The organism is Roseateles chitinivorans, assembly GCF_050632145.1.
In the GTDB taxonomy this organism is placed as follows: Bacteria; Pseudomonadota; Gammaproteobacteria; order Burkholderiales; family Burkholderiaceae_C; genus Roseateles; species Roseateles chitinivorans_B.
On record NZ_CP192577.1, the window covers coordinates 5,872,531 to 6,318,948 of the forward strand.

A 446,418-nucleotide genomic window follows, 5' to 3' on the forward strand; every position below is an offset into this window, starting at 1 on the left:
CGCTGGAGCAGATCGCCCACTCGCTGCGGGGCTCGTCGGCGACCATCGGCGCGCTGCCCCTGAGCGAGGCCGCCGCCGCGCTGGAGAACGCCTGCCGCACGCAGGCGCCGACGGCGCGACGCCGCGAGCTGGCGCAGGGCGTGCACGTCGCGCTGGACCGCCTGCTGCACGCGCTGGGACAGACCTTGTCGGACGGCGCACCGCCGCCGATGCCTGGCCCGCTGCACGATCCGGCGCAGCCGCCGGGCATCCCGGCGCTGGAGGAACGGCTGGCACGCCTGCGCCGCCAGCTGGCCGAGCACGACGGCGCGGCGATGGACACCGCCGAGCAGTTGCGCATGGAGATCGCGCGGGGCCGTCACGGCCTCGACGAACGGCGCGCCGCCGTCCTGCGCGAGGTCCTGGAGGCGGCCGTGCGATTCGACTTCGAGACCGCGCGCCGCGGGCTGGACAACGATGCCGACGGGCGCGGACCGCCGTCCCCGTCGGGCATCCGACCGATGGAGGAACCCTTGCCATGAGCCTCTCGAACGGAGACCCGCGTCCGACGATCCTGATCGTGGACGACTCGCCCGAGGTCCTGTCGCAGCTCTACGAGCTGCTCAAGGAACGGCATCGCGTCAAGGTCGCGACCACCGGCGACCGCGCGCTGCGCATCGCGGCCGAGGCGCCGCGGCCCGACCTCATCCTGCTGGACGTGCTGATGCCCAACATGGACGGTTACGAGCTCTGCCGCTGGCTCAAGGCCGACGCGGCCACGCGCGACATCCCGGTGCTGTTCCTCACCGCGCGATCGGACCCGGCGGACGAGAGCCACGGCCTGTCGCTGGGCGCGGTGGACTACATCACCAAGCCGATCAGCCCGCCCATCCTGCTGGCGCGCGTGCGCACCCACCTGCAGCTCAAGGCCACCGCGGACGTGCTCAGGCAACGCGCCGCTCACCTGGAGGCCGAAATCGCCCGCTGGGCCGGAGGCAACCCCGACTGAGGCGGCCCCGGTTTGGGCGCGCCGCGTCGTTGCAAATCCTCGCCATAGCCCCGCTATGGCTCCGGTTTGCGCCTAGCGCCGCATCCCAAACCGGGGCCGCCTCAGCCGGGGTTGTCGAGCTTTCATAATCGGCCCGTGTCCTCCGCCTCTGTCCTTGTCATGCATCTGCGGCTTTCCTGCATCGTTCTCGCCGGCTTTCTCGTCCTGTCGGGCAATGCCTGGCCCCAGCCACGGCCAGTCGCGCCGCGCGGGCCGCTCGACGCGCAGGAGCAGAACAACATCGCGGTGTTCCGCAAGGTGTCGCCGTCGGTCGCCCACATCACGACACTGGCGCAGCAGCGCGACTTCTTCTCGCGCAACGTGACGGAGGTGCCCAGCGGCACCGGCAGCGGCTTCCTGTGGGACGAGGCGGGCCACATCGTCACCAACTTCCATGTGATCCGAGGCGCGTCGGCGGCCAAGGTGACGCTGTCGGACCAGAGCGCGTACGACGCGACGCTGGTCGGCGTCGATCCGGACCGCGACCTGGCCGTGCTGCGCATCGTCGCGCCGCGCGAGAAGCTGACCCCGGTGCCGATGGGCAGCAGCCGCGACCTGCAGGTCGGGCAGACGGTCTACGCGATCGGCAACCCGTTCGGGCTCGACCAGACGCTGACGCGCGGCATCGTCTCGGCGCTGAACCGCGAGATCGAGTCGATGACGCAGCGCACGATCCGCGGCGCGATCCAGACCGACGCGGCGATCAATCCCGGCAACTCGGGCGGTCCGCTGCTGGACTCGGCGGGCCGGCTGATCGGCGTCAACACCTCGATCTTCAGCCCCAGCGGCGGCAGCAACGGCATCGGTTTCGCGATCCCTGCGGACGAGGTGAACCGCGTCGTGCCGCAACTGATCCAGCATGGCCGCGTCATCCGCCCGGCCCTGGGCCTGACCGCCGGCAGCGAGCAGCTGCGCCAGGTCTTGCGCCTGCCCAAGGGCGTCGTGCTGATCGGCCTGCAAGCCGGCGGCGGCGCGCAGCGCGCCGGACTGCGGCCCTTCCTGCGCGGGCGCGACGGCCGCATCGTCGCCGGCGATGTCATCACCGCGGTCAACGGCAAGCCGGTGGCCGACCTCGACGACCTGCTCGGCGAACTCGAGGAACGCCAGATCGGCGAGAAGGTCACCCTCACCGTCTGGAGCGGCGGCAAGACGCGGCAGGTCCAGGCCCCGCTCGGCAGCGACTGAGAGGGATTAACCCTCCCGGGGCTGCGGTCCGGACGGCGCGCCTAGACTCCGCGCCCATGCAAGCCCGACTTTCGATCCTCGACCTCGCCTTCATCGTCGAAGGCGGTTCCGCCGCGCAGGCGCTCCACGAGAGCATGGCCCTGGCCCAGCATGCGGAGCGGCTCGGCTACACCCGCTACTGGGTCGCCGAACACCACAACATGGACGGCGTCGCGTCGTCCGCCACCGCCGTGCTGATCGGCCAGATCGCCGCGGCGACGTCGACGATCCGCGTCGGCTCCGGCGGGATCATGCTGCCCAACCACGCGCCGCTGACGATCGCCGAGCAGTTCGGCACGCTGGCCACGCTGTTCCCCGGACGCATCGACCTGGGACTGGGCCGGGCGCCGGGCACCGACGGCCCGACGATGCGCGCGCTGCGCCGCCACCTGGCGACCGCGCACGAGGACCGCTTCCCCGAGGACGTGCTGGAGCTGATCGGCTACCTCGCGCCCGCCCAGGAGGGTCAGGTCGTGCGCGCCGTGCCCGGCCAGGGCACGGAGGTGCCGGTCTGGCTGCTCGGCTCCAGCCTGTACGGCGCCCAGTTGGCCGCCTACCTGGGCCTGCCGTTCGCGTTCGCCTCGCACTTCGCGCCGGCGATGCTGATGCAGGCGCTCGAGATCTATCGTGCGCAGTACCGCCCGAGCGCCCGCCATCCGGAGCCGTACGCGGCGGTCGGCCTGAACGTCGTCGTGGCCGACACCGACGCGCAGGCGCAGCGCCTGTTCACCTCGATCCAGCAGCGCTTCCTCGGCATGCAGCGCGGCCAGCGCGGCCTGCTGCCGCGGCCGATCGACAGCATGGACGTGTTGTGGACCGCCGGGGAGAAGCTGGGCGTGGAGCGGATGCTGTCGGAGTCGATCGTCGGCTCGCCGCGCACTGTGCGCGACGGCCTGCTGGCGACGCAGGAACGCACCGGTGCCGACGAGTTCATCGTCGCCTGCGCGGTGCACGACCCGGCCGCGCGGCGGCGGTCGTACGAGCTGCTGGCGGGCATCGCCGCGGGGACGGACGCCGGCTGAGTCCGGCGCATCCGGCATCCGGCATCCGGCGGCATCGTCCGGCGCCGGCACGAGGCCGGCGCCAGCGGATCACCGCACCGACGGGCCCGAGGAGGCCCGACGCAGCCGCCTGATCAGCCCACCCACTTCCGCGCGTTGCGGAACATGCGCATCCAGGGGCTGAATTCGCCGGCGTCGCCGCCGGTCCAGCTCATCTGGATGTTGCGGAACACGCGCTCCGGATGCGGCATCAGCGCGGTGAAGCGGCCGTCGGCCGTGGTCACCGCGGTCAGGCCCTGCGGGCTGCCGTTGGGGTTGAGCGGGTACTGCTCGGTCGGCTGGCCGTCGCCGTCGACGTAGCGCATCGCGCGCAGCACCTGGTCGGCGTTGCCGCGCTGCGAGAAGTCCGCGAAGCCCTCGCCGTGCGCGACCGCGATGGGCAGGCGGCTGCCGGCCATGCCGGTGAAGAAGATGCTGGGCGAGTCGACGATCTCGACCTGCGCCAGGCGCGCTTCGAACTGCTCGCTGCGGTTGCGGACGAACTTCGGCCAGTCCTGCGCGCCGGGGATCATCGGCGACAGCGCCGCCAGCATCTGGCAGCCGTTGCACACGCCCAGCGCGAAGCTGTCGGAGCGCGCGAAGAAGGCCTCGAAGGCCGCCTTCAGCACCGGGTTGAAGAGGATGGAGCGCGCCCAGCCCTCGCCCGCGCCCAGCGTGTCGCCGTAGCTGAAGCCGCCGCAGGCGACGAAGCCCTTGAAGTCCTTCAGGTCGACCGCGCCGGCCTGCAGGTCGCTCATGTGCACGTCGTAGGCGTCGAAGCCGGCCTGCGCCATCGCGTAGGCCATCTCGACATGCGAGTTGACGCCCTGCTCGCGCAGGATCGCGACCTTGGGGCGGACGCCGCTGGCGATCAGCGACGCGGCGACGTCGTCCTTGACATCGAAGCTCGGCGACCAGTGCAGGCCTTTGCCCGGCGTGGCGGACAACGCGTGTTCCTGGTCGGCGCAGGCGGGGTTGTCGCGCTCGCGGGCGATGCGCCACGAGACCTGGTCCCACTCCTGCTGCAGCTCGTTCAGCGGCGCGGCGAAGACCTTCTTCGCGTCGCGCCAGACTTCCGCCTGCTTCGCATCGTTGGTCTTGCCGACCACGTGCGAGATTTTCGAGAGGCCGTGCGCGCGCAGTGTCTGCAGCACCGCGTCGCGGTCGCCGGTGGCGACCTGCAGCACGACGCCCAGTTCCTCGTTGAACAGCGCCTTCAGCGTCAGTTCGTCGCGGCGGCCGCTGACCTGCGAGGCCCAGTTCTTGGAGTCGCCCACCTCGGCGCGGCTGTCGCTGATGCCGTCGCCTTCGGTGACCAGCATGTCGACGTTCAGGCTCACGCCGCGCTGGCCGGCGAAGGCCATCTCCATCGCCGCGGCGAACAGGCCGCCGTCGCTGCGGTCGTGGTACGCCAGCAGCTTGCCCTGACCGCGCAGCTCGTTGACGGCAGCGACCAGCGACTTCAGCAGCGCGGGGTCGTCGAGGTCCGGAACCTCGGGGCCGAACTGGTTCAGCGTCTGCGCCAGGATGGAGCCGCCCATGCGCATGCGACCCTGGCCCAGGTCGACCAGGACCAGCGTCGTGTCGCCGTCCCGCAGCTGCGGCGTCAGCGTGCCGCGCACGTCGGCCAGCGACGCGAAGGCGGTGATGATCAGCGACACCGGCGCGGTGACCTGCTTCGTCGCACCGTCATCCGACCAGCGCGTGCGCATCGACAGCGAATCCTTGCCCACCGGGATCGAGATGCCCAGCGCCGGGCACAGGTCCATGCCGACGGCCTTGACGGTGTCGTACAGCGCGGCGTCCTCGCCGGGTTCGCCGCAGGCGGCCATCCAGTTGGCGGACAGCTTCACGCGCGAGAGCTCGATCGGCGCGGCCAGCAGGTTGGTGATGGCCTCGGCGACGGCCATGCGGCCCGAGGCCGGCGCGTCGACGGCGGCCAGCGGCGTGCGCTCGCCCATGCTCATCGCCTCGCCGGTGAAGCCCTTGAAGTCGGACAGCGTGACGGCGACGTCGGCCACCGGCAGCTGCCACGGACCGACCATCTGGTCGCGGTGGTTCAGGCCGCCGACGGTGCGGTCGCCGATGGTGATCAGGAAGCGCTTGCTGGCCACCGTCGGGTGGCGCAGCACGGTGCGCGCGGTCGTCGCCAGGTCCACGCCGTCCAGCGTCAGCGCACCGCCCGAGCGGGCCACGCGCGTCACGTCGCGATGCATCTTCGGCGGCTTGCCCAGCAGCACGTCCATCGGCATGTCGATGGCGCGTTCACCGTCGGTGCCGTCTTCCAGCACCAGCTCGCGCTGCTCGGTCGTCACGCCGACGACCGCGAACGGGCAGCGCTCGCGCTCGGCCATCGCGGTGAAGAGCTCGAGACTTTCAGGCGCGATCACCAGGACGTAACGCTCCTGGCTCTCGTTGCACCAGATCTCCTTGGGCGCCAGGCCACTCTCCTCGAGCGGGACCTTGCGCAGGTCGAAGATCGCGCCCCGGCCGGCGTCGTTCACCAGTTCCGGGAACGCATTGGAGATGCCGCCCGCGCCGACGTCATGCACGGCCAGGATCGGATTGCGCTCGGCGAGACCCCAGCAGTGGTTGAGGACTTCCTGCGCGCGGCGCTGGATCTCGGGGTTGCCGCGCTGGACCGAATCGAAGTCCAGGTCGGCGGTGTTGGTGCCCGCGGCCATCGAGCTCGCCGCGCTGCCGCCCATGCCGATGCGCATGCCGGGGCCGCCCAGCTGGATCAGCAGCGAGCCGGCGGGGAAGGCGATCTTCTTCGTCAGGTCCGCGCGGATGGCGCCCAGGCCGCCGGCGATCATGATGGGCTTGTGATAGCCGCGGCGGATGCCGTCCACGTCCTGCTCGAAGACGCGGAAGTAGCCGCCCAGCGCGGGCCGGCCGAATTCGTTGTTGAACGCGGCGCCGCCCAGCGGGCCCTCGGTCATGATCTGCAGCGCGCTGGCGATGTGCGCGGGCTTGCCGACCGGGTTCTTCTCCCACGGCTCGGACAGGCCCGGCAGGTGCAGGTTGGACACCGAGAAGCCGGTCAGGCCGGCCTTGGGCTTGGCGCCGCGGCCGGTGGCGCCCTCGTCGCGGATCTCGCCGCCGGCGCCGGTGGAGGCGCCCGGGTGCGGCGAGATCGCCGTCGGGTGGTTGTGCGTCTCGACCTTCATCAGCACGTGGGCCGTCTCGGCGCGGGCCTCGTACTGCGGCGCGCGGCGGTCGCCGGCGGCCATCCAGCGCTCGATCACGTGGCCTTCCATCACCGCCGCGTTGTCGGCGTAGGCGATCACCGTGTGCTGCGGGTGCAGCTTCTCGGTGTTGCGGATCATGCCGAACAGCGACAGCGGCTGCGCCTGGCCGTCGATGGTGAACTCGGCGTTGAAGATCTTGTGGCGGCAGTGCTCGCTGTTGGCCTGCGCGAACATCATCAGTTCCACGTCGCTGGGGTCGCGGCCCAGCTTGGTGAAGGCGGCGACCAGGTAGTCGATCTCGTCGTCGGACAGCGCCAGGCCCCAGGCGCCGTTGGCTTCCTCGAGCGCGGCGCGGCCGCGGCCCTGCACGTCGACGTGCGCGAGCGGCTGGGCCTGCTTCTCGTCGAACAGGTGGGCGCCGGCCTCGCGCGACAGCAGCACGCTCTCGGTCATGCGGTCGTGCAGCAGGTCGGCGCAGGCGAGGATCTCAGCTTCGGTCAGGACCTTGGCGGCCCCCGTCAAGCCGGCCGTCAGGCTGCTCAGCAGGCCCGACTTCAGCGTCAGGCGGAATTCGGTGACGCGCTCGACGCGGTGGATCGCGAGGCCGCAGTTGTGGGCGATGTCGGTGGCCTTGGAGGCCCAGGGGCTCAGCGTGCCCAGGCGCGGGGCGACGACGATCAGCGCGCCGTCGGAGGGGCCTTCATACGCGTCACCATAGTCCAGCAGCGCGGCCAGCTTGCCCTGCCCTTCGGCATCGATGGCGGCGTCCGTCCAGACCCAGTGGACGTGGCGCGCATGCACCGCGGCGATGCGGTCGCTGACGGCCTGAAGACGCGCCAGCAGCGCCGCGGCCCGGAAGGACGAGAGGGCATTGCCCCCCTCGAAGTGAATCAGATGCTTGGAGGAGGTGATGCTGGCCATGGGATCCCAGGGGGTTTGCGCCGCGCGCCGCGACGGTGAGCCCGCCATTCTAGCCAGCGCGGTCGCGCGGCCCGGGTTTACCCTCCGGAGTCCGCGGCCGGACCGCCCCGCTGGGCCCCTCGCGGGACCCTCCCGGGCCGTCGGCGCCCGCCCGTCGATGGCGATGTCGGCGGCTATCTCAGCGGCTATCTCAGCGGCAATCGGTGAGACGCTCCAGCGCCAGCTGCAGTTGCTGGTCGGACAACTTGCCGCGCTGCGGTTGCACCCAGGCGCCGGGCACGCCGGTGGTCAGCGGCTTCACGACCAGCACCTTCACCGGCTCCGGCTGCTGGGGACGCTCGCGGTCCAGCGACCACCAGCCGTCCGGCACCGTGCAGATCATGCCGGCGACCACGTCGCCGGGCGCAGCGGCCGCCGTTCCGGCGGTCAGGCCGGCCAGCATGAGGATCGACGGCCAGCGGCAGGCAAACACGCGCAACTTCACGACAACTCCCTGGAATCTTTGTTGGAATGGTCAATGTAGGGATGTTTCGTGACGTAACCGCTCGAACATTCCAGCATTCGCCCGATTTCTTGCCCCTCATTCATGGGGGTGACGCCGGACGCGGGGCGTCCGCGGCCACGCGTCCCTCATCCCCTGATGCCCCGGGCTCTTCCAGAAGGCGGATGGCGGGGGTCATGGCTTGTCGCTACATTGGTCGTTTCCCGGACCCGGCGGGCGCCTCCAGCGAAGCTGGCGCGCGCGGGTCGTTCCTCGGCCACTGGAGACCACCATGTCCCGCAAGACCCCCATCGAGCTCTACCGCAACATCGGCATCTCGGCGCACATCGACGCCGGCAAGACGACGACGACGGAGCGCATCCTGTTCTACACCGGGGTCAATCACAAGATCGGTGAAGTGCACGACGGCGCGGCGACGATGGACTGGATGGCGCAGGAGCAGGAACGCGGGATCACGATCACCTCGGCGGCGACGACCTGCTTCTGGAAGGGCATGGACCGCTCCTATCCGGAGCACCGCATCAACATCATCGACACCCCCGGGCACGTGGACTTCACCATCGAGGTGGAGCGCTCGATGCGCGTGCTGGACGGCGCGGTGATGGTGTATGACTCGGTCGGCGGCGTGCAGCCGCAGTCGGAGACCGTCTGGCGCCAGGCCAACAAGTACAAGGTGCCGCGCCTGGCCTTCGTGAACAAGATGGACCGCGTCGGCGCGGACTTCTACCGCGTGCGCCAGATGATGGTGGACCGGCTCAAGGCCAACCCGGTGCCGGTGGTGCTGCCGATCGGCGCGGAGGAGCATTTCAAGGGCGTGATCGACCTGCTGAAGATGAAGGCCATCCTGTGGCACGACGCCACGCAGGGCATGACCTTCGATTACCAGGAGATCCCGCCGGAGCTCAAGGCGCAGGCCGACGAGTGGCGCGAGAAGATGGTCGAGGCGGCGGCCGAGGCCGACGAGGAGCTGATGAACAAGTACCTCGAGACCGGCGAACTGACCGAGGACGAGATCCGGCGCGCGATCCGCAAGCGGACCATCGCCGGCGAGATCCAGCCGATGCTGTGCGGCACGGCGTTCAAGAACAAGGGCGTGCAGCGCATGCTGGACGCGGTGATCGATTTCATGCCGTCGCCGGTGGACATCCCGCCGGTGCACGGCACGGATGACGACGAGCAGGACACGACGCGCGCGGCCGCGGACGATGCGAAGTTCAGCGCCCTCGCCTTCAAGCTGATGACCGACCCGTATGTGGGTCAGCTGACCTTCGTGCGGGTGTATTCGGGCATCCTGAAATCCGGCGATTCGGTCTACAACCCGACGCGCGGCAAGAAGGAGCGCATCGGCCGGATCCTGCAGATGCACGCCAACCAGCGCGAGGAGATCAAGGAGATCCTGGCCGGCGACATCGCCGCCTGCGTGGGCCTGAAGGACGTGACGACCGGCGAGACGCTGTGCGACCCCGAGGCCATCATCACGCTGGAGCGGATGGTCTTCCCGGAGCCGGTGATCTCGCAGGCGGTGGAGCCCAAGACCAAGGCGGACCAGGAGAAGATGGGCCTCGCGCTCGGTCGACTGGCGGCGGAGGACCCGTCCTTCCGCGTGCGCACCGACGAGGAGTCGGGCCAGACCATCATTTCCGGCATGGGCGAGCTCCACCTGGAGATCATCGTGGACCGGATGAAGCGCGAGTTCAGCGTCGAGGCCAACGTCGGCAAGCCGCAGGTGGCCTACCGCGAGACGGTGCGCAAGGCGGTGACGGACGTGGAAGGCAAGTTCGTGCGCCAGTCCGGCGGCAAGGGCCAGTACGGGCACGTGGTGTTCTCGCTGGCACCGCAGGAGCCGGGCAAGGGCTTCGAGTTCGTCGACGCGATCAAGGGCGGCGTGGTGCCGCGCGAGTTCATCCCGGCGGTCGAGAAAGGCGTCATCGACAGCCTGCCCAACGGCGTGCTGGCCGGCTATCCGGTCGTGGACGTGAAGGTCACGCTGACCTTCGGCTCGTACCACGACGTGGACTCGAACGAGAACGCGTTCAAGATGGCCGCGTCGCTGGGCTTCAAGGAAGCCTGCCGGCGCGCCAGCCCGGTGATCCTGGAGCCGATGATGGCAGTGGAAGTCGAGACGCCCGAGGACTACGCCGGCACGGTGATGGGCGACCTGTCCAGCCGCCGCGGCATGGTGCAGGGCATGGACGACATGGTCGGCGGCGGCAAGATCATCAAGGCGGAAGTGCCGCTGTCGGAGATGTTCGGGTACTCCACCTCGCTACGCTCGGCCACGCAGGGCCGCGCGACCTACACGATGGAGTTCAAGCACTACTCCGAAGCGCCGAAGAACGTCGCGGACGCGATCATGACCGCTCGCGCCAAGTAAGCCTAAGTAAGCCTGCAAGGCGCTTGCGCTTGAACAACGGGCCCCGGTTCATCACCGCGGCCCGTTCCGTTTCATGGCGTCTCCGTCGTCGACGTGACGCCCGGTGTCAGGTCTTGCTCAGCGCTCGTAGGCGCCGGCGTCGATGACCTGGATGACGCGCGCGGCACCGGCGAAATCGGTCGCGCCGACGATGCTCGCGCCGAGGTTGGTGCCCGCGCCGACGGCCGGCGAGTTCGCCGACACGCGCAGGTCACGACCCGCGAGGTTGAAGAACAGCGGGTTCCCGAACTTCGAGCGCGCGTCCTGCTTGGCGCCGGAGACGAAGCTGCCCAGGCCGGTGTAGGTCTTGTTGTTCCAGATCCAGGTGGCGTTGCCGGCGTCGTTGAAGTAGACGTTGTTGTCGAAGGCGACCGGCGAGGTGGTCCAGGTGGCCACGTTGCTGACCATGTGGCCGCCGGTGCCGCTCTGCGCGTTGGACAGGAAGACGATGTTGTTCTTGAACACGCTGTTGGTCGTGTTGAACTGGACCTGGAAGCCCTCGCCCTTGGCCGAGGCGGACTGGTAGAGGGTGTTGTTCACCACGTTCACGCGGTCCGCGCCGCCGCGGCTGGCGTCGTAGCCGCCGATCGAGATGTTGGCCAGCTGCGTGTCGTAGACCAGGTTGTTGCGCACGGTCACGTTGCTGGACTTCTCGCCGCCGGTCTCGGCGGCGACCTCGATGCCGAGGTCGGCGTTGCGGATGAGGTTGCGCTCGATCACCACGTTGGCGCAGCCGTCGCAGTAGATGCCGCCGGCCGACGGCTCGTTGTTGTAGGACGGGTTCTTCGTCGTCGTGATGTTGTAGATCCGGTTGTCCGCGATGGTCCCGTTCCTCACCTGGTCGTACCCGTCCGGGCCCGTCCCCTGGAAGCCGATCACGTCGATGCCGATGTTGGAGTTGTCGTGGATCAGGTTGCCGGTGATGCTGAAGTCGGTGACGTTGCCGTCGAGCGCGACCGTCTCGGTCTGGCCGGTCTTGAGGTTGTAGACCTCGTTGCCGCTGATGGTGATCTGCGAGTACGGCGTGGTGCCCGTGCCCCACACGGCGATGCCGTGGGCGTTGCCGGTCTTCTCGATGGTGGTCTTGATGTCGTGGATCTTGTTGTTGAGCAGCTTGATCTGCGTGCCCGAGCCGATCACGACGATGCCGGCCGGCTCGTCGTTCTTGGTGCCGCTGGCGTAGTTGCGGATCTCGAAGCCGTTGATCGTGATGTAGCTCTTGCTGTTGACGTTGAAGAGACCGCGCATGTCGCCGCCGCAGCAGTTCACGCCGGTGCCGTCGACGATGGGCAGCTCGCCGGCGTAGTTCTGGAAGACGATCGGGCCGGCCGTGGCGTTGCCGGACTTGGCGAAGGTGACGTACTCGTTGTAGACGCCGCCACGCACGTAGACGGTCGCGCCGGCGGCGGCGACCGAGGCGGCGTGGTTGATGTGCCGCCACGGCGCCGCGAGCGTGCCCGGGTTGGCGTCGTTGCCGGTGGTGGACACGTAGTACGTGGTGGCCGCCTGGGCGTGGGCGCCCGCGAGCAGCAGGGCCAGGGCGACGGAGGAAAGCGCTTGGATGGGTTTCAAAGGAGGCTCCGGGTCGGGATCGCAGGGATCCCGGGGTTGAGGACGCATGGGACTGAGTGCCCGACCCGGATTGTTAATTTCGAATGCCTTCTCTTTTCTGACAACCCATCGTCGATATCGAAACCATTAGAAGCTTTATGGTGTCAATTTGTGCGAAATCAATCACAAATTGGGCGCCTTTCGCCGGAATAAGCCATTCAAGCTTTCGATGTAAATCAAATCGAAAGTGCGGCGCGAACCGACGCCTCCAACGTCGTCGTCGGTCGGCCGATCAGGCGCTTCAGGACCCCGCTGTCGTCGAACAGCGCGCCGTCGGCGGCCTGTTCGTCCGAATCGGCGAGGAGCTCGGCCAGTAGCGCCGGCAGGCCCGCGTCCAGCAGGAAGCGCTGGAAGTCCGCGCGCGGCAGGTCCTTGTAGACCACGGGCTTGCCGCTCTGGCGGGCGACTTCCGCCGCCAGCGCTGCCAGCGTGTGGGCCTGGTCGCCGGCCAGCTCGAAGACGGCGTTCGGGCCGATGGGCTGCGACAGCACCGCGGCCGCGGCGTGCGCATAGTCGGCGCGCGCCGCCCACGAGATGCGGCCCTCGCGCGCGGAGCCCAGGAAGGCGCCGTGCGCCAACGCCTGCGGCAGCGCGGCGAGGTAGTTCTCGACATACCAGCCGTTGCGCAGCAACACGTGCGTCAGGCCGGAGGCGGTGATCAGCGCCTCGGTCTCGCGGTGCTCGCCGGCCAGACCGAGCGTGGAGTGGTCGGCATGCAGCACGCTGGTGTAGACGAGCTGGCCCACGCCGACCGCCTTGGCCGCATCGACCACGGCACGGTGCTGCGGAATGCGATCGCCCAGCTCGTTCGAGGAGATCAGCAGCACGCGCTCCGCGTCGGCGAAGGCCGTGGTCAGCGTGTCGGGACGGGTGTAGTCGCCCTCGCGGACGACGACGCCGCGCGCGGCCAGGTCGGCGGCCTTGGCGGGGGTGCGCACGGCGGCGACGATCCGGCCGGGCTCGACGCCCAGGGCCAGCAGGCGGTCGATGACGAGGCGGCCGAGTTGGCCGGTGGCGCCGGTGATGACGATCATGTTCAGGACTCCGGAATCAGTGATGAGGAATCCATGTTAGAAAACGGAATACGTACCAGGAATGGACAAAGATCCATAATTCATGTCTTTCCGTTCCAGGATCCCCACTCATGAGCATCGACCTGCTGAGCGCCGTCCTGCGCGACACCGGCTTGTCGCGACGGCTGCTGGACCTCAGCGAGCTGTCGGAGGATTGCGCGTTGCGCTTCCCCTGCGACCGCAGCATCGGCCTGCACGTGGTGCTGCGCGGCAGCGTGGTGTTGCATGCGCCGGAGCTGGACGAGCCGCTGACGCTGAACGGCGGCGACATCGCCGTGATGTCACGCGGTCATCCGCATGTGCTGAGCCTGCGTCCGACGCTGGACGGCCAGCGCGTCGACGACATCGACATGCAGCGGACGGTGGCGCTCGGCACGCCCGGTCCGTCGGGCACGCCGGAGGAAGCGGGCGCTGTCGTGCTCAGCGGCGCCTACCAGTTCTGGCACACGCCGCTGCATCCGTTCTTCGCGGAGCTGCCGATCTGGGCCGTGCTGCGCGCCGCCGACATGCCGCGGCTCGGGCCGCTGGCGCTGGCGGGTGGCCTGCTGGTCGAGGAACTGCGCGAGGCGGAGCCTGGTGCCGAGATCATCACGCACGGCTTGCTGGACCTGCTGTTCACCTACGCATTGCGGCAGCTGATCGCGCGACGCGCGGCGACGAGCGTCGGCTGGAGCCTGGCCGTGCAGGACCCGACCGTCGGCCGCGCGGTGGCGCTGATGCACGGCGACCCGTCGCATCCGTGGACGCTGGAAGCGCTGGCGAAGCGGGTCGGCCTGTCGCGCACGGCGCTGGCGGAACGCTTCCGCGAGGCGATGGGCGACACGCCGCTGAATCACCTGCGCATCGTGCGCATGCAGCGCGCGATGCAACTGCTGGCGCAGACGCGACACAGCCTGGAGGCCGTGGCCGCGGCGGTCGGTTATCGCGACGCCTTCGGCTTCTCGAAGGTGTTCAAGCGCACCGTCGGGAAGTCGCCGAAGGCGTTCCGGCAGCAGGATGCGGCGGAGCGGGAAGATCCGTGGCGGCTGTCGGCGGGGTGAGCGCCGAGGGACGTCCCGCACCAGCGATCAAGAGCGATCAAGAGCGATCAAGAGCGCTCAGTAGCGATCGAGATCGACCTTGGCCATCGGCGCGGCGGCCTCCATGACCAGCGCATAGAGCAGGTCCGGCGGCATGGTCGCCTTGGCCATGTCCATGGCCTGCTGCGCCGCGACGGCGTACAGCAGCGGCCACAGTTCCGGGTTCTGGCAGGTCATCTTGACGGTCGGGAAGAACGCCGGCCACAGCGTCTTCACGTACACGACCGGCAGCTCGGCCGGCCGGTGCCCTTCCGGCAGACGCGGCACGCCAAAGGCCGGCGTGCCCATGGTCTCGGACACGTGCTTCGCGACCTCGTGCGGATTCGGCTCCTCCGGGAGCCCGAGCGCCGTCGCCTGCCCGGCGGCCAGGCTGCGCACCGAGAACCTGTCTTCGAACAGGAACTTGTTGGGTGCCTCGCCGAAGAAGAAACGCTTGCCGTCCGCCTCCGCGACGATGAAACCGGCGAACTCCGGCCGACCCAGGGTCAGGTTTTGCGCGCGCACGCTCATCTGGCACGCATAACCCGCCAGCGCGCCGAGCGCGGTGAGCAGCGATTCGGCATGGACGCGCCGGTCGGGGCCGTGGCTCATCGCCGTGAGCAGGCGCTGGAGAACCTCGCGCGCGCCGATCTTGGCGCCGACGTTCGGATCGTTGGCGCTTTCGCGGCGGATCGCATCCGCCAGCGCGGCCGCGCCGGGATGCTCGGACCGGGGGCGAGGCCCAGGCGCGGGGGCCGGTGGTCGTCCGCCGGGACGCGGCGATGGAGCAGGCGTGCGCGAACCGCCGCCGAACAGCTTCTTGAACATCTGGAGTCCTCCCTGGACGTCCCGCGGTCGAAGCGTCTATGGCGGCTTCTGGCGTGCCGGGGACGGCGCATTGTCCATGACGGCCGGACGACGTCCTCGTAGACTCCGGCCTCCAATCGGATCGGAGAGAACCTCGAATTGAAGACGCTGGTACTGGGAGGCTATGGCAACTTCGGAGCGCGCATCTGCCGCGCCTTGGCGGGCGATCCCGCGATCGAGTTGCTGGTCGGGGGACGGAATGCGGCGCGCGCCCGCGCGTTGGCCGATGAACTCGGATCGGGCGCCGCAGGCCTCGCCATCGATCTGTCCTCGCCCGCGTTCTCGGAGGAACTCCGGCGCCTCGGCGTCGAACTGCTCATCCATACCGCGGGGCCGTTCCAGGACCAGTCCTACGACGTCGCGTACGCCGCGGCCCGGGCCGGTGCGCACTACATCGATCTCGCCGACGGACGTCGCTTCGTCTGCGACTTCCCGTCGTCGCTGGACGCGGCCTTCCGTGGGTCGGGACGCGTCGGCATCTCCGGCGCGAGCACCGTCCCGGCCTTGTCTTCGGCCGTCGTGGAGGCGCTCACGCGCGGGTGGCGATCCCTCCGCAACATCGACGTCTGCATCGCGCCGGCGCAGACCGCGCCGCGGGGGAAGCGACACTCGCCGCCGTGTTGAGCTATTGCGGCGGACCGATCCAGGTCTGGGACGAGGGGCGCTGGCAGCCGCGCCTGGGCTGGGCGGATCCCACACGCGTCGCGTTCGCCCGCTTGCGGCCGCGACTCGGCGCGCTGTGCGACATCCCGGATCTCGAGCTGTTCCCGTCGCGCTACGGCGTCACGGACCGCGTCATGTTCCGGGCCGCGCTCGAGGTGGGACTCACGCAGCGGGCGATGGGGTGGCTGGCGACGCTTCGGCGCCTCGGTCTGCTGAAGCGGCCGTCGCGACTCGCCGCGCTGATGCAGGCCACGGCACCTGCGTTCGACTTCCTCGGTTCGGCGCTCGGCGGCATGGTCGTGCGCGTGGAAGGCGAAGGTCCCACAGGTCGGAACATCCGCAGGGAATGGCACATCGCCGCCGACGACGACCACGGCCCCGAGATCCCCTGCATGGCCGCGATCCTGCTGGCGCGCCGGCTGGCGCGCGGTGAAGACCTGACCCCGGGCGCTCATGCCTGCATGGGTTTGCTGACGCTGGATGAGTTCAGCGCAGAATTCGACCGATGGGGCATGGTCACCGATCTGCCAGCCGACGAGCCGCTCGGATGACACCTGGCTCAAGGCCTTCGACACGCTGAAGTCCGGAGATTCGACGATGAGACTGCTTCTGCTCGGTGCCACAGGCTTGGTGGGCAGCAACGCACTGGAGCTCGCGCTTGCCAGCGACGCGTTCTCCGAAGTGATGGCGCCGACGCGCAAGCCATTGGCGCCTGCCGCCAAGCTGGTGAATCCCGTGGTCTCCCACCTGGAGGACCTGATCCCTGAGCTGGCGTCGCTCAAGCCTCAAGCGGTGATCTGCGCATTGGGAACGACGCAGGCCAAGGCTGGCTCGAAAGAGGCGTTCCGCCATGTCGACCACGAGCTCCCCGTCGCCTTCGGGAAGGCCGCGCACGCCGCGGGCGCGGAAACCTTCGCCCTCGTGAGCGCCGTGGGCGCATCGGCGGACTCCCGGTTCTTCTATACGAGGACCAAGGGCGAAGTGGAACGGGACATCCAGGCCATCGGGTTCCGATCACTGACGATCTGCAGGCCCAGCCTCATCGGCGGGGAGCGCCAGGAAACCCGGCGCGCCGAACATGCGGCGATGGCGCTGATCCGGATCCTGACCCCGGTCCTGCCGAAGAGGTTCCGCATCAATCCGGCGAGCAGCATTGCCGCGGTGCTGATCAAGGCAGTGACCGAGGCAAGACCGGGACTTCGTTGGATCGCGTCGGACGGGATGAACTGACACGCCCCCGATACGCCCTCCGCACTGCCATTCGTCATGCCCTCGCAAACCCGGTCGGGTTTGCGCGTAGGGCCCACCTATGCTGCCGGCACTCTTCATCCCAGGGTGCCCCATGACGAACAAGATGCTCACGAAGCAGGCCTCGCCGACGACCCTTTCCAAGGGCGCCAACGGTTTCACCGTCACGCCCGCCCGCGCGGGCGTGATCGCTTTCGCGCTGGCCCTGCAGGCCGCCGCCTTCGCCGCTGACGCGCCCGCCGGCGCCCCCTCCCCCGCCGTTGCGGCGTCGGCCCCGGCGGCGAAGTGGAACGTCAACCAGCCCCCGGCGACAGGAAGATCGCCAACCTCGACGTGCGCACCGGCACCTGGATGTCGGTCGACGTCAGCCCCGACGGCAAGCAGATCGTCTTCGACCTGCTCGGCGACCTCTACGTGATGCCCATAGCCGGCGGCGAAGCCAAGGCGCTGACGCATTCGATCGCCTGGGAGATGCAGCCCCGCTTCTCGCCCGACGGCAAGCAGATCGCCTTCGTCTCCGACGCCGGCGGCGGCGACAACCTCTGGGTCATGAACGCCGACGGCTCCAACGCCCGCGCGATCTCGACCGAAGACTTCCGCCTGCTCAACAACCCCGTCTGGCATCCCGGCGGCAAGTACATCGCCGCCCGCAAGCACTTCACCGGCACCCGCTCGCTGGGCAGCGGCGAGATCTGGCTCTATCACGTCGACGGCGGCAAGGGCCAGCAGCTCAACGAGAAGCCGAACTGGCAGAAGGACCTCGGCGAACCGGCGCTCTCGCCCGACGGCAAGTTCCTCTACTACTCGCAGGACAGCACGCCGGGCCGCCAGTTCGAATACAACAAGGACAGCACCGGCGAGATCTTCCGCATCTACCGCCAGGACCTGACCGACGGCACCAGCGAGCCCTTCGTCACCGGTGCCGGCGGCGCAATCCGCCCGACGCCCTCCCCGACGGCAAGTACCTCGCCTTCATCCGCCGCCTGCGCGACGCCTCTGGCAGCCGCACCACGCTGTTCCTCAAGGACCTGAAGACCGGCCGCGAGTTCCCCGCCTGGACCGGCATGGAACGCGACCTGCAGGAGTCCTGGTCCGTGCACGGCGTGTACCCCGGCATCGCGTGGATGCCCGATTCCAAGCAGGTCGTCGCCTGGGCGCAGGGCAAGCTGTGGCGCATCGATCCGTTCAAGTCCACCGCCGCGGAAATCCCCTTCCATGTGAAGGACGAGCGCCAGATCACGCCCGCGCTGCGTTTCGCGCATGAGGTCGCGCCCGCCACCTTCGACTCGAAGATGCTGCGCTGGGTCAAGGTCTCGCCGGACGGCAGGCGCGTGGTGTTCTCCTCCGCCGGCTACCTCTACACGAGCGAGCTCCGCGACGGACAACCGGTCGGCGAAGCGCGCCGTCTCACGTCACAGACGGAGCGCTTCGAGTACTTCCCGGCGTTCTCGCGTGACGGCAGGCAACTCGTCTACGTGAGCTGGAACGACGCGGACCAGGGCCGCGTGCGCGTGCTCGATCTCGCCGGTGGCCGCGACACGATCGTCACGCCTGAACCGGGCAAGTACCTGTCGCCGGCGTTCTCGCCGGACGGCAGGACCGTCGCGTACCAGAAGGCCAAGGGCGGCTTCCTGACCTCGCCCTGGAACAGCCTGGAGCCCGGCGTCTACGTCGCCGCCGCCGACGGCAAGGGCCAGCCGCGTCGCGTCACCAAGGACGGCGAGGCACCCCAGTTCGGCGCCGACAACGACACGCTCTACGTCACGCGCAAGCAGACGACCGGCGAGGTCGATTCGAATCACCAGCTGGTCCGCCTGAACCTGATCGAGCGCAGCGAGTTCGCCGTCGCCAAGAGCGAATTCGCGACCCGCTTCACCGTGTCGCCGGACGGCCAGTGGCTGGGCTTCACCGAACGCTTCCACACCTACGTGACGCCGCTCGCGCCCGCGGGCAAGCTGCAGACGGTCGGCCCGAAGGCCGAGGCCATGCCGGTGAAGAAGCTCGACGTGAACGCGGGCGACGACCTGCAGTGGTCGGGCGACGGCAAGTCGCAGCCGTATGCGCTGCACTACGCGCTGGGCAACGAGCTCTTCACCGTGCCGCTGACGCAGGCGCTGCAGCCGGGCTTCAAGCCGTCGGAGCGCGGCGCGCCCATCAAGCTGACGCTGACCGCCGACAAGCCCAAGGGCCGCATCGCGATCGTCGGCGCGCGCATCGTCACGATGAGCGCGAGCAAGCCCGATGAAGTGATCGAGGACGGCGCGATCCTGGTCGACGGCGACCGCATCGCCGCGATCGGGCCGCGCGCATCGGTGACGATCCCCGCCGGCACGGAGACCATCCAGGCCGCCGGCAAGACGGTCATCCCGGGCCTGATCGACGCGCACTGGCACGGCACCATGGCCGAGAGCGAGATCGTCCCGCAGCAGAGCTGGATCAACTACGCGTCGCTGGCCTTCGGCCTGACGACGCTGCACGATCCGTCCAACCGCACCAGCGACATCTACACGCAGTCGGAGATGCAACGCACCGGCCGCGTGGTCGGACCGCGCATCTTCTCGACCGGCACGGTGCTGTACGGCGCGAAGGCCGACTTCTCCGCGGTCATCAACAGCCTGGACGACGCGCAGACGCATCTGAAGCGGCTGAAGTCGGCCGGCGCGATCAGTGTGAAGAGCTACAACCAGCCGCGGCGCGACCAGCGCCAGCAGGTGCTCGAAGCCGCGCGCGAGACCGGGATGATGGTCGTGCCGGAAGGCGGCTCCCTGTTCCAGCTCAACATGTCGATGGTGGTCGACGGCCACACCGGCGTGGAACACGCACTGCCCGTGGCCAAGGTCTACGACGACGTGAAGCAGCTGTGGCCGCAGACGCAGGTCGGCTACACGCCGACGCTGAACGTCGCCTACGGCGGCCTGGACGGCGAGCACTACTGGTACGCGCGCACGGACGTTTGGCGCCACCCGATCCTCAGCAAGTTCGTGCCCAAGGCGGTGCTGGAGCCGCGCAGCGTGCGCCGCGAGACAGCGCCGGAGGAAGACTTCAACGTCATCCAGGTCGCGAAGACCGCGACCGAGCTGCAGCGCGCCGGCGTCTCGGTGAACATCGGCGCACACGGCCAGCGCGAGGGCCTGGGCGCGCACTGGGAACTGTGGATGATGGGCCTGGGCGGCATGAGCTCGCTGGAGGCGATCCGCACCGCGACGCTCAATCCGGCGCGCTACCTCGGCCTGGACAAGGACATCGGCTCACTGGAGCCGGGCAAGCTCGCCGACCTGGTGATCCTCGACGGCGACGTCCTGAAGGACATCCGCCAGAGCGACAGGATCAGCCAGGTCATGCAGGGCGGCCGCGTCTTCGACATCCCGTCGATGAACGAGGTCTGGCCCGCGAAGAAGCTGCGCAAGCCGTTCTTCTTCGACGGCGCGAATGCGAGCGCGCCGGTGGATGCGGCGGCAGCAGGCGTTGAAGAGGGGCACGGGCACGGGGACTGACCTCGGTCAGCCAAGCGCGGGCTCTCCACGGGGCATGGGGCCTCCCTCCGGGAACCCCAAGCCCCATTCCGGCCCCACTCACGATCGCTGACTACGCCTGCGATTGACCGGTCTGACTGCGTGAGCCCGCTTGTGTCGCCAGGTACGGCCGGCGCCGGACTTGCGCCAGCGCCGCCACAAGTGGGGTCAGGCCTTGCCGGTCGAGCCGAAACCGCCCTCGCCGCGCGAGGACGCGTCGAAGTCGTCGACGACACGGAAAGTCGGCTGCACCACCGGCACGATCACCATCTGGGCGATGCGCTCCATCGGCTGGATCGTGAAGGTGTCCTTGCCGCGGTTCCACACGCTGACCATCAACTGGCCCTGGTAGTCCGAGTCGATCAGGCCGACCAGGTTGCCCAGCACCACGCCGTGCTTGTGGCCCAGACCCGAGCGCGGCAGGATCATCGCGGCCAGACCCGCATCGCCGATGTGGATCGCCAGCCCCGTGGGAACCAGCACGGTGTCACCGGGCGCGAGCGTGATCGCCTCGTCCAGGCAGGCGCGCAGGTCCAGGCCGGCGCTGCCGGTCGTCGCGTAGGCAGGGAGTTGCTCGGCCATGCGGCGGTCGAGCACCTTCAGATCGATGGTGGTCATGGAATCAGTCGAGGGAAACAGTCGAAAAATCGGTCGGAAGGGCGATCGGGAGGTCTGAAGGTCGGCGTCCGCCTCAGGCACCGTAGGTCGTCAGCCGCTGCGCGATCTCGCGCACCAGCTCGCGGGCCAGCGTCAGCTTGTCGGCGCGCGAGAGCTCACGCTCGCCGCGCGCGTCGACCAGCGTCAGCGCGTTGTCGTCCTGGCCGAAAGCCGCGGGACCGATGTTGGCCACGATCAGCGGCACGTTCTTGCGCTGGCGCTTCTCGCGCGCATGCTTGACCAGGTCCTGGCTCTCCGCCGCGAAGCCCACGCACAGCGGCGGCTGCGGCAGCGCGGCGACCGTCGCCAGGATGTCGGGGTTCTCGGCCAGGGTCAGCGCGGGAGGCACCGCCTCGCCGGCCTTGGCGTTCTTCTTGATCTTGTGCTCGGCGGTCTGCGCCGGGCGCCAGTCCGCGACCGCCGCCGTCGCGACGAACACCTGGTGCGTCGCCGCGCGCGGCAGCACCGCGTCCAGCATCTCGCGCGCGCTCTGCACGTCGATGCGGTTCACGCCCAGCGGCGTCGGCAGGTGCACGGGACCGGCCACCAGCGTCACCTCGGCGCCCGCCTCCGCGGCCGCGCGCGCGATGGCGAATCCCATCTTGCCGCTCGAGCGGTTGGTGATGCCGCGCACCGGATCGATCGCCTCGTAGGTCGGACCGGCGGTGATCAGCAGCTTGCGTCCGGCCAGCACCTTGGGCTGGAAATGCGAGACCACGTGCTCCAGCAGCTGCATCGGCTCCAGCATGCGGCCGTCGCCGACCTCGCCGCAGGCCTGGTCGCCGGAACCGACGCCCAGCACCAGCGCGCCGTCCGCCTGCACCTGCGCCAGGTTGCGCTGCGTGGCCGGATGCGCCCACATCTCGCGGTTCATCGCCGGCGCCAGCAGCAGCGCGCACTTGTGCGCCGGACGCGCCAGCGCCGTCAGCGACAGCAGGTCGTCCGCGCGGCCTTGCGCCAGCTTGGCGATGAAGTCCGCGCTGGCGGGCGCGATCACCATCACGTCGGCCTCGCGCGTCAGGTTGATGTGCGCCATGTTGTTGTCAGGACGCGCATCCCACTGGCTGGTGAAGACCGGGCGGTTGGACAGCGCCTGCATCGTCACCGGCGTGATGAAGGCCTCGGCAGCCTCCGTCATGATGACCTGCACCGTGGCGCCGGCCTTCACGAACAGCCGCGTCAGCTCGGCGATCTTGTAGCAGGCGATGCCGCCGGACAGGCCCAGGAGCACATGCCGACCGGCAAGGGAGTTGGATTCGGACATAGGCGGGAACTCTAACAGTGCGACCTTCCGGCGATCCCTGAAAGGCCTTGCAGGTCCGGCCGCGCCTGACCTTCGTCACGCGGGTTCCCGCCCTGATGGGCAGGATTGGCGCACTCCCGCCCATCAGGGGGCGGGATGGGGCATGCGCGCCCCGACATGGCGCGGGAGCGGGTCAGGCCTTGCGCTTGAACACCAGGTCCCAGACGCCGTGTCCCAGCTTCAGGCCGCGGTTCTCGAACTTGGTCAGCGGACGGTACTCGGGCTTGTCGGCGTAGCCGTCCGCGCGGGTCGAGGTGTTCACCAGGTCCGGATCGGCGGCCAACACTTCGAGCATCTGCTGGGCGTAAGGTTCCCAGTCGGTGGCCAGGTGCAGGTAGCCGCCCGGCGCCAGGTGTTGCACCAGCTTGGCGACGAATCCGGGCTGCACCAGGCGGCGCTTGTTGTGGCGCTTCTTGTGCCAGGGATCGGGGAAGTAGATGTGCACGCCGGCCAGCGAGGCCTTGGGGATCATGCGGTCCAGCACCTCGACGGCGTCGTGCTGGAAGATGCGGATGTTGGGGATGTCCTGCTCGCCGATCAGCTTGAGCAGCGCGCCGACGCCAGGTTCATGGACCTCGCAGCCGATGAAGTCGATGCCGGGCAGCGTCTGCGCGATCTGGGCGGTCGGGCCGCCCATGCCGAAACCGATCTCGAAGACGACGGGCGCCTTTCGTCCGAAGGTGGCTTCGTAGTCCATCGCCTCGGGCTTGAACGGCAGCACGAACTTCGGGCCGAGTTCCGCGAGCGCCTTGACCTGTCCGGTGCCCATGCGACCGGCGCGCACGACGAAGCTGCGGATGCGGGCTTTGGGGTGGTTGACGCCCTCGCCTTCGGGCGAGTCGTTGGAGTCGATGGGATCGGACATGTCGGGAATCAGGATTCGAGGGCCGGGATTTTAGCGATCAGCCCAGTTCGGCCATGACGAGCGGCGTGGGGGCCCAGGAAGGCGCGTCGCCGATCGTGATGGCGGCCAGCACCTGCGCAATGGCGCGGTCGGCCGAAGCCTCGTCGGCGGCGTGGACGAAGGCGATCGGATCGCCTGCCGCCACGACATCGCCGAGCTGCGCGAAGCGGTCGAGCCCGACGCGCATGTCGAGCGCGTCGCCCGGCAGGCGTCGACCGCCGCCGAGCTCGACGATGACGAGGCCGAGGTCGCGCGTGTTCATGCCGACGAGGCGGCCCGCGCGCGGTGCCGGGATCGGGCGCACGACCGGCGCCGATGCGAGGTGGGCCTCGGGCTTCTCCAGCAGATCCGCCGGTCCGCCGAGCGCCGCGACCATCTTCGCGAAGCGTTCCGCCGCCGCGCCGCTGTCCAGCGCCGCCTGCAGCTTCACGCGGGCCGAGGCCGTGTCGGGCGCAAGTCCGCCCAGCACCAGCATCTCGGCGCACAGCGCCAGCGTGAGCTCATGGGTGCGGGTCTCGCGCGGCTTGCGACCGGTCAGGTAGTCGATGGCACCGCGCACTTCCAGCGCGTTGCCGACCTCCTGGCCCAGCACCTGGTTCATGTCGGTGATCAGCGCGCGCGTGCGCAGCCCCGCGCCGCCGGCCACGTCCACGATGCTCTGCGCGAGCTCGCGTCCGAATTCCGGCGTGGCCGCGAAAGCGCCGTTGCCGCACTTGATGTCCATCGCCAGGCCCTGCAGCCCGGCCGCGAGCTTCTTCGACAGGATGCTCGCGGTGATCAGCGGCACGCTCTCCACCGTGGCGGTGATGTCGCGCACCGCGTAGAAGCGCTTGTCGGCCGGCGCCAGATCGCTGGTCTGGCCGATGATGGCGCAGCCCAGCGTCCGCACGATGCGGTCGAAGTCGGCCGGTGCCGGCGTCGTCGTGTAGCCGGGGATGGCCTCGAGCTTGTCGACGGTCCCGCCGGTGTGGCCGAGCCCGCGGCCCGCGATCATCGGCACGTAGCCGCCGCAGGCCGCCACCATCGGCGCGATCATCAGGCTCAGCTTGTCGCCGACGCCGCCGCTCGAATGCTTGTCGAGCACCGGGCCGGGCATGTCGGGCCAGCTCAGCACGCGACCGCTGTTCATCATCGCGCGCGTCAGGGCGACGGCCTCGTCGCGTCCCATGCCCCGCAGGAACACCGCCATGCCGAGCGCGGCCACCTGGCCTTCGCTCCAGCTGCCGTCCACCAGCCCGCGCACGAAGTGCCCGATCTGGGTCTCGTCCAGCGCGCGCCCCTCACGCTTGGTGCGAATGATTTCCTGAGCCAGCATGATCGCCGCGTCCCTTCGATGTGTTGTCGTTATGCGCCCGCCCTCGTCCATCGAGGCGGGTCGTCGCGGCTTGCGCTCGTTGATCGCTCGTCGAGCGCTGCGTCAGTACGGCTTCAACGCTGCTTTCTACGCTGCTTCACTGCGTCAGTAGGCGGCGCTGACGGCCGCGCTGTCCTGCCCGGCCAGCACCGCCTCGATGTCGCCCAGCAGCCCGCTCGCGCCGAAGCGCAGGCGTTGCGGCGTCAGCGCGCCGACGCCGAGCGCATCGGCCGCCAGTTGCAGGTAGGCACGGGCATCGATCACCGAGCGGATGCCGCCCGAGGCCTTGAAGCCCGCGTTGCCGAAGCCGCTGCCGGCGATCTCGCGCAGCATCGTCGCGGCCGCTTCCGGCGTCGCCGACACCTTGGTCTTGCCGGTGCTCGTCTTGACGAAATCGGCGCCCGCCATCAGCGCCTGGCGCGTGGCCTCGGCGATGCGCGCGGTCGAGCCGAGTTCGCCCGATTCAATGATGACCTTCAGCGTCAGCGGCCGCGTCGCATGCCGGACCTCGGACAGGAACTCACCCACCTCGGTCGACTGGCCCGCCATCAGCGCGCGATACGGCAGCACGACATCCACTTCCTGGGCGCCGGCCTGCGCGATCGTGTCGATCTCGGCCAGCACGCGCGGCAGATCCAGGCTGCCGTCGGGGAAGTTGGCGACCGCGGCGACGCGGATGTCCTGGGGCAGCGCGGCACGCGCCTGCGCGACGAATTTCGGCCACACGCACACGGCGGCCACGTGACCACGTTCCGGCGCGCCGATCGCCCGCTGGCACAACGCCTCGATGTCCGCGGCGGTGTCGCCGTCGTTCAGGCTCGTCAGGTCCAGGCACTGCAACGCCAGACGCGCCGCTTGTTCCAGACTCATCTCCGACTTCATCATCTCCGACTTCATCGACTACTCCCTACTGCTCATCCATGGACGACCGTCCGGTCAGTCCGCACAACAGCCCGCCGGTTCCGGCGATCGATACATCGGGCGACCGGTCGACCGGGGTGCGTCGCCCTGATCTTGCACCGGCCGACGATCAGGCCTTCAGCGATTCCAGCGTCGCCAGCGAGGCCAAGTACTGACCCAGATAGGCGGCGGCGCGGTCGCCCGACACCTTCGCCTGCTGCAGCGTCAGCGCGTGCGTCAGCGCCTCGTCGGACATGCCCGCGGCCATGTTGGTGATCAGCGCCAGGCCGGCGACGCGCAGGCCCGCGTGACGCGCCAGGATGGTCTCCGGCACGGTGCTCATGCCGACCGCGTCCGCGCCCCAGGCGGCGAACATGCGGATCTCCGCCGGCGTCTCGAAGTGCGGACCGACGGCCCACACGTACACGCCCTCGGTCAGCACCATGTTGTGCTCGCGGGCGATCTTGAAGCCTTGCTGGCGCAGCTCGGCGTCGTACGCGACGCTCATGTCGCAGAAGCGGTCGCTGCCCGGCAGGCCCGTCAGCGGCGAGCGCTGCGGCGCGTTGATGTGGTCCGAGATCAGCATCAGGCTGCCCGGGGGCTGGTGCGAGCGCAGGCTGCCCGACGCGTTCGTCAGCACCAGCACCTTCACGCCCCACGCCTTCAGGCTGCGGATCGCGCCGGCCATGCCGGTGCAGTCGCCGCTCTCGTAGGTGTGGGCGCGGCCGCGCAGCATCGCCACGCGTTGCTGGCCGACGCGGCCCACGGCGATCTCGGCCACGTGGCCTTCGACCTTCGGTTGCGGGAAGGCCGGCAACTGCGCGTACGGCAGGTGCTGCACGTCCTGCAGCTGGTCGACGGCGCCGGACCAGCCGGAACCGAGCACGACCGCGACTTCAGGGCCTTGTTCGCCGAAGGTCGACTTCAGCGTGGCGATGCTGGCGGTGATGGCGGCGTCGAGCTCGGCGCCTTGCAGGGGGATGGACATGTTCGTTCTCCTGTCGCGGCCACGGCGGCCGCGTCGATGTCGATGGGGATGTCGGCGCGGATGTCGACGTTCAGGGCTTGAGGTGATCCGGACCGAAGCTGGCGGGCAGCAGCTGCTCCAGGGTCCAGTGCGCGCGCACGCCGGAGGCGTCGCCCGCGATCACGATGAGTTCTTCAGGCCGCGCGAACTCGCGCAGCTTCTGGCGGCAGCCGCCGCAGGGGGTGATGATTTCCGAGCCGGCGCCGGTGACCATCACGGCGCGCGCCACGCGTCCGCCGCCCATGATCATGTGGCCCAGTGCGTTGGTCTCCGCGCACCAGCCTTGCGGGTAGGCGGCGTTCTCGATGTTGCAGCCAGCATGGATGCGGCCGTGCTCGTCGAGCACCGCGGCGCCGACGAAGTACTTCGAATACGGCGCATGCGAATGCTGGCGGGCGTCGAGCGCGGCCTTCAGCAGGCGCTCGATGACGTCGGCGGGCAGCGGGATCGCCGCGATCAGGGCTGGGTTCGCGCTCATGCTCAGCGCTCCTTCACGTAGGGCTTGCTCAGCGCCTTGGGCGCGATCGCCTGGCCGATGAAGCCGGCCAGCAGCACCACCGTCAGGATGTAGGGCAGCGCCTGGATGAGCTGCACCGGCACCTCGCCGATGCCCGGCAGCGACACGCCCTGCAGGCGGATCGCGACGGCGTCCAGGAAGCCGAACAGCAGGCAGGCGCACAGCGTGGGCACCGGCTTCCACTTGCCGAAGATCATCGCGGCCAGGGCGATGAAGCCGCGGCCCGCGGTCATGTTGGGCGAGAACGAGGCGTTCTGCGCCAGCGTCAGGTAGGCGCCGCCCAGGCCGCACAGGATGCCGTTGAGCGCCAGCGCGGTGTAGCGCAGCCGCGGCACGGACACGCCGGCCGCGTCGACCATCGCCGGGTTCTCACCGACGGCGCGCAGGCGCAGTCCGGGGCGCGTGCGTTCCAGGAAGAACCACACGACGACGACCAGCGCGAAGGCCAGGTAGACCAGCGCGTTGTGGCTCAGCAGCCCGTGGCCGATGACCGAGGCCATCCAGCTGCCGGGCGTGGGTTCGGCCCACTGCGGCAGCAGGCCGGTGATGCGTTGTTCGGCGGCGATCGGCGGCGTCTGGCCGCCCTGCGCGAACCAGGCGATGCCCAGCACGACCGTCAGGCCGGCGGCCACCATGTTCAGCGCGACACCGGAGACGACCTGGTCGCCGCGGTGCGTCACCGTCGCGAAGCCGTGGACCATCGACATCGCGATGGCCACGCCGATCGCGGCCAGCAGGCCGAGCGTCGTCGAGTGCGACACGCTGGCCACCGCCGCCGCGGCGAAGGCCGCGGACAGCATCTTGCCTTCCAGGCCGATGTCGACGACGCCGGAGCGCTCCGACAGCAGGCCGGCGAGCGCGGCGAACAGCAGCGGCGTGGTGACGCGCAGCGTCGACGCCAGCACGGAGCCGATCAGGACCTCATCCATGGGACTTCCCCTGCGCCGCGCGCTGCTTGCGTGCGAACGCGCCGTAGAGTTTCGCGAACATCGGCGCGCTCACCATCGCCATCGCGCCGGCGAACAGCACGATCAGGCCCTGCACGGTCACGACCATCTCGCGGCTGAAGCCGGGCACCTCGAACGAGACCTCGACGCCGCCCTGGTACAGCGTGCCGAACAGCAGCGAGGCCAGCACGATGCCGACCGGATGGTTGCGGCCCATCAGCGCCACCGCGATGCCGGTGAAACCCGCGCCGGCGACGAAGTCCAGCGTCAGCTTGCCCTGCACGCCGGCGATCTCGTTGACGCCGACCAGACCGGCCAATGCGCCCGAGAGGCCCATCGCGGCCAGCACCTGCCAGCGCGGCCTGATGCCGGCGTAATGGGCGGCGCTCGGGTTGGAGCCGACCGCGCGCAGCACGTAGCCGGCGCGGCTCTTCCACAGGAACCACCAGACGAAGACGCAGGCGGCGACGGCCAGCAGGATGGACAGGTTCAGCGGCGAGGACGGCCATTCGATGCCGAACTTCGCCAGCAGTTCATGGACGGCCGGCATGCGCGCCGAGTCGGCGAAGGCATCGCTCTCGACCGACATCGAGCCGTTCGGACGCAGCCAGTTCACGAGCAGGTAGCCGTTGAGGCTGGCCGCGAGGAAGTTGAACATGATGGTCGTGATGACCACGTGGCTGCCGCGCCAGGCCTGCAGATAGCCGGGCACCGCGGCCCAGACCATGCCGAACAGCGCTGCCGCGACGATCGCCAGCGGGATCATCACGAAGCCCGGCAGCGTCGAACCCAGCCACAGCGACACCAGCCCGACGCCGATGCCGCCGAGGGTCGCCTGCCCTTCCCCGCCGATGTTGAACAGGCCGCCGTGGAAGGCGACCGCCACCGCCAGGCCGGTGAAGATGAAGGTGGTCGTGTAGTACAGCGTGTAGCCGAGGCCGCGCGCGCTGCCGAGCGCGCCTTCGAGCAGCACCGTCAGCGCCTGCATCGGGCTCGCGCCGATCAGCAGCACCACGCCGCCGGCCACCGCCAGCGCGATCAGCAGGTTCCACAGCGGCAGGAGGACCAGGTCCATCCAGCGCGGCATCTGCAAGGCTTGGCTACTCATGGCGCTGTCGCCGCAGTGGCGGTCTTTTCATGATTCGGGGAAGCCGACATCAGCAGGCCCAGGTTCTTCTCGGTGCACTCGTCGATCGAGAGCTCGCCGGTGATGCGGCCCGCGTTCATGACGATCACGCGATCGGCCAGCGCCAGGATCTCGTCGAGCTCGCTGGACACGACCAGGATGGCGCAGCCGGCGTCGCGCAGGCGGCGCAGCTGGTTGTGGATGAATTCGATCGCGCCGATGTCGACGCCGCGCGTCGGCTGGCCGACCAGCAGCACCGCGGGGCTCTGGCCGATCTCGCGCGCCAGGATCAGCTTCTGCTGGTTGCCGCCGGAGAACTTCGACGAGCCCAGCTCCGCGTTGCGCGGGCGGACGTCGAAGCGCTCCATCATCTCCGCCGTCTGCGCGCGCAGGTGACGCTGGTTCATGCCCAGGCCCATCGGGCCGGCGCGGTAGGCGTCCTGCTCGTGGTATCCGAGCGCGGCCGTCTCCCACGCGGGGAAGTCCAGCACCATGCCGAGCGCGTGGCGGTCTTCGGGCACGTGCGCGAGCTTGAGCTCACGCGCCGTGCGCGGATCCATCCACGACGTGGGGCGGAAGTCGCGACCGGCGACGTGCAGCGTGCCGGCGGCCGGCGCGCGCATGCCCGCCAGCACTTCCAGCAGTTCGCTCTGGCCGTTGCCCGACACGCCGGCCACGCCGACGATCTCGCCCGGACGCAGGGCCAGCGTCGCGTTGCTCAGCAGGTGCACGCCCGAACCGGAGTCGCCGGCGACGGTGAGGCCTTCGGCCTTCAACACCGGCGCGTCCGAAGACGGCTTCGCGGCGCCGCCGTCGCGGCCCAGGTTGACCTTGCGGCCGACCATGCTCTCGGCCAGGTCCTCGGGACTGGTCTCTCCGATCGCACAGGTCTTGATCACGGCGCCCGCGCGCATCACGGTCACGGCGTCGCACAGCGCCATCACCTCGCGCAGCTTGTGCGTGATCAGCAGGATGGTCGTGCCGCGCTCGCGCAGGCGGCGCAGCACCTCGAACAGCTGGTCCGTCTCCTGCGGCGTCAGCACCGCGGTCGGCTCGTCCAGGATCAGGATCTTCGCGCCGCGGTACAGCGCCTTCAGGATCTCCAGCCGCTGCATCTCGCCGACCGGCAGGTCGGCGACGGTCGCGTCCAGGCGCACCGTCAGGCCGGTGTCGCGCATCAGCGCTTCCAGCTCCTGGCGCACCTGGCGCTTCGCGCGGGAGAGGAAGAAGGCCGGCTCCGCGCCCAGCATCACGTTGTCCAGCGCGGACAGCGTGTCCACCAGCATGAAGTGCTGATGCACCATGCCGATGCCCAGCGCGATGGCCTGCTGCGAGTTGGCGATGGTCACGCGCTGGCCGTCGACCTCGATGTGGCCCTCGTCGGCGTGGTAGTAGCCGTAGAGGATGGCCATCAGCGTGCTCTTGCCGGCGCCGTTCTCGCCGACCAGGCCGTGCACCGTGCCGCGCTCGACGGCCAGGCTCACCGACCGGTTGGCCTGGACCGCGCCGAAACGCTTGGAGATCTCGCACAGACGGACCGCGGGCGCGGCGGCGCCGCGTGGGGACTGTGTCATGTCAGGAACGCTCGCTCGCGAGGGGTCAGTTCTTGCAGGCGTTGTCCGCCATGTAGTCCGCGACCTTGATCTTGCCGGCGATGATGTCGGCCTTGTACGCATCCAGCTTCGTCTTGATCGCCGGGGCGATCAGCTTGGCGTTGTTCGCGTCGACGGCGTATTCGACGCCGCCTTCCTTCAGGCCCAGCACGCTGATGCCGGGCTTCCATTCCTTGAGCACGTTGTAGACGGCGACGTCCACGCGCTTGACCATGGAGCTCAGCATCGTGCCGGGCTGCAGGTGGTTCTGGTTGCTGTCGACGCCGATGGCCAGCTTGCCCGCGTCCTTGGCCGCCTGGTAGACGCCGACGCCGGTGCCGCCGGCCGCGGCGAAGACCACGTCCACGCCCTTGGCGAACTGGGCCTTGGCCAGCTCGCCGCCGCGGGTCGGATCGTTCCAGGCCGAGGCCGTCGTGCCGGTCATGTTCTTGAAGACTTCCGCCTTCGGGTTGGCCGCCTTGGCGCCCTGCTCATAGCCGCATTCGAACTTGCGGATCAGCGGGATGTCCATGCCGCCCACGAAGCCGACCTTGCCGGTCTTGCTGGTCAGCGCGGCCAGCGCACCGACGAGGAAGCTGCCTTCCTGCTCCTTGAAGAGCACCGACTGCACGTTGGGCTGGTTGACCTTCTCGTCGATGATGACGAACTTGGTCTTGGGGAAGTCCTTGGCGACCTGGTTCAGCGCCGAGGCCTGGGCGAAGCCGACCGAGATGATGGAGCTCGCGCCGCGCTCGGCCATGCGGCGGATCGCCTGCACGCGCTGGGTCTCGTTGCTGATCTCGAACTCGAGGTACTTGCCGCCGGTGTCCTTCTTCCACTGCTCGACGCCGCGGTACGCGGCCTCGTTGAACGACTTGTCGAACTTGCCGCCCATGTCGAAGATCACCGCCGGGGTGGTCTGCGCGGCCGCCGCGCCGGCCGTCAGGGCCAAGGCCAAGCCAGCCGCAAGGGGAGAGAACGACAGGAAGGACTTCATCATTTGCAGTCTCGATGCGAAGGGTGAGGAGCAGCCGAGCATTCTAAGAAGGCGCGAGTGTAAGCCACGTCAAGGTAAACGCTAAACGTTTGCGGGGTCGTCAAAACAGGAGGCGGCTCACTAGTCGTAGGCGTTGCGCCGGGCTGGGAATGCCGCTATCGACAAGCACTTCCCGTGCCCAGGTCGCCCCCACCCCGTTCGGCCAAGCGCGGGCTCTCCGCGACGCAGGGGGCATCGCTCCGCGAACCCCCAGCATCACTCCGGCCCCACTCCCATCCGCTGACTTCCCCTCGTTTGGGGCTCGCTGACTTCGACCCTTTCGAGGGAGTTTCTCGTTGGGCGAGTCGCAGTCCGCACTCGGGTTGACCGAAGCCTGACCTCGGTTCGGCGAGAGAAGTTGAGAATCACTATCATTTAGAATCTTTCGCTTCGCAAGCCCGCAGGCTCCTCCCGAGATCCCCACGACATGAGCGCCGTTCTCCAAGTCCCCACCCTCGCGCAGGCCGCCATCGGCCAGGCACACCGCGTCAAGGCGCTGCAGGCCCCGGCGCATGCGCCGGAATGGAAACAGATGCTGGAGGAACTGGGCTTCGTCGCCGGCGAGCACGTCGCCGTGCTGGCCCGCGCCATGCCCGGCGCCGATCCGCTCGTCGTGCGCATCGGCCAGTCGACCTTCGCGCTGCGTCGCGCGGAAGCGGAATGCGTGGAGCTCGAAAGCTCGGGCAAGACGGGAGCCACCCATGCGTGAGTCCGTCGTCCACATCCATCCGGCCGGGCCGCTGCTGGCGCTGGTCGGCAATCCGAACTGCGGCAAGACCGCCCTGTTCAACCGCCTGACCGGCAGCCGCCAGAAGGTCGCCAACTACGCCGGCGTGACGGTCGAGCGCAAGGAAGGCCGCCTGAAGACCGCCGCCGGCAAGCTGCTGCGCGTGCTGGACCTGCCGGGCACGTACTCGCTGTATCCGCGCTCGCCGGACGAGCGCGTGACCGTCGACGTGCTGGCCGGCCGCGCGCAGGGCGAGAAGCGCCCCGATCTGATCGTCTGCGTGCTGGACGCGACCAACCTGCGTCGCAACCTGCGGCTGTTCCTGTCGGTGCAGCGCCAGGGCCTGCCTTGCGTGGTCGCGCTGAACATGGCCGACCTGGCGCAACGTCGCGGCATCGTCGTCGACACCCAGAAGCTGAGCACGCTGCTCGGCGTGCCGGTGATCCGCACGGTGGCCACCGACGGCGAAGGCATCGACGACCTGCGCGCGGTGCTGGACGAGCCCGACCGCTGGCGCACCGAGTCCGTCACCGCCGAGGGCGAGGACACGGCGCGCATCAACCACATCCTGAAGGAACTGGGCCTCGACACGCTGCAGGGCGAGCTGCCCAGCGACAAGGTCGACCGCTTCGTGCTGCATCCGGTGCTGGGACCGATCCTGCTGGCGGTGCTGCTGTTCTTCCTGTTCCAGGCAGTGTTCGCCTGGGCCGAGGCGCCGATGGGCTGGATCGAGGCCGGCACCGCGTGGCTGGGCGAGCAGGCCGGCGCGCTGCTGCCCGAGGGCCATCTGCGCAGCCTGGTCGTGGACGGCCTGATCGCGGGCGTGGGCGGGGTGCTGGTGTTCCTGCCGCAGATCCTGATCCTGTTCTTCTTCATCCTGCTGCTGGAAGAGTCGGGCTACCTGCCGCGCGCGGCCTTCCTGCTGGACCGGCTGATGGGCTCGGTGGGCCTGTCGGGCCGCAGCTTCATCCCGCTGCTGTCGAGCTTCGCGTGCGCGATCCCCGGGATCATGGCGACGCGCTCGATCGCGAGCCCGCGAGATCGCCTCGTCACCATCCTGATCGCGCCGCTGATGACCTGCTCGGCGCGGCTGCCGGTGTACGCGCTGCTGATCGGTGCCTTCATCCCGCAGCGCGAGCTGTGGGGCGGCATCGAGCTGCAGGGGCTGGTGCTGTTCGTCCTCTACTTCGCCGGGATCATCGCGGCGATGGCGGTGGCGTGGCTGCTGAAGCGCTTCACGAATGCCGGCCGCCAGGTGCGTCCGCTGATGATGGAGCTGCCCAGCTACCACTGGCCGCATGCGCGCAACGTGGCGATCGGGCTGCTGCAGCGTGCGGAGATCTTCATCAAGCGCGTGGGCGGCATCATCCTGGCGCTGACGCTGCTGCTGTGGGTGCTGTCGACCTTCCCCGGCGCGCCCGAAGGCGCGACCGGACCGGCCATCGAGTACAGCTTCGCCGGTTACCTGGGCCGCGGCCTGGCGACGATCTTCGAGCCGATCGGCTTCAACTGGCAGATCAGCCTGGCGCTGGTGCCGGGCATGGCCGCCCGCGAGATCGCGGTCAGCGCGCTGGGCACGGTGTACTCGCTGTCGGCCACCGGCGACGAGGCCGCGCAGGCGCTGACGCCGCTGATCGCCTCGACCTGGGGCCTGCCGACGGCGTTCTCGCTGCTGGCCTGGTTCGTGTTCGCGCCTCAGTGCCTGTCGACGATCGCGGCGGTCAAGCGCGAGACCGGCGGCTACAAGATCCCGGCGATCATGCTGACCTACCTGTTCGTGCTCGCCTACGTGGCGTCCTGGCTGACCTTCCATGCGAGCCGCTGGCTGCTGACCTGATGCCGGACTGAGGTCGACCCGGACCGGTGTCGACATCGACACACCAGGGCGCCGATCGCATCGATCGGCGCCCTTTGCTTTGGCACGCTGTCGCGCCGGGTCGCGCAAAGCTATGCTCGCGCCCCATGATGAATCGCCCCACCCGTCACCCCCTTTCCGCGCTGGCCGTGGCCGCGCTGACCACCCTCGTCGCGCTGTCCGCCGGCACCGCCTTCGCCGCCGACGCGCCGAAGCCGACGCGCGCCGTCATCAAGCTGGAGCCGGAGCAGACCCTGGATGTCGACACCCGCTTCCAGCGCCTGGCCAACGACTACATCGAAGCGCTCTGGCGCCTGGACCCGGACGCCGCCATCGGCGCCGGCCGTTATGAATACGCCGCCGAGCTGCCCGCGCCCGACCGCGCGATGCGCGCCCGCTCGCTGGGCTTCACGAACGACTGGCTCAAGCGCTTCGAGGCCGTCGACGCGAAGACGCTGGGCGCAGCCTCGCGCACCGACCTCGGACAGCTGCTCAACAAGCTGCGCAGCGACCGCTTCCAGCTGACCGAGCTGCGCGAGTACGAGTGGAATCCATCCTTCCTCAACATCGCCGGCCCGATCGACTACATCCTGGCCACGGACTACGCGCCACTGCCGGTGCGCCTGAAGACGATCTCCGCGCGTCTGGCGCTGGTGCCGGCGTACTACCGCGCCGGCGCCGCGCTGCTGAAGCAGCCGACGCTGGAGCACACGCAGCTCGCGATCGACCAGGCGCCGGGCGTGCTGAGCGTGCTGGACGAAGTGGCGAAGGCCGCGCAGGGGCCGGATGCCGCGTCGCTGACCGACGCCGAGCGCAAGCAGCTCGCCGACCGCATCGCCGGCGCGAAGGCTGCCGTCGAGGGCTACCGCACGCAGCTCACGACACTCCTGGCCGACGGCAAGGCCAGCGGCAAGGCGCGCAGCTTCCGCCTGGGCAAGGCGCTGTACGAGCAGAAGTTCGGCTACGACATCCAGTCGGTGCATTCGGCCGAGCAGATGTACCAGCGCGCGCTGAAGGCGCGCGAGGCGCTGCTGACGCAGATGGCGCAGATCTCCGACCAGCTGTGGACGCAGACGATGGGCGACGCGCCCAAGCCGGAGGACCGTTTCGCCCGCATCGGCGCGGTGATCGGCAAGCTGAGCGAGCAGCACGTGAAGCGCGAGGACTTCGTGAAGGAGATCCGCGCGCAGATCCCGCAGCTGGAGCGCTGGATCACCGAGCACGACCTGCTGACGCAGGACGCGAGCAAGCCGCTGATCGTGCGCGAGACGCCGGTCTACCAGCGCGGCGTGGCCGGCGCCGGCATCGAGGCGCCCGGACCCTACCGGCCGCAGGACCGCACGTACTACAACGTGACGCCGCTGGACGACCTGACCGCGGAACAGGCGGAGAGCTCGCTGCGCGAGTACAACCGCTGGATCCTGCAGATCCTCAACATCCACGAGGCGGTGCCGGGCCACTACACGCAGCTGGTGCACGCGAACAAGTCGCCGTCGCTGGTGAAGACGCTGTTCGGCAACGGCGCGATGGTCGAAGGCTGGGCGGTCTACGGCGAGCGGATGATGCTGGAGTCCGGCTATGGCGGGAACGCGCCGGAGATGTGGCTGATGTGGGGCAAGTGGAATCTGCGCAGCGTCACCAACACGATCCTGGACTACAACGTGCACGTGCTGGGCATGACCGAGGCCCAGGCGCTGGACCTGCTGCAGCGCCAGGCCTTCCAGACCGAGCGCGAGGCGCGCGAGAAGTGGCGTCGGGTGCAGCTGACCTCGGTGCAGCTGACGAGCTACTTCAGCGGCTACAGCGACATCATGGAACTGCGCGATCAGCGCAAGCAGGCGCTGGGCAAGGACTTCCCGCTGAAGGCCTTCCATGAGCAGTTCCTGAGCTACGGCAACGCGCCGGTGTCGGTGATCTCGGAGCTGATGTCGCAACCGGTGGCAAAGGCGGCGCAATGAGCGAGGTCGCGGGCAACGGCGGTTCGGCCGAGGAGGTTCGCGTCCTCGAGGCCCGCGTCACGGAGCTGGAGATCAAGGCCAGCTTCGCCGAGGACCTCGTCGACCACCTGAACGCACAGGTCGCCAAGCAGCAGGAGCAGATCGACGCGCTGGTGCGCGAGGTCATGCAGCTGCGCCGGCAGGTGCCCGAAGGCCGAGGCGACGGCACCGGCGGGCTGCGGGACGAACTGCCGCCCCACTACTGAGCGGCCCGCGTTCACGATCGGCGACCGCTGCGCGCTCCCCATTTCCAGGGAGCGCGCCGCCCTGTGCCGACAGAAATGGACGAAAGTCAGGTGCGGCTTGACAGCGTTCGGCGCAGCATCGCCGGCAACGCGGCCCCGTTCCTGGGCGCGCCTGGGAGGTTTCCATGTTCGACCTGATCAAGCCCGGTCACATCCTGCGCTTCGGCACGGACCCGCACAGCATCGGCGCGCCGATGGCGGCGACCAACTCCACCACCAACGACAACCGGCTGGAGACGCTCTGGACCTCCGCGAACTCGGTGGGCGCCGTCGAGCTGATCTCCCATCCGTCGGGGCCGTTGCAGGCCATCGCCGACGACGCGGCCAAGGAACTGCGCGAGGGGTTCGACCTGTCGCGTTCGGTGAGCTACTCGCCGGTCGGCCACGCGGTCACGGCATCGGACCGCCGGCTCGGCAGCACGGCCTGCGATTACGTCGGCTACGCCGACGGCAAGAGCTATTACACCGAGACGGACCAGGCGGTGTTCAGCAAGGAATTCAGCGGCTGCCTGATGGTCGCGTACCGCCAGAACGGCGTGCGCCGGATCGCGCACGTGTCGGCCAGCCAGGTGCCGACGATGGACTGCAAGCAGGCCTTCCTCGACACGCTGCGGACCCACGACGCGACGCTGATCGGCTGGTTCCGGCCCTTCGTGCTGGCGGACTCGGAGCGCAAGGCCAAGGCCTTCCGCAAGATCAGCAAACATGCCGACGGCGACTTCGGCCGGACGACGACCTTCGGCGTGTTCACGGCGTCCGACCAGCACTACGCGATCGACGCGTTCCGCCCCAACCGCGGCGGCCCCAATGTCTGGGTGGTGATGGGCGTGTACCGGCCTCAGCTGTACACGACCTTCAACGTCCCCTGATCAGGACGCCGGCCGCGCCGGGATGTTCAACCCACGTTTGACCGCGTCGCGCGCCAGGAACGCCTCCAGCACGCGCTGCACGTTCTTGAACTCGCTGAAGCCGACCAGCTCGCCCGCGCCGTAGAAGCCGACCAGGTTGTTGACCCAGGGCCAGATGGCGATGTCGGCGATCGTGTACTCGTCGCCCATGATCCAGCCGCGGCCGGTCAGGCGCTGCTCGAGCACGCCCAGCAGGCGCTTGGATTCGTTGAGGTAGCGGTCGCGGGGACGCTTGTCCTCGTAGTCCTTGCCGGCGAATTTATGGAAGAAGCCGACCTGGCCGAACATCGGCCCGATGCCGCCCATCTGGAACATCACCCACTGCAGCGTCTCGTAGCGGCGTGCCGGGTCTTGCGGGATGAGCTTCCCGGTCTTCTCGGCGAGGTAGACCAGGATCGCGCCGGACTCGAACAGCGGCAGCGGCGCGCCGCCCGGGCCGTCGGGATCGATGATCGCGGGGATCTTGTTGTTCGGGTTCAGCGACAGGAACTCGGGCGTGAGCTGGTCGTCGGTCTGGAAGCTGACCAGGTGCGGCTCGTAGGCCAGGCCCAGTTCTTCCAGCGCGATCGACACCTTCACGCCGTTGGGCGTCGGCAGCGAGTAGAGCTGCAGGCGCTCGGGGTGCTGCGCGGGCCACTTCTTGGTGATGGGGAAGCTGGACAGGTCCGTCATGAAGGTTCCGTCGGAATGTTGTGAAGGCGCCGGTGAGGCGTGATTGACGGACCATTCTCTGCGGCCCCGGAGAGACCTTGCGGGCGACGGGTCAATGGATTCCGTGCACGGGGCGATCCGTGCACGGGACGCGTCGCGCTCAGCGCAGCGGCGCCACGAACCGGTCCCAGCGCGGCGCCCAGTGCCCGGTGATGTCCGCCGAGACGAGCACGCGATGCGCCTGCCCGATGATCAGCCGACGCGGCACAAGGCCGATGAAGCGCGAGTCCTCGCTGTTGTCGCGGTTGTCGCCCATCATGAAGAACTGGTCGGCCGGCACGGCGAGCGGACCGAAGTCGCGCCGCGCGCGCACCTCGGGCAGGAACTGCACGATGCGGCGCTGACCGCCCCAGGCCTCGACCTCGCGCACGCCGCGCACCGCGACGCCGGGCGCGAGCGCCTCGGCGACCTCCTCCACCGCCGCGTAGTCCGCCGGCTGGCCGTTGAGGATGAGCCGATCGCCGCGCAACTCGACGATGTCGCCCGGCACGGCGACGATGCGCTTGATCAGGCGCGTGCCGTCGCGCGGCGAACTGAAGGTGACGACATCACCCCGCATCGGCTCGCCGACACGGCGCAGCGAGAGGTCGGTCAGCGGCAGCTTCCAGTCGTAGGCGACGCGCTCGACGAACACGACGTCCCCTTCGAGGATGGTCGGTCGCATCGACCCGCTGGGCACCGGATTCCACTCCGCGATCGCGGTGCGGAAGAACAGGAAACCGGCCAGGAACAGCAGGAAACCGCGGTTCTCGCGGAACCAGGCGGCGAAGGGGATCTTCATGGGAACGCTCCAGGATCGAACGACGAGGCCCCAGTGTGTCGGGGCCCGGGCCGCCCGTGGGCAGCGTGCGGCGATTGGCGGGAATCCGCGCGTGAATGGCGGCAGGCGCGGCGATCGACTGTCATTCGCCCACAGCCCGCCCCCGCCCTGACGACAGCTTCGCGACAGCCTGACGTCCGTCCGGACGGTTCCCGACCTTCATAATTCCGCGCCATGCGCAAGCACCTCCTGCACTTGCTGCTCCCGCTGTTCATGCTGCTCTCGCAGCAGGGCGCGGTATGGCACGGCATCGGTCATCTGACCGGTGCGCGAGGGCATGCGTCCGCGGGAGCCGCCTTCGCGCACACGTCCACGGCGGCGACGGTGGCCAAGGCGGCCACGGCCCAGGACGGGCATGACGATGTCGCGCACGCCGATCCGGACGACCTGTCCGCCGACCCGCTGTGCGAGGTCTGCCTGGCCTTCGACGACCTCGCCGCCTCGGCCCGCGCCGAGGCGCCGGTGCTCGCGCTGGCCGAGGCCGTGCACGTCCAGGCGGCCGCCGCCGAGCGCGTCGCGCGCTCGATGCCCGCGCCGCCGCCGCGCAGCCGCGGCCCGCCGCTGGCGATCTGACCTCGACCTCCTGACCGCAGCGCCGTCCGCCCGCGCCCGAACGCTTCGCACGATCCCCACGATCCGCAGAAGCCGCTCGACGAACGGGCCTCGCCGGCCGGCCTGCGCTCGACCGAATTCAGATTGCCAGAGATCACCATGACCCATCCTCCCCTGCGCGTGCTCGCGCTGTCCCTGTCGCTCGCCTATCCGCTGCTGCACGCGTTGCCGGCGCGTGCCGATGACACCACCGCCTCCTCTGCGGCGGTCGCCACGACCAGCACCGTCGAAGCGCCCACCGCCGCCGGCGGCGCGGCCCTTCCCACCGTCCAGGTCCAGGGCGCGCGCAGCCGCCTCGACGCGGCGCGCAACGGCCTGTCGCCGGACACCGGCAGCACGATCTACAAGTTCGACAAGAACGACATCGCCCGCCTGCCGCAAGGCGACGACACCCCGCTGAACCAGGTGCTGCTGCAGACGCCGGGCGTCGTGCAGGACTCCTACGGCGGCCTGCACGTGCGCGGCGACCACGCCAACCTGCAGTACCGCATCAACGGCGTCGTCATCCCCGAGGCCATCAGCGGCTTCGGCCAGACGCTGGAGACGCGCTTCGCCGACAGCATCAGCCTGCTGACCGGCGCGCTCCCCGCGCAATACGGCTACCGGACCGCCGGCATCGTGGACATCACGACCCAGGGCGTCGGCGACGACGACAAGCCCTTCGCCGGCAGTGCCGGCATCACGCTGGGCACGCAGCGCTCGCGCGAGCTCGACCTGTCGGTGCACGGCACGCAGGGTCGGCTGAGCTACGAGTTCAGCGGTTCCTTCCTCGGCAACGACCTGGGCATCGAGAACCCGACCGCCTCGCGCGACGCGCTGCATGACCGCACGCACCAGGGCAAGGGCTTCGGCCTGGTGTCCTACCTGCTCGACGACGACAGCCGCATCACCGCGATGGCCGGCGTCACCGACAACCGCTTCCAGATCCCGAATTCGCCGGGCCAGTCGACCGCCTTCACGATCGCCGGTACGCCCGACAAGGATTCGAGCACGCTGGACGCGCACCAGCGCGAGCGCAACCGCTTCGCCGTCGTCAGCTACCAGAGCGTGATCGGCCGCGACATCGACTACCAGGTCTCGCTGTTCCACCGCTACACCGACGTCCACTACACGCCGGACACGACCGGCGACCTGCAGTACCTCGGCGTGGCCGCGAACATCCTGCGCCGCAACGAGGCCAACGGCGTGCAGGCCGACGCCAGCTGGCGACTCGACAGCGCACACACGATCCGCACCGGCCTCTTCGCGCAGCGCGAGCACGCCAGCACCGTCAACAACGCGCTGGTGTTCCCGGCCGACGACGACGGCAACCAGACCGGCGGCGTGCCGGTGAGCATCGCCGACAGCGGCCGCCTGAGCGGCCACCTGTGGGGCGCCTACCTGCAGGACGAGTGGAAGCTGGACCGCACGCTGACGCTGAACTACGGCGCACGTTACGACGAGGTCGACACCGTCACGAAGGAGCACCAGCTGAGCCCGCGCATCGGCCTCGTCTGGGACGCGGCGCCGACGGTGCGTCTGCACGCGGGCTACGCGCGCTACTTCACGCCGCCGCCGACCGAGAAGATCGACACCACCTCGGTCGCCGCCTTCGCCGGCACGACCAACGCGCTGCCGACGGACGCGGACACGGCGGTGCGCTCCGAGCGCTCGAACTACTACGACGCCGGGGCCGCCTGGCAGGTCACGCCCAAGCTGACGCTGGGCATCGACGGCTACTACCGCGCGGTGCAGCACCTGCAGGACGAGGGCCAGTTCGGCAACGCGCTGATCTACTCGGCCTTCAACTACGCGAAGGGCCGCATCTACGGCGTCGACCTGTCGGCGAGCTACAAGGAGAAGACCTGGTCGGCCTACGCCAACCTCGGCACCACGCACGCCCGCGCGCAGCAGGTCGAGACGGGCCAGTTCAACTTCGAGCAGGACGAGCTCGACTTCATCGCCAACCACTGGGTGCATCTGGACCACGAGCAGAAGCTGAGTGCGTCGGCCGGCGTCAACGTGCGGCTGGACGACGGCTATGCGGTCGGCGCCAGCGCGCTGTTCGGCAGCGGCCTGCGCAACGGCTTCGCCAACACGACGCACCTGCCCTCTTACACCAGCGTCAACGCGGACGTGAGCAAGAAGTTCGACCTCGGCGGCGGCGGTCCGGTGGAAGCGCGGCTGTCGGTGCTCAACCTCTTCGACAAGGGCTACCAGCTGCGTGACGGCTCGGGCATCGGCGTCGGCGCGCCGCAGTACGGCCAGCGCCGCACGGTCTACGTGAGCCTGACGAAGGAGTTCTGACCGGCGCAAGGAACGGCGGCCGTGGCGCCGCCTTCCGCAGCCGTGCGCCGTCCTGTCGCCTGTATCGGGCGAAGGTGGGGCGACGCACGGCGGCGAAGCCGGGGTCGAGGTAGGCTGTCCCGCATGAATGCCCTGCCCCCGGACCGCCCCGCCTCCGCCGAATCGAACGAGCCCGAAGGCAGCTCCGAGCCTGCCTCGGACGTCTGGGACCGTCGCTACGCCGCACAGCCGCTGAGCCAGGACGAGGCGTGGTTGAGCGGCTGGCAGCACCGCCTGCCCGGTGTGCGCCGCGCGCTGGACATCGGCTGCGGCGACGGCTGGGAGACCGCCGCGCTGCTGGAGCTGGGCGTCGAGGTCACCGGCATCGACATCTCCGCCGAGGCGCTCGCGCGCTGCCGGCAGCAGTCGCCGCGGGCGCGGCACGTGCTGGCCGACGTGCGCGCGATGCCGATGCTGCCCGACGCCGGCTTCGACCTGGCCGTGGCGCAGCTGTCGCTGCATTACTTCGACCATGACGACACGCAACGCGCGCTGTGCGAGATCGCCCGCGTGCTCGCCCCCGGCGGCCGGCTGATCGGCTGCGTCAACGCCGAGGACGACTGGCACTACGGCGCGCCGGACGACGCGTCGTCCTGGGCCCTCACGGTCGTCGACGGCGTCGCCAAGCAGTTCTTCACCCGAGAGAAGATCGAAGACGTGCTGGCCGCATGCTTCGACATCGAGCACCTCGACAAGCGCACGCTGAACCGCTACGGCAAGCCGAAATCGGTGTGGGAGTTCTTCTGCACGAAGAAGCCGGAGTGATCCCGCAGTCGACGCACGACCCGATGCCTCATCCGCAGGCATCGGTGTCACCGGGGTCTCCTAAAAATTTCGCTTGCAATTCATTCGCGCACTAATTAAAGTTCACCCCATGGCACGCACCAACACCCCCAAGCAGCAGAAGGCGATCGGCACCGCCGACGTCTGCCCGCCGCTGGAGATCGATCAACAGCTCTGCTTCGCGCTCTACTCGACGATGCTGGGCATGAACAAGGTCTACCGCGAGCTGCTGAAGGACCTGGCGCTGACCTATCCCCAGTACCTGGTGATGCTGGTGCTGTGGGAACGCGACGGACTGACGGTCGGTGAGATCGCCGAGCGCGTGTTCCTCGACTCCCCCACCGTGACCCCGCTGCTGAAGCGGCTGGAGGCCGCGGGCCTGATCAGCCGGGACCGCTCGCCGCAGGACGAGCGCCAGGTGCTGATCACGCTGACCGACGCCGGCCGCGCGCTGCGCAAGCGCTCGACGCACCTGCCGCAGTGCATCGTCGATGCGTCGGACTCGGATCTCTCCGAACTGATGGAGCTCCGCGATCGCCTCCTCGTGCTGCGCGAACGCATGGCCCGCAAGGCTGGCTGAGCGCCTCATCAACGAATTCGAACCACCTTCCCTTTCCTCGTCTCATTTACTTCGCACACTAAACATTAGCAAGCAACTAGATTAACGCCAACCCCTCTCCCACCACCAACCCTGCTTTCCCACACCACCCGAAGGAGCCCACCATGAATGCCATCGCCACCCTCGCCCGCCAATCGCGTCGTCAACTGCTGGTCCTGTCGACGCTGGCCGTCGCCGTCGCTGGCGCGGTCGCCACCCCGGCCTTCGCCGCAGAGACCAAGTCCTCGCCGGCGCCCGTCGTCAGCGCGCAGCCGTCGGGTTCCTTCATCACGACGAAGGACGGCGTGCAGCTGTACTACAAGGACTGGGGCCCGAAGAACGGCCAGCCCATCGTGTTCAGCCACGGCTGGCCGCTGAACTCGGACAGCTGGGAATCGCAGATGATCTTCCTGGCCGACCAGGGCTACCGCGTGATCGCCCATGACCGTCGCGGCCATGGCCGCTCCAGCCAGCCGTGGGACGGCAACGACATGGACCATTACGCCGACGACCTGTCCACCGTCATCGAGACGCTGAACCTGAAGAACGCCGTGCTGGTCGGCTTCTCCACCGGCGGCGGCGAAGTCGCCCGCTACATCGGGCGCCACGGCACCTCGCGCGTCGCCAAGGCGGTGCTGATCTCGGCCGTCCCGCCGATCATGGTCAAGTCCGACAAGAACCCCGGCGGCCTGCCGATCGCGGTCTTCGACGGCATCCGCAAGGCGCAGCTCGACAACCGTTCGCAGCTCTACAAGGACATCCCCGCCGGTCCGTTCTACGGCTTCAACCGTCCCGGCGCCAAGGTCTCGCAAGGCCTGATCGACAACTGGTGGTTCCAGGGCATGCAAGGCGGCCACAAGAACACCTACGACTCGATCAAGGCGTTCTCCGAGACCGACTTCACCGAGGACCTGAAGAAGTTCGACAAGCCCACGCTGATCATCCACGGCGATGATGACCAGATCGTGCCGATCGACGCCGCGGGCCGCGCCTCGGCCAAGCTGATCAAGGGCTCCGTGCTGAAGGTCTATGCCGGCGCGCCGCACGGCCTGACCGACACCCACAAGGACCGGGTGAACGCGGACCTGCTGGCCTTCATCCGCCAGTAACTTCCTGCAACGCCAGGGGTCCGACCGCCGCAGTGGAGGGTCGGACCCCTGGGACGCAAGACCCGTCCCCCACCTTCGGGGGAAGTCAGACGCGGGGTACCGCTACCCGCACGGTTTGGTACGCTCGGTGATCTTTCCGATGGCCGGCGCCTCGACGCGCCGGCGCGTGGACCCCGCCGATGCCGATCCCCCTCCCGCCTTCCTTGTCGCTGCCTCATGTCCGTGTGTTCGAACTCCAGGCCAGCGATGAGGACCTGCTCCAACGGTTCTACGAACGGAATCCGCTGTACTTCGAGCAGGTGACCGGCGCCCCGCCCCGATCCGACGAAGCCCGCGAGGAAATCCGCGACCTGCCGCCCGAGGGTTGGAGCTTCAGCGCCAAGCGGCTGCTGGGCTACGTCGACGATTCCGGCGAACTGGTCGCGATGGCCTCGCTGGTCTCGGACCTGATGGCCCCGCGGGTCTGGCTGGTCGGACTGTTCATCGTCGCGACCTCGCTGCACGGCACCCAGGCCGCCCGTGAGATCTATGCGGAACTGGAGCGCTGGATGCAGGGCAACGGCGCGCGGTGGATCCGGCTGGGCGTCGTCGTCGGCAACCCGCGCGCGGAGCGCTTCTGGGAGCGCCAGGGCTTCACCGAGGTGCGGCGCCGCGACGGCCTCACGATGGGCCAGCGTGTCAACGAACTGCGCGTGATGATCAAGCCGCTGGACGGCGGCGCGATCGACGATTACCTGATCATGGTCCCGCGCGATCGTCCCGGCGAGCCCTGACGGGATCCCCCGCCAACGGGGGCCGACGCAATGCACAAGCGGCCCTCGCGGGCCCCTTGTCATGGTGGGTGGTGCGGGGCGGCAGACCGTGACCGGCCCCGCGCCCCAGCTTCACGGCCGCCGGCTCACTCGCCCAGGTAGGCCGCGCGCACCTTCGGATCGTTCAGCAGCGTCCTGCCGTCGCCCTGCATCGTGATCGCGCCCGACTCCATCACGTAGCCGCGGTTGGCCAGCTCCAGCGCACGGCTGGCGTTCTGCTCGACCAGCAGCACCGTCACGCCCTGCTGGTGGATGTCGTTCACGACCTCGAAGATCTTGTCGACCATGATCGGCGACAGGCCCATCGACGGCTCGTCCAGCAGCAGCAGCTTGGGCTTGGCCATCAGCGCGCGGCCCATGGCCAGCATCTGCTGCTCGCCGCCGGACATCGTCCCGGCGAGCTGCGCGCGACGCTCCTTGAGCCGCGGGAACAGCGCGAAGACCTTCTCGATGTCGGCCTCGATCTCCTTGTCCTTGCGGATGAACGCGCCCATCTGCAGGTTCTCGGTGATCGTCATGCGCGTGAACGTGCCGCGACCTTCCGGCACCATCACCAGGCCCTGCTTGGCCAGGTCCCAGGCGCCCTGCCCCTTGATGGAGCGGCCCATGAACTTGACGTCGCCGACGTTGAGCGGCTGCAGTCCGGTGATGGCCTTGAGCGTCGTGGTCTTGCCCGCGCCGTTGGCGCCGATCAGCGAGACGAGCTCGCCCTGGCGCACGTCGAAGTCCACGCCCTTGACCGCCTGGATCCCGCCGTACGCGACCTTGAGGCCCTCGACCTGGAGGAGGATGTTGTCTGCCATCTTTTCGATTTCCATGGGTCGGGATCAGGGGGCCGCGTGGGCCGCTTCAGCCGCGTGGGCGCCGAGGTAGGCCTCGATCACCTTCGGGTTGCGCTGCACTTCCGCCGGCGTGCCGGAGGCGATGAGCTTGCCGTAGTCCAGCACCGACACGTGGTCGCACAGGCCCATCACCAGCTTCACGTCATGCTCGATCAGCAGGATGGTGCGGCCGTCGTTGCGGATGCGGTCGATCAGCTCGCGCAGCACGACCTTCTCGGTCGCGTTCATGCCGGCCGCCGGCTCGTCCAGCGCGATCAGCTTCGGATCGGTGGCCAGTGCGCGGGCGATCTCCAGGCGACGCTGATCGCCGTAGGACAGCGTGCGCGCCTTGAAGTCGGCGTGCCGGCCGATGCCGACGTACTCGAGCAGTTCGCGGGCGCGGGCGGTGATCTCGGCCTCTTCCTTCTTGAAGCCCGGCGTGCGCAGCACCGCGCCGATCAGGCCCGAATGCGTGCGCACATGGCGCCCGACCATCACGTTCTCCAGCGCCGTCATGTCGGCGAACAGCCGGATGTTCTGGAAGGTCCGCGCGATGCCGGTCTTGGCGACCTGGTGCACCGCCTGCGGCTTGTAGGCCTGGCCGCCCAGCTCGAAGCTGCCGCCGTCGGGCACGTACAGCCCGGTGATCACATTGAAGAAGGTCGTCTTGCCGGCGCCGTTGGGACCGATCAGGCCGTAGACCTGGCCCTTCTTGATCTCGATGCCCACATCCGACAGCGCCTGCAGACCGCCGAAGCGCTTGGAGGCGCCGGCCACTTTCAGTACGGTTTCAGTCATTGGTTCTTGCTCCTGGCGCGGCTCAGGCGTTGATGGCGTTGCCGGCATTGGCGGGCGGCTGCGCCCCCGGCGGCAGGGGCCGGGACTTGCCATGTTCCGGCGAGGGCCACAGGCCGCGCGGACGCATCAACATGATCACGATCATGGCCAGCGCCACCAGCAGCTGACGCAGGATGGACGCATCCAGGCGGCCGTCGGTCATCTGCTGCAGCGGGCCGGCGACGTAGCGCAGCACTTCCGGCAGCGCGGCCAGCAGCAGCGCACCCAGGATCACGCCCGGGATGTGGCCGATGCCGCCCAGCACCACCATGGCGACGATCATGATCGACTCCTGCAGGCTGAACGATTCCGGCGAGACGAAGCCCTGGAACGCGCCGAACATCGAGCCCGCCACGCCGCCGAAGGTCGCGCCCATGCCGAAGGCCAGCAGCTTCATGTTGCGGGTGTTGATGCCCATGGCCTTGGCGGCGATCTCGTCCTCGCGGATGGCCATCCAGGCGCGGCCGATGCGGGAGTTCTCCAGCCGGTAGCAGACCAGCACCGAGCCGACCACCAGCGCCAGGAACAGGTAGTAGTACATCGACACCGAGTTGATGGTGAAGCCCAGGATGTCGTGGTTCTGGCTGAACTCGAAGCCCAGGAAGTGCACGCCGTCGATCTGGCCGATGCCGCGCGGGCCGTTGGTGATGTTCAGCGGATATTCCATGTTGTTCAGGAACACCCGGATGATCTCGCCGAAGCCCAGCGTCACGATGGCCAGGTAGTCGCCGCGCAGCTTCAGCGTCGGCGCGCCCAGCAGCACGCCGAACAGGCCGGCCAGCAGCGCCGCCAGCGCGATCGCCAGCAGCAGCGGCAGGTGCAGCCCGTTGGGGAAGGCCGCGGCGATGTGCTCGAAGTTCTCCGACAGGTGCGGGCTGTTGAGCAGCGCGAACAGATAGGCCCCCACCGCGTAGAACGCGACGTAGCCCAGGTCCAGCAGGCCGGCGTAGCCGACCACGATGTTCAGGCCCAGGGCCAGCAGCACGTACAGCAGCGCCAGGTCGATGATGCGGACCGGGCCGTTGCCGAACTGCTGCGTGAACAGCGGCAGCACCAGCAGCAGCACGCCGGCGATCAGGAAGGTGATCAGCTTGGAGGATTTGGTCTGGAACATGTGTGGCTCCTCAGGCGCGGTCGGCGACGCGTTCGCCCAGCAGGCCGGACGGCCGCAGGGTCAGCACCAGGATCAGCGCGATGAAGGCGAAGATGTCGGAGTAGTGGCTGCCCAGCACGCCGCCGGTCCAGTCGCCGAGGTAGCCGGCGCCGATGGCCTCGATCAGGCCCAGCAGCACCCCGCCGACCATCGCGCCGGCCAGGTTGCCGATGCCGCCCACCACCGCGGCCGTGAAGGCCTTCAGGCCCGGCAGCACGCCCATCGTGTGCTGCGCGGTGCCGTAGTTGGCGGCCCACATCAGGCCGGCGACCGCGGCCAGCGCGGCGCCGATGATGAAGGTCAGCGAGATCACCGCATCGGGCTTCACGCCCATCAGCGAGGCCACGCGCGGGTTCTCGGCGGTAGCGCGCATCGCGCGGCCCATCTTGGTGTGATTCACCAGGAACAGCAGGCCGCCCAGGATCACGACCGTGGTCACCAGGATCACGATCTGCGTCACCGTGATCACGGCGCCGCCGATGTGGATCGGGTCAGCCGGCAGCAGCTGCGGGAAGGGCTTGGGGTTCGGCTTCCAGATGATCATGGCCAGCGTCTGCAGCAGCAGCGACATGCCCATGGCGGTGATCAGCGGCGCCAGTCTGGGCGCGCTGCGCAGCGGCCGGTAGGCGATCTTCTCGATCGTGTAGTTGAGCAGCGTGCAGACCACGACCGCGCACACCAGCGCGGCCAGCATCAGCACCCAGCCGGGCAGGCCCAGCGACGCCAGCGCCGTGACCACGGTCCAGCTGACGAGCGCCCCCACCATCAGCACGTCGCCGTGGGCGAAGTTGATGAGGTTGATGATGCCGTAGACCATCGTGTAACCCAGTGCGACGAGGGCATACATGCTCCCCAGCACCAGGCCGTTGATGATCTGCTGAAAAAGTATCTCCATAAGGCCCCAGCATGTAGTTGGACGCGGCTCGCACCGCGTGACGGCGCTTCGGGGTGCAACCCCGTGCCAAGCGCCGCGTTTCAAGGGTATTCACCGACAAGGCCACATCCGTGCGCACGAGTCGACGTTGTGTTCAGAGTCTCGGCGACGCAACGAGGTGCGGAAATCCGCACAAACCGCCTAGCCAGCCGGGCGATTCCTCGCCAGTCACAAAAAAGCCGCCGCGCCGGGTGCAAGGCGTGCGCCAAGTTGGGCACACTGGGCGTCGATTTTCCGCCTCCCATGCCCTCGGTCGCCTCCTCCTCCTTCACCCCCACCTCGGCCCGCCAGCGGCTGGCGTACTTCCTCGGCCGGCCGACCTTCTACCTCTACCTGACCGGCGTGCTGATGCTGCTGGGCCTGCTGCTGGGCCATCGCTTCAGCGAACGTGCGAGTCTGGACCAGTTGAGTGCGCTGGCGACCGAGCGGCTCGAGCTTTACGCGTCCAACCTGCAGACGGAACTCGGCCGCCACGCCTACCTGCCCAGCCTGCTGGCCATCGACGGCGAGGTGACCCGGCTGATCGAACATCCCGACGACGAGGCCCAGCGCAAGGCCGCCAGCCTGCTGCTGGCTCGGGTCAACGTGCGGGCGGGGACGACGCAGATCTTCGTCGCCGACCCGGAAGGTCGCGTGCTCGCGTCCAGCGAGCCGCTGACGCCGCCGCTGCGGCTGCAGCAGGCGATCGAGCAGGACCGCCACCATTTCTTCGCCTCCGACGCCGGCCAGGCGGGGCTCAGCGGTTCGACCAACTTCTTCCTGCTGCATCCGCTGCGGCGCAACCAGCAGCTGCAGGGCGTCATCGTCGTGAAGCTCAACCTGGCGCCGCTGGAGTCGACCTGGGTCGACCTCGGGCTGCGCTCGCAGGGCGAGCGCATCCTGGTCTCGGACGACCAGGGCGTGGTGATCATGAGCTCGGTCGAGGACTGGCGCTACGCCGTGCTGAACCGCGCCGACTCGTCGGAGCGCGACCGGCTGCAGGCCAGCGCGCGCTACCCGCGGATCGGGCCGGACCTGGGCCTGCCCGGCGCGCTGGAAGCCTACAACAGCCTGCTGGTGCGCGCGCCCGCGCCGGCCAGCACGACGCTGCTGGCGCAGGAGCGGCAGCTGCTGCCGCTGGGCGTGCGCCTGCTCGCCCTGTCCGACCTGTCGGAAGTGCGGCGGCAGGCACGCCTGGCCGCATGGAGTGGCGCGGCCTTCGGCGCGGCGATCGGGATGCTGCTGCTCTACCTCGCGTCGCGTCGGCGCGCGCTGCGGCAGCTCTTCCACGCGAAGACCGAATTGCAGAACGCGCACGCGCAGCTGGAGCTGATCGTCGACGAACGCACGGCGGAACTCCGCCAGACCAACGAGGAACTGCTCGACCAGATCGCGCAGCGCCGGCAGGCCGAAGGCGAGCTGCTGCAGACCAGCAAACTGGCGGTGCTGGGGCAGATGTCGGCGGGCCTGTCCCATGAAGTGAACCAGCCGCTGACGGCGCTGCGCGCGCTGGCACGGAATTCGCAGAGGTTGCTGGAGGCCGGCCGCACGCAAGCGGTCGCGGACAACCTGCAGACGATGGACGACATGGTCGAGCGGATGGGTCAGATCACGCGCCAGCTCAAGAGCTTCGCCCGCAAGGCGGAGCCCTCGCGCACGGCGGTGTCGCTGCTGGCGAGCGTGAACAACGCGCGACTGCTGCTGGAGCACCGCACGCGTCAGCTGGACCTGCCCGTGGAGGTCGACGTGCCGCCGGGACTGAGGGTGAGCGCCGAATCGAACCGGCTGGAGCAGGTGCTCGTGAACCTGCTGGCCAACGGCATCGACGCGATCGCGTCGGAGCCGCCGCACGAAGGCCACCGGCGCCGGCTGCGCGTCGCGGCCGTGCCGGCGGAAGACGGCCGGCGCGTGCGCGTGCAGGTGCTGGACACCGGACCGGGGCTCAGCGAATCGCTGCTGCCGCGGCTGTTCGAGCCGTTCTTCACCACCAAGCCCGCCGGCGAAGGCCTGGGGCTGGGGCTGGTGATCTCTTCAAAGATCGTCCACGAGTTCGGCGGCGCGCTGCGGGCGCACCGCCTGGACCATGGCATGTGTTTCGAGTTCGACCTGGAGGTCGACACCTGGCAGGCCGAGGAGGGGCAGTATGTTTGAGGGCTACAAGGTCGTGTTCGTCGAGGACGACCTGCCGGTGCGGGTCAGCCTGACCCAGACGCTGGAACTCGAGGGGCTGGCCGTGGTGCCGTGCCGCTCGGCCGAGGAGGCGCTGCCGCATGTGCAGCCCGGTGCGCAGGTGATCGTCATCACCGACGTGCGGCTGCCCGGCATGGACGGACGCGCGCTGCTGGCGCACGTGCAGGCGACCGATCCGCAGATCCCGGTGATCCTGATCACCGCGCACGGCGACGTGAACATGGCCGTGCAGGCGATGCGCAACGGCGCCTACGACTTCATCGAGAAGCCCTTCGCGCCGGAACGGCTGCTGGACACGGCGCGTCGCGCGCTGGACCTGCGTCTGATCCGCCATTCGGCCGACGAGCTGCGCGCGCAGCTGTCGGCGGCCAGCGGCATCGAGGCGGCGCTGCTCGGCAAGTCGGGGGCGATGCAGCAGCTGCGGCGCCAGGTGCTCAACCTGGCCTCGACCTCGGCCGACGTGATGATCCTGGGCGAGACCGGCACCGGCAAGGAGCTGGTCGCGCGCTGCCTGCACGACCAGAGCCCGCGACGCGACCGCAACTTCGTCGCGATCAACTGCGGCGGGCTGCCCGAGGCACTGTTCGAGAGCGAGCTCTTCGGCCACGAGTCCGGCGCGTTCACGTCGGCGGGCAAGCGCCGCATCGGCAAGATCGAACACGCCAACGGCGGCACGCTGCTGCTCGACGAGATCGAGACCATGCCGGTCGCGCTGCAGATCAAGCTGCTGCGCGTGCTGCAGGAACGCCGCGTGGAGCGCCTCGGCTCCAACGAGGAACAGGTCATCAACGTCCGCTTCATCGCGGCCAGCAAGGCCGACCTCAAGGAGATGGGCGAGCGCGGACAGTTCCGCAGCGACCTGTACTACCGGCTCAACATCGCCACGCTGGTGCTGCCGCCGCTGCGCGAGCGCCGCGAAGACATCCCGCTGCTGTTCGAGCACTTCGTCGCCCAGGCCTGCAAACGCTACGAGCGCGAGGCACCGGAACTGACGCCCGAGAAGCTGCGCGAACTGATGGCCCACGACTGGCCCGGCAACGTGCGCGAGATCCGCAACGCGGCCGACCGCTTCGTGCTGGCGCTGGACGACCTCGACTCCTCAGCGGCGATCCAGGCCGTGCCCAACCTGGCGCTGGCGCGCCAGATGGAGATGGTGGAAAAGGCGCTCATCGAGCAGGCACTGCGCCGCTCAGGCGGCAAGGTGCCGGCAGCCATGGAGCTGCTCGGCACGCCGCGCAAGACGCTCTACGACAAGCTGCACCGGCACGGGATCCAGCTCGACGATTTCCGCTGAGCGCTCGGTCTTCCGACTCCCTCTCCCGCTTGCGGGAGAGCAACCGTGTCAAGCGACGGTGGGATTTCTCCAAGGCTCACCGGACTTGAGGATGGCGTTGAGGATGATCAGTAGCTTGCGCATGCACGCGGTCATGGCGACCTTGTAGGGCTTGCCTGAGGCGCGTAGGCGCGAGTACAGCTCCTTGATCGGCCCGTTGCAGCGCCTGGCGGTGAGCGCGGCCATGTACAGCACCGCGCGCACGTCTGCTCGTCCGCCCTGGATGTAGCGCTGGCCGCGCCGCCTGCCGCTGTCGTCGGCCATCGGCGCCAGCCCCACCAGCGCCGCCAGGCGCTTACGGTCCAAGCTGCCCAACTCAGGCAAGCGTCCCAGCAGCATCGAGATCGTGACTCGGCCAATGCCCGGCACGCTGTCCAACAGCTCGTACTTGGGCTGGTAGATCGTCGAGTCCTTCAAGCGACCGTCCAGATCCTTGTCGATCTCCTTGATCCGCTTGTCCAGCCACTCGATGTGATGTCGCACGCTCGTGCGCGCCACGTGCTTGACCGTGGCCAAGCGGTTCTTCTCCTGCGCGCGCATGGTCACCAGCTGCGCTCGTCGGTCCACCAACTCGATGATCTCTTGCTGCGTCTCGTCAGGCAGCGCGTACACCTGGGGGCGCATGCGATGGGCAAACTCAGCCAACACCTGAGCGTCCAGCCGGTCCGTCTTGGCAAGGACGCCGGCCGCCCGAGCGAAGTCGCGCACCCGCTTGGGATTGACCACGGCCACCGCGACGCCTGCTGCGCACAACTCGCTGGCCAGCGCTGCCTCGAAGCCACCGGTGGCCTCCAGCACCACCAGCGTCGGCGACAGTCGCTTGAGCTGATTCACCACCTCCGCCCGCCCAGCCTCATCGTTGTTCACCCGCGCAGTCAACTCGCCTGGCACGGCTGTGGTTGAACTGCAGACCTGGGCCGTATCCAGCCAAGCCTTGCAAACGTCGACGCCAACAAAGATCTCGTCGCTCATGACGTTGCCCTTCCTTGTGTTCGATACGGCCTCGATGGACCTCACAACCGTTCGGGCTATCCGTCACGGCGACCGAAGTAGGCCGCCACGACCCTCGCTCTCCCTCGGCATCGCGCCTTAGCGCCTACCCTGGGCGGATCGGCCTGTGGCGGCCTGGGCGTACTTTGCTACATACAAGGGTGGGGGTGAGGGCCAGCTGAGGTGGAAGTACGGGGGCCCTCTTTCCTTCGACGTCTCTGGGTCCGTATGGGAGAAAGATTTTCCCGGCTCCGCCGCGAAAACCCTTCCCCCATACACCGACGCAGCGCCGCACTGAGGCGGCCGCGCACCGAGGTGTGAGAGGGGGAGTACCGCGGCAGCGGTGGCGTTCAGGCCGCCTGGCTCGTTCCGTGCGACGCCCGGTCGAGAACTTCCTTGAGTTGATCGATCGTCGCCGGCTTGACCAGATAGGCGCTCGCGCCTCGACGGATCGCCTCGGCGGCATCACCCGGATCCGACGTCCCCGTCAGCATCACGACCGTCATCGGCCCCTGCAGCAGCGCCTCGGTCAGGAAGTCCATCCCCTGCCCGTCCGGCAGCGCCCGGTCCAGGATCAGCACGTCGGGCCGGTGCTCGGCGATGCGCTGACGCGCCTCGCGCAGGGTCCCGGCAGTGGCCGCGCTGTAGCCCTCGAGTTCAAGGAGGATGCCCAGCGTTTCGCTGGACTCGATGTTGTCGTCGACGATGACGGCGTGGGGAGGCATGGCAAACCCTGCGGCAAGAGGTCCACTGAGGAAGGCCGACGCGCGCAACGGAAGACGGCGCGCAACGGACGTGCGATTAGGCGAATCGGGAAGACTCGGCAATCGGTGTGCCTTCCCCATCGCCCTCCCTCTGAAGGACGGTCCGATATTCTTGCCGGTATCTGGAACACGCGTCGGACCCCTCGTCCGTAGGGGGCAGGACGGATGTTTGCCCTGCGCCTTTCTGACCATAATCCGCGCCTTCGCGGGACGGGGTTGCGGCAAGGGCCCGTTCCGGGCTGCGCATCCGCCTTGCCTCTCCAGCTTCATGACGACGACCGACGCCACGATCGAGACCGACCTGCTCCCCCGCCTGCGCCGCTGCACGGGGCCGCTGCACGACGACATCGAGGCGCTGCTCCGGCTGGAGGCACCGATGCCGCTGATGCGCTACGGCCGCATCCTGCGCGGCTTCCATGAGTTCCTCCAACTCTGGGAACCGCGCGTCCGCCAGGCCTTGCCCGAACGCCTGCACCCCTGGTTCGACGCCCGGGTGCGCTCGCCGTTCGCGGCGCGCGACCTCACCGCGCTGGCGCTGCCCGAGGACGGCACGGACGACGCGATGCGCGCCTCGGCCCTCGCGGCGCAGCACGGGCTGCGGCTGGACTCACCGGCGGCGGCGATCGGATCGCTGTACGTGATCGAGGGCTCGGCGCTCGGCGGCCAGGTGTTGACGCCGAAGCTGCTGGCCGCGCACGGCCTGACCCCGAGCACGGCACGGCCTACTTCCACGGCTTCGGCACCCGGACCGGCGCGATGTGGCGGGAGTTCCGCCAGCTCGCCCAGGCCGAGGCCGGCGCTGAGGAAGCCGACCGCGCCGTCGCCTGCGACGCGGCGGTGGACACCTTCCGCGCGCTGATCGCCACCTTCGGGCCGATCGATGCGCCGACGGCGTCCACGTCACCGCCGAGGTCCTCATGAACACCGACGCGCTGGCGCCCTCCCCGACGGACCTGCAGATCGCGCAGTGCGCGAGCGAGCCGATCCGTGTGCCCGGCGCGATCCAGCCGCACGGCTGGCTGGCGGCCGTCGACTGGCGCAGCGGCAGCCTGGTCGCGTTCAGCGAGAACTGGTCGGCGCTGCTGTCGTCCGCGCCGGACGCACTGCCCGCGCGCATCGAAGGCGCGCTGGACGCGGTCAGCAGCGTGCGCCAGGGGCTGGTCGACGGAGAAGGCCCCGTCTCCTGCGGCTCGCTGACGCTCGGCGAGCGCCGCCTGCACGTGTCGGGCCACCGCATCGGCGGTCTGGCTTACCTGGAACTCGAATCCGATACCGAGGACGCCGGCAACCGCGCGCCGATCTACAGCCTGGCACGCCACCTGGTGCCGATGATGCAGCGCACCGCCGCGGTGACCGAGCTCTGCCGCGTCGTGGTCGCGGAGATGAAGCGGCTGACCGGCTTCGGCCGCTGCCTGGCCTACCGCTTCGACGCGGACGGCCATGGCGAGGTGCTGGCCGAGGCGATCGACGCGGGTTACGACGCCTATGCCGGCCACCGTTTCCCCGGCTCGGACATCCCGCCGCAGGCGCGCGAGCTCTACCGCATCAACCACATCCGGCTGATCGCCGACGCGCACTACGAGCCGGTGCCGGTGCGCTTCGTCGACGGACGCGACGGCACGGCGCTGGACCTGTCGCAGGCCGCGTTGCGCAGCGTGTCGCCGGTGCATCTCGAGTACATGCGCAACATGCGGACGCTGGCGTCGATGTCGGTGTCCATCATCGTCGGCGGCAAGCTGTGGGGCCTGGTGTCCTGCCATGACCACGACCCGCGCCAGCTGTCCTGGCAGACGCGCATGGCCTGCGAGCATCTGGGGCAGCTGCTGTCGCTGCAGATCGAGGCCAAGGAAGAGAACGAGCAGGTCACCGAGCAGCTGCGGCTGCGGCAATTGACGCTGGCGATCGTGTCGCATCTGTCGGACAGCGACGCCACGCTTCAACGCCTGATCGAAGAACCCGGTCCGCTGCTGCGCCTGGCGCGCGCGACGGGTGCGGCGGTGATCCTCAACGACACCTGCTGGGCCGTCGGGGAAACGCCGGACCACCCGACGCTGCTGGCGCTCGGCCAATGGCTGGGCAACCGCATCGACGAGGTCTGGCACAGCGACCGGCTGCCGGTGGAGGCGTCGTCGCTGGGCGAGTCGCTGGACACCTCCGCGGCGCAGGCGCTGGGGCCGACGGCCGGACTGTTGGCGATCTCCATCTCCAAGCTGCACCGGCACCACATCGTCTGGTTCCGACCCGAGATCGTCCAGACCATCGTCTGGGCCGGCGATCCGCGCAAGGAATCGGCGACCGGCCAGGACTCGCGCCTGCATCCGCGCCGCAGCTTCGCGAGCTGGAAGCAGCAGGTCGGCGGCCGGTCGCTGCCGTGGACCCAGGGCGAGGTTCACGCGGTGCAGGAACTGCGTCAGGCCCTGATCGGCATCGTGCTGCGCCGCGCCGAGGAAATGGCCGAAGTCGCGATGGAGCTGGGCCGCGTCAACAAGGAACTGGAAGCCTTCTCCTACACCGTGTCGCACGACCTGCGCGCGCCGATGCGCCACATCGCGGGCTTCGTCGATCTGGTGCTGGAGATGGAAGGTGGGGCGTTGTCCGAGCGCTCACGCCGCTACCTCGCGCACGTGAAGGAAGCCTCCGCGCACGCCGGCCAACTGGTGGACGCACTGCTGGACTTCTCGCGGATGGGGCGCTCGGCGATCAAGCCCAGCTCGCTCAACACCGAGCACCTGATCGACGACCTGATCGCGGAGCAGACCACGCTGAACAAAGAGCGCCGCATCGAGTGGGCGGTGCAACGCCCGCTGCCGCGGCTGTGGGGCGACCCGGTGCTGCTGCAGGTGGCCATCCGCAACCTGGTGTCCAACGCCGTCAAGTACACGCGGCCGCGCGATCCCGCGCGCATCGAGATCGCCGGCATCGACAGCGACGAAGGCGTCGGCCTGAGCATCTCGGACAACGGCGTCGGTTTCCAGATGAAGTACGTGAACAAGCTGTTCGGCGTGTTCCAGCGACTGCACCAGACCGAGGCCTTCGAAGGCACCGGCATCGGACTGGCCAGCGTGCGACGCATCGTCGAGCGGCACGGCGGCCAGGTCGACGCCTGGGGCGAGGCCGACCGCGGCGCGCGCTTCCGCTTCACGCTGCCGACGCGCGCGATGTACGAGGCCTTGTCCGCCGAATCCTCCAGCGCATCTGCCAGCGCGTCTGCCGGCGCATCCTCCGGCGTCGCTTCCGGTTCCTCCCCGCCGCTCCCGGCGCCCTCCCCCTGCCGGTCCCACCGCGAGCGCTTCCGAGCGGCCCGCGCGGACCGACACCTCCCTTTTCTGACCCGAAGACCCCGAACGCCATGCTCAAGCCCATCCTGCTTGTTGAAGACGACGCCCGCGACCTCGAACTGACGCTGGTCGCGCTGGAACGCAGCCAGCTCGCCAACGAGGTGATCATCGTGCGCGACGGCGCCGAGGCGCTGGACTACCTGAACCGCGAAGGCGTGCACGCGGACCGCGCCGAGGGCAATCCGGCGGTGATCCTGCTGGACCTGAAGCTGCCGAAGGTCAACGGGCTGGAGGTACTGAAAGCCGTGCGGGCCACGGCGAACCTGAAGAGCATCCCCGTGGTGATGCTGACCTCGTCGCAGACCGAGTCGGACGTGGTCCACAGCTACGAGCTGGGCGTGAACGCGTATGTCGTCAAGCCGGTGGAGTTCAAGCAGTTCGTCGCGGCGATCGCGGACCTGGGTGTGTTCTGGGCCGTGCTCAACGAGCCGCCGCCCGGATCGCTGCGCGCCACGCGCCGCTACGAATGAACCATGACTGAATCGTCACCGCCGCCCAGCGACGCGGGTTCGCCGCCGCTGGAGATCCTGCTGCTGGAGGACTCGACCTTCGACGCCGAGCTGCTGCTCGCGTCGCTGGAGACGACGCATCCGCGCGCGCGGGTGACCTGGGTGAAGGACGAGGCCCAGTTGCTGGGCGCGCTGGAGACGCAGCGCTTCGACCTGATCCTGTCGGACTACCAGTTGCCGGGCTTCACCGGCGCGGAGGCGCTGACACTCGCGCAGCGGCTGGTGCCGGGCACGCCGTTCATCTTCGTGTCGGGCGTGATCGGCGAGGAGAACACGGTGGAGCTGCTCAAGCGCGGCGCCACCGACTACGTGATGAAGGGCCGGCTGACGCGGCTGCCGGTCGCGATCGACCGCGCGCTGCGCGAGGTGCGTCAGCGCGAGGCGCAGATCCAGGTCGAGGCGCAGCTGCGCGAGGCCGACGCGCTGTACGCGCGGGTCGTCGATTCGCTGCAGGACCATGCGGTGATCCTGCTGGACACCGAGGGCCGCATCCGCGACTGGAACCGCGCGGCGGGGACGATCTTCGGCCACGCGCTGGAGGCCGTGCGCGGCATGTCGGCCGAGGTCCTGCTGACGCCGGAGGACCGCGCGGCCGGCGTGCTGGAGAACGAGCTCGCGCTGGCGCTGACACAGGGCGCGGCGCGCGACGACCGCTGGCTGATGCGGCAGGACGGCACGCGGCTGCGCGCCGAGGGCGTGGTGACGCCGCTGTTCAGTGCGACGGGCGTCACGACGGGCTTCTCCAAGATCATCAAGGACTCGACGCCGGCCTACGAGGCGCAGCAGGCGCTGCGTCAGGGCAAGGAAGAGGCGGAGCGCGCCAACGAGCTCAAGGACCAGTTCCTGGCGGTGCTGTCGCACGAGCTGCGTTCGCCGCTGAGCGCGATCACGGGGTGGGCGGACATCCTGACCAACTTCTCCGACGCGCATCCGCTGCTGGGCAAGGCGTCGACGGTGATCCGGCGCAACGCGCAGCTGCAGGCGCGGATGATCAACGACCTGCTCGACATGAGCGCGGTGGTCGCGGGCAAGCTCATGCTGCAGACGACGCCGATGGACCTGTCGGCGCTGGCGTCGGATTCGGTGCTGGCGGCGTTGCATGAGGCGCAGGGCAAGGGCGTCGCGCTGAACTGTCATGCGGCGCGGCCGGTATGGATCTCGGGCGACGCGCAACGCCTCTCGCAGGTGCTCACGAACCTGATCGGCAACGCCCTCAAGTTCACCGAGAGCGCGGGCAGCGTCGACGTGCATGTGGAGGTCGAGGACGGCTGCGCGCTGCTGCGCGTGCGGGACACGGGGCGCGGCATCTCGCCGGAGTTCCTGCCCTTCGTCTTCGACCGGCTGCGGCAGGAGGACGGGTCCAAGACGCGCAAGGTCGGCGGCCTCGGCCTGGGGCTGGCGATCGCGCGCGCGATCGCGGAGCTGCATCAGGGCCGCATCAGCGCGGACAGCCCGGGCCCGGGCGGCGGCGCGGTCTTCGAGCTGCGCCTGCCGATGCTGAAGGACCAGGCGCTGGCGCCACCGCCGTGCGCCGAGCCGGTCGAGCTGTCGGACGACACGCTGTCGGGCGTGCGGGTGCTGCTCGTCGACGACGAGGAGGACGCGCGCGAGGTCGGTCAGGTGGCATTGAGCCGCCTGGGCGCGAAGGTCAGCGTGGCGACGAGCGCGGCGGAGGTGCTGTCGCGGCTCGAGGAGGGCGAGGAGCACTACGACCTGCTGGTGTCCGACATCGGGATGCCCGAGATGGACGGGCGCTCGCTGATCCGCGCGGTGCGGCAGTTGCCGGGAGGTAGCCCGGAGCAGTTGCCGGCAGTGGCGCTGACGGCGTTCGCGATGGTCGCGGATCGCCAGGAAGGCCTCTCCGCCGGATTCCAGGGCTACGTCGCCAAGCCGATCGAGCTGGCGGCGCTGACGCGCGCGATCCAGGTCGCGCTGGGTCGCAAGGCCGGCGGGGATTGAGGGGCAGCGCTCGGTGAATTTCTCAAGGGGCTCACGAGCCGTAGCGACCTTTCACAAGACGATTGGCGCCAGCGCGCTGTTATGCCTGTCGATCCCCTCCGGGGCCACATCCGTCATGGGCACGGCAGAGGTGAAGCTGCTGGAAGACGGCCGTCCCTGTTTCGCCGTGCCCGCCAAGGAGGCGAAGCGCGATCCTGCCGCTCGCCTGCAAGCGATCTCGGTCGCCGATGACGCGGAGCAATCCAACCGCAAGATGTGGGCGATGCATTTCCGCACGGTGGGTGGGCTGCCTGTCTTGTCGTTCTCGTGCCTCGCATACGGCCAGGCGCTGGAAGGCGGCACTTCGGAACCGGTGAGCGAGTTGCGAGACGGCAAGGTCTACTACGTGTCTCTCAACGTGAAACCCTCGGACCGCTCCGACCCCACGCGAGGTTACGACGCGAAGTTCTGCATCGTTGGCGCCGGTGCAGAACGACGGATCAAGCCCATTCCGGAGAGTTCGCCGAACTGGCAAACGGGACGATGCGAATGAGCGCCCCCGTAAACAAGGTCGTGCATCAACGACGGAGACCTGCTGCGCGAAGCGCCCGCTGCCTACGAGGACGAAACAGCTCTTTCGCTGCGCTGATGTTTCCTAGATCGCTCTTGGCGAAACCGTAAACGAAGAGCCAGGTCTCGAATTCCGGTTTGGCCACAATCGTCCGAAAACCGCCACGCTTTCCTTGACCGTTTCGGGTAATGCGCTTCTTGAACAACGCGCCACCGAGGTTTGCGTCAATCAAGCCCTGAGTCATTTCCCTGACGGCTCGACAAAGATCACCGTCTTTCAATCCTTGATCTCGCATCCACCTGCGAAACCGGCGCGCGACATACACGACCACATCGACCTCCGCGCATCACTGCGATGAAGGTCAGTGCCGGGTCTTGCGTGCGAACGATTCGTCCTGAAGGCGGCCTACTGATGGGTGGGGGCGCGGTGCCCGGACGATTTCAGAAAGTGGCTCTCGGACGGACCAGACTCGGCACGGCCAGCAGGACGATCAACACCGCCTCGAAGAGATCGAAGGCGAATGGACCGTCAGACGCGTACAGCTCCATGACATGGCGCCAGCCGAAGAAGAAGATGCTGAGCGCATAGAGCACCAGGAGCAGCATCGCGCCGACGCGGCGAACCGCCTGAGACAGACGCAGCATGATCAGCAACCCCACCAGCACGATCGCAGGCATGGCCGTCCAGACCGTCAGCGAGCCCACGAACGTGTACGCGAAGAGGCGAAAGCAGATCACGGCGATGACGACCAGCGTCAACAACGCCATGAGCAGCACACGAAGGGCCTTGAGGAGCGCTTCGAGCGACTGCGTTTCCTGATTCATGAAGTCATCCTGATGCCGATTGATCCAGGACGGATTGTGACGCCACGGACGATGGCCTCGGGCCAGAGGCAAGTCGCAAGAGAAACGGGCCGCGCCCCTTGTCGAAGCGCGGCCCGCGGTCAGCGGAAGACGGTGCTGCCGTCGTTCCGAAGTTCGATCCCGATCAGAACCGCTGCGACTGCATGAAGTCGTCGAAGCCCGCTTCCGCGAAGCGGAACCACAGGTTCTGGTCACGCCGGAAGTTGGCGTAATCCTCGTAGACCTTCTTCCAGTTCGGATTCTTCGCCGACAGCTCGCTGTACAGCGCCATCGACTCCTTGAACGCCAGGTCCATGGTGTCCTTCGGGAAGCGCATCAGCTTGGTCTTGGCCGCCACCAGCTGCTTGAGCGCCTGCGGATTCAGCACGTCGTACTTGGCCTGCATGTCCACATGCACGTACGCGGACGCCGCCTCGACGATCGCCTTGTACTCGGGCGACAGTCCTTCATAGGCCTTGGTGTTGATGAAGAAGTCGACCTGCGGGCCGCCCTCCCACCAGCCGGGGTAGTAGTAGAACGGCGCGACCTTGTTGAAGCCCAGCTTCAGGTCGTCGTACGGGCCCACCCATTCCGCCGCGTCGATCGTGCCCTTCTCCAGCGCGGAATACAGCTCCCCGCCCGGCAGGTTCTGCGGCACGCCGCCCATGCGCTCGATCACCCGGCCCGCGAAGCCGCCGATGCGGAACTTCAGGCCCTTGAAGTCCGCCGCAGACTTGATCTCCTTGCGGTACCAGCCCGCCATCTGCGCGCCGGTGTTGCCGCCGGGGAAGTTGATGATGTTGTAGTTCCGGTAGAACTCACGCATCAGCTTCAGACCGTTGCCGTGGAAGGTCCACGCCGTCATCTGCCGCGAGTTCAGTCCGAACGGGATGGACGCGCCGATCGCGAAGGTCTCGTCCTTGCCGAAGAAGTAGTACGGCACCGTGTGCGCGATCTCGACCGTCGCGTTCTGCACGCCGTCGACCACGCCGAAGGCCGGCATCAGCTCGCCGCCCGCATGCACGCTGATCTGGAACTTGCCGCCGCTGAGCTCGCTGACCTTCTTGGCGAAGACCTCGCCACCGCCGTAGATCGTGTCGAGCTGCTTGGGGAAGCTCGACGCCATCCGCCACCGGATGTTGGCCTGCGCATGCACGATGGCCGGTGCCGCACCCGCGGCCAGCACGCCGGCCAGGCCGGCATTCTTGACGAACGAACGACGCTCCATGAAGTCTCCAATTTTCGTTGGTATCGGCGCCGCATCACGGGCACCTTCCGAGCCGAGGCCCGAGCGAAAAGAGGATTAACCACCGCACGGCTGGCGTCAACCTGACAACCCCGGAGAGCTCCCCAAAGCGAAGCGGCGCCCAAGGCGCCGCTTCATCGGAGATCGGTCGAGGTCAGTCGGCGATCACGCGCCGGCGAGCTTCATGTTCTCCAGCAGGATTGAGCCCACCGTCTTGCTGCCCAGCGTGTACGTGTCTGCGCCGATGCCCACGATCTGCTTGAACATCTCCTTGACGTTGCCGGCGATCGTGATCTCGTTGACCGGGAAGGCGATGACGCCGTTCTCGACCCAGTAGCCGCTCGCGCCGCGCGAGTAGTCGCCCGTCACGTAGTTGACGCCCTGCCCCATCAGCTCGGTGACGAACAGGCCGGTGCCCAGGCGCCGCAGCATCGTCGGCAGGTCGTCGCCGGGTGCCGTCGCCTTGCTGCGCATCGTCAGGTTGTGGGAGCCGCCCGCATGGCCCGTCGTGCGCAGGCCCAGCTTGCGCGCCGAGTAGGTCGACAGGAAGTAGCCCTTGAGCACGCCCGCGTCGACCACGGTGCGCGCCTTCGTCACCACGCCCTCGTCGTCGAAGGGCGAGCTGCCCTTGCCCTTGACGATGTGCGGATCCTCGACGACCTCCACGTGCGGCGACAGGATCTGCTGGTCCAGGCTGTCGAGCAGGAAGCTCGCGCGGCGGTAGAGCGCTCCGCCGCTGGTCGCCTGCACCAGCGCGCCCAGCAGCCCGGCGGCGACCGGGGCCTCGAACAGCACCGGCACGCTGGCCGTCTTGACCTTGCGGCCCTTGAGCCGCGCCAGCGCGCGCTCGGCGGCATAGCGGCCGATGGTTTCGGCGGAGGACAGGTCCGCCGCGTCGCGCATCGAGCTGTACCAGGCGTCGCGTTCCATGCCCGCGCCGCGTCCGGCGATCGGGGCCACCGACACCGAGTGCCGCGAACTCGCATAGCCGCCGCGGAAGCCGCGCGAGTTGCCCGAATAGAAGTGCGACTGCTGCGCCGAGACCGCCGCGCCTTCCGAGTTGGTGATGCGCGGGTCCGTCTTCAGCGCCGCGTCCTCGCAGCGCAGCGCCAGCTCGGCGGCCTGCTCGGCGGTGATCGCCCACGGATGGAACAGGTCCAGCGACGGCCGCGCCGCTTCGTCGAGCGACAGGTCCTGCTCGTCCGGCAGGCCGGCGAACTCGTCCTCGGCCGTGAAGCGCGCGATGTCGTAGGCCGCCCTGACCGTGTCCTTCAGCGCCTGCGGCGAGAAGTCCGAGGTGCTCGCGTTGCCTCTGCGCTGGCCCAGGTAGACCGAGATGCCCAGCGACTTGTCGCGGTTGCGCTCGACGTTCTCGAGCTGGCCGCGCCGCACCGACACCGACATGCCGCTGCCCTCGGACACTTCCGCGCCGGCCTCGCTGGCGCCCTGGTGTTTGGCTTCGGCCAGGACGTCCTCGATCAACTGGCGGAAATGATCCTGGCTGTAGGCGAATCCTTGCTCGGCTTGACTCATGAATGCGGTCTCTTTGAAAGCAGCGCGGCCTGGGGGAATCCGAGGCCGCGGCGGGGTGGCGACTATCATACGGTCGCTGTGCCCCGCCCTCCCGGTCGGGGCTTCTCGCTTTCCCCTCTCATGAACGCCGACCACGACGACCACGACGACCGCGCGGACTTCGACGACCTCGAAGACGACCGCCCCAGCAAAAGCCAGCTCAAGCGCGACATGGATGCGCTGCAGGCGCTGGGCGAAGAGCTGCTCACGCTGCCCGAGAAGCGCGTGGCCGCGCTCGACCTGCCCGAATCGCTGCTCGACGCGATCAAGGAAGGCCGCCGCATCGTCGCCGGCACCGCCCGCAGCGGCAAGAAGCGCCACCTGCAGCTGATCGGGAAGCTGATGCGCCAGGTCGATCCCGAGCCGATCCGCCAGGCCGTCGCCGAGTTCAAGCTCGGCCGCGCGCAGGACTCGCTGGAGCTGCACCAGGCCGAACGCTGGCGCGTGCGACTGGTCGAGGAAGACAGCGCATTGCAGGGCTTCATCGACAGCTTCGACGAGGTCGACACCCAGCAGCTGCGCAGCCTGATCCGCGCCGCCCGCAAGGACCGCGCGCAGGCGCCCGAGCAGCGCAACGGCCGCGCCTGGCGCGAGCTGTTCCAGTTCGTGAAGGGCCATGTGCTCGCCGGCAAGGACAGCGCCCCGGCCAACGAGGACGCGGATGCCTCCGACGAGGACGACGATGAGTGAGCAGGCGGCCCCGTCGGACAACGGCGCGGGTTTGCCTCCGCCGGAACCGGTCCGCATCGGGATCGTGTCGATCAGCGACCGCGCCTCCAGCGGCGTCTACGAGGACAAGGGCCTCCCGGCGCTGCAGGACTGGCTGCGCTCGGCGCTGATCAATCCGATCGAGTTCCAGCCGCGGCTGATCCCCGACGAGCGCGAGCTCATCGCGAAGACCTTGCGCGAGCTCGTCGACGAGACCGGCTGCCACCTCGTGCTGACCACCGGCGGCACCGGCCCCGCGATCCGCGACGTCACGCCCGAGGCGACGATGGACGTCGCCGACCGCGTGATGCCGGGCTTCGGCGAGCAGATGCGGCAGATCTCGCTGCGCTTCGTGCCGACCGCGATCCTGTCGCGCCAGGTCGCGGTGATCCGCGGCCAGGCGCTGATCATCAACCTGCCCGGCCAGCCCAAGGCGATCGCCGAGACGCTGGCCGGCCACGAGGCCGCCAGCGGCATCTTCGCCGCCGTGCCGTACTGCATCGACCTGATCGGCGGCCCCTACCTCGAGACACGCGACGCGGTCTGCGCCGCGTTCCGCCCCAAGACCGCCCAACGGCCGAAGCGCCCGGGCTGACCACCCCTGCGGCCTCCACGAGAGGCCTCCACAGACGCAACCCCGAAGCAACACCCATGAAGATCACCAAGGACACCATCGCCACCGTCGAACTGAAGGTCGCGAACAAGCTCGGCCAGATCATCGAGAAGACCGACGAGCCGATGGCGCTGCTGATCGGCGGCTACGGCAACACGCTGCCCGTCGTCGAAGCCGCGCTGGAAGGCCAGGAAAAGGGCTTCGCCACGACGATCGAGCTGACGCCCGAGACCGGCTTCGGCGAGCGCGACGAGAGCCTGCTGATCACGATCCCGAAGAAGGACTTCCCGCCCGGCGTGAAGGTCGGCGGCCAGATCCAGATCCGCCAGGCCAAGGACGGCGAGGAAGAACCGGCGGCCGACGACGGCTTCCACGTCTTCACCGTCGTGAAGGTCAAGGGCGACACCGTTCACCTGGACGGCAACCACCCGCTGGCCGGCCAGCACCTGAAGATCAGCGTCAAGGTCACCGACGTCCGCGCCGCGTCGCAGGAAGAGATCGAGCACGGTCACGCGCACGGCGCGCACGGGCACCATCACTGATCGCTGCGGAGCCCCTCGATGGGGGATCTCGAAAGAACGAAGGGCGCCATCGGCGCCCTTCTGCATTTCCCTCCGGAACGGACGGGGATCAGCGGCGCTGACCGTCGATCACTTCACCAGCCGCGACAGCTCCGCCGCATCGAAGTGCTCGCCCTGCTGCGCACCTTGCGGCACGCAATCGGTCTGCTCCTGCTCGGACAGCTTCGCGATCGCCTGCCAGAGCAGTGCGATCTGGTGCTCCTGCGTGGCGGCATTGTCGATCAGGCCCTTCATGGCCAGCGCCACCGGGTCGTCGCCCTGCGTCACGCCGTAGGCCGAGAAGCCCATCCGCGCCGCCGCTTCCTCACGTCTGGCGTCGAGCTTGGCCTCGATGACACGGGCCGGGTTTCCGACCGCCGTCGCACCGGGGGGCACCGGCTTGGTCACCACCGCGCCGGAGCCGACGCGCGCGCCCTCCCCGACCGTGAAGCCGCCGAGGATGCAGGCGTTCGCACCGACGATGACGCCGCGCTCCAGCGTCGGGTGCCGCTTGGCGCCCTTCACCAGCGAGGTGCCGCCCAGGGTCACGCCTTGATAGATGGTGACCTCGTCGCCGATCTCGGTCATCTCGCCGATGACGACGCCCATGCCGTGGTCGATGAACACACGCCGGCCGATGGTCGCGCCGGGGTGGATCTCGATGCCGGTCAGGAAGCGGCCGATGTGGGACGTGAAGCGCCCCAGCCAGCGGAAACCACGCAACCAGAACCAGTGCGCACAGCGATGCATCACCAGCGCGTGCAGACCCGGGTAACAGGTCAGCACCTCCCAGGCCGAGCGGGCGGCGGGGTCGCGTTCGAGGATGCAGGCGATGTCTTCGCGAAGACGCTGGAACATGGTGGGGGGACCCGATGGCAGCCCGCGAGGGGCTGGAGCTGAGGGTCGGCCAGTTTAGCGGCGGGTCCCGACCTTGCCCGGCGCAGGCTTACTGGCCTGCCGCGCGGGCGCCACGTCCTGGACTACTCGTCTCCCCCGAGTGCGGGGGCGTGCCGGCGGCGGGGTGGGTCTTCTCGATCGCACGGGCGATGCCGCGCAGGATGTGGATCTCTTCCTTCGTCAGCCCGGCGCGATTGAAGAGCTGGTTCAGACGCGGCATCAGCTTCTTGGGCGAGGCCGGGTCGAGGTAACCGAGGTGGACCAGGCTGCTTTCCAGATGCGTCAGCAGGCCTTGCACCGCCTGCGCGTCGGCGAGCTGCGGATCGGCGGTGCGTGCCTCCACCGCGAAGCCGCCCAGCGCCTGGCGCCAGTCATAGGACACCAGCTGCACCGCTTGCGCGAGGTTCAGCGAGCCGTAGTCCGGATGCGTCGGGATCGACAGCACGGCATGCGCGCGGTAGACATCCTCGTTGCTCATGCCGTAGCGCTCGGATCCAAAAGGAAGGCCACCTGATGGGGGTCGGCTCGCCCGTCGCCAATTCGGAAAAGAGGGCCCTGGGCTCGCGCGTCGGCGGCCCGAAGTCCCGCGGCGTCATCGCCGTGGCGCAGACGAAGGTGCAACCGTCGAGCGCGTCCTCGACACGGTCCACGATGCGCGCACGCGCCAGGATGTCGGCGGCGCCGCTGGCCATCGCCACGGTCTCCTCCTGGCTCAGCACGTCGGCGAAGCGGGGCCGCACCAGCACCAGGTCGCGGAAGCCCATCACCTTCATCGCCCGCGCGGTGGAGCCGACGTTGCCGGGGTGGCTGGTCTCGATCAGCACGAAACGTGTCGGATCCGACGTCGGAGAGAGAGCGGTCGTGCCGGAGTCAGCCGGGGGCATAGGGGAAACCACGAGTCTGTGTCAAAATGGCAGATTATCCGCGCCGGCCCCTCTCCCGCGATTCAATTCGCCCTGAGATCCGACGCCCGCTCTTTCCTTTCGCCAGTCCACTTCCCACAGGAACCGTCCCGCATGACGCAAGCCGCTCACCATCCCATGCTCAACGTCGCCATCAAGGCGGCGCGTACCGCCGGCGCGATCATCAACCGCGCGTCGATGGACCTGGACATCCTGAAGATCAACACCAAGTCGCCCAACGACTTCGTGACCGAAGTGGACCAGGCCGCCGAGCAGGCGATCATCGAGACGCTGCTGCAGGCCTACCCCGACCACGGCATCCTGGCCGAAGAATCCGGCCGCGAATACGGCGCGAAGCATTCCGAGTACCAGTGGATCATCGACCCGCTGGACGGCACGACCAACTTCATCCACGGCCTGCCGTTCTACTGCGTGTCGATCGCGCTGGCGCACCGCAACATCGTGCAGCAGGCCGTTGTCTACGACCCGACCCGCAACGACCTGTTCTACGCGACCAAGGGCCGCGGCGCCTACCTGAACGACAAGCGCATCCGCGTGAGCAAGCGCACCCGCATGAGCGACGCGCTGATCGGCACGGGCTTCCCGTTCCGCCGCGGCGACAACTTCAAGCGCTACCTGAAGATGTTCGAGGAAGTGATGACCGAGGTCGCCGGCGTGCGCCGTCCGGGCGCTGCGGCACTGGACCTGTGCTACGTGGCCGCCGGCCATTACGACGGCTTCTTCGAGACCGGCCTGCACCCGTGGGACGTGGCCGCCGGTTCGCTGATCATCCAGGAAGCGGGCGGTCTGGTGGGCAACTTCACCGGCGAGCCGGACTTCCTGCACCAGCGCGAGATCGTCGCCGGCACGCCGCGCATCTACGGCCCGCTGGTCCAGATCCTGGCACCCTACACCCGCGTGATCACGCAGGACGCGCTGGACGCCGATGCAGAAGCGGCGGCCGGCGGAGCGCCGACCGACAAGGCGGCCCCCAAGAAGAAGGCCGCGGCCACCACCGAAGGGGGAACCGACGCGCCGAAGAAGCGTGCGCCGGTGCGCATCAAGAAGAACGACGGCGGCGCAGAGGCCTGATTCCATCGGCCTTCCCGGCGATCCGCGGCGTCATTGACGCCGATCAAACAGAGCCCTCCCCTTGGAGGGCTTTGTCGTTTTTGGCGCGAACGGTTGAAGCACGACATGTCGGCGCAGACCTAGCATGGCTTCATCCGACCACGGACATCGCTCGCCACAACGCCATGACCACGCCACCCATCTCCGCCCAAGCCGTTGCCGCCTACTTTCTCCACTTCTTCGAGTGGAAGCGCGATCCGATCAACAACTACAAGCTGCAGAAACTCCTCTACTACGTCCAGGGCTGGCACTTGGCGGAGTTCGACGAACCCGCCTTCCCCGAGCGGCTCGAAGCCTGCTTCTCTGGCCCCGTCTGTCCGGCGGTCTTCGATCGTTATTCGTCTTACACGTGGCGGCCCATCACCGAAGAAACCGCAGAACCCGAAGGCCTCCCGGATCGGCTGATCGGCGTGATGGAAAGGGTCCTTGACCTCTATGGATTCGACACTGGATGGTCGCTGGAGTACCGCACCCATCACGAGCCGCCGTGGCAGACAGCGCGCAGGGGCCTGGACCTCATCGACCCCTGCAACGAGGAGATCACGCACGCATCGATGGCGAAGTTCTTCAAGGCCGAGTCCGCAGCAATGAAGGAGGCTCAAGCATGAATCGACACAAGCATGGAGGCGCTTCTCACGCGCCGCCGCATCCGGCATCCGGAGCACTCCCTGACGGCCTGCTTCACTTTTCGTTCCGGCTTCTGCACGCCACTGACAAGTTTGATCACGACAAGGTCGCCGATGCAGAGTCCTACCTGTCGCGCCTGTTGAGCCGCCTGCAAGGGCTCTCGTCCATGAGGCCCGACGAATTTCGACGCAATCGAAACCGCGCCCTGCGAATTCATCCCGTTGACTGGTCCGAGACAACGGAGCAGCGAGGGTTCTCGCACCTCCCAAGCGGAATGCAGAACTACGGAGCCTGGCAGTTCCAACTGACAGCGAACGAACACGGCCGCGTGCACGGGATCCTGGTGGAGGATGTCTTCTACATCGTCTGGCTGGATCCCGAACACCGCCTCTACCAATGAGCCCGGAGCGCCCGATCATGGACGGCCATGCCCTACACTCGTCCTCCAACCAGACACCCCAGCGCCCTCCGCCCGAGGGCGTTGTCCATTTCCCGTCTACACCGCTCCCACCGCTCCCGATGACCAGCGCCGCGCCTGCCGATTTCAGCCACCACACGCCGATGATGCAGCAGTATTTCGGCCTCAAGGCCGAGCATCCGGACACGCTGCTCTTCTACCGGATGGGGGACTTCTACGAGGTCTTCTTCGACGACGCGCGCAAGGCGAACGCGCTGCTGGACGTCACGCTGACCACCCGCGGCCAGAGCGGTGGCGAGCCGGTCGTCATGGCCGGCGTGCCGGTGCACTCGCTGGACTCCTACCTTGCCAAGCTGCTCAAACTCGGCGAGTCCGTCGCGATCGCGGAGCAGACCGGCGAAGTCGGCGCCACCAAGGGGCCGGTCGAGCGCAAGGTGATGCGCGTCGCCACGCCGGGCACCGTCACGGAATCGGAACTGCTCGCCGACAAGCAGGACTCGATCCTGTTGTCCATCGCGACACAGGGCAAGACCTTCGGCCTGGCCTGGCTCTCGATGACCCAGGGGCAGATCGGACTGACGCAATGCGGCGAACGCGACCTCGCCTCGTGGCTGGCCCGCCTGTCGCCGGCCGAAGTCCTGATCGATCGCGAGAAACACCCCCGGCCGTGCTGGCCGCCAAGCTGCCGATCACCAATCGCCAGAGCTGGCAGTTCGACGCCAACCTGGGCAGCCGCAAGCTCTGCGAGCAGCTCGGGGTCGTCAACCTGCAAGGCCTCAACGCGCAGGACCTGCCCGCCGCCCATGCGGCCGCCTCCTGCCTGCTGTCCTATGCCGAGAGCACGCAGGGCACCCGCGCGCTGAAGCACGTGAAGGGCCTGCGGGTGCTGCGTACGTCGGACCTGCTCGACCTGCCGCCCGCCACGCAACGCAACCTGGAGCTGACGCAGACGCTGCGCGGCGAGACCTCGCCGACGCTGCTGTCGCTGCTGGATTCATGCCGCACCGGCATGGGCAGCCGCGCGCTGCGTTTCTGGCTGCTGCACCCGGAGCGCGAGCGCAGCGTCGCCCGCGAACGCCAGGACGCCATCGCCGAGCTGATGAGCACCGGTTTCGAACCCCTTCGGGAAGCCTTCCGCCAGGTCTCCGACGTCGAGCGCATCGCCGCGCGCGTGGCGCTGCGCCAGGTGCGTCCGCGCGAACTGGCCGGCCTGCGTGCGACGCTGCTGATCCTGCCCGAACTGGCCCAGACCGTACCCGGCGGCTCGGCCCTGCTCGAACAACTGTCCGAAGGCCTGCGGGCCTCGCCGCACATCGCCGAGCTGCTGACCCGCGCGATCGCCGAGGAACCTCAGGCGCTGCTCCGCGACGGCGGCGTGATCGCCAAGGGCTTCGACGAGGAGCTCGACGACCTGCGCGCCGTGCAGACCGACTGCGACCAGTTCCTGCTCGCGATGGAGGTCCGCGAACGCGCGCGCACCGGCATCGGCAACCTGCGGGTGAAGTACAACAAGGTGCACGGCTTCTACATCGAGGTCACGAACAGCGGCCTCGAGAAGATCCCCGCCGACTACACGCGCCGCCAGACGCTGACGAACGCCGAACGCTTCATCACCCCCGAGCTCAAGGCCTTCGAGGACAAGTCGCTGTCCGCGAACGAACGCGCGCTGGCCCGCGAGAAGATGCTCTACGAGCTGGTCATCGACCAGCTCACCGAGGAGATGCCGGCGCTGAGCCGGCTGGCGCGCTCGCTGGCGTCGCTGGACGTGCTGGCCGCGCTGGCGGAACGCGCGGCGACGCTGAACTGGTGCCGCCCCGAGTTCGTCCCGCATCCCTGCATCGACATCCAGGGCGGCCGTCATCCGGTGGTCGAGGCCCGGCTGCGCGAGACCGGCGCCGGCGAGTTCATGGCCAACGACTGCCGGCTCGACGCCCGCACCAAGCTGATGGTGATCACCGGCCCGAACATGGGCGGCAAGAGCACCTTCATGCGGCAGGTGGCGCTGATCGCGCTGCTGGCGGCCATCGGCGCCTACGTGCCGGCCACCGCCTGCCGGCTCGGCCCCATCGATGCGATCCACACGCGGATCGGCGCGGCGGACGACCTCGCGAACGCGCAGTCGACCTTCATGCTGGAGATGACCGAGGGCGCCGCGATCCTGCATGCCGCCACCGAGCAGTCGCTGGTGCTGATGGACGAGATCGGCCGCGGCACCTCGACCTACGACGGCCTCGCGCTGGCCGGCGCGATCGCCACCCACCTGCACGACAAGTGCCGCGCGTTCACGCTGTTCGCGACGCACTACTTCGAACTGACGGAGTTCCCGGCCAAGCACCCGCAGGCGGTCAACATGCATGTGTCGGCGGTCGAGAGCGGCGAGGACATCGTCTTCCTGCACGAGATCCAGCCCGGCCCCGCCAGCCGCAGCTATGGCGTGCAGGTCGCGCGCCTGGCCGGCATGCCGGGCCCGGTCGTGCGGCAGGCCCGCGCGGCGCTGGAAGCCCTGGAGGCACGCGCCAGCGAGGGCGAAACGCAGATCGACCTGTTCGCACCGCCGCCCGAGCCCGCGCCGGGCGCGGCGGCCGAAGAGCCCTCCGAACTGCTGGACGCACTGCGCGACCTCGACCCCGACGCGCTGAGTCCGCGCGAGGCCCACGCGGCGCTGTACCAGCTCAAGCTGCTGGCCACCGGCCGCGCCTGACCACGCCGTCACGCCCACCGCATGGACGCCGCCAAGACCATCGTCTTCTCGCACGCCAACGGGTTCCCGGCGGGCTGCTATCGCGTGCTGTTCGACCGCTGGCGCGACGCGGGCTGGACCGTGCACGCATTGCCGCGTATCGGCCACGATCCTCGGTATCCGGTCACCAGCAACTGGCCGCACCTGCGCGACGAGCTGCTGCACTTCATCCAGGACCAGGTCAAGCCGAGCGCGCCGGTGATGCTGATCGGGCACTCGCTCGGCGGGCTGCTGTCGCTGCTGGCCGCCTGCCGCAAGCCGGCGCTGGCACGGGGGCTGGTGATGCTGGACTCGCCGGTGATCGACGGCTGGCGCGCACACAGTCTGCAGGTCGCGAAATCGGCCGGCTTCATCAAGCGCGTCTCGCCGGGCAAGGTCTCGCACCAGCGACGCTACGAATGGCCCAGTCTCGACGAGGCGCACGCGCATTTCGCCGCCAAGCACAAGTTCGCCCGCTGGGATCCGCGCGTGCTGAAGGACTACATCGCCAGCGGCTTCGACGCGCACGAGGACGGCCAGGTGCGCCTGGGCTTCACGCGCGAGATCGAGACCCGCATCTACAACACCCTGCCGCACAACCTCCCGCGCATCCTGAGGGGCCACGCCCCCAGGTGCCCGGTGGCGTTCATCGCGGGCACGCAGTCGGAGGAGCTCCGGCAGGCCAACGCCGCCGGCTCCAAGGCGCTGGCCAAGGACCTGTTCCGATGGTTCGAAGGCACCCACCTCTACCCCTTCGAGAGACCCGACGACACAGCCACCCTCGTCCTTGAACTGATGGACACCATCGCGGCCAGAAGGGCTGAACAAGGAGGCCCCTGAGGGCCGACTCATCAAGCGAAGCCCGTGGGTCGGCTCCGCCGAGCCACCGGGCTTGCCCCTTGAGGGGGCCGGCGGAGCCGGTAGGGGTGGGTCTATAATCGCGCTTTACCACCACGGCGTTTTGAGATCCGGTACGACGCATCCGGGTTCATCGAGCGCTGCAAGACAATGACCAAGTACGTCTTCGTCACCGGCGGTGTCGTGTCCTCTCTCGGCAAGGGCATCGCATCGGCCTCTCTCGCGGCCCTTCTCGAGTCCCGCGGCCTCAAAGTCACCCTGATCAAGCTGGATCCCTACATCAACGTGGATCCGGGGACGATGTCGCCGTTCCAGCACGGTGAAGTGTTCGTGACCGACGACGGCGCGGAGACCGACCTGGACCTGGGTCACTACGAGCGCTTCATCACCACGCGGATGAAGAAGAGCAACAACTTCACCACCGGACAGATCTACATGTCGGTGCTGGAGAAGGAGCGCCGCGGCGACTACCTCGGCAAGACCGTCCAGGTGATCCCGCACATCACCAACGAGATGCAGGACTTCATCCGTCGCGGCGCCGGTCACGGCACGCCGGACGCGGTGGACGTGGCGATCGTCGAGATCGGCGGCACGGTCGGCGACATCGAATCGCTGCCCTTCCTCGAAGCCGCGCGCCAGATGAGCCTGAAGTCCGGCCCGAACAATGTCGCGTTCGTGCACCTGACCTACGTGCCGTGGATCGCCGCGGCCGGCGAGCTCAAGACCAAGCCCACGCAGCACACCGTGCAGAAGCTGCGCGAGATCGGCATCCAGCCCGACGCACTGCTGTGCCGCGCCGACCGCCGCATCCCGGACGACGAGCGCGAGAAGATCTCGCTGTTCACGAACGTGCCCGAGTACGGCGTGATCTCGATGTGGGACGTCAACACGATCTACAAGGTCCCGCGCATGCTGCACGAGCAGGGCCTGGACCAGATGATCTGCACCAAGCTGCAGCTCAACACCAAGTCCGCCGACCTGAAGCGCTGGGACACGCTGGTCAACGAGGTCGAGAACCCCAAGACTGAAGTCACCATCGCGATGTGCGGCAAGTACACCGACCTGTCGGACAGCTACAAGTCGCTGAACGAGGCGCTGCGCCACGCCGGCATCCACAACCACGCCCGCGTCAACATCGAGTATGTGGACTCGGAGACGCTGGACGCGGAACACTCGAAGCAGCTCGACAAGTACGACGCGATCCTGGTGCCGGGCGGCTTCGGCAAGCGCGGCGTCGAGGGCAAGATCCTCGCCGCCCAGTACGCCCGCGAGCACAAGACGCCCTACCTGGGCATCTGCCTGGGCATGCAGGTCGCGACCATCGAGTACGCACGCCACAAGGCGCACCTGGACGGCGCGAACTCGACCGAGTTCGAACCCGACGCGCCGCACAAGGTGATCGCGCTGATCGACGAGTGGCAGGACGCGGACGGCTCGATCCAGAAGCGCAACGCGCAGTCCGACCTCGGCGGCACGATGCGCCTGGGCGCGCAGAGCTCCGACGTCAAGCCGGGCACGCTGGCCTACGAGATCTACGGTCCGGTGGTGAACGAACGTCACCGCCACCGCTACGAAGCCAACGAGCAGTACCTGGACCAGCTCCAGGACGCCGGCCTGGTGATCTCGGCGATCACGCAACGCGAGAAGCTGACCGAGATCGTCGAGCTGCCGCGCACCGTGCACCCCTGGTACATGGGCGTGCAGTTCCACCCGGAGTTCAAGTCGACCCCATGGGACGGCCACCCGCTGTTCATCGCGTTCATCAAGGCCGCGCTGGAGCACAAGACCAAGGCCGGCCACGAGGTCAGCGCCCCCGCGGCCGCCTGATCCCGGCCGGGATCGGGGACGACGTCAGACACCCACGAACGAGACACCGCCCATGCCCGCTTTCATCATTGCCGACGTGACCGTGACCGACGCCGAACAGATGGCGAAGTACCGCGAATGGAGCACGAAGGCGATGCAGGAACATGGCGCGGAAGTGCTGGTCCGCGGCGGCGCGTTCGAGGTGCTGGAAGGCCCTTGGACACCGAACCGTCTGGTGGTGCTGAAGTTCCCCGACCGCGCGGCGGCCAAGGCCTTCTACGACTCCGAGACCTACCAGCATGCCAAGTCGCTGCGCGAGCACGCCGGCGTCATGCGCATGATCGTCGTCGACGGCGTCTGATCCCCCGCCATGCCCGACACGAGCCATCGCGCCGCCAGCCTGTCCAGACGGACGGCGAACGGCCCGGTGGCTTTTTCCGTCCCCCATTCAGGCCGCAGGTTGTTCAGCACAGGTAACCCGTTGCTGGCACCATGCGCGCCGACCGAGTTTTTTCACTTCTGGAGACTGTTCCCATGAGCGCCATTGTTGACATCGTCGGCCGAGAGATCCTCGACAGCCGCGGCAACCCCACCGTGGAATGCGACGTGCTGCTGGAGTCCGGCGTGATGGGCCGCGCCGCCGTGCCGTCGGGCGCGTCGACCGGCTCGCGCGAAGCCATCGAACTGCGTGACGGCGACAAGTCGCGCTACCTGGGCAAGGGCGTGCTGAAGGCCGTCGAGCACATCAACACCGAGATCTCGGAAGCCGTGCTGGGCCTGGACGCCTCCGAGCAGGCCTTCCTGGACAAGACCCTGATCGACCTGGACGGCACCGAGAACAAGAGCCGCCTGGGCGCCAACGCCATGCTGGCGGTGTCGATGGCCGTGGCGCGCGCCGCCGCGGAAGAATCGGGCCTGCCGCTGTACCGCTACTTCGGCGGCATGAGCGGCAACCAGCTGCCGGTGCCGATGATGAACGTCATCAACGGCGGCGCGCACGCCAACAACTCGATCGACCTGCAGGAGCTGATGATCATCCCCGTGGGCGCGCCGTCGTTCCGCGAGGCGCTGCGCTGGGGCGCGGAAGTCTTCCATGCGCTGAAGAAGATCATCGACGCCAAGGGCATGTCGACCGCGGTCGGCGACGAAGGCGGTTTCGCCCCGAACGTCGAGAACCATGAAGCTGCGATCCAGATGATCCTGGAAGCGATCGACAAGGCCGGCTACACCGCCGGCGAGCAGATCGCCCTGGGCCTGGACTGCGCCGCCAGCGAGTTCTACAAGGACGGCAAGTACGTGCTGGAAGGCGAAGGCGGCATCCAGCTGACGGCCGAACAGTGGACCGACATGCTGGCCACCTGGGTCGACAAGTACCCCATCATCTCGATCGAGGACGGCATGGCCGAAGGCGACTGGGACGGCTGGAAGCACATCACCGAGAAGCTCGGCGACAAGGTGCAGCTGGTGGGCGACGACCTGTTCGTCACCAACACCAAGATCCTGAAGGAAGGCATCGACAAGGGCATCGCCAACTCGATCCTGATCAAGATCAACCAGATCGGCACGCTGACCGAGACCTTCGCCGCCATCGAGATGGCCAAGCGCGCCGGCTACACCGCCGTGATCTCGCACCGTTCGGGCGAGACCGAGGACTCGACGATCTCCGACATCGCCGTCGGCCTGAACGCCGGCCAGATCAAGACCGGCTCGCTGTCGCGCTCGGACCGCATGGCCAAGTACAACCAGCTGCTGCGCATCGAGGAAGACCTGGGCGACGTGGCGGTGTACCCCGGCCGCGCGGCGTTCTACAACCTGCGCTGATACCTGCGCTGATCGCCGGCCTCGGTCCTCTGCGCTGGCTGAGGGCTGTGAAGCAAGGTGTTGCGCGCGGGCGCTCCCCGCGTTCGAAGGGCAGGCCCACGGGCCTGCCCTTTTTCGTTGCAGCTAAACTCGCGGCCTGTGAAAGCCCTGGCCATCGTCCTCACCGCCTTCCTTGTCGCCATCCAGGCCCAGCTCTGGTTCGGCAAGGGCGGCCTGGCCCGCGGCGTCCAGCTGCGCGCCGAACTGCGCGAGCAGGCCGACGCCAACGAGAAGGCCCGCGCGCGCAACACGCAGCTGCAGGCCGAGCTGCTCGACCTGCGCGAAGGCCTCGAGATGGTCGAGGAAAAGGCCCGCATGGAACTGGGCATGGTCAAGCCGGACGAGGTCTTCGTGCCGCTGCGTCGCTGAGACGCCGGGACCACGCGACAATCTCCCTTCCGCACTTCCCTCCCGCAAACCCCGCATGCTCTCGCCGATGGATGCCGTGCTCGCCTGGGCGCTCTCGCCCGCCTTCCATGCCCTCGGCAGCCCGATCAGCTGGCTGGAGCTCGTGGCCTTCGCGCTCGCGATCTGGATGGTCGTCTGCAACATGCGCGTCCAGGTGATGGCCTGGCCGTTGGCGCTGACCAGTTCGCTGCTCTACTTCCTGCTGTTCTGGAGCGGCAAGCTCTACGGCGAAGCGTCGCTGCAGCTGCTGTTCGCGGGGCTCGCGCTGTGGGGCTGGTGGCAGTGGATGCGCGGCCGCACGGCGGACGGCGACACCTTGCACGTGCGCACGCTCGGTCCGAAGGGCCGGGTCACCGCCGTGCTGTTCACGCTCGCGGCCTGGCCGCTGCTGGGGCTGTTCCTGCAGCACCGCACCGATTCCCCCTCCCCTATTGGGATGCCCTCCCCACGGTGGCCAGCATCACCGGCCAGTGGCTGCTCGGCCGCAAGTACCAGGAGAACTGGCCCGTCTGGGTGATGGTCAACCTGGTCAGCATCGGGCTGTTCGCGCTCAAGGGCTACTGGCTGACGGTCGTGCTGTACGCGGTGTTCGTGCCGATGTCGGTGGCCGGCTGGCGCGCCTGGCAGCGTCAGCTGCGGCCGGCGGCGATCGCCGCTTGAACGCGGCCGATCGCACGCCTTTGCCGGCCTGATGCGCTTGCGCCCACGCACTCCGACGCCCTCCCCGCCATGACGCTGCACATCGCCCTCGTCGGCGCCGAGAGCACCGGCAAGAGCCGCCTCGGCGTCGCGCTGCTGGCGCATCTGAGCGCCCAGACGCGGCTGCGCTGCGCGCTGGTCGGCGAGGTCCTGCGCGAGTGGTGCGAACGCGAGCAGCGCACGCCGCGCCCCGACGAGCAGCGCGCGATCGCCGAAGAACAATGGCGCCGGGCCGAAGCGGCCGCCGCGGATCACGACCTCGTCCTGCACGACACGACGCCGCTGATGACGGCCGTGTACAGCGAGCAGCTGTTCGCCGACACCAGCCTCTATCCATTCGCCCTGCAGGTCCAGGCCCGCATGGACGCGACGCTGCTGATGGCGCTGGACCTGCCCTGGGTCGCCGACAACATGCGCGACGGCCCGCACGCGCAGCAGCCGACGGATCGATTGCTGCGCCGCGCGCTGCGCGACGCGGGCCTGGGCTACAGCCTGGTCTCGGGCGCCGGACCCGAGCGGCTGCAGCAGGCACTCAACGCGCTCGGCCCGCTGCTGAGGCCTCATCTCGGTCGCGAGGACGGCCTCTTCGGCCGCCTGCTCCAGCGCGAGGAAAGCCTGGGCGGCGATGGGCGCTGGCAGGGCTGCGAACTCTGCGACGACCCGGCCTGCGAGCACGCCAGCCGCACCGCCGAGCGCCTGCCGCGCGCCTGAACGCCACGCTCACGGACCCGCCACACAGGCGAGGCACAATCCGCCGCTTCGCCCTCGCAAACATTTGCGGAGGGCTGGCATTTCGCGATTTCAGAGATTCACGGCGTTCCTGGAGCCTCCCCCGATGAACCGTCCTTCCGTCCGCCGCCCGCTGGGCGCCCTGTCGCTGCTGCTGAGCGCGGCCCTGCTCGCCGCCTGCGGATCGTTGAGCTCCTCCGGACCGCAGGCGCCCCTGCCGCCGTCGCTGGACGCGCCGGGCGCCGCCAAGGCCACTCAGACCGCAAGACCTGCCACCGCGACGGTCGCCGTCAAGGTGCTGGCGATCAACGATTTCCACGGCAACCTGCTCCCGCCGGCCGGCGGCATCAAGCTGCCCGACCCGCAGAACCCCGACAAGACGATCACGCTGGACGCCGGCGGCGCCGAGCGCATGGCCACGGTGGTCGCGCAGATCAAGGCGAAGAATCCCAACCACGTCTTCGTGGCCGCGGGCGACCTGGTGGGCGCGAGCCCGCTGCTGTCGGCGCTGTTCCATGACGAGTCGACGATCGAGTCGCTGGGCATGATGGGACTGGACATCTCCTCCGTCGGCAATCACGAGTTCGACCAGGGCATCGAGGAACTGCTGCGCAAGCAGCGCGGCGGCTGCCATCCGAAGGACGGCTGCAAAGGCCCGACTGAATTCAAGGGCGCGAAGTACCAGTACCTGGCCGCCAGCACCATCGACGAGAAGACCGGTCAGTCCGTGCTGCCGGCCTACGCGATCAAGCGCTTCGAGGGCGTGCCGGTGGGCTTCATCGGCCTGTCGCTGAAGGGCACGCCGGAACTGGTCAGCCCGACCGGCATCCGCGGCCTGCGCTTCGACGACGAAGCCGAGACGATCAACCGACTGATCCCCGAGCTGGAGCGCCAGGGCGTGCACGCGTTCGTCGTGCTGATCCACGAAGGCGGCTACCCGACCGGCGGCATCAACGACTGCCCGGAGATCTCCGGTCCGATCGTCGACATCGTCAAGAAGCTGGACAAGCGCGTCGGCCTGATCGTGTCGGGCCACACCCACCGCGCCTACAACTGCCGCATCGACGGCCGCCTGGTCACCAGCGGCGACAAGTACGGCACGCTGGTCACGGAGATCGACCTGACCCTGGACCGCGCCGCCGGCACGATGACCGAGGCGCGCGCCAACAACGTCGTGGTGCGCCCGGAGACGGCGAAGGACCCGCGCCAGACGCTGCTGATCAGCAGCTACCAGCACGTGGCGCAGCCGCTGATCGAACGCCAGGTCGGTTTCCTCGCGCAGGCACTGAGCAAGGAAGGCGACGACAAGAGCGATGGCGGCGGCACGACGATGGGCCAGCTCGTGGCCGACGCGATGCTGGCCGCGACGCGCGCGCCGGAGAACGGCGGCGCGCAGATCGCGTTCCAGAACAACGGCGGCGTCCGCACCGGACTCATCCATCGCGCGGACGACACGGTCACCTTCGGCGACCTGTTCGCGGCGCTGCCGTTCTCGAACGCATTGGTCGTGGTGGAACTGTCAGGCGCGCAGCTGCAGGCCGTGCTCGAAGAACAATGGTGGGCCAACGACCCGAAGAAATTCCTGCCGCTGCAGACCTCGCAGGGCTTCAGCTACCGCTGGGACAACCGTCGCCCCTTCGGCTCGCACGTGGTGCCCGGAAGCATGACGCTGAACGGCAAGGCGATCACGCCGGACCAGAAGGTCCGCGTCGCGATCAACAACTTCCTGCAGGTCGGCGGGGACAGTTTCAAGACCTTCACGACCGCGCGCCTGGTGCAGACCGGGCCGATGGACGTGGAAGCGCTGGAAGCCTACTTCAAGGCCCACGGCACCCAGCGCGTGAAGGCCACGGCGCTGGATCGGGTCGTGCGCGTGGATACGCCCTGACGATTCGGACAACGACTTCGGACAGCCTGGCGCGGGCTCTCCGCGACGCAGGGGGCATCGCGTCCGCGAACCCCCAGCATCACTCCGGCCCCACAAGCGCTCGCTGACCCCGGTTCTTGGCGCAGCGGTGCCGTGGGGCGCCTTCGTTACTGGACGTTCCTTGAGCCCGGGGCCTGGTTCTGCGGGTCGGTGAAGAGCTCACCGACATCCACCGGGTCGAAGACATAGTGGTTGCCGCAGAACTCGCAACCGATCTCGACACCACCGAGCTCGGCCAGGATCTCGTCGACCTCCTGTCTGCCCAGGCCCAGCAGCATGCGGCCCACACGCTCGCGCGAGCAGGTGCACGCAAAGCGCGGGTACTGCGGATCGAAGCGGCGGACGTTCTCTTCCCAGAACAGGCGGCGCAGGATGGTGTCGCTGTCCAGCGTCAGCAGCTCTTCCGCGGTCAAGGTCGCGGCCAGCATGCTGATGCGGTTGTAGGCGTCCTCCATCTCCTCTCGCGCGACGCCCGACATGGCGCCCGCCTCGAGGTTGCCCTCGCCCTCGATCGGCAGGCGCTGGATCAGCAGACCCGCGGCGAGCTGGTCGTTGGCCGCCAGCACCAGCGTGGTCTCGAGCTGCTCCGACTGCCGCATGTAGTGCTGCAGCACGTCGCTGAGCTTCTCCAGCGGCTGGCCCTGCGGGCCGCTCAGCGGCACGACGCCCTGGTAGGGCTGCTGACCCGGCAGGCGGTCCTTCGGATCGAGCGTGATCGCGACACGGCCCTGGCCATGCACGTTGAGCATCTGCTGCAGCGTCGCGTCGTCGACCACCGTCTCGCGCGTCTTCGCGGTGGAGCGGAAGCTCGCGTCCGGCTGCACTTCGACGACCGCCAGCTTCAGCGGCCCGTCGCCCATCACCTGGAAGATCAGCGCGCCGTTGAACTTGATGTTGGCCTGCATCAGCACGCCAGCCGCGGTCATCTGGCCGAGCAGGTCGCGCACCGCCGGCGCCAGCGGCTCCTTGCGGCGGCCGAGCAGTTCCTTCCAGCTGTCGTCGAGCCGGACCAGCATGCCGCGCACGGGCAGGCCTTCGAAGAGGAATTTGTGGAGCTCGCTCGGAGCGGGCTTGATCGACGTAGCCATGAGGTTCCTTTGAATTCGAGTTATCTGGGGACGGATTGCGGATCGTCAATGCGGACGAGTTCCTCGGCATACCGCTGGCCGTTCTTGACGTAATGGGCGGCGCTCATCGCCAGGCCCTGGATCTGCTGCGGCGTGAGTTCGCGCACCACCCGGGCCGGCGAGCCGACGATCAGGCTGCCGTCGGGAAATTCCTTGCCCTCGGTGACCAGTGCGCCGGCGCCGACCAGGCAGTTGGCGCCGATGCGCGCGCCGTTGAGCACGACCGCGCCGATGCCGATCAGCGCGTTGTCGCCGACGGTGCAGCCGTGCAGCATGACCTGGTGGCCGACGGTGACGTTGCGGCCGAGGACCAGCGGCATGCCGGCGTCGGCGTGCAGGACGCTGCCGTCCTGGATGTTGCTGCCGGCGCCGATGGTGAGGTGTTCGCTGTCACCGCGCAGGACTGCGTTGAACCAGACGCTGACGTCGTCCCCGAGCGTGACGCGGCCGACGACCTGCGCGCTCTCGGCGATCCAGACGCCGGTGCCGAGTTCCGGCGTGTGTTCGCCGAGGCGGTAGACGGCCATGCGGTTCTCCAAAAGGGATAATTCTACGAATGGAACTCCGATCCCGCGCGCTGCAGGTGCTTCTGATCGCGGAGCCGCAGGCCAAGGCGCTCGCGGCCCGTGAGTTGCACGACGCGGCCGTCGCCGCCGAGGCTGCCGCGCTCGACACCGCCACCCTCCTCACCCCTGACACCGAGCCACCCGGCCGTCCGGAGCGGCCGCGGCTGCTCGCGGCGCTGCAGGTGGGGTCGCGTTCGCCGTTCACCCCCGAGGGCCGCGCGGCGCTGATCCACGCGATCGCGCACATCGAGTTCAACGCGATCAACCTGGCGTTGGACGCGGTCTGGCGCTTCCCCGGCATGCCGCGCCAGTACTACCTCGACTGGCTGCAGGTCGCGTCCGAGGAGGCGCTGCACTTCACGCTGCTCGACGGGCATCTGCGCGGCCTGGGCAAGTCCTACGGCGACTTCGATGCGCACGACGGGCTGTGGACGATGGCGATGCGCACGGCCGGCGACGTGCTCGCGCGCATGGCACTGGTGCCGCGCACGCTGGAGGCGCGCGGGCTGGACGCGACGCCGCCGCTGCAGGCCAAGTTCGCCAAGGCCGGCGACGCGCGCGCGGTGGAGATCCTCGACGTGATCCTGCGCGACGAGGTCGGCCACGTGCGCATCGGCAACCACTGGTACCGCCACCTGTGCCGCGAGCGCGGGCTGGATCCGCTGACGCTGTATCCCGAACTCGTCGAGCGCTACGAGGCACCGAGGCTGCGCCCGCCGTTCAACGTCGAGGCGCGCAGCGCCGCCGGCTTCAGCGACGAAGAGATCGCCTACCTGGGCAGTTGAGCGCCGCACTGCCTGCCAACTCCGGCGGAAGCTGCTGCTGCTGCAAGCCTCCCCTGCCAGCCCAAGAAGGCTGGCTCGCCCGTGCCATCCGGCGCGGGCACCGAGATCCCCGACACTCCCGCCCATGACCCGCATCCAAGCCAACCTGCTGCTGACCCTCATCGCGATGATCTGGGGCTCGGCCTTCGTCGCCCAGGCCCACGGCATGGAGAGCATCGGTCCGATGATGTTCACCGGCATCCGCTTCCTGATCGGTGCGCTGGTCGTGCTGCCGCTGATCGTGCGCGAGCGTCGCGCGCCGGGTGCGACGGCGCTGCGCGGCAGCGACGGGCTCAAGATCATGGGCCTGGGCGCCCTGCTGACCACGGGCGCGGCACTGCAGCAGATCGGCATCCAGTACACCTCGGTGACCAACGCCGGCTTCCTGACCGCGTTGTACGTGCCGCTGGTGCCGCTGCTGGGCTGGCTGGTGCTGCGCCACCTGCCGCACTGGTCGGTGTGGCCGGGCGCGCTGGCCTGCCTGGTGGGCGCCTTCCTGCTGTCGGGGGCGCACGAACTCAACATCGGCGTGGGCGACGCCTGGGTCATCGCGTCCTCGTTGCCCTGGGCCGTGCACGTGCTGCTGGTGGGCATGGTCGCGGACCGGATGAACGCGCCGTTCACCGTGGCGGGCGGGCAGTTCCTGTTCTGCGGCGTCGTTGCGCTGGCATGGGCGCTGGGCTTCGAGTCGTGGAGCTGGGCCGGCATCGAAGCCGCCGCCGGCCCCATCCTCTACACCGGTGTGCTGTCCGTGGGCGTCGCCTTCACCGGCCAGGTCGTCGCGCAGCGCTACGCGCACGCGGCCGACGCCGCCATCATCCTGTCGTCCGAGACGCTGTTCGCCGCTGTCTTCGGCTACCTGATGATGGGCGACCGCCTCAACGGTGCCGGACTGCTGGGCTGCGCGCTGATCCTCGGCGCGATGCTGCTGATCCAGTTGCTGCCCATGCTGCGCGTGCTGCGGCCGCGCACGGCCTGACCCTCGCGCTCAATCCGAGGCTCATTCCAACGGAAACGCGCTCGTCTTCTTGACGGTGCGCAGCACCAGCATCGAATTCGCCTTCGCCACGCCCGGCAGCTGCATGAGCACATGCGTGTGCAGACGCTCGAGGTCCTCGGCGTCCTTGTAGGCGAAGCGCAGCAGGTAGTCGTTGCTGCCAGCGACGTAGAAGCAGTCGAGGATGTCGGGTGCGTCCTTCACGGCCTGCTCGAACTCGGCCAGCGCGGCGGGCGTCATGCGCTCGACGTTGACGATGGTCCAGCTGGTGCCGGGCTTGCCGATCGCCTTCGGATTGAGCAGCGCGACCACGCGGTCGATCACGCCGGAATCCTCCAGCCGCTTGACCCGCCGCAGGCAAGCCGACGCCGACAGGTGGACCTGCTGCGCGAGGTCCTGGTTCGAGATGCGCGCGTCGCGCTGCAAGACCGCGAGGATCGCGCGGTCGATCGCATCCAGTTGCACTTCCTTGATCATCGACGGCATTCTGTTCGAAGAATTGCGACTCAGGCCGCAGCAGATTGCGCCGTCTCGGGTTTTCCCGCCGCCGGAACGCTCACCGATTGCGCCTGAGCTTGCCTAGACTGGCTGCATCGACCACGCGCGCCGAACGCGCGCTCCGAACACGCTCCGGGAGTTCCCATGTCCACCTCCGCCCGCCCCGACCTCGACGCCTACTGGATGCCGTTCACGGCCAACCGCCAGTTCAAGCAGTCGCCCCGCCTGCTCACGCGTGCCGACGGCATGTTCTTCACCGACGACCAGGGTCGGCAGATCCTGGACGGAGTCGCCGGCCTGTGGTGCGTGAATGCGGGCCACAACCGGCCGCGCATCGTGAAGGCGATCCAGGAGCAGGCGGCAGAGCTCGACTTCGCGCCGCCGTTCCAGATGGCGCATCCGAAGGCGTTCGAGCTGGCGTCACGGCTGGCGGAGATCGCGCCCGAGGGCATGAACAAGGTGTTCTTCACCAACTCCGGATCGGAGTCGGTGGAGACGGCGCTGAAGATCGCGCTGGCCTACCACCGCGTCCGCGGCGAGGGCCAGCGCACGCGACTCATCGGGCGCGAGCGCGGCTATCACGGCGTCAACTTCGGCGGCATGTCGGTGGGCGGCATGGTCGCGAACCGCAAGATGTTCGGCTCGCTGCTGGCTGGTGTCGATCACCTGCGCCACACGCACGACATCGCCCGCAACGCCTTCAGCGTCGGCCTGCCGCCCCACGGCGCGGAACTGGCCGACGACCTCGAGCGCATGGTCGCTCTGCACGACGCGTCGACGATCGCCGCGGTGATCGTGGAGCCGGTGGCCGGCTCGGCCGGCGTGCTGATCCCGCCGCAGGGCTACCTGCAACGGCTGCGCGAGATCTGCGACAGGCACGGCATCCTGTTGATCTTCGACGAGGTCATCACCGGCTTCGGCCGCACCGGCAGCCCGTTCGCGGCGCAGACCTTCGGCGTGACGCCGGACCTGATGACGGTGGCCAAGGGCCTGACCAACGGCTGCGTGCCGATGGGTGCGGTGTTCGCGCAGCAGCGCGTCCATGACACCTTCATGACCGGGCCCGAGCACCTGATCGAGTTCTTCCACGGCTATACCTACTCGGCGCATCCGCTGGCCTGCGCGGCGGGCCTCGCGACGCTGGACACCTATGCGGAAGAAGGCCTGCTGACGCGCGCTTCGGCGCTGCAGGGCTACTTCGCCGAACAGCTGCATTCGCTGCGCGGCGAACCCCACGTCATCGACGTTCGCAACCTCGGCCTGGTCGGCGGTGTCGAGCTGTCGCCGCGCGCGGGCGAGCCGACCAAGCGCGCCTTCGAGACCTTCCTCGACTGCTGGCAGCAAGGCGTGCTGATCCGCACCACGGGCGACATCCTGGCGCTGTCGCCGCCGCTGATCGCCGAACGCGAACACCTGGATCGGATGATCGACGCGATCCGCGTGGCGTTGCGGCGGTTGAAGTGACCCGCGAGTCGGACGGCCGGAACTCAACGTCGACCGGCAGAGGCGGCCGGAGCCTGCCGGCCCGCCGATGCCTCGGCCTGGCGCCGCCGTTCGTCGCGGATCTGCCGCAACTGGCGCAGTAGTTGCTCCCCTTGAGCATCGCCTGTGCCGATGGCCCGGCTGGAACAGTGGTCGACCTTGATGCCATCCTCGCCATATGGCTCGAGCAGATAGACCTGCCCGACGATCAGAGGCAGGCTGCACATGGAGATCTCCGGCTCGGTCCACACCTTCGTCAGCGGCGGACCGGCCGATGCCTTCAGGGTCTCGAGGACCTGGAGATCGCCCCAGATGCGCGCCTCGCCGATCCAGGCACGCTGGTACTGGACGCGCGTCACGCGGGCGATGACGAGTCGATCCGATGTCTTGAACAGGCTGGCCGCATCCCGCTTGAGGCAGCTGCAGGCCTGCGCCAGGGAGGGCATCGACAGGCCGCCAGCGACGAGCAACGCCAGCATGACCGATCGAAACGCGCGACTGTCCCACCGTCTCATGACGACGTCCTCTCCCTCAGTTCCTTGCGGACGACCAGCTTGAGCCCCGACCACACCTCGCTCACCGCGCAGACCTTCACGTCGACCCAGCCGAGCGGCAGGCACTCCTGGCGGATGACGTCCTCGGTGATCGTGGTCGGGACCTTCGAGGCCTTCTTCGGCCAGGAGATCCACAACGCCGCGTCATCGCGCAACTGGCCGCGCAAGGCCTTGAGCTGATGCGCGAGGTCATGGCGCTGGACGAGGAACACATGCGCGACGTCGACGGTCGCCGACGGCTGCTTCGCGCGTGTGACACCCTCGGGCATGGGCGCGAGCCAGTCGTCGTAGTCCTCGGGCTCCCCCAGCGTCCACAGCGTGCTGCCTGCCGGGATCCCCAGCTTGCGTGCGAGGGGCGTTCCCGAGTAGCCCGCCGCCGTCGTTTCCACCCCTGTCGCCATGCCTGATCCCTCCCTGCGTCGGGCATCATCACCCACCATGTCCAGCGCCACAACCGACCAGAAACCCGCGGCCGTCGAGGGCGCGCACGGCCACCACGTCCCGTGGCTCTCCTACCTGAGCCTGGCCGCCAGCACCAGCGTGATCGGCAGCTATGTCGGCCTGTCCAAGCTGCTGGTCGTCGTCTTCCCGGTCTTCCTGCTGGCCTTCCTGCGCTTCGGCATGGCGGCCGTGTTCATGCTGCCCTGGCTCAGGCGCGGACCGGCAGAGAAGCCGCTCACCGGCCGCACGCGCTTCCTGCTCTTCCTCGAGTCCTTCTTCGGGAACTTCCTGTTCTCGATCTGCCTGCTGTTCGGGATGAAGCACAGCTCGGCCGTCGTGGCCGGCGTGATCATGGCCGGCATCCCGGCGACCGTCGCGTTGATGAGCTGGCTCTTCCTGCGCGAACGCATCGCGCCGCGGACGCTGTTCGGCATCGCCATGGCGGTCGGCGGCATCGCGATGGTGGCGCTCGACCGCCACGGCGGCGGTGAACACCTGGGCGACACCTCCGCCTGGGGCGCGCTGCTGCTGGTCGCGGCCATGTGTTGCGAGGCCAGCTATGTCGTCATCGGCAAGAAACTCACCGCCGACCTGCCGCCGCGCCGCATCAGCGCGCTGATCAACCTCTGGGGCCTGGTGCTCGTCACGCCGCTGGGTCTGTGGCAGGCCGTCGACTTCGACTTCGGCTCGGTCGCCGTCAAGGACTGGGGACTGCTGCTCTTCTATGCGATCGCCGCCAGCACCGTCACGGTCTGGCTCTGGATGAAGGGCCTGCAGCACGTCAGCGCCGCCAAGGCCGGGGTCTTCATGGTGTTCCTGCCGATCTCGACCGCGCTCGTCGGGCTGGTCCTGCTCGGCGAACAGATGAGCGGCATCCAGCTGCTCGCCTATGCACTGGCGCTCGGCGGCGTCGTGCTGGCGACCTGGCCGGGTCGCCCCTCCTGCTGAGCACCAACCGGTCTTGTCGGGGATTACACCGGTCTTCGTCTAGTTTTACTACCAATGTAATACCATTTGCGGAGCCGGCCCGCTAAGATGGGTCGATCGAACTTGCCCGGACGGCTGACGCCCGGGCCGCCAACGCCCCGCCGATGAACGCGAACGCCCCTTCCCCGGCTCCTACGCCTAGTTTTCCGACAACCGTCCGCCCCGCCACCAGCCAGGCCGACTGGGAAAGCTGGATCGCCAGCTGGTATGCCGTCCTGCGGCAACCCGTGCGTACCGGTGTGAGTCCTTTGGCGCAGACGCCGGTCAAGGATGGTTCCGGTACCACCTCCGGCGCTCCTGCCCAGCGTTCGCCTCACGTGCTCGTCTTCGCGCCGCATCCGGACGACGAGTGCATCGTCGGCGCGTTGCCGCTGCGGCTGCGCCAGGAGGCCGGCTGGCGCGTCACCAACATCGCCGTCACGCTGGGCAGCAAACAGGACCGCCGCGCCGAGCGCTGGACCGAACTCGGCGCCGCCTGCGACGTGCTGGGCTTCGACCTGCGCCTGCTCGCCGCCGACGGCTTCGAGCAGGTGAAGCCGGAAGCCGCCGCCGCGCGCACGCCGCTGTGGCAGCAGCAGGTCCGGCTGGTGGCCGAACTGCTGGTCGCCGAGAAGCCGGCGCTGATCCTCGTGCCGCACGCGGGCGACGGCATCCCGACGCACATCGGCGTGCACCTGCTCGTCAGCGAGGCGCTCGCGCAGGCCAGGATCTCCACCGTCTTCGCCCACACCGAGTTCTGGGCCACGCAGCCGTCGCCGACGACGCTCATCGAGACCGGTCAGCGCGACACCGCGCTGCTGGTGCGGGCGCTGGCCTGCCACCACGGCGAGATCGCCCGCAATCCGTATCACCTGCGACTGCCGGCCTGGATGGCCGACAACGTGCGCCGCGGCGGCGAGCTGCTCGCCGGTCCGGGCGAAGCGCCGCCGGACTTCGCCTTCGGCACGCTGTACCGCCTGACGCGCTGGGTCGACGGCGTTGCCGTCGGCGAACTGCCGAACACGCACTGGTCCTGCGACGCGGCGCTCGACCCGTCCGCGCTGCTCGGCGGCTGAGCGACCGCCGCTCCGCGCCCCCACCGCGCGCCAACTTCAACTCATCGCCGCCCGCGCTTTCGGCATACGCGCCGCGCACGCGGAAGCGACGCGCGGCCTCGTGCAGGCCTATGCTTCGGGTTCCTTCTTCGAGCCCTTCCGCCACGCCATGAGCGACGCCCGCACCGATCACCCGACCCACCTCCGCGTCCACCAGTTCGCCGGCTTGAAGCCCGGCCCCAAGCTCCTGGTGACGGGCGCCGTGCACGGCAACGAGGTCGCTGGCGTCAACGGCATCCAGCGCGTGCTGGCGATGCTGGACGAGGGCGCGCTGACGCTGCTCAAGGGCACGCTGACGATGATCCCCGTCGTCAATCCGCTGGCGCACCGCCTGCAGCGTCGCGAGGGCGAGCGCAACCTGAACCGCAACCTGCGCATCAACCCGATCCCGCAGGACTTCGAGGACCGCATCGCCAACCGCCTGTGCCCGTGGATCGCCGCCAGCGACGTGCTGCTGGACCTCCACAGCTTCAACAACCCCGGCCCGGCCTTCGCGATGATCGGCCCGCGCGACAACGACGGCGAGCTGGAGCCCTTCCGCCACCAGGCCGCCGAGAGCGCACTGGCGCTGGCCGTGGGCACCTCGCGCCTCGTCGAGGGCTGGCTGTCCACCTACGCGCTCGGCCTGAAGCGCCGCGCCGACAAGGCCGCGGACGGCTCGCGCAAGATGGCGCTGCAGCAGGATCCGCATTACGGCGTCGGCACGACCGAGTACATGCGCAGCACCGGCGGCTACTGCATCACGCTGGAATGCGGCCAGCACGCGGATCCGCAGGGTCCCGAGGTCGCCTTCAAGGCGATCCTGCGCGCGCTGGTGCTGCTGGGCATGATCGCGCCGGAGGGCGTCGAGCTCGCCGATCCGAAGCGCCCGGTCGAGCTGCTGCAGCTCTACGAGGTCGTCGACCGCGAGAGCCTGGACGACCGCTTCGAGCGTCCCTGGGCCAGCTTCGACGCGATCGCCGAGGGCGAGCGCATCGGCACCCGCGTGGACGGCACGCCGGTGCTGGCGCCCTCCGGCGGCCGCATCGTCTTCCCCAACAACAACGCGGAACCCGGCCACGAGTGGTTCTACCTCGCAAAGCCCAGCGACCGCGTGTTGTCTTGAGCTTCTGGCTAGAGTCGGCGGCATGAACGACACCACCGCCTCTTCCGCCCAGCCCCTTCAACCGCTGCGCATCGATTTCGTTTCCGACGTCGCCTGCCCGTGGTGCGCCGTCGGCCTGAAGTCGCTGGAGACCGCCCTCGCCCGCGTGCCGGACGTGAAGGTCGACATCCACTTCCAGCCCTTCGAGCTGAACCCGCAGATGGCCCCCGAGGGCGAGGACATCGAAGAGCACCTGTCGCGCAAGTACCGCTCCACGCCCGAGCAGCGCAAGGACATCCGCGCGCACCTGAAACAGCGTGGCGCCGACGTCGGCTTCACCTTCACCGAAGGCGCGCGCAGCCGCGTCTGGAACACCTTCGACGCCCACCGCCTGCTGCACTGGGCCGGCCTTCAATCGGCTCAGGCGCAACGCGACCTCAAGCTCGCGCTGCTGACCGCGTATCACACGAACGGCAAGAACCCCGGCGACCGCGAGACGCTGATGGGCACGGTCCGCGAGATCGGCCTCGACGCCGCTGAAGCGGCGCGTGTGTTCGACAGCGGCGAGTTCGCCGAGGACGTGCGCGAATCCGAATCGCTGTGGCAGGGCCGCGGCATCAGCTCGGTGCCGGCGGTCGTGATCAACGAGAAGTACCTCATCTCCGGTGGCCAGCCGCCGGAGGCCTTCGAGCAGGCGCTGCGCCAGATCGCCTCCGAACAGGCCTGAGCAAGGCTCGATCCGAAGGCAGGGCGTGCTGCTGGGGCCGGAATGGTGCGGGAGGTTCGCGGGACGCGAGGCCTCCTGCACCGTGGAGTGCCCGCGCCAGGCCTCCCGAAGTCGACCGAGGAAGGTAACGGTTCCAAACGCAAGGGGGTTGTTCCGCTGCCGCCACCGCCGCCAGAACTGAGACAATCCGTCCATCGTTTGAACGGGGCCCGCGTCCTCCGCGTGGCCCCGTTGTCTTTGCTGTTGCCCTGAAGTTGTCGGGAGATGTCGTCCGTATGTTCAAGAACCTGATCGTTTACCGTCTGTCCACCGACTGGCAGCCCAATGTCGAGAAGCTCGAGGATGCGCTCGAGAACGAGCGTTTCGTCCCCTGCGGCGCGACGGAGGCGCTGTCGGCCGGCTGGGTGCCGCCGCGTGGCGAACCTGGTGCCCGCCTGCTGGAAGAGATCGGCGACCACTGGCTGCTGAGCCTGCGCATGGAAAAGCGCGTGCTGCCCGGGTCCGTCGTGCGCGAGAAGGTCGACGAGATGGTCGAGCGCATCGAGCTCGAGACCGGCCGCCGCCCGGGCAAGAAGCAGCAGCGCGACATGAAGGAGCAGGCCACGCTGGAGCTGCTGCCGCGCGCGTTCACGCTGCAGTCGCACCTGCGGGTGTGGATCTCCCCAAGCAGGGCTTCCTGATGGTGGACGCGGGCTCGATCGGCAAGGCCGACGAGCTGATCACGCTGCTGGTGAAGGCCGATTCCTCGATCAACCTGCACCTGCTGCAGAGCGCCGAATCGCCGGCCGCCTGCATGGCCGCGTGGTTGATGGACGGCGTGCCGCCGGCGGAGTTCGTCATCGACCGCGACTGCGAACTGAAGGCTGCCGACGAGATGAAGGCCGCCGTGCGCTACGCCCGCCACCATCTGGACACCGACGAGGTGAAGGCGCACCTGACCAGCGGCAAGATGCCGACGCGCCTGGCGATGACCTGGAAGGAACGCGTGTCCTTCACGCTGACGGACACGATGCAGATCAAGGGCATCAAGTTCCTGGACGTCGTCTTCGACGGCCGCGACAAGCCGGCCAAGGACGAGGCCTTCGACGTCGACGCGGCGCTGGCCACCGGCGAACTCGCGCAGCTGATCCCCGACATGATCGAAGGCCTGGGCGGCGAGCTCGACTTCATCGGCCAGTCGGCCAAGATCGCGGCGGAACATGCGCCGGGCGGCGCGGCATCCAAGCCGGCCGCCTCCGAGGCGGGGACGGCCAAGGCGACGGCGAAGGCGGCGGCGTCGTCCGCCAAGGACGAGGACCTCGCCGCCGAAGCGGCGCCCTGGGACTGACCCCGCCATGACGGACGCCCCCGCCGCGGACACCGACTGGGTGCGCCACGGCGCGGGCCACGACGGCCTCGATCGCCTCGAGGCCTTTTTCATGGCGAGGCCTACACGCCGCATCGCCACGACACCTACGCCATCGGCAGCACGCTGAGCGGCGTCCAGTCCTTCACCTACCGCGCGGCGCTGCGACACAGCCTGGCCGGACACACGGTCGTGCTGCATCCGGACGAACTGCACGACGGACATGCCGGCACCGACGCCGGCTTCCGCTATCGCATGCTCTACCTGGCGCCGGCGCGCCTGCAGGAGATGCTCGGCGGCGTCGCCCTGCCCTTCGTACCGGGCGGCGTCTCCACCGATCCGCGACTCGCCCGCGCGACACGTGCGCTGCTGATGCGACTCGCCGCGCCGCTCGACGCGCTGGAGCAGGATGACGGGCTGCTGGAACTCGCGACCGCGCTGCAGCTCGCGACGGGCACGGCACCCCGCGCCGTGCGAGGCGACTACCGCGCCGCCCGGATCGCCCGTGAACTCATGGACGACCGGCTCGATGCTCCCGTGACGCTGGACGACCTCGCCGCCGCCGCGGGCCGCGACCGATGGAGCCTCTCGCGCGACTTCCGCGCCAGCTTCGGCACCAGCCCGTATCGCTACCTGACGCTGAGGCGGCTGGATCTGGCGCGCCGGTTGATGCTCGCCGGACAACCCCTTGCGGAATGCGCGGTGCACGCCGGCTTCGCGGACCAGAGCCACCTGACGCGCCAGTTCGCGAGCGCCTTCGGCGTCACGCCGGCGCGATGGCTTCGCATGTCCGGCGCGCCGGCGCCCCGCCGGCTGCCATAGACGCACGATCGTTCAAGACGGGTCGCCGGCCGGTCGCCAAGATGGGCGTTCCGACAGACTCCCGCGCGTTGATCGCCTTGAACCCCATGAACGCCTCGAATGCCTCGAACACGGCGCCCACGACCGCCGCCGCCTCGGCCCCACCGCGGGGCTACCGCGCCATCAACCTCGCCGACAAGCTGTCGCTGCTGCATGAACAGTGGTCGCAGCGCGTTGTCGCGGAGATGAACGACTACCAGTTCAAGATCGCCAAGGTCGAAGGCGAATTCCTCTGGCACGCGCATGCGGAGACCGACGAGACCTTCCTCGTCGTGGCCGGCGAGTTGCGGCTGGAGTTCCGCGACGGGGCGGTCACGCTACGCGCCGGCGAGATGTTCGTCGTCCCGCGCGGCGTGGAGCACAGGCCCAGCGCCGCGCAGGAGACGCACATCCTGGTCGTCGAGCCGCGCGGCGTGGTGAACACGGGCGCCGAGCACAACGAGCGCACGCAGCCGAACGACCGGTGGGTCTGATCAGGGATCGGCAACCGCATGAGCTGAAGATCAGGGGATCAGAGGATCAGAAGAGGTCCTGCTGCTCGCCGACCTGCTGCCCGGTCGCACGGGCCTCGATCGCGAGGATCTTGAGCTTGGTCACGACGCCGCCCGGCGCGGAGAAGCCGGTGAGGTTCGCCGCCTTGCCGGCCGTGGGCGCGCCCATCACCCGATGGCAGGGCACGATCGGCGGGAACGGGTTGTGGCCTTCGGCGCGGCCGACCGCCCGCGCCGCGTTCGGCTGCCCGAGTCGCGTGGCCACTTCGCCGTAGGTCAGCGTCTGCCCGACCGGGATGCGCCGCGTGAGCGCGAGCACCTCGCGATCGAACGCCGGCACCGCGCTGTCATCGAGTTCGATTTCCAGCAGGTCGCGCGCCTCGCCATCCAGCAGCGCGCGCACGCCGAGGCAGGCCTGCCGCACCGCCTCGGGCAGGCGCTCGAAGTCCGGCTCCTCGCGCGCCGTGGGGAAGCGCACCCACATGCGGTCGCGCGTGACGGACAGGCTCTCCTCCGGCAGCTGCGACGCGACGATGCCGCGCTCCGTCCACGCGATGCCGCAGTGGCCGAGCACCGTCGGATAGCAATGGAAGAACACCTGCGGCGCCATGGGGCGGTGCTGATCCGCGACGCGGTCAGTTCGTGACCGGAGCCGGCGAGGCCGGCGAGACAAGCTCGATCGACGCCTCGACCGGTGGCTTGAAGGCGGGATGCTGCATCGCGATCTCGGCGGCCTGCAGGCGCGCGTCCGTGGCGAGCTTGGCGACCTCGCGCGGCGCCATCGCCTTGAGCTTGTGGTCCGACCACACCTGGCGCCAGCGACGCGCGCCGGGCAGGCCGTTCCACAGGCCGAGCGCGTGCCGCATCGCCTGCGACCACGGCCGGCCGAGCGCGACCTGCCGGTCCAGATAGTCGAGCCACTGCGCCTCGACCTCCTCGCGACTCGCGACCGGCGCCTGCGCCTCGCCGAAGAAGCGCTGATCCCACTGCGCCATCTGCCAGGGCTCGTGATACGCCTGCCGGCCGATCATCACGCCGTCGACGTGATGGAGTTGCTCCGCGATCTCGTCGTCCGTCTTGAGTCCGCCGTTGATGGCGATCGTCAGATGGGGGAACTCGCGCTTGAGGCGATGCACGAGCTCGTAGCGCAATGGCGGGATGTCGCGGTTCTCCTTCGGCGACAGCCCCTGCAGCCACGCGTTGCGCGCATGGACGAGGAAGACCTCGCAGCCCGCCTCGGCGACCTGGCCGACGAAGTCGCGCACGAAGTCGTAGCTCTCGATCCGGTCGATGCCGATGCGATGCTTGACGGTGACCGGAATGGCCACCGCATCGCGCATCGCCTTGACGCCGTCGGCGACCAGCCCGGGCTCGGCCATCAGGCAGGCGCCGAACGCGCCGCGCTGGACGCGCTCGCTCGGGCAGCCGCAGTTCAGGTTGACCTCGTCGTAACCCCACTGCTCGGCCAGCTTCGCGCAGGCGGCGAGGTCGGCCGGCTCCGAGCCGCCGAGCTGCAGCGCGACGGGGTGCTCCTGCTCGTTGAAATCGAGGTGCCGGGGCTTGTCGCCATGCAGGATCGCGCCGGTCGTCACCATCTCGGTGTAGAGCAGCGTGTGGCGGGTCAACAGCCGATGGAAATACCGGCAATCCGCCGTCGTCCAGTCGAGCATGGGTGCGACGGACAGACGCCAGGGGAAAACTTCGAAGACATAGGGACCGATTATCCCGCCGATGGCGTCATCAACTGGGCGATGAGTGCTTCCAGGCGCTCCGGGGAGACGGGTTTGACCACGTGTTCATCGAATCCCGCCGCGAGCGCCCGCGTCCGGTCCGACGCCAGTCCGTAGCCGGTCAGTGCGACCAGCCGGGGTCGTTCCGAGGATCTCCCGCCGCGGGTCTGCGCGCGCAGCCGGCGCGCCAGCTCGTAGCCGTCCATCATCGGCAGGCCGATGTCGATGAAGGCCACCTGGGGCTCCCGCTCGGCGAACAGGCGCAACGCCTCGTCGGGGTGGTGGGCAATCCTCACCGTGTGGCCCCGCTCGACCAGCAACTGCCCCAGCAGGTTCGCGGCGTCTTCGTTGTCGTCGATGACCAGCAGCTCTCTCGACGGCGTCACCAGCGCCGGCATGGGCGCGGCGCCGCCCCGCTCCTCGGACGGCAGGCGGGAGCGCGGCATCCGTACCACCACCGCCGAGCCCTGCCCGATCCCGCCGCTGTGCGCCTGCACCGTCCCCCATGCAGCTTCACGATGTTCCTGACGATGCTCAGGCCCAGCCCCAGGCCGCCCTGCGCGCGGTCCAGGGCCTGCCGCCCCTGGATGAACAGGTCGAAGGCGGTTGTCAGCGCCTCGGCGGACATGCCGATGCCGTTGTCCCGCACGGTCACGACGACATCGTCCCCCGCCCGTGGTGACGGCCGTGGTGACGACCGTGATGAGCCCACCCGGCTCGGTGTACTTCGCCGCGTTCGCCAGCAGGTTGGACAGCACCTGCGTCATGCGCGCGGCATCGGCATCGATCGCCAGTCCCTCGTCGAGTTCGAGGACCACCCGATGGCGTCGCTGCTCGATCAGGGGATGCACCATCTCCAGCGCGCGGTGGACGAGCGATCCGACCTCCGTGCGGCGCAGGGACAGTTCGACCTTGCCGCTGCTGATGCGTGACACGTCGAGGAGGTCGTCGACCAGACGGATCAGGTGTTGCGTCTGGCGGCGCAGGATCTCGAGCGACCGGTCCGGCCCGCCCGCGCGCCGTTCCAGCAAGGTGAGCACCGACACGATCGGGGCCAGCGGATTGCGCAGCTCGTGGCCCAGCATCGCGAGGAACTCATCCTTCACGCCGCTCGCACGTTCCGCGTCGGCGCGTGCCGCGGTTTCACCCAGCAGGAGGAGCTTCAACGCGGTGATGTCGCGCACCGTGCCGATCGCGCGATGGGCCCGCCCATCCGCCTCACGCAGGAAGTAGACATGCTCGCGGACATGAACGGCACGACCGTCCACGTCCCGGAGCCGGTATTCGGCGTTCCAGGCGGAGGCGTCGCCGCGGAGCGCGGTGTCGAAGGCGCGGATGACCCGATCCGCATCGTCCGGATGGACGCGCGTGCGACGCCAGTCCGACCTCATCGCGACGCGGGCCACGCCGCCGAAGAGCTGGTCGACGTGGCCGCCCCACCAGAGATCGTCGAGCGCCACCTGCCAATCCCAGAGACTCTCCTCCGTGGTCTCGGAAAAGAGCTGCATCCGTTCCTGGTCCCGGAGAGCCGCGGCGTGCTGCCAGGCGGTCTCCAGCGCCGAGCCCGCGAGCGAGGCGATGGTCTGCAAGGTCGCGTCGGCCTGCGCCGCGCCCTCGGGTCCGGCATGCCCCACCACGAGCGCGCCGGTCAGTCGTCCGGCCCGGTTGCGCAGCGGCACGACGCTCAAGCCAGGAGGCCCATCGGGAAACAGGGCACGGAAGACTGCCGCCGTCTCTTCGCCATGCGCCAGCCGCAACGGGCCTCCCGCCAGCGACAGCCGCCGATGCAAGGCGTGCAACGCCGAGCGGACGGCGACCGATGACGCACCGACGGTCCCGGCCTTCGCGACGGTCGCCTGCTCCCAGCTGCGCCCCGGTTGCAGATGCGAGGCGAAGGCCGGCTGCCCCGCCACCTCCGCGGCCGCGCGGCGGGCGTGCTCCAGCAGGTCCTGCGGGCGCCGCAGCGCCATCAGTTCCTGCACGAAGGACGTCAGCTCGAAGGTCACTGCGTCACGATGGATCAGGGCGTCCGTGCCGCCATGCGGCCCGTCAGATTCGCGAGACGCGCCTCGAGGATGCCGCCGTTGCGATCCACGGCGAGGAAGGCCTGCGGCGGCACGTAGTACATCGACGAGTTGTCGATGCCTTCGGTGTCCAGCAGCACGCGGGGGTGGGTATGCAGCATGTCCAGCATGAGCTCCGCGTCGAAGCGGCGCTGGTCGTACTGGCAGATCGAATAGGTCCTGGCGCCGGTCGCGTAGAACTCGTTGAGCAGCGACTCGTATTCCACCAGGCGCTCGGAGCCCGGATCGCCTTCCAGGGCCCAGGACATCTCGCCGGTGACGCGCAGCGCGGTGTAGCCGGCCTCCAGGGCGCGGGTGGTCTCGCGACCGAGCATCTCGATCATCATCCGCGGGTCGAAGACGCCATCGATGAGATAGACGTCCTTGGCGGCCTGCACGATCAGTTGACCGCTCGCGACCAGCGCGTCGACGTCGATGTCCGCCTCCAGCAAGGTCGCCCGCAGACGCTCGGCCGTCTGGAGATGGACCAGATAGAGCATCTTCTCGTGCCGGTCGATGCCCAGGCGGACGAAGTCGACCGTGATCCTGCGCTGATCCGCGTCGCTCCTGAAGATGCCGCAGTAGTGGTCACCCGGCTGCATCTTCTCCAGCGCCGGCAGGATGGACGTTCTGTTGCACATGAGAGCCCCTTGTCAAGGCCAGTGCGGCCCGTGCCCAGTGTATTCGCCTACCGGCACCGGCCTCCCTGGCCCACGATCGGTCGCCTGTCACCCCTCCTTCGAGGCAGGTGCTTGTTTCCAATTGCTTCAGAGCCCCAGAATGCAGCGACGCCAGACCTTGCGCACGTCGTACCATCCCAGCCGCCCCGCGGTCTCCTGCTCTCCTCGTCCGATGTTCCCGTCCCGTCGCCCGCCTGGCGCTGCCAGCGGCCTTCCGCGCCTTCGCGGCCCCGTCCTCGCGCTGCTGATCGCCGCGGGCGCGGCGTTGCCGTCGGCGCATGCGACGCAGGCGACCCCAGCGACAGCGTCGGCAACGAAGACGGCCCGGGCGGCGAAGTCGCCGCCCACGGGCAGCGGGCCGGCCTCGAACCTGGCGAAGTCCGAACTCGCCGACATCGCCGACCTCCGCAAGCGGATGGCGGCGAAGACCGTGGTCGTGACCCGGCACGCGGAGGTCGACGACATCGCCATCCAGGTCTGGGCACGGACGACGCTTCCAAAGAAGTACTACGTCGCCGTGACGCAACAAGGCGCGGTGCGACGGACGCTCACGGCCAACGACGAGGCGGAGGCCTGGCGGAGCTACGACAGCTTCCGCCGCATGGCCGGCCTCGGCGAGGTCGGGCGTCCGGTGCTGCTCGGCCAGATGACGGTGGAACCGGAGCCGTCGGCGCGCATCCCCTCGGTCATGGCTGCCGGCGCGATCCCGGCGACCCCGGTGATCTCCTCATCGCCCGTGCCGCCGCCGCGGACGGGCGTCCCCCCGCGGTGCTCGCCACGCCGCCCCTGGGTCAGTCCCCGATTCCGCCCCTGTCACCGACGCTCCGAGCAAACCCGGCGCCTGAGCTGGACGCCCTCGCGCGCGCACCCGCACCGAAGGCGGATGCGCCCATGGCCGCGCGCGAGATCTCGGCGACGACGGGCGAGACCGTGATCTCGCGCGGCGATCCGCGCGTGGCTGGCTACGAGGTCGAGACGCTGCGTCGCGCGCGCTTCGGCGACGAGGTGGCGCGCCTGGTCTGGAACGCGGAGAGTTCGCAATACTTCGTGTCACTCACGCGCCAGGGCTCGGTCGTGGCGATGCTGCGCAGCCGCGACAGCGCCGAGGCGACCCGCGCCTACGAGGACTACGTGCGGCAGGCCGAGAAGCGGGCCGCCCTGCTGCCGGGGCGCGCGGCGGGGGCGATGTCGTCGGCATCCCGCTAGCGGCAGCGCCTCGTCCTACAGACACCGCTCACGGAGCGGCGAAGACTGGGCGCATCCGGCCACCAACACGGCCACCGCGCACCAGGAGCACGCCATGATCCGCAAGCTCAGCAGCGGCCAGTACCGCCTGTACTCCCGCAACCCCGATCCCAAGACGGGGAAACGCCGCAACCTCGGCACTTTCGACACCCGCGAAGCCGCAGAGAAACACGAGCGGGAGGTGCAGTATTTCAAGCGGCATTGAGCCTGACATCCCCTTGAGGCCGGTAGACCCGTTCAACCGGGGTGACCAGTTCCGGCGACTCATCGGTCGCCCACGGCCGCTGCGATGCGACGAACGGCGACATGTCGATCACCTCCAGCAGCCCCTCTTCGGACAGCGCCCTCAAGGCCTTGCCACGAAGCCCGAGCTGAACCGCGCGTCGCTGGAGCTTCGCACCGCTCGGCGCGTGATCGGGGTCCCACTGAAGGCGGACATCCGACCGTTGCACGGCCTCCGCCCACGCCTCCTGGTTCGACATGCCCGAGGCGGTGAACGACGAGGCCACGGCCTGTCGCAGGACGTCGTCGAAGAACTCGCGGCGCAGACGCAGTCCCAGCACGATCTCCTGCCCTTCCTTCATTCCCCAGCCGCAGCGATACATCATCCAGAGGAAGTTGGGCTTGATCCAGCTCATGCGGTCGAAGCTGTAGTCGGGACCGCCGAAGCGGCCATGCGCCAGCGCGTAGCGGCCAATGCTCGGCCGGTAGGCCTGATAGACGACGATCGACCGGTCGTCGAAGTGCGCCAGCACATGCGCCCCCTCACCGGGCCAATGCAGCGCCTGCTGCGTCAGGTGGGACTCAACGGCCAATGGCGGCGGACTGACGACGGGCGTGGGATTCTTTGCGTTCATCTTGTTCTTCTTCGGTTGCCCTGCCAATTCTTTGTACCGTAAGTTGTCCAATACAACCTTCAAGGTTGCACAATACAACCTACAAGGATTTTCATCAAGTCCTGTTTCATTGCCGCGCCGTGCAACCCTCCTGGGGGGACAGACGTGATCGGCACCGCGTCCTATGCTTCGACGGACACGGCCCGCCCCGGCGTGCCGATCACCAAAGCACAGGGAGACAAGACATGCGACTTTCCGATCGACGCGGCAGGAGCCCGCTGTATGCCATGACGTTGGCGCTGGCCGTGGGATCGGCCGCGCTGCTGGCCGGCTGCGGCGGTGACGATGACGGGGACGGCACGCCCGCCTCGAAGTACAGCGCCGAGATCCGCCGCACCGCCATGGGCGTGCCCCACATCAAGGCCGCCGACTGGGGCGGCGCCGGCTACGGCTACGGCTACGCGCAGGCCCAGGACGACCTGTGCACCATCGCCAACTCGATGCTCACCTTCCGCGGCGACCGCGCCCGCCACTTCGGCGCCGACGCCGTCGTCCCCTTCCAGGGCACCATCGGCCAGCCGAAGAACATCGACTCCGACTTCTATCACCGCCACGTCCTCAACGATGACGTGATGCAGCGCTTCATCGCCGCCCAGCCCGACAAGCTCAAGCAGCTGGTCGCCGGCTTCGCCGCCGGCTACAACCGCTACGTCCGCGACATCAAGGCCGGCGCCGAAGCCACCGCCCATGCCGCCTGCCGCAACGAGGCCTGGGTCGTGCCGGTCACCGACACCGACATCTTCCGCCGCATGTACGCCGCGCACTTCGCGGCGGGCTACAGCAACTTCGTCGCGCAGATCGCCAATGCGACGGCGCCCGCGGCCGCGGCCGCGGCACCCACGATGGCCTCGGCCGCAATCGCCGGCTCCGCAGGAAGCGCCGGCAGGTCCCCCGCCGCACGGCGCGCACGCGACGCGGCGCCGCGACCGATCACCATCGCCACCGCGCATCTGCCGGACTTCCAGGTCGGCGGCAACGACGGCGTGGGCAGCAACATGATCGGCTTCGGCACCGCGGCCACCGGCGACGCCAGCCCGCTGCTGTTCGGCAATCCGCACTGGTACTGGCGCGGCCCGGACCGCTTCTACCAGGCGCACCTGACGGTGCCCGGCGAACTCAACGTCGCGGGCGCCTCCTTCCTCGCCCAGCCGGTCGTGCTCATCGGCTACAACGACAACGTGGCCTGGAGCCACACCGTCTCCGCGGCGCGCCGCTACGGCCTGTTCCAGCTCACGCTGACGCCCGGCGATCCGACCAGCTACCAGCGCGACGGCGCCGCCGTGAAGATGACCGCCCGCGCGATCACCGTTCAGGTCAAGCAGGGCGACGGCAGCGTTGCGCCGATGTCGCGCACGCTCTACGAGTCGCAGTACGGCCCGATCGTCAACCTCGGCGCGCTGAACGCGGCACTGGGCTGGAACTCGAACACGGCCTTCGCGATCCGGGACATCAACGGCGACAACTTCCGCGTGTTCCGCGTGTGGCTGCGCTGGAGCCAGGCGAAGACGCTCGAGGAATTCCAGGCCATCCAGCGCGAGGAGTCCGCCATCCCCTGGGTCAACACCGTCGCCGTCGCTCGCGGCGCCGGCCAGGCCTGGTACGCCGACATCGGCGCGATGCCCAACGTGTCGGCCGCGCAGCTCTCGAGCTGCGCCACGCCGCTCACGAACGCGCTCAGCGCCGCGTTGCCGCGCACGCCGGTGCTCGACGGCTCCAAGAGCAGCTGCGACTGGCAGAGCGACCCCGACTCGAAGCAGTCCGGCGCGCTCGGCCCGGCCCGCATGCCCAGCCTGCTGCGCGACGACTACGTGCTCAACAGCAACGACAGCTACTGGCTCGCCAACACCGCGGCGCCGCTGACCGGCTATCCGGATGTCCTCGGGCCGGCCGGCACGGCGTCGATCAGCTTCCGGACCCGGCTGGCGCATCTGCTCGCGCAGGGCCGCCTGGCCGGCACCGACGGTTATGCCGGCAACAAGGCCACCAGCGAGACCGTGCGCGCCATGGTGCTCAACAGCCGCACGCTGACGTCGGAACTCTTCCGCGACCAGGCGGTCGCGATGTTCTGCGCGCCGCCGACGGCCTTCACCGTGAGCGGCGACCCGGCCACCGGCGAAACCTTCAGCCCGGCGCGCAACGTCGATCCGACCGAGGCCTGCGCGGTGCTGCAGGCCTGGGACGGCAAGGCGCTGCTCGCGTCACGCGGCGCGCACCTGTGGGACGAGTTCTGGACGCGCGCGTCGCGCCTCCCGGAGGCCTCGCTGTTCGCGGTGCCCTTCAGCAGCGCCGATCCGCTGCACACGCCGCGCGACCTGAACCCCGCCGTGAAGACGACGCTGCAGCAGGCCTTCGGCGCCGCGATCGTGCGCGTGCAGGCCAGCGGCTTCGCGATGAACGCGACCCGCGGCGAGACGCTCTTCGCCACACGCGGCAGCGACAAGATCCCGCTGTTCGGCGGCTGCGGCCAGCCCCAGGGCTACTACACGGTGGCCTGCTCGCTCACCCGGCTGGACCAGGGCGGCTACGACCTCAACACCGCGACCAGCGCCAACAGCTACATGCAGGTGGTGCGTTTCCCCGGCGAGGGCGTCGAGGCCTACACCTTCCTGACCTTCTCGCAGTCGGACGATCCGGCCTCCGCGCACTACAGCGACTACACGCGCGCCTACAGCGCCGGGCAGTGGCAGAAGGTGCCGTTCTCCGAGGCCGACATCGCCAAGGACACGGCCTTCTCGACGAAGACCATCCGCGAATGATCGACGAATGACCGCCGGGTGACCGGCGGATGATCGGCGAGTGATCGGCGAGTGATCGGCGAGTGATCGGCGCGCCGCTCGACGCGCGCGCCCACAACGACACAGCCGGCCGACCGCCTCGACATCGAGGCGGCGCGGCCGGCCGTGGCACTCGATCGCGGGAGCGACCGGGCGATGGGACGCCTGGGTTCAGACCTGGAGCGCGCGCTCGATCTCGGTCAGCTTGTAGCGGGCCAGGGCCAGGTTGCCCTTGTTCTTGTCCAGCACCAGGTACAGGAACAGGCCGGCATTGTTGGGCACCAGGCGGATCAGGTGGTACTGGTCGGTCAGGGTGATGAGGATGTCCTCGATGCCCTTGCGCAGGCCCAGCGATTCCATCGTCTGCAGCTTGGCGCGCACGACCTGCGTGTTGCCGGCCGCGGCCAGGTCCAGGTTCACGGCGGTGCCGGCCTGGGCCAGGCACATGCCGCTGCGGAAATCGACCAGCGCGGCGGCCAGCGCGCCGTCGATGGTCATGGCGGCGTCGATCGACTGCTTCAGATTGCTCATGGTGTCTTTGTTCAGGGAGGGGGTGGGTTGCAGGGAGGCGAGCCCGAAGCGGCTCGTCAGCTTGTTGAATTCCTCGATCAGCACGAACCACAGCGTCTCCGGGCTGCTGTCGGGCAGTCGGTAGAGCACCGTGGACGGCGTGGCCGCGGTGACCATCGGCACGAGGGTCATCTCCTCGACGATGGCGCTGGGCATCAGCAGCAGGCGCACGGCGGGCACCTCGGCAGCCCAGGCGCGACGCAGCAGGTCCAGCGCGCCGTGGACCGAACCCGGTCCGACGATCACCAGCAGCCCGGCGGGGCCGTCGGCGGCGCCGAGGTCGTCGTTGGGATACGGCGGACGCACCCAGTCGATGGTGGGCATGCCCGGCGTCGTGCTCAGCGCGATCGCCTGGCGGGATTCCGTGGAGGACAAGGTCGCGCCGGTCTGGCCGATGGCCAGACCGCCCAGGCGGGCCGTCATGTCGACGACACGCACACCGGATCTGCTCATGAAAGGGTCCCGAGAGTGGAGGAGACGGCTCTGCGGCCGCTCGGCGCGGAGTGTGAAGAAAGCGCTTGCAAAGCGCGCCCCCATGCTTGGGGGTCAGGGCTTGCTGCGTGCGTTCCGTGTGGCGAAGGTCACATCCCGGGCGATACCGTACGGTGCATCCGGGCGCTCAACGCCCGTCACTCCCCGATGACATCGAGGATCGGCGGTCCGCCGGGTCGGACCGCCCTCGCCTTCACAGGCGTTGGCTGAAGGTCAGCTTGATGTTGCGGCCGGGCGCAAAGACCTGCTCGGCCAGATAGGGCTGCACGCTGCGGTTGAAGAGGTTGTCGACGGCGAGCTGCACCTTCGTGTCGGCCCAGGCGCCGCGCCCCTGCCATTGCGCGAAGAGGCCGTGCAGCCCGTAGCCTTTCGCGGGCGGCAGCGCGTACGGCACGATCTCGTCGTCCGGCACCTTGTTCTGCGCCGCGACGAACTTGCCCTGCCAGCCGGCGGCCATCCCCAGCGACGGCCACTTCCCGCCGATCACGACGACCGCCTTGGGCGCGCCGATGTCGATCAGCGGCTGGTTCTTCACCGCCCAGGGATCGCGGATGGAGCCGCGATGCTCGCCCCGCATCCAGGCCAGCGACAGGCTGGCGAAGCCGCGGCGCTGCTCGTAGTGCGTCTCCGCCTCCGCGCCCTCGCTGCGGTAGCCGGGCAGGTTCCGGTAGAACGGCAGGTTGGGCGGACGCTCGGTGCCGGGCGCGACGAAGATGCCGAAGCGCTTGTGGATGTTGTCGTGCACGAGGTTGCGGAACACCGTCAGCGTCGCGGCCAGTGCGTCGCCACGGGTGAGCCAGTCGGTGCGTTCGTGCTTGAGACCGCCGCGCAAGGCGGTGACGCGCTCCTTGCGCAGACCGCGACTGGTTGCCGGGGCGCTGCTCGCGGCGGACTGCACCTCGAAGATCTCGTCGATGACCGGCGCGCGCCAGGTCTTGCCGGCGTCCGCGAACAGCGCCGTCGTGGCCGTGGCCTGCCACTTCGCCGACAGGTGCTGCGACCAGCCGCTGTGATGGACCGGGCGGTAGTCATGGCCGGCGGCCGGGTCGTTGTAGCGCGGCGCGAAGTTCGGCTGCCCCGCCGTGCGGACCTGGTCGTAACGCAGGCCCGGCGTGATCGTCCAGTCACCCGCGCGCAGTTCGTCCTCCACCCAGCCGGACACGGTGCGCTGCTCGCCGGACGGCATGTAGTACGGCTGCAGCCAGCCGTAGTTGTAGCTGGCGTCCTTCGTCCGGGTGTGCAGGAACATCAGCGTGTCGCGGTCATGGCGATGCGCCTGGAGACCGGTGGCCAGCGCGTGCGACGCACCGGCGAAGTCGAAGCGCGCGGTGTTGGTCACGTCGACCTGCCGGTCGCGGTAGGTCGCGTGGCTCTCCTTGCCCAGGCTGGCCGCGAAGTCGCTGGTGATGCTGTCGGGACGCTGGTCGTCCTGGCGGCTGGACGACTGGGTCAGCCGCACCTGCAGGTCCAGCAGCGGCTGCGACGCGGGCGCATAGCTCCACAGCAGCGACTGCGTACGGTCGGTCTGGTCCCGCCACAGCACCTTGCGCAGCCAGGCTTCGCGCTCGCCGTACTTCGCGATCTCGGCGGGCGTCGGCGCGGGCACCTCGTCGCGCTTGGCGGCGAACGGCGCCCAGGCCTTGCTGCGACCCTCGATGTCGGAGAGCGTCAGCCGGCTCTCGCCGAGCTGCAGCGTCAGCTTCGCCAGCGCGGAGCGGCTGTGGGTCTCGGAGAACTCGTAGACGGTGTGGTCGGCACGCTCCTGGTTGCCGGAGTCGCGCCCGGTGACCGCGACCAGGAACTGCCACGGCAGCGCGGTGCCGGGCTCAGCGCGCGCGAAGACGCTGCCCGACACGATGCGCTGGTCGTCGTTGCTGGCCCAGCCGACCTTGGCCAGGCCGCCGATGCGCTCGCCGGGGCGCAACAGGTCCTCGGCGTCCTTGCTCTCGACCAGCACCGTGCCGCCGAAGCCGCCATTGCCGTAGCGCACCGAGTGCGCGCCCTTGTCGACGGTGATGCGCTTGATCAGCTCAGGCTCGATGAAGATCGATCCCTGCCGGTACTTCTCGAAGCCCTTGTTGGCGCCGTCGAGCTGCACGCGGATGTCCTCGACATCGCCGAAACCCCACATGTTCAGGCTCTGTCCGCCGGGGCGGAAGCTGCCGTTGAGGTCGACGCCCGGGAGGTTGTCCAGCAGCTGCTGCACGGTCAGCGCCTGCTGGCGCTCGATCTCGTTGGGGGTGATCGTGGTCTTGCCCGGGGCGACGCTGCGGACACCGTACACGGTGACTTGAGACAAGGTGACCGCGGGGCTGACGCTGCAGCCCCAGGCACCGGCGCTGCAGTCAGGGGGCGCTGCTCGGGCGCTTCGTCCGCCCAGGCGGTGGACGCGATCAGCGTGCTCAGAAGAGGGAGAAGGCGGAACCGTTGAAGTCTGAGAACTTGACGGCAGGCAGGCTTTTGCTTTTTAACTTCAAACACTTACAGAACAGATGAGAATTATTCTCAACAAAGTGTAGCAGCAGAACTTCCGGGTTGTGAACGAGTCGTGAAGGGGGAAGGGGCTTGTGCGAGCAGCGCCGGAGGAGGCCGCGGGGTCAGGGCTTGCGCCGACCGTCGCAGCAATCGAAGAGTTCTTGTGCAAGACCCACTTGAACGCTGAGTTCCTTCCGGTCCAGGTCCTCAGAAAGCTTGTAGTCGGCCTTCACCCTCAGTTGTCGCAGCAAATCGAGATGTTCGCCAAGCCAGCGAGAGAGTTGCGCCTGTTCCCCGCTGCATCGCTTGTCAGGCGACTGAAGTCGAAGGATCAAGCGCTGATGCACACCGCCGCGTCGCTTCGGTGGAACCCCACGAGCAGGCAGGGAATGTTCCCACTGGAGGCAACGGTGATAGCTCGCGTAGTAGGCACGACTCGCCAGATTGCGCCGGCGCGCCTCCGGCAACACGAGTGGGCGATCCTTTGCCTGGTGAAGCAGATCGAAACAGGTCACGGACATGATGCGGTCTCCTCACTCAATATCCGCATCAAAGCGATCAATTTCGGCCAGTTCTTCATCGGTCCATTCGCCGACGAATCCGAACATGAACCCATGCCGAAGCATGTCGCGATCGATCAGACGCAGAATGAACTTGTCGTTAAGCGCCCGAGCAACCTTGTGAGGCGCGTCGACCCGGAGGTCGTAGCTGAAGCCAGGCTCCTCCATCTCCTCCGCGTAGATGTCGACGCGTTCCGGATTGCCTCGACAGATCTTGAGGCTGCTCTCCTCCAGCACCTCTGCAGCGACTTGCAGAATCTCCACCATGCTCGTTGCCGTCATGCCATTCTCGGCAGCCGTCTGCTGAGCAACATCAAGCAACTCTTCCCAGTCGACGCGAGGGCACTTGGCATTCGGATCGACGTCTTTGTCGCAGGGCTCTCCGAACAGCGCGCTCGGCTCTCGCAGGATGGCCATCAGATCGTAGAAATGGAAAGTCTTCCGGGGCGGAAGCCGCGACATGCCGGCCACCACCAGAGTTGCCCGTTCCAACTGCGCATTCATGTTCATTCCACATCTCCTGTTGCCCGGTCCACGACCCGGGAAGACATGCAGTGTCGAATCAGAAGCGCGTTTGTCGATTCCCCTCGAAGGGCGAATCGATGGGGAAATCACTTCGAGTAGGTGAGTCCCCATGCACATACTCATGAGGGCCATTGCGAGGGTCATCGCCAGGATCACTGCCCCATGGCTTGCAGTGCTTGTGCCGCCTCAATGCGCGCGGGTTGCGCGTCGCGCAGTGCGGTGAGGACGCGTCGCGCCGTTGCCGCATCGCGCGGCGCCAGTGCGATGGCCATCTGCAGCAGCGGGTCGTAGGCGGGCCGGAAATCGGGACTCAAGCGCACGGCATCGAGCAGCGGCTCGCCCACTTGCGCGAGCATCGCCGCAGGATCGGCGACAGAACGGGCCGAACGTCCCGCTTCCAGGAATCGATCGCGCGCCTGCCAGTACGCGGCGACTCGACGCGAGTCGTCCGGGGACTGCACACCGACGTCCGACGGCGAGGCGCTCACCTGATGGAGGAACTCGAAGAGCCGCTCCTTCGGCGTCGATGTCGGCGCGTACACGAGACGCGGCGCAAGGTACGCGACGATCGGACGATCGTCCGTGTTCGTCGGCACCCGGCCCGCGAAGGCAGCGAGAGATCCAGGTCCCGCCACGACACTGCCGAGCAGCGCGAATTCGTCGTCGAGCCCGAAGTCAGCCAGCGACCGGCCATCGCGTCGCGCAGGCGCCCCTTCGACGCGCGCGTGCCAGGACGCCAAGGTCGGCATAGCGGTCTGAGTCTGCGTCGACGAGGCCGTCGAACGCGGAGCAGCAGGATCGCGCCCACCGACGAGTCCGATCACCGGCGTTTCCAGGCTGTTGGCCGCCAGCACCGCGAACGCATCGGGGTACGCGGCCAAGAAGGCGCGCGTGATGCTGCGCAGGCTGTCGAGGTCGAGCTGGTGCGACGGCAGCCATTGGCAGAACAGCCCCTGAGGCGCGAGGCGCTCGCGCAGCGCGGCGAAATGCTCGCGCGTGTAGAGCGCGCCGGAGCCGCTGCGTGCCGGGTGGAAGTTGTCCGAGACGATCACGTCGTAGCGCGCCTCGGACGCACGCACGAAGCGCCGAGCGTCCGCAGCGACGAGGCGCGGCATCGCGCCGTCCAGCCCCAATGCCCGCGTGAAATGCAGTGACGCCTCGATCACCTCAGGCAGCAGCTCGACCGCGTCCACCTGCAGCGAAACATCCTGCGCCGCAGCGCCCGAGGTCGCACCCGTGCCCAATCCCAGGAACAACGCGCGATGCGGTGCCGGGTGCAGCAGCACGGGCAGCAAGGCCTGACGCCCGTCGACGAACAGGCTCGCGCTGCTGCCTTCCTGTTGGCGGTTGTTGATGCGCAGCCGCGCGACGCCGGCGCCGTCCTCGACCACGCTGACCGAAGCCATGCTGCCCTCGGCGTAGCTGACCAGACGTGCGCCGTCGGGCACCTCGACGAACGCGAGCGGTGCGCCGACGACAGCCATCACGATGAGGGCGATCGTCGCGATCGCCGTCATCGCCGCCATCGTCGGACGCCGCCACGTCTTCGAGCCGGCCACGGCGGCGACCAGATAGCCGCCGGCGATCAACAGCAAGGCCGCTTTCGGACCGCACCATGGCGCGATGACCACACCGAACAGCGGCGCGGCCAGGGCGGCACCGAGCGTGTTCACCGCGAGCGCGCGCCCGAAGGCGGTCCCCTGCCCCATCGCCTGCGCGCTCAGATGGCTGAACCACGCGCCCATGGCGAGCGTCGGCAGCCCGAAGGCGGCCACGGCGAGCAGCGCTTCGGCGCCGAGCGCCGCCGCGAACCCCGTGCCGAACACGTTCACGGCCCCGCTCTTCAGAGCCGGTGCGGCCCATAACGCAGCGAGGCCGATCAGACAGGTCGCGCCGAGGACACCGGGCAGCAAGGACGAGAGCCAGTCCTCTTCCTGTTGCTTCCCCCATCGTCGCCACCACCGCTGGTAGCTTGCTGCGCCGAGGGAGGTGCCGACGAGGTACACGGCCAACAGCAACGCGAAGGTGTAGACGGTGTCCTCGTTGAGCTGGCTGAGCACGCGCACGACGACGACCTCGTACCCGATGCCCAGCAGGCCGCTGAGCGCGAACAGGGTCAAGGCCAAGGCCCGTGTCCAGCGAGCGCCGGCGGGACCGGAACGGTGCGTGGAGGTCCCGGACGGGAGCCTCCATGCATCGTGCAGGGCCGCGCTCGACCGCCCGGGGTGAAGCCACTGCCACGCGCCGACCACGCACACCGCGTTGAGCGCCACGCAGACGCCCGCTGTCGCCGAGAGCCCGAACGCCGGCACCAGCCAGAACGTCGCCAGCAGCACGCCGAGCACGGCGCCCAGCGTGTTGGCGGCATAGAGCCCGGCGATGGAACGCTTGTCTTCGCCTGCCTCGTCCGCGCGGGCACCGACGATCCGCTCGATCGCCGGCAGCGTCGCGCCCATCGCCGCGGTCGCGGGCAACAGCAGCAGGAAGCTCGCACCGAAGGTCACCGTCCATTGCCACCACACGGTGGGCTCCGCGCCGATCCAGTGCTCGACGGCATCCCCCACCGGCTGCATCAGCACGATCAGCACCAGGCCCCACAGGCCGATCAAGGCCTCGCAGGCCAGGTACCAGCGCAACGGATGCGCGGAGCGCTCGATCCGTCCGCCCACCAGGATCGCGCCCAGCGCGAGTCCGCCGAAGAACGCCGTGATCACGGCCAGCACGGCCGCCGCCTCGAATCCGAGCCACAACGCGCATTGCTGCGTCCAGACCATCTGGTAGCCGAGCCCCGCGAAGCCCGACAGGCCCATCAGCACCGGTGCGACGCGGCGCGCGCGTGTCGTCATCCGCTGAACCCGACCGTGTAGCCCCACGAGTTCAGCCGCGCCGGGATCGCGTTGAACGCGAGGCTGAGGCGCGTCCCGCCGTCGTTGGGCGGCACCGCGTGCATCAGGTAGCTCGGGAAGAGCACCAGGTCGCCGGGCGACGGCGACGGGCTGATCCACTTCTCCGCGTTGAACGGTCCCGCGACCATGCCGGGATGATCGTTCTTGAAGCTGAAGTCGGTGCCGCCCGGCGACTTCATGAAGACGGTCCGCGCCGAGTCGTCCGTCCCCGTCAGGTACACGATGCCAGAGACGAAGCTGTTGGCATGGTTGTGCATCGCCTGATGGCCGCCGTGCGCCATCACGTTGACCCAGAGCTCCTTGACGCCCCAGGCCATGCGTTCGCCGAAGAGCAGCGCGCCGAACTCCGACAGCGGCCCGGCCAGCAGTCCCGCGACCTCGACCAGCAAGGGGCTGTCGCCCGGCGTGAGCATCCGCGTGTGCACCAGCTTCGACGAGCTGTTGTTGTCGCGCTGGGCCTGCGCGCTGAAATGGGCCACGAGGGCCGCCACCAACGCCGGCGGCAAGGCGCCCGACACGCGCGTCACAGGCGTCGGGAACAGGCTGAAGGTCTCGGAGGTCGACATGTCCACGCCCTTCAACCGGCGATGGCCGCGATGCGCAGCCACGACCAGTACGCCGCCGCGGAGCCGATCAGGTACAGCAGCGCGGTACGCAGCCGACCGGTCCAGGGCCAGCGGCGCGACACCCGCCACAGCGCCCAGCACGCGCCGACGGTCATCAACTGGCCGATCTCGACACCGACGTTGAAGGTCAGCAGCGCGACCAGCAGGTGGTTCTCCGGCAGGCCGATCTCGCGCAGCGCGCCGGCGAAGCCCAGGCCGTGCACCAGCCCGAACAGGAAGGCCACCAGCGCCGGCCAGCGGCGCGCCAGCGTGTCACCGTTGCCGTTGCCGTTGCCGTTGCCGTTCCAGTTCCCGACCCGGGTTCCGTCGTCGCTCCTGCCATTCGTTCCGTCATCACGGCGGCGCGACGGCTTCAGCGCCTCGCACGCGACCAGCACGATGGACAGCGCGATCGTGGCTTCCACCGGCGGCGGCCGCAGCTGCAGCCAGCCCAGCGCGCTCATGCCCAGCGTCAGGCTGTGCGCCGCGGTGAACGCGGTGATGGTCCACAGCAGCTGACGCCGGAAGCCGACCAGGAACAGCAGCCCGATCACGAACATCAGGTGGTCGATGCCCGCCAGGATGTGCTCCACGCCCAGCAGCGTGTACGCGCGGGCGATCTCGCGCATGCCGCGCCGGTCCTGCGCCGAGCCGAACAACTGCACCGACGGCTGCCCCGCCGTCAGCGTGTAGACGCTGGTCTGGCCGTCGACCCAGAACACCTTCACCAGCGCCGCCGAGTACTGCCGGCCGACGCCGGCCATCGTCAGCGTGCCCGTCAGGCCCGCCTTGCCGCAATGCAGGTTCAGGCCTTCCGCGGCGCAGCCGTCCGGCCATGCCGGCGCGAGCACCTCGTCGGCGGCGCGCTTCTCGCTCGCCGTCCATTGCCAGATGAACTCACCGGGCGCGGTTTCGCGCACCTGCATCTCGGCCATGCTCATTTCGTGCGCGTGCGCGCTGCCGCCCACGAGCGCTGCCGTCGCCATCAACAGACCGAGGATCCTTCGCATCCAGCGGCTCATTTCGATTCGCCTCCGACCGCCGCGGTCGGTGCGGTCTTCGCCGGGGATGTCGTGGACGCGGCGACCTCCCGACTGATCGTGTACTTGCGCCTCAGCGCGAGCACGGCCGCGCTGCGTTGCTCGGACAGCGTCGCATCAGTCCAGTCCTGCAGCACGACGCCGCGAAGCACATTGAAATCGCCGGGACGGGCCGGCGACGTGGAGACCAGCCGCATCGCGCGCCACGCCGGATTGCCGCCCTCCATCGTGCGGAACACGCGCCATTCGCCGACCGTCGACGATTCGATCGCCTGCGCGAAGTCCGCGCCGTAGCTTTGCACGAGGTTGGCGTGCGGCCGACCCTTGAAGACGCGCAGGCCGGCGCCGGCATCGGACGTCCCCGGCGTGCCCGCGTTCAGCTTTGCGACGAAGGCACGCAAGGCCGCCTCGTCGGCATCCCCGGCCAGCACCGCCTCCTCGAAGTCGAAGCGCGCGGGATCGTCGTACTTCGCGCGGTGCGATTCGAACCAGCCCCGCAGGTGCGCGTCGTCGGCGGGCGGCAGCTTCACGCCGGCGTCGATCATGCTGAGCGACTTGAAGATCACGCGCTCGCGGATCGCGGTATCGCCCTTGTCGAGCTGAAGCGCGAGGCCTTCGCGGTACAGCACCTCGTTGTCGAGCCAGACCTGGCGCAGCGCGGCCAGCTCCTTCGCATCGGGCGCGCGGCCGCGCGACGCGGTGAAGACCTGCGTCGCCTCCGCGTCGACCTCCGGGCCGACGACGATGCGCATCGGATCCTCCGTACGGCTCACCATCGCATGGTCCACGCCGAACAGCACGCCGCCTAGCAGCAGGAAGTGCAGCAGCGGCTCGCGCGTCCACGCGGGCCATCCGCCCTTGGCGGACGAGGAGGCCGAAGAAGAGGAGGAAGCAGCGCGCGCTTCGTTCGCAGGGGGCATCGTCATCGACATGGCAATCGGATCACTTCTGAAAATGGAAATGCGCCGCGCGTCGAAACGCGCGGCGCAGAGGGCTTCAGGGCCCGGCGTTTACTTCACGCCAGCCACCTGAGTCGAACCGCTGACTTCGATGTAGACCGGGTTGCTGTAGAACCAGAGGTCCGACCAGGCCGCCACGTCGTAGGCCACGTACTTCACGCCGCCGACGGTCGGCAGGTGGTTCGGGCAGCCGTCGATCGTCGTGCCGGTGTAGGTCCCGCCGTTGGCCGGGACGTTGGTGCCCACCGTGGTGCAGGCGATGCGCAGCTTGGTCGAGTCGTTGGCGTTGGTGTACAGGTCGGCCAGCGGGTTGCCGCTGCCGTCCGTCTCGAAGGGCACCGACGCCGGCAGGTTGGTGCCGCGCAGGCGCACGTACTGCGACGCGGTCACCGCCGGGATGCGGTAGCTCATCTTCAGGAACTGCGTGCTGTCCGCGCCCGAGTTCACCTTGACCCACGGCGTGGAACCGGCACCGTTGAAGGTGCGGATCACCGCGGCCGTCGTGTTCTTCGCCGCGGCCGGCACGCTGGCCAGACCGGTGGTCGTGCCGTCGGTGCGCAGCCAGTTGGTGTTGCGCGGCCATTCGCCGGCGTAGTCGGCCGAGCCCGGCGCGCGGTAGCCGCTGACCAGGCCGCGGATCAGGTCGATGTGGTCCAGCACCGGCTGGTTGATCGGCTGCTCGATGCCGACCTGCTTGAGCGACGGATTCGGGAAGCTGTAGGGCGAGTAGTTCGTGCCGGCCGGATCGCGGACCGCGACGGCGACGACGAGCTCGGCGCCCGGACGCACCACCAGCTTCTCACCCATCGTGGCGCAACCGGTCACGTCGGTGTCGGTGTTGCCGGAGGCGGCATTCAGCGCGAGCTGCTCGACCGAGGCGCTGCTGCGGGCGCCCGGGCCGGCGTAGGACGCGCAGACGACCACGGCCAGGCGGTCGATCAGCTGGCCGGTCGTCGACCAGGCGTTGCCCGAGCGCAGGCCGTTGACGATGGCCTGCGGACGCAGCTTGTCCGTGCCGTTGCGGACCATCGCGTAGGTGCGCTGGTATTCGCCGGGATAGAAGTCCTGCGTCGAGCGACGGTCGTCGGGACCGAAGCTGCCGCGGTTGTGCCAGTCGGAGCTGGCGAAGAACCAGAAGTTGCGGCCTTCGCCGAGCAGCGCGTCCCACACGCCGCCGACGACGCCCGCGTACACGCCGGTGCCGCCGAAGGTCGTGCCGCCGACCGAGTCCACCTTCTCGGTGCCGAAGGTGTTGCGGTTGACCTGGTACTCGCCGCGGTTGGCGGAAGCGCCGTGACCCGGCTGCGACTCGAAGCCGAAGGCGATGCCGGGGGCCGCGTTGTTGAAGTTGCGCAGGTGCTCGACGTTGAAGCCCTGGTTGCCGTCCGCGTAGAACGGGCCGGCGCGCTCCAGGTGGGCCGGCACGTAGTAGCTGGCGGTCGCATGGTTCTGCGCCATCCACTTCAGCGCCTCGACCGTCTTCAGGTGGCCGCGCGTGCCGGTGCCGGCGCCGCCGGCGGGCATCAGCTTCTGGGCCTGGGCGTTCCAGCTGGCGTCGGCCTGGCTGTTGCTGCCGGAGACGGCGCAGTTCCAGTTGTTGCCCACGTTGGAGCCGGTGACGTTGCCGCGGCTGCGGTCGGTGTCGCCGCGGTCGAAGCAGTAGGACCACTGCGCCAGCGCGTCGGCGTTGCCCAGCGCGGAGAAGCTGCCGTTGGCCGGCAGCGTGGTGTTGTCGATGCCGTTGGGCATCTGGCCCGTCACGATGGACATCGAGCTGTGCTCATGGCCGGCGACGACCGATTCCATGCCGATGAACAACGGCAGGTTCTTGGCGACCGACAGGTACTCCAGCAGCGGGTACTGGAACTCCTGGATCGACTGCCAGCGCCACATGTTGCCGTTGCCGCCGACGCCGCCGTTGTCGCCCTTGATCGCGGCCGCGCCGATGCTGGCGGTCCAGGTCGTCGTCGGGCCCTGGCCCTGCACGAACGGGTAGGCCGGCGTGGACAGCGAGGCGTCCTCCACCAGCGTGCAGTTGCGGTTGCCGTTGCCGCCGTGGCCGGCCTGGACGAACCAGTCCAGGCCCCAGGGGGTGTCCTGCTTGTCGGTGACCTTCTTCACCAGCTTCTGCATCGAGATCGAGCCGTCCGAGCAGGTGGTGTGGTTGTGGAAGTCGCCGCTGACGTAGCGGCCGGGCGTCTTGCCCGCGGCGGCGGCCGGCGCGGGGATGGTGCTCAGCGAGAGGGAGCCGAGGGCAGCGAGCGCCGCGAGGGCGACGTCGCGTCGGGCGAAGGGGAAGCGCATGGTGGTTGCTCCAGGAGTCAGCGAGGACCGGATGAGGAAAAAGTCACGCGCAGCGTAGAAAGCCGGCTTGACCGAGCCGTGACAGCGCCGTGGCAACACCCGGAATCGCGTCCCCTGAAACCAGGGACGCGGGAAACCCGTGGAACGAGACATCCGTCACGCGACTGCCTTGGACGGATTCGAGACTGCCGGGCGACGCGTCTCGACGTGCAGGTCCGATCCGCCCGGTCCGCACGCGGGAGGCAACCCCTGACCCCCACCGGAGAACCGCCATGAAGCGTGCTGCTTCCCCCTTGCTGATGTCCCTGGCCGCGCTGTCGGCCCTTGCCCTGTCCGCGGCGCCCGCCCACGCCGCCAATGCCTGGATCGACTTCGACGGCCCGACGAGCTTCGCCTCGGTCGCCGACTACTACAACGGCGGCACCGACAGCGCAGGCGCCAGCGGCGTCAACCTGGGCGTGTCGTTCAGCGGCTCGATCCTGGGCCTGGTCAATGACGGCCTGGCCGACAGCCCCAGCGGCAACTACTTCAGCAACGCCCCGACGATGGGCGGCGTGATGTTCAACAACCTGGGCGAGACCGGCTTGATGAACGTCGCCAAGGGCTTCACCGGCGAGGTGTCGCTGTACTACTCGTCGGCCAGCGCACTGGCGAGCGCGGTCACGATCTACAGCGGCCTGAACGGCACGGGTTCGATCCTGGGTTCGTTCTCGCTGGCCAACAACGCGCAGTCGGGCTGCTCGGACTCGTCGTACTGCCACTTCGACCTGGCGTCGGTGAGCTTCGCCGGTGTGGGGCGCTCGCTGGTGTTCAGCGGCGGCCTGAACGGCGCGATCGACAACATCGCCCTCACGGCGGTGCCGGAGCCGGGCACCTACGCGCTGATGCTGGCCGGCCTGGCGGCCGTCGGGTTCGTAGCGCGACGCAAGCAGTCGAAGTAAATCGGCAGCGGGGCTCCACCGGCCCTGCAACGACGATCAATGCGCCGGGAGGCGCATTGATCGCGGTCAGTCGCCGCATGCGCGGAACAGTTGCTTCGCATCAGCAAGCTGCCGTCGCATTTCCTTGCGAGTCACATCCTCATCGATCCGGTAGTCCGCCTTGATCCGCCGTGCCCTTTGAGAGCGGAGCAGGCTGTGAAGCTTGATCGACAGCTGCCTTTCCTTGTCGGAACAGCTGGAATTCGGCTTCTTCAGGCGATTGAGCAATTGCTGGTGCTCACTGCCTTTCTGCCGAACGGAGGGGGCCTTCTTCGGCAGTCCCGACTCCCAGGCCAGGCACCGGTGAAAGCTGGCGTAGTACGCCCGCGAAATGGCAGAACGCTGCCACGCCTCTCCCTCCTCGATGGACAGGGCGTCCGCCACCGACATCAGGTCTCCAGGCTTGGTGGTCATGTGAACGCCTCCTCGCGAACTGATTGGTTCGGCCTGACGGAGAGAGGATCCGCATTCGCCTCCAGTTCTTCGTCATCACCTCCTTCGCCGTCCATGAAGCAGAACACGAAGCCGTCACAAGCCAGTTCCATGTCGAAGGCGCGACGATCCAACTCATGCGTCAACGTCATGGCCTGCATTGAGCTCGCATCGATGCTCAGTTCAATGAAGAGGCTCGGCGAGAGATCTTCGTGCTGAAGGATCGTGATCTGCATGTCGCCCCGACAGATCTTCACTGCATGGTCTCGCAGCAGGTCCGCAGCGAGCATCAGGTGAAGCAGGACATCCGTGCAACTCGCTTCCCAATACTCGAAGCAATCCTGAATCTGGCGAGGTGCGGACTCCCAATCAACAGGCCGGCGTGGCTCCGGCGTGCGATCGGACGATGCGCCGAACAGCGTCTCCGGTTCGCGCAAGACCCGCAACAGCGGCGCCAGACCGCGCATCCAATCCTCTTCAGCCACGACCAGTGTCGAATCTACCGGCTTCCCGGGGACACTGGAATCCGTCTCCGGCTCGGTCAGACGCTCGTCGAGCGCCTCGACTTCGGGCTCCATCTCCAACTCGTGTTCCACTCCTGCAAACCCCATCGCGTGTCTCCTTCACTACTTCAGAACCACCGAGCTCACGGCTCGAATGCATGCAGTGTCGGAGCGGAGAGGCGTTTGTCGATTCCCTCCAAGGGGCGTTCCGATGGGGGGCGTTGATTGAAGTAGGTCAGTCCCCCCGCGTTGACGCAGAAGAGGTCATTGGTTCAGCGTCGTTTCAGAAGCTGCGGCGCAGGGTCACGCGCAGCGTGCGCGGTTCCGCCGGATGCACGTGGCGGTCGGCGACGGGCGCCGCTTCGCCGGGCAGCTGCGACTCGTAGAAGTACTCGATGTCGTTGACCTTGCGGTCGAAGAGATTGAAGACATCCAGCGTCAGCTCGGTCTTCGCGCCGAAGCGCCGGCTCACGCGCAGGTTGGTCGTCAGCGACGAATGAGAACGGACGCTGTTGTCCTCGATCAACGCGCCGCTGCCGAGGTAGCGCCATTGCAGGCTCGCCGACCACGGTCCGAGCTCGCGCACCGCCACGCCCATCGAGGCCACCTTGTCGACCGCATTCGGAATGCGATCGCCCGCCGCATCCGCATCGGAGAAGCGCGCATGCGTCCACGCGAGGTCCGCATCGATCAGCAGCCACGGCAGCGGCACGTAGCGGTTGTTCCACTCGATGCCACGTCGCTTGCTCGGGCGATTCGCCTCGGTCGCGCCGGCGTCGCCGACGTAGACCAGCTCCGAATCGAAGTCGAGCTTCCACAACGCGACCGAGCTCTGCAGCCCGGGCACGATCTCGCTGCGCAGGCCGAGCTCGTAGCCCTTGGCCTTCACCAGGCCCTGCGCCGGATCGACCGCGCTGGTCACGCCGCGCGCGTCGTTGCTGTGGAAGCCGCGACCGGCGTTGACGAAGAGCTCCGTCTTCGCCCACGGGCCCAGCACCAGTGAGAACTTCGGCGACACCCGCGTATCGCGCGCGTTCCCGGAGTTGCCCTCCCCGGCGCGGTGGTCCACGCGGAAGCGCCCCTGGTCCGCGCGCAAGCCCAACACCGAGCGCGCCCACGGCGCGAGCTCGACGCTGGTCTGGCCGTAGACGCCGGACATCGTCTCGCGCACGTCGTCATCGCGCGTCGTGTCGGTCTCCGGATCGATGACAACACGCGCCACCGTGTTGAACAGCCCCACGCGCGCCCGGTCCTGGCGCACCTGGAAGCCGAACTCCGAACGCGCCGGCAGGCCAGCCAGCGAGTGATCGAACGCGTGACTGCCGCTCAGACCGTAGACCTTGCGGTCATCCTTCTGTGCGAACTGGTCACCGACCTCGGGGCGCTCCATGGCGTAGGTGAAGTTGGAGTACAGCGCCAGCTTGTAAGCCATCGCGTAGACGGCCAGGCGCGTGGTCGCGCCATCCGCATCCCGCTGCCATTCCGCGGACAGGCTGCTGCGACGCGTGTCGCCACCGTCGCTCGGATCGACCGCGTCGAACCGCCCGAACGGCCGACCGTCGAAGGTGCCCGCGTCGATCAGGCGCTGCGGGATCTGGTCCGTCGACGTCCAGTCCGCGCGGTAGTCCATCAGCCCGATGCGCCAGCGGTCACCGTTCGTGCCCCTGGCGCCACCCGTGCCACCCGACAGGCTCAGCACGACGTTGCGACGGTTCAGATCCTCGGGCAGCTGCCAGGGACCGTCATTGCGCATCGCTTCCACGGCACCGAGCAGTTGCATGCCGCCGCCGATGTCCGTCGATCCCGCCACCAGGCCGCGCCGGTACCGGCCTTCTCCCAGCGTGAGCGCGACGAACGGATCGTCGAGCTGGCGGAAGTAGCCGATGTCCGCCGACCCCGCCGCCGCGAAATCGCCATTGCCGGCGAAGTACGGCCCCTTGCGGTAGTCGATGCGCTCGACCAGCTCCGGGATCAGGAAGTTGAGGTCCGAGTAGCCCTGCCCGTGCGCGTGGCTGGGCATGTTCACCGGCAGTCCCATCACGGTCGTCGCGAAATCGGTGCCGTGATCGAGGTTGAAGCCGCGCAGGAAGTACTGGTTGGCCTTCCCGTCCCCGCTGTGCTGCGTGACGATCAGCCCCGGCACGAACTCGAGCACCTCGCCCGGCCGCAGCGCGGGACGGCTCTTCAGCAGCTCCGCCCTCACGGCGCCCTGCGAGGCGGCGTCCGTCGTGCCGACGGCGTTGTCGTAGTGGCGGCCGCTGAGCTCGACGCGGTCGAGGGTGACCGGCTCCGCCCTGGCGATCCGGATCGGCTTCTCGACCGCATCCCGCGACGCGGTCGCCGTACCGGCTTCAGGGGCGGCCGTGCTCCCTGATATCTGGGCACACGCGGGGCCGCAGACCGCCAACACCACCGCGCCTAAGCGCGCCCTGTTCGCGGCACCGGGCCCTCGCCTGATCGTCATCCGTCCGTCGCTCCGAAATCAGTCCGCACAGGGGGTGCGGCGTGCGGCGACTCTAGGGAGCGGGTGTGAAGGTTCTCTGAAAACGCGGGGCCGGGTGTTGCCCGTCACTCCCGTGAGGGACAGCGCGGGCGATCCATGGATCCGCGATCAGCCGCAATCAGTCGAGCCCGCGCAGCGGGTGCTCGGCCGCCGTCCAGGGGCTCCGGAAGAAGGCTTCGACGTCGGCGCGCGTCACGTCCTCGACGCGGGAGGGGTTCCACTTCGGCGCATGGTCCTTGTCGACGGCCAGCGCACGCACGCCCTCGACCGTCTCGCTGGCCGCGCCGGGCCGCAGATGGAAGCAGTGGTGCACCAGGTCGCGCTCCATGCGCAGGTCGTCGGCCAGGGTCATCGCCCCGGCGCGCCGGATCTGCTCCAACGTGACCGCCATCATCAGCGGCGAGCGCTGCTTCAGCGTCGCCAGCGTGTGCTGCGCCCAGGGGTCGGCATCCGCGGCGAGCGACGCGAACAGCGCCGGCACCGAGTCCGCCGCGAAGTGGCGGTTGATCAGCGCGCGCGCATTCCAGTGCTCGGCGACGGGCGCCAGGTCCACGCGCTCCATCACCGTCGCGACCACGTGCTCGGCGCTGTCCTGCACGCCGGTCCGCAAGCCCTCGACGATCGCCGGCAGCTCGCTGCTGCGGACGAAGACGTCGCCCAGGCCGAGCTCGATCGCGTCGCCCGCGCCGATGACCTGGCCGGTCAGCGCCAGCCACTCGCCGCTGCGGCCGGGGCAGCGCGACAGGAAGTAGCCGCCGCCGACGTCCGGGAACAGGCCGATGTTGGTCTCGGGCATCGCCAGCTTGGAATGCTCCGTCAGCACGCGCAGCCGCGCGCCCTGGCTGATGCCCATGCCGCCGCCCATCACGACGCCGTCCATCAGCGCGATGAAGGGCTTGGGGAACTGGTGGATCAGGTGGTTGAGCGCGTATTCCTCGGTGAAGAACGCGTCCAGCGCGTCGTCACCGGCGAGCGCGGCCCGATGGAAGAAGCGGATGTCGCCGCCGGCGCAGAACGCCGCAGGCTTGCCCTCGCGGCCCGCGCCCATCAGGGCGACGGCCTGGATGGCGGGATCCCGGGCCCACGCGGTCAGCAGCGCGGTCATGTCGCGGATCATGGCCAGCGACAGCGCATTGAGCGCCTGCGGACGGTTCAAGGTGATCAGGCCCAGGCAGCCGTTGACCTCGGCGAGGACCTGCCCTTCGGATTGCAGCGACGGAATCACAGCGACATTTCTCCACTCGTAGAGGCTGCCGGGCGGCGCCACGCGGCCAGCAGCTCGTTACCTATCAATGCGGCCAGCACCATAACACCCCCGAGCAGCGCCGCGGGCGACGGCGCCTCGTCCGCCAGCAGCCAGGCCCACAGCACGCCCAGCAGCACTTCCATCAGGCCCAGCAACGCGACCTCCGCCGCCGGCAGCACGCGCGTCAGCCGCACGACGATCAGGCAGGGCACCGCCAGCTGGAACACGCCCAGTCCGGCCAGCATCAGCAGATCCCGGCCCGAGGCCGCGAACGGCCAGGCCAGCGGCAGCGTCGCCAGCGCCGACAGCAGCGCGCCCAGCCAGACGGCCGGCAGCAGGTCGGTCTCGCCATCGCCGGCGCGCGCCTGCAGCAGCGTCCAGTTGCTGGCCGCGGCGACGGGCACCGCCAGCGCGACGCCCATGCCCAGCCAGGCGGACGGCCCGGCGCTCATCTCGCTCGCGAACATCCACGCGATGCCGGCGCTCGCGACCCAGATGGCCGCCCAGGTCCGCGCGGCCAGGCGCTGATGCAGGAAGATCCGGGCGAACAGCGCCGTCAGCAACGGCCCCAGCGCCATCGTGACCAGCACGTTGGCCACGCCGGTCATCGTGAGCGCCAGCATGAAGGCCGTGTACATCACGGCCCAGCACAGGCCCGAGCCCAGCACCGACGGGGAGCGGCGCAGGCGCGGCAGCGCGCGCCGCCAGTAGTCCCGGCCGCGCAGCAGCGGCAGCATCGCCGTCAAGGCCAGCGCATTGAACGCGCTGCGCCAGAAGGTCACTTCGAAGCCGCGCGCCGAATCGAGATGACGCGACACCGCGCCGGCCGTGCTCCAGAGCAGCGTGACCAGCAGCATCAGCAGGACGGCAGCGCGGTGACTCATGGCGGCGGTCGGCTCCGTTCGTGGTCGTCCGGTCTCAGCCACACCCATTCACGCTCACTCATCCCGGTATACGCCGACGACCGGCACGCCGCCGGCTTCGACCCAGCCGCGGTACATGCCCTCGGTGTTGAAGCCGAGCCAGACGTTGCCCAACGTGTCGACGGCGATCAGGCCGCCGTCGCCGCCCACCGTCGGCAGTTCCTCGAACACGACGCGGGCGCAGGCCTCGGCCAGCGGCAGGCCGCCGATGCGCATCAGCGCGCCGACCTCGTGCGCGGCCGCGGCGCGGATGAAGGCCTCGCCGGTGCCCGTGCAGGAGACGGCGACGCTGCGGTCGTCCGCATAACAGCCGGCGCCCGGGATCGGCGAGTCGCCGACGCGGCCCGGCCGCTTGTTCGTCATCCCGCCGGTGGAGGTCGCCGCGGCAAGGTGACCCGCCGCGTCGCGGACCACGGCGCCCACGGTGCCGAACTTGGTCTGCTCGTCGATGGGGCCCTCGCTGGTCCGAACAGTCCCGGCCGCACCGCCAGCACCGGCAGCCGCGCCGGCCTGGGCCACCGCCTGCTGCCCGTCGTGGTCCAGCACCTGGCCGGAAGCCGACGCCCTCGCCTGCTCCAACTGCACGAGCCGCTGCGGCGTGCCGAACCAGTCCGGCGCCACGCGCTCCAGCCCCTGTTCGAAGGCGAAGCTGTCCGCCGCCGTGCCGATCAGCAGCACGTGGCCGCTGTGCGCCATCACGGCCCGCGCCGCGAGCACCGGATTGCGCACCCGCGTCACGCCGGCCACCGCGCCGGCGCTGCGATCGCGGCCGTCCATGACGCTGGCGTCGAGCTCATGCCGCTGGTCCGCCGTGTAGACCGCGCCCTTGCCGGCGTTGAAGAGCTCGCACTCCTCCAGCCGGCGCACGGCCTCGACGGCCACCGCCATCGCCGCCTCGCCGCGCGCCAGCCGCGCCGCGCCGTCGGCCAGGATCTCCACCAGCGCGGCGCGGTAGCGCGCCTCCATGTCCGCGCTCATGCTGTCGCGGCGGATCGTGCCCGCGCCGCCGTGCAGGGCGAGCACGGGCCGCGGCAGGGAGGTCGGGAACAAGGCGGGGGACACGGCGGGGGACAAGGAGGAGGACAGGGAGGAGGACGGGGGCGGAAGCGAGGCGGTCATGGCGGATCTGCGGAGCCCGGAAGTCGCGCATTCTCCTCCGCCCCCGGGATGGCCCTGGCTTTGTCCCGGTCGGGACAGGAAAAAGCGAACGCTCGTGCTAAAAACCGGCGCAGTCCCGAGACACGCAGCAGACGAGCACAGGACAAGACATCAAGGACCGCAGGAGACGCGAGCATGGACCTGAACTTCACGCCCGAGGAACAAGCCTTCCGGGCCGACATCCGCCAGTGGGTGGCCGACCATCTGCCCAAGGACATCAGCCACAAGGTGCACAACGCGCTGCGGCTGAACAAGGACGATCTGCAGCGCTGGGCACGCATCCTGGGCAAGCAGGGCTGGCATGGCTGGGCCTGGCCGAAGCAGTTCGGCGGCCCCGGCTGGAACGCCGTGCAGCGCCACCTGTTCGAAGAGGAATGCGCGCTGGCCGGCGCGCCGCGCGTCGTGCCCTTCGGGCCGGTGATGGTGGCGCCGGTGATCATGGCCTTCGGCTCGCGCGAGCAGCAGGAGCGCCACCTCCCCGGCATCATGAGCGGCGACGTCTGGTGGAGCCAGGGCTACAGCGAGCCGGGCTCGGGCTCGGACCTGGCCTCGGTCAAGACCCGCGCCGAGCGCCGCGGCGACACCTACGTCGTCAACGGCCAGAAGACCTGGACCACGCTGGGCCAGTACGGCGACTGGATCTTCTGCCTGGTGCGCACCGACGCCAGCGTCAAGCCGCAGGCCGGCATCTCCTTCCTGCTGATCGACATGAAGTCGCCGGGCGTGACCGTGCGGCCGATCACCATGCTCGACGGCGAGCACGAGGTGAACGAGGTCTTCTTCGACGACGTGGTGGTCCCCGCGGAAAACCTCGTCGGCGAGGAGAACAAGGGCTGGACCTACGCCAAGTACCTGCTCGCGCACGAACGCACCAACATCGCCGACGTCAACCGCGGCAAGCGCGAGCTCGAGCGCCTGAAGCGCATCGCCAAGGCCGAGGGCGTCTACGACGACCCGCGCTTCCGCGACCAGATCGCGCTGCTGGAGGTGGACATCGTCGCGCTCGAGATGATGGTGCTGCGCGTGCTGTCGGCGGAGTCCAGCGGCAAGCAGTCGCTGGACGTCGCCGGCCTGCTGAAGATCCGCGGCAGCGAGATCCAGCAGCGCTACACCGAGCTGATGATGCTGGCCGCCGGGCCGTACTCGACGCCCTTCATCCAGGAGGCGATGGAGGCCGGCTGGCAGGGCGACCAGGTCGGCGCGGCCCACTGCGCGCCGCTCGCGAGCCACTACTTCAACTACCGCAAGACGACGATCTACGGCGGCTCGAACGAAGTTCAGCGCAACATCGTCGCGCAAACGGTTCTGGGCTGAGGCAGGAGACACGACATGGATTTCGATTTCACCGAAGACCAGAACTCGCTGCGCGATGCGGTGCGGCGTTACGTCGACAAGGATTACGGGTTCGAGCAGCGCCGAGCGATCGTCAAGGCGGGCGGCTTCTCGCGCGAGGCCTGGAACGCGCTGGCCGGACTCGGCCTGACCGCGCTGGCGGTGCCCGAGGCGCATGGCGGCCTGGGCTTCGGCCCGGCCGAGGCGATGGTCGTCATGGAGGAACTGGGCCGCGGCCTGGTGATGGAGCCCTATGCGCAGGGCGGACTGGTCGCTCCGGCCGTGTTCGCGCAGGCGGATGAAGCCGCGCAGGGCGAGTGGCTGCCGCGCATCGCGGGCGGCGAGGCGCTGGTCGTGCTCGCGCATCAGGAGCGCAAGGCGCGCTACCGCCTCGACGTCTGCGACACGGTCGCGACCGCCGATCACCGATTGACCGGCGCGAAGAGCGTGGTCCCGGCCGGCGACGCGGCCGATGCGTTCATCGTGCCTGCCTGCGCCGGCGGTGCCGGCGCGAACATCGCGCTCTACCTCGTCGCGAAGGACGCCGCCGGCGTCGCGCTGCGCGGTTATGCGCTGCACGACGGATCACGTGCCGCCGAGCTCACGCTCCAGGACACCCCCGCCACGCTGCTGGTCGGGCCGGACCGCGGCCTCGCGGTGCTGGAACATGCCGTCGACATCGCCATCGCCGCGCAGGCGGCCGAGGCGGTCGGCGCGATGGACCGCTTCGTCGCGCTGACGGCGGAATACCTGAACACGCGCAAGCAGTTCGGCGTCGCGATCGCGAGCTTCCAGGCGCTGCGCCACCGCATGGCCGACGTGAAGATGCAGCTGGAGCTGGCGCGCTCGATGAGCTACTTCGCCACGCTCAAGCTGAACGAGCCGGCGGACGCCCGCCGCCGCGCGATCTCGCAGGCCAAGGTGCAGCTGGGGCAGTCGATGCGCTTCGTCGGCCAGCAGTGCACGCAGCTGCACGGCGGCATCGGCGTCACCGACGAGTACATCGGCAGCCACTACTTCAAGCGCCTGGCGGTCATGGAGATGCAGTACGGCGACTCGCTGCATCACCTGGGCGAGGTCAGCGCGCGCATGCAGGACACGGCCGGCGTATTTGCGTGACACCGCCGCGAGCCGGGCTGACCGGCTCGCTGCTGCGTACACTGGCCATCGCTCGCCGACCCCTCCGGCGAGGGAGCCTGCCATGTCCCTTGCGCCCTCCTCCTTTGCGTCCGCCTTCGCCCCCTCCTCCCTGATCGCCGGTGTGCTGCTCGCGGCCGCCGCCATGACCGCCTCCGCCCAGGACTTCAAGCCCGGGCTGTGGGAGATCAGGCAGAAGCCGCAGCTCGATCCGCAGCGCCAGGCGCAGATGGAGCAGATGCAGAAGCAGATGGCGGCGCTGCCGCCCGAGCAACGCAAGCAGATGGAATCGATGATGTCGCAGCACGGCGTCAGCATGAACTTCCAGGGCGGCGAGCTGACGCTCAAGTCCTGCGTCACCAAGGAACAGGCCGACCGCGCCGCGATGCCCCGCACCGACGGCAAGTGCGAGCACGACAGCAAGCGCAACGGCGACACGATGCTGGTGAATTTCCGCTGCACCAACCCGGCCTCGGAAGGGACCAACGAGATCACCTTCCTCGGTCCGGACCACTACAAGACGAAGAGCGAGATCCGCGCGCAGCGCGACGGCAAGACCGAGGTGATCCGCTCCACCGGCGAAGCCCGCTACCTGGGCAGCGACTGCGGCTCGCTGAAGCCGCAGGGCGGCAAGCCTTGAGCGGGGGACCGGACGCCGGCGCCCTCTGCGACGTCGCCGGCCTGAAGGTCGGCCACTTCACGCACCCCGCGGTGCCCACCGGCTGCAGCGTCGTGCTGTGCGAGCGCGGCGCGACGGCCGGGGTCGACGTGCGCGGTGCCGCGCCCGGCACCCGCGACCTGGAACTCCTGCGCCCCGAGAACACCGTCCAGCAGGTCCACGCGATCCTGCTGACCGGCGGCAGCGCCTTCGGCCTCGCGGCCGCGGACGGCGTGATGCGCTGGCTGGCGGAACGGGGCCACGGTTTCCCTGTCGGCCAGGTGCGCGTGCCGATCGTGCCGGCGGCCGTGCTCTTCGACCTGTGGCGGCACGGCGCGTCCACCGCGCCCGATGCGGCGGCCGGCCGGGCCGCCTGCGAGGCGGCCTCGGCGGACGAGCGATCGCGCGGACGCGTCGGCGCCGGCACCGGCGCGACCGTCGGCAAGCTGCTGGGCGTCGAGCGCTCGATGCCGGGCGGGCTGGGCATGGCGACCGTCCGCATCGGCGGCGTGACGCTGTCGGCGATGGTGGCGGTGAACGCGGTGGGCGACGTGGTCGATCCGCGCGGCGGGGTGATCGCCGGCCCGCGTGGGGCGGACGGCCGACCGCGCTCGACCGTCCAGGCGCTGCTCGACGGCGAGCGTCCCGGCGGCGCGCTGCAGGGCAGCGCCACGACGATCGGCGTCATCGCCACCGATGCGCGCCTGACCAAGGCCCAGGCCACCAAGCTCGCGCAGATCGCGCACGACGGCCTGGCGCGCGCGATCCATCCGGTGCACACGGTGATGGACGGGGACGTGATGTTCGCGCTCGCCACCGGCGCCGCGGACATCGACGGCGACATGACGCTGCTCGGCGCGGTGGCCGCGGAAGTCGTGGCGCGCGCGATCGTGGACGCGGTCGAGACCCGGTCCCCCTGAGAGGCCCCACGGCGTGGCCGCCGACGCCCGGAAGTCGGCGGCCGATGGAACGCCTGCGACATGACGGCGACAATCGGGGCCATGAGTTCCGATTCCTCCTCCACCTCCGGCGGACGGGCGAAGGCTTCAAAGCCGGTCGCCATCGCCCAGATCCTCTTCAGCCAGGGCTTCGGCACGCGCCGGCATTGCGCCGCGCTGCTGCGGCACGGCCTGGTCTCGGTCGGCGGCACCGTCGTCGAAGATCCGGACGAGGCCTTCCTCACCGCCGGCCTCGTCTTCGAGGTGGAAGGCCAGACCTGGCCCTTCCACGAGAAGGCGCTGATCCTGCTGTACAAGCCGGCCGGCTATGAATGCTCGCGCAAGCCGAGCCACCATCCGAGCGTGTTCTCGCTGCTGCCCGAGCCGGTCCGCAATCGCGACATGCAGCCGGTGGGCCGTCTGGACGAGGACACGACCGGCCTGCTGCTGCTGACCGACGACGGTCCGCTGCAGCACAAGCTGACCAGTCCGAAGTACCACGTGCCCAAGCTCTACCAGGCGGTCTGCAAGGCCGAGGTGGACGAGACCCAGCTGCGCCAGCTCGTCGCGGGCGTCCTGCTGGAGGAACGCAATCCGAAGCTGGCCGAGGAAGCGGTGCGGGCGGTGTCCGCCGAGCGGCTGCCGGACGGCCGCCTGCAGATGGCGCTCACCGAGGGCCGGTATCACCAGGCCAAGCGGATGGTCGCCGCGGTAGGGAACCGGGTGCTGAGCCTGCACCGGCAGCGCATCGGCGCGCTGGAACTGCCGGCCGACCTGAAGGAAGGCGGCTGGATCTGGCTCGACGACCGTCAGCGCGAGCTGGCGATGTCCGATCCGGCAGCGGCGCCGTCCGCCGGCGCTTCGGCGGGCTGAACCCGGCCGCGGACTTCCGGGAAGTCCCCGAGTCCATTTGTCACCATCCTTGGGTAGAAACGCGCACCGAAGCGCCGCCCGCGCAGCGGCGCATCCACCTGGAGGGCGCATCGGCCGGAACCTCGCCGACCGTGTCGTATGGGAATCTCTGACACCGAACATCACGAGGACACCGCCGCCATCAGCGTGGCGACCCAGGTCCGGGCGGAACGCCTGAGCAGCCTGCAGGCCCGCGTGGCCATGCCGGCGGCCGTGGGCGCCGTCTTCGGCCTGCTGCCGGTCGTGCTGCTGTGGCCGCACCTGCCTGCCGTCGACCTGCTCGGCTGGCTGGGCGCGCGCTGGATCATCTCGCTGTGGCGCACGCTCCAGGCCCGGCGCTTCCCCGCCCTGCCGCTCCAGGATCGCGCCTCGACACGCGAGGAACGCCACTACCTGGCGCTGCTCGGACTGGACGGCCTGTCCTGGGGCGTCATCGGCGCGCTCTTCGCCACCCCCAACCTGCCGGAGATCGACGGCGCAGTCATGACGACGCTGGTCGGCCTGGTCGCCTTCACGATGGTGTCGCTGGGTCAATGGGCGCGGGGGCAGGCGCTGTTCGCCTCGCTGGTGATCGCGCCGCTGGCGATCCGGCTCGCGCTGCAGGGCGGCGTGACCGGCTGGCTCAGCGTCGGCGGACTGGTCATGTTCTGGCTGCTGACGGTGCTGGAATCGCGCCGCATCGAGGCCGGCACGCTGGAACTGCTGCGCCTGCGCTTCGAGCAGGCGCGCCTGGCCGAGCAGCGCCGGCTGGCGCTCCACGCGGCCGAGGAGACCAGCAGCAGCAAGAGCCGCTTCGTCGCGGTGATGAGCCACGAGATCCGCACGCCGCTCAACGGCATCATCGGCATGACGCAGCTGCTGGAGCGCGGCGACCTCAGCGCGCAGCAGCGCGAGCAGGTGGAGATCGTGCGCCGCTCCGGCCGCCATCTGCTGACGCTGGTCAACGACATCCTGGACCTGGCGCGCATCGAGTCCGGCAAGCTGGTCGTGGACGCCCGGCCGTTCGACCTCCGCGAGGTCGCCGGCGACGTCGCCCGGCTGCTGGGCGAATCCGCGCGCGCCAAGGGGCTGGACTTCACCCTGACCGTCGCGCCGCAGTTGCCCGCCCGCGCGATGGGCGACGCGTCGCGCATCCAGCAGGTGCTGCACAACCTGGTGGGCAACGCCATCAAGTTCACCGACCAGGGCCAGGTCGGACTCGAGGTCTCGTCGGTGCTGGACATGCGTGCCGGCACCCTGCTCCGCTTCGCGGTCCGGGACACCGGCGACGGCATCCCCGCGGACCAGCTGGAGCGCATCTTCGCGCCCTTCGAGCAGGCGGACCGGGCCGGTGCCGGCCGGGCCCGCCGGGATGGCGCCGGGCTGGGCCTGACGATCTCCCGCGAGATCGCCCGCGCGATGGGCGGCGACCTGCGCTGCGCATCGGCGCCGGGCCAGGGCTCGGTGTTCGAGTTCACGCTGCCGTTGCAGACCTGCGCGGCCGAGGCCGCGACCCCGGCGCGCGCGCCGTCCCCCGGCGTGCCGCCCGGGCCGCTGCCGCAACTGGCGGGCCGCGTGCTGCTGGTCGACGACAACCCGGTCAACCTGCTGGTCGCCAGGACGATGCTGGAGCGCTGCGGCCTGCGCGTCGTGCCGGCCGAGCACGGGCGCGAGGCGCTGGAACAGCTGCGCGCGCAGCGCTTCGACCTCGTGCTGATGGACTGCCACATGCCGGAACTGGACGGCTACGCGGCCACCACCGCGTGGCGGCAGGAGGAGGCGCGCCGGCTGCTGCCGCGCACGCCGGTGGTGGCGCTGACCGCCAGCACGGTCGAGGACGACCGGGCCCGCTGCCTGGCCAGCGGCATGGATGGCCACCTGGTCAAGCCGTTCGAGATGGACGAGCTGCTGGACGTGGTCACGCAACACCTGCCCGCCTCGCCGCCGGCCGCGGCGGCCGCCTGATCCCGTGATGGAGGCGCCGGCCCGCTCGGCGCCTGATAATCCCCGCCCATGCAGGTTTTCCGCGGCTTCCACCATCCCGGCATCGCGGCGCAGTGCGCGCTGACGATCGGCAACTTCGACGGCGTCCATCGCGGCCACCAGGCCATGCTGGCGCTGCTGCTGTCGGAGGCCCGCCACCGCGGCCTGCCGACCTGCGTGCTCACCTTCGAGCCGCACCCGCGCGACTTCTTCGCGAAGAAGCTCGGCAAGCCCGAACTGGCCCCGGCGCGCATCGCCACGCTGCGCGACAAGCTCCAGGAGCTGGAACGCTGCGGCATCGACCAGGTCGTGGTGCTGCGCTTCGACGAGGCGCTGGCGTCGCTGCCGGCGCAGGATTTCATCCAGCAGGTGCTGGTCGACGGCCTCGGGACGAAGTACGCGCTGGTCGGCGACGACTTCCGCTTCGGCGCCAAGCGCCAGGGCGACTACGCGACGCTGGACGCGGCCGGGCAGCGCCTGGGCTTCGACGTCGCGCGGATGATGAGCTACGAGGTGCACGGCCTGCGCGTGTCCAGTTCCGCCGTGCGCGAGGCGCTGGCCGCCGGCGACATGGACGGCGCGGCCCGGTTGCTGGGGCGGCCGTACGCGATCTCCGGCCATGTGATCCACGGTCAGAAGCTGGGGCGGCAACTCGCGGAGACCACGCCCGGCCGCGGCGACGGCTTCCGCACGCTGAACCTGAAGTTCGACCACGACAAGCCGGCCGCGCATGGGATCTTCGCGGTGCGCGTGCATGGGCTCGACGGCCAGGACCGTCTGGACGGTCCGGGCGGCATGGCGGGCGGGATCGTGCTGGACGGCGTCGCCTCGCTGGGCGTGCGTCCGACGGTCGAGGACGCCGGACGCGTGCTGCTGGAGGTCCATGCGCTGGACTGGCCGGCGGCGCTGGCCGAGCGCCTGGGGCCGGGCGAGGCCTACGGTAAACTCGTGCGCGTGGAACTCCTGCACAAACTGCGTGACGAAGCCCGTTTCGACGGTCTGGACGCCCTGACCGCCGCGATCCGCGAGGACGTCCGCCAGGCACGCGCGTACTTCGCCGAACCGGCGACGACCCACGCCGCCGTCCGCCGCCAGACCACCCGCGACCGAATTTGAAGGGCTGAGCACCCGACTGCTCATCTCGACCGCTCAGCCGGCACGCGGCCCTGCCTCCCCGGCACCCCGCCCAGCGCGCCACCCCCTCTTCTCTCGCGGCCTCCTCCTCCGGCCGCCCCTTCGATTGCCGCCGCCATGACCGACGCCTCCAAGTCCGACACCCCCTCGACACGAAAGCCGACGCGAAAGCCGACTACCGTTCGACGCTCAACCTGCCCGACACCCCGTTCCCGATGCGCGGCGACCTGCCCAAGCGCGAGCCGGGCTGGGTCCAGGAATGGGAAGACCAGGGGATCTATCAGCGCCTGCGCGTCGCGCGCCAGGGCAAGCCGAAGTTCGTGCTGCACGACGGCCCGCCCTACGCCAACGGCCAGATCCACATGGGTCACGCGGTCAACAAGATCCTGAAGGACATGATCGTCAAGGCGCGCCAGCTCGAGGGCTTCGACGCCGCCTACATCCCCGGCTGGGACTGCCACGGCCTGCCGATCGAGAACCAGATCGAGAAGACCTTCGGCCGCGGCCTGCCGCGCGACGAGGTGCAGGCCAAGAGCCGCGCCTACGCCGGCGAGCAGATCGACCAGCAGCGCGTCGACTTCAAGCGCCTGGGCGTGCTCGGCGACTGGGACCATCCGTACCGGACGATGGACTTCAAGAACGAGGCGGGTGAGCTGCGCGTCCTGAAGCGCCTGTTCGAGCGCGGCTTCGTCTACCGCGGCCTGAAGCCGGTGTATTGGTGCTTCGACTGCGGCTCCTCGCTGGCCGAGTTCGAGATCGAGTACGCCGACAAGGACTCCCCGGCGGTCGACGTGGCCTTCCTGAGCGCGGAGCCGGAGAAGCTGGCCGCCGCGTTCGGCGTGCCCAAGCTCGACAAGGAAGCATTCACCGTCATCTGGACGACGACGCCCTGGACCATCCCCGCCAACCAGGCGCTGAACCTGAATCCCGAGCTGCCGTACGCGCTGGTCGACACCGAGCGCGGCTACTTCGTCGTGGCCGAGGCGCTGGTCGAGAAATGCCTGGCTCGCTGGGGCATCGAAGGCAAGGCCGTTGCCGTGACGCCGGGCAAGTCACTGGAGCTGCTGAAGTTCAAGCATCCGCTCGCGCACGTGCATCCGGGCTTCGACCGTGAGAGCCCCGTGTACCTGGCCGACTACGCCACCGCCGACGACGGCACCGGCGTGGTCCATTCCGCGCCGGCCTACGGTGTGGACGACTTCAACTCGTGCATCGCGCACGGCCTGGCGTTCAAGGACATCCTGAACCCGGTGCAGGGCAACGGCGTCTATGAGGCCGAGCTGCCGCTGTTCGGCGGCCAGCACATCTGGAAGGCCAACCCGGTGATCGCCGCGGCGCTGCAGGACGCCGGCCGCCTGATGGCGCACAGCAAGATCCGCCACAGCTACCCGCACTGCTGGCGCCACAAGTCGCCGGTGATCTACCGCGCGGCGGCGCAGTGGTTCGTCCGCATGGACGAAGGCGACGGCGTGTTCACCGTCGACAAGGCCGACAAGACCCTGCGCCAGCTGGCGCTGGACGCGATCGAGCAGACCAGCTTCTATCCCGAGAACGGCAAGACGCGCCTGCACGACATGATCGCCGGCCGGCCCGACTGGTGCATCTCGCGCCAGCGCAGCTGGGGCGTGCCGCTGCCGATCTTCCTGCACAAGGACAGTGGCCAGCCGCATCCGAAGACGCTGGAGTTCATCGAGCGCGCCGCGCAGCTGGTCGAGGCCGGCGGCATCGAGGCCTGGTCCAAGCTGGATCCGGCCGAGTGGCTGGGCGCGGAGGCCGAGCAGTACTCCAAGGGTCAGGACATCCTGGACGTGTGGTTCGACTCGGGCTCCACCTTCCAGCACGTGCTCAAGGGCTCGCACGCTGGCGCGGCGCACGAGACCGGCCCGGAAGCCGACCTCTACCTCGAAGGCCATGACCAGCATCGCGGCTGGTTCCACTCGTCGCTGCTGATCTCCTGCGCGCTCAACGGCCGCGCGCCTTACCGCGGTCTGCTGACCCACGGCTTCACCGTGGACAGCAAGGGCCGCAAGATGAGCAAGTCTCAGGGCAACGGCGTCGATCCCCAGGAGACCAGCAAGAAGCTGGGCGCCGAGATCATCCGGCTGTGGGTGGCGGCGTCCGACTACTCGGGCGACATCGCCGGCGACGAGAAGATCCTGGCGCGCGTCGTGGACGGCTACCGCCGCATCCGCAACACGCTGCGCTTCCTGCTGGCCAACACCTCGGACTTCGATGCGGCGACGGACGCTGTGCCGCTCGACCAGCTGCTGGAGGCCGATCGTTACGCACTCGCCCGCGCGGCGCAGTTCCAGGAGGAGATCCTGGCGCACTACCAGCGCTACGAGTTCCACCCGGTCGTGGCCAAGCTGCAGGTGTACTGCTCGGAAGACCTGGGCGCGTTCTACCTGGACGTGCTGAAGGACCGGCTGTACACGAGCGCGCCGAAGTCGGCCGCGCGCCGTTCGGCGCAGACGGCGCTGTGGCACATCACGAACGCGATGCTGCGCTGGATGGCGCCGTTCCTGAGCTTCACCGCCGAAGAGGCGTGGAAGGTCTTTGCGGGCAAGCAGGCCGGCGACACGATCTTCACCGAGACCTACTGGTCGACGGGTGTCGCGCACGACGACGGCCTGATCGCGAAGTGGAACCGCATCCACGAGATCCGCGATGCGGTGAACAAGGCGATCGAGGAAGTTCGGACGACCGGCGCGATCGGCTCGTCGCTGCAGGCCGAGGTGGCGCTGGGCGTGAACGCCGAGGACCTGACCCTGCTGCAGAGCCTGGGCGACGACCTCAAGTTCGTACTGATCACGTCCGCGGCGAGCGTCGCGCTAGCCGGCGAGTTGAGCATCACCGTGACGCCGTCGTCGCACCAGAAGTGCGAGCGCTGCTGGCACTACCGCGCGGACGTCGGCGTCAACCCGGCGCACCCGACGATCTGCGGACGGTGCGACAGCAATCTCTACGGAGAAGGCGAAGAGCGCGTGATCGCCTGATCACGTCGCCAGCCGAGCCCGGCGGTGGTACCGCCCGGCTCGGCGCCTCGACGTGGTCGGTACTCGCAGCCGATCCAGCCCTCCCATCCCGTCGCCGCCGCGATCTCATCGATCGCGGCGCAAGCGGCCCGCCAGTCGAGCGTTCCCTCGTCCGGCTCATGCCGGTCCGGCACGCCCGCGATCTGGAAGTGCCCGACGCGGCCCGTCGGCAGCCAGCGCCGCAACTGGGCAACGGCATCGCCCTCCACGCGTTCGCAGTGGTACAGATCCATCTGGACCTTCAGGTTGGGCGCACCGACGCGCTCGACGATCGCATGCGCCTCGTCCTGCCGCTGCAGCAGGTAGCCAGGCATGTCGTGCGGATTGATCGGCTCGATCATCAGGTCGATGCCCGATTGAGCAGCCTGCGACGCGGCCCAGTGCAAGCGTTCCTCGTAGCGCGCGATCGCCGCGTCGCGCTCGTCTCCGGCTTCCAGCAGCCCGGCAAGCACGTGCACGCGCGGCGATGCCGCCGCCAAGGCATAGGCGAGCGCTCGCTCGATGGATTCGCGGAAGTCCCCGTCCCTGCCTTCGACAGACGCCAGACCGCGCTCCCCCGCCGACCAATCCCCCGGCGGCGCGTTGATCAGCACGAGGCTCAAGCCCAGCGCCGTGGCACGAGCGCGCAGTTCAGTGGCCGGCACGTCGTAGGGGAACAGGCATTCCACACCAGCGAACCCGTCCCGGGCCGCGGCGTCGAAGCGTTCGAGGAATGGCAGCTCCTGGTACAGGAAGCTGAGGTTGGCAGCGAAGCGGGGCATGCGGTGTAGTGTCACCGAGCCCGGCGCAAGGTCGCCCGGGGCCGGCGGAGTGGCCTCGCCGGGGCGCCAACTCGCGCCGTTCACCTTCGGTTCACTCTGCTCGAACAGACGGCGCCCCAAGTCAGTCCAGGGCTCGGCCACTCCGCCGGCCCCGGGCGACCTCGCGCCTCTCGCGCCTCTCGCGCCTCTCGCGCCTCTCGCGAGGCTCAGCAGCAGCGGCCGGTGCGGGAGCTGTAGCGCGCCTCCTGGCGTTCGCGGAAGAAGGCCTCGTAGCTCAGCGGCGTCTGGTCAGGGTGGGTGCGGCCCATGTGCGCCAGGTAGGCGCCGTAGTCCGCACCGATCAGTTGCTGGCGCACGCCGCGGGCCATGTAGCGACCCGCCTGCAGCACGTCCGAGGCCGCCGACAGCGCGGCCTGGGCCGCTTCCGCCGCCTGCTTAAGCATGACCGCCCGCCGTCGCGCCTTCAGGCATGCGCTCGAACGGCGTCTCGCTGACCGACGGCTTGCGTTCGGCGCGCGCCTTCAGGACCGCCTTCACGCTGTACACGAGCACGCTGACGACCACGAACATGAACAGCGCGCACAGCCCCGCGTCCAGACGGTCATTGAAGATCACGCGTTCCATCGCCTCCAGGCTCTTGGCCGGCGCCAGCACCTTGCCCGCCGCCAGCGAGTCCGCGTACTTCGCGGCGTGCGCCAGGAAGCCCACCTTCGGGTCTTCGCTGAAGATCTTCTGCCAGCCCGCCGTCATCGTGCAGATCAGCAGCCAGGCCGCCGGCAGGATCGTCGTCCAGGCGTAGCGGTCCTTCTTCATCTTGAACAGCACCACCGTGCCCAGCAGCAGCGCCACCGCGGCCAGCATCTGGTTGGCGATGCCGAACAGCGGCCACAGCGTGTTGATGCCGCCCAGCGGATCCACCACGCCCTGGTACAGGAAGTAGCCCCACGCCGCCACGCACAGGCCGGTGGCGATCAGGTTGGCCGGCAGCGATTCGGTGCGCTTCAGGGCCGGGACGAAGGTGCCCAGCAGGTCCTGCAGCATGAAGCGGCCGGCGCGCGTGCCGGCGTCGACGGCGGTCAGGATGAAGAGCGCCTCGAACAGGATCGCGAAATGGTACCAGAAGGCCATCATCGCCTTGCCGCCGACCACCTGGTGCAGGATGTGGGCCATGCCCACCGCCAGCGTCGGCGCGCCGCCGGCGCGCGCGAGGATGGTGTTCTCGCCGACGTCCTTGGCCGTCTGCACCAGCATCTCCGGCGTGATCACGAAGCCCCAGGTGGACAGCGTCGCGGCCACCGCGTCGGGGGTCGAGCCCACCAGCGCGGCCGGGCTGTTCATCGCGAAGTAGACGCCGGGCTCGATGCACGAGGCTGCCACCAGCGCCATCACCGCGACGAAGGATTCGGCCAGCATGCCGCCGTAGCCGATGAAGCGGGCGTTGACCTCGTTGTCCAGCATCTTGGGCGTGGTGCCCGAGCTGATCAGCGCATGGAAGCCCGACACCGCGCCGCAGGCGATGGTGATGAACAGGAAGGGGAACAGGTTGCCCGACCACACCGGGCCGTTGCCGGCCGCGAACTGGGTGAACGAGGGCATCTGCATCGGCGGGGCGACGATCACGATGCCGATGGCCAGCGCGATGATGGTGCCGATCTTCAGGAAGGTCGACAGGTAGTCGCGCGGCGCCAGCAGCAGCCACACCGGGATGCTGGCGGCGACGAAGCCGTAGCCGATCAGCATCCACGTCAGCGCCTTGCCGTCGTAGGTGAACAGCGGCGCCCAGGCGGGGCTCTCATGCACCCACTGGCCGCCGATGATGGCCAGCATCAGCAGCACGAAGCCGATGATGGAGACCTCGCCGATGCGGCCCGGGCGGATGAATCTCAGGTACACGCCCATGAACAGCGCGACCGGGATGGTCGCCGCCACGGTGAAGGTGCCCCAGGGCGAACCGGCCAGCGCCTTCACGACGATCAGCGCCAGAACCGCCAGGATGATGATCATGATCATGAACGCGCCGAACAGCGCGATCACGCCGGGGACGGTGCCCATCTCCTGCTTGACGAGGTCGCCCAGCGAGCGGCCGTCGCGGCGCGTCGAGATGAACAGCACGATGAAGTCCTGCACCGCACCGGCGAAGATCACGCCAGCCAGGATCCACAACAGTCCGGGCAGGTAGCCCATCTGCGCCGCGAGCACGGGGCCGACCAGCGGACCGGCGCCGGCGATCGCGGCGAAGTGGTGGCCGTACAGCACGTACTTGTGGGTCGGGACGAAGTCCAGGCCGTCGTTGTGCTTCCAGGCCGGCGTCTTGCGCGTGGGGTCCAGGCCCAGGACCTTGGTGGCCAGGAACAGGCTGTAGTAGCGGTAACCGATCAGGTACACGCAGATCGCCGCGACGACGACCCACAGCGCGCTGACCGCCTCACCGTTCGCCAGGGCGACGGTGGCCAGGGCAAAGGCCCCGAGGATGGCCACGCCCGCCCAGGCGAGGTGGCGACTCATGTTCGACATCGATGTCTCCTTTTATGGTCGCGCGCCTGCCGTCACGAAGGACGACCCGACGCGCAAGCTGTCTTGCGGCGGCAGTTTCCGTTCCTGTGCGGTTTCGCACATCCGTCGGGTGGACTAGTGGGCCGGCGTAGGAGCGCTTAAGTGGAAACCCTCGACACCGACGGCACGACAGCCCGGGAACTGCCTGGCGAGGCGTCCGGCATGGCCCCGCGATCCACGGCGCAGGCCGCCCCTCAGACGTCGTCGCGATGCAGTCCGCGGGCGTGTTCGACCGCGTAGCGGATCAGTTCGGCCTGGCCTTCCAGGTCGAGCTTGCGCTTGATGTTCTGGCGGTGCGTCTCGACGGTCCTCACGGACAGGTCGAGCGTCCTGGCGATCTGCTTGCTGGATTCGCCTCTGGCGAGCGCGGAGAGGATCTCGCTCTCGCGCGGCGAGAGGATGGGCCGCGGCTGCTGGCTGCGGAACATCCGCTTGGAGACGCCGGGGCTGAGGAAGGTGCCGCCGGCCGCGACCGCGTCGATCGCGGCGACGATCTCGGCCGCCGGCGCGTCCTTGAGCACGTAGCCGCGGGCGCCGGCCTGCAGCGCGCGCTGCACGTACTCCGGGTTGTCGTACATGCTGTACATCAGCACGCGCAGGTCGGGTGCGCGCTCCAGCATCGTCTGCGCGAGCTGGATGCCGTTGTGCCCCTTCAGGCCGACGTCCAGCAGCACCACCTGGGGCTGCGTGGCGATCAGCATCATCATCGCCTCCTCCGCGCTGCCGGCCTCGCCGACGACGAGGTAGCGCGCCTCGCCCTGCAGACGCGAACGCACGCCCTCGCGCACCAGCGGGTGATCGTCGACGAGCAGGATGCGCACGGGCGCGGCGGCGCCGGCCGCGGTGGGCGCGGCGGAACTGGCGGAGGGGTCGGCGCTCATGGCATGGGATTGTCGCGCGCCAGGCGGCGGATCGCCGACGCCGGCACGACGGCCTCGACCTGCGTGCCGTGGCCCGGGCTGGACTGCAGGTCCAGCAGGCCGCCGACCGAGGCCATCCGCTCGCGCATGTTGCGCAGGCCGATGCCGTGACGCGGGTCCTCGCGCTCCGCCAGTTCGGCCTCCTCGGGATCGAAACCGGCACCATCGTCGAGCACGCGCAGCAGCACGTCGCCGGGTTCGCCGCGCGCATCGTCGGCGGCGAATTCGAGCGCCATTTCCACGCGCGCCGCACCGGCATGTTTGGCGACGTTCGTCAACGCCTCCTGCGCGACGCGGAACAGCACCGTGTTGAGCAGTTCCGGCAACTCGCGCGGCGCGCCGGCCACCCGCATCGCCACCGGCACCGCGCCGGCCTCGTCGAACTCGCGCGCGAGGTGTTCCAGCGCCGCCGGCAGGCCCAGCGTGTCGAGCAGTGCCGGGCGCAACCGGTGGGACAGCCCGCGCACCTCGCTCAGGCTGGCGTTGAGGCGCTCCAGTGCGCGCGGCAGCAGCGCGGTCGATCCCGCCTGCTGTGCCGATTCGATCAGCAGCTTGGTCGACACCAGCGTCTGGCTGACGCCGTCGTGCAGTTCGCGCGACAAGTGCGCGCGCTCGTCCTCCTGCGACCGCACCACGTCGTGCGCCAGCGCGCGCAGCCGGGCCTCGGACTGGCGGTGTTCGCTGAGGTTCAGGGCCAGCGCGCAGGCGCTGATCAACGCGACGCCGAACACCGCGATCGCGGCGATGCCCCACATCGTCCGCGCGATGTTGGCCTGCGCCTCGTGGTCGAGCTGCTCCAGCGTCGCTCGGATGCCATCGAGGTACAGGCCCGTGCCCAGCATCCAGTTCCAGCGCTCCATCGCGACGACATACCCCAGCTTGGGGGCCATCTCGCCGCTGGACGGCTTGCGCCACAGGTATTCGACATAGCCGCCGCCGGCCCGGGCCTGGCCGACCAGTTGCTGGATCGTCGGCCGGCCCAGCGGATCGTGCAGCTCCCACAGGTCGCGGCCCAGCAGCTCCGGCTGGCGCGAGTGCATCAGCACCCGGCCCTGCAGGTCGTAGACGAAGAAGTAGCCGTCCTCGCCGTAATCGAGCGAGGACAGCAGCCGCAGCGCCTCGCGCTTGTCGCGTTCGACATCGGCGGCGCTGGTCTGGCCGGCGAGCGCGGGCGAACGCTCGTACAGCGGCTGCAGCGTGCTGACGGCCAGTTCGACGTAATGGCGCAGCTCGTCGCGGCGCGCGTCCATGTAGGCGCGCTGCACGGCGGCGTGCTCGCGGGCGAGCAGCTCGCGCTCCTGCTGGCGCACCGCCACCGCGATCAGCAGCAGCGAGGCGACCAGCGGCAGCAGCGCCAGCAGCAGGATCTTCAGGCGCAATCTCATCGGGTCATCATCGGGTCATCGTGGGGCAGTCACCGGACAATCATCGGTGCCTCGTCCGGCGGCCCGCACTGTAGCCGCACGGCGCCGGCGCGGCGGGCGCTACAGTTGCGGGTTCCGCGCTTCCCTCCGTGCAGCATCCATGGCCACCAAGTCCCCGTCCTCGTCGAACAACCGCCTGATCCAGTGGCTGGCGATCGCCCTGCTGGTCATCGTGGCCGATCAGTTCACCAAGGTCCTGATCCTGCACAGCTTCCAGTACGGGGACAGCCACTACGTGCTGCCCTTCTTCAACCTGGTGCGGGTCCACAACACCGGCGCGGCATTCAGCTTCCTGGCGGGCGCGTCGGGCTGGCAGCGCTGGTTCTTCGTCGGGCTCGGCGTCGCGGCGACGATCTTCATCATCTGGATGCTGCGCCGCCACGGCCACCAGACGCAGTTCGCCTGGGCGCTCAGCCTGATCCTGGGCGGCGCGGTCGGCAACATCGTCGACCGGCTGCTGCACGGCTACGTCGTCGACTTCATCCAGTTGCACTGGGCCGGCTGGTACTACCCGTCCTTCAACATCGCCGACAGCGCGATCACCGTCGGCGCCGTCCTGCTGATCTGGGACGAACTGCGCCGCGTCAAGCGCGGCTGAGGGCCGGGGACGATGGCGCGCGGGAGCGCGCCCTCCCTGGCATGCCCTGAACCTCCCTCCGACCGAGGGTTCCTCCGGAGAAACGAGGCTGGCTTTCGCACGCCCGTCTGCGTAGCCTTGTCCTGAAGAGGGAGGCCGTCACGCAGACGCGGGCGGTTCGGCACGCGTGGCGCTTCGACGTGACGAAGTGGACATCGCGACCATGGACATGACACGGGCCACGGCGACAATCCGCTGCGACCAAACGTAACCAAGAACAGGGCCGACAAGGGCCTCGCTCCCATGCTCGACTTCTCCTGCCTGACCCACTATGACTGGCTCGATGTGCCCATGTGGGTCTACGACCAGGAGCGTCAGCGCAACCTCTGGGCCAATGCCGCCGCGCTGGGATTCTGGCGCGCCGACAGCGCCGAGGAATTCCTCTCCCGCGACCTCAGCGACATGAGCCCGTCGGTGGCGGAGCGGCTGGCGGTGACCGCCGCCGATCACACGCAGGGCAAGCTGGTCCGCGAGCAGTGGACGCTGTACCCGAAGGGTCAGCCGGCGACGGTGATGCTGGTCTCCCGCGGCATCCGCACGCCCGACAAGCGCCAGGTGATGCTGTTCGCCGCGGACTCGCTGGTCAGCGGCGTCGACAAGAGCCTGCTGCGCGGCGTCGAGGCGCTGCAGCACACCTCGGTGCGGATCGCGGTGTTCTCGCTGCGCGACGGCAGCACGCTGATGCGCAACCCGGCCGCCGCGATGTGCTTCAACGGCCTGCGCAAGACGATCGGCGCGACCGACTTCAGCGCGATCTTCCCGGAACCCGACCTGGCGCGCCGCATCGTCACGCAGGTGCGCGGCGGCCAGACCTTCGGCGCCGAGCTCGAGATCAACACCGCCAACGGCCGCCGTTGGCACGCCGTCGACGCGCGCCCGATGCGCGACCCGGTCAGCGGCGAGGTCGTGCTGCAGCTCAATGCGCGCGACATCGGCGACTTCAAGGCCACGCAGGCCCAGCTCGAGGCCGCACGCGAAGCCGCCGAGGCGGCCAGCCAGGCCAAGAGCTCCTTCCTGGCCAACATGAGCCACGAGATCCGCACGCCGATGAACGGCGTGCTGGGCCTGACCGAACTGGTCCTGCAGACCGAGCTCAACGAGCGCCAGCGCAAGTTCATCGAACTCGCGCACAGCTCGGCCAAGGGCCTGATGGTCATCATCAACGACCTGCTGGACATCGCCAAGATCGAGGCCGGCCGCGTGATCATCGACCAGGCGCCCTTCAGCCTGCACGACTGCCTGCGCGAGGCGCTGCATCCGCTGCTGCTCCAGGCCCATGAAAGGGTCTGCAGCTGCATGCCCGCGTGCAGCCCGGCGTGCCGCAGCATCTGCTGGGCGATGCGCTGCGGCTGCGCCAGATCATGGTGAACCTGGTGGGCAACGCCCTGAAGTTCACCGAGAAGGGCGAGGTCCGCGTCGACATCCAGCGCGTGGACGGCGACGCCGACGCGCCGGCCCATGCGGGTCCGCTGCGCCTGCGCATCGCGGTGCACGACACCGGCATCGGCATGACGCGCGAGCAGATCGCGCAGATCTTCAGCCCGTTCACGCAGGCCGACGGCAGCATCACGCGCCGCTATGGCGGGACCGGCCTGGGCCTGACCATCGTCAAGCGCCTGGTGGAACTGATGGGCGGCGAGGTGCAGGTGGAAAGCCAGCCGGGCGCCGGCTCCTGCTTCAGCTTCGAGGTCCGGGTCTCGCAACCGCTGGTGCTGGACGAGGTGCTCCGCACCGAGACCGTCGACGTGGACGTGCACGAGACGGCGGCGGGGTCGCTCGACAACGGATCCTCCACCGATTTCGGCGCCGACACGGTGCCCGCGGACCTCGACGACCTGCCCGCGCCGCGCCGCGTCGTCACCGAGGAAGGCGCGCCCGCGCCGCACCCCGACGTCCGGGCGGACAACAGCGCCAACGACGCGCTGCTGGACGCCGAGACGGTGGCGGCCGACCTGGATCCGCCACTCGCCACCCCGGCCGGTTCAAACCAGCAGCACGCCTGAGCCCGTCGTCGTGCGGGCTTCCAGCTCGCGGTGCGCGCGTTGCACCTCGTCGAACGGATAACGCTGCTCCACCTCGATCTTCACCGCGCCGCGCTCCACGGCCTGGAACAGCGCGCCCGAGATCTCCTGCGTCGCCTCGAGCGACGACAGGTGCACGAACAGCGACGGCCGCGTCAGGTAGAGCCCCGACGCCGCCAGCGCCTTCAGCGAGATTGGCGGCACCACGCCGGACGCGTTGCCGAAGCTGACCATCAGGCCGAACGGCCGCAGGCTCGCCAACGAGCCCTCCCAGGTCGACGCGCCGACGGAGTCGTAGACGACCTTCACCCCCGGCCGCCGGTGATCTCCTTGACGCGCTCGGCGAAGTTCTCCGTCGAGTAGTTGATCGCGAATTCGGCGCCGTGGTCCAGCGCGAGCTGGCATTTCGCATCGCTGCCGGCGGTGCCGATCAGCCTCAGGCCGAGCGCCTTCGCCCACTGGCACGCGATCAGGCCGACGCCGCCGGCCGCCGCATGGAAGAGCACATGATCCCCGGCCTGCAGTCCGCCCTGCGGCAGCGTGCGCTGCAACAGGTACTGCACCGTCATGCCCTTGAGCATCATCGACGCGCCCTGCTCGAAGCTCAGGAAGTCCGGCAGCTTCACGACGCACTTCGCGGGCATCACGCGGGCGGTCGCGTAGGCGCCGATCGGCTGGCTCGCGTAGGCGGCACGGTCGCCGGCCTTCAGATGGGTCACGCCCTCGCCCACCGCCTCGACGATGCCGGCGCCTTCCATGCCGATGCCTGTCGGCAGCGGCAGCGGATAGACGCCGCTGCGATGGTAGATGTCGATGTAGTTGAGGCCGCAGGCCACGTGGCGGATGCGGATCTCGCCGGGGCCCGGGTCGCCGACCTCGACGGATTCGATCGTCAGGACCTCCGGTCCGCCGGGTTGCGAGATGCGCACGGCTCGGTCGCTCATCAGGGTTCTCCTCAGTAGGGGATGTCGCTCGCGCGTCGCCCGACGCGCCGATCGCGGCTATCGTGCCAGTCTCGGGACTCCGGCGCATCGACGCAATGACGTTGACCCCACGACTGGCCCTGATGCTGACGTTGCCGCCGCTGCTGTGGGCGGGCAACGCCGTCGTCGGGCGCTCGGTCGGCCCCCTGGTGCCGCCGCTGCTGCTCAACGCGACGCGCTGGACGCTGGCCTTCGTGCTGCTGGTGCTGATCGCGCGGCCGGCGCGCACCCTGCTGCAAGACCTGACCCCGCTGCGCGCGCGCTGGGGCTACTTCGCGCTGACCGGCGTGCTGGGCATGGGCTGCTACAACGCGCTGCAGTACCAGGCGCTGCACAGCTCGACGGCGCTCAACGTGACGCTGATCGCCGCGAGCCTGCCCGTATGGATGCTGACCGTCGGCGCCCTGCTCTACCGCGTGTGGCCGACGCGCCGCCAGCTCGCCGGCGCGGCGCTGTCGCTGGCGGGTGTGGCGCTGGTGATCTCGCGCGGCCACCTCGAGCGGCTGGCGCAGGTCCAGTTCGTCGCCGGCGACCTGATGATGCTGCTGGCCGTGCTGAGCTGGGCCTTCTACAGCTGGCTGCTGGCGCGGCCACCCGCGCACATGCAGGGCGAGCGCCGGCCCGATTGGGACTGGTCCGCGCTGCTGATGGCGCAGATGCTGTTCGGACTCGTCTTCGGCTGGGTCTCCGCAGGCGTGGAGCAGGCGGTCGGCGCGCCTCCCGTGCAATGGGGCTGGCCGCTGGTGGCCGCGCTCATCTACGTCGCGATCGGGCCGTCGCTGATCGCCTACCGCTGCTGGGGACTGGGCGTCGCCCAGGCGGGGCCGACGCTGGCGGCCTTCTTCGGCAACCTGACGCCGGTCTTCGCGGCGCTGATGTCGGCCACGCTGCTGGGTGAATGGCCGGCGTGGTACCACGGCGCGGCCTTCGCGCTGATCGCGGCGGGGATCCTGGTTTCCTCAGCCAAGCGCTGAGGCGTCGGCCGAAGGATCGGCCGAGCACCCGGTCGCAGCCACCGCAACGGCTTGGCGCAACCGACGCCGACGCCGACGATCAGAACGTGCCTGGGTACGACCCGCCGTCCAGCAGGATGTTCTGCCCGGTCAGGTAGCCCGCATGGGAAGAGCACATCAGCGCGCAGATCGCGCCGAACTCCGCCGCGCTGCCGAAGCGCTGCGCCGGGATCGCCGACATGCGCTTGGCGCGCACGTCGTCGACCGGCTGGCCCGACTTCTGCGCGCCGGCGGCCATCGTCTTCTGCAGGCGTTCGGTGTCGAAGGCGCCCGGCAGCAGGTTGTTGATCGTCACGTTGCGCCCGGCGATGCGCGACTGCCGCGCGATCCCGGCGACGAAGCCGGTCAGGCCAGAACGCGCGCCGTTGGACAGGCCCAGCACGTCGATCGGCGCCTTCACCGCGCCCGACGTGATGTTGACGATGCGGCCGAAGCCGCGATCCGCCATCCGGTCGACCGTCGCCTTGATCAGCGCGATCGGCGTCAGCATGTTGGCCTCCAGCGCGGCGAGCCACTGCTCGCGTTCCCAGTCGCGGAAATCGCCCGGAGGCGGGCCGCCGGCGTTGTTGATCAGGATGTCCACCTGCGGCGCGGCAGCCAGCGCGGCGGCGCGGCCGGCTTCGGTGGTGATGTCGCCGGCCACGGCGACGACCTGCACCGCCGGGTTGAGCGCGCGCAGTTTCGCGGCCTGTGCCTGCAGGGCCTCCTGGCCGCGCGCGGTGATCACCACGTTCACGCCTTCAGCGGCCAGCGCCTCGGCGCAACCCGCGCCCAGACCCTTCGACGCCGCGCACACCAGGGCCCACTTGCCCGTCAGTCCCAAGTCCATGTCGATCTCCGTTCTAGATTCGTCGCTGCCGTGCGAGCAGCCACACGCCGCCCAGCACCAGCACCGTTCCCGCGACGACCCAACCGGTCAGCGGCTCGTCGAGGATCAGCACGCCCATCAGTATCGTGGACATGGGACCGACCATGCCCGTCTGCGCGGCGACACCCGCCCCCATGCGTTCGATCGCCATCATGACCATCAGCACCGGGGCGAAGGTGCAGGCCAGCGCGTTCAGCACCGACAGCCACCACACCGCCGGCGCGAGGTCCGCGAGCCCCGACACCGGCCGCGTCAGCAGGAACTGCGCGATGCAGAAACCGCACGCGACCGAGGTCGCCAGCCCGGTGAGCCGCATGGCACCGAGGCGCTTGACCCATTCGCCGCTGTAGACGAGGTACAGCGCGTAGGCCACCGCGCTGCCGAAGACCAGGCCGCCGCCGAGCCACACGTTCGCGCCGGCGACCTGCAGCTCATGGCCGAAGACCAGCAGCACGCCGGCATAGCTGACGGCCAGCGCACCCGCCTGGCGCAGCGTCACGCGGCGTCCGAACATCGCCCACGACAGCAGCAGCACGATGGTCGGGTTGAGGTACAGGATGAGGCGCTCGAAGCTGGCGCTGACATAGGCCAGTCCGGCGAAGTCCAGGAAGCTGGCGAGGTAGTAGCCGCTGAAGCCCAGGCCGAGGATGGCGAGCTTCTCGCGACCGGTGAGAGGTGGCTTGCCGCGTCCCGCCCACCACGCCAGCAGCAGGAACAGCGGCAGCGCGAGCAGCATGCGCAGCATCAGCAGCGTGATGGCGTCGACGCCGTGGCGATAGGCGAGCTTGACGATGATCGCCTTGCCGGAGAACGCGATCGCGCCGCCGACCGCCAGCAGCAGCCCGCTGAGCGGCACGCGCGCCGATGCCGGCTCCGAGGAGGCGACCGACGTCGCGGTGGGGGAACTGCTCATCCGGCCGATTCTAGGAATCGAGGGGCGGACCGCATTCGCGAAGGGGCAATGCACGCTTGCCGCCCCGGTGCGCGCTCCGCCCTCCCCATCGACCGATGATCCGACGCCCCGATGGCTCGATGGCTCGGTGGCTCGGTGCGTCGAAGCCGGCGGAGCCGGTGCCCCTCGAAGCGAACCCTGAGCGAAGCGAAGACTGTGAGCGCCGAGGGGCACCGGCTCCGCCGGCTTCTGCTCGGTCCAACCCCGCATGTCCCATCCCCTGTCCCCTGCCGCGTGAATAGTTGCGGCCCTCATCGCCGGTGTGCGTCGATGCCCTCAAGACCTGGCCCCGCCACGCCGAAGTCCGGAAGCGCCGGCCGCCTCGAAGCGTCCGGTGGTCGTGGGGAAAAGGAAATGACAAGGGACCGCGCGTCGACGGACGTGACAGGTTCCGGACCTGAGAGGGACCCTGCCGATGAGGTACACCGAGAGCATTGCCGCCAGCGCCCAGGCGTTGCGCACCGCCTTGCCGCTGATGTCCAGACAGCGGGCTGCGCTGCATCCGGTCACGTATGCCGTCTGGTACGAGCACGTGACCGCGATGAATGGCGCGCTCAGCCGCGAGTTGCTGGGATTGACCCAGGACGGCGCGACCCTGGACGAGGGCCAGACCTGGGCGCTCTACCGAAGGCACATCGCCGAGCTGGACGAGCAGATGGCCGTCACGCTGGCACAGGAGGTCGGCGACGTGCTGCGCGGCGTGTCCGAGTGCACCGACCAGGCGGGCCAGCAGGTGCAGCGGTACGCGCGGGCGCTGCAGGGTTGGGAGCGTTCGCTGCGCGACGCGGCGCCGGGGCAGCATGTCCAGGTACTGGCGGCCGCGCTGCAGGGCACGCAGGACATGGGCCATGCGGTCCATGGTCTCGTGGCGAAGCTGGAGGCGAGCCGCCAGGAGGTCGCCTCGCTGCGGCAGGAGGTCCACCGCGCCCGCAGCGAGGCGCTGCTGGATCCGCTGACGGGTCTGAGCAACCGTCGCGGCTTCGACCGCGCGCTGGCCGACTGCCTGCACAGCCCGGAGGCCGGCACGCCGACGGCGCCCTGCCTGCTGCTGGGCGACATCGACGACTTCCCGGCGCTGCGCGAGCGCCTGGGCGAGGCGCGGCTGAACGAGGCCTTGCAGCAGGTCGCCAACACCGTGCGCAGCATCGCGCAGAGTCACCACGTCGCCGCGCGCATCGAGGACGACGAGTTCGCGCTGCTCATCCCGGGCGCCGGCCTGCACGAGGCCTACACCCTCGCCGAGCAGTTGCGCCACGGCGTCGCGCAACTGCGGCCCGATGCCGAGCGACGCCTGAGCCTGTCGGTGGGCGTCACGCAGCTCGGTCTGGGCGAGAGCGCGCGCGACTTCATCGGTCGCGCGGACCAGGCGCTGCAGGCCTCGCGCGTCCAGGGGCGCAACCGCGTGACGGTGCTGGCGGCGGATGAGCGTTTCGCCGCATGAGTCCGTCACCGCCGACTTGCATAATCGGCCGTCACAAGGGTGGAGAGGGACGGACGTGGCCCTGATGAAGACTTCTCTGCGCAGCGCCGTGATCCTGGCGTTGCTGGCGGGCCTGGCCCTGCCGACCGGCGGTGTGCTGCTGTACGAGCAGCAGCTGAGCCGCCGCGTCGTGATGGAGGACCTCCAGCGCGACCTGTCGCGCGTGTCGGAGGTCTTGGCGCTGTCGCTGGCCGAGCCGATCTGGCAGGTCTCGCCCGACCTGGCGGAGCCGATGGTCAAGGCGCAGGTCGACGATCCGCGTTTCGTCTCCGTCGTCGTGACCGAGAACGCCGCGCAGCAGGCCTTTGTCGAGTTCCACCGCGGCACGCCCGACGACGCGATGACGCTCAGCGAGACGCGTCCCGTGATGCGCGACGGCCGCGAGATCGCCAAGCTGACCGTCGTGATGAGCGCCGAGCCGCTGATGGCGCGCAAGCGCGACGACCTCTGGAACGCGCTGTGGCGCAGCCTGCTGACCTTGACGGTGTCGCTGGGGTTGATCCTGATCGTGATGCAGCGCCGGGTGCTGCGACCGATGGCCCGGCTGTCCGAGGCCGCCGACGAGCTCGCGTCCGGTCAGCTCGACAAGCCGCTGGCGTTCGGCGGCGAGGACGAGATCGCCCGCGTCGGCAAGGCGATGGAGCGGATGCGACTGGCGCTGCTGAAGGCCTTCGACGACCTGCGCGGTCATGCCAGCACGCTCGAGGACCAGGTCGCGCAGCGGACCGTCCAGCTGACCGAGTCCAACGCCGAACTCACGCAGGCGCTGGCCAACCTCAAGACCGCGCAGCGCGAGCTGGTCGAGTCGGAGAAGCTGGCCTCGCTCGGCCGGCTGGTCGCCGGCGTCGCGCACGAACTGAACACGCCGCTGGGCAACGCGCTGACGGTGGTCTCGGCGCTCGAGGACCGCTGGGGCAAGCTGGACCGCATGCTCACCGACAACACGCCGATGCGCCGCAGCCAGCTCGAGGAACTCGTCAAGGACACGCGGCGCGGCCAGGACATCCTGCACCGCAACGTGCAGAAGGCGGCCGACCTCGTGCGGGACTTCAAGCAGGTCGCCATCGACCAGACCAGCGACACGCGGCGCGACTTCGAACTGGCGCAGGTGTGCGAGGACGTGCTGGTGATGGTCGAGCCCAGCTTCAAGCACACGCCCTTCCGCATCGTCACCGACCTGCAGCCGGACCTGCGCATGAGCAGCTATCCCGGCGCGCTCGGCCAGGTGCTCACCAACCTGCTGATGAACACGCTGGTCCACGCCTTCGAGGGCGAGATACAGGGCGAGGTGCGGGTCAGCTGCCACCGGCTCGACGACGCGATGGTGGAGCTTTGCGTCGACGACAACGGGCTCGGGATGGACGCGTCCATCGTGCGCCGGATCTTCGACCCCTTCTTCACGACCAAGCTCGGCAAGGGCGGCTCGGGGCTGGGCATGCACATCGTGCACAACATCGTGACGAACGTGCTGGGCGGTCAGATCGAGGTGATCTCCCGGCCGGGCGAAGGCACCTGGATGATGATGCGCCTGCCGGTCGACGCGCCGCTGCGCGCCGCCAGCGAGGACCGGATCGGTTGACCGGTCCCCTGGACAGGCGACGCGCGGTGCGTCGCCGATGACGTCTCGAACGACGCCTGGAACGACGTCACCCGGGTCGTCGCGGAGGACCTCCCCGGGGACGCCCGCTTACTGCGAAGCGCCCGATGCGGCCACCGAGGCCGCTTCAGCCGGCAGCGCCGCGGAAGCCGCCGCCATCGCCGCCGACGCCGCATCGCTCGCGGCCTGCTCCGCGTGACCGCCGGTCACGTCGTGCTTCTCGCCCGTCAGGTCGATGTTGCCGCCGCTCTTCATCAGCACGAACAGCGCGAGCGCGGCGAAAACGATGAATCCAAGGACGATTTTCCACATGGTTCCGAAATCCTCTTGAGGTTGCCGGTCGCGACAGACTGACCGGGTCGGAGGCCATTGTGGGAAGCAAGCCTGACAGCAGGCTGAGCGCCACCCCGGGGTGGGCGCGATGGCGCTGCGGTTCAGCCGATCTGCTCGATCGCATAAGCGATCGCGCGCCAGGTCGGATCGCTGCTGGTGGACAGCACCCGCTCGACCAGCGGGCGCCATTCGTGCTGGCCACCCGCCAGGCGGTCGACCATCGCGAACACCAGGGTGCCTGCGTCGGCCTCGCCGGAATGCCGTTCGTTCGCCAGTTCGGCGCGCCCCACCGAAGCGTCGCCCCCCAGCAGCGCGCCGACCGCCATCAGCACCCTGACCGTGCGCTCATCGCCGAGGTCCCGTGCCAGCGCCGCCCCGATGGCCGCGGCCTCGTCGTGGCGGCCGGTCCGGCAGGCCAGCAGCAGGCAAGCCGACAGGATGCGCCGCCCGGTCCAGGCGGCCTCCGGCGCGGGCAGCACGGACGGGAAGCCACCGCCGCTGCCCGACATGGGATCGAACGGGGCGGTGCTGTCGAAGGAAGGCGGGGACTGCAGGTACATGGCGGAGGTGCTCGCGGTGGCCGTTCTCGACGAGCCTTGCACGCGACTCGCTCGCGTGCACCGCGGCTCGCGAAGCCGTGGCCTTCGATGCGAAAAGGCGCGGCCGGCATGGAACGCCGCCCTCGCTTCGCCGTTCCGGACGCTGCTTCGGATCTGGCCGGCGGCGCGCGGGCGGGTGACCAAGATGGGCTTTTTGTCGTCGGCAACCCACGAAGGAGACCTGCCATGTCCGTGAGCTTCCAGAATCAACCCCTCGGCGGCCTGGGAGGCCCCGGGGGCCTCGGCGGGCTCGACGCCCTCGGCCAGTCCGGCGGCCTGCAGGGCCTGTCGTCCCAGGGCCCGGGCGGTGCCGCCGACATCCAGGCCAAGCTGACCGAGGTCATCCTCCAGATCCTCAACCTGCTGATCAACGAACTCATGAAGGCGCTGCAGCAACAGCAGCAAGGCGCACAGGGCGGTGGCGGGGGTGCAGGGGGCGGTGGAGGCCCGTCGGCGGCCGGCGGCCCGTCCGGCGCCTCCGGCGCGGGTGCCCCGCAAGGCGTGGGCGCTCCCCAGGGCGCATCGGGCCCCTCCGGCCCCTCGGGCGCTGGCGGCCCGCAAGGCGCCTCCAACGCCTATCAGCCGAACAACGCCTACCAGGCCCAGCAGCCGTCCTATGCGCCGCCCGTGGCGAACGCCGGCTCGCCGTCGGACGTGGGCGACGTGTCCTCGGCCAGCGGCGGCAAGGGCCCCGCGGGCATGCCGGCGGAGCTGTGGAAGGACTGCCAGGAAGCCGGCAAGAAGACGGGCGTGGACCCCTACATCCTGGCCGCGCAGATGGAGAAGGAAAGCCAGTTCGGCAAGGGCTTGAACGGCAGCCCCAGCGCGGGCGACGGCCTGATGCAGGTCGAGCCCGGCACGCGTCAGGCGTACGCCGGCAAGTTCCAGGAAAAGATGGGACACGCCTACGACCACAACGACCCGAAGGACCAGGTCGCGATGGCCGGCGTGATCCTCGCGGACAAGGGTGGCGACGCCACCAACATGCTGCAGAAGTACAACGGCGGCGACAACTGGGCGCCGGGCGCGACCGACTCCTACGGCCGCGAGATCAAGGCCGCGGAATACGCGTCCTCCGTGCTGGCGAAGGCGCAGCAGATGAAGGCCGCGGGCTGAGGCGGATCGGCGCCGCGACGCGCGGCACCGGAAAGGAACAAGGGCGGCCGAAAGGCCGCCCTGTCGTTGCGGGGATCAGCGCCGGAGCGCCGATCCCCTCGGTCCTCCGCTCGCTCAGTCGCGGGCGTAGATGTCCACGTCCTTGGTTTCGCGCACGAACAGCAGGCCGATCACCAGGGTGACCGCGGCGATGCCGATCGGGTACCAGAGGCCGTGATAGATGTTGCCGTTCTGCGCCACCATCGCGAAGCTGATCGACGGCAGCAGGCCGCCGAACCAGCCGTTGCCGATGTGGTACGGCAGGCTCATCGAGGTGTAGCGGATCCGGGTCGGGAACAGCTCCACCAGCATCGCGGCGATCGGGCCGTAGACCATGGTCACGTACAGCACCAGCACCGCGAGGATCGCGATCACCAGCGGCGTGTTGACCTTGGCCGGATCGGCCTTGGCCGGGTAGCCCGCGGACTTCATCGCGTCGGCCAGGTCCTTCTTGAACGCGGCGATCTTCTTCGCGCTGTCCTCGTCGAACTTGTGGCCGCCGGCGGTCAGCGTGGCGGTCGGCGCCTCGATGACCTTGTCGCCGATCTTGACCTGGCCGCTGCCGGCCGCGCCGGGCACCGTCTCGTAGTTCGCCGCGGCTTGCGCCAGGGCGCGCTTGGCGATGTCGCAAGGCGTCGTGAAGTCGACGTCGCGCGCCACCGGGCTGCCCTGGAACGAGCACTGCGCCGGATCGGTCACCAGCGAGATCTGCGCGGTCTCCTGGGCCTTCGCCAGGTCCGGGTTGGCCGCGTTGGTCAGCGCCTTGAACAGCGGGAAGTAGGTCAGGATCGCCAGCAGCAGGCCCGCCATGATGATGGGCTTGCGGCCGATCTTGTCGGACAGCGTGCCGAACACGACGAAGAACGGCGTGCCGATCAGCAGCGCGACGGCCACCATGATGTTGGCCGCGGCCGGATCGACCTTGACCACGCTCTGCAGGAAGAACAGCGCGTAGAACTGGCCCGTGTACCAGACCACGCCCTGGCCGGCCACGATGCCGAACAGCGCCAGCAGCACGACCTTCAGGTTCTTCCACTGGCCGAAGGACTCGGACAGCGGCGCCTTGGAGGTCTTGCCCTCGGACTTCATCTTCTGGAAGGCGGGCGACTCGTTCATCGACAGCCGGATCCACACGCTGATGGCCAGCAGCAGGATCGACACGATGAACGGGATGCGCCAGCCCCAGGCGGCGAAGGTCGCCTCGCCCAGCGCCGTGCGGGTGCCCAGGATGACGATCAGCGACAGGAACAGGCCCAGCGTCGCCGTGGTCTGGATCCACGAGGTGTACGCACCGCGCTTGCCGTGCGGGGCGTGCTCGGCGACGTAGGTCGCGGCACCGCCGTATTCACCGCCCAGTGCCAGGCCTTGCAGCAGGCGCAGGCCGACCAGGATCACCGCCGCGGCGGGACCGATCGTCTCGTAGGTGGGCAGCACGCCGACGATGAAGGTCGACAGGCCCATGATCAGGATGGTGACCAGGAAGGTGTACTTGCGGCCGATCATGTCGCCCAGACGGCCGAACACCAGCGCGCCGAACGGACGCACGATGAAGCCCGCCGCGAACGCCATCAGCGACGCGATGAACTGGGCGGTCGGATCGAGACCGGTGAAGAACTGCTTGCCGATGATCGCGGCGAGCGAGCCGTACAGGTAGAAGTCGTACCACTCGAACACCGTGCCCAGCGAAGAGGCGAAGATGACCTTCTTCTCTTCGGCCGTCATCGGCGCATTGGTGGTCACTGCGCTTGCAGTTGCCATGGGATTGTCTCCTCGGGATTTCCCAGAGCCATCGACCGATGGCCCTTGGGGCGCGACTATCCGAGCGCGCTCTGACCCGTTTCTGACGACTTGCTTGCCTCTGGCTGACAAACCCGGTGGCAACCCTCGCTTCGCATTTCTCGATGCGGAATTTCGGTCCCTGTGCGCCGCAGCAGAGGGTATGTCCCTACGGCGACATTTGAGGGGAGAACGCCCCCGGCCCTCCTTGGGCGGCGCGCTCGTCGACCCATCATCGCCGCCTCATCGCCGCGTCATCGCCGTCACGACGACGGGCCGCGCTCAACCGCGCTGCACGCCCACCGGCAAGGTCCGTGCGGCTTCCCAGGAAGGGCCGTCGAACCAGGGATCGCCGTCGAGGCAGCCCGTCACCATGTCGATCGCGTCGAGCCCCCAGAACAGCTTGTCGTCGACTGCCATCGTCGGCACGCCGAAGACGCCGCGCGCGACAGCCGCATCGGTGGCCTCGCGCAGCGCGGCCTTGACCTCCGCGGAGGCCGGGTCGCGCAACGGCGCCAGGTCGGCCGCCAGTTCCGCGAGCCGCTGCGGATCGGCGGCATCGAGCCCGCCACGCCAGACGTGGTGGAAGACACGTTGGACCGCGTAGCGGCCCGGCGTCTGCCCGGCAGGCGCCGTCGCCCACAGCAGGCGCAGCAAGGGCAACGGGTTGAACGGATGCGCGGCCGGCAGGTCCAGCGGCACGCCGTGGCGATGCCCGAGCCACGACACCTGGCGGTAGGTCCAGTCGCGCTTGCCCGGGATCTCCGCGGGGCCCTTGTTGTCGAGCGACTTCAGCACCGCGCCGAAGAGGATGGGCACGTAGCGGACCGCGACGCTGCGACCGGCCAGCGCCTCGGGCAGCCGCTCGAAGGCGAGCGCCGCGTAAGGCGAGATCGGGTCGAAGTAGAAATCGATCGTGACCATCGTCGCTCCGTTCAGACCTTGGGCAGCGGCTCGGTGGCGAGCGCGCCGTGCGCGATCAGCAATGCGCGACGCTCCGGCAAGAGGTTGAGCAAACGGATCCGCGACTCATCGTCGGACTTGCTCCAGCCGGCGATCTCAGGGATCGTCCGTGCGCAGCCGCGGCACAGCGCGGTTTGCTCGTGCATCTTGCAGATGTTGATGCAAGGCGAGGCGACACGGCCTTCAGGCGTGCGCGCGACGTTGTCCGCAGTGACGGGAATCAGGGTCGATGCGCTCATGACTGGGCCACCTCGATCACCGGCGCGCCGGTCAGCGCGACGAGCTGCTGCGGCGTCATCAGGAACACGCCGTTCGGATGACCGGCCGCGGCCCAGATCGCGTCGAAGCGGAACAGCGCCTGGTCGATGAACAGCTGCGGGTGTCCGCCCTGCTCCGCCGGCTGGAAGCCCAGCGGCGACACGCCGCCGATGGAGAAGCCGGTGCGCGCCTTCACGTAGTCGGCGTCGGCGCGGCCGAGCTTGCCGGTATGGGCTTCGAGCTTGCGCTCGTCGACGCGCTTGTCACCGGAAGCGATCACCAGCACGGCGGCGCCGTCGGCCTTGCGCTTGAACACGACGCTCTTGGCGATCTGCCCGAGCGCGACGCCAAGGGCGTCGGCCGCTTCCTGCGAGCTGCGCGCGGACACCTCGAGCCAGCGCGGCTCGTGTTCATGGGACAGCGCACGCAAGGCCGCGCTCACACGGAGAAAGCCGTCAGGGCGGGCAGCGTCGATGGCTGCGGCGGTCGGTGTGGCGGTCGGTGCGGGGTCGGCTACGGAATCCGCAGGGGACGTCGCGGGAGAGGTCGTGTCGCTCATGCCGCGCATTGTGCCAAGGCCCCGGTGCGCGATTGGCGCATCGGCGCGAGACCGCACTTCGGTATGGTGCGAAGGTCCCCGTCCCGCCGGGGACGTCCCGCATCACCGGAGATCGAGTCGTGGAACTGCGCCAGTTGAGGTACCTGATCGGCGTCGCCGACGCCGGCAGCCTGCTGAAGGCGTCCAAGCGGCTGCACCTGGCGCAGCCGGCGCTCGGGCAGCACATCGTGGCGCTGGAGGAGGAACTCGGCGCGACGCTGTTCGTCCGCTCCAGCCGAGGCATGGCGCTGACCGACAACGGACGCCGTTTCGTCGAGCATGCGCGCAGGGTGCTGGCAGACCTCGAAGCGGCGAAGGCCTCGGTGCTGGCCGACGGACAGCACCTCACCGGCGAAGTGATCCTGGGCCTGCCCACGACCGTCGCGCTGGCGGCGACGGTGCCGCTGCTGCGTCTGGTGCGGACGCGGCTGCCGCTCGTGCGGCTGCGCATCGTCGAGAGCCACAGCGGCTTCCTGCGCGAGTGGCTGCAGACGGGGCGGCTGGAACTCAGCATCCTCTTCGAGGACCGGCACGAACCGTGGCTGTCGCAGCGTCAGCTGTTGACGGAGCAGCTGGTCCTCGTCGGTGCCGCGGGTGCCGCCGGCGCCGGGTCGCCGCCGCTCGCGCGCGAGGTCCCGCTGCGCGAGCTGGGCCGCCTGCCGATGATCCTGCCCAACACCGAGCACGGCCTGCGTCGCATCATCGACGCGGCCTGCCGCGCCAACGGCGTCGAACTCGACGTCGTGGCCGAGATCGACTCGCTGCCGGCGGTGAAGACCGCCGTCGCGGCAGGACTCGCGTACACGATCCTCTCGCCGGGTTCGGTCAGCGAGGAGTTGCGACAAGGTCATCTGCGCCAGGCCGTGATCCGCGACCCCGGGATCCGCCGGACCATCTGCAGCTGCTTCGCGCTGACGCGCTCGCCAGGTCCCGCGGCGCGCGCGGTGAGCGATCTCGTCGACGAAGTCATCCGGGAGCTGGTGCTGACCGGGCAGTGGCCGGCCACGCTGGCAGAGCAGCGGGTCACGCCCTGACACCCCAAGGCCTGGGAGCCTGGAGGCCTCGATGCGTAGACGCCTGGACGGCACCGGGCGCGGCGCTCGCCTCCGACGTTTTCATCGCCTCCGTCGTTTTCATCGACCCACGCTCGCGGGCTTCGATCGGGCATTCCGCAGGAAGAAGCCCAGCACCAGCAGCAGCACGAGGACCTGCGCCGCCAGGCCGATCACCGACGGGTAGATGCCCAGCAGTTCCAGGCGCGGCGCGGATAGCGCGCTCGGAGCGATCCAGCCCGCCTCCTGCAGCGCGGCCACGCCCTTGCCTGTCAGGACGACCGCCAGGACGGCCACCAGCCAGGAGCTCACCGAGAAGAACTTGCCGATGGGCAACCGGGCGCTGTAGCGGAGCAGGAGCACCGTGATCACCACCAGGCAAAGCACGCCCACGCCCAGACCGGCAAGGATCGCACCGTCATTGCCCTGGCCCCACAGCGCCGCGTAGAACAGGATCGTCTCGAACACCTCGCGGTACACCGCCACGAAAGCCAGGCCGAACATGAAGAAGGCGGAGCGGCGGCCCAGCGCCGCGGACATGCGCTCGCGCAGGTAGGCCTGCCACTGGCCAGCGACGCTTTTCTGGTGCATCCAGACGCCGACGCTCAGCAGCACGACGGCGGCGAACAGGCTCGACAGTCCCTCGGTGACTTCGCGATTGGCGCCGCTGATCGAGACCGCGTAGGTCGCGATGGCCCAGGTGACGCCGCCCGCCGCCAGGGCGCCGATCCAGCCCGCGTGGACATACGGCAGCACGTCCGGGCGCTTGGCCTGCCGCAGGAACGCGATCATCGCGACGACGACCAGCAGCGCCTCGATGCCTTCGCGCAGCAGGATCGTCAGGCTGCCGAAGAACGCCGCCGTCGCGTCCGCACCGGAGGCCGCCAGCACATGGTCCGCATCATTGAACAGCCCGTCGATGCGGGCGGCGGCCGCTTCGACTTCCTGAGCCGGCGCCTGGGACGCGATCAGCGAGCGGTACTGGCCCATGGCCACTTCGATCCGGTCCTTCAGCGCGCCTTCACGGGCCGCCAGCGCCTGCTCGTAGGGTTCGACGCCGTCCAGATAGGACGACAACGCCAGCTCGGCGGCCTCCTTGGGATGACCCGCCTTGAACGCGGCGACGCTCTCATGCAGCCGATCGCGCGCCAAGGTCAGGCGGTTCGCGCGGGGCGCGACCAGCGCCTCGGGATGCGCATGGAGCCAGGCCATCGTGGCGGCGGCCTGGTCTTCACCCAGCGGGCCGGCGAGCTCGGATTCCGTGAGGCGGACGAAGTGGTCCATCCCGGTCACCTCGTCGCGGACCTTCTGCGAATCCTTCCAAAGCTGCTGCCCCTGCTCGCGCCGCTTGTCGTCATGCGCGAAGCTCCCCAGATACATCGCGACCGCCCACCGATCCTCCTCGGAGAGCTGACCGAACGCCGGCATGGCCGTTCCGGCGATGCCCTGGCTTACCGCCTGGTACAGGGCGAACACGCTGCGCTGGCGCGCGCGGTCATGGTCGGTGAACGCGATCGGTCGGGGATCGAGCTGCTTGGCCAGCGGGCCGTCGCCGTTGCCCGACGCGCCATGGCAGGCCGCGCAATTCGCTGCGTAGACCGAAGCGCCCCGCTTCAGGTCGGGCAGCGCCGTCGGCGCGAGCGGGACCGGGTAGACCGCGATCAGATGATTCGCCAAGGCCTTGGCCAGGCCGCCGACCTTGGTGACATCGGACTTGGCGGCGATCTCGGCTTGAAGGGCTTCGCTCTCGCGCAGCAGCGCGGCGCGTTCGGGCTTGTCCTCCAAGGCGGCGATCTTGTCGTGCGCGGTCTGCGCGAACTCCCGCATCTCGTCGTACTCGGACTGCGCCACGATCTTGCCGTCCTGCACCGCGCCCGCGTAGTCGACGGCCAGGTAGTCGAGGATCTGCCACACGCGCCGCACGTCGGCTTCCGCGGCGCTCGCCGTGCCGCCGGCGATCAGGCCGATGAAGAGCAGGCCAGCCATGAAGAGCTGCCGCACGATCCGGCGTGCGGTCCGCGGATCGTCGTGAGTGCGACTCATTGTTGTTCCCGAACAAAGAAACGGCCCGTCGTCCGGGCCCGAGATGAACGTCAAGCGCGGGGCGGCTTGAGAAGCCGTCCCGCAATCCAGTGGCCGAGTATGGCCGCCTGGCGCGTTGGAAGGTTTCAGCAAGCTTGCAAGGCTTGACCCTCGTCAGGGTCTTCGTCGGCTCCTCGTGAGTGTCTTCGCGAGGTGACCGCAGCGGCTTCAGCGGCTGGAGCGTCGCCGCTAGTCCGGTTCCGACTAGCGCCTGACCGACATCCGTATTTCCCAACGACGGCGAGCGTCCGTAGGCTGCTTCCATGAAAGGAAGCGCCGCCATGAGTCTTCAGCAGTCCCTTCCCGACGAGCGTCAGCCGCTGTCGGACGTCCTCGTGATCGACCTGTCACGGCTGGTGTCGGGCAACGTGCTGACGCACGTGCTCGCCGATCTCGGCGCGTCAGTCGTGAAGATCGAATCGCCCGAGCGCGGCGACGACCTGCGCGCCTGGCAACGCCAGGGCGTGAGCACCTACTGGATGGAGTACAGCCGCAACAAGGACAGCGTCGCGCTGGACCTGCGCTCCGACGACGGCATGGCCTCGCTGCGGTCGCTGATCGCGCGGGCCGACATCCTGGTCGAGAACTTCCGGCCCGGCACGCTCGAGAAGATGGGGCTGGGGTACGACGCGCTGCAGCGCCTGAATCCGAAACTGATCGTGGTCCGCATCTCCGGCTGGGGCCAGACCGGACCGTTCGCGAAGAAGGGCGGCTTCGGCTCGCTGATCGAGGCGATGAGCGGCTTCGCGGCGATGAACGGCCATGCGGACCGCCCCCGGTGCTGCCGCCCTTCTCGCTCGCCGACTCGGTCGCGGGCCTGCATGGCTCGACGGCCGCGCTCGCCGCGCTGCTCCGCCAGCGCGCGAATCCGTCGCCCACGGTCCAGGAGATCGACCTCTCGCTCTTCGAGCCGCTGTTCTCGATGCTCGGCCCGCAGGCCTCGGAGTTCCAGCTCACCGGTCAGGCCACGCAGCGCTCCGGCAGCCGCTCGCCGACGCATGCGCCGCGCAACGTCTACGCGACCAGGGATGGACGCTGGGTCGCGTTGTCCGCCGGCATGGCGGGCACCCTGCAACGGCTCTTCGCCGGCATCGGCCAACCCGACGCGCTGAAGGACGAACGCTTCGCCACGCACGAGGCGCGGCTCGCCAACATCGATGCGCTCGACGACCTGATCCAGGGGCATCTGTCGACGCTCACGCTGACCGAGGCGCTGGCCTTCTTCGAGGACCGCGACATCACCGCCGGCGAGGTCTGCGACATCGAGGACCTGCTCAAGCATCCCTACATCCGGGAGCGCGAGCTGCTGCTGGACACGCCCACGCCGGATGGACGCACGGTCTCCGTGCATGCGGTGCCGTTCAAGATCAACGGCGCGCGGCCGCCCTTGCGTCGACCGGCGCCGGCCCTCGGCCAGGACAACGACAAGTGGCTGAAGGATCGATGATGAGCGCCCGCGCCTATCGTTCCTACCTCTTCGTTCCGGCCGACAACGAACGGCTGCTGCAGAGCGCGTTGAACAAGACGCCCGACGTCGTGATCCTGGACCTCGAGGACGGCGTGCATCCGAGCAGGAAAGCCACCGCCCGCGCCGGCGTGGCGGCCGCGATCGCCCGCGTGCACGCAGCAGGCAAGGCTGCCGCGGTGCGCATCAACGGCGCGCTGAACACCGCCATCGACGACCTGCGCGCCGCGGTGTCGCCGGGCCTGCGCCTGCTGGTCCTGCCCAAGGTCGAGCACGCCCGCGATGTCCAGTTGCTGGCCGGCGTCGTCGATGAACTCGAACAGGCGGCCGGTCTGCCGTCCGGCGAGATCCGGTTCCTGCTCCAGATCGAGTCCGCCGCGGCACTGCCCCGGCTCCACGAGATCGCCGCCGCGTCGCCGCGCGTGCATTCGATGATGCTCGGCAGCGAGGACTTCTCGCTCGACGTCGGCGGGCTGCCGACACCGCAGGCGCTGCTCGCGCCCAGCCTGATGGTGCTGCACGCGGCCCGCGCGGCCGGCGTGCTGCCGGTCGGCTTCGTCGGTTCCATCGCCAGTCTCGGCAGCGTCGAGGAATTCGAGGGTCTGCTGCAGGAGGCCCGCACGCTCGGCTTCCGCGGCGCGGTGGTCGTGCATCCGAAGTTCGTCGATGCGATCAACGCCTGCTACACGCCCTCGCCCGAGCAGGTGGCCCAGGCACGCGCCGTCCTCGCCGCTTTCGAGATCGCCGACCGCGACGGCCTCGGCGCGACCAAGCTCGGCGATCTGATGGTCGACAAGCCCGTGGTGCTGCGCGCGAAGGCCCTGCTCATCGAGGCCGGACTCGATCCCGGCGGCGACCGCTGAACGCCCTCGCCGCTTCGGCGCCTCCGGCGCACCGGTTCCCATGGCCCTGATCCCAGACCACAACAGGAGACAACCTCATGCTGACGAAGCGACAGTTCTGCGCCTTCACGGCGCTCGGCGCGGTCCTGCCCGCCGCGCGCGCACAGGCCTATCCCGGCAAGCCGGTCACCATCGTCGTGCCCCAGGCACCCGGCGGCACCAACGACGCAGTGGGCCGCATCCTGGCGCAGAAGCTCACCGAGAAATACGGTCAGGTCTTCAACATCGACAACCGTGCCGGCGCGGGCGGCAACATCGGCACGGAGCTCGCCTCGCGCGCACCGAAAGACGGCTACACGCTGCTGCTGACGATCAGCAGCACGCAGGCGATCAATCCGGCGCTGTACCGGCGCACCGGCTTCGACCCGGTGAAGGACTTCGATCCCATCGCACCGATCGGCGTCGTGCCCAACGTGCTGGTCGTCCATCCGAGCTTCCCGGCGAAGGACCTCAAGGGCTTCATCGCGGCAGCCAAGGCGAAGAACCCGTCGTACCAGTACGCGTCGGCCGGCAACGGCTCGCTGAACCATCTGCTCGGCGAGATGCTCAACCGCTCCGCCGGACTGCAGCTCGAGCATGTGCCGTACAAGGGCGTCGGGCCCGCGTTGACCGACATGCTGGGCGGCCAGGTCTCGGTCGGTTTCGCGAGCCTGCCGTCGTGCCTCGAGTACGTGCGCGCGGGCAAGCTCGTGGCGCTGGGGGTGAGTTCGCCCAAGCGCTCGTCGGCGCTGCCGGACGTGCCCGCGATCGGCGAGCTGGTGCCTGGGTTCTCGGGCGAACTCTGGGTCGGGCTTTTCGCCCTCCACGGCACGCCGGACGCGATCACGAAGCAGCTGGCCGAGGCCGTGACGTCGGTGATGAACACGCCCGATGCGCTCGCCCGGCTCAAGGCGCTCGGCGTGGAGCCGCTCGGCGGCGGCCCCACCGCGCTGGCGGCGATGCTCAAGCAGGACATCGCCAGGTGGGAGCCGATCGTGAAGGGCTCCGGCGCACGCGTGGATTAGGCCCACCCACCGAAACCGGGACCGAAACCGGGACCGAGACCGAGACCGAGACCGAGACCGAGACCGTTGGCCGGCCTCGGGTATCGTGCGACCTGAAAGGATCCTTCGATGATCGACCACCTGGATCACCTTGTCCTGACCACCTCCCATGAGGCGGACTGCGTCCGCTTCTACACCGAGGTGCTCGGCATGCGGCTCGAGTCCTTCGTCGGCGGCACGCCGCCCGTGACGCGCCGCGCGTTCAAGTTCGGCCAGCAGAAGATCAACCTGCATGTGAAGGGCGCCGAGTTCGAGCCCAAGGCGCACACGCCGGTGCCCGGCGCGCTGGACCTGTGCTTCATCGCCAGCGTGCCGCTCGACGAGGTCCTCGCGCGCCTCCAGGCTGCGGCGGTGGCGATCGTCGAGGGGCCGGTGATCCGCACCGGTGCGACATCGAAGCTCCGCTCGATCTACGTGCGCGACCCCGACCTGAACCTGATCGAGATCTCCGAACCCGTGGCTTGATCCGTCACGGCGGGCCGCCGTCCCGCGGATTAGGGCGAGCGCTCTCCTGCCGAGTGCGCCCTTGCGTTATGGTCCGCGCCCATGACCGACGTGAGGACCGACGTGAGCATCGACGTGAAGAGCCCTTTCGAGCCCGAGTTCACCACCGCGCTGTGCGAGATCTTCGAAAACCTGATCACCTTCAACCAGGTGCTCGGCGTGAAGATCGACGAGCTGCAACACGAGATCGTGCGGGCTCACCTTCCCATGCGGCCGGACCTGATCGGGCACTACGCCCACAACCGGCTGCACGGCGGCGTGATCAGCGCGACGCTCGATTCCATGGGCGGTCTGGCGGTGATGGCGGCGATCGGTGCGCGTCACCTCGACGAGCCGCCGCAGCAGCGGCTGCAGCGCTTCGCCAAGCTCGGCACGATCGATCTGCGGGTGGATTACCTGCGCCCGGCCATCGGCGCCCTCTTCCGCTGCGAGGCCGAGGTGATGCGGCTGGGCAGCCGCGTCGCCAACACGCGCATGGCCTTCACCGATGAACAGGGTCGGCTGCTGGCCACCGGAGCGGCGGCGTACATCGTGTCGTGAGGAAGTCGGGGCGTCGCACTGCGACGGCTGCTGGCCCTCACCCCGGCCCTCTCCCGCAAGCGGGAGAGGGGAAAGAGGCGCCAGCGTCGCGAGCAGAGCCGGCTGGACTCCCTCTCCCGCTTGCGGGAGAGGGCGGGGGTGAGGGCCAGCGGCCTGTGCAGTCCACTACACGGCGCTGATCCGATAGGCACAGCGCCTCGCGCCGGCCAGCAGATGCTCGGTGCGCTCGACGGTGAGTCCAGGCCCCAGGCAGCGCTCGAACAGCGCCAGCTCCGAGCGGCAGAACCCCTGGCAGCTCTGCGCGGCGGCGCAGATCGGGCAATGGTCTTCCACCAGCAGCCAGTCCTTGCCGACGCGCTCGGCGCGCGCCATGTAGCCCTCTTCGGCCCGCAGCCGCGCGAGCTCGCGCACGCGGTCGCCGGTCGTGCGGCAGCGGTCGATCGCCGCGCGATAACGCAGCTCGCTGTCGCGCTCCCGCGCGAGGATCAGTTGATCGAGCCCCGCCTCGCCGAAGACCGTGCGCGCCTGCTGGATCAACTGCACCGTGAGATCCGCATGCCGATCAGGGAAACGCCCATGCCCCGCCGCCGTCAGCGACCACAGCTTGCGCGGCCGTCCCGCCTCGCCGCGCTGGTCGTCCTGCGCCTCGACCAGCCCCTGTTCCTCCAACCGCGCCAGCAGCTTGTGCGCCCCCATCGGCGTGATGGCGACGGTCGCCGCCAGCGCCGCGGCCGCCTGCGGACCGCGGCTCTTGAGCTCGAACAGCAGCCGGTCCTCGTTGCCCTGGCTCATGAATGTCGCCTCGCGAAACGGATGAAACCGATCGCCGCGCCCAGGCACATCGTGCCCCCCAGCAGCATGATCCAGCGCGCCGACAGCATGCCCAGCGCGCCGCCGATCAGGGCGATCAAGGTGTTGGACAGGCAGAACACCGTCGTCAGCAGGCCCATCACACGGCCCTGCCCATAGGCCGCGAAGCGGTCCGACATCCAGGCCGGCATCAGCGCGTTGTAGAACGACAGCGGAATGCCGAGCAACGGGATCAGCGCCAGCCCCATCCACGACGGCGCGAGGCTCAGCGCCAGCAGCCCGATAGCCGCGACGACCGCGAAGCGTGCCGCGCGGTGCAGCGGCGTCGGCCCGGAGCCGATGCGCGCCGCGAAGACGCTGGCCGCGGTCATCGCCGCGCACTGCACCGCGGTGACCAGCGCAATGCCGCGGCTGTCGAGCCCGGCCTGCTGCAGCATCCACAGCGGCGCGAATTCGTAGAGCGCGTTGACGCCCAGCGTGTAGGCCAGCTGCAGCAGCGCGAGGTGACGCAGCACCGGGTCCTGCGCGATCAGCCCCAGCGACTGCTGGCGACGCATCGCGGCAAGCATCCCGCCTTCGGGCTTGGCCGCGGGCCGGTCGTCGGGCAGACCGAAGCCGAGCAGCACCAGGCAGGGCAGCATCACGACGGCGGCGACGATGAACGGCACCGCCTCGCCCCAAGGCAGCGTCAGGCCGCCGAGCAGCGGTCCGACCAGCCAGCCGATGTACAGGCTCGCGTTGAGCCAGGCGAAACTCCGCGTGCGCTCGAGCTGCGGATGCCAGTCGGCCAGCAGGGCCCGCACGACGGCGACGTTCCCTTCGGTCAGGCCCGTCGCGAAGCGCGAGAGCACGAACAGCGGATAGTCGCGCGACGCCAGCGCGAAGGCGCTCAGCCCGTAGCCGACGAGCGTCGCGGTGATGGTGACGCTCAGCACGCGGCGGCGGCCATAACGGTCGGACATCGGCCCGATCACCAGACTGCCGACCAGGATGCCGGCGGGGTTCACCGCCAGCGCCAGGCCCATCAGCAGTTCGGGCCGCAGGCCGAGGAAGTGGGTGAAGTCGTCGACCGGGCCGCCGACGAAGATCGGCGCCAGGATCGGGTACGGCAGCGCGACGCCGGCCGTGCTCATCAGCGCAAGCGCGCAGACGGCCCAGAGCAGCAGGTGCGGGTGGCGCAGCGGCGCGGCGTCGGCGGAAGCCACGGCGGGCGCGGAGGACTTGGTGGTGGACAACACGGCACTCATTTTGCGGCCCCTTCGGCGCGCAGACACAAGGCATAGCCGGGCCAGCCTCGGTGGCGCCATTCCTCGCGGGCGGCGTCGGCGACCTTGATGCGATGATCGTTCATCGACGCGTGCAGCGACGGCCGTGCGCGGGCCCAATCGTCCTCCGTCGCCTGGCCCGCGTGCACCAGCGCCCAGGCCGGCGCGGGACGGAGTTCGGACAGATACGTGCCCAGCCACGCGCGCCAGACGGTGCGCAAGACCTGGCCCTCGTCGACCGCCACGCCGCGCGAGGCGGCGGCCTCCAGCAGCACACGCACCGCGTGCGTGCCGGTCACCAGATGCAGCGAGGCGAACTGGTGCCGGGACAGGTAGGCCGCCAGCGACGCCTCGGCCAGCGCGTCCAGCGTCAACCGGGGGCGCGCCACGTAGCCGTCGAAGCCCGGCAGCGCCAACGCGCGCTGCATGCGTGTCGTGATCAGCGTGCCCGGCATCGGCGGCATCGCCAGCGCCGGATCGGCACGCACGGCGTCGATCACCTCGCGCAGGGACTCGCGGCCCTGCCCCGCCGCCACGGGCCCGCCGAGCGGACTGTCCAACCCGATCGTCGTCTTCAGCGCCGCGTCCAGCTCCCCGCGATGCCCCGACTGGAGGGCGTAGGCCAGCCGGATCGCGACATGGAAGGCCTGCGCCTCGGGTGCGGCCAGCACGCTGCGCAGCGCGTCCTCGATGGTCGGCGCCGGCACGGCGTCCCCGTCCGCCGGCCGCGACAGCGGTGCCCAATGGTCGATGTGGCGCTGCATCGCGTCGCGCGGCGCGTCCAGCCGGGCCAGCGCTCCCAGCGCCATCGGCAGGTGGTTGAAGAGCGGCAGCGCCTCGGTGCCGTACATCGGGCCGAACTTCACCGACTGGTCCAGGGCCTCGTGCAGTCCCGCCGGCCAGGGCGGGCCCTTGAGCTCGAGGGCATTGCCGTCCGGATCGGACAGGTACAGCGACGGGCCTTCGCCGTCCGCGCCGTGGCGCGAGCCGTACGTGTCGACGGCGACGCCCTGCGATGTCAGCCAGCGGCGCAACGCGGGCTCGTCGAGCGTCTCGACGCGCAGGCAGAAGTGGTCGACATTGCGCCCCTCCGCGCCCGGCCCCGCACCACCGAGGCGCCCCAGCCTGCCATCCAGCGGCACGAGGTCGATCAAGTGCGCGCCGGCACGCAGCTGCACCAGCCCGATCTCCTCCTGACGCCGCTCGACGGTGCACCCCAGCAGGTCCACGTAGAAGTGCAGCGCGGCCGGCAGATCGCGCACGCGCAGCACGAGATGGTCGAGTCCCTGGATCCTGATCATGGCGAGCTCCTTCTGCTTGCGTTGTTGTGGCGTCGGGCGCTGCTTCGGGCATCGCCTCGAACGGGGCGCCGAGCGCCGTGCCGCCATGATCGCGCCAGTCGCGAAATAAATAAACTTTTAGTTGATTAACATCCCCTCCAGCAGGGAGACGCGACAATCGGGACATGGCTTTCCGACCCCTCCCCTCCCCGACGCCATCCCGGGCCGGCTGTGGCTGCAGTCGATGCCGGGCCGCCGCGAGTCCTGGGGCGCCTTCCTCGACGAGGCGCGCCTGAACCAGCTCAACGTGGTGGTCTGCCTCAATCCGCTCGAGGAAGTCGCCGAGCTGTCGCCGCCGTATCACAAGGCGATCGCCGAGGGCCGCCTGCCCTTCCGCTGGCTGCACGTGCCGATGCGCGATTTCGGCCTTGCGTCGGACAGCGCGGCCTTCCGGCAGGGCATCGAGCACATCGCGCAGGGCCTGCGCATGGGCGATCGCGTGCTGCTGCACTGCGCCGCCGGCATGGGCCGCACCGGCACGATGGCCGCGTGCGTGCTCAAGCGGCTCGGCGTGCCCGCGGCGGAGGCGCTCGACGCGGTCACCGCCGCGGGATCGAATCCGCAGTCGGCGCTCCAGTCGGGCTGGATCCACCAGTTCTGAAGCGCCCGCGCCCGGCGGCGCGCTTCAGCGCTCCGGCCAGCGCCAGGGCGGCGTCTCGTCCAGCGGCACGTCGGGCAGGCGCGTCTCGCCGAGCTCCTTGCGCAGCTCCCAGGAGCGGCACTCCGGCTGCTCCTCCAGCGCGCTGATCAGCCGCTTCGCGTGCGACACCACGATCATCTGGCTGTGACGGCTGGCCGTCGCGATGAGCCGGCCCAAGGCCGGCAGCAGGTCCGGGTGCAGGCTGTTCTCGGGCTCGTTGAGGGCCATCAGTTCCGGCGGACGCGGGCTCAGCAGCGCGGCCAGCAGCATCAGGTAGCGCAGCGTGCCGTCGCTCAGTTCGGCGGCGTCCAGCGGGCGCAGCAGGCCAGGCTGGCGCATCGACAGCCTGAACCCCGCCTCGGTGCGGTCGACCTCGACCGAGGCGCCGGGGAACGCGTCCTGCAGGCAGCGATGCAGCCGCTCGGCGTCGCCGATGGCGACGATGGTCTGCCACGCGGCCGCCAGGTCGGCGCCGTCTCCCGCCAGCACCGGCGTGAAGGTGCCGACACGCACGCGCCGCGCCGGCGCGTCGGCGTCGGTACGCAGGCTGTCGTAGAAGCGCCAGCCGCGAAGGCGCTCGCGCATCGTGATCATCTCCGGTGCCTGCGATGGATCGGCGTGTTGGGACAACATGCTGTCGAAGCTCGCCAACGGCGTGCCCACCACGACCCATTCGCGGCCGTCACGCACCTGGAGCAGCACGTTGCGCCGCTCGACCAGCGCGGAAGCCGGCCGATACAGCGTTCCGGCCCATAGCGCCTCGCGCTTGATCTGCGGATCGTCCTCGAACAGCGCCGGCGCGCCCGGCTGCGGCAGGCCGAGCTCGATCGAATAGCCGAAGTCGTCGCCGGCGATGCCGAGCTTGAGCGCAACGGGTCCCTTGCGCACGGTCGCTTGAACCGGCTGGTCCCCAGCGCGCATCGCGCGGCTGATCTCCTCCGGACCGGCCCAGCGCGTCGAGGCGAAACCACCCTCATTCGCCAGCGCGGGCAAGACCCGGTTCTGCGCCGTGTCGGCCAGCAGCCGCAGCGCGCGATAGAGGCTGGACTTGCCGCTGCCGTTGGCGCCGGTGATCAGCGTGAGCTGCCCCAGCGGCAGACGCAATTCGCGCAGGGAGCGGTAACCGGAGACGGCGAGGACTTGCAGCATGGCCGCCGATGATACGGAGGCGACGCGACAATGCGGCCATGCAGGCGTCGATGTTCCAGCCCTCCTTCCACCAGCCCGTGCGGCATGCCGATGCATGGCGCGTCGTCGTCGACAAGCCGTCGGGCCTGCTGTCCGTGCCCGGCCGCGGCGAGGACAAGCAGGACTGCGCCTGGGCACGCGTGGCGGCCGGGTTTCCGGACGCGTTGATCGTTCATCGCCTGGACCAGTCGACCTCCGGCCTGATCGTCTTCGGACGCGGTCAGGCGATGCAGCGCGCGCTCAGCGAAGCCTTCGCCGCCAGGCTCGTCGACAAGCGCTATGAAGCGGTCGTGGCGGGTCTCGTCGAGCGCGACACGTTCGAGATCGACCTGCCGCTGATCGTCGACTGGCCGAACCGTCCGCGGCAGAGGATCGATCACGAGCGCGGCAAACCCAGCCTGACCCGCGTGCGGGTGCTGCATCGCGACGTCGCGGCGGGCACCACGCGCGTCGAGCTCGAGCCGATCACCGGCCGCTCGCACCAGCTGCGCGTGCACCTGCTGGCCGCCGGCCATCCCATCCTCGGCGACGCGCTGTACGCGCCGCCGGAGGTCCTCGCGCAGGCCCCGCGCCTGCTGCTGCATGCGCGGGACCTCGGCCTGCCGGCGGTGCTCGACGCGCCGGCGCTGTCACTGCATTCGCCACCCGATTTCTGAGCGCGCGACGCGTGCCCTTTCAACACAGGAGCGTTTTCACATGTCCACGACCGCTTCCCACGACGCTGCCCAGCCTCGTTCCCTCACCGTCATCACCGGCAGCTCACGCGGCCTGGGCGAGGCACTGGCGCGCCAGTCGCTCCAGGCCGGCCATCTGGTCATCGGCATCGCCCGCGGCCGCAGCGAGGCGCTGGAGCGATTCGCCCACGAGCGCGGCCTGCCGCTGCAGCAATGGCAGGCCGACCTGTCGGAGCCGCTGACGATCGCCCAGCGCCTGGCCGGCTGGCTGCGCGCACAGCCCGGCAGCTGGACGACGGCGACGCTGATCAACAACGCCGGCGTCGTCACGACGCCCGGCCCCATCGACGGCGAGTCGCTGGAGACGCTCTCCGCCGCGCTGCGCGTCGGCCTCGAGGCCACGGTGCTGCTGAGCGCCGCTTTCCTGGACGCCACCCGCGCCTGGCCGGCCGATCGCAAGGTGCTGAACATCTCCTCCGGGCTGGGCCGCCGCGCGATGGCCGGCAGCGCGCTCTACTGCGCGGCCAAGGCCGGCATGGACAACCTCAGCCGCGCGATGGCGCTGGATGAGGAGCACAAGGCTGCCAAGGGCGAACGTGCCGCGCGCGTCGTCTCGCTGGCCCCCGGCATCATCGACACCGACATGCAGGCGCAATTGCGCGGCGGCGATGCGTCGAAGTTCCCGGACCGCGACCTGTTCGCCACCTTCAAGGCGGAAGGTCAGTTGGTCAGCGCCGAAGACACGGCGACCAAGGTCATGAAGTTCCTCGCCAGAGACGACTACGGCCAGCAGGTGCTGGCCGACGTGCGGGACGCTTGATCCTGCCGACGAGGCGTGCGCCGAGCTTGGCCGGGGCCGGCGGCTCACGCCTCGCTGGGGCGCTCAACTCACTTCGCTCACCTTCGGCTCGCTGCGTTCAGACAGAACGCGCCCAGTCAGTCATTGACGCTCGGCTTCGCCGCCGGCCCCGCCGAGCTCTCGGAACCGTCAGCCGACGAGGTTGGCCAGCGTCAGCAGCGCCAGCAGCAGCATCCACAGCGTGACCGAACGCCACACCAGGCCCACCACGCTTTGCAGGTGGCCCAGTTGAGGGGGCACACCGGCGGTGGAGCCTTCCGCGCGCGTCGCATCCATGTCGCCACCCGACTCGAAGGTCTTGCTGCGGTCCGGCGTCACGCCAGGTGCGGCGCTGCCGCCCAGCTGCACGCCGACGGCGCCCGCGGCGGAGGCCAGGATGATGCCCTCGTTGTCATGCGCCCACAGCGCCGAGTCGCGGCGCCAGGAGCTCACCGCCTCCTCGAAGTTGCCGACGATCGCGAAGCCGGTCGCCGTCATGCGCGCCGGGATGTGGTCGATCATCCCGAACAGCTTGCGCGAGAGTTCCATCAGGCGCTCGTTGGTCGGCGCGTCCAGCGTGCGGCTCTTGAAGGCCCAGTAGCGGCCGGCGAATTCGGCCATGCGGTACAGCACCGCGCCGGCCGGGCCCAGGCCCAGCGTCGAGAACAGCACAAACCAGAAGAACACCCCGAAGACATGCCGGTGCGCCGCGAGCAGCGAGTGCTCCAGCACATGTCTCAGCAGCTCGGTGCGCGGCAGCTCGCTGGCGTCGAGGTGGCGCCATTCAGCCAGCAGGCGGCGGGCCTCCAGCTCGTCGCCGCGCTCCAGCGCGTCACGGATGTCGGTGAAGTAGTGGCTGAACTGGCGGAAGCCCAGCGTCAGGTACAGCACCAGCACGTCCATCGCCAGCGAGAGCAGCAGGCTGTAGGGCCGCACGAGCATGTAGATCGCCCCGACGAGCAGGGCCGGACCGACGACGGTGATCGTCCACACGACGGCCGCATGGTGCGACCGCCCCGCGTCGAAGTTGCGCCCGGTCCAGCGCACCCAGGCAATCATGCCTTGGTGGACCGGATTCCCGTGCGGCAGAGGCTTGAGCTGCTCGCACACGAGCGCAAGCAAGACCGCGAAGAAGTTCATGGCCCGGGATGATAGCGGCCCTCACACCCTCCGAAGGGGGATCGGTGTCCCGCCGGGTCACCAATGGTCAGCCTTGCAGGAAGCGGTAGAGATTGCGCAACATCGCGGCGGTCGCCCCCAGATGAAGAACTCCCTCGACGCAGTGGCGCCCAGCGTCCCGTCCGGGTCCACGTTCGACACCGCAAGACCTGGCCCCGTCCAGGGCATCGACAGGAATTGCCGACGCCCCTTCAAGGGACCCTCGTCGCCCGAGGCCTCGGCCGCCACGTCGTACTCGAAGGTGTGGCGCTGGTGGTGCGCGGGGTTCATCAGGAATTCGAGCGGCACCTCGAACGCTTCCGCCACCTCGAAGGCATCCAGTCGCAGCGAGAAGCCCGGACGGATCAGGCCCACCACCGGCGTGACCTCGTAGGCCGTCACCGTGCGATAGACCGGCAACTGGCCGATCAGGTCCACATGGCGTTCGTCGAGGCCGATCTCCTCCTCGGCCTCGCGCAGCGCGGTGCGTTCGGGCGAGCCGTCCTCCGGCTCGGCGCGGCCGCCAGGGAAGCTGACCTGCCCGGCATGGTCCCGCAGGTGCGCCGTGCGCTGCGTCAGCAGCACATGCAGGCCCTCGTCGCGCTGCACCAGCGCGATGAGCACCGCGGCCTGCGTGGTCGTGCGGCCCGGGAAGATACCGCCGTCGCCAGGCAACTCCGGTTCGACGGTCGTCGGATGCAGGAAGCGCTCGCGCAACCAGGCCGGTGTCAGGTGCTCGCGGGGGATGGCAGGAAGGTGCGCGTCGGTGCCGGTGACGGGGATGAGGCGAGGATCCTGGATCGCGGGACGGCTGGCGGGACGGCTGGGAGGAAGCGTCGGCATGCGGCAGGAGCGTCCGGTGCGCCGGACTTGTTCGTGGGCGCCCGAGGCGCGAAGCCCCGATTGGACGCCAGAAACGACAAAGCCGCTCCGGGCAGGGCCTTGGAGCGGCTTTGGGGGTGGCTTGCGCCGAGGATCAGGCCGACTTGATCGCCAGCTTTTCCTTGATACGTGCCGACTTGCCCGAACGCTGACGCAGGTAGTACAGCTTCGCGCGACGGACGTCGCCGCGGCGCTTCACTTCGATCGAAGCGATCAGCGGGCTGTACAGTTGGAAGGTACGCTCAACGCCTTCGCCGCTCGAGATCTTGCGGACGATGAAGTTGGAGTTCAGACCGCGGTTGCGGCGGGCGATGACCACGCCTTCGTAGGCCTGCACGCGCTTGCGGGTGCCTTCGACGACGTTCACGTTGACGATCACCGTGTCGCCAGGGGCGAAGGCGGGGATGGTCTTGTTCAGGCGAGCAATTTCTTCTTGCTCAAGGGTCTGGATCAGATTCACGAGGATCTCCTGTGATCTTGCCGGCGCGAATCAGGATGATTCCAGGTCTGGCCGCCATCGAATGAATTCTTCGGCGCCGCCCGCGTGGGGATTCAACCAACGGTGTCAAAGCACCGCCCTTGCCCCATCAGCCCAGTAGAGGATCGGAAAACCGAAGATTATAGACGGGGTTGGGCGATCGTCAAACGTCGCCCGTGCCGCTGCCCGTTCAGCGGGGTGCTTTACCCGGCGTTCTGCCCGGCGCAGCATGCAAGGAGGCGAGGAACTTCTCGTCCTTCTTGTCGAGCTTGCCGTCGCGGCGCGCGGCCTCGATCAGCTCGGGCCGGCGGCTCAGCGTGAGCGCCAGCGACTGCTCGCGGCGCCAGCGGGCGATTTCGGCATGGTGACCGGACAGCAGCACCGGCGGCACGGGCAACGGGCCTTCGGACGTTTCCAGGACTTCAGGGCGGCTGAAGTGCGGACAGTCCAGCAATCCGTCGGAGAAGCTGTCCTGCTGGTGCGAGGCGGCGTCGTTCAGCACACCCTCCTGCAGGCGGGCGATCGCATCGAGCATCGCGATGGCCGGCAGTTCGCCGCCGGACAGCACGAAGTCGCCGAGGCTGATCTCCATCGTCACGTGGCGGTCCAGCACGCGCTGGTCGATGCCTTCGTAACGCCCGCAAAGCAGGATGGCGCCCTCGCCTTGCGCGAGCTCGCGTGCCAGCGCCTGGTCGAGCTTGCGCCCGGTCGGGCTGAAATGGATCACCGCCGGCACGCCCGGATGCGTGGTCGCACGATCTGCAGTCACGGCTGCCAGCGCGCGCTCCAGCGGCGCGGCCAGCATGACCATGCCGGGGCCGCCGCCGAAGGGACGATCGTCGACGCGGCGGTAGTTGTCTTCGGCGTGATCGCGCAACTGCCAGAGTCGCACGTCGACCTGCTTGCTCTCGTACGCGCGACGCGTCACGCCGACCCGCAGGAAGGGGTCGAAGAGCTCAGGGAACAGGGTGAGGACGTCGAAGCGCATGGGCATCAGGCCCGGCCAGGCCCGGCGGCTTCAGTGGTCCAGGTCCCAGTCGACCGGGATGATCTTCGCGGCCTTGTCGACGTCGCCGACAAACGCGTTCACGAACGGGATCAGGATTTCCTCGTCCGGCTTGACCGGCGCGGTCTTGCCGGCAGGCAGGATGCGCAGCACGCAGTGCGGGCCGGTGTCGATCAGGTCGATCACCTCGCCCAGCGTCTGGCCGTCCTTGTTGACGACGCTCATGCCGATCAGGTCGATCCAGTAGAACTCGTCCTCGGCGGTGTCCGGGAACACGCTGCGCGAGACGAAGATGCGGGCGCCCTTGAGCGCCTCCGCACCGTTGCGGTCGGCCAGGCCTTCGACCTGGGCGACGATGCCGTCCGCGTGGTCGCGGACGGACAGAACCTTGAGCACGGGGGCACGACATGCGGCTTGCCCGGCAATGCCTTCTCGCTCGGCTTCATGAACCAGCGGCGGGAGGCGAAGAGCGCCTGGGCATCCGGGGAATGGCTGAGGATCTTCAGCCAGCCCTTGATGCCCCAGGCGTCCAGCACGCGCCCGACTTCGATGGCGTCCTCCGGAAAGGCCGGGGACCCCTCGATCACGTCGTCAGGCGCTTGCTTCATCGACTGCGATCCGGAGGATTAGGCAGCGACAGCGGCGGCCGGAGCGGCCGCCGACTTCTTGGCGACGTCGACCAGGCGGGCGACGGCCGGCGACAGCTGGGCGCCGGTGCCGACCCAGTAGGCCACGCGGTCTTGCGAGACGCGCAGGCCTTCGGCATTGCCGGTGGCCACGGGGTTGTAGAAACCGACGCGCTCGATGAAGCGGCCGTCACGGCGGTTGCGGCTGTCCGTCACGACGAGGTTGTAGAACGGACGCTTCTTGGAGCCACCGCGGGAGAGTCGAATAACGACCATGATCTATCCTTCAGGTTTTGAGCGTTCCACCGCACCAGGGAGACACACAGGGGCAAGCAGAGATTGAATCGACTCTTCGTCGGGTACGCGTGCGTCGCGCATCGATTCCCCACGGCAGGTCGACAGCTGGCTCCGTAGATACGCCCCCGGTCCGTCCATCGCCCGCATGCCCCGGTTCAGGGAGCTTCGAAGCGTGACAGCCACACCCAGGGGCCGGCGCCAAAACCAAGCATTATAAACTCGCGTTTGACGCTTTGTCCTCCTCCCCCAATGACGACGACCACCAGCAGTTCCTCCCCTCTCCTGATCCGCCCCAGCCTGGAGGGTGACATCGCCGCCATCCAGCAGATCTACGAGCATGCGGTGCTGCACGGCACCGGCACCTTCGAGACCGACGTCCCCGACCGCGCCGAGATGGGCCGCCGCCGCACCGAGGTGCTCAGCCGCAGCCTGCCGTACCTGATCGCGGAGCGTGACGGGCAGGTGCTCGGCTTCGCGTACGCCAACTACTTCCGTCCGCGACTGGCTTACCGCTACTTCGTCGAGGACTCGATCTACCTCTCGCCGCAGGCCCAGGGCCAGGGTGTCGGCCGACTGCTGCTGGCCGAACTGATCGCCCGCTGCGAAGCCGCCGGCGCGCGTCAGATGGTCGCAGTGATCGGCGACTCGCAGAACCTCGGTTCGATCGGCGTGCATCGCAGCCACGGTTTCGAGGACATCGGCGTCATGAAGTCCGCCGGCTGGAAGTTCGGCAAATGGCTGGATGTCGTGCTGATGCAACGCCAACTGGGTCAGGGCGACGCCAGTTCGCCCACCGGTGCGACGCCCGCGGCAGCCGCGAGCGCAGCGACCGCTTCGCCGGCCGCCCCCACCGCGCCTGCCGAGACGCCGGCCGCATGAGTGCCGTCGCCCCCGACGCCGGCGCTGCGGTGGACCTCAAGTCCAAGACCGTCGCCACCTGGCTGAGCTTCGCACTCGGCAGCCTCGGGGCGCATCGTTTCTACCTGCACGGATTCAGCGACAAGCTGGCCTGGCTGCATCCGCTGCCGACGCTCCTGGGTCTCTACGGCGTGCACCGCATGGACACGCTGGGCCAGGACGACGTCACCGCGTGGTTCCTGATTCCGCTGCTCGGGCTGATGCTCGCCCAGAGCATGCTCGCGGGCATCGTCTACGGCCTGATGCCCGACGAGCGCTGGGCCGACCGCTTCAACCGCGGGGTGCTGCGCAAGACCGGCTGGCTGCCGATCCTGGGCGTCATCGCGTGCCTGATGGTCGGCGGCGCCTGCCTGATGGCGACGATCGCCTTTTCCGCGCAGCGCTACTTCGAATCGCAAGTCGAAGCCGCCCGCGAGATCAGCCAGTAGGCACGACACCGACACGCCCCCACCCGGTCACTCGCACTCCCCAGGCCCGCGGGCAGCGAGCGAGAGCGGGGCCGGAATGGGGCTTGGGGTCCCTGGAGGGGTGCCCCATGCCCCGTGGAGAGCCCGCGCCTGGCCTTCCGCAGGCCAGCGCAGCGAGTCCGACTCAGAACAGCGTGAAGCTGATCCAGTAGAACAACCCGGCGATGAACGCCGACGCCGGGATCGTGAAGATCCAGGCCCAGACGATGTTCCCGGCCACGCCCCATCGCACCGACGACGCGCGCTGCGTCGAGCCCACGCCGACGATGGCGCCGGTGATCGTGTGCGTGGTGGAAACAGGCACGCCCAACGCCGTAGCGAGGAACAGCGTCATCGCGCCGCCGGTCTCCGCGCAGAAACCGCCGACGGGTTTGAGCTTGGTGATCTTCTGCCCCATCGTGCGCACGATGCGCCAGCCGCCGAACATGGTGCCCATGCCGATCGCCAGGTAGCACACGACGATGACCCAGGTCGGCGGCGAATGCTCGCCGGCGCCCGCGTAGCCCGAGGCGATCAGCAGCATCCAGATCAGGCCGATGGTCTTCTGCGCGTCATTGCCGCCATGGCCCAGGCTGTACAGCCCGGCCGAGACCAGCTGCAGCCGGCGGAACCAGTTGTCCACGCGCAGCGGCGAACTGCGTCTGAACAGCCAGGCCACCGCCACCATCAGCAGCGACCCCAGCAGGAAGCCCAGCAGCGGCGAGACGAAGATGAACAGCACCGTCTTGCCGATGCCGCTCATGATCAGGCCCTTGGTGCCTGCCTTGGCGATGGCCGCGCCGACCAGGCCGCCGATCAGCGCGTGCGACGAGCTCGACGGGATGCCGTAGAACCAGGTGATCACGTTCCACGCGATCGCGCCGATCAGCGCGCCGAAGATCACGTGGTGATCGACGATGGACGCGTCGATCGATCCCTTGCCGATCGTGGCCGCGACCTTCAGCTCGAAGAACAGCACCGCGATCACGTTGAAGAAGGCCGCGAACAGGACGGCCTGCTGCGGCTTGAGGACGCCGGTCGACACCACCGTCGCGATCGAATTCGCCGCGTCGTGGAAGCCGTTCATGAAGTCGAAGGCGACGGCCAGCACCACGAGCATGGCCACGACCCAGAAGGCCACGTGCATCGTTCCCATGGGAGACGCTCCGCGACCGGATCAGGAATTCTCGAGGACGATGCCCTCGATCAGGTTGGCGACGTCCTCGCAGCGGTCGGAGATGGACTCCAGCTGCTCGTAGATCGCCTTGAGCTTGATCAGCTCGCGCACGTCCTCCTGCTCGCGGAACAGCTTGGACATCGCGGCGCGCATCACGCGGTCGGCGTCGGACTCGAGCTTGTCGATCTCCTCGCAGGCCTTGATGGCGGCCTCGGCGGTCTTGGGCTCGCTCAGCTTGGGCAGCAGCGTGACGGCGTGCTTGACGCGTTCGCAGCACTTGGCCGACAGCTCGCCCAGGCGCAGCACTTCCTCGGGGATGGAGCGCACGTCGTACAGCTGCATCGTCTCGCTGGAGTCCTGCAGCAGGTCCAGGATGTCGTCCATCGCGTTGATCAGGCCGTGGATCTGCTCGCGGTCGATCGGCGTGATGAAGGTGCGATGCAGCAGCCGGTTCACCTCGGCGGTGACGCGGTCGGCATGGTGCTCGGCCTTGTCGACCTCGGCGGCGTATTTCTCGCGCAGCGTGAGGTCGTTGTAGTTCTGGATCATGAGCATGAAGGCGCGTGCGCCTTCGACGATCTGCGTGCCGTGCTCATTGAACAGTTCGAAGAAATTGCCCTCTCGGGGCAGCAGCTTGCCGAAAAACATGGGGAGGCTCCGCGCCGTGCGATCCACGCCGGATCGTCACAAATGGTTCATTTCCGTGTCACGGAAAACCCGCGAGTGTAGCCGCCCATGGCCCGTTGGAGCCATTTCGCCGCTTTCCCGATCTCAGCTGCGGAAGATGAAGTAGACCGCGCCCATCAGGCACAGACCGGCCCAGATGAAGTCCGTCTTGAACGGCTGGTTCATGAACAGCATCGAGAACGGGACGAACACGCCCAGCGTGATCACCTCCTGCGTGATCTTCAGCTGGGCGAGCGTGAACCCGCCGTCATAACCGATGCGGTTGGCCGGGACCTGCAGCAGGTACTCGAACAGCGCGATCCCCCAGCTGATCAGCGCAGCGACATACCACGGCTTGGACGCCAGCTCTTTCAGATGGCCGTACCAGGCGAAGGTCATGAAGACATTGGACAGCGTCAGCAGGGCGACCATCTGCCAGCCGGCGGCGGTTGCGAACATGAGTCGGACTCCCGGAAGAGGTTGAAGGTGGAGGACGGGCCGTCAGGGCAGACGCAGCGGCGCCTCCTCGCGCTCGACGACCTGATCGACGACCGACGGCAAATGGCTTGCCAGTCCACCCAGGGCTGGTGCGTCCAGCGTCGGATCCAGTTCCAGCAACGGGCGCAACACAAAGGCGCGCTGGTGCAGTCGCGGATGCGGGACCAGGAGCCGGTCCAGGTCGACGGTCTGCTCACCATAGAGCAGCAGGTCGAGGTCGAGCGTTCGTGGCGCGTTGACGAACGGTCGCTCACGTCCGTGGCGCAGCTCGATGGCCTGCAAGGCCGCGAGCAGCGTCAGCGGCGGCAGCGCCGTCGTGATGCGCGCGACCGCGTTCAGGTAGTCGGGCCCCTCGCAGCCTACCGGCGCGCTGCGCCACGCCGAGGAGACGGCCTCGAGCGTCACGTCGGTCACGCTGGCGAGGTCGGCCAGCGCGGCCTCCAGCGTGCGCCGGAGATCGCCGAGGTTGGCGCCCAGGCCGACGTAGGCCGTGATCATGCGTCGAGGCCGGACTTCGGGTTATTCGTCGCCGGACGGGCCGGTCTCGGTCGACGCTCCCGCGCCGCCGCCCCCCGCGGCCTTCGGCTTGCGACGACGGCGGCGCTTCTTGGCGGGATGGCCGACGCCGCCCTCGCCTTCCGCGACGTCGACGGCTTCGGCATCGATCGGCAGCGCCGCCGCCGATTCACCGCTGACGGGCATCGTCGACGGCGTGCTCACCGCACCGCGCGGCACCGAGTGCACGCGTCCGCCGCCCGCCTTGGGCTTGCTGCGCGGGCCGCCCTGGCGTTGGGTCTCGCGCGCCAGGTCCAGCAGCGCGCGGCGCTCGTCCTCGGTGCCCAGTGCGAAGTCTTCCCACCAGTCGGCCAGGGCCGGATCGATCTCGCCCGCCTCGGCGCGCAGCGCCAGGAAGTCGAAGCCGGCGCGGTAGCGCGGCTGCTCGATCAGGCGGTGCGGGCCGCTGCCGGTGCGACGCTCGAAGCGCGGCTGCATCATCCAGATCTCGCGCATGTCGGCCGCGAGCTTGCCGCGGCCGGAGATGTCGCCGACGCGCGCGTCGAAGACCAGGTCGATCGCCTGCTGCAAGGCCGCCACCGCGCCTTCGCCGCCGTCGATCAGGCGCGTCCAGCGCTGCTGGACCTCGCCCCACAGCATGCAGGCGAGCATGAAGCTCGGCGCGACCGAACGGCCTTCCTCGACCCGCTTGTCGGTGTCTTCCAGCGCCAGACGGACGAACTTGCCGTGCACGTTGTCCGGCAGCGCGCCGTCCTTGTCGAGCACCGCGTCAAGGATCGGGAACACGCCGCGCGCCAGGCCCTGCTTGCGCAGCTCGTCGATGCTCGCCAGCGCATGGCCGGTCTGCAGCAGCTTGATCATCTCGTCGAACATCCGCGACAGCGGCACGTTCGCGAGCAGCGGCGCCATGGCGGCGATCGGCGCGCGGGTCTTGGGTTCGATCGTGAAGCCCAGCTTCGCGGCGAAGCGCACGGCGCGCAGGATGCGGACCGGATCCTCCCGGTAGCGGCTCTCGGGGTCACCGATCATCCGCAGCACCTTCTTGCGCGCGTCGGCCAGACCGCCGTGGTAGTCGACCACCAGTTCGCGCTCCGGGTTGTAGTACATCGCGTTGACGGTGAAGTCGCGTCGCGCGGCGTCCTCGATCTGCGGGCCCCAGACGTTGTCGCGCAGCACGCGGCCGGACGCGTCGACGACGTGCGACTTGCCTTCCAGCGCACCCTTGGACGTCTTCTCGTTGCCCTGCACCTGCTCGGCGTCGTCTTCCTTGAGCAGCGCGCGGAAGGTCGAGACCTCGATCACCTCGTGCTCGCGTCCGCGGCCGTAGACCACGTGGACGATGCGGAAGCGCCGGCCGATGATGAAGGCGCGGCGGAACTGGTTCTTGACCTGTTCCGGCGTGGCGTCGGTGGCGACGTCGAAGTCCTTGGGCCGGCGGCCCAGCAGCAGGTCGCGCACGGCGCCGCCGACGATGAAGGCCTCGTAGCCCGCGTCGGTCAGCCCCTTGACGACCTTGACGCCGCGCTCATCGAGCAGGGCCGGGTCGATGCGGTGCTCCTCCGCGGTGACTTCCACGCGCTTGCCCAGCGGCGTGGCGGTGCTTTCGGACTTGCCCAACAGCTTGTTGATAAATTTTTGATCATTCGAACAGCTTCAATATCGGCCAGCCGCGCTCGCGCGCCAGCGCCTCGAGGGCCGAGGTGGGGTTGGTCGCCACCGGATGACTGACCCGCTCCAGCAGCGGCAGGTCATTCATCGAGTCGCTGTAGAAATGCACGCGCTCGAAATCTTCCCAGCGGCGCCCCTGCGCCGCCAGCCATTCGTTCACGCGCACGATCTTGCCCGCCTGGAAGGACGGGGTCCCCTGCACGCGCCCGGTGAACGACCCGGTCGCGTCGCGCTCCAGCTGCACGGCGATCAGGTGGTCGACACCGAAGGCCTTGGCGATCGGCGCGGTCACGAATTCGTTGGTCGCCGTCACCACGACCACCAAATCCCCGGCGTCCAGGTGGCGCTGCACGAGTGCGCGCGCATTGTCGCGCAACATCGGCGTGACGACCCGGGCCATGAATTCGGCGCGGGCCGCCTCGGCCTCGGCCAGCGGCCGGGCGCGCCAGACCGAGGTGGCAAACTCGACATACTCGTCCAGGTCGAGGTCCCCGCGCTGGTAGTCGGCGTAGAACCCGTCGTTGCGGGCGGCCCAGGCGGCACCGTCGGCCCAGCCGATCTCCACCATGTAGCCGCCGAAGGCGTGGTCCGAATCCTGCGGGATCAGCGTGCCGTCGAGGTCGAACAGGGTCAGGTCCACGTCGAAATCCTTGAAAGGTCTTGAAAGCGAAGCAACCGGCGGCGTCGCGCCCTCAGGCGAGCGCCCCCTGGTCGGCGAGCATCTGGCGCAGCAGCGGCACGGTCACCGCCCGCTTGCTGGCCAGGGCGAATTCGTCCAGCCCGTCCAGCAGCGTCATCAGGTGCTTGAGGTCGCGGGCGTAGCGGGTCAGCAGGTAGTCGATGACGTCGTCGCTCAGCGCTATGCCGCGGCGGTCGGCCTCGCGGCGGAGCACGGCGCGGACCTCGGCCTCGGACAGCGGCTGCAGCGCGAAGGTCGGCCCCCAGCCGAGCCGGGTGCGCAGGTCCTCGCGCAGGTCCAGGTCGATCGGGGGCGCGGTGCCGGTCGAGACGACCGCCAGTCCCAGCGTCGCCGCCTCGACGAAGAGCGCGAAGGCGGCATGCTGCTGGCCCGGGTCGAAGCGCTGGGCGTCGTCGAGCAGCAGCAGGCTCGGATGGGTGGGCAGCTCCCAGGGCAGCGGCGTGTCGGCGTCGTACCAGCCAACCTGCGCACCGGCCTGCTGCCAGTGACGCGCGAGCGCGCGCAGCAGGTGCGTCTTGCCGCTGCCGGGCGGCCCCCACAGGAACACCGGGGGCGAGCCAGTCCCCAGCGCCAGCACATGCGTGAGGGCGGCGGTGTTGGCACCGGTGAGGAGCGTGTCAAAGGTGTAGTCGGGCTCGGGACCGAGCGACAGCGGGATCTGCTTCAAACCACTTCAGCGTTGGATGACGGGGCGACATCGGCGACGTGGAGGTCGCACCCTCGGGAAGAGGGAGATTCTAAGCGTCGTCCGACGCCCCTCCCCCATCCCGCTCCCTCAATGGAGGGTGGCCGGTCCGCCGCCCGCGTCACGCATCTGCTGCAGGCATTGGTCGAGTTCGGCGCGCTCCACGCGGTCGTCGGGCAGCAGCGCGACCAGTTTGCGCTGGACGGCCAGCAGCCGGGGCAGGTCCTGCTGGTCCATGTGGATCTGCTTCAGGTTGCGCAGCATCCGGGCCAGGATCTGCCGCGGCGCCGCGGTCCCGAGGAAGGCATCCAGGGACATCGGCTCCTGCGGCATCAGGCCGGCGCGCTCGCGCCAGGGACTGAGGAACTCGTCGAGTTCGCCGCGCCCGAGGGACCGTCCGCTGAACGGGTCCAGCACGACCTCGCCCTGCGGCAGGCGCAGCTTCATCAGGAAATGGCCGGGAAAGCTCACGCCCTTCACCTGCAGCCCGACGTGCGATGCGAGTTCCATGTAGATGATCGCCAGCGAGATGGGAATGCCGCGACGCGTGGCCAGCACCTGGTGGAGGTAGCTGTTGCCGACGGCGTAGTAGTCGTTGACGTTGCCCGCGAAACCGAGCTCGCCATGGAAATACTGGTTGAGCATCCGCAGCCGGTGGCTGGGCGGCGCGTCGGCCGGCAGGCGGTGGCGCAGCCGCTCGCCCAGGCGATCCAGCTCGGCCATCACCTGCTGGACGTCCAGCCGGGGCACTTCGTCCAGCGCGATCGCGATGGCGGCCTCGGCCAGGTTCAGCGTGTCGTCGTCGGCAACCAGCGTCGAGAAATACTCCAGCGCCGACGGCACCGTCCACTGCAAGGGCGAACTCATGCGTCCGAGTCTACGCCCGGCGCGCGAACTGGCGCAGCTTCACCCCCAGCAGCAGCAGCACGCCGAAATACAGCAGCGCCGACGCCCCCAGGCTCAACGCCATCCAGCCGGCGCGCACGAGCTCGAAATGGAAGCCCTTGCCGCCCACCCAGGCGAAGTGCCCGGCCAGCCACCATTGCAGCCCGCCCATCGCCGCGCTGGCGATGGACACGCGCAGCAGGAACAGCGCCCAGCCTGCCTCCGGCGTGTAGCTGCCGAGCTTGCGCAGCCCACGCAGCAGCAGCAGCGCATTGACGACGGCCCCGAGGCCGATCGACAGCGACAGCCCGGCGACACCGACCTTCAGTCCGAACACGAAGATCAGGTTGAACACCTGCGTCAGCACCAGCACGCCGACGGCGATGCGCACCGGCGTGCGCATGTCCTGGCGCGCATAGAAACCAGGCGCCAGCACCTTGATCGACACCAGGCCCATCAGGCCGAGTCCGTACCCCATCACCGCGTGCGCCGTGCTGGCGACGTCGCGGGCGTGGAACGCGCCGCGCTGGTAGAGCACGGCCACCAGCGGCTCGGCAAAGACCAGCAGCGCCACCGCGCAGGGCAGCGCCAGCAGGAAGGTCAGGCGCAGGCCCCAGTCGAGCAGGCCCGAATACTTCTGCGTCTCGCCCTTGGCCGTGCTGGCCGCCAGCTGCGGCGTCAGCACGACACCCAGCGCGACGCCGAGCAGCGCGATCGGGAACTCCATCAGCCGGTCCGCGTAGGTCAGCCAGGAGGCGGCGCCCTCACCCACCGCGATCGCGATCTGCGTGTTGATCAGCAGCGAGAGCTGTGCCACGCCGACGCCCAGCAGCGCCGGGCCCATCTTGCGCAGGACCTGGCGCACGCCCTCGTCGCCGGCGGCACGGCGCAGGCCGGCGAAGTCCAGCGCGAAACGCGGCATCAGCCCGACGCGCCGCAGCGCCGGCACCTGGACCGCCAGCTGGAGGAGCCCGCCGATCATGACGCCCAGCGCCAGCGAGTAGATCGGCTCGTAACCGTAATGCGCCAGGACCGGGGTGAGCCCGTAACCGCAGGCCAGCGAGGCGAGGTTCAGGAGCACCGGCGTCACCGCCGGCACGATGAAGCGCTTCCAGGTGTTCAGGATGCCGGCCGACAGCGCCACGAGCGACATGAAACCGATGTACGGGAACATCCAGCGCGTCATCACGACGGCCGCCTCGTGGGCGTCCCGGGACAGGCCCGCCCCGAGCGCCCAGACCAGCACCGGCGCGCCGATCACGCCGATCACGCAGGTCGCCGCCAGCGCCCACAGCAGCACGGTCGCGACGGCGTCGATCAGGTGACGCGTGGCCTCGTCCCCGTCCTTGGCGCGGGCGGCGGCCAGCGACGGCACGAAGGCCTGCGAGAACGCGCCCTCGGCAAACAGCCGGCGCAGCATGTTGGGAATGCGGAACGCCACGTTGTAGGCGTCGGTCATCGCATTGGCGCCGAACAGGCCCGCCACCATCTGCTCGCGGACCAGCCCCGTGATGCGCGACAGCAGCGTGAAGACCGAAACGACGGAGGCGGTGCGGAGCAGGTTCATTCAGGCGGCGCGCAGGCGATGCGGGGACAATGCAGCCAGGGCGGGACGCCCCGGCGGGGACCGCGCATTATGGGTGCCCCGGTGCGGCCGCAATACTGCGGATTTGGTTTTTCAAATCCTGGCTGCTATACTCGCCGTCTTTGCACCAACTGGACAAATAACACAATGGCAAGCTCTTCCAAAGCCAAGAAGAAAACCGTGCGTCTGGCCTCGGGCCGCAAGCGCGCACGTCAAGACGTCAAGCTGAACGCCGCCAACTCGGCGCTGCGTTCGAAGTTCCGCACGGTCATCAAGAACGTGCAAAAGGCGATCGTCACGGGTGACAAGGCCAAGGCCGCTGACCTGTTCAAGACCGCCCAGCCCGTCATCGACTCGGTCGCCGACAAGGGCATCTTCCACAAGAACAAGGCTGCTCGCCACAAGAGCCGCCTGTCTTCGAAGATCAAGGCGCTGGCCGCCTGATAGACAGATCCAGCTCTGGTGCAGAAAAAGCCCGCCGAAAGGCGGGCTTTTTCATTGGGCTCAGAGCGGCATCGGCGTCGTGATCTGTCCGACGACCTCGCGCACGTGGAGCCAATCCGCGACATTGCGCGCCACCCAGTCCCCATCATCGAGTGGCAGGTCATGCCCCGCGTGCCGGTGCAGCCGCAGCGGCGCACCCCATGCCCGGCTGATGGCCTGCGAGCAGCGCCAGTCCACGAGCGAATCCCCCTGGCTGCACAGCAGCAGCATCGGCGGCTGCGGCTTGGCGAGGCTGGCGCGGTAGCGCGCCGCCGCCAGCAGCTGCCGCAGCGCATTGCGGCGCCGCACGGGATGCTCACGCTGGATCGAGACCCAGTCGTCGATCACCTGGTCCGGCTGACGCTGCATCCGCGTCGTCATCTGCAGCACCTTGGCCTCGCGCCGACGCAGGCTCAACCGCGTCAGGCTCAGCAGCAGCAGGGACCAGTAGTTCGACGGCCGCAGCCGCCGGAAGAAGGCGCTGAAGGGCCGCAGGCTGGTGTTGATCAGCACGACGCCGTCGAGTTCGCCCGGGTGGCGCGCGGCCCATTCGCTGGCGACCATCGCGCCCAGCGACATCGCCAGCACCTGATACGGCGGAGGAACGCCGCGACGGCGCAGTTCCGCACGGCATTCCTCCATCATCGCGCCGACATGGGTCGGGCTACTCTGACGGTGCTTGTCGCCGTTGCCGGGCAGATCGAGCAACGCCAGCCGGACCTCCGGCTGCTGCACCCGCAGCGCCTGCAGCAGTCGTGCGGGGAAGTCCCCCAATGGCCGCTCTCGCGGGTCAGCCCGCGCAACAGCACCCAGGTATGGACGCTCATCCCGCCGTCCTCCGATACCAGCGAATCAACGCCTGCTCCCCGTGATCGATTCTTGTGTCGGGCCCTGGCAACCAACCGGACGCGCTCTGCGTCGCGCGGGTCATGAAGTCCATCCAGGCCATGTGCCGTCGCAACACGCGCTGCTGCCGGTGGGCGATCAGCGGGTTGAACATGCCGTGGCGGGAGAGTAGCTGGCGCGGGTTTTTCTTTACCCACAACCATGACCCCATTTCGAGCGTCATCGGCAGGAAGATCCCTCGATCAAGGGAGAGGGACTCGTCGTACAGGTGGTCCCAGAGGTCGCCGTGGGTCAGGTAATGCCGGCTCTGCGGCTCCATCACGTAAGGATGCGGCGAGAGACATTGATCGAGCACCTCGCACAGTGCGTGGATCTCGGCGAGGTGGCGCATCGGATGGCGCGTGCGCGCATACGGGAACCAGATCCGGTCGCGCAGGCCGAAGCCGCTGTGGAAGTCGATCGCCACGGAGATCGGACGACCCAGCAGCTCCTCGCGGACGAAGCGGCACAGCGCCTCGCTCTCGGCCTCGAGCGGCGCACCGGCCTCGCCGCGGTAGTACGGCAGCTGCCGCGTCAGCCGATGGCCGCCGACGAGGAAGGGCACGCCCCGGTCCGCGTCCTGCGGCGCATTGCGCATCAGGTCGACGCCGCGCGGATTCGCGCGCGATCCCGCCAGCACGCCCCCGGATTGACGACGGGCAGGAACACGAGCCGCAGCGACTCGAGCTGCTGGTGCAGGCTGAGGTCCCAGCGCAGCCGGCGCACCAGGCTGCCGAGGTAGGCCAGCACCACCTGCGCCCCGATGCGCTCCAGCCCGTGGACGCCGCCGATGAACCCGAGCGCGGGCACGGCGGGATCGGGATTGCCCAGGGTCAGTCCGATCACCGGCAGCGGGCCGCCGACGGTGTCCACCGTCGCGAGTTCGCGCGCCTGCAGCAGCGACCCGCCCTGGTCGATCAGGCGCAGCAGCTGCTGCATTTCCGGCAGGACGGCCGCGGCCCGGGAGCCCGCGTCGGCGGTGAAGACGGCCATGTCCAGGATCCGATGGGAAGGGTCGCGGCGAACCCATCAGCGTAGACGCAAGGAGACGTGCCGGCGATGACCCGATCGGGCCATCACACGCCGCCGTTCAGGGGATGGCGAGATTCGCCGGTGGCGTCAGGCCTTGCCGGCCTCCCGGCCGTCGGGCAGCAGACAGGCGTCGACGACCTGCAGCTTGTTGTCGCGGGCGAAGTTCATGACGAACTCCCAGGCCATCGGCTCGACCGATTTCAGCGCCTCGTTGACGATCACGCACTTGATGCCGTCGATGACGCGCGGGACGCAGTAGGGGAGTAGCCGAGGTAGGCGTCGCGACCGCTGCGGGTGCCGCCGGGCCGGAAGCAGGACATCGCGCCAGCCAGACGTTCAGCCCAGTCGCTCGGGCGGAAGGTGCGGCCATCCGTGGTGATCCCCTGGATGAACACTTCTCGCGGCTTGGGCTGCTCAGTCATTGGCTACGGTCTCACGCGTCCCGGCAAAAACGCTATTGTGCCTTGGATGTGTTGCGGCGCAGCACACGTGGGCTTCTGCTCGCCCCGATGGTCGGTGGGCTTGAAGGGGCTGCGCTGGTCAGCCGGGCTGCCATGGCTGTGCAGGAGGAATCTCCTCGCACCCCAGGGTCGACCCGTAGAATCGTTCGACTCCCCCAGCCCCGGTCCCGGACCGGGGATTGCCGGGAGCTTCTGGAGATTCTTCCCCCACCCCTCCCACGCTTTGGAGACTTGATGAACGCCCCGGACTCCTCGTTCGCCGCCCCGACCGAACCCCACGTGATGCACACCTACGGCCGCCTGCCGATCGCCTTGTCGCACGGCGAAGGCGCCTGGGTCTGGGATACGGCCGGCCGACGATACCTGGACGGCCTCGGCGGGATCGCCGTCAACACGCTCGGACACAACCATCCGAAGCTGGTGGCGGCACTGCGGGACCAGGTGGGCAAGCTCATCCACACGAGCAACTACTACCACGTCCCGCTGCAGGAGCAGCTCGCGGCCAAGCTCTGCGCGCTGTCGGGGCTGACCAACGCCTTCTTCTGCAACTCCGGCCTGGAAGCCAACGAGGCGGCGCTCAAGATCGCGCGCAAGTACGGCCACGACCGCGGCAACGACAACCCCGAGGTCATCGTGTTCGAGAGGGCCTTCCACGGCCGTTCGATCGCGACGCTGTCGGCCACCGGCAACCCCAAGGTGCAGGCGGGCTTCGGTCCGCTGGTGCCGGGCTTCGTCCGCGTGCCGCTGAACGACATCGAGGCGATCCGCAAGGCCGTCGCCGAGCACCCGAACGTGACCGCGATCTTCCTGGAGACCATCCAGGGCGAAGGCGGCATCAACCCGGCGCACATCGACTTCCTGAAGGCCCTGCGCAAGCTGTGCGACGAGCACGACCTGCTGCTGATGCTGGACGAGGTGCAATGCGGCATCGGCCGCACCGGCAAGTGGTTCGCGCACCAGTGGGCCGGCATCGTGCCGGACGTGATGCCGCTGGCCAAGGGCCTGGGCTCGGGCGTGCCGATCGGCGCGGTGGTGTGCGGCGAGAAGGCCGCCAAGGTCTTCGGGCCGGGCAACCACGGCACGACCTTCGGCGGCAATCCGCTGGCGATGCGCGCCGGCGTCGAGACGCTGACGATCATGGAAGCGGACGGCCTGCTGGCCAACGCCGCGACCGTCGGCGCCGAACTGAAGGCCGCGATCGAGCACGGCCTGGCGGGCGAGCCGGGTCTCGTGGAAGTCCGCGGCCACGGCCTGATGATCGGCATCGAGCTGGACCGCCCCTGCGGCGTGCTGCTGACGCAGGCGATGGAAGCCGGCCTGCTGCTGAGCGTGACGGCCGACAAGGTCGTCCGCCTGGTGCCGCCGCTGATCCTGACGAGCGAGGAAGCCGCCGAGATCGCCGCGCGTCTGGTGCCGCTGGTGAAGGCCTTCCTGGCCGCACCTGCGTCCGCGCCATGAAACCGGGGAACACGCTCATGCGTCACTACCTGCAGTTCAAGGACCTGCGCGCGGAGGAGTACACCCACCTGTTCGAACGGGCGGCGACGATCAAGCGCCGCTTCAAGAACTACGAGAAGTACCAGCCGCTGCAGGACCGCACGCTGGCGATGATCTTCGAGAAGGCCTCCACGCGGACCCGCGTCAGCTTCGAGGCGGGCATGTACCAGATGGGCGGCTCGGTGGTGCACCTGACCACCGGCGACAGCCAGCTGGGTCGCGCGGAACCGATCGAGGACAGCGCGCGCGTGATCAGCCGCATGGTCGACATCGTGATGATCCGGACCTACGAGCAGACCAAGCTGGAGCGCTTCGCGGCGCACTCGCGGGTGCCGGTCATCAACGGGCTGACCAACGAGTACCACCCGTGCCAGATCCTGGCGGACCTGTTCACGTTCATCGAGCAGCGCGGCATGGACCGGCGCGGCGCGATCGACATGGACTGCCTGAAGGGCCGCGTGGTGGCCTGGGTCGGCGACGGCAACAACATGGCCAACACCTGGTTGCAGGCGGCGGAGATCCTCGGCTTCACCGTGCACGTGAGCACCCCCAGCGGCTACGAGATCGACCCGGCGGTCGCGGGCATCAAGGACACGCGCTGCTACAAGGTCTTCAAGGACCCGAAGGAAGCGTGCCGCGACGCGGACCTGGTGACCACGGACGTCTGGACCAGCATGGGCTACGAGGCCGAGAACGAGGCACGCCGCACGGCGTTCGCGGACTGGTGCGTGGACCGGGACATGATGGCGCAGGCCAAGCCGGATGCGCTGTTCATGCATTGCCTGCCGGCGCACCGCGGCGAAGAGGTCGCGGCCGACGTCATCGACGGTCCGCAATCGGTCGTCTGGGACGAGGCGGAGAACCGCATGCACGTGCAGAAGGCGCTGATGGAGTACCTGCTGCTCGGACGCATCGGCTGAGCGCCCTGCCCCGCCGAGACCTCGAGGCCCGCCCCGCGCGGGCCTCGTTCCGTCCGGGCGCCGTCGCGGCCGCTACTTCGGCGCCCCCAGCGCCTTCAGGCCCTCTTCGTACGACCCCGCCGGGTAGTGCTTCTGCAGCGTCTTCCAGACGGTGCCGGAGCGCGAGTTCCGCTCCAGCGCGTCGCTCAGCACCTCGCGGTCTTTGGCCGGAAGGTGCCGCGACAGGTAGATCCCGCTGTCGGTCCAGGTGAGCTCCGCCATCGCCTCCAGCCGCAGCCGGTCCAGCAGCGGCCGCGTCTTCGAGTCCTGCAGCAGCGTGCCCGCCAGGATGGAGGGCGCCATCACCGTCACGTCCGCCAGGTTGCGTTCCAGCGCGCGCACCACCGCCGCGACGTCCGCCTCGACCACCAGCCGACGCTGCGCCTTCAGCGTCCTCAGCAGGTCCTGATACGGCTCGCCGTAATCGAAGCCGCGCACCACCGCCACGCGCAGTTCGCGCCGCTCGCCGAGTTCGGCCAGGCTCTCGACCGGCGAGCGGTCCGACGACAGGGAGATCAGCATCGGCCGCGCCTTCATCATCGGAATGAAGTCGCCGTGCAGGTCCCGCTGCGAGGTCCGTGTCGCAGGCACCAGCACATCGGCGCCGCTGGCGGCGAACATCGCCTCGACCCGCGCCCGCGGCACGACGACGAACTCGAACTGGCAGCCGGTCTCCGCCGAGACCTTGCGCAGCAGGTCCGGATAGACCCCGCCGACCTCGCCGCCCGAGGTCACCACGCTCATGCCGATGGGCGCCACCGGCACACGGATCGGCCGCGAGCAGTCCGCCGCCGCGGACTGCGCCGCCGACGCCAGCATCAGCCCCAGGACCCAGCCGGTCGCGAAGCGCGCGGCCGGCCACCCGAAATACGTGCTCATCTTTTTCTCTCCCATGCCGGAACTGCCGGCGGCGGTGCGCGCTCGTCACATCGCCTCCCTGGCGTTCCATGTCGTCGACCAGAGTAGCAAAGCGACGGACGACCACAACGCGTCAAACCCGCGGAGTCCCCGGCGTTTCACCCATCCGGAGGGGGCGAGCCCCTCCCTTCGGGGGGATCACCGTTCGCCACTCGCCATCTTGCGAAGGTTGACGTCAGCCACCCGTGGCATCCTTGACGTTCGCACCCCTGCCGTTGCCATGAAGACCGCCCTGATTTCCGACCTGCACGCCAACCGGCAAGCCTTCCAGGCCGTCATCGACCACGCCCGGCGGGAGGGTGCCCAGCATTTCGCGCTGCTGGGGGACTACGTCGGCTACGGCAGCGATCCGGGCTGGGTGGTCGACCAGGTGCGGACCTTGCGCGCGGAGGGCGCGATCGTCGTCGCCGGCAACCACGACCTGGGCGTGACGCAAGGTCCCCGCCCCACGATGAACGACGACGCGCGCGCCGCCATCGCCTGGACGCGCGCACGGCTCACCGACGACCAGATCGCCTTCCTGGCCGGGCTGCCGATGTCCGAGGAAGAGGACGACTGCCTCTACGTGCACGCCAACGCCTTCGACCCGACCGGCTTCGCCTACGTGCAGGGGCGGCTGGAGGCCATGCGCAGCCTGCATGCGACCGAGTGCCGCTACACCTTCTGCGGCCACATGCACGAGCCGATGCTGTACCACCTCTCCGGCACCGGCAAGGCGGGCGACTTCAAGCCGCAGCCCGGCGTGCCGATCCCGCTGCTGCCCAACCGCCAGTGGCTCGTCATCCCGGGCGCCTGCGGCCAGCCGCGCGACGGCAACCCGGCCGCCGCCTACGCGCTCTTCGACCACGACAGCGAGGAACTCAGCTTCCAGCGGGTACCCTACGATGTCGAAGCCGCCGCCGCCGCGCTGCGCGCCGCGCCCGGCCTGCCCACGGGTCTCGCGGACCGCCTCGCGCAGCGCCTCGTCGTCGGCCGATGAATCGATGAACGACGCCCACCCGACGCACGCTTCAACGTCAGTCCCGGTCCCGGTCACCTCGCCGCTGCAACCCGGCCAGGTGCTGGACGGCTTCGTGCTCGAGGCGCGGCTGCACCAGGGCGGCATGGCCAACCTCTGGCAGGTGCGGCGCCAGGATGCTCCGGATCCCGCCCACCCCGTCGAGGACTTCCCCCTGATCATGAAGGTCCCCCGCATCAAGGGCGGCGAGGACCCGGCCAGCATCGTCGGCTTCGAGGTCGAGCAGATGATCATGCCGGCGCTCAAGGGGCCGCACGTGCCGCGTTTCGTCGCGCGCGGCGACTGGCGCCGCCAGGCCTACATCGTCATGGAGCGCATCGAGGCCGAAAGCCTGCGCCCGCGGCTGGACCAGGCGCCGCTGCCGCTGGTGGAGGTCGTCGAGATCGGCATCCAGGTCGCGCACGCGCTGACCGACCTGCACCGTCAGCACCTGGTCCACCTCGACATCAAGCCCAGCAACATCCTGCTGCGGCCCGACGGCACCGTGGTGCTGGTCGACTTCGGCCTGTCGCGGCACGACTTCCTGCCCGACCTGCTGGAAGAGGAGTTCTCGCTGCCCATGGGCACCGGCCCGTACATGTCGCCGGAGCAGGTCCAGTTCGTCCGCAACGATCCGCGCAGCGACCTCTTCGCGCTGGGCGTCATGCTCTATCACCTGTCCACCGGGGAGCGCCCCTTCGGCCAGCCGACCTCGGTGCGGCAACTGCGACGCCGGCTCTACGTCGACCCGATCCCGCCACGCGCGATCCGCCCCGAGCTGCCCCCGTGGTTCCAGGAGATCGTCCTGCACTGCCTGGAGGTGCGCGCGGAGCGCCGCTACCAGAGCGCCGCGCAGCTCGCGCTGGACCTGCAGCGGCCGGATGCGGTGCCCTTGACGGCCCGCGCGCACAAGCTGCAGCGCAGCGGCATGGTGCGCCGCTTCAAGCGCTGGTTCCTGGCGATGGGCGAGGAACCGCAGGCGCCGGCGTCGGTCGGCGCGCAGGTGGCGCGGAGCCCGGTGATCATGGCCGCGGTCGACGTGCTGGGCGCGACCCCGACGCTGCTCGAGGAACTGCGCGAGATCGTGCGCCGCCTGATGCAGACCGAGCCCGGCGCGCGGCTCGCCTGCGTCGGCGTGATGAAGACCAACCGCATCGGCATGGACGAGCTCACCGACGCGCACGGCCGCAGTCACCACGTGCAGCAATTGATCGCGCTCAAGAACTGGGCGCATCCGATGACGCGGGAACTGGCCCTCGAGGACGGCCGGCTGACCTTCCACGTGCTGGAGGCGCCGGACGCCGCCGATGCGCTGATCGAGTTCGCCGCCAAGACCGGCGTCGACCACGTCGTGATGGGCGCGCGCGCCAGCTCGATGATGCGGCGCTACCTGGGCAGCGTGTCGGCGCAGGTGGTCTCGCAGTGCGCCTGCACCGTCACCGTCGTGCGCGAACCCGTGCTTCCCGACGATCCGCCACCGCCCGACAGCACGCTGATCAGCCCATCGGCCTCGAACTGAACGTCATGTCCGCCTTCGCCGACAACCCCTGCACCCGCTGCGGCGCCTGCTGCGCGAGCTTGCGTGTCGACTTCTCGCGGCAGGAACTGCTGAGCGAAGGCGGCACGGTGCCGGACGGACTGACGGTGGAGGTCACGGACTCGACCTGCCGCATGCGCGGCACGGATCACGCGCGGCCGCGCTGCGCCGCCTTGCAGGGCCAGGTGGGCGAGCGTGCCGGCTGCGGCATCTACGAATGGCGACCTTCGCCGTGCCGCGACTTCGGCATGCGTTCGCCGCTGGGCATCGGCGACGACGCCTGCGCGCGGGCCCGCGCCCGCCACGGACTGCCGCCGCTGAACGCCTGAACGCCTGGGCGCCCGGGCACCAGACCCCGCGATGGTTGCGGGCTAGCGCACCACCCTGGCGGGCTGCATCTTGGCCTTGAGGCTCTCCAGCTTGGCGGCATAGAGCTGCCGTTGCGGCGCGGTGACGCTGTATTCCTCGGCCTTCGCCAGCTCGGTGCGCACGACGTCCCACTTGCCCAGGCCCACGTTGGCCAGCGCCATCCAGAAATGGAACTCGTGGTAATACGCCGAGCGGTCGATCTCCTTGGCGAAGAGGTCGCGCGCCGTCGCGTACTCGCCCGCCTTCATCGCGGCGATGCCCAGATCGAAGAACTTGAACGGCGGATACGGCTGGAGCAGCGCCAGCTGCGTCTCCAGCGTCTGCGCCTCCGCGAACCGCCCCTGGAAGCGCAGGGCCTGGGCCAGGTTGGACAGGGACTGGGTGTTGGCGGGCTCGCGCGTCAGCACGTAGCGGAACGCCCGCTCGGCCTGCGCGGTGTCGCCGTGGCGCCGGTAGATCACGCCCAGCGTGTTGAGCGCCGTCAGCAGCCGCGGGTCGTGCAGCCACGCGGCACGCGCCCACCAGTAGGCGCGGTCGAGCTGGGCCTCCGCCATCAGCTCCGCGGCGCGGTTGTTCATGTACATCGCGACGATCATCCGCTCGTCGATCGGCATCGCGCGCTGGCGCGAGATCTGCGCGCCGGGCAGGAAGTCGACCACCAGCGAGGGCTCGTCGTTGCCGATCACGCGGAAGTCCGTCCGGCGCCGCCCCAGCGCGATGTTGACGTGGCCGGAGACGACCTGCAGATCGCCGACGCGGCTCCACTGCTCCTCGTCGTAGATCTGCCGGAAGGTGAAGGGCAGGCCCAGTTCGCGCGCGAAGGTCGCGGTCATCATGGCCAGCGACAGGCAGTTGCCCGCCTTCGCCTCGAAGGCCTCGGCGGCGGTGCGGGTGGTGCCGGCGTCGTATTCGAGCTGCAGCTCATGGCGGCTGTAGAGCGAGTCCAGCAGCAGGTGACGCATGTCGCGCAGATCCGACACCAGCGTGCCGACGCCGGCATTGGGAATCTTGCGCTTGAGGAATTCGCGCATCTGCGGCGTCATCGCCATGACCTGCGCCGGATCGATGACGTCGCGCGATGGCGCAAAGAGTTCGTCGTGAACCAGTCCGGCCGACTCGACCGCGGGCGGCGCCGGTGGCGCCGTGGCGCATCCCGCCATCACCAGCACCACCGCCAGCAGGGCCGGCAGCACCGCGGCGTGCCTCAGCACCCCGCGGACCGACCGGCTCGGCCGCACCGAATGGATCGCCTGGATCGTTCCCATGACCGTCTCCGATGCGACCTCTGACAGGGCCGCTGACGAGTCATGCTACTCCGCCGCGCGACGCGCGTTGCCCCATGCGACGGATGGGGTGATCCCGGGCTTGAAAGCCGGCCGGCAAAGGTCCAGCGCGGCGGGGTCTCCCGCCGGCCGGAGGCGCTCAGCCAGGCTCAGCCAGGCTCAGCCAGGCTCAGCCACGCTCACCGACGCTCGACCACGAACACCGCGACGCTGCGCGCCGGCACCTGGAAGTCCCCACGGGCGCCGTCGACCCGGGACTGCTCACGCACGCGCGCATCGGCCGCGCCGGCGGCGCGCTGCACCGGATGCAGGCGCCAGCCGAAGCCGGCCTCCGCGGGCAGCGCCAGCGCGGCGGCCTCGGCCGTGGCATTGACGACAACCAGCACGCGCTCGAAGACTGCATCCGCGCGCCCCGTGCCGTCGAGCCGCGCGACGATCACCCCCGCCTGCTGGCCCGGGCCCGTGTTGTGGAAGACGAGCCGGCGTCGGATCTCCTGCGGATCGGCAAGCCGGAACAACGGCGTGCTCGCGCGGATCCGCAGTTGATCGAGGAACACGCGCCGGGTCCAGTCGATCTGGGCCGGTCCCGGCTTGATCGCCGGATCGGCCAGCAGCGGTCGCAGCAGCGCGTCGTCCCGGCCGTCGTCGGCCGCCGGCGGCAGTCCCGCGCCGAAGCCGTTGTCGTGGCCGCGCCAGTCCAACCGGTTGAACCAGTCGCCGGAGTCGTAGCTGTTGCGGTCCATCGACTTGGAGCGCAGCAGTTCGCCGCCGGCGTGGAAGTAGGCGACGCCCTGGCTCAGCGCATTGATGCCGAGTGCCACCGCCTGCGTGCGGGCGCGATCGTCGGCGCTCGTCGAGCGCGGCAGCTTCAGCACCAGCGCGTCGAACAGCGTCTGGTTGTCGTGGTTCTCGACATAGTTGACGACCTCCGCCGGCACCGATGCGTAGCCGGCCGGCTGGTCGCCGTAGGGCAGGTGTTCGCCCGCGACGCGGCGACCATCGGCGGTCTCCAGATCGAAGGTGCGCAAGGTCCCCGCCATCGCCAGCTTGAGCAGATCGCCCTGGCGCATCAGCGCCTCGCGGCGGGCAGCGTCGCCGGCGGTCGCGGGCACGACGAACCCGGGGCGGCGCGCCGACGTGGCGGCGTCGTCGCCCGCCGCGCCGCCGCGCACCGCGTCGCGGCCGCGATCGCTGAAGGTGCCGATGCCGGTGCCGTTCAGCGACCGCTGCGAGGCCTGCACGAAGCGCGCGCCGTCGGCGACCTCGCCGAAGTTCCAGCCCTCGCCGATCAACTGCACCTCGCGGCCGAGCTCGCGACGGAGTCGGACCTGCAGCCGTTCCATCACCTCGCGCGGCTGGTGGCCCATCAGATCGAACCGGAAGGAGGCGATCTTGTATTCGCGCGCCCACAGCACGATCGAATCGATGAGCAGCTTGCCCATCATCCGATGCTCGGTCGCCGTGTTGTCGCAGCAGGTGGAGCGCTCGACGCCGCCGAGCGCATCCAGGCGCTGGTAGTAGCCGGGCACGATGCGGTCCAGCACCGAGTGCGGATGCTGGCCCGACGCGGACGTGTGGTTGTAGACGACGTCCATGCCGACACGCAGCCCGGCCGCGTGCAGCCCCATCACCATCGCGCGCAGTTCGCGCACGCGGACCGCGCCGTCGTTGGCATCGCTGGCGAAGCTGCCTTCCGGCGCGCTGTAGTGGTACGGGTCGTAGCCCCAGTTGAAGCAGTCGCGGTCGGCGACGGCCATCACGGCCGCCCGCTGCGCGTCGCTGTCGGGTGCGGCCCGGGGCACGCGCGGCGCCACGCAGCCGCGCTCCGGCACGGTGGCCAGGTCGAAGACCGGCAGCAGGTGCACGTCGGTCATCCCGGCGGCGGAGAGCGCGCGCAGGTGGCGCATGCCGGCCGACCCGGACTGCGTGAAGGCCAGGTACCTGCCGCGCATCGCGGCGGGGACGCTGCGGTCGTCGCGCGAGAAGTCGCGCACGTGCAGCTCGTAGACGACCATGTCGGTCGGCGTCTTCACGCGGTCGGGGATGCGGCTGACCGACCAGCCGCGCGGCTGCAGGCGCGGCTCGGACAGGTCGGCGACGTAGCTGCGCGCCGAGTCCGCCGACAGGCTCACCGAGTACGGATCGGTCACCAGGTTGCGCACGCGGCCGACGTCCGGCACGAAGACCTCCACCAGGTAGCGGTAGTAGGCGCCGCTGTGCACGCCGGACGCGCCGGGCAGGCGCGCCGTATCGACGGCCCAGATCCCCGTGCGGTCGTCCCGGCCCAGCGGCAGGCTCGCACGGGCCGCGCGGTCGGGGCCGTCGTAGACGCAGAGCTCGACACGATCGGCCGTTGGCGCCCACAACTTGAAGGCGGCCCCCTTCGGCGCCACCGTCACGCCGAGCGCGGGCTCACCCTCGGCGGCGGCATAGATCGCATCGAGCGCACGGGCCGTCTGTGCGGGACTCCAACGCCGCACCCGTCCCTGCGCGTCCTCGACGGCGATCAAGGCCTGACCGCGCTGCAGCGCTGCGGGATCGACGCCCTCCTCCAGCGCGAACTCCGCGCCGGTGCCCAGATAGGCCGCCTGCGCGGCGGTCGCCGCGCTCAATGGCGCACTTGCCGCGTCGACGGCCCGAAGCGTGGCACTGCGGTCGGCCCCGGAGATCCGCCCATCGTTCAGGCCCAGTCCGCCACCCGCCGAGTGATGCCAGCGGACCACCTCGCCCGCGGCGAGGACCAGACCCGGCCAGCGCAGCCGGTAGGCGTCGAGCCACACCGGCTGCGGCGCCGCCGGCGTGGTCGCCGCCAGCAGCGGCGACTGCGGATCGAGCACCGTCGCCGGCCCGGCGTCGCAGGCCGCGAGGGACGGGAGGGGCTGGAGGGACGGGCCACCCGTCAAGGCGGTCGGACCGGCTGCCGCGATGGCGATCGGCATGCCGGCCAGGCCGCTCAGCATCCATGCCGTCAGACGCGGCCAGGCGCGGGACAAGGTCGAGCGGACGCCCATCGGATCTCCATCGAGGTGTTGTTCTGCCGCCGGCCTCACCGCCTGAGGGTGAGACCAGCCTTCGTTTTTGATGGTAGCAAAACTACAAACAGGAACGATCAGGACTTCCCTTCATAGGCCATACCTTCTATGCTGCGGCGCGACGGCGCCTTGAAGGAGGCTTCAGGCCGCGCCGGAATTTGTACTTTTGCTACACACACGACAACAAGATCCGGAGACCGCGAGATGACCCGTCACCCCATCGCCTTCACCGCCGCCACGCTGCTGGCCGTCGCGATGGCCGCGGGCGGGCATGCGCCGGTGGCGGACGCCGCGTCGGTGGACCTCTCGCCGGTGAAGGAGGTCCGCGGGCGCGGCACGCTGCCCGAGGGCTGGCAGCACGGCGCGTTCATCGAGATCTTCGTGCGCGGTTTCCAGGACAGCGACGGCGACGGCATCGGCGACCTGCGTGGCGTGACGCAGCGGCTGGATTACCTCAAGGACCTCGGCATCCGGGGCATCTGGCTGATGCCGATCACCGCGAGCGCCGACCGCGACCACGGCTACGCGACGACGGACTACCGCGCGATCGAGCCGCAATACGGCACGCTGGCCGACTTCGACGAGCTGATCCGCGAGGCCCACCGGCGGGGCATCGGCGTCGTCATGGACTACGTGATCAACCACAGCGCGCGCGAGCATCCGCTGTTCAGCGCGGCGGCGGCGGATCCGGCGAGCCCGTGGCGCGACTGGTTCGTGTGGACCTCGCAGCCGCTGGGCGAGCTGAAGGACTGGGACATCTGGGGCAAGACGCCGTGGTACCTGCCCGGCGAGGAAGTGCCCGACGTGCCGGAAGGCGCCAGCGCGCCGCCCAAGCCGGCATCGACGCCCCAGTCGCCCGCCGGCTCGCCGCGCTACTTCGCCGTGTTCGGGCCGCACATGCCTGACTTCAACATGCGCAACCCCGCAGTGGTGAAGTACCACGAGGACAGCCTGCGCTTCTGGCTCAACCGGGGCCTGGACGGGTACCGGCTCGACGCCGTGCCTCACCTGTTCGAGAACAGCGCGAAGGAGTGGAACGACCAGCCGGAAAGCCGCGCGCTGACGGGTGAGTTCACGCGCCTGATCAAGCGCTACCCGCGGCGCTTCGTCGTCTGCGAGGCGACCGCCGAGCCCAAGGTCTACACGCGCGACGACATCTGCGGCAGCGCCTTCGCCTTCGGACTGGAACGCGCGGTGATCGATGCGGCCAAGGGCGGCGACGGCTCCATCGAGGCGGTCGCCAAGGTCGCGCGCTTCTTCACCGAAGCGCCGCTGTCCATGGCCACGATGCTGAGCAATCACGACATCTTCGCGGGCAAGCGGGCCTGGGACCAGTTCGACGGCGACGAGGCGCGCTACAAGCTCGCCGCCGCGACCTACCTGCTGCTGCCGGGCACGCCGTTCATCTACTACGGCGAGGAGATCGGCCAGGCCGGTGTCGCCGGACTGCCGGGCGACGCGCCGCTGCGCGCGCCGATGAGCTGGACGCCGGCGTCCGGCGGCTTCTCGACGGGCACGCCGTTCCGGCCGGCCTCGCCCAACATCGCCACGCACAACGCGCAGGCGCAGGCGGCGGATCCCGGGTCGCTGCTGAACTTCTACAAGCGGATGCTGGCGCTGCGCAACGGCCAGCCCGCGATCGCGCGCGGCAGCTACGAGGCGCCGCTGGCACAGGGTCGACTGCTCAGCTTCCAGCGCGTCTACCAGGGCCAGCGCGTGCTGGTCGTCATCAACTACGGACAGGACACCGTCGACGTGACGCTCCCCGGCCTGCCGCCGAAGGCACGGCTGCGCCCGCTGCTCCAGACCGCGTCCGCCCCGTCCACGGCCCCTGCCCTCCTCCCCGCCCGCGCGTCCCTCGCCACCGACGCGCGCGGTCAGGTCTCGCTGACCGCCGCGCCGCTGTCGGTGCAGGTCTTCCGTCTTCGCTGAAGGGCGGGCAGGATGTCGGCTCTGACACGCTCCTTCGCCTCCCCCTCTCCCTCGCCCTGAGTCTTCTCGTCATGACGCACACTCCCGCCGCCGCGACGGTCACGCCCGTCTCCTCGTCCGCCCCGGTAACGCTCGCCCACGTCGAGCCGCCGGACTGGTGGGTCGGCATGAAGTCGCCCGACCTGCAGCTGATGCTGCACGGCACCGGCATCGGCGCGCTGCAGGCGGAACTCGTGCCGGCGCCGGGCGTGACGCTGGTCGGCACGCACCGCGGCGACAGCCCCAACTACCTGTTCGTCGATCTGCGCATCGACGCCGCCGCCCGCCCCGGCCCCCTGACGCTGCGCCTGAAGCGCGACGGGCAGGTCGTCGTCGAGCATCGCTACCTCCTGCGCGAGCGCGCGGCGGGCTCGGCGCAGCGCGCGAGCTTCGGACCGAAGGACGCGATCTACCTGGTGGTGCCGGACCGCTTCGCCAACGGCGACCCGCGCAACGACGAGGTGCCCGGCCTGGCCGAGGGCCTGCGCCGCGACGACCCGGGCGGCCGCCACGGCGGCGACCTCGCCGGACTCACCGCCCACCTCGACTACATCGCCGCGATGGGCTTCACGATGCTGTGGCCGACGCCGCTGTCGGTCAACGACAGCCCGAAGTGGAGCTACCACGGCTACGGCGCGACGGACTTCTACCAGGTCGATCCTCGCTTCGGCAGCAACGCCGACTACGTGCGGCTCGGTGAAGAAGCCAGGCGCCACGGCATCGGCCTGATCCAGGACATCGTGCTGAACCACATCGGCGTGCACCACTGGTGGATGGCCGACCTGCCGACGGCGGACTGGGTCAACACCTGGCCCCAGTACACCGAGACGCATCACGCGCGCATGTCGCTGCAGGATCCGTACGCCGCGCCCAGCGACCGCAAGCGCTTCAGCGACGGCTGGTTCAGCCCGGGCATGCCCGACCTCAACCAGCGCCAGCCGCTGATGGCGACCTACCTGACGCAGATGAGCCTGTGGTGGATCGAGACCGCCGGTCTGGCGGGCGTGCGCACCGACACCTACAGCTATTCCGACAAGGACTTCCTGGCCGCGTGGTCCCGGCGCCTGAAGGACGAGTACCCCCAGCTGAACATCGTCGGCGAGGAATGGAGCTCGCATCCGGCGGTGGTGTCGTACTGGCAGGCGGGCAAGCACAACCACGACGGCTACGTGTCGTCGCTGCCGAGCCTGATGGACTTCCCGCTGCAGGAGGCCCTGCTGGCCGGCCTGAACCAGCAGGACGCGCACGACGGCGGCTTCTCCCGGCTCTACGAGGCGCTGGCGCACGACTTCGTCTATCCGGACCCGGCCAACCTGGTGCTGTTCGAGGGCAACCACGACACGCCGCGCGTCTACAGCGTGCTGCACGACGACCTCGAGCTGACGAAGATGGCCTGGGCCTACCTGTCCTTCGTGCGGCGGATCCCGCAGTTCTTCTACGGCTCGGAGATCCTGATGACCAGCCCGCGCCATCGCGACGACGGCGCGGTGCGGGCCGACTTCCCCGGCGGCTGGGCCGGCGACGCGGTGAACGCGTTCACCGGCGCCGGACTGGGCGAGCGCCAGGCCGGCGCGCAGGCCTGGCTGAAACGGCTGCTGAACTGGCGCAAGGCGGAGACGCTGGTGCACGACGGCGCGCTGATGCAGTACGCGCCGCTCGAGGAGAGCTACGTGCTGTTCCGCTACGACGCCGCGAAGGGGTTGGCCGGCAAGCGGCTGATGCTGGTGATGAGCAAGTCCGAGGCACCGCGAGAGCTGGACCTGTCCCGCTTCCCCGAGATGGTCCGCGAGGGCGACACGGCGGTGGACGTCATGAGCGGCGAGCGCAGGACGCTGGGCAGGACCCTCACGCTGCCGGCGCGATCGGTGACGCTGCTGTCGATCGAGTGACTGCCCCGCCGGCGGGATCCGTTCACACGTAGCAGCTGCACCCCATCGCGCCCCAGAACGCCTGCGCCGACGTCGCATCGCGCGCCGCGCTGGCGACCGCCGTGTGATCGTGGCCGTGCACGCCACAACCGCTCGCGCAGGCGCACTGCGCGGCGTACTGGTAGCGGCGCTCGGCGTCGCTCAGCGATGAAGTCGCCGCCGGCCTGCGCGCCTGGTAGCCGCCATAGGTCCGCACCGGCGACCAGTCGGGCATCGCCGGCGGCAGCGCCGGCGCGAGCGATGCATACGCGCCGCTGCCGTGCACCGGCTTGCCCGCCACCACCGTCAGCACCGACGTGATGTCCTGGATCTGGTCCTCTGGCACGGTCAGGAAATCGCGGTCCAGCACCGCCAGGTCGCCGAACGCGCCCGGCTTCAGCACGCCCTTCTTCCCGGTCTCGCGCGAGAACCAGGCGCCGTCGGCCGTCATCAGCCGCAGCGCGGCCACGCGATCCAGCCGGCGCTCCTCCGGATACAGCAGCGTGCCGCCGATCGTGCGTCCCGACACCAGCCAGTACAGCGCCTGCCACGGGTTGTAGCTGTTGACCCGCGTCGCATCGGTGCCCAGCGAGACGGGGATGCCCATCTCCAGCATGCGCTTGACCGGCGGCGTCTCGGCCGTCGCCTTCAGCCCGTAGCGGCGGATGAAGTACTCGCCCTGCATCGACATCCGGTTCTGCACCGCGATGCCGCCGCCCAGCCGCTTGATGCGCTCGAGGTTCTGCGGGGTCACCGTCTCGCAGTGGTCGAAGAACCAGCCGAGCTTGTCGATCGGATGGTCGCGATGGACCTTCTCGAACACGTCCAGGCTGCGCGACACCGTCTCGTTGTAGGTCGCGTGCATGCGCCACGGCCAGCCGTTGCCGGCGAGGAAACGCACCACGCCTTCGAGGTCGTTCTCCATCGCCGCCGGCATCTCCGGGCGCGGCTGGAGGAAGTCCTCGAAGTCCGCCGCGCTGAAGGCCAGCATCTCGCCGGCGCCGTTGAGCTTGTAGAAGTCGCTGCCGTCGCCGGGCCGGCCCATCTTCGCCCAGCGCTGGAAGTCCGCCAGTTCCTGCTTCGCCTTCTGCGGGAACAGGTTGTAGGCGATGCGCACCGTGAGCCGGTTCTCCTTGGCGAGCTTGTCGATGATCGCGTAGTCGTCGGGGTAGTTCTGGAAGCCGCCGCCCGCGTCGCCGACCGATGTCACGCCGAGCCGGTTCTCCTCGCGCATGAAGTGCAGCGTCGAGTTGAGCTGCTGCTCGGGATCGAGCTTGGGACCGAGGTTCAGCGTGTTGTAGAGGATGAAGGCGTTGGGCTCGGCCAGCAGCAGGCCGGTGGGTTCGCCGCGCGCGTCGCGCTCGATGATGGCGCCGACGGGCTGCGGCGTGTCCTTCGTGTAGCCGACGGCGCGCAGCGCCGCACGGTTCAAGAAAGCCTGGTTGTAGAGGTTGAGCACGAACACCGGCGTGTCAGGCGCGGCGGCGTTGAGCTCCGCGATCGTCGGCATGCGCTTCTCGTCGAACTGGAATTCGTTCCAGCCGCCGACCACCCGTACCCACTGCGGCGCGGGTGTACGCGCGGCCTGGTCCTTGAGCATCTGCAGCGCCGCGCCCAGCGAACGCACGCCGTCCCAGCGCAGCTCCATGTTGAAGTTGAGCCCGCCGCGGATGATGTGCATGTGGGAGTCGGTCAGCCCCGGGATCACGCGACGCTTCTCGACGTCGACGACCCGCGTCTTCGCGCCGGCGAGCTTCGCGATTTCCGCGTCCGTGCCGACAGCCATCACGACGCCATCGCGCAGCGCGATCGCGGTGGCCTCGGGTCTGGCCGGATCCATTGTCGTGATGCGGCCGTTGCGCAGGATCAGGTCGGGCGCGCCGCCCTGCCCCGTCTGCGCGAGCACCGGCCCCGCCATCACGCTGATCCCGAGCGCGGCGGCCGCCTCCATGAAGTCACGGCGGTTGCCCTGCGGCACGTCTTCGCGGCCGGTGCGGATCAGGTCGGTGAACATGGCGGGCTCCTGTCGATTCGGACCGGCCGATTCTTCGCCTGATCAAGGCGTTTCGCTTCTCCCAAAATGGGGACACCGGCGCAAGGCCGGTGTCGTCGACGCCGCGTGAGCGACTGCTCAAGGTCGCTTCAAGGCCACTTCAAGGCCGATCGCGCTTCGGCACCCGCGTGTCGATCGCCTTGACCTGGTACTTGGGTTCGAAGCGGCAGGTCTGACCCAGCGTCTCCTTGGCCTTCTCGCAGCCGGCGGCGACGGACTCCGGCGTCGGCTTCTTGCCCTGCGTGGCCCAGCTCGTCAGCGCCTCCATCAGCGCCGCGTAGGTCGGGTCGCTGAGGTAGCTGTGGTCCTTGTCGCCGGTGAAGGTCTGCACCAGCGCGTCGCCGCGTCCGGCCGCGGCCATCGTGCGACCGAAGCTCTCCTGCAGCTCGACCATCGCCGTCGGGTCGTGGATCGCGTGCACCGTCAGCACCGGCACCGGGATCCTGCCGCCCAGGTCGGCGTCGGCGGACAAGGTCGCCACCGCCTTCGCGTCGGCCTTGTAGCGCAGCACGCCGGCGTTCAATGCCGCGTCGTCGCTGGAACCGGCATACACCGCGCCGACGTTGCCGAAGGGACTCGCGCCGCCGGTGCGCTTCTGCGCGATGTCCTGGAAGTGCCACGTCGCCCAGTTCAGATGCGACTGGATGCTCCGCTCCGGGATGTGGATCACGTCGACGATCGTCTTGATCTTCGCCGTCTGCGCCGCTGAACGCTCCGCCGCCGGCTTGTTCAGGCCCAGGCAGTCGTCGACACGCTTGGCGAGGTCCGCCTGCTTCAGCGGCGAGTCCGCCGGCAGCCCGATGTTGAGCGGGTACTGCGGCTCGCTCGGCAGCGGATGGTTGTGGCAGAGGTACTGGTAGACGACGCGCAGGTCCAGCCGGAAGTCGTAGCTCCGCGTCCCGCCGCCCAGCACGCCCGAGGTCAGCAGCACCGCGTCATAGGGCTTGCCGTCGGCGAACAGCTCCGCGCCCTTCGCCGCCACGCTGGCGCCCCAGGACTGGCCGTGCAGGTAGACGTGCCTGGGCTTGGCGACCTTGTCGATGAACAGGCGCCGCAGGCGCTCGTTGTCCTCGGCCGCGGCGCTCACCGCGACCCCGCCCTGGCGGTAGCTCGACGACGCGAAGGCGTAGCCCAGGCGCGGCATGATGGTCCAGCGCTCGACGTCCTCGGTCACCCGCTTCATCGTGGGCGCGCCGAGGAACGGTCCGCCGTGCGCGTGCACGACCAGGTCGCCGTTCCATTGCCTGGGCATCACGATCATGTAGATCGCGCCGGCGCTGTCCGTGCCCGACAGGCAGTTCGCGCCCTCGCCGACACCCGACGGACAGGCCGTCGGGGTCGGCGCGGCTTCCCGCGCCATGTCGAAGCCCGGACCCGCCGGCTTCTTCGCCACGGCGACGGGCGCGCAGCCCGTCAGGCCAAGAACGCCCAGCGCCAACGCGGCTGCGGCCGCCATCGTCGCCGTCCGTGCGGTCGGTGTCCACGCGCCGCCACCGGCCCCTTGTGTCATCAGCATCCTCATCTCCCTAAAGGAATCACGCCCGGACCGCGGTGGCGGTCATGCAGGCACTGCGGGCATCGTGCCCCCTGCCGGCAGTCGCTCCTGGCGACCGCGGCGCATCATCCACAACAGGCCCAGACCCAGGCCCGCCAGCGCGAGCGTCTCCGGCTCCGGCACCGCCGCGGCGAAACCGAGCTGGTCGCTCGCCACGCGCTGCAGCAGCAGCGCCTGGGCCGCGCTGATGCCGAGGTCGCGCGCGGCGATCTCGTTCAGGCCCAGCACCGCCGGATCCAGCCCGGTGATCGTGCCGAACAGCGTCAGCGCGCTCAGGTAGGACCCGTACTTGCTTGCATGGGTGCCGTCGTCGAACCACAGGTCGAGCAGCCCGTCCGTGATCGCCGTCGAGGCATACATGTCGGGCGTCGCGACGCCCGCCGCGATCGCGCGCATGAAGGCCTCGCCCACCGGCGCGACGCCGGCGATGCCGCCCGAGCCGTCCGCGCCCGCCATCAACGCGGCACCGGCATAGGCCTGCTTCAGGTCGTCGGTCATCGCCTGCAGCGACGGATAGAACGACGGTGCGGGTTGCCCCGTCGGCGTCACCGCGCCGGTGTCCTCGTCGGTGACCGTCGTGCTGGGCGCGTTGACCAGGTTGGGCCGCGCCCAGGTCTGGTACAGGTAGACGTCGGCGTTCGCGTTGGCGTTGGCATTCGCCGGCACGTTGCGCAGCAGCGAGCAGGTGCCCGTCGACGCGCCGGTGATCTCGGCGCACCTCGCGTTCGTGCCGCCGATCAGGTCGCGCTCGCGGTAGCTCAGCGCGTTGCCCTGGTGGATCCAGTTCTCGATCAGGTTGGTGTACGTGTTGAAGTAGGCCGGGTTGGATGCCAGACCCGGCTGCTTGGTCAGCGGCTCGTCGCTCTGCTCCTGCAGCACCACCTTGTCCCAGGCCTGCGAGCCGATGTTGCCGCGCAGGTCCCACCCGGCGTTGTTGGTGTTGAGGAACTGCCCACGCAGCGAAGCCGCGTTGCGCGCCGAGATCGAGACGTCGTAGTCCAGCCCGACCTGCACGGTGAACTGCTTGAAGATGCCGGCGACGCCGCCCCACGGATGGGGCTCGAAGCTGTTGGCGCCGCTCGGGTTGCTCGCGTACATCGCCGCCGTCAGGTCGTGGACGTTGGCGGCGTTGTAGCTCATCACCGGATCGATGCGTCCGAAGGTGTAGCTGTTGCCGACGAAGAGGATCTTCGTCGCCTCCGCATGCGCGGCGAGCGGCGCCGCGGCGCCCAGCGCCGCGAGCGTGAGCAGGACCGCGCCGGCCAGGCGCGGGGTCCGTCGTGAAGTGCCGGAGAACATGGTGGTCGACATGGTCGTGCTCCTTCGTTGCTGCTGGTTGAAGCCGAGGTGAGGCCCCTGTCCGACAGGGGTCGGACAGGGGTCAGGCGAGGCTCAGAAGTTGTGGCGCACGCCGGCCTCGAAGCCGCCGCTGTCGCCGCCGGGCTGCGTCGTCGCCAGGCCGACGTTGAAGCGCACGCCGCGGGCCTTGTTGTCCACCTTCGCGAGGTTGGTGTACAGCGCCGTCCGCTTGGACAGGTCGTGCACGTAGCCGATCGCGATGTGCGTGGCGTCGCTGGCCACGTTCTTCGCCTTCAGCCAGGTGTAGGCGAAGCGCAGCTCGCCCTGCGGCCAGACCTGCCACTGCGTGCCCAGCATGGTGGCCGTCGTGCTGGTGATGCCGACCTCGTTGCGACCCCACAGCGCCATCAGCTTGGCCGGGCCCCACTGGTAGGACATGCCCACGTTGCTCTGCGTGTAGTCGCCGGTCGCGTAGCGCGTCTTGGAGATCGCGGCCGAGCCGTTGAAGGTCTCGTTGCGCCAGCCGATGCGCACGCCGGTCAGCTGGCCGTCCTTGCGGGTCGGGCCTGCGCCCTGCTCGCCCAGCGCCAGCATCGCGTGGCCGTAGAAACCGTTGATGCCCGAGGGCGTGAAGTAGCCGATCGAATTGGACGCCCGCACGTTGGTGCGCGCCGTCGTGCCGTTGGCGGGGACCGGGTAGTACATGATCCCGGAGTTGCCGACGCCGTTCGTGCCGAACGGATGCATCGACGTGGTCAGGTTGCCGAAGGACGGCACGTAGTCGCGGCCCAGGCGCAGCTCGCCCCAGTCGGCCGACGAGATCTGCACCGTCGCGCGGCGCCCCCAGGTCAGGCCGCCGCTGACCGAGTCCTTGTTGTTGGTGCTGGTCGCGCCGCTGGTGCCGTCGTCGACGGCCACCGCCGACTCCAGCCAGAAGCCGACCTTCAGCCCGCCGCCCAGGTCCTCCGTGCCGCGCACGCCGAAGCGGCTCGACGTGTTGCCGTCGCTGTTGACGAAGGTGCGCGTGTCGCTGCCGCTGGCCTTCAGCGCCTGCACGCCGATGTCCAGCAGGCCGAACACCTGCACGCTGCTGCCGCTCTGCGCGTGCGCCGCGCCGGCTGCTCCCACCGCGGCGGCGGCCAGGACCAAAGCCTTGCGCGCATGCCCCGCGTTCCTCGAATGTCGTTTCGTGTTCATCAACGTTGTCTCCGTCTGGTTGTCGTCGTGTCCTCGTTCGGGACCGCTCGTCGTACTGCTCACCCGACCGCAGTGGGACCGTTCTCGGACGGTTCTTGGATCGCCTGCTTGAATCGTTTCTTCGGTATCCGGGCCGGACCTTAGTGACCGCCCTCCATAGCGTCAAATACACTGATCCGCAGAGTCCGAGACGTTTTGAATATGGGACGTACGTAGCTTCCGCAGAGGAAAGCCGCGGCGAGCCCGAGGACCAGGAGACAACGCAGACATGGACCTCCGACATCTGCGCTATTTCGTGACGGTCGCGGAGACCGGCCACATGACGCGCGCCGCGGCGCTGCTCGGCATGCAGCAGCCGCCGCTGAGCCAGCAGATCAAGACGCTGGAGCAGGAGCTGGGCATCGCCCTGCTGCATCGCCATCCGAAGGGCGTGAGCCTGACCGACGGCGGCCGCCAGTTCCTGGACGAGGCGCGTCGACTGCTGCGCGATTACAACGACATGCGCGACCGCATGGACCGGCTGGCCGGCGGCCAGCACGGGCTGCTGGCGATCGGGTTCACGAGTTCGGCGGCGGCGCACGCGTTCACGCCGGCGGTGTTGCGCGCCTGCCGCGGCGAGCATCCGGGCATCGCGCTGACGATGACCGAGAACCACGCCGCCGGGCTGATCGAGGCGGTCGTGAAGTCGCGGCTGCATTGCGGCTTCCTGCGCGTGCCGGTGGCGCAGCCCGAGGGCGTCAGCTTCGAGACGCTGCTCACCGAGCCCGCGCTGCTGGCGCTGCCGCTGGACCACCGGCTCGCGACGGTGCCGCGCGCCGGGTCCACGCCGGTGCCGCTGGCGGAGCTGGAGGACGAGGACCTGATCCTCGTGCGCCGCCCCGGCGCGCCGGGCCTCTACGCCAACCTGCTGTCGCTGTGCGAGCGCGACGGTGTCAAGCCTCGCAGCTTCGTCGAGGTCGACCGGATGATGATGAACCTGAACCTGGTCGCGGCCGGCGCCGGCATCACGGTGGTGCCCGCGTCGATGCGCGGCGTGCATGCGCACTCGATCGTGTTCCGGCCGCTGGAGAAACACGCGCGGCTGGAGGCGCCGCTGACGATCGCCTACCGCTCGCACGATCAGGAGGGTCCGACGGCGACCTTCCTGGCGCTGGCCCGGCGCATCGCGATGGAGCACCGCGATGCGTAGGCGTGCACTGCTGCATGCCGTCGCGTGCGCGGCGGTGCCAGGTCTTGCGCCGCTGGCGCAGGCTCAGACAGGCAACACGCCCATCGCGAACGATGCCTGGCCTGCGCGACCGATCCACCTGATCGTCGCCTACCCGCCCGGCGGCGTCAGCGACGAGACCGCGCGTGCCCTTGCCCAGTACATGAGCACGCGGCTCAAGGTGGCGGTGATCGTGGAGAACCGGGCCGGTGCCGGAGGGCTGACCGCGCTGGAGTCACTCTCCCGCGCCGCGCCCGACGGCCACACGCTGGCCTACTGCGCGATCTCGCCGCTGGTGTTCATCCCCCCATCGACCGCCTCGGCGGCCGTGCCGACGCCCGACGTGGCGCCGGTCGTCAGCATCATGGACACGCCGGTGCTCGTGCTCGCGCACCCGACGTTCAAGCCGAAGGACTTCGCCGCGATGATCGCCGCCGCGCGGCGCGCGCCGGGACGGCTGCGCTGGGCGACGTCGGGCCACGCGACCGTCGGCCACATGGTGCTGGCGCAGGTGCGCGCCGTGGCGCGCGTCGACATCATCCATGTGCCCTACAAGGGCGGCGGCCAGCAGTTGACCGATGCGATCGGCGGGCAGTTCGAACTGCTGTCCTCGAACGTCGCGTCGCAGCAGCTCCAGTTCGTGCGGCAGGGCAAGCTGAAGGCGCTGGCGATCGGCTCGCCGGTGCGACTGCCGGTGCTGCCCGAGGTACCGACGCTGGCCGAGCTCGGATTCCCCGACGCGAACCTGGTCTCGACCTTCGGCCTCTTCGCGCCGCGCGGCGTGCCCGAAGACCGCCTGCGTCTGATCAACGCGGTGATCAACGAAGCGCTGCGGCTGCCCGAGATCCGCTCGAAGATCCTCGACGTCAGCAACCTGCCGACGGGCGGATCAGCGGCGGACTTCGCCGCTCGCATCGCGAAGGAACGGGACAGAGCGCTGCGCGTGCCGGCGGATTGAGCCGGGGCCCATTCCACCTGCCGACTCCCAGCGCTTGGCCGCCAATGCACGAGGCCCGGACGGCAAGCGTCCAAACCTCGTGCATTGCCGTCCCCGAGCAACCGCGAACTCACTCGAGACCGCAGCGTGCGGCGACCTCTTCGGCAATCGCCAGCGCGCTCGTGAGACCGGGCGACTCGATCCCCATCAGGTTCACCAGACCTGGCACGCCGTGCTCGGCGGGACCGTCGATGCGGAAGTCCGGCGCGGGCTCGTGCGGCCCATGGATCTTCGGCCGCACCCCGCTGTACGCCGGCTGCAGCGCGCCGTCGGGCAACGCAGGCCAATAACGGCGGACGTCGTCGTAGAAGACGTCGGCCCGCGTGGGATCGACGGCGTAGTCGATGTCTTCGGGACGCGCAACATCGAGCCACTGGGCATCGGGTCCGAAGCGGGCCTGGCCGCCGAGGTCCAGCGTCAGATGCACGCCCAGCCACGCGTCCTGCGGCATCGGGTACACCAGCCGCGAGAACGGCGCCCGCCCCTGCAGTGCGAAGTAGCAGCCCTTGCTGAAGCGGGCGGCAGGCGGCGTCGGGAGACCCTCGATCGCGGCGGCGACCCTTGGCGCATGCAGCCCGGTCGCGTTGACGACGATGCGAGCGCCGAGTGTCATGTCGTCGGTGTGGACCACATGCCCGGCGCCGTCGCGACGAACCGCGGTCACCGCTGCGCCGAAGGCGACCGCGCCGCCGTGGCGCTCCAGATCGCCCTGCAGCGAGAGCATCAGCCCATGGCTGTCGACGATGCCGGTCGACGGCGAGAGCAGCGCGGCCTCGCACTGCAGTTGGGGTTCCAGCGCGAGGGCTTCCTCGCGGGTGAGCCAACGCAGATCGTCGACGCCGTTGGCGGCGGCCTTCGCCTGCAGCGCGGCCAGTCCCGGCAGTTGCTCCGCCGACGTTGCGACAACCAGCTTGCCGCAACGCCGGTGCGGGACGCCGTGCGATTCGCAATGCGCGTAGAGCAATTGCTTGCCGCGCACGCACAGCCGCGCCTTCAACGATCCCGCCGGGTAGTAGAGCCCGGCATGGATGACCTCGCTGTTGCGCGAGCTCACGCCGGTCCCGATGGCGAGCTCGCGTTCGAGCACCAGCGTTTCCAGCCCGCGCATCGCCAGCGCCCGGCCGACCGCGAGGCCGACGACGCCGGCCCCGATCACCACCGCATCGACTTGATCCATGCCGGCGATTGTGCCGAGGCTGCCGCGCTCAGGCGCGCAGATCGGCGAGTGCGTGCGGATGCTGGAGACCGAAGGCACTGACCGCGGCGGCGTCGTGGCTGAACTCGCCGGCCGCGAGCCGTTGCGCGAGCGTCTCCAGGTCCAGTGTCAGGAACTCGCTGACCTCGCCGTCGCCATTGCAAGGCGTGAAGCCGGCGGGCAACTGAAGGCTGAAGACGTGAAGCACCTCGTCATGCAGGCCTTCGGGTTCCATGCGCGTGCTGCGCAAGGCGCCTCGCGACTGCACCGCGGCGCTGATCGTCATCGGGACGCCGGCCTCCTCGAGCAATTCGCGACGCGCGCAGTCGACGAGACTTTCATCGGCGGTCAGACCGCCGGCGGCGAGGTTGTCGAGCTTGCCCGGGTCGGTCGCCTTCGACAGCGCGCGCCGCCCGCACACGAGCCGCGCCCCCGGCAGGAAGCCGTTGATGTGCACCGCGCGGCTCATCAGGCCGAAGAAGCGGAAGGCGGCGCGCTCCAGGCGGAACAGCACCTCGCCGCGCTCGGTGCAGGGATCCTCGACCGGTCGCTCGCATGCGTAGCGCTCGCCGCGCCAGCCGGTGATGGCACCGCGCGCCTTCAGCGCGAGCGCGACCTCGCCGATGCGCCGTGAACGAGCCTCGACATCGAGCGCCTCGGCATCCCAGCACAACGCGCCATCAAGGCGCTCAAGTTCAGGCCAGAGCTCGCCGAGCAAGACCTGGCGCATCGGATGCACCCGGCCGATCGTGACGTCGCCCAATCGCAGCGGAACGAGTCCGGCCGGCACCGGCTGACTCGACAGTTGCAGACAGCGCGGAACGACGGCGACGAGCGAGGGCGGCAGTAGCGAAGGCATGCGCTGATTCTCTCCGCGCCGCCCCCAGAAATGACTGAAATGTGCGAGAGACGAGACCCCGTGATCGCAGGATGATCATTGCCCACCCCACCCAAGAACTCGCAGTACACAACGCGAAGGAGCCGCTCAATGAAGCTCGCATTGCACAAGGCATTCCGTCAGGTCGGTGCGTCGCAGCAGGACGCCGACGACGCCGCCGAATCGATCGACAGCGCCATGGAGAAACGCATGAACGACAAGCAATCCCATCTCGCCAAGAACTCCGACATGTATACGGTCAGGACGGAAATGGCGGAGTTGAAGTCCCAGATCGCCGGCGTCCGCAGCGAGGTCGGCATGGTGCGCGCGGAACTGCGGCAGGAGATTGCCCTCGTGCGTGGTGAGATCGTCACCGTCCGAGCGGAGTTGAAGCAGGACATCGCCAGCGTTCGCGGCGACATCGCTAGCGTGCGAGGCGAGATGGCTCACATGCGATCCGAGCTGATCCGTTGGATCGTTGGAGGACAGATCGCAACGATTTTCGCGATGGTGGGTCTCATCAAGTTCGTTCATCCGTGAGCCGCCACGCCACCAAAGAAAAAACCCCGCCAACTTGCGTTGACGGGGTTGATCTGGTGGGCGGTGCAGGGTTCGAACCTGCGACCCCTGCCGTGTGAAGGCAGTGCTCTACCGCTGAGCTAACCGCCCGGTATCTGGACCGGGTTTTCTCTGAACTTCCAACAAGAATCCAAAGCGACTCTGAAGAGACTTTGGTGGGCGGTGCAGGGTTCGAACCTGCGACCCCTGCCGTGTGAAGGCAGTGCTCTACCGCTGAGCTAACCGCCCGGTCTTGTCGTCCGCCACCGCTGCCAAGCTCACTGCTTCGCTGCCGTTTTGGATGTCCGGGAAAGTCGAAGATTATGCCATGAGAATTTGAGTCGTTTCAAGAACTGTTTGACGATCGTCTCTCAGACCCACCGCTGGGTGCGATCGCTCAAGCGGCCACTGGCACCTGCCAGATGCGCTTGCCGCCGCTGGCCTTGTCGAGGTCCACCAGCGCCTTGTCGTGCAGCACCAGTTCCTCCGCCGTCGCCGCGATCACCGGCAGGTCGAACGCGCTGAAGTCGATGGCCACGACCTCCAGCTGACCGCCCTCGCCCGACGACGACGCGCTGTCGTCGATGACCAGCGAGTCCTGACCCCGCGTCAGGCGGATGAAGACCTCCGCCAGCAGCTCCGCATCCTTCACCGCGCCGTGCAGGCCGCGGTTGCTGTTGTCGACCTCCAGCCGGCGGCACAGCGCGTCCAGCGAGTTCGCCTTGCCCGGGAACATGTCCCGCGCCATCAGCAGCGTGTCGCGCACGCTCTCCACGCACTCGTGCAGCGGCGCCTTGCCGCAACGCTTGAGTTCGGCGTTGATGAAGCCGACGTCGAAGGCCGCGTTGTGCGCGATCAGCTCCGCGTCGCGGATGAACTCGAGGAACTCGTCGACGATCTGCGCGAACTTGGGCTTGTCCGACAGGAACTCGATGCTCAGGCCGTGGACGCGGAACGCCTCCTCGGGCATGTCGCGCTCGGGGTTCAGGTAGAAGTGCAGATGGCGGCCCGTCAGCTGACGGTTCACCATCTCCACGCAGCCGATGTCGACGACGCGGTCGCCCGATTCAGGATTCAGGCCGGTGGTTTCGGTATCGAAGAAGATCTGACGCATGTCGGGTCTCGAAGGAGGATCGCGCGCCGCTCAGCGGGTCGCCGGCGATGCCTGCAGACGTGCCGCGCGCCGGTAGGCCCACAGCATCATGAGAATGCCGATGACGATCATCGGCGCGCTCAGCCACTGGCCCTGGCTCAGGTGCAGCGGCTGCTTGTCGAGGGTGAGGAAGCTGTCGGGCTCGCGGAAGTACTCGACGACGAAACGCGCCACGCCGTAGCCGACCAGGAACAGCCCCGACACCGCCGCCATCGGCCGCGGCTTGCGCGCGAACAGCCACAGCACGATGAACAGCAGCACGCCCTCGCCGAGGAACTGGTAGAGCTGCGAGGGATGGCGCGGCACCGCGTCGTTGGCCTGCGGGAACACCATCGCCCAGGGCAGGCCGGGATCGGCCGCACGGCCCCACAGCTCGCCGTTGATGAAGTTGCCCAGACGCCCCGCGGCCAGGCCCGTGGGCACGCACGGCGCGACGATGTCGCCGACTTCAAGGAAATTGAAGCCGCGCCGCCAGGCGAAGAAGGCCAGCGCGACGATCACGCCCAGCAGCCCGCCGTGGAAGGACATGCCGCCCTGCCACACCGCCAGGATCTCGCCCGGATGGCTCAGGTAGTAGGCCGGCTTGTAGAAAAACACGTAGCCCAGACGGCCGCCCAGCACCACGCCGAGCACGCCGTAGAACAGCAGGTCGTCGATGTCGCGGCGGGTCCAGCCGCGCGCCGCGTTCCACGGCTTGCGCACCATGCGGTTGCCCAGCCACAGGAACAGGCCGAAGGCCGTCAGGTACATCAGCCCGTACCAATGGATCGGCCACCCGAAGATGTTGATGGCGACAGGGTCGAACTGGGGATGAACCAACATGAAGGAGCTTTACCGCGTCGAGAAGGCGCGAATCATAAATGGCACGGGAGCAGCGCCCGCGAGGCCGGCGTCAGGGCGCGCCAAGCGCGGCCAGCTGCTTGCGGCAGTCCTCGATGTCGCCGTTGCTGCCGCGGCGGTTGTCGATACAGCGCTGCAACGCGGCACGCGCGCCCGCCTTGTCGCCCTTGCCCGCCAGCGCGCTGCCCAGGCGCCGGTCCAGGCCGAGTTGCTCGGCGCCCGTCATGCCACGGGCGCGCTCGAAGGCGGCCACCGCCTTGTCGTACTGGCCCAGCGCGTCATACGCGCGGCCCAGCCCGTAGGCGCCCATCGCCTGGTTGGGCTGGCTCTTGAGCAGTTCCTCGAACCACGGCACCGCCCGCTCCTTCTGCTCGCTGAAGAACAGGTTGCGACCGTAGTCGCTCCACAGCACGCGTTGCTCCAGCAAGAGCTCGGGCCGCTGCGTGCGCACCGCGCGCAAGGCCTTCTCCATGGCCGGCCAATCCTTCTTGGCGGCCGCTATCCGGGCACGCATCAGGCTCGTTTGCGCCGGGTCCTTCACGTCCTGCTCCAGCGCGCGCGCCTTCGACTCCCCGCCCCCGATGAAGCTGGGCAGCGCCAGGTAGTACTGCTGCAGCGCGCTGCGCGGCTCGGGCGCGTCGGGCAGCAGCGTCATCGCGCGCTGCGCCAGGTCGCTGACGCGGCCCAGCGAGCCCAGCGCCTTGAACTTGCTGCCGCCGCGCGCCTGCATCACCAGCGCCAGCGCCAGCGCGTAGTGGCAGGCGCCCTCGTTCGGCGTGCGCTGCACGCATTGCTCCAGCCGCTGGATGTTCTGCTTCAGCACCGCGCCGTCGACCAGGTCCAGTTGCGCCAGCGCCAGCGCGGCGACCGCCTGCGGGTCGTCCGGGTCGGCCTTCACGCGCTGCGCGGCGAGTTTCTCCAGATCGTCCGCGCGGCCGGCGTCGAGCAGCGCCTGCAGCTCGGCGTCCTTGAGCACCGCGGCATGGGCCGGCGTCGCGAAGGCCACGCTCATGACCATCGAGAACCCGGTGATGACGCAGATCGCACCGATCAGGCGTCGCCAGGTGCCGCGGCGGCGGTCGTCGTTGTTGCGGGGTGCTGTCACGGGAAGCGTCCTTTCATCGGCGCATGGTCGCAGAAGTCCGCCGGGCCTGCATGCCCCGGGCATGCCGGATACGGAACTTCACCTTCGTGTTCTCCACCGGCAACCTGCAGGCCGGACCTGCCCCTTCGAGGCCGATCCGCGCGGGGTCACGCCTTGACTGTCACCTGCCCGCGGACGTGGTCGACGAAACGATGCACGACCGGCGACGCGTCCCGGCGCCAGATCAGGCTGGTGTCGCAGGCCGGCACGCGGGCCGACGGCCACGGCCGGTAGCGCACGCCGGGCCGCTGCAGCGCGCAGACCGACTGCGGCACCCAGGCCACGCCCATGCCCGCCGACACGAGATTGACGATGGTCTGCATCTGGATGGCCTCCTGCGCGATGTGCGGCGTGGCGCCGTGTGCGCGGTAGAAGCCCAGCAAGGCGTCGAAGAGCGAGGGCGCGATCTCGCGCGGGAACACGACCAGCGGCTCGCGCAGCACGTCCTCTAGGGACGGGCTGCGGCCCTTCGCCAGGGCCCAGTCCTCCGCATGCGCCAGCACCAGCGGCTCGGTCGACACCGTCAGGCACTCGAAGCCGGCCGGCTCGGCACCGGGCGCGTGGATGGCGAAACCGGCGTCGAGCTCGCCCGTCTCGAAGCCGCGCAGCTGGACATCGAGCGTCGCCTCGCGCAGCGCGAGCTGAACGTCCGGCAGCGCCTCGCGGAACAGCCGCAGCCAGCGCGGCATGTCGCCGTAGCCGACGGTCGACACGAAGCCCAGGCTCAGCCGCCCGGCCTCGCCGCTGGCCGCCGCGCGCACGCGGGCGGGCACCTGGTCCGCCTGCTCGACCAGACGCGTCGACGCCTCGACCAGCGCCAACCCCGCCGCCGTCAGCGCGACGGTCCGCCGGCCGCGTTCCAGCAGTTGGACGCCCAGCAGCGCCTCCAGCTTCTGCACGGCCAGACTGAGCGGCGGCTGCGTCATGTGCAGCCGCTCGGCGGCGCGGCCGAAATGCAGTTCCTCGGCCAGCACCAGGAACTGGCGCAAGGGACGGAGCTCGATCATCGATACATCACATGAATCAAAACGCCGTCAACTATATATTGGACCCGCAAGAAGGCCAGACGCATACTCAGCCGCTCCAAGCCTCGCTCGCCAGGACGACACCATGACCGACGCCAAGAACAACGCCTCCAGCAGCGCATCGACTGCGCCTCACGACGACGCGCCCAACCGCCGTTCGAAGAACATCACCGAGGGTGTCGCGCGCGCGCCCAACCGCTCGATGTACTACGGCATGGGCTACGAGGAGGGCGACTTCGGCAAGCCGATGATCGGCGTGGCCAACGGCCACTCGACGATCACGCCCTGCAACTCCGGCCTGCAGAAGCTGGCCGACGCCGCCGTCATCGGCCTGAAGGCCGCCGGCGCCAACGCGCAGCTCTTCGGCACGCCGACGATCTCCGACGGCATGGCCATGGGCACCGAGGGCATGAAGTACTCGCTGGTCTCGCGCGAGGTCATCTCCGACTGCGTCGAGACCTGCGTCGGCGGCCAGTGGCTGGACGGCGTGATGGTGATCGGCGGCTGCGACAAGAACATGCCCGGCGGCATGATGGGCATGCTGCGCGCCAACGTGCCGGCGATCTACATCTACGGCGGCACCATCAAGCCCGGCCACTACAAGGGCCAGGACCTGAACATCGTCAGCGTCTTCGAGGCGGTCGGCCAGTTCAGCGCCGGCAAGATGAGCGAAGAGGACTTCTGCCAGATCGAGAAGCGCGCCATCCCCGGCAGCGGCTCCTGCGGCGGCATGTACACCGCCAACACGATGAGCTCGGCCTTCGAGGCGCTGGGCATGTCGCTGCCCTACTCGTCGAGCATGTCCAACGTCGAGGACGAGGTCGTCGAGAACACCAAGCGCGCCGCGGACTACCTGGTCGCCGCCGTCAAGGCCGACCTGAAGCCGCGCGACATCGTGACCAAGAAAGCGATCGAGAACGCCGTCGCGGTCATCATGGCCACCGGCGGCTCGACCAACGCGGTGCTGCACTTCCTGGCGATCGCGCATGCGGCCGAGGTGGACTGGACCATCGACGATTTCGAGCGCATGCGCACGAAGATCCCGGTGCTGTGCGACCTCAAGCCCAGCGGCCGCTTCCTGGCCGTGGACCTGCACAAGGCCGGCGGCATCCCCGCCGTCATGAAGCAGCTGCTGAAGGCCGGCCTGCTGCACGGCGACTGCATCACGATCACCGGCAAGACCGTCGCCGAGAACCTGGCCGACGTGCCGGACCTGTCGCCCGACCAGGAAGTCATCCGTGCCGTGGCCGATCCGATCTACGCGCAGGGCCACCTGGCCATCCTCAAGGGCAACCTGTCGCCCGAGGGCTGCGTCGCCAAGATCACCGGTCTCAAGAACCCGGTCATCACCGGTCCGGCGCGCGTCTTCGACGACGAGCAGTCGGCGCTCGCGGCCATCATGGCCAACCAGATCAAGGCCGGCGACGTGATGGTGCTGCGTTACCTCGGTCCCAAGGGCGGCCCGGGCATGCCGGAGATGCTGGCGCCCACCGGCGCGCTGATCGGCCAGGGCCTGGGCGAAAGCGTCGGCCTGATCACCGACGGCCGCTTCTCGGGCGGGACCTGGGGCATGGTCGTCGGCCACGTGGCGCCGGAGGCCTATGCGGGCGGCACGATCGCGCTGGTGCACGAGGGTGACTCCATCACCATCGACGCGGTGCGGCTGCTGCTGCAGCTCAACGTCGACGACGCGGAACTCGCGCGCCGCAAGGCGGCCTGGAAGCAGCCCGCACCGCGCTACACGCGCGGCGTGCTGGCGAAGTTCGCGAAGAATGCGTCGAGCGCCAGCTCGGGCGCGGTGCTCGACAAGTTCGAGTGATGCGCTGGCGCCGGCCCATCCGGCGCCGCATCACGGCAGCTGACAGCAGATGCGACAGCGGGGCCTTCGGGCCCCGCTGTCGCATCGCACGTCGAGTGATCAGCGCTTCTTGCGTGTCTTGTCGCCCATGCCGATGGCGTCGAGCTGCCGCTGACGGCGGACTTCCTTCTTCGCGTCCATCTTGTCCATCTCCCGCTTCTTGGTGTAGCCCGTCTTGTCGGCGAATTCCCACCACACGACGGCCACCGGGAAGGGCGACAGCACCCACCACCAGCTCAGCGTTTCAAACGGGCCGACATCGCCCAGCTTGAGAAGAATCAACAAGACACCGATCACCATCAACCACATCGTCGTTCTCCTCGTGCGCGCCCCCGGGCGCCGCATCCCCCACCACTACAATCGCGCGAGCCCGGAGATTTCCCCAGCCACTCGTCGACCCGCGTCGCGACCCTTGATGTCACGGCGGCGATTGTGGCGCCGAATCTGCAGATCCGATTGTGACGCGGATGGGAAGCCCGGCGACACCTGAAAGGATGCCATGAGAAACGCCTTGTTCATCGCCACGGCCCTCGCCGCCCTGCTGAGCGCCCCCAGCGCCTTCGCCAGCCCGGAACTGGCGCAGAAGAAGAACTGCATGGCCTGCCATGCGATCGACAAGAAGCTGGTCGGCCCCGCCTACAAGGACGTCGCGGCCAAGTACGCCGGCGACAAGGACGCGGTGAAGAAGCTGTCCGAGAAGATCATCAAGGGCGGCTCCGGCGTCTGGGGTCCGGTGCCGATGCCGGCCAACACGCAGGTCAACCCGGCGGAGGCCGAACAGCTCGCCAAGTGGATCCTGACGACGAAGTGACCATGGACCGGGCATCGCGCGATGCCCACCAATGAGCAGGCCCCTCTCGGGGCCTGTTTTCATGGGACTTCCCGGCAGGCGGGAAGCCTCCGGGAAAGCGCCCCGCGCAGGCGGGGCTCCTCGCCGCCGGGCCAGCCTGCTCGGTTGGCCTCTCAGCAAGCCTCTCAGCAGACCCTCTCAATAGGCCTGTCCGAGCTGCTCCAGGATGGCCGGGTTCTCCAGCGTGGAGGTGTCCTGCGTGACGCTCTCCCCCTTGGCGACCGAGCGCAGCAGGCGGCGCATGATCTTGCCGCTGCGGGTCTTCGGCAGGTTGTCGCCGAAGCGGATGTCCTTGGGCTTGGCGATCGGACCGATCTCCTTGGCCACCCAGTCGCGCAGCTGCTTGGCGATGGCCTTGGCCTCGTCGCCGCTCGGGCGTGCGCGCTTGAGCACGACGAAGGCGCAGATCGCCTCGCCGGTGGTGTCGTCCGGGCGGCCGACGACCGCCGCCTCGGCCACCAGCTCGGTGCAGCTGACGAGCGCGGACTCGATCTCCATCGTGCCCATGCGGTGGCCCGACACGTTCAGCACGTCGTCGATGCGGCCGGTGATCGTGAAGTAGCCGTTGTCGGCGTCGCGGATCGCGCCGTCGCCGGCCAGGTAGTAGCCCTTGAGCTCCGGCGGGTAGTAGCTCTTCTTGAAGCGCTCCGGATCGCCGTAGATCGTGCGGATCATCGACGGCCACGGCTTCTTGACGACGAGGATCCCGCCCTGCCCGTTGGGGACGTCGTTGCCGGTCTCGTCGACGATGGCCGCGGTGATGCCGGGGAACGGCAGCGTGCAGGAGCCCGGCACCAGCGGCGTCGCGCCCGGCAGCGGCGTGATCATGTGGCCGCCGGTCTCCGTCTGCCAGAAGGTGTCGACGATGGGGCAGCGGCCGCCGCCCACGTGCTGGTGGTACCACTCCCACGCGGCCGGGTTGATCGGCTCGCCGACCGAGCCCAGGATGCGCAGCGAGTTCAGGTCGTAGCGCTTCGGATGCACGGCCTCGTTCGCCTCGGCCGCCTTGATCAGCGAGCGGATCGCCGTCGGCGCCGTGTAGAAGATGGTGACCTTGTGCTTCTCGATCATCTGCCAGAAGCGGCCGGCGTCCGGGAAGGTCGGGATGCCTTCGAAGACGACCTCGGTGCCGCCCAGCGCCAGCGGACCGTAGGTGATGTAGGTGTGGCCGGTCACCCAGCCGATGTCGGCGGTGCACCAGAAGATGTCGGAGTCCTTCAGGTCGAAGGTCCACTTCGTGGTCAGCGCGGCGTGCAGCAGGTAGCCGCCGGTGCTGTGCTGGACGCCCTTGGGCTTGCCGGTCGATCCCGAGGTGTAGAGCAGGAACAGCGGGTGCTCGGCCTCGACCCATTCCGGCTCGCAGCTCGAGGCCAGCCCGGCGACGGCGTCGTGCAGCCATTCGTCGCGGCCGGCGACCCAGGCGATGTTGCCGCCGGTGCGCTTGTAGACGATGACGTGCTTGATCGTGGGACAGCTGTTGTCGGCGAGCGCCTCGTCGACGATGGACTTCAGCGGCAGCGACTTGCCGCCGCGCGCCTGTTCATCGGCCGTCAGCACCATCACGGCGCCGGCATCCTGGACCCGGTCTCTCAGCGATTGCGCCGAGAAACCGCCGAACACCACCGAGTGCGTCGCGCCGATGCGCGCGCAGGCCTGCATCGCGACCACGCCCTCGACCGACATCGGCATGTAGATGACGACGCGGTCGCCCTTCTTCACGCCGCGCGCCTTCAGCGCGTTGGCCAGCTGCGCGGTCTTGGCGAGCAGCTCGGCGTAGGTGACGCGGGTCGTGGTGCCGTCGTCGGCCTCGAAGATGATCGCGACGCGGTCGCCGCGGCCGGCCTCGACATGGCGGTCCAGGCAGTTGTAGGACACGTTGAGCTTGCCGTCCTCGAACCACTTGAAGAACGGTGCGTCCGATTCGTTCAGCACCTTGGTGAACGGCTGCTTCCAGCTGAGCAGTTCGCGCGCCAGGCGCGCCCAGTAGCCTTCGTAGTCGGTCTCCGCTTCCTTGCACAGCGCCTCGTAGGCAGCCAGGCCGGACACGTGCGCGCCCTGGACGGCGGATGCGGGGGGTTGTAGATCTTGTCACTCATGGCCTATGTCTCCGTACAGGCAGGGATCTTCGAACGCGGGTTCAGACTCGGCCGAACTCTCCGCTTTCACACTGACGATCTGCTTACTCTTGTAGAAGAGCGGTCGGAACCCCAGTGTGAGCTTCCCGTGAAGCACGCGGCATGCTCTCACTAAAATCGCGGGGTTTGGCGGTTCCCGCCAGTTACGACTTGAAGGACTTACCCCGATGACCGACCGCCCGACGCCCACGGCCGACACCGCACGCCAGCGCATGCATCCGCTCGCGCACCTGATGTTCGGGAGCCGCTGGCTGCAGTTGCCGCTGTACCTCGGCCTCATCCTGGCGCAGGCGGTCTACGTCTTCCAGTTCTGGACCGAACTCGTGCACCTGGTCGAGGCCGCGTTCGGCAACCAGGAGGCCTTGAAGCTGCTGGTCAGCAGCGTCGGTTACGAGCCCGGGGTCACGGTCACCAAGCTCAACGAGACCATCATCATGCTGGCCGTGCTGGCGCTGATCGACGTGGTCATGATCTCCAACCTGCTGATCATGGTGATCATCGGCGGCTACGAGACCTTCGTGTCGCGGCTGCATCTCGAAGGCCATCCCGACCAGCCCGAATGGCTGGACCACGTCAACGCCTCGGTGCTGAAGGTCAAGCTCGCGACGGCCATCATCGGCATCTCGTCGATCCACCTGCTCAAGACCTTCATCAACGTCGAGAACCTCCAGGAGAAGACGCTGATCTGGCAGACCGCCATCCACCTGGCCTTCCTGCTGTCGGCGCTGGCGATCGCGTACACGGACAAGCTGCTGTCGCACGGTCCGAGCGAGAAGCACTGAGTCTCGGAGCGGGCCGGGGTACGGCCCGGCGCCGGCACCGTTGCAAGCGACAAAGCGGCCCGCGGGCCGCTTTGTCGTTGCTGGATCCGAGGGCTCAGCCGCGCTTGCGCAGCAGGATCAGCGTCCCGGCGATGCCCGACAGGATGGACCCGCCGAGCACGCCGAGTTTCAAGCGGGTTTCCCAGTCCGGCCCGTGTCCCTCGAACGCGAGGCCGCCGATGAACAGGCTCATCGTGAAGCCGATGCCGCACAGCACGCAGACACCGAAGAACTGGACCCAGTCGGCGCCGCCGGGCTTGTGCGCCAGACCGAAGCGGATCATCAGCCACGAACTGCCGAACACCCCGATCGCCTTGCCCAGCAGCAGGCCCAGCGCGATGCCCAGCGACACGGGATGGAGCAGGTCGCCGGCGTTGAGGCCGAGCAGCGACACGCCCGCGTTGGAGAACGCGAACATGGGCAGGATCAGGAACGCCACCCAGGGATGGAGGCCGTGCTCCAGGTCCTCGGCCGGCGAGTGGCCCTTCCCGTCGCCGGACGGAATGAAGAGCGCGGTGGCGACGCCCGCCAGCGTCGCATGCACGCCGGACTTGAGCACGCAGGTCCACAAGACGAGGCCGACGACGATGTAGAGGTCGGCGCGCGTCACCTTGGCGCGGTTGAGCCCGAACAGGACCAGCAGGCAGACGCCGGCGGCGGCGAGCATCGCCAGCGACAGCTGGCTCGTGTAGAACAGCGCGATGACGACGATGGCGCCGAGGTCGTCGATGATCGCGACCGCCGTCAGGAACACCTTCAGCGAGGCCGGCACGCGGCGGCCCAGCAGCATCACGATGCCGATGGCGAAGGCGATGTCGGTCGCCGCGGGGATCGCCCAGCCTTTCAGCGCGACCGGGTCGGCGTGGTTGATGGCGGCATAGATCAGCGCCGGCGCCGCCATGCCCCCCAGTGCCGCGACCATCGGCAGCACGGCCTGGGAACGTTCCGACAGCTCGCCGCTGACGAACTCGCGCTTGATCTCCAGGCCGACCAGGAAGAAGAAGACGGCCATCCACAGGTCGTTGACCCAGACCAGCAACGGCTTGGCCAGCACCAGCCAGTCGCCGCCGATGCGGACCTCGCCCTCGATGCGGGTGAAGGCGGCGTAGACCTCGCGCCAGGGGAGTTGGACAGGATCAGCGCGGCGACCGCGGCGATGGCGAGCACGATGCCGCCGGCCGATTCGCTGGCGAAGAAGCGTTTGAGTCCTGGTGTCAAGAAAGGTTCCTCCAAAAGGCGGCCCGCGGGGTCGGCGGTTCCGGCGGTACGGCGGAGCGGGCGCGTCGCATCGATGCGCCGAGGCATCGACGGCGCATCCGGACGGCCGCATCGTGAAGACCCGATCATCGCCGGTGCGCGGCCCGCCCGACCTTGAATCGGCTCCGCGTTCCACCCGAGGCGGGCGGAGCGCGGACATCGATAGCATCCTCCGCCGGGGCCGACCGCCCCGATGACTCAACCGATCAGGGAGAACGACGCGATGAAATTCTGGATCTGTGCGGCGTTGCCGCTGGTGACGGCACTGGCCGCGTGCGCGGCGCCGGACACCGCCAAGGCCCCGCCCGCCACCGCCAAGGCCGAGGTCTGCGAACGAGAGGCGCAGACCGGTTCGATGCTGGGCCGCCGGCAGTGCGGCCCCGCGCTGAGCGAGGCCGAGCGCGCCCGCCTGGCGGCGGAGCTGCAGACGCAGGTGCGGCCGACGGCCAGCAATCCGGGCAGCGGCGGCGGACACTGAGCGGGCCGTGATCGCCATGCAACGCCGATCATTCCTGCTCGCGTCCGCGGCCACGCTGACAGCGGGCTGCGCCTCGGGAGAACGCAGTTACGTGGAGACCATCCGCTCGGTGGCCATCCGGCCGGAATGGCACCAACTGGTCGTCTTCGGCGAACGCTACGACTACACGCTGTCGCTGCCCCCGGCCATGGCGGCGCTGCTGCAAGGCCCGGCGCGTGCGCATCTGCAAGGAAGTTTCGAGAACGCCCGCCTGACGCGACTCAACCAGCTGCGCGTCATCGTCACGCTCGCCGTGCCCGAGGAGTTCGCGGGAGACCTGCCGGTCACCATCGTCCCGGGCCTGCCGGCGGTCAAGCCCGTCGACGGTGTCCGGATCGTCTTCCGCGCCGGCCTCGACCTCGAGCGGTTCGCGCGTGGCACGACGCAGCAGAAGAGCGCCGGCTCGCAACCGACCAACGCGAAGTACGAGGTCGCGGTCACCGGGTACGCGCCGTCTCCCACCCAGACCGTGGGGAACGTGGTGTCCGTGATCACCTTGCCGCTGAAGCTGCTGACCGGCGGCTTCATCCGCGGCGGCGGCTGAGCGCAGGCGCGGCCATTGCGCACAAGCGTGCGCAACGCGTCCCCGGGACGCCAGGGGCGACGTGGATATCGTCGGGTCGCGCGATAAAACGGATAATCGCGGTCTCCCGTGACCAGCCTGTCCACGACCATGACCACCATCCGCTACGCCGACCTCGTCGAAAGCGTCGCCGCCGCGCTGCAGTACATCAGCTACTACCACCCGGCCGACTACATCCAGCATCTGGCGCGCGCCTACGAGCGCGAGCAGAGCGTGGCCGCGAAGGACGCGATCGCCCAGATCCTGACCAACTCGAAGATGTGCGCCGAAGGCCGCCGTCCGATCTGCCAGGACACCGGCATCGTCAACGTGTTCCTGAAGATCGGCATGGACGTGCGCTGGGGCGACTTCCCCGGCTCCATCCAGGACGCCGTCAACGAAGGCGTGCGCCAGGCCTACAACCACCCCGACAACAAGCTGCGCGGCTCGGTGCTCAGCGATCCGATCTTCGAGCGCAAGAACACCAAGGACAACACGCCCGCGGTGATCTTCATGGAGGTCGTGCCCGGCAACACCGTCGACGTGATCGTCGCGGCCAAGGGCGGCGGCTCGGAGAACAAGAGCAAGGTCTACATGCTCAACCCGAGCGACAACATCGTCGACTGGGTGCTCAAGACCGTGCCGACCATGGGCGCGGGCTGGTGCCCGCCGGGCATGCTGGGCATCGGCGTCGGCGGCACGGCCGAGAAGGCCGCGCTGCTGGCCAAGGAAGCCCTGATGGACGACATCGACATGTACGAGCTGCTGGAGCGCGGTCCGAAGGACAAGCTCGAGGAGCTGCGCATCGAGCTGTACGAGAAGGTCAACGCGCTGGGCATCGGCGCGCAGGGCCTGGGCGGCCTGACCACCGTGCTGGACGTCAAGATCAAGACCTACCCGACGCACGCGGCCTCCAAGCCGATCGCGATGATCCCGAACTGCGCCGCCACGCGCCACGCGCACTTCGTGCTCGACGGCTCGGGCCCGAGCTACCTGACCCCGCCCAGCCTGGACCTGTGGCCCGACGTGAAGTGGGCGCCGGACTACAACAAGAGCAAGCGCGTCGACCTGAACACGCTGACCAAGGACGAGGTCGCCAGCTGGAAGCCGGGCGACACGCTGCTGCTCAACGGCAAGATGCTCACGGGCCGCGACGCCGCGCACAAGCGCATCCAGGACATGCTGGCCAAGGGCGAACCGCTGCCGGTGGACTTCACGAACCGCGTCATCTACTACGTCGGCCCGGTCGATCCGGTGCGCGATGAAGTCGTGGGACCGGCCGGTCCCACCACCGCGACCCGCATGGACAAGTTCACCGACATGATGCTGGAGAAGACCGGCCTGATCGCGATGATCGGCAAGGCCGAGCGCGGCCCGGTCGCGATCGAGTCGATCAAGAACCACAAGTCGGCCTACCTGATGGCGGTGGGCGGCTCGGCGTACCTGGTGTCCAAGGCGATCAAGCACGCGAAGGTCATCGGCTTCGAGGACCTGGGCATGGAAGCGATCTACGAGTTCGACGTCGTCGACATGCCGGTGACGGTGGCGGTCGACGCCGGCGGCACCAGCGCCCACATCACCGGCCCGGCCGAGTGGCAGCAGCGCATCGCCGCGGGCAAGCCGATCAAGATCCCGGTGGCGGCGGGCTGAAGCGCCCCCTCCGTCGCAAGCGACAAGGCCACCCGAGGGTGGTCTTTTTCATTGCCCGGGGTTTTACTATGCAAATGGCCCAAGGATCCCCGAAGAGCTAGCGTTGGCGCGGGTTTGCGACTCGTCAAGAGCGGGAGGCAGTCCCATGCACCGCGCTATACGATGCCTACCAAACGTTCCGCTAGATTGCTCATGACCTCACTCTGCCAAGCCTGTGAATTGCGTTCAGCCGTGGTGGTAGAGCCTGCAGATGACGCTGACGCTCCGTATCTGGTTTGCGAGGCGTGCCATGGACGATTGATGACGCGCTCGCTTCGCCCGTTGGAGTGGTTCAACCTGGCGAAACGGCACGGATGGGCACAATTCCTTCTGCACGACGATTTCTACGATGAGGACGGCACGGCAACACAGCCTGAAGAGGTCGTCGAGCAATCGGAACGCTTCCAGGCACCAACGTTGGCCGCCGTCAGCGACACCGCAGAGACGCTCCTCGACTACGCAATCACGCGTTGGCAGTTCGATGCCGAGCTCGGTGAGAGGTGGCGGCAACTGCCTCAAGACGAAGTCCTTCGAACGCTGACCTCGCGCTTCGATGCTTCGAACAATCTTTCCGTTCGGTCAGTGGTCCTAGAGGTGGCCAATCTTTTGGGATCGTCCGCCGAGTCCTTGGTGAGACGTGCCTGGGCAGAGTACCCGGACGGAATCGTCTTCTGGTCTTTGGTTCAAGCCTCGGCGGCCTGCTTGCCTTTCGAAGAAGGCTTTGCTCGCGCTGAGAACGCGCTGGCGGGGATGCCCGACCGAACACGCAGAGATCGCTTTTCCGCCCTTGCACACTTCCGGTCGCCGCGAGCACTCCGGTGGATTGAATTGAACGCGGCAGAGCCGACGGTCGAGGCCTGGGGCCGCCTTGCGGCTGCTTCGGCATTCAGCTGGCCTAAAGCAGAGGAATGGCTCCATGCGGGGCGCCCCTTGAGCCTGATTGCGATTGATGCGCTGCTGGCCATTGCAGAGCCGCAGACACCTTTCCTTCGAGACCAACGTCCCAGCTTGGGTGCGCCGGCCAGCGCATTCGACGCTCGGAAAGTGCTGGAAGCGGTAGCGGTGGCGGACCCAGTCCCTCGCGTCAAACAGCGAATCGGGGCGCTCCTGGTCAGGTTGTCTGTGCTGACACAGCCGAGCTGACCGCTTCACGCGGCCTGCGGCCCGGCTGTTACCACGCCTAGGCCATTTGCGTAGTAAGACCCATTGCCCGGCGTGCGTGGGAACTCAAGCGGCTGGCGCTGAGCCGGGTACGAGCTTGTCCGCCCCGGGCGGCACCGGCGCGACAGCGCCTTCCACCACCGTGCGCACCACCCGCTGCGGGAACGGGATGTCGATCTCCAGCCGGTTCAGCAGTCGCAGGATCGCGAGATTCACCTCGGAACGCACCCCGCCCTGTCCGTTGTGCGGATCGGAGATCCAGAACCCGATCGTCAGTTCCAGCCCGTCGGCGGCGAAGTTGCTCAGCGACACCGACGGCGACGGCTCGGACAGCACGCGAGGCACGCGCTTGATCTCATCGATCAGTTGCGGGAACAGCGCGTCCACATCGGTGCCGTAGGCGACCTGCACCACCGTCGAGACGTTCACCTGCGGGTCGGCGAGCGAGAGGTTCTCCACCCGCGTCGTGATCAGCGACTCGTTGGGCACGATGGCCTCGCGGCCGTTGAGCGCGCGGATCACCGTGTAGCGCGTCTTGATGTCGCTGATGCGGCCTTCGAAGTTGTCGACCTTCACCATGTCGCCGATCCGCAGCGAGCGCTCGGCCAGGATCATGAAACCGGACACGTAGTTCGCCGCGATCTTCTGCAGCCCGAAGCCCAGGCCCACGCCGACCGCGCCGCCCAGCCAGGACAGCGCGCTCAGGTTCAGGCCCAGCGTATTCAGCGCGACCATCGCGCCGATCACCAGCAGGGCCGTGCGCGTCAGGTTGACGGCGATCTTGCGCATCGACAGGTCGAGCACCGACTTGCCCCGCAGCAGCCGCGATTCGATGACCGAGGACAGCCACAGCACGACCAGCAGCACGGCGCCCACCTGCAGCACGCCCAGCAGGACGTCGTAGACGGTGATGTAGGCCTTGCCGTTCTTGGGCAGGAAGGTCAGGTCCGCATCCTGCAACTCCTCGATCAGGATCGGCAGCACGCCGACGATCCACAGGATCGAACCCAGCCACGCGATCCAGGACACGCTGCGCTCGAGCAGCTTGATGCCGAGGGAATCGGGCATCGTCGCCCGCAGCACCCGCGCGACGAGCCGGATCACCACCAGCGACAGCAGCACCGGGATGACGACACGGAACAGCGCGACCGGCTCGCCCAGCAGCGGCATCACCCGCCGCGCGCCCAGTGCCAGCAGCAGCGCGATGACCGGGAACAGCACGCCGTCGAAGACGCGATGGCCCAGCAGCACCGAGTGATGCCCCGGCGCGGCGGTGACGTGCTTGCTGATGCGGTAGACGATCAGCCAGGACAGCGCCAGGCAGGCCAGCACCAGGCCGACCTCGATCAGCGCCTGCGGCCGTGCGAGCGCCGTCAGCAGCGACTCCAGCTCGCGCAGGCTCAGCGTGTGGTTCAGGGAAGCGGTGGTACCCAAGGTGGCGTTCAAGGAGGAGATCACGTCGGCATCCGGCGCGGGCCGGGTCGTTCAGTCGGAGGGGAATCTGTCGGGCCGCCGGCGCGCCGGCGGTGGCGGGCCCGATTGTGGCGCCGGCTCAGATGCCGGCCAGCGTGCGCAGGTGCACGCCGACGCTGCGTGCCAGCGCGCCCAGGTCGTAGCCGCCTTCCAGGCAGGACACGATGCGGCCCTTCGCATGGCGCCGGGCCACGTCCATGATGCGCAGCGTGATCCATTCATAGTCGGCCTCGACCAGTCCGAGCTGCGCCAGCTCATCGTCGCGGTGCGCGTCGAAACCCGCCGACACGAAGATCATCTGCGGCTTGAAGCGTTCCAGCGCCGGCATCCACAGCGACTCGATCATCTCGCGCACCTCGGCGCCGCGCGTGTACGGCGGCACCGGCACGTTGAGCATGTTCGCGCCCTTGGGCTCGCTCCCGGAATACGGGTACAGCGGGTCCTGGAAGATGCTGACCATCAGCACGCGGTCGTCGCCGGCGAGGATGTCCTCGGTGCCGTTGCCGTGGTGGACGTCGAAGTCGATGACCGCCACGCGGTCCAGGCCACGGACGTCCAGCGCGTGCCGTGCCGCGACGGCCACGTTGTTGAAGAAGCAGAAGCCCATCGCCTGGTCGCGCGTCGCATGGTGGCCGGGCGGTCGGACCGCGCAGAAGGCGTTCTCGACCCGGCCGTCGACCACCAGGTCGGTCGCCTGCACCGCCGCGCCCGCCGCGCGCAGCGCCGCCGACCAGGTGAACGCGTTGGCGCAGGTGTCGGGGTCCAGCGCCTTCATCGGATTGGGCACACCCTGCTTCGCCTGCTGCTCCAGGTCCTCGAGTTCCGACTTCAATTCGGCGACGTAGCGGGCGGAGTGCGCGCGCTCCAGCGCCTTGAGCTCGGCGCGCGGCGCTTCGTGACGGTCGAGGGCCACGTCGACGCCGTGGGCGATCAGCCAGTCCTCGATCGCGCCCAGGCGCTGCGGGCATTCCGGATGACCGGCCCCCATGTCGTGGCGGTGGCAGTCGGGGTGGCTGATGAAGGCGGTGCTCATGGTCGGAGGCTGGCGCGGTCGGGGCACGGTCAGGGCATCTGCGGCGCTTCGTCGGAGCGAACGGATTCTGAGATATCGTGCGCCGATGAGTTCCGACGCTCCGACCCTCGCCTCCCAGCCGCTGGCCGACCTGCGCCGGCAGATTAGCACGATCATCAAAGGCAAACAGGCCCAGACCGAGGACTGTCTGGCCTGCCTGCTGGCCGGTGGTCACCTGCTCATCGAGGACCTGCCCGGCGTCGGCAAGACGACGCTGGCGCACGTGCTGTCGATCTCGCTGGGGCTGCGCTTCTCGCGGGTGCAGTTCACGACGGACCTGATGCCCTCGGACCTGCTCGGGGTCAACATCTACCAGCCGGGCGCGCAGGCGGCCGGCGGCAGCCCCTTCCAGTTCCACCCGGGGCCGGTGTTCAGCCAGGTCCTGCTGGCCGACGAGATCAACCGCGCCGGTCCGAAGACGCAGAGCGCGCTGCTCGAGGCGATGGAGGAATACCAGGTCAGCGTCGACGGCACGACCCATCCGCTGCCGCTGCCCTTCTTCGTCATCGCGACGCAGAACCCGAGCGAGCAGCTCGGCACGCACCCGCTGCCGGAATCGCAACTGGACCGCTTCCTGATGTGCATCAGCCTCGGGTATCCGGACCGGCAGGCCGAGCGCGAGCTGCTGATGGGCGGCGACAGCCGCGAGCTGCTGCGCGCGCTCAAGCCGGTGATGACGCCGGACCAGCTGCGCGAGCTGAAGCGCGCGGTCCTGGCGATCCACGTCTCGCCGGCGCTGCTGGACTATCTGCAGGCGCTGCTGGAGGCGACGCGTTCGGGCGAGTGGTTCCAGGAGGGCCTGAGCCCGCGCGCCGGCCTGGCGCTGCTGCGGGCGGCGCGCGCGAAGGCGTTGTTGAGCGGGCGCGACTACGTCTCGCCGGACGATGTGCAGGCGATCCTGCCGCAGACCATCGCGCACCGGCTGCGGCCGCGCGGCGGCAGCGCGCGCGGCGCGCGCGAGCAGGTGCGGGCGATGATGGCCGCCGTGCCGCTGCCCTGATCGCGACGCCGCGATCCGCCGAACGCCCTCCCCCGCGCTGACCGTCCACCGGATACCGCCGTGCGCCTCCCTTCCTGGAAGCTCCCTCGCTGAAGCTGCCGGCGGTGCGCTGGCCGTGGCAGCAGCGCTGGGAGAAGTGGTGGCAGGGCCGCCACCCGGCCAGCGACACGACCGCGCTGACGCAGCGCAACCTGTACATCCTCCCGAGCCGGCCGGGCGCCGCCTTCGTCGCGACACTGCTGGTGCTGCTGCTGGCATCGATCAACGACCAGCTGAGCCTGGGCTACCTGCTGACCTTCGTGCTGGCGGGCGCGGGCATGGCGTCGATGAACGCGACACACGCCAACCTGCGCGGCCTCAAGCTGGACCTGAAGACGCCGCCCGCGACCTTCGCCGGCCAGCCGCTCGCGCTGGACATCCGGCTGCACAACACCGGCGCGGCGCGTTTCGGCGTCGGTCTGAGGCTGCCCGACACCCAGGCGACGGACACGGCCCATGCCGATGTCCCGGCACAGGGCCACGCCCAGCTCCACCTGCAGGTGACCTTCGCGAGCCGCGGCCGGCACGCGCTGCCGCGGCTGCGCGTGGAATCGCACTTCCCCTTCGGCCTGTTCGTGACCTGGAGCTATTGGCGCCCGGCGGCGCAGGCCTGGGTCTATCCGACGCCGGAGCTCGACGCCCCGCCCGCCGCCGCCGTCGAGGAAGGCCTGCCGCAGGGCCAGGGCCAGCCCGGCCTGGGTGACGACCCGGGGCTGAGGCCCTACCGGCACGGCGATTCGCCGCGCCAGATCCTGTGGAAGAAGTCGGCGCTCGCGCTGGCGCAACCGCAGCCGCCATCCGGCAGCATGGGCAGTGGCGGAGGCGGCGCGGCACTGCTGGTGCGCGAACGCCTGGGCAGCCGCGCCAGCGAGCAATGGCTGGACCTGGCCGCCACGCGCGGCCTGCCGTTCGAACTCCGCGTATCGCGCCTGACGGCCTGGGTGCAGCGCGCCGAGGAAGAGGGCCTGCCCTACGGGCTGAAGCTGCGTGACATCGCGATCGAGCCGGACCTGGGGCCGGATCACTTCCGCGCGTGCATGGAAGCGTTGGCCGTGATCCAGGAGGATCGGCGATGAGCGCGACCGCCGCCGGCGCGATCAAGCACCGCAGCCCCCTGCCCCGCGAGGCGCGCGACACGCTGTTCCTGCTCGCGATCATCGCGGCCACGCTCGTCCCGCATGCCGGCCATCTGCCATGGTGGTGCAGCCTGCTCACCACCCTGATGCTCGGCTGGCGCGCGCGCCTGGCCTGGCGCAGCGAGGCGCTGCCCGGCCGCTGGAGCCTGCTGGCCGTGCTCGCGCTCGTCATCGGGCTGACCTTCGCCACGCACAAGACCATCCTCGGCCGCGAGGCCGGCATCACGATGCTGGCGATGCTGATGGCGCTCAAGACGCTCGAGCTGCGCGCCCGGCGCGATGCCTTCGTCGTCTTCTTCCTCGGCTTCTTCCTGGTGCTGACGCAGTTCCTGTACTCGCAGTCGCTGCTGATCGCGCTGTGGATGATCGGCTGCGTCTGGGCGCTGCTGTCGGCGCTGGTGCTGGCGCAGATGCCGCAGGGCGTCCCCAGCCTGAAGCTGGCCGCGCGCATCGCCGCCCGCAACACGCTGATCGGCCTGCCGGTGATGGTGGCGCTGTTCGTCCTCTTCCCGCGCCTGCCGCCGCTGTGGGGCCTGCCCAAGGACTCGGGCGCGCGCACCGGGCTGTCGGACACGATGACCTTCGGCGCGTTCGCGGAGGTCGCCACCGATGACACCATCGCGATGCGGCTGCGCTTCGACGGCGCGCCGCCGCCCCAGCCGCAGCTGTACTTCCGCGCCCAGGTGCTGACCCGCTTCGACGGCAGTACCTGGACCGCGCCCCGCGTGAGCTGGGCGTCCGGCGACGACGCGCCGACGCTCCAAGGCCCCGTGTTCCGCTACGAGGTCACGATGGACCCGCTGCGCGTGACTGCGATCCCGCTGCTGGAGTTCAGCCCCGGCGCCTCGGGCTCGCACCTGTCGCTCGGACGCCTGACGGCGACGCGCGCCCCCAGGGGCAGTGGATGGTCCAGGTGCCTGTCGCCGAAGTGCTGCGCTTCCGGCACGAGGCCTGGCCGCGCGCGGCAGCCAGCACGCGAACCAGTCGCGCCGACCGCAATGAATCCCTGAGTCTTCCGCCGGACCTCAACCCGCGCGCCCGCGCCTATGGCCAGTCGCTGCGCGAGCGCTTCGCCGCGCTGGACGAGGACGCGCTCGGCCAGGCGGTGAACCGGGCACTGCTGACACAGATCCGGCAGGGCGGCTTCGGCTACACGCTGACGCCGGGCGTTTACGGTGAGACGACGCCCGACTCGATCGACGAATTCTGGTTCGACCGCAAGCTCGGCTTCTGCGAGCACTTCGCTGCGGCCTACGTCGTGCTGATGCGCTCGGCCGGCATTCCGGCCCGCGTGGTGACCGGCTTCCAGGGTGCCGATCCGAATCTGCAGGATGGGGATCTGGTCGTGCGCCTGAGCCAGGCGCACGCCTGGGCCGAGTTCTGGACGCCCGCCGGCGGCTGGCAGCGCGCCGACCCCACCGCCGCGGTCTCGCCGGACCGCGTCCAGGGCCGCCCGCTGCGGCCGCAGCCGGGCCTCTTCTCCGGCGCGATCGACCAGCTCCGCCCCGGCCTGCTCGAGGACCTGCGCGCGGTCTGGGAACAGATCAACAACCGCTGGCGGCAGTCGGTGCTGAACTTCTCGACCGGCGACCAGATGAGCCTGCTCAAGCGGCTCGGCTTCGACAACCCCGACTGGACCACGCTGGGACAGGTCGCGGGCGCCCTGCTGACCGCGACGGCCGCGATCGGCGCCGGCGTCGCCGCCTGGCAGCGGCGGCCGCACGACCCCTGGTCTCGCCAGCGCCTGCGGGTGCGGCGCGAGCTCGACCGCCTCGGCCTCCCGACCCGCGACGACGAGACGCCGCGCCGCTGGGCGGCCTCGCTCGTCGAACGCCATGGCGAACGGGCCGGGGCCGTGGCGGCGTCGCTGTTGCAATTGGAAGCGCAGCGCTATCGCCAGGACCTCGCCGCCGCCACGTCACAATGGCAACGCCGGTTCGCGGCGCAATGCGCCGAGCTCCGGCAGGCGTTGGCCTCCTGATTCCGTCGCTTCCGCCATTTCCGCCATTTCCGTCGCCTCTTCCGACGCCGCGGGGCGACCACCCCGCGCCTCCGTGCCCCACCGCCGCCCCCGCGGCGTCTCCGCCCGCATGACCGACCGCACCGACCGCATGACTGCCCTTCGTCGTACCCGCCGTCCCACTCCCCGCCGCGCATTCCTCCGCACGCTCCTGCAGGCCTCGATGGCCGCCTCGCCGCTGATGGCCCTGCTGGGCACGGGCCCGGTGATGGCACAGGACGCCGCGCCCGCCCGGTCGCAGGCCGCCTCGAAGGCGGCGGCGAAGCCCGTCAAGAAGCCGGTGAAGAAACCGGCGCGCAAACCGGCGGTGCTTCCTGAGTACGGCGATCGCGCCGACGTGATGGCCTTCGCCGATGCGCAGGCCGACTCGCTCGGCTACCGGCGCGAGGAACTGCGCGCCGTGCTGGCGCTGGCGCGCCCGCAGCCCACGGTCCAGCGCCTGATCCTGCCCGGACCGCCGGGACAGGCCAAGGACTGGGGCGCCTACCGGCAACGCTTCGTCGAACCGCAACGGCTGCAGGCGGGCCTGGCGTTCTGGGCGACGCACGAGTCGGCCCTGGCGCGCGCCGAGGCGACCTACGGCGTTCCGGCCGAGGTGATCGCCTCGGTGATCGGCGTGGAGACCTTCTACGGCCGCATCATGGGCACCTTCCGCGTGCTGGACGCGCTGGCGACCCTGAGCTTCGACTACCCGTCGCCGCTGCCGCCGGGCGCGCGCGACCGCAGCCCGTTCTTCCGCGAGGAACTGCGCCAGTTCCTGATCCTGGCGCGCGAGAACGGCCTGGATCCGATGGCGATGAAGGGCTCGTATGCGGGCGCGATGGGCTGGGGCCAGTTCATGCCAGGCAGCTGGCGACGCTACGCGATCGACTTCGACGGCGACGGTCACGTGGACCTGATCAACAGCCCGGTCGACGCGATCGGCTCGGTGGCCAACTTCCTGAAAGAGCACGGCTGGCAGCGCGGTATGCCGACGCACTACGAGGTGCAGGTGCCCAACGACACCGCCGCGCGCGCGCAACTGCTGATCAGCGACGTGCTGCCGCAGCTGGACGCCCGGCAGTTCGAATCGGTCGGCGCGCAGTTGTCGCCCCAGGGTCGCGCCCACAACGGACCGCTGGCGCTGATCGAGCTCCAGATGGGCGGTGCCGCGCCGGTGTACGTCGCCGGCACGCAGAACTTCTACACGGTGACGCGCTACAACCAGAGCAGCTACTACGCGATGGCCGTCATCGAGTTCGCCAACACGCTGGCCAGCTGGCGCAAGGCCACGGGGGCGACGCCGGCGTCGGGGCCGCCAGCGGCAGCTGACGATCGAGCAGGGGCTGGTCGGCGGTACCGCTTCGCGATAGCGTTGTCGGATGCGCCCATCGCCTCGCCCTCCTTGCCGCCCTCCTTGCCGCCCTCCTTGCCGCCCTCCTTGCCGCCCTCCTTGCCGCCCTCCTTGCCGCCCTCCTTGCCACCTTCCCTGCCGCCCGCTGTGCATCGCGCTCCTGGCACCGGTGCTGGCATTCGGGCAGGCACCGCCGCAGGCTGCGACCGCCCCGGCGTCCTCGGCCTCGGCACCCGCACTGCCCCCGCACTGACGCCCGTCGCCGCGAGCCTGCGCTTCGACTCGCGCCTGGCTGAATTCAAGAAGCCGTTCGGCGCCTTGCCCGCCAAGTCCTGGATCGACTTCCAGCTGACCGCCCTGCCCGGCGTGGAAAAGCTCGAGCTCGTCGTCGAGCGCCGCCGGGTCGAAGGCAACGAGGACCTGATCGCCTACGCCGAGGAGGCGCGGGTGCCGCTGCACAAGGCCGGTATCGCCGCCGGCCGGGACCTGTGGAAGGCGCGTCATCGCTTCGGCGCGCCGGGCGTCTACGGCTACTACTTCGTCGCGACGATCGGCGGCGAGCGCTTCATCGTCCAGAACAACGCCGACTCGATCTACTGGACCAAGGAAAAGGGCTCGATGGGTCCGGCCACCGTCGCGCCGATGGCCACACTCCCCGGCGTTGCCGACGGCAAGGGACCGGTCCCGCCCTTCGCGATCCGCCGCTACCGGCAGACGATCCACGCGTCCGACTTCGCCGTGCCGGACTTCGCCCGGGATCTCGTCTACTACTACGTCTTCCCCGAGCGCTTCCGCAACGGCGACAAGGCCAACGATCCGCAGGTCGGGACAGCGAAGTACCAGGACCACGGCATCGAACGTCACCCCCGCTGGCTGGACCGGCCGTACAAGCCGGGCAGCGGCGACGGCTCCGACGCGGTCTACAACAACGACTTCTTCGGCGGCGACCTCGCCGGGATCATCGACAAGCTCGACGATCTGCGCGATCTCGGCGCCAACGCGCTCTACCTGACGCCGATCTTCCAGGCCGCCAGCAACCACAAGTACGACACCGGCGACTACAAGCGCATCGACCCGGCCTTCGGCAGCAATGCGGACTTCGAGCGCCTCACCAGCGAGGCCGGCAAACGCGGCCTGCGCGTGATCCCGGACACCTCGCTGAACCACGTCGGCGCCGACTCGCCCTACTTCAACCGCTTCGGCAACTTCCCCGCCGGCGGGGCCTTCGACAACGGCAGGCCCAACCCGGCGTCGCCCTACGCGAGCTGGTTCAAGTTCGATCTCTCCAAGGGCAAGGCGGACGACCAGTACGCTGCCTGGATCGGCATCAAGGACCTGCCCGAACTCGACAAGTCCAGCCGCGCGTTCCGCGACTACGCCTTCGGCCGCGACGGGGTGATGCAGTTCTGGCTGGACCGCGGCGCGGCGGGTTGGCGGATGGACGTGGCGCCGTGGGTGCCGGACGACTTCTGGCGCGCCTGGCGCGTCGCGGTGAAGCGCCACCAGCCCGGCGCGCTGACGATCGCGGAGACCTGGTTCGACGCGAGCAAGTTCTTCCTCGGCGACACCTTCGACGCGACGATGAACTACATCTTCCGCAACACGGTGCTGGACTACGCGGCCGGCGGCAACGCGGAGCGCCTCTACCAGAACCTCGAACTGCTGCGCGAGTCCTACCCGGCGCCGTCGCTGTTCGCGTCGATGACGCTGCTGTCCTCGCACGACCAGCCGCGCGCGCTGCATCACTTCGGCGTGCGCGACGACAGCCCGCCGGAGCAGGTGGCCGACGGCAAGCGCCGGCTGCTGCTGGCGGTCTTCTTCCAGATGACCTATCCCGGCGCGCCGACGATCTACTACGGCGACGAGGTGGGCCTGGGTGGCGGCGAGGATCCGTACAACCGCGCGCCCTATCCGTGGGCCGACGAAGGCGGCCAGCCGGACCTCGCGCTGCGCGACCGGTTCAAGCGGCTGGTGGCGCTGCGGCACGCGCAGCCGGTGCTGCGGCACGGCACCTTGTCGGCGCCGCTGTGGCTCGACGAACACGTCATCGTGCTGCTGCGCCAGGACGGCCAGCGCAACGCGATCGTCGCGATGAACAACGCCGCCGAGCCGATGCGCGTCGAGCTGACGCTGCCGCCCGCGCTGCGCGGCATCCCCTTCATCGATGCGATGACGCCCGGCGCGCCGATGAAGGCGGCGGCCAACGGAAAGCTGCTCGTGGAGATCGGGCCGCTGTCGGGCCGGGTGTTGCTGGGGGATTGACCCGACCAGCGCGAATGCACAGTGAAGGGAAGTCGATGTGGATCTGGCCCGTGCCAAATATCAGGGGAAGCGATCCAATGTACGCTTGGCCTCGATCGGCGCCTGCATGGCCTTCTAAGGCAAGTCCATGGAGGGCTGGCATGCCCGACCCCATGGGGCAAGCCACCGGCAGCGCGCCGCCACCGCCCACGGACGGAGACTGGAGACCATGCATCAGGAAGCCGCCCCGATCACGCGGGCACGACTCACAGGTCGCAAGACCGCCGGACTGGTGGCGCTGGCGCTGGGTGCCTCGTTCACGCCGGCGCTGCGGGCCCAGTCGCTCGACGACCTGCGCCATCAATTCGAAGCGCCCGCCAAGGCCAAGGACTGGCCGGCGGCCGAGGCCGTGGCGCGGCAGATGGTGGCGCAGTCGCAGAGCAACGCCGCCGACTGGCGGCAGTTGGCGCGCGCGCTCACGGCGCAAGGCAAGACCGCCGAGGCCTTCGAGGCCAGGCAGGAGCTCCTCAAGCGCCCCGGCGCCACGGGCAACGACCACAACAACGTCTGCTGGTCCCTGCTGGAACGGAATCAGCCGCTCCAGGCTCGTCCGTCGTGCCAGACGGCCGCGGCGCTGGACCCCACCCATATGAATGCGCTGGTGAACGTGGGCCACAGCTACCTGCTGGCCTCTGAGCCGGCGCAGGCCAACGACTGGTATCGCCGCGCGCTGAACTACCTGCAGAACGAGCAGGACCTCCGCGAAGGGCCGCTGTACGACCTCGACCTGTTCATCAGGAACGGCTGGGCGGTCGCCGATGCACGGGCGGCCAGACAATGGTTCGAGCAGGCCTGGTCTGCCCTGCCGGCCTCGCGTCGACCGCACGGCATGGCCAAGGAATGAAGCCCCGCCCGGCTCACGCCGGACGGGGCTTCCTCTCCTTGAACCCGACCCTGCCGGGTCCGTCGGTTCAGGCGTTCATCAGAACTTGTACGTCGCGCCGAGCAGGAACGTCCGGCCCCACTTGATGTACTCCAGCGGCCGGTCCTTCGTCTGCGCATAGGTGCGGTAGGCCTGGTCGGTCAGGTTGTTGACCTGCGCCAGCAGGCCCAGTCCCTTCAGCGACCCCTCGGTGAAGTTGTAGCCGATCTGCGCATCCACGATGCTCTCGCCGACCACGTAACGCAGCGTGCGCGCGCCGTTGAAGTTGCCGATCTCGCCGATGAAGTCCGAGCGCTTGCGCTGGCTGACGCGGAACTCGAAGCCGTTGGCCTCGTAGTACGCGGTCAGGTTGTACACGCGCTTGGACAGGCCCGGCAGCGAGATCGGTCCGTTGCCCACGCTGTTCGCGCTGTCCGGATCCAGGATCGTGATGTTGCTGCTGTTGAAGGTCGCGCTGGCCGACAGGCCGAAGCCCTTCAGCGCCGGGCTCACCAGATCCAGCGGCAGCGACGCCGTCAGCTCCACGCCCCGCAGCTGACCGCCCTGGCCGTTCTGCGGCGCGGAGAAGGTGCCCGTCGGCAACGCCTGCGGCTGCCCCGGCTGCGGCACGTAATCCGCCACGAAGCGCGAGAAGTCGTAGTTGTCGACCGTCTGCTTGTAGATGTAGCTGCGCAGGTCCTTGAAGTAGCCCGCCACCGCCACGTAGGCCTTGTTGCCGAAGTACTTCTCCCAGGACAGGTCGACCGCGTTCGCGCGCCACGGATCCAGCGTCGGGTTGCCGCCCTTCGCGCCGGGCTTGCCGGTCGCGCCGTCGACGCCGAACTCGATGCCGGCGTTCAGTTCCTCGACACGCGGACGCGCCATCTGCTTGGCCAGCGCGAAACGCAGGGTCTGGTCATTCGCCAGCTGCCACGACAGGTTCAGCGAGGGCAGGTAATCGGTGTAGGTCTTGCCGCCGTTGATCGGCTTCACGCCGCCGTTGCGGTTGTTCAGCGTCGCATCCCAGTAGTTGGACTGCGAGGACTGGTCGGTGTTCACCACCTGCAGCCCGATGTTGCCGCGCATCGGGATGCCGAAGGTCGACGAGTCGATGTTGGCCTTCAGGAAGGCCGTCGTGCTCTTCTCCTTCACGTCCCAGGCCTTGGGGATGAGGTAGTTCAGCGATTCCGTCGGCTGGAAGGACATGTAGCGGCCGACCGCGCCCGGCACGTTCCAGGCCGGGATCAGCCCCAGACCCGCGAAGCTCAGGTCGACCGGGCTGTACTGGAACTCCTCGCCGACCGGGGTGTACTTCGTGTTGTCGATCGTGATGCTGCCTTCCGGCTGGCGCTTCTTCTTCGAGCGGTCCGCGTAGTTCAGGCCCGCCTCGAAGTCGGAGAACCAGCCCGACAGCGACTCGGGCGCGGGCAGGTTGCCGACCAGCTTGAAGCCGCTCAGGTCGTCCTTGACGCTGGGCACCTTGCCGTAGCCCGAGCCGTAGATCGTGTCCTGCAGGAACAGCAGCTTGGGATCCGAGTAGCTGAGTCCCGGCGCGAACTGCGAGAAGTCGCCGGTCTTGAACGTCAGGCCGACGTTGTCCACCGGCCAGACGCCTCCAGCGCGGCTGAACTGGGTGTTGTTCTCGAGAACGAGTTCCTTGCGCGTGGCGCGCGAATAGTTGACGTCGGCCGTCAGCGAGAGGCCGCTCTCGAACTTGAGCTTGTTGTTCCAGCCCGCGGCGACGATCTTGTCGTCGCGCTTGTTGTACATGCCGCGCACCAGCGGATACGCGTTGAGCAGCGTGCCGCCGGTCTGCGTGCCGTTGGCGTTGATCGTCGGGTTGGACCAGCCCAGCTTGGGCGGGGGTTCGCATCATCGGCACCGTTCCAGCTCGTGCTCATTTCGAACTGGTTGGCCGTATCGACCTGCTTGGCCCGGCTCCAGAAGCCGTCGACGACGCTGGTCCAATTCTTGTTGGGGCGGAACTCGATCGTGCCCATCAGCGCGTCGCGCTCGGTCCGGCCGGTGCGGCGCAGCGCCTTGATGCCGCCGGAGTTGTAGGTGCCCGTCGGCAGCCCGGTGCGGGGTGACTGGTCCCAGGGTTCGTACAGGCCGACCTGCTCTTCCTGGACCGGTGTCTCCTGGTGCGCGTAGCCCAAGGACACGCCGACGGTCCGGTCGGCGAACTGGTCGATGTAGCTGGCGCTCAGGCGGTTGCCCGTGGCGCTCTCGTTGGCGGCGCGGCCCAGCGAGTTGCGCTGGCCGCGCGCGTTCAGCGTCACCACGCGGGTGCTGAAGTTGAGCGGACGGACCGTCTGCATGTCGATCGTGCCCGACAGGCCCTGGCCCACCAGGTCCGCATACGGCGTCTTGTAGACGACCACGCCGCTCAGCAGCTCGGACGGGTACTGGTCGAACTCGACGCTGCGGTTGTCGCCGGTGGAGACGATCTCGCGGCCGTTGAGCAGCGTGGTCGCGAAGTCGGGCGACAGGCCGCGGACCGAGATCACCTGCGCGCGGCCGGCCACGCGCTGGGCCGAGAGGCCCGGCAGGCGCGCGATCGATTCGGCGATGGAGACGTCGGGCAGCTTGCCGATGTCTTCGGCCGACACAGCTTCGACGATGGCGTCGGCGTTCTTCTTCACCGAGATCGCGGCCTCGATGCCGCGGCGGATGCCGGTGACGGTCACGGTTTCCAGCTGGCGGTCGGCGGCGGCCTTCTCCGCGGCGGCCTTGTCGGCCTCGGTCTGGGCCTGCTGCGCGTGCGCGGCGCCGGCCATCAGGGCCAGCGTCATCAGGCAACCGGCAGCGACCGGCTGCACCCGGAACAACTCGCGCGAGGCGTTCGATGTCTTCATCTCTTTGTCTCCTGTAGCTCTTGCTGTTCTTGAGCACCCGTCGGTGCCCGGCTTCGGCTCGCCCTGCGGGGAACTGCGATCTGGAGGTTCACGTGGCAGGGACGACGGAACCCAACGTTCGAAAAGAATTCTGTACTAAAACTAGATCACGAACCAAGCCCTCGCAAACCCTGGACGACCGATACAGCGCGCTTCATGGTGGAAAAACGACGAAGTTACCCCGGGTTTCTACGAATAAAACTGCAAATTAGGGAGGAGAAATGAAAAACGGCGGCCACTCGGGCCGCCGTTCAAAAGGCGTTATGTAGCTTGACTACAACCTTGCTGACCCTTCAGCGCACCGACTGCTCCAGCGCGAAGGCCGCGCCCGCCAGCGCGGTCAGCGTGTCGGTGATGAGCACGCAGGGGACCGACGCCAGATAGGGCGTGAAACGCCCCTTGGCCTCGAAACTCGCCCGGAAGGACGATTGGAAGAAGCGCTCGCCCAGCCGCGGCACGATGCCGCCGCCGATGTAGACGCCGCCCCGCGCCCCCAGCGCCAGCGTGACGCTGCCGGCGAAGCTGCCCAGGAAGGCACAGAACTGGTCCATGGTCTTGGCGCAGATGGCATCGCCGGACAGCGAACCCTCGACGATCTGCTCCGCCGTCAGCCGCGGAGCCGACGGCTGGCCGGCGACCGCGGCCACCGCCGCATGCAGCGTCGGCAGGCCGACGCCCGACAGGAAGCGCTCGGCGGAGACATGCGGGAACTCCTGGCGCGCGGCGGCCAGCAGCGCGCTCTCGTAGTCGTTGGTCGGCGCCAGGGTCATGTGGCCGCCCTCGCCCGCCAGCGCGACCCAGCCGCCGGAGGTCTCGATCACGCCGCCGACACCCAGGCCGGTGCCCGGGCCGATCACCGCCAGCGTGCCGCGTGGCGACGCCAGGGCCGGACCCGGGACCGCCGCGACCTGGTCCGCCCGCAGGCCCGGCAGCGACAGCGCCAGCGCCTCGAAGTCGTTCAGCAGCCGCAGCTCGTCCAGCCCCAGTTCAGCCTGCAGCTGGCTGCGCGAGAAGGTCCAGTGGCTGTTGGTCAGCTCGATGCGGTCGCTGTTGATCGCCGTGGCCAGTGCCAGCGAGGCCCGTTTCGGACGCGCGCTCACGCCCAGGCCGGCGAGCTCCTTCAGATAGGCCTCGGCCGCGGCGCGCAGCGAGTCGTACTGCGCGACCGGCAGCTTGCGCACGTGCGCCACGGCCTGGCCGGGGCCGTCGACCCACGCGAAGCGGGCATTGCTGCCGCCGATGTCCGCCACCAGCCACGGATAACCCGCGGCGTTCACACCCTGATCTGCTTGCACTGTTCTTGTCCTGCTCTCTGACTGGGAATGCGCCGCCGAGGCACATCCGGGACCGCGTCCGCGGCGAATTTCCGCAAGGTAGCAAAACTACATGACCAGCACAAGAGAGATGTTGCCAAGGCGATCCAAGGTCACTTCTCCGGCGCTGTCGCAGTTTCGTGTCTCGCGTTCAATTGCTTGTCACTGAACGTTTTTTTCGTTCATCGATTGCAATTCTCGCCTGATTTCCACGCTGTAGTCACGCTACACACCCAAACGCCTGCGCCGCATCCCCCCGCTAGGGCGAACCCTTCCGGGTGGCTCGGGGCGGCGCGCCATAATCGCGGCTTCATGCGTGAATTCGACAGTCCCCGGCTCATCGCCGACATCGGCGGCACCTTCGCCCGCTTCGCCCTGGAAACCACCCCGGGAGAGTTCGAGCACATCGCCTTGCTGCGCTGCGCCGAGCATGCCGACTTCCATGCCGCGGTGCGGTCCTACATGGACCGGCTGCCGCGCCAGCTGAAGCCGGCGCACGCGGCGATCGCGATCGCCAACCCGGTCGAGGGCGACCAGGTGCGCATGACCAACTACCACTGGCAGTTCTCGATCGAGGAAGCGCGTCAGCGCCTCGGCCTGGACACGCTGGTCGTCGTCAACGACTTCACCGCGCTGGCGATGGCGCTGCCCCGCCTGCGCGGCAGCGAGATCCGCCAGATCGGCGGCGGCGAGGCGCGCCCGCACAGCGTGATCGGCCTGCTGGGCTCGGGCTCCGGCCTGGGCGTGTCGGGCCTGATCCCGGCCGGCGAGGGCTGGATCTCGCTCGGCTCCGAAGGCGGCCACACCAACTTCGCGCCGCGCGACGAACGCGAGATCGCGCTGCTGCGCTTCGCCTGGAACGAGTACGAGCACGTCTCCTTCGAGCGGCTGCTGTCGGGGCCAGGTCTCGAGCTGATGCATCGTGCGATGGCGGACTACCTGAAGCGTCCGTCGGAGCCGCTGACGGCGCCGGACATCACGGCGCGCGCGCTCGAGGCCGCCGACCCCGTCTGCGAAGCCACGCTGGACCTGTTCTGCACGCTGCTGGGCACCGCCGCGGCCAACCTGGCGGTGACGCTGGGCGCGCTGGGCGGCATCTACATCGGCGGCGGCATCGTGCCGCGGCTGGGCGAGTACTTCGACCGCCTCGCGCTTCCGCGAACGCTTCGAGGACAAGGGCCGTTTCTCCGACTACGTCACCGCGATCCCGACCTTCGTGATCACGGCCGAGCACGCCACCTTCAAGGGCGCGTCCGCGATCCTGGAGGCGCAGCTGCGCAGCCTGCAGACCAGCGGCGCCGCCTCGGCGATCGTCGGCCAGATCAGGCGCGCGCGCGACGGCCTCTCGCCGGCCGAGCAGCGCGTCGCGGACCACGTGCTGGCGCATTCGCGCAAGGTGCTGAACGACCCGATCGCCGAGATCGCCCGCGCGGCCAGCGTCAGCCAGCCGACGGTGATCCGCTTCTGCCGCTCGCTCGGATGCGAGGGCTTGTCCGACTTCAAGCTGCGGCTGGCCTCGGGCCTGACCGGCACGGTGCCGGTCAGCCACACGCAGGTGACGCAGGACGACTCGATGGTGGAGCTCGGCGAGAAGGTGCTGGGCAACACCGCGTCGGCGATCCTGCAGGTGCGCAGCCAGCTCAACCGCGACATGATCGACCGCAGCATCGAGCTGCTGCTGAACGCCACGCGGATCGAGTTCTTCGCGATCGGCCATTACGGCGTCGTCGCGCAGGACGCGCAGTTCAAGTTCCTGCGGCTGGGCGTGGCGTGCAACGCCTACGTCGAGCCGCGGCTGCAGCTGCTGGCGGCCCAGACGCTCAAGGCGGGCGACGTGGCCGTGCTGATCAGCAGCAGCGGCAAGCTGCCCGAGCTGATCGCGGTGGCCGACGCGGCGCGCGAGCGCGGCGCCCACGTGCTGGCGATCACCGCCAGCCAGTCGCCGCTGGCCAAGAAGGCCGACGCGGCGCTGATCGTCGATCACGTCGAGGATGTCGCCACCCACCTGCCGATGATCAGCCGCATCCTGCACCTGCTGGTGATCGACATGCTGGCGGTCGGCGTCGCGATGCGGCGCGACCACGCGGGGCCGGCCGGACTGGCGCTCGGCGCGGCGCATCCGGACCTCGACGAGACCGACGCGGACGGCCGACCGAGCGCACGCCGCGCCGCGCCCGGCATCAGCCTGGCCTCGCCGCTGGCGAAGCTGACGGCGCACAGCCGCTGAGATCGCGGCGGCGCACCGCCCGCTCACCACCCCGCCAGCACCTCCTCGGCCAGGCCGAACGCCGTGCTGGCACCGGTGCCGCTGGTGACCATCACCAACCGCGTGCGCTCGTCCGGCGCTTCCACCAGGCACGGCGCCGACGTGCTGACCGGATAGACGCCGGTCCAGCGCTCGACCACCGCCAGCGAGGGCAGCGCCAGCTGGCGGTGCAGTTCGTCGAGGATCAACCGGTCCACCGCCTCGCTGCCGAACGGCGGCAGCACCGGACCGTAGTGGTGCGAGTCGCCGACGACCAGCGTGCCGTCGGCGCTCTGCACCGCGATCAGGTGGATGCCATGGGCCAGCGCTTCATGGCGTTCGGCCGACAACCGCCGCAGCAGCGGCCGGGCCTCCGGCAGCGCCGAATAGCCTTCGTAGCGCACCAGGCTGAGATCGGCCATCAGGGCGGCGTTCAGACGGAAGCCCGACGGCGGACGCACGCGCAGCATCTGCAGCTGGCACAAGGACAGCGCGTACGGCGTCCAGCGGTCGGCGAAGAGGCCGTGCAACTCGGCGCCCGAGCAGACCGCGACACGTTCGGCGTGATAGGCCGCGCGTGACGTACGGACGTGCGGCGTCTCGATCTCGAGCACCGACTCGCCGAAGCGGAACTCGACGCCGTACCGTTCCGCGAGCCACGCGGCGATGCGCGGGATCGCGTCGCGTGATTCGACGCGCAGCTCGTGCGGGCTGTACAAGGCGCCGAGCAGGCGGTCGCCGTGCTCCCCCTCGCGCGCAGGCCCGGCTGACGCGCCGTCGCGCCGTCGGTGCCGAGGCGCTCGCAGCCCTCGCCCATCTCGGTGGCGAGGAAGGCGTCCAGCAGGGCCTCGGATTCTTCGCATCGCGCGGCCAGCAGCAGGCCGGCGTGCTCGATGCGCAGCCCGGCCTGGGGCGCGAGCTCGGCCCAGAGATCGCGCGAGCGTCTCGCACGGCGCCAGTGCGCGCCGCGTTGCTGGCCGGTGACGGTCACGAAGCCGAAGTTGCGGATGGACGCGCCGATGCAGGCCGCGTCGCGCTCGACGACGACGACGCGCCAGCCGCGCTTCGCGCCGGCCCAGGCATGGGCCAGGCCGACGATGCCGGCGCCGACCACGAGGAGGTCATGGGTCATGGAAAGGGGGCTGTTGAAAGAGGTTGGACGTCGGTGGGTACTACCGCGCGCGCCACCGCTGGGTGCGTTGGATGAGCACATGCCCGACCAGCCCGATGACGCCGCGTCCCACCGCCGCCGTGACGAACAGCAGCGTCGCCATCGCCGCGGCCGGTGCGGTATCCCCGGCGTCATCCATCGCCAGCACCGCGATCGCGGCCAGCGTGGTATCGGGCGAGTACAGGAACACCACCGCCGACACCGTCGTCAGCGCACTGACGAAGAAGTAGCCCGCCACCTGCACCAGCGTCGGGATCGCGATGGGCAGGTGCACGCGGCGCAGGTGCGTCCAGAACGGCAGGCCGAGCGATTCGGCGACGCGCTCGTATTCGGGATCGAGCTGGCGCAGCGCGCCGAGCTGCGTCAGGTGCGCGACCGAGTAGTAATGCGCCACCGTGCACAGCACCAGCAGCCCCAGCCCGCCATACCAGCCGCGCAGCGGGTTCCACGGCGCGTTGAAGAACAGGATGTAGCCCAGGCCGAGGGCAAGACCCGGCACCGCCATCGGCAGCGTCGCCAGCGCGTTGAGCACGCCGCGCGCGGCGACGAAGCCGCGCGGTTTGTCGACCAGCCAGGCCAGCAGGAAGCTCAGCGTCGCGCCGGCGAGCGCCGTCCATGCCGCCAGGCGCAGCGAGTTGCCGTAGCTGGCCCAGCCGCCGCCGTCGCTCATGTCGAACTGGTAGTGCGACAAGGTCGGCGCGAGCTGGTACGGCCAGTACTGCGCGAAGGAGGCGTACACCGCGATGCCGAAGACGCCGGCCAGTGCCACCGCGACCAGCGCGCAATACAGCAACGCGCCGAGGTCGCGCGCCGCGACCGGTGTCGGCACGTGCGGCACCGCGCGCAGGCTCAGCACGGCGCGCTGGCGGGCGCGCAGGCGCTGCTCCAGCACGAAGGCGCCCAGCGCCGGCAGGAGCAGCAGCAGCGCGACGACCGCGCCGCGGTCCAGCCGCTGCTGGCCGACGACCTCCTTGTAGATGTCGGTGGCCAGCATCGCGGTCTGCCCGCCGACGACCTTGGGCACGCCGAAGTCGGTCAGCACCAGCACGAACACGACCACCAGCGAGATCAGCAGCCCGTAGCGGCTGGCCGGCAGCGTCACCGTGCGGAACACGCGCCAGCCGCCGGCGCCCAGGCACCGCGCCGCCTCGATCGTGCGGGCGTCGCTGCTGGACAGCGTGGTGACGAGGATCAGCATCGCGTGCGGGAAGGTCCACAGCACCGAGCCCAGCACGATGCCGGCGGGGCCGTAGATGCTGTCGATGCCGAGCGCCTGCATCGGGCCCTTCAACAGGCCCTGGTTGCCGAAGGCGTAGACCAGTCCGATGGCCGCCAGCAGCGACGGCGCGAGCAGCGGCAGCAGCGCGAGCGCGCGCCACAGCCCCTTGGCCGGCACGGCCGTGTGCGTCAGCGCCCAGGCGTAGCCGTAGGCGAGCGCGACGCAGACGACGGCGGAGACACCCGAGAGCGCGACGCTGTTCCACAGCGCGCTCCAGCGGCCGGTCGAGAAGTACGCGACGAAGTGCGACGCGCCCACGAAACGCCCCTGCCCGTCGAGCACGCTCTGCGCCAGCAACGACATCAGCGGCAACAGGATGATCACCGTCAGCGTGACGAGCCCGGCGGCCAGCAGCGCGCGCAGCACCCAGGCTTCGAGCTGCCCGCGACGGAGTCGCGGAAGCGGCACCTGCGGCGCCCGGGACGCGCGGTCGAACACCAGGCTCACGCGGCCCTCCGCATCGACAGCGGCGCATCGAAGAGATGCAAGGCCTCGGCCGGCAGCCGCAGGCCGCGGACCTCGCCTTCGCTGAGCCCAGCGGCTTCGCCGCTCGGAAGTTCCATGGTCATCCCACCGCCCAGCACCTCGCAGCGCAGCAGCACCTGCGTGACCGCGCCGTGGAACTGCAGCGTCTCGATGCGGGCGCGCAGCATCGCGCCCTCCCCGTCCATCAGACGGATCGCCTCCGGTCGGATGCCCACGCGCACGACGCTGCCGGTCTTGTAGATCCGCGTGTCGCAGTCCAGCAGCGTGGTGCCGACGCGCACACGCCCCTCGGCGACGACCTGCCCGTCCATCCAGTTCATCCGGCCGACGAAGCCCGCCACCAGCGCGCTCGCCGGGCGGTCGTAGAGCTGGCGCGGTGCGCCCTGCTGCGCGATCTGGCCCTTGGCCAGCAGCACCACGCGGTCCGACATCGCCAGCGCCTCGTCCTGGTCGTGCGTCACCATCAGCGTCGTGATGCCCAGCCGCTGCTGCAACGCGCGGATCTCGGTGCGCAGTTCAAGCCGGACCTGCGCGTCGAGCGCCGACAGCGGCTCGTCGAGCAGCAGCAGCTTGGGCCCCGGCGCCAGCGCGCGGGCGAGCGCGACGCGCTGCTGCTGCCCGCCGGACAGCTGCGCCGGGAACTTGCCGGCCTGGTCGAGCAGGCCGACCAGCGCGAGCATCTCCTCGGCGCGGTCGGACGCCTCCTGCCGCGGCAGGTCGTCGAGGCCGTAGCGGACGTTCTCCCGCGCCGTCATGTTGGGGAACAGCGCATAGGACTGGAACACCACGCCGAAACGCCGCTGCGACGCGGGCCAGGCCGTGATGTCCAGGCCGTGCATCAGCACCTGGCCGGACTCGGGCGTCTCGATGCCGCAGACGATGCGCAGCAGCGTCGTCTTGCCGCAGCCCGACGGCCCCAGCAACGACACGAACTCCCCGGCGCGCAGGTCCAGGTCGATGCCTTGCAGCACCGTCTGCGTGCCGAAACGCTTGGTGATCTGGCGCAGATGCAGCATGGGGACGTCCGGTCTCGGGCTCAGGGGAGGATCACAGGCGGATCACAGGCGGATCACAGGCGGATCAGGGCGATGGATCACTTCTTCTCGGCCTTGGCCTCGTAGCGGCGCGACCACTCGGCGAGGATGCGGTCGCGGTTCGCGGCGGCCCAGTTGAAGTCGTTCTTCGCCAGCAGCTTGTCGAGGTCGGAGGGCACGAACTCCAGCTGCTCCTGCACCGAGGGCAGTGCCAGCACGGCGAAGTTCTTCGCATAGAGCTCATTGGCCTTGCGCGTCACGGACCAGTCGGCCAGCGCCTTGGCGGCGTCGAGCTTCTTCGTCGTCTTCATGACGGCGGTGGCCTCGACGTCCCAGCCCAGGCCTTCCTTCGGGAACACGATGTCGATCGGCGCGCCTTCCTTCTTGGTCTTGTTGGCGCGGTACTCGAAGGACAGCCCGACCGGGAACTCGCCGGCGCCGGCCTGGCGGCAGGGCTTGGAGCCGCTGTGCGTGTAGACGCCCATGTTCTGGTGCAGTGCGTCCATGAAGGCCCAGCCCTTGGCTTCGCCCATCATCTGCAGCCACGCGGAGACCATCAGGTAGCCGGTGCCGCTGGAGGCCGGGTGCGGCATCGTCAGCAGGCCCTTGTAGACGGGTTGGGTCAGGTCGGCCCAGGAGGTCGGCTTGGGCAGGCTGCGCTTCGCGGCCTCGGCGGTGTTGAAGCACACGGCCGAGGACCACAGGTCCATGCCGACCCAGGTCGGCTGCGGACGCGGGTCGCGCATCGTGGCGCGGACCTGCTCCAGCCCCTTGGGCGCGTACGACGCGAGCATCCCTTCCTTGTCCAGCAGCATCAGCGAGGTCGCCGCCAGGCCCCAGACGACGTCGGCCTGCGGGTTGGCCTTCTCGGCCAGCAGCCGGGCGGTGACGATGCCGGTGGACTCGCGGACGAACTTCAGCTCGATGGCGGGGTGGTCCTGCTCGAAGGCGGTCTTGTAGGCCTTGATCTGGTCGGCCTCGAGGGCGCTGTAGACCAGCAGCTCGGTCTTGCCTGGCGTTCCCTGCATGCCTTGGGCGTGGACCTCCGGGCTGGTGAGCGCGGCGATCGCGGCCAGGGCCAGCGCCGCGGCGGCGTGCAGGACGGTGGACAGGGGGCTCGACCGGGTGGTCGACAGGGACGTGATCGGCATGGGCGCTCCATCGGGCGGTGATCGATGGGGGACACTGTAGGAATGGCATATGTCATTGACGCGTCAAACGCCCCAAGTTCCCGGAAACCGGTATTGGCCGATTTGGGGGACCCGCGGTGCTCGTGAACCAGCTGAAGGCCTTCTTCGCGGTGGCGCGGCTGGGGTCGATCACGGGCGCGGCGAAGCAGCTGGGCCTGTCCCAGCCGACGGTGACGACGCAGATCCGCGCGCTGGAGGAGCAGTACGGGGTGGAGCTCTTCCACCGCGGCGGCGGGCGGCTGACCCTGAGCGACGCGGGCCGGCGGCTGATGCCGCAGGTGGACGCGCTGCTGCAGCAGGAGCTGGACATCGAGTTCGCGTTGCGCGATTCGGCCGAACTGCGCGGCGGCACGCTGCGGCTGGGCGCCACGGCGCCGTACTACACGCTGACGCTGGCGCAGCGCTTCAGGACGCGGCACCCGCGCGTGGACCTGAGCATCGCGGCCGGCAATTCACGGCAGATGGTGGACGCGCTGCTGGCCTACCAGGTGGACCTGGCGACCTCCAGCCACCTGGTGGACGACGCGCGGCTGCACCGTGTGGAGCTGGGCGCGGACCCGCTGGTGCTGCTGCTGCCGCGCGGCCATGCGCTGGCGCGGCGCGCGGCGGTGCCGCTGGCGGCGCTGGCGCAGGAGACGCTGCTGGTGCGGGAACGCGGCTCGATGACGCGCACGCTGAGCGAGCAGGCGCTGGACGCCGCAGGCGTGCGCCCGGCCGCGCAGATGGAGATCGCCAGCCGGGAAGCGCTGCGCGAGGCGGTCGTGCGCGGGCTGGGTCTCAGCATCTTCGCGGCGCATGAGACCGGGAAACACCCGGACCTGATCGCGCTGCCCTTCGAGCAGGAGATGCCGCTGGTGCGGGAGTACCTCTACTGCCTGCGCGAGCGGCAGGACGCCACGCTGGTGGCGGCGATGCTGGGCTGCGTGGGGGCGGAGGACTGAGACATCCCGCTCCCCTTGCGCAGATCTCCCGTTCACCGTGAAGCAGAATCGCCCGATGCGCATCCCCTCCCGCCGAATGCCGAAAGCCAGTCCCGAGTCGCCCTCCGGCTGGCCGCGGGTCGCTTCGTCCCTGGTGATGTGGGGCATCCCCCTGACCCTGACCGCCTGGTATCTCTGGCGTCTGGTTGAAGCGCCCGTTGCCGTCCTCACAGGCACCGTCGTGATCGCCGGCGCGTCGGCCGCGTGGTATTTCGGCTGGGGTCGTCCACAACTCAAGCGGACGGCAGCGGCTTTGCGCGGCCTAGCCGCCGCCCGCGCCGCTCAATCCATCTGCGAGTTCTCTCGCGACTTCGATCTCCGCGCCGTCGATTCGTGGGTCGTTCGCGCGGTCTACGAAGCGCTGCAGGATGAGATGGCCGTCGTTCACGGTCTGAAAGACTTCCCCATTCGAGCCGACGACCGGATGGTCGCCGACCTCCGCATCGATCCCGAGGAACTGGACCTGGACATTGTCGAGCGCGTTGCGAATCGCGCTTGCCGGTCGCTGGACGACTGGACCGCCAATCCCTTCCGCGACAAGACCGACACCGTGCGCGGGCTGGTGCTGTTCCTCAACGCCCAGCCGCTGGTCCGGCCGAAGGCGGCGGCGTAGATACTCGGCATCGGCGGTCGACCGCACCGCTCGCCCCGCCCACGGAACCTCTCCCCCGATGTCGATTCAACTCCGTCTCCCGGTCACGACCCTCGTGATCGGCGCGCTCAGCGCTGCGTTCTTCTTCTGGCTCGCCGCGGTGTCCGTCGCCACGGGCAAGCACCCAGCAGCGACGCTCGGCACCACGTTGTGCTTCGTCGCGCTCGGGCTGATGGCGCTGCCCATGGTCGCCGACTACTTCTTCGCCCGGCATCTGCTGTCCGACGACGCCATCGACTTCGGGCGCCGCTTCGGCGGGCGCGGCACGATGCGCTGGGCCGACGTGCGGCTCGTGCGTTTCTCGCCGACGATGAAGTGGTTCGTGCTCGAAGACCAGGCGGGCACCCGGGCGCGCGTGTCGACGAACCTCGGCGGTCTGCCGGAGTTCGCCCGGCTCGTGCTCGCCCACGTGCCGCCGGAGGCGATCGACAAGAAGACGCACAAGCTGCTCGTCGACGCCAGCGTCGGCCGCCGGCCGCGCGTGTGGCTCTGAACAGGGCAAGACCTGGCACGCGGGAGCGCGCGCCCGATCAATCCGCCGTGATCCCGCGCTCCTTCACGAGCTTGCCCCACTGCGGCAGTTCCTTCTCCAGACGGGCGCGCGCCTGCGCCGCCGTCGACGGCGTGGCCTCGAAGCCTTCCTTGGCCATCCGGTCCTTGACCGCCTGCGAGGTCAGCACGGCGTGCAGCGTCGCGTTCAGCTTGTCGATGACGGGCCGCGGCGTGGCGGCGGGCGCGAATACCATGAACCAGGTCTCGAAGGAGTAACCGGGAACGCCGGCCTCGGCGATCGTCGGCACGTCGGGCATCAGCGGCGAGCGCTTCGGGCCGGTCACGCCCAGCGCGCGCAGCTTGCCCGACTGCACATGCCCCTGCGCGGCCGACAGCACCGGGAAGGACATCTCGACCTGGCCGCCGATGGTGTCGCTCAACGCGGGACCGCCGCCGCGATAGGGGATGTGGACGATGCTCACGCCCGCCACCGCCTTGAACAGCTCCGCCGACATGTGGAAGGTGCTGCCCGTGCCCGCCGACGCGTAGGAGAGCTTGCCGGGACGGCTCTTGGCCAGTACGACCAGTTCCTTGACCGTCTTCGCCGGCACCTGTTCGTTGACCACGAGCACGTGCTGCGAGCTCGCGACCATGCCGATCGGTGCCAGGTCCTTGAGCGTGTCGTAGGGCATCTTCGGCGTGAGCGCCGGATTGATCGCGAGCGAGACCGTCTGCAGGCCGATCGTGTAGCCGTCGCCCGCGGACTTCGCGACCTCGGCCACGCCGACGTTGCCGCCCGCGCCGGCCTTGTTCTCGACCACCAGCGGCTTGCCGAGCGCCTTGCCCCATTCGTCCGAGATCAGCCGCGCGACGATGTCGGCGCTGCCGCCGGGCGCGTAGGGCACGATCAGGCGGACGGGGCGGTCCGGGTAGGTCTGCGCGAAGGCGCCCGCCGGCAGCATCGCCGCGGCCAGCGCGGCCGAGCCCGCCGCGATCAGGGATCTGCGATTCATCTTGTCTCCTGTGAGGCCCCGATCGTGCGCCGGGGTCCTCCGATGCTAGGTGCGACAGCGGCTCGCGGAATGTCGACCCGGATCATTCTTTCGTTCCTGGAGGTTATGAAAGCGCCGCCCGGCGGCACCGGCGGCACCGTCGCCTCACCGCGCGCCGAAGCTCTTGCGATAGGCACTCGGGCTGACGCCGGCGATGCGTTGGAACTGGCTGCGGAAATTCGCGGCCGATCCGAGGCCCACGGCCTCGACGATCTGCTCGATGCTCGCCGAGCCGGTCTCGAGCAGTTCCTGCGCCCGGCGCACCCGCGCCTGGATCAGCCATTGCACCGGCGCGACGCCGAACTGCTCCTGGAATCGCCGGTGCAGCGTGCGCGGACTGACGCAGCCCTGGTCCGCGAGTTCAGGCATCGAGATCGGACGGTGCAGTTGCTTCAGCGCCCAGGCGATCACCGGCTGCAGGTCGCGGTCCGGCGGCAGATCGGCGGGCTGGATGAACTGGGCCTGACCGCCCTCGCGCTGCAGCGGGACGACGGACAGCCGCGCCATGCGGGCCGCGACTGCCGTGCCGTAGTCGCCGCGCACCATGTGCAGGCAGAGGTCGATCCCGGCGGCGGCGCCGGCGGAGGTGAGGATCTGGCCGTTGTCGACGAAGAGCACCGAGGGATCGAGGTCGACCTCGGGATGGCGTTGCGCCATCAGGGAAGCGGCGGCCCAGTGCGTCGTCGCGCGCAGGCCGTCCAGCAATCCCGCCTGTGCGAGCACGAAGGCACCCGTGCAGATCGACGCGATCCGAGCGCCGCGCTCGGACGCGGCAACGAGTGCGCGCTTCACGGCGGGACTGATCGCCGTCGTCGGTGACTCGATGCCCGGCACGACGATGGTGTGTGCGCTCCTGAGTGTCGCGAGGCGGCGCTTCACGCCGATCGTGAAGCCGCCGGCGTCGATCTCGTCCTGCTCGGCGCAGACGGTGACCGTGTAGCCCCGTCGTCCGTCGTCCAGCACGGTGCGGCCGAACACCTCGCCAGCGATGGTCAGGTCGAACGGCACCACGCCGGGCAGAGCGAGCACGGCCACCTGGCGTTGGCCCTCACCCCCGCCCTCTCCCGCGTCGCGGGAGAGGGAGTTCGAGGCGACGAGCGAGCAGATCGTGAGGCAGGCATGGGAAGGAACTCCGGACATGAGACGTCGACGCTCCGGCATTCTCTTCGCCATTGTCTGAAAACAGTCGAATGAAGTCGATTCAGCCACTTTCGGTGAGGTCATCCGGTCGGAAGAATCCACGCTGTTCCTCGAACCTCCGGAGTTCCTGTTGCCTCATTCGTCCCGGTCCTACCCTCCTCGCCTCGACGCCCCTCCACGGCTCTCGACGCTCCGACGTCTGTGCCTGCTGGAGGCCTTCACGCTGCTGGCGCTGCTGCTGGTCGCGGTGCCGCTGAAGCACCTGGCCGGCCTGCCGACGGCCGTGTCGGTGATGGGTCCGGTGCACGGCATGGCCTTCCTCGTCTTCTGCTGGCAGCTCGCCCAGGCCGCGACGGAAGGGGCCGTCGACCGGCCGACCGCATGGCGACTGCTGCTCGCCGCCTTCATCCCGCTGGGCGGTCTCTACAGCTGGCGCATGCTGCGTCGCGGAGTCCCGACGTGATGTACCTCTGGCTCAAGGGACTGCACCTCGCGGCCGTGCTCACCTGGGTGGGCGGACTGGTGCTGCTGGGCGTGACGACGACCGCGATACGCCCTGCCGCGGCGGCGGTCCTGCTTCCACACGAGAAGCGCCTCGCCGCCACCGTGCTGCGGTGGGATCGCCGGGTGACCGCACCCGCGATGCTGGCCGCCTGGGCCCTGGGCATCGGGCTTGCGAGCTGGGGCGGCTGGTTCGGCGCGCTCTGGCTGAGCGCCAAGCTGCCGATCGTCGTGGGCCTGTCAGCCCTTCACGGCGTGCTGTCGGCGACGCTGCGCCGCCACGTCGAGCAGGCCGGCCGCGCAGCGCCGACCTGGCTCCGTCATGCGCCGCTCATCGCGGTCGTCGGCGTGGCCACGATCGCGCTGCTCGCGGTGGTCAAGCCTTGAGGTGCATCGCGGCACGTGCAGCACGTTCCTCCGACATGGCTTTGAAGACCCGCTGGATCACGTAGGCGTAATTGACCTTTGCATCGCGCGCAGTTTCCAGTTTCCGCGTGAGCACGAGAATCCTCGCCTGCAGTCTTGCGTACGTTTGGCTCTTCGAATCCAGAGGTCGAAGTCGCTCAGTCTGCCGCAGGATCTCCTCCTCGTAGGCGATCTTCATTCGGGGTAGCCAGAGTTCGATGTCGACGTGTTTCAGCAAGGCAGCCGCTGCATCCTCGGATGGCAGCTGGAAGCCGCTGCCCTTCCAGCTGAGCAGGCCGGTCGTGTCTTCGAACGTGCGTCGGAAGGTCTCGCAGAGGCCGATCTGGGAATGATGCTTCTCCACCACCCGATCGCCGACATTGAGCACCGAAGGATCCACATCCTCTTCCCAGAATTCTTCATTTGCCATGACCCCAAGACCAAAGCTCCGACAGGCCTCGGCAATGGCTTTCTGAGACTTGAACAGCGTGTGCCAGGCTTGACCGTTGGCCTGCAGCCCACACGGAAGGACGTGCGCATAGGGATTGGTTCGGGTACCACGACCGTTTTGCACTGCGGCGGGCGCGATGGCAATGCGAGGCGCTGAGTCGAACACGTTCTCCTGTGCAATCAGCGTCGCCAGGCCATAACCGAAATGCCATCGCTGCAGGTGTCCGCTCTTTCCGGCGAGCGCCGTCAAGTTGAGCGCGGGACACCAGGTGTTGTTCACCGTGTCGGCATTCGCGAGTTGCGATGCGCTGCCCATGATTCGGTTCTTGCTGACCGCGGACAAAACGCCGCCGAGCACCTTGGTCGCATGGACGGTCATGATGATTCCCCCTGGCTCCTGTTGGCCAAGTTGTACGAGCTTTTCGGCGACGAACGAATCCTCAGGATCAGGGACGGACAAGGAACGTGAATTGCCCTGGGCGCGGAGCTCTTCAGCGACGTCTCGACCGCATTGGGGCGACGCGAGCAGGTCCTTGTCAGACGTCGAAGCCAGGACACTGTCGCTGCGCCTGCCGCAGCAGCGTCGGCCACACGAAGGCCCCGCCGAGTCCGCCGGTCTGCACGCGCATCGATTCGGCCGTGCCGCGGATGATCTCGCCGTGCACCGGCGTCAACTCCACGCCACCGGCCTGCGCCGCGATCTGGATCTGGCAGGCGCTCTCGAAGGTGTACATCGACAGGAAGGCGTCGCCGATCGTCTTGCCGACGGTCAGCAGCCCGTGGTTGCGCAGGCAGTAGAAGATCTTGTCGCCGAGGTCGTTCTGCAGCCGCGGCTGCTCGTCGGGACGGATCGCAACGCCCTCGTAGTCGTGGTACGCGAGCGAGGCCAGCACGAAGGTCGACTGCTGCGAGATCGGCAGCACGCCGCCCCGCTGCGCCGACACCGCCACGCCGGCCCGCGTGTGCGTGTGCAGCACGCAGCCCACGTCGGGCCGCGCCGCATGGATCGCGGAATGGATGATGAAACCGGCCTGGTTCACCGGGAACGGCGTCTCCTGCAGCTTGTTGCCGGTGGCATCGACCTTGATCAGGCTGGAGGCCGTGATCTCGTCGAACATCAGGCCGTAGGGATTGATCAGGAACTCATGCGCATCGCCGGGCAGCCGCGCGCTGATGTGCGTGAAGATCAGGTCGCTCCAGCCGTAGCGCGCCACCAGCCGGTAGCAGGCGGCGAGGTCCACGCGCAGCTGCCATTCGGCGTCGCTGACCTGGCCCTTGAGCGAAGGGATGCGGGCGGTGATGTCGTCCATGGGCGTCTCCGGATCGCGCCGGACCATCGAACGGGGCCGGTCAGCGGCGGATCGTGCGCCAGGAGTCCGGGTGTCGATGTCGCATTCAGGACAGCGAGTCACCTCGACACGGCAGGTGACAATCCCCGCATGGATCAACTGCACTCGATGCGCGTCTTCGTCGCGGTGGCGGAGGTCGGCGGATTCGCCGGCGCGGCGCGCAAGCTCAATCTGTCGCCGGCGACGGTCACACGCGCCGTCCTCGACCTGGAGGAGCACCTGGGCGCGTCGCTGTTCACGCGCACGACACGGGTGGTGCGACTGACCGATGCCGGCTCGGGCTACCTCGAGGATTGCAAGCAGCTGCTGGGCGACCTGGCAGAGGCGGATGGCGCCGTCGCGAGCGTCCACGGCACGCCGCGCGGCCGCGTCACCATCACCGCGCCGGCCATGTTCGGCAACCTCTACATCGCGCCGCTGGTGACCGACTACCTCCGCCGCTTCACCGAGACCCAGGCGGTGTGCCTCTTCGTCGACCGGGTCGTCAACATGGACGACGAAGCGGTCGACGTGGCCGTGCGACTCGGCGAGCTGCCCGACTCGTCGCTGCAGGCCGTGCGCGTCGGCACGATCCGCCGCGTGCTGTGCGCGTCGCCGGACTACCTGGAACGCCGCGGAACACCGCAGCATCCCGAGGAGCTGGCCCGGCACACCATCATCTCCGCGACCGGCCTGACGCCCACCACCCGCTGGCACTTCGCCGAGCAGGACGAAGCCCGTGTCTACGAGCTCCGTCCCACGCTGATGACGACCACCAACGACGCGGCGATCACGGCCGCGGTGGGGGGCCTGGGCATCACGCGCCTGATGTCCTACCAGGTGCGCGAACCGCTGAGGGACGGCCGGCTGCAGACCCTCCTCTCCGCCTACGAGTCCGGGCCCGTGCCCATCCATGTGCTGCATCGGCAGGGCCGGCGCCCGAATGCGAAGGTGCGCGCGCTGCTCGACCTGCTGATCGAGCAGCTGCGCGCCGACCCGTCGCTCACTTGAGCCGGCGCGCCAGGAAGTCCCGCATCAGCGCGCCGATGGTGGCGCCGTCCTCCTCGAGCGCGAAATGCCCGGTGTCCAGCAGGTGCTGCTCCGCCTTGGGCAGGTCGCGCAGGTACGGGTGGGCGCCGGCGGCAGGGAAGATCTTGTCGTTCTTGCCCCAGACGATCAGCATCGGCGGCTGGTGCTTGCGGAAGTAGGCCTGCCACGACGGGTACAGCGGCGGGTTGGTGCCGTAGCTGTAGAACAGCTCGAGCTGGATGTCCTTGTTGCCCGGCCGGTCCATGTAGGCCTGGTCGACCGTCCACGCGTCGGGGCTGATGTGCTGCACGTCGCGCACGCCTTCGGTGTACTGCCACTTCGTGGCGGGCAGCTCGAAGTTCGGGCGCAGCGCCTCGCCGTTCGCGGTCGACTTGTCGGCCCAGTAGCGCTTGAGCGGCGCCCAGAAGTCGTTGTCGAGGCCTTCTTCATACGCGTTGCCGTTCTGGACGACGATCGCCGTGACGCGGTCCGGGTGCGCGGCGGCGAGCCGGAAGCCGACCGGCGCGCCGTAGTCCTGCACGTACAGCGCGTACTTCTTCGCACCGACAGCCACGGTGAACTTGTCGACCACCTTGGCCAGGTTGTCGAAGCTGTACTGGAACTTGTCCATCGGGGGCATGTCGCTCTGACCGTAGCCGGGATAGTCCGGCGCGATCACGCGGTAGCGGCCGGCCAGTTGCGGGATCAGGTTGCGGAACATCTGCGAGGACGTCGGGAAGCCGTGCAGCAGCAACAGCACCGGCGCGTCCTTCGGACCGGCCTCGCGATAGAAGACCTTGACGCCGTCGATGACGACGGTGCGGTACTGGATGTCCACGCTCGTCGACGCGAGGAGGGCGCTGTCGGTGGCAGCGGGCGCAGCGACGGCGACCTGCGCGGGGAACTGCGCAGCGACGGACACGGCGAAGGCGGCGCCGATGGCGCGGATGAGGCGGGAGGTATTCATTTGGACGGGCTCAGCAAAGAGTGGATGACGGGATTGATCGTCGTCCCGCCGCCTCACAAAGAGAATTCGAGCGCCGTCGAAAAGACCATTTCGGGAAATGCAATGGTGAGGGTCCGCGCCTCCCGTGCGGCGCTGGTCCGTTCCCGGAAAAACGCGACTGTCAATCGCCCTTCAATCAGTGCATCCATCGCGCTGACGCCTACTCGCCCAGGTACTTCAGCAGATTGGCCCAGAAGTTCAGCTTGCTACCAAACACCAGCACAACAAACAGGACCGAGATAGCCGCCGCAATCAGATTCGCGACAACGTTGGACCAGACCCTGGGCCAGAAGCCAAGCCTGCGCTCGATCTGTTTCAGTTGCCGCAAGTGATCGGCATCGGCATCGGCCAGCGCGTTGGCGAGCGATTGCTGAGCCATATCCTCCAGCATCGTCAAAGCCTCGGCACGATAGGCTTCGATCTGCGACGGCAGATTCATGCCAAGGACGAATCCATGCACATCCTCGTCAGGATGCGTCTTCATGAAGTCGACCTTGTCCGCCTTGTACAGCGCGTAGGCGATAAGACCGGCAAGGTCCTGGCGGTGATCGACAAAGGTTTGAAAGGTCTGGGGCAGCATCAAGCAGTGACTTTGGCTTTCGCCAACCACCGCTCGAATGCACTGTTTGCAGCCTTCAAGATCTCTTCCCGGCTGGGCATCAGCGCTCGCACAGCAGGCGAAGGCTCATAGTCCCGCCCGCGGGTCATCAGATGCTGATTCGCGCGCCTGATCGTATGAACGGTGATGTACTTGCGAGCGGCCGAGTTCTTCATGGAGGGCAATGCCACAGCCGCGAGGCTGCCGGAGTGTGGTGGGCGTGAACGGGTTTGGCAAACCTGAGGATTCCAGTCGTCCGAGGACGTTGGTCAGGCGAGGAAGCGATGCAGCTTCGCACCGGCGAAATGCTCGAACAATGACCCGTATCAGTAGCCGTTGCTGAAAGTCTTCACCCCTCCTGCATCGATGCTTCAACAGCCATGTCCCCAATCCGGGGGAATTGCCCAACCCATAGGCGGAAAGATGCGGATCTGCATCGTTCTGCACATGACTCGGGAACGAAAAAGGGCGCCGAAGCGCCCTTCCCTGCAGAGCAGACGCAGCGCCTCAGAACGCCGCGATCCCCGTCTGCGCACGCCCCAGGATCAGCGCGTGGATGTCATGCGTGCCCTCGTAGGTGTTGACCACCTCCAGGTTGACCAGATGTCTGGCGATGCCGAACTCGTCGCTGATGCCGTTGCCGCCCAGCATGTCCCGCGCCGTGCGCGCGATGTCCAGCGACTTGCCGCAGCTGTTGCGCTTCATGATGGACGTGATCTCCACCGCCGCCGTGCCCTCGTCCTTCATCCGGCCCAGCCGCAGGCAGCCCTGCAGGCCCAGCGCGATCTCGGTCTGCATGTCGGCGAGCTTCTTCTGCACCAGCTGGTTGGCCGCCAGCGGCTTGCCGAATTGCTGGCGGTCCATCGTGTACTGCCGCGCCGTGTGCCAGCAGAACTCCGCCGCGCCGAGCGCGCCCCACGCGATGCCGTAACGCGCGCTGTTCAGGCAGGTGAACGGCCCCTTCAGACCGCGCACATCGGGGAAGGCGTTCTCTTCCGGGCAGAAGACCTCGTCCATCACGATCTCGCCGGTGATCGACGCCCTCAGGCCCACCTTGCCATGGATGGCCGGCGCGCTCAGCCCCTTCCAGCCCTTCTCCAGCACGAAGCCGCGGATCTGCCCGCCGTCGTCCTTGGCCCAGACCACGAACACGTCCGCGATCGGGCTGTTGGTGATCCACATCTTGCTGCCGCTCAGCGCGTAGCCGCCGTCGACCTTGCGCGCGCGCGTCACCATCGAGCCCGGATCCGAGCCATGGTCCGGCTCCGTCAGGCCGAAGCAGCCGATCCACTCGCCGCTGGCCAGCTTGGGCAGGTACTTGCGCTTGGTCGCCTCGTTGCCGAATTCGTTGATCGGCACCATCACCAGCGAGCTCTGCACGCTCATCATCGAACGGTAGCCGCTGTCCACGCGTTCCACCTCGCGGGCGACCAGGCCGTAGCAGACGTAGTTCAGGCCGGCGCCGCCGTATTCCTCCGGGATCGTCGGGCCGAGCAGGCCCAGCTCGCCCATCTCGCGGAAGATCGCCACGTCGGTCTTCTCGTGCCGGAAGGCCTCCAGCACGCGCGGCGCCAGGCGGTCCTGGCAATAGGCCGCCGCGGCGTCGCGCACGGCGCGTTCGTCGTCGGTCAGCTGCTGATCCAGCAGCAGCGGATCGTCCCAGTGGAATGCGGCCTTCGCGGCCTTGGATGCGTGGCTCATGTGTCTCTTCCGTTCTTGAATGCGTGGAGGCTGGCGGTGCGCGCTGGCCGGAGGCCGTCGTGGACGGCGTGTCGGTATCGATCCTAGTCCCGTGCCGGCACCACCGCTGTCACCTCGATTTCAAGCTTCGCACGGTCCTCGATCAGGCCCGCGACCTGCACCGCGGTCATCGCGATGCCGTACTCGCTGCCCAGCACCTCGCGGTAGGCCTGCCCCACCTCGCGGCCACGCGCGACGTACTCGCGCTTGTCGAGCAGGTACCAGGTCATCCGCACGATGTGGCGCGGCTCGGCACCGGCTTCGGCCAGCACCGCCTTGACGTTGCGCAGCGCCTGCCGGCACTGGTCGATGAAGTCGTCGCTCTCGAACTGGCACTGCCCGTTCCAGCCGATCTGCCCGGCCACGCTGACCAGCGTGCCGGTCGCGGCCACGCCGTTCGCGTAGCCGCGCGGCGGCGCCCAGCCCGCGGGCTGCAGCACGCGTTTGCCGGTCGCCGTCTTCTCGTTCTCGTTGCCGTTCTTGTTGTCGTTGCTCATCGTCGTGACTCCTCTACTGCTCTGACGATTGATGGGATTGCTGCTGCTGGACCGCCCGCACCAGCGCGGCGCGGACGTCCTCGGGAAAGGGTTGTGACTGGTGCGTCTCCAGCGAGGTGCACACCAGCACCTGGCCGAAGCTCACGCGCGGGCCGTCGGCGCCGTCGAAACTCACGCGCAGCGACAGCGAGCTGCGCCCGACGCGCTCGATCCACAGGCGCTGCGCGAGCCGCTCGCCATGGCGGCTGATGCGCTCGAAGTTGGTCTGCAGCTGCACCGTCGGCAGGCCGACGCGGCGCGGGCCGAGCAATTCCGCGTAGGGGACGCCGAGCCCCTCGTTGAACCAGTCCTCGACGAAGGCGTTCAGCATCTCGAAGTAGCGCGGGAAGAACACGATGCCCGCCGGGTCGCAATGCCCGAAGCGGATCAGCACCTCGCGCTCGAAAGCAGCCGTCATGTCGTCCTCCTGGTCATGTCGTCTCGTGTCCTGTCGTGTCGTGTGCCGTGGCGTCGCTGCGCATCGCCTGCCATCAAACGCCGAGGTGCCGGTGCCACAGCCCTTGGTCGGCCGCCAGCGCCGCCGAGTCGCCGCGCCACACGACCTGCCCGCGCTCCAGGATGCTGTGCCGGTCCGCCAGCCTGATCAGGCGCTTCACGTACTTGTCGACGACCAGGATCGTCTGGCCCGCCTGCCGCAACGTGTCCAGGCAGCGCCAGATGTCCTCGCGGATCAGCGGGGCGAGGCCCTCGGTCGCTTCGTCCAGCACCAGCAGCCGGGGATTGGTCACCAGTGCGCGGCCGATGGCGAGCATCTGCTGCTCGCCGCCCGACAGCTGCTGACCCATATTGGACGCGCGTTCCTTGAGGCGCGGGAAGAGCGAGAAGACACGGTCGACGGTCCACGGTTCCGCGGCACGGCGGCGGTTGGCCTCGAAGGCCTTCAGGTGTTCCAGCACGCTGAGATTGGGGAAGATCTGCCGCCCCTCTGGCACGATCGCCAGTCCCAGCCGCGCGATGCGGTCGGCACGCCAGCCGGTGACGTCCTCGCCGGCGAAGCGGATGCGGCCGCCGCTGGGCGCCAGCCAACCGGTCAGGCAGCGCAGCGTCGTGCTCTTGCCCATGCCGTTGCGGCCCAGCAGCGTCGCGACCTCGCCGGGCGCGATGCGCAGGTCCAGGCCGAACAGCACCTGGCTGTCGCCGTAGCCGGCACGCAGACCATCGATCTCCAGCAGCGCCTCGCTCATGCGGCCTCCTCTGCCTCGTCGCCGAGGTAGGCCTGCTTGACCGCCGCATCGTTGCGGATCTCCTCCGGCGAGCCGGTCGCGATCACCCGCCCGCTCACCAGGACCGAGACGCGATCGGCGAGCCTGAACACCGCGTCCATGTCGTGCTCGACCAGCAGCAGGGTCAGGTGTTGCGCCTTCAGCGCCGCCAGCAGTTCGACCATCCGCGCGGATTCGTCCGGCCCCATGCCGGCCATCGGTTCGTCGAGCAACAGCAGTCGGGGTCGGGCAGCGAGTGCCAGCGCGACTTCCAGCTGACGTTGCTCGCCATGGGCCAGGCTGCCCGCGACGCGGTCAGCCATTGCCGCGAGCCCGACGAGCGTCAGCATCGCCTCGGCGTCGGCGTAGGCCGCCTCATCGGCTCGCGCCACGCGCCACCACGGCGGCGGCTTCGGTCGCCGCGCGAGCACCGCCAGCATGACGTTGTCCAGCACCGTGAAGCGCTTGTAGATGCTCGTGATCTGGAACGAGCGCACCAGGCCCTCCTGCACGCGGCGCGGCATCGACAGTGCGGTCACGTCCTCGCCGTCGAAGAAGATCCCGCCGCTGTCGGGCGCCAGCGCGCCGGAAATCTGGTGGATCAGCGTCGTCTTGCCGGCGCCGTTCGGACCGATCAGCGCGTGGGTCTCGCCGGCACGGACGTCGAAGCTGGCCTCGTCAGTCGCCGTCAGCGCGCCGAAACGCTTCACCAGACGATGGATCTGGAGCAGCGAGAGCGCGGGCAGCGCGGAGGGCACACCCATCGAGGCGGTCGCACCATCACGCATGCGCGGCTCCCTTCGACTTCGCCGGCGACGGCGCGGTCTTCCTCGCGCCGAAGCGATGGAAGAGGCCCGTCAATCCGCGCGGCGCGAAGAGCACCACGACAAGCAGGATCGCGCCGAGCGCGAACTGCCAGTGGATGGTCACGCCGGACAGCAGTTCCTCGAGCAGCAGGAACACCGCCGCGCCGAGCGGCCCGCCCCACAGCGCGCCGGCGCCGCCCAGGATCACCATCACCATCAGCTGTCCCGACTGCGACCAGTGCATCAGGTGCGGCGATACCAGTCCGTTGAGATTCGCCAGCAGCGCGCCGGCCAGTCCCGCGATCGCGCCCGCGACGACGAAGGTCGTCCACTGCACGGCGAACACACGGCCGCCGGTCGCTGCGACTCGCGTCTCGTTCTCGCGCGCGCCCTGCAGCAGCCAGCCCAGCGGCGAGTTGACCAGTCGCCGCAGCCCCGCGAAGACCAGCGCGGACAGCGCCAGCGCGACCCAATAGAAGGACGCGTCGTCGGCGAGGTTCACCGGCAGGCCGTTCAACACGGACCGCGCCGCCACCGGCAGGCCGTCGTCGCCGCCGTAGGCCTTCAGCGAGACAGCCAGGTAATGGAACATCTGCGCGAAGGCCAGCGTGATCATGATGAAGTAGACGCCGCGGGTGCGCAGACTGATCGCGCCGATGACCGCCGCGGCGATGCCGGACAGGGCCATCGCCGCCGGCCAGGCGATCCACGCCGACGTCACGCCCGCGTCCGCCAGCACGCCCACCGTGTACGCGCCGATCCCGAGGAAGGCCGCGTGCCCGAAGCTCACCAGCCCGCCGAAGCCGAGGATCAGGTTCAGGCTCGCCGCGGCGATCGCGAAGATCAGCACCCGCGTCGCGACCACCGTGTAGAACTCCAGGCCCAGCATCTGCAGCAGCGGCGGCAGGGCCGCCAGCGCGACGAACAGCGCCCAGGTCCAGGCACCGCCGGCGCGGTGATGCAGAAGGGTGCGACGGGGACGCAGCGGCTCGGTCATCGGATCAGCCTCTCGCGGGGAACAGGCCGCGCGGTTTCCAGAACAGCACCGCCGCCATCAGCACGTAGATCAGGATGGCCGCGAGCGACGGGCCCAGCGTGGACGCCACCTCCGGCGAGGCGACCTGCCGCAGCACCGCCGGCAGCAGCGTGCGCGAGCCGGTGTCCACCAGCCCCACCAGCAGCGCGCCGACCAGCGCGCCTCGGATCGAGCCGATGCCACCGATGACGATCACGACGAAGGCCAGGATCAGGATGCTCTCGCCCATGCCGACCTGCACCGCCAGCAGCGGCCCCAGCAGCGAGCCCGCCAGCGCGCACAGCGCCGCGCCGATGCCGAAGACCGCGGTGAACAGCCGGTCCGCGGGCACGCCCATCGCCGTGGTCATCGCGCGGTTGGACGCGCCGGCGCGCACCCACATGCCCCAGCGCGTGCGCGTCACCAGCAGGTAGAGCCCGACGGCCACCGCCAGCCCCACGCCGATGATCAGCAGCCGGTAGGCCGGGTACATCAGGCCGGGCAGCAGCTCGACTGGTCCGGACAGCGCGGCCGGCGTGTTGAGCATCAGCGGCTGCTCGCCCCAGACCATGCGCACGCCCTCGTTGAGCATCAGGATCAGCGCGAAGGTCGCCAGCACCTGGCTCAGGTGGTCGCGCTGGTAGAGCCGGCGCAGCAGCGTCACCTCCAGCAGCATGCCGAGCAGCGCCGTGCCCGCGACCGACGCGAGCACCGCTACCAGGAAGGAAGCGCCTGCCGCCATCGCCGCCGCGGCGAGGTAGGCGCCCACCATGTACAGCGAGCCATGGGCGAGGTTGATCAGGTCCATGATGCCGAAGACCAGCGTCAGACCTGCGGCGAGCAGGAACAGCATCAGCCCGAACTGCAGGCCGTTGAGCGCCTGCTCGGCGATCAGGATCACGTCCATTGCGAGGTGCCCGCCGTCACTTCATCTTGCACTGCGGCGCGTAGGCGTCCGCGTGCTGTTCGAAGATCTTGCCCAGCGTCCGGTTGGTCACGCGGCCTTGCGGATCCTTGGTGATCACGCGCAGGTAGTAGTCCTGCACCGGGTACTGGTTGTGGTTGAAGCGGAAGGCCCCGCGCACCGACTCGAACTTCGCCGCCTTCAACGCCTTCAGCAGCGCGGGCTTGTCCTCGATCTTCCCCTTCACGTCGCGCACCGCCGCGCCGATCAGCAGCGCCGCGTCGTAGCCCTGGCTCGCATACAGCGACGGCAGGCGGCCGTAGGCCTTGACGAAGTCCGCGACGAAGCGCTTGTTGGCCGGGTTGTCCAGGTCATGCGCCCAGTGCGAACTGTTGAACATGCCCAGCATCGGCTCGCCGACGGCCTTGATCACGTCCTCGTCCGCCGAGAAGCCCGGGCCGAACAGCGTGACGTCCTTGGACAGCCCTGCGCCGACGAACTGCTTGATGAAGTTGATGCCCATGCCGCCGGGCAGGAAGATGTACATCGCGTCGGGCTTGGCCGCGCGCGCCTGCGCCAGCTCCGCCGAGTAGTCCAGCTGGCCGAGCTTGGTGTAGATCTCGTCGGCGACGACGCCCTTGTAGTAGCGTTTGAAGCCCGCGACCGCGTCCTTGCCCGCCGGGTAGTTGGGCGCGAGCACCACGACCTTCTTGAAGCCCTTGTCCATCACCGTCTTGCCGATGGCCTCGTGCAGGTTGTCGTTCTGCCAGGCGACGTTGAAGAAGTAGGGGTTGCACTGCTCGCCCGCGTACTGCGACGGGCCGGCGTTGGCGCTGATGTAGGGCACCTGCGCGGCGAAGACGCCGGGGCCGACCGCCAGCATCACGTTGGAGAACACGATGCCGGTCATCACGTCGACCTTGTCGCGCTTGAGCAGCCGCTCGGCGGACTGCTTGGCGACCTCGGGGTTCTGCTGGTCGTCGGCGATGACGGTTTCCACCGGCAGGCCGCCGAGCTTGCCGCCGTTCTGCTGCACCGCGAGCGCGAAGCCGTCGCGGATGTCGACGCCCAGGCCGGCGCCCGCGCCGGACAAGGTGCTCAGCATGCCGACCTTGAGCTTGTCGGCCGCCTGCGCGGCGGGGGCGAACGCAGTCAGCGCCGTGAGCGCCGTGAGCGCCATGAGCGCGGTGACCGTCGCCCGCGTGGTGAGCGCCGTGAGTGCCGTGAGTGCGGCAGGGACGACGGTCCGGACGGGCAGGAACGCGAGGGACTTCGACGGCATCTTCATCGGCTTCTCCGGGGAGGAAAGGGACGGTCGGTCGGAAGACTGCGGTTACTGCTCACGCAGGCGGAAGCGCTGCAGCTTGCCCGTTTCGGTGCGGGGCAGGCTGGCGCGGAACTCTATCGCACGGGGGTACTTGTACGGGGCGATCGTGGCCTTGACGAAGTCCTGGATCGCCTTGATCAGCGCCGCTTCGTCGTCCGCCCCCGCTGCCGCGGTCGGCCCCGGCTTGAGGACCACGAAGGCCTTCACCACCTGGCCGCGCTCCTCGTCAGGCACGCCGACCACGGCGCATTCGGCGACCGCCGGATGCGCCAGCAGCGCGGACTCGACCTCCGGGCCGGCGATGTTGTAGCCCCCGGAGATGATCATGTCGTCGGTGCGCGCCTGGTAGACGAAGTAGCCGTCGGCATCGATGAGGTAGGCATCGCCGGTCAGGTTCCAGCCGTGCTGCACGTACTTGAGCTGGCGATCGTCCGCGAGGTAGCGGCAGCCTGTCGGTCCCAGCACCGCAAGCTTGCCGACGCTGCCCTGAGGCACGTCATTGCCCTCGTCGTCGACGACGCGGGCGCGGTAGCCCGGCACCGGCTTGCCGGTCGCGCCGGGACGCGCCGTCTCCTCGGTGTGCGAGACGAAGATGTGCAGCATCTCGGTCGCGCCGATGCCGTCGATCATCTCCAGGCCGGTCGTGTCCTTCCACAGCTGGCGCGTCGCGGCGGGCAGCGCCTCGCCGGCGCTGACGCACTTGCGCAGCGAGGACAGGTCGTGCGACCCGGCCTGGCCCGCCATGGCGCGGTACGACGTCGGCGCGGTGAAGCACACCGTCGCGCGATGCTTCGCGATCGCCGGCAGCAGCGCGTCGGGCGAGGCTTTCTCCAGCAGCACCGCCGCCGCGCCCACGCTCAGCGGGAAGAGCAGCAGGCCACCCAACCCGAAGGTGAAGGCCAGCGGCGGGCTGCCGATGAACACGTCATCGGCGCGAGCGCGCAGGCAGTGCACCGGCCAGCAGCGGCAGATCGCGATGACATCCCGATGGAAATGCATCGTGCCCTTGGGCTGCCCCGTCGTGCCGGACGTGAAAGCGATCAGCGCGCAGTCGTCGGACGCGGTATCGATGTTGTCGAAGTCCGCTGACTGGCGCTCCGCCAGCGCTTCCAATCCATCGGGCGCTTCGCTGCGGAACAGGCACACCTGCTCCAACACGGGGAACTGCGATCGTGCGGCCTCCAGTTCCTCGGCCAACGCGGCGTCGCACAGCGCGTGCGAGACACGCGCCTTCTCGATGACCTGGCCCAGTTCCTTGGCGCGCAACAACGGCATCGTCGCGACAGCGATCGCGCCGGCCTTCATGACCGCGAACCAGCAGGCCGCCATCTGCGGCGTGTTGGCGCCACGCAGCAGAACGCGGTTGCCCGGCACCACGCCGAGTTCGTTCACCAGCACGTTGGCGATGCGGTTCGCCTGCGCCTGCAGTTCCGCGTAGGTCCAGCGGATCTCGCCGCAACGGCCGTCGCCGCCGATCACCGCCGTGCGACCGCCCTGCCCTTCGTCCACCCATCGATCCAGCAGATCCCACGAGCAGTTCATCCGCTCCGGGAACTGCAGCGCCGGCAGGTCGAAGACCAGATCCGGCCACTGGTCCTGCGGCGGCAGGTGGTCGCGGGCAAAGGTGTCCTGGTGGGCGGTGCGGTGCATGAGCGCGTCCTTATCCGTTCTTCAACAGGTCTCGTCCGATGATCAGCTGCTGGACCTCGCTGGCGCCTTCGTAGATGCGCAGCGCGCGGATCTCGCGATAGAGGGACTCGACGATCTCGCCGCGCCGCACGCCGCGGCCGCCGTGCAACTGCACCGCGGCGTCGATGACGCGCTGCGCGCCCTCGGTGGCCATCAGCTTGGCCATCGCGGCTTCGCGGGTGATCGTGCGGCCCTGGTCGCGCTCCCACGCCGCGCGGTAGACCAGCAGCGCGCTGCTGTCGACGGTGCAGGCCATGTCGGCGAGCTTGGCCTGCGTCAGCGGCAGGTCGGCCAAGGTGGCGCCGAACATGGCCCGTTCCTTGGCCTGATTCAGCCCTTCTTCCAGCGCCCGCCGCGCGAAGCCCAGCGACGCCGCGGCGACCGACGTGCGGAACACGTCCAGCGTCCGCATCGCCACCTTGAAGCCCTCGCCCGGCGCGCCGACCATCGCGGTCTTCGGCACCCGGCAGCCGGTGAAACGCAGCCGCGCCAGCGGGTGCGGCGCGATCACGTCGATCCGTTCGGCGATCTCGAAGCCCGGCGTGCCGGCGTCGACGATGAACGCGCTGATGCCGCGCGACCCGGGGGCTTCGCCCGTGCGCGCGAACACGACATAGAAGTCCGCGATCCCGCCGTTGGAGATCCAGGTCTTCTCGCCGTCGAGCACGTAGTGGTCGCCGCCCTGATCCGGGCGTGCGGCGCATTGCATCGCCGCCACGTCCGAACCGGCCTCGGGCTCAGAGAGAGCGAAAGCCGCCAGCGCCTCGCCTCTAGAGACGCGCGGCAGATACGCCTCGCGCTGCGCCGGCGTGCCCATCAGCGAGATCGCGCCCGAGCCCAGCCCCTGCATCGCGAAGGCGAAGTCCGCGAGGCCGTCGTACCGCGCCAGCGTCTCGCGCAGCAGGCAGATCGCGCGCGTGTCGATGGCCTCGCCCTCGCCCGCCACCGCGTGCTTCAGCCAGCCGCCGGCGCCCAGCGCCTTCACCAGCGACTTGCAGGACGCATCGACGTCGTCGTGGTCGACCGCGCCGTGCGCCAGGTTCCGCCCGCACCAGCCGTCCAGCTCGCTGGCGAGCGTGCGATGCCGGTCCTCGAAGAACGGCCAGTCCAGATGCTTCAGGTGATTCATGGCCGTCCTCAATCGCCCTTGAACTCGGGGCGTTGCTTCGCGACGAACGCGTGGTACGCGCGGTGGAAATCCTGCGTCATCATGCAGATCGCCTGGGCCTGCGCTTCCGCCTCGATGGCCTCATCGACACCCATGGTCCATTCCTGGTGCAGCATCCGCTTGGTCATCGCATGCGCGAAATTCGGGCCGGCGGCGATCTCCGCGGCCCAGGCCACGGCCTGCCCCGCGAGCGCCTCCGGCTCGGCGAGGCGGTTGAAGAAGCCCCACTGGAGCGCCTCGTCGCCGCCCAGGCTGCGGCCCGTGTAGAGCAGGTCCGACGCGCGGCCCTGTCCGACGATGCGCGGCAGCAGCGCGCAGGCGCCCATGTCGCAGCCGGCCAGGCCGACGCGGGTGAACAGGAAGGCCGTCTTGCTGCGCGCCGTGCCGACGCGCAGGTCCGAGGCCATCGCCATGATCGCGCCGGCGCCGGCGCAGACGCCGTCGATCGCGGCGACCACCGGCTGCGGGCAGGCGCGCATCGCCTTGACCAGGTCGCCGGTCATGCGCGTGAACGCCAGCAGGTCCGGCATGGACATCTTCGTGAGCGGGCCGATGATCTCGTGCACGTCGCCGCCGGAGCAGAAGTTGCCGCCCGCGCCCTGCACGACGATCGCGTTCACCTCGTCCACGTAGGCCAGCGTACGGAACAGGTCGCGCAGTTCGGCGTAGGACTCGAAGGTCAGCGGGTTCTTGCGCTCGGGGCGGTTCAGCGTGATGACACCGACCGCGCCCTCCTGGCGCCAGGCGAAGTGCCGGGCCTCGAAGCCCTTCAGGCTGCGCGTGTTGCCGCTGATGAGATGGCTGTCCATCGATGGGTACTCCTGTTGTTCCTGGAATCTTCTGCGGCGGTCATTGGCCGGAGACGGTCATTTGCGGTTGGCGTCGAGCTGCGCGAGGTGGCCTTTCAGTCCCGCGAGCAGCTCGTACACCTGGGTCTTCTGTTCGGGCGGCCAGCCTGCCAGCAGCTCGACGATCCAGCCCTCGTGCGTCGCGGCCATGCGCTTGAACTGGCGCCGCCCGGCAGGCGTCAGCCGCACGGTGACGCTGCGCCGGTCCGACGGATGCGGCTCGCGCACGACGTGGCCCTCGGCTTCGAGCTGGTCGGTGATGCCGGTGACATTGCCGCCGGTGACCATCAACCGCTGCGACAGCTCGCGCATCGTCAGTCCGTCGGGGCTGCGCTCGAGTTGCGCGAGCAGATCGAAGCGCGGCAGCGTCGTGCCGAAGTCGTTGCGCAGGCGCTGGCGGATCTGGTCCTCGATGCGCGTGGTGCAGGCCAGCAGGCGCAGCCAGACCCGCAAGGCCTGGTGGTCGCCGTCGTGCATGCGGGACTCGAGGTCGGGGCCGAACTCCGCGCCCTGCTCGTCGTCGACCTCGGGCGCCGTGCCCTTGGCCGCGGTGCGCGCCGCCCCCGGGGTGGCATCTCGTGCAGCGTCGCGCATCACATCACCTCCCCGCCGGCGATGGCGATCGCCTGTCCCGTGATCGAGCCGCTGTCGCGACGCGCCAGCCAGGCCACCGAGGCCGCGACTTCCAACGGGTCGACCAGCCGTCCCTGCGGATTGACCGAAGCGAGTTCGGCACGCGCTTCGTCGGCCGTGCGGCCGGTCTTGGCGACGATGGTGTCGATCGCGCCGGCGACGATGTCGGTCTCGGTGTAACCCGGGCAGACGGCATTCACGGTGACGCCCTTGCGTGCCGTCTCCAGCGCCAGCGCGCGCGTGAGGCCGAGCACGCCGTGCTTGGCCGCGCAATAGGCGGCGACGTAGGCGTAGCCCTTCAGCGCGGCGGTGCTCGCCACGTTGACGATGCGGCCGAAGCGGCGCTCGGTCATCGACGGGAGCACCTCGCGGCTGCACAGGAAGCTGCCGGTCAGGTTGACGTTGAGCAGACGCTGCCAGGTGTCCAGCGAGGTCTTCGCGAGCGGCGCCGTCTCGACCTGCCCGGCGTTGTTGACCAGCAGGTCGACCGGCCCGGCCGCGGCCACCGCCGCAGCGAAGGCCTGGCGCACGCTGGCCTCGTCGCCGACGTCGCAGACCTGCAGCTCGACAGACGGACCGCCGTCGACGTTCAGCTTGTCGCGCTGTTCCTCCAGCTTCTCGATGCGCCGGCCCATCAGCGTGACGCGCGCACCGTCGGCGATCAGCGCCTGCGCGATCGCGGCGCCGATGCCGGAGCCGCCGCCGGTGACGACGGCGTGCAGTCCTTCGAGCGGGTACCTGTTGCTCATGGGGATCCCTTGGCGCGATTGCTTCTCGCGCTGTTGCTTGTCGTCATGACCGCCGCCTCAGACACCGAGCGCCTTGTTGGCCTGCTCCTGCGCAGCCGCCCCGCCGCCCGAGGCGCGCTGGCGTTCGAACTCGCGCTCCATCTGGCTCTTGCCGGACAGGTACTGGGCGGGCCAGTCCAGGCCGGGGCCCGACAGGTAACCGATCTTCGCGGCCTCGGTCAGCGTCCACGCCGGATTGGCCAGGTGCGGGCGCGCGATCGCGCACAGGTCTGCGCGGCCGGCCGCGATGATGCTGTTGACGTGGTCCGCTTCGGAGATCGCGCCCACCGCGATCGTCGCGATGCCGGCGCGGTTGCGCACGCTCTCGCTGAACGGTGTCTGCCACATGCGGCCATAGGTGGGCTTCTCCCGCTTGCTGACCTGGCCGGAGGAGACGTCGATCAGGTCGGCGCCCGCGGCCTTGAAGGCCTCGGCCATCGCGACGGCGTCGTCGGTCGTCGTGCCGCCGGGTACCCAGTCGTTCGCGGAGATCCGGACCGACATCGGCCGGTCCTGCGGCCACACCGCGCGCATCGCGGCGAAGACCTCGAGCGGATAACGCAGGCGGCTCTGCAGCGATCCGCCGAAGTCATCGACACGTTGGTTCGTCAGCGGCGACAGGAAGCTCGACAGCAGATAACCGTGCGCGCAGTGCAGCTCCAGCCAGTCGAACCCGGCCTCGGCCGCGCGGCGCGTGGCGGCGACGAAGTCCGCCTTGACGCGGTCCATGTCCGCGCGCGTCATCTCGCGCGACCACTGGCTGACGCCGTCCAGGTACTGCTGCGGAGAGGCCGAGATCAACGGCCAGTTGCCCTCGTCCAGCGGCTGGTCGATGCCGTCCCAGGCCACGCGCGTCGAGCCCTTCGCGCCGGCGTGGCCAAGCTGCATCGCGATCTTCGCGGTCGAACTGCGGTGCACGTGGTCGACGATGCGCTTCCAGCCATCGCGTTGCGCGTCGTTCCACAAACCCGGGCATCCCGGCGTGATGCGCGCGTCGGGCGACACGCAGGTCATCTCGACGAACACCAATCCCGCGCCGCCCATCGCGCGGGCGCCGAGGTGGGCCAGGTGATAGTCGGCGGGTAAACCGTCCTCGCAGGAGTACTGCGCCATCGGCGAGACGACGACGCGGTTCTTCAGCCTCACGCCGCGCAGCGTGAACGGCGTGAACATCGGCGGCGCGGCACGGTCCAGGCCCGCGCGGTGCGAGAGCCACGATTCGTACTCACCGACGTAGCGCGCGTCTCGCAGCCGCAGGTTCTCATGCGAGATGCGCTGCGAGCGCGTCAGCAGCGAATACGCGAACTGCTCCGGCGCCAGGCGCGCGTGGCGCTCGACGTTCTCGAACCACTCGGTCGAGTTGCGCGCGGCGTTCTGGATGCGCAGCACGTCGATGGCGCGCGTGGCTTCGTATTCCTCCAGCGCGGCGGACAGGCTGTCGACGCCGCCGCCGTGGCGCTCGATGTCGCGCGCCAGCGCGATGGCGTCCTCCAGCGCGAGCTTGGTGCCCGAACCGATCGAGAAATGCGCCGTGTGCGCCGCATCGCCCATCAGCACGACGGGTGCGCGGCCGTTGTGATGCACCCAGCGCTTGCAGACCACGCGCGGGAAGCGGATCCACTGCGCCGAACCGCGCAGGTGCGACGCGTTCGAGATCAGCGGATGCCCGTCGAGCACCTTGGCGAACAGCTGCTCGCAGAAGGCGATGCCCTCCTCCTTGCTCATGTCCTCGAGGCCGGCGGCCTTCCAGACGTGTTCCGGCGTCTCGACGATGAAGGTCGAATGCGTGTCGTCGTAGCGGTAGGCGTGCGCCTGGAACCATCCCCACTCGGTCTTCTGGAAATCGAAGGTGAAGGCGTCGAAGAGCCTGGTCGTGCCCAGCCAGACGAAACGGCAGCTCCGCAGATCGACGTCGGGCTGGTAGGTCGCGGCGTACTTCTGGCGCAGACGGCTGTTGAGGCCGTCGGCGGCAATGATCAGGTCGGCTTCGATGTCGGCATCGTCGGCCACATCGGTCTCGTAGCGCAGCACGACGCCCAGTTCCTCGCAGCGCTCGCGCAGGATGTCCAGCAGCTTGCGCCGGCCGATGCCGCAGAAGCCATGCCCGCCGGACACCATCGTGCGGCCGTCGATGTGGACGGCGATGTCGTCCCAGTGGTTGAAGGACTGCAGGATCTGCTCGGCCGTCTTCGGATCGGCCTCGCGCAGCGCGGCCAGCGTCTGGTCCGAGAACACCACGCCCCAGCCGAAGGTGTCGCCGGCGCGGTTGCGCTCCAGCACCGTGACCTCGTGCGCCGGGTCCTGCAGCTTCATCAGCAGCGCGAAGTACAGGCCGGCGGGACCGCCGCCGATGCAGGTGATACGCATGGTGGGAAGCCCGGCGAGCGTCGGGCGAGGACTGCTTGACGGGATCACTTTAGGCCTGGATAGTTGAGGTGTCAACGATATGGGCGACCGGCCTTTCCCGAGATAACCCTGAGCCCGTCGACGTCGCCGCCCCGGGCGGCTTGCGCAAAGCACCCGGCCTTGTTGGAATTAACCGACACCACGGTCCAGGACCGCGCGCTAAGGTGCGCGCCGTCGTGCCGAAGGCCCGGCAGGAGCAGCAGATGAAGTCAACCAGCCCATCCTCCCCAGGATCGCCCCCACGATCCTCCCAACGTTCGCTGTGGGACATCTCGCCGGTGGTGGCGCCCGACGCGCCGATCTTTCCCGGCGACGAGCCCTACGCGTTGACGTGGACCGCACGCCTGTCGCCGGAGTGCCCGGTGAACCTGAGCGCGATCACGATGTCGCCGCACGTGGGCGCGCATGCCGACGCCCCGCTGCACTACGCCGACGGCGTGGCGAGCGCGGCGGAAGTGGCGCTCGATCCCTACCTCGGCCCCTGTCGCGTGATCCATGCGATCGGCTGCGGACCGCTGATCCGCGTCGAGCATCTGGAACACGCCGCGCAGGACCTGCCGGCGCGCGTGCTGGTGCGCTGCAACGAGCGCGCCGATACCGTCTGGAATCCCGAGTTCAGTGCCTACGCGCCGGAGACCGTCGAGTGGCTGGCCGCGCGCGGCGTGAAGCTGATCGGCCTGGACACGCCGAGCGTCGATCCCGCGACCAGCAAGACGCTGGACAGCCACCAGCGGTTGCTGCGCCTGGATCTGCGCGTGCTGGAGAACCTCGTGCTTGACGATGTGCCCGAAGGCGACTACGAACTGATCGCGCTGCCGCTCAAGCTGGCCGGCGCCTGCGCGTCGCCGGTGCGCGCGGTGCTGCGCTCGCTGTGACCTGGCTCGCTGTGACCCCTTCTCCGAATTCATCTGGAACATCGATGACGACAAGACAAGACTGCCTGGCCCTGGACGCCGCCGATCCGCTGGCGCCGCTGAAGGACCAGTTCTCGCTGCCCGAGGGCACGCTCTACCTGGACGGCAATTCGCTGGGTGCGATGCCCAAGGCGACCGCAGCGCGCGTGCAGCAGGTGATCACCGAGGAATGGGGTCGCGACCTGATCAAGAGCTGGAACACCGCCGGCTGGATCGACCTGCCCGCGCGCATCGGCGACAAGATCGGCCGCCTGATCGGCGCGAAGCCCGGCGAGACCATCGTCGCGGACTCGACCTCGCTCAACCTCTACAAGGTGCTGAGCGCGGCGCTGCGCATCGTCAAGGCCGGCGACGCTGACGGTCGTCGCACGGTCGTCGTCTCCGAGCGCAGCAATTTCCCCACCGACCTCTACATCGCGGAGAGCCTCGCCGAGCAGTTCGGCATGACGCTCCACCTCGTCGACCACGTCGATGAGATCCCCGGCCTGCTGGACGACCGGCTCGCCGTGCTGATGCTGACCGAGGTCAACTACCGCACCGGCCGCCGGCACGACATGACGGCGGTGACCGCCGCGGCCCACGCGGCCGGCGCGCTGACCGTGTGGGACCTGGCGCACTCCGCAGGCGCGATCCCGGTCGACCTGAACGCCGCGGATGCGGACTTCGCCATCGGCTGCGGCTACAAGTACCTCAACGGCGGTCCCGGCGCGCCGGCCTTCGTGTGGGCGCATCCGCGCCATGCGGACCGCTTCTGGCAGCCGCTGTCGGGCTGGCTCGGCCACGCGTCGCCGTTCCAGTTCACTTCGAACTACGCGCCCGCGCCGGGCATCAAGCGCTACATCTGCGGCACGCCGGCGATCCTGTCGACGGTCGCGCTGGAGTGCGGCGTCGACACGCTGCTCGCGGCCGACCCGTTCGGCGGGATGGCGGCGCTGCGCGAGAAGTCGATCGCGTTGACCGAGCTCTTCGCGCGCCTGGCAGAGCAACGCTGCGGTGCACAGGGCATCTACGTCGTCTCGCCTCGCGATGCCGCGCAGCGCGGCAGCCAGGTCTGCCTGGCGCTGAAGGCGCCGCTGCACGAGACGGCCGGCTACGCGGTCGTGCAGGCGCTGATCGAGCGCGGCGTGATCGGCGACTTCCGGGCCGGGGATCCGGCGCGCCTCGACGAGGTGCCACACATCCTGCGCTTCGGCTTCACGCCGCTGTACATCGGCTTCACCGACGCGTGGGACGCGGTCGAGCACCTGCATCAGGTGCTGGCCACCGGGGAATGGCGCGAGGCGCGCTTCAACAGGAAGGCGGCCGTGACATGAGTTGCCCGATGGGACATGGATCCGGCACAGCCCCGGACGGCGTCGACCAGCCCGCACCGGGCGCCGGGAAGGAAGCCGGGCAAGGCGGCGAGGCCATCGTCCGCGAGGAAGGCGCGCAGCTCGATTTCTCGAAGGACATGAGCTACGGCGACTACCTGCGCCTGGACCAGGTGCTGAGCGCCCAGCACCCGCTCTCGCCCGACCACAACGAGATGCTCTTCATCATCCAGCACCAGACCTCGGAGCTGTGGATGAAGCTGATGCTGCACGAGCTGCACGGCGCGGTGACGCACGTGGCCTCGGACCAGCTGCCCGAGGCCTTCAAGATGCTGGCGCGGGTGTCGCGGATCATGGAGCAGCTCGTCCACGCGTGGGACGTGCTCAGCACGATGACGCCGCCGGAGTATTCGGCCATCCGGCCCTACCTCTCCAACAGCAGCGGCTTCCAGAGCGCGCAGTACCGCCGCATCGAGTTCATGCTCGGCAACAAGAACGCCGCGATGCTCAAGCCGCACGCCCATCGCGCCGACCTGCTGGCCGAGGTGCAGGCGGCCTACGAGGCGCCCTCGCTGTACGACGAAGTCCTGCGCCTGCTGAAGCGCCGCGGCATCGACGTGCCGGCCGCAGCGCTAGCCCGGGACTGGACGCAGCCGCGTTCCGCCGACGACGGCGTCAAGGCCGCCTGGCTCGAGGTCTACCGCGATCCCAAGGCGCACTGGGACCTGTACCAGATGGGCGAGGAACTCGTGGACCTGGAAGACGCCTTCCGGCTCTGGCGATTCCGCCACGTCACGACCGTGGAACGCGTCATCGGCTTCAAGCGCGGCACCGGCGGTACCGGTGGCGTCAGCTATCTGCGCAAGATGCTGGACGTCGTGCTGTTCCCGGAGTTGTGGGCGCTGCGCACGGAGCTGTGAAACCCGGCACCTGAGCCCGCGGCGATCGTGACGGTCGCCGGGAGGCTCGCGTCGCGCATCACGGCTTGGGCAGTTCCGCGAAGGACTCGACCGCCTCCAGGCGTTCGAGTCCTGCCTTCAACCGGTCGAAGCGCCAGCGGTCCTGCTTCAGTTGCGCCTGCATGCGCACCAGGTCGTTCTTGAGTTCGTCGCCGCGCGCGGCGGGGTTGCGGTCGGACAGCTTGGCCATCAGGATGGTTTCCTGGCGCAGGTTGATGTTCTCCAGCTTGGGCACCGCGTCGCGCGCCAGCCAGTGGCGGGGGAACTGCGGCGCGAGACGGTAGGCCGCCGCCGGATCGGCCACGTTCACCCGCACCCAGAAGCGGACGTAGCGCTTGTCCGGATCGATCGCGACGAAACGGCGCGGCTGTACGCCCGCCACCGGTACGCCGGCACGCCAGACCTCCGCCGCCTCGCCCCAGGTGCGGAACTCCGCCGTGTGCGGACGCAGGCGGAAGGTCTCGACGGGCTCGAAGGCGGCGCGCTGCGCGTCGAAGCGCTCGTAGGCGAAGGTGCAGGCGCTGTCGCCGGCGAGCAGCGGCGTCGGGCCGCCGTCCAGGCCGGCCTCGACGAACACCAGCTCCGCCACCACCGGCACCCGCGCGACGACCGGCGCGCCGGTCGGCCCTTCCTCGAGTTCGGGCGCGCCTCGCTGCTCGATCGCACGGACGATCACGGTGAGGTCGCAGTCCTGCAGCGGCTCGCCCGCATGCGCGACACGAGGCTTCGCGCGCGCTTGCAGGATCTGCTTCGGATCGGCGTCGGCCGCCAACTGCGCGGTGACGAAACGCACGGCGGCCTGCAGCCGCTCTGCGTCGCTCGCCTCGGACGCGGGCGAGGCCGCCGCGTGCGTCCCCGTCGCCCACGCCATCAGTCCCAGCACCAGACCGCCGGTGAGTCGTCGACGCACGGCGCCAAGCGCCCCACCGGCGCCACCGGCTCCTCCAGACATCTTCATCGCACGCTCCTCCCGGTCGCCCTTGTTTTCCAAGCGCGCGATGTTAGACGGACGGAAGTCATGGAAGCGTCACTTCTACAATCGGCGACTTCACGCGCGCGGCCCACCCGGCCGCTGCGTTCCACGCCCGCCAACCCGCCGAGGCCCGCCATGGATACCCGCCTTTCCCAGATCAAGCTGCGCATCTCCCGACTGCGCGACGCGCTGCGCAACGCCGGCGCCCACGCCATCCTGGTGCCCTCGGCCGATCCGCACCTCTCCGAATACCTGCCGCGCCGCTGGCAGGCCCGCGAAGTCTTCTCCGGCTTCACCGGCTCCATGGGCACCCTGGTCGTGACGCTGGATGACGCCCAGCTCTTCGCCGACAGCCGCTACTGGACCTCCGCCGAACGCGAGCTCGCCGACAGCGGCATCGCCCTCTTCAAGATCCCGACCGGCGCCTCCAGCCAGCACATCACCTGGATCGCGGACACGCTGCAGCGCGGCCAGACCCTGGTCGTCGACGGCCAGGTGCTCGGCCTTGCTGTCGCGCAGCAACTGCGCGCGGCACTGGGCGCCAAGGGCGTGCTGATCAACACCGGGCTCGACCTCATCGACCAGGCCTGGGACGACCGCCCCGGCCTGCCCGACGCCCCCATCTACGAACACGCCTCGCCCCAGGCCACCGTCAGCCGTGCCGACAAGCTCCAGCAGGTGCGCGAAGGCATGGCGAAGCACGGCGCCTCGCATCACCTGATCTCCAGCGTCGACGACATCGCCTGGCTGTTCAACCTGCGCGGCTCGGACGTGACCTACAACCCGGTGTTCCTCGCCCATGCGCTGCTCGACAAGACCGGCGCGACGCTGTTCGTGCAGCCCGGCAAGATCGACGCGGCGCTCGAGCAGCGCCTCGCCGCCGACGGCGTGCGCCTCGCGCCGTATGCGGACACCCGCGCGACGCTGGGTGCCCTGCCCGCGGACGCCAAGGTCCTGATCGATCCCCGCCGCGTCACGCTCGGCCTGCGCGAGGCCCTGCCGGCCTCCGCCTCCGTTGTCGAGTCCATCAACCCCAGCACGCTGCTGAAGAGCCGCAAGAACGCCGCCGAGGCACAGTTCATCCGCCAGGCGATGGAGCAGGACGGCGCCGCGATGTGCGCGTTCTACGCGTGGTTCGAAGCGGCGCTGGCGCGCGGCGAGGCGATCTCCGAACTCACCATCGACGAGCGTCTGACCGCCGAGCGCGCCAGACGCCCCGGCTTCGTCGGCCTGTCGTTCTCGACCATCGCCGGCTTCAACGCCAACGGCGCGATGCCGCACTACCGCGCGGTGGCCGAGTCCTTCTCCCAGATCGACGGCAACGGCCTGCTGCTGATCGACTCGGGCGGCCAATACCTCGGCGGCACGACCGACATCACCCGCGTGTGGCCGATCGGCACCATCACCGACGACCACCGGCGCGACTACACGCTGGTGCTCAAGGGCACGATCGCGCTGTCGCGCACCGCGTTCCCGCGCGGCACGCTGAGCCCGATGCTCGACGCCATCGCCCGCGCCCCGCTGTGGGCCCACGGCCTGGACTATGGCCACGGCACCGGCCACGGCGTCGGTTATTTCATGAACGTGCATGAAGGCCCGCAGAGCATCTCGAAGGCCGTGCCCGATGCGAACATGGCCATGGAGCCCGGCATGATCACGTCGATCGAGCCCGGCCTGTACCGCCCCGGCCAATGGGGGTGCGGATCGAGAACCTGGTGCTGAACGTGGCGCTCGAGACCCCCGAAAAGGGGCAGTTCGGCGAGATGCTGGCGTTCGAGACGTTGACGCTGTGTCCCATCGACACGCGCTGCATCGCCGTGGCGCTGCTGTCGGAAGACGAACTGGCGTGGCTGAACGCCTATCACGCCGAAGTGCGTCGCCGCCTCGCCCCGCTGGTCGACGGCGAGGCGCTGGCCTGGCTGAACACCCGCACCGAAACGCTGCATCGTTGAGCCGTCGGCCGTCCATGCGACGGACAGCGGAAAAGCGCGGCTGAGCCGCGCTCTTTACGTCCGGCCTCGCTGGAAGCGCTCCGGGCTGCGACCTAGACTTGATCCAGGTTGTCGACGAGGAGCAGAGACCATGGACACCCGACTCTCTCAAGCGTGGAACGGCTGGCGTGCGTTGGCGCAACGCACGCCTTCGACCAACGACGAACGCGAGATGCACCGGTTTTCCGACGGTGCGATGCACACGGCGCTGATGCTGGCGATCATCGCCGTGGCCGTGATGGCCGTCGTGCAGATGGTCAATGTCGCCGCGCCGATGTGGCAGCTGGAACCCGTCGTCGTGCAAGGCAAGGCGCAGCAGGTGCCGCTGCCCGCCGCTCCGCAGCCGCTGGAGCAGGCACAGCCCAGGCGCTGATCGGGCAGGGACGGATCGCCAGGTCCGCCCACCCTGCCCTCATATCTGCCCTTACATCTGCCGGAACAGGTGCAGGTAGCTGCGGCTGACCGGCAGCACCTCGGGGCGGGCCTTCAGGTGCAGGTCCGCCGTTTCGTTGGGACCGCGCGTGACGTGGCTGATCGCGTGCAGGTTCACGACCACCGACCGATGCACCTGCACGAAACGCTGCGCGTCGAGCCGCTCGATCAGCTCGCGGATCGGCGTGCGGATGAGCGCCTCCCCCTCGGCCGTGACGACCAGGGTGTACTTCTCGTCCGACCGCAGGAACAGGATCTCGTCGACCGGGATCAGTTTCAGCGTCGAGCCCACCGACGCGCGGATCCACTGCAGCGGCCCCGTGTCGGTCGCCAGGCCACCGGCGGCCGGCGCCAGGGCGCCCGGCGGGCGCGCCATGCGACGGGCGAGCTCGTCGATGACGGCTTCCAGCGCCGCCTGGCTGCCCTCGCCCCGCGGATGACGCGGTCGTTCGGCCAGACGCTCCTTCAGTCGGCCGACCGTGTCGGCCAGCCGGACCTCGTCGACCGGCTTGACCAGATAGTCGATCGCGCCGCGCTCGAAGGCCTGCAGCGCGTAGGCCTCGAAGGCGGTGACGAACACGACCTGCGCCTGACGCGCGATCTGTCGCGCCGCCTCCATCCCGTTCAGGCCCGGCATGTGGACGTCCAGGAAGGCGATGTCGGGTCGGTGGACCTCGAACATCTCCACCGCTTCGCGCCCGTTTCGCGCCTGGGCGACGACGCGCAGTTCCGGCCACAGCAAGGCGAGGCTGCGCTGCAGGCTGTCGCGCAGCAGCGGTTCGTCGTCGGCGATCAGGGCAGTCGGTACAGGGCTCATGTCATTGCGGGGTGAAGCGCACTTCGGCGCACAGGCCGTGCGGCAGATTCTCGGTCAGCGTCAGGGTGGCGCCGAGGCCGTAGAACAGCGTCAGCCGCTCGCGCAGATTGCGCAGCCCGGTGCCGCTGCCCATGCTCTGCGTCATGCCGACGCCGGTATCGCTGACCCACAGCCGGACCTGCCCGTCGTGCACCGCACCGCCCAGCTCGATGCGGCCGCCTTCCTCGCTCGGATCGACGCCGTGCCGCACGGCGTTCTCGACCAGCGTCAGCAAGGCCATCGGCGGGAAGCGCAGGTTGCCGAGTTCCGGCGGCAGGTCGACGAGGTAGTCCATCCGGTCCGGCATGCGCAGATGCATCAGCTCGAGGTAGGCGCGGACCAGCGCGACTTCATCCGACAGCGTCGTGGCATCGCCCTGCAGCCGTGGCATCGCCGCGCGCAGGTAGGCGATCAGGCTGCGCAACACCGGCGCGGCCTGCGGCGAACCGGTCTCGACCAGCGCGCGGACGTTGGCCAGCGTGTTGAACAGGAAATGCGGCTCGACCTGCGCCTGCAGCAGCCGCAACCGGGCATCCAGGGCCTGACGTTCCAGCTCGCTGCGTTCGAGCTCGAAGCTGAGCGCCTGGTTGCGGGCTTCGGCGTCCCGTTGGCGGTAGAGCGCCCCCATCGCGAGCAACGGTCCGACCACCAGGCCGGAACCCGCGATCCAGAGAAAGCCGAGCATCCGCGATTCGGACTCGACGAAGCTGGAAAAGTCGCCACCGACGGCCACCATGTAGACCGCGAGCGTGGCCAGCGGCACCGCCGCCGCAACGACAACGACCTGGAACAGCCAGCGCGCCCACCATCGGGGCAATCGGCGCGGCCACTGTCCGGCCGCGGAGAACGCCAGCAGCGCCAGCATCCCCACGAACATCGTCCGCCCCAGCAGCACCGGGAACGGGGTGATGAAGATCGGTTGCAGCGCCAGCGCGAAGACGGTGGCCAGCGCCAGGGCCAGCAGGACCCGCTGGGGCGTCAGGTAGGAGACGAACCCATGCCAGGCCGGATGCGAGGGCGCTGGCGGGCTGACAGGGAGGACCGGGGTCGACATGGCCGCACGATAGCGGCCCTGTCGCAGCGATCCAAGCACGGGCGGGCGCTGACGCGACGAAGCACGGGATGAGCCGCTTGAGCCACGAAGGCCGGGCCGGCAATCGCACCGCGCTGCGGGGTGGGCGCCGCATGGACCCGGGGCAGCGAGGCGAGAAAGTCCTCGAACAGGTCCTCCTCAGCCATGGCGGCGGGGCCCGTGCTCTCGGCTCCGATGTCGGCCCTGATGTCGGCTCCGATGTCAGCGACCATGTCGGCGCGCCTATCGGCACGCGTCTCGGCACGCGTCTCGGCACGCAACGACGGCGCGTTCATGCGTACATCCCGATCCGGCACATCACGGCTTCCTTGCCTGCGTTGATGGCGAAGCGCAGCGCTTCCGCCGGCGTCGCCCAACCGTAGCCCCCGCCAGGTTCTCGTCCCGGAAGGCCTCGCGCTTGTTCATCGCCTCGCTGAGCCCGGTGCGCACCACGACGACCGCCGCCACATAGCCGAACTGGCGCGGGCGCTCGATCGCGCCGGCATAGATGCGGTAGTCCCCGGTTTCGATTTCGGCGAAGTGCATGGCTGACTCCTTCAACGACAGGCAGCTCGTAGGGAGCCGCGATGGAGTCCACTTTGCGCGCTGGAACGCGCGATGCATACCCGACTGAGGAGGGCCCTCGGAAGGGGAGTCCGTCCCGGATCCCCCTATCGGGCGATGTCCGTCGATGCGCTCAGAACCGGTTGTTGGCGATCGAGGTGTATTCGCGCAACTCGGCATCGACGACGCGCTTGGGCGGCACGTCGGCCGGGCGCTGGCCCAGCGTGGGATGGAGGACGTCGTACGACCGGCGCTCCGACGGGGAGATGACGCCGTTCTGGTCCGAATCGGCCTCCGCATAGACCAGGTTGGGCACCAGGCTGATCGGCTCGGGGAACTTCTCGTCCCGGGACACCACGGCGGCCCGGGCATTCGACGGCTGGAAGGACGTGCTTTGCGCCGTCACCGTCGCGGGCGCGGCAGCAGCGGGGGCCGGAGCGGGAGCCTGGGCCGCCGCCGGTTGGGGCGTCGTCGGCTGAGCCGTCACCAGTTGGGTGGCCGGCGCGGCGGGCGCGGCGGTCACCGGCTGCGCGGTCGCTGTGCGCACCGCCGTCGCGAGCCCGGTGGCCGCCTGGGCGGGCGTGGCGGCGCTGGACAGGCTGGACGCGGCCAGGCTTGCCGCCTGCGGCGACAGGCTCACCACGGCGGAAGCCTCGACCTGCGAAGCGGTCGAGGAATCGTCGACGCCGGCCTCGCGCACGCGCGCCGACTGCCCGGTGGTTGCACCGGGACCGTTCAATGTCGTTGTGTTGTTGGAAACAGGAATCATGGCGAGCCTCCCACGAGGTGTCCGCACATTTCGGCCAGCGGATGCCGGGTCCGGAACACCGTCCCGGGCCAACGCCCTTCCAGGGCATGTTCGGTTTATCGGCGGGCGCTATCCGGACTTTAGGCCCCGATCCGAGTGTTTCGCATTTTCTTGATAGGGAAAAACCCCTAACCCGGGGCCTGAAGCGGGGTCGAAGCCGCATGCCCACTCGCCGGAAACCCCTGGCGCCATCGGTTAAATTGCACCGCATGGGTCTCCGCTCCTTCGCAACCGCTCACATTCCAGGCCTGACCGGGCTGGCCGGCCCCAAGGCCACGCCGGACACGGCCGGCGAGGCGTCCTCGTTCGACGCGCTCGTGGACCGCCTGCACTATCTGCCCAAGGCCGACGTCAAGCGCATCCGCGAGGCCTACAAGTTCGCCGACGAGGCCCATCTGGGCCAGTTCCGGGCCAGCGGGGAGCCCTACATCACCCATCCGATCGCCGTCGCCGGCCTGTGCGCCGACTGGCGCCTGGACGCCCAGGCCATCATGGCCGCGCTGATGCACGACGCGATGGAAGACTGCGGCGTCACCAAGACCGAGCTGATCGAGCGCTTCGAGGCGCCGACCGCCGAACTGGTCGACGGCCTGACCAAGCTGGACAAGCTGCAGTTCTCGACCCGCGAGGAATCGCAGGCGGAGAGTTTCCGCAAGATGCTGCTGGCGATGGCGCGGGACGTCCGCGTCATCCTGATCAAGCTGGCCGACCGCCTGCACAACATGCGCACGATGCAGCACATGGCGTTCGACAAGCGCCGCCGCATCGCCCGCGAGACGCTGGACATCTACGCCCCGATCGCCCACCGGCTCGGCCTCAACGAGATCTACCGCGAACTGCAGGAACTGTCGTTCCAGTACATTCACCCCTGGCGCCACGGTGCGCTGGCCAAGGCCGTCGGCAAGGCCCGCGGCCATCGTCGCGACCTGGTGTCCCGCATCGAGCGCGACGTGCAGAAGGCCTTCTCCGAGGCCAACCTGCGCGTCGAGATCCAGGGCCGCGAGAAGACGCTGTTCAGCATCTACAAGAAGATGAGAGAGAAGCACCTGAGCTTCGCGCAGGTGAGCGACATCTTCGGCTTCCGCGTGATCGTGCAGGACCTGCCCCAGTGCTACTGGTCGCTGGGCGTGCTGCACCAGCTCTACAAGCCGCAGCCTGGGCGCTTCAAGGACTACGTCGCCATCCCCAAGCCCAACGGCTACCAGTCGCTGCACACGACGCTGGTCAGCCCGCTGGGCACGCCGGTGGAATTCCAGATGCGCACCGAGGCGATGCACATGGTCGCCGAGAAGGGCGTGGCCGCCCACTGGCTGTACAAGAGCAAGGGCGACACCAAGGGTGCCCAGCAGCTGGGATCGCGCTGGCTGCAGTCGCTGCTGGACATCCAGGACGAGACACGCGACGCGACCGAGTTCCTGGAGCACGTCAAGATCGACCTGTTCCCCGACGCGGTCTACGTGTTCACGCCGAAGTCCAAGATCATGGCGCTGCCCAAGGGCGCGACGCCGGTGGACTTCGCCTACGCGATCCACTCGGACGTCGGCGACCATTGCGTCGCGGCGAAAGTCAACGGCGAACCGGTGCCGCTGCGCACCGAACTGCGCAGCGGGGACGTGATCGAGGTCGTCACCGCCGCCGGCGCGCGACCGAATCCGGCGTGGCTGAGCTTCGTGCGCACCGGCCGGGCGCGCTCCAAGATCCGGCACTTCCTGAAGAACCTGGAGCAGGAGGAGTCGCGCGAACTCGGCCACAAGATGCTGGCGCAGGCGCTGCGTGCGGAAGGCCTGGCGCTGCCCAGCCTCCAGCCCGAGGACGAGACCGCCGCCGCGCTGTGGCAGGACCTGGCACGCTGGGCGGGCAACCGGCAGGTCGACGAACTGCTCGTCGAGATCGGCCTGGGCCGCAAGATCGCGACCATCGTCGCGAAGAAGCTGGCGCGCACCTTGTCCGACCAGGGGCAGCGGCCCGACGCGGTGCTGCTGACGATGGGGCGGTTCGCCACCGACGACGCGCCGTCGCAGGGCCAGGTGTTGATCGACGGCAGCGAGGGCGCATCGGTGCGGCTGGCCACCTGCTGCCGGCCGATTCCCGGCGACGACATCAAGGGCTACCTGGGCCGCGGCGAGGGCCTGGTGGTGCACACGGCCGAATGCTCGGTCGGAAGACGCCTGTTCCAGCGCGACAGCGAGCACTGGATCGCCGTGGGCTGGGGCGAGGAACTGACCCGCAGCTTCGAGGCCGAGGTGGGCGTGCTGATGCGCAACGGCAAGGGCGTGCTCGCGCAGATCGCGACGGCGGTCAGCAGCGCCGAGGCCGACATCACCCACATCGCGATGAGCGACGACTCGCAGCAGCGCGAGACGGCGGAGATGACGCTGCTGCTGGCGGTGCGCGACCGTCTGCATCTGGCAGACGCGCTGCGCACGCTCAAGCGCTCGAGCGCCGTGATGCGCGCCTGGCGCGTCAAGCCCTGATCGCCAGGATCAGCCCGGTTCCGGGTAGCGCACTTCCACCACCTCGATCGGTTCGACACCGACCGGTGTCACCAACTGCAGTTCATCGCCCTCCCGTGCCTTGAGCAGCGTGCGGGCGATCGGCGACACCCAGCTCACTTCGCCCGCCAGGCTGTCCGACTCGTCGATGCCCTTGATGGTGATGGTCCGCTCCTCGCCTTTCGAGTTGGCATAGGTCACCGTCGCGCCGAAGAACACCTGGTCGCTGCCGTGATGGGCGCTGGGGTCGACGACCTCGGCGATGTCCAGGCGCTTCGTGAGGAAGCGCAGGCGGCGGTCGATCTCGCGCAGGCGCTTCTTGCCGTAGAGGTAGTCGCCGTTCTCCGAGCGGTCGCCGTTCTTGGCGGCCCAGGAGACGATCTCGACGATCTTGGGGCGCTCGACATCCAGCAGTTGCATGAACTCGGCACGCAACCGGGCGTATCCCGCCGGCGTCATGTAGTTGCGCGAGCCCTGCGGCAACGCGGGCAGCGACGGGCCGTCGTCATCGTCGTCGCTGTCGGTTTCCTTCGTGAATGCCTTGCTCATGGCGGCTATTGTGTCGTGCCACGGCGGCATCCTCGCGCAGGCGCACAGAGACCCGCGCACCGACGCGTTATGGTGTGGCGAGCCGGGATTCCCGGGAAAGGAAGGGCATGAGCGACACCATGGATGCCGGCACGGGCGGTCCGTTGAGCGGGCTGAGGATCCTGGAGTTCGCCGGCATCGGACCCGCGCCGTTCGCAGGGCTCGTACTGGCCGATTTCGGCGCCGAGGTGACCGTCGTCGAACGCCCGGGCGGCGAGTCGAGGCTGGGCGGCGGCGCGGCGCTGAATCGCGGCAAGACCGTCGTGCAGGCGGATCTGGAAATCGCCCGCCGGCCTGGCCCGGGTACGCGACCTGGTCTCGCGCAGCGACGCGCTGATCGAAGGGTTCCGGCCCGGTGTCATGGAACGGCTCGGGCTGGGTCCCGACACGCTGCTGGCCGCGCATCCGTCGCTGGTCTACGCCCGGCTCACCGGGTGGGGCCAGACCGGACCGATGGCGCACAGCGCCGGCCACGACATCAACTACGTCGCGCTGAGCGGCCTGATGCCCTTTGCGGCACGTCAGGGTCAAGCGCCGGCGTTGCCGGCCACCCTGCTCGGCGACATCGGCGGCGGCGCACTGACGATGCTCTTCGGCCTGATGTGCGCCCTGTGGGAGTCGCGACGCTCCGGTCGCGGACAGGTCGTCGACGCGGCGATCCTGGACGGTGTCGGCTACATGGGAACGCTCATCCAGGCCCTGCGGGCCGGCGGCCGCTGGGACGACGAGCCCTCGCGCAACCTCTTCCTGCACCGCGCCCACTTCTACGACTGTTTCGAATGCGCGGATGGCCGATGGTTGTCGCTCGGCGCCATCGAGGCGCCCTTTCAGCAGGAGCTCATGGCGCGGTTGGGCCTCCCGGCGCCGTCGCAGGACGATCCGGCGCAATGGCCCGTCCTGCGCGACGCGGTGGCCGCGCGGATCCGGCAGGCACCGCTCGCGCATTGGGTCGGCGTCTTCGACGGCAGCGACGCCTGCGCCGCGCCGGTGCTGACCGCCGCCGAAGCGCCCTTGCATCCGCACCAACAGGCTCGTCGCAACTTCTTCATGCAGGACGGACTGGCGTGGCCGATGCCGGCGCCGAAACTGTCGCGGACGCCGGCGAGACCGGGCCCGTCGGCGACCGGCATGGATATCCAGCAGGAGTTATCCGACCCGGACGATATTCGCCCCAGATAACCGGACCCGGCCATTCAAACCAGTTCGGGCATGAGGCCGGAAATCTTTCGGGCAAAGAAAAAAGCCAGCGTCTTTCAACGCTGGCTTTCTATTTGGTGCGGCTGGCAGGATTCGAACCCACGACCCCTTGGTTCGTAGCCAAGTACTCTATCCAACTGAGCTACAGCCGCTCGACTTCTACTGATCAGGAACCGCCGTCGTGGAAGCGATCCCAGGTTTTTGTTGTTACTTCTTCTTTTGCTTGCCGAATCTCCGGTGACCCGGACATTCAACAGTTTTTCTGGTGCGGCTGGCAGGATTCGAACCCACGACCCCTTGGTTCGTAGCCAAGTACTCTATCCAACTGAGCTACAGCCGCTGAAAGACTGCGACTATAGCATGTGTTTTTGAGGGTCTGCAAGTATCTCGACAAAAAATTCATTCATGCGCCGGTCGCGGCAGGATGAATCCCCTCCCCCGGGGGCCTCGACGGCACTCCAGAACCTCATCCGAGACGCGCTGCAGCCTCGTAGCAGCGGGCGCGGCGTTCCGAGTCTTCGTCCTGGTCGGCCATCTCCGCCAATCGCAGCCAGCTGCGGCGGCGGGCGTTGAGGGTCAGTTCGCGATCCTCCGCCGCCTGCTCGAGCATCAGACGCGCCTTGCCCCACAACTGACGCTCCGCCAGCGCGTGCCCCAGTGCGAAGGCCATCGTGCCGTCGCGCGGGAACCGCTGCACCGCGCCTTCCAGCCGTTGCAGCCATTCCGGTCCCAGGCCCGGCATGCACAGCACCAGCGCCTCGGCCAGCGCCTGGCGCTCGTCGGCGCCCTGCTCCGCGATCGACTCCCAGAACGGCCGCAGCCAGCCGCGACCGTCCTCCGGCGCGCCCAGACCCGCCGCGCAGTTCGCGGCACGAGAGGCCACGAACACATCGCGCCGGTCCGAGGCATCCAGCTGCTGCCAGATGCCGCGCAGTTGATCGATGTCGCGCGCGGCGTCGAGCGCCTCGCAGGCGAGCGAGCGCAACAGGCCCTGCGCGGCCGCCTTCGAGAAGCCCTGGTGCTTGGCCAGCAGACGCGCGGTGCGCAGCGCCTCGAGCGGCTCATGCGCGAGCCTGCTGGCCTGCAGCTTCAGCCGCAGCGCCTGCGTCCGGCGCGCGACGCCCGGCGTCAGTTCGCCCAGCAGGCCCAGCGCGCGGGCGGCGTCACGATCGTCGAGCGCCCATTCGGCGGCCAGCAGTCTCGCGCCCTCTTCCTGGACGCGGGCGCCCGCCGACGTCGCCGCCACCTGCAGTGACTGGCGCAGGTGCTCGTCGCGGTTGCGCCGGTCCTGCAGTCGGTGGGCGCTCTGGGCGGCCACCAGGTGCGCCAGCGCCATGAAGGCGCCGTCCTGCGCCAGGTCGGGTGTCTGCGCCTGGATCGCCAGTGCGCGCTGCGCCGCCTTCTGGGCACGGCTGTAGCGGGCACCGAAGTATTCCGCCCAGGCCTCGCGCAAGGCGATCTGGGCGCTGCGCTCGCGCTGCGCCATGCGCCACAGGCGCGCGCGCTTGGGCAGGGTCAGCAGCGCGTCCAGCGTCTGCATCAGCGTCATCAGCGCGAAGCAGCCCGCCACCAGCAGCAGCAGGAACAGGTTGAGCGACAGGTCCATGCGCCAGCCGCGCCAGTAGAAGCTGGCGAGGCCGTCGTTGTTGCCCAGCGTGAGCGCCGCCACGACGGCGGCGACGAACAGCAGCACCAGCCAGATCACCATGCGCATGGCGATCTCCTCAGCGCGCGACCGCGCTCAGCGCGGCCAGCGTGTCGTCGGGGCGCGGCACGCTCACCTGCCGGGACTGGCCCTGCACCTGCCGCAGCAACTCCGTCGTCTGGGTCAGCTTGCGCGAGCGCGCGTCGAAATAACGCTCGAGCATCGCCTGCGCCTCGCGCAGGTCGACCTGGGCGGTGTCGAACTGCCGGCTCAGCAGCGCCAGCCGGGCGTTCAACAGCCGCAACTTGAGGTTCTCGCGGAGGAAGAAGGCCTGCTCGGGCGCGATCAGCGCGGCCTCCGGGTGGTCGATGCGGGTCACGCGCAGCAGGCCGCGGGCCTCGCGCCAGATGTCGCCGGACAGCGTCGTCCAGCGATCGCCGGCCTGGTCCCAGAGACGGGTCCACCAGCCGGCCTCACCCTCATCACCGGCCTGCGAGGCGCCCGCGGACGCCGCGGAAGCAGGCTTGCGCGACGCCGCGGTCTTCACGCCGGCGGGCGCCGGGGTCGGGTGTTGCGCGGCAGGGATGGCGGACGCACCGGACGGATCCTGCCCGGGCTGGGCGACGGCCAGCAGCGGCAGGTCGTCGACCTGCCGCACCACCTCGTCCAGCTTGATCGTCAGCGTCGACACGTCGATGACGCTGACCGCCTTGATGCGTTCGAGATCGCGCGTCACGGCGCGACGGACCCCTTCCAGGCGCGGCTGCTTGTAGCGGGCCAGGCGCACGTCGGACTGGTTCAGCGCGGCCACCAGCGGCTCGACGCTGCCGGTGATGGTGCTCTGCTGCATCGCCACGCGCAGCGAGGACTCGATGTCGCCGACCACGTTCTCGTCGCGCGACCGGTTCATCGACTGCATCAGCGTGTCGAGCTGCTCCCGCTGCACGGCGACCTCGCCCAGGCGCGCGTCCAGCAACGCGACCTTGGCCGCGGTGTCGCGGCTGAGGTCCTGCGCCTGGCGGGCCTGGTCGCGGGCGATATTGGCCTCGCTCTGGCTGCTGTCCTGGCGCCGGACGAGCTCCTGTTCGACCTGCTTGAGCCGTTGCTGGCTCTGCCAGGCCAGACCGAGGGCCAGCAGGGCCACCAGACCGACGCAGGCCACGACGGCCTGGGTCAAGGTGGCGCCGGATTGCCGGGCGGGCTTGTGGGGCGACGGAACGTCGGCCGCTGGGGTGGTGGTCTCGCTCACGTCGGCGATTCTAGGGTGGACCCTGACAGCATCCGGAACCCGGCGGCGACGGCCTCCGCTTCCGGTCGCACCAAAACCACATGCCCCACGCCGAGGGCCTGTGCGCGGGCGGCGATGCGTTCGTGGGTGGCCAGGGCGCGGACAGGTCCCCAAATGGCGGGTGACGGGTCCTCCCGCCTGTCCCCGGCGGCCGGCGCCCGCATGCGGCGCGTCCCCTTTTCGAGGGCCTCCAGATGGCCGATCGCCTCCGAACTGCTGAAGAGCCAGACATGGCGCTCCGGCGCCTGCAGCGCCTCGCGCAGCAGTGCGGCCGTTTCCGCGGACAACGGGGGACAGGCCCGGCGATAGACGCTGACGGCTGCCACCTCGGCGCCGGCATCGCGCAACCGGTCGCCCAGCCATTCGCGTCCACCATCGCCGCGCACCAGCAGGGCGCGGCGGCCGGACCAGTCCGCGCCCGCGACGCGGACCAGTTCCGGCCACAGATGTTCCGAGTCCAGGCTGTCCGAGCCTGCCGGCGGCTGGACGAGGCGCCCCGATGGCACGCCGCGCTCGATCAGCGCCCGCGCGCTGCCCGGGCCGACGGTCGCCGCCCAGGTCCGGTCGGGCCAGACGGCTCCGGCGGGTCTGTGGTCGAAGAAATGCTCGACCGCGTTGGGACTGACGAACATCGCCAGGTCCATGGCCGGCAAGGTCGACCAGACGGCCTCGACGGGGGCGGGATCGCCGGCCGGCTCGATGTCGATCAGCGGCAGCGAAGCGGTCGCCACGCCCAAGGCGGCCATGCGTCTCGCCCAGTCGTCGGCCTGGGCCCGGGGACGGGTCAGGAGCAGGCGGACCGGGGCGACGGCGCCCGGCATCAGACGTCCTTCAGGTACTCGGTGGCACCGAGCTCGCGCAGCGCCGCGGCGGCGGCGATGCCCAAGGCTTCGGCGGCGGCGAGATCCCCCACCGTGGACCGCGAGCCCGCCCGCAGGAGGGCCCGCTCCGGTTCGATCGGGTGCCCCAGGGCCACGGAAAGCGTCAGTTGTCCGTCGGCCGCCCAGACCGCGTGCGCGGCCAGCGGCATCGAGCAGCTGCCGCCGAGCTCGCGGGACACCGCGCGCTCGGCGGCCGCGGCCAGCCACGTCGGCCGGTGCGCCAGCGCTTCCAGATGTGCGGTCAGCGGCGCCTGGCCGGCGCGGATCTCGATGCCCAGGGCGCCCTGCCCCGCGCACGGGATCATCTCGTCGACGTCGAAGTACTGGCGGATGCGGCCGTCCAGCTTCAGGCGCTTGAGCCCGGCGGCGGCGAGCACGATCGCGTCGTACTGGCCTTCGTCGAGCTTGCGCAGCCGCGTGTCGAGGTTGCCGCGCAGCGGTTCGATGCGCAGGTCCGGGCGCAAATTCTTGAGCTGCGTCACGCGGCGCAGGCTCGACGTGCCCACGCATGCCCCCTGCGGCAGCGCAGCGAGGTTGTCGTAGGTCGACGACACGAGCGCGTCGCGCGGGTCCTCGCGTTCGAGCACTGCCGCGAGCACGAAGCCCTCCGGCAGTTCCATCGGCACGTCCTTCAGCGAATGCACGGCCAGCTGCGCGCGGCCGTCCTCGAGCGCCGTCTCCAGCTCCTTCACGAACAGGCCCTTGCCTCCGACCTTGGACAGCGTGCGGTCCAGGATCTGGTCGCCGCGCGTGGTCATCCCGAGCAGCCGCACCTCGAGGCCGCGCGCCTGGAGCAGGGCCTGCACATGTTCCGCCTGCCAGAGGGCCAGGCGGCTCTCGCGGGTGGCGATCACGAATTCTTGGTTCATGGGGCGGCATGCTAGCCGAGCGGCGCCCGCTGTCGTCCCTCCGTGGAGGGAAGCTCGTTTGCCGCGAAGCATGACTTGCGCGATCCCGGAGCAGATCGCCGCCGATCGCGGCGCTCGCACCACGCCGACGGGCGAGTCGCGCACGAAGAAACTGCTAAAGTCAACCGAAGGTAACTTCGTTACATCACCCCCTCCCCCTGGTCCCTGACGAACCTCTGACGCCGCCATGCCCGCCAGTACCACCTCCGCCTCCTCCCCCGCCTCCTCCCCCGCATCCTCCCCCGCCTCGAAGTCCCGAGCCAAGGCCGCTACCCAGGCCCGCGCCAAGCCGGCCGCAACACCTGCCCCCAAGCCGGGCATCCCGTTGAAGTCGAAATCGAAGTCGAAGCCGGCGGCCAAGCCCTCCGCCAGGAGCTCCGCCAAGGCAGCGGCCGGCGCCCGCTCGATCCGGACGATCAAGGACAAGAACCAGCCGCTGATGGACGACATCCGCCTGCTGGGCCGCATCCTGGGCGAGGTGATCCGCGAGCAGGAAGGCCGCGAGGCCTACGAGCTGGTGGAGCGCGTGCGCCAGCTGTCGGTCGCCTTCCGCCTGAAGCGTGATGCGCAGGCCGGCAAGCAGATGGACAAGCTGCTCAAGGGCCTGTCGGGTGAGCAGACGGTGAGCGTCATCCGCGCGTTCAGCTATTTCTCCCATCTGGCCAACATCGCCGAGGATCGCCATCACGTGCGCCGCCGCGAAGTCCACGAGCGCGAGGGCTCGCTGCAGCCGGGCTCGCTGGGCTACGCGCTGGAGCGGCTGTTCGACGCCGGCGTGCGGCCGGCGGAAGTGGCCAAGACGCTGGCGCACGGCTTCGTGTCGCCGGTGCTGACGGCCCACCCGACCGAAGTGCAGCGCAAGAGCATCCTGGACGCCGAGCGCGCCGTGGCCGAGCTGGTCGGCGCGCGCGACCGCCTGCACACGGAACGCGAGCTGGCCGCGAACGAACTCCTGATCCGCGCCCGCGTCACCCAGCTGTGGCAGACGCGGATGCTGCGCTACTCGAAGCTGACCGTCGCCGACGAGATCGAGAACGCGCTGAGCTACTACCACGCGACCTTCCTGCGCGAGATCCCCAAGCTCTACACCGAACTCGAAGAGGCGCTGCCGGGCGAGGACGTGCCGCCCTTCCTGCGCATGGGCCAGTGGATCGGCGGCGACCGCGACGGCAACCCGAACGTCACCGCCGACACGATGCGCCTGGCGCTGCGTCGCCAGAGCGAGCTGGCGCTGCGCCACTACCTGACCGAGCTGCACGAGCTGGGCGCGGAACTGTCGATCTCGCTGCGACTGGCGGGCGTCACGCCGGCGATGCAGGCCCTGGCCGAGCGCAGCCCCGACCAGAACGAGCACCGGATGGACGAGCCCTACCGGCGCGCGCTGACCGGCATGTACGCGCGCCTGGCCGCGACGCTCGAATCGCTGACCGGCACCGAGGCGCTGCGGCACGCGGTCGCGCCGCAGGATCCCTACCTGTCGCCCGAGGACCTGCTGGCGGACCTGCGCGTGATCCAGGACTCGCTCGAGAGCCACCACGCGCACGCGCTGATCGCGCCGCGGCTCAAGCCGCTGATCCGCGCGGTGCAGGTCTTCGGTTTCCACCTGGCGACGCTGGACCTGCGCCAGAGCAGCGACCAGCACGAGCTCACCGTCGTCGAGCTGCTGAAGAACGCCCGCGTCTGCGAGGACTACTCGGCCCTGGGCGAGCAGGAGCGCCGCGCGCTGCTGGTCGACCTGCTGAACCAGACGCGCCCGCTGCGGGTGCTGGGCGCCGAGTACAGCGAGCGCGCGCTGGGCGAGCTCGCGATCTTCGAGACCGCGCGCGAGTCGCTGAAGCGCTTCGGCCGCGAGGCGCTGCGCCACTACATCATTTCCCATACCGAGGACGTCAGCGACCTGCTGGAGGTGCAGCTGCTGCTGAAGGAAGTCGGCCTGCTGCGCGGCACGCTCGACGGCGACGCGGTCAGCGACCTGATCGTGGTGCCGCTGTTCGAGACCATCGCCGACCTGCGCAACGCCCCCGGCATCATGCGCGGCTTCTACGAGCTGCCCGGCATGGCCGCGCTGGTGCGGCGCTCCGGCGGCGAGCAGGACATCATGCTGGGCTACTCCGACTCCAACAAGGACGGCGGCGTGTTCACCAGCAGCTGGGAGCTGTACCGCGCCGAGATCGCGCTGGTGCAGCTCTTCGACGAGCTGCGCCAGCAGGGGCCGCTGACGCTGCGCCTGTTCCACGGCCGTGGCGGCACGGTGGGCCGCGGCGGCGGTCCGAGCTACCAGGCCATCCTCGCGCAGCCTCCCGGCACGGTGAACGGCCAGATCCGGCTGACCGAGCAGGGCGAGGTCATCAACTCCAAGTACGCCAACCCGGAGATCGGCCGGCGCAACCTGGAGACGCTGGTCGCCGCGACGCTCGAGGCCACGCTGCTGCATCCGACCAAGACGGCGCCGCAGGCCTTCATGACCGCGGCGCAGGCGCTGTCGGATGCGAGCTTCGCGGCCTACCGCGGGCTGGTCTACGACACGCCGGGCTTCGCCGACTTCTTCTTCGCCACGACGCCGATCCGCGAGATCGCCGAGCTCAACATCGGCTCGCGTCCCGCCTCGCGCAAGGCCACGCGCGCGATCGAGGACCTGCGCGCGATCCCCTGGGGCTTCAGCTGGGGGCAGTCGCGCATCACGCTGCCGGGCTGGTGCGGCTTCGGCTCCGGCATCCAGGAGTTCCTGGGCAGGGACAAGTCCGGCCGTGACGAGAAGCTGGCGCTGCTCAAGCGCATGCACAAGCAGTGGCCCTTCTTCAAGACGCTGCTGTCCAACCTGGACATGGTGCTGGCCAAGGCCGACCTCGACATCGCGCGCCGCTACCTGGAGCTGGTCGAGGACAAGCGCCTCGCCAAGAAGATCTTCGGCGCGATCGAGGCCGAGTTCGCGCGCACCGAGGAAGCCATCGCGCTGATCACCGGCGAGAGCGGCCGCCTCGCGGCCAATCCGGCGCTGGCGCGTTCGATCGAACACCGGTTCCCGTACATCGACCCGCTGAACCATCTGCAGGTCGAGCTGATGCGACGCTACCGCGCGATCCCGGCCGAGAAGCGCGCGGAAGATCCTCGACTGGAGCGCGTCCAGCGCGGGATCCACCTGTCCATCAACGGGATCGCCGCCGGCCTGCGCAACACCGGCTGAGCAACACAGGCCGAGGCGTCGGGCGGGAACGGATCAGCGCTTCAGCGCTGCCCCGCCAGCGCCTCGCGCACGGCCGCCACCTGCCGTCGCGAGACGGCGAGCCACTCGTTGACATGGGCGATGCGGACCGCCCAGCCGAGTTCGCCGCCGTTCTCGCCATCGCCGTCGGCGGGGCCGTCGGTGGGCACGTGGCGCTCCAGTTCGCGCACGGCCGACCGCGCGACCAGCGCATTGCGGTGCACGCGCAGGAAGCGGTCGCCGAGCCGCTGCTCCAGGTCGCTGAGCGAGCCGTCCATCACATGGCTCTGTGTCGCGGTGCGCAGCGTGAGGTACTTGAGTTCGGCCTTGAAATACAGCACCTCGGCCAGCGGCACGCGCAGCAGCCGTCCACGCTCGGTGATGTTGATCACCGGCGTCTCGGCGCCCGACGACGACTCCTGCCCGTTGGCGTCGCGCTCCTCGCGCGCCTTGGCGGCCGTCCGCTCGTCGATGCGCTGCATCGCCCGCGCCAGGCTGGCCTGCAGGCGCTCGCGCCGCACCGGCTTGGTCAGGTAGTCCAGCGCCTCCAGCTCGAAGGCCAGCAGCGCGTGCTGCGCATGCGCGGTGACGAACACGATGGCCGGCGCGAAGGGGCGCCCGCGCAGCGCCTGCGCCAGCCCCAACCCGTCCAGGCCCGGCATCTGCACGTCGAGCAGGATCAGGTCGCAGGCATGGTCCTTGAGCCACGCCAGCGCCTGGTCGCCGCTGCCGGCCTCGGCCACGACCTCGGCGCGGGGCTCCTCGTTGGCTTCGACCAGCCCGCGCAGACGCAGCCGCGCCAGCGGCTCGTCGTCGACGATCAAGACCTTCAGCGGCGGATGCGTCAGCATGTCCTTCCCTCCCGTCCCGGTGTGCTCATTGCTCTCGTTGCTCTCGTTGCTCTCGTTGCCCGTGGGGTCCCGTGAACGGCCGCCTCAGCGCGGCATCACGATGCGCACCACGAAACGTCCCTCGCCGGGACTGGCCTCCAGGCGCGCCGCCACGTCGTGCATCAGCCGCAGCCGTTGCCGCACGTTGCGCAGCGCCAGCCCGTGCCCCTTGCCACGCGACGGCAGGCCGACCGTGTTGACGACGCGGATCTCGATCTCGCTGCCGCGCGCGCGCGTCACGATGTCGACATCGCCGCCGCCGTCGTTGGGCTCGACGCCATGGCGCACGGCGTTCTCCACCAGCGGCTGCAGCAGCAGCGGCGGCACGCGCGCCTCCGCGGCGTGCGGATCGAGCTGCCAATGCACCCGCAGCCGGTCGCCGAAGCGCAGCTGCTCGATCGCCAGGTACCGCCGCGCCAGCTCGACCTCCTGGTCGAGCCGCACGCCTTCGGCCGTGGGGCCCGCGTCGGCCAGCGCCACGCGGAACAGCTCGGCCAGGTCCTCCAGCACCTCCTCGGCGCGGTTCGGGTCGACGCGCACCAGCGCGATCGCGGTGTTCAGCGTGTTGAAGAGGAAGTGCGGCCGGATGCGCGATTGGAGCTCCACCAGCCGCGCCAGCGCGTCGGCGGGCGCCTGGGCGCGTTCGCGCAGCTTCAGCCAGCTCAGCAGCGCCCCGGCCGCCAGCGCTCCCGCCAGCAGGGCCGCGACCCGCGGCAGGACACCGAGCCTGCCGATGTCCACCGCCTCCAGCAGCAGCGTCCCGCCATGGGCGCACAGCGCGCCGAGCACGATCGGCAGCGTCCACTGCGCCCATTCGGGCAGCCGCGCCAGCACACGCTTGGAGGCGCACACGATCAGCAGCCAGGCCAGCACGCCGCTCAGCGCCGCGACCGAGGCGCCGCCCATCGCCCAGGTCCATTGGGCCATCGTCTCGGACGTCATCGCCAGGCCCAGCGACAGCACCAACTGCACGCCCAGCACGGCGCGCATCACCAGGCCGACATGGCAGACGTCGAAGCGCCGCTGCGCGTCGATCAGGCGCGGCGGCTCGGCCGGCCGCGCGTCCAGACGGGTTTCCTCCCAGGCGGGCTGCATCGGCATCGGCCGGCTGTCCGAAGACTGCGTGTTCATCGGCGGGGTCGACGGCGGGGTCGACGGCGGGTTCGACGACGCCGTGGCCCGCGTCGGCCCGAGCCCGTCGCGCGACGGCCGGGTCGAGCGCGACGGATCCTTCCCCGGCGTTGTCCCGTTCGTTGCCTTCGTGGCCATCGGATCCTCCCGTCCCCGCACTGTCCTGCCCTCCGACTGCAGCCCCTCGGGCGCCACGGCGGCGCCCCTTTAGAATCGGCGGCTCATTCTCACCCAGGCGTCCGCCCGCTTCCCATGCGGATACGCCCGGGGTGCCGCGAAGTCGTAACGCCTTGCAAGCCGATGTCCTCCTCCCCTACTGACCAGCCTTCCCATCCCCAGGTCGCCGACAACCAGCTCGCCAACAAGACGCAAGCCTGGTCCGCCCTGTTCTCCGAGCCCGTCAGCGAGCTGGTGAAGCGCTACACCGCCAGCGTCGACTTCGACAAGCGGCTGTGGGCGGCCGACATCCAGGGCTCGCTGGCCCACGCGGACATGCTGGCCGCGCAGGGGATCATCGGCGCGGACGATCTCGCCGCGATCCAGAAGGGAATGGCACAGATCCGCGAGGAGATCACCTCGGGCCGCTTCGAATGGCAGCTGGACCTGGAGGACGTCCACCTGAACATCGAGGCCCGACTGACCACGCTGGTCGGCCTGGCCGGCAAGCGGCTGCACACCGGCCGCAGCCGCAACGACCAGGTCGCCACCGACGTGCGCCTGTGGCTGCGCGGCGAGATCGACACGCTGGTCGGCCTGCTGGCCGAGCTGCAGCGTGTGCTGGTCGAGCAGGCCGAGCGCCACGCCGACGTGATCCTGCCCGGCTTCACCCACCTGCAGGTCGCGCAGCCGGTGGCCTTCGGTCATCACATGCTGGCCTACGTCGAGATGTTCGCCCGCGACGTCGAGCGGCTGCTCGACACCCGCAAGCGCGTGAACCGCCTGCCGCTGGGCGCCGCCGCGCTGGCCGGCACGAGCTATCCGCTGGACCGCGAGCGCGTCGCGCGCACGCTGGGCATGGAAGGCGTCGCGCAGAACAGCCTGGACGCCGTCAGCGACCGCGACTTCGCGATCGAGTTCAGCGCCGCGGCAACGTTGGTCATGGTGCACATCTCGCGCCTGTCGGAGGAACTGATCCTCTGGATGAGCCAGGCGTTCGGCTTCATCGCTCTGCCGGATCGGTTCTGCACCGGCTCGAGCATCATGCCGCAGAAGAAGAATCCGGACGTCCCGGAGCTGGCGCGCGGCAAGAGCGGCCGCGTGGTGGGCCACCTGATGGGCCTGATCACGCTGATGAAGGGCCAGCCGCTGGCCTACAACAAGGACAACCAGGAAGACAAGGAGCCGCTGTTCGACACCGTCGACACGCTGAGCGACACGCTGCGCATCTTCGCCGAGATGATGGCCGGCCTGACGGTCAAGGCCGACGCGATGGAACGTGCGGCGCTCAAGGGCTACGCGACGGCGACCGACCTGGCGGACTACCTGGTCAAGCAGGGCCTGGCCTTCCGCGACGCGCACGAGATCGTCGCGCACGCGGTGAAGACGGCGCAGGCCCAGGGCATCGACCTGTCGGCGCTGCCGCTGGAGGCGCTGCGGCAATTCGACCCGCGCATCGGCGAGGACGTCTACGAGGTGCTGTCGCTGACGGGCTCGCTGAACGCGCGCAACATCCTCGGCGGCACGGCGCCGGCGCAGGTCCGCGCGCAGGTGGCGCGCCACCGTGCTCGCCTGGGTGCATCCGGCACCGACGGCATCGCATCCGCCGTCGCCTCCACCGTCGCAAAAGCCTGACCATGAGCGCGCTGGCCTGGACCGACGAGCTCGTGCTGAATCAGCCGGAGCTGGACCACACGCACGAGGAATTCGTGACGCTGCTGAACCGCTACGCCGACACGCTCGATCGTGGCGAGGACGCGCTGCCCGCGTTCAAGGCACTGCTCGCCCACACGGAGGAGCACTTCGCGATGGAGGAGCGCTGGATGGCGGCGACCGGCTTCGAGCCGGAGAACTGCCACAGCAGCCAGCATGCGATGGTGCTGAACGTGATGCGCGAGGTGGTGCGCTACGCCGAGGACCTCGGCGACCGCGAGCCGCTGGCCATCGTGCGCACCGAGCTGTCGCAGTGGTTCCCCGGCCATGCCGAGATGATGGACGCGGCGCTGGTCTACACGATGGAACAGCGCGGCTTCGATCCGAAGACCGGCGAATGCCGCGATCCGATCCGGGCTGCGGGGAATGCCGATGCCAAGGCCGAGGAGGCCGAACTGGGCGAGCAGACCGTCTCGGCCTGTGGATCGACGAGCTGCGGACACTGACCGTCGCCGGTCCTGCTGACAGCGAGTGTCAGCGCCGGCGCTCACAATCCCTCGCATGGCCGAGCCGACGCCAGCGCTGCCCGATCGCCTGATCGCCCATCTGGACATGGACGCGTTCTACGCGTCCGTGGAGCTGCTGCGTTATCCGGAGCTCAAGGGCCTGCCGGTGGTGGTCGGCGGCCGGCGCGCCCACACGCCGCAGGAGCGGCCCGACGGCACGCGCGAGTTCTTCAAGCTGGCCGACTACACCGGCCGCGGCGTCGTGACGACGTCGACCTACCCGGCGCGCGACCTGGGCGTGTTCTCCGCGATGGGATTGATGAAGGCGGCGCTGCGCGCGCCGCAGGCGATCCTGCTGCCGGCGGACTTCGACTCCTACCGGCACTTCTCGCGGTTGTTCAAGGCGGCGGTGCGCGAGATCGCGCCGGTGGTCGAGGACCGGGGCATCGACGAGATCTACATCGACCTCACCGATGTGCCCGGCGCGCGCGAGGCGGTCGGTCACGACCCGCTGGGCGGCGTGCGCGCGATCGCGCGGGAGATCAAGAACTCGGTGCAGCGCGCGACCGGGCTGACCTGTTCGATCGGGGTGACGCCGAACAAGCTGCTGTCCAAGATCGCATCGGAACTCGACAAGCCCGACGGCCTGACGCTGATCATGATGGAGGACCTGCCGACGAAGATCTGGCCGCTGCCGGTGCGTCGCATCAACGGCATCGGCCCGAAGGCCGGCGCGAAGCTGGAGAGCCTGGAGATCCACACGATCGGCGAGCTCGCGGCCACGGCGCCGGAGCTGCTCCGGCAGCATTTCGGCGAGGGGTACAGCGCCTGGCTGCATGAGGCGGCCTGGGGCCTCGACGAGCGGCCGGTGGTCACCCACAGCGAGCCGGTGTCCATCAGCCGCGAGACGACCTTCGAGCGCGACCTGCATGCCAAGCGCGACCGGCCGGAGCTGTCGCGGATCTTCACCGCGCTGTGCGAGCAGCTGGCGTCGGACCTGCAGCGCAAGGGCTACCTGGGACGCACGATCGGCATCAAGCTGCGCTTCGAAGGTTTCCGCACGGTGACGCGCGACCTGACCCTGGACGCGCCGGTGCAGGACGCAGCGTCGATCCGACACGCGGCTGGGCTGTGCCTCAAGCGCGTGGACCTGAGCCAGCGGTTGCGGCTGCTCGGCGTGCGGGTCGGGAAGCTCAGCCGGCCGGGAGAGGTCGAGCCGAAGCCGCGCGGGCGGGCTGTGCCAGCGCCAGCATCGCAGGACAACTCGCCTGCGAGGCCGAAGCCAGAGAACCTCACGCTGTTCAATTGAGGCGCAAGGCCGTCGGGACCACGCTCCACGCGTACAAATGAAAACCGCTTTGGTTCACGACCGAGGGTCATGAGTTGACACTTCTCAAGGTTCGAGCGTTTTCAGAGCCGTCGACCTGTGTTTTGAAAGAGTGACGGATTCAAGCGGGCACAGTAGGCGACATGTTCTTCACCGATTGCGCAAGGAGTTCCGCCGTGATCTTCTCGTCCTCCCGTCCTCCACCTTCCGCGACCACCCGCGCTCGTCATCGCCGTCCGCCTGACGCTCCACGTGACTGGATCGACCGGCTCCTCGACGCGATCCAGCGGGCCGGCCTCGGCGCCGTCGCCGCAGTGACGATCAGCGGGCTTTTCCTCCAGCACAGCCTGTCGGGCGACGTGCTGATCTCCTTGGCCGGAGCTGCCATTGCCGTTTGGGACGCCTGGCGCAACGGGGCCATCTGATGAGGACGCGCCCACCATGCAGCACCTCATTGATGGCAACCCCCACGACATCATCTCCGCCGTCCTGGGCATGATCTATCTGCTGGGTCGCCGACTCTGGTTGCGATCCGCGTTGAGCGCGGAACTGGTGGAAGACTTCACCCTTGGATTCTCGGTCTATCCTTTTTTCCTGATGGCACTCGCAGTCGCATCGTCGGCAGCGATCGATGAACTCATGGCCCACAGCCGCATCGTCGTCACCACGGCGGGTCTCTCCGCGCTGGTCATGGCCTTCCGACTCGCCAAGGCGCGGCTGACCGCATCAACGGGCAGTGGGGAGCCTCCACAGCCAGAGCCCCACAGCCAGGCAACAAAGCGCCGGCAGCCACGGCACCACCGGCATCACCAACGCCGAGATGATCGAACTGAGGGTCATCATGACCCACGCAGCCTGCTTGGCACGCAAGGGGACGGCCCGCGTGGCGCGCCACTGGACGATCATCGGCCCGAAGCGCGGGTGGCCGACCAGCCACGCCTCGCAGCGCGCAGACCCGCGCGCGAAGCAGAACGCGGCCAGCAGCACGAACGGGGTCGTCGGCAGCAGCGGCAGGAAGATGCCGATCACGCCCAGCACCAGGCTCAGCGCCCCGCCCACCATCCACGGCAGACGGCGCCACAGGGACGCCTGCTCCAGCACGCGCACGGTGGCGTCGTCGGCCGCGGCCTCATCGGCAGCAGCGGTCAGGCTTCTCTCGGGAACTTCGGACATCGCGCCACTGTAGCCGCGCTCTGAGGCCCTCGTGCGCTCGCCATCCGGCATCCCTGACGGCCCGAGGGACCCGAAGGCGCCGGACGCTACAGTCGCGCCCATGAGCGATTCCTCGCGACACGCCCCCGGCGAGCCCTTGGCCGACACCTTGCGCCTGCCCTCGATCGACGGCCTGCTGGCCTTCGAGGCCGCGGCGCGCCTCGGCAGCCTGGAACGCGCCGCGGAGGTGCTCCACGTCACCGCGAGCGCCGTCGGCAAGCGCATCGCGACCTTGGAAGAACGACTCGGCCTGCCGCTGCTGACGCGCAACCCGCTGCGCCTCACCGCCGCCGGCAAGGAATACCTCGCGCAGGTCCGCACCGCGCTGTCGCTGCTGGCCGACGTGCCGCTGCACCGGCGCGAACAGCAGCGCATCGTCCGGCTCGGCATCACCAGCCCGCCGACCTTCGCGCGTCAGGTGCTGGTGCCCGCCCTGCCCGGCTTCGAAGCCGCGCATCCGGACATCGAGCTGGAACTGTTGCTGTCGACGCCCTACCTGGACCAACCCGCGCCGCCGGCCGACGTCGAGATCTTCGCCGGCGCCATCCCGGCGGGCGGCGAGGTGCTGCTCGACGACGTCGTCACACCGATGGCGGCCCCGTCGCTGCTGGCGCGCCTGCCCGCGGTCCACGCGCCAGCGGACCTCGCCTCCGCGCCGCTGCTGCGCACGCCGCTGCAACCCTGGCAACCGTGGCTGCGCGCCGCCGGCCTCGACTGGCCCGGAGCCCGCGCACGGCACACGCTTCGTCGACCTCGGCCTCACCCTGGAAGCCGCCGCCTGCGGCCAGGGCATCGTGCTCGGCCGCCCGAGCCTCGCCGCCACCTACCTGCGCGGCGGCGCGCTCAAGCGGCTGTTCGACCTCGCCGTGCCCGCGGCGATGCCCTACGGGCTGGTGCGGCATGCCGACAGCGGCGCCGCACGCTCCTTCGCGCGCTGGCTCGTCCGGCATTGCCAGTCGCTGAGCGGCCAGGCGGGCACGACTGCGGACGCGGACGCAGGCGCGGTCGACGGCGCGGCCTGACCGGAACGCCCCGGGAAGTCCCTGAGCCCGTCGGAGCGATCTTCCGATCCGGCCCGCGAAACTTTCCGGCCGTGGTGCGTCAGGCTCGCCTAGCATCCGGCGCATGAGCGTCATCACCTGCATCGAAGACCTGCGCGTGCTCGCGCAGAAGCGCGTCCCGCGGATGTTCTACGACTACGCGGACTCCGGCTCCTGGACCGAGAGCACCTACCGCGCCAACGAGGCGGACTTCCAGTCCATCAAGCTGCGCCAGCGCGTCGCGGTCGACATGGAGGGCCGCAGCACCGCGACCACGATGATCGGCCGCCCGGTCGCGATGCCCGTCGCGATCGCGCCGACCGGCATGACCGGCATGCAGCACGCCGACGGCGAGATCCTCGGCGCCCAGGCGGCCGAGGCTTTCGGCGTGCCGTTCACGCTGTCGACGATGAGCATCTGCTCGATCGAGGACATCGCCGCGAACACGACGGCGCCGTTCTGGTTCCAGCTCTACGTGATGAAGGACAAGGGCTTCATCCACAGCCTGATCGACCGCGCCAAGGCCGCGAAGTGCGAGGCGCTGGTGCTGACGCTGGACCTGCAGATCCTCGGCCAGCGCCACAAGGACCTCAAGAACGGCCTGTCCGCGCCGCCCAAGCTGACGCTGCCCAACCTGATCAACATGGCGACCAAGCCGCGCTGGTGCCTGGGCATGCTGGGCACGCAACGCCGGCACTTCGGCAACATCGTGGGCCACGTGAAGGGCGTCGGCGACATGAGCTCGCTGTCCGAGTGGACCGCCAAGCAATTCGATCCGCAGCTGAGCTGGAACGACGTCCAATGGATCCGCGACCGCTGGGGCGGGAAGCTGATCATCAAGGGGATCATCGACGAGGAGGACGCGAAGCTCGCGGCCGCATCCGGCGCGGACGCGCTGATCGTCAGCAACCACGGCGGCCGCCAGCTCGACGGCGCGGAGTCCAGCATCCGCGCGCTGCCCCGCATCGTCGAGGCGGTCGGCGATCGCATCGAGGTGCACCTGGACGGCGGCATCCGCTCGGGCCAGGACGTGCTCAAGGCCTGGGCCTTGGGCGCGCGCGGCACCTACATCGGCCGCGCTTTCCTCTACGGCCTTGGCGCGATGGGGCGTCCCGGCGTGACCCGGGCGCTGGAGATCATCCACCGCGAGCTCGACCTCACCATGGCCTTCTGCGGCCACCGCGAACTGCGCAACGTCGGCCGCGACATCCTGCTGCCTGGCACCTTCCCGCAGTAAGCCCCCTCCTCTTGCCCCTCTCCCGCACTGCGGGAGAGGAGTTCGGGTGAGGGTCGAGGCAGGCAGCGAGCCCAGAAAGCGAAACGCCCCGCACGAGGCGGGGCGTTGATCAAGGCGACCGTGAGGATCGCTCAGCAGGATGAGCGCGCGATCACAGCGCGTTCATTTCCTTCAGCAGGCGGTCCGCCTTGTCGACGACCTTCATCTGCCACAGCATGTAGCGCGCATCCAGGCAGATGCTGCGGTTCATGTGGTCGTTGAAGTCCCAGTCGGAGATCACCGCGTCCAGCGTGCCGTCGAACAGCAGCCCGACCAGCTCGCCGTTGCCGTTAAGCACCGGCGAGCCGGAGTTGCCGCCGGTCGTGTCCAGCGTCGCCAGGAAGTTCACCGGCACCGAGTCCAGCGCCTTCACGCCGTACTTGTCGAACTGGCGCGCCTTGATCGCGGCGAGCTGCTCGGCAGGCGCATTGAACTCGCCCGTGCCGGTGTGCTTGGCCACGATGCCGCGCAGCGTCGTGAACGCCGTCCAGGTCGTGCCGTCCACGCCCGGCGTGCGGCTCTTCACCTGACCGAAGGCCACGCGCAGCGTGCTGTTCGCATCCGGATAGACCGGCTGGCCGCGGCTGGCCTTGAAGTCGATCTCGGCCTGCATGGTCGCGGCGTAGGCCTGCTGCGTCTTGCCGGCCAGTTCCTTGTCGCGGGTTTCGCGTGCCTCTTCATCGGCATGCAACGCCACGGCGGCCTTGACCAGCGTGTCGCTGCTGCCTTCGAAGGCGGCGGCGTCACGCGACAGCCAGGCGGTGCGCTCGGCCTTGTCGGTCAGCTTGGTGCCCGCGTACAGCGCGTCCACGCGCGCCGTCACGGCGGCGGCGTCCATGCCGGCACGCACGCCCAGCGCGTCCAGGAACGCGGCGTTCAGCTGGTCGGCCGGCAGGGCCAGGTATTGCGTCAGGAAGTGGCTGACGACCTTCTTCTCGGTCATCTCGTCGAAGCGACGGTCCAGCGTTTCCACGGCCTGCTTGCGGCGCAGCTGATCACGGTCCTGGTACCCGGACTTGCGCTCGGCATCCGGCTTCTTGCGCTGCAGCGCCTGCTCGTACAGGTCGCTCGCGCTCTTGACCAGCGACGGCGTCGCGTAGCTCAGCAGGAACTCGCGGCGCACGATGCCCTGGCGCTCGGCGATCAGGCGTTCCACCTCGACCAGCGACGGGCCGTAGGCGGCGCGGCGCTTGGCGTCGGCGTTCACCCAGGCCTTCATCTCGTCGAAGGCCGCCTGCTTGCGCGCGAGGATGTCGCTGCCCGCGTAGCTGGCCATCTGGCCCTGGTAGTTCTTGTAGTAGTTGTTGACGCCGGCGACCGTGTTGGCCAGCTTGATCTCGGCATCGCGGCGGCCGGCCGTCGATTCCTTGATCAGGTCCAGCTGCTCGCCCATCGCCTTGACGCGATGCGGGAAGTCCCACGAGAACGCGAAATCGACTTCCGAGGGCAGACGATGGCGGTTCGTGCGACCCGGGTAACCGGCCACGGCCACGAAGTCGTTCTCGTTCAGCGGCGAGCTCGCCATCTTCAGGAACTGCTGCGGCTGGAAGGGTTTGTTGTCCTTGCTGAAGTCCGCCGGCTTACCGTCCGGGCCGACGTAGGCGCGGTAGAAGCTGTAGTCGCCGGTGTGGCGCGGCCACATCCAGTTGTCGGTGTCGCCGCCGAACAGGCCCACGCCTTCGGCCGGCGCGTGGACCAGGCGCACGTCGCGGATCTCGAGCTGCTTGGTCAGCTGGTACATCAGGCCGCCGTAGAACGCGCCCACCGAGCAGCGGTGGCCGGCGTCCTTCTCGCACGCGGCGACCAGCGACTTCTCGTTGGCCTCGATCGCGTCGATGCGGGCCTTGCCCTGCAGCGCGGCGGTCTTCCTGTCGATCACCTTGTCGGTGACGTCGGTCAGCGCGACGGTCACCAGGATGCGGCTGCCCGGCGCGGCCGGCAGCTCGTCGGCCAGCGACGCGGCCAGGAAGCCGTTCTTCAGCAGGTCCTTCTGCGGCGTCGAGTTGTACTGGATGCTGCCGAACGCGCAGTGGTGGTTGGTCACCACCAGGCCTTGCGGGGACACGAACGAGGCCGTGCAGCCGCCCAGGCTCACCACCGCGCCCATCGGGTAACCCAGCGGCTGGGACAGCCGCGCGGGGTCGAACTTCAGGCCCAGGGCCTTCATGTCCTTGGCCACCAGCGGCAGCTGCTGCGGCATCCACATGCCTTCGTGCGCCTGGGCGCCGGCCGCGGCGTACAACGCCAGCGCGGCCCACATCAGTCGTTTCATTCGCGGGACTCCTGTCCACCTTCTGAGAAGGGGCGAACCATACACGAGGCGACAGGGCCGGACCCGTGCCGGTCGGCACCCGGCCCCCATGCCGCATGGCGGGATAACCCGCAGTGCCACTCGGGCTCCACGAGCGTGGGATGGGGAAACCCTGACTCCAAACTTACACTTCCACCCCACGGATCCCGACCCGTTCCGGGCCGTCCGAACCCTTTCCCTGTCGTCCAGGAGCCCGCCATGACTCTCACGCAGCTCAGCCAGGTGAAGCGCTGGATGGTGATGCACAGCGCGCGTCACCCGGTCGAGCTGGCGGTCTGGAACGTCGTGCTGACGATCTGGATGCTGGGTTTCATGGGTGTTCCGGGCGCGTTATTGATCCGGGCATGGATCGCACTGCCGTTGTGCCTGATGGCCTGGCTGCTGCCGATGGCCTACACCGGTGGTCGCCGGAGACTGCACCGATCGGGTCGCCTGCGCTGCGACTGGCTGACGGCCCTCTGACCGACAAGACGAGCCCGCCCCCTCGGTATCTCGCAGCCGGCGGAGCCGGTGCCCTCGAAGCGAACCCTGAGCGAAGCGAAGACTGTGAGCGCCGAGGGGCACCGGCTCCGCCGGCTGTCGCGCGGTCTCCGCAGGCCCTCCCGAGCCGCCGCCTTGCCTTGACATCATCGTCACTTCTGACGATGATCCGCCACATGAAGTATCCAGGCGGCAAAGGCAAGACGTACCAGCACGTCATCAACCTGATGCCTCCGCACCGGGTGTACATCGAGACGCATGTGGGGGTGGCGCGGTCCTGCGCCACAAGCTGCCGGCGGGTCGATCGATCGCCATCGATGCCGACGAACGGGTCATCGCGCGCTGGCGCGACCTGGCCCTTCCCGGCGTGGAGCTGGTTCACGGCCGTGCCGAGGATTTCCTCGCGCGGCACGTGTTCGAGGGGATGAGCTGGTCTATGTCGACCCGCCTTATCACCCCGAGACGCGCCGGCAGACGCGCATCTACCGGCACGAGTACGGCGCGGCGGACCACGAGGCGCTGCTGGCGCAACTCGTGGCGCTGCCGTGCCGGGTGATCGTGTCCGGCTACGCGCATCCGACGTACGACGCCCTCCTGCGGGGGTGGCGCACGGCGGAGTTCCGCGCGAAGACCCACACCGACGTGCGCACGGAAACCTTGTGGTTCAACTTCGAGCCGCCCGAGATGCTTCACGACAGCCGGCACCGCGGGGCGACCTTCCGCGAGCGCCAGACCCACAAGCGGCGTCTCGAACGCCTTCAAGAGCGTGTCCATGCCATGGATCCGGTCGAGCGCGCCGCGTTCGCCCAATGGCTGAACACCACCTATCCAGCCGCCCAGAGAGGCGGCGTTCCCCTTCTCCCATGACTCAGATCGTTGCCCTCGTCTCCCGCCACGGCTCCCTCCACAGAGAACTTCCCGACCCCCACCATCTCCTGCTGACCGGCGTGCGCTGGGGCGCCGTCGAGGAGTTCCCCACCCCGGCCTACTGGACGCAGCAGGCGCTGGCCCGTCGCCTGGATCGTCCCGACGCGGCGCTGCCCGTGGCGTCTGGCCGCTCGCTGGCCGAGGAGGTCGGCGCCTCGCTGCTGGGCGGGCCCGGCATCCCGGCCGCCGTGGGCCTCGCGGCGTTCGCGCGCGTCCGCGAGCGCGGTGCGTTCGTGCAGCCGGGCGTCTGCGAGCTCACGCTCACCGCATGGCTCAGCGAGCCGCTGGACGTCGACGGCAAGGTGCTGGGTTTCCGCTTCGCGGCGCAGAAGGCGAAGCACCTCGCGGCGGTGATGCCGGCGCTGCTCTCGGCGCCGGACTTCGAGGCCGGGCAGGACGTGCGCAACTGGCTGATGGAACTCCCGGGCGTCGGGCCGAAGTCGGCCTCGGCGATCGTGCGCGGCTGGTCGGCGTCCGAGGACGTCGCGCTGCTCGACGTGCATCTGCTGCGCGTCGGCCAGGTGATCGGGTTGTTCTCGCGCAAGCTGACGGTGGAGCGTCACTACCTCGAGGCCGAGGCGCGCCTGCTCAAGCTGTGCGCGGCGATGGACGTGCGACCGTCGGAACTGGAAGCGGTCGTCGCGGCGGAGATGATCCGCTCGCCGGAGACGGCGCGCTTCCTGGTCGATCACCTGAAGGCGACCGAGCCTGGCGCGAGAGCGTCGGTGGCGGGCTCCGCCTCGTCCAAGGCCCGCGGGATGCGCGAGCCGGAGCAGATCTCGCTGGTGTTCACGGCGTGAAGCCGGGGCCTAGTTGGCCAGCCTGAACCTCGCCACCACCTGACTCAGCCGCGCGGCCTGCTCCTTCAGCGCCTCGGCCGCGGCGGCGGATTCCTCGACCAACGCGGCGTTCTGCTGCGTCATGCTGTCGAGTTGCGTCACCGCCGCGTTGACCTCCGACAGGCTCTGCGTCTGTCCGCCGGTGGCTTCGGCGATCTCCCGGATCAGCTGGCTGACCTGCTTCACCGCGTCGACCACCTGCGTCATCGTCGTGCCCGCGTCGCCGACCGCGCGAGAGCCGGTCTCGACCTGCTCGACCGAATCCGCGATCAGGGTCTTGATCTCCCGCGCCGCCTGCGCGCTGCGCTGCGCCAGGCCGCGCACCTCGGAGGCCACCACGGCGAAGCCCCGCCCCTGCTCGCCCGCGCGGGCCGCTTCGACTGCGGCGTTGAGCGCGAGGATGTTGGTCTGGAAGGCGATGCCGTCGATCACGCCGATGATGTCGGCGATGCGCCGTGACGACTGCTGGATGCCCGCCATCGTCGAGACGACACGGCCGACCATGTCCCCGCCGCGGCTGGCCACGCCCGCCGCGTCCTGGGCGATGCGGCTGGCCTCGTCGGCGCTGGTGGCGCTCTGACGCGCGGCGTCGGTCAACTGGTGCATCGCCGCGGACGTCTGCTCCAGGCTGGACGCCGCCTCCTCGGTCCGGCTGGACAGGTCGCTGCTGCCGATGGCGACCTCGCGGCTGGATTCGGCGATCTGGTCGGCGCTGGAGCGCACCGTCGAGACCGACGCATGCAGCGCGTCGCGCATCTTGCCCAGCGCCCGCAGCAGGTCGCCGAGTTCGTCCCGGCGCGAGGCCGCGGCGATGTCGCGCAGGTCGCCGTCCGCGATCCGGTCGGCCGTCTCGGAGGCCGCGCGCAGCGGCTGCGTCAATGAACGCGTCAACAGCCAGCCGACCACCGCGCCCAGGGCCATCGCCGCGACGACCAGTGTCCAGATCGCGGTCAGCACGACGCGGTAGTCGGCCCGCGCCTGCTGGTGCGCGCCGTCCGCCCCCTCGGCGTTGATCTTCACGAGGTCCGCCTGCCGCTGGGTCGCGCCCCGGAACGCGGTGCGCGAATCCCCCGCAGCAAGGTCACGGCCTCGTCCCGCTGGCCCGCGCCGAGCGCCGCCACGTAGCGCTCCTGCACCGCGCGATAAGCCTTCACCTGCCGGCCCAGTTCCTCGAAGAGCTGCCGTTCCTTGTCGCTCGCGATGAGCTTCTCGTAGCTCGACAGCAGCCCGGGCAGCACGCCCCACTGCTCGGTCAGCCGCGCCGCCTCGTCCGCGACCGCCTTCGCATCGCCGCCGACCAGCATCTGCAGCTCCGCGCGACGCATCTGGTTCATCGAGTCGCTGATGGTGCCGAGCAGGCGCGTGCTCGGCAGCCAGTTGATGGCCAGATCGTCGACCTTGGCCTGGACCTGCGCCACGCGGCTCGCCGAGAAGGCGCCCATCGCCAGCATCAGCAGCAACAGCAACGCGAAGCCCAGACCGAGCCTCACGCCCACCTTCAAGTCGGACAGCATTCCCATGTGATCCTCCTGTCGGCGCCGGTTGTGGCGTCGTGCTCGCAACCTAGCACCAGTCCGGCGGCGTGCACAGCCCCGGTGGAAGGGGCAGCGCAGACCGCGGTCATGGGGGAAGACCGGGCGGGAGCGCCTCCGCAGGGTCGGGTTCGGGGGTGCTGGCGAGGTCGCCCGCAAGGTCGGGGACGTCGGGAAGATCGGAAGGATCCGGGCGGACACCCGCCGGAACGCGCAGCCAATAGCGTCGACGCGTCGCCCGCTCGCAGTGGTTGACCGGCAGGGACCGGCGATCGCTGCGCCAGCGCCAGGCGCCGCAGTCCACCGTGTTCAGCAGCAGCGCCCCGGCGACGGCGTAGCGCGCCACGACGTCCGGCTTCGGATGGCCGAAGCGGTTCAGGTAACCCGACTGCACCACCGCCACCTGCGGCGACACCGCCCGCACGAACGCCATCGTCGACGAGGTCCGGCTGCCGTGATGCGGCACGACCAGGACCTCGGACCGCAGGCCGTCTTCCCCGTCCTCGCGCACGAGGCGCGCTTCCTGCGGCGATTCGATGTCACCGGTCAGCAGCACGCGGCGACCCGCCGCCTCGACGCGCAGCACGCACGAGGTGGCATTGCGCCTGGCCTCCTTGCGCGTCTGGCGGGTATCACCCTCCGCCATCGGAGACAGCACCTCGAAGCCCACGCCGTCCCAGGTCCATCGCTGACCGCGCCAGCAAGCTTCGCCACCCGGCACGGCACCGAGCCGGCGCGCCACGGGCATCGCCGCCAGCAGGCTCGCCGCACCGCCGAGGTGGTCCTGGTCCGCATGGCTCACCATCAGCAGGTCCAGCCGCCGCTCGCCGAGCCCCCATAGCAGCGGCAGCAGCACCCGTTGTCCCGCATCGGATCCGGGCCCCCACGACGGTCCGGCATCGAAGACCATCGCGTGGTGCGCCGTGCGCAGGATCGCCGCGCCGCCCTGGCCGACATCGGGCACCCAGAGTTCCAGATGGCCGGGCGCGGGGCGCTCGAGCACCGGCCAGAACATCGGCACGCAGAGCGCGAGTCCACCCAGCCGCAGGCGCCACGGCCATGGCATCGCGAGCACGGCGCCGCCGAGCAGCCCCAGCGCCTGCGCTCCCGCGGTCGGCCACGGCAGGTGCCAGACCGCCAGCGGCAGGACGCGCAGCGCCTCCAGCATCGTGTTCATCAACGCGACGCACCAGGCGCCGAGCGTCCACAACGGCGGGCACAGGGTGCCGAGCATCGCCAGCGGCGTGATCACGTAGGACACCAGCGGGATGGCGAAGGCGTTCGCCACCAGGCCCACGATCGACAGCTGCTGGAACAGCAGCAGCGTCAGCGGCGCCAGGCCCAGCGTCACCACCCACTGCGTGTGCCAGGCGTTGCGCAGCGCGCCGCGCCAGCCGGGATCGGCGCGATGGTCCGCGGCCATCAGCAGCGCGACGGCGCAGAACGACAACCAGAACCCCGCCTGCGTCAGCGCCCACGGATCGGCGGCGCAGACGCCGGCCGCCGCGGCGCACAGGCTCGTCGGCCAGGGCCAGCGCGCGCCGGCCTGACGCAGGAGCGCGAGGATCGCCAGCAGTCCGACCGTGCGCTGCGATGGCACGCCCCAGCCGGAGAACAGCGCGTAGAGCCCGGCCGCGACGACGCCGATCCACATCGCCGCGCGCGGCGCGGGCCACCACAGGCACAGCCGCGCGCTGCGCCGCCAGGCCCAGCCGGCAGCGGCGCCGGCGAGCCACGCGAACATCGTCACGTGAAGCCCGCTCACGCTGAGCAGATGGGACACACCGGCATCGCGGTACAGCCCCCAGTCGGCCGCATTCACCGCGCCCTGATCGCCCAGGCTCAGCGCGGCCAGCACGCCGGCGCCCCGGCGGTCGCGCCGCTCGCCCAGTTGCCGGTCGATCGCGTCGCGCATCGTCTGCCGCAACGCATCGATGCCGAAGCCGCCGGCCTCCAGCCGTTGCTGCCCCTTGCTGCGGCAACTGCCGGCGGCGGGCAGGTCCTGGTCGAGCATCCAGAGCGCCTGGTCGAAGCCGTGCGGGTTCATGAGCCCGTGCGGACGGCGCAGCTTGACGTCGAGGCGCCATCGCTCGCCGGCGCGCGGCGGAAGCGGCATCTGATAGCAGGACAGCAGCACGCGCGGCGGCGCGCCTTCGCCGACCGCGGCAGGGTCGACATCGAGGATGAAACGCCAGCCGTCGACGCCGCCGATGCCCGCCGTGCGCTGCGGAAGGCTGCCGACGCGACCGGTGAGCGTCATGACCTGCCCCTCCCGCTCGACGGGCGGCACCTCGGCCATGCGCGTCCCGGCCCGGGCCGCGGTGAGTCCGGTCCCGGCGATCGCCGCGAGCATCGTCCAGGCCAGCCAATGTCGACCCCAGCGCGCCATCGACAGGACCACCGGCAGCGCCATCGGCGCGGCATTCGGCATCACCAGCGACATCCCCATCAACAGCGTGACCGGCAGCGCCATCGTGGCCGCCAGCACCACGGCGATCGCGGTCCAGGCCCGCCAGGCCGCGGGACCGGGCAGTTCCGGCAGGACATGGACCAGCCCCATGCCGAGCAGGGCCGCCAGCGGGACGAATGTCCAGCGCCAGGCCGGGGTGTAGGATTCGCGGCGATTTTTTCCACTTCCGCGCAGACCCTCATGAGCACTTCCGTCTACGACCGCCTGACCCAGCTCGGCATCGAACTTCCGCCGGTGGCGGCGCCTGCCGCGGCCTACGTGCCGTTCGTCCGGACCGGCAACCTCGTGTTCCTGTCCGGTCATATCGCGAAGAAGGACGGCAAGCCCTGGGTGGGCCAGCTGGGCAAGGACACCGACACCAAGACCGGCCAGCAGGCCGCGCGCGCGATCGCGATCGACCTGCTGGGCACGCTGCACGCGGCGGTCGGCGACCTGAACAAGGTCAAGCGCGTCGTGAAGCTGATGAGCCTGGTCAACAGCACCGGCGACTTCACCGAGCAGCACCTGGTGACCAACGGCGCGTCCGAGCTGATCGGCGAGGTCTTCGGTGCCGAGAAGGGTGCGCATGCGCGCAGCGCCTTCGGCGTCGCGCAGATCCCGCTCGGCGCCTGCGTCGAGATCGAGCTGATCGCCGAGATCGCCGACTGATGCGTGCGCTGACCGCCTCGCGCGTGCTGGCCTTCAGCGCGCTGGTCTCGCTCGCCGCCGTGGCGGCCGCGCTGGTGGCGCAGTACCAGTTCGGCGTCAAGCCGTGCCCGTGGTGCGTGATGCAGCGGGGGATCTTCCTGCTGATCGCGGCGGTGAGCGCCCTGGGCTGGGTGCTGCAGCGCGTCGGTGCCGTGCGCGTGCTGGCGCTGCTGCTGTCGGGCGCGCTGGGCGTGGCCGGGCTGTTCGCCGCCGGTTACCAGCATGAGGTCGCCTCCAAGCTGGCCAGCTGCGACATGACCTTCGCCGATCGCGTGCTGACGATGTTCAAGCTGGAGGATCGGATCCCGAGCATCTTCATGGTCACGGCCAACTGCAGTGAAGCGTCCGCGTATTCGCTGCTCGGTCTGCCCTACGAGATCTGGAGCGGCGCCCTGTTCACCCTGATCGCGCTGCTGTGTCTGCTGACGCTCAAGCGCGGAGCGGTGCATCGTCGGTGAGAGCCGCCGGCCGCGTCCTTGCGATCGGTCAATCAACACGTCGAGGTAGCGCTTGACGGCGTTGATGTCCGCCGCCATGGAAGCGTGGGCGCTCCTGGGCGCCTACCCGCTGCGCTGGCTGGCCATCGCGCTGGTCTTCCTCGTCGTCGTGGAAGCGACGATGTTCATCCCCCGCGTCGGCTTCACCCTGAAGCTGGCGCTGGCGAGCGTGTTCGGCGCGCAGATCGTCGCCCTCTTCCACGGCGCAGCCCAGGGGGCCGTGCCGAGCGTCTTCGACCTGTGGCGCGGCCTCGCGTTGCCCGCGGACGGCCTGGCGGTGCTGGTGGTGGGCACGCTCATCCCGTTCGCGGCGGGACTGATCTACCTGCGTGTGGTGAATGGACCTGCTTCGCTGCGCTTCTTCTTCGGCAGCGTCGTCCGCGACAAGCCACCAAAGGAGCGTGAGTTCGTCCGCTTCAAGTACGTCATGCAACTGGCCAGCCTGCCCTTCACCTGGCTGGCGGGCACGGTGGTGCTACTCGGGCTCGGCGGCGTGCCGGCGATGTCCACGGCGCTCGCCGCGGCGCGTTTCTCGTGGGAAGGCGTCGTGCTGCTGGGCGTGATGGGCATCGTCTTCGAGTGGGCGGCGGTGGCTTTGCCGCGCCGCCTTCCCCGGGTGGCGGGCATCGCGCTGGTCAGCGTGATGCTGGTGGGCTACCTGCTCTGGTCGTTCGCGCTGCTGTACACACTGTCGGTGAAAGCACTGACGCTCTGAGCGGTGCCGGCCGCCACCGCGCGGCCCCCGTCGGCGCTACGCTCCCGGCATCGCAACGGACGGGAGCTCCGACATGAAACGAGTCACGGGCATCGGCGGCATCTTCTTCAACGCCAAGGATCCGGCGGCCCTGCGCGACTGGTACAGGACGCACCTGGGCGTTGACGTCCAGGCCTGGGGGGCGCGGCGTTCACCTGGACGGACGAGGCGGGTCAACCCACGGGCGGCTCGACCATCTGGTCCATCGGCGCGGCCGAGGGCGGCGACGGCTTCGGGCCGAACAAGGCGCCCTTCATGATCAATTACAGGGTCGCCGATCTCACGTCGCTGCTCAAAGCGCTTCGCGATGAGGGCTGCAACGTCCTCGACAAGACCGACGACTCCGAATACGGCAAGTTCGGCTGGGTCATCGACCCGGAAGGCAACAAGGTCGAGCTGTGGGAGCCGCCGGCGGGGCAGTGAGAACGGTCGGCTGACGCCGACGGATTCCATCGCCGCTCAGAAATTCAATTGCCCTGGCCGGATGCCCAGCGCATTCGCAATCCGCTCGCGCGACGAGCGCCGCTGGCGTCCACTCGCCTCCAGCTGCGCATACGCACCCTGCGTGATCCCGAGCCGATCCGCGACGACCTGCTGCGTGAGCCCCAGGTGTGTGCGCCATGCCTTGGCGCCGGTCATGTTCTGGTTGAACACGAGCTGCGCAACGGCGTCAGGGATCAAGTCACCCACCGCTTCGAAATGGCGCACGAACTCGTCGTAGGGGAGCACGACGAATGCGGGCGTTCCGTCGGCGCCGAGGATGGTCTGGAAATCAATACGTTTGTTCATCGCGCTTCTTCACTTCCTCGATGGAGACAATCCTGACCTCGACCGCGAAATCGAAGAACACGCGGTAGTCCCCGACTCGCAGCCGATACGCATACGGATGGTTCATCAGTCGTTTGACGTTGCGCGCAGCCTTGAGGTCCGCCAGTTCGATGACGACGGCGCCGGCAATCGCCTTCACCGCATCGCGTGGCAACTTCAACATCTGCCGCATCGCCTTCTCGGTCCAGTTGATGCGATTCATGGATGCTATACGTTTCGATTAGTTTTTTCGAGGCTAATCTGATGTCCGTAGAGCAGCGTTGATATCCATCAACATTGGATTTCTGTTCCCTCCCATGCGGGAGAGAACGCGGGCGCAGGTGTGTTGGAGGCACGCTGAAAGCCACCCTCATTGGGGCCAGGTCACCTCCCCGTCACACCCTCCCGGCAGCATCGCGGGCTTCGCCCTTTCTCTCTCCGGGAGACCCGCATGGACCGCCGCCGCTTCCTCCACGCCAGCACGCTTCTCGGAGGTGCCTCGCTCCTGACCTTGCCCGGCGCGCAGGCGCTGGCGCAGGCCCCCGCCGTCATCACCCGCGATGCGATGCGGCCGCAGATGCCGCACGGCATCCAGTCCGGCGATCCGGTCGCCGACGGCGCCATCGTATGGACGCGGGGCGACCGGCCGAGCCGGCTGTGGCTCGAGTGGTCCACCACCGCCAGCTTCGCCAACCTGCAGCGCGTGCGCGGACCGCATCTGCTCGAGGATTCCGACTTCACCGGCCGCGTCGACCTGCGCGGCCTGCCCGCCGGCCAGGAGATCTTCTATCGCGTCGTCCTGCAGGACCTGCACAACGAGCGCGTCATGTCCGAGCCCGTCGCCGGACATCTGCGCCTGCCCACGGCCCTCGGCGCCAAAGGCCTGCGCGATGTCCGCTTCGCCTGGAGCGGCGACACCTGCGGCCAGGGCTGGGGCATCAACGAGCAATGGGGCGGCATGAAGATCTATGAGCAGATCCGCCGCATCAACCCCGACTTCTTCCTGCACAGCGGCGACACCATCTACGCCGACAGCCCCATCCCCGCCGAGATCAAGCTTGCCGATGGCTCGCTCTGGCGCAACGTCGTCACCGAGCAGACCAGCAAGGCGCCGAGACGCTCGACGAGTACCGCGGCCGCTACCGCTACAACCTGATGGACGCCAACGTCCGCCGCATGTCGGCCGACGTCCCCCAGATCTGGCAATGGGACGACCATGAGGTCACCAACAACTACTCCGACAGCAAGGACCTCTCCGGCGACGCGCGCTACACCGAGAAGAACATCCCGCTGCTCGTCGCCCGCGCCACCAAGGCCTTCCAGGAATACGCGCCGATGCGCCGGTTCGGCGACGCCGAAGGCGAACGCATCTACCGCCACCTGCCGCAGGGTCCGCTGCTCGACCTCTTCGTCGTCGACATGCGCAGCTACCGCGGCGCCAACAGCGCCAACCTCCAGACCGAGGAGAACGCCGACAGCGCCTTCATGGGCCGTCCGCAGATCGCGTGGCTGCTCGAAGGATTGAAGCGCTCGAAGGCGGTCTGGAAGGTCATCGCCGCCGACATGCCGATCGGCCTGCACGTCAACGACGGCAAGGATGCCGAGGGCCGTGACAAGTGGGAGGCCATCGCCAACGGCGACGACGGCGCGCCGCGCGGCCGCGAACTGGAGATCGCGCGCCTGCTCAGCGAGATCAAGCGCCACCGGCTGCACAACATCGTCTGGCTCACCGCCGACGTGCACTACACCGCGGCGCACTTCTTCGATCCCGCCAAGGCGAAGTACACCGACTTCCTGCCCTTCTGGGAATTCGTCTCCGGCCCGTTGCACGCCGGCGGCTTCGGTCCCAACAAGGCCGACGGCACCTTCGGCATGCAGGTGGCGTACCAGAAGGGGCCGGGCATTGCCAACGCCGCCCCGGCGCCCGACACGCAGTTCTTCGGCCAGGTCGACATCGATGCCAAGACACGCGCGATGACGGTCACGCTGAAGGATCTGGAGGGCTCGACCCTCTACAAGAAGATCTTGGAACCCCGACGCTCCTGACCCTCCCCGCAGTCCTCGGTCGCAAAACCGGGGAAGTCCGGCGATGGTGGGGGACGGGAGGTCGAGGGGTTAATGAGATGGTCACCCCCATCTCCCTTTTGCCTAGAGCACCCCGGTGACGTAAGTTGCCGGGGTGTTCTTCTATCTGCAGCGGAGGTCATCATGGACTCTGTAACGATGGTCGGCATCGACCTGGGCAAGCACTCCTTCCACCTGCATGGTCAGGACCGCAAGGGTTTCGCGGTGTTCCGCAAGAAGCTGACCCGCAAGCAGCTCATTGAGTTCTTCGCCAAGTTCCACTCCTGCACGGCCGTGATGGAGGCCTGCGCCGGCGCGCATTACCTGGCGCGCAAGCTCGTCGCCATGGGCCACGAGGTCAAACTGATCTCCCCGCAGTACGTGCGCCCCTTCGTGAAGGGCAACAAGAACGACTTCATCGACGCCGAGGCAATCTGCGAGGCCGCCTCGCGGCCGACGATGCGTTTTGTACAGCCGAGGACCGAAGCCCAGCAGACGCTGTCGATGCTGCATCGCATGCGTGAGTCGTTGGTCCACGATCGCACCAAGGCGACCAACCAGATGCACGGGTTCCTGCTGGAGTTCGGCGTCAGCCTGCCGACCGGCCTGGCCGTCGCCCGGCGACTGCCGGCGTTGCTGGTCGAGCACGAGGATCTCCCGCCCCAGCTGATCTCGTTGCTGGAGCGGCTGCACGCGCACTTCAAGTACCTTGACGGCCAGATTGCCGAGGTCGAGAAGATGCTCAGCCGTCAGGTCCACGCAGACGACCTGGGCGAGCGGCTCATGACGCTACCGGGCGTGGGCCCCATCACCGCCAGCGTGTTGTGCGCCGAGATGGGCGACGGGCACCAGTTCGCCTGCAGCCGCGACTTCGCGGCATCCCTGGGCCTGGTGCCGCGGCAGTACAGCACCGGCGGCAGACCCACGCTGCTGGGCATCAGCAAGCGCGGCGACAAGAACCTGAGACGCCTATTAGTTCAGTGCGCCCGGGCCTTCATGCAGAGGGTGGACAAGTACCCCAGCCCGCTGGCCGACTGGGTGCGCTCGCTGCTCACGCGTCGTCACTCCAACATCGTGGCCTGCGCCCTGGCTAACAAGCTCGCGCGCATGGCCTGGGCATTGGCAAGGCACCACGCGGTCTACGACCCAGCCAAGCTACGACCGGAGCCAGCGGCTGCTTGAACCCAGGCAACTGGCTTCCCCTCAACCCAGATCAGGAACACCCAACAGGTTTTGCGACTGCTGCAGCAGTGATGACGTGAACGGCCCATTCGGCCTGGCAGGCATCCAGAAAGGGCCTTTGGCTATCGAAGCCGAGGGGTTTTAAAGGACTGCCAGGTGCGACTCTCATCGTGGCGCGGGGAACAACCTCCCCACCCAGACGCCGGATAGATTTACGCAAGCCTCCTTCACACCGATCTCTGCAACAAGCTCTTGCAAAAACGGGGGTGACCATAGATTCGGCGCTTGACGCCGGGGCCCCTTGACCTCGCGGCCGACGCTGCGATCTCAGCAGGCAGGCGGCCCCCGCAGGCAGGCGCGCTGGCAGGCTGCAGGCAAGCGGCCTCAACAGGCAGGCTGCCTCAAGCCCGCTCCATCGCCCGCAACACGCCCTGCATGGGCGGCAACTGCGCCACCATCGACACCAGGTCGCGGATGCTTTCCGTCGCCGTCTTCGCCCGCACGCTCGCGATCTGCGTGCGCACGGTCGAGATGGCCACCCCGTGGCGAAGCGCGATCTCCTGCGGCTGCAGGCCAGAGCAGAGCGACTGCAGCACCTGCAGCTCCGCCGCCGTCAGCTGATGTTCCCGCGCGAAGGCCAGCATCGGCAGCTCGCCGCACAGGTTGCGCTTGCCGAGCACGACCATCGCCTGCGAGGGTCGCCCCTGCCCGTCCTGCAACGGCAGCACCGACAGCGACAGGCGTCCTGCCCCGCGCCCCAGACAGATGAGATGCCGCAGCCCACGCTGCACGTCGGCGAGCGCGCTGTCCAGTCGCAATTGGTCGTTGCGCTGCGCCGCGATCAACTGGCCGTCGACGATCTGCAGCGGCGACGTCTCGTCGAGCTGCCGTCGCGCGGTGCTGTTGGCATAGAGGAGCTGGCCTTCGCCGCCGACCAGGCAGACGCCCAGGTCGATCTCCTCCAGCGCATGGCGCCACCACCGATCCGGCGCGCCACGTCGGCGCTCGGGCCCTCGATAAGACAAGAGCCGTCCCAACTCCGGGGTCCTCCCCAGCATTCCATCCATCTCGGCCTCCCTGGTGGGCGTGCGTGGAACGCGGCCCTCGATTCGCACTCGCGCACGGTCTTCCTGCCGTTGTGGGTACGTTAGGGGCCTCGGCTGGAATGTTAGGAGAACGTCAGGGTCTTGCGTAGCGGAACTCGACGGACGGAGCCCCCTAGGGTTGGGGGAACGTTGGATGTCGGGTTCCGGACCGATTTTCCGAGGACACCGGAAACGCGGAGAAACCCCTATCCATCGGAGCTACCGCCGATCCGCGTGATCCATGACGGTGCATGTCACCGCATGAAGCCGAGGTCGGGGCCCGCGAAGTTGCCGATGTTGGGCAGCACCGTGCGCAGTTCCGACGGCGGCACGCCCATCCACAGCGCCAGGGTCGAGGCGAGCTGGTCCACCGACGTCGTGGGCAACAAGCGGCCCTGGCCGACGTCGTCCGGTCCGTTGACGCTCACCGACGGCGCCGTCCCGTAGAAGCGCCCGCCCCTGACCGCGCCGCCCATCACCAGGTGATGCGATCCCCAGCCGTGATCGGTGCCGTCGCCGTTGCTGCTGAGCGTGCGGCCGAAGTCGGACGCGGTGAAGGTCGTGACCTGGTCGGCCATGCCCAGTTCCTGCAGCGCCGCGTCGAAGCTCGCCATCGCACCGCCGACCTGCTGCATCAGCGCCGGATGGCGCGTCGTCAGCCCGTCGTGCAGGTCGAATCCGCCCATGCCGACGAAGTAGACCTGCCGCGTCATCCCCAGCGAGGCGCGCGCGGCGATCAGGCTCGCCACCATCTTGAGCTGACGCGCCAGCGAGTCCGTCGCGAAGGCGGTCGACAGCGTCGCACCGCCGGCCAGCGCGGTGCTCAGCGTCGTCTGCAGATCGATCGAGCGCGCGGTCACGCGGTTGAGTTCCGATTCCATCGGATGCGTGCGGTCCTCGGTGATCAGCGAGCGCAGCAGTTTGGCGCACGAGGTCGAGCCGAACACCTGGCTGCCGATGCCCGTGATCGGCTTCTTGCCGCCGGGGCCGGTCAGATATTGGAACGCCGCATCGCCGGCCTGGAAGATCGCGTTGCCGTAGACATTGATGCAGGTCAGCCCGGCGCGGCCGTTGCCCGACAGCATGAGGTCGGCCATGCGCCCGCCCCAGCCGGTGCGCGCACCCTCGACGTTGGACGATTGCCAGAGGCTGGACTGGTCGTTGTGGGAGAACAGCTTGGGCGGCGCCGGCACCGCGCCGGACTTGAACTGCGCCAGCGTCATCGGCGCGGTCAGCGTGCCGATGTTCAGCATCACCGCAAGCCGGCCAGCATCGAACACCGGCTTGACCGCGGAGAGTCCTGGTGCCAGCGCCATCTGGCGTCCATCCGGCAATGCCACCGTCGGCGCCAGCGCGGTCGCCGCGAGCGCGTCGCGCCCGATCGCCAGCGTCGGTCGGATGGCGGTGTAGGCCTGGTGGCTGACGGCGTCGTACGGGATCACCGTGTTGCCGTGGTCGTTCCCGCCGTACAGGAAAACGCACACCAGCGCCTTGTAGTCGCCGCCCGTCGTCGCGGCGGCGGCGTCGCCGATCGCGGCGAGCTGCAGCGCCCACGGCGCGGCGGCACCCACGGCGGACGCGACCGACGCGCGCTTGAGGAACTCGCGACGATGCAGCGAGGACAGCTTGGACACATGAGCCACGGAAAGTCTCCGGTGAAGGTCGCCGCGAGGCGACGTCGTCATTTCTGGATCTGGTATTCGGGACAGGCGAGCAGCAGCATCCAACCGGCACGGGAGCGGTTGATCTTGCCGTCGTCGGTGTTGGCCGCGATCGTCGTGACCGCGGCCGCGATGCGCTGCTGGGTCGCGTCGGAGATGCTGCCGCCGCCGAGCAGCAGCGCCTGTCGCGCCACCATCGCGCGCGCGTCGGTGGACAGCGCCATGTCGTCCGTCAGGTCCGGCTTCGCGTCGCCCTGCCCGGTCGTCAGCAGCGTCTGCATGAAGTTCAGGTAGCCGGTGACCGTCACCTCGTTGAGCAGCTGGAACTCCGGCGCGGTGACCCCGGTCGCCGTCATCGCCGAGTTCGGCGGCACGTACCCCGGCCGGTAGAAGTTGAAGACCGACGGGCTGAAGAACGGGCTCTGGCCCAGGCGCGTTTCCGGATCGCTGGTGTCCGGGATGGTCCACTGGCCGGCCGACGTCAGCTTGATCGACCGCGCCACCTGGACGAATCGCAGCACCGGTTCACGCAACTTGCCGGAGTTGCTCACGCCGGCGTCGATCAGTCGCGCTTCCGGATCCATCAGCACGGCGCGCAGCACCGCCTTCAGGTCGCCGCGCACCCCCGACCCGTTGTTGTTGAAGGCCTGGGCCACCCGTTGCACATAGGCGCCGCTCGGGTTCGAGCACACGAAGCGCTGGATCAGTTGCCGGCCGAAGAACGGCCCGACGTTCGGGTGGTTGGCGAGCGTGTCCAGGGCCTGGCGCAGCGCGGTCGGCCCGTCCACGCCGGCGGAGATGGTGCTGCCGAGCACGGTCTTGGCGCCGCTCGAGAAATTGGTCGCGCTGTTCACCATCGGACGGCGCATGAAGGTGCCGTCGGCGCCGGCGGGGTTCGCCGTGTCGAAGTCCCAGCCGGTGAAGGCCCGTGCCAGTTGCGTGACCGCGCCCTGGTCGTAGGTCTCGATCGGGCGACCGCCGGAGGTCTGGACCGAGCCGTCCAGGTTCAGCTGCACGAGGCCGATCGTGAACAGCTGCATCACCTCGCGGGCGAAGTTCTCGTCGGGCTGACGGCCCTTGCCGTCCTCGTTCTTGCTGCCGCGCATCGCCAGGAAGGTGCCCATCGCCGGCGACAGCGCCACGGCTTCCAGCAGTCCGCGGAAGGTGCCGAAGGCGTTGTCCTCCAGCACGTCGGCATAGGCGGCCAGCATCATCGTGCGCCACGGCAGCGTCGCGCCGACGCCCGAGACGACGAAGATCTCCGACAGCGCCAGCACCATGCGCTGACGGAGCTGGTCCGGCGAGGTGATGAACTTGCACCACACGCTGTTGGGGAAGCCGTCGAAGTTCGCGTTCTTCTTGGCGTCGGTGGCGTAGCCGTTGCGCGTCAACCAGTCCCAGTGGGATTCGGTGCGCGGCGCGATGAACTGCAGGTCCAGCCAGGCGTTGTAGCCGATGGTCTTCAGCGTGGCGACGTCGGCCTCGCTCGCGGCGAAGCCGGCCTGCGCCAGGAAGCGCGCCGCCTGGGCATCGCCGGGCAGCGGCAGCACGAGGCTCGCGGACGGGAGCGTCGACGGCGCCGGTGCGGGATCCGGGACCGGCGCCGGCGTGGGCGCAGGTCCTGGCGCGGGTGCGGGGCTCGGAGACGGTGCTGCGGGCGTGGGTGCGGGTGCGGGCGCCGTGTCGGGCGCCGGTGCGGCGCCGCTCGGGGTGGCGGGCGAATCACCGCCGCCGCCCCCGCCGCCGCAGGCGCTGAGGGCCGCGGCGGCAGCCGTGGCGGCTGCGGAAGACCAGGGGAAACGGAACATGGTGGGGGTGCGTCGGTACTGCTGACGGCCGCGACTCTAGAGAGTCCCACCCCGGAAATCAGCATCCGATCCGCAACAGCGGAAAGGCCCGGAAACGCATCCGGTTACCGTGTCGTTCGACCTCGACAGTCGAGCGTTTGCCCCGTGATCATCGGCGCTTGCGTCGATCGACCGGTATTTTTCCCGGCTTCGGCGAGCGACCCGTGCGGGTTCTCACGACCTGAGCCCCAAGGCCAGGCCGACGCGTTCGACACGCGTCCTCATCCCCCTTCCGCCGACGTCGCGCGATGTAATTGGCGGGGACAAACCCGCCAGTTCCAACGATCGCCGGCGGGATGTTCGAAATCAGGCCGCAAAGAGCCCGAGGTCTTTCTGGTTGAAGTTCACGATGCCCGGCAGGATCCCCGGCAGGTCGGTCACCGGCACGCCCATCCACAGCGCCAGCGAGGCGGCCAACTGGTCGACCGAGGTGGTCGGCAGCAGGCGCCCCTGGCCGACGTCGTCAGGACCGCTGACGGCGACCGTCGGCGCCGTGCCGTAGAAGCGCCCGCCCTTCACCGCGCCGCCCATCACGAAGTGATGGCTGCCCCAGCCGTGGTCGGATCCGTCGCCGTTGGAACTCAGCGTGCGGCCGAAGTCGGAGGCGGTGAAGGTCGTGACGTTCTGGGCGACGCCGAGCTCGACGAGCGCCGCGTCGAAACTGGCCATCGCGCTGCTGACGTTGCCCAGCAGCACCGGCTGCTGCGACATCAGGTTGTCGTGCAGGTCGAAGCCGCCGATCGAGACGAAGTACACCTGCCGCTTCACGCCCAGCGAGGCGCGGGCGCCGATCAGGCGCGCCACGGTCTGCAGCTGCTGGGCCAGGTTGTTGCCGTTGGTCTCGAACGGCGTCTGCAGCGTGGCGGTGGACAGCGCGGTGGTGATGGTGCCCTGCGCATTGACGGAGCGCGCGGTGACGCGGTTCAGCTCCTGCTCCATCCAGTGCTGACGCTCGCCGGTGATCATGCCGCGCAGCGCTTCCGCGCAGGCGGCGGAGCCGAACAGCGAGCGGTTCGCGCCGTTGATGGCGACGGCGCCGGTGCTGCTCATCTGATATTGCACCGCCTGGCCGCCCGACATGAACACGGCATTGCCGGAGACGTTGATGCAGCTGAAGGTCGCGTTGCCGTTGCTGGCCAGGAACTGGTCGGCCAGGCGCCCGCCCCAGCCCGAGGTCGCGCCTTCGGGCCGCGACGACTGCCAGAGGCTGGACTGGTCGTTGTGGGAGAACAGCTTGGGCGGCAGCGGCACGTTGCCGGCCTTGTACTGCGCCAGCGTCGTCGGCTGCATCAGCGGACCGATGTTGAGCATCACCGCGAGCCGGCCCGCGTCGAAGACCGGCTTGAGCCGGTTCATCGTCGGCGCGAGCGCCAGCTGCCGGCTGTCGGGCAGCGCGAGGGACGGCGTCAGCGCCGTGGCGGCGAGCTGGTCGCGCGGGATCGCCAGCGCCTGGCGGATGTTCGCGTAGGCCTGGTAGTTCGCCGTGTCGTACGGGATCACGGTGTTGCCGTAGTCGTTGCCGCCGTACATGAACAGGCAGACGATGGCCTTGTAGTCGTTCGGCGCGACGGCCGCGGCGGCCTCGCCGATGGCGGCCAGCTGCAGCGCCCAGGGGGCGGCGGTACCGGCGATGGACACCGCCGAGGCGCGCTTGAGGAATTCGCGACGGCGCAGCGAGGGAAGCTTCGAGATGTGGGTCATGGTCGGCACTCCGCTCGGCTGGTTATTTCTGGACCTGGTATTCGGGCGCCGCCAGCATCATCAGCCAGGAGGCCTTGACGCGGTTCAGCTTGTTGGTGTCGGTGTCGGCCTTGATCGTGGCGACGGCCGTGGCGATCGTCGTGATCGTGGCCTCCGAGATGTCGCCGCCGCCCATCAGCAGCGCCTGGCGACGCACCAGCGCGGGCGCGTCGGCGACCAGCGCGAGATCGGCGGTGTAGTCGGGCTTCATGTCGCCGACGCCGTTGCCGACCAGGCCCTGCATGTAGTTCAGGTAGCCGGCGACGGTGCTCTCGTTGCAGAGCTGGAACTCGGGCGCGGTCACGTTGTTGGTGCCCAGCTGCGAGTTGGGCGGCACATACCCGGGCCGGAAGAAGTTGAAGACCGAGCCGCTGCGCATCGGGCTCTGGCCCAGGCGCGAGGAAGGATTGCTGGTGTCGCCGACGGCCCAGAGGTCGCCGGGCGAGCTCAAGCCCACGGTGCGCGCCCACTGGATCATGCGCTGCACCGGCTCGCGCAGCTTGCCGCCGCCGGGCGCGGTCGAACGCGTGCGGGCTTCGGTGTCGAGCAGGATCGCCTTGATCACGGCGCGCATGTCGCCGCGCACGCCCTTGCCGTTGTTGTCGAAGACGGCGGCGACGCGTTGCACGTAGGCGGGGCTCGGGTTCGAGGCCACCAGGCGCTGGATCAGTTGCCGGCCGATGAACGGACCGACGTTGGGATGCGCGGCCAGCGTGTCCAGCGCGACCTTCATCGCGGCGGCACCGTCGGCCGTCGCGGGGATCACGGTGTCCAGCACCTTCTTCTCGCCGGTGGAGAAACGCGAGGCGTTCTGCCGCATCGGGCGCTTCATGTAGCTGAAGTCGAGGCCGTCCACGTCGGAGGAGTCGACGTCGAAGTCCCAGCCGGTGAACACGCGCGCCAGGTCGGTGATCTGCTGCAGCGTGTAGGTGTCGACGGTCTTGCCGCCGACCATCTTGGGCGTGCCGTCGGCGTTGAGCTGGTTCAGGCCGATCGTGAACAGCTGCATCACCTCGCGGGCATAGTTCTCGTCGGGCTGACGGCCGCTCTTCAGGTCTTCCTTGCGGTTGCCGCGCATGGCCAGGTAGACGCCCATCGCCGGGGACAGCGTCACGCCCTCGATCAGCGCGCGGAAGCTGCCGAAGCAACGCTCCTCCAGCATGTCGACGTAGCCGGCGGTCGCGAACTGCGGCCACGCGATCGGCAGGCCGTTCATCGAGACGACGAAGATCTCCGACAAGGCCAGGACCACGCGCTGGCGCAGCTGGTCGGGCGAGGAGATCAGCTTGCGCCACAGCGTCGCGTCGACGCCGTCCAGGCTGTAGCGGTTGGCCTCGGCGCCCCGGCCCTTGTCCACGAGCCAGTCGTAATGGCTCTTGGTACGGGGGCGTCGAACTGCTGGTCGAGCCAGCGCGAGAAACCGGAGGTCTTGACGCTGGTCAGGTCCGCCGCGCTCGCGGCGAAACCGGCCTGGCCGAGGAAACGGGCCGCCTCGGGCTCGGTCGTGGGGACGTTGTTCTGGGGATTGCTGTCCGGGCCGGCGGACGCATCGTCGCTGCCGCCACCGCCGCCGCAGGCCGCGAGCAGCGCCGCCGCGGCGGCTGCCGCCAATGCCGCGGGCGTGCCGATGGGGGTGGCGTCACCGACGACGCGGTCGTCATCGGGCAGTGCAGTCGGAGCGAAGGGGGTCAGGGCGGCAGCGGTCATCTCGGCATCGGCTCGTAGCAGCGGATGCGGGATGGTGGCGAGGGCCGCCGTTCAATACACCGTCATTCGTACAACTTGTGAAAGGCGTGGCAACAGGCTGTTGCGGCGTGACTTATTCACGCACCGAACTTGTCCGGCTCGGATAAGCGCGAGAAACGATCCGGAAATAAATCGCCCGCGCGTGGCACGTGGGGTGCCCGGAGACTTCTTGCGCCCTCTCCCGCTTGCGGGAGAGGGCGGGGTTGAGGGCCCCACACGCGCTCGCTGCCCGCGGGCCTGGGGAGTACGAGTGGCAGGTCTTGCCACCCGTGGGGCCAGGTCTTGCTCAGACCAGCGTCACGCCCGTCTTGCCCTGCACGAACTCGCGGGTCACTTCCGGGGCGAGTTCGACCAGCTTCAGTCCTTCCGGCGTCACGTCCATCACCGCCAGGTCCGTGATGATCCGGTTAACCACACCGACACCGGTCAGCGGCAAGGTGCAGGACGGGATGATCTTCAGATCCTCGGTGCCGTCCTTCTTGCGGGCGACGTGTTCCATCAGCACGATCACGCGCTTGACGCCGGCGACCAGGTCCATCGCGCCGCCCATCCCCTTCACCATCTTGCCGGGGATCATCCAGTTCGCCAGGTCACCGCGCTCGCTGACCTGCATCGCTCCCAGGATGCTGAGGTTGATCTTGCCGCCGCGGATCATCGCGAAGCTGTCGTGGCTGCCGAAGATCGAGGAGCCGGGAATCGTCGTCACCGTCTGCTTGCCGGCGTTGATCAGGTCCGCGTCGACCTCGTCGTCGGTCGGGAACGGGCCGATGCCGAGCATGCCGTTCTCGCTCTGCAGCCACACCTCCTTGTCGGCCGGCACGAAGTTGGCCACCAGCGTCGGAATGCCGATGCCGAGGTTCACATAGAAGCCGTCTTCCAGTTCCTGCGCGGCGCGTGCCGCCATCTGGTCTTGGGTCCAGGGCATGTCTTCTCTCCTCAGGCAGCGGGGCGGATGGTGCGCTTCTCGATGCGCTTCTCGGGATTCGGGTTGTGCACGATGCGGTGCACGTAGATCCCGGGCAGATGGATGCTGTCGGGATCGAGCTCGCCGACCTCGACGACCTGCTCCACCTCCACCACCGTGACCTTGCCGGCCATCGCGCAGGCCGGATTGAAGTTGCGCGCGGTGCGCCGGAAGATCAGGTTGCCGCTCTTGTCGGCGATGTGCGCCTTGACCAGCGCGACGTCCGGATTGAGCGCGCGCTCCATCACGTACTGATGACCGTCGAACTCGCGGAGTTCCTTGCCCTCGGCCACCAGCGTGCCGACGCCGGTGCGCGTGAAGAAGGCCGGGATGCCGGCACCGCCGGCGCGCAGCTTCTCGGCCAGCGTGCCCTGCGGCGTGAATTCGAGTTCAAGCTCGTTGGCCAAGTACTGGCGCTCGAACTCCTTGTTCTCGCCGACGTAGCTGGAGATCATCTTCCTGATCTGCCGCGTCTCGAGCAGCTGGCCCAGGCCGAAGCCGTCCACGCCCGCGTTGTTGCTGATGACGGTCAGGCCCTTGGCGCCGCTGTCGCGCAGCGCCGCAATCAGCGCCTCCGGGATGCCGCACAGGCCGAAGCCGCCGACCGCCAGCAACTGGCCGTCCGCCACGATGCCGTCCAACGCCGCCTGGGCGCTGGGGAAAAGCTTGTTCATCCGATGTCTCCTGCTTGCCGTTGAATCACGGGTTTCCAGAACTTGGTCGGCCAATCTACTACGTAAGGCATTACGTAAGCGCTACGTAGAATTGATTAACTGCGCCCATGCAGCCGTCCCGCCACCGCGCCACCGTGCCACCCGAAGGAAGCCCGATGACCCTCCCCCGGACGCCCGGTCCCTGGACGCAATGTCCCTCGACGAACTGCGCGGACAGATCCCGAAGATCTTCGCGCCCTGGATCGTCGCACTCGGCCTGGATCCCGTCCACGCGGAAGACGGCCTGCTGCGATTGACGATGCCGGTCGCGGCGGACCTGGTCCACGTCGGCGGCGTGATGTGCGGGCAGGCCTCGATGGCCGCGGCCGACACGGCGATGGTCCTGTTGATGATGCGCGAGCTGGGCGAGTTCCGCCCGATGACGACCGTCCAGCTGCAATCGACCTTCCTGCGCCCGGTGTCGGGGACGCGCTGCACGATCGAGGCTCGCCTGCTGCGACGCGGCAAGAACCTGGCGTTCGGGCAGATCGACCTGTTCGACGAGCAGGGCCGGCTCGCGGTGCAGTCGACCACGACCTACGCGTTGCTGTGACCCGGCCATCAATTTCCCCATGAGCCTCGACTACCGCATCGCCTTCGACCAGGCCCCGATCGGGCTGGTGATTTCCGAGCACCGCCTGATCAAGGACTGCAACCGGCTGGTGCTGGAGATCTTCGGCGCGGAGCGCGAGCAGCTGATCGGCCACAGCTTCGCGCTGCTGTATCCGAGCCCCGTCGAGTTCGAGCGCACCGGCGAGCGCATCGTCGCGAGCCTCGATGCCGCCGGCTACTACGCCGACGAACGCGTGATGAAGCGCGTCGGCGGCGCGCGCGCCGGCGAGCTGTTCTGGTGCCACGTGTCCGGTCGCGCGCTGGACCCGTCGCAACCGCATGCCAGCGGCATCTGGAGCTTCGAGGACCTGTCCGCGACGCGACAACTGAAGGCCGACCTGACGCCGCGCGAGCGCGAGATCGCCGCGCTCCTCATCGAAGGTCTCACCAGCAAGCTGATCGGCCGCAAGCTCGGCGTCAGTCCGCGCACGGTCGATGTGTACCGCGCACGGCTGATGAAGAAGTACGGCGCGGCGAGCACGCCGGACCTTGTCCACCGTCTGCTCGTGTCATGAGTTTTGTTGCGTGACGTATTGCCGGGCAAGGCATGGCAGCGGCGAAAGGCCGTCGGGAAAGCCCCCGTGGCGCGCTGCGATTTCTCTGTTGCAAGCGCTCACAGGATCGCTAGAAGCGCCGATGAACACTGATATCGCGCAAGACGTGACCCCGGATAGGCGATTTCATCGATGATTTGCGGGGCAACCCGGGGACGCACGCGTGATTTCTCACGCACAATACGCGCCGTCCGGCGTTAGTCGGGCCCTAACCGCAGAGTCAAACGAATGAACAAGACCGAACTGATCGAACACCTGGCTTCCAAGCACGAACTGACCAAGGCCGAAGCTGGCCGCATCCTGGAAACGCTGCTGGACGCGGTGGTGTCCACGGTGAAGAAGGGTGGCGCTGTGTCCATCCCTGGCTTTGGTGCCTTCAAGCAACACGCCCGTGCCGCCCGCACCGGCGTGAACCCCAGCACCGGCGACAAGATCAAGATCGCCGCCGCCAAGCTGCCGAAGTTCACCCCGGGCGCCGGCTTCAAGGCCGCCGTGGACCCGAAGGCTGCCGCTCGCAAGGCTGCCGCCAAGCCGGCCAAGGCCCCCAAGGCCGCTGCTGCCAAGCCCGCCAAGAAGGCCGCCAAGAAGTAATCCACTTCTGGCGCACGCCGATCGCCAGGGTCGCCTCCGCGATCCCGGCGGTCCCGAACAAACCCGGCTTCTGCCGGGTTTGTTTTTTGCTCCTACAGTTCCGACATGTCCGCCCCCGCGCCCCCGCCGCGAATTCCGTTGCGCCCACCCCGCGTGTGCTGTCGCTCATCCCCCCGATGACGCAGCTCAACACGCCCTACCCGTCCACCGCCTACCTGACGGGGTTCCTGCGCTCGCGCGGATTCCAGGCGGCGCAGCGCGACCTGGCGCTGGCGCTGGTGCTCAAGCTGTTCTCCCGCGACGGCCTGAAGCGCGTGCGAGAGGCCGTGCACGCGATCCCGCTGCCGGACCGCGGCATCGCGTCGCGCCACTTCGACGAGTCCTTCGACCGCTACTTCGCCACGATCGCGCCGGCGATCGCCTTCCTGCAGGGACGCGACCCGACGCTGGCGCACCGCATCAACACGCGGACCTTCCTGCCCGAAGGCGCGCGCTTCCAGACGCTGGAGGTCTATGTCGCCGAGGACGGCGAGGACCCGCTGGCCTGGGCCTTCGGCGCGCTGGGCCTGCAGGACCGGGCGCGGCACCTGGCGACGCTCTACCTGAACGACCTCGCCGACGTGCTGCGCGAATCGGTCGACCCGCGTTTCGAGTTCGTCCGCTACGCCGAGCAGCTGGCGACCAGCCAGCCGACCTTCGACCCGCTGCACGACGCGCTGAACGCGCCGCCCAACCTCGTCGACGACCTGCTGCGCGAGCTGACGCTGGCCGCGATCGACGCGGAACAGCCGGACGTGGTGCTGCTGTCGGCGCCCTTCCCCGGCGCGGTCTACGCGGCGCTGCGGATCGGGCAGACGATCAAGCGCGAACGGCCGCACATCAGGATCCTGTTCGGCGGCGGCTTCGTCAACACCGAGCTGCGCGAGCTCAACGAGCCGCGCCTGTTCGACTACGTCGACTTCGTGTCGCTGGACGCGGGCGAGCGTCCGCTGCTGGCGCTGCTGGACCACATCGCCGGCAAGCGCAGCCGGCAGCGGCTGGTGCGCTGCTTCATCCGCGAGGACGAGGGCGAGCAACGGGGCCAGGTCCGCTACATCAACTTCGTCGAGCCCGACGTCCCCTTCGAGGACGTGGGCACGCCGACCTGGGACGGCCTGCCGCTGCACGACTACCTGTCGCTGCTGGACATGCTGAACCCGATGAACCGGCTGTGGAGCGACGGCCGCTGGAACAAGCTGACCATCGCGCACGGCTGCTACTGGAAGAAGTGCAGCTTCTGCGACATCACGCTGGACTACATCTCGCGCTACGAGGCGGCGTCGGCGAAGACGCTGGTCGACCGCATCGAGGCGATCGTCGCGGAGACGGGCCAGACCGGCTTCCACTTCGTCGACGAGGCGGCGCCGCCCAAGGTGCTGAAGGCGCTGGCGCAGGAGCTCATCGACCGCGGCGTCTCCATCAGCTGGTGGGGGAACGTGCGCTTCGAGAAGACCTTCACCCCCGAGCTCTGCCAGTTGCTGGCCGACAGCGGCTGCATCGCGATCAGCGGCGGCCTGGAGGTCGCATCGGATCGTCTGTTGAAGCTGATGCAGAAGGGCGTCTCCGTCGAGCAGGTGGCGCGCGTGACGCGCGCGTTCACCGAGTCCGGCATCCTCGTCCATGCCTACCTGATGTACGGCTTCCCGACGCAGACGGTGCAGGACACCGTCGACGCGCTGGAATACGTACGACAGCTGTTCGAGAACGGCTGCATCCAGAGCGGGTTCTTCCACCGTTTCGCGTGCACGGTGCACTCGCCGGTGGGACAGGACCCGAAAGCCTTCGGCGTCGAACTGCTGCCGCTGCCGCCCTCGCCGTTCGCGAAGAACGACGTCGGCTTCGTCGACCCGACCGGCACGGACCACGATGCCATGGGCGATGCGCTCAAGAAGGCGCTCTACAACTTCATGCACGGCATCGGCTTGGAACAGGACGTGCGGCGCTGGTTCAGCGTGCGGGTGCCCAAGCCGAAGGTCTCCAAGCAGTTCATCGCCGAGGCGCTCGACGCTTGACGTCGCTGGCACCCGCGATGCCAGGCGCGGGCTCTCCACGGGGCATGGGGGATCCCTCCAGGACCCCCAAGCCCCATTCCGGCCCCACCGCCGCTCTCTGACTCCGGGCCTTGGATCGCGCTGGGATCAGCGCAGACCCGCAGGCGCGATCATCGTCGCGGCCGGCACCGCGTTCGTCGTCGGACCCGCACCCGGATCAGGCAGCCGCACCGGCCGGATATCCAGCCGCACATCCAGCAGCGTCACATCCTTCCCGTCGCCATCGACGTCAATCCATCCCTGCGTGTCCGCACCGCGATAGAGCCGGAAGACGAAACCCGTGCGGTCGCGATCGCCCTTGGCATCGGGCCGGATGCGCGCCGCCATGGCACGCACCTCGGCGGCCGGCGAACTCAGCAGTTCGGTCATCGCCTGGACGATGCGGTTGTCGCCGAGGATGTCCGGCTGGAAGCTGTCCACCGGTCCGCGTGACGCGCCTCCCCCGCCGTACGTCGAGGCAAGGATCGGCACCGGCGCGCCGGCCGCGGTCTTCCTCGGCGCCGGCATCGTGACGCCGGAGCGCAGGTCGTGGCGGTCGCCGTTGTCGAGGTAGCTGATCCGCGCGCCGCGCACGTTGAACATGCCCAGCGCCGGATCGCTGCGCGCGTCGCGCAGGTCGACGAACAGCGCGCCGCGTCCGCCGATGACATCGATGCGATCGCCGTGCACGACGGCCGCGCTGTTCTCCTCGACGCCCAGCCCGAAGCGGTAGCCCTTGGCCATCATCAGCGGCAGCATGCGGCCGATGCGCCCGCGCTTGAGGAAGTGCTGGTCGACGAACAGCTCGTCGCCGACGAAGCCCAGGCCGCGATCGATCTCGTGGCCTTCGCGCAGCGTGCCGCGCATGACTTCCATGACGTTGAGCGCGTCGCGGAACATCACGCGGCTCATGATGGCCGCGCCCGCGCTGGTGCCGGCGACGACACCGCCACCGCGGTAGACGTCCCAGATGGCATCGAGCATCGCGGTGCGCCGCCCGTCGGGCTGCAGCGTGTCGACGATGAAACCCTGCGCGCCGCCGGAGAAGAACACCGCGTTGGACGCGCGCACCTTGGCGATCAGCTCGGGATCGTTGAGGTTCTTCTGCAGGTCGGCCCCTTCAAGGCGCGGCGCGACCGGGATGTGCTCGCCCTGCGCGCCGTGCTTCTTGAGCACGTCGATGATGAGCTTGGCGGAGAACTCCGGATTGGCCGCGGCCGTGGCCAGCACCGCGAAGTGCGCCTTGCCCGGCCCGCCGGCCTCCTGGACGATGCGCTCCCAGACGGGGTCGTTGTCCATGCGCAAGGCGCCACCGATGACGATGGCGGTCTGGGCCGAGGCGGCACCGGCACCGAGCAGCGCCGCCACGGCGAGCAGCGCGCGCATCCGGATCGAGATCAGGCGGTAGGCATCCATGCCGCCTATCTTGCATATCGCGTGCCAGAAGTGAAGCAGGGTCTGCCTTCAACCTGGGGGTGCGAATGGGGAATACGCCGCGCCGCCCTCTGGGAGCGCCCCGCACGCACGGGGCGGACACCGCACGGCAGACGGGGTCGGGAGTGTCCGAGCGCGTCCCTTCCATGTGGGATGACGCCGGTCCCGCGCGTTTCGATACTCGTCCCCGGTCCGACCAGGGCCGAGGAGACAGACGATGACGACGAAGATGTACTCGAACGAGGACCTGAGACAGGGGCGCACCGATTTCAACCAGTTCGTGCCGGTGATCGCGCACGGCGATTCGTGGGGCTCGTTCGGCTCACTCCCGACCTGGCTGACGGGAAGCCTGTTCAACGCACTGGACTTCGGCAAGGACGTCGGCATCGTCAACTACGCCATGCCGGGACAGCTGCTGCGGGATCTGCCCGACCCGAAGAAGTTCTCGAAGTTCAATCAGGCCATGACGGCGAGGGGCACGCCCCACTGGCGCGCGCTGATGATCTCGGGCGGCGGCAACGACCTGATCGACTGGATCCGTCGCAGTCCCGGCTTCGATCTCTCGCAGCGGATCCTGCGCCGGCAGGACGAATGGCAGGACCCGAGCCAGGGCGTGGCGCGCTATCTGTCGCAGTCCGGCTGGACCCATTTCTGCGAAGAGTTGATGGACGCCTATGTGAAGCTGGACGCGCTGCGCGACGGCAACTTCGCCGGCATGGTCATCATCACGCATGTCTACGACTACATGACGCCCCGCTTCGCGCCGGTGATCGGCGGCGGGTCGAACGCCTGGATGGCGCCGGCGTTCGAGATGGCCGGGATTCCGAAAGGCGACTGGACCGCGGTGGCCCACGTGCTGGTGGACTGGTTCCACGACTTCCTCGATCACCAGGTGAAGGCGCGCATCGGCGGATTCCTCGTGCTGGACACGCGCGGCGGCAGCAAGCCCGCGGTGCCGGGCACGACCGGCATCAGCAATGACTGGGCGAACGAGATCCACCTGACCGCGCAGGGCTACAGGACCCTCGCCGCCGCGAAGTGCAACGCCACGCTGACGGCCCTGGCCACGACCTGGACCACCGGTGAAATCGCGGATGCCACCACGCCGCCCGCAGCGGCGGCATTGCGCGCGCTCGAGTCGACCCTGCAGGCGTCGGCGGGGGCACCGCCGACGACCGCGAAGGCGATGGCGAAATCGGTGAAGCAGGTGCCCGATGCTCCCGCGAAGAAGCTGAAGAAGCCGGTGAAAACGAAGGCGGCCAAGGTGACCAAGGCGGCCAAGTCGACGAAGCAGCCGCGTTGACGCGCGCCGCAACGGCGGGAAGGGTCCGCGCCCCGTGCGCCTCGCGGTCCGGGCAGTCCTCGTTCAGACGACCTGGACGCCCAGTCCCGCAACAAGCGCCGCCGCCTGATCGGTGGACATGATGCTGCCCTTGAAGTGCTGCAGCAGGTCGCCGACCTGGATCGATCCCAGCTTCGCCCGGCGCAGGTCGGCCCGCGCAAACCGGGCATTCTTGAGGCTGGCATCCGCCAGATCGCAATCGACCAGGACGGCCTCGGTGAAGTCGCAGCCCGACAGGTCGGCGCCGGACAGGTTCAGTCCCACGACGGTCTGCTTGCGGAACGACAGCCCGCGCAGGTCGGCATTGACCGCGACGCTCTCGCGGAGGGTGAGCCCCAGGGTCTGCGCCTCGGTGAACTTCGCGCCGGTCAGCTTGACCTCCGCGAAGGCGGCGCCGGACAACCTGGCGCGCCGCCAGTTGGTATTGCTCAGGTCGCACCCGTCGAACTTGGCGTCCGTCAGGTCCGACAACTCGAACGCCGAACCGGCCGCGCGGCAGCGCCACCAGCTCGTGCCGGTCAGCGTGGCCCGGACGAGAACGGCGCCGACGAAGGTGCAGTTCCGGAAGGTGGCGCCGCGCAGCTCGATGCCTTCGAGGTTCTCCCCGTCGAATGCGCAGTGCTCGAACACGAGGGGACCATCGGCCTGGGCTTGAAGCTGCGCCAGCAGCGCCCGATTGAGCGACTGGTGGACGACGGCGGAGGAATCGGCAAAGAGAGGGAGCGACATCACGACGGAGACAGCGAACGAGGCGCCACTCTAGTCCGGAGGCGGCCCGGATCGGTGGATGCCCTTCCGCGATCGCAAGGCCATTCGTCCGGCACGTTGACGGCGAGGGCCAGCTGTGAACAAACCGTCCATGCCGCCCAAGGTCCGCCGTCGCGGGCCGACACGTGACATCGGATCACGGGTCGATCACACGGCGCCGTCGCGGCCCTTGCGCCGCTTCTGCCGCGCCTTGCGCACGCGGTAGATGAGCAGCGGCACGAAGACCGCCAGGCCGACGACGAGCATGGAGACGGCGCCGCCACCCTTGCCGCCCGGACGCGTCAGCCCACGCAGGGCGTCCATCAGTTGGCCGAAGCCGAGCGTGATGAGCCAGATGAAGAAGAGTGTGACCAGCGCCGAGAGCGCGAGGCCGAAAAGAGTGCGTTTCATGGAGATCGGAATGCTACGCGGTCCGGCGCGCCCTTCCAGCGCGCCTTTCCGATCCGGCCCATTCGATCCGGCTCATTCGATCCGGCCCCTCCGATGCGCTTGGCGGAGCGGCTCAGACCCGGTTCGAGCGCGCGATCAATCGCTGGAACGCGTCCACGACCACCTCGTCGCTCAAGGCGAGCAGGTTGTCGCCGACGTAGATCTCCGACACGGCCCGGCCCGGAGAGCCCGTCTCGCGCGCAGCGTTGAACAGCCAGAGGCCGTCGGTGTCGGCGATCTCGTTCCGGGCCGCCACCAGGCGCTGCACATCGCCGTCCATGTGGACGTGGAACATGTTGGCGTGCGGCGCGGCGGGATTGATCCGGAGGCCAGCCACCTGGCTCAGGGCCTCGACCACCTGGACCGTGCGCTCGAACAGGCGCGGCATCAACGCCAGGCGCTCGTCCAGGCGGCAGGCCGCGGACGCGGCGAGCGGCGCCAGTTGGTAGATCGTCCCGCCCATGCGCCGCCGCCACACGCGCGCTTCGGCCATGACACGCGCCTCGCCCGCGAGCAGCGCGCCGGAGAAACCGCCGAGCCCCTTGTAGGTCGACACGTAGACGGTGTCGACGCCGGCCACGATCTCGTCGTAGCGCTTGCCGTACCAGGCGGCGGCTTCCCACAGACGCGCGCCGTCGAGGTGGAGACGCGTGCCGCTGGTGGCCGCCCACTCCTTGATCGCCGCCAGCTCGTCCCAGGGGGGCGACTGGCCGCCGATCACGCGGGCCGGAAGTTCGAGCACCACGGCGGCCAACGCCTCCGCAGGCTGCGCCAGATCGCCCCGGGTCAGCGTCCGATGAGGCTGTCCGAGAACCGTCGCGTGCAGGTTCATCAGCTGCGAGAAGGCCTGCTCCTCCTCCGTCGCCAGATGGCAGGTCGCATGCATGCCGAAACGCGGCAGCCGTTTCTCGTCCGCATGCAGGCGCAAGGCGATCAGCTGTGCCATCACGCCGCTGGGCATGAAGACGGCCGCCGGCTTTCCCAGGAGACCGGCGACGCGCTGCTCCAGCAGCTCGACGGCACCGCCTTCGCCATAGATGTCGGCGGACACCTCGTTGGCCCGCGCCCAGGCGGCGACGGTCTCCAGCTCCTCGGCGAAGGACCGCGTCGCAAAGCCCGACACCCAGCGGGTGCAGCGCTGCTTCAGGGCTTGGGTCTCAGAGGGCGTCATCGCTGGCTCGCTGGCGGTCATCGGACGGCGATTGCAACACGGTCGGCACCAGGTCCGGCAGTGTCACTTCGGATACCCGACGTAGAACTCGCTGGCGATCTTCCACTGACCGCCCACCTTCAGCAGGTGCAGCACCTTCCAGCCCTTGCCGCTGTACGGCTCCTGCTGCAGGGCGGTCTCGTAGTCGAGCGAGACCTGCGCCAGCAGGCCGACCTGTTCGATCTTGATGTTGGAGTGCCGCTGCTTGTAGCGGTTCGCGGAACCGAAGAGGGCCTGCCTGAAGCCTTGATAGTTCTGCACGCTCGCCAGGCCGGCGGACGCGCCGAAGTCCTTCGAGACGCCGGAGAACGGGATGTTGAGGTCCAGCAGCAGCGACTCGAACCGCTTGGCATCGCCCTCGTTCACGCTGCTGGTGTACTGCGCGAGCAGTTGATGGATGAGGGTCTGGTCTTCGGGCGAAGGGGCGTTCACGGTGGCGTCCTTGAAGGGCTGTGTCGACCCCACCGCGGTCCTGTCGGCCGGCGCGGCGTGGACCGCGGCCGGCAGGCTGGTCGAGGCAAGGCACGCGGCGATCAGGCACAGCGCGCCCCAGGGCTTGTTCAATCCGGGCATGGGTCTTCCAGTGGTGGCGAGGGCGCCGTCGCCATGAGCCCCGTCGGCTCCCTGGAAACGGCACGCTGCCAGTGTCCTGACCCGGTCGCCCCCGGACAAGACTGCCTACCGCAACGCAGCCATGCGCGCGGCGCAACGAGGCGCGGCCTCCGCGCCTCGCCCGCCCTTCCCGACACGCGGCGCGCCGCATCGCGCGCCACGTCGCTCACAGCTTCGTGCCGCCGCTCGCGTCCAGGATCTGTCCGGTGGTCCAGGCACCGTCCGGGCCCGCCAGGAACGCGACCACGCCGGCGATGAATGCCGGCTTGCCCACGCCCGGCAGCGCCTGCACCTGCGCCAGCGTCTCCTTGCCGCCCGGCTCGTTGATCCAGGCGCCCATGCGGGTCTCGATGGCGCCGGGCGCGACGACGTTGACCGTGATGTTGCGCGGGCCGAGTTCAGCCGCGAGTTGCAGGCTCAACGCGTCCACGAAGCCCTTGCTCGCCGAGTAGGCCGTGATGCCCGGGAAGGCGATGCGCGTCGCCGCCGTGCCGATGTTGATGACGCGGCCGCCGTCGGGCATGACCGGCACCACGCCCTTCGTGACCTGGAACAGGCTGCGCATGTTGACGCTGACCAGGCGCTCGAAGTCCTCGACGCTGGTGTCGGCCAGCCCGGCGAAGACGGCGATGCCGGCGTTGTTGACCAGGATGTCGATGCGCGGCAGTCCCAGCGCCGTCACCCGTGCGACCAGCTGCTGTCCGCCGTCGATGGCGGACAGGTCCGACTGCACCACATGCGCGGTGCCGCCAGCGGCCCGCACGGCCGCGGCCACCGTTTCCACCTCGTCGCGGCCGCTGCCATAGTGCAGCACCACCTCCGCGCCGTCGGCGGCCAGACGCTGCGCGATGGCGGCGCCGATGCCGCGCGACGCGCCGGTGACCAGGGCGATTTTTCCAACCAGGGATCTGCTCATCATCAACTCCAAATAGACCAATCGGTCAAAATAGGGGGAAAGAATGGCCGCTCGCGCGGCCGGTGGGAAATCAGGAACGGCTCCGCTGTGCCTCGGAGGAGGCATCAGCACGACATCGGGAAGATCAAGGGCGGGGGGACGGTCAGCTCATGTCGAGCACCGACAGCGCGAGTGCCACGGAGCGCTGCATCTGCTCCCGGCTGCGCCCCGCCTGCGCAGAAACACGGAGCCCGCCGGTGAGCGCGATCAGCAGATCGGCGAGTTCCGCCGACGGCGTCGGGCTGACGATGGATCCGTCGCGCTGCCCGCGTTCGACCGCGCTTCGCAGCAGCTCATGCGTGGCCTGCCAGCGGCTCGTCAGCTCCCAGGCGAGCGGCGCGTCCGACAGCCCTTCCAGCAGGCCGCTGGTGACGATGCAATGCCTGTCGACGGGGTTCTCGCTGCTGCAACTCAACACCATCGCGTCGTAGTACACCTCGATGGCCGCCCGCCCTGTCTGCGCCGCCTGCACGGCGGCAACGGTGTGGGCGGCGCGCTGCGCCGCGCAGTCGATCGCCTGCAGGTACATGGCCTGCTTGTCGCCGAAGGTGTTGTACAGGCTTTGCTTGCCCAGCCCGGTCGCCTCCTGCAGCAGCGCCAAGCTGGTGCTCGCATAGCCGTGCGTGGCGAAGACGTCGGTCAGACGCTCCAGGACTTCGGACTCGGAAAAGCGGCGTTCGCGTGGCATGGGACGGATCCTACGGCGTATTGGACCGATCGGTCAATGTCCGCATTTTCCGTCCGGTCTCTGCACGCGGCGCCTCCGCGGACGTCCTCCGTCGAGGCTGACGAAGGGACCGTCCCGGCCCCTCCTCTCACGCCTTCGACAGGTCCGTGTCCTTCAGCGGCAATTGCCGGATCCGTTTGCCGGTGGCCGCGAACACCGCGTTCAGCACCGCTGGCGCGGCCACCGCGATCGTGGGCTCGCCGACGCCGCCCCAGAAGCCGCCTGACGGCATGACGATCACTTCCACCGCGGGCATGTCGTACAGGCGCATGACGCCGTAGGTGTCGAAGTTGGTCTCGGCGATGGCGCCGTCCTTCACGGTGTTGCCGCCGAAGAGTGCGGCGCCCAGCCCGTACACGAACGAGCCCGCCACCTGCGCTTCCACCTGCTGCGGATTGACGACGTGGCCGGGGTCGGTCGCCGCGACGATGCGCAGCACGCGCAGTTGCCCGTCCTTGACGGACACCTCGGCGACGGCCGCCGTGTAGCTGCCGAAGCCCATGTATTGGGCGATGCCGCGGAACACGCCCTTCGCCGCGGGCTTCGTCCATCCCGCGCGATCGGCCACGGCCTGCAGCACCGCGAGGTGCTTGGGCCGCTTCGCCATGTGCAACTTGCGGAACTCGAAGGGGTCCTTGCCGGCGGCGTGTGCGAGCTCGTCGATGAAGCACTCGCTGTAGATCGCGTTCTGGTTGGTGTTCACGCCACGCCAGTAGCCCGGCCGCACATGCGGGTTGCGCATCGCATGGTCGATCAGCAGATGCGGCACCTCGTAGCCGAAGTGCCCTTCCGGCGAGTCCGCCAGCAGCCCCTGGAACACCGTCGCATCGCCGTTGGCGGTGATCGCCTTCGGGTTGACGAAGGAGGTGATCGACTGCCCCGCGATGCGCATGTGCAGCGCGCCGATGCGGCCCTGGCCATCGAGCGTCGCGCGCAGGCGGCATTGCGTCACCGGATGGAAGCGGCCCTGGCGCATGTCCTCCTCGCGGGTCCACATCATCTTGACCGGCACGCCCGGACGTTGCCTGGCGATGCGCACCGCCATCGCGAGGTAGTCCGTCGCGAGGCGGCGTCCGAAGCTGCCGCCGATGCGCATCGGGTGGACTTCACAGGCGGCGATGTCGAGTCCAGCGGCGTCGGCGACCGTCGCGAGCGCCGCTTCCGCGACCTGCGTCGGTGCCCAGACATCGCAGCGCTGGGTGGTCCATTGCACCGTCGCGGACAAGGGCTCCATCGGCGCGTGGTTCTGGAACGGCGTGCCGTAGTCGGCCTCGACCACGCGGGAAGCGCCTTGCAGCTGCGCCTTCGCATCGCCCTGGCGATTGCCGACGAAAGGCGTGTCGCCCTGCAGGCCCTCGCTGATCAGCGCGGCGATGGAGGCGCTGCTGACCGACGCATTCGGTCCCTTGTCCCAGACGATGGGCAAGGCGTCGAGCGCGCGCCTGGCCTGCCAGAAGCGATCGGCCAGCACGGCGACGGTCGCCTCATCGACCTTGATCACATCACGCACGCCCGGCATCTTGAGCACGGCCTGCTTGTCGAAGCTCACCAGCGTGCCGCCGTGGACCGGGCAGGCCTTGGGCAGCGCGACGATCATCCCGGGCAGGTGCAGGTCCATGCCGTAGACCAGCGAGCCGTTGAGCTTGTCGGCGGTGTCGAGCCGCTTCAGCGGCTTGCCGGCGATGCGCCACTGCGACGGATCCTTGAGGGCGACGTCCTCGGGAATCGGCAGCTTGTTGGCGGCCGCGGCGACGGCGCCGAAGGTGGTCTGGCGCTTGGAGGCCGCATGGCGGATGGTGCCGCTGTCGACGGTGCATTCGGCGACGGGAACGGCCCATTGCTGGGCCGCCGCGCTGACCAGCATCGATCGCGCGGCCGCGCCGGCCTTGCGCACGTAGTCCTGCGAGCCGCGGATGCCGCGCGAGCCGCCCGTGCCCATGTCGCGCCACACGCGGGCCCGGGCGCGATTGGCACCCGGCTTCACCAGCTCGAAGCGGACCTGGGACCAGTCGCACTCGAGCTCCTCGGCCACCAGCTGCGCCAGCCCGGTCAAGGTGCCCTGCCCCATCTCCGCGCGGGCGATGCGGATGACGACGGCGTCATCGGGATGGATCAGCAGCCAGGCCGTCACTTCGCCGGCCGGCGCCGCGCCCGGCGACGTTGCCTGAGCCGGCGTCTGCGCTTGCGCCACCGCGCTGGTCACCGGCAGCGTGAACTCGAGGGCGAGGCCGCCCGCCGCGAGGCCCGTCGCCTTCAGGAAATGGCGTCGGGTCGCACCCGTCGCGGCGACGCCCGTGTCTGCGGCGCTCTTGGTTCCGGCACTCCTGGTTGCGGCACTCATCGTTGTGCTCCCGCGCCGCGCAGGCGTTGGGCGGCCAGCTTCGTCGCGGCCAGCACCCGCGGGTAGGTCCCGCAGCGGCAGATGTTGGTGATGCCCGAACGGATGTCCTCATCGCTGGGATCGGGTGTCTGGGCGATCAGGGCGGCGGCGGCCATGATCATCCCGGGCTGGCAGTAGCCGCATTGCGCGACGTCCAGCTCGGCCCAGGCCTCCTGCACGACCTTGAGCCGCGTCTGCCCCAGACCCTCGATCGTCACGATCTTCGCGGTGGCCGGCAGCGCGCTGACCGGCATCACGCACGAGCGCAGCGCCACGCCGTCCATGTGCACCGTGCAGGCGCCGCACTGCGCGACGCCGCAGCCGTACTTCGTGCCGGTGAGCTGCAACTCCTCGCGCAGCACCCACAGCAGCGGCGTGTCGCCCTCGACGTCCGCGCGCAGCTGGCGGTTGTTGACGTTCAGCTCGGTCATGGCTTGCCTCCCTGCTCCAGGATCCAGGTCGACAGCACCTGCGCGTCCTCGGCGCTCAGCTGCGGATTGGCCGGCATCGGCACGGGGCCCCAGCGGCCCGAGCTGCCCTTGACGATGCGCGTGGCGAGTTCCGCGGCGGCGCCGTCCTGCTTCGCGTACTTGGCCGCGATGTCCTTGAACGACGGCCCCACCAGCCGCTTGTCGACGGCATGGCAGGCCATGCAGTTCTTCTTCTGCGCGAGCGCGGGATTGGCCAGGGCAAGACCCGGCACGGCGACCAGCAACGCGCAGCACGCGAGTGCAGACAGCTTCCTCATGAATGGCTTCTCCGGAGTGGCTTTTCGAGGCGGCGTTCGCGCCGTGCAGGCACTCTAGGCGCCGCACGGGCCGCCCACAATGCGCGAAAGCCTGCTTTGGGCGGCGGGCGCCCCGCACCGCACGTCGTCCCTCAGGGCCGGATGCCCATGAGACGCGGCATCGGCCGGCCATTCGCCTCGACCATCCGATCGATCAGCCAGCGCGTTTCCTCCGGACCGAACTTGCCCACGTCCCGCACGCTGGCGGACCGGCTGAAGGCCCACATCCCCAAGACCGCCAGCCATCGGGGAAATCCGCCCAGCGCGGCGACCACGCCAGGACGCAGCGGATGCCCGAGGCGTCGGACCAGCGCGAAGCCCTCGGTCCAGGCTGCGGCAAGCCGGCGGGCCTCCGCCCAGGTCAGCGCGGACGGCCGCTCGCAGGTCCACAGTCCGGCCACGAACAACGGCACCACCATGGCCACGTGGCTGCGCAGGAAGGCAGGCATGTCGAGCTCGACCTTGCAGCGCAATCCGGCCTCGGCGAACAGCGTCCTCAGGTCGGGCCGCGAGACCGTGACGATCATCCCGGGGCCGTCCACGTTGAAGCGCACACGCTGGTCCTCGAGGAAGGCCAGCATGTTGGGGAAGCCCAGCGCCACGCGTTCGCCGCCGAGCGCCTCGCGATAGACCGCCGGATCCACGAAGCTGTTGAACATCAGCAGGACGGTGCGAGCGGCGCTGGCCGACAGGGCGGGCAGCAGCGGCGCGAACTGGTACTCCGGCACCGTCACGATGACGAGGTCCACGGCCAGGCCGGGATCCAGCGCGGCCACCGCCGTCACGGGCGCGGCCCGGTCGTCGACGGTTCGCACCGCGCCGTCGCGCTGCAGCGCCCTCAAGCGCTCGCCGCGAGCGACGACGGTGACCTCATGACCGGCCTTCGATAAATGGAATGCGAGCGTGCTGCCGATGCGTCCGGCACCCAGGATCAGGATCTTCATGCCGCGATCGTAGGGAGGGAGCCGCTGCCCGGGAACGGGCACCTCCGCTAAACTGCTTTCCATCCATGGACAACCTCTCCTGGGACGATCTCCGCGTCCTGCTCGCCGTTCACCGCGGCGGCAGCCTGCTTCAGGCCGGCCGTCAACTGGGCTTGTCGACGTCGACGACCGGCCGGCGCATCGCCGCGCTCGAAGCGGCGCTGGGCGCGACGCTCGTGCTCCGGTCCCAGGTCGGCACGACGCTCACCGCCGAGGCGCTGCGGCTGATCCAGCTCGTCGAAGGGTTCGCGCATGAGCTGCAGGCCTTGGGGCGAGACGCGTCGCCCGTCATCCGCAAGCTGCGGATCTCCGTGCCCACCGGCATGGCGGCGCCGTTGGCGGGACCACTGATCGAGCTGCTGCGCGAGCGCCCTCACCTGGACATCGAGCTGGTCGGCGAGAACCGGATGGCCGACGTGGCCAAGCGGGAAGCGGACATCGCCGTCAGGCTCGTGCGCTCCACGTCGAACGTGCTGGTCGAGAAGTCCCTGGGGACCTTCCGCTTCGCGCTCTTCGCCTCGGCCGACTACGCGCGGCTGCGCCTGCCCGATCGGCGGCTCACGAACGACGCCGCCGCGGACCACCTGTTCATCGGGCTCGGCACGCAGTGGAAACATCTGCCGCATGAGCGCTGGATGGCCTCGCTCGGCGCCCGCCGATATGCGTTCACGTCGAGCGCGATCGAGGCGATCGTCGAAGCCACCCGACAAGGCATGGGACTGGCGGCCCTGCTCGAGGCCGACTCCAGGCACGGCGATCTGGTGCGGATCGAGACGGAGACGGCCGGACCGTCACAGCCGCTCTACCTCGTCTATCACCGCGATCTCAGGCGCTCGCCGGATCTGCGCGCGGCGGTCGCCGCGATCGAGTCAAGCCTGCGCGCCGCCGGCGGACTGCGCAAGACCGGCTGACGATGCCTTCCTGAGCCGCTTCTCCGCCGCTTCGCGTTCGAGCCGCTTGCGACCCAGGTACAGCCACCAGCCAGTGATCGTGAACGCCGGCAGCATCAGCGCCGCGATGCACATCGCGATGCGCCCGGGCAGTCCGAACAGCGTGCCCATGTGCAGCGGATAGATCGCCGCCAGCACCTGTCCGCCGACGGCCTTGGCGCCGTAGCGCTCGTCCTTGACGACCTCGCCGCTGTCCGCCTTGATCGTCGTTCGGTTGCGTGCACGTTCATGCGCGGGCGAGGTGTCCAGCCAGGTGAAGAGGATCGGTGCCTTCGCGCCCGTCGGAACGCGGACGATGACTTCGCTCCATCCGCCCGGCACCGCCGCGCGCTCGAAGGCCTGCCACGCGGCGTCGATCGGGACGTGCCGGTCGGCCTTCTTTTCCGCCGACCTTTCCGCCGTCTTCTCCGCCTTCGCTCCGTCGTTCTTCCCGGCCATCGGCCTGGCGGGCGCGCGCGGCGGCCGCGGCTCGCCGAGCCACGCGCTCACCGGATCCCGCACGCCGTCGAAGGCCCAGAAGATCCCCGTCAGTGTCACCGGCACGTAGGCCACCAGGCAGGCCGTGCCGACGACCAGATGCAGGCGCCGCAGCAAGGCACGCCCGCGCGTCTTGCGGTCGATGCGCCACCAGTCCGCGACGCTCTTCCAGTCCCGCGGCCAACGCAGGTACAGCCCGGACAGTGCAAGCACCAGCAGCCCGATCGCCAGCACGCCGGTGACGACCCGACCCAGCTCGCGCGGCAGCAGCAGCCAGCGGTGCAGCGATTCCGCCACCTCGAAGACCTCCGCGCCCGTCACGTCCGGCAACGGCGCGCCGGTGACCGGGTTCAGGTAGATCACGTCGCCGCGCCGTTCTCCCGGCGCGGGCTCCAGGATCGCCTTCGGCGTCCGACCGGGTTCCGCGTACAGCGTGAGGGTGGCGACGCGCCGCTCCGGTTCGGCAGCGGCAAAGCCCTGGAGCAGCACGTCCGGTGTCGCGGGGCGGTACGACGGCGCCGCTATCCTCAGCACGCCGGGATTGATGAGCTCGGTGATCTCCTGGCGGAAGGCGAGCGTCGCCCCGGTCAGGCCGATGAGCAGCAGGATCGTCCCTGCCGTGATGCCTAGCAGCCAATGCAGCTGGGTCCAGAACTTGCGCGTGGTCATCGCCTTCCTTGGGTCACGGTCGTGCCGGTGGGTGGGGTCATCGGATCGGGGGCGCCATGGCCAGGGACGGATCAACGACGCCCCGCCGCCCAATCGACGGCGGCGTCGAACAGCGCGAGGCCGCTCGGCGAGAGGTTGGTGAAGGTGTCGTTGTCGAGGAACACCATGACGCGGCGTGCCGGCGCGAGGGACTCGTAGTCCATCGTCGCGCCCTGCTCGTAGCCGAAGAGCGCCGCCTTGCCCGGCTCGCCATAGATCGTCGCGATCGTCGTCGCGCCGAGGCCCGGCCGGCCCCAGCCCATGCCGGCCTGCTTCACGTAGACGTTGGCCAGGCCCGCGGGCAGCCCGCCCGCCATCGGATGCGGCGCGTTGACGATCCAGAGGTAACGCTCCTTCGTCTCCGCGCCGAAGTCCACGTCGTGCTTCTTGCCCGTCATGGCGAGGTCGTCGAGGAAGTCGTTCTCCCAGGTCAGCAGCGGCACGGGCAGTTGCCGCCAGCCCGGATCGACGTCCTTGCTCGACACGGTCGACGACAGCACCACCAGCGCCGCGTCCGCAGCGATAGTGGGCGACGCCTTCTGATCCTCGATCTGCACGGCAAAGCCGCGCTCACCCAGACGTTTGGCCACTGCGTCGTCGACCGCGCGGTGGGGACCACTCTTCTGCACGACGAGCACGACACGCTCGCCAGCGGCGATTGCGACCGACGTCGTGCCGATCCCGATGGCCACGAGCACCGCGCCGATCGCGGCCTTCGAATTCCGCAGGAAGGTCCGACGCGCGCTCATCTCAGAACTCCATCGTCGCGGACAGCAACACCTGGCGCGCGTCGCCCATGGACACGGCGTAGGTGTTCACGCTCGACGAGTAGTAGGTGCGGTCGAACAGGTTCTTCACATTGAGCTGCAGCTTCAGCGGACGACCGCCGGCCTTCGTCTCGTAGGTCGCGAACGCGTCCGCGACGCTGTAGGCCGGCAGCACGAAGCTGTTGGCGGAATCGCCGGGGCGACGGCCGATGTAGCGCGCGCCGCCACCCAGGCGCAGCGTGCCGGGGCCGATCTGGCCGACCTCGTGGACGACCGACAGCGAGCCGGTCGCGCGCGCCACGTTCCACAGCCACAGGCCGGCGAACTGCGGATCCTCGGTCGTCTTCGCGTCGGTGTAGGACAGCGCGGCGATGCCCTGCCAGTGGCGGGCGAACTCGCCGGCGATGTCGAACTCGACGCCGCGCGAGCGCGCCGCGCCGTTGGTGCGCCAGTCGGTGACCTTGGTGACGTCGTTGAACTGCGAGACCAGCACGTTGCGCTTCCTGATCTCGTAGACAGCCAGCGTGCTGGTGACGCGGCCCGGCAGGTCGAGCTTCACGCCGGCCTCCCAGGACTTGCCCTCTTCCGGATTCACGGTCGAGTCGATCACGACGCCCGACGACAGCGGCGCGATCGTCGATTGCGGCTTCAGCGAGGTCGAGTAGTTGCTGTACAGCGAGACCGTGTGGGTCAGGTTGTAGACGAGGCCGACGCGCGGCAGCCACTTGTCGCCGCTGGTGTCGGTGTTGGCCTTGAACGGACGGCCGCGACCGGCCTCCTGCGTCCAGTGCTGGTAGCGCAGGCCGCCGACGACGGTCCAGCGCTCGCCCAGCCGCAGCGCGTCCTGCAGGAACACCGACTGGTTGTGCAGCTTGTCGGTCTGGTCGCTGTCGGTGGCGGAGACGGTCTGCGACGGCTGCTCGGTGCCGTAGACGGGGTTCACGTAGCTGAAGACCGTCTTCGTCGCCTGGCGCAGCAGGTCGCGGCGGTAGATCAGGCGGTACTCGGCGTCGGCGCCGACCTGCACCTCGTGCGTGATGCCGCCGGTCGAGAACTTGCCGTCGACATAGGCGGTGCCGTAGCTGTCGGTGCTGAGCGCACCGTGGGTGCCGTCGTTGCTGCGCGTCAGCGTGCCGGTCTTGGTGTTGACGCCGTTCACGCGCAGCTGGTTCGCATCGTAGGTCTCGCGGTTGTAGCTCGCGTTGACGTGCGCCGCCCAGCTGCCGCCGAGTTTGTGGTCCACCGACAGCTGCGCCAGGTGCGTCTCGCCGTCCATCTGGTTGAAGGGCTCGTCCAGGCGCTGCGTCTTGGGGACGGGCAGCGGCTGCTTCGTGGCCGGATCGAAGGTCGTGCCGCGGTCGAAGGGCGTCAGGTAGTTGCGGTACTCGTACCAGAGCACCGCCTGCGTGTCGCGCCCGTACCAGGCCACCGAGGGCGCGATCAGCGTCTCGCGGTGGGTGCCGGAATTGCGCCAGTAGTCCTCGTTGATCTGGTCGACGACGAGGCGATAGGCCAGGCCCGTCTTGTCGGCGGGATCGGGGGTACCGATGGGGCCGGTGGTGTCGAGCGTGCCGCCGACGCCGGTGCGGCCGCCTGCGTAGCCGGAGCCCAGGACGGACACGCTGGTGCGCGCGTTCAGCCGCGGCTTCTTGCTGACGACGTTGATCACACCGCCCGGGTCCATGATCCCGTACAGCAGCGAGGACGGCCCCTTCAGCACCTCGACGCTCTCGGCGGCGGCGTTCATGCCGCGGCCCTGCACCAGCGGCATGCCGTTGTGCATCAGCGAGCCGTCGCGGTTGCCGCCGAAGCCGCGCTTCATGATCGTGTCCTGCGTGCTCGCGAGCGTGTTGCCCTGCGTGATGCCGCTGACGTTGTAGAGCGCGTCGTCGAGGTAGCGCGGCCGCTGGTCGCGGATCACCTGCGCGGAGACGACGTTGACGATCTGCGGGATGTCGAGCATCGAGTCGGTCGTGCGCAGCGTCGAGGCATCGGGCGTCGGCTGGTAGCGACGGTCGGCCTCCTCCGGCGCCGGCGCGGCGCGCGCGACGACGCGCACCTGCGGCAGCGTGATGTCCGCTTCGGGCGCAACCGTGGCGCCCGCCGTACCTGCTGCAGTCGCCTCGGTCGCGGCGCTCGTTGCCGACGCCTCCTTGCGCAGCGTGTAGACGCCCTGTGCGCTCGGCACGGCCTGCAGGCCGGTACCGCTCAGCAGCGCGGCAAACCCGGCGCTCACCGTGTGACGCCCTTGCAGGCCACGCGAGGCGATGTCCTTCGTCAGCGCTGGATCGAAAGCCAGCGTCACGCCGCTGGCGGCGGCGAAGCGACCAAGCGCGGTCGACAACGCGCCGGGTTCGATCCTGTACTCGCGCTCGCCGGCGGTCGTGGCGGTGGCAGGTGCGGCCACTTGCGCGGTCTGCGCATCCGCGACCCACGGCATCGCCGTCCCCGCGCACAGCAGCAGGAAGGCCGCCAGACCGACGGGCGTGAGGCGGTGGGCACGAAGCCCGGAAGCAGGCAGCGGACGAGAAGTCGAACGGGACGTCATGGAGGCGGTCTTTCCAGGGAATGGATGCAGCGCATGCGAAGGTGCTCGAAGCGCTCTCCCCTGTTGCCGGACGAATCGGAAAAACATGAAGCGCGTGGGCGCTGATGTGTGCGCTATGCGTGCCGCGCATGCCATGCGCGTCGTGAACGCTAGGCGCCGCGCGGACGCACGGTCGCCCAGTACGCGTTCGCGCGATCCACGCGGACCGGCAGCGTTGCCTCCAACGCGGCGAGCGCGCGATCGACGTCCAGGACCGGGAACGCGCCGGACACGCGCAACTCCGACACGCGGGGATCGCAGCCGAGGCGACCGCGGCGATAACGATCGAGCTCGACGATCACGTCGCCCAGACGCGCGTTGTCGACGATGAGGCTGCCGCCGGTCCAGGCCGACAGGTCGGCCGCGATCGGCTCGACGCGACCGATGCCCACGTCGTCGACGCCGACCTGCTGCCCCGCGTCGAGCCGTCGCACGGCGCCATTCGGACCGCGGATCTCCACGGCGCTGTCCATGACGGCCACGTTCAGGTGACGGTCCTCGAGGCGCAGCAGGAAGCGCGTGCCGAGCGCGCGCACGCGACCGAACCGCGTCTCCACGATGAGCGGGCGCGGATCCCGCGCTCCGTTGCCGCCGAGGTTCACGCCCAGTGCGCTGGCGGTCTCGATGAACACCTCGCCCTCGTGCAGACGCAGCGCGCGCCACTGCCGGTCGAAGCGGACATCCAGCGCGGTGGCGGTGTTCATCACGACGACGCTGCCGTCGGAGAGGGCCAGTCGATGCTGCTCGCCGGTGGCGGTGCGGTGGTCCGCGAACCAGGCGGCGGTGAGGATCCCTCGGTGCCCTGCCAGAGGCCGTAACCCAGCACACCCGCCGTGCCGGCGACCGCGGCCGACTTCAGCAGTTGCCGACGCCGGGGCGCGGGGCGACGCAGGGCCGGCGAGGCGAGGTCCGCAGGCACGCCGGACATCATCCGCTGCACGCGCTCGACGCGGTCCCATTCGACCTGGTGCGCGGGATCGGCCGCATGCCACGCGGCCCAGTCGCGCCGCTCCTGCGGCGTCGCGGTGCCGGAGGCCAGCAGCACGAACCACTCGACGGCGCGGGTGCGTGCGTCCGTGTCGCTCACGGGAACGTGCCTGGCGGGCTCGGGCGCCTCGTCACGACGCAAGCTCGATGCAGCGGGACATCGCGGTCGCCATGTAGCTCGCGATCGTGCGCTCGCTGACGCCGAGCGACTGCGCGATCTCGCGGTACGTCAGCCCGTCGAGCTGCGACAGCAGGAAGGCCTCGCGCACCGGCTTGGCCAGTCCGTCGAGCATGTCGTCGATCGCCTGCAGGGTCTCCAGCAGGACGCTGCGGTCTTCCGGGCTCATCGCCCAGGCATCGGGCCGGGCGGCCATCGCCTCGAGCAGCGCGCGCTCCAGGTCGCGGCGTCGATAGAGATCGACGACGAGGCCTCGGGCGATGGTCGTGAGGAAGGCCCGCGGCTCACGCCACGTGCCGGGCTCCCGGCGGGTCAGCAGACGCTCGAAGGTGTCCTGCGCCAGGTCGGCGGCGTCGACGGCGCAACCCAGCTGCTTGCGCAGCAGGGACTGCAACCAGCGGTGATGCTCGACATACAGCGAGCCCACCAGCTGCGGCGACACGGACGGCGCGGACGTAGCGGACATGGACCGGGACGGGAGGCGGAGACGTCGGCCAGGACGGCAAGGCTTGCCGGCGTGGCCAGAGGCGCAAAAACGCGAAGGCCAGATGATAAATGCGAACCATTATCAACGGCAAATGTGCGGGAGACTTTGAGGGCGATTGGTGCGCGCAAGGCGGTGGTGCAGGGTCAGGCGTTGCCGAGGTAGCGCCGCGCGTTCCAGGCCATGAGCTCAGGCGTCGAGCGAGCACAAGTAGACTGGATTCATGGGACTCGACGCACAAGTGATCGCCATCGGACCGTTCTCATCGGAGATCGCGGACGCCCTTGAATACAACGCTCAACGCTATGCAGACGTTGCAGACGGCGCGACTGTGATCACGACGATATTCCTGGCCCCGACGACTGGAGACAGCCACGCTCTTGCGGCCGCCTTTGGAGTCGTTGCGTTCGAGACGGGCAAGCACCATCTGGACGGACAGAAGGCCGATCTCACGCTGTTGCGAGACCTGTGCAGCGAGCGCGAGATCGCCGACTTCTTGAGCCCTGAGAGAACGCGGCTTCCAGTTCTACTACCTTCCGAATGGATAGCGAGCTGATTCGATGGGCTGACAGGTCCTCGATCATCCAGGCGCGACGTTCGCCGCCGACCTTTGCTTCTTCACAAGAGCGTTGAACCAGGCAATGAACGCCATTTCGTCGACCTTAGATCCCAACGTGACGTAGTACTGAACGCGCGCCGACATCCCAGACTCCTCTTCTCTGAAGACCCATTCGATGTCTTGCACCGAATAGTTGATCTGCGCGGCATAGGATGGATTGCAGAATCGGTCGAAGTAGCAATTCACCAGCTCGACAGACTCCTTGATCGAATGTCCGAAGTCGTCACGCATCCGTTGCACGATGCGCCTCAACAACCAGATGGCATCCTCGTGTTCCGATTCGTCAGATGGAACATGGTGATCCAGTAGATGCGAAATCGCGCGATGCGGCGAACGAGGCTCCTCCAGGTAGCCTGCGTCCTCCAGATAACCTTGCATCACGGAGTCCAGGAGCCAGTCGGAACCCCCGTCAGGCTCCAGCCATCGTCGGATGGCATCAAAAGCTTTGCTGCTGACAGCCGGGAATGCCTCTGCCAATCTCTTGCACAGTTCGACCTCTCCAACCGAGCTGTCTTGCCTGCGCAAGGCCCTGAAGAGATTGGATGCGGGAACGCCGGTTCTTAGTTCCTTCATTTGTTCAGTTTCTCATCTCGGGCAAGCTTCTACTTGCTCATCTCCCCACCAGCTTGAAGTCGAAGTCGATCGACAGCTTGTTGTCACCCGCCTTCACGGCGTCGATCTTGAGCGCCTGCACTTCCCCCTGCAGACGACTCCCTGAACCCTTGAGCATCTCCTCGACCGCCTGCTTCACATCGAACTCGACGGCACCGGGCAACGCTGGCGCAAGGCCGAGGTTCAAGAGGTTGCGGGTGTTGGGATCTTCCACCTCGTCCACGCGGATCTCGGTCAAGCGCACGACGTGACCCTGCGCGACCGGAGCCGCTGACACCGTAGCCCCGCTCGCCAACGCGACGCCGAGGCAGTCCCGTCCCGAGGGAACACCCAGCTTGCTGCTGAGATGAACCCGGATGACCACGCGCCCGTTCTGGAGCGACACCTTGGGATCCTCGAGATAGGCGTAGCAGGCGCCCTTCTGCAGATAGAGCCGCCCTTCCTCCTTGAACAGCCCTTCGATCAGCAACGACTGGACCGCGGACTGCTCAAGGACGATCTCCGCGCATCGACCCATGCCGGGCAGGCCGAGCAAGGCGGCAGCGAGGGTTCCATAGATAACGATGTGCTTCATGGTCTCCACCATCGGATGGCCAGCGACGACGGCCGGCGGAATCGGGCGCGGATGACGGCGCCCGGCTCGGATCTGCCATGGGAGGCAGGAATGGCTCCCGCTGCGGACTGTCAGGTCGTCGCAGTCGTTGATGCTGCATTTGCAGTCGTACAGCCGCCGCGCCTGCTGGGTTCTGTCGCAGCCCAGAGCGTGAGCGCCACCAAGCTGATCCCGGCACCGAGCAGGCACACCGCCGTCCACCCACTCCACGCATAGACCATCGTCGACGCCATCGCCCCTGCGCCACTGCCGACCGCATAGAACAGCATGTAGCCCGCGATGAGTCGACCGTGCGACTCGGCGGGTCCACGCAGGATCAGCGCCTGGTTGGTGACGTGCAACGCCTGGCAGCCCAGGTCGAGCACGACGACGCCGACGATCAGCCACCACAGCGACAACCGCATGCCGGCCAGCGGCACCCACGCGAGCACCATCAGCAACAGCGCCGCTGCGCTCGCCTGCCGGCTCCAGCCACGATCGACCCAGCGCCCTGCCCTTCCTGCGGCCAACGCGCCCACCGCGCCCAACAGTCCGAACGCACCCACCGTCGAATGCGAGAGCGAATACGGTGCGGCCGTCAGCGGCAACGACAGCGCACTCCAGAAGACATTGAACGCGGCGAAGAGCAGCAGGCCGAGGAGGCCTCGGCGCAGGAGCACGCGGTCGGTGCGCAGCAGCGCCAACGTGGAGACGACCAACTTCGGATAGCTCAAGCTCGACCGCGTCTTGGGCAGCACGGGGAACCGACGCCAAGCCACGACACCGACAACCGTCACCACGACCGCGGATGCGAGATAGACACCTCGCCATCCCAGCAGGTTCGCAACACCGCCAGCCCAGACGCGCGCCAGCAGGAGTCCGATGACCACGCCGCCTTGCGTGGCCCCCACGACGCGCCCGCGCTCGCGGGCCGCCGCGGCGCTGGCCGCGTACGCCAGGATGCCTTGCGTCATCGCCGTGCCGAGCGCACCGACCAGCACCATCGCGCCGATCAACAGGAGGTAGTTGCCGGCCAACGCGACCGCCAGAAGCGCCAGCACGAGGCCGACCAACTGCACCCGCATCAGACGGCCTCTCGCAAACCGGTCGCCCAGCGGCACGATCAGCAGAAGCGCCAGCACCGATCCGACCTGTGTCGCCGTCACGATCGAGCCGATCGCGGCGGGCCGCACGTTGAAGTCGGCAGCCAGGCTGTCGAGCAACGGCTGGGCGAGATAGACATTGGCGACGCAGACCGCGCCCATGACAGCAAACAGCAAGAGCTGAGACGCGGGCATCGACGAGCCCGGTGATGAAGATTCCGGCATGGCGCGACTGGTTTTGTTTTGAAACCAGACCAGCATATCAGGTAGTTTTAAAATGCAACCTGATGGCACGAACGCCGATGGGGAGATCGAGATGGCTAAGCGCAAGCGCATGAACGACGCGACGTGCCCCGTGGCCCGGGCGGTGGACATCGTGGGCGAGCGCTGGTCCCTGCTCATCGTGCGGGACGCCTTCGACGGCATCACCCGTTTCGGCGACTTCCAGAGCAACCTGGGCGTGGCGAAGAACATCCTCGCGGCCCGCCTGAAGACGCTGGTCGCTGAAGGCGTGCTGGCGGTCCAGCCTGCGACCGACGGCTCGGCCTATCAACAGTACGTGCTGACGGCCAAGGGAGAGACGCTGTTCCCGATCGTCGTGGCCCTGCGCCAATGGGGCGAAGACCATCTGTTCCGCCGAGGCGAACGTCATTCGCGCCTGGTGGAGAAGCAGACGGGACAACCGGTCGGCAGGCTGACGGTCACGAACAAGCGCGGCGACGCGGCGGGCTTCGACGACTTCGAGGTCGTGGGCAAGACCTGACCCGCAGCCGACATCCTATCGCCCGTCCTGAACGGAAAAGACCGTGGCATTGCGCCACGGCCCTCGCGCCGACGAGACGGTGCCTATGCGATCTCGCTGATCAAGGCATCGCGACTGCGTCTGACCTTCTTGAGACCCACCAGCCAGTCGCCCGCTTCGTCGCGGTATCCCACCGGCAGGATCACGACGCTGCGCAGGCCGCGTTGTCGCAGTTGGAGGATCTCGTCCAGCGCCTCGGGATCGAAGCCTTCCATCGGCGTGGCGTCGACTTCCTCCGCCGCCGCGGCGACCAGCGCCACGCCGAGCGCGATGTAGGCCTGGCGGGCGGCGAACTGGAAGTTGACCTCATCGCCCCGCGCCGCCACGATGTCGAGCAGCATCTGACGATAGTTCTCCAACCCTTCGTGGGCCGTCTGCCGGATGTCCTTGGCCAGGTCGAACATCATGTTGATGCGTTCCGGCGTGGTCTGGTCCCACGCGGCGAAGACGAGCAGATGGGAGCAGTCGACGATCTGCTGTTGCTGATACCCGATCGCCTTGATCTTCTCCCGGATCTCCGGGTTCGACACGACGATGAGCTCGAAAGGCTGCAATCCGCTGGAGGTCGGCGCGAGCCGTATCGCCTCCAGGATGCGGTCGAGCTTGTCGGAGGGCACCTTCCGGGAAGGGTCGTATTTCTTCGTGGCGTAGCGCCAGTTCAGTTGATCGAGAAGCGAGGTCATGAAGCGCTTTCCAGCGTGAAGTGGATGACGACGCCTACACTAAGTTTGAAGTCAACTTCAAGGTCAAGCGGAACATGCGCATCGGGGAACTCGCGGAGAAGAGCGGCTTGGCGGCATCGGCCATCCGCTACTACGAGCGGCAGGGACTGCTGCCCGCCCCGCTGCGCGCCGACAACGGCTATCGCCACTACCCCTCCAGCGCGGTCGAGCGCCTGCGGCTGATCCGTCTCAGCCAGAAGCTGGGCTTCACGCTCGAGGTGATCCGGGGCCTGTTCTCCGAGACAGGCGAATGCTCGTACACCCAGACCTTCGCCGAGGTCAACGTCCGACTCGAGGAGGTGGAGCGTCTGCAAGCCACGCTCGCTGAACAGCATCAGAACCTGCTGGATCTGCGTGCGCTGCTGAGTCATCGCATCGAGACTGGCGAAACCTTGCCCTGCACGTCGTCGCAAGCGCAGTGACCCCGGTCACGCGGGTGTACACGGATCGCGCTGGTGCACACGGATCGCGCTCGGCGTGAACCCGAAACGCTGGCGGAAGCGCGCGCTGAAGTGCGAGGGCGTCTGGAAGCCGCAGCCGAGTGCGATTTCCGTGATCGGCCTCATCGAGGACTGCAGCATGCGCAGCGCATGCGACATCTGCGTGTCCAGCAGGATGTCGCTGAACGACGTCGCTTCCTGAGCCAGTTTGCGACGCAATGTCGCCTCGCTGGTCGCGAGCTCCCGCGCGACGTCCGGCGCGCTCCAGGATCGGCCGATGTCGCGGCTCAGCGTCGTGCGCACGCGAGTGCTCATTGAGCTGAACTCACGTTCGTTGAAGCGGACGCCGCTCAGTCCCAACCAGACCAGGACCTCTTGCAGGCGAAGGCGGCAGATCTCTTGGGGAATGGTGTCGTCGACCAAGCTTGCTCTCGCCCGGGTGAAGGCGTCGACGAGGTCAGGCTTCAGCGTCCCGATGAACTGCGCACCGCGAACCGGGGCCTGTTCGGAGTGGCGTGCCGCATGCTCGTCCAGGAGGCTTCGGTCCCACATCAGCCAGTAGGCGCAGTAGTCGACCGCGTCGGTCTGATTCGTGATGTCGACGGCCTGACCGCCTGCCACCGCCACCGCCTGCCCGGGCAGCACCCGGCATTCGCCGCCATCCCACCGCACCTGTTTCGCCCCCCGAGCCACGACGATCAGGATCGGCTGTTCGATGTACAGGCGCTTGATCTCGACACTCGAGTGCTGGCGGATGGCCGCTGTGATCCCCAGCTCCGCACGCCATGCGAGGTGTGGCTCCATGAAGGACAGGGGGCTGGTGGGGGCGAGGATGGACATGCGCAAGGGGGATGGTGGCACAGCGGGCGCGAGGTCAGCGGCTGCCGGTCACGGTGAGCGTGGCCTTGCCAAGGCTGTTACCCCGGATCACGAAGCCCACGAGGGCCGGGCTCGGCTGGGGTGGCAACATCTGAGCGAGGTTGTCGACCGCGATGGCGTGGACCGTCAGTTCATAGCGGTGGCTGGTGCCGCTGGGCGGGCAAATTCCACCATAGCCGGTCATGCCAGCATCGTTTCGAACCGACAACACGCCGGCAGGGGGTACGGCTGCCGCGTTGGTGTCGAGCGATTGCACGCTTGCCGGCAGATCCGCCATCACCCAGTGCCAGAAGCCCGAGCCTGTCGGCGCGTCGAGATCCAGCATCGTGATCGCATAGCTTCGGGTGCCGGCCGGCGCCCCGCTCCATGCGAGTTGCGGCGACAGGTTCCCGCCATCGCAGCCAAAGCCGGCGGCCGCCGGCGCGAACTGGGCATTGCCGAATTTCCCGCCCGGCGCATCGCCGCTGCTCAGCACGAAGCCGGCAGGCCTGGGTTCGTCAGGACCGCTTCCAAGCGTGCCCTTCCCAGCCAATGCGGTCAGCGTGGCCTGGCCCAGACTGTTGCCCGCGATGACCAGCCCGACCAGCGCCGGGCTCGCGTCAGGCGGCAGCATGCTGGCCAGCTTGGGGACCTTCAGTGCATGCACCGTGATGTCGTAGCGATGGATCTGACCGTCAGGCGGGCAGGCGCCGCTGTAGCCGGCCGCGCCGGCATCGTTCTTGAACGGCGCGCCGCTGGCGGGCTGCAGCGCGCCTTCGTCCAGCCCGGTGAGCGCCGGGGGCAGGTCTGCGACAACGGCATGCCAGAAGCCCGAACCGGTCGGGGCATCCCGGTCGTGGATCGTCACGGCCAGGCTCTGCGTGCCGGTGGGGACGTTCCGCCAGGACAGCTGCGGTGACCGGTCCTGACCGGCGCAACGTGACGAGTACTGCGCCGGCTGCATCGCACCGTCGACAAGGCTGGTGCTGCTCACCGAAAAACCCACATCTGCCGGTGCCCCGATCGCCTCGTCATCGGAGCCGCAGGCCGACACGAACAGAGGCAGCAGCAAGGTCGCGGCATGCAGCGGCCGACGTCGGCGACTTGGCCCCGCAGGCTGATGGAACGTGGAACGGAACAGGTCGAGCTCTCGAATCGGCATGGGAATCACCTTGTGAAGACACCGGGCGAATGCTCCGGGCGACACGGGATCGATGCCGTTGAGTGCCGATCAGAAAATGTCGGAATTCGATCAATTGCGGGCGCGGTCTCCCCCTGCCCTGGGCGGCAGGAACGGCCTCAGAACGAAAAAAGGCCGTGGCATGAGCCACGGCCTTGTGCTTGATGAACGGGCGCGCGGGGCGCCCGTTCCTTCAAGGTCTGATTACAGCGTCTTCAGCCAAGCCAGCAGCGCGTCGCGGTCCGCCTTGGACAGCTGCTCGAAGCGCTGACGCGACTTCTCGCCTTCGCCGCCGTGCCACAGGATGGCTTCGGTCAGGTTGCGGGCGCGGCCGTCATGCAGGTAGCCGACCGGCTGACCCTGGGCGACCTTCTCCGTGTAGCCGATGCCCCACAGAGCCGTCGTACGCCACATCGCGCCTTGCGCCTGGCCTTCCGGCAGGTTGTCCGCCAGGGCCGGGCCCATGTCGTGCAGCAGCAGGTCGGTGAACGGACGGATCGTCTGGTCGCGCAGTTCCGCGAACGGATGGTTCTTGCCCGTCTTCATCTCCGCCGTGTGGCACGCCGCGCACTTCAGCGCGTCGAACACCTTGCGGCCGTTGGCCACCTGGACCGCATCCACGCGATGCTCGTCCGTCGGCGCCACACCCTTCGGGAATCCGCTCGGGATGCTCCGTTGGGCCGGCACGGCCAGCAGCTGCATGTACTGCGTCAGCGCGGTCAGATCGGCTTCCTGGATGCCCTTCTGCGCCGGCGCCGTGCGGCAACCCTGCGGGTCGGTCGCGCAGCTGCGGTTCGGGTACACCGGCGAGGTCACCGACATGTCGTTCAGCAGCGCGTTGGCCACCTGGTGACGGATGCTGGCCTTGGACGCCTTCCAGCCGAAGCGGCCCAGACGCGTGGCGCCGGTTTCCGGATCGAACGTGAAGTTGGCCTTGCCCACCACACCGTCGGCATCCGGCGTCGTGCGCGCACGGGCCAGGATGTCCGCTTCAGGCACCGCTTCCAGCAGACCGACACCCAGCAGCGGCAGTGCGGCGCGAGCCGACCACAGTTGCGGCGTGGGACCGTCGAAGGCGAACTTCGGCTTGCGCAGCTCGACCTTCGAGCCGTCCGCCAGCGTGACACTGCTGACATCGAAGCCCGCGACCTTCACCGCGTTGCCCCAGTCCTGCGGCGCACCGGTGGGCGACGTCGAGTTCATCTGGATCGCCGAGCCGTAGCGCGGGTCCGGACGGATCGAACCGTCAGCCGCCTTCACCGCAACGTGGAAGGCCATCTTGTCCAGACGCTGGTCCACCGTGAACGGCGCGGGGCTGCGACCGTTGTTGGTGTGGCACTGCACGCAGGCCGTGGCGTTGAAGCGCGTCCCCGCCAGGTTCTGGATCGAGGTCATCGGATCGTTGCCCGGCTCGATGTGCTGCCCGGTCACGAAGCTGCTGTGCACCGCACGGCGGCCTTCAACGAATCGCTGCAGGTTCTGCATGCCGATGTTGTTGAACGGCTGCTGGAACATGCGCCAGCCTTCGTCCGAGTAGTTGTACGAGACGGAACCCAGACCGCCCGACAGGACGGCATCCGGCAGCGGCACGCTGTTCAGGCGCGGCTGGACGCCGTACCACGGACGCAGGCCGGACCCCATGACGTAGATGACTTCGCTGGTGTAGTAGCGGATGTCGCCCTTGTCGCCGATCGCGTCCATCGCGGCGCGGCTGGAGAAGAACGAGCCCGTGAACTCGATCGCCTCGCCCAGCTGCAGCGGACGTGCCGGGATGTTGACGCCGTTGGGCACCAGCACGCCGTTCGCGTTGGCCGACAGGTCCTGGTGGCCGGGCATGTTGTCCAGCACCACGGAGCAGCCGTCGTTGGCGCCGATGATGCCCTTGTAGCCCGAGTCGGGCTTGGCCAGGGCATTCTGCGGCGGCTTGGGCACCACCGGGCAGGACGTCTTGTCGACGAACCCGTCCGTGTAGGTGGTCGGATCCAGCAGCTGACCCGGCGACATCCAGCCGTAGCCGGTGACGCCCACGTCGTCGATGCGGCGGAAGAAGGAATGGCCGCCGCCGCGCTGCGCCTGCGGGAAGTACTGGTTGACGATCAGACGCGGCTTGGTGACGCCAGCGACGCGGCTGTTGTCGATGAACTCCACGCCCCACGTGCGGTTCTTGAAGTAGTTCGCAACGAAGTTCATGTAGTTGCCCGGGCCCTTGTCCTGCGGATTGCCGTTGGCATCCACGGTGTCATTGGGTCCGAAGCCGATCTCGTTCCAGTCCTCGCCGCGCTCGCGGCCGTGACGGCCGACACCGCGCTGACCGAAACGCGTCACCAGCGTGCCGTCCGGCAGCGAGAACTGGATCTGCTCGATCGGCGCCTGCGGGTTGAACAGCGGACCAGCGCCCGCGCCGTTCACCGGGAAGGAGAACGGGGTGGTCGTCGTGGTCGGGATGCTGTTGTCGCTGCCGACGGTCTTGAACTCGACCTCGAACAGCGAGTAGCCGTAGTTCGTCGCACGGGTCACGCCCTGGATACGGACGAAACGCGTCTTCACGCCGAGGTTGAAGTACTCCTCGGTGCCGCCCTTGCCGGCCGGCTGGTTGCGCAGACGGGTCCAGGCCTTGCCGTCGTCCGAGACCTGGATCTCGTAGGCCTTGCCGTAGGCGTTCTCCCAGACGAGCTTCATGTAGCCCAGCGGCTGCGCCGTGCCGAAGTCGTACTGGATCCAGGCGCCGTCTTCGGGCTTGGAGGCCCAGCGCGTGGCCAGGTTGCCGTCGATCGTGTTCTTCGCGGACAGGCCGTCGTTCTCGGGCGTCGACGAGATCGCCGCCGTCGGCTTGATCGCCACGCCCGGCTTGCTCGTGTCACCGACAGGGGTGGTCGGCTGCGTGGGCGTCGTCGGATCGGTCGGCGTGGTCGGGTTCGTCGGCGTCGTCGGATCCGTGGGATTCGTCGGCGTGGTCGGGTCCGTCGGGGTGGTCGGCGGGACCGCCGTGCCGGTGAAGGCCTGGATCTCGAAGATCGAGTAGCCGTACTGCGTCGAGCGGGTCACGCCCTGCACGCGCAGGTAGCGGCCCTGGCCGCCGAGGTTCTTCAGGTCCTCGACGCCGCCGGGGCTGTTCTCGACCGTCTTGATCGTCGTCCAGGTCTTGTTGTCCTCGGACGTCTGCAGCAGGTACTTCTTCGCGTGGGCGTTTTCCCAGTTGATGCGGACCCGCGTGATGGTGACGCTGCTGCCGTAGTCCAGCGTCAGCCACTCGTTGTCGGTGAACGCGGAGCCCCAGCGGCTGTTGTCGTCCTTGTCGATGGCCTTGGCGCCGTTCAGGTCGCCGCGCTCCATCGAGCTGCCGGTGGCGGAGACCGGCGTCAGCGCGGTCTCGGTGCCGTTGTCGCCGGCCATGCGCTTGGCGCGTGCCGCGGAATCGGCGCTGCCGCCGTCGTCGGATGCGATCTGGACGCCGCCGTCCTGCTGACCGTTGCCGCCGCCGCATGCGGCGAGCAGCGCACTACCCAGCAGGGCAGGGACAAATGCCCTGCCCATCAAGATGCCGAGTTGCTTGAACTCCATGGTGGTTCCCTCCCGTGCCTGTGGGTGCGATTGGTGCCGCGGGGGTGGTGTCCGCGACGCTTCGGTGGACCTGGCTTGGTCCGGTGCACGCGCCGCCCATCGACACGCAACACCACATGTCCCCCGTGAGAGGGGCAAGCGGCGCGAGTGTCCGCGTTTGTTTTGCCAGACGGCAAGTTTTAATGTGTGTCGAATTGATGCCCCTTCCGGGACGGTTGCGGCGGTATCGATACCAACGCACCAACTCAGGAAACATGGGCGATACGCAGTCGGAATACCAGGGCATCCGATACCTCCGGCGAGGTAGTAACGGTCGATGACGAAGGCATGATGTCGGGCATGAGCACTCCGGATACTTCCACGCCGCGCCGCCGCGAGCAGCAGCGGTCGGCCGACACGAAGCAGGCGATCCTGAAGACCGCGCTGAAGGAATTCGCCGAGCGCGGTTTCGAGGCGGCCAGCATGCGCGCGATCGCGGAGCAGAGCGGGTTGACGCATCAGCTGATCACGTACCACTTCCAATCGAAAGAGGTACTGTGGCAGGCGGTGGCGACGCTGGTCTATGAGGAGCTTGCACGGGCACGCGAAGGATTGATCCGGCAAGCGAAGCCGGCGACCGCGATCGAGCAGCTGCGCCAGGAATTCATCGCGTACTTCCAGTTCACGCTGGACCAGCCGCACCTGCACCGCTTCATGATGCAGCGGCGCGAGGGCACGCACAGCGAGGACCGGCAGGAGTGGCTGGCGCAGCACTTCCTGCGGCCGCACTTCGACCTGGCCCGGCCGCTGATCAAGGCGGCGCAGAAGGCCGGCGACCTGCCCAAGGGCGAGCCGGTGCTGCTGTACTACGCGATGGTCTCGCTCGCCAACACGCTGTCGGTGATGGGGCCGGACATCGCGGCCACGACCGGCGTGCAGGCCTCGGAGCCGAAGACGGCCAAGGCCTACATGAAGGTGATGGACGCGATGCTGTTCAGCAGGGCAGGCGAGGCAGACTGAGCCAGTCGCGGTGACGCCATGACCTTCTGGGACCTTGAAGACTGGATGACGGATGTCGGTGCGGGCCTTCTTGACCGCAGCTCGCCAGGAGAGAAGCTCTCCCGCAAAGAAGACGCGATGCTTCGTTTCTGGATCCTGGACACCGAGGCAAGGAATGGCGGCCTGTCCCAGTACTTCCGCAACCATGGCCAAGCGGAGTGGGTCGCCTGCATGGCGTGCGCGGCGGCGTTGGACCTCACGACATTCGTGCCGTTCGCAGCCGCGGTGAACGCGCTGCTCGCGAAGCACGCCGATCCCTTTCTCGCGATCCGGTCCGACGGCGACGAGGGCGAGGACCTTTGGTTCCGTCATCAGCCGCAAGTGATCCGCGAGTTGAAGCGCCTCACGCAATGAATCCAAAGAACTTCCGATTGGCCGAGCGATGGACCTTCCAAGGTGCGGATGATCCACCCAGATGCTGCCGCAGCCACTCCGGCGACGGCACCGACTTCTGGATCGTCGCCTCCTGCCACAGCATCGCGGCAGCGCAGGCTCAAGTCGTGTCTGCCAACCCTCCTCGGCCGCAGGCCTTCACTCATGCTCTTCGACAACCTAGCAAAGTCACTGGTCCGTCCTGCTCCGGGCAGCTTCCCGTCCATCATCCAGGAGGTTCTGGCACTCCTTGAAGATGTCGAGGCCAACATGTTCGGGGTCAAGACGAGCCGCTACTCCCTCGTGGCAAAGCTCCAGCGCCTGGTCCAGATGCCAACGAAGCTCATCGGCATCGGGCTGGCGGCCAAACTGCGCTGGGCCACGACCTGGGCCTTCATCACGGTGGCATTCTTCGTCATCAACGCTTGGGTCTCGAGACCCGCAGTCGGCCTCGACCCGATGGTCAAGGAGGCCATGACCTGGATCTGCATCGCAGTCCCGATCTTCCTGGTCCTCTTTCCCACGCCGAGTGCATATGCCTTGGCTGGCGTCTCTGAACCGGACATCGACTTCGCGATGAGAAACCTGTTCGATCGCAGACTGGATACAGAGAGGCGCCTGGCGACGGTGAGACAACACCTGACGATGCTGGAGGTTCGATGCGCCGCTCGGGTGCAGACCCACAAGTGGATCGTCGGTATCGCGTGGGCGATCTGGACCTTCTTCCTTCTGAAGGGCTCGGACCTGGCCCTTGCAGGCAAGTTGCCCCTGCCCGAAAGCCTGCTCGCCACCGCGGCGGGGTTCTACGCCGTGTGTGCGATGTACCTGCTCGCAGCCGGCTACGAGTCGGCGCTGGGCCGCGTCTTTCGCTCCATCGAGATTGCCTGCGCCGAGTTGCTGCTGATTCGGCAAGAGGAAGCGGTGAAAGCCGGCGAAACGCCTGACTCGTTCAATCGTGAGGAAGCAGCCGCCACGTCATTGAAGCCGTCTGCGATCAATCCAGATGCTGCCTCAACCACTCCGGCAGCGGCACCGACTTCTTGATCGTCGCGTCCTGCCACACCGTCGTGGCACCGCCTGAGGCGTAGAGGACACCCGGTTCATCGATCCGCTCCAGCGTGATCCACGTATCGAAGCTGGAGCGTCCCGGATTCGACACGTAGTGCTTCGCCAGGATCTCGCCCGGATACGCGAGCTGCCTGTGGAAGTTGCAGAACGCGTTGACGATCACCGGCCCCTGCCCATCGGGGCTGGGCGGGTGGCCGAGGCTGTCCAGCCACTCCACGCGGACGATCTCGAGATATCTGAAGTAGACCGTGTTGTTGACGTGACCCATCGCGTCCATGTCCCCCCAACGGATCTGGATGCGCGTTTCATGGACGAGCTTCTTGTCTTCAGGCAATTCGAATCGCATGCCGGTCATCCCCGCTTCAGTTGCGCGCGCAGCGGACGGAAGAACTCGCGGATCTCAGTCGCGAGCAATTCAGGTTGCTCCAGCGCCGCGAAGTGCCCACCGCGCGGCATCACCTCCCATCGCTGCACGTCGTAGGCGCGCTCCACCCACGAGCGCGGCGGCGTCGGCAACTCCTTGGGGAACAGCGCCATGCCCATCGGCGGCGTCACGCGCTCGCCGGGCTCGAAGACATGCGGTCGCGCGCGGTTCTCCTTGTAGAGCCGCAGCGACGCGGTGATGCTGTCGTTGAACCAGTACAGCGAGATGTCGGTGAGCAGCTCGTCCATCGGCACCACGCGCTCGATGTCACCACCGCAGTCGCTCCACGAGCGGAACTTCTCGGCGATCCATGCCGCCAGCCCCACCGGCGAGTCCGCCAGCGAATAGGCCAGCGTCTGCGGCTTGGTGCCTTGCAGCGCGGCGTAGGCGCCCTCCTCCGCATACCAGCCGGCGGCCAGGGTCTGGAAGGCACGTTCCTCGTCGGTGACGGGCGCGTGCTGCTCGTCGACATGCGGCTTGAAGCCGCCCGGGATGTAGTTCAAGTGGATGCCGACGACGTCCTGCGGAAAGCGCCGCGCGAGCCACGTCGAGACCCCTGCCCCGATGTCGCCGCCCTGCGCGCCGAAACGGTCGTAGCCCAGGCCTTGCATCAGGCCGTGCCACAGGCCCGCGATCTCGCGCGAGCCCACGCCCGTCCTCTTCGGCGCGGGAGAGAAGCCATAGCCCGGCAGCGACGGCACGACCACGTCGAACGCATCGGCGGGATCGCCGCCGTGCGCGGCCGGATCGGTGAGCAGGCCGATGATGTGCGTCATCTCGACGACCGAGCCCGGCCAGCCGTGCGTGAGCACCAGCGGGAACGCGTGCGGCGACGTGCTCTTCTGATGGATGAAATGGACGTCCGCGCCGTCGACGGTCGCCATGAAGTGGCTGAAGGCGTTCAGCCGCGCCTCCTGCTGCCGCCAGTCGAAGCGGTCCCGCCAATGCGCCACGAGGCGTTGCATGAACGCCAGCGAGGTGCCGTCCGCCCAACCGGCCTCGTCCAGCGACGCGGGCCAGCGAACCCGCGACAAGCGCTCACGCAGGTCGGTCAGCCGCTCTTCGGGCACATGGATCTTGAAGGGGACGACGCGCATGGGATCTCCAAGCCGTCGCACCGACAGCCTCGGACCATTGTGGCGTCAAGCCTTGACCCTTGCGCCTGCCTCGACTACTTGCAGACGTTGGCGTCGACCGCCGAGCCGTCCCACAGGCGCTTGAGGTTGTTGTACTTGTCCTGCGACACGGTCTGCCAGTCGTCCTGCAGGATGCCGCCGGTGTCGCCCGAGTTGGGATTCCAGGACCAGTAGAAGAAGTTGTGCACGCCCTTGCACTTCAGCCAGTCCACGAACTTGACCTGCCACTGGCGGTCCTTGTCCGTGAAGCGGCCGCCGAACTCGCCGAGCACCACGGCGTTCTTCCCCATGAAGCGGCCGAGCTGGTTCTGCCAGATCGCCGGCATGTTGTTCGGGAAGCCCGTGCCGTCGTTGAAGTAGGGCTGCGCGCTCACCGACGGGCCGTAGATGTGCGGCGACAGGACGAGGCGGTTGCGCGGGATCTTGGTCTCGTCGATCGGATAGCAGGCCACCGGCTCGATGTTGCCGCCCCACCAGTGCGGGTCGGGATTCTCGCAACGCCCCTGGTTGTCGGACACGCCCTCGACGAACACCAGCAGCTTGCTGTTGCTGCCCAGCACCGCGCTGCCCGCACGCTCGGCGGCGAGCTTCCAGTCGTTGTTGATGTTGCCCGTGCCCCAGAACGCACCGGAGCCGCCGGTGCTGTGCGGCTCGTTCTTCAGGTCGATCGCGAAGACGTTGGGCACGTTGCGGTAGCGGTCGGCCACGAACTGCAGATCGGCCACCCACTGGTCCAGCGTGTAGCCGGGGATCTGCGGCGTCGTGGAGATCGCATTGCAATCGGGCCGGTGATGGTCGAGCAGGACGTAGAAACCGCGCGTCGCGAACTCGGCCACGACGCGGTCCAGCACCTGCAGCGGCGTCTTGTTGGCCAGGTCGGGATTCACGCTGGTGTTCAGCGCGCCGCTCGGGCGGCCCGTGGAACGCAGCGTCGCCGGGCAGAAGGGCAGCCGCACGGCGTTGAATCCCAGATCCCTCATCTGGGCAATCATGTCCTTGTAGTTGCGCTGCCAGAGGCCGTGCGCCACCAGGTCCGGTGTCTCGAAGCCGAACCAGTTGACGCCGCGGATCGAGACCGCCGTCCCTTGGCTGTCCAGGATGCGGCCATCCGTCGCGACGCTGAACGGCAGCTTGAATTGCCCCGTCGCAGGAACGGAGAGATCGCCGGCCGGCGACGGCGCGGGGGCCGGCGAAGGTGCGGGGGCTGGCGAAGGTGCGGGCGCTGGCGACGGTGCGGGCGCTGGCGACGGTGCGGGCGCTGGCGACGGTGCGGGCGCTGGCGACGGTGCGGGCGCTGGCGACGGTGCGGGCGCTGGCGACGGTGCCGGCGCGGGTGAAGGTGCCGGCGCGGGCGCGGGGGCACCAGCCTCCGCGATGCGGAAGGAGGTCGGGCTGGGCGCCGTGCCGGTGCCGCAGAAGCCGACTTCGAAGCTCTGTCCCGGGGCTGTCGGCGAGTTCCAGCTGGTGCCGGTGACCGCCACCGTGGTGGTCGATTCGTTCTTGAACTGGCCGTTCCAGGTGCCGTTCAGTTGTCCCTGGGGCAGCTCGAAGCGCAAGGTCCACGCACCGCTGGCCGCGCTGCCGGGATTGCGGATGGTGGCCCGCGAGCAGAAGCCACCCGACCAGACGTCCTGGGCGATCGTCAGGCTGAGCGCCGCGTGGGCGGGCGCGATCGCGCCGCAGGCGAGCGCGATGAGGCTGGCACGTTGGACGAATCGGCGTGGGATCGAAGGCATGGCGGTCCGTGAATGAAGTGGAGGTCCCGATGGACGCCTGCAGTGTCGAAGCTCTTCCGTGCGCGTCTCGTGAGAATGGGTAACCCCCCGACACAGTCCTGCGCAACCCTCTTGCGGCATCCGGTCGCGCGGCTCGATGCGTCCCATTTCCATGGCTCAGGGTTTGCCGCTAGCGCCCCGCCCTCGCATTCGTAGGAGCATCCTCCCGCGCCGCGCTCGGCCAGCGCAGGCGCCTGTTCCAAAGGGAGGCCGCCATGACCCGTGCCTGGTCGACGCTTGCCGTCGCGCTGTCGATCCTGATTCCTCACGCGTTGACGCATGCCGCCGACGCCACGCCGCCGCGCGAGCTGCGCCGCTTCCACGAGATCTTCAAGGAGCTCGTCGAGACCAACACGACGAACTCCTCCGGCAGCTGCACCGTCGCCGCCGAGGCGATGGCCAGGCGCCTCAGGCAGGCCGGCTACGCGGCCGGCGACATGCAGGTCATCGTCCCGCCCGACGCGCCGACGAAAGGCAACCTCGTCGTGCGTCTGAAAGGCAGCGGCGAGAAGCGCCCGCTGCTGCTGGTCGCGCACCTCGACGTGGTCGAGGCCAAGCGCGAGGACTGGACCCGCGACCCGTTCAAGCTCATCGAGGAGAACGGCGTCTACTACGGCCGCGGCACCTCCGACGACAAGTCGCAGGTCGCCACGCACGTGAGCAACCTGATCCGCTACAAGGAAGAGCAGCTCGTCCCGAAGCGCGACATCATCATGGCGCTCACCTGCGACGAGGAGATCATCCCGTCGAAGTGGGACGGCCTCGACTACCTGCTGAAACACCACCGCGCGCTGATCGACGCCGAACTCGCGCTCAACGAGGGCGGCGGCGGGACGCTCGACAAGGACGAACGGCCCGTCTCGTACAGCCTGCAGATCGGCGAGAAGGTCTTCGTCGGCTACGAGCTGGAGGTGACCCACCCCGGCGGCCACAGCGCCGTGCCCGTCCGGGACAACGCGATCTACCGGCTCGCCGAAGGTCTGGCGCGGCTCTCGAAGTTCGACTTCCCGATCCAGTTCAACGACACGACGCGCGCCTACTTCGACAGCGTCGCCAGGCTCGACGGCAACAAGGACATCGCGGCGGACCTGCGCGCGCTGCTGGCGAAGCCGACCGACACCGCCGTGCTCGAACGTCTGTGGGCGAAGTCGCCGGTCTACAACTCGAGCGTGCGCACGACCTGCGTGGCCACGATGGTCGAGGCCGGCCACGCGACCAACGCGCTGCCGCAGCGCGCCCGCGCGACGGTGAACTGCCGCATCCTGCCGGGCCAGTCGGCGGACGATGTGCAGAAGACCCTCGTGCAGGTGATGGCCGACGAACGCATCACCGTCCGCGCGACCAACGAGGCACTCGCCTCGCCACAGCCGCCGATGTCGCCACTGGTGATCCAGGCGGTCGAAAGCACCGCGGCCGAGTTCTGGCCCGGCGTGCCGGTGATCCCGACGATGCTGGTCGCCACCACCGACGGCCGCTTCCTCAACAACGCGGGCATCTGGACCTACGGCGTCGGCACCTTCTCCGGCGTCGAGCCGAGCGGCGTGCACGGGCTCAACGAGCACATCCGGGTGAAATCGCTGAACGACTTCCAGGAATTCATGTACCGGTTGGGGAAGAAACTCGCCTCATGACGCTGAAGCTCCCCGCCCGCCCGCACTTCGACCTCACGACGGTGCACCTGTTCATCGCCACCGCCGAGCTCGGCAGCGTCACGCGCGCGGCGGAGCGCCTGCACATCGCACCGGCCGCGGCCTCGCGGCGCATCGCCGAACTCGAAGCGCAATTCGGCCTGCCGCTCTTCCTGCGACGCCCGCACGGCATGGCGCTGACCGACGCGGGCCGCGCGATGCTGGCCCACGCGCGCAACATCACCCACACCGTGCTGCGCATGCAGGACGATGCCGCGTCCTTCGTCGGCGGCGCGCAGGGCGTGGTGCGGCTCGCGGCACCGAAGTCGGCCGTGCTGCAGTTCGTCCCCGCGGACATCGAGCGCTGCGCCGCCGCCTGCCCCGGCGTCAGCATCGACCTGCAGGAGATGAACAGCCTCAACGTCCAGCAGGCGCTCACGCGCGGCACCGCGGACATCGGCATCTTCGAGGCCTCGCTCGGCGCCGTCGACCTGCCGACGATGCCGTATCGCGGCGACGAACTCGTGCTGGTCGCGCCGCGCGGCCACGCGCTGTTCTCCCACGCGCCCGCGACGCTCGACAACATCCTCGCCTGTGACGTCATCGGGCTCGGCGAGGGCTCCGCCATCTCCGCGCTGCTGGAGAAGCTCGCCAATGAGTCCGGCCGCCTGCTGCGCATGCGGATGCGCGTCGGCGGCTTCGACAGCATCGCGGCGCTGATCGCGCAGGGACTCGGTGTCGGCGTGATGCCCAAGGCCGTCGCCAAGACCGTCGCGGGCGGCGCCCGCTTCCTGCGCGTGGAAATCGCCGAGCCCTGGGCGCAGCGCCAGTTCGTCTTGTGCTGCCGGCCCGCGGCCAGCCTGTCGCCGGCGGCCGTCAGCGTCGCCGAGGTCTTCGCGCGTACGAATTTCGCGAAACCTGCTCCGCCGAATTAGCGATGGCCGGCGAGGCCCTCGTTGCTCAATAGTCGTCCCCACAGATCCAACGACAACGACGACAGGAGACAACGATGCGCCGCAGAACCTTCACCTGTGCCGGGATAAGCGCCCTCGCCCTCCCTTCGCTCATGCCCACCGTCGTGCGCGCGGCCCCGCTGCCCACGACACCCATCCGGATCATCGTCGGCTTCGCCGCCGGCGGCGGCACCGACGTGCTGGCACGCGTGCTCGCGCAGAAGCTCAGCGTCATGTGGGGCACGCAGGTGCTGGTCGAGAACAAGCCCGGCGCCACCGGCGTCATCGCGGCGGACTACGTCGCCAAGCAGCCGGCCGACGGCACCACGCTGCTGATGGCCCACGTCAACAGCAACGCCATCGCGCCGGCGCTGATGACCAACGTCAAGTACGACCCGCGCCGCGACTTCTCCCCCATCGTCATGGTCGGCGTCACGCCTAACGTGCTCACCTGCGTGGACACGCAGAAGGTGCGCACGGTGCCGGAGATCGTCGAGCTCTGCCGCAGCAAGCCGGGTCAGGTCTCCTTCGGCTCCTCGGGCATCGGCTCGGCGCAACACCTGGCGCTGGAGATGTTCATGCTCGCCACCAAGGTCAAGGCCACGCACGTGCCCTACAAGGGCTCGTCCGCGCTGCTGGTCGACCTGATGGGCGGCCAGATCGATTTCGCCTTCGACACGATGACCGCGGCCACGCCCTTCATCAAGCAGGGCAAGGTCACCGCGATCGCGCAGACCCGCGTCAAGCGCGCGAAGAGCTACCCCAACGTCCCGACGCTGGCGGAGTCCGGTTGCCCCGGCCTGGACGCCGCGTCCTGGTACGGCCTGGTCGGGCCCAAGGGCATGCCCGCCGAGATGGTCCAGCGCATGAACCAGGACGTGAACAAGGTGCTCGCGCTGCCCGAGATCGCCGCGAAGCTCGATGAATTCGGCGCGGAGGACGCCGGCGGCAGCAGCGAGAAATTCGGCGCCTACATCCAGGCCGAGTGCACGAAGTGGGCGAAGGTCGTGAAGGACGCGAACGTCCGCGTCGAAGCCTGAAGGGAGTACCGATGACCACCGCATCGACTGAATCGACTGAATCGCCCGCATCGACCCGACCGTTGCCGCTCCAGGGGGTGCGCGTCCTCGACATCACCCAGGTGATGGCCGGCCCCTATGCCTGCATGCTGCTGGCCGACCTCGGCGCCGACGTCGTGAAGATCGAGCCGCCGGAAGGCGATCAGACCCGCGGCGCGATGGGATTCAAGATGAAGGGACCCGACAGCATGGGCTTCCTGAACATGAACCGCAACAAGCGCAGCGTGACGCTGGACCTGAAGTCCGAGGCCGGCAAGGAGGTGCTGCGCCGCATGGTCCGGGAGGCCGACATCCTGCTGGAGAACTATCGCCCCGGTGCGATGAAGCGGCTGGGGATGGATTACGAGTCGCTCAGCGCGATCAACCCCGCGCTGGTGTACGTGAGCATCTCCGGCTTCGGGCAATCGGGGCCGTGGTCGGAACGGCCCGGCTTCGACCTGATGGCTCAGGCGATGTCCGGCGTGATGAGCGTGACCGGCTATGCCGACGGCCCGCCGGTCAAGGCGGGCGTGCCGGTGGCGGACATCGGCTGCGCGCTGTTCGCGGTCTATGGCGCGCTGTCCGCCTACATCGGCGCGAAAGCCACCGGACGCGGGCAGTACGTGGACGCGTCGCTGTTCGACTCGGCGCTGGCGTTCTCCATCTGGGACACCTGCGAGTACTGGGGCACCGGCCGCGAGCCGACACCGCTGGGCACCTCCAACCGCATGAGCGCGCCGTACCAGGCGGTGAAGGCGTCGGACGGCTACTTCGTCATGGGCGCGACGAATCAGAAGCTGTGGACGAAGCTTTGCACGCTGCTGGAGCGTCCCGACCTGCTGGCGGAGGAGCGCTTCGGCTCCGTGGCGTTGCGGCTCGCGAATCGCGAGGAGTTGATCGAATCGCTGGAACGCAGCTTCGCGGAAGACACCACCGAGCATTGGATCGACAGGATGCTGGCCGCCGGCATTCCGGCGGGTCCCATCCTGACCTATCCGCAAGCCTTCAACAGCGAGCATGGCCAGCATCGCAAGATGCGCATCGAGATCGAGCACCCGATCGAAGGCAGCGTGCCCAACATCGGCTTCGCGGTGAAGCTGCTGGGCACGCCGCAGGAGGTGCGGCATCCGCCGCCGCTGCTGGGGCAGCACATCGACGAGGTGATGGCGGAGTACGGCATCGGCGCGACGGAGCTGCGCGCGCTGGCGGAGGCCGGCGCGTTCGGCGAGAAGCGCGTGAAGGCGAACGCATGAGCGAGGGCTCGAACAAGACGCTTGGCGGAAGCACGAGCCAAGGTGCCACTCGACTGAGCCGCGAGGGCGCGATCGCGACGATCACCTTCGACAGGCCCGAGGCCCGCAATGCGATGACCTGGGAGATGTACGGACAGCTCGCCGCGCATTGCGAGGCGCTCGCGCGGGATCGGGAGATCCGCGTCGTGGTGTTCCGCGGCGCGGGTGGCCAGGCGTTCGTCGCGGGCACGGACATCGCGCAGTTCCTCGCCTTCCGAAGCGGGGACTATGGCGGCGATGACGGCGTCGCCTACGAGCAGCGCATCGACCAAGGCATCCAGCTCATCGAGCAACTCCCGATGCCCACGATCGCGGTGATCGAAGGCTGGGCGGTCGGCGGCGGACTGGCGATCGCCACGGCCTGCGACTTCCGCATCGCGACGCCAGAGGCGAAGTTCGCCGTGCCCATCGCAAGGACCTTGGGCAACACCTTGTCCGCGGCCAACATCGCGCGGCTGCAGGCGGCATGGGGACAGCAGCGCGTGCGACGCATGCTGCTGCTGGCGGAGTCGCTGCGCGCCGAGGAGGCGCTGGCCTGCGGCTATCTGCACGCGGTCTGCGCCGACGCGGAACTCGACGCCGCGCGCGACGCGCTCTGCCAGTCGCTGAGTCAGTTGGCGCCGGTCACGCAGGCCGTCAGCAAGGAGATCCTGAGGCGGCTGACCTCCAACGATCTGCCCGACGTCGATGACCTGATCCGGCAGTGCTACGGGAGCGCCGACTTCCGCGAAGGCGTCGCGGCGTTCACGGAGCGCAGGAAGCCGACGTGGCGCGGGAACTAGCCTCCCGGTCGTTCGCCGCCTCGGCATAGTTTTTCTATTCCACCAGGACACATTAACTGATTTGTCGCTCATGACAGGTCTCTGAAGAATCCGTCTCCGGCGCAGACAGGAAAGCTTTTCTCTCCGTCTGCCTTCTTCACACGAGCCCGCGACGCGGGCGGAGAGACTTCATGAGCCAAGCATTCAAGGGCAGGACGCTGCTGGTCGTCGGCGGCACGAGCGGCATGGGACTGGAGACGGCGCGCCTCGTGCTCGCCGGCGGCGGCAGCGCCGTCATCGTGGGCCATCGGCCCGACAAGACGGAGGCCGCGCGCCAGGCCCTCGCCGCCCTGGGCCCGGTCACCGCGCTGACCGCCGACCTGACCAGCAACGACGGCCGCGCCGCGCTGATCGCGGCGATCGACGCCCGGCATCGCGACATCGACCTGCTCGTCAACGCCGCCGGCGTGTTCTTCCCCAAGTCCTTCCTCGAGCATGGCGACGCCGACTACGAGCAGTACATGGCGCTGAACAAGGCTTTCTTCTTCATCACTCAGAAGGTCGCCGCCAACATGATCGCCGCCGGCCGTTCAGGTGCGATCGTCAACATCGGCTCGATGTGGGCGAAGCAGGCCATCGCGGCGACGCCGTCGTCGGCGTACTCGATGGCCAAGGCCGGCCTGCATGCGCTCACGCAGCATCTGGCGATGGAGCTGGCATCCAAGGGCATCCGCGTCAATGCGGTGTCCCCGGCCGTCGTGCAGACGCCGATCTATGAAGGCTTCATCCCGAAGGACGAGGTCCACGGCGCGCTGCAGGGCTTCAACGGCTTCCACCCGATCGGACGCATCGGAACACCGCAGGATGTGGCCGAGACCGTCGCGTTCCTGCTGTCGGACAAGGCCAGCTGGGTCACCGGCGCGGTGTGGGATGTGGACGGTGGGGTGATGGCGGGGAGGAACTGAGGGCCAGCCCAATCGGCAGTCAGTCGGAAATACCGAGTTCCGATTGGATGCGGGCGACGATCGCCTTCAACTGATCGACCTCGGCGCGCAGCGCGGCGATCTCTTCGTCGCGCGCGCTGTTCGATGACGAACTGGCGCTCGACGACGACGCAGCCGACGCCACGTACACCGGCACCGCCGGCTCGCCGCTCAGCAGATGCGCCCATCGCGCCTCGCGCGCGCCGGGCGCCTTCGCCAGCTTCACCGCCAGCGCGGGTTCGCGCGCCGCGAGTTCGTCGAGGAATCCCTCCACCGACGACACGTCCGCGAAACGGTGGATGCGCTCGCAGTTCAGGCGCAGTTCCGCCGAGGTCTGCGGACCGCGCAGGATCAGCACCGTCAGCAGCGCTTCCGCCTGTCCCGGCACGCCCAGCACCCGCTTCATGTTGTGCTCGAAGCGCGCCACGCGGCTGCCACTGACGCTGTTGACCAGGCTCATCGCCTTCAACTCGTCCAGCACCGCCGCCACATCCGACTCGCTCGCGTTCATCACCGGATCGCGCGCGGTCTTCTGGTTCACGCCCAGCGTCAGGCTGTTCAGCGACATCGGGTAGCTGTCCGGCACCGTGGACTCCTTCTCCACCAGCACCGCCAGCACGCGCGCTTCGAGCGCGCTCAGTTCTCTCACAGCCATCGGCTCGCTTCTTTCCTCAAACTCCGAATCCGTCGTCCGCCTGGATGATCGCGCCGTTGATGAAGCGGCTTTCCTTCGCGCACAGCATCAGCAGCGTCGTGTCCAGGTCCTGCGGCGTGCCCACGCGCTTGCGCGGCAGCAGCTCCACCAGCTTGCGACCCTGGTCGGTCTGCCAGTGGTGGTGGTTGATCTCCGTGTCGATGTAGCCGGGGCAGATGGCGTTGACGTTGATGTCGAACTTGCCCCACTCCAGCGCCATCGCCTTGGTCATGTGCACGACCGCCGCCTTGCTCATCGCATAGACGCCGATCTGCGACAGCACCCGCAGCCCCGCCATCGACGCGATGTTGACGATGCGGCCGCCCGTGTACGTGCCCGGCGCGGCGCCGCGGGCCCGCGCCAGCATGCGCTTGCCCACTTCCTGCGCGACGAAGAACGCGCCGCGCACGTTCGTGTCCATCACGTAGTCGAAATCCTCCGGCGACACGTCGACCAGCCGCTGCGTCGTGCTGACGCCGGAGTTGTTGATCAGGATGTCCAGCGTGCCGACCTCGGTCTCCGCCCGCGCCACCGCCGCGGCGATGCTCTCCAGGTCGGTGACGTCCATCTGCACCACGTGCGCGTCGCCGCCGCCGGCCTCGATCTCCGCGCGCAGGTCCTTCAGGCGGTCCACGCGTCTGGCCGCCAGCACCACGCAGGCGCCCGACTTCGCCAGGGTCCTGGCGAACTGCGCGCCCAATCCGCTGGACGCGCCCGTGACGAGGGCCACGCGGCCCTCCAGATCGATGCTGTAGCTCATGGCAAGGTCTCTCGCAAAACTTCTCGTGTGACCGGACAGGTGCCGGTCACGATAGCACGCAAGACCCGCCCCACGATGACGCCGGCCTCAGCCGGTGATCAGCCGGCCATCACCGTCTCGATCTCCGTCGTCACCTGCGTCATCAGCTTGTGCACCGGGCACTTGTCGGCCACGGCCAGCAGTTGCTGGCGCTCCTCGTCGCTCAGGTTGCCGACGAAGGTCAAGGACGCCTTCAGCTTGTACAGCCCCTGCCGCTCCTGCGAGCCGTCGCGCTCGACGTCCACCAGCACGTCCTCCAGCGCCATGCCCTTGCGCCGCGCGTACCAGAGCACCGTCAGCGCCTTGCACGACGCCAGCGCGGCGTCGTAGAGCTCGTGCGCGTCGGGACCGGCGTCCTCGCCGCCGCCCTCGACCGACTGGTCGGCGGTCAGCACATGGCTGCGGATGCTCACCGTCTGGCGCATCGGCCCGGTCTTGTCGCGTTGAACGTGAATGCTCATGGAGGCTCCGTCAATGGATTGAATCGCGGCCCATGGTACGGCGCGTGCCCGGGACGAGGCACTCCCGTTCGGGTCACGCCGAGCGGACATCGCGCGGCGATCGGTCGGACGGCGTCGCGCAGTCGACCGGCCTCTCTATTTCATAAATAGCACGACCGTTCTTTTTCCCTTCACGCGGCTAGAATGCGCCGCAAACCGCCCCAGCCAGACAGCGAGCCGGCCCCCGCCGATCCGCACGGTCAAGGCCAGGACTCCGACTAGAACGAGCAAGGATGACCATGACCTCCGAAGAACTCATCGCCCAGTACGGTCCGCGCGACAGCATGGACTACGACGTCGTGGTCGTCGGCGGCGGCCCCGCCGGTCTTGCGACCGCGATCCGGCTCAAGCAGATCGCCGCGGAGAAGGGTCAGGAGATCTCGGTGGTGGTGCTCGAGAAGGGCTCGGAGGCCGGCGCGCATATCCTGTCCGGCGCGGTCATGGATCCGCGCGCGCTCACCGAGCTGTTCCCGAACTGGAAGGAGCTCGGCGCGCCGCTGGGCCAGCCGGTCACCGGCGACGAGGTGCTGTTCCTGTCCGAGACGGGCGCGAAGGCCACGCCGCAATTCCTGATCCCGGGCTGCTTCCACAACCACGGCAACTACGTCATCTCGCTGGGCAACGTCACGAAGTGGCTGGCGCAGCAGGCCGAGGCGTTGGGCGTGGAGATCTTCGCCGGCTTCGCCGCCGCCGAGGTCGTCTACGACGAGCAGGGCCGCGTCAAGGGCGTGGCCACGGGCAACGTCGGCGTCGGCAAGGACGGCGAGCCGCACGAGGGCTTCCAGCTCGGCATGGAGTTGCACGGCAAGTACACGATCTTCGCGGAAGGCGCGCGCGGCCATCTGGGCAAGCAGCTGATCGCGAAGTACCAGCTGGACGCGGGCAAGGACCCGCAGACCTACGGCATCGGCATCAAGGAGCTGTGGGAAGTGCCGGCCGACAAGGCGCAGCCCGGCCTGGTGGTGCACACCGCCGGCTGGCCGATGGACAGCGAGACCTACGGCGGCGGCTTCCTGTACCACCTCGAAGGCAACAAGGTGACGCTGGGCTTCGTGGTCGGCCTCGACTACAAGAACCCGTGGCTGTCGCCCTTCGAGGAAATGCAGCGCTGGAAGACGCACCCCGCGATCCGCAAGCACATCGAGGGCGGCAAGCGCCTGGGCTACGGCGCCCGCGCGATCACCGCCGGCGGCCTGCTGAGCCTGCCCAAGCAGGTCTTCCCGGGCGGCGCGCTGGTCGGCGACGACGCCGGCTACCTGAACGCCGCGCGCATCAAGGGCAGCCACGCCGCGATCAAGTCCGGGATGATGTGCGCCGACGCCATCGCCGAGGCGCTGGCCGCGGGCCGTTCCTTCGACGAGCTGAGCGCCTATCCCGCCGCCTTCGAGAAGAGCTGGCTGCGCGAGGAGCTGGACCAGTCGCGCAACTTCAAGACCTGGTTCAAGAAGGGCAACACCGTCGGCACGCTGATGACGGGCATCGAGCAATGGCTGCTGCCCAAGCTCGGCATCAAGAGCCCGCCGTGGACGCTGCATCGCGACAAGCCCGATCACGTCTACCTGCGCCCCGCGTCGGAGATGCCCAAGATCAGCTATCCGAAGCCCGACGGCAAGCTGACCTTCGACCGGCTCTCGTCGGTGTTCGTGTCCAACACGAACCATGAGGAGAACCAGCCGGCCCACCTGACGCTGAAGGACAACGGCGTGCCGGTGCAGGTCAACCTGGCGAAGTACGCCGGCCCCGAGGCCCGTTACTGCCCGGCCGGCGTCTACGAGTTCGTGAAGGCCGACGACAACGTCGAGCGCCTGCAGATCAACGCGCAGAACTGCGTGCACTGCAAGACCTGCGACATCAAGGACCCGACGCAGAACATCGTCTGGGTCACGCCGGAAGGCGGCGGCGGGCCGAACTACGTGAGCATGTGATCGGCGGCGGCTTCAAAGCCGCATCGCTCGACAAGGAGAAGGCCCGCTTGCAGCGGGCCTTCGTTTTGATCAACTCGTTGACTGAAAGGGGCAAGACCTGCCCCCGTGAACGATCCGCTCGTTCAGCGCGGTGCGAGCTCCCTCACCCATCTCGCGAGGATCTGTTCCTCCAGCGAGCCGTGGTGCTCCTGATGTGCCAGGATGCGCTCGCGCTCGACGGCGCTGCGGTTCTGGCTGATCTTTGCCTTCATCGTCCAGCGCGCCACCGGCACGCGGAAGCCGACGATCGCGCCCAGCATCTTGCGCTGGAAGTCTTCCGGCAGCCCGCGCCATTGCGCGGCGTAATCGGGTTCCTGCGTGGCGATCAGACGCTTGAGCAGCGCATCCTTGTCGTGCTCCTCGTCGATGATCTGCACGCGGCCATGGACCTGCAGGGTCAGGTAGTTCCACGTCGGCACCGACAGCGGCGTGTCGTAGTGGCTCGGCGAGATGTACGCGCCCGGGCCGTTGAACTGCACGAGCACCTCGCCCAGCGCTTCCGACTTCAGCGCGGCCACATGCGGGTTCGCGCGTGCCAGGTGGCCTTCGAGCCACCAGCCCTCGCCGTCGGCGGGATCGGTCGGCGCGCCCCAGATCATCGGCACCGGTGTCGCCGACAGGCCGTGCGTCGGATCGATCAGCATCAGCGTGGCCAGCGGATGTTCCTGGATCATCAGCCGGGCATGCGACAGGTCCGGCAGGTCGAAGTGCTTGGGCGTGTACATGCGATGACTTTAGGACACATCGCCCAGCGACCGCTGAAAGTTTTCCTGACCCACCGCAGCAGTCTGGAATGCATTCGCAACCCGGAATGCAAAAACCCCCGCAACTTGCGCTGCGGGGGTTTCACATCTGGTTGGCGGAGACGGAGGGATTCGAACCCTCGATGCAGGTTTTGCCCACATACTCCCTTAGCAGGGGAGCACCTTCGGCCACTCGGTCACGTCTCCAACCGGAGAAGCAGCGACTATAGCATGGCTTTTTGACCCCTCGACCAAAACTCCGGCCGAATCATCATCTCGCCGCGCGACATCCGCGCTCCGGATCCCTCTCCGAGGCTCAGGCCTCGATGTCCTGGTCCAGGTCGAACGCGCGATGCAGCGCGCGCACGGCCAGCTCCATGTACTTCTCGTCGATGACGACGGAGGTCTTGATCTCGCTGGTCGTGATCATCTGGATGTTGATGCCCTCTTCCGAGAGCGAGCGGAACATCTTCGACGCCACGCCCACGTGCGAGCGCATGCCGATGCCCACGATCGACACCTTGCAGATGCGCTGGTCGCCGGTCACCTTGGCGGCCTGCACCGCCGGTCCGACGACCTGCTCCAGCAGCTCCATCGCGCGCTGGTAGTCGTTGCGGTGCACGGTGAACGAGAAGTCCGTCTTCCCGTCCTGCGACACGTTCTGGATGATCACGTCGACGTCGATGTTGGCGTCGGCCACCGGGCCCAGGATCTGGAACGCGATGCCCGGCTTGTCCGGCACGCCGAGCAGCGTCACCTTGGCCTCGTCGCGGTTGAAGGCAATGCCGGAGACGACGGCTTGTTCCATTTGTTCGTCCTCTTCAAAAGTGATCAGGGTGCCGGACTTGGCTTCTTCGTCGATGTCGATGTCCCAGGGCGTGAAGCTGCTCAGCACGCGCATCGGGACGCGGTACTTGCCCGCGAATTCCACCGAGCGGATCTGCAGCACCTTGGAGCCGAGCGAGGCCATCTCCAGCATCTCCTCGAAGCTGATGGTGCTCATGCGGCGCGCCTCGGGCACGACACGCGGATCGGTCGTGTAGACGCCGTCGACGTCGGTGTAGATCAGGCATTCGTCGGCCTTGATCGCCGCGGCGATCGCCACCGCCGACGTGTCCGAGCCGCCGCGCCCCAGCGTCGTGATGTTGCGGTCCTCGTCCACGCCCTGGAAGCCGGTGATGACGACCACGCGGCCGGCGTCGAGGTCGGCCTTGACCTTCGCGTCGTCGATGCTCTCGATGCGGGCCTTGGTGTAGGAGTTGTCGGTCGACACGCCGACCTGCCAGCCGGTGTAGCTGACGGCGTCCATGCCCTCGGCCTGCAGCGCGATCGCCAGCAGGCCGACGGAGACCTGCTCGCCGGTCGAGGCGATCATGTCGAGCTCGCGCATCAGCGAGGGCGACGAGCTGCCGGGCGACAGCTCCTTGGCCAGGCCGAGCAGGCGGTTGGTCTCGCCGCTCATCGCCGAGGGGACCACCACCATCTGGTGTCCCGCCCGCGCCCATTTGGCGACGCGCTTGGCCACGTTGCGGATGCGGTCGGTCGACCCCATCGAGGTGCCGCCGTACTTGTGAACGATCAATGCCATGGGAGTGTCAAAGGCCTGCTGCGGGTGGATCGGCGATTCTAAGACGCGCCCTTGCCCGCAACGTCGCTGCCCATGCGGGATCCGCATGCATCGGACACCCATCGCAGCGCCATTTGTGCTTCACCCGCCGGTGCGATCCACCGTGCGTCGATGCCCAGACCGGGCGCGAACAGCAGCCGTCCGTCGACGTGGATCAGCGGTCCTTCCCTCTGGACAGCGGGGATTCCGGCGGTCTGCCAGCATTTGCGGAGCGCGCGCGCCATGCCCTTGGCGTGGGCCTGGAACTGCTCGCCGCCTTCGCGCGGGCGCAACTCGACATTGCTGAGCGCAGAAAGCGCAACGCCCCCGTGGTCACGGGTTCGACATGGAAAGCGCCGCCCCATGCAGCCACCGGGTGTCGTCCGGGTTGCGAGAGATCGATCCGGAGCGTCGCTTCCGCGCCGGCCGTCGCTGCGGCGATGCCGAGCCCCAGCAACGAGGCGGGCAGCGCTTCGGCACGCGCGGGCCGCCGCACCAGCGGCGGCGCCTGCACGAAGAACCTGCCGCGATAGAGGTGCAGTTCGGTGTCGCCCAGCGGCCAGCGCGCCACGGTCGCGGCCGGCCCTTCCGCCATCACGCGACGGATCAGCGTCGCGGGCGCGGTCCGACCCGTCGCGAGGTTCAGCCATGCACGCAGCGCGTTCGACGCGCGCGCCGCGCTGAGCTCCTGCAGCATCGCCTGCGACAAGCCGTCGTCATCGGACCAGCGGGCGAGGTCTTCCTCAGCGATCTCGCGCTGCAGTTCGGCGGCTTCCTGCGCCCACGCGGCGGCCTGCGCCAGCGCGGCCTCCGCGCCAGGGGCCTCTGCGGTCAGCGCGGGCCACGCCTCCAGGCGAAGCCGGTTCCGCGCGAAACGCGCATCGCCGTTGCTGTCGTCTTCGATGAAGCTCAAGCCGTGTTCAGCGACGTAGGCCTCGATGGACTCGCGTCGACGATCCAGCCAGGGACGCGCCCAGCACACGCCATCACGCCACTGCGTGCGCGGCATCGCGGACAGACCCGCCACGCCAGCACCGCGCAGGGCCTGCAGCAGGAAGGTCTCCGCCTGGTCGCGCCGGTGGTGCGCCAGCAGCAGCAGGTCGGTGCCGGCGGCGAGGGTCAGGCGTTGCAGCGCCCGGTGTCGTCCGGCGCGGGCCCAGGCCTCGATGCTGTCGCCGGGTCCAGGCGCGCCGTCCAGCCGCTCGTGCATGAGCGACACCGGCAAGCCTTCCGCCGCCCAGCCTTCAACCTGCGCCTGCAGATGCGCCAGCCACGCGTCGGCGTGCTTGCTCAGTCCATGATGGATGTGCAACGCCACCACGTGCAGCCCGAGCGGACGGGCGGCAACGGCGGTGGCGTGGAGGAGCGCCGTCGAATCGCGGCCGCCACTGGTGGCGACCGCAATCACGCGGCGGGAGGCTTCGTCGGAGCCGGCTTCAGCGCCAGGCTGCTCACCGGTAGAGGCACCGGCTTCTGCGCCGGCGTCGGAGCGCAGATCAGCGGCTCTTGGTGTCGCTGAATCGACCATAGGCCTGGAGACGCTCATAGCGGCGGTCCAGCAGTTCCTTGGTCTTCAGGTCGGAGACCTGGCGGAGCGCGTCGCCGAGCGCGCGCTTCAGGCTGGACGCCATCTGCTTCGGATCGCGGTGCGCGCCGCCGACGGGCTCGCTGACGATCTTGTCGATCAGGCCCAGCGCCTTCAGGCGGTGCGCGGTGATGCCCAGCGCCTCGGCGGCCTCGGGGGCTCGCGCCGCCGTCTTCCACAGGATGGACGCGCAGCCTTCCGGCGAGATCACCGAATAGGCCGAGAACTGCAGCATCAGCACCTGGTCGGCCACGCCGATCGCCAGCGCACCGCCGGAGCCGCCCTCGCCGATGACCGTCGCGATGATGGGCACTTCCAGCTGCGCCATCTCGAAGATGTTGCGGCCGATGGCTTCGGACTGGCTGCGTTCCTCGGCACCGATGCCGGGGTACGCGCCCATCGTGTCGATGAAGGTGAACACCGGCAGGCCGAACTTCTCGGCCAGCTTCAGCAGGCGCAGCGCCTTGCGGTAGCCCTCGGGACGCGGCATGCCGAAGTTGCGCAGCGTGCGCTCCTTCGCGTCGGAACCGCGCTGATGGCCGATGACCATGCAGGCCTGGCCGTTGAAGCGGGCGAGACCGCCGACGATCGCGGCGTCATCCGCGAAGTGGCGGTCGCCGTGCAGTTCTTCGAACTCGGTGAAGACTTCGGCGCAGTAGTCCAGCGTCTGCGGACGCTGCGGATGACGCGCGACCTGATAGACCTGCCACGGCAGGACATTCGAATAGATGTCCTTCGTGAGCTGCAGGCTCTTCTTGCCGAGGCGGTCGATCTCTTCCGAGATGTCCACCGCGGACTCGCTCTGCACGTAGCGCAGCTCGTCGATCTTGGTTTCGAGCTCGGCGATCGGCTGCTCGAATTCGAGGAAGTGTTTCTTGCTCATTCTCAGTAATCCACGGGTAGCGGATCGAGGCTCCGCCAAATGTACCATGTGGCCACCGAGCGATACGGGGCCCAGCCCTCGCCCAGCTCTCGGGCCTCCGCGCGCGACACCGGCTCGTCGCTGAAGTAATGCTGGCTGATGCCTTTCAGCAGTCCCGCATCATCCAGCGGCAGCACGTTCGGCCGCATCAGGTGGAAGATCAGGAACATCTCCGCCGTCCAGCGGGCGATGCCGCGGATCGCGACCAGCTCGTCGATGATGGCTTCGTCTTCCATCTGCGCCCATTGGCGCACATGGACCTGTCCCGTCTCGAAATGCTGCGCCAGGTCGCTGAGGTACTCGACCTTGCGTACCGACAGGCCCACGGCCCGCAGCGCGGTCTTCTCCAGCCCCAGCACCTCGGTCGGCTTGATGCGGTTGGACGGTCCCGAGGTCAGCTCGGCGAACTTGTCCCAGACGCCCTGCGCCGCCTTCACCGAGATCTGCTGTCCGACGATCGAACGCGCCAGCGTCGTGAACGCGTCGCCGCGGCTCTGCAGCCGCGCCTCGCCGAATTGCGGGATCAGCTTCTTCATCACCCGATCGCGTTTGCTCAGGTGTCTGCAGGCCTCGTCCCAGTAGTCCGGGGTCACCCCGGCAGTCGCCACACGCGCCATCAGGCCTGCTCTCCCACCTTCGATGCACGGACCCAGGTCGTGCCGGTCGGGGAGTCCTTCAGCTCGATGCCCTGTTCGGCAAGCGACTTGCGGATGCGGTCGGCCTCGGCGAAGTCACGGGCCGCCTTGGCGGCGGCGCGCGCGGCGATCTGGGCGTCGATCGCGGCCTCGTCCAGGCCCGCGCCGGCTTGCAGGAAGGCCTTGGGCGTCTGCTGCAGCACGCCCAGCACGCCGCCCAGCGCCTTCAGCAGGCCGGCGTCCTGGGCGGAGCGGTCGCGGTTGACCTGGTTCGCCAGTTCGAACAGCACCGCCAGCGCGCCGGGGGTGTTGAAGTCGTCGTCCATGGCGGCCTTGAAGGCCGCGGCCGGACCGTGCGTCCAGTCGATCGTCACGTCTGCCGGCGCCACCGCGTCCAGCGCCGTGTACAGGCGGCGCAGCGCGGTGCGTGCGTCGTCCAGGCTGACGTCGCTGAAGTTGAACGGGCTGCGGTACTGCGTGCGCAGCATGAAGAAGCGGATCGACTCGCCGTCGAACTTCTCCAGCACTTCCTGGATGGTGAAGAAGTTGCCCAGGCTCTTGGACATCTTCTCGCCGTCGATGTTCAGGAAGCCGTTGTGCAGCCAGTAATTGACGAAGGGATGACCCAGGGCGCCTTCGCTCTGCGCGATCTCGTTCTCGTGGTGCGGGAACTGCAGGTCCATGCCGCCGCCGTGGATGTCGAAGCGTTCGCCCAGCAGCGCGCAGCTCATGGCCGAGCACTCGATGTGCCAGCCCGGGCGGCCTTCGCCCCAGGGGCTGGCCCACTTGGCCTCGACCGGCTCGTCGGCCTTGGCCGACTTCCACAGCACGAAGTCCAGCGGATCGCGCTTGCCGTCGTCGACCGCGACGCGCTCGCCGGCGCGCAGCTGGTCCGGCGACTTGCCGCTGAGCTTGCCGTAGCCGTCGAACTTGCGCACCGCGTAGTTCACGTCGCCGCCGCCGTCGGCCTGGTACGCCAGGCCCTGGGTCTCGAGCTTGCCGATGATGTCCAGCATCTGCGGGACGTACTCGGTGGCGCGCGGTTCATGCGTCGGCTTGGCGATGCCCAGCGCGTCGAAGTCGCGGTGCATCGCGGCGATCGTGTCGCTGGTCAGCTGGCCGATCGTGATGCCACGCTCCAGCGCGCGACGGATGATCTTGTCGTCGATGTCGGTGATGTTGCGGACGTACGTGACGTCGAAGCCGCTGGCCTTCAGCCAGCGGTAGACGACGTCGAACGCGATGTTCATGCGCGCATGGCCCATGTGGCACAGGTCGTAGACCGTGATGCCGCAGACGTACATGCGGACCTTGCCCGGCTCGATCGGTTGGAAATCCTGGAGCTGGCGGTCCAGCGTGTTGTAGATGCGCAAGGAGGACATACGGTACTCGCGCCGCACCGGCGACGGGTCGCGAGTATCGGCGCATTCGGCGGTGCGGTGCGGGTGGGCCGGAGACCCGGCCGGGAGGCGAGCGCGGGATGAAAGCTCGCTCTAGAATGCCCGGCAGTATACCGGCCCGACCCCATGCCAAGACTTCCGTCCCTTCCCGCCCTGATCCGCCACGGCTGTGTCGCCCTGGCGCTGGCCGGCGCGTCCCTGACGCAGGCCGCGACGCTCGACGACGCGCAGGCCCAGTGGGCCGCCGGCAAACGCGACCAGGCGATCCAGACCGCCGAGGCCGGCCTGAAGGCCACGCCCGACGATCCGCGCCTGCGCTTCGCGCTCGGCACGATGCTGCTCGAGCAGCAGCAGCTCGAACGCGCCCGCGCCATCTTCACCAGCCTGACCGAGGATTTCCCCGACCTGGCCGATCCGTACAACAACCTGGCCGTCATCCACGCCGCGCGCGGCGAGTACGAGGCGGCCCGCCAGGCGCTCACCCGTGCGCTGGACCTGCAGCCCGACCATGCGCAGGCCCAGGAGAACATGGGTGACGTGATGATGCGGCTGGCCCAGCAGTCCTACGAACGCGCGCTGAAGCAGGCGCTCGGCGACGACACCGCGCTGAAGGTCAAGTTGCAACGCGTCACAGCGTTCAACAACGCCAAGGGCAGCCAGGCGCGATGATCGCGGGCGGCGCGCCGACGGCGCGTCCCCGGGCACCGCCTGAAACATCGCCCCGCCCTCCCCCAACGATCTCCACACAGACACCAGGACCATGCGGACATCCCAACTCCTGCTCGCCGCCGGCGCCGCCGTGCTGGGCCTCGCGGCCTCGTTCGCCCAGGCCCAGACGGTCAAGCTGAGCACCACCGCCGGCGACATCACGATCAAGCTGGACGCGGAGAAGGCGCCCAAGTCGGTCGCCAACTTCCTCGCCTACGTGAAGGCCGGCCATTACAACGGCGTGATCTTCCATCGCGTCATCGGCGACTTCATGATCCAGACCGGCGGCTACACGGCCGACCTGAAGCAGCGTCCGACGCGCGCGCCGATCCCGCTGGAGGCCGGCAACGGCCTGATGAACATCCGCGGCTCGATCGCGATGGCGCGCACCAGCGACCCGAATTCGGCGACCTCGCAGTTCTTCATCAACACCGTGGACAACCCGGCGCTGGATCCGGGCTACGCGTCCGACGGCCGTGGGTACGCGGTGTTCGGCTACGTGTCCGAGGGCATGGACGTGGTCGACAAGATCCGCGCGGTGCCGACCGCGCCGTCGCCGAAGAACCCGGCGTTCCAGAACCTGCCCAACACCCCCGTCCTGATCAACAAGGCGACCGTCGAGAAATAAGGAGTTGACGACATGAGCAAGAAAGTCGAACTGCACACCAACCAGGGTCTGATCACGCTGGAACTGGATGAGGCCAAGGCCCCCAAGAGCGTCGAGAACTTCCTGGCCTACGTGGCCAAGGGCCACTACGACGGCACGATCTTCCACCGCGTCATCAAGGGCTTCATGGCCCAGTGCGGCGGGTTCGAGGAAGGCATGAAGCAGAAGCCGACCGACGCCCCGATCCAGAACGAGGCCAACAACGGCCTGAAGAACGACAAGTACACGATCGCGATGGCGCGCACGAACGCGCCGCATTCGGCGAGCGCCCAGTTCTTCATCAACACGGTCGACAACGACTTCCTGAACTTCAAGAGCGAAAGCCCGTCGGGCTGGGGCTATGCGGTGTTCGGCAAGGTCGTCGGCGGCCAGGACGTCGTGGACAAGATCGAGAAGGTCAAGACCAGCCGCTCGGGCTTCCATGACGATGTGCCGGTCGATCCGGTCATCATCGAGCGCGCCGTCGCGGTCGAGTGAGCCCCGGGTCCGCCGCCTTCCCGCTGCCTCGCGCGGTGGTGCCGCTGGCACCGCTGCGGGCGGCGGACGGATGGCGGCGGATCGACCTGCTGTCCGACCTGCACCTGTCGCCGGACATGCCGGGGACGCTGGCGCGATGCCGCGCCCACCTGGCGGCAACGCCCGCCGACGCGGTCTTCCTGCTCGGCGACATCTTCGAGGCCTGGATCGGCGACGACGCGCGCTGGCAGGCCGGCACCTTCGAGCAGTCCGTGCTCGATCTGCTGCGCGAGGTCTCCTCGCGCAAATCCCTCTTCTTCCTGCATGGCAACCGCGACTTCGCGCTCGGCGAGGCGATGGCGGCGGATGCCGGCATGCGGCTGCTCGACGATCCGGCGCGGCTGGATGCCTTCGGACGCTCCTGGCTGCTGAGCCATGGCGATCAGCTCTGCCTGGGCGACGTCGGTTACCTGAAGGCGCGCGCGATCGTGCGCCGACCCGACGTGCTGGCGGCGCTGCGCGCGATGCCGCTGTTCGCCAGACGTGCCCTCGCGCGCCATCTGCGGGCGAAAAGCCGGATGCATCAATCCGACCCGTCGACCTGGGCGGACGTCGATGACGACGCGGCGCGCGACTGGCTGCGCGCGTCGGGCTGCGACACGCTGATCCACGGCCACACGCACCGGCCGGCGGTCCACGATCTCGGCCAAGGGCTCACGCGCGCCGTGCTGTCCGACTGGGACTACGACCACGGTCCTGGCCGCGGTGACGTGCTCGTGATCGACGCCGGCGGCCTTCGCCGCATCGCCCCGATGACCTCGGCGACCGAGGTCGTCATCGCCTCATGATCGGCGACCTGCTCCAACGCTGGCGCGACCGCCGCGAGCGCAAGCTGCTCGACCAGTACGCGATCCCCGATCCGTTGTGGGAGTTCACGCTCGCGCAGTACCCCTTCGTCGCCCGCCGCAGCGAGGCCGATCGGGCCGAGCTGCGCCGGCTCTGTTCGCTCTTCCTGTCGGCGAAGGAGTTCCACGGCGCCAACGGCTTCGAGGTCACCGACGAGGTCGCGGTGGCGGTTGCCGCGCAGGCCTGCCTGCCGGTGCTGCGCCTCGGACTCGACTGGTACGACGGCTTCGTCGGCATCGTGATGCATGAGGGCGAGGTCGTCGCCGCGCGCGAGACGATGGACGAGGACGGCGTCGTCCACGAATACGACGAGACGCTCGCCGGCGAGGCGATGGAAGGCGGGCCGCTGATGCTCGCCTGGAGCGAGGTCTCGCCCGATGCCGTCGACCGCGTCGAGGGTCACGACTCCGTCTACAACGTCGTCATCCACGAGTTCGCGCATGTGCTCGACATGCGTGACGGCGAGCCCGACGGCGCGCCGACCATCGATGATCCCACGCTGCGTCGGCAGTGGGGTGCGACGATGGAAGCCGAGTGGCACTGGTTCTGCGACCAGGTCGATGCCGGCGTTGCGACGCTCATCGATCCGTACGGCGCGGAAGCCCCGGAGGAGTTCTTCGCCGTCGCCGTCGAGGCCTTCTTCGTCGCGCCGCGCGAGCTGCTCGCCGAACAGCCGCAGCTGTACCGGCTCTTCGCCGGCTTCTTCAGGCAAGACCCGGCACACGAGTGAGGACCGCCGCGGCGCGTGTCAGCGCTGCGTCACGTCGCGATACCTCGCCGCGCAATCATCCTGATCCGACGGTGCCGGCGCGCGCGAGAAACCGAAGCCGTTCCAGCGATAGGCCAGCGTCAGCGGCGCTGCCGGCGATGCGGGGTCGGTGATCACGGGACCGGCCAGGAAGGAACTGGCCTCGTGCAACGCGCAGAGGAACTCCCCGCCCGCGGGCGACGACGACGGCATCACGACCGCATCGATCAACGGATACGCGAGCGCGGAACCGCGCCACAGCGCGCGCAGCCGCCCCGGACCGCCCTGTGGCGTGGGTGGGTCCACCGCATAGACGTACGGTCGCGGCGCGACGCGCCTGTCGAGGTTGGAATAGCGGTCCTCGATCAGCAGCAGCCCGGTCCCGGCATGGCCGGGCGCCTCCGCCTGGATGCGATCCAGGGACATGGGCTGCGCGCGGCGCACCCGGCCGACCACCGCTTCGAACGCCGCGCCCTGCGCGGGCCTGAAGCGCAGCGTCTGACGCACCGATCCGTCCACGACCCGCCACGCACCGGCAGAGATCGCGGTGCCGGCGATCGTCAGACGTGCCCGCGGTGGCGCGGCACACACCGGCAGGCGTGCTCCCGTGAGCTGAGGGAAGAAGCCGCCGTTCGCCATCGCCGTTCGCAGCCCGGTGCAGCTCAATCCGCCCGCGTCGGTCCAGCCGCACTGCGCCAGCAGCCCCGACTTCGCCTCGGCATACTTCTGGTCGAAGACATGGTTGCCGAGCGAGAAGAACACGGGGCGCCCCTCGATGCATTCCGGCGGCTGCACGACGTGCGGATGATGGCCGACGATCACGTCCGCGCCCAGCGCCTGCAGCCGCGCCGCGTCCTCGTACTGCGCCCGCGAGGGCCAACCCGCCAGCTCCGTTCCCCAATGGACGTAGACGACGACGGCATCGGCCAATTGCCTGGCGGTCGCCATCTGCTGTTCGAGCGCGACGTCGAAGCGCTGAGGGTCCCGGTCCGCCGAAGCCAGGCGGCTCAGCGACACGATGGCCAGCGTCCGGCCGCCGATCGTGAGGAACGCGGGACCGTCGTCGAAGCTCAACGGCGTCATGCCGGCCTGCGCGATCGCCTCGCGCGTGCGCCGGCGGCCGTCGGGGCCGGTGTCGCCGGCATGGTTGTTCTCGTGGCCGAGCACGTCGAACCCGGCGGCCCGTGCCGTCGCCAGCCAGGCCGCCTCGGTGGCGAAACAGAGCGACTGTCCGGGCGGACAGTCGCCGGGCTCGCCGATGGCGCCTTCGAAGTTGCCGACCAGGACGCCCAGTTCCTCCTTGGGCGCGAGCGGCTGCCACGGCGTCGGGCCGCCCGCCGCGCGGCGCAGCGCACCGCCGACGAGACGCGACAGCATCACATCGCCCGCGAAGGTGATGCGGGTCGTTGTCACTTGATCCGCGTCACCCGCCAGCGCGGATCCCGGCAGACAGGCGATCAGGGCCGCAGCGGCCGCAACGCGCCGCCGTACCTGGCCGATGCGAGGCGGCGTCGGATGCCGCCTCATCGCCCGGGCTTGGGCACCGACGCGGTCGTGCCCGCGGGCGCCGTGTAGGCCCGCAGCCATTCCGGCACCGGCAGCTTGGGCTCGAGCGTGCGCCATTGCCGGTCGTCGATCGGCGCGGGCTGCACGGTTTCCCGGTAGCTGTAGATGGCGCCCTTGGACAACTGCCGGAGTCCGTTGAACGGCATCACCTGCTGCCAGCCGCCGACGGCGCCCACGCCGACCAGCAGCGTCTGCCCGGTCACGCTGTTGTCGGCGACGTCCGCCACCTTGGCCACCGGCTCCGGATCGGACAGGCCGTAGGGATCCTTCTCCGAGGCGCGCTTCGACTGCGCGCTCTTGAAGACCAGGTAGGGGTGCTCCATCGAGCCGCCCACCGCCTGGATCTCGATGGCGTCCTCGTCGCTCAGCGGCGTGCCGTCGCGCACCGAGCGCGCCATGCGGGCGAACTCGCGGACCAGGTCGCGCGACTCGACGAGCGTCTGGCGCACGCCGTCCCGCAGCGCCTGCGCGGGGCGCGAGCGCCAGTCCACGGAGACGGTCTCCAGCACGCCCTGCGCGCGCTCGAACAGGCCCGCGATCGCCAGGAAGGTGTCCGGATCGGGCTCGACCGAGCCGCGCGGCGGACGGCGCACGAGGTACTCGAAGGTCGGACCGCCCTCGCCGCCTTCGGCGCCGGACTTGTCGTTGACCAGCAGCGTCGCGTGCCGCAGCGTCGCCCACGAGGCGAGGCCGGTCTGCAGCCGCTTGGCATCCCACAAGGCCGGGCCGCGCGTGCCGGGGATCGGCGCCCGCGAGGCCCACTGCACCGCCAGGGCCTGCAACCACGCGTTGTAGAGGCCGTCGTTGAGCGCCGGCGAGGCCCGCTCCGCCTGGTACAGCGCGGAGAGCTCGTCGATCTGCGCCTGGTAGTTGGCCACCTTCGAGAACTCGCCCACCAGCACGGAGCGCGCCAGCGCGTTGCCGAACACGGTGGCGATGTCGAGGCCGCTCGGCAACGGCCGCTGCACCCGCTCGCGCCCCTCCCGTTCACGATGGAGCACCACGCGGTCGAGGACCTCGTTGTCCAGGCCCCAGCTCAGCGGGAACAGGCGTTTCTTCGTCAGCGGATGCTTCGCGTACGACGGCACCGACGCGCCCACCGGGAAGAAGGTGTCGCCGCGCGTGCCGGCGATGAACGGCAGATAGCAGCCGACCCAGCGCCGCAGCGGCGCGCGCACCGTCTCCGGCATCCTGGCCCATTCGGCTGCCTCGCTCGCCTCCGGATCGCCCACCTCGTCGGCCGTCGATCCGGGCCGGCGCTTGGCGAAGGTCAGCATCCGCATCGCGGTGAAGTAGCGCGACGCCAGCGGCGAGCGCTGGTAGCTGCCGCGCGGCTGGTACTCGGGATCGGCCATCGCCGCCCGCACCGCGTCGCTGCGGTCGTCGGGGTCCATCAGCGCCGCGGCCAGCAGGACCTTCTCCGCCAAGGGTCCCGGCGCCATCGTGCCGTCGGCGACACGCGCCCGCAGCAGGCGCACCGCCTCCGTGAAGGCGGGGATCGCGGTCTCGTCCTCCGACACGGTGAACAGGTTCTCGTAGGCCGCCGAGAACAGCTCCCAGAACAGGTCGGTCGTCACCAGGTAGGGATAGGCGGGGTCGTCGGCGATCGAGTTCGTCGCATAGTTCTCGACGTCGTAGAACAGGTGCATCTGCTCGTAGGACTCGCGCGTCAGCAGGCCGTCGTGCCGCGCCGCCAGCCGCAGTTCGGCATCGGTGGTCAGCAGGCCGGCATTGACCACGTCGGCCAGCGCGATCGTCACCGGTCTCGCGCGCAGGGTCAGGACTTGCGAAGCACCGGCCGGCGCCACCGGAGCCGCAGGAGCCGCCGGCGCAGCCGTCACGCCGACCAGCACCGTCCCGTCGGCGCTGAGGCGTGGCGCGGCGGCGAACTTCAGGTCTCCGGCCAGAGTCGCCGTCGCGTCGCCGATCGACAGCGTCACGCCCGGCTCGTTGGGCCGCCAATGGATCCAGCCCAGCCCGTTGGGCAGGAACTCGCCCTCGCCCGGTCCGCAGGCCAGCTTCCTCGGGAAGGCCTGGCGCAGCCGGGTCGTCGCCTCGCCCGGCCCCCAGTTGTCGGCTGCGTGCGAGAGCTCGATCCAGCAGCCCGCGCCGTTCTGCAGCACCAGGCGCGTGCCCTGCGGGTGGAGCGAGACCGGCCGTGCCGAGACGTCGTCCGTGAAGGGCAGCGCGCGCTCCTCGCCGTCGCGCAGCGGTGCCACGCTCGAACGCGCGGCGACCGGCAAGGCCTTCGGTCCGTAGAACCGGTAGTACTGATGGCCGGTGGTCGCCACCGACCCGGTACCGACACCGCTGCCCGGCAGCTGGATCGAGAAGTAGAGCCGATGCGCATCCCCGCCCGGCATGACGGTGAACGGCAGCGGCGAGACCCGCAGGTCGTTGAACGGCAACGCCGAACGCGCGACCGCCGGCACGGTCCAGCGCCAGGTCTTGAGGTCCAGCTCCTTGAGCTGCCACTGGTCCTTCACCTTCACCGAGGCGTAGAGCAGCGGCTTCGTCGGATGGAAGGCGACCGCGGAGATGCCACCGTCCGGACCGGGGTCCGGCAGGATCAGCGGCGCGAGCCTGTCCGGCGCCCGCAGGTCCCAGAGCGCCAGCCGCGTCCGGCCGCCGGAGCCCGACAGCGCGAGGGCGGCCACCGGCTCCAGCCGGGACACGGCCAGCGAGACCACGCCCTCGCCGGGCGCGAGCGTCAGGGCCGCGTCCCTCACCGGCGTGCGCTGCACCACGGGCTCGGGGTTCTGGCGGTACCAGTCCAGGTCGCCGCGGGCCGATGCAGGCGTCGCCGCGACGAGCGCGGCGAGCGCGACCAACCTGATCAGCGCGGCCGACGCGCCGCGCCGCGCCCCGGCGGTCGCGGCATGCTCGATCTTTGTCATGGGTCTCCTCCTGGTTGCGCGCCTTCCGGACGAAACAAAGGCCGCTGAGGCGGTTGCCGCAGCGGCCTTCGGAGGCCGGGCGCGCCTTGCGGGCACGCCGGGGATCTTATGTCAGCGCCGGACTCAGTCGGCCGTCGCCGGCTCGGACTTGGGCTTGTTGTCCTTCTTGTTGGGCGTGATGTCCAGCTGGACCTCGCCCTTGTCGTCGACGTCCACGCTGAGGCGGCCGCCGTCGATCAGGCGGCCGAACAGCAGTTCGTCGGCCAGCGCGCGACGGATGGTGTCCTGGATGAGGCGCTGCATCGGCCGCGCGCCCATCTGCGGATCGAAGCCCTTGGCGGCGAGGTGCTTGCGCAGCGCGTCGCTGAAGGTGACCTCGACCTTCTTCTCGGCCAGCTGGCTCTCGAGCTGCAGCAGGAACTTGTCCACCACGCGCAGGATGATGTCCTCGTTCAGCGCGCCGAAGTTGACGATCGCGTCCAGGCGGTTGCGGAACTCCGGCGTGAACAGGCGCTTGATGTCGGCCATCTCGTCGCCCTGCTCGCGCTTGGTCGTGAAGCCGATCGTGGACTTGTTCATCGCCTCCGCGCCCGCGTTCGTGGTCATGATGATGATCACGTTGCGGAAGTCGGCCTTGCGTCCGTTGTTGTCGGTCAGCGTGCCGTGGTCCATGACCTGCAGCAGCACGTTGAAGACGTCCGGATGCGCCTTCTCGATCTCGTCGAGCAGCAGCACCGCGTGCGGCTTCTTCGTGATCGCCTCGGTCAGCAGGCCGCCCTGGTCGAAGCCCACGTAGCCCGGAGGCGCGCCGATCAGGCGGCTGACGGCGTGACGCTCCATGTACTCGGACATGTCGAAGCGGATCAGCTCGATGCCCAGGATGTAGGCCAGCTGCTTGGCGACTTCCGTCTTGCCCACGCCCGTCGGGCCGCTGAACAGGAAGGAGCCGATCGGCTTGTCCGGCTTGCCCAGGCCCGAGCGCGCCATCTTGATGGCCGCGGCCAGCGCGTCGATGGACGGATCCTGGCCGAAGACCACGCTCTTCAGGTCGCGGTCCAGGCTCTTGAGCTTGCCGCGATCGTCCGACGACACCGAGGCCGGCGGGATGCGGGCGATCTTGGCGACGATGTCCTCGACCTCCGCGCGGGTGATCGTCTTCTTCTGCTTGCTCTTCGGGAGCACGCGTTGCGCGGCACCGGCCTCGTCGATGACGTCGATCGCCTTGTCGGGCAGGTGACGGTCATTGATGTATTTGGCCGAGAGCTCCGCCGCCGCCTGCAGGGCGGTCAGCGCGTACTTGACGCTGTGGTGCTCCTCGAAGCGCGACTTCAGGCCCTTGAGGATCTCGACGGTCTGGTCGACGGTCGGCTCGACCACGTCGACCTTCTGGAAGCGCCGCGACAGGGCCGCGTCCTTCTCGAAGATGCCGCGGTACTCGCTGAAGGTCGTCGCGCCGATGCACTTGAGCTGACCCGAGGACAGCGCGGGCTTGAGCAGGTTGCTCGCGTCCAGCGTGCCGCCCGACGCCGCGCCGGCGCCGATCAGGGTGTGGATCTCGTCGATGAACAGGATCGCGCCGGGCTGGTCCTTGAGCTGCTTGATCACCGCCTTGAGGCGCTGCTCGAAGTCGCCGCGGTACTTGGTGCCCGCCAGCAGCGCGCCCATGTCCAGCGAATAGACCACCGCCTCGGCCAGCACGTCGGGCACCTGGCCCTCGGTGATGCGCCAGGCCAGGCCCTCGGCGATCGCGGTCTTGCCCACACCGGCCTCGCCGACCAGCAGCGGGTTGTTCTTGCGGCGGCGGCACAGGATCTGCACCACGCGCTCGACCTCGAGCTCGCGGCCGATCAGCGGATCGATCTTGCCGTCGCGGGCGAGCTGGTTGAGGTTCTGGGTGAACTGCTCGAGCGGGCTGCCCTTGCCGCCGCCCTGGCCCTGACCGCCTTCGCCTTCCTCGCGCTCGGACTCGGCGCCGTTGCCTTCCGGACCCTTCGGGGGTTCGGGCGGCTCGCTCTTCTTGATGCCGTGGGCGATGAAGTTGACGACGTCCAGACGCGTCACGCCCTGCTGGTGCAGGTAGTAGACGGCGTGGGAGTCCTTCTCGCCGAAGATCGCGACCAGCACGTTGGCGCCGGTCACTTCCTTCTTGCCGTTGCCGGTCGACTGGACGTGCATGATCGCGCGCTGGATCACGCGCTGGAACCCGAGCGTGGGCTGGGTGTCCACCTCGTCGGTGCCCCCACGGTCGGCGTGTTCTCCTTGATGAACTGCGCAAGCGACTTGCGCAGGTCTTCGATGTTCGCCGCGCATGCGCGCAGCACCTCTGCCGCGGACGGATTGTCCAGCAGCGCCATCAGCAGATGCTCCACGGTGATGAACTCGTGGCGCTGCTGGCGCGCTTCGACAAACGCCATGTGCAGGCTGACTTCAAGCTCTTGCGCAATCATGCGGCCTCCATAATGCACTGCAGGGGGTGACCGGCGCGCCGTGCGGCCGCCAGCACCATTTCGACCTTGGTGGCCGCGACGTCCTTGGTGAATACACCGCAGACGCCACGACCGTCGTGATGGATCTTCAACATGATCTGGGTGGCCGTATCCAGGTCATGGCGGAAGTATTCCTGCAAGACCATCACCACAAACTCCATCGGTGTGAAGTCATCGTTGAGCATCAGCACCTGGTACAGGCGCGGCGGCTCCGTCTTCTGAGCGACACGCTCCAGCGTGGTGGAATTCCCACCGTCCTCCGGACCCGGCGGCTGTGGGCCGGGCGGTGGTCCCGCGGGTGGGGGCTGTTGGGCAAACAATGGCATGAACCGATTCTATAAACAGCGGGAGCACCCTACATGGGGACGGGCTTGTGCCTGTCAATGCCCCGAGTTTGTCACCTTCGCGCCTTCCTACCCCGGGGAGTTCCTCAATTGACACTGACTTGACACGGATTTGAGAATCCGCCCCGGTGCGAGAAAGACACCGGGATGGAGAAGAACATGGCAACAGGCACGGTCAAGTGGTTCAACGATGCCAAAGGGTTTGGCTTCATTGAGCCCGAGCAAGGGGAGGCGACGTATTCGCGCACTTCTCGGCCATTCAGATGGACGGCTTCCGGACGCTGAAACAAGGCGGCAAGGTGAGTTACGAGCTGGTGCAGGGCCCCAAGGGCCAGCTGGCGCAGAACATCCGTCCGCTGGACGGTGGTGACGCCTCGGACGCGCCCCTGGAGGCGCCCCTGGGCATGCCGCTGTTGGCGGAAGCCCACGCGGGACAGCAGGCGGCTGCGGCTTGAACCACATCCGCTGATCTGCCTCGCACGCAAGAAAGCCCGCGCAAGCGGGCTTTCTGCTTTCCGGGGACCGTCAGGCCCTCGCGCGACGACCGGTGCAACGACCGACGGGCTCCTGTGGTCAGAAGGAAACATCGACCGCGGATCGGTCAAGGAATCGCTCAAGGATCCGGGCGCCGCGACGCCCGGATCCTCGATCCGACCTACCGATTTCAACGTGCGCCGGGGAAGGCGCCACGTTCATCGGAGAACACGATCTCCACGCGACGGTTCTGCTGACGCCCGGCGGCGTTGTCGTTGGAGGCCACGGGACGAGCCTCCCCGTTGCCGCGGACGTCGATCCGACCGGCGTCGACACCGCGCTTCACCAGCGCGTCCCTGACCGACTCGGCGCGGGCGCGGGACAGGTCGAGGTTGAGCTGCGCGCCGCCGGTGCTGTCGGTGAAGCCTTCGATCAGGATGCGACGTTCCGGATGGTTGCGCAGCGCCGAGGACAAGGTATCCAGGCGACCGTAGGCGCCTTCCTTCAACGTCGCCTTGCCGGTGTCGAACAGGACGTCCTGCAGCATCACGACCAGGCCCTGCGGCGTGGGCTTGGCCTGGATCTCGGCGAGTTCGCGTTGCAGGCGATTGGCACGCTCGGATGCGGCGATGGCGGCGGCCTCGGCGGTGGCGGCCTGGCCTTGCGCGACCTGGGCCTGGCGGGTGCGGACCTCCGCGCGCAGGCGCTCACGCTCGAGCCCGGCCTGCTCGACCTTCGCGTCGGCGGCGCGCGCGGCGCCCAGGTTGATCGCCGTCTGGGCCCGTTGGGAAGCGACCGAGGCGGCGCTGTCCACTTCGGACGGATCCTTGCGTTCCCGCCAGGCGAAGTCGGCACGGTCCAGGGATTCCTTGGCCTTCGAGAGTTCAGCGGAGGCGTAGCGGCTGGTGTTCGGATCGCTGGTGGCCTGCGCGTAGTCGCGCTTGGCGGCATCCAGGCCGGCATTCGGAAGGGGGACCGACGAGCAGGCGGCCAGCGCCAGGGCCGTGAGTCCGCCAGCGATATTCCAGTATCGATTCATGGTGTCTCCTCAGAGTGGCAGTCGCTGACGGATCAACGGGCGGGCGCGGCGGGTGCCGGGCCGCGATTGAGCTCCTCACGCAGGGTCGAGAGGCTGCGGTCGAGCTCGACGGCGGCCTTCTCCGAGCGATCGCGCGCAGCCTTGGATCGCGCCAGCGCGGCGGCCGCCTCGGCCTCGTCCGCCTTGCGGCGTGCGAGCGCGTGATCGCCCTTCTTCTGCGCTTCCTGGGCTTCTGCCAGGCGGGCGCGGGCCACGACCAGATCGGGTGAATCGCCGGCGCCGATGCTGGTCTGCGCGGCCTCGAGGGCTCCCCGGCTTTCGCCGAGCTGGGAGGCGGTCTCGACCTTGTTCGTCGAGCAGCCGGTCAGCGCAGCGGCGGCGAGAACGCCCCCGGCGATGAGGCCACTCCTGCTGAAGAGTTGGTGTCGCATGAACACTCCTTGATGGGATGGATGCCCTGGGTTGGCAAGCGCGATACCCGCCTCGCCCGCGGGGTGACCCGCGCCGCGGGTCGGAGGAGCGCCGCGCGGCTTCGGGCGCTCGCCGATGTCTTCGCGCTCCCCCGTGCCCGGGGGCTCGCGGCTCCTACGGTCCGACCCGACCCGACCCGACCCGCGTCGAAGCGTCGACATCGGGCATCCACCCGTCGCGGAGACCGACATGGCGAATGTTTCTTTCAGGATGCTGGGGCTGTGGACAGCCTTCGCGTCCCTGGCGTTGACCCTGGGACTCGCCCCGATGCCGTCCTGGGCGGGCGGCGGCGGCCCCGGTCGCCCTGGGGCGCTGACCCTCGGGGCGGAGAACGTCAACGACTCGCCGCTCAAGGCGTCGAACTACCGGCAGCTGCTGCGCTTCGTGCCCCGCGCGGACCTGCAGATCGACCGGGTCTATTTCGGTTTCAAGCTGAAAGGCGCGAAGTGCTGGGACACCGGCGACGGCTACGGCGCCGGCGACGGCGGCACGATGCGGGTCCGCCTGGTCGACATCGATGCGGCCTCCGGCCTGCCGGCGGGTCAGATCGCCTCGGAGACGGTCAACGGCTGCACCCGGCACAACCAGGCGAAGGCGGAGGTCCGGAACGAAACCCCGGTCCTGGCCTGGGCCACGCTGCGCGCCTCGCTGAAGGCGGGAAAGATGTACGGCCTGGTCATCAGCAATGAACACCCGGATCCGGCGCACAACTTCTTCTCCTTCAACGCGCCCATCGGCGACGCCACGCTGGCGGGCCCCCACGGTCGCAACGAGCTGAACAAGGACGCGACCGACGCCTTGTTGTCGCTGGATCCGCGGGAGCACGTGGCGTGGTCGGAGGACAGCGGCAAGACCTGGCGCTACGGCAAGGCGAACGGCCAGTACGCCTCCTACATGAACGACCGGGACCAGGCGCATCCGGCCACGCGCCTGCCGCAATACGGTTTCCGCCTGACCAGCGGCACCAACGTGCCCGCGCAGCCGTACTACGCCTACACCGTCGACTGCGCGAACTGCACGGTGGCCTACGGCAATCTGCGTGTCGCGCGAACCCTCACCGAGGCCGGCGGCTTCACGGCCGGCGGTGCCGGCATCGGCACCCTGACCGTGAAGAACCTCAGCACGGGGCAGGAATCCAGCTGCACGCCCTACCAGGGCTATGGCTTCAACCAGTGCAGCCTGGCCCGTGCCGTGCCTGTGCAGCCGGGTCAGGTCTACAGCATCACCGCGACCGGCTCGGTCGAATTGATGAAGATGGATTACTCGATGCGCCTGCTGTTCCCGCAGGTCGGGCACGACAGTCCGGACTTCCCGGCCTATCAGCCCTCGCCTCGGCCCGGGACCAATCGCGAGGACGTGCCGAGCCTGTGGGCCGGCCCGCTGTCGCCGCTGGTCGCCACCGAGCCCCCGTCCAACTGGTCGCGACAGATCGAGGCGGAAAGCTTCACCGCCCAGCGGGGCGTGCAGACGGAGGCGTGCACGGAAGGCGGCCTGAACATCGGCTGGATCGACGCGGGCGACTGGATGGTCTACGGACAGGTGACCTTCCCGAGCAGCGGCACCTACCGCGTCGACTACCGCGTCGCCAGCCCCAACGGCGCGACGTTGTCGCTGGACCTCAACGGCGGCACCGTCCGCCTGGGAACGGCGGACATTCCGGCGACCGGCGGTTGGCAGACCTGGCGCACCGTGTCGCAGACGGTGAGCATCAACGCCGGCAGCTACGACGTCGGCGTCTACGCGCCCACGGGCGACTGGAACCTGAACTGGATCCGCTTCACGAAGCTGTGAATCGACGCCAGGCGCGCCCCTGAGGGCCGGGGCCTGGCTCGCGCTCAGCGCTCAGAGCTCGTCGTGCGACGCCCGGCCAGCCTTGCTCGCCAACTGCTGCGAGATCGCCTGCGCGACGTCATGCATCTCGTGCGGACCGGCCGCCTCGAACTTCGCCTGGAAGGTCTTGGACTCCTCGGCGGACAGCCCCGCGGGCGGCACGATGTATCGATCGTTGTCCGTCGGCGAGGCCTTGGACAGATGCCACACGTCGCCGCCGTTGCGGGCCTTGGCCAACTGATCGACCTGCGGCTTGAAGCTCTCATCGACGGTCAGCGCGATCCAGCCCTTGGACGAGGTCACGCGGTCGAGCTCTGCGACGTGATAGGGGAAGACCGGAGCGCCTTCCATCGTCGTGAGATTGGAAAAGCCCTTGGCCAGCGGGACAAAGCCCTCCGCCGAGGCCTTGCCGGGCGACGGCCACTCGCCGATGCGCACGAGGTTGGGAATGGGCCCGCCGTTGACGTCGCGGCCCGGTCCGGATTCGCCCGGCGCGGTCTGCAGCTTCATCGGTCCCGACGAGATCGTCGACTGCGCATTGACATTGATCGCATGCAGGTTGCCGCTCTTCATGCCGTCGGGCGCCGTCTTCTGGCCTTCGCCTCCAATGTCGACCATCGCGAAATCGTGCGGCTTCAGGCCGAGGGCCTCGCGAGAGGCGAGGACGCTGCCCATCGGAGCGCCCTGCAGGCGCTGCGCGAAATCGCGCTGGAACGCAGCGGCGGCGCGACCGCCGGCCGCGGTGTTGAAGGTCTCCGACGAGGAGGCGGCGGCGGCTTGCGCAGGCCGGTTCGCCGCTGCGGCGCCAGTCTGTCCGAGCGGCGGCAGGCTCACACGGCCAGGCTGACTGCCTCCGGACATGGAGACGCGACTGTTGGACGGAAACGCGCCGTTGGCGCCGTTCGGCGACACCTGGTTGGACGGGCGCTGCTGGCCTGCGGAGACTTCTGGGGGCAGCAGGGCTGCGGCGCCGAGCGCCGTGGTGAGCATCTTGTCGACGCGCATGGGGGTACTTCCTGGAAAGCTTGCAAGCCGCCCATTCTGTGAACCCGTCGTCGGACGACGGCGGACGACACGAAAGCACCGCGTGGCGCGCGAAGCATGAAAAAACCCCAGGGCGCTCTCGCGCACTGGGGTTCTTGATCGAGGCCCGGTTCAAGCCCGGGCCGCGACGATCACGCGTTCGTGATCACATGTTCTCGATCATCACCTGACCGAAGCCCGAGCACGACACCTGGGTCGCGCCGTCCAGCAGGCGGGCGAAGTCGTACGTGACCTTCTTCGACAGGATCGACTTCTCGATCGACGAGATGATCAGGTCGGCCGCTTCGGTCCAGCCCATGTGACGCAGCATCATTTCAGCCGACAGGATCTCGGAACCGGGGTTCACGTAGTCCTTGCCCGCGTACTTCGGCGCCGTGCCGTGGGTGGCTTCGAACATCGCGACGGAGTCGCTCAGGTTCGCGCCCGGGGCGATGCCGATGCCGCCGACCTGTGCAGCCAGTGCGTCGGAGATGTAGTCGCCGTTCAGGTTCAGCGTCGCCACGACCGAGTACTCGGCCGGACGCAGCAGGATCTGCTGCAGGAACGCGTCAGCGATGCTGTCCTTGACCACGATGTCCTTGCCGGTCTTCGGGTTCTTGAACTTGCACCACGGGCCGCCGTCGATCAGCTCGGCGCCGAATTCCTTCTGGGCCAGGGCGTAGGCCCAGTCACGGAAGCCACCTTCGGTGAACTTCATGATGTTGCCCTTGTGGACGATCGTGACGCTCGGCTTGTCGTTGTCGATCGCGTACTGGATCGCCTTGCGGACCAGACGCTCCGTGCCTTCGCGCGAGACCGGCTTGACGCCGATGCCCGAGGTTTCCGGGAAACGGATTTTCTTGACGCCGAATTCCTCTTGCAGGATCTTGATCAGCTTCTTGGCCTTCTCGCTCTCGGCTTCGAATTCGATGCCGGCGTAGATGTCTTCCGAGTTCTCACGGAAGATGACCATGTCCGTCTTGTGCGGTTCCTTGACCGGCGACGGCACGCCTTCGAACCAGCGCACCGGGCGCAGGCAGACGTACAGGTCCAGTTCCTGGCGCAGCGCGACGTTCAGCGAGCGGATGCCGCCGCCGACCGGCGTCGTCAGCGGGCCCTTGATCGAGACGACGTAGTCCTTCAGGACCGTCAGCGTCTCTTCGGGCAGCCACACGTCGGGACCGTAGACCTTCGTCGACTTCTCGCCGGCGTAGATCTCCATCCAGTGGATCTTCTTGGCGCCGCCGTAAGCCTTCGCCACGGCCGCGTCCACCACCTTGATCATCACCGGGGTGATGTCGAAGCCGGTGCCGTCACCCTCGATGTAAGGAATGATCGGGTTGTTCGGAACGTTGAGCGAGAAGTCGGTGTTGACCGTGATCTTCTGGCCGCCCTCGGGCACCTTGATGTGCTGGTACATGGAGTCGTCTCCGCGAGTCGCGTGGGTGGTTTGGGGTAAACCGGAAGCGCTGATTCTATGACAGCGAAACTTTCAATCGGCTGATGCCGGGGCCATGTCCCTTGGAGCTTCAGCCGCAGTACGCGCGGATCTGCGCCCACAGGCCGTGACCGAGCGCCCAGAGCGACCCCGCCGCCAGCATCGCCCCGGACAGACGGGTTGCGATTCGCACACCCGAGCCGCCCGCCAGCCCGCTCCCGCCGCCTGCCCGGCCCAGGCGCGCAAGCAGCCAGGGTCCCGCGAGCAATCCCGGCGACGAACCGAGCGCGAAGGCCGCCATCACGCCGGCGCCCTGCCAGGATCCCTCCGCGAGCGCCGCGACCGTCAGCGCCGACTGCAGCAGGCCGCAGGGCCAGGCGAGCCACGCCAACCCGGCCAGGCCGGCACCGGCCGTTCGCACGGGAGACAGCGCGAGGCCACCGCCACCGAGCGAGGCGACCGGAATCCCGACCGCCGCCGGCGCTCGGGTCGTCCACAGACGCAGGACCCAGCGCGGCGGCGCCGCGCGCCAGAGGAGGAAGGCCCCCAGCGCCAGCGCCGCGAGATGCACCGTCAGCCACAGCGGCCGGAGCGCGCCTGACGTCGCTTCCCAGCGCAGCAGACCGCCGACGCTGGCCGCGACGACCGCCCCGCCCGCCGCGTAGCCCAGCAGCCGTCCGGCGTGGAAGGCCGCGATGCCGCGACGTCGACCGGCCGTCACCGCCGCGCAGGGCGCGACGCACATCGCCGCGCAGTGCAGGCTCCCGGCCGCGCCCATCACGAACGCGGTGCCGGCGAGCGCGAGCGACAGCATCCCTGCCCTTCCGTCGCGTTCAGAGGATGCGCGAGAAGCGCACCGGCGCCTCGTCCGGCGCGCCCCCGGCCCCGTCGGGGGACGTCGTCATCGATGAATTCGCCGATGTCGCGAGCGAGGCGTTCGCGGCGCCTCCCGGGTTCAGGTAGCGGTCGAACACCATGGCCACCGCACGCACGAAGAACCAGCCCATCGACGTCACCTGCACCGCGCGCGGCTCGATCGTGACGAGCCCGTCCGCCGCCATCGCACGCAGGCGCTCCAACTCCTTGGCGAAGTAGTCGGCGGCGACGATGCCGTGCGAGCGCTCGATCGGCTCGAAGTCGAACCGCCCCTGGCACATCAGCGCCATGATCGCGTCGCGCCGCACGAGATCGTCCTGGTCCAGCACCAGGCCGCGCTCGACCGGCAGCCGGCCTTCGCGCAAGGCGGCGTAGTACTCGGGCAGCGTCTTCACGTTCTGCGCGAACGACGCGCCGACCTTCGAGATCGCCGAGACGCCCAGCGCCACCAGGTCGCAGTCGGGCTGCGTGCTGTAGCCCTGGAAGTTGCGGTGCAGCCGCCCTTCCCGCTTCGCGACGGCCAGCGGATCGTCGGCGAGCGCGAAGTGGTCCATGCCGATGTAGCGGTAGCCGCGCGCGATGAAGCCGGCGATCGCGCCGGACAGCATGCGCAGCTTGTCGCCGGTCGGCGGCAGGGCGGCGGGCTCGATGCGGCGTTGCGGCTTGAAGCGGTGCGGCAGGTGCGCGTATCCGTAGAGCGCGATGCGGTCCGGCCGCAAGGCGGCCACCTGCTCGACCGTCCGCGCGAACGAGGTCGGCGTCTGCAGCGGCAGGCCGTAGATCAGGTCGACGTTGATCGAGCGGAAACCCAGGTCGCGCGAGGCGCCGATCAGCGCGGCCACGCTCTCCAGGCTCTGCTCGCGATGCACGGCGCGCTGCACGTCGGGATCGAAGTCCTGCACGCCGAAGCTCAGGCGGTTGAAGCCCAGCGTGCGCAGGTGACGCAGGCGCGCGATGTCGATGGTGCGCGGATCGACCTCGATCGAGATCTCGGCGTCCGCTGTCAGGCGGAAGTGGCGGTGCAGCAGCGCCATCAGCATCGACAGCTCGCGATCGGCGAGGAAGGTCGGCGTGCCGCCGCCGAAGTGCAGCTGCGACACCAGCGCCCGGTCGCCGAGCCGGCGGTGCACCAGGCTCATCTCGACCTCGAGGGCGTCGACATAGGCCGCCGCGCGCTCGTGATGCCGCGTGACGACCTTGTTGCAGGCGCAGTAGTAGCAGACCGAGGCGCAGAACGGGATGTGCACGTAGAGCGACATCGGCTGCCGCGCCGCGGGACCGAACGCGCGCAGCGCGAGCATCTCGCCCTGGCGCGCGGCATCGACGCCCGCATGGAAACGGTCCGCGGTCGGGTACGAGGTGTAGCGCGGTCCGGCGATGTCGAAACGGCGCAGCAGATCGGCATCGGGGATGCGGCAGTCCCACGGGGTCGGGTCGGAGCTCATGGACGGGATGCTCACCCTTTGTTGGCAAAGCGTCATTGATTGATGTCATTGCCGGCGGCTATGCCCCGACAAAAAATCCGCCGCTTCCTCGCATGCCCGATGAATCCATGCCGAGAGCCACCCTCCCCACCCCACTCACGCCGCCCCCGCCGCCCGCTTCGGCCCCATCGACCGGGTCGGTCCCTCCGCTCGCGCCGCACGCCTCGGCCGTGCCGCTCGTCCCGCTCGCTCCTCTCGTTCATCCCCTTCGGCTGGCACGGCCCGCCAAGCCCGCTCAGTCCGCTCAGTCCGCTCAGTCCGCACAGCCTGTCCAGCCTGTCCAGCCTGTCCAGCCCGAGACGGCCCGCATCACCTGCGCGACCTGCGCGGTGCGGCAGGTCTGTCTGCCGACGGGATTGCCGGCAGCCGACGTCCACCAGCTGGAACGCCTGATCTCGGACCGCCGGCAGGTCGCGCGCAACACGGTGCTGTTCAAGCCCGGCGATCCGTTCGAGGCGGTCTACCTGGTGCGCACCGGCTTCTTCAAGACCTCGGCCTCGGCGGAGGACGGCCGCGACCAGATCACCGGTTTCCACATGGCCGGCGAGATGCTCGGCCTGGACGGCCTCTTCAGCGGCGCCTACGCCAGCCAGGCGGTGGCGCTGGAGGACTCGCACATCTGCGTCGTGCCCTACGGCCGGATCGAGGACATGACCCGCGAGGTCGACCGGCTGCGCCGCCAGTTCCAGCGCCTGATGAGCCGCGAGATCGTCCGCGGCCAGGGCGTGATGACGCTGCTCGGTTCGGTCCGCGCCGAGCAGCGCGTGGCGACCTTCCTGATCCACCTGATGCGCCGGCTGCGGGCGCGCGGCTTCTCGTCGTCCAGCGTCGTCCTGCGGATGACCCGCGACGAGATCGGCAGCCACCTCGGCCTGACGCTGGAGACCGTGAGCCGCACCTTCTCGCGGATGCAGGACGACGGCCTGCTCGAGGTCCGGGCGCGCGAAGTGCGCGTGCTCAAGCCGCGACAGCTGCTGCAGCTGGTCCGGCGCAGCGCCTGACGCTGTCTCGACAACGGCGTCGCCGCCCCCAGGACCGGTGCGTCACCGCGCCTGTCCACCGGTCGCCGCGTGGTTGCGGGCCTTCATCGCGGGCGCCTTCGCGGCGTCGGTGATCTCATCGGCGGCGACACCGCTGCGATCGACTGCACTCGTGGACTGCACCACCGGATCAGGGTGCGTGATGGCCAGCGTCAGCGTCGCCATCGACGCCACCACCACGACGGTCGGGCCGCCGATCACCAGCCACATCATCGGATGTCGCCACCAGGGCCCGCTGGTGGGCAGGTCCGCCTCGTTGAATCGTGTCGTCGTCATGTCCGCTCCTGCTGAAGAGGAATGGGAAGAGAAAGCGTGGAAGGACAGGAAGGAGAGGAAGGTCTGCGCACCGCGCTCATCGCGGCACCACGAACGTCGACTTCTCGAGCAGTTCGCCTTCGTGCGCGCTGCCGTGTCCCTCGGCCTCGGGCGCGGCCGGATCGGCCGGATCGGCGGGATCCGCCGGCGGCCCGACTCGCCGGAGGGCGAAACGCATCGGATGCGCGCCGGGCCCGAGCTCGCGGGCGACCTCCGGCGGCAATCGAAGCGCGACCGTGACCCAGCGCGCCTCCGCAGGTCCGAGCGTCAACCCGCCGGACGGCGACGCCACGCGCAGGCCGGCGATGTCCCGCACGTCCAGCACGAAGCGTTGCGTCGATTCCGCGGCGTTCATCACCTGCAGCCGGTAGAGGTTCTCGACCACGCCGTCCTCGACCTCGCGTGCCAGCGTCGCGCGGTCCCGCACGACGTCGAGCTTGAACGGCAGACGGACCGCGAGACTCCAGACCAGACCGCCCGACACCAGCCACAGGATCGCGCCGTAGACCAGCACGCGTGGCCGCATCACGCGACGCCACTGCTGCGCCGCCGTCCAGCGGTGGCGCATGCCGTTCTGCGTCGCGTAGCGGATGAGGCCGCGTTCGTAGCCGAACTTGTCCATCACGTCGTTGCAGACGTCGATGCAGGCCGCGCAGCCGATGCACTCGTGCTGCAGGCCCTGGCGGATGTCGATGCCGGTCGGACAGACGTGAACGCACTGGTGGCAGTCGACGCAGGCGCCCAGACCGATCGTCGACAGGTCCGCCTTCTTCGAGCGCGGACCACGAGGATCGCCACGCGTGGTGTCGTAGCTGATGATCAGCGTGTCGCGATCGAGCATCGCGCTCTGGAAGCGTGCGTAGGGGCACATGTACTTGCAGACCTGCTCGCGCAGGTAGCCGGCGTTGCCGTAGGTCGCCAGGCCGTAGAACAGGATCCAGAAGAGTTCCCACCCGCCGAGCACGAAGGCGGCCGCGTTTGCACCCAAAGCACGGACGGGCTCGAAGTAGCCGACGAAGGTGAAGCCCGTCCACAGCGACACCGCCAGCCACGCCGCATGCTTGCCGCCCTTGCGCAGCAGCTTCTCCGCGCTCCAGCCGGACCGGTCGAGCCGGATGCGCGCGGCGCGGTCGCCTTCGGTGTGCCGCTCGATCCAGAGGAAGATCTCCGTGTAGACCGTCTGCGGGCAGGCGTAGCCGCACCACAGTCTGCCCGCCACCGCCGTGAAGAAGAACAGCCCGAAGGCCGACACCACCAGCAGCGCCGTCAGGTAGATGAAGTCCTGCGGATACAGGATCAGGTCGAAGATCAGGAAGCGGCGAGCCTCCAGATCGAACAGCACCGCCTGGCGCCCGTTCCACTGCAACCACGGCAGGCCGTAGAACAGCAGCTGCGTGGCCCACACCAGCGCCCAGCGCCACACGGCGAACCAGCCGTGCACCGCGCGGGGATAGATCTTGGCCTCGGACGCGTAGAGCGAGACCGCCCGGACTTCAGGGTTGCTCATGGCTCAAGACACTCACGGCTCACGGTGCTCATGGCTCAGCGCTCAGGGCTGCGCGAGGCTCAGGGCTGCGCGTGGGAGAGTCCCCACACGTAGCCCGCCAGTACGCGGATCTGCTCCGGGCTCAGGCGCGAACCGTGCTCGGGCATGTGGCTGTGCTTGCCGTTGTTGACCATCGCGACGATGGCGGACTCACCCCAGCCGTGCAGCCAGACCTTGTCGGTGAGGTTGGGGGCCCCCAGCGCCTGGTTGCCCTTGCCGTCCATGCCGTGGCAGGCCGCGCAGGCGCTGAACTTCGACTTGCCGAGCGCCGCCGCCACCGAGTTGTGCGGGCTGCCCGACAGGCTCAGCACGTAGTGCGCGAGGTTGCGCACGTCCTCGCCGCTGCCCACCGCCGCGGCCATCGGCGGCATCGTGCCCTCGCGTCCCTGGGTAATGGTCTGCACGATCGTGTCGCCGCTGCCGCCGTAGAGCCAGTCGTTGTCGGTCAGGTTGGGGAAGCCCTTCGAGCCCTTGGCGTCCGAGCCGTGGCAGGTCGCGCAGTTGTTGGCGAAGAGCCGTTCACCGATCGCCTTGGCCTGCGGATCGGCCGCCAGCGACTCGACCGGCTTGCCGTCGAACCGGGCGTAGACCGTGTGCATCTCGGCGCGCGCCTGGGTCTGCTCGTGCTCGTACTGGCCGGTGCTGGACCAGCCCAGCGAGCCCGCATACGCGCCCAGTCCGGGATAGAGCGCCAGATAGAGCCCGGAGAACACCACGGTCAGCACGAACAGCACCATCCACCAGCGCGGCAGCGGGTTGTTGAGCTCGCGGATGTCCTCGTCCCAGACGTGGCCGGTGGAGTTGTCCTCGGCCATCACCTTGCGGCGGCTGGCGATGATCAGCAGCGCCAGGCACAGCGCCAGGCCGAGCACCGTGGCTGCGGCCACGAACAGCGACCAGCCGTTCGAAACGAAATCACTCATGACGACCTCCTCGGGGCGCGCCGTCTTCATCGGTGAGGACCAGCGATCCCAGGTCTTCGAAACGTTCGCGGTTGTGCCGGGCATAGGCCCAGACGACGATGCCGACGAACACCAGCAGCGACACCACGGTCACCGCGGAGCGCAACGCATTCAGATCCATGTCGGGCATGGGGCCTCCTCTCAGGGGTTCGGCGCTTCAGCGCTTCAGCGCGGTGCCCAGCACCTGCAGGTAGGCGACCACCGCATCCAGTTCGGTGCGGCCCTGGACCTCGTCGCCCGCCTGGGCGATCTGCTCATCGGTGTAGGGCACGCCGACGGTCCGCAGCGCGCGCATGCGCGGCGCCATCTCCTTCGGATCGACGGCCGCGCCCGCCAGCCACGCGTAGGCGGGCATGTTGGACTCGGGCACCAGGTCGCGCGGGTTGTTCAGGTGCAGGCGGTGCCACTCGTCGCTGTACTTGCCGCCGACGCGCGCCAAGTCCGGCCCGGTGCGCTTGCTGCCCCACTGGAAGGGGTGGTCGTAGACGAACTCGCCGGCCACCGAGTAGTGGCCGTAACGCAGCGTCTCCGCGCGCAGCGGCCGGATCATCTGCGAGTGGCAGTTGTAGCAACCCTCGCGGATGTAGACGTCGCGGCCGGCGAGCTGCAGCGGCGTGTAGGGCTTGAGGTGTTCGACCGGCTGCGTGGTCGAGCGCTGGAAGAACAGCGGGACGATCTCGACGATCCCGCCGACGATCACCGTCAGCACCACCAGCACGATCATCAGGAAGTTGCTGGTCTCGATGCGTTCGTGGCCGCTGGCGGTGGCATGGGGGTTGGCCATGGCGTGTGCTCCTTGGCGGACGTTCAGGCGGCGGCCGCGAGCGCGGCGCCGGGGATGGGATGGCGGGCGGGCCGGCCGACGCGGACCGTCATGACGACGTTCCAGGCCATCAGGCACATGCCGCCCAGGTACAGCAGACCGCCGAGCAGGCGCACCACGTAGAACGGGTAGGTCGCCTTGACGCCTTCGGCGAAGGTCCAGGTCAGCGTGCCGTCCGGGTTCACCGCGCGCCACATCAGGCCCTGCATCACGCCGGCGATCCACATCGCGGCGATGTAGAGCACGATGCCCAGCGTGGCGATCCAGAAGTGCAGCTCGATGGCGCGCTTCGAGTACATCTCGACGCGGCCGTACATGCGCGGGATCAGGTGGTACAGCGCGCCCATCGAGATGAAGCCCACCCAGCCCAGCGCGCCGCTGTGCACATGGCCGACGGTCCAGTCGGTGTAGTGCGAGAGCGCGTTGACGGTCTTGATCGACATCATCGGCCCCTCGAAGGTCGACATGCCGTAGAAGGACAGCGCGACGATCAGGAACTTCAGGATCGGGTCGTCGCGCAGCTTGTGCCAGGCGCCGCTCAGCGTCATGACGCCGTTGATCATCCCGCCCCAGCTCGGCGCCAGCAGCACCAGCGAGAACAGCATGCCCACGCTCTGCGCCCAGTCGGGCAGCGCCGTGTAGTGCAGGTGGTGCGGGCCCGCCCACATGTAGGTGAAGATCAGCGCCCAGAAGTGGACGATGGAGAGCCGGTAGCTGTAGACCGGGCGGTTGGCCTGCTTGGGGATGTAGTAGTACATCAGCCCGAGGAAACCGGCGGTCAGGAAGAAGCCCACCGCGTTGTGGCCGTACCACCACTGCACCATCGCGTCCTGCACGCCGGCGTAGGCGGAGTAGCTCTTGGTCAGCGAGGCCGGGACCTCGGCGCTGTTGACGATGTGCAGCAGCGCCACCGCGATGATGAAGGCGCCGAAGAACCAGTTGGCCACGTAGATGTGGCGCACGCGCCGCACGCCGATCGTGCCGAAGAAGACGATCGCGTAGGACACCCAGACGACGGCGATCAGGATGTCGATCGGCCATTCGAGCTCGGCGTACTCCTTGCCGGTCGTCAGGCCCAGCGGCAGCGTGATCGCGGCCAGCACGATCACCAGCTGCCAGCCCCAGAAGGTGAACCAGGCAAGACCCGGCGCGAAGAGCCGCACATGGCTCGTGCGCTGCACGACATGGAAGGCCGTGGCCATCAGCACGCAGCCGCCGAAGGCGAAGATCACCGCGTTGGTGTGCAGCGGCCGCAGGCGGCCGTAGCTCAGCCAGGGGATGCCGAAGTTCAACTCCGGCCAGGCGAGTTGCGCGGCGATGACCACGCCGACCAGCATCCCGACCACGCCCCACAGCACCGCGGCCAGCGAGAACGCGCGGACCACGCCGTCCTCATAACTGGGCACATCACGGGGCGCTTCACGGGACGCTTCACGGGACGCCTCCCTGGACGCGACGGCGCGTCCTCCCTCCGACTCTGACTGGCTTGCCATGCTGGCTCCTCGAGGCGCTTGTTGCGCCGATGCCAGCGATTGTTCGGCGCGCTCCCGAAGTACGTGTTGACGCGCGTCAAGCTTGCGCGTCGTCCTCGAGGATTCGTTGACCTTCCCGGTCCAGCGATTCGAGTTGGCCGTCCTGGACGGCCCAACCGAACACGGCCAGCACCACCAGGACGAGCACGACCGACAACGGGATCAGCAGATAGAGGATGTCCATGAGGCGGGGTCCTTCAAGCGTCGGCCGTCTGCCCGAGCGTCTTCCCGAGCACATGCCCGAGCGTCCGCGCCGCCGCCTGCGAGCCCGCTGGGGTGGTCACCGCGCGACCGAGCCGCGCGGCGTTGGCGACCACGAGCAGCGAGCTCGTGGCCATGCCCAGGCCGGCGGCCCACGGCGGCAGCCAGCCGACCAGCGCCATCGGCACGCACACGACGTTGTAGAGCGCCGACCACGCCAGGTTCTGGCGCACGACGCAGCGCGTGCGTCGGGCCAGTCGCAGCGCGGCCGTGATGGCGTCGAGCCGGTCCGAGGTCAGCACCGCATCGGCGCGTGCCTTTGCGAGATCCGCGCCCTGCCCCATCGCGATCGACACCTGCGCCCGCGCCAGCACGGGCGCGTCGTTGATGCCGTCGCCGATCATCAGCACACGATGGCCGCGCGCCTGCAGCGCCGTGACGTGCTGAAGCTTGTCTTCCGGCCGGGCGCCACCGCGCCGATGCGCGATGCCGGCCTCGCTGGCGGCAGCTTCGACCCGCGCGGGCTCGTCACCCGACAGCAGTTCGACCACGAGGCCCATCGCCTGCCACTCAGCGATCGCCGCCGGCGCTCCGTCGCGCAGGCGTTCGTCGACCTGCCATGCGGCGCGCACGATGCCGCCGCAGGTCAGGACGATCTGAGCGTGGGACGCGCCCGACGGCATTCCCGTCGAGCGCCCAGCGTCGGCGGTCCATTGCGGCGATCCGAGACGCCATCGCTGGCCACGAGCATCGAGACCTTCCAGGCCGTGACCGCTGAACTCCTTGATCGTCCACGCCTCCCTGGCGTCGGACGACGCGGGCAAGGTCGCCACCAGCGCCCTGGACAACGGATGCAGCGATCCTGCGGCCAGCACCGCCGCGGCCTCCGTGGCCTCCGCATCCGGGGTCTCGGCCTGCACGTTGCGCAGGCGCGGCGCGGGATCGGTCAGCGTGCCGGTCTTGTCCATGACGATCCGGTCGACACCCGCGAGCGATTCGATCGCGTCGAGTCGCGACAGCAGCATCCCCCGCCGCGCGAGCGCGCCCGCCGCGGCTACCCAGGCGGCTGGCGCTGCCAGCGACAGCGCGCAGGGGCAGGTCACGATCAGCACCGACACGGCCACGGCCACCGACCGCGATGGATCGACGAACTGCCAGGCGAGCGCCGCCGCCCCGGCCAGCACGAGGACTGCCGCGAGGAACCAGCCCGCCACGCGATCCGCGGTGCGCAGCGTCGTCGGCCGGTCCTGGAAGGCCTGCGCCATCAACTGGCGGATGCCGGCGAGCCGGGTCTGTTCCCCGACCTGCCGCACGCGCAGCGTGAGCACGCCGGAGAGATTGACGCTGCCCGCGAGCACGGCATCGCCCGGCGCCTTCGCGACCGGGCGCGATTCGCCGGTCAGCAGCGATTCGTCGGCGGCGCCCGTGCCCGCTTCGACGATCGCATCGGCCGGCATGCGCTGGCCCGCGGCCACCCGCACGCGATCGCCCACCACCAGCGCCTCGATCGCCACGCGTTCCGCCGTCCCGTCCGGGCTGATCCGCTCGACCTCATCGGGCAAGGCCTCCGCGGCCTGCTCGATCGCCGCCGCCGCGCGATGCCGCGCGCGCAGCTCCAGATACCGGGCGCCGAGCAGGAAGGTCACGAACATCGTGATCGAATCGAAGAAGACCTCGTGGCCGAACGGACCGCCCGGGTCCAGCGTCGCGCCGCTGCCGGCCACGAAGGCCACGCCGAGCCCGAGCGCCACCGGCACATCCATCCCCGGACGGCAGCCGCGCAGCTGGCTCCAGGCCGCGCGGAAGAACGGCCCCGCGGACAGCAGCATCACCGGCAGCGTCAGCACCCACTGGCCCCAGCGCAGCAGCGCGGCCTGGTCGGGCGCCAGATCGCCCGGCGCGGCCACGTAGGACGGCCACGCCAGCATCATCACCTGCATCATCAGGAAGCCGGCGACGAACAGCCGCCAGAGCGCCTGGCGATGCTCGTGACGCCTCAGGTCCCGGGCGGGCCCGGCGAGATCAGGGACGAAGTCGTACCCCGCCGGCGCAAGCGCCTGCCGCAGCTCGTCGAGCGTCGCGCGCTCCGGCCACCAGTCCAGCACCAGCGTCTGGGTCGACGGATGGACTTCGGCTGACTTCACGCCGCGTTGCGCGTGCAGCAGCGACTCGACCAGGCCGGCGCAGGTGGCGCAGTGCAGCCCGGACAACCGGAATCGCGCGCGTGTCAGCGTGCCGTCGGGAACGGGGCGATTGGCGCGTCGGGCATCGGCGCCCAGGGCACCGGCGGACACCGTGGCGGCTGGGGCGGGCAACATGGCCGTGATAATCCGCCAAACCTTGAGGTGACAACATGCTCAATATCAAACACGCGGCATCGTCCGTCGTTCTTTCGACCCTGCTGTCGATGGCCGCCCTGACGGTCGCCGGCCCGGCCGCCGCCCAGCAGATTCCGCAGACCGGCCTGCCGGTCGTCGAACTCGGCGCCGGCATGCACCTGATCCATGCCGAGGTCGCCCGCACCGACGAGCAGCGCGCCATCGGCCTGATGGCCCGCAAGGAGATGGCGCAGAACGCCGGGATGATCTTCATCTTCGAGCAGCCGTCGCAGCAGTGCTTCTGGATGCGCAACACGCTGATCCCGCTGTCGGCCGCCTTCGTGGGCGACGACGGCACCATCGTCAACATCGTCGAGATGCAGCCGCTGTCCGACGTCTCGCACTGCTCGACCAAGCCGGTGCGCTACGTGCTCGAGATGAACAAGGGCTGGTTCGACAAGCGCGGCCTCAAGGCCGGCGCCAAGCTGCGCGGCGGCCCCTGGCCCAAGTGATCGCGCCGGCGGCCTCCGTACCGGCAGGCAGCGAGCCGACGTCACGGCAGCGACAGCGGCGACTCGAACGCTGAAACGACAACGGCCCGGGCAGCGATGCCCGGGCCGTTCTTCATCGGCACCCGCTGACGCGGGCGCCGGTGGGTCAGTTGCCGAAGTTGGCCTGGGCGAAGTCCCAGTTCAGCAGACTCTTCAGGAAGGTCTCGACGAACTTCGGACGCGCGTTGCGGTAGTCGATGTAGTAGGCGTGTTCCCACACGTCGATCGTCAGCAGCGCGGTGTCGCCGGTCGTCAGCGGGGTGCCGGCGGCGCCCATGTTGACGATGTCGACCGTGCCGTCGGCCTTCTTCACCAGCCAGGTCCAGCCGGAACCGAAGTTGCCGACGGCGCTCTTCTGGAAGGCTTCCTTGAAGGCGTCGACGCTGCCCCACTTGGCGTTGATCGCGTCGGCCAGCTTGCCGGTCGGCGCGCCGCCGCCGTTGGGCTTCAGGCAGGACCAGAAGAAGGTGTGGTTCCAGATCTGCGCGGCGTTGTTGTAGATGCCGCCGCTGGAGGTCTTGACGATCTCCTCCAGCGTCTTGCTCTCGAACTCGGTGCCCTTCTGCAGGTTGTTCAGGTTGTCCACGTAGGCCTTGTGGTGCTTGCCGTGGTGGTACTCCAGCGTCTCGGCGCTGATGTGCGGCTCCAGCGCCTTCTTGTCGTACGGCAGCTCGGGCAGGACGTGTTCCATGTGGGACTCCTAATCGGTGGTTGATGGGACGGGATGTCGCGGCAGATTGTAGGCAGCCAATTCATGCCCCTGCCGGGAGCACGCATACCGCGCCACAGAGGGCGCGGACCGCCTTCAGACGTCCTGGCGAACGACGCGCCCGACCTGCAGTTCAGCTTCGCCGTCGGCCAGCACGGCGCGCAAGTCCTGACCCTCGTGGAGCTGATCCACCGAGCTCAGTGCCCGGCCCTGGCCGTCGTCCAGCCAGGCGTAACCGCGTGCCAGCACCTGGCGGGGATCGAGCGCCTGCAGCCGCGCCTCGAGCGAGTCCAGGCGGTGCGCGCCGCGCTGCGCCTGCTGCGGCAATGCGCGGTCGAGCCGCTGCGCCAGATGTCTCAGCCGCTGCGTCTCCATCGCCGCGGCGCGCGGAGCGACCTGGTTCAAGCGCTGTTCGAGGTGGCGCAGCCGTTGCGATTCGAGGGAGACCGTTCTCGGCGTCACCTGGCCGAGCCGTTGCGAGAGCAGATCCAGTCGACGTCTCTGCCTCGCCAGCGCGTCGCCCGGTCTCGCGAGCCTCAGGGCGAGGCGATCCAGTCGCTGGGCGGCGCCGTCCAGTCGCTGCTCGACCCGGCGCACCAGTTGGCGCTCCAGGGCCTCCAAGGTCTCCAGGCACTGCTGGCGCGAGACCGTGGCCAGCTCCGCCGCCGCCGTCGGCGTCGGCGCGCGCAGGTCGGCGGCGAGGTCGGCCAGCGTGATGTCGGTTTCGTGCCCCACGCCGCAGATCACCGGCAGCGGCGATTCGGCCACCGCCTGCACGACGCGCTCGTCATTGAAGGCCCACAGGTCCTCCAGCGAGCCGCCACCGCGCACGAGCAGCAGGACCTCCGCGTCGGCGCGTTCGTTGGCTGTCGCCAACGCCCGCACGATCGCTGCCGGCGCTTCATTTCCCTGGACCAGCGTCGGATAGATGAAGACCTGCGCGTGTGGCGCTCTTCGTCTGAGCGCGGTCAGCACGTCCTGGAGCGCCGCGGCGCCGGTGGAGGTGATCACGCCGATCCGCCGCGCGTACGGCGGCGGCGCGCGCTTGCGGTCCGCGTCGAAGTAGCCGAGCGACTCCAGCTTGGCCTTCAGGCGCAAGAACTGTTCGTAAAGCGCCCCCTCGCCGGAGCGCCGCATCGCCTCGACGATGAACTGCAGCTCGCCGCGCGGTCCGTACAGGTCGAGCCGGCCGCGCAACTCCACCGTCATGCCGTCCCGGGGCGCGAAGTCCACCAGCGACGCGGCGCGTCGGAACATCGCGCAGCGCAGCATCGCCGGCTGGCCTTCCGCGTCCTTCAGGCTGAAGTAGCAATGGCCGCTGGCCGCGCGCGTGAAGCCCGACAGCTCGCCCTGCACCGTGATGACGGGGAACCTGGCCTGCAAGGCGTCGGAAAGGGCCGTCAACAGGGCCGCCACGCCCCAGACCATCCGTGGCGATGCGGGTTTGGAGGCGTCAATCATGCGCAAACCCAACGCTGGCGCGGGTCCGGAACTCCACAGCCGCGTCAATGCTGGCTCCGCGGGCCATATTGGCCGTCATGCCCGCGTCACAGATCGATAAGCGCTTGTTTTTCAAAAGCTTTTTCCTGCCTTTTTTGGAGCAGCCTAATCCTTGCCGTCTGGCGACGGGCCCTGGCGCGGTTCCGAGACCAGTTGCCCACAAAGTTATCCACAGGAACGGTGGATGTTTGTAAGGGCTTGTGATGAGGGTCCGGAGTGGTCGGCGACGGCGTCGCGGGGCGCCATAATGCGCCGCCGGGCCGGAGATGCCCGTACGGAGGGATAGCCTTGTTTTCGATCATACAAGCCGCCGGCTGGCCGATCTGGCCCTTGCTGCTGTGTTCCGTCGTGGCCCTGGCGCTGATCATCGAGCGCGTCGTGAGCCTGCGTGCCGCGCGCGTCGCACCGCCCAGCCTGATCGAGGAAGTCCTGGGCGTGACCCAGCTCCAGATCCCGAGCGGTGAAGTCGTCGGCAAGCTGGCCGAGAACTCGCTGCTGGGTCAGGTCCTGGCCGCCGGCCTGCGCACGTCGCAGTCCGATCCGCGCGCCGGGGAGACCCGGCTGCGCCAGTCCTTCGAGCTGGCCGGCCGCCATGCGATCCACCAGATGGAGCGCTACCTCAACACGCTGGGCACGATCGCCGCGGCGGCCCCGCTGCTGGGTCTGCTGGGCACCGTGGTCGGCATGATCGAGATCTTCGGCAGCCAGAGCCCCGGCCCCGGCGGCAACAACCCGGCGCTGCTGGCGCACGGCATCTCGATCGCGCTGTACAACACCGCCTTCGGCCTGGTCGTCGCGATCCCGTCGCTGATGTTCTACCGCTACTTCCGCGGCCGCATCGAGTCCTATGTCGTCGACATGGAACAGGCCAGCGAACGGTTGCTGACACACCTGGTCAACCGCGCCATGCCCGGCGCCCATGCCGCGAACGCCGGCCCGGCCAGCGTGCCGCCAGCCGCCACCCCGGCCTCGGGGAAGGCCAAGGCATGAAGTTCCGCCGTCGCCAGGGCGAGGAACCGGAGATCAACCTGATCCCGTTCATCGACGTGCTGCTCGTCGTGCTGATCTTCCTGATGCTGTCGACGACGTACTCGAAGTTCACCGAGCTGCAGCTGACGCTGCCGACCGCCGACGCCCAGCAGATGAAGGAGCGGCCGGCGGAGATCATCGTGGCGATCTCGGCGGACGGGCGCTACTCGATCGACAGCAACGCCGTCGAGGGCCGCAGCGTGGACCTGCTGACCGCGGCGATGCTGCAGTCGGCGCAGGGCAAGCAGGAGCCGGTCGTGATCATCTCCGCCGATGCGGCCACGCCGCACCAGGCGGTGGTCAACGCGATGGACGCGGCGCGGCGCGCCAACCTCACGCGACTGACCTTCGCGGCCAACAAGCCTCAATGAGCGTGGGCATGGACCGGGACCGGACATGACCCGGCCGGCCCTGGAGGACCGGCTGCAGCGCGCCTGGCGCGATGACGACCGCCTCGCCCACCTGCTGCGGCCGCTGGCCGCGCTGCACGGCGCGGTGCTGCGGTTGCGCGTGGCGCTGTACCGCTTCGGCCTGAAGAAGGCGGGGAAGTTGCCGGTGCCGGTGATCGTCGTCGGCAACTGGGTCGTCGGCGGCGCCGGCAAGACGCCCACGACGCTGGCCCTGCTGGACACGCTCCGGCGCATGGACATCCGCGCCGGCGTGATCTCCCGTGGCTACGGCCGCGCGGATGACGCGCAGGTCCGCGTGATCGCCGACGGCGACCGCGCCGAGGACGTCGGCGACGAACCCCTCCTGATCAAGCTGCGCGCCGGCGTGCCGGTGGCGGTCGGTCGCGACCGCATCGCGGCGGCGCGTGCGCTGCTCGAGGCCAACCCAGGGATCCAGGTGCTGGTCTCCGACGACGGCCTGCAGCACTGGCGGCTGCCGCGACAGCTCAGCGTGCTCGTGTTCGACGAACGCGGCCTCGGCAACGGCCGGCTGCTGCCTGCGGGGCCGCTGCGCCAGGCGCGTGCACTGCCGCCGCCGCCGGGCTCCTCCGCGGACACGCTGGTGCTCTACAGCACCGGCCGGCCGAGCACCGCCCTGCCCGGCTACGTCGGCACGCGCCAGCTGGCCGGCGCGGTCGCGCTGGCCGACTGGTGGCGCGGCGAACCCGGCCGCCTGGAGCGCCTGCATGCGCTGCGCGGCAAGCCCTTGCTGGCCGCCGCCGGACTGGCGCGGCCGCAACGCTTCTTCGACATGCTCGGCGAACAGGGCCTGAATTTCCGCGCGCTGGCACTGCCCGACCACGCCACGCTGGATCCGCTGCCCTGGGCCCGCACCGACGAGGTCGTCATCACCGAGAAGGACGCCGTCAAGTTGCGCCCGGAGGCGCTGCAAGGCTGCCGCATCTGGGTGGTGGCGCTAGACTTCCGCCCCGAACCCGCTTTTGAAGAGGCGCTGCAGCGCGAGCTGCGGCGGCTGATCCCCCATGGACCATCGACTGATTGAGATGCTGGTGTGCCCCGTCTGCAAGGGCCCGCTGGACGACCGCCGCAACGCGCCGGACACCGGCCTGCCGGGTCGCGAACTGCTGTGCCCGGCCGACCGCCTGGCCTTCCCGATCCGCGACGGCATCCCGGTCATGCTGGCCAACGAGGCCCGCTCCACGGACAACGAAGGCGACACCGCGTGAGCGCCGCCTTCCACATCGTCATCCCGGCCCGGCTGGCGTCGACGCGCCTGCCCAACAAGCCGCTGGCCGACATCGCCGGCGCGCCCATGATCGTGCAGGTGGCGCGCCGTGCGGCGCTGGCGGGCGCGGCGCAGGTCGTCGTCGCGACGGACGCCGTCGAGGTGAAGGCCGCCTGCGAGGCCCACGGCATCCGCGCGCTGATGACGCGCGCCGACCACGCCAGCGGCAGCGATCGCCTGGCCGAGGCGGTCGAGCAGCTCGGCCTGCCGGATGACGCGCTGGTCGTGAACGTGCAGGGCGACGAGCCGCTGATCGCGCCGGAGATGATCCGCGCCTGCGCCGACCTGCTTGCCGCGAAGCCGCAGTGCGCGATGGCCACCGTCGCGCACGCGATCGACGACGATGCCGAGTTCGCGAATCCGAACGTCGTCAAGCTGGTCACCGATGCCCAGGGGCTGGCGCTGTATTTCTCCCGCGCGCCGATCCCGTGGTGGCGGGACGCGCCCGGCGGCGGTGCCCGCGTGAAGCCGGAGGCCGTGCTGCGCCATGTGGGCCTGTATGCCTACCGCGCCGGTTTCCTGCGCCGTTTTCCGACCCTCGCGGTGTCGCCGCTGGAGCAGATCGAAGCGCTCGAGCAACTGCGCGTGCTGTGGCACGGCGAACGCATCGCGGTGCATGTCAGCGCCGAGCGACCGGGGCCCGGCGTGGACACGCCCGAGGACCTCGAACGCGTCAGACAGCTGATGACCAGCTGAATCGCGGCCAGGCCCGACAGGGTTACACCGCAGTTCATTCGCCTGTCGCGTCAGCGGACCGTAGGCCAGCGCGTGCTATTCTCGCCCGCAGTTTTCGAGGGCGCGTCGGCTCGTGCGACGCGCCCTCTCCCTATATCGAGGAGACCCATGCGACTGATTCTTCTGGGCGCCCCCGGCGCCGGCAAAGGCACTCAGGCCTCTTTCATCTGCAACAAGTTCGGCATCCCGCAGATCTCCACCGGAGACATGCTGCGTGCCGCCGTCAAGGCCGGCACCGAACTCGGCATCGCCGCCAAGAAGGTGATGGACGCGGGCGGCCTGGTCAGCGATGAGCTCATCATCAACCTGGTCAAGGAACGCATCGCGCAGCCGGATTGCGCCAAGGGTTTCCTGTTCGACGGCTTCCCGCGCACCATCCCGCAGGCCGATGCGATGAAGGCCGCCGGCGTGAAGCTGGACTTCGTGCTCGAGATCGACGTGCCTGACAGCGCCATCGTCGAACGCATGAGCGGTCGTCGCGTGCACACGGGCTCGGGCCGGACGTACCACACCAAGTTCAATCCGCCCAAGGTCGAAGGCAAGGACGACGTCACCGGCGAGGACCTGATCCTGCGTGACGACGACAAGGAAGAGACCGTCAAGAAGCGCCTGGAGGTCTACCAGGCGCAGACGCGTCCGCTGGTCGACTACTACTCGAGCTGGGCCGCCAGCGGCGACGCGCAGGCGCCGCAGTACCGCCGCATCGAAGGCATCGGCACGGTCGACGAGATCACCGGCCGCGCCCTCGCCGCGCTGAGCTGAACTCGCCCCGACCCGTGAGAATGGCGGCCCTCGAGGCCGCCATTTTTTCGTCGACAATTGACGTTTACGTCAACGGCAACCAACAACTCGGAAGGAGACATCCATGGACATCGCGAACAAGGTCTTCATCGTCACCGGCGGCGCCTCGGGCCTGGGCGAAGGCACGGCCCGCATGCTGGCGCGCGAGGGCGCGACGGTCGTCATCGCCGACCTGCAGGTCGAGCGCGGCGAGGCGCTCGCCAAGGAACTGAACGGCGCCTTCGTGAAGTGCGACGTCAGCCAGGAGGCCGATGCGCAGGCCGCCGTCGCCAAGGCGGTGTCGCTGGGCAAGCTGATGGGCCTGGTGAACTGCGCCGGCATCGCGCCGGCCGCCAAGACGGTCGGCAAGGACGGCGCGCATGCGCTGGCGACCTTCTCGAAGGTGATCACCGTCAATCTGGTAGGCAGCTTCAACATGATCCGCCTCGCCGCCGAGGCGATGAGCAAGAACGAGCCGGAAGCCACCGGCGAGCGCGGCGTGCTGATCTCGACGGCCTCGGTGGCTGCCTATGACGGTCAGATGGGCCAGGCGGCCTATGCGGCCTCCAAGGGCGGCGTGGTCGGCATGACGCTGCCGATCGCGCGCGATCTGGCGCGCAACGGCATCCGCAACATGACGATCGCGCCCGGGATCTTTGGCACGCCGATGCTGTTCGGCATGCCGCAGGAGGTGCAGGACACGCTGGCCGCCAGCGTGCCCTTCCCTCGCGCCTGGGCCGTCCGGAGGACTATGCCAAGCTGGTCCACCAGATCGTCACCAACGACATGCTCAACGGCGAGGTGATCCGCCTGGACGGCGCGATCCGCATGGCGCCGAAGTAAGACGACACGCGGCCGCGACGTCGCGGCCGCTCAGCACAAATGACAAGGCCTCCCGGCGTGAGCCGGAGGCCTTGTCGTCCTCGCGGTGCGAGGGATCAGTGCTTCGCGCTGCGCGAGTACACGGTCCACAGGCCGGCCAGGTCGGCCGAGCCATCGGTGCCCTTGACGGTACGCCACGTGGCCTGCGCCTTGGCCTTGTCGCCACCCAGGAACTGCGCCAGGCCCAGGTAGAGCTTGGCGTCGTCCGGACGCTTCAGGTTGCCCTTGGCGATGCCTTCTTCCATCAGCTTGATGCCGGCGGCGGCTTCGCCACGCTGCACCTGCGCGAAGCCGACCTTGACCAGCTCGTCGCCTTCGCGGGCGCCGCGGGCGGCCTTCTCGGCCTCGGCCGCACCGGCCTTGGCTTCGGCGATGCGCTTGTCCAGCAGATCAGCCAGGCGCTTCGGGCGGGCGTTGTCGTCGGTCGGCTTCAGGACGCCGGCCGCGAAGCCCTTGTCCAGCACCTTCTTGCCTTCTTCCGGATATCCGGCGGCACCGGCGAGCTGCGCCAGCTCCATGTAGTCGTTGGCACCGGTCATGTTCTCGGTGACCAGGCGCAGGCGCAGCACGTCGACCTGGTAGCGACCGGCGGCGAAGCCCTTCTTGGCCTGCAGCGTGCCCAGCGACTGCGCCCACAGCTGCTTGGTCGGGTAGTAGTTCAGCAGCTTCTGGATCAGCACCGATTCGGTACCGCCGTCGCCCTTCTTGTTGGCCGCCCACAGCGCCGTGTTCAGCTTGTCCTGCGACGGCGTGCGACCCGCCTTCTCATCGGCGGAGATGTCGGCCAGCGTGTCCTTGAGGATCGTGGTGACGTCGCCCGAGCGCAGCTGGGCCGCGGCCTGGACCTGCTTCATCGCCGGGCTGTTGCCGCCGGCGGCGTTGTACTTGTTGACCCACTCCAGCGCCTTGGCGCCGTTGCCCGCGCGCAGGTAGGTGCCTGCGATGGCTTCCATCGTCGGCAGCTTGTTGGCAGCCGGCAGCTTGCCGGCGGCGCTCAGCGCGTCATAGGCCTTGACCATGCCGTCGGCATCGCCCAGGCGGGAGGCGGCGGACAGGCGCAGGCCTTCCAGCGTCGCGTTCTCGTCCGCGTTGCGGCCGGGCACGGCTTCCGCCTCGCGGATCTTGGCCATGGCTTCCTGCGCCTTGCCCGCCTTCAGCAGATCGGACGCGGCCTTCAGGGCGCCGCCGACTTGCGGACGCACCTGTGCGGCGGCTTGGGACAGGACGCTCAGGCTGCCTTCGGGCGTGGAGCCCAGCACCAGCGCAGCGGCGCCGACAGCGGCGGTTGCCAGCAGTTTGAGTTTCATTGCTTGCTCTCCAAAGAAGAAAAACGCGCCGCCCTTTCGGGCAGGCGCGTTCTGGTCAGACACCGATCAGGCGGTCATCCGGCTCAGTTCAGGAACTGCTCGTTCCCGACCATCGCCATTTTCTTGACGCCCAGACGCTGAGCCGAGGCCATCACATTGGCCACGTAACCGTACTCGGCCAGCTTGTTCGGCTTGATGTGCACTTCCGGCTGGTCCGGCATCGCGGCGATCTCGGACATCTTGGACTCCAGGGCCGCGTGGTTCGGCACCGCGGCGCCGTCCCAGAACACCGTGCCGTCGAAGTCGATCGCCACTTCGTGGACGACCGGCTCGTTGGGCGGCGGGTTGTTGTTCGGCGGCGGCATGTCCAGGTTGACCGAGTGCAGCTGGATCGGGATGGTGATGATCAGCATCACCAGCAGCACCAGCATCACGTCGATCAGCGGCGTCGTGTTGACGTCGAGCATCGTTTCCGGCTCGTCACTGCCGCTGGAGCTTCCAACGTTCATACCCATGTTTCAGCTCCTTCAGCCACCACGAGCCGGCGGCTCGGTGACGAACTTGATGGACATGATGCCAGCGCGCTGGCACGCCACCATGACCTTGCCCACGTTCTCATAGCGGGACTTGTCGTCGCCGCGGATGTGAACTTCCGGCTGAGGATTCAGAACCGCCACCTTCTTGAGGCGCGCCACCAGCGTTTCCACGTCGGGAACCGGCTGCACGCCCCAATAGATGTCGCCATCCTTGGTCACCGCGATTTCGATGTTCTCCGGCTTGGTGACGCGGACGACGTTCGTCTCCTTCGGCAGGGTCACCCCCACCGATTGCGTCACCACCGGCACGGTGATCAGGAAGATGATCAGGAGCACCAGCATCACGTCCACGAGGGGCGTGGTGTTGATGGTCGAGACCACTTCGTCGTCGCCACCGGACGAACCTACGTTCATCCCCATATTGCGTCTCCGGAAACTTCGGTACGGATTAGCGGCCTGCGACCTTGCGGCTGCCCATCAGGACGCCGTGCAGGTCAGCAGCGAAGGCACGAACCTGGCCCATCACCGTCTTGTTGCGGTTGACCAGCCAGTTGTAGCCCAGCACGGCCGGGACGGCGACGGCCAGACCGATGGCGGTCATGATCAGCGCGGCGCCCACGGGGCCGGCGACCTTGTCGATCGAGGCTTGACCGGCAACGCCGATCTGCGTCAGCGCCTGCAGGATGCCCCACACGGTGCCGAACAGGCCGATGAAGGGGCTGGTCGAGCCGACGGTCGCCAGGAAGCCCAGGCCGCCTTGCAGACGGGTGTTGACTTCGCTCACGGCGCGGTCGATGTTCATCGTGACCCACGTGTTGTGGTCGATGTTCTCGGTCAGGGCGCCTTCATGGTGCTCCGAGGCTTCCACGCCGGTCTGGGCGATGAAGCGGAAGGCACCGGTCTCGCTCAGGCTCTTCAGGCCTTCCTGCAGCGAAGCCTTCTTGAAGAAGGACGCGCGGACGTCCTTGGCTTCACGCGAGATCTTCGAGGTGTCCCACAGCTTCGTGAACAGGATGTACCACGAGCCCATGGACATGATGGCCAGGATGGCCAGCACGGCCTGGTCGACCACGTTGCCGTGGGCGACGATGTTGCCCAGGCTGTACGGGTTGTCGACCGGCTTGGCGGCAGCCGGCTCGGACACGGCGGCGGGAGCGATGTCGGCAGGAGCGGGGGCGGTGTCAGCGGCGGAGGCGGCGGCCGAGGCAGCCTGGTCCTGCGCTTGGGCGACCAGGGGAGACGGCCAGGGTCGCGGCGCACGCGACGGCCGCAAACAAGGCAGACAGACGAGAGATCATGGAGGGTGCTCCTACGAGAAAAGTCTTGAACTCAGGTTGAGAGGTCGGGGCGCGTCAGGCGCCCCGTGTTCGATCGATCGCGGGTGGGACAGTCCCGCGGATCATTCCATGTTGAACACGAATTCCTGTTCGAGGATCGCGTCCGTGCACTGGTATTCCGTCAGCGCCGCCTGGATGGCGTTCTTGAGCGCGCGTTCGGCCTTGCGGTCGTTGGCGCCGCGCAAGGCGGTGAAGGTCACGTCGGCCACCTTGCCACCCTTGACGGTGAAGGTCGCCTTGTAGCTCGCGGTGCCGCTCCAGTTCAGGGCCGGCATCTCGGGCTTGGCCATCTTGGTGCAGTTGCCGATCGCCGACCGGGGCTTGTCCGACGGCGGAGCCGGCGGTGCGGGTGCGGCGGGCGGCGGAGCCGGACGGAAGTCCGACGGCGGCGGCGTCGCCGCCGACTGCAGCACCGGCGCCTGCGTCACCGGCGGCGGCGCCGTCACGACGACTTCCGGCGGCGGCACGAACGGCGGCGGCGGGGCCTTGATGTCCGGCGGGGGCGGCACGACCTTGTCGGGAGGAGGAGGCGGCTTCACCTTTTCCTCGACGACCTTGACGTCGATCGGGCCCTTGACGGCCTCCTTGATCTTGGTCGCCAGACCGCTCGCCAGCGCCCAGATGATCAGGACGTGGATGACGATGACGATGCCGATGCCAGTCACGCGCGATGACCCAGCTTTATCCTGCGCAAAGTTCATGCGCGCTCCTTCATCAAACTGCGAATTTCTTTCATCGAAGCTACAAGGGGAGTTCGACTCAACACAGCGTCTGGTCGGATCAGGCGTTCGCGCCGCAACCTGGGGTCAGCAGCGCCTGTCTTGCCGGCTGTGCGAGCGACGGAGACGAACGGTGCCACATCGCCGAAGCGCCACGGACCGCCGCCCCGCCGAAGGCAGGAGGGACACACGAAGACTCGAAAACCCAGGGCACGATACGAACCCGACTCAACAAAAATGCCCGTCAGCTTGTGGCCGCGGGCGTCTCGAGGATCGGTCAAAATCCTGTAGCAAAACTACAGATTTCGACCACCTTTCACGACCTTGATCATAAACGACATGCACAAGCCGCAAGCCATGGGGTTTGCCCGAGCATGCGCCTCTCGCCCAGCGTGTTGATCACCCGATGTAACTCCAGACCACCCGAAGAGACGAGGCCCAGTGAGGCGATGCCACCCTCCGAAAAGGGTCCTGGTATCTTACTGGTATCAACCCAATGCCCGCCGCATTCCGCCCTAGAGTTAACCCCTAAAACGCACTTTGGCGGGACGGGTCGATGCCAGGCATCGCCCACTCGTCCCCCGGATACGAAAAGACCGCCCGAAGGCGGTCCTCAGTCAGCAAGCGGTGTGCCCGCTCAGAAGAACTTGTAACTCACGCGGCCGTAGAACTGGCGACCGATCGGGTTCGTGTACGTCGGGTCGTAACCCGTCTGGAAGTACAGCGAGTTGCGCGACGACGGCGGATCCCGGTCGAAGATGTTCTTGATGCCGAAGGTGAACTTCAGGGCCTTGGTCGGCGACAGCGAGGCACTGCCGTCCCAGGTCATGTAGCTCGACACCTTGCGCACCAGCGGGTAGTCCGGGCCGACCGCGGTGGGGTCGGTGTAGTCCTCGTAGCCGTGGGTGTAGTTGTTGGTCAGCGACGCATCCCAGTAGCTGCGCTTCCAGGTCACGGTCACGGCGTGACGCCACTTGGGCACCGCGCCGAAGTCCTTGAACTTGCCCAGGTCGGACGTCTTCTCGACGCCGGTGTACTGGTACCCGTGGGTCAGGAAGAGCATGCCTTCGAACTGTGCGCCGAAGGTGCCCCAGTCGCCCGCCCGCAGGCGGTACTGCGCGCTGAAGTCCAGGCCGGACGCGTAGGTCTTGCCGGTGTTCTCCTGCGGCAGGTAGACGTAGGCGATCGGGAAGTCCTTGTTGGTGCTGCCCTTGATCGGGTTGGCCGCGTCGGGGTCGTTGACCGGGTCGTAGCGGTAGATGAACTCCGCGTAACGGGTCGGATCGCTCAGGACCTGGATCTCGGACTTGGCGACGATCGGGTCCTTGATGCGGACATTCCAGTAGTCGATCGAGCCGGTCAGTTCCGACGTCGGCGAGAACGCCACGCCCAGGGAGAACTGGCGCGACTTCTCGGGCTTCAGCCCGCGGTCGCCCGACGTGGCGGCGTCCAGCTGGACCTCGCACTCGCTCTTGTACTCGTTGACCGGGTTGACGGTGTTGGTGATCGGCACACCGCCGGGGCAACGGATCGGATCGCTCCAGTTGGCCGAGGTGTTGTTGCCGGTGGTGAACGGACGCAGGTTCTCGTACAGCGTCGGTGCGCGATAGCCCTTGGCCACCGAACCGCGCAGCACCAGGTCCTTCATCGGCTCATAGCGCAGGCTGGCCTTCGGGCTGAAGGCGGTGAAGCTGGTGCCGAAGTCGTTCTTGTACTTGTCGTAGCGACCCGCGAAGTTGGCTTCCAGCTTGGAGATGATGGGCACCACCAGCTCGCCGAACACACCATAGACCTTGCGGCCGCTGGACACGCTGGGCACCGGACCATTGCCGCCGACCACGTCGCCCGAGGCCAGCACCGGCTCGGAGAACTGGTCGAGCTTCTCCTCGCGACCGTTCACGCCGACGGCCACGCCGACCGGGCCGGCCGGCAGCTTGAAGATCTCTTCCTTGGAGATGCGGAAGTCGAACTCGGTGGCCTTGGACGTCGCCGACTGCTGGCGACCGTTGAGCTGCGCGCTGTCCAGCAGCGCCTTGGACGTCGCGTCCTGCGCGCCGAACACGTTGATCTGCCCTGCGGCCACCAGCGGGGTCAGCTTGGCGTAGCTGTACTGGCCGGGGCCGAAGAAGATCTCGCCTTCGTTCTTGGAGTACGTGACCGCGGTGTCGTAGTCCCAGCCGGCCAGGGTGCCCTTGGCGCCGATCAGGCCGCGGGTCATCTTGGTCTCGGTGATGTCGGAGCGTCCGCCGCCGGCGACGGTCCGCCAGGTGCCGCTGATCGGACCGGTCGGGGTGACCTTGTTGCCGTTGGGCAGCGTGATCGACGACGGGTAGAAGCGGCCATTGGTCGGATAGACCATGTTGACCGTATACGGTGCCGGCGAATAGAAGGACTGCACGCGATCGCGGTTGGTCAGCACCTCGGCGATCAGCTGGTTGTCCTCGTTGACCTGGAACACGCCGCGCGCGGTCGCATTGGCCCGCCATTGGTCGGGGATCAGGTCGATGAAGGGCACATAGTCGGTGCCGCACTCATTGGCGTTGCGGATCACCAGCGCGAACCCGGGCGCGTTGCAGCCGTTGTAGCGCAGGGGGTTGACGGCGGTGTACCGGTTGCCGTTCGTGTCCGTGAAGTTCAGGTTCGGGATGCCGTTGCGAGGCGAAGCCTTGTTGATCCCGAGGTCCGGACGCACGGAGGTCTTGGCGAAGTCGCGATCGATGGCCTTCAGGGCCTTGATTTCCTCGCGGCTGGCGGTGATGACCACGTTGAAGCGGTCCTTCGCCAGATCGCCGAAGCCGGCCACGCCGCTGATGATCGACGAATTGCCGCCGCTGCCGTGATCGCCGTGGTACTCGGCGTAATTGGCATCGAAGCCCTGGAAATCGCGCTTCAGGATGAAGTTGATGACGCCGGCCACCGCATCCGCGCCATACAGGGCGGAGGCGCCGTCGCGCAGCACTTCGACGCGCTCGACCGCCGACAGCGGGATGGAGTTCAGGTCGACCGGGTTGTTGCCGAACGCGAAGTTGGACAGCCGCCGGCCGTTGAGCAGGATCAGCGTGTACTTGGCGCCCAGGGCGCGCAGGTTGGCCGTCGCGGCGCCGCCCGTCGCGCCGACGTTGTTCGACACCACCGCGCCGCCGAAGCTGGTCGGCAACTGACCGATGAAATCGGCGGCCGTGGTGGCACCGGTGCGCTGGATCTCTTCCGCGGTGATCGTGGTGACCGGCAACGCGGTCTCGGCAGACGCCCGTCGGATCGACGAGCCGGTGATCTCCACCTTTTCGAGCGCCTGGGCGGATTCCTGCGCCAACACGGGCAGGCCCGTCAGCCCCAGCGCGAGCATCGCCGCCGCGCTGAGCTTGTTTCTCTTGAACATGTGTCGCACTCCTTGGATGTGGAACCGACGCCGCGGGTAGTGGCGTCGGCCTTTGAGCCCTGGTGAGCGATCGCCTCACGTCAGGTTGCGACACAGTGTCAAAGGGACCCTCTGCTTAACCTCCCGGTAATCTCCCTAAACGTTCCAGCAAACCCCAGGGAAGGCCAGGGTTTCGCGGGAAAACACCAAGCGTGCGATGCACGGCTGTCGTTGCGGCGCAGCAACGAGCGGCCCTCGCCCAAACGGTTCATTAACGAACGTAACAGTTCGGAATCGCACATCTGGACGCATTTTTCGCGCGGATTGGCACATCCGGGCGATCAGCGCTCGATCGCAGGCGAAATGTCCTGGCGAAAAGCGCACAAATTGCGGGAAGAAAAGGCACGACACCGGTGCATGATGCACCAGATGCGTTCATGTACCGTTCATGAAATCATGGGGCGACGGACCGTTCCACGCGCGGCACCGCAGCAAGCAGCGTCCGCGTGTACGCCTCGCGTGGCGAGCCGAGGACGACGTCGCAGGCCCCCGACTCCACGATGCGACCGGCCTGCATCACCGCCACCTCGTCGGCGATGTACTCGACGACGCCGATGTTGTGGGTGATGAACAGGTAGGACAGCCCGCGGCTGCGCTGGAGGTCGCGCAGCAGGTTCAGGATCTGCGCCTGGACCGAGACGTCGAGCGCCGAGGTCGGCTCGTCGCAGACGATCAGGCGCGGCTCGACGGCGAGCGCGCGGGCGATGGCGATGCGCTGGCGCTGACCGCCGGAGAACTCGTGGGGGAAGCGTGCCAGCGCGTCGCGACGCAGGCCGACCTGGTCGAGCAGGTCATGCAGCAACTGCAGGCGTGCCGACGCATCGAGATCGGGCCGCAGCGCAAGCAGGCCTTCTTCGAGCACCTCCTGCACCCGAAGCCGAGGATTCAGCGACGCGAACGGATCCTGGAAGATGATCTGCACCTGCCGCCGCGCCTCTCGCAAGGCGACGCCGTCGAGGTGGAACAGGTCCGTCGGTGCCCCACCCTGCCCTGCCGGGCTGGCGGGCGGATGCAGCAAGGCCTGGCCCTCGATGACGGCGACCCGGCGCAGCAACTGGACGATGGCCTTGCCCGAGGTGGTCTTGCCGCAGCCGGACTCGCCGACCAGCGCGAGCGTACGGCCGGCCTCGATCGAGAACGAGACGCCGCCCACCGCATCGAACCAGCGCTTCGTGCCTCCGAAGAACCCTCGCGACATCGGATACCGGACCTGCAGGTCCCTGACCTCCAGCAGCATCGCCGACGCCGACGCCGACGCCGGCCCGGAGCCGGAGGCGCCGCTGCCGGTGCCCCTCGAAGCGAACCCTGAGCGAAGCGAAGACTGTGAGCGCAGAGGGGCACCGGCAGCGGCGCCTCCGGCGGTCGCTGCCACCGCCACCGGCTCCTGTCGATCCGTATAAAGCAGGCACCGCACCTCATGCGCCGCGGCTTCCCCGGCGACCGCCGCGAGCGCCGGCCGCGTCGAACCGCAGTGCACCATGGTTCGATCGCAACGCGGCGCGAACCGGCAGCCTTCGAAGGTCTGCCACAGCGGCGGCACCGTGCCGGGGATCGCGGCCAGCGGCTCCCCGCGGCGCTGCGCGTCGGGCAGCGCCTGCAGCAGCAGCCGCGCATACGGGTGTTTCGGCGAGGCGAAGAACTCGGCGGCGGACGCCACCTCCACGATCTGTCCCGCGTACATCAGCGCCACCTGGTGCGCCATGCCCGACACGACGCCCAGGTCGTGCGTGATCAGCAGCAGCCCCAGGCCGCGCTCGCGCTGCAGGTCCTTGAGCAGGTCCAGGATCTGCGCCTGGATGGTGACGTCGAGCGCGGTGGTCGGCTCGTCGGCGATCAGGAAGTCCGGTTCCGCCGCCAGCGTCATCGCGATCATGATCCGCTGCTTCTGGCCGCCGGAAAGCCGGAACGGGTACTCGTCGATGCGGCGCTCGGGCTCGGGGATGCCGACGCGGCGCAGCCAGTCGATGGCCTTCTTGCGGGCCGCCTCACCGCGCAGCGGCGTGTGCGCCTCGATCGCCTCGACGATCTGCGCGCCGACCTTCATCACCGGATTCAGGCTGGTGCCCGGCTCCTGGAAGATCATCCCGATGCGCCCGCCGCGCACGTCGCGCATGCGGGCCTCGCTCAGGTCGAACAGGTCCTGGCCGTCGAGCTCCAGCCGGCCGCCCGCGATGCGGCCGTTGTCGGGCAGCAGCCGCATCAGCGCCAGCGCGGTCATGCTCTTGCCGCAGCCGGACTCGCCCACCAGGGCGAAGGTCTGTCCCTGCGCCAGCGTCAGGCGCATGCCGTCGATGGCACGCACCAGGCCGGCATCGGCGTCCAGGTGGACGTTGAGGTCGTCGATCTTCAACATGTCGCGGCGTCCTTCACGCGTCCTTCATGCCACCTTGCCGGCCGGGGCGGCGGGCTCGGCGGGCTTGTTCTTCTTCAACGACAGCACCATCGGCCGCAGCTTGCGCGCGCGCGGATCGAAGGCGTCGCGCACGCCGTCGGCGAACAGGTTGGCCGCCAGCACCAGGCTCACCATGAAGCCGAAGGCCGCCACGAAGCTCCACCAGACGACCGGGTCGCGGCTCATCTCCGAGCGCGCCAGGTTTATCATCCCGCCGAAGCTGTTCATGCCCGGATCCACGCCGACGCCGACGTAGGTCAGCACCGCCTCGTACAGGATCAGGTCGGAGAAGTTGAGCACCAGCGAGATCAGCACCAGATGCATCACGTTGGGCACGATGTGGCGGACCATGATCGTCGTGTCGCGCACGCCGAAGGCGGTCGCGGCCTGGACGAAATCGGCCTCGCGCAGCTTGAGCGTCTCGCCGCGCACCAGCCGGCACAGCGTCGCCCAGCCGGTCACGCCGAGGATCACGCAGAGCAGGAAGATCTTCAGGTCGGCGCGCTCGGCGCCGGTCTCGAAGGCCTCGGGATGCTTGTCCAGGAAGACCTGCACCATCAGCACGCAGGCGGCGATCAGCAGCACGTTGGGCACCGACGTCAGCACGGTGTAGAAGTACTGGATGACCTCGTCGACCCAGCCTTTGAGATAGCCGGCGAGGATGCCCAGCACCAGCGCGAACGGCAGCGTCGCCAGCGTCGACAGCGCGCCGATGACGAAGGCGGTGCGGATGCTCTTGAGCGCCTGGTACAGCACGTCGTTGCCGGTCTGGTCGGTGCCGAACACGTGGTAGTGGCCCATCAGCGCGATCACCGGGCCGGCCAGCAGCGCGATCACCGACAGCGTCGCGAGCGCCGCGCGCCACGGATAGTGCGTGCGGTCGCCCAGCAGGTCCTTCAGTCCCTGGCGGAAACCACCGTGATGCGGCGCGAGGATCGCCGCCATCAGCAGCGCCATCAGCACCGACGCGACGGCCCCGAGCGCCAGCCCCGTCAGCGCGCGCCGCGCCAGGTCGCCGTGCCAGTCGCGCTCAGGATCCTGCAGATGCGCGCCGCCGAAGGCCAGGCGCGGGAACTCCCGCACCATGGCCTCGCCGTGCGCGACGCTGTCCAGCGTGAAGCCCCGGTACGCGAGCGGCGCCGAATAGCTGGTCTCGCGCATCTCGATCTGGCGCGCCAGCACCAGGTCCAGCACGGACTCGGTGCGGGTCTCGTAGAACTGCCGGCCGGCGGGGCTGTCGGTCAGCGCGCGGCGGAAGTGCAGGCTGTCCAGCGCGGTGATGCCGAGGAACAGCACCAGCACCATGCCCGCGCTCAGCGCGGCGGGATCACGCAGCACGCGCTGCCAGTTGGTGCGCAGATGCGGGCGGCGGACCAGCCGCACGATGTAGGCGGCCAGCGCCGCGAACATCGCCCACAGCGCCACGTCGGTCCAGAGGAAAACGACCTTGAATCCCATGTCTGCTCTCGTGTCCTGTCTCAAATCCTGAACGCGCCGGAGTCGCCGGACGGCGTCAGGTCAGCCGCACCCGCGGATCGACCCAGGTGTAGACCAGGTCGATCAGCGCGTTGCTGGCGATGTAGAGCAGCGCGCCCAGGAACACCATGGTGCGCACGATGGCGAAGTCCTGCCCGGTGATCGCCTCGATGACGAAGGCGCCCAGGCCGGGGATGCCGAAGAAGCTCTCGAACACCAGGCTGCCCAGGAACACGTACGGCAGGTAGGCGCCGGCGCTGGTGATGATGGGGATCAGCGCGTTGCGCAGCACGTGGCGCATCAGCACGACCGGCTCGGACAGCCCCTTGGCGCGGGCGGTGCGGACATAGTCCTTGCCGACTTCCTCGAGCAGCATCGCGCGGTACAGCCGCGCCTCGCCGCCCAGGCGCGACAACAGCGACAGCGCGATCGGCAGCGCCAGGAACTTGATCGCGTCCAGGCCCGGCTCGTAGCCGTTGATCGGCACCAGCCGCAGGATGCGCGAGAAGAAGAACTGCCCCACGATGATGTAGAACAGGCTGGAGATCGACAGCATCAGGACGCAGATCACCACGCCCCAGAAGTCGATGCGCGAGTTGCGGAAGAAGGTCAGCAGCACCGCGAAGGCCACGCTCACGATCAGCTGCAGCACGAAGATCGGCACCGCGAGCTGCAGGCTCACGCCCATGCGGGTCTTGATCTCGTGGCCGATGTCGACGGCCTGGCGCGCGTCGGAGCGGCCGAAGTCCAGCAGCATCAGCGAGACCGAGCGCTCCCAGAACACGGTGTGCGTCACCTGCGCGGTGCCGGTGCGCGACGCGTCCCAGTACAGCGGCTTGTCGTAGCCGCGCTCGGTTTTCCACTTGTCGATCTGCTCCTGCGACACGCGCTTGCCGCCGATGTTCAGCCGGGCCATGTCGTCCGGCGTGTTGACGGTGAAGAACAGGAAGAAGGTCAGCAGGTTGACGCCGACCAGGATGGCCAGGCCGTAGACCAGCCGGCGGGTGAGGTACTTGAACATCAGTCGGCTCCCCGGGGGACGCTCGAGGCGGAGGGACCCAACGGAGCAGTCGAGCCACGCGCGGTGGCGGTCTCGCGTTTCTGGAAGCTGCGGCGCGTCATCCACACGATCGCGACGCCGCCGACGACCAGCACCAGCAACGGCCACCAGACCGGCCGGTTCCACTGACCTTGCAGCTGCGCGCGTTCCTTCGGATCGATGCGGTAGTGCCGCACGCCGTCGCGGATCACGATGCTCGGCTTGATGTTGTGGACCCAGCGCTGGTACGCCTGCCCGGTCCAGGCCCAGTAGCCGAAAGCCCACGGCGCGTCCTGCTGCGTGATCTGCACCATGCGGTCGATGACCCGCTGCTTCTCGGGGCCGTCGTCCAGCACCTGCACCTGCTTGAAGAGCCGGTCGAATTCGAGGTTCTCGTAATTCGCCGAGTTCTCGCCTTCATGCAGCGACTTGCTGTTGGGACCGTAGAGCAGGAACAGGAAATTCTCGGCGTCGGGGTAGTCGGCGAGCCAGCCCCACCAGAACACCTGGTGCTTGCCCTGGCGCAGCTTTTCCTGGAACTGGTTGTAGTCGGTGGCGCGCACGTCAAGTTGCACGCCGAGCTTGGCGAACTGCTTCACCAGCCAGTCGTTCTCGGCCTTCACCTCCGGCGTGACGGTGCGCATGAAGTCGTAGTTCAGCACCAGCGGCTGGCCGCTCTTCGCGTCGCGGCCGTCGGGATAACCGGCCTCGGCGAGCAGCTGCTTGGCGTCCTCGATGGAGCGGCGCTGGATCTTGCCGTCGACGAGCTGGTGCGTCACCGGATTGAAGAAGCCCGCCTGCGCCTCGCGCGAGCCGAACACGCCCGGCGGCACGGGGCCGTAGGCCGCCACCCCGCCGCGGTTCTTGAAGATGCGTCCGTAGCCCTCCTCCCAGTCGATCGCGATCGACAGTGCCTGGCGCAGCTTGCGGTGGCGGGCCTCGTCCTCGGGCGTCTTCCCCTTGCCGATCACCGGATCCAGCATGTTGAAGCCGAGGTACCAGTTGTTGGGATCGGTCGAACGCGGGAACGAGAAGCCGCGCTGCTTGAAGAAGGCGTCGGTCTCGGCGGAGTCGCTCGCGTCGGCGAAGAACTCCACGCCCCAGTCGGCGCGCTCGAGGTCGGGCAGGTCGAGGTAGCCCTGCTTGAACATCTCCTTGCGCGGCACCCGCTCCTTGATCAGCGTGGCGACGATCTTGTCGATGAAGGGCATCGGCTTGCCGCAGTCGGCCAGCCGGCCGGCCGGGCCGTCGTCGGGCATGCCCTCGCAGGGGTACAGGTCCTGGCGGTAGTTCGGGTTGCGCGACATGACGTGGCGACGGTCCTGCTGGTACTCCGTCATCATGTACGGCCCGGTGCCCACGGGCCACTGGTTCCATGACATGCCGTGCTCGGCCATGCCGGGCTGCGAGTAGAAGAGGTCCGCTTCCCACGGGATCGGCGACAGGAAGGTCGTCGACATCCAGTACGACCACTGCGGGTACTTGCCCATGATGCGCACGCGCAGCAGGTGGTCGTTCACCGCCTCGGCGCCGGCCAGCGGCCATTTGCGGAAGTCCAGGAAGGGCTTGTCCGGCGAGTTCTCGGGCAGGCCCTTCAGCAGCTTGGCGTTTTCCTCGCGGATCAGCGCGCCGTAGGCCTTCAGGCCGAGCACGTGCTCGGAGAACAGGCCGTAGATCGGCGCTTCGATGCGGGTCGTCGCGTGGCGCTTGAGCGCGAAGACGAAGTCGTCGGCGACGACCTCGCGCGTGCCCTGGTGGTCGAACTGCCACGGCGAGCGCTTGTCGCCCAGGTCCTTGGCCGTCAGGTGGTGGTAGCGGTAGTGGCCCTGCCCGTCCTTCGCGAACGCGGGGCTGGGCGCGTAGCGGACGCCCGCGCGGATGGGCACGTCGTAGACGCTCTGCGCGATCTTGTCGGCGGGCGCATCGTCGGGCAGTCGCTGGCCTTGCGCGTCGAGGTAGTACGGCTTGACGACCGCGGCAGCGGCGCGCGGGATCAGCTCGTAAGGCCGCTTCAGGTAGTGGTACCCGTAGAGCGGCTCGGTGATCTGGTACGTGTAGACGGACTCCGGCGCGGTGTACGAGGCGGTCGGGTCCAGGTAGCGCGGCGAGCGCTCGTCGAAGGACAGGTAGAGCGTGTTGTCCTTGGCCGCGCCGGCCGGATACGGGCTGTTGTTGCAGGCGGCCAGCAGCACGGCGGCCAGCAGGCCCGCCATCCGGCCCAGTCGGCCCATCCGCCCCATCAGGGCCACCGGGGCCACCCACGTCCCGCGCCTGCCTTCAGCCGCGTGCAGCGACGCATTCCACAGCCCCGACGACATCGTCATCCTTCCAAAACGCAAACGCCGCATCCTGTGGATGCGGCATTGCCAGATTGTTGCCAAGGCCGCGCCTCTCGTGGAGGCCGGCCGATGCCGGGGCGGATCATAGCGGCCCGGTCCGCGGGGCGCCCGTGACGTCAGTCAGTGGTCGTGATGGCCGTGGCCGTCGTGATCGTGCCCATGGTCGTGCCCATGGTCGTGTTCATGTCCGTGGTCATGTCCGTGGTGATCATGGTGATCATGCCCATGGCCCACATGGCCCCAGGCGACGATCACGTCGCGGCCTTCGACCATCATCTCCGCCTTCGCGCCGACCGGCAGGCACACCTTGGTCGGCACGTGGCCGAACAGGAGGCCCGTGAGGACGGGCACCTTGACGCGCTCGCGCAGCGCCTCGACGCAGGTCTTGATCGAATAGCCGCGATCCAGCGGCGACTTCTTCCAGCCGCTGAAGCTGCCCAGCAGCACCGCCTTCTGCGCGTCCAGCACACCGGCCTGCCAGAGCTGCAGCAGCATGCGCTCCACGCGATACGGATGCTCGTTGACGTCCTCGAGGAACAGGATGCCGCCCTTGATGCGCGGGAAGTGCGGCGTGCCCAGCAGCGAGCACAGCACCGTCAGGTTGCCGCCCCACAGGGTGCCGCGGGCCTCGACGCCGTCCAGGCCGGCCTCGGTGCGGAAGCCGATGGCTTCGAGCGAGCCGTCCATCGCCTCGAGGAAGCAGTCGCGGGTGATCTCGTCGACGCCGCCGTCGGCATCGGCGCGGCCGAAGTCGTCGCAGGCGATCGGACCGGCCCAGCTGGTCTGTTTCGTGTGCGCGAGCAGCGCCAGCTGCAGCGCGGTCACGTCGCTCAGGCCGACCCAGCGCGTGCCGCGTTCGACGCTGCGCGCGATCGTCGGCCAATCGATCCGGTCCAGCAGCCGCGTCAGCCCGTAGCCGCCGCGCGTGGCCAGCGCCACCGACGGGGCCGACTCGGCCACGCGGTGCAGCGCGGCGAGCCGGGTCTCGTCGTCGCCGGCAAAGCGCTGGTGCCTGGCGAGCGCCGCCTCGTCGATCGCCACCTCGAAGCCGAGCGCCGTCAGCCGTTTGGCCGCGCGCTTGAGCGGTTGCGATTGCGCCAGGACGCCGGACGGGGTGTAGAGGGTCAGGGAGCTCATCGCTGCTTGTCGTCCTGCATGTTGTCCTGCGAAGGATCGGAATTCGTGGAAAGGTACTGCGCGTCGCCCACGGGGATCTCGGGGAACTCCTGGACTTCGGGCAGCGCGCGGAGCGTGTCGACGGCGTCGACGTCAACCCCGAGGCCCTGGCCTGCCGGGCCCACCGGGCCCACGTCGACCGCAACGCGGCGACGCGCCTCGCGCAACTGGCGCGCGGCCTCGCGGCGCTCGGCGAAGAACTCGCGCAGCAGGCGGGACGACGCGTCGGCCAGCACGCCGCCGTGCAGCGCGGTGTGGTGGTTCAGCTGCTTCTGCCCGAACAGGTCGAGCACCGAGCCCGCGACGCCGGTCTTCGGATCGGGCGCGGCGAAGACGACGCGCTTGAGCCGCGCATGCATCATCGCCATGGCGCACATCGCGCAGGGCTCGAGCGTCACGTAGAGCTCGCATTCCGGCAGCCGGTAGTTGCCGAGCAGCTGTGCGGCATGGCGCAGCGCGACGATCTCGGCATGGGCGGTCGGATCGTGCGTGGTGATCGGCCGGTTGTAGCCGGTGGCGATCACCTGGCCGGCACGCATGATGACGGCGCCCACCGGCACTTCGCCGACGAGCCAGGCGTTCTGCGCCTGGTCGAGGGCGAGCCGCATCGCGTATTCGTCCGCGGGGTCGGCAGGGCCGGCAAGGTCGGCGGGGGGATCTGGGGGGACTCGGTGGTCATGGCGGCACTCGCGCGGCAGTGTAGCCGCGCCCCGCTATGCTGCCGGCCCATGCAACAGGAGTTCCCCGCTCAGCAGGACGATCTCTTCGGCGAGCTGCCGCCGCCGGCGCCCGCCGCACCAGCGCGGAAGGCGGCCGCGCGCGACGACGTCGATCGCGATGACGATGGCGTCGATGACGACAGCAACAGCGACAAGTCCGACGCAGTGGCCGCCCCGAAGCGCCGCCGCGCCGGCATCCAGGCGCAGCCGGCGGACGAGGCCCAGGTCGCGCTCGCGACCGCGCTGTCGCCGAGGATCCGGCTCGGCACCTCGTCATGGAGCTACCCGGGCTGGCAAGGCATCGTCTGGGCGGGAAGACACGGGGAGTCCAACCTCTCCCGCAACGGGCTGACCGCCTATGCGCAGCAGCCGCTGCACCGCGCGGTCAGCATCGACCGCGGTTTCTACCAGTCGCTGACGGCCAGCCAGTACGAGCGCTACGCGCAGCTGGTGCCGGAGGACTTCCGCTTCACGGTCAAGGCCCCGAGCGTGATCACCGATGCGCAGGTGCGATCCGAGGACGGCCGCGGCCGTCAGGCCAACACGGCCTTCCTCGATCCGCGACTGGCGGTGCAGGAGTTCCTGGCGCCGGCGATGGAAGGCCTGGGCGCGCGCATCGGGGCGCTGGTGTTCCAGCTGAGCCCGCTGCCGCTGGCGATGCTGGACCGCATGCCGGAGCAGCTCGACCGCCTGCACGCGATGCTGGCCGCCCTGCCCTCGCTGCGCGACGTGGCACCCGAGGCGGTCGTGGCCGTCGAGGTCCGCGACCCCGAATGGCTGACACCGGACTTCGTCGCCGTGCTCAAGGACTGCGGCGCGCGCTACTGCCTGGGCCTGCATCCGAAGCTGCCGATGATCCAGGACCAGTTGCCGCTGCTGCGCGCGATGTGGCCGGGACCGCTGGTCTGCCGCTGGAACCTGCACCGGATCCACGGCCCGTTCGGCTACGAGGACGCGGAGAAGAAGTACGGGGAGTACGCCGAGATGATGGACCCGGATCCGCAGACGCGGGCCGTGCTCGCGAAGGTGATCCGGGCGACCGCGGAAGCCGGGCATCCCGCCTACGTCACGATCTCCAACCATGCCGAGGGCTCCGCGCCGCTGAGCCTGCGGGCGCTGGCGCGGGAGATCGTCGCGCCGAGTGAGGCCTGACCCTGACCCGAATCCCCGCGGGGGGCCCCGCCTGCTCAGGCGAGCGGCCAGCGGCCCAGCTCGACGTGCGTGGACTGCCCCTGCAGGCTGTCCAGCAGCAGGACTTCCGTCGCCGTCCAGCCGGGAACGATGAAGGGCTGCGGCGCCACGGCGTGATCGTCGTAGAACAACGTCAGGTGCGGCGTGAAGTGCGGATCGGTTCTCAGCCCGCTCGCGCGCAGGCGCTCGCCGAGCGCCTCCCGCATCTCCCGCACGGCGGCCAGGCATTCGCCGCCACTCAGCACCAGGGGCAGGTTCCGCTGCTTGCGGGTGAAGCTCAGCAACTGATCGAAGTCCACGCGGACCGGCCCTTGAGGGAAGGACACGGCAGCGGCTTCGGCCAGCGACCTCACCTCCGCCATCACATCGATCTGATCGGTCTGGTCGTCATACCAGCCGAGGTGGTGCAGCGTCACATGCAGACGCTCCGTGCGAGGCGGGCGCACCCGCATCCGGAAGCGCCGGGCGACCTCGTCGGAGATCGCACCCAGCCTCGCCGCGGTGCCCGGATCGGGTCGCAGGCAGAAGAAGAGCGCATGGACCGTCATGGTGGACTCACGACGTGCTCACGGCGCGCTCACGACGTCGTCACTGCGTTTCCGACGCGCGTTGCTCGCCCTGCTTCATCAGGTCCTGCACCTGGCGGCCGACCGCCTCCGGCTGGGGCAGTCCCGACGATGCCGCCGAGGCCGACGGATCCGCGGAGGCCGGCGGTTTCATCGCCTGCATCTGTTTCTTCGCGGTCAGCATCACGATGGCGAGCACGATGACGAGGGCGAGGATGGACAGGGCGCTGCGCATGCAAGAACTCCGGAATGGAAACGGGAATGGCGCGAAGCATAGCCAGACTCGGTCGTCCCGCCCTCGTCCGCCGGATCAGCGCGGCGCCGAGGCGACGCCCGGTCGCAAGCGCAGGATCTGCGGCGCCCGCTCCTGCGCGTCGCGCCAGCGCGGCTCGATCGCCCGCCAGGCCGGCGAATGGCGGCAGTCGCTCCAACGCATGGCCCAGTCGTCCGCGTCCGCGGCACGGGTCATCCAGGCGAAGAGCTTCTCGCCCTCGCGCACCGGCAGCCGCGGGAAATTGTTGGGCGAGCGCTCGGGCACGAAGCTGCCGATCACTGGCAGACCGGCCGCCTCGATGATCGGCGCGACCTCGTGCTCGAAGAAACGCGCGAAGCCGTCTTCCGGATCGGCCGGGTCCTTCCACAGCGTGCAGAGATGAAGGATCACGAGCCCGGGCACCGATCCCCGCTGGAAGGTGCCGGCATCCCGCGCGGCCTCAATGCGCGCCGGATGCGGCGCGGCAGCCGGGCTCCTCATCAGCAGCACGTTGTCGTTGTCGACGAGCAGCGGATTGGCCTCATCGCGATGGGCCTGCCACACCGGGCCGAAGTAGAACGCGCCGAGCGTGCGTTCGCGCGCGGCCATGTCGTCGAAGCCGCGGATCCAGACGAACCGGTCCGGATCGTCGAGATCGGCGAACTGCCCGTACAGCCGCATGCCGACGGCCTCCTGCGAGTCGACGAAGGTCGCGTCGAACAGCCGCATGAAGCGGTCGCGCCCGCCCTTGACGATCTTGTACTGGCGCAGTTCGAAAACGGGGTGGTCGTCGGCCATGAGTGTCTCCGGAATGGTGTCGAAGCGATCCGACGATTCTGGACACGGGCCCTGACATCGCGTGTCAGCACAGGGTTCTTCGCGGATGCCACGGATGCAACCGCTGTTCAGAAACGGAACAAGGGCCCATCGGGCCCTTGTGTGCTGTCAGCGCGGAGCGCTCATTCCCACTCGATTGTCAACCCACAGGCGCACGCCCGGGGCGGCTGTAGAAATCTGCCCGGTCGTTGCGAGCGATACCGTCAGCGATGCCGTTAGCCATGCCCGGTTAGGAATTCACCCTGCCGACTAAGGTCCTATTGGAAACCGTGCGAACGGTCCAACTCTCCGTTACGTCTGCAGCCACGACTAGCCTTTTTGACGGTATCGGAGCGTGCGACGTCACCTCCATCGACGGTATCAGCGACGGTACCGGGACCGGGACGTGGACGTGGACGTGGACGTGGACGAGCCGCATAGGACCGCACTCGTACCGTTGGCACGCGTTCTCAACGCCGGTCAATTGGCGCACCGGCACGAGCCGCTAGCCGCTAGCCGCTAGCCGCTAGCCGCCAGCCGCCAGCCGCCAGCCGCCAGTCCAATGATGATCCGCTAAGTCCTTGGCCAGTGCGTCAGGCATCGAACGCCGACGGCTTGAGGCAGTTCATGGCATAACGTTTCCAAGGCCGACATGGGCACTAACAGAAGCTGAGCTTGGAGGCTCACGCAACTCCGCCTGCAAGCTGAGCATGCCGCACCGCGCGATGTTGTCAGGCTAGAAGGGCGTTCACGAAGGTCGCCGCTGCTCGACTGAGATGGCGTTCCTTGTGGCTCACCATGCTGAAGTCCCGCATCGGCAGCGTGCAGTTGAGACGGACAACTTTGTTCAATGCCAGCCGAGACGCCGCGGCCAGGTCCGACACCGCGCCCACCAGGCCACCGTTGCCGACCGCTTCCAGCAACGCGCCGTTAGATGGCAAGACTAGGCGCACGGATAAGTCCCGGAGCTCCACGCCCATGGTGGTCAATGCCTCTTCAAACTGTTTCCGCGTCCCCGAACCGACTTCCCGCGACGCCCAGACTGCGGCGAGAAGTTCGGGCTTTCCGATGACCCTTCCTTCCAGGGCATGGCCTGGCGCCGCATAGACGCCAAGTCGGTCGCCGCCAACCCGCTCAAATCGAAGAGCCGCCTCCTGGGCGTCGCCTTCAATGAATCCAAGGTCGGCATTCCCCGACAAGACCGCAGCCACCGCACTGGCCGTGTTTCCGGCCACCAGCGAGACCTGGATTCCTGGATGCTGTTCAGCGAAGCGAGCGACTCGTCCCGGCAGCCAGTAGGTCGAGACAGTCTGGCTCGCCACGATACGAACCTCGCCTCGGACAAGGCCAGCGAGGTCCTCGAGAACGCGCTGCGCTTCGATGGCCCGAGCAAGCACAGCCTTAGCCTCGGGCAGAAATTCGATGCCGGCGGCACTCAGTTCCAACCGCCGGCCTACGCGGTTGAAGAGGATCGTGTTGTGCCTAGCCTCAAGCGCGAGAACCGCGGCGCTGACGGCCGGCTGGGTCAGATGAAGCCGCTCACCCGCCATCCGCATGTTCAAGGTCTCGGCAACCGCCACAAACACTCGAAGCTGTTCCAGTGTCATTAACAAACATTCTTTGTTGAATAGACAATTTTAAATCGTTGGATTTATTGATTGTGCGCTTAGATGATGGGCGCATGATCAAAGACGTAAATCGCATAAGTCGCTTTGTGCGCCTGATCCCTGGCGTCGCGCTTTGCTGTGCCGTTGCAGCGGCCGCCGTGGCGGCAGAGCACGCGGAGGCGCGGCTGGCTGGGCGGCCTTGGCTGGAAACGTTGGTGTTGGCCATCATCCTCGGCACCGTGGTGCGCACCCTCTGGATCGTCCCCGCGCGATTTGGCGAAGGCATCCAATTCACCACCAAAGTCTTCCTGGAGTTCGCCGTCCTACTGATGGGAGCTAGCATCAGCTTCGGAGCGATTCGATCGGCCGGCGCGCCGCTCCTGCTCGGCATCATCGCAACGGTCTTCGCATCCATCGTCGTCAGCTATGCCTTGGGCCTCGCGCTCGGCTTGCCCACCAAGATGGCATTGCTGGTGGCTTGCGGCAACTCGATCTGCGGCAACTCAGCCATCGCCGCGGTGGCTCCTGTGATCGACGCGGAGAGCGATGACGTTGCAACGGCCATTGCCTTCACGGCTGTGCTCGGAATACTGGTCGTGCTGCTGCTGCCCGTGATTGCTTCGGCCTTGCACCTCAGCCCAACTGCTAGCGGTGTGCTCGCGGGCCTCACGGTCTACGCGGTCCCCCAAGTTCTGGCCGCTGCTGCTCCGATGGGCTCCGTCGCTGTGCAGGTTGGAACCGTTGTGAAGCTCGTTCGCGTCCTGATGCTCGGCCCAGTGGTCACAGCGGTGTCTTTGACGAACATGCGCAACACGAATGTCGGCCTCTCCAAGCCGCGCCTTTCGCTGCTTCGGTTCTTTCCCGCCTTCATCCTTGGCTTCCTCGCGCTCGCGACAGCGCGGTCTGCAGGCCTGCTGCCTGAAGCGATGCTCGAGCCTATGCACACCGCTGCAAGCTCCATGACGGTCGTTGCGATGGCCGGTCTGGGTCTTGGCGTCGACATGCGCCAGGTGAAGGCTGCCGGCCCGCGAGTCTCGCTCGTGGTGGTCCTGTCCCTGATGCTGCTAACTGCGCTCGCGTTCCTGGTGCTCCATCTCCTGGGCATGGCCTAGATCGAAGTGCACACGCAGCGTCGCACCATGCGATTTTTTTGTGATGGTACGGCTCAGGCTTCCCTTACTCGTCGAGTCGCGACATCGTAGAACGAGGCGCGTGCCGCGCTCCGCATGCATCACGTGCGATAGAGAACAGGTCAGATTTTGAATTCTTGTCGCCGGCGACCTTGCGACTCGTAATCCGCCAGCCACCTGGCGACCCTTCCTCGTCCTGACCATGTGTTCGCCGCATTGGCGGGATCGCGGTATAGCGCCGGCGCTGCGCCTCCGGCCGATGCGCCCTTACGTTTGGGCGGGGACGCATATGGCTGCAGCGCATCCAGGGCCTCGTCGACGGTGAAGCCCGCCGCCTGCACTTTCTTGGCGAAGCCGTCGACAAGCACTTTGAGCTCCTCATCGCGCTTGCCCGCGATCTGCCGTTCAAGTTCTTTGCTCAACTCGACAAGCTCGGCGTAGGACAGCTTCGACAAGTCAACGTTGGACATCGGGTGCGTAGGAGAAGTGAATTCGGTCGCATCCTAACCGGCCCGGACAGCGTCGCTCGAGATGCTAGAACTGCAAGGCTACGCAGGAAGCTCTCGTTACTCTATCGAGCCTGTTTGAACGTATGCAGGCACACAGGCGCTGCTTCCACAACTGACTCTTCACCATTTTGACACCCGACGCCTGGTCCAGAAACGAGCCTCGGGCCAGCGACTTTCAACGGCATAGAAGCCGCGCCTAGCAATGTCGTACTCGTCAGCGCGCCACTCCACCGTACGCTGGTCTGCCTCCAGCAGGCGCTGTTCTCCTTCAAGCGCCGCGTCGATCGCCAGCGCACCCAAACGCCCGCTTTCCAGCGCATGCGTCAGCCCGCACGATGAAACCGGGTTCAGCAGCCTGACCTTGCCGCCGATCATCTCGCACGATGACTAGATCAAGGAGATGCGTCGTGAGCCTCAGCGATCTCAGCCCGGAACAGAGGGAACTTGCCAAGCTCATCTCCTGGATCTCCGAGCGACGCTATCGCGCGGGCTCGAGGATGAACATCGAGATGGAAGTCTGGCGCGCTTTGCATGTTCCGGATGCAGGCGGACCGCCAGCCGCTCAAGTCAACAACAGCAACGGCGGTCGCGGCCAATGCATGTCGTCGCATTCGCGGGAAAGGAAGTTACGCGATACAGCATAACGACAACTCGGTTGGCCACCTTCCATGCCCTCTATCAAACCGGCCTCCAGGGTGAGTTGAATGTTTAGCCGTTAGGTGTTCCGTGTGCTGATATGCCT

406 protein-coding genes, 5 tRNA genes and 21 pseudogenes (3 of these 432 running past the window's edge) are annotated in these 446,418 nt (G+C 68.9%); 181 read left to right on the top strand and 251 right to left on the bottom strand.

Features of this window, described 5'->3' with window-relative positions:
• On the top strand, positions 1-63 hold the final stretch of the coding sequence (locus tag ACQ86G_RS26890; protein WP_431258139.1) for a response regulator. The gene continues 3,357 nt to the left of window position 1, outside the view; only the last 63 of its 3,420 coding nucleotides appear in the window; the start codon falls outside the window, past its left edge; its stop codon occupies positions 61-63.
• Positions 1-521, top strand: the 3' portion of a protein-coding gene (locus tag ACQ86G_RS26895; RefSeq protein WP_431261506.1) for an Hpt domain-containing protein. 34 nt of this gene lie to the left of the window's left edge; 521 of the gene's 555 nt are visible here — the last part of the coding sequence; its start codon lies beyond the left edge, outside the window; it ends in the stop codon at positions 519-521. Before ACQ86G_RS26890 ends, ACQ86G_RS26895 begins: the two co-directional genes overlap by 97 nt.
• A pseudogene (locus tag ACQ86G_RS26900) lies at positions 518-961 on the top strand (response regulator); the annotation flags it as partial. The gene ACQ86G_RS26895 and the pseudogene ACQ86G_RS26900, both read left to right, overlap by 4 nt.
• A 186-nt stretch (positions 962-1,147) precedes the next feature.
• Positions 1,148-2,212 carry a S1C family serine protease gene (locus tag ACQ86G_RS26905; protein ID WP_431258140.1) on the top strand — a complete coding sequence of 355 codons (1,065 nt, stop codon included), beginning with the start codon at positions 1,148-1,150 and terminating at the stop codon, positions 2,210-2,212.
• 56 nt (positions 2,213-2,268) lie between these two features.
• Positions 2,269-3,273: an LLM class flavin-dependent oxidoreductase gene (locus ACQ86G_RS26910; RefSeq protein WP_431258141.1), complete on the top strand. Its 1,005-nt coding sequence runs from the start codon at positions 2,269-2,271 to the stop codon at positions 3,271-3,273.
• A gap of 113 nt (positions 3,274-3,386) precedes the next feature.
• Here the strand turns inward: ACQ86G_RS26910 and purL are convergent, their stop codons facing one another.
• Together purL and ACQ86G_RS26920 are read right to left on the bottom strand one after the other, a co-directional pair.
• Positions 3,387-7,403 (bottom strand): phosphoribosylformylglycinamidine synthase, encoded by a 4,017-nt coding sequence (gene purL / locus ACQ86G_RS26915; protein WP_431258142.1) that lies wholly within the window; start codon positions 7,401-7,403, stop codon positions 3,387-3,389.
• A 190-nt stretch (positions 7,404-7,593) separates the two neighbouring features.
• A complete protein-coding gene (locus tag ACQ86G_RS26920) occupies positions 7,594-7,887 on the bottom strand; it encodes a hypothetical protein (RefSeq protein WP_431258143.1) in 294 nt (97 codons plus the stop codon).
• Between the two features lie 289 nt (positions 7,888-8,176).
• Here ACQ86G_RS26920 and fusA point away from each other — a divergent pair, with 289 nt between their 5' ends.
• Positions 8,177-10,279: an elongation factor G gene (fusA, locus tag ACQ86G_RS26925; protein ID WP_431258144.1), complete on the top strand. Its 2,103-nt coding sequence runs from the start codon at positions 8,177-8,179 to the stop codon at positions 10,277-10,279.
• A 117-nt stretch (positions 10,280-10,396) separates the two neighbouring features.
• On the opposite strand, the gene ACQ86G_RS26930 is transcribed toward fusA, so the two are convergent.
• A complete protein-coding gene (locus ACQ86G_RS26930; protein ID WP_431258145.1) occupies positions 10,397-11,890 on the bottom strand; it encodes a choice-of-anchor Q domain-containing protein in 1,494 nt (497 codons plus the stop codon).
• Positions 11,891-12,105: 215 nt separating this feature from the next.
• Positions 12,106-12,963 (bottom strand): SDR family oxidoreductase, encoded by an 858-nt coding sequence (locus ACQ86G_RS26935; protein ID WP_431258146.1) that lies wholly within the window; start codon positions 12,961-12,963, stop codon positions 12,106-12,108.
• 110 nt (positions 12,964-13,073) lie between these two features.
• Here ACQ86G_RS26935 and ACQ86G_RS26940 point away from each other — a divergent pair, with 110 nt between their 5' ends.
• Positions 13,074-14,042: a cupin domain-containing protein gene (locus ACQ86G_RS26940; RefSeq protein WP_431258147.1), complete on the top strand. Its 969-nt coding sequence runs from the start codon at positions 13,074-13,076 to the stop codon at positions 14,040-14,042.
• A 57-nt stretch (positions 14,043-14,099) separates the two neighbouring features.
• Here ACQ86G_RS26940 and ACQ86G_RS26945 read toward each other — a convergent pair whose 3' ends face one another.
• Positions 14,100-14,888 (bottom strand): hypothetical protein, encoded by a 789-nt coding sequence (locus ACQ86G_RS26945; protein WP_431258148.1) that lies wholly within the window; start codon positions 14,886-14,888, stop codon positions 14,100-14,102.
• A gap of 138 nt (positions 14,889-15,026) precedes the next feature.
• On the opposite strand from ACQ86G_RS26945, the gene ACQ86G_RS26950 reads away from it, so the two are divergent.
• From ACQ86G_RS26950 to ACQ86G_RS26970, 5 genes are all read left to right on the top strand, one after another.
• A complete protein-coding gene (locus ACQ86G_RS26950) occupies positions 15,027-15,551 on the top strand; it encodes a saccharopine dehydrogenase NADP-binding domain-containing protein (protein WP_431258149.1) in 525 nt (174 codons plus the stop codon).
• Complete coding sequence (locus ACQ86G_RS26955) at positions 15,545-16,141, top strand: hypothetical protein (protein ID WP_431258150.1); 597 nt, start codon at positions 15,545-15,547, stop codon at positions 16,139-16,141. Before ACQ86G_RS26950 ends, ACQ86G_RS26955 begins: the two co-directional genes overlap by 7 nt.
• A 46-nt stretch (positions 16,142-16,187) precedes the next feature.
• On the top strand, positions 16,188-16,820 hold the full coding sequence (locus tag ACQ86G_RS26960) for an NAD-dependent epimerase/dehydratase family protein (RefSeq protein ID WP_431258151.1): 633 nt from the start codon (positions 16,188-16,190) through the stop codon (positions 16,818-16,820).
• 303 nt (positions 16,821-17,123) lie between these two features.
• Positions 17,124-17,870, top strand: a complete 747-nt coding sequence (locus ACQ86G_RS26965) for a TolB family protein (RefSeq protein WP_431258152.1) — start codon at positions 17,124-17,126, stop codon at positions 17,868-17,870.
• A 32-nt stretch (positions 17,871-17,902) separates the two neighbouring features.
• A complete protein-coding gene (locus ACQ86G_RS26970) occupies positions 17,903-20,332 on the top strand; it encodes an amidohydrolase family protein (protein WP_431258153.1) in 2,430 nt (809 codons plus the stop codon).
• A gap of 186 nt (positions 20,333-20,518) precedes the next feature.
• Here the strand turns inward: ACQ86G_RS26970 and dut are convergent, their stop codons facing one another.
• From dut to ACQ86G_RS27025, 11 genes are all read right to left on the bottom strand, one after another.
• A complete protein-coding gene (gene dut / locus ACQ86G_RS26975; protein WP_431102716.1) occupies positions 20,519-20,968 on the bottom strand; it encodes a dUTP diphosphatase in 450 nt (149 codons plus the stop codon).
• Between the two features lie 73 nt (positions 20,969-21,041).
• Complete coding sequence (gene coaBC, locus ACQ86G_RS26980) at positions 21,042-22,271, bottom strand: bifunctional phosphopantothenoylcysteine decarboxylase/phosphopantothenate--cysteine ligase CoaBC (protein WP_431258154.1); 1,230 nt, start codon at positions 22,269-22,271, stop codon at positions 21,042-21,044.
• Positions 22,272-22,443: 172 nt separating this feature from the next.
• A complete protein-coding gene (gene trmB, locus ACQ86G_RS26985; RefSeq protein ID WP_431258155.1) occupies positions 22,444-23,175 on the bottom strand; it encodes a tRNA (guanosine(46)-N7)-methyltransferase TrmB in 732 nt (243 codons plus the stop codon).
• A 37-nt stretch (positions 23,176-23,212) separates the two neighbouring features.
• The gene (gene deoA / locus ACQ86G_RS26990) at positions 23,213-24,532 is read right to left on the bottom strand and encodes a thymidine phosphorylase (RefSeq protein ID WP_431261507.1); all 1,320 of its coding nucleotides are present in this window, start codon (positions 24,530-24,532) and stop codon (positions 23,213-23,215) included.
• Between the two features lie 141 nt (positions 24,533-24,673).
• On the bottom strand, positions 24,674-25,465 hold the full coding sequence (deoC, locus tag ACQ86G_RS26995; protein ID WP_431258156.1) for a deoxyribose-phosphate aldolase: 792 nt from the start codon (positions 25,463-25,465) through the stop codon (positions 24,674-24,676).
• A 133-nt stretch (positions 25,466-25,598) separates the two neighbouring features.
• On the bottom strand, positions 25,599-26,456 hold the full coding sequence (locus ACQ86G_RS27000) for a purine-nucleoside phosphorylase (protein ID WP_431047263.1): 858 nt from the start codon (positions 26,454-26,456) through the stop codon (positions 25,599-25,601).
• Positions 26,457-26,526: 70 nt separating this feature from the next.
• Entirely contained in the window at positions 26,527-26,973 is a 447-nt protein-coding gene (locus ACQ86G_RS27005; protein ID WP_431258157.1) for a cytidine deaminase, read from the bottom strand.
• 2 nt (positions 26,974-26,975) lie between these two features.
• Positions 26,976-27,941, bottom strand: a complete 966-nt coding sequence (locus ACQ86G_RS27010; protein ID WP_431258158.1) for an ABC transporter permease — start codon at positions 27,939-27,941, stop codon at positions 26,976-26,978.
• Positions 27,934-29,067, bottom strand: coding sequence for an ABC transporter permease (locus ACQ86G_RS27015; RefSeq protein ID WP_431258159.1), 1,134 nt, complete (start codon positions 29,065-29,067; stop codon positions 27,934-27,936). Before ACQ86G_RS27015 ends, ACQ86G_RS27010 begins: the two co-directional genes overlap by 8 nt.
• The gene (locus ACQ86G_RS27020; protein ID WP_431258160.1) at positions 29,064-30,659 is read right to left on the bottom strand and encodes an ABC transporter ATP-binding protein; all 1,596 of its coding nucleotides are present in this window, start codon (positions 30,657-30,659) and stop codon (positions 29,064-29,066) included. Before ACQ86G_RS27020 ends, ACQ86G_RS27015 begins: the two co-directional genes overlap by 4 nt.
• A gap of 25 nt (positions 30,660-30,684) precedes the next feature.
• Positions 30,685-31,674, bottom strand: coding sequence for a BMP family lipoprotein (locus tag ACQ86G_RS27025; protein ID WP_431261508.1), 990 nt, complete (start codon positions 31,672-31,674; stop codon positions 30,685-30,687).
• A 466-nt stretch (positions 31,675-32,140) separates the two neighbouring features.
• Here ACQ86G_RS27025 and ACQ86G_RS27030 point away from each other — a divergent pair, with 466 nt between their 5' ends.
• From ACQ86G_RS27030 to ACQ86G_RS27050, 5 genes are all read left to right on the top strand, one after another.
• Entirely contained in the window at positions 32,141-32,422 is a 282-nt protein-coding gene (locus tag ACQ86G_RS27030) for a FeoA family protein (RefSeq protein ID WP_431258161.1), read from the top strand.
• A complete protein-coding gene (feoB, locus tag ACQ86G_RS27035) occupies positions 32,415-34,277 on the top strand; it encodes a ferrous iron transporter B (protein ID WP_431258162.1) in 1,863 nt (620 codons plus the stop codon). Before ACQ86G_RS27030 ends, feoB begins: the two co-directional genes overlap by 8 nt.
• Before the next feature lie 125 nt (positions 34,278-34,402).
• Positions 34,403-36,253 carry a DUF885 domain-containing protein gene (locus ACQ86G_RS27040; protein ID WP_431258163.1) on the top strand — a complete coding sequence of 617 codons (1,851 nt, stop codon included), beginning with the start codon at positions 34,403-34,405 and terminating at the stop codon, positions 36,251-36,253.
• The gene (locus tag ACQ86G_RS27045) at positions 36,250-36,498 is read left to right on the top strand and encodes a SlyX family protein (RefSeq protein WP_431258164.1); all 249 of its coding nucleotides are present in this window, start codon (positions 36,250-36,252) and stop codon (positions 36,496-36,498) included. The genes ACQ86G_RS27040 and ACQ86G_RS27045 overlap by 4 nt, the downstream gene beginning before the upstream one ends.
• A 164-nt stretch (positions 36,499-36,662) precedes the next feature.
• Positions 36,663-37,406, top strand: coding sequence for a hypothetical protein (locus ACQ86G_RS27050; RefSeq protein ID WP_431258165.1), 744 nt, complete (start codon positions 36,663-36,665; stop codon positions 37,404-37,406).
• Here the strand turns inward: ACQ86G_RS27050 and ACQ86G_RS27055 are convergent, their stop codons facing one another.
• Entirely contained in the window at positions 37,407-38,117 is a 711-nt protein-coding gene (locus ACQ86G_RS27055; RefSeq protein ID WP_431258166.1) for a glutathione S-transferase N-terminal domain-containing protein, read from the bottom strand.
• A 139-nt stretch (positions 38,118-38,256) separates the two neighbouring features.
• Complete coding sequence (lepB, locus tag ACQ86G_RS27060; protein WP_431258167.1) at positions 38,257-38,937, bottom strand: signal peptidase I; 681 nt, start codon at positions 38,935-38,937, stop codon at positions 38,257-38,259.
• A 213-nt stretch (positions 38,938-39,150) separates the two neighbouring features.
• On the opposite strand from lepB, the gene ACQ86G_RS27065 reads away from it, so the two are divergent.
• From ACQ86G_RS27065 to ACQ86G_RS27090, 6 genes are all read left to right on the top strand, one after another.
• Complete coding sequence (locus ACQ86G_RS27065) at positions 39,151-39,549, top strand: DUF2946 family protein (RefSeq protein ID WP_431258168.1); 399 nt, start codon at positions 39,151-39,153, stop codon at positions 39,547-39,549.
• A 138-nt stretch (positions 39,550-39,687) separates the two neighbouring features.
• Complete coding sequence (locus ACQ86G_RS27070; protein WP_431258169.1) at positions 39,688-41,874, top strand: TonB-dependent receptor; 2,187 nt, start codon at positions 39,688-39,690, stop codon at positions 41,872-41,874.
• A 123-nt stretch (positions 41,875-41,997) separates the two neighbouring features.
• Positions 41,998-42,678, top strand: a complete 681-nt coding sequence (locus tag ACQ86G_RS27075; protein WP_431258170.1) for a methyltransferase domain-containing protein — start codon at positions 41,998-42,000, stop codon at positions 42,676-42,678.
• Positions 42,679-42,787: 109 nt separating this feature from the next.
• Positions 42,788-43,276, top strand: coding sequence for a MarR family winged helix-turn-helix transcriptional regulator (locus ACQ86G_RS27080; RefSeq protein ID WP_431258171.1), 489 nt, complete (start codon positions 42,788-42,790; stop codon positions 43,274-43,276).
• A gap of 143 nt (positions 43,277-43,419) precedes the next feature.
• Positions 43,420-44,403 (top strand): alpha/beta fold hydrolase, encoded by a 984-nt coding sequence (locus ACQ86G_RS27085; RefSeq protein ID WP_431258172.1) that lies wholly within the window; start codon positions 43,420-43,422, stop codon positions 44,401-44,403.
• Positions 44,404-44,582: 179 nt separating this feature from the next.
• Positions 44,583-45,176: a GNAT family N-acetyltransferase gene (locus ACQ86G_RS27090; protein ID WP_431258173.1), complete on the top strand. Its 594-nt coding sequence runs from the start codon at positions 44,583-44,585 to the stop codon at positions 45,174-45,176.
• Between the two features lie 125 nt (positions 45,177-45,301).
• Here the strand turns inward: ACQ86G_RS27090 and ACQ86G_RS27095 are convergent, their stop codons facing one another.
• Genes ACQ86G_RS27095 through ACQ86G_RS27110 form a run of 4 tightly spaced genes read right to left on the bottom strand, consistent with a single transcriptional unit; the run spans position 45,302 to position 48,921 of the window.
• Positions 45,302-46,018 (bottom strand): ABC transporter ATP-binding protein, encoded by a 717-nt coding sequence (locus ACQ86G_RS27095; protein ID WP_431258174.1) that lies wholly within the window; start codon positions 46,016-46,018, stop codon positions 45,302-45,304.
• Positions 46,019-46,042: 24 nt separating this feature from the next.
• Positions 46,043-46,834, bottom strand: coding sequence for an ABC transporter ATP-binding protein (locus ACQ86G_RS27100; protein WP_431258175.1), 792 nt, complete (start codon positions 46,832-46,834; stop codon positions 46,043-46,045).
• A gap of 22 nt (positions 46,835-46,856) precedes the next feature.
• A complete protein-coding gene (locus ACQ86G_RS27105; RefSeq protein ID WP_431258176.1) occupies positions 46,857-47,987 on the bottom strand; it encodes an ABC transporter permease subunit in 1,131 nt (376 codons plus the stop codon).
• Positions 47,988-47,997: 10 nt separating this feature from the next.
• A complete protein-coding gene (locus ACQ86G_RS27110) occupies positions 47,998-48,921 on the bottom strand; it encodes a branched-chain amino acid ABC transporter permease (protein WP_431258177.1) in 924 nt (307 codons plus the stop codon).
• A gap of 282 nt (positions 48,922-49,203) precedes the next feature.
• Between ACQ86G_RS27110 and ACQ86G_RS27115 the strand changes: the two genes are divergently transcribed.
• Positions 49,204-51,090: a sensor histidine kinase gene (locus tag ACQ86G_RS27115; RefSeq protein ID WP_431258178.1), complete on the top strand. Its 1,887-nt coding sequence runs from the start codon at positions 49,204-49,206 to the stop codon at positions 51,088-51,090.
• A complete protein-coding gene (locus ACQ86G_RS27120; protein WP_088403805.1) occupies positions 51,083-52,423 on the top strand; it encodes a sigma-54-dependent transcriptional regulator in 1,341 nt (446 codons plus the stop codon). Before ACQ86G_RS27115 ends, ACQ86G_RS27120 begins: the two co-directional genes overlap by 8 nt.
• A gap of 48 nt (positions 52,424-52,471) precedes the next feature.
• On the opposite strand, the gene ACQ86G_RS27125 is transcribed toward ACQ86G_RS27120, so the two are convergent.
• Together ACQ86G_RS27125 and ACQ86G_RS27130 are read right to left on the bottom strand one after the other, a co-directional pair.
• Positions 52,472-53,434, bottom strand: coding sequence for an IS110 family transposase (locus ACQ86G_RS27125; protein ID WP_431258179.1), 963 nt, complete (start codon positions 53,432-53,434; stop codon positions 52,472-52,474).
• Positions 53,435-53,802: 368 nt separating this feature from the next.
• A complete protein-coding gene (locus ACQ86G_RS27130) occupies positions 53,803-54,177 on the bottom strand; it encodes a response regulator (RefSeq protein WP_431258180.1) in 375 nt (124 codons plus the stop codon).
• Positions 54,178-54,484: 307 nt separating this feature from the next.
• Between ACQ86G_RS27130 and ACQ86G_RS27135 the strand changes: the two genes are divergently transcribed.
• From ACQ86G_RS27135 to ACQ86G_RS27155, 5 genes are all read left to right on the top strand, one after another.
• On the top strand, positions 54,485-55,075 hold the full coding sequence (locus ACQ86G_RS27135; RefSeq protein ID WP_431258181.1) for a biliverdin-producing heme oxygenase: 591 nt from the start codon (positions 54,485-54,487) through the stop codon (positions 55,073-55,075).
• Between the two features lie 58 nt (positions 55,076-55,133).
• Positions 55,134-57,617, top strand: a complete 2,484-nt coding sequence (locus tag ACQ86G_RS27140; RefSeq protein WP_431258182.1) for an ATP-binding protein — start codon at positions 55,134-55,136, stop codon at positions 57,615-57,617.
• Complete coding sequence (locus ACQ86G_RS27145; protein ID WP_431258183.1) at positions 57,566-58,024, top strand: response regulator; 459 nt, start codon at positions 57,566-57,568, stop codon at positions 58,022-58,024. Before ACQ86G_RS27140 ends, ACQ86G_RS27145 begins: the two co-directional genes overlap by 52 nt.
• 3 nt (positions 58,025-58,027) lie before the next feature.
• The gene (locus ACQ86G_RS27150; RefSeq protein WP_431258184.1) at positions 58,028-60,022 is read left to right on the top strand and encodes a response regulator; all 1,995 of its coding nucleotides are present in this window, start codon (positions 58,028-58,030) and stop codon (positions 60,020-60,022) included.
• A gap of 115 nt (positions 60,023-60,137) precedes the next feature.
• Positions 60,138-60,554 (top strand): hypothetical protein, encoded by a 417-nt coding sequence (locus ACQ86G_RS27155; RefSeq protein ID WP_431258185.1) that lies wholly within the window; start codon positions 60,138-60,140, stop codon positions 60,552-60,554.
• Between the two features lie 25 nt (positions 60,555-60,579).
• On the opposite strand, the gene ACQ86G_RS27160 is transcribed toward ACQ86G_RS27155, so the two are convergent.
• From ACQ86G_RS27160 to pmbA, 4 genes are all read right to left on the bottom strand, one after another.
• Complete coding sequence (locus ACQ86G_RS27160; RefSeq protein WP_431258186.1) at positions 60,580-60,903, bottom strand: type II toxin-antitoxin system RelE/ParE family toxin; 324 nt, start codon at positions 60,901-60,903, stop codon at positions 60,580-60,582.
• A gap of 109 nt (positions 60,904-61,012) precedes the next feature.
• Entirely contained in the window at positions 61,013-61,396 is a 384-nt protein-coding gene (locus ACQ86G_RS27165; protein WP_431258187.1) for a hypothetical protein, read from the bottom strand.
• A 163-nt stretch (positions 61,397-61,559) separates the two neighbouring features.
• Positions 61,560-62,642 (bottom strand): TRAP transporter substrate-binding protein, encoded by a 1,083-nt coding sequence (locus tag ACQ86G_RS27170; protein WP_431258188.1) that lies wholly within the window; start codon positions 62,640-62,642, stop codon positions 61,560-61,562.
• Positions 62,643-62,825: 183 nt separating this feature from the next.
• Positions 62,826-64,193 (bottom strand): metalloprotease PmbA, encoded by a 1,368-nt coding sequence (pmbA, locus tag ACQ86G_RS27175; protein WP_431258189.1) that lies wholly within the window; start codon positions 64,191-64,193, stop codon positions 62,826-62,828.
• Positions 64,194-64,313: 120 nt separating this feature from the next.
• On the opposite strand from pmbA, the gene yjgA reads away from it, so the two are divergent.
• The 3 genes from yjgA to ACQ86G_RS27190 are packed head-to-tail and all read left to right on the top strand — an operon-like array spanning position 64,314 to position 66,095.
• On the top strand, positions 64,314-64,922 hold the full coding sequence (yjgA, locus tag ACQ86G_RS27180; protein ID WP_431258190.1) for a ribosome biogenesis factor YjgA: 609 nt from the start codon (positions 64,314-64,316) through the stop codon (positions 64,920-64,922).
• On the top strand, positions 64,915-65,535 hold the full coding sequence (gene mog / locus ACQ86G_RS27185) for a molybdopterin adenylyltransferase (RefSeq protein ID WP_431258191.1): 621 nt from the start codon (positions 64,915-64,917) through the stop codon (positions 65,533-65,535). The genes yjgA and mog overlap by 8 nt, the downstream gene beginning before the upstream one ends.
• Positions 65,536-65,591: 56 nt before the next feature.
• A complete protein-coding gene (locus ACQ86G_RS27190) occupies positions 65,592-66,095 on the top strand; it encodes an FKBP-type peptidyl-prolyl cis-trans isomerase (protein WP_431258192.1) in 504 nt (167 codons plus the stop codon).
• A 108-nt stretch (positions 66,096-66,203) separates the two neighbouring features.
• Here the strand turns inward: ACQ86G_RS27190 and cysE are convergent, their stop codons facing one another.
• Positions 66,204-66,971, bottom strand: a complete 768-nt coding sequence (cysE, locus tag ACQ86G_RS27195; protein WP_067270039.1) for a serine O-acetyltransferase — start codon at positions 66,969-66,971, stop codon at positions 66,204-66,206.
• Positions 66,972-67,059: 88 nt separating this feature from the next.
• Positions 67,060-67,894: pseudogene (locus ACQ86G_RS27200) on the bottom strand (RNA methyltransferase).
• A 132-nt stretch (positions 67,895-68,026) separates the two neighbouring features.
• On the opposite strand from ACQ86G_RS27200, the gene ACQ86G_RS27205 reads away from it, so the two are divergent.
• The 12 genes and pseudogenes from ACQ86G_RS27205 (at position 68,027) to ACQ86G_RS27260 (ending at position 81,055) form a co-directional block, all read left to right on the top strand.
• A complete protein-coding gene (locus ACQ86G_RS27205; RefSeq protein ID WP_431258193.1) occupies positions 68,027-69,004 on the top strand; it encodes an inositol monophosphatase family protein in 978 nt (325 codons plus the stop codon).
• Between the two features lie 164 nt (positions 69,005-69,168).
• Positions 69,169-69,651 (top strand): Panacea domain-containing protein, encoded by a 483-nt coding sequence (locus ACQ86G_RS27210; protein WP_431258194.1) that lies wholly within the window; start codon positions 69,169-69,171, stop codon positions 69,649-69,651.
• Positions 69,648-70,070: a hypothetical protein gene (locus ACQ86G_RS27215; protein WP_431258195.1), complete on the top strand. Its 423-nt coding sequence runs from the start codon at positions 69,648-69,650 to the stop codon at positions 70,068-70,070. The genes ACQ86G_RS27210 and ACQ86G_RS27215 overlap by 4 nt, the downstream gene beginning before the upstream one ends.
• Before the next feature lie 119 nt (positions 70,071-70,189).
• Positions 70,190-72,789 (top strand): annotated as a pseudogene (gene mutS / locus ACQ86G_RS27220) (DNA mismatch repair protein MutS).
• A 21-nt stretch (positions 72,790-72,810) separates the two neighbouring features.
• Positions 72,811-73,647, top strand: a complete 837-nt coding sequence (locus tag ACQ86G_RS27225; protein ID WP_431258196.1) for an alpha/beta fold hydrolase — start codon at positions 72,811-72,813, stop codon at positions 73,645-73,647.
• Positions 73,648-73,815: 168 nt separating this feature from the next.
• Positions 73,816-75,492, top strand: a complete 1,677-nt coding sequence (locus ACQ86G_RS27230) for a CTP synthase (protein ID WP_431258197.1) — start codon at positions 73,816-73,818, stop codon at positions 75,490-75,492.
• Positions 75,493-75,544: 52 nt separating this feature from the next.
• On the top strand, positions 75,545-75,832 hold the full coding sequence (locus ACQ86G_RS27235) for a DUF1330 domain-containing protein (protein ID WP_431258198.1): 288 nt from the start codon (positions 75,545-75,547) through the stop codon (positions 75,830-75,832).
• A 173-nt stretch (positions 75,833-76,005) separates the two neighbouring features.
• Positions 76,006-77,292 carry a phosphopyruvate hydratase gene (eno, locus tag ACQ86G_RS27240; RefSeq protein ID WP_088405489.1) on the top strand — a complete coding sequence of 429 codons (1,287 nt, stop codon included), beginning with the start codon at positions 76,006-76,008 and terminating at the stop codon, positions 77,290-77,292.
• 138 nt (positions 77,293-77,430) lie between these two features.
• The gene (gene ftsB, locus ACQ86G_RS27245; RefSeq protein WP_088405488.1) at positions 77,431-77,700 is read left to right on the top strand and encodes a cell division protein FtsB; all 270 of its coding nucleotides are present in this window, start codon (positions 77,431-77,433) and stop codon (positions 77,698-77,700) included.
• 181 nt (positions 77,701-77,881) lie between these two features.
• Positions 77,882-78,399 (top strand): annotated as a pseudogene (gene pnuC / locus ACQ86G_RS27250) (nicotinamide riboside transporter PnuC).
• A gap of 69 nt (positions 78,400-78,468) precedes the next feature.
• Complete coding sequence (locus tag ACQ86G_RS27255) at positions 78,469-79,149, top strand: AAA family ATPase (protein WP_431258199.1); 681 nt, start codon at positions 78,469-78,471, stop codon at positions 79,147-79,149.
• A gap of 124 nt (positions 79,150-79,273) precedes the next feature.
• A complete protein-coding gene (locus ACQ86G_RS27260) occupies positions 79,274-81,055 on the top strand; it encodes a bifunctional metallophosphatase/5'-nucleotidase (RefSeq protein WP_431258200.1) in 1,782 nt (593 codons plus the stop codon).
• A gap of 146 nt (positions 81,056-81,201) precedes the next feature.
• Here ACQ86G_RS27260 and ACQ86G_RS27265 read toward each other — a convergent pair whose 3' ends face one another.
• On the bottom strand, positions 81,202-82,182 hold the full coding sequence (locus tag ACQ86G_RS27265) for an Hsp33 family molecular chaperone HslO (RefSeq protein WP_431258201.1): 981 nt from the start codon (positions 82,180-82,182) through the stop codon (positions 81,202-81,204).
• A gap of 20 nt (positions 82,183-82,202) precedes the next feature.
• Positions 82,203-82,748 carry a gamma carbonic anhydrase family protein gene (locus ACQ86G_RS27270; protein WP_431258202.1) on the bottom strand — a complete coding sequence of 182 codons (546 nt, stop codon included), beginning with the start codon at positions 82,746-82,748 and terminating at the stop codon, positions 82,203-82,205.
• A gap of 29 nt (positions 82,749-82,777) precedes the next feature.
• Between ACQ86G_RS27270 and ACQ86G_RS27275 the strand changes: the two genes are divergently transcribed.
• Positions 82,778-83,572, top strand: coding sequence for a ferritin-like domain-containing protein (locus ACQ86G_RS27275; protein ID WP_431258203.1), 795 nt, complete (start codon positions 82,778-82,780; stop codon positions 83,570-83,572).
• 124 nt (positions 83,573-83,696) lie between these two features.
• On the top strand, positions 83,697-84,590 hold the full coding sequence (locus tag ACQ86G_RS27280) for a DMT family transporter (RefSeq protein ID WP_431258204.1): 894 nt from the start codon (positions 83,697-83,699) through the stop codon (positions 84,588-84,590).
• Positions 84,591-84,611: 21 nt separating this feature from the next.
• On the opposite strand, the gene ACQ86G_RS27285 is transcribed toward ACQ86G_RS27280, so the two are convergent.
• On the bottom strand, positions 84,612-85,085 hold the full coding sequence (locus ACQ86G_RS27285) for an Lrp/AsnC family transcriptional regulator (protein ID WP_431258205.1): 474 nt from the start codon (positions 85,083-85,085) through the stop codon (positions 84,612-84,614).
• Positions 85,086-85,250: 165 nt separating this feature from the next.
• Here ACQ86G_RS27285 and ACQ86G_RS27290 point away from each other — a divergent pair, with 165 nt between their 5' ends.
• A complete protein-coding gene (locus ACQ86G_RS27290) occupies positions 85,251-86,570 on the top strand; it encodes an aspartate aminotransferase family protein (RefSeq protein WP_431258206.1) in 1,320 nt (439 codons plus the stop codon).
• A 23-nt stretch (positions 86,571-86,593) separates the two neighbouring features.
• Here the strand turns inward: ACQ86G_RS27290 and ACQ86G_RS27295 are convergent, their stop codons facing one another.
• Positions 86,594-87,067, bottom strand: a complete 474-nt coding sequence (locus ACQ86G_RS27295; protein ID WP_431258207.1) for a hypothetical protein — start codon at positions 87,065-87,067, stop codon at positions 86,594-86,596.
• Positions 87,068-87,099: 32 nt separating this feature from the next.
• Positions 87,100-87,543 carry a DUF3052 domain-containing protein gene (locus ACQ86G_RS27300; RefSeq protein WP_431258208.1) on the bottom strand — a complete coding sequence of 148 codons (444 nt, stop codon included), beginning with the start codon at positions 87,541-87,543 and terminating at the stop codon, positions 87,100-87,102.
• Positions 87,544-87,580: 37 nt separating this feature from the next.
• Between ACQ86G_RS27300 and ACQ86G_RS27305 the strand changes: the two genes are divergently transcribed.
• The 7 genes and pseudogenes from ACQ86G_RS27305 (at position 87,581) to ACQ86G_RS27335 (ending at position 94,154) form a co-directional block, all read left to right on the top strand.
• Positions 87,581-88,531, top strand: a complete 951-nt coding sequence (locus tag ACQ86G_RS27305; RefSeq protein WP_431258209.1) for a DMT family transporter — start codon at positions 87,581-87,583, stop codon at positions 88,529-88,531.
• A 356-nt stretch (positions 88,532-88,887) separates the two neighbouring features.
• Positions 88,888-89,625, top strand: a complete 738-nt coding sequence (locus tag ACQ86G_RS27310) for a PIG-L deacetylase family protein (protein ID WP_431258210.1) — start codon at positions 88,888-88,890, stop codon at positions 89,623-89,625.
• A 148-nt stretch (positions 89,626-89,773) separates the two neighbouring features.
• Complete coding sequence (locus tag ACQ86G_RS27315; protein ID WP_431258211.1) at positions 89,774-90,769, top strand: succinylglutamate desuccinylase/aspartoacylase family protein; 996 nt, start codon at positions 89,774-89,776, stop codon at positions 90,767-90,769.
• Between the two features lie 22 nt (positions 90,770-90,791).
• A complete protein-coding gene (locus tag ACQ86G_RS27320; RefSeq protein ID WP_431258212.1) occupies positions 90,792-91,475 on the top strand; it encodes a DsbA family oxidoreductase in 684 nt (227 codons plus the stop codon).
• Positions 91,476-91,750: 275 nt separating this feature from the next.
• Positions 91,751-92,802 (top strand): annotated as a pseudogene (locus ACQ86G_RS27325) (recombination-associated protein RdgC).
• 7 nt (positions 92,803-92,809) lie between these two features.
• Positions 92,810-93,642: pseudogene (locus tag ACQ86G_RS27330) on the top strand (AraC family transcriptional regulator).
• A gap of 86 nt (positions 93,643-93,728) precedes the next feature.
• Entirely contained in the window at positions 93,729-94,154 is a 426-nt protein-coding gene (locus tag ACQ86G_RS27335; protein WP_431258213.1) for a cupin domain-containing protein, read from the top strand.
• Positions 94,155-94,200: 46 nt separating this feature from the next.
• Here ACQ86G_RS27335 and ACQ86G_RS27340 read toward each other — a convergent pair whose 3' ends face one another.
• Genes ACQ86G_RS27340 through ACQ86G_RS27355 form a run of 4 tightly spaced genes read right to left on the bottom strand, consistent with a single transcriptional unit; the run spans position 94,201 to position 98,606 of the window.
• Complete coding sequence (locus tag ACQ86G_RS27340) at positions 94,201-94,782, bottom strand: methylated-DNA--[protein]-cysteine S-methyltransferase (RefSeq protein ID WP_431258214.1); 582 nt, start codon at positions 94,780-94,782, stop codon at positions 94,201-94,203.
• 25 nt (positions 94,783-94,807) lie between these two features.
• Positions 94,808-95,842 (bottom strand): tRNA dihydrouridine(20/20a) synthase DusA, encoded by a 1,035-nt coding sequence (gene dusA, locus ACQ86G_RS27345; RefSeq protein WP_431258215.1) that lies wholly within the window; start codon positions 95,840-95,842, stop codon positions 94,808-94,810.
• Positions 95,843-95,892: 50 nt separating this feature from the next.
• A complete protein-coding gene (locus ACQ86G_RS27350) occupies positions 95,893-97,908 on the bottom strand; it encodes a response regulator (protein WP_431258216.1) in 2,016 nt (671 codons plus the stop codon).
• Positions 97,909-97,922: 14 nt separating this feature from the next.
• The gene (locus tag ACQ86G_RS27355; protein ID WP_431258217.1) at positions 97,923-98,606 is read right to left on the bottom strand and encodes an MEDS domain-containing protein; all 684 of its coding nucleotides are present in this window, start codon (positions 98,604-98,606) and stop codon (positions 97,923-97,925) included.
• A gap of 211 nt (positions 98,607-98,817) precedes the next feature.
• Here ACQ86G_RS27355 and ACQ86G_RS27360 point away from each other — a divergent pair, with 211 nt between their 5' ends.
• From ACQ86G_RS27360 to ACQ86G_RS27370, 3 genes are all read left to right on the top strand, one after another.
• Entirely contained in the window at positions 98,818-99,579 is a 762-nt protein-coding gene (locus tag ACQ86G_RS27360; RefSeq protein ID WP_431258218.1) for a hypothetical protein, read from the top strand.
• Complete coding sequence (locus ACQ86G_RS27365) at positions 99,537-99,851, top strand: DUF2968 domain-containing protein (protein WP_431258219.1); 315 nt, start codon at positions 99,537-99,539, stop codon at positions 99,849-99,851. The genes ACQ86G_RS27360 and ACQ86G_RS27365 overlap by 43 nt, the downstream gene beginning before the upstream one ends.
• Before the next feature lie 94 nt (positions 99,852-99,945).
• A complete protein-coding gene (locus ACQ86G_RS27370; protein WP_088405464.1) occupies positions 99,946-100,095 on the top strand; it encodes a hypothetical protein in 150 nt (49 codons plus the stop codon).
• Here ACQ86G_RS27370 and ACQ86G_RS27375 read toward each other — a convergent pair.
• Complete coding sequence (locus ACQ86G_RS27375) at positions 100,082-100,747, bottom strand: DUF4291 domain-containing protein (RefSeq protein ID WP_431258220.1); 666 nt, start codon at positions 100,745-100,747, stop codon at positions 100,082-100,084. The genes ACQ86G_RS27370 and ACQ86G_RS27375 overlap by 14 nt on opposite strands.
• Before the next feature lie 224 nt (positions 100,748-100,971).
• Here ACQ86G_RS27375 and ACQ86G_RS27380 point away from each other — a divergent pair, with 224 nt between their 5' ends.
• Positions 100,972-103,542 carry a penicillin acylase family protein gene (locus ACQ86G_RS27380; RefSeq protein WP_431258221.1) on the top strand — a complete coding sequence of 857 codons (2,571 nt, stop codon included), beginning with the start codon at positions 100,972-100,974 and terminating at the stop codon, positions 103,540-103,542.
• A 189-nt stretch (positions 103,543-103,731) separates the two neighbouring features.
• Here the strand turns inward: ACQ86G_RS27380 and ACQ86G_RS27385 are convergent, their stop codons facing one another.
• The 9 genes from ACQ86G_RS27385 to ACQ86G_RS27425 all read right to left on the bottom strand — a co-directional run bounded on the left by ACQ86G_RS27385 (position 103,732) and on the right by ACQ86G_RS27425 (position 115,996).
• Positions 103,732-104,091, bottom strand: coding sequence for a hypothetical protein (locus ACQ86G_RS27385; RefSeq protein WP_067281747.1), 360 nt, complete (start codon positions 104,089-104,091; stop codon positions 103,732-103,734).
• Between the two features lie 724 nt (positions 104,092-104,815).
• Positions 104,816-106,921: a TonB-dependent receptor domain-containing protein gene (locus ACQ86G_RS27390; protein WP_431258222.1), complete on the bottom strand. Its 2,106-nt coding sequence runs from the start codon at positions 106,919-106,921 to the stop codon at positions 104,816-104,818.
• A gap of 298 nt (positions 106,922-107,219) precedes the next feature.
• Complete coding sequence (locus tag ACQ86G_RS27395) at positions 107,220-107,618, bottom strand: hypothetical protein (RefSeq protein WP_431258223.1); 399 nt, start codon at positions 107,616-107,618, stop codon at positions 107,220-107,222.
• 12 nt (positions 107,619-107,630) lie between these two features.
• Entirely contained in the window at positions 107,631-108,167 is a 537-nt protein-coding gene (locus tag ACQ86G_RS27400) for a hypothetical protein (RefSeq protein WP_431258224.1), read from the bottom strand.
• A 167-nt stretch (positions 108,168-108,334) separates the two neighbouring features.
• Positions 108,335-111,028, bottom strand: coding sequence for a fused MFS/spermidine synthase (locus tag ACQ86G_RS27405; RefSeq protein WP_431258225.1), 2,694 nt, complete (start codon positions 111,026-111,028; stop codon positions 108,335-108,337).
• On the bottom strand, positions 111,025-111,654 hold the full coding sequence (locus ACQ86G_RS27410) for a putative 2OG-Fe(II) oxygenase (RefSeq protein ID WP_431258226.1): 630 nt from the start codon (positions 111,652-111,654) through the stop codon (positions 111,025-111,027). The genes ACQ86G_RS27405 and ACQ86G_RS27410 overlap by 4 nt, the downstream gene beginning before the upstream one ends.
• Positions 111,655-111,665: 11 nt before the next feature.
• Entirely contained in the window at positions 111,666-112,703 is a 1,038-nt protein-coding gene (locus tag ACQ86G_RS27415) for a HupE/UreJ family protein (RefSeq protein ID WP_431258227.1), read from the bottom strand.
• A gap of 8 nt (positions 112,704-112,711) precedes the next feature.
• Positions 112,712-113,659, bottom strand: coding sequence for a peptidyl-prolyl cis-trans isomerase (locus ACQ86G_RS27420; protein ID WP_431258228.1), 948 nt, complete (start codon positions 113,657-113,659; stop codon positions 112,712-112,714).
• 84 nt (positions 113,660-113,743) lie between these two features.
• A complete protein-coding gene (locus tag ACQ86G_RS27425) occupies positions 113,744-115,996 on the bottom strand; it encodes a hypothetical protein (RefSeq protein ID WP_431258229.1) in 2,253 nt (750 codons plus the stop codon).
• Between the two features lie 272 nt (positions 115,997-116,268).
• Between ACQ86G_RS27425 and ACQ86G_RS27430 the strand changes: the two genes are divergently transcribed.
• On the top strand, positions 116,269-116,937 hold the full coding sequence (locus tag ACQ86G_RS27430; protein ID WP_431258230.1) for a PEP-CTERM sorting domain-containing protein: 669 nt from the start codon (positions 116,269-116,271) through the stop codon (positions 116,935-116,937).
• Positions 116,938-117,003: 66 nt separating this feature from the next.
• On the opposite strand, the gene ACQ86G_RS27435 is transcribed toward ACQ86G_RS27430, so the two are convergent.
• The 6 genes from ACQ86G_RS27435 to ACQ86G_RS27460 all read right to left on the bottom strand — a co-directional run bounded on the left by ACQ86G_RS27435 (position 117,004) and on the right by ACQ86G_RS27460 (position 123,633).
• The gene (locus ACQ86G_RS27435; protein ID WP_431258231.1) at positions 117,004-117,390 is read right to left on the bottom strand and encodes a hypothetical protein; all 387 of its coding nucleotides are present in this window, start codon (positions 117,388-117,390) and stop codon (positions 117,004-117,006) included.
• Positions 117,387-118,019, bottom strand: coding sequence for a hypothetical protein (locus ACQ86G_RS27440; protein WP_431258232.1), 633 nt, complete (start codon positions 118,017-118,019; stop codon positions 117,387-117,389). The genes ACQ86G_RS27435 and ACQ86G_RS27440 overlap by 4 nt, the downstream gene beginning before the upstream one ends.
• Positions 118,020-118,194: 175 nt before the next feature.
• Positions 118,195-120,321, bottom strand: a complete 2,127-nt coding sequence (locus tag ACQ86G_RS27445) for a TonB-dependent receptor (RefSeq protein WP_431258233.1) — start codon at positions 120,319-120,321, stop codon at positions 118,195-118,197.
• Between the two features lie 211 nt (positions 120,322-120,532).
• Complete coding sequence (locus ACQ86G_RS27450; RefSeq protein WP_431258234.1) at positions 120,533-121,639, bottom strand: enoyl-CoA hydratase/isomerase family protein; 1,107 nt, start codon at positions 121,637-121,639, stop codon at positions 120,533-120,535.
• On the bottom strand, positions 121,636-122,544 hold the full coding sequence (locus tag ACQ86G_RS27455) for a DMT family transporter (protein ID WP_431258235.1): 909 nt from the start codon (positions 122,542-122,544) through the stop codon (positions 121,636-121,638). The genes ACQ86G_RS27450 and ACQ86G_RS27455 overlap by 4 nt, the downstream gene beginning before the upstream one ends.
• 54 nt (positions 122,545-122,598) lie before the next feature.
• Positions 122,599-123,633, bottom strand: coding sequence for an isoaspartyl peptidase/L-asparaginase family protein (locus ACQ86G_RS27460; RefSeq protein ID WP_431258236.1), 1,035 nt, complete (start codon positions 123,631-123,633; stop codon positions 122,599-122,601).
• A gap of 243 nt (positions 123,634-123,876) precedes the next feature.
• On the opposite strand from ACQ86G_RS27460, the gene ACQ86G_RS27465 reads away from it, so the two are divergent.
• The 8 genes from ACQ86G_RS27465 to ileS all read left to right on the top strand — a co-directional run bounded on the left by ACQ86G_RS27465 (position 123,877) and on the right by ileS (position 134,810).
• Positions 123,877-125,055: an acyl-CoA dehydrogenase family protein gene (locus tag ACQ86G_RS27465; RefSeq protein ID WP_431258237.1), complete on the top strand. Its 1,179-nt coding sequence runs from the start codon at positions 123,877-123,879 to the stop codon at positions 125,053-125,055.
• Between the two features lie 15 nt (positions 125,056-125,070).
• A complete protein-coding gene (locus ACQ86G_RS27470; protein WP_431258238.1) occupies positions 125,071-126,192 on the top strand; it encodes an acyl-CoA dehydrogenase family protein in 1,122 nt (373 codons plus the stop codon).
• An 82-nt stretch (positions 126,193-126,274) separates the two neighbouring features.
• The gene (locus ACQ86G_RS27475) at positions 126,275-126,850 is read left to right on the top strand and encodes a DUF3617 domain-containing protein (RefSeq protein WP_431258239.1); all 576 of its coding nucleotides are present in this window, start codon (positions 126,275-126,277) and stop codon (positions 126,848-126,850) included.
• Positions 126,847-127,788: a P1 family peptidase gene (locus tag ACQ86G_RS27480; protein WP_431258240.1), complete on the top strand. Its 942-nt coding sequence runs from the start codon at positions 126,847-126,849 to the stop codon at positions 127,786-127,788. Before ACQ86G_RS27475 ends, ACQ86G_RS27480 begins: the two co-directional genes overlap by 4 nt.
• A gap of 81 nt (positions 127,789-127,869) precedes the next feature.
• Positions 127,870-128,679, top strand: a complete 810-nt coding sequence (locus tag ACQ86G_RS27485; RefSeq protein ID WP_431258241.1) for a pseudouridine synthase — start codon at positions 127,870-127,872, stop codon at positions 128,677-128,679.
• A 138-nt stretch (positions 128,680-128,817) separates the two neighbouring features.
• A complete protein-coding gene (locus ACQ86G_RS27490) occupies positions 128,818-130,662 on the top strand; it encodes an ATP-binding protein (protein WP_431258242.1) in 1,845 nt (614 codons plus the stop codon).
• A gap of 48 nt (positions 130,663-130,710) precedes the next feature.
• Positions 130,711-131,796 carry a bifunctional riboflavin kinase/FAD synthetase gene (locus ACQ86G_RS27495; RefSeq protein WP_431258243.1) on the top strand — a complete coding sequence of 362 codons (1,086 nt, stop codon included), beginning with the start codon at positions 130,711-130,713 and terminating at the stop codon, positions 131,794-131,796.
• A gap of 233 nt (positions 131,797-132,029) precedes the next feature.
• Positions 132,030-134,810, top strand: coding sequence for an isoleucine--tRNA ligase (gene ileS, locus ACQ86G_RS27500; protein ID WP_431258244.1), 2,781 nt, complete (start codon positions 132,030-132,032; stop codon positions 134,808-134,810).
• Here the strand turns inward: ileS and ACQ86G_RS27505 are convergent.
• The 5 genes from ACQ86G_RS27505 to ACQ86G_RS27525 all read right to left on the bottom strand — a co-directional run bounded on the left by ACQ86G_RS27505 (position 134,777) and on the right by ACQ86G_RS27525 (position 140,468).
• Complete coding sequence (locus ACQ86G_RS27505) at positions 134,777-135,610, bottom strand: hydroxypyruvate isomerase family protein (RefSeq protein WP_431261509.1); 834 nt, start codon at positions 135,608-135,610, stop codon at positions 134,777-134,779. The two genes, ileS and ACQ86G_RS27505, sit on opposite strands and share 34 nt — an antisense overlap.
• A gap of 206 nt (positions 135,611-135,816) precedes the next feature.
• Positions 135,817-136,053: a YbdD/YjiX family protein gene (locus ACQ86G_RS27510; RefSeq protein WP_431258245.1), complete on the bottom strand. Its 237-nt coding sequence runs from the start codon at positions 136,051-136,053 to the stop codon at positions 135,817-135,819.
• Positions 136,046-138,124 (bottom strand): carbon starvation CstA family protein, encoded by a 2,079-nt coding sequence (locus ACQ86G_RS27515; protein WP_431258246.1) that lies wholly within the window; start codon positions 138,122-138,124, stop codon positions 136,046-136,048. Before ACQ86G_RS27515 ends, ACQ86G_RS27510 begins: the two co-directional genes overlap by 8 nt.
• Positions 138,125-138,357: 233 nt before the next feature.
• Positions 138,358-139,044 (bottom strand): response regulator transcription factor, encoded by a 687-nt coding sequence (locus tag ACQ86G_RS27520; protein WP_431258247.1) that lies wholly within the window; start codon positions 139,042-139,044, stop codon positions 138,358-138,360.
• Positions 139,041-140,468 (bottom strand): cache domain-containing protein, encoded by a 1,428-nt coding sequence (locus ACQ86G_RS27525; protein WP_431258248.1) that lies wholly within the window; start codon positions 140,466-140,468, stop codon positions 139,041-139,043. Before ACQ86G_RS27525 ends, ACQ86G_RS27520 begins: the two co-directional genes overlap by 4 nt.
• Before the next feature lie 139 nt (positions 140,469-140,607).
• On the opposite strand from ACQ86G_RS27525, the gene lspA reads away from it, so the two are divergent.
• The 3 genes from lspA (at position 140,608) to ACQ86G_RS27540 (ending at position 143,147) form a co-directional block, all read left to right on the top strand.
• Positions 140,608-141,105, top strand: coding sequence for a signal peptidase II (lspA, locus tag ACQ86G_RS27530; protein WP_099862258.1), 498 nt, complete (start codon positions 140,608-140,610; stop codon positions 141,103-141,105).
• Positions 141,106-141,387: 282 nt separating this feature from the next.
• A complete protein-coding gene (locus tag ACQ86G_RS27535) occupies positions 141,388-142,512 on the top strand; it encodes a histidine kinase dimerization/phospho-acceptor domain-containing protein (protein ID WP_431258249.1) in 1,125 nt (374 codons plus the stop codon).
• Positions 142,461-143,147 carry an ATP-binding protein gene (locus tag ACQ86G_RS27540; protein ID WP_431258250.1) on the top strand — a complete coding sequence of 229 codons (687 nt, stop codon included), beginning with the start codon at positions 142,461-142,463 and terminating at the stop codon, positions 143,145-143,147. The genes ACQ86G_RS27535 and ACQ86G_RS27540 overlap by 52 nt, the downstream gene beginning before the upstream one ends.
• On the opposite strand, the pseudogene ACQ86G_RS27545 reads toward ACQ86G_RS27540, so the two are convergent.
• Positions 143,127-144,109, bottom strand: a pseudogene (locus tag ACQ86G_RS27545) (quinone oxidoreductase family protein). The gene ACQ86G_RS27540 and the pseudogene ACQ86G_RS27545 sit on opposite strands and share 21 nt — an antisense overlap.
• 95 nt (positions 144,110-144,204) lie before the next feature.
• Between ACQ86G_RS27545 and ACQ86G_RS27550 the strand changes: the two are divergent.
• Positions 144,205-145,122: a DMT family transporter gene (locus ACQ86G_RS27550; RefSeq protein WP_431258251.1), complete on the top strand. Its 918-nt coding sequence runs from the start codon at positions 144,205-144,207 to the stop codon at positions 145,120-145,122.
• A 79-nt stretch (positions 145,123-145,201) separates the two neighbouring features.
• Here ACQ86G_RS27550 and ACQ86G_RS27555 read toward each other — a convergent pair whose 3' ends face one another.
• Together ACQ86G_RS27555 and ACQ86G_RS27560 are read right to left on the bottom strand one after the other, a co-directional pair.
• Positions 145,202-145,990: an SDR family NAD(P)-dependent oxidoreductase gene (locus ACQ86G_RS27555; protein WP_431258252.1), complete on the bottom strand. Its 789-nt coding sequence runs from the start codon at positions 145,988-145,990 to the stop codon at positions 145,202-145,204.
• Positions 145,991-146,003: 13 nt separating this feature from the next.
• Positions 146,004-146,942 (bottom strand): DMT family transporter, encoded by a 939-nt coding sequence (locus tag ACQ86G_RS27560; protein WP_431258253.1) that lies wholly within the window; start codon positions 146,940-146,942, stop codon positions 146,004-146,006.
• 454 nt (positions 146,943-147,396) lie between these two features.
• Between ACQ86G_RS27560 and ACQ86G_RS27565 the strand changes: the two genes are divergently transcribed.
• Positions 147,397-148,422, top strand: a complete 1,026-nt coding sequence (locus ACQ86G_RS27565; RefSeq protein WP_431258254.1) for a GGDEF domain-containing protein — start codon at positions 147,397-147,399, stop codon at positions 148,420-148,422.
• A gap of 64 nt (positions 148,423-148,486) precedes the next feature.
• Positions 148,487-150,040, top strand: coding sequence for a sensor histidine kinase (locus ACQ86G_RS27570; protein WP_431258255.1), 1,554 nt, complete (start codon positions 148,487-148,489; stop codon positions 150,038-150,040).
• A gap of 108 nt (positions 150,041-150,148) precedes the next feature.
• Here the strand turns inward: ACQ86G_RS27570 and ACQ86G_RS27575 are convergent, their stop codons facing one another.
• The gene (locus ACQ86G_RS27575; RefSeq protein WP_431258256.1) at positions 150,149-150,370 is read right to left on the bottom strand and encodes a hypothetical protein; all 222 of its coding nucleotides are present in this window, start codon (positions 150,368-150,370) and stop codon (positions 150,149-150,151) included.
• Positions 150,371-150,492: 122 nt separating this feature from the next.
• A complete protein-coding gene (locus ACQ86G_RS27580; RefSeq protein ID WP_431258257.1) occupies positions 150,493-150,951 on the bottom strand; it encodes a hypothetical protein in 459 nt (152 codons plus the stop codon).
• A gap of 225 nt (positions 150,952-151,176) precedes the next feature.
• Here ACQ86G_RS27580 and ACQ86G_RS27585 point away from each other — a divergent pair, with 225 nt between their 5' ends.
• Positions 151,177-152,106: a transglycosylase SLT domain-containing protein gene (locus ACQ86G_RS27585; RefSeq protein WP_431258258.1), complete on the top strand. Its 930-nt coding sequence runs from the start codon at positions 151,177-151,179 to the stop codon at positions 152,104-152,106.
• A gap of 114 nt (positions 152,107-152,220) precedes the next feature.
• Here the strand turns inward: ACQ86G_RS27585 and ACQ86G_RS27590 are convergent, their stop codons facing one another.
• The 4 genes from ACQ86G_RS27590 to ACQ86G_RS27605 all read right to left on the bottom strand — a co-directional run bounded on the left by ACQ86G_RS27590 (position 152,221) and on the right by ACQ86G_RS27605 (position 155,701).
• Positions 152,221-153,903, bottom strand: a complete 1,683-nt coding sequence (locus tag ACQ86G_RS27590; RefSeq protein WP_431258259.1) for an MFS transporter — start codon at positions 153,901-153,903, stop codon at positions 152,221-152,223.
• A 300-nt stretch (positions 153,904-154,203) separates the two neighbouring features.
• A complete protein-coding gene (locus ACQ86G_RS27595) occupies positions 154,204-154,845 on the bottom strand; it encodes a 2-hydroxychromene-2-carboxylate isomerase (RefSeq protein ID WP_431258260.1) in 642 nt (213 codons plus the stop codon).
• Between the two features lie 11 nt (positions 154,846-154,856).
• Entirely contained in the window at positions 154,857-155,123 is a 267-nt protein-coding gene (locus tag ACQ86G_RS27600; RefSeq protein WP_431258261.1) for a DUF1289 domain-containing protein, read from the bottom strand.
• On the bottom strand, positions 155,120-155,701 hold the full coding sequence (locus ACQ86G_RS27605) for a YbaK/EbsC family protein (RefSeq protein ID WP_431258262.1): 582 nt from the start codon (positions 155,699-155,701) through the stop codon (positions 155,120-155,122). The genes ACQ86G_RS27600 and ACQ86G_RS27605 overlap by 4 nt, the downstream gene beginning before the upstream one ends.
• Before the next feature lie 119 nt (positions 155,702-155,820).
• Here ACQ86G_RS27605 and ACQ86G_RS27610 point away from each other — a divergent pair, with 119 nt between their 5' ends.
• Positions 155,821-156,774, top strand: a complete 954-nt coding sequence (locus ACQ86G_RS27610) for a LysR substrate-binding domain-containing protein (protein ID WP_431258263.1) — start codon at positions 155,821-155,823, stop codon at positions 156,772-156,774.
• A gap of 99 nt (positions 156,775-156,873) precedes the next feature.
• Here ACQ86G_RS27610 and ACQ86G_RS27615 read toward each other — a convergent pair whose 3' ends face one another.
• A complete protein-coding gene (locus ACQ86G_RS27615; RefSeq protein WP_431261510.1) occupies positions 156,874-158,778 on the bottom strand; it encodes an FTR1 family protein in 1,905 nt (634 codons plus the stop codon).
• 377 nt (positions 158,779-159,155) lie between these two features.
• Here ACQ86G_RS27615 and ACQ86G_RS27620 point away from each other — a divergent pair.
• The 5 genes and pseudogenes from ACQ86G_RS27620 to ACQ86G_RS27640 all read left to right on the top strand — a co-directional run bounded on the left by ACQ86G_RS27620 (position 159,156) and on the right by ACQ86G_RS27640 (position 163,328).
• Positions 159,156-160,321 (top strand): annotated as a pseudogene (locus ACQ86G_RS27620) (CaiB/BaiF CoA transferase family protein).
• Positions 160,321-161,202 (top strand): HpcH/HpaI aldolase/citrate lyase family protein, encoded by an 882-nt coding sequence (locus ACQ86G_RS27625; RefSeq protein ID WP_431258264.1) that lies wholly within the window; start codon positions 160,321-160,323, stop codon positions 161,200-161,202. The pseudogene ACQ86G_RS27620 and the gene ACQ86G_RS27625 overlap by 1 nt, the downstream one beginning before the upstream one ends.
• A gap of 77 nt (positions 161,203-161,279) precedes the next feature.
• Complete coding sequence (locus tag ACQ86G_RS27630) at positions 161,280-162,245, top strand: Bug family tripartite tricarboxylate transporter substrate binding protein (RefSeq protein WP_431258265.1); 966 nt, start codon at positions 161,280-161,282, stop codon at positions 162,243-162,245.
• A gap of 108 nt (positions 162,246-162,353) precedes the next feature.
• Entirely contained in the window at positions 162,354-162,749 is a 396-nt protein-coding gene (locus tag ACQ86G_RS27635; RefSeq protein ID WP_431258266.1) for a VOC family protein, read from the top strand.
• 81 nt (positions 162,750-162,830) lie between these two features.
• Complete coding sequence (locus ACQ86G_RS27640; protein ID WP_431258267.1) at positions 162,831-163,328, top strand: thioesterase family protein; 498 nt, start codon at positions 162,831-162,833, stop codon at positions 163,326-163,328.
• 165 nt (positions 163,329-163,493) lie between these two features.
• On the opposite strand, the gene ACQ86G_RS27645 is transcribed toward ACQ86G_RS27640, so the two are convergent.
• The 4 genes and pseudogenes from ACQ86G_RS27645 to ACQ86G_RS27660 form a co-directional block, all read right to left on the bottom strand.
• Positions 163,494-164,120 carry a helix-turn-helix transcriptional regulator gene (locus ACQ86G_RS27645; protein ID WP_431258268.1) on the bottom strand — a complete coding sequence of 209 codons (627 nt, stop codon included), beginning with the start codon at positions 164,118-164,120 and terminating at the stop codon, positions 163,494-163,496.
• Positions 164,117-165,376: an MFS transporter gene (locus tag ACQ86G_RS27650; protein ID WP_431258269.1), complete on the bottom strand. Its 1,260-nt coding sequence runs from the start codon at positions 165,374-165,376 to the stop codon at positions 164,117-164,119. The genes ACQ86G_RS27645 and ACQ86G_RS27650 overlap by 4 nt, the downstream gene beginning before the upstream one ends.
• A gap of 5 nt (positions 165,377-165,381) precedes the next feature.
• Positions 165,382-166,254: a questin oxidase family protein gene (locus ACQ86G_RS27655; protein ID WP_431261511.1), complete on the bottom strand. Its 873-nt coding sequence runs from the start codon at positions 166,252-166,254 to the stop codon at positions 165,382-165,384.
• 42 nt (positions 166,255-166,296) lie between these two features.
• Positions 166,297-166,704: pseudogene (locus ACQ86G_RS27660) on the bottom strand (VOC family protein); the annotation flags it as partial.
• Between the two features lie 223 nt (positions 166,705-166,927).
• Between ACQ86G_RS27660 and ACQ86G_RS27665 the strand changes: the two are divergent.
• Positions 166,928-167,344, top strand: coding sequence for a protein-tyrosine phosphatase family protein (locus tag ACQ86G_RS27665; protein ID WP_431258270.1), 417 nt, complete (start codon positions 166,928-166,930; stop codon positions 167,342-167,344).
• Positions 167,345-167,368: 24 nt separating this feature from the next.
• Here the strand turns inward: ACQ86G_RS27665 and ACQ86G_RS27670 are convergent, their stop codons facing one another.
• Positions 167,369-168,532, bottom strand: coding sequence for an AAA family ATPase (locus ACQ86G_RS27670; RefSeq protein ID WP_431258271.1), 1,164 nt, complete (start codon positions 168,530-168,532; stop codon positions 167,369-167,371).
• A 50-nt stretch (positions 168,533-168,582) separates the two neighbouring features.
• Between ACQ86G_RS27670 and ACQ86G_RS27675 the strand changes: the two genes are divergently transcribed.
• Positions 168,583-169,227: a pseudouridine synthase gene (locus ACQ86G_RS27675; RefSeq protein ID WP_431258272.1), complete on the top strand. Its 645-nt coding sequence runs from the start codon at positions 168,583-168,585 to the stop codon at positions 169,225-169,227.
• A 40-nt stretch (positions 169,228-169,267) separates the two neighbouring features.
• Positions 169,268-170,065: an SDR family NAD(P)-dependent oxidoreductase gene (locus ACQ86G_RS27680; protein WP_431258273.1), complete on the top strand. Its 798-nt coding sequence runs from the start codon at positions 169,268-169,270 to the stop codon at positions 170,063-170,065.
• Between the two features lie 168 nt (positions 170,066-170,233).
• Here ACQ86G_RS27680 and ACQ86G_RS27685 read toward each other — a convergent pair whose 3' ends face one another.
• From ACQ86G_RS27685 to rpsP, 7 genes and pseudogenes are all read right to left on the bottom strand, one after another.
• Positions 170,234-171,223 (bottom strand): CobD/CbiB family protein, encoded by a 990-nt coding sequence (locus ACQ86G_RS27685; protein WP_431258274.1) that lies wholly within the window; start codon positions 171,221-171,223, stop codon positions 170,234-170,236.
• 67 nt (positions 171,224-171,290) lie between these two features.
• A pseudogene (locus ACQ86G_RS27690) lies at positions 171,291-172,084 on the bottom strand (NUDIX hydrolase).
• Between the two features lie 133 nt (positions 172,085-172,217).
• Entirely contained in the window at positions 172,218-172,583 is a 366-nt protein-coding gene (gene rplS, locus ACQ86G_RS27695) for a 50S ribosomal protein L19 (RefSeq protein WP_297523974.1), read from the bottom strand.
• 208 nt (positions 172,584-172,791) lie between these two features.
• Positions 172,792-173,589: a tRNA (guanosine(37)-N1)-methyltransferase TrmD gene (gene trmD / locus ACQ86G_RS27700; protein ID WP_431258275.1), complete on the bottom strand. Its 798-nt coding sequence runs from the start codon at positions 173,587-173,589 to the stop codon at positions 172,792-172,794.
• A gap of 30 nt (positions 173,590-173,619) precedes the next feature.
• A complete protein-coding gene (rimM, locus tag ACQ86G_RS27705; RefSeq protein ID WP_431258276.1) occupies positions 173,620-174,003 on the bottom strand; it encodes a ribosome maturation factor RimM in 384 nt (127 codons plus the stop codon).
• Between the two features lie 86 nt (positions 174,004-174,089).
• Positions 174,090-174,215 (bottom strand): annotated as a pseudogene (locus ACQ86G_RS27710) (ribosome maturation factor RimM); the annotation flags it as partial.
• Between the two features lie 18 nt (positions 174,216-174,233).
• Positions 174,234-174,509, bottom strand: a complete 276-nt coding sequence (rpsP, locus tag ACQ86G_RS27715; RefSeq protein ID WP_067269890.1) for a 30S ribosomal protein S16 — start codon at positions 174,507-174,509, stop codon at positions 174,234-174,236.
• A 270-nt stretch (positions 174,510-174,779) separates the two neighbouring features.
• On the opposite strand from rpsP, the gene ACQ86G_RS27720 reads away from it, so the two are divergent.
• Both ACQ86G_RS27720 and ACQ86G_RS27725 read left to right on the top strand, forming a co-directional pair.
• The gene (locus ACQ86G_RS27720; RefSeq protein WP_431258277.1) at positions 174,780-175,409 is read left to right on the top strand and encodes a GNAT family N-acetyltransferase; all 630 of its coding nucleotides are present in this window, start codon (positions 174,780-174,782) and stop codon (positions 175,407-175,409) included.
• The gene (locus ACQ86G_RS27725) at positions 175,406-175,876 is read left to right on the top strand and encodes an NINE protein (protein WP_431258278.1); all 471 of its coding nucleotides are present in this window, start codon (positions 175,406-175,408) and stop codon (positions 175,874-175,876) included. The genes ACQ86G_RS27720 and ACQ86G_RS27725 overlap by 4 nt, the downstream gene beginning before the upstream one ends.
• 163 nt (positions 175,877-176,039) lie before the next feature.
• On the opposite strand, the gene ACQ86G_RS27730 is transcribed toward ACQ86G_RS27725, so the two are convergent.
• The 9 genes from ACQ86G_RS27730 to murJ form a co-directional block, all read right to left on the bottom strand.
• Complete coding sequence (locus ACQ86G_RS27730; RefSeq protein ID WP_431258279.1) at positions 176,040-177,050, bottom strand: inorganic phosphate transporter; 1,011 nt, start codon at positions 177,048-177,050, stop codon at positions 176,040-176,042.
• Positions 177,051-177,071: 21 nt separating this feature from the next.
• Positions 177,072-177,719, bottom strand: a complete 648-nt coding sequence (locus tag ACQ86G_RS27735) for a DUF47 domain-containing protein (protein WP_297523981.1) — start codon at positions 177,717-177,719, stop codon at positions 177,072-177,074.
• 123 nt (positions 177,720-177,842) lie between these two features.
• Positions 177,843-178,196 carry a DMT family protein gene (locus ACQ86G_RS27740; RefSeq protein ID WP_067269881.1) on the bottom strand — a complete coding sequence of 118 codons (354 nt, stop codon included), beginning with the start codon at positions 178,194-178,196 and terminating at the stop codon, positions 177,843-177,845.
• A gap of 42 nt (positions 178,197-178,238) precedes the next feature.
• On the bottom strand, positions 178,239-178,733 hold the full coding sequence (gene folK, locus ACQ86G_RS27745; RefSeq protein WP_431258280.1) for a 2-amino-4-hydroxy-6-hydroxymethyldihydropteridine diphosphokinase: 495 nt from the start codon (positions 178,731-178,733) through the stop codon (positions 178,239-178,241).
• Between the two features lie 21 nt (positions 178,734-178,754).
• Complete coding sequence (gene pcnB, locus ACQ86G_RS27750) at positions 178,755-180,368, bottom strand: polynucleotide adenylyltransferase PcnB (protein WP_431258281.1); 1,614 nt, start codon at positions 180,366-180,368, stop codon at positions 178,755-178,757.
• Between the two features lie 22 nt (positions 180,369-180,390).
• The gene (locus tag ACQ86G_RS27755) at positions 180,391-181,059 is read right to left on the bottom strand and encodes an HAD family hydrolase (RefSeq protein WP_431258282.1); all 669 of its coding nucleotides are present in this window, start codon (positions 181,057-181,059) and stop codon (positions 180,391-180,393) included.
• 52 nt (positions 181,060-181,111) lie between these two features.
• Positions 181,112-181,786, bottom strand: coding sequence for a DnaA regulatory inactivator Hda (gene hda, locus ACQ86G_RS27760; RefSeq protein ID WP_431258283.1), 675 nt, complete (start codon positions 181,784-181,786; stop codon positions 181,112-181,114).
• Positions 181,787-181,894: 108 nt separating this feature from the next.
• Complete coding sequence (locus ACQ86G_RS27765; protein ID WP_431258284.1) at positions 181,895-182,671, bottom strand: SirB1 family protein; 777 nt, start codon at positions 182,669-182,671, stop codon at positions 181,895-181,897.
• A gap of 10 nt (positions 182,672-182,681) precedes the next feature.
• A complete protein-coding gene (gene murJ / locus ACQ86G_RS27770) occupies positions 182,682-184,256 on the bottom strand; it encodes a murein biosynthesis integral membrane protein MurJ (protein ID WP_431258285.1) in 1,575 nt (524 codons plus the stop codon).
• Positions 184,257-184,421: 165 nt separating this feature from the next.
• Here murJ and rpsT point away from each other — a divergent pair, with 165 nt between their 5' ends.
• Positions 184,422-184,718, top strand: a complete 297-nt coding sequence (gene rpsT / locus ACQ86G_RS27775) for a 30S ribosomal protein S20 (RefSeq protein WP_067269869.1) — start codon at positions 184,422-184,424, stop codon at positions 184,716-184,718.
• Between the two features lie 60 nt (positions 184,719-184,778).
• Here rpsT and ACQ86G_RS27780 read toward each other — a convergent pair whose 3' ends face one another.
• The 4 genes and pseudogenes from ACQ86G_RS27780 to ACQ86G_RS27795 form a co-directional block, all read right to left on the bottom strand.
• On the bottom strand, positions 184,779-185,531 hold the full coding sequence (locus ACQ86G_RS27780) for an alpha/beta fold hydrolase (protein ID WP_431258286.1): 753 nt from the start codon (positions 185,529-185,531) through the stop codon (positions 184,779-184,781).
• A 49-nt stretch (positions 185,532-185,580) separates the two neighbouring features.
• On the bottom strand, positions 185,581-186,282 hold the full coding sequence (locus ACQ86G_RS27785; RefSeq protein WP_431258287.1) for a hypothetical protein: 702 nt from the start codon (positions 186,280-186,282) through the stop codon (positions 185,581-185,583).
• The gene (locus ACQ86G_RS27790; RefSeq protein ID WP_431258288.1) at positions 186,240-186,635 is read right to left on the bottom strand and encodes a M14 family zinc carboxypeptidase; all 396 of its coding nucleotides are present in this window, start codon (positions 186,633-186,635) and stop codon (positions 186,240-186,242) included. The genes ACQ86G_RS27785 and ACQ86G_RS27790 overlap by 43 nt, the downstream gene beginning before the upstream one ends.
• Before the next feature lie 126 nt (positions 186,636-186,761).
• A pseudogene (locus ACQ86G_RS27795) lies at positions 186,762-187,096 on the bottom strand (DUF3579 domain-containing protein).
• A 273-nt stretch (positions 187,097-187,369) separates the two neighbouring features.
• Here ACQ86G_RS27795 and ACQ86G_RS27800 point away from each other — a divergent pair.
• The gene (locus ACQ86G_RS27800; RefSeq protein WP_431258289.1) at positions 187,370-188,593 is read left to right on the top strand and encodes an aspartate aminotransferase family protein; all 1,224 of its coding nucleotides are present in this window, start codon (positions 187,370-187,372) and stop codon (positions 188,591-188,593) included.
• The gene (gene argF / locus ACQ86G_RS27805) at positions 188,590-189,552 is read left to right on the top strand and encodes an ornithine carbamoyltransferase (RefSeq protein WP_431258290.1); all 963 of its coding nucleotides are present in this window, start codon (positions 188,590-188,592) and stop codon (positions 189,550-189,552) included. Before ACQ86G_RS27800 ends, argF begins: the two co-directional genes overlap by 4 nt.
• A 72-nt stretch (positions 189,553-189,624) precedes the next feature.
• Here the strand turns inward: argF and ACQ86G_RS27810 are convergent, their stop codons facing one another.
• Positions 189,625-190,470, bottom strand: a complete 846-nt coding sequence (locus ACQ86G_RS27810; protein WP_431258291.1) for a substrate-binding periplasmic protein — start codon at positions 190,468-190,470, stop codon at positions 189,625-189,627.
• A gap of 259 nt (positions 190,471-190,729) precedes the next feature.
• Between ACQ86G_RS27810 and ACQ86G_RS27815 the strand changes: the two genes are divergently transcribed.
• Genes ACQ86G_RS27815 through ACQ86G_RS27825 form a run of 3 tightly spaced genes read left to right on the top strand, consistent with a single transcriptional unit; the run spans position 190,730 to position 193,372 of the window.
• The gene (locus tag ACQ86G_RS27815; protein WP_431258292.1) at positions 190,730-191,488 is read left to right on the top strand and encodes a metallophosphoesterase family protein; all 759 of its coding nucleotides are present in this window, start codon (positions 190,730-190,732) and stop codon (positions 191,486-191,488) included.
• A gap of 4 nt (positions 191,489-191,492) precedes the next feature.
• On the top strand, positions 191,493-193,025 hold the full coding sequence (locus ACQ86G_RS27820; protein ID WP_431258293.1) for a protein kinase domain-containing protein: 1,533 nt from the start codon (positions 191,493-191,495) through the stop codon (positions 193,023-193,025).
• A gap of 5 nt (positions 193,026-193,030) precedes the next feature.
• A complete protein-coding gene (locus tag ACQ86G_RS27825) occupies positions 193,031-193,372 on the top strand; it encodes a YkgJ family cysteine cluster protein (protein WP_431258294.1) in 342 nt (113 codons plus the stop codon).
• Between the two features lie 42 nt (positions 193,373-193,414).
• Here the strand turns inward: ACQ86G_RS27825 and ACQ86G_RS27830 are convergent, their stop codons facing one another.
• Together ACQ86G_RS27830 and ACQ86G_RS27835 are read right to left on the bottom strand one after the other, a co-directional pair.
• Positions 193,415-194,677: a tetratricopeptide repeat protein gene (locus tag ACQ86G_RS27830; protein WP_431258295.1), complete on the bottom strand. Its 1,263-nt coding sequence runs from the start codon at positions 194,675-194,677 to the stop codon at positions 193,415-193,417.
• A gap of 197 nt (positions 194,678-194,874) precedes the next feature.
• Entirely contained in the window at positions 194,875-197,706 is a 2,832-nt protein-coding gene (locus ACQ86G_RS27835) for an alpha-1,6-glucosidase domain-containing protein (protein ID WP_431258296.1), read from the bottom strand.
• Positions 197,707-197,931: 225 nt separating this feature from the next.
• Here ACQ86G_RS27835 and ACQ86G_RS27840 point away from each other — a divergent pair, with 225 nt between their 5' ends.
• Entirely contained in the window at positions 197,932-199,659 is a 1,728-nt protein-coding gene (locus ACQ86G_RS27840) for an alpha-amylase family glycosyl hydrolase (protein WP_431258297.1), read from the top strand.
• 71 nt (positions 199,660-199,730) lie between these two features.
• Positions 199,731-201,587: a glycoside hydrolase family 13 protein gene (locus ACQ86G_RS27845; RefSeq protein ID WP_431258298.1), complete on the top strand. Its 1,857-nt coding sequence runs from the start codon at positions 199,731-199,733 to the stop codon at positions 201,585-201,587.
• 22 nt (positions 201,588-201,609) lie between these two features.
• On the opposite strand, the gene ACQ86G_RS27850 is transcribed toward ACQ86G_RS27845, so the two are convergent.
• The 4 genes from ACQ86G_RS27850 to ACQ86G_RS27865 all read right to left on the bottom strand — a co-directional run bounded on the left by ACQ86G_RS27850 (position 201,610) and on the right by ACQ86G_RS27865 (position 207,709).
• The gene (locus tag ACQ86G_RS27850; RefSeq protein ID WP_431261512.1) at positions 201,610-203,523 is read right to left on the bottom strand and encodes an amidohydrolase; all 1,914 of its coding nucleotides are present in this window, start codon (positions 203,521-203,523) and stop codon (positions 201,610-201,612) included.
• A gap of 235 nt (positions 203,524-203,758) precedes the next feature.
• A complete protein-coding gene (locus ACQ86G_RS27855) occupies positions 203,759-205,114 on the bottom strand; it encodes a hypothetical protein (RefSeq protein ID WP_431261513.1) in 1,356 nt (451 codons plus the stop codon).
• Positions 205,115-205,216: 102 nt separating this feature from the next.
• Positions 205,217-206,524 carry a PEP-CTERM sorting domain-containing protein gene (locus ACQ86G_RS27860; protein WP_431258299.1) on the bottom strand — a complete coding sequence of 436 codons (1,308 nt, stop codon included), beginning with the start codon at positions 206,522-206,524 and terminating at the stop codon, positions 205,217-205,219.
• 81 nt (positions 206,525-206,605) lie between these two features.
• Positions 206,606-207,709: a porin gene (locus ACQ86G_RS27865; RefSeq protein WP_431258300.1), complete on the bottom strand. Its 1,104-nt coding sequence runs from the start codon at positions 207,707-207,709 to the stop codon at positions 206,606-206,608.
• Between the two features lie 268 nt (positions 207,710-207,977).
• On the opposite strand from ACQ86G_RS27865, the gene ACQ86G_RS27870 reads away from it, so the two are divergent.
• Positions 207,978-208,898, top strand: coding sequence for a LysR family transcriptional regulator (locus tag ACQ86G_RS27870; protein WP_431258301.1), 921 nt, complete (start codon positions 207,978-207,980; stop codon positions 208,896-208,898).
• Complete coding sequence (locus ACQ86G_RS27875; protein WP_431258302.1) at positions 208,891-209,874, top strand: Bug family tripartite tricarboxylate transporter substrate binding protein; 984 nt, start codon at positions 208,891-208,893, stop codon at positions 209,872-209,874. Before ACQ86G_RS27870 ends, ACQ86G_RS27875 begins: the two co-directional genes overlap by 8 nt.
• A gap of 109 nt (positions 209,875-209,983) precedes the next feature.
• Here the strand turns inward: ACQ86G_RS27875 and ACQ86G_RS27880 are convergent, their stop codons facing one another.
• Both ACQ86G_RS27880 and ACQ86G_RS27885 read right to left on the bottom strand, forming a co-directional pair.
• The gene (locus tag ACQ86G_RS27880) at positions 209,984-211,090 is read right to left on the bottom strand and encodes an NAD(P)/FAD-dependent oxidoreductase (protein ID WP_431258303.1); all 1,107 of its coding nucleotides are present in this window, start codon (positions 211,088-211,090) and stop codon (positions 209,984-209,986) included.
• A gap of 28 nt (positions 211,091-211,118) precedes the next feature.
• Positions 211,119-211,967 carry a DUF4743 domain-containing protein gene (locus ACQ86G_RS27885; protein ID WP_431258304.1) on the bottom strand — a complete coding sequence of 283 codons (849 nt, stop codon included), beginning with the start codon at positions 211,965-211,967 and terminating at the stop codon, positions 211,119-211,121.
• Between the two features lie 129 nt (positions 211,968-212,096).
• Here ACQ86G_RS27885 and ACQ86G_RS27890 point away from each other — a divergent pair, with 129 nt between their 5' ends.
• Entirely contained in the window at positions 212,097-212,525 is a 429-nt protein-coding gene (locus tag ACQ86G_RS27890) for a hypothetical protein (protein WP_431258305.1), read from the top strand.
• Positions 212,526-212,579: 54 nt separating this feature from the next.
• On the opposite strand, the gene ACQ86G_RS27895 is transcribed toward ACQ86G_RS27890, so the two are convergent.
• The 6 genes from ACQ86G_RS27895 to ACQ86G_RS27920 all read right to left on the bottom strand — a co-directional run bounded on the left by ACQ86G_RS27895 (position 212,580) and on the right by ACQ86G_RS27920 (position 216,687).
• Positions 212,580-212,654, bottom strand: a tRNA-Val gene (locus ACQ86G_RS27895).
• Positions 212,655-212,717: 63 nt separating this feature from the next.
• A tRNA-Val gene (locus ACQ86G_RS27900) sits at positions 212,718-212,792 on the bottom strand.
• Positions 212,793-212,940: 148 nt separating this feature from the next.
• Entirely contained in the window at positions 212,941-213,657 is a 717-nt protein-coding gene (gene dnaQ / locus ACQ86G_RS27905; protein WP_431258306.1) for a DNA polymerase III subunit epsilon, read from the bottom strand.
• A 30-nt stretch (positions 213,658-213,687) separates the two neighbouring features.
• Positions 213,688-214,518 carry a prolipoprotein diacylglyceryl transferase gene (gene lgt, locus ACQ86G_RS27910; RefSeq protein WP_431258307.1) on the bottom strand — a complete coding sequence of 277 codons (831 nt, stop codon included), beginning with the start codon at positions 214,516-214,518 and terminating at the stop codon, positions 213,688-213,690.
• 70 nt (positions 214,519-214,588) lie between these two features.
• Positions 214,589-215,641: a tetratricopeptide repeat protein gene (locus tag ACQ86G_RS27915; RefSeq protein WP_431258308.1), complete on the bottom strand. Its 1,053-nt coding sequence runs from the start codon at positions 215,639-215,641 to the stop codon at positions 214,589-214,591.
• A gap of 146 nt (positions 215,642-215,787) precedes the next feature.
• A complete protein-coding gene (locus tag ACQ86G_RS27920; protein ID WP_431258309.1) occupies positions 215,788-216,687 on the bottom strand; it encodes a LysR family transcriptional regulator in 900 nt (299 codons plus the stop codon).
• A gap of 103 nt (positions 216,688-216,790) precedes the next feature.
• On the opposite strand from ACQ86G_RS27920, the gene ilvD reads away from it, so the two are divergent.
• On the top strand, positions 216,791-218,524 hold the full coding sequence (gene ilvD, locus ACQ86G_RS27925; RefSeq protein ID WP_431258310.1) for a dihydroxy-acid dehydratase: 1,734 nt from the start codon (positions 216,791-216,793) through the stop codon (positions 218,522-218,524).
• 99 nt (positions 218,525-218,623) lie between these two features.
• Here the strand turns inward: ilvD and ACQ86G_RS27930 are convergent, their stop codons facing one another.
• On the bottom strand, positions 218,624-218,872 hold the full coding sequence (locus ACQ86G_RS27930; RefSeq protein WP_431258311.1) for a TIGR04438 family Trp-rich protein: 249 nt from the start codon (positions 218,870-218,872) through the stop codon (positions 218,624-218,626).
• 190 nt (positions 218,873-219,062) lie between these two features.
• Between ACQ86G_RS27930 and ACQ86G_RS27935 the strand changes: the two genes are divergently transcribed.
• Positions 219,063-219,374, top strand: a complete 312-nt coding sequence (locus ACQ86G_RS27935; RefSeq protein WP_431258312.1) for a c-type cytochrome — start codon at positions 219,063-219,065, stop codon at positions 219,372-219,374.
• 177 nt (positions 219,375-219,551) lie between these two features.
• Here ACQ86G_RS27935 and acs read toward each other — a convergent pair whose 3' ends face one another.
• Positions 219,552-221,450, bottom strand: a complete 1,899-nt coding sequence (gene acs, locus ACQ86G_RS27940; protein ID WP_431261514.1) for an acetate--CoA ligase — start codon at positions 221,448-221,450, stop codon at positions 219,552-219,554.
• Positions 221,451-221,760: 310 nt separating this feature from the next.
• On the opposite strand from acs, the gene ACQ86G_RS27945 reads away from it, so the two are divergent.
• Entirely contained in the window at positions 221,761-222,330 is a 570-nt protein-coding gene (locus ACQ86G_RS27945) for a TIGR00645 family protein (RefSeq protein WP_431261515.1), read from the top strand.
• 94 nt (positions 222,331-222,424) lie between these two features.
• On the opposite strand, the pseudogene nhaA reads toward ACQ86G_RS27945, so the two are convergent.
• Positions 222,425-223,602: pseudogene (nhaA, locus tag ACQ86G_RS27950) on the bottom strand (Na+/H+ antiporter NhaA).
• 247 nt (positions 223,603-223,849) lie between these two features.
• Here nhaA and ACQ86G_RS27955 point away from each other — a divergent pair.
• From ACQ86G_RS27955 to ACQ86G_RS27970, 4 genes are all read left to right on the top strand, one after another.
• The gene (locus ACQ86G_RS27955) at positions 223,850-224,104 is read left to right on the top strand and encodes a hypothetical protein (RefSeq protein ID WP_431258313.1); all 255 of its coding nucleotides are present in this window, start codon (positions 223,850-223,852) and stop codon (positions 224,102-224,104) included.
• Positions 224,105-224,120: 16 nt separating this feature from the next.
• Positions 224,121-224,687, top strand: coding sequence for a hypothetical protein (locus ACQ86G_RS27960; RefSeq protein ID WP_431258314.1), 567 nt, complete (start codon positions 224,121-224,123; stop codon positions 224,685-224,687).
• A gap of 129 nt (positions 224,688-224,816) precedes the next feature.
• Complete coding sequence (locus tag ACQ86G_RS27965) at positions 224,817-226,355, top strand: fumarate hydratase (RefSeq protein ID WP_431261516.1); 1,539 nt, start codon at positions 224,817-224,819, stop codon at positions 226,353-226,355.
• A 300-nt stretch (positions 226,356-226,655) separates the two neighbouring features.
• The gene (locus ACQ86G_RS27970; protein ID WP_431258315.1) at positions 226,656-227,537 is read left to right on the top strand and encodes a hypothetical protein; all 882 of its coding nucleotides are present in this window, start codon (positions 226,656-226,658) and stop codon (positions 227,535-227,537) included.
• 84 nt (positions 227,538-227,621) lie between these two features.
• Here ACQ86G_RS27970 and ACQ86G_RS27975 read toward each other — a convergent pair whose 3' ends face one another.
• Together ACQ86G_RS27975 and ACQ86G_RS27980 are read right to left on the bottom strand one after the other, a co-directional pair.
• Entirely contained in the window at positions 227,622-229,013 is a 1,392-nt protein-coding gene (locus tag ACQ86G_RS27975) for a mechanosensitive ion channel family protein (protein WP_431258316.1), read from the bottom strand.
• A 94-nt stretch (positions 229,014-229,107) separates the two neighbouring features.
• Positions 229,108-230,061 (bottom strand): histone deacetylase family protein, encoded by a 954-nt coding sequence (locus tag ACQ86G_RS27980; RefSeq protein WP_431258317.1) that lies wholly within the window; start codon positions 230,059-230,061, stop codon positions 229,108-229,110.
• 85 nt (positions 230,062-230,146) lie between these two features.
• On the opposite strand from ACQ86G_RS27980, the gene ACQ86G_RS27985 reads away from it, so the two are divergent.
• The 6 genes from ACQ86G_RS27985 to ACQ86G_RS28010 all read left to right on the top strand — a co-directional run bounded on the left by ACQ86G_RS27985 (position 230,147) and on the right by ACQ86G_RS28010 (position 238,773).
• Positions 230,147-231,100: an AAA family ATPase gene (locus ACQ86G_RS27985; protein WP_431258318.1), complete on the top strand. Its 954-nt coding sequence runs from the start codon at positions 230,147-230,149 to the stop codon at positions 231,098-231,100.
• Positions 231,101-231,204: 104 nt separating this feature from the next.
• Positions 231,205-232,215 carry a DUF58 domain-containing protein gene (locus ACQ86G_RS27990; protein WP_431258319.1) on the top strand — a complete coding sequence of 337 codons (1,011 nt, stop codon included), beginning with the start codon at positions 231,205-231,207 and terminating at the stop codon, positions 232,213-232,215.
• A complete protein-coding gene (locus tag ACQ86G_RS27995; protein ID WP_431258320.1) occupies positions 232,212-233,285 on the top strand; it encodes a DUF3488 domain-containing protein in 1,074 nt (357 codons plus the stop codon). Before ACQ86G_RS27990 ends, ACQ86G_RS27995 begins: the two co-directional genes overlap by 4 nt.
• On the top strand, positions 233,180-234,256 hold the full coding sequence (locus ACQ86G_RS28000) for a transglutaminase-like domain-containing protein (RefSeq protein ID WP_431258321.1): 1,077 nt from the start codon (positions 233,180-233,182) through the stop codon (positions 234,254-234,256). The genes ACQ86G_RS27995 and ACQ86G_RS28000 overlap by 106 nt, the downstream gene beginning before the upstream one ends.
• Positions 234,257-234,365: 109 nt before the next feature.
• Positions 234,366-237,890 carry a lytic murein transglycosylase B gene (gene mltB / locus ACQ86G_RS28005; protein WP_431258322.1) on the top strand — a complete coding sequence of 1,175 codons (3,525 nt, stop codon included), beginning with the start codon at positions 234,366-234,368 and terminating at the stop codon, positions 237,888-237,890.
• 208 nt (positions 237,891-238,098) lie between these two features.
• The gene (locus ACQ86G_RS28010) at positions 238,099-238,773 is read left to right on the top strand and encodes a hypothetical protein (RefSeq protein WP_431258323.1); all 675 of its coding nucleotides are present in this window, start codon (positions 238,099-238,101) and stop codon (positions 238,771-238,773) included.
• 78 nt (positions 238,774-238,851) lie between these two features.
• Here the strand turns inward: ACQ86G_RS28010 and ACQ86G_RS28015 are convergent, their stop codons facing one another.
• The 3 genes from ACQ86G_RS28015 to glk (ACQ86G_RS28025) form a co-directional block, all read right to left on the bottom strand.
• A complete protein-coding gene (locus ACQ86G_RS28015) occupies positions 238,852-240,570 on the bottom strand; it encodes a TonB-dependent receptor (protein WP_431258324.1) in 1,719 nt (572 codons plus the stop codon).
• Positions 240,483-241,649 carry a TonB-dependent receptor plug domain-containing protein gene (locus tag ACQ86G_RS28020; protein ID WP_431258325.1) on the bottom strand — a complete coding sequence of 389 codons (1,167 nt, stop codon included), beginning with the start codon at positions 241,647-241,649 and terminating at the stop codon, positions 240,483-240,485. The genes ACQ86G_RS28015 and ACQ86G_RS28020 overlap by 88 nt, the downstream gene beginning before the upstream one ends.
• A 332-nt stretch (positions 241,650-241,981) precedes the next feature.
• Complete coding sequence (glk, locus tag ACQ86G_RS28025) at positions 241,982-242,983, bottom strand: glucokinase (RefSeq protein WP_431258326.1); 1,002 nt, start codon at positions 242,981-242,983, stop codon at positions 241,982-241,984.
• 330 nt (positions 242,984-243,313) lie between these two features.
• Between glk (ACQ86G_RS28025) and glk (ACQ86G_RS28030) the strand changes: the two are divergent.
• Both glk (ACQ86G_RS28030) and ACQ86G_RS28035 read left to right on the top strand, forming a co-directional pair.
• Positions 243,314-244,102, top strand: a pseudogene (gene glk, locus ACQ86G_RS28030) (glucokinase); the annotation flags it as partial.
• Positions 244,103-244,217: 115 nt separating this feature from the next.
• Positions 244,218-245,228, top strand: a complete 1,011-nt coding sequence (locus ACQ86G_RS28035; RefSeq protein ID WP_431258327.1) for an SIS domain-containing protein — start codon at positions 244,218-244,220, stop codon at positions 245,226-245,228.
• Positions 245,229-245,251: 23 nt separating this feature from the next.
• Here ACQ86G_RS28035 and ACQ86G_RS28040 read toward each other — a convergent pair whose 3' ends face one another.
• From ACQ86G_RS28040 to ACQ86G_RS28060, 5 genes and pseudogenes are all read right to left on the bottom strand, one after another.
• Positions 245,252-245,965 carry an FAD-dependent oxidoreductase gene (locus ACQ86G_RS28040; RefSeq protein ID WP_431261554.1) on the bottom strand — a complete coding sequence of 238 codons (714 nt, stop codon included), beginning with the start codon at positions 245,963-245,965 and terminating at the stop codon, positions 245,252-245,254.
• A gap of 95 nt (positions 245,966-246,060) precedes the next feature.
• A pseudogene (locus ACQ86G_RS28045) lies at positions 246,061-246,459 on the bottom strand (FAD-dependent oxidoreductase); the annotation flags it as partial.
• Entirely contained in the window at positions 246,419-248,143 is a 1,725-nt protein-coding gene (locus ACQ86G_RS28050; RefSeq protein WP_431258328.1) for a putative 2-aminoethylphosphonate ABC transporter permease subunit, read from the bottom strand. The gene ACQ86G_RS28050 and the pseudogene ACQ86G_RS28045, both read right to left, overlap by 41 nt.
• Entirely contained in the window at positions 248,140-249,198 is a 1,059-nt protein-coding gene (locus ACQ86G_RS28055; protein WP_431258329.1) for an ABC transporter ATP-binding protein, read from the bottom strand. Before ACQ86G_RS28055 ends, ACQ86G_RS28050 begins: the two co-directional genes overlap by 4 nt.
• Before the next feature lie 77 nt (positions 249,199-249,275).
• A complete protein-coding gene (locus tag ACQ86G_RS28060) occupies positions 249,276-250,367 on the bottom strand; it encodes a putative 2-aminoethylphosphonate ABC transporter substrate-binding protein (RefSeq protein WP_431258330.1) in 1,092 nt (363 codons plus the stop codon).
• A 116-nt stretch (positions 250,368-250,483) separates the two neighbouring features.
• Here ACQ86G_RS28060 and ACQ86G_RS28065 point away from each other — a divergent pair, with 116 nt between their 5' ends.
• Genes ACQ86G_RS28065 through ACQ86G_RS28075 form a run of 3 tightly spaced genes read left to right on the top strand, consistent with a single transcriptional unit; the run spans position 250,484 to position 252,531 of the window.
• Positions 250,484-251,347 carry a LysR substrate-binding domain-containing protein gene (locus ACQ86G_RS28065; protein WP_431258331.1) on the top strand — a complete coding sequence of 288 codons (864 nt, stop codon included), beginning with the start codon at positions 250,484-250,486 and terminating at the stop codon, positions 251,345-251,347.
• Between the two features lie 55 nt (positions 251,348-251,402).
• The gene (locus ACQ86G_RS28070) at positions 251,403-251,999 is read left to right on the top strand and encodes a hypothetical protein (protein WP_431258332.1); all 597 of its coding nucleotides are present in this window, start codon (positions 251,403-251,405) and stop codon (positions 251,997-251,999) included.
• Between the two features lie 58 nt (positions 252,000-252,057).
• Entirely contained in the window at positions 252,058-252,531 is a 474-nt protein-coding gene (locus ACQ86G_RS28075) for a hypothetical protein (protein WP_431258333.1), read from the top strand.
• A gap of 37 nt (positions 252,532-252,568) precedes the next feature.
• On the opposite strand, the gene ACQ86G_RS28080 is transcribed toward ACQ86G_RS28075, so the two are convergent.
• Together ACQ86G_RS28080 and ACQ86G_RS28085 are read right to left on the bottom strand one after the other, a co-directional pair.
• A complete protein-coding gene (locus ACQ86G_RS28080; RefSeq protein ID WP_431258334.1) occupies positions 252,569-253,543 on the bottom strand; it encodes a tripartite tricarboxylate transporter substrate binding protein in 975 nt (324 codons plus the stop codon).
• 144 nt (positions 253,544-253,687) lie between these two features.
• Positions 253,688-254,617 (bottom strand): GlxA family transcriptional regulator, encoded by a 930-nt coding sequence (locus ACQ86G_RS28085; RefSeq protein WP_431258335.1) that lies wholly within the window; start codon positions 254,615-254,617, stop codon positions 253,688-253,690.
• Positions 254,618-254,852: 235 nt separating this feature from the next.
• Between ACQ86G_RS28085 and ACQ86G_RS28090 the strand changes: the two genes are divergently transcribed.
• Entirely contained in the window at positions 254,853-255,185 is a 333-nt protein-coding gene (locus tag ACQ86G_RS28090) for a DUF3817 domain-containing protein (protein WP_431258336.1), read from the top strand.
• Positions 255,185-255,610, top strand: a complete 426-nt coding sequence (locus ACQ86G_RS28095) for a CopD family protein (RefSeq protein WP_431261517.1) — start codon at positions 255,185-255,187, stop codon at positions 255,608-255,610. The genes ACQ86G_RS28090 and ACQ86G_RS28095 overlap by 1 nt, the downstream gene beginning before the upstream one ends.
• Here the strand turns inward: ACQ86G_RS28095 and ACQ86G_RS28100 are convergent.
• Positions 255,600-256,457, bottom strand: coding sequence for a hypothetical protein (locus ACQ86G_RS28100; RefSeq protein WP_431258337.1), 858 nt, complete (start codon positions 256,455-256,457; stop codon positions 255,600-255,602). The genes ACQ86G_RS28095 and ACQ86G_RS28100 overlap by 11 nt on opposite strands.
• 157 nt (positions 256,458-256,614) lie before the next feature.
• On the bottom strand, positions 256,615-257,388 hold the full coding sequence (locus tag ACQ86G_RS28105; RefSeq protein ID WP_431258338.1) for a class II aldolase/adducin family protein: 774 nt from the start codon (positions 257,386-257,388) through the stop codon (positions 256,615-256,617).
• 129 nt (positions 257,389-257,517) lie between these two features.
• On the opposite strand from ACQ86G_RS28105, the gene ACQ86G_RS28110 reads away from it, so the two are divergent.
• Entirely contained in the window at positions 257,518-258,417 is a 900-nt protein-coding gene (locus ACQ86G_RS28110; protein ID WP_431258339.1) for a LysR family transcriptional regulator, read from the top strand.
• Here ACQ86G_RS28110 and ACQ86G_RS28115 read toward each other — a convergent pair.
• The 18 genes from ACQ86G_RS28115 to ACQ86G_RS28200 all read right to left on the bottom strand — a co-directional run bounded on the left by ACQ86G_RS28115 (position 258,410) and on the right by ACQ86G_RS28200 (position 275,083).
• Positions 258,410-259,402 (bottom strand): alpha/beta fold hydrolase, encoded by a 993-nt coding sequence (locus ACQ86G_RS28115; RefSeq protein ID WP_431258340.1) that lies wholly within the window; start codon positions 259,400-259,402, stop codon positions 258,410-258,412. The two genes, ACQ86G_RS28110 and ACQ86G_RS28115, sit on opposite strands and share 8 nt — an antisense overlap.
• A gap of 53 nt (positions 259,403-259,455) precedes the next feature.
• Positions 259,456-259,590: a hypothetical protein gene (locus tag ACQ86G_RS28120; protein ID WP_431258341.1), complete on the bottom strand. Its 135-nt coding sequence runs from the start codon at positions 259,588-259,590 to the stop codon at positions 259,456-259,458.
• An 11-nt stretch (positions 259,591-259,601) separates the two neighbouring features.
• Positions 259,602-260,021, bottom strand: coding sequence for a hypothetical protein (locus ACQ86G_RS28125; RefSeq protein ID WP_431258342.1), 420 nt, complete (start codon positions 260,019-260,021; stop codon positions 259,602-259,604).
• On the bottom strand, positions 260,021-260,215 hold the full coding sequence (locus tag ACQ86G_RS28130; RefSeq protein ID WP_431258343.1) for a hypothetical protein: 195 nt from the start codon (positions 260,213-260,215) through the stop codon (positions 260,021-260,023). The genes ACQ86G_RS28125 and ACQ86G_RS28130 overlap by 1 nt, the downstream gene beginning before the upstream one ends.
• Before the next feature lie 331 nt (positions 260,216-260,546).
• Entirely contained in the window at positions 260,547-261,740 is a 1,194-nt protein-coding gene (locus tag ACQ86G_RS28135) for an acyl-CoA dehydrogenase (RefSeq protein ID WP_431258344.1), read from the bottom strand.
• An 83-nt stretch (positions 261,741-261,823) separates the two neighbouring features.
• Positions 261,824-262,276 (bottom strand): RidA family protein, encoded by a 453-nt coding sequence (locus ACQ86G_RS28140; RefSeq protein ID WP_431258345.1) that lies wholly within the window; start codon positions 262,274-262,276, stop codon positions 261,824-261,826.
• A gap of 13 nt (positions 262,277-262,289) precedes the next feature.
• The gene (locus ACQ86G_RS28145) at positions 262,290-262,733 is read right to left on the bottom strand and encodes an acyl-CoA thioesterase (RefSeq protein ID WP_431258346.1); all 444 of its coding nucleotides are present in this window, start codon (positions 262,731-262,733) and stop codon (positions 262,290-262,292) included.
• 73 nt (positions 262,734-262,806) lie between these two features.
• Positions 262,807-263,520, bottom strand: coding sequence for an ABC transporter ATP-binding protein (locus ACQ86G_RS28150; protein WP_431258347.1), 714 nt, complete (start codon positions 263,518-263,520; stop codon positions 262,807-262,809).
• The gene (locus ACQ86G_RS28155) at positions 263,517-264,326 is read right to left on the bottom strand and encodes an ABC transporter ATP-binding protein (RefSeq protein ID WP_431258348.1); all 810 of its coding nucleotides are present in this window, start codon (positions 264,324-264,326) and stop codon (positions 263,517-263,519) included. The genes ACQ86G_RS28150 and ACQ86G_RS28155 overlap by 4 nt, the downstream gene beginning before the upstream one ends.
• Entirely contained in the window at positions 264,319-265,341 is a 1,023-nt protein-coding gene (locus tag ACQ86G_RS28160) for a branched-chain amino acid ABC transporter permease (RefSeq protein ID WP_431258349.1), read from the bottom strand. The genes ACQ86G_RS28155 and ACQ86G_RS28160 overlap by 8 nt, the downstream gene beginning before the upstream one ends.
• A 4-nt stretch (positions 265,342-265,345) precedes the next feature.
• On the bottom strand, positions 265,346-266,266 hold the full coding sequence (locus tag ACQ86G_RS28165; protein WP_431258350.1) for a branched-chain amino acid ABC transporter permease: 921 nt from the start codon (positions 266,264-266,266) through the stop codon (positions 265,346-265,348).
• A 16-nt stretch (positions 266,267-266,282) separates the two neighbouring features.
• Positions 266,283-267,443 (bottom strand): ABC transporter substrate-binding protein, encoded by a 1,161-nt coding sequence (locus tag ACQ86G_RS28170; protein ID WP_431261518.1) that lies wholly within the window; start codon positions 267,441-267,443, stop codon positions 266,283-266,285.
• A gap of 153 nt (positions 267,444-267,596) precedes the next feature.
• Positions 267,597-269,240, bottom strand: coding sequence for a benzoate-CoA ligase family protein (locus ACQ86G_RS28175; RefSeq protein WP_431258351.1), 1,644 nt, complete (start codon positions 269,238-269,240; stop codon positions 267,597-267,599).
• A 10-nt stretch (positions 269,241-269,250) separates the two neighbouring features.
• Positions 269,251-270,408 carry an acyl-CoA dehydrogenase family protein gene (locus ACQ86G_RS28180; RefSeq protein ID WP_431258352.1) on the bottom strand — a complete coding sequence of 386 codons (1,158 nt, stop codon included), beginning with the start codon at positions 270,406-270,408 and terminating at the stop codon, positions 269,251-269,253.
• A gap of 8 nt (positions 270,409-270,416) precedes the next feature.
• Complete coding sequence (locus ACQ86G_RS28185; RefSeq protein ID WP_431258353.1) at positions 270,417-271,256, bottom strand: enoyl-CoA hydratase family protein; 840 nt, start codon at positions 271,254-271,256, stop codon at positions 270,417-270,419.
• 57 nt (positions 271,257-271,313) lie between these two features.
• Positions 271,314-271,889, bottom strand: a complete 576-nt coding sequence (locus tag ACQ86G_RS28190) for a MarR family winged helix-turn-helix transcriptional regulator (protein WP_431258354.1) — start codon at positions 271,887-271,889, stop codon at positions 271,314-271,316.
• A complete protein-coding gene (locus ACQ86G_RS28195) occupies positions 271,889-272,677 on the bottom strand; it encodes an SDR family NAD(P)-dependent oxidoreductase (protein WP_431258355.1) in 789 nt (262 codons plus the stop codon). The genes ACQ86G_RS28190 and ACQ86G_RS28195 overlap by 1 nt, the downstream gene beginning before the upstream one ends.
• A 57-nt stretch (positions 272,678-272,734) precedes the next feature.
• Positions 272,735-275,083: a bifunctional salicylyl-CoA 5-hydroxylase/oxidoreductase gene (locus ACQ86G_RS28200; protein WP_431258356.1), complete on the bottom strand. Its 2,349-nt coding sequence runs from the start codon at positions 275,081-275,083 to the stop codon at positions 272,735-272,737.
• Positions 275,084-275,325: 242 nt separating this feature from the next.
• Here ACQ86G_RS28200 and kynB point away from each other — a divergent pair, with 242 nt between their 5' ends.
• The 3 genes from kynB to kynA are packed head-to-tail and all read left to right on the top strand — an operon-like array spanning position 275,326 to position 278,266.
• Positions 275,326-275,997 (top strand): arylformamidase, encoded by a 672-nt coding sequence (gene kynB, locus ACQ86G_RS28205; RefSeq protein ID WP_431258357.1) that lies wholly within the window; start codon positions 275,326-275,328, stop codon positions 275,995-275,997.
• Positions 275,998-276,041: 44 nt separating this feature from the next.
• Positions 276,042-277,349, top strand: coding sequence for a kynureninase (gene kynU / locus ACQ86G_RS28210; RefSeq protein ID WP_431258358.1), 1,308 nt, complete (start codon positions 276,042-276,044; stop codon positions 277,347-277,349).
• 8 nt (positions 277,350-277,357) lie between these two features.
• On the top strand, positions 277,358-278,266 hold the full coding sequence (gene kynA / locus ACQ86G_RS28215; RefSeq protein ID WP_431258359.1) for a tryptophan 2,3-dioxygenase: 909 nt from the start codon (positions 277,358-277,360) through the stop codon (positions 278,264-278,266).
• Positions 278,267-278,324: 58 nt separating this feature from the next.
• Here the strand turns inward: kynA and ACQ86G_RS28220 are convergent, their stop codons facing one another.
• Positions 278,325-279,263, bottom strand: coding sequence for a hypothetical protein (locus ACQ86G_RS28220; protein WP_431258360.1), 939 nt, complete (start codon positions 279,261-279,263; stop codon positions 278,325-278,327).
• Between the two features lie 150 nt (positions 279,264-279,413).
• Here ACQ86G_RS28220 and ACQ86G_RS28225 point away from each other — a divergent pair.
• Both ACQ86G_RS28225 and ACQ86G_RS28230 read left to right on the top strand, forming a co-directional pair.
• A pseudogene (locus ACQ86G_RS28225) lies at positions 279,414-281,230 on the top strand (aminopeptidase P family protein).
• A gap of 130 nt (positions 281,231-281,360) precedes the next feature.
• Positions 281,361-281,642 carry a hypothetical protein gene (locus ACQ86G_RS28230; RefSeq protein WP_431258361.1) on the top strand — a complete coding sequence of 94 codons (282 nt, stop codon included), beginning with the start codon at positions 281,361-281,363 and terminating at the stop codon, positions 281,640-281,642.
• A gap of 51 nt (positions 281,643-281,693) precedes the next feature.
• On the opposite strand, the gene ACQ86G_RS28235 is transcribed toward ACQ86G_RS28230, so the two are convergent.
• The 4 genes from ACQ86G_RS28235 to ACQ86G_RS28250 form a co-directional block, all read right to left on the bottom strand.
• Positions 281,694-282,518 carry a LytR/AlgR family response regulator transcription factor gene (locus ACQ86G_RS28235; RefSeq protein WP_431258362.1) on the bottom strand — a complete coding sequence of 275 codons (825 nt, stop codon included), beginning with the start codon at positions 282,516-282,518 and terminating at the stop codon, positions 281,694-281,696.
• Position 282,519: 1 nt separating this feature from the next.
• A complete protein-coding gene (locus ACQ86G_RS28240) occupies positions 282,520-283,611 on the bottom strand; it encodes a sensor histidine kinase (protein ID WP_431258363.1) in 1,092 nt (363 codons plus the stop codon).
• A 336-nt stretch (positions 283,612-283,947) separates the two neighbouring features.
• Positions 283,948-284,175, bottom strand: coding sequence for a hypothetical protein (locus ACQ86G_RS28245; protein WP_431258364.1), 228 nt, complete (start codon positions 284,173-284,175; stop codon positions 283,948-283,950).
• 151 nt (positions 284,176-284,326) lie between these two features.
• Positions 284,327-284,962 carry a hypothetical protein gene (locus tag ACQ86G_RS28250; protein ID WP_431258365.1) on the bottom strand — a complete coding sequence of 212 codons (636 nt, stop codon included), beginning with the start codon at positions 284,960-284,962 and terminating at the stop codon, positions 284,327-284,329.
• Between the two features lie 248 nt (positions 284,963-285,210).
• Here ACQ86G_RS28250 and ACQ86G_RS28255 point away from each other — a divergent pair, with 248 nt between their 5' ends.
• The gene (locus ACQ86G_RS28255) at positions 285,211-287,475 is read left to right on the top strand and encodes a RelA/SpoT family protein (protein WP_431258366.1); all 2,265 of its coding nucleotides are present in this window, start codon (positions 285,211-285,213) and stop codon (positions 287,473-287,475) included.
• Between the two features lie 9 nt (positions 287,476-287,484).
• On the opposite strand, the gene greB is transcribed toward ACQ86G_RS28255, so the two are convergent.
• Positions 287,485-288,042, bottom strand: coding sequence for a transcription elongation factor GreB (gene greB, locus ACQ86G_RS28260; RefSeq protein WP_431258367.1), 558 nt, complete (start codon positions 288,040-288,042; stop codon positions 287,485-287,487).
• Positions 288,043-288,161: 119 nt separating this feature from the next.
• Here greB and ACQ86G_RS28265 point away from each other — a divergent pair.
• Both ACQ86G_RS28265 and ACQ86G_RS28270 read left to right on the top strand, forming a co-directional pair.
• Positions 288,162-288,296 (top strand): annotated as a pseudogene (locus ACQ86G_RS28265) (CoA transferase); the annotation flags it as partial.
• Positions 288,297-288,417: 121 nt separating this feature from the next.
• Positions 288,418-289,260: a CoA transferase gene (locus ACQ86G_RS28270; RefSeq protein ID WP_431261519.1), complete on the top strand. Its 843-nt coding sequence runs from the start codon at positions 288,418-288,420 to the stop codon at positions 289,258-289,260.
• Between the two features lie 93 nt (positions 289,261-289,353).
• Here ACQ86G_RS28270 and ACQ86G_RS28275 read toward each other — a convergent pair.
• The 6 genes from ACQ86G_RS28275 to hemC all read right to left on the bottom strand — a co-directional run bounded on the left by ACQ86G_RS28275 (position 289,354) and on the right by hemC (position 293,961).
• A tRNA-Arg gene (locus tag ACQ86G_RS28275) sits at positions 289,354-289,430 on the bottom strand.
• A 111-nt stretch (positions 289,431-289,541) separates the two neighbouring features.
• A tRNA-Arg gene (locus ACQ86G_RS28280) sits at positions 289,542-289,618 on the bottom strand.
• Positions 289,619-289,744: 126 nt separating this feature from the next.
• Complete coding sequence (locus ACQ86G_RS28285; protein WP_431258368.1) at positions 289,745-290,992, bottom strand: heme biosynthesis HemY N-terminal domain-containing protein; 1,248 nt, start codon at positions 290,990-290,992, stop codon at positions 289,745-289,747.
• A 10-nt stretch (positions 290,993-291,002) separates the two neighbouring features.
• Entirely contained in the window at positions 291,003-292,172 is a 1,170-nt protein-coding gene (locus tag ACQ86G_RS28290) for a uroporphyrinogen-III C-methyltransferase (RefSeq protein WP_431258369.1), read from the bottom strand.
• On the bottom strand, positions 292,169-293,032 hold the full coding sequence (locus ACQ86G_RS28295; protein WP_431258370.1) for a uroporphyrinogen-III synthase: 864 nt from the start codon (positions 293,030-293,032) through the stop codon (positions 292,169-292,171). The genes ACQ86G_RS28290 and ACQ86G_RS28295 overlap by 4 nt, the downstream gene beginning before the upstream one ends.
• Positions 293,032-293,961: a hydroxymethylbilane synthase gene (gene hemC, locus ACQ86G_RS28300; RefSeq protein ID WP_431258371.1), complete on the bottom strand. Its 930-nt coding sequence runs from the start codon at positions 293,959-293,961 to the stop codon at positions 293,032-293,034. The genes ACQ86G_RS28295 and hemC overlap by 1 nt, the downstream gene beginning before the upstream one ends.
• A gap of 478 nt (positions 293,962-294,439) precedes the next feature.
• On the opposite strand from hemC, the gene ppc reads away from it, so the two are divergent.
• On the top strand, positions 294,440-297,184 hold the full coding sequence (gene ppc / locus ACQ86G_RS28305; RefSeq protein WP_431261520.1) for a phosphoenolpyruvate carboxylase: 2,745 nt from the start codon (positions 294,440-294,442) through the stop codon (positions 297,182-297,184).
• Between the two features lie 41 nt (positions 297,185-297,225).
• Here ppc and ACQ86G_RS28310 read toward each other — a convergent pair whose 3' ends face one another.
• Entirely contained in the window at positions 297,226-298,053 is an 828-nt protein-coding gene (locus tag ACQ86G_RS28310) for a LytR/AlgR family response regulator transcription factor (protein WP_431258372.1), read from the bottom strand.
• 84 nt (positions 298,054-298,137) lie between these two features.
• Positions 298,138-299,361, bottom strand: a complete 1,224-nt coding sequence (locus tag ACQ86G_RS28315) for a sensor histidine kinase (protein ID WP_431258373.1) — start codon at positions 299,359-299,361, stop codon at positions 298,138-298,140.
• A gap of 162 nt (positions 299,362-299,523) precedes the next feature.
• Here ACQ86G_RS28315 and argH point away from each other — a divergent pair, with 162 nt between their 5' ends.
• The 4 genes from argH (at position 299,524) to ACQ86G_RS28335 (ending at position 303,290) form a co-directional block, all read left to right on the top strand.
• Complete coding sequence (gene argH / locus ACQ86G_RS28320) at positions 299,524-301,014, top strand: argininosuccinate lyase (RefSeq protein ID WP_431258374.1); 1,491 nt, start codon at positions 299,524-299,526, stop codon at positions 301,012-301,014.
• A 2-nt stretch (positions 301,015-301,016) separates the two neighbouring features.
• Positions 301,017-301,538, top strand: a complete 522-nt coding sequence (locus tag ACQ86G_RS28325) for a hemerythrin domain-containing protein (RefSeq protein ID WP_431258375.1) — start codon at positions 301,017-301,019, stop codon at positions 301,536-301,538.
• Between the two features lie 55 nt (positions 301,539-301,593).
• The gene (dinB, locus tag ACQ86G_RS28330; protein ID WP_431258376.1) at positions 301,594-302,847 is read left to right on the top strand and encodes a DNA polymerase IV; all 1,254 of its coding nucleotides are present in this window, start codon (positions 301,594-301,596) and stop codon (positions 302,845-302,847) included.
• 194 nt (positions 302,848-303,041) lie between these two features.
• Complete coding sequence (locus tag ACQ86G_RS28335; RefSeq protein ID WP_431258377.1) at positions 303,042-303,290, top strand: hypothetical protein; 249 nt, start codon at positions 303,042-303,044, stop codon at positions 303,288-303,290.
• Positions 303,291-303,591: 301 nt separating this feature from the next.
• On the opposite strand, the gene ACQ86G_RS28340 is transcribed toward ACQ86G_RS28335, so the two are convergent.
• Complete coding sequence (locus tag ACQ86G_RS28340) at positions 303,592-304,038, bottom strand: YbaN family protein (protein WP_431258378.1); 447 nt, start codon at positions 304,036-304,038, stop codon at positions 303,592-303,594.
• A 100-nt stretch (positions 304,039-304,138) separates the two neighbouring features.
• Between ACQ86G_RS28340 and ACQ86G_RS28345 the strand changes: the two are divergent.
• Positions 304,139-305,099, top strand: a pseudogene (locus ACQ86G_RS28345) (LysR family transcriptional regulator).
• Positions 305,100-305,202: 103 nt separating this feature from the next.
• Positions 305,203-306,354, top strand: coding sequence for an alpha-hydroxy acid oxidase (locus ACQ86G_RS28350; RefSeq protein WP_431258379.1), 1,152 nt, complete (start codon positions 305,203-305,205; stop codon positions 306,352-306,354).
• A 151-nt stretch (positions 306,355-306,505) separates the two neighbouring features.
• On the opposite strand, the gene ACQ86G_RS28355 is transcribed toward ACQ86G_RS28350, so the two are convergent.
• Positions 306,506-308,665, bottom strand: a complete 2,160-nt coding sequence (locus tag ACQ86G_RS28355) for a S46 family peptidase (protein ID WP_431258380.1) — start codon at positions 308,663-308,665, stop codon at positions 306,506-306,508.
• Positions 308,666-308,902: 237 nt separating this feature from the next.
• Here ACQ86G_RS28355 and ACQ86G_RS28360 point away from each other — a divergent pair, with 237 nt between their 5' ends.
• The 3 genes from ACQ86G_RS28360 to ACQ86G_RS28370 all read left to right on the top strand — a co-directional run bounded on the left by ACQ86G_RS28360 (position 308,903) and on the right by ACQ86G_RS28370 (position 310,911).
• Positions 308,903-309,166, top strand: coding sequence for a hypothetical protein (locus ACQ86G_RS28360; RefSeq protein WP_431258381.1), 264 nt, complete (start codon positions 308,903-308,905; stop codon positions 309,164-309,166).
• A 552-nt stretch (positions 309,167-309,718) separates the two neighbouring features.
• A complete protein-coding gene (locus ACQ86G_RS28365) occupies positions 309,719-310,051 on the top strand; it encodes a hypothetical protein (protein ID WP_431258382.1) in 333 nt (110 codons plus the stop codon).
• Positions 310,048-310,911, top strand: coding sequence for a hypothetical protein (locus tag ACQ86G_RS28370; RefSeq protein WP_431258383.1), 864 nt, complete (start codon positions 310,048-310,050; stop codon positions 310,909-310,911). The genes ACQ86G_RS28365 and ACQ86G_RS28370 overlap by 4 nt, the downstream gene beginning before the upstream one ends.
• Positions 310,912-310,920: 9 nt before the next feature.
• Here ACQ86G_RS28370 and ACQ86G_RS28375 read toward each other — a convergent pair whose 3' ends face one another.
• From ACQ86G_RS28375 to ACQ86G_RS28385, 3 genes are all read right to left on the bottom strand, one after another.
• Positions 310,921-311,970, bottom strand: a complete 1,050-nt coding sequence (locus ACQ86G_RS28375; protein ID WP_431258384.1) for a methyl-accepting chemotaxis protein — start codon at positions 311,968-311,970, stop codon at positions 310,921-310,923.
• The gene (locus ACQ86G_RS28380) at positions 311,967-312,470 is read right to left on the bottom strand and encodes an MCP four helix bundle domain-containing protein (protein WP_431258385.1); all 504 of its coding nucleotides are present in this window, start codon (positions 312,468-312,470) and stop codon (positions 311,967-311,969) included. The genes ACQ86G_RS28375 and ACQ86G_RS28380 overlap by 4 nt, the downstream gene beginning before the upstream one ends.
• A gap of 100 nt (positions 312,471-312,570) precedes the next feature.
• The gene (locus ACQ86G_RS28385) at positions 312,571-315,042 is read right to left on the bottom strand and encodes a DNA internalization-related competence protein ComEC/Rec2 (protein WP_431258386.1); all 2,472 of its coding nucleotides are present in this window, start codon (positions 315,040-315,042) and stop codon (positions 312,571-312,573) included.
• A gap of 90 nt (positions 315,043-315,132) precedes the next feature.
• Between ACQ86G_RS28385 and ACQ86G_RS28390 the strand changes: the two genes are divergently transcribed.
• The 4 genes from ACQ86G_RS28390 to ACQ86G_RS28405 all read left to right on the top strand — a co-directional run bounded on the left by ACQ86G_RS28390 (position 315,133) and on the right by ACQ86G_RS28405 (position 317,313).
• Positions 315,133-315,600: a RidA family protein gene (locus tag ACQ86G_RS28390; protein WP_431258387.1), complete on the top strand. Its 468-nt coding sequence runs from the start codon at positions 315,133-315,135 to the stop codon at positions 315,598-315,600.
• Positions 315,600-316,097, top strand: a complete 498-nt coding sequence (locus ACQ86G_RS28395; RefSeq protein WP_431258388.1) for a disulfide bond formation protein B — start codon at positions 315,600-315,602, stop codon at positions 316,095-316,097. Before ACQ86G_RS28390 ends, ACQ86G_RS28395 begins: the two co-directional genes overlap by 1 nt.
• Positions 316,098-316,161: 64 nt before the next feature.
• Complete coding sequence (locus tag ACQ86G_RS28400; protein ID WP_431258389.1) at positions 316,162-316,851, top strand: hypothetical protein; 690 nt, start codon at positions 316,162-316,164, stop codon at positions 316,849-316,851.
• 294 nt (positions 316,852-317,145) lie between these two features.
• Positions 317,146-317,313: a VOC family protein gene (locus ACQ86G_RS28405; RefSeq protein ID WP_431258390.1), complete on the top strand. Its 168-nt coding sequence runs from the start codon at positions 317,146-317,148 to the stop codon at positions 317,311-317,313.
• A gap of 36 nt (positions 317,314-317,349) precedes the next feature.
• On the opposite strand, the gene ACQ86G_RS28410 is transcribed toward ACQ86G_RS28405, so the two are convergent.
• On the bottom strand, positions 317,350-317,679 hold the full coding sequence (locus ACQ86G_RS28410; RefSeq protein WP_431258391.1) for a helix-turn-helix domain-containing protein: 330 nt from the start codon (positions 317,677-317,679) through the stop codon (positions 317,350-317,352).
• Positions 317,663-317,920 carry a type II toxin-antitoxin system RelE family toxin gene (locus tag ACQ86G_RS28415; protein WP_331617828.1) on the bottom strand — a complete coding sequence of 86 codons (258 nt, stop codon included), beginning with the start codon at positions 317,918-317,920 and terminating at the stop codon, positions 317,663-317,665. The genes ACQ86G_RS28410 and ACQ86G_RS28415 overlap by 17 nt, the downstream gene beginning before the upstream one ends.
• A 228-nt stretch (positions 317,921-318,148) precedes the next feature.
• Here ACQ86G_RS28415 and ACQ86G_RS28420 point away from each other — a divergent pair, with 228 nt between their 5' ends.
• The 3 genes from ACQ86G_RS28420 (at position 318,149) to ACQ86G_RS28430 (ending at position 320,943) form a co-directional block, all read left to right on the top strand.
• Positions 318,149-318,853: an alkaline phosphatase D family protein gene (locus ACQ86G_RS28420; protein ID WP_431258392.1), complete on the top strand. Its 705-nt coding sequence runs from the start codon at positions 318,149-318,151 to the stop codon at positions 318,851-318,853.
• Entirely contained in the window at positions 318,772-319,743 is a 972-nt protein-coding gene (locus ACQ86G_RS28425) for an alkaline phosphatase D family protein (RefSeq protein ID WP_431261521.1), read from the top strand. Before ACQ86G_RS28420 ends, ACQ86G_RS28425 begins: the two co-directional genes overlap by 82 nt.
• Before the next feature lie 162 nt (positions 319,744-319,905).
• Positions 319,906-320,943, top strand: a complete 1,038-nt coding sequence (locus ACQ86G_RS28430; protein WP_431258393.1) for an IS110 family transposase — start codon at positions 319,906-319,908, stop codon at positions 320,941-320,943.
• Between the two features lie 401 nt (positions 320,944-321,344).
• On the opposite strand, the gene ACQ86G_RS28435 is transcribed toward ACQ86G_RS28430, so the two are convergent.
• The 8 genes from ACQ86G_RS28435 to ACQ86G_RS28470 form a co-directional block, all read right to left on the bottom strand.
• Positions 321,345-322,010 (bottom strand): helix-turn-helix transcriptional regulator, encoded by a 666-nt coding sequence (locus ACQ86G_RS28435; RefSeq protein WP_431258394.1) that lies wholly within the window; start codon positions 322,008-322,010, stop codon positions 321,345-321,347.
• 272 nt (positions 322,011-322,282) lie between these two features.
• Positions 322,283-323,671, bottom strand: coding sequence for a DUF1501 domain-containing protein (locus ACQ86G_RS28440; RefSeq protein ID WP_431258395.1), 1,389 nt, complete (start codon positions 323,669-323,671; stop codon positions 322,283-322,285).
• A gap of 38 nt (positions 323,672-323,709) precedes the next feature.
• Complete coding sequence (locus ACQ86G_RS28445) at positions 323,710-325,497, bottom strand: DUF1800 domain-containing protein (RefSeq protein WP_431258396.1); 1,788 nt, start codon at positions 325,495-325,497, stop codon at positions 323,710-323,712.
• A 345-nt stretch (positions 325,498-325,842) separates the two neighbouring features.
• Entirely contained in the window at positions 325,843-327,237 is a 1,395-nt protein-coding gene (locus ACQ86G_RS28450; RefSeq protein ID WP_431258397.1) for a DUF1501 domain-containing protein, read from the bottom strand.
• 22 nt (positions 327,238-327,259) lie between these two features.
• Positions 327,260-328,633, bottom strand: a complete 1,374-nt coding sequence (locus tag ACQ86G_RS28455; protein ID WP_431258398.1) for a DUF1800 domain-containing protein — start codon at positions 328,631-328,633, stop codon at positions 327,260-327,262.
• Positions 328,558-328,983, bottom strand: a complete 426-nt coding sequence (locus tag ACQ86G_RS28460) for a hypothetical protein (protein WP_431258399.1) — start codon at positions 328,981-328,983, stop codon at positions 328,558-328,560. Before ACQ86G_RS28460 ends, ACQ86G_RS28455 begins: the two co-directional genes overlap by 76 nt.
• A gap of 325 nt (positions 328,984-329,308) precedes the next feature.
• Positions 329,309-329,947: a 3-oxoacid CoA-transferase subunit B gene (locus ACQ86G_RS28465; RefSeq protein WP_431258400.1), complete on the bottom strand. Its 639-nt coding sequence runs from the start codon at positions 329,945-329,947 to the stop codon at positions 329,309-329,311.
• Positions 329,948-329,958: 11 nt separating this feature from the next.
• Positions 329,959-330,660, bottom strand: coding sequence for a CoA transferase subunit A (locus tag ACQ86G_RS28470; RefSeq protein ID WP_431258401.1), 702 nt, complete (start codon positions 330,658-330,660; stop codon positions 329,959-329,961).
• 190 nt (positions 330,661-330,850) lie between these two features.
• On the opposite strand from ACQ86G_RS28470, the gene ACQ86G_RS28475 reads away from it, so the two are divergent.
• The 4 genes from ACQ86G_RS28475 to ACQ86G_RS28490 all read left to right on the top strand — a co-directional run bounded on the left by ACQ86G_RS28475 (position 330,851) and on the right by ACQ86G_RS28490 (position 334,507).
• On the top strand, positions 330,851-331,252 hold the full coding sequence (locus tag ACQ86G_RS28475) for a PaaI family thioesterase (protein WP_431258402.1): 402 nt from the start codon (positions 330,851-330,853) through the stop codon (positions 331,250-331,252).
• 19 nt (positions 331,253-331,271) lie between these two features.
• A complete protein-coding gene (locus tag ACQ86G_RS28480; protein WP_088405274.1) occupies positions 331,272-331,826 on the top strand; it encodes a PAS and helix-turn-helix domain-containing protein in 555 nt (184 codons plus the stop codon).
• A gap of 267 nt (positions 331,827-332,093) precedes the next feature.
• Positions 332,094-332,456, top strand: a complete 363-nt coding sequence (locus ACQ86G_RS28485) for an HU family DNA-binding protein (RefSeq protein ID WP_067269564.1) — start codon at positions 332,094-332,096, stop codon at positions 332,454-332,456.
• A gap of 176 nt (positions 332,457-332,632) precedes the next feature.
• Entirely contained in the window at positions 332,633-334,507 is a 1,875-nt protein-coding gene (locus ACQ86G_RS28490) for a B12-binding domain-containing radical SAM protein (RefSeq protein WP_431258403.1), read from the top strand.
• 126 nt (positions 334,508-334,633) lie between these two features.
• Here ACQ86G_RS28490 and ACQ86G_RS28495 read toward each other — a convergent pair whose 3' ends face one another.
• Positions 334,634-335,941: a cyanophycinase gene (locus ACQ86G_RS28495; protein ID WP_431258404.1), complete on the bottom strand. Its 1,308-nt coding sequence runs from the start codon at positions 335,939-335,941 to the stop codon at positions 334,634-334,636.
• A 235-nt stretch (positions 335,942-336,176) separates the two neighbouring features.
• On the opposite strand from ACQ86G_RS28495, the gene ACQ86G_RS28500 reads away from it, so the two are divergent.
• On the top strand, positions 336,177-337,262 hold the full coding sequence (locus ACQ86G_RS28500) for a hypothetical protein (protein ID WP_431258405.1): 1,086 nt from the start codon (positions 336,177-336,179) through the stop codon (positions 337,260-337,262).
• A 63-nt stretch (positions 337,263-337,325) separates the two neighbouring features.
• On the opposite strand, the gene ACQ86G_RS28505 is transcribed toward ACQ86G_RS28500, so the two are convergent.
• From ACQ86G_RS28505 to ACQ86G_RS28550, 10 genes are all read right to left on the bottom strand, one after another.
• A complete protein-coding gene (locus ACQ86G_RS28505; RefSeq protein WP_431258406.1) occupies positions 337,326-338,030 on the bottom strand; it encodes a pentapeptide repeat-containing protein in 705 nt (234 codons plus the stop codon).
• A gap of 186 nt (positions 338,031-338,216) precedes the next feature.
• A complete protein-coding gene (locus tag ACQ86G_RS28510) occupies positions 338,217-338,459 on the bottom strand; it encodes a hypothetical protein (protein ID WP_431258407.1) in 243 nt (80 codons plus the stop codon).
• 112 nt (positions 338,460-338,571) lie between these two features.
• On the bottom strand, positions 338,572-339,669 hold the full coding sequence (locus tag ACQ86G_RS28515) for a threonine aldolase family protein (protein WP_431258408.1): 1,098 nt from the start codon (positions 339,667-339,669) through the stop codon (positions 338,572-338,574).
• Between the two features lie 63 nt (positions 339,670-339,732).
• A complete protein-coding gene (locus ACQ86G_RS28520) occupies positions 339,733-340,281 on the bottom strand; it encodes a nuclear transport factor 2 family protein (RefSeq protein ID WP_431258409.1) in 549 nt (182 codons plus the stop codon).
• 205 nt (positions 340,282-340,486) lie between these two features.
• A complete protein-coding gene (locus ACQ86G_RS28525; RefSeq protein ID WP_431258410.1) occupies positions 340,487-341,236 on the bottom strand; it encodes an SDR family NAD(P)-dependent oxidoreductase in 750 nt (249 codons plus the stop codon).
• Between the two features lie 142 nt (positions 341,237-341,378).
• Positions 341,379-341,963: a TetR/AcrR family transcriptional regulator gene (locus ACQ86G_RS28530; RefSeq protein WP_431258411.1), complete on the bottom strand. Its 585-nt coding sequence runs from the start codon at positions 341,961-341,963 to the stop codon at positions 341,379-341,381.
• 127 nt (positions 341,964-342,090) lie between these two features.
• Positions 342,091-344,343, bottom strand: coding sequence for a molybdopterin cofactor-binding domain-containing protein (locus ACQ86G_RS28535; protein WP_431258412.1), 2,253 nt, complete (start codon positions 344,341-344,343; stop codon positions 342,091-342,093).
• On the bottom strand, positions 344,340-344,813 hold the full coding sequence (locus ACQ86G_RS28540) for a (2Fe-2S)-binding protein (protein WP_431258413.1): 474 nt from the start codon (positions 344,811-344,813) through the stop codon (positions 344,340-344,342). Before ACQ86G_RS28540 ends, ACQ86G_RS28535 begins: the two co-directional genes overlap by 4 nt.
• Entirely contained in the window at positions 344,810-345,130 is a 321-nt protein-coding gene (locus tag ACQ86G_RS28545; RefSeq protein WP_431258414.1) for a c-type cytochrome, read from the bottom strand. Before ACQ86G_RS28545 ends, ACQ86G_RS28540 begins: the two co-directional genes overlap by 4 nt.
• Before the next feature lie 131 nt (positions 345,131-345,261).
• Complete coding sequence (locus ACQ86G_RS28550; protein WP_431258415.1) at positions 345,262-346,113, bottom strand: ketopantoate reductase family protein; 852 nt, start codon at positions 346,111-346,113, stop codon at positions 345,262-345,264.
• A gap of 65 nt (positions 346,114-346,178) precedes the next feature.
• Between ACQ86G_RS28550 and ACQ86G_RS28555 the strand changes: the two genes are divergently transcribed.
• The gene (locus ACQ86G_RS28555) at positions 346,179-347,063 is read left to right on the top strand and encodes a LysR family transcriptional regulator (RefSeq protein ID WP_431258416.1); all 885 of its coding nucleotides are present in this window, start codon (positions 346,179-346,181) and stop codon (positions 347,061-347,063) included.
• On the opposite strand, the gene ACQ86G_RS28560 is transcribed toward ACQ86G_RS28555, so the two are convergent.
• The 6 genes from ACQ86G_RS28560 to ACQ86G_RS28585 form a co-directional block, all read right to left on the bottom strand.
• On the bottom strand, positions 347,022-348,248 hold the full coding sequence (locus ACQ86G_RS28560) for a PepSY-associated TM helix domain-containing protein (protein WP_431258417.1): 1,227 nt from the start codon (positions 348,246-348,248) through the stop codon (positions 347,022-347,024). The genes ACQ86G_RS28555 and ACQ86G_RS28560 overlap by 42 nt on opposite strands.
• Positions 348,249-348,319: 71 nt before the next feature.
• A complete protein-coding gene (locus tag ACQ86G_RS28565) occupies positions 348,320-349,036 on the bottom strand; it encodes a hypothetical protein (protein ID WP_431258418.1) in 717 nt (238 codons plus the stop codon).
• Between the two features lies 1 nt (position 349,037).
• Entirely contained in the window at positions 349,038-351,602 is a 2,565-nt protein-coding gene (locus ACQ86G_RS28570) for a TonB-dependent siderophore receptor (RefSeq protein WP_431258419.1), read from the bottom strand.
• A gap of 149 nt (positions 351,603-351,751) precedes the next feature.
• A complete protein-coding gene (locus ACQ86G_RS28575; protein ID WP_431258420.1) occupies positions 351,752-352,348 on the bottom strand; it encodes a FecR domain-containing protein in 597 nt (198 codons plus the stop codon).
• Positions 352,345-352,728, bottom strand: a complete 384-nt coding sequence (locus tag ACQ86G_RS28580) for a DUF4880 domain-containing protein (protein ID WP_431258421.1) — start codon at positions 352,726-352,728, stop codon at positions 352,345-352,347. The genes ACQ86G_RS28575 and ACQ86G_RS28580 overlap by 4 nt, the downstream gene beginning before the upstream one ends.
• A 31-nt stretch (positions 352,729-352,759) precedes the next feature.
• Positions 352,760-353,272: a sigma-70 family RNA polymerase sigma factor gene (locus ACQ86G_RS28585; RefSeq protein ID WP_431258422.1), complete on the bottom strand. Its 513-nt coding sequence runs from the start codon at positions 353,270-353,272 to the stop codon at positions 352,760-352,762.
• A 241-nt stretch (positions 353,273-353,513) separates the two neighbouring features.
• Here ACQ86G_RS28585 and ACQ86G_RS28590 point away from each other — a divergent pair, with 241 nt between their 5' ends.
• The gene (locus tag ACQ86G_RS28590) at positions 353,514-353,846 is read left to right on the top strand and encodes a hypothetical protein (RefSeq protein WP_431258423.1); all 333 of its coding nucleotides are present in this window, start codon (positions 353,514-353,516) and stop codon (positions 353,844-353,846) included.
• A 24-nt stretch (positions 353,847-353,870) separates the two neighbouring features.
• Here the strand turns inward: ACQ86G_RS28590 and ACQ86G_RS28595 are convergent, their stop codons facing one another.
• The 3 genes from ACQ86G_RS28595 to ACQ86G_RS28605 form a co-directional block, all read right to left on the bottom strand.
• On the bottom strand, positions 353,871-354,482 hold the full coding sequence (locus tag ACQ86G_RS28595) for a hypothetical protein (RefSeq protein WP_431258424.1): 612 nt from the start codon (positions 354,480-354,482) through the stop codon (positions 353,871-353,873).
• Positions 354,483-354,519: 37 nt separating this feature from the next.
• On the bottom strand, positions 354,520-355,107 hold the full coding sequence (locus tag ACQ86G_RS28600; RefSeq protein WP_431258425.1) for a hypothetical protein: 588 nt from the start codon (positions 355,105-355,107) through the stop codon (positions 354,520-354,522).
• 98 nt (positions 355,108-355,205) lie between these two features.
• Entirely contained in the window at positions 355,206-356,411 is a 1,206-nt protein-coding gene (locus ACQ86G_RS28605; RefSeq protein ID WP_431261522.1) for an MFS transporter, read from the bottom strand.
• 121 nt (positions 356,412-356,532) lie between these two features.
• Here ACQ86G_RS28605 and ACQ86G_RS28610 point away from each other — a divergent pair, with 121 nt between their 5' ends.
• Positions 356,533-356,979: a winged helix-turn-helix transcriptional regulator gene (locus ACQ86G_RS28610; RefSeq protein ID WP_431258426.1), complete on the top strand. Its 447-nt coding sequence runs from the start codon at positions 356,533-356,535 to the stop codon at positions 356,977-356,979.
• 83 nt (positions 356,980-357,062) lie between these two features.
• On the opposite strand, the gene ACQ86G_RS28615 is transcribed toward ACQ86G_RS28610, so the two are convergent.
• Entirely contained in the window at positions 357,063-357,701 is a 639-nt protein-coding gene (locus tag ACQ86G_RS28615; protein ID WP_431258427.1) for a nitroreductase family protein, read from the bottom strand.
• 20 nt (positions 357,702-357,721) lie between these two features.
• Between ACQ86G_RS28615 and ACQ86G_RS28620 the strand changes: the two genes are divergently transcribed.
• On the top strand, positions 357,722-358,162 hold the full coding sequence (locus tag ACQ86G_RS28620) for a MerR family transcriptional regulator (RefSeq protein ID WP_431258428.1): 441 nt from the start codon (positions 357,722-357,724) through the stop codon (positions 358,160-358,162).
• 6 nt (positions 358,163-358,168) lie between these two features.
• Here the strand turns inward: ACQ86G_RS28620 and ACQ86G_RS28625 are convergent, their stop codons facing one another.
• From ACQ86G_RS28625 to ACQ86G_RS28635, 3 genes are all read right to left on the bottom strand, one after another.
• Positions 358,169-359,020 (bottom strand): helix-turn-helix transcriptional regulator, encoded by an 852-nt coding sequence (locus ACQ86G_RS28625; protein WP_431258429.1) that lies wholly within the window; start codon positions 359,018-359,020, stop codon positions 358,169-358,171.
• A 34-nt stretch (positions 359,021-359,054) separates the two neighbouring features.
• The gene (locus tag ACQ86G_RS28630) at positions 359,055-360,200 is read right to left on the bottom strand and encodes a YbhB/YbcL family Raf kinase inhibitor-like protein (RefSeq protein ID WP_431258430.1); all 1,146 of its coding nucleotides are present in this window, start codon (positions 360,198-360,200) and stop codon (positions 359,055-359,057) included.
• A gap of 222 nt (positions 360,201-360,422) precedes the next feature.
• Positions 360,423-363,779, bottom strand: a complete 3,357-nt coding sequence (locus tag ACQ86G_RS28635; protein ID WP_431258431.1) for a di-heme oxidoredictase family protein — start codon at positions 363,777-363,779, stop codon at positions 360,423-360,425.
• 339 nt (positions 363,780-364,118) lie between these two features.
• On the opposite strand from ACQ86G_RS28635, the gene ACQ86G_RS28640 reads away from it, so the two are divergent.
• The 3 genes from ACQ86G_RS28640 (at position 364,119) to ACQ86G_RS28650 (ending at position 366,233) form a co-directional block, all read left to right on the top strand.
• Positions 364,119-364,778, top strand: a complete 660-nt coding sequence (locus tag ACQ86G_RS28640) for a TetR/AcrR family transcriptional regulator (RefSeq protein WP_431258432.1) — start codon at positions 364,119-364,121, stop codon at positions 364,776-364,778.
• Between the two features lie 18 nt (positions 364,779-364,796).
• A complete protein-coding gene (locus tag ACQ86G_RS28645) occupies positions 364,797-365,171 on the top strand; it encodes a DMP19 family protein (protein WP_431258433.1) in 375 nt (124 codons plus the stop codon).
• 183 nt (positions 365,172-365,354) lie between these two features.
• On the top strand, positions 365,355-366,233 hold the full coding sequence (locus tag ACQ86G_RS28650; RefSeq protein WP_431258434.1) for a hypothetical protein: 879 nt from the start codon (positions 365,355-365,357) through the stop codon (positions 366,231-366,233).
• On the opposite strand, the gene ACQ86G_RS28655 is transcribed toward ACQ86G_RS28650, so the two are convergent.
• The 3 genes from ACQ86G_RS28655 to ACQ86G_RS28665 form a co-directional block, all read right to left on the bottom strand.
• The gene (locus ACQ86G_RS28655; RefSeq protein ID WP_431258435.1) at positions 366,184-366,603 is read right to left on the bottom strand and encodes an acyl-CoA thioesterase; all 420 of its coding nucleotides are present in this window, start codon (positions 366,601-366,603) and stop codon (positions 366,184-366,186) included. The genes ACQ86G_RS28650 and ACQ86G_RS28655 overlap by 50 nt on opposite strands.
• Positions 366,604-366,608: 5 nt before the next feature.
• The gene (locus tag ACQ86G_RS28660; protein WP_431258436.1) at positions 366,609-367,778 is read right to left on the bottom strand and encodes an epoxide hydrolase family protein; all 1,170 of its coding nucleotides are present in this window, start codon (positions 367,776-367,778) and stop codon (positions 366,609-366,611) included.
• Positions 367,779-367,852: 74 nt separating this feature from the next.
• Complete coding sequence (locus ACQ86G_RS28665) at positions 367,853-369,553, bottom strand: cellulase family glycosylhydrolase (protein ID WP_431258437.1); 1,701 nt, start codon at positions 369,551-369,553, stop codon at positions 367,853-367,855.
• Positions 369,554-369,807: 254 nt separating this feature from the next.
• On the opposite strand from ACQ86G_RS28665, the gene ACQ86G_RS28670 reads away from it, so the two are divergent.
• The 6 genes from ACQ86G_RS28670 (at position 369,808) to ACQ86G_RS28695 (ending at position 376,249) form a co-directional block, all read left to right on the top strand.
• Complete coding sequence (locus ACQ86G_RS28670) at positions 369,808-371,223, top strand: M20/M25/M40 family metallo-hydrolase (RefSeq protein ID WP_431258438.1); 1,416 nt, start codon at positions 369,808-369,810, stop codon at positions 371,221-371,223.
• Entirely contained in the window at positions 371,220-372,155 is a 936-nt protein-coding gene (locus ACQ86G_RS28675; RefSeq protein ID WP_431258439.1) for a LysR family transcriptional regulator, read from the top strand. The genes ACQ86G_RS28670 and ACQ86G_RS28675 overlap by 4 nt, the downstream gene beginning before the upstream one ends.
• Before the next feature lie 74 nt (positions 372,156-372,229).
• Positions 372,230-373,213 (top strand): Bug family tripartite tricarboxylate transporter substrate binding protein, encoded by a 984-nt coding sequence (locus ACQ86G_RS28680; protein WP_431258440.1) that lies wholly within the window; start codon positions 372,230-372,232, stop codon positions 373,211-373,213.
• Positions 373,214-373,224: 11 nt separating this feature from the next.
• Entirely contained in the window at positions 373,225-374,484 is a 1,260-nt protein-coding gene (locus tag ACQ86G_RS28685) for a CaiB/BaiF CoA transferase family protein (protein WP_431258441.1), read from the top strand.
• Positions 374,481-375,305 carry an enoyl-CoA hydratase/isomerase family protein gene (locus ACQ86G_RS28690; RefSeq protein WP_431258442.1) on the top strand — a complete coding sequence of 275 codons (825 nt, stop codon included), beginning with the start codon at positions 374,481-374,483 and terminating at the stop codon, positions 375,303-375,305. Before ACQ86G_RS28685 ends, ACQ86G_RS28690 begins: the two co-directional genes overlap by 4 nt.
• Positions 375,306-375,475: 170 nt before the next feature.
• Complete coding sequence (locus ACQ86G_RS28695) at positions 375,476-376,249, top strand: SDR family NAD(P)-dependent oxidoreductase (RefSeq protein WP_431258443.1); 774 nt, start codon at positions 375,476-375,478, stop codon at positions 376,247-376,249.
• Positions 376,250-376,268: 19 nt separating this feature from the next.
• Here the strand turns inward: ACQ86G_RS28695 and ACQ86G_RS28700 are convergent, their stop codons facing one another.
• The 3 genes from ACQ86G_RS28700 to ACQ86G_RS28710 all read right to left on the bottom strand — a co-directional run bounded on the left by ACQ86G_RS28700 (position 376,269) and on the right by ACQ86G_RS28710 (position 378,221).
• Entirely contained in the window at positions 376,269-376,922 is a 654-nt protein-coding gene (locus ACQ86G_RS28700; RefSeq protein ID WP_431258444.1) for a YceH family protein, read from the bottom strand.
• A 16-nt stretch (positions 376,923-376,938) separates the two neighbouring features.
• Positions 376,939-377,721, bottom strand: coding sequence for an SDR family oxidoreductase (locus ACQ86G_RS28705; RefSeq protein ID WP_431258445.1), 783 nt, complete (start codon positions 377,719-377,721; stop codon positions 376,939-376,941).
• A gap of 98 nt (positions 377,722-377,819) precedes the next feature.
• The gene (locus ACQ86G_RS28710) at positions 377,820-378,221 is read right to left on the bottom strand and encodes an OsmC family protein (protein WP_431258446.1); all 402 of its coding nucleotides are present in this window, start codon (positions 378,219-378,221) and stop codon (positions 377,820-377,822) included.
• A gap of 278 nt (positions 378,222-378,499) precedes the next feature.
• Here ACQ86G_RS28710 and ACQ86G_RS28715 point away from each other — a divergent pair, with 278 nt between their 5' ends.
• Positions 378,500-380,185 carry an electron transfer flavoprotein-ubiquinone oxidoreductase gene (locus tag ACQ86G_RS28715; protein WP_431258447.1) on the top strand — a complete coding sequence of 562 codons (1,686 nt, stop codon included), beginning with the start codon at positions 378,500-378,502 and terminating at the stop codon, positions 380,183-380,185.
• A gap of 122 nt (positions 380,186-380,307) precedes the next feature.
• On the opposite strand, the gene ACQ86G_RS28720 is transcribed toward ACQ86G_RS28715, so the two are convergent.
• The 8 genes from ACQ86G_RS28720 to cysS all read right to left on the bottom strand — a co-directional run bounded on the left by ACQ86G_RS28720 (position 380,308) and on the right by cysS (position 387,097).
• Positions 380,308-380,949, bottom strand: coding sequence for an FMN-binding negative transcriptional regulator (locus tag ACQ86G_RS28720; protein WP_431258448.1), 642 nt, complete (start codon positions 380,947-380,949; stop codon positions 380,308-380,310).
• A gap of 132 nt (positions 380,950-381,081) precedes the next feature.
• A tRNA-Ser gene (locus ACQ86G_RS28725) sits at positions 381,082-381,174 on the bottom strand.
• A 109-nt stretch (positions 381,175-381,283) separates the two neighbouring features.
• Positions 381,284-382,555 carry an aspartate kinase gene (locus ACQ86G_RS28730; protein WP_431258449.1) on the bottom strand — a complete coding sequence of 424 codons (1,272 nt, stop codon included), beginning with the start codon at positions 382,553-382,555 and terminating at the stop codon, positions 381,284-381,286.
• A 38-nt stretch (positions 382,556-382,593) separates the two neighbouring features.
• Positions 382,594-382,818, bottom strand: coding sequence for a TilS substrate C-terminal domain-containing protein (locus ACQ86G_RS28735; protein WP_431258450.1), 225 nt, complete (start codon positions 382,816-382,818; stop codon positions 382,594-382,596).
• Positions 382,749-383,981 carry a tRNA lysidine(34) synthetase TilS gene (gene tilS / locus ACQ86G_RS28740; protein ID WP_431258451.1) on the bottom strand — a complete coding sequence of 411 codons (1,233 nt, stop codon included), beginning with the start codon at positions 383,979-383,981 and terminating at the stop codon, positions 382,749-382,751. The genes ACQ86G_RS28735 and tilS overlap by 70 nt, the downstream gene beginning before the upstream one ends.
• An 88-nt stretch (positions 383,982-384,069) precedes the next feature.
• Positions 384,070-385,041: an acetyl-CoA carboxylase carboxyltransferase subunit alpha gene (locus tag ACQ86G_RS28745; RefSeq protein ID WP_088405233.1), complete on the bottom strand. Its 972-nt coding sequence runs from the start codon at positions 385,039-385,041 to the stop codon at positions 384,070-384,072.
• A 2-nt stretch (positions 385,042-385,043) separates the two neighbouring features.
• On the bottom strand, positions 385,044-385,697 hold the full coding sequence (locus ACQ86G_RS28750; protein ID WP_431258452.1) for a DNA-3-methyladenine glycosylase family protein: 654 nt from the start codon (positions 385,695-385,697) through the stop codon (positions 385,044-385,046).
• The gene (gene cysS, locus ACQ86G_RS28755; protein ID WP_431258453.1) at positions 385,697-387,097 is read right to left on the bottom strand and encodes a cysteine--tRNA ligase; all 1,401 of its coding nucleotides are present in this window, start codon (positions 387,095-387,097) and stop codon (positions 385,697-385,699) included. The genes ACQ86G_RS28750 and cysS overlap by 1 nt, the downstream gene beginning before the upstream one ends.
• A 144-nt stretch (positions 387,098-387,241) precedes the next feature.
• On the opposite strand from cysS, the gene ACQ86G_RS28760 reads away from it, so the two are divergent.
• The 5 genes from ACQ86G_RS28760 (at position 387,242) to ACQ86G_RS28780 (ending at position 390,582) form a co-directional block, all read left to right on the top strand.
• The gene (locus tag ACQ86G_RS28760; RefSeq protein WP_431258454.1) at positions 387,242-387,784 is read left to right on the top strand and encodes a tetratricopeptide repeat protein; all 543 of its coding nucleotides are present in this window, start codon (positions 387,242-387,244) and stop codon (positions 387,782-387,784) included.
• Positions 387,785-387,875: 91 nt separating this feature from the next.
• Positions 387,876-388,451 (top strand): peptidylprolyl isomerase, encoded by a 576-nt coding sequence (locus ACQ86G_RS28765; protein WP_431258455.1) that lies wholly within the window; start codon positions 387,876-387,878, stop codon positions 388,449-388,451.
• Positions 388,452-388,463: 12 nt separating this feature from the next.
• Positions 388,464-388,967, top strand: coding sequence for a peptidylprolyl isomerase (locus ACQ86G_RS28770; RefSeq protein WP_431258456.1), 504 nt, complete (start codon positions 388,464-388,466; stop codon positions 388,965-388,967).
• Positions 388,964-389,794, top strand: a complete 831-nt coding sequence (locus ACQ86G_RS28775; RefSeq protein ID WP_431258457.1) for a UDP-2,3-diacylglucosamine diphosphatase — start codon at positions 388,964-388,966, stop codon at positions 389,792-389,794. Before ACQ86G_RS28770 ends, ACQ86G_RS28775 begins: the two co-directional genes overlap by 4 nt.
• Entirely contained in the window at positions 389,791-390,582 is a 792-nt protein-coding gene (locus tag ACQ86G_RS28780) for a zinc-dependent peptidase (protein WP_431258458.1), read from the top strand. The genes ACQ86G_RS28775 and ACQ86G_RS28780 overlap by 4 nt, the downstream gene beginning before the upstream one ends.
• 18 nt (positions 390,583-390,600) lie before the next feature.
• On the opposite strand, the gene ACQ86G_RS28785 is transcribed toward ACQ86G_RS28780, so the two are convergent.
• The 4 genes and pseudogenes from ACQ86G_RS28785 to clpS form a co-directional block, all read right to left on the bottom strand.
• Positions 390,601-392,013: a CapA family protein gene (locus ACQ86G_RS28785; protein WP_431258459.1), complete on the bottom strand. Its 1,413-nt coding sequence runs from the start codon at positions 392,011-392,013 to the stop codon at positions 390,601-390,603.
• Between the two features lie 110 nt (positions 392,014-392,123).
• Positions 392,124-395,063 (bottom strand): DUF3160 domain-containing protein, encoded by a 2,940-nt coding sequence (locus tag ACQ86G_RS28790; RefSeq protein ID WP_431258460.1) that lies wholly within the window; start codon positions 395,061-395,063, stop codon positions 392,124-392,126.
• A gap of 123 nt (positions 395,064-395,186) precedes the next feature.
• Positions 395,187-397,510: pseudogene (gene clpA, locus ACQ86G_RS28795) on the bottom strand (ATP-dependent Clp protease ATP-binding subunit ClpA).
• A complete protein-coding gene (gene clpS, locus ACQ86G_RS28800) occupies positions 397,507-397,875 on the bottom strand; it encodes an ATP-dependent Clp protease adapter ClpS (protein WP_088405224.1) in 369 nt (122 codons plus the stop codon). Before clpS ends, clpA begins: the two are co-directional and overlap by 4 nt.
• Positions 397,876-398,052: 177 nt before the next feature.
• Between clpS and ACQ86G_RS28805 the strand changes: the two are divergent.
• Positions 398,053-398,246, top strand: a pseudogene (locus ACQ86G_RS28805) (cold-shock protein); the annotation flags it as partial.
• 311 nt (positions 398,247-398,557) lie between these two features.
• Here ACQ86G_RS28805 and ACQ86G_RS28810 read toward each other — a convergent pair.
• Both ACQ86G_RS28810 and ACQ86G_RS28815 read right to left on the bottom strand, forming a co-directional pair.
• Positions 398,558-399,406: an OmpA family protein gene (locus tag ACQ86G_RS28810; protein ID WP_431258461.1), complete on the bottom strand. Its 849-nt coding sequence runs from the start codon at positions 399,404-399,406 to the stop codon at positions 398,558-398,560.
• A gap of 32 nt (positions 399,407-399,438) precedes the next feature.
• Complete coding sequence (locus ACQ86G_RS28815) at positions 399,439-399,837, bottom strand: hypothetical protein (protein WP_431258462.1); 399 nt, start codon at positions 399,835-399,837, stop codon at positions 399,439-399,441.
• A 229-nt stretch (positions 399,838-400,066) separates the two neighbouring features.
• Between ACQ86G_RS28815 and ACQ86G_RS28820 the strand changes: the two genes are divergently transcribed.
• Entirely contained in the window at positions 400,067-401,668 is a 1,602-nt protein-coding gene (locus tag ACQ86G_RS28820) for a carbohydrate-binding protein (protein ID WP_431258463.1), read from the top strand.
• Between the two features lie 51 nt (positions 401,669-401,719).
• Here the strand turns inward: ACQ86G_RS28820 and ACQ86G_RS28825 are convergent, their stop codons facing one another.
• The 4 genes from ACQ86G_RS28825 to hemN all read right to left on the bottom strand — a co-directional run bounded on the left by ACQ86G_RS28825 (position 401,720) and on the right by hemN (position 406,489).
• Positions 401,720-402,712 carry a hypothetical protein gene (locus tag ACQ86G_RS28825; protein WP_431258464.1) on the bottom strand — a complete coding sequence of 331 codons (993 nt, stop codon included), beginning with the start codon at positions 402,710-402,712 and terminating at the stop codon, positions 401,720-401,722.
• A 184-nt stretch (positions 402,713-402,896) separates the two neighbouring features.
• Entirely contained in the window at positions 402,897-404,150 is a 1,254-nt protein-coding gene (icd, locus tag ACQ86G_RS28830; RefSeq protein ID WP_088405217.1) for an NADP-dependent isocitrate dehydrogenase, read from the bottom strand.
• A 109-nt stretch (positions 404,151-404,259) separates the two neighbouring features.
• Positions 404,260-404,982: a sulfite exporter TauE/SafE family protein gene (locus tag ACQ86G_RS28835; RefSeq protein ID WP_431258465.1), complete on the bottom strand. Its 723-nt coding sequence runs from the start codon at positions 404,980-404,982 to the stop codon at positions 404,260-404,262.
• Between the two features lie 19 nt (positions 404,983-405,001).
• Positions 405,002-406,489: an oxygen-independent coproporphyrinogen III oxidase gene (gene hemN, locus ACQ86G_RS28840; protein WP_431258466.1), complete on the bottom strand. Its 1,488-nt coding sequence runs from the start codon at positions 406,487-406,489 to the stop codon at positions 405,002-405,004.
• Between the two features lie 368 nt (positions 406,490-406,857).
• Here hemN and ACQ86G_RS28845 point away from each other — a divergent pair, with 368 nt between their 5' ends.
• The gene (locus ACQ86G_RS28845) at positions 406,858-407,529 is read left to right on the top strand and encodes a cyclic nucleotide-binding domain-containing protein (RefSeq protein ID WP_431258467.1); all 672 of its coding nucleotides are present in this window, start codon (positions 406,858-406,860) and stop codon (positions 407,527-407,529) included.
• Between the two features lie 42 nt (positions 407,530-407,571).
• Here ACQ86G_RS28845 and ACQ86G_RS28850 read toward each other — a convergent pair whose 3' ends face one another.
• The 8 genes from ACQ86G_RS28850 to ACQ86G_RS28885 all read right to left on the bottom strand — a co-directional run bounded on the left by ACQ86G_RS28850 (position 407,572) and on the right by ACQ86G_RS28885 (position 415,265).
• Complete coding sequence (locus tag ACQ86G_RS28850; RefSeq protein WP_431258468.1) at positions 407,572-407,844, bottom strand: hypothetical protein; 273 nt, start codon at positions 407,842-407,844, stop codon at positions 407,572-407,574.
• Between the two features lie 76 nt (positions 407,845-407,920).
• Positions 407,921-409,390 (bottom strand): cytochrome c oxidase accessory protein CcoG, encoded by a 1,470-nt coding sequence (gene ccoG, locus ACQ86G_RS28855; RefSeq protein WP_431258469.1) that lies wholly within the window; start codon positions 409,388-409,390, stop codon positions 407,921-407,923.
• 59 nt (positions 409,391-409,449) lie between these two features.
• Positions 409,450-410,352: a cytochrome-c oxidase, cbb3-type subunit III gene (ccoP, locus tag ACQ86G_RS28860; RefSeq protein WP_431258470.1), complete on the bottom strand. Its 903-nt coding sequence runs from the start codon at positions 410,350-410,352 to the stop codon at positions 409,450-409,452.
• Positions 410,345-410,521, bottom strand: a complete 177-nt coding sequence (locus ACQ86G_RS28865) for a cbb3-type cytochrome oxidase subunit 3 (protein WP_331613849.1) — start codon at positions 410,519-410,521, stop codon at positions 410,345-410,347. Before ACQ86G_RS28865 ends, ccoP begins: the two co-directional genes overlap by 8 nt.
• Positions 410,522-410,548: 27 nt before the next feature.
• Positions 410,549-411,175: a cytochrome-c oxidase, cbb3-type subunit II gene (gene ccoO, locus ACQ86G_RS28870; protein WP_431258471.1), complete on the bottom strand. Its 627-nt coding sequence runs from the start codon at positions 411,173-411,175 to the stop codon at positions 410,549-410,551.
• A gap of 23 nt (positions 411,176-411,198) precedes the next feature.
• The gene (gene ccoN / locus ACQ86G_RS28875; protein WP_431258472.1) at positions 411,199-412,620 is read right to left on the bottom strand and encodes a cytochrome-c oxidase, cbb3-type subunit I; all 1,422 of its coding nucleotides are present in this window, start codon (positions 412,618-412,620) and stop codon (positions 411,199-411,201) included.
• A gap of 163 nt (positions 412,621-412,783) precedes the next feature.
• Complete coding sequence (gene ccoS / locus ACQ86G_RS28880) at positions 412,784-412,930, bottom strand: cbb3-type cytochrome oxidase assembly protein CcoS (RefSeq protein WP_431258473.1); 147 nt, start codon at positions 412,928-412,930, stop codon at positions 412,784-412,786.
• Positions 412,931-412,943: 13 nt separating this feature from the next.
• Positions 412,944-415,265 (bottom strand): heavy metal translocating P-type ATPase, encoded by a 2,322-nt coding sequence (locus ACQ86G_RS28885; RefSeq protein WP_431258474.1) that lies wholly within the window; start codon positions 415,263-415,265, stop codon positions 412,944-412,946.
• Between the two features lie 35 nt (positions 415,266-415,300).
• On the opposite strand from ACQ86G_RS28885, the gene ACQ86G_RS28890 reads away from it, so the two are divergent.
• Complete coding sequence (locus ACQ86G_RS28890) at positions 415,301-415,777, top strand: DUF192 domain-containing protein (RefSeq protein ID WP_431258475.1); 477 nt, start codon at positions 415,301-415,303, stop codon at positions 415,775-415,777.
• A gap of 145 nt (positions 415,778-415,922) precedes the next feature.
• On the opposite strand, the gene ACQ86G_RS28895 is transcribed toward ACQ86G_RS28890, so the two are convergent.
• Positions 415,923-416,507 (bottom strand): superoxide dismutase, encoded by a 585-nt coding sequence (locus ACQ86G_RS28895; protein WP_431258476.1) that lies wholly within the window; start codon positions 416,505-416,507, stop codon positions 415,923-415,925.
• A 114-nt stretch (positions 416,508-416,621) separates the two neighbouring features.
• Positions 416,622-417,986, bottom strand: coding sequence for an exodeoxyribonuclease VII large subunit (gene xseA, locus ACQ86G_RS28900; RefSeq protein ID WP_431258477.1), 1,365 nt, complete (start codon positions 417,984-417,986; stop codon positions 416,622-416,624).
• Between the two features lie 327 nt (positions 417,987-418,313).
• Here xseA and ACQ86G_RS28905 point away from each other — a divergent pair, with 327 nt between their 5' ends.
• The 7 genes and pseudogenes from ACQ86G_RS28905 to ACQ86G_RS28935 all read left to right on the top strand — a co-directional run bounded on the left by ACQ86G_RS28905 (position 418,314) and on the right by ACQ86G_RS28935 (position 423,107).
• The gene (locus ACQ86G_RS28905; RefSeq protein WP_431258478.1) at positions 418,314-419,015 is read left to right on the top strand and encodes a MotA/TolQ/ExbB proton channel family protein; all 702 of its coding nucleotides are present in this window, start codon (positions 418,314-418,316) and stop codon (positions 419,013-419,015) included.
• Positions 419,012-419,425 carry an ExbD/TolR family protein gene (locus ACQ86G_RS28910; protein ID WP_431258479.1) on the top strand — a complete coding sequence of 138 codons (414 nt, stop codon included), beginning with the start codon at positions 419,012-419,014 and terminating at the stop codon, positions 419,423-419,425. Before ACQ86G_RS28905 ends, ACQ86G_RS28910 begins: the two co-directional genes overlap by 4 nt.
• A 25-nt stretch (positions 419,426-419,450) precedes the next feature.
• Positions 419,451-420,506: a tetraacyldisaccharide 4'-kinase gene (gene lpxK, locus ACQ86G_RS28915; RefSeq protein ID WP_431258480.1), complete on the top strand. Its 1,056-nt coding sequence runs from the start codon at positions 419,451-419,453 to the stop codon at positions 420,504-420,506.
• Positions 420,487-420,690 (top strand): Trm112 family protein, encoded by a 204-nt coding sequence (locus ACQ86G_RS28920; RefSeq protein WP_431258481.1) that lies wholly within the window; start codon positions 420,487-420,489, stop codon positions 420,688-420,690. The genes lpxK and ACQ86G_RS28920 overlap by 20 nt, the downstream gene beginning before the upstream one ends.
• Positions 420,687-421,445 (top strand): 3-deoxy-manno-octulosonate cytidylyltransferase, encoded by a 759-nt coding sequence (gene kdsB, locus ACQ86G_RS28925; RefSeq protein WP_431258482.1) that lies wholly within the window; start codon positions 420,687-420,689, stop codon positions 421,443-421,445. The genes ACQ86G_RS28920 and kdsB overlap by 4 nt, the downstream gene beginning before the upstream one ends.
• 147 nt (positions 421,446-421,592) lie before the next feature.
• The gene (adk, locus tag ACQ86G_RS28930) at positions 421,593-422,246 is read left to right on the top strand and encodes an adenylate kinase (protein WP_331613861.1); all 654 of its coding nucleotides are present in this window, start codon (positions 421,593-421,595) and stop codon (positions 422,244-422,246) included.
• Positions 422,247-422,349: 103 nt separating this feature from the next.
• A pseudogene (locus ACQ86G_RS28935) lies at positions 422,350-423,107 on the top strand (3-hydroxyacyl-CoA dehydrogenase).
• A 95-nt stretch (positions 423,108-423,202) separates the two neighbouring features.
• Here the strand turns inward: ACQ86G_RS28935 and ACQ86G_RS28940 are convergent.
• From ACQ86G_RS28940 to tadA, 12 genes are all read right to left on the bottom strand, one after another.
• Positions 423,203-424,453: a hypothetical protein gene (locus tag ACQ86G_RS28940; protein ID WP_431258483.1), complete on the bottom strand. Its 1,251-nt coding sequence runs from the start codon at positions 424,451-424,453 to the stop codon at positions 423,203-423,205.
• A gap of 83 nt (positions 424,454-424,536) precedes the next feature.
• Complete coding sequence (locus tag ACQ86G_RS28945) at positions 424,537-424,968, bottom strand: ExbD/TolR family protein (RefSeq protein WP_421033221.1); 432 nt, start codon at positions 424,966-424,968, stop codon at positions 424,537-424,539.
• Positions 424,969-424,980: 12 nt separating this feature from the next.
• On the bottom strand, positions 424,981-425,409 hold the full coding sequence (locus ACQ86G_RS28950) for an ExbD/TolR family protein (protein ID WP_067269350.1): 429 nt from the start codon (positions 425,407-425,409) through the stop codon (positions 424,981-424,983).
• 28 nt (positions 425,410-425,437) lie between these two features.
• Complete coding sequence (locus ACQ86G_RS28955) at positions 425,438-426,133, bottom strand: MotA/TolQ/ExbB proton channel family protein (protein WP_431258484.1); 696 nt, start codon at positions 426,131-426,133, stop codon at positions 425,438-425,440.
• A 255-nt stretch (positions 426,134-426,388) separates the two neighbouring features.
• The gene (locus tag ACQ86G_RS28960) at positions 426,389-427,027 is read right to left on the bottom strand and encodes a hypothetical protein (RefSeq protein WP_067269347.1); all 639 of its coding nucleotides are present in this window, start codon (positions 427,025-427,027) and stop codon (positions 426,389-426,391) included.
• 655 nt (positions 427,028-427,682) lie between these two features.
• The gene (locus ACQ86G_RS28965; protein ID WP_431258485.1) at positions 427,683-430,424 is read right to left on the bottom strand and encodes a TonB-dependent receptor plug domain-containing protein; all 2,742 of its coding nucleotides are present in this window, start codon (positions 430,422-430,424) and stop codon (positions 427,683-427,685) included.
• A 433-nt stretch (positions 430,425-430,857) separates the two neighbouring features.
• Positions 430,858-432,816 (bottom strand): ABC transporter ATP-binding protein, encoded by a 1,959-nt coding sequence (locus tag ACQ86G_RS28970; protein ID WP_431258486.1) that lies wholly within the window; start codon positions 432,814-432,816, stop codon positions 430,858-430,860.
• Between the two features lie 24 nt (positions 432,817-432,840).
• Positions 432,841-434,313: an ABC transporter permease gene (locus ACQ86G_RS28975; RefSeq protein WP_431258487.1), complete on the bottom strand. Its 1,473-nt coding sequence runs from the start codon at positions 434,311-434,313 to the stop codon at positions 432,841-432,843.
• A 55-nt stretch (positions 434,314-434,368) separates the two neighbouring features.
• Entirely contained in the window at positions 434,369-435,352 is a 984-nt protein-coding gene (locus ACQ86G_RS28980; protein WP_431258488.1) for an ABC transporter permease, read from the bottom strand.
• On the bottom strand, positions 435,352-437,610 hold the full coding sequence (locus ACQ86G_RS28985; protein WP_431261523.1) for an ABC transporter substrate-binding protein: 2,259 nt from the start codon (positions 437,608-437,610) through the stop codon (positions 435,352-435,354). The genes ACQ86G_RS28980 and ACQ86G_RS28985 overlap by 1 nt, the downstream gene beginning before the upstream one ends.
• Before the next feature lie 219 nt (positions 437,611-437,829).
• Positions 437,830-438,846, bottom strand: coding sequence for an LD-carboxypeptidase (locus ACQ86G_RS28990; RefSeq protein ID WP_431258489.1), 1,017 nt, complete (start codon positions 438,844-438,846; stop codon positions 437,830-437,832).
• On the bottom strand, positions 438,843-439,583 hold the full coding sequence (gene tadA, locus ACQ86G_RS28995) for a tRNA adenosine(34) deaminase TadA (protein ID WP_431261524.1): 741 nt from the start codon (positions 439,581-439,583) through the stop codon (positions 438,843-438,845). Before tadA ends, ACQ86G_RS28990 begins: the two co-directional genes overlap by 4 nt.
• 30 nt (positions 439,584-439,613) lie before the next feature.
• Between tadA and ACQ86G_RS29000 the strand changes: the two genes are divergently transcribed.
• Positions 439,614-440,756, top strand: a complete 1,143-nt coding sequence (locus ACQ86G_RS29000; protein ID WP_431258490.1) for a DUF72 domain-containing protein — start codon at positions 439,614-439,616, stop codon at positions 440,754-440,756.
• Between the two features lie 35 nt (positions 440,757-440,791).
• Here the strand turns inward: ACQ86G_RS29000 and ACQ86G_RS29005 are convergent, their stop codons facing one another.
• The 4 genes from ACQ86G_RS29005 to ACQ86G_RS29020 form a co-directional block, all read right to left on the bottom strand.
• Positions 440,792-441,343 carry a 2'-5' RNA ligase family protein gene (locus tag ACQ86G_RS29005; RefSeq protein ID WP_431258491.1) on the bottom strand — a complete coding sequence of 184 codons (552 nt, stop codon included), beginning with the start codon at positions 441,341-441,343 and terminating at the stop codon, positions 440,792-440,794.
• Positions 441,344-441,383: 40 nt separating this feature from the next.
• On the bottom strand, positions 441,384-441,596 hold the full coding sequence (locus tag ACQ86G_RS29010; RefSeq protein ID WP_431258492.1) for a hypothetical protein: 213 nt from the start codon (positions 441,594-441,596) through the stop codon (positions 441,384-441,386).
• Between the two features lie 75 nt (positions 441,597-441,671).
• Positions 441,672-442,412 (bottom strand): NIPSNAP family protein, encoded by a 741-nt coding sequence (locus ACQ86G_RS29015; protein WP_431258493.1) that lies wholly within the window; start codon positions 442,410-442,412, stop codon positions 441,672-441,674.
• Between the two features lie 749 nt (positions 442,413-443,161).
• Positions 443,162-444,037, bottom strand: a complete 876-nt coding sequence (locus tag ACQ86G_RS29020) for a LysR substrate-binding domain-containing protein (RefSeq protein ID WP_431258494.1) — start codon at positions 444,035-444,037, stop codon at positions 443,162-443,164.
• A 74-nt stretch (positions 444,038-444,111) separates the two neighbouring features.
• Here ACQ86G_RS29020 and ACQ86G_RS29025 point away from each other — a divergent pair, with 74 nt between their 5' ends.
• The gene (locus ACQ86G_RS29025; protein ID WP_431258495.1) at positions 444,112-445,149 is read left to right on the top strand and encodes a YeiH family protein; all 1,038 of its coding nucleotides are present in this window, start codon (positions 444,112-444,114) and stop codon (positions 445,147-445,149) included.
• Between the two features lie 140 nt (positions 445,150-445,289).
• On the opposite strand, the gene ACQ86G_RS29030 is transcribed toward ACQ86G_RS29025, so the two are convergent.
• Both ACQ86G_RS29030 and ACQ86G_RS29035 read right to left on the bottom strand, forming a co-directional pair.
• Positions 445,290-445,637, bottom strand: coding sequence for an H-NS family nucleoid-associated regulatory protein (locus tag ACQ86G_RS29030; protein ID WP_431258496.1), 348 nt, complete (start codon positions 445,635-445,637; stop codon positions 445,290-445,292).
• Between the two features lie 159 nt (positions 445,638-445,796).
• On the bottom strand, positions 445,797-446,051 hold the full coding sequence (locus ACQ86G_RS29035) for a hypothetical protein (protein WP_431258497.1): 255 nt from the start codon (positions 446,049-446,051) through the stop codon (positions 445,797-445,799).
• Between the two features lie 32 nt (positions 446,052-446,083).
• Here ACQ86G_RS29035 and ACQ86G_RS29040 point away from each other — a divergent pair, with 32 nt between their 5' ends.
• Positions 446,084-446,320 (top strand): hypothetical protein, encoded by a 237-nt coding sequence (locus ACQ86G_RS29040; RefSeq protein ID WP_431258498.1) that lies wholly within the window; start codon positions 446,084-446,086, stop codon positions 446,318-446,320.
• Between the two features lie 96 nt (positions 446,321-446,416).
• Here the strand turns inward: ACQ86G_RS29040 and ACQ86G_RS29045 are convergent, their stop codons facing one another.
• On the bottom strand, positions 446,417-446,418 hold a 2-nt sliver of the coding sequence (locus ACQ86G_RS29045) for a fumarylacetoacetate hydrolase family protein (protein WP_431258499.1). The gene runs 886 nt beyond the window's last position; just 2 of its 888 coding nucleotides fall inside the window; its start codon lies off the right edge, out of view; only part of the stop codon is in view: it crosses the right edge, with 2 bases visible at positions 446,417-446,418.

What these genes read in the sequence shown, in the direction of transcription:
- ACQ86G_RS26905 (WP_431258140.1), top strand. Translation starts at nt 1,148, where the DNA reads ATGCATCTGCGGCTTTCCTGCATCGTTCTCGCCGGCTTTCTCGTCCTG.
- ACQ86G_RS26910 (WP_431258141.1), top strand. Translation starts at nt 2,269, where the DNA reads ATGCAAGCCCGACTTTCGATCCTCGACCTCGCCTTCATCGTCGAAGGC.
- purL (WP_431258142.1), bottom strand. Translation starts at nt 7,403, where the DNA reads ATGGCCAGCATCACCTCCTCCAAGCATCTGATTCACTTCGAGGGGGGC.
- fusA (WP_431258144.1), top strand. Translation starts at nt 8,177, where the DNA reads ATGTCCCGCAAGACCCCCATCGAGCTCTACCGCAACATCGGCATCTCG.
- ACQ86G_RS26935 (WP_431258146.1), bottom strand. Translation starts at nt 12,963, where the DNA reads ATGATCGTCATCACCGGCGCCACCGGCCAACTCGGCCGCCTCGTCATC.
- ACQ86G_RS26940 (WP_431258147.1), top strand. Translation starts at nt 13,074, where the DNA reads ATGAGCATCGACCTGCTGAGCGCCGTCCTGCGCGACACCGGCTTGTCG.
- ACQ86G_RS26945 (WP_431258148.1), bottom strand. Translation starts at nt 14,888, where the DNA reads ATGTTCAAGAAGCTGTTCGGCGGCGGTTCGCGCACGCCTGCTCCATCG.
- ACQ86G_RS26960 (WP_431258151.1), top strand. Translation starts at nt 16,188, where the DNA reads ATGAGACTGCTTCTGCTCGGTGCCACAGGCTTGGTGGGCAGCAACGCA.
- ACQ86G_RS26970 (WP_431258153.1), top strand. Translation starts at nt 17,903, where the DNA reads ATGGAACGCGACCTGCAGGAGTCCTGGTCCGTGCACGGCGTGTACCCC.
- dut (WP_431102716.1), bottom strand. Translation starts at nt 20,968, where the DNA reads ATGACCACCATCGATCTGAAGGTGCTCGACCGCCGCATGGCCGAGCAA.
- coaBC (WP_431258154.1), bottom strand. Translation starts at nt 22,271, where the DNA reads ATGTCCGAATCCAACTCCCTTGCCGGTCGGCATGTGCTCCTGGGCCTG.
- trmB (WP_431258155.1), bottom strand. Translation starts at nt 23,175, where the DNA reads ATGTCCGATCCCATCGACTCCAACGACTCGCCCGAAGGCGAGGGCGTC.
- deoC (WP_431258156.1), bottom strand. Translation starts at nt 25,465, where the DNA reads ATGAAGTCGGAGATGATGAAGTCGGAGATGAGTCTGGAACAAGCGGCG.
- ACQ86G_RS27000 (WP_431047263.1), bottom strand. Translation starts at nt 26,456, where the DNA reads ATGTCCATCCCCCTGCAAGGCGCCGAGCTCGACGCCGCCATCACCGCC.
- ACQ86G_RS27005 (WP_431258157.1), bottom strand. Translation starts at nt 26,973, where the DNA reads ATGAGCGCGAACCCAGCCCTGATCGCGGCGATCCCGCTGCCCGCCGAC.
- ACQ86G_RS27010 (WP_431258158.1), bottom strand. Translation starts at nt 27,941, where the DNA reads ATGGATGAGGTCCTGATCGGCTCCGTGCTGGCGTCGACGCTGCGCGTC.
- ACQ86G_RS27015 (WP_431258159.1), bottom strand. Translation starts at nt 29,067, where the DNA reads ATGAGTAGCCAAGCCTTGCAGATGCCGCGCTGGATGGACCTGGTCCTC.
- ACQ86G_RS27020 (WP_431258160.1), bottom strand. Translation starts at nt 30,659, where the DNA reads ATGACACAGTCCCCACGCGGCGCCGCCGCGCCCGCGGTCCGTCTGTGC.
- ACQ86G_RS27025 (WP_431261508.1), bottom strand. Translation starts at nt 31,674, where the DNA reads ATGAAGTCCTTCCTGTCGTTCTCTCCCCTTGCGGCTGGCTTGGCCTTG.
- ACQ86G_RS27030 (WP_431258161.1), top strand. Translation starts at nt 32,141, where the DNA reads ATGAGCGCCGTTCTCCAAGTCCCCACCCTCGCGCAGGCCGCCATCGGC.
- feoB (WP_431258162.1), top strand. Translation starts at nt 32,415, where the DNA reads ATGCGTGAGTCCGTCGTCCACATCCATCCGGCCGGGCCGCTGCTGGCG.
- ACQ86G_RS27040 (WP_431258163.1), top strand. Translation starts at nt 34,403, where the DNA reads ATGATGAATCGCCCCACCCGTCACCCCCTTTCCGCGCTGGCCGTGGCC.
- ACQ86G_RS27045 (WP_431258164.1), top strand. Translation starts at nt 36,250, where the DNA reads ATGAGCGAGGTCGCGGGCAACGGCGGTTCGGCCGAGGAGGTTCGCGTC.
- ACQ86G_RS27050 (WP_431258165.1), top strand. Translation starts at nt 36,663, where the DNA reads ATGTTCGACCTGATCAAGCCCGGTCACATCCTGCGCTTCGGCACGGAC.
- ACQ86G_RS27055 (WP_431258166.1), bottom strand. Translation starts at nt 38,117, where the DNA reads ATGACGGACCTGTCCAGCTTCCCCATCACCAAGAAGTGGCCCGCGCAG.
- lepB (WP_431258167.1), bottom strand. Translation starts at nt 38,937, where the DNA reads ATGAAGATCCCCTTCGCCGCCTGGTTCCGCGAGAACCGCGGTTTCCTG.
- ACQ86G_RS27065 (WP_431258168.1), top strand. Translation starts at nt 39,151, where the DNA reads ATGCGCAAGCACCTCCTGCACTTGCTGCTCCCGCTGTTCATGCTGCTC.
- ACQ86G_RS27070 (WP_431258169.1), top strand. Translation starts at nt 39,688, where the DNA reads ATGACCCATCCTCCCCTGCGCGTGCTCGCGCTGTCCCTGTCGCTCGCC.
- ACQ86G_RS27075 (WP_431258170.1), top strand. Translation starts at nt 41,998, where the DNA reads ATGAATGCCCTGCCCCCGGACCGCCCCGCCTCCGCCGAATCGAACGAG.
- ACQ86G_RS27080 (WP_431258171.1), top strand. Translation starts at nt 42,788, where the DNA reads ATGGCACGCACCAACACCCCCAAGCAGCAGAAGGCGATCGGCACCGCC.
- ACQ86G_RS27085 (WP_431258172.1), top strand. Translation starts at nt 43,420, where the DNA reads ATGAATGCCATCGCCACCCTCGCCCGCCAATCGCGTCGTCAACTGCTG.
- ACQ86G_RS27090 (WP_431258173.1), top strand. Translation starts at nt 44,583, where the DNA reads ATGCCGATCCCCCTCCCGCCTTCCTTGTCGCTGCCTCATGTCCGTGTG.
- ACQ86G_RS27095 (WP_431258174.1), bottom strand. Translation starts at nt 46,018, where the DNA reads ATGGCAGACAACATCCTCCTCCAGGTCGAGGGCCTCAAGGTCGCGTAC.
- ACQ86G_RS27100 (WP_431258175.1), bottom strand. Translation starts at nt 46,834, where the DNA reads ATGACTGAAACCGTACTGAAAGTGGCCGGCGCCTCCAAGCGCTTCGGC.
- ACQ86G_RS27105 (WP_431258176.1), bottom strand. Translation starts at nt 47,987, where the DNA reads ATGTTCCAGACCAAATCCTCCAAGCTGATCACCTTCCTGATCGCCGGC.
- ACQ86G_RS27110 (WP_431258177.1), bottom strand. Translation starts at nt 48,921, where the DNA reads ATGGAGATACTTTTTCAGCAGATCATCAACGGCCTGGTGCTGGGGAGC.
- ACQ86G_RS27115 (WP_431258178.1), top strand. Translation starts at nt 49,204, where the DNA reads ATGCCCTCGGTCGCCTCCTCCTCCTTCACCCCCACCTCGGCCCGCCAG.
- ACQ86G_RS27120 (WP_088403805.1), top strand. Translation starts at nt 51,083, where the DNA reads ATGTTTGAGGGCTACAAGGTCGTGTTCGTCGAGGACGACCTGCCGGTG.
- ACQ86G_RS27125 (WP_431258179.1), bottom strand. Translation starts at nt 53,434, where the DNA reads ATGAGCGACGAGATCTTTGTTGGCGTCGACGTTTGCAAGGCTTGGCTG.
- ACQ86G_RS27130 (WP_431258180.1), bottom strand. Translation starts at nt 54,177, where the DNA reads ATGCCTCCCCACGCCGTCATCGTCGACGACAACATCGAGTCCAGCGAA.
- ACQ86G_RS27135 (WP_431258181.1), top strand. Translation starts at nt 54,485, where the DNA reads ATGACGACGACCGACGCCACGATCGAGACCGACCTGCTCCCCCGCCTG.
- ACQ86G_RS27140 (WP_431258182.1), top strand. Translation starts at nt 55,134, where the DNA reads ATGAACACCGACGCGCTGGCGCCCTCCCCGACGGACCTGCAGATCGCG.
- ACQ86G_RS27145 (WP_431258183.1), top strand. Translation starts at nt 57,566, where the DNA reads ATGCTCAAGCCCATCCTGCTTGTTGAAGACGACGCCCGCGACCTCGAA.
- ACQ86G_RS27150 (WP_431258184.1), top strand. Translation starts at nt 58,028, where the DNA reads ATGACTGAATCGTCACCGCCGCCCAGCGACGCGGGTTCGCCGCCGCTG.
- ACQ86G_RS27155 (WP_431258185.1), top strand. Translation starts at nt 60,138, where the DNA reads ATGGGCACGGCAGAGGTGAAGCTGCTGGAAGACGGCCGTCCCTGTTTC.
- ACQ86G_RS27165 (WP_431258187.1), bottom strand. Translation starts at nt 61,396, where the DNA reads ATGAATCAGGAAACGCAGTCGCTCGAAGCGCTCCTCAAGGCCCTTCGT.
- ACQ86G_RS27170 (WP_431258188.1), bottom strand. Translation starts at nt 62,642, where the DNA reads ATGGAGCGTCGTTCGTTCGTCAAGAATGCCGGCCTGGCCGGCGTGCTG.
- pmbA (WP_431258189.1), bottom strand. Translation starts at nt 64,193, where the DNA reads ATGAGTCAAGCCGAGCAAGGATTCGCCTACAGCCAGGATCATTTCCGC.
- yjgA (WP_431258190.1), top strand. Translation starts at nt 64,314, where the DNA reads ATGAACGCCGACCACGACGACCACGACGACCGCGCGGACTTCGACGAC.
- mog (WP_431258191.1), top strand. Translation starts at nt 64,915, where the DNA reads ATGAGTGAGCAGGCGGCCCCGTCGGACAACGGCGCGGGTTTGCCTCCG.
- ACQ86G_RS27190 (WP_431258192.1), top strand. Translation starts at nt 65,592, where the DNA reads ATGAAGATCACCAAGGACACCATCGCCACCGTCGAACTGAAGGTCGCG.
- cysE (WP_067270039.1), bottom strand. Translation starts at nt 66,971, where the DNA reads ATGTTCCAGCGTCTTCGCGAAGACATCGCCTGCATCCTCGAACGCGAC.
- ACQ86G_RS27205 (WP_431258193.1), top strand. Translation starts at nt 68,027, where the DNA reads ATGACGCAAGCCGCTCACCATCCCATGCTCAACGTCGCCATCAAGGCG.
- ACQ86G_RS27210 (WP_431258194.1), top strand. Translation starts at nt 69,169, where the DNA reads ATGACCACGCCACCCATCTCCGCCCAAGCCGTTGCCGCCTACTTTCTC.
- ACQ86G_RS27215 (WP_431258195.1), top strand. Translation starts at nt 69,648, where the DNA reads ATGAATCGACACAAGCATGGAGGCGCTTCTCACGCGCCGCCGCATCCG.
- ACQ86G_RS27225 (WP_431258196.1), top strand. Translation starts at nt 72,811, where the DNA reads ATGGACGCCGCCAAGACCATCGTCTTCTCGCACGCCAACGGGTTCCCG.
- ACQ86G_RS27230 (WP_431258197.1), top strand. Translation starts at nt 73,816, where the DNA reads ATGACCAAGTACGTCTTCGTCACCGGCGGTGTCGTGTCCTCTCTCGGC.
- ACQ86G_RS27235 (WP_431258198.1), top strand. Translation starts at nt 75,545, where the DNA reads ATGCCCGCTTTCATCATTGCCGACGTGACCGTGACCGACGCCGAACAG.
- eno (WP_088405489.1), top strand. Translation starts at nt 76,006, where the DNA reads ATGAGCGCCATTGTTGACATCGTCGGCCGAGAGATCCTCGACAGCCGC.
- ACQ86G_RS27255 (WP_431258199.1), top strand. Translation starts at nt 78,469, where the DNA reads ATGACGCTGCACATCGCCCTCGTCGGCGCCGAGAGCACCGGCAAGAGC.
- ACQ86G_RS27260 (WP_431258200.1), top strand. Translation starts at nt 79,274, where the DNA reads ATGAACCGTCCTTCCGTCCGCCGCCCGCTGGGCGCCCTGTCGCTGCTG.
- ACQ86G_RS27265 (WP_431258201.1), bottom strand. Translation starts at nt 82,182, where the DNA reads ATGGCTACGTCGATCAAGCCCGCTCCGAGCGAGCTCCACAAATTCCTC.
- ACQ86G_RS27270 (WP_431258202.1), bottom strand. Translation starts at nt 82,748, where the DNA reads ATGGCCGTCTACCGCCTCGGCGAACACACGCCGGAACTCGGCACCGGC.
- ACQ86G_RS27275 (WP_431258203.1), top strand. Translation starts at nt 82,778, where the DNA reads ATGGAACTCCGATCCCGCGCGCTGCAGGTGCTTCTGATCGCGGAGCCG.
- ACQ86G_RS27280 (WP_431258204.1), top strand. Translation starts at nt 83,697, where the DNA reads ATGACCCGCATCCAAGCCAACCTGCTGCTGACCCTCATCGCGATGATC.
- ACQ86G_RS27285 (WP_431258205.1), bottom strand. Translation starts at nt 85,085, where the DNA reads ATGATCAAGGAAGTGCAACTGGATGCGATCGACCGCGCGATCCTCGCG.
- ACQ86G_RS27290 (WP_431258206.1), top strand. Translation starts at nt 85,251, where the DNA reads ATGTCCACCTCCGCCCGCCCCGACCTCGACGCCTACTGGATGCCGTTC.
- ACQ86G_RS27295 (WP_431258207.1), bottom strand. Translation starts at nt 87,067, where the DNA reads ATGCTGGCGTTGCTCGTCGCTGGCGGCCTGTCGATGCCCTCCCTGGCG.
- ACQ86G_RS27300 (WP_431258208.1), bottom strand. Translation starts at nt 87,543, where the DNA reads ATGGCGACAGGGGTGGAAACGACGGCGGCGGGCTACTCGGGAACGCCC.
- ACQ86G_RS27305 (WP_431258209.1), top strand. Translation starts at nt 87,581, where the DNA reads ATGTCCAGCGCCACAACCGACCAGAAACCCGCGGCCGTCGAGGGCGCG.
- ACQ86G_RS27315 (WP_431258211.1), top strand. Translation starts at nt 89,774, where the DNA reads ATGAGCGACGCCCGCACCGATCACCCGACCCACCTCCGCGTCCACCAG.
- ACQ86G_RS27320 (WP_431258212.1), top strand. Translation starts at nt 90,792, where the DNA reads ATGAACGACACCACCGCCTCTTCCGCCCAGCCCCTTCAACCGCTGCGC.
- ACQ86G_RS27335 (WP_431258213.1), top strand. Translation starts at nt 93,729, where the DNA reads ATGAACGCCTCGAATGCCTCGAACACGGCGCCCACGACCGCCGCCGCC.
- ACQ86G_RS27340 (WP_431258214.1), bottom strand. Translation starts at nt 94,782, where the DNA reads ATGGCGCCGCAGGTGTTCTTCCATTGCTATCCGACGGTGCTCGGCCAC.
- dusA (WP_431258215.1), bottom strand. Translation starts at nt 95,842, where the DNA reads ATGCTCGACTGGACGACGGCGGATTGCCGGTATTTCCATCGGCTGTTG.
- ACQ86G_RS27355 (WP_431258217.1), bottom strand. Translation starts at nt 98,606, where the DNA reads ATGTGCAACAGAACGTCCATCCTGCCGGCGCTGGAGAAGATGCAGCCG.
- ACQ86G_RS27360 (WP_431258218.1), top strand. Translation starts at nt 98,818, where the DNA reads ATGTTCCCGTCCCGTCGCCCGCCTGGCGCTGCCAGCGGCCTTCCGCGC.
- ACQ86G_RS27365 (WP_431258219.1), top strand. Translation starts at nt 99,537, where the DNA reads ATGGCCGCGCGCGAGATCTCGGCGACGACGGGCGAGACCGTGATCTCG.
- ACQ86G_RS27370 (WP_088405464.1), top strand. Translation starts at nt 99,946, where the DNA reads ATGATCCGCAAGCTCAGCAGCGGCCAGTACCGCCTGTACTCCCGCAAC.
- ACQ86G_RS27375 (WP_431258220.1), bottom strand. Translation starts at nt 100,747, where the DNA reads ATGAACGCAAAGAATCCCACGCCCGTCGTCAGTCCGCCGCCATTGGCC.
- ACQ86G_RS27380 (WP_431258221.1), top strand. Translation starts at nt 100,972, where the DNA reads ATGCGACTTTCCGATCGACGCGGCAGGAGCCCGCTGTATGCCATGACG.
- ACQ86G_RS27385 (WP_067281747.1), bottom strand. Translation starts at nt 104,091, where the DNA reads ATGAGCAATCTGAAGCAGTCGATCGACGCCGCCATGACCATCGACGGC.
- ACQ86G_RS27395 (WP_431258223.1), bottom strand. Translation starts at nt 107,618, where the DNA reads ATGTCCGTGACCTGTTTCGATCTGCTTCACCAGGCAAAGGATCGCCCA.
- ACQ86G_RS27400 (WP_431258224.1), bottom strand. Translation starts at nt 108,167, where the DNA reads ATGAACATGAATGCGCAGTTGGAACGGGCAACTCTGGTGGTGGCCGGC.
- ACQ86G_RS27405 (WP_431258225.1), bottom strand. Translation starts at nt 111,028, where the DNA reads ATGACGACACGCGCGCGCCGCGTCGCACCGGTGCTGATGGGCCTGTCG.
- ACQ86G_RS27410 (WP_431258226.1), bottom strand. Translation starts at nt 111,654, where the DNA reads ATGTCGACCTCCGAGACCTTCAGCCTGTTCCCGACGCCTGTGACGCGC.
- ACQ86G_RS27415 (WP_431258227.1), bottom strand. Translation starts at nt 112,703, where the DNA reads ATGCGAAGGATCCTCGGTCTGTTGATGGCGACGGCAGCGCTCGTGGGC.
- ACQ86G_RS27420 (WP_431258228.1), bottom strand. Translation starts at nt 113,659, where the DNA reads ATGACGATGCCCCCTGCGAACGAAGCGCGCGCTGCTTCCTCCTCTTCT.
- ACQ86G_RS27425 (WP_431258229.1), bottom strand. Translation starts at nt 115,996, where the DNA reads ATGCGCTTCCCCTTCGCCCGACGCGACGTCGCCCTCGCGGCGCTCGCT.
- ACQ86G_RS27430 (WP_431258230.1), top strand. Translation starts at nt 116,269, where the DNA reads ATGAAGCGTGCTGCTTCCCCCTTGCTGATGTCCCTGGCCGCGCTGTCG.
- ACQ86G_RS27435 (WP_431258231.1), bottom strand. Translation starts at nt 117,390, where the DNA reads ATGACCACCAAGCCTGGAGACCTGATGTCGGTGGCGGACGCCCTGTCC.
- ACQ86G_RS27440 (WP_431258232.1), bottom strand. Translation starts at nt 118,019, where the DNA reads ATGGGGTTTGCAGGAGTGGAACACGAGTTGGAGATGGAGCCCGAAGTC.
- ACQ86G_RS27455 (WP_431258235.1), bottom strand. Translation starts at nt 122,544, where the DNA reads ATGAGTCACCGCGCTGCCGTCCTGCTGATGCTGCTGGTCACGCTGCTC.
- ACQ86G_RS27465 (WP_431258237.1), top strand. Translation starts at nt 123,877, where the DNA reads ATGGACCTGAACTTCACGCCCGAGGAACAAGCCTTCCGGGCCGACATC.
- ACQ86G_RS27470 (WP_431258238.1), top strand. Translation starts at nt 125,071, where the DNA reads ATGGATTTCGATTTCACCGAAGACCAGAACTCGCTGCGCGATGCGGTG.
- ACQ86G_RS27475 (WP_431258239.1), top strand. Translation starts at nt 126,275, where the DNA reads ATGTCCCTTGCGCCCTCCTCCTTTGCGTCCGCCTTCGCCCCCTCCTCC.
- ACQ86G_RS27485 (WP_431258241.1), top strand. Translation starts at nt 127,870, where the DNA reads ATGAGTTCCGATTCCTCCTCCACCTCCGGCGGACGGGCGAAGGCTTCA.
- ACQ86G_RS27490 (WP_431258242.1), top strand. Translation starts at nt 128,818, where the DNA reads ATGGGAATCTCTGACACCGAACATCACGAGGACACCGCCGCCATCAGC.
- ACQ86G_RS27495 (WP_431258243.1), top strand. Translation starts at nt 130,711, where the DNA reads ATGCAGGTTTTCCGCGGCTTCCACCATCCCGGCATCGCGGCGCAGTGC.
- ileS (WP_431258244.1), top strand. Translation starts at nt 132,030, where the DNA reads ATGCGCGGCGACCTGCCCAAGCGCGAGCCGGGCTGGGTCCAGGAATGG.
- ACQ86G_RS27505 (WP_431261509.1), bottom strand. Translation starts at nt 135,610, where the DNA reads ATGCCCCGCTTCGCTGCCAACCTCAGCTTCCTGTACCAGGAGCTGCCA.
- ACQ86G_RS27510 (WP_431258245.1), bottom strand. Translation starts at nt 136,053, where the DNA reads ATGCTTAAGCAGGCGGCGGAAGCGGCCCAGGCCGCGCTGTCGGCGGCC.
- ACQ86G_RS27515 (WP_431258246.1), bottom strand. Translation starts at nt 138,124, where the DNA reads ATGTCGAACATGAGTCGCCACCTCGCCTGGGCGGGCGTGGCCATCCTC.
- ACQ86G_RS27520 (WP_431258247.1), bottom strand. Translation starts at nt 139,044, where the DNA reads ATGAGCGCCGACCCCTCCGCCAGTTCCGCCGCGCCCACCGCGGCCGGC.
- ACQ86G_RS27525 (WP_431258248.1), bottom strand. Translation starts at nt 140,468, where the DNA reads ATGAGATTGCGCCTGAAGATCCTGCTGCTGGCGCTGCTGCCGCTGGTC.
- lspA (WP_099862258.1), top strand. Translation starts at nt 140,608, where the DNA reads ATGGCCACCAAGTCCCCGTCCTCGTCGAACAACCGCCTGATCCAGTGG.
- ACQ86G_RS27535 (WP_431258249.1), top strand. Translation starts at nt 141,388, where the DNA reads ATGCTCGACTTCTCCTGCCTGACCCACTATGACTGGCTCGATGTGCCC.
- ACQ86G_RS27550 (WP_431258251.1), top strand. Translation starts at nt 144,205, where the DNA reads ATGACGTTGACCCCACGACTGGCCCTGATGCTGACGTTGCCGCCGCTG.
- ACQ86G_RS27555 (WP_431258252.1), bottom strand. Translation starts at nt 145,990, where the DNA reads ATGGACTTGGGACTGACGGGCAAGTGGGCCCTGGTGTGCGCGGCGTCG.
- ACQ86G_RS27560 (WP_431258253.1), bottom strand. Translation starts at nt 146,942, where the DNA reads ATGAGCAGTTCCCCCACCGCGACGTCGGTCGCCTCCTCGGAGCCGGCA.
- ACQ86G_RS27565 (WP_431258254.1), top strand. Translation starts at nt 147,397, where the DNA reads ATGAGGTACACCGAGAGCATTGCCGCCAGCGCCCAGGCGTTGCGCACC.
- ACQ86G_RS27570 (WP_431258255.1), top strand. Translation starts at nt 148,487, where the DNA reads ATGAAGACTTCTCTGCGCAGCGCCGTGATCCTGGCGTTGCTGGCGGGC.
- ACQ86G_RS27575 (WP_431258256.1), bottom strand. Translation starts at nt 150,370, where the DNA reads ATGTGGAAAATCGTCCTTGGATTCATCGTTTTCGCCGCGCTCGCGCTG.
- ACQ86G_RS27580 (WP_431258257.1), bottom strand. Translation starts at nt 150,951, where the DNA reads ATGTACCTGCAGTCCCCGCCTTCCTTCGACAGCACCGCCCCGTTCGAT.
- ACQ86G_RS27585 (WP_431258258.1), top strand. Translation starts at nt 151,177, where the DNA reads ATGTCCGTGAGCTTCCAGAATCAACCCCTCGGCGGCCTGGGAGGCCCC.
- ACQ86G_RS27590 (WP_431258259.1), bottom strand. Translation starts at nt 153,903, where the DNA reads ATGGCAACTGCAAGCGCAGTGACCACCAATGCGCCGATGACGGCCGAA.
- ACQ86G_RS27595 (WP_431258260.1), bottom strand. Translation starts at nt 154,845, where the DNA reads ATGGTCACGATCGATTTCTACTTCGACCCGATCTCGCCTTACGCGGCG.
- ACQ86G_RS27600 (WP_431258261.1), bottom strand. Translation starts at nt 155,123, where the DNA reads ATGAGCGCATCGACCCTGATTCCCGTCACTGCGGACAACGTCGCGCGC.
- ACQ86G_RS27605 (WP_431258262.1), bottom strand. Translation starts at nt 155,701, where the DNA reads ATGAGCGACACGACCTCTCCCGCGACGTCCCCTGCGGATTCCGTAGCC.
- ACQ86G_RS27615 (WP_431261510.1), bottom strand. Translation starts at nt 158,778, where the DNA reads ATGGCTGGCCTGCTCTTCATCGGCCTGATCGCCGGCGGCACGGCGAGC.
- ACQ86G_RS27625 (WP_431258264.1), top strand. Translation starts at nt 160,321, where the DNA reads ATGAGCGCCCGCGCCTATCGTTCCTACCTCTTCGTTCCGGCCGACAAC.
- ACQ86G_RS27630 (WP_431258265.1), top strand. Translation starts at nt 161,280, where the DNA reads ATGCTGACGAAGCGACAGTTCTGCGCCTTCACGGCGCTCGGCGCGGTC.
- ACQ86G_RS27635 (WP_431258266.1), top strand. Translation starts at nt 162,354, where the DNA reads ATGATCGACCACCTGGATCACCTTGTCCTGACCACCTCCCATGAGGCG.
- ACQ86G_RS27640 (WP_431258267.1), top strand. Translation starts at nt 162,831, where the DNA reads ATGACCGACGTGAGGACCGACGTGAGCATCGACGTGAAGAGCCCTTTC.
- ACQ86G_RS27645 (WP_431258268.1), bottom strand. Translation starts at nt 164,120, where the DNA reads ATGAGCCAGGGCAACGAGGACCGGCTGCTGTTCGAGCTCAAGAGCCGC.
- ACQ86G_RS27655 (WP_431261511.1), bottom strand. Translation starts at nt 166,254, where the DNA reads ATGTACGGCACCGAGGCGCTGCCGCTCTTCAACCACCTGCCGATGGCG.
- ACQ86G_RS27665 (WP_431258270.1), top strand. Translation starts at nt 166,928, where the DNA reads ATGCCGGGCCGCCGCGAGTCCTGGGGCGCCTTCCTCGACGAGGCGCGC.
- ACQ86G_RS27670 (WP_431258271.1), bottom strand. Translation starts at nt 168,532, where the DNA reads ATGCTGCAAGTCCTCGCCGTCTCCGGTTACCGCTCCCTGCGCGAATTG.
- ACQ86G_RS27675 (WP_431258272.1), top strand. Translation starts at nt 168,583, where the DNA reads ATGTTCCAGCCCTCCTTCCACCAGCCCGTGCGGCATGCCGATGCATGG.
- ACQ86G_RS27680 (WP_431258273.1), top strand. Translation starts at nt 169,268, where the DNA reads ATGTCCACGACCGCTTCCCACGACGCTGCCCAGCCTCGTTCCCTCACC.
- ACQ86G_RS27685 (WP_431258274.1), bottom strand. Translation starts at nt 171,223, where the DNA reads ATGAACTTCTTCGCGGTCTTGCTTGCGCTCGTGTGCGAGCAGCTCAAG.
- trmD (WP_431258275.1), bottom strand. Translation starts at nt 173,589, where the DNA reads ATGCGCTTCGACGTCCTCACCCTGTTCCCTGAGCTCTTCGACCCCTTC.
- rpsP (WP_067269890.1), bottom strand. Translation starts at nt 174,509, where the DNA reads ATGGTCGTTATTCGACTCTCCCGCGGTGGCTCCAAGAAGCGTCCGTTC.
- ACQ86G_RS27720 (WP_431258277.1), top strand. Translation starts at nt 174,780, where the DNA reads ATGACGACGACCACCAGCAGTTCCTCCCCTCTCCTGATCCGCCCCAGC.
- ACQ86G_RS27725 (WP_431258278.1), top strand. Translation starts at nt 175,406, where the DNA reads ATGAGTGCCGTCGCCCCCGACGCCGGCGCTGCGGTGGACCTCAAGTCC.
- ACQ86G_RS27730 (WP_431258279.1), bottom strand. Translation starts at nt 177,050, where the DNA reads ATGGGAACGATGCACGTGGCCTTCTGGGTCGTGGCCATGCTCGTGGTG.
- ACQ86G_RS27735 (WP_297523981.1), bottom strand. Translation starts at nt 177,719, where the DNA reads ATGTTTTTCGGCAAGCTGCTGCCCCGAGAGGGCAATTTCTTCGAACTG.
- ACQ86G_RS27740 (WP_067269881.1), bottom strand. Translation starts at nt 178,196, where the DNA reads ATGTTCGCAACCGCCGCCGGCTGGCAGATGGTCGCCCTGCTGACGCTG.
- folK (WP_431258280.1), bottom strand. Translation starts at nt 178,733, where the DNA reads ATGATCACGGCCTACGTCGGCCTGGGCGCCAACCTCGGCGATCTCCGG.
- ACQ86G_RS27765 (WP_431258284.1), bottom strand. Translation starts at nt 182,671, where the DNA reads ATGAGTTCGCCCTTGCAGTGGACGGTGCCGTCGGCGCTGGAGTATTTC.
- murJ (WP_431258285.1), bottom strand. Translation starts at nt 184,256, where the DNA reads ATGAACCTGCTCCGCACCGCCTCCGTCGTTTCGGTCTTCACGCTGCTG.
- rpsT (WP_067269869.1), top strand. Translation starts at nt 184,422, where the DNA reads ATGGCAAGCTCTTCCAAAGCCAAGAAGAAAACCGTGCGTCTGGCCTCG.
- ACQ86G_RS27790 (WP_431258288.1), bottom strand. Translation starts at nt 186,635, where the DNA reads ATGGCCGTCTTCACCGCCGACGCGGGCTCCCGGGCCGCGGCCGTCCTG.
- ACQ86G_RS27800 (WP_431258289.1), top strand. Translation starts at nt 187,370, where the DNA reads ATGAACGCCCCGGACTCCTCGTTCGCCGCCCCGACCGAACCCCACGTG.
- argF (WP_431258290.1), top strand. Translation starts at nt 188,590, where the DNA reads ATGAAACCGGGGAACACGCTCATGCGTCACTACCTGCAGTTCAAGGAC.
- ACQ86G_RS27810 (WP_431258291.1), bottom strand. Translation starts at nt 190,470, where the DNA reads ATGAGCACGTATTTCGGGTGGCCGGCCGCGCGCTTCGCGACCGGCTGG.
- ACQ86G_RS27815 (WP_431258292.1), top strand. Translation starts at nt 190,730, where the DNA reads ATGAAGACCGCCCTGATTTCCGACCTGCACGCCAACCGGCAAGCCTTC.
- ACQ86G_RS27820 (WP_431258293.1), top strand. Translation starts at nt 191,493, where the DNA reads ATGAACGACGCCCACCCGACGCACGCTTCAACGTCAGTCCCGGTCCCG.
- ACQ86G_RS27825 (WP_431258294.1), top strand. Translation starts at nt 193,031, where the DNA reads ATGTCCGCCTTCGCCGACAACCCCTGCACCCGCTGCGGCGCCTGCTGC.
- ACQ86G_RS27830 (WP_431258295.1), bottom strand. Translation starts at nt 194,677, where the DNA reads ATGGGAACGATCCAGGCGATCCATTCGGTGCGGCCGAGCCGGTCGGTC.
- ACQ86G_RS27835 (WP_431258296.1), bottom strand. Translation starts at nt 197,706, where the DNA reads ATGGGCGTCCGCTCGACCTTGTCCCGCGCCTGGCCGCGTCTGACGGCA.
- ACQ86G_RS27840 (WP_431258297.1), top strand. Translation starts at nt 197,932, where the DNA reads ATGACCCGTCACCCCATCGCCTTCACCGCCGCCACGCTGCTGGCCGTC.
- ACQ86G_RS27845 (WP_431258298.1), top strand. Translation starts at nt 199,731, where the DNA reads ATGACGCACACTCCCGCCGCCGCGACGGTCACGCCCGTCTCCTCGTCC.
- ACQ86G_RS27850 (WP_431261512.1), bottom strand. Translation starts at nt 203,523, where the DNA reads ATGGCGGGGCCGGTGCTCGCGCAGACGGGGCAGGGCGGCGCGCCCGAC.
- ACQ86G_RS27855 (WP_431261513.1), bottom strand. Translation starts at nt 205,114, where the DNA reads ATGGCGGCCGCAGCCGCGTTGGCGCTGGGCGTTCTTGGCCTGACGGGC.
- ACQ86G_RS27860 (WP_431258299.1), bottom strand. Translation starts at nt 206,524, where the DNA reads ATGTCGACCACCATGTTCTCCGGCACTTCACGACGGACCCCGCGCCTG.
- ACQ86G_RS27865 (WP_431258300.1), bottom strand. Translation starts at nt 207,709, where the DNA reads ATGAACACGAAACGACATTCGAGGAACGCGGGGCATGCGCGCAAGGCT.
- ACQ86G_RS27870 (WP_431258301.1), top strand. Translation starts at nt 207,978, where the DNA reads ATGGACCTCCGACATCTGCGCTATTTCGTGACGGTCGCGGAGACCGGC.
- ACQ86G_RS27875 (WP_431258302.1), top strand. Translation starts at nt 208,891, where the DNA reads ATGCGTAGGCGTGCACTGCTGCATGCCGTCGCGTGCGCGGCGGTGCCA.
- ACQ86G_RS27880 (WP_431258303.1), bottom strand. Translation starts at nt 211,090, where the DNA reads ATGGATCAAGTCGATGCGGTGGTGATCGGGGCCGGCGTCGTCGGCCTC.
- ACQ86G_RS27885 (WP_431258304.1), bottom strand. Translation starts at nt 211,967, where the DNA reads ATGCCTTCGCTACTGCCGCCCTCGCTCGTCGCCGTCGTTCCGCGCTGT.
- ACQ86G_RS27890 (WP_431258305.1), top strand. Translation starts at nt 212,097, where the DNA reads ATGAAGCTCGCATTGCACAAGGCATTCCGTCAGGTCGGTGCGTCGCAG.
- dnaQ (WP_431258306.1), bottom strand. Translation starts at nt 213,657, where the DNA reads ATGCGTCAGATCTTCTTCGATACCGAAACCACCGGCCTGAATCCTGAA.
- lgt (WP_431258307.1), bottom strand. Translation starts at nt 214,518, where the DNA reads ATGTTGGTTCATCCCCAGTTCGACCCTGTCGCCATCAACATCTTCGGG.
- ACQ86G_RS27920 (WP_431258309.1), bottom strand. Translation starts at nt 216,687, where the DNA reads ATGATCGAGCTCCGTCCCTTGCGCCAGTTCCTGGTGCTGGCCGAGGAA.
- ilvD (WP_431258310.1), top strand. Translation starts at nt 216,791, where the DNA reads ATGACCGACGCCAAGAACAACGCCTCCAGCAGCGCATCGACTGCGCCT.
- ACQ86G_RS27930 (WP_431258311.1), bottom strand. Translation starts at nt 218,872, where the DNA reads ATGTGGTTGATGGTGATCGGTGTCTTGTTGATTCTTCTCAAGCTGGGC.
- ACQ86G_RS27935 (WP_431258312.1), top strand. Translation starts at nt 219,063, where the DNA reads ATGAGAAACGCCTTGTTCATCGCCACGGCCCTCGCCGCCCTGCTGAGC.
- ACQ86G_RS27945 (WP_431261515.1), top strand. Translation starts at nt 221,761, where the DNA reads ATGCATCCGCTCGCGCACCTGATGTTCGGGAGCCGCTGGCTGCAGTTG.
- ACQ86G_RS27955 (WP_431258313.1), top strand. Translation starts at nt 223,850, where the DNA reads ATGAAATTCTGGATCTGTGCGGCGTTGCCGCTGGTGACGGCACTGGCC.
- ACQ86G_RS27960 (WP_431258314.1), top strand. Translation starts at nt 224,121, where the DNA reads ATGCAACGCCGATCATTCCTGCTCGCGTCCGCGGCCACGCTGACAGCG.
- ACQ86G_RS27965 (WP_431261516.1), top strand. Translation starts at nt 224,817, where the DNA reads ATGACCACCATCCGCTACGCCGACCTCGTCGAAAGCGTCGCCGCCGCG.
- ACQ86G_RS27970 (WP_431258315.1), top strand. Translation starts at nt 226,656, where the DNA reads ATGACGCGCTCGCTTCGCCCGTTGGAGTGGTTCAACCTGGCGAAACGG.
- ACQ86G_RS27980 (WP_431258317.1), bottom strand. Translation starts at nt 230,061, where the DNA reads ATGAGCACCGCCTTCATCAGCCACCCCGACTGCCACCGCCACGACATG.
- ACQ86G_RS27985 (WP_431258318.1), top strand. Translation starts at nt 230,147, where the DNA reads ATGAGTTCCGACGCTCCGACCCTCGCCTCCCAGCCGCTGGCCGACCTG.
- ACQ86G_RS27995 (WP_431258320.1), top strand. Translation starts at nt 232,212, where the DNA reads ATGAGCGCGACCGCCGCCGGCGCGATCAAGCACCGCAGCCCCCTGCCC.
- ACQ86G_RS28000 (WP_431258321.1), top strand. Translation starts at nt 233,180, where the DNA reads ATGGTCCAGGTGCCTGTCGCCGAAGTGCTGCGCTTCCGGCACGAGGCC.
- mltB (WP_431258322.1), top strand. Translation starts at nt 234,366, where the DNA reads ATGACCGACCGCACCGACCGCATGACTGCCCTTCGTCGTACCCGCCGT.
- ACQ86G_RS28010 (WP_431258323.1), top strand. Translation starts at nt 238,099, where the DNA reads ATGCATCAGGAAGCCGCCCCGATCACGCGGGCACGACTCACAGGTCGC.
- ACQ86G_RS28020 (WP_431258325.1), bottom strand. Translation starts at nt 241,649, where the DNA reads ATGAAGACATCGAACGCCTCGCGCGAGTTGTTCCGGGTGCAGCCGGTC.
- ACQ86G_RS28055 (WP_431258329.1), bottom strand. Translation starts at nt 249,198, where the DNA reads ATGCTGCATCTGCGCCAGATCACCAAGCGTTTCGGCACGCAGACGGTG.
- ACQ86G_RS28060 (WP_431258330.1), bottom strand. Translation starts at nt 250,367, where the DNA reads ATGCCGATCACGTCCCTGTCGACCACCCGGTCGAGCCCCCTGTCCACC.
- ACQ86G_RS28070 (WP_431258332.1), top strand. Translation starts at nt 251,403, where the DNA reads ATGCGCATCCCCTCCCGCCGAATGCCGAAAGCCAGTCCCGAGTCGCCC.
- ACQ86G_RS28075 (WP_431258333.1), top strand. Translation starts at nt 252,058, where the DNA reads ATGTCGATTCAACTCCGTCTCCCGGTCACGACCCTCGTGATCGGCGCG.
- ACQ86G_RS28080 (WP_431258334.1), bottom strand. Translation starts at nt 253,543, where the DNA reads ATGAATCGCAGATCCCTGATCGCGGCGGGCTCGGCCGCGCTGGCCGCG.
- ACQ86G_RS28095 (WP_431261517.1), top strand. Translation starts at nt 255,185, where the DNA reads ATGTACCTCTGGCTCAAGGGACTGCACCTCGCGGCCGTGCTCACCTGG.
- ACQ86G_RS28100 (WP_431258337.1), bottom strand. Translation starts at nt 256,457, where the DNA reads ATGACCGTCCATGCGACCAAGGTGCTCGGCGGCGTTTTGTCCGCGGTC.
- ACQ86G_RS28105 (WP_431258338.1), bottom strand. Translation starts at nt 257,388, where the DNA reads ATGGACGACATCACCGCCCGCATCCCTTCGCTCAAGGGCCAGGTCAGC.
- ACQ86G_RS28110 (WP_431258339.1), top strand. Translation starts at nt 257,518, where the DNA reads ATGGATCAACTGCACTCGATGCGCGTCTTCGTCGCGGTGGCGGAGGTC.
- ACQ86G_RS28115 (WP_431258340.1), bottom strand. Translation starts at nt 259,402, where the DNA reads ATGAATACCTCCCGCCTCATCCGCGCCATCGGCGCCGCCTTCGCCGTG.
- ACQ86G_RS28120 (WP_431258341.1), bottom strand. Translation starts at nt 259,590, where the DNA reads ATGGATGCACTGATTGAAGGGCGATTGACAGTCGCGTTTTTCCGGGAA.
- ACQ86G_RS28125 (WP_431258342.1), bottom strand. Translation starts at nt 260,021, where the DNA reads ATGCTGCCCCAGACCTTTCAAACCTTTGTCGATCACCGCCAGGACCTT.
- ACQ86G_RS28130 (WP_431258343.1), bottom strand. Translation starts at nt 260,215, where the DNA reads ATGAAGAACTCGGCCGCTCGCAAGTACATCACCGTTCATACGATCAGG.
- ACQ86G_RS28135 (WP_431258344.1), bottom strand. Translation starts at nt 261,740, where the DNA reads ATGAGCCACGCATCCAAGGCCGCGAAGGCCGCATTCCACTGGGACGAT.
- ACQ86G_RS28140 (WP_431258345.1), bottom strand. Translation starts at nt 262,276, where the DNA reads ATGAGCAACGACAACAAGAACGGCAACGAGAACGAGAAGACGGCGACC.
- ACQ86G_RS28145 (WP_431258346.1), bottom strand. Translation starts at nt 262,733, where the DNA reads ATGACGGCTGCTTTCGAGCGCGAGGTGCTGATCCGCTTCGGGCATTGC.
- ACQ86G_RS28150 (WP_431258347.1), bottom strand. Translation starts at nt 263,520, where the DNA reads ATGAGCGAGGCGCTGCTGGAGATCGATGGTCTGCGTGCCGGCTACGGC.
- ACQ86G_RS28155 (WP_431258348.1), bottom strand. Translation starts at nt 264,326, where the DNA reads ATGCGTGATGGTGCGACCGCCTCGATGGGTGTGCCCTCCGCGCTGCCC.
- ACQ86G_RS28160 (WP_431258349.1), bottom strand. Translation starts at nt 265,341, where the DNA reads ATGACCGAGCCGCTGCGTCCCCGTCGCACCCTTCTGCATCACCGCGCC.
- ACQ86G_RS28165 (WP_431258350.1), bottom strand. Translation starts at nt 266,266, where the DNA reads ATGGACGTGATCCTGATCGCCGAGCAGGCGCTCAACGGCCTGCAGTTC.
- ACQ86G_RS28170 (WP_431261518.1), bottom strand. Translation starts at nt 267,443, where the DNA reads ATGGCGCTCACGGCGCTCACGGCGCTGACTGCGTTCGCCCCCGCCGCG.
- ACQ86G_RS28175 (WP_431258351.1), bottom strand. Translation starts at nt 269,240, where the DNA reads ATGCACCGCACCGCCCACCAGGACACCTTTGCCCGCGACCACCTGCCG.
- ACQ86G_RS28180 (WP_431258352.1), bottom strand. Translation starts at nt 270,408, where the DNA reads ATGAATCACCTGAAGCATCTGGACTGGCCGTTCTTCGAGGACCGGCAT.
- ACQ86G_RS28185 (WP_431258353.1), bottom strand. Translation starts at nt 271,256, where the DNA reads ATGGACAGCCATCTCATCAGCGGCAACACGCGCAGCCTGAAGGGCTTC.
- ACQ86G_RS28190 (WP_431258354.1), bottom strand. Translation starts at nt 271,889, where the DNA reads ATGCGCGACGCTGCACGAGATGCCACCCCGGGGGCGGCGCGCACCGCG.
- ACQ86G_RS28195 (WP_431258355.1), bottom strand. Translation starts at nt 272,677, where the DNA reads ATGAGCAACAGGTACCCGCTCGAAGGACTGCACGCCGTCGTCACCGGC.
- ACQ86G_RS28200 (WP_431258356.1), bottom strand. Translation starts at nt 275,083, where the DNA reads ATGCGTATCACCTGCATCGGCGGCGGTCCCGCCGGCCTGTACTTCGCG.
- kynB (WP_431258357.1), top strand. Translation starts at nt 275,326, where the DNA reads ATGAAGTCAACCAGCCCATCCTCCCCAGGATCGCCCCCACGATCCTCC.
- kynU (WP_431258358.1), top strand. Translation starts at nt 276,042, where the DNA reads ATGACGACAAGACAAGACTGCCTGGCCCTGGACGCCGCCGATCCGCTG.
- kynA (WP_431258359.1), top strand. Translation starts at nt 277,358, where the DNA reads ATGGGACATGGATCCGGCACAGCCCCGGACGGCGTCGACCAGCCCGCA.
- ACQ86G_RS28220 (WP_431258360.1), bottom strand. Translation starts at nt 279,263, where the DNA reads ATGAAGATGTCTGGAGGAGCCGGTGGCGCCGGTGGGGCGCTTGGCGCC.
- ACQ86G_RS28230 (WP_431258361.1), top strand. Translation starts at nt 281,361, where the DNA reads ATGGACACCCGACTCTCTCAAGCGTGGAACGGCTGGCGTGCGTTGGCG.
- ACQ86G_RS28235 (WP_431258362.1), bottom strand. Translation starts at nt 282,518, where the DNA reads ATGAGCCCTGTACCGACTGCCCTGATCGCCGACGACGAACCGCTGCTG.
- ACQ86G_RS28240 (WP_431258363.1), bottom strand. Translation starts at nt 283,611, where the DNA reads ATGTCGACCCCGGTCCTCCCTGTCAGCCCGCCAGCGCCCTCGCATCCG.
- ACQ86G_RS28245 (WP_431258364.1), bottom strand. Translation starts at nt 284,175, where the DNA reads ATGCACTTCGCCGAAATCGAAACCGGGGACTACCGCATCTATGCCGGC.
- ACQ86G_RS28250 (WP_431258365.1), bottom strand. Translation starts at nt 284,962, where the DNA reads ATGATTCCTGTTTCCAACAACACAACGACATTGAACGGTCCCGGTGCA.
- ACQ86G_RS28255 (WP_431258366.1), top strand. Translation starts at nt 285,211, where the DNA reads ATGGGTCTCCGCTCCTTCGCAACCGCTCACATTCCAGGCCTGACCGGG.
- greB (WP_431258367.1), bottom strand. Translation starts at nt 288,042, where the DNA reads ATGAGCAAGGCATTCACGAAGGAAACCGACAGCGACGACGATGACGAC.
- ACQ86G_RS28285 (WP_431258368.1), bottom strand. Translation starts at nt 290,992, where the DNA reads ATGCGCATGGTGATCTGGCTGGTGCTGCTGTTCGTCGCCGCCGTCGTG.
- ACQ86G_RS28295 (WP_431258370.1), bottom strand. Translation starts at nt 293,032, where the DNA reads ATGCCGGGCGCCGTCGCCCCGGTCCGCCTGCTCCTGACCCGTCCCCGG.
- hemC (WP_431258371.1), bottom strand. Translation starts at nt 293,961, where the DNA reads ATGAACCAAGAATTCGTGATCGCCACCCGCGAGAGCCGCCTGGCCCTC.
- ppc (WP_431261520.1), top strand. Translation starts at nt 294,440, where the DNA reads ATGGACGACATCCGCCTGCTGGGCCGCATCCTGGGCGAGGTGATCCGC.
- ACQ86G_RS28310 (WP_431258372.1), bottom strand. Translation starts at nt 298,053, where the DNA reads ATGCTGACGCATCCGCCGCTGAAGGTCTTGATCGTCGACGACGAGCCG.
- ACQ86G_RS28315 (WP_431258373.1), bottom strand. Translation starts at nt 299,361, where the DNA reads ATGGCCACGAAGGCAACGAACGGGACAACGCCGGGGAAGGATCCGTCG.
- argH (WP_431258374.1), top strand. Translation starts at nt 299,524, where the DNA reads ATGTCCTCCTCCCCTACTGACCAGCCTTCCCATCCCCAGGTCGCCGAC.
- ACQ86G_RS28325 (WP_431258375.1), top strand. Translation starts at nt 301,017, where the DNA reads ATGAGCGCGCTGGCCTGGACCGACGAGCTCGTGCTGAATCAGCCGGAG.
- dinB (WP_431258376.1), top strand. Translation starts at nt 301,594, where the DNA reads ATGGCCGAGCCGACGCCAGCGCTGCCCGATCGCCTGATCGCCCATCTG.
- ACQ86G_RS28340 (WP_431258378.1), bottom strand. Translation starts at nt 304,038, where the DNA reads ATGTCCGAAGTTCCCGAGAGAAGCCTGACCGCTGCTGCCGATGAGGCC.
- ACQ86G_RS28350 (WP_431258379.1), top strand. Translation starts at nt 305,203, where the DNA reads ATGAGCGTCATCACCTGCATCGAAGACCTGCGCGTGCTCGCGCAGAAG.
- ACQ86G_RS28355 (WP_431258380.1), bottom strand. Translation starts at nt 308,665, where the DNA reads ATGAAACGACTGATGTGGGCCGCGCTGGCGTTGTACGCCGCGGCCGGC.
- ACQ86G_RS28360 (WP_431258381.1), top strand. Translation starts at nt 308,903, where the DNA reads ATGACTCTCACGCAGCTCAGCCAGGTGAAGCGCTGGATGGTGATGCAC.
- ACQ86G_RS28370 (WP_431258383.1), top strand. Translation starts at nt 310,048, where the DNA reads ATGACTCAGATCGTTGCCCTCGTCTCCCGCCACGGCTCCCTCCACAGA.
- ACQ86G_RS28380 (WP_431258385.1), bottom strand. Translation starts at nt 312,470, where the DNA reads ATGGGAATGCTGTCCGACTTGAAGGTGGGCGTGAGGCTCGGTCTGGGC.
- ACQ86G_RS28385 (WP_431258386.1), bottom strand. Translation starts at nt 315,042, where the DNA reads ATGGGGCTGGTCCATGTCCTGCCGGAACTGCCCGGTCCCGCGGCCTGG.
- ACQ86G_RS28390 (WP_431258387.1), top strand. Translation starts at nt 315,133, where the DNA reads ATGAGCACTTCCGTCTACGACCGCCTGACCCAGCTCGGCATCGAACTT.
- ACQ86G_RS28395 (WP_431258388.1), top strand. Translation starts at nt 315,600, where the DNA reads ATGCGTGCGCTGACCGCCTCGCGCGTGCTGGCCTTCAGCGCGCTGGTC.
- ACQ86G_RS28400 (WP_431258389.1), top strand. Translation starts at nt 316,162, where the DNA reads ATGTCCGCCGCCATGGAAGCGTGGGCGCTCCTGGGCGCCTACCCGCTG.
- ACQ86G_RS28405 (WP_431258390.1), top strand. Translation starts at nt 317,146, where the DNA reads ATGATCAATTACAGGGTCGCCGATCTCACGTCGCTGCTCAAAGCGCTT.
- ACQ86G_RS28410 (WP_431258391.1), bottom strand. Translation starts at nt 317,679, where the DNA reads ATGAACAAACGTATTGATTTCCAGACCATCCTCGGCGCCGACGGAACG.
- ACQ86G_RS28415 (WP_331617828.1), bottom strand. Translation starts at nt 317,920, where the DNA reads ATGAATCGCATCAACTGGACCGAGAAGGCGATGCGGCAGATGTTGAAG.
- ACQ86G_RS28420 (WP_431258392.1), top strand. Translation starts at nt 318,149, where the DNA reads ATGGACCGCCGCCGCTTCCTCCACGCCAGCACGCTTCTCGGAGGTGCC.
- ACQ86G_RS28430 (WP_431258393.1), top strand. Translation starts at nt 319,906, where the DNA reads ATGGACTCTGTAACGATGGTCGGCATCGACCTGGGCAAGCACTCCTTC.
- ACQ86G_RS28435 (WP_431258394.1), bottom strand. Translation starts at nt 322,010, where the DNA reads ATGGATGGAATGCTGGGGAGGACCCCGGAGTTGGGACGGCTCTTGTCT.
- ACQ86G_RS28445 (WP_431258396.1), bottom strand. Translation starts at nt 325,497, where the DNA reads ATGTTCCGTTTCCCCTGGTCTTCCGCAGCCGCCACGGCTGCCGCCGCG.
- ACQ86G_RS28450 (WP_431258397.1), bottom strand. Translation starts at nt 327,237, where the DNA reads ATGACCCACATCTCGAAGCTTCCCTCGCTGCGCCGTCGCGAATTCCTC.
- ACQ86G_RS28460 (WP_431258399.1), bottom strand. Translation starts at nt 328,983, where the DNA reads ATGACCGCTGCCGCCCTGACCCCCTTCGCTCCGACTGCACTGCCCGAT.
- ACQ86G_RS28465 (WP_431258400.1), bottom strand. Translation starts at nt 329,947, where the DNA reads ATGCCCTGGACCCAAGACCAGATGGCGGCACGCGCCGCGCAGGAACTG.
- ACQ86G_RS28470 (WP_431258401.1), bottom strand. Translation starts at nt 330,660, where the DNA reads ATGAACAAGCTTTTCCCCAGCGCCCAGGCGGCGTTGGACGGCATCGTG.
- ACQ86G_RS28475 (WP_431258402.1), top strand. Translation starts at nt 330,851, where the DNA reads ATGTCCCTCGACGAACTGCGCGGACAGATCCCGAAGATCTTCGCGCCC.
- ACQ86G_RS28480 (WP_088405274.1), top strand. Translation starts at nt 331,272, where the DNA reads ATGAGCCTCGACTACCGCATCGCCTTCGACCAGGCCCCGATCGGGCTG.
- ACQ86G_RS28485 (WP_067269564.1), top strand. Translation starts at nt 332,094, where the DNA reads ATGAACAAGACCGAACTGATCGAACACCTGGCTTCCAAGCACGAACTG.
- ACQ86G_RS28490 (WP_431258403.1), top strand. Translation starts at nt 332,633, where the DNA reads ATGACGCAGCTCAACACGCCCTACCCGTCCACCGCCTACCTGACGGGG.
- ACQ86G_RS28495 (WP_431258404.1), bottom strand. Translation starts at nt 335,941, where the DNA reads ATGGATGCCTACCGCCTGATCTCGATCCGGATGCGCGCGCTGCTCGCC.
- ACQ86G_RS28500 (WP_431258405.1), top strand. Translation starts at nt 336,177, where the DNA reads ATGACGACGAAGATGTACTCGAACGAGGACCTGAGACAGGGGCGCACC.
- ACQ86G_RS28505 (WP_431258406.1), bottom strand. Translation starts at nt 338,030, where the DNA reads ATGTCGCTCCCTCTCTTTGCCGATTCCTCCGCCGTCGTCCACCAGTCG.
- ACQ86G_RS28510 (WP_431258407.1), bottom strand. Translation starts at nt 338,459, where the DNA reads ATGAAACGCACTCTTTTCGGCCTCGCGCTCTCGGCGCTGGTCACACTC.
- ACQ86G_RS28515 (WP_431258408.1), bottom strand. Translation starts at nt 339,669, where the DNA reads ATGACGCCCTCTGAGACCCAAGCCCTGAAGCAGCGCTGCACCCGCTGG.
- ACQ86G_RS28520 (WP_431258409.1), bottom strand. Translation starts at nt 340,281, where the DNA reads ATGCCCGGATTGAACAAGCCCTGGGGCGCGCTGTGCCTGATCGCCGCG.
- ACQ86G_RS28525 (WP_431258410.1), bottom strand. Translation starts at nt 341,236, where the DNA reads ATGAGCAGATCCCTGGTTGGAAAAATCGCCCTGGTCACCGGCGCGTCG.
- ACQ86G_RS28530 (WP_431258411.1), bottom strand. Translation starts at nt 341,963, where the DNA reads ATGCCACGCGAACGCCGCTTTTCCGAGTCCGAAGTCCTGGAGCGTCTG.
- ACQ86G_RS28535 (WP_431258412.1), bottom strand. Translation starts at nt 344,343, where the DNA reads ATGAGTGCCGCAACCAGGAGTGCCGGAACCAAGAGCGCCGCAGACACG.
- ACQ86G_RS28540 (WP_431258413.1), bottom strand. Translation starts at nt 344,813, where the DNA reads ATGACCGAGCTGAACGTCAACAACCGCCAGCTGCGCGCGGACGTCGAG.
- ACQ86G_RS28545 (WP_431258414.1), bottom strand. Translation starts at nt 345,130, where the DNA reads ATGAGGAAGCTGTCTGCACTCGCGTGCTGCGCGTTGCTGGTCGCCGTG.
- ACQ86G_RS28550 (WP_431258415.1), bottom strand. Translation starts at nt 346,113, where the DNA reads ATGAAGATCCTGATCCTGGGTGCCGGACGCATCGGCAGCACGCTCGCA.
- ACQ86G_RS28555 (WP_431258416.1), top strand. Translation starts at nt 346,179, where the DNA reads ATGGACAACCTCTCCTGGGACGATCTCCGCGTCCTGCTCGCCGTTCAC.
- ACQ86G_RS28560 (WP_431258417.1), bottom strand. Translation starts at nt 348,248, where the DNA reads ATGACCACGCGCAAGTTCTGGACCCAGCTGCATTGGCTGCTAGGCATC.
- ACQ86G_RS28565 (WP_431258418.1), bottom strand. Translation starts at nt 349,036, where the DNA reads ATGAGCGCGCGTCGGACCTTCCTGCGGAATTCGAAGGCCGCGATCGGC.
- ACQ86G_RS28570 (WP_431258419.1), bottom strand. Translation starts at nt 351,602, where the DNA reads ATGACGTCCCGTTCGACTTCTCGTCCGCTGCCTGCTTCCGGGCTTCGT.
- ACQ86G_RS28585 (WP_431258422.1), bottom strand. Translation starts at nt 353,272, where the DNA reads ATGTCCGCTACGTCCGCGCCGTCCGTGTCGCCGCAGCTGGTGGGCTCG.
- ACQ86G_RS28590 (WP_431258423.1), top strand. Translation starts at nt 353,514, where the DNA reads ATGGGACTCGACGCACAAGTGATCGCCATCGGACCGTTCTCATCGGAG.
- ACQ86G_RS28595 (WP_431258424.1), bottom strand. Translation starts at nt 354,482, where the DNA reads ATGAAGGAACTAAGAACCGGCGTTCCCGCATCCAATCTCTTCAGGGCC.
- ACQ86G_RS28600 (WP_431258425.1), bottom strand. Translation starts at nt 355,107, where the DNA reads ATGGTGGAGACCATGAAGCACATCGTTATCTATGGAACCCTCGCTGCC.
- ACQ86G_RS28605 (WP_431261522.1), bottom strand. Translation starts at nt 356,411, where the DNA reads ATGCCCGCGTCTCAGCTCTTGCTGTTTGCTGTCATGGGCGCGGTCTGC.
- ACQ86G_RS28610 (WP_431258426.1), top strand. Translation starts at nt 356,533, where the DNA reads ATGGCTAAGCGCAAGCGCATGAACGACGCGACGTGCCCCGTGGCCCGG.
- ACQ86G_RS28615 (WP_431258427.1), bottom strand. Translation starts at nt 357,701, where the DNA reads ATGACCTCGCTTCTCGATCAACTGAACTGGCGCTACGCCACGAAGAAA.
- ACQ86G_RS28625 (WP_431258429.1), bottom strand. Translation starts at nt 359,020, where the DNA reads ATGTCCATCCTCGCCCCCACCAGCCCCCTGTCCTTCATGGAGCCACAC.
- ACQ86G_RS28630 (WP_431258430.1), bottom strand. Translation starts at nt 360,200, where the DNA reads ATGCCGATTCGAGAGCTCGACCTGTTCCGTTCCACGTTCCATCAGCCT.
- ACQ86G_RS28635 (WP_431258431.1), bottom strand. Translation starts at nt 363,779, where the DNA reads ATGGAGTTCAAGCAACTCGGCATCTTGATGGGCAGGGCATTTGTCCCT.
- ACQ86G_RS28640 (WP_431258432.1), top strand. Translation starts at nt 364,119, where the DNA reads ATGAGCACTCCGGATACTTCCACGCCGCGCCGCCGCGAGCAGCAGCGG.
- ACQ86G_RS28645 (WP_431258433.1), top strand. Translation starts at nt 364,797, where the DNA reads ATGACCTTCTGGGACCTTGAAGACTGGATGACGGATGTCGGTGCGGGC.
- ACQ86G_RS28650 (WP_431258434.1), top strand. Translation starts at nt 365,355, where the DNA reads ATGCTCTTCGACAACCTAGCAAAGTCACTGGTCCGTCCTGCTCCGGGC.
- ACQ86G_RS28655 (WP_431258435.1), bottom strand. Translation starts at nt 366,603, where the DNA reads ATGCGATTCGAATTGCCTGAAGACAAGAAGCTCGTCCATGAAACGCGC.
- ACQ86G_RS28660 (WP_431258436.1), bottom strand. Translation starts at nt 367,778, where the DNA reads ATGCGCGTCGTCCCCTTCAAGATCCATGTGCCCGAAGAGCGGCTGACC.
- ACQ86G_RS28665 (WP_431258437.1), bottom strand. Translation starts at nt 369,553, where the DNA reads ATGCCTTCGATCCCACGCCGATTCGTCCAACGTGCCAGCCTCATCGCG.
- ACQ86G_RS28670 (WP_431258438.1), top strand. Translation starts at nt 369,808, where the DNA reads ATGACCCGTGCCTGGTCGACGCTTGCCGTCGCGCTGTCGATCCTGATT.
- ACQ86G_RS28675 (WP_431258439.1), top strand. Translation starts at nt 371,220, where the DNA reads ATGACGCTGAAGCTCCCCGCCCGCCCGCACTTCGACCTCACGACGGTG.
- ACQ86G_RS28680 (WP_431258440.1), top strand. Translation starts at nt 372,230, where the DNA reads ATGCGCCGCAGAACCTTCACCTGTGCCGGGATAAGCGCCCTCGCCCTC.
- ACQ86G_RS28685 (WP_431258441.1), top strand. Translation starts at nt 373,225, where the DNA reads ATGACCACCGCATCGACTGAATCGACTGAATCGCCCGCATCGACCCGA.
- ACQ86G_RS28690 (WP_431258442.1), top strand. Translation starts at nt 374,481, where the DNA reads ATGAGCGAGGGCTCGAACAAGACGCTTGGCGGAAGCACGAGCCAAGGT.
- ACQ86G_RS28695 (WP_431258443.1), top strand. Translation starts at nt 375,476, where the DNA reads ATGAGCCAAGCATTCAAGGGCAGGACGCTGCTGGTCGTCGGCGGCACG.
- ACQ86G_RS28700 (WP_431258444.1), bottom strand. Translation starts at nt 376,922, where the DNA reads ATGGCTGTGAGAGAACTGAGCGCGCTCGAAGCGCGCGTGCTGGCGGTG.
- ACQ86G_RS28705 (WP_431258445.1), bottom strand. Translation starts at nt 377,721, where the DNA reads ATGAGCTACAGCATCGATCTGGAGGGCCGCGTGGCCCTCGTCACGGGC.
- ACQ86G_RS28710 (WP_431258446.1), bottom strand. Translation starts at nt 378,221, where the DNA reads ATGAGCATTCACGTTCAACGCGACAAGACCGGGCCGATGCGCCAGACG.
- ACQ86G_RS28715 (WP_431258447.1), top strand. Translation starts at nt 378,500, where the DNA reads ATGACCTCCGAAGAACTCATCGCCCAGTACGGTCCGCGCGACAGCATG.
- ACQ86G_RS28720 (WP_431258448.1), bottom strand. Translation starts at nt 380,949, where the DNA reads ATGTACACGCCCAAGCACTTCGACCTGCCGGACCTGTCGCATGCCCGG.
- ACQ86G_RS28730 (WP_431258449.1), bottom strand. Translation starts at nt 382,555, where the DNA reads ATGGCATTGATCGTTCACAAGTACGGCGGCACCTCGATGGGGTCGACC.
- ACQ86G_RS28735 (WP_431258450.1), bottom strand. Translation starts at nt 382,818, where the DNA reads ATGGCGCGCGCGCTCCGCAAATGCTGGCAGACCGCCGGAATCCCCGCT.
- ACQ86G_RS28745 (WP_088405233.1), bottom strand. Translation starts at nt 385,041, where the DNA reads ATGAGCAAGAAACACTTCCTCGAATTCGAGCAGCCGATCGCCGAGCTC.
- ACQ86G_RS28750 (WP_431258452.1), bottom strand. Translation starts at nt 385,697, where the DNA reads ATGGCGCGTGTGGCGACTGCCGGGGTGACCCCGGACTACTGGGACGAG.
- cysS (WP_431258453.1), bottom strand. Translation starts at nt 387,097, where the DNA reads ATGTCCTCCTTGCGCATCTACAACACGCTGGACCGCCAGCTCCAGGAT.
- ACQ86G_RS28760 (WP_431258454.1), top strand. Translation starts at nt 387,242, where the DNA reads ATGCCAAGACTTCCGTCCCTTCCCGCCCTGATCCGCCACGGCTGTGTC.
- ACQ86G_RS28765 (WP_431258455.1), top strand. Translation starts at nt 387,876, where the DNA reads ATGCGGACATCCCAACTCCTGCTCGCCGCCGGCGCCGCCGTGCTGGGC.
- ACQ86G_RS28770 (WP_431258456.1), top strand. Translation starts at nt 388,464, where the DNA reads ATGAGCAAGAAAGTCGAACTGCACACCAACCAGGGTCTGATCACGCTG.
- ACQ86G_RS28780 (WP_431258458.1), top strand. Translation starts at nt 389,791, where the DNA reads ATGATCGGCGACCTGCTCCAACGCTGGCGCGACCGCCGCGAGCGCAAG.
- ACQ86G_RS28790 (WP_431258460.1), bottom strand. Translation starts at nt 395,063, where the DNA reads ATGACAAAGATCGAGCATGCCGCGACCGCCGGGGCGCGGCGCGGCGCG.
- clpS (WP_088405224.1), bottom strand. Translation starts at nt 397,875, where the DNA reads ATGCCATTGTTTGCCCAACAGCCCCCACCCGCGGGACCACCGCCCGGC.
- ACQ86G_RS28810 (WP_431258461.1), bottom strand. Translation starts at nt 399,406, where the DNA reads ATGAATCGATACTGGAATATCGCTGGCGGACTCACGGCCCTGGCGCTG.
- ACQ86G_RS28815 (WP_431258462.1), bottom strand. Translation starts at nt 399,837, where the DNA reads ATGCGACACCAACTCTTCAGCAGGAGTGGCCTCATCGCCGGGGGCGTT.
- ACQ86G_RS28820 (WP_431258463.1), top strand. Translation starts at nt 400,067, where the DNA reads ATGGCGAATGTTTCTTTCAGGATGCTGGGGCTGTGGACAGCCTTCGCG.
- ACQ86G_RS28825 (WP_431258464.1), bottom strand. Translation starts at nt 402,712, where the DNA reads ATGCGCGTCGACAAGATGCTCACCACGGCGCTCGGCGCCGCAGCCCTG.
- icd (WP_088405217.1), bottom strand. Translation starts at nt 404,150, where the DNA reads ATGTACCAGCACATCAAGGTGCCCGAGGGCGGCCAGAAGATCACGGTC.
- ACQ86G_RS28835 (WP_431258465.1), bottom strand. Translation starts at nt 404,982, where the DNA reads ATGCTGTCGCTCGCGCTCGCCGGCACCGCGTTCGTGATGGGCGCGGCC.
- hemN (WP_431258466.1), bottom strand. Translation starts at nt 406,489, where the DNA reads ATGAGCTCCGACCCGACCCCGTGGGACTGCCGCATCCCCGATGCCGAT.
- ACQ86G_RS28850 (WP_431258468.1), bottom strand. Translation starts at nt 407,844, where the DNA reads ATGACGACGACACGATTCAACGAGGCGGACCTGCCCACCAGCGGGCCC.
- ccoG (WP_431258469.1), bottom strand. Translation starts at nt 409,390, where the DNA reads ATGAGCAACCCTGAAGTCCGGGCGGTCTCGCTCTACGCGTCCGAGGCC.
- ccoP (WP_431258470.1), bottom strand. Translation starts at nt 410,352, where the DNA reads ATGAGTGATTTCGTTTCGAACGGCTGGTCGCTGTTCGTGGCCGCAGCC.
- ACQ86G_RS28865 (WP_331613849.1), bottom strand. Translation starts at nt 410,521, where the DNA reads ATGCCCGACATGGATCTGAATGCGTTGCGCTCCGCGGTGACCGTGGTG.
- ccoO (WP_431258471.1), bottom strand. Translation starts at nt 411,175, where the DNA reads ATGGCCAACCCCCATGCCACCGCCAGCGGCCACGAACGCATCGAGACC.
- ccoS (WP_431258473.1), bottom strand. Translation starts at nt 412,930, where the DNA reads ATGGACATCCTCTATCTGCTGATCCCGTTGTCGGTCGTGCTCGTCCTG.
- ACQ86G_RS28885 (WP_431258474.1), bottom strand. Translation starts at nt 415,265, where the DNA reads ATGTTGCCCGCCCCAGCCGCCACGGTGTCCGCCGGTGCCCTGGGCGCC.
- ACQ86G_RS28890 (WP_431258475.1), top strand. Translation starts at nt 415,301, where the DNA reads ATGCTCAATATCAAACACGCGGCATCGTCCGTCGTTCTTTCGACCCTG.
- ACQ86G_RS28895 (WP_431258476.1), bottom strand. Translation starts at nt 416,507, where the DNA reads ATGGAACACGTCCTGCCCGAGCTGCCGTACGACAAGAAGGCGCTGGAG.
- xseA (WP_431258477.1), bottom strand. Translation starts at nt 417,986, where the DNA reads ATGATTGACGCCTCCAAACCCGCATCGCCACGGATGGTCTGGGGCGTG.
- ACQ86G_RS28910 (WP_431258479.1), top strand. Translation starts at nt 419,012, where the DNA reads ATGAAGTTCCGCCGTCGCCAGGGCGAGGAACCGGAGATCAACCTGATC.
- lpxK (WP_431258480.1), top strand. Translation starts at nt 419,451, where the DNA reads ATGACCCGGCCGGCCCTGGAGGACCGGCTGCAGCGCGCCTGGCGCGAT.
- ACQ86G_RS28920 (WP_431258481.1), top strand. Translation starts at nt 420,487, where the DNA reads ATGGACCATCGACTGATTGAGATGCTGGTGTGCCCCGTCTGCAAGGGC.
- adk (WP_331613861.1), top strand. Translation starts at nt 421,593, where the DNA reads ATGCGACTGATTCTTCTGGGCGCCCCCGGCGCCGGCAAAGGCACTCAG.
- ACQ86G_RS28940 (WP_431258483.1), bottom strand. Translation starts at nt 424,453, where the DNA reads ATGAAACTCAAACTGCTGGCAACCGCCGCTGTCGGCGCCGCTGCGCTG.
- ACQ86G_RS28945 (WP_421033221.1), bottom strand. Translation starts at nt 424,968, where the DNA reads ATGGGTATGAACGTTGGAAGCTCCAGCGGCAGTGACGAGCCGGAAACG.
- ACQ86G_RS28950 (WP_067269350.1), bottom strand. Translation starts at nt 425,409, where the DNA reads ATGGGGATGAACGTAGGTTCGTCCGGTGGCGACGACGAAGTGGTCTCG.
- ACQ86G_RS28960 (WP_067269347.1), bottom strand. Translation starts at nt 427,027, where the DNA reads ATGAACTTTGCGCAGGATAAAGCTGGGTCATCGCGCGTGACTGGCATC.
- ACQ86G_RS28965 (WP_431258485.1), bottom strand. Translation starts at nt 430,424, where the DNA reads ATGTTCAAGAGAAACAAGCTCAGCGCGGCGGCGATGCTCGCGCTGGGG.
- ACQ86G_RS28970 (WP_431258486.1), bottom strand. Translation starts at nt 432,816, where the DNA reads ATGTTGAAGATCGACGACCTCAACGTCCACCTGGACGCCGATGCCGGC.
- ACQ86G_RS28975 (WP_431258487.1), bottom strand. Translation starts at nt 434,313, where the DNA reads ATGGGATTCAAGGTCGTTTTCCTCTGGACCGACGTGGCGCTGTGGGCG.
- ACQ86G_RS28980 (WP_431258488.1), bottom strand. Translation starts at nt 435,352, where the DNA reads ATGTTCAAGTACCTCACCCGCCGGCTGGTCTACGGCCTGGCCATCCTG.
- ACQ86G_RS28985 (WP_431261523.1), bottom strand. Translation starts at nt 437,610, where the DNA reads ATGGGGCGGATGGGCCGACTGGGCCGGATGGCGGGCCTGCTGGCCGCC.
- ACQ86G_RS28990 (WP_431258489.1), bottom strand. Translation starts at nt 438,846, where the DNA reads ATGAGCTCCCTGACCCTCTACACCCCGTCCGGCGTCCTGGCGCAATCG.
- ACQ86G_RS29000 (WP_431258490.1), top strand. Translation starts at nt 439,614, where the DNA reads ATGCAACAGGAGTTCCCCGCTCAGCAGGACGATCTCTTCGGCGAGCTG.
- ACQ86G_RS29005 (WP_431258491.1), bottom strand. Translation starts at nt 441,343, where the DNA reads ATGACGGTCCATGCGCTCTTCTTCTGCCTGCGACCCGATCCGGGCACC.
- ACQ86G_RS29010 (WP_431258492.1), bottom strand. Translation starts at nt 441,596, where the DNA reads ATGCGCAGCGCCCTGTCCATCCTCGCCCTCGTCATCGTGCTCGCCATC.
- ACQ86G_RS29015 (WP_431258493.1), bottom strand. Translation starts at nt 442,412, where the DNA reads ATGGCCGACGACCACCCCGTTTTCGAACTGCGCCAGTACAAGATCGTC.
- ACQ86G_RS29020 (WP_431258494.1), bottom strand. Translation starts at nt 444,037, where the DNA reads ATGACACTGGAACAGCTTCGAGTGTTTGTGGCGGTTGCCGAGACCTTG.
- ACQ86G_RS29025 (WP_431258495.1), top strand. Translation starts at nt 444,112, where the DNA reads ATGATCAAAGACGTAAATCGCATAAGTCGCTTTGTGCGCCTGATCCCT.
- ACQ86G_RS29030 (WP_431258496.1), bottom strand. Translation starts at nt 445,637, where the DNA reads ATGTCCAACGTTGACTTGTCGAAGCTGTCCTACGCCGAGCTTGTCGAG.
- ACQ86G_RS29035 (WP_431258497.1), bottom strand. Translation starts at nt 446,051, where the DNA reads ATGATCGGCGGCAAGGTCAGGCTGCTGAACCCGGTTTCATCGTGCGGG.